At 57.3% G+C, this 453156-nt stretch carries 447 protein-coding genes, 8 tRNA genes, 1 other RNA gene and 1 pseudogene (2 of these 457 running past the window's edge); 238 read left to right on the forward strand and 219 right to left on the reverse strand.

Going from position 1 to position 453156, the window contains the following annotated elements; all coding sequences use genetic code 11:
* The 6 genes from Z946_RS0117825 to Z946_RS0117850 form a co-directional block, all read right to left on the reverse strand.
* Window positions 1-776 carry the 5' portion of a hypothetical protein gene (locus Z946_RS0117825; RefSeq protein ID WP_025057080.1) on the reverse strand. The gene continues 190 nt to the left of window position 1, outside the view, so only the first 776 of its 966 coding nucleotides appear in the window; its start codon is at window positions 774-776; its stop codon lies beyond the left edge, outside the window.
* A 100-nt stretch (window positions 777-876) separates the two neighbouring features.
* A complete protein-coding gene (locus Z946_RS0117830) occupies window positions 877-1926 on the reverse strand; it encodes a glycosyltransferase family 2 protein (protein ID WP_025057081.1) in 1050 nt (349 codons plus the stop codon).
* Window positions 1927-2622, reverse strand: coding sequence for an FkbM family methyltransferase (locus Z946_RS0117835; protein WP_025057082.1), 696 nt, complete (start codon window positions 2620-2622; stop codon window positions 1927-1929).
* Window positions 2623-2625: 3 nt separating this feature from the next.
* Window positions 2626-4983, reverse strand: a complete 2358-nt coding sequence (locus tag Z946_RS0117840) for a glycosyltransferase family 2 protein (RefSeq protein ID WP_025057083.1) — start codon at window positions 4981-4983, stop codon at window positions 2626-2628.
* Window positions 4983-5603, reverse strand: coding sequence for a sulfotransferase (locus Z946_RS0117845; protein ID WP_037969282.1), 621 nt, complete (start codon window positions 5601-5603; stop codon window positions 4983-4985). Before Z946_RS0117845 ends, Z946_RS0117840 begins: the two co-directional genes overlap by 1 nt.
* 5 nt (window positions 5604-5608) lie before the next feature.
* Complete coding sequence (locus tag Z946_RS0117850; protein ID WP_025057085.1) at window positions 5609-6643, reverse strand: glycosyltransferase family 2 protein; 1035 nt, start codon at window positions 6641-6643, stop codon at window positions 5609-5611.
* A gap of 232 nt (window positions 6644-6875) precedes the next feature.
* Between Z946_RS0117850 and Z946_RS0117855 the strand changes: the two genes are divergently transcribed.
* Together Z946_RS0117855 and Z946_RS0117860 are read left to right on the forward strand one after the other, a co-directional pair.
* On the forward strand, window positions 6876-7784 hold the full coding sequence (locus Z946_RS0117855) for an AAA family ATPase (RefSeq protein WP_025057086.1): 909 nt from the start codon (window positions 6876-6878) through the stop codon (window positions 7782-7784).
* A gap of 18 nt (window positions 7785-7802) precedes the next feature.
* A complete protein-coding gene (locus tag Z946_RS0117860; RefSeq protein ID WP_025057087.1) occupies window positions 7803-9068 on the forward strand; it encodes a vWA domain-containing protein in 1266 nt (421 codons plus the stop codon).
* A gap of 65 nt (window positions 9069-9133) precedes the next feature.
* On the opposite strand, the gene purL is transcribed toward Z946_RS0117860, so the two are convergent.
* Window positions 9134-11293, reverse strand: coding sequence for a phosphoribosylformylglycinamidine synthase subunit PurL (gene purL, locus Z946_RS0117865; protein WP_025057088.1), 2160 nt, complete (start codon window positions 11291-11293; stop codon window positions 9134-9136).
* Window positions 11294-11767: 474 nt separating this feature from the next.
* Entirely contained in the window at window positions 11768-12664 is an 897-nt protein-coding gene (locus tag Z946_RS0117870; protein WP_025057089.1) for a LysR family transcriptional regulator, read from the reverse strand.
* Window positions 12665-12879: 215 nt separating this feature from the next.
* Between Z946_RS0117870 and Z946_RS0117875 the strand changes: the two genes are divergently transcribed.
* The 10 genes from Z946_RS0117875 (at window position 12880) to Z946_RS0117920 (ending at window position 24215) form a co-directional block, all read left to right on the forward strand.
* The gene (locus Z946_RS0117875) at window positions 12880-16278 is read left to right on the forward strand and encodes an indolepyruvate ferredoxin oxidoreductase family protein (protein WP_025057090.1); all 3399 of its coding nucleotides are present in this window, start codon (window positions 12880-12882) and stop codon (window positions 16276-16278) included.
* Window positions 16279-16348: 70 nt separating this feature from the next.
* A complete protein-coding gene (locus Z946_RS0117880) occupies window positions 16349-17227 on the forward strand; it encodes a lysophospholipid acyltransferase family protein (RefSeq protein ID WP_025057091.1) in 879 nt (292 codons plus the stop codon).
* Between the two features lie 15 nt (window positions 17228-17242).
* Window positions 17243-18052: a glutamate racemase gene (murI, locus tag Z946_RS0117885; RefSeq protein WP_025057092.1), complete on the forward strand. Its 810-nt coding sequence runs from the start codon at window positions 17243-17245 to the stop codon at window positions 18050-18052.
* Window positions 18053-18091: 39 nt separating this feature from the next.
* Entirely contained in the window at window positions 18092-19117 is a 1026-nt protein-coding gene (gene argC, locus Z946_RS0117890; RefSeq protein WP_025057093.1) for an N-acetyl-gamma-glutamyl-phosphate reductase, read from the forward strand.
* 15 nt (window positions 19118-19132) lie between these two features.
* A complete protein-coding gene (ccmE, locus tag Z946_RS0117895) occupies window positions 19133-19576 on the forward strand; it encodes a cytochrome c maturation protein CcmE (RefSeq protein WP_025057094.1) in 444 nt (147 codons plus the stop codon).
* Window positions 19577-19653: 77 nt separating this feature from the next.
* Window positions 19654-20265: a holin-associated N-acetylmuramidase gene (locus tag Z946_RS0117900; RefSeq protein WP_025057095.1), complete on the forward strand. Its 612-nt coding sequence runs from the start codon at window positions 19654-19656 to the stop codon at window positions 20263-20265.
* Window positions 20256-20831 (forward strand): holin family protein, encoded by a 576-nt coding sequence (locus Z946_RS0117905; RefSeq protein WP_025057096.1) that lies wholly within the window; start codon window positions 20256-20258, stop codon window positions 20829-20831. Before Z946_RS0117900 ends, Z946_RS0117905 begins: the two co-directional genes overlap by 10 nt.
* Window positions 20832-20904: 73 nt before the next feature.
* Window positions 20905-22872, forward strand: coding sequence for a heme lyase CcmF/NrfE family subunit (locus Z946_RS0117910; RefSeq protein ID WP_025057097.1), 1968 nt, complete (start codon window positions 20905-20907; stop codon window positions 22870-22872).
* Window positions 22869-23318, forward strand: a complete 450-nt coding sequence (locus tag Z946_RS0117915; RefSeq protein WP_025057098.1) for a cytochrome c-type biogenesis protein — start codon at window positions 22869-22871, stop codon at window positions 23316-23318. The genes Z946_RS0117910 and Z946_RS0117915 overlap by 4 nt, the downstream gene beginning before the upstream one ends.
* Window positions 23319-23438: 120 nt before the next feature.
* Entirely contained in the window at window positions 23439-24215 is a 777-nt protein-coding gene (locus tag Z946_RS0117920; protein ID WP_025057099.1) for an enoyl-CoA hydratase-related protein, read from the forward strand.
* Window positions 24216-24282: 67 nt separating this feature from the next.
* Here the strand turns inward: Z946_RS0117920 and Z946_RS20855 are convergent, their stop codons facing one another.
* The 3 genes from Z946_RS20855 to gltX all read right to left on the reverse strand — a co-directional run bounded on the left by Z946_RS20855 (window position 24283) and on the right by gltX (window position 27848).
* Window positions 24283-24582 (reverse strand): hypothetical protein, encoded by a 300-nt coding sequence (locus tag Z946_RS20855; RefSeq protein ID WP_037969953.1) that lies wholly within the window; start codon window positions 24580-24582, stop codon window positions 24283-24285.
* A 452-nt stretch (window positions 24583-25034) separates the two neighbouring features.
* Window positions 25035-26330, reverse strand: a complete 1296-nt coding sequence (gene gltA, locus Z946_RS0117930; RefSeq protein WP_025057101.1) for a citrate synthase — start codon at window positions 26328-26330, stop codon at window positions 25035-25037.
* Between the two features lie 111 nt (window positions 26331-26441).
* Complete coding sequence (gene gltX / locus Z946_RS0117935; RefSeq protein ID WP_025057102.1) at window positions 26442-27848, reverse strand: glutamate--tRNA ligase; 1407 nt, start codon at window positions 27846-27848, stop codon at window positions 26442-26444.
* Window positions 27849-27962: 114 nt separating this feature from the next.
* On the opposite strand from gltX, the gene Z946_RS0117940 reads away from it, so the two are divergent.
* Window positions 27963-30047, forward strand: a complete 2085-nt coding sequence (locus Z946_RS0117940) for a ComEC/Rec2 family competence protein (protein ID WP_052836113.1) — start codon at window positions 27963-27965, stop codon at window positions 30045-30047.
* On the opposite strand, the gene lexA is transcribed toward Z946_RS0117940, so the two are convergent.
* The 7 genes from lexA to Z946_RS0117975 form a co-directional block, all read right to left on the reverse strand.
* On the reverse strand, window positions 30011-30712 hold the full coding sequence (gene lexA / locus Z946_RS0117945; RefSeq protein WP_025057104.1) for a transcriptional repressor LexA: 702 nt from the start codon (window positions 30710-30712) through the stop codon (window positions 30011-30013). The two genes, Z946_RS0117940 and lexA, sit on opposite strands and share 37 nt — an antisense overlap.
* A 78-nt stretch (window positions 30713-30790) precedes the next feature.
* Window positions 30791-31963, reverse strand: a complete 1173-nt coding sequence (locus tag Z946_RS0117950) for a molybdopterin molybdotransferase MoeA (RefSeq protein WP_025057105.1) — start codon at window positions 31961-31963, stop codon at window positions 30791-30793.
* Window positions 31960-32433: a cyclic pyranopterin monophosphate synthase MoaC gene (moaC, locus tag Z946_RS0117955; RefSeq protein WP_025057106.1), complete on the reverse strand. Its 474-nt coding sequence runs from the start codon at window positions 32431-32433 to the stop codon at window positions 31960-31962. The genes Z946_RS0117950 and moaC overlap by 4 nt, the downstream gene beginning before the upstream one ends.
* Window positions 32434-33246 (reverse strand): indole-3-glycerol phosphate synthase TrpC, encoded by an 813-nt coding sequence (gene trpC / locus Z946_RS0117960; RefSeq protein WP_025057107.1) that lies wholly within the window; start codon window positions 33244-33246, stop codon window positions 32434-32436. It abuts the gene before it with no gap.
* Window positions 33243-33911: a uracil-DNA glycosylase gene (locus tag Z946_RS0117965; protein WP_037969285.1), complete on the reverse strand. Its 669-nt coding sequence runs from the start codon at window positions 33909-33911 to the stop codon at window positions 33243-33245. The genes trpC and Z946_RS0117965 overlap by 4 nt, the downstream gene beginning before the upstream one ends.
* Window positions 33908-34924 (reverse strand): anthranilate phosphoribosyltransferase, encoded by a 1017-nt coding sequence (gene trpD, locus Z946_RS0117970; RefSeq protein WP_025057109.1) that lies wholly within the window; start codon window positions 34922-34924, stop codon window positions 33908-33910. Before trpD ends, Z946_RS0117965 begins: the two co-directional genes overlap by 4 nt.
* Window positions 34921-35502: an anthranilate synthase component II gene (locus tag Z946_RS0117975; protein ID WP_025057110.1), complete on the reverse strand. Its 582-nt coding sequence runs from the start codon at window positions 35500-35502 to the stop codon at window positions 34921-34923. Before Z946_RS0117975 ends, trpD begins: the two co-directional genes overlap by 4 nt.
* A gap of 149 nt (window positions 35503-35651) precedes the next feature.
* On the opposite strand from Z946_RS0117975, the gene Z946_RS0117980 reads away from it, so the two are divergent.
* Complete coding sequence (locus Z946_RS0117980; protein ID WP_081780852.1) at window positions 35652-37400, forward strand: divergent polysaccharide deacetylase family protein; 1749 nt, start codon at window positions 35652-35654, stop codon at window positions 37398-37400.
* 52 nt (window positions 37401-37452) lie between these two features.
* Here the strand turns inward: Z946_RS0117980 and Z946_RS0117985 are convergent, their stop codons facing one another.
* From Z946_RS0117985 to fabI, 7 genes are all read right to left on the reverse strand, one after another.
* The gene (locus Z946_RS0117985) at window positions 37453-37953 is read right to left on the reverse strand and encodes a hypothetical protein (RefSeq protein ID WP_025057112.1); all 501 of its coding nucleotides are present in this window, start codon (window positions 37951-37953) and stop codon (window positions 37453-37455) included.
* Between the two features lie 74 nt (window positions 37954-38027).
* Window positions 38028-39065 carry a succinylglutamate desuccinylase/aspartoacylase family protein gene (locus tag Z946_RS0117990; RefSeq protein WP_025057113.1) on the reverse strand — a complete coding sequence of 346 codons (1038 nt, stop codon included), beginning with the start codon at window positions 39063-39065 and terminating at the stop codon, window positions 38028-38030.
* A 5-nt stretch (window positions 39066-39070) separates the two neighbouring features.
* Window positions 39071-40582: an anthranilate synthase component I gene (gene trpE, locus Z946_RS0117995; RefSeq protein ID WP_025057114.1), complete on the reverse strand. Its 1512-nt coding sequence runs from the start codon at window positions 40580-40582 to the stop codon at window positions 39071-39073.
* A 12-nt stretch (window positions 40583-40594) separates the two neighbouring features.
* Window positions 40595-42436: a peptidylprolyl isomerase gene (locus Z946_RS0118000; RefSeq protein WP_025057115.1), complete on the reverse strand. Its 1842-nt coding sequence runs from the start codon at window positions 42434-42436 to the stop codon at window positions 40595-40597.
* Between the two features lie 43 nt (window positions 42437-42479).
* Window positions 42480-43658 carry an aminotransferase gene (locus Z946_RS0118005; RefSeq protein ID WP_025057116.1) on the reverse strand — a complete coding sequence of 393 codons (1179 nt, stop codon included), beginning with the start codon at window positions 43656-43658 and terminating at the stop codon, window positions 42480-42482.
* Window positions 43659-43712: 54 nt separating this feature from the next.
* Entirely contained in the window at window positions 43713-44234 is a 522-nt protein-coding gene (gene gpt / locus Z946_RS0118010) for a xanthine phosphoribosyltransferase (RefSeq protein ID WP_025057117.1), read from the reverse strand.
* Between the two features lie 41 nt (window positions 44235-44275).
* Window positions 44276-45082, reverse strand: a complete 807-nt coding sequence (gene fabI / locus Z946_RS0118015) for an enoyl-ACP reductase FabI (protein WP_025057118.1) — start codon at window positions 45080-45082, stop codon at window positions 44276-44278.
* 243 nt (window positions 45083-45325) lie between these two features.
* Here fabI and pdxH point away from each other — a divergent pair, with 243 nt between their 5' ends.
* From pdxH to Z946_RS0118045, 5 genes are all read left to right on the forward strand, one after another.
* Window positions 45326-45931 (forward strand): pyridoxamine 5'-phosphate oxidase, encoded by a 606-nt coding sequence (gene pdxH, locus Z946_RS0118020; protein ID WP_025057119.1) that lies wholly within the window; start codon window positions 45326-45328, stop codon window positions 45929-45931.
* 189 nt (window positions 45932-46120) lie between these two features.
* Complete coding sequence (locus Z946_RS0118030) at window positions 46121-46636, forward strand: cold-shock protein (protein ID WP_037969959.1); 516 nt, start codon at window positions 46121-46123, stop codon at window positions 46634-46636.
* Window positions 46594-47091 (forward strand): DUF192 domain-containing protein, encoded by a 498-nt coding sequence (locus tag Z946_RS0118035; protein WP_025057121.1) that lies wholly within the window; start codon window positions 46594-46596, stop codon window positions 47089-47091. The genes Z946_RS0118030 and Z946_RS0118035 overlap by 43 nt, the downstream gene beginning before the upstream one ends.
* A 75-nt stretch (window positions 47092-47166) precedes the next feature.
* A tRNA-Pro gene (locus Z946_RS0118040) sits at window positions 47167-47243 on the forward strand.
* 733 nt (window positions 47244-47976) lie between these two features.
* Window positions 47977-51615, forward strand: coding sequence for a vitamin B12-dependent ribonucleotide reductase (locus tag Z946_RS0118045; protein ID WP_025057122.1), 3639 nt, complete (start codon window positions 47977-47979; stop codon window positions 51613-51615).
* Between the two features lie 377 nt (window positions 51616-51992).
* Here Z946_RS0118045 and Z946_RS0118050 read toward each other — a convergent pair whose 3' ends face one another.
* Window positions 51993-52709 carry an RNA polymerase sigma factor gene (locus tag Z946_RS0118050; RefSeq protein WP_025057123.1) on the reverse strand — a complete coding sequence of 239 codons (717 nt, stop codon included), beginning with the start codon at window positions 52707-52709 and terminating at the stop codon, window positions 51993-51995.
* 26 nt (window positions 52710-52735) lie between these two features.
* On the opposite strand from Z946_RS0118050, the gene Z946_RS0118055 reads away from it, so the two are divergent.
* Entirely contained in the window at window positions 52736-52993 is a 258-nt protein-coding gene (locus Z946_RS0118055) for an EF-hand domain-containing protein (protein ID WP_025057124.1), read from the forward strand.
* 104 nt (window positions 52994-53097) lie between these two features.
* Here the strand turns inward: Z946_RS0118055 and Z946_RS0118060 are convergent, their stop codons facing one another.
* Window positions 53098-54636 carry a trimethylamine methyltransferase family protein gene (locus Z946_RS0118060; protein ID WP_025057125.1) on the reverse strand — a complete coding sequence of 513 codons (1539 nt, stop codon included), beginning with the start codon at window positions 54634-54636 and terminating at the stop codon, window positions 53098-53100.
* Window positions 54637-55080: 444 nt separating this feature from the next.
* On the opposite strand from Z946_RS0118060, the gene Z946_RS0118070 reads away from it, so the two are divergent.
* Entirely contained in the window at window positions 55081-55677 is a 597-nt protein-coding gene (locus Z946_RS0118070; RefSeq protein ID WP_025057127.1) for an outer membrane protein, read from the forward strand.
* Window positions 55678-55723: 46 nt separating this feature from the next.
* On the opposite strand, the gene Z946_RS0118075 is transcribed toward Z946_RS0118070, so the two are convergent.
* Window positions 55724-56902: a pyridoxal phosphate-dependent aminotransferase gene (locus Z946_RS0118075; RefSeq protein ID WP_025057128.1), complete on the reverse strand. Its 1179-nt coding sequence runs from the start codon at window positions 56900-56902 to the stop codon at window positions 55724-55726.
* 230 nt (window positions 56903-57132) lie between these two features.
* On the opposite strand from Z946_RS0118075, the gene cysS reads away from it, so the two are divergent.
* The 5 genes from cysS to Z946_RS0118100 all read left to right on the forward strand — a co-directional run bounded on the left by cysS (window position 57133) and on the right by Z946_RS0118100 (window position 62688).
* Window positions 57133-58518, forward strand: coding sequence for a cysteine--tRNA ligase (cysS, locus tag Z946_RS0118080; protein ID WP_025057129.1), 1386 nt, complete (start codon window positions 57133-57135; stop codon window positions 58516-58518).
* 82 nt (window positions 58519-58600) lie between these two features.
* Entirely contained in the window at window positions 58601-60223 is a 1623-nt protein-coding gene (gene cimA, locus Z946_RS0118085; protein WP_025057130.1) for a citramalate synthase, read from the forward strand.
* Window positions 60220-61200: an alpha/beta hydrolase gene (locus Z946_RS0118090; RefSeq protein WP_025057131.1), complete on the forward strand. Its 981-nt coding sequence runs from the start codon at window positions 60220-60222 to the stop codon at window positions 61198-61200. Before cimA ends, Z946_RS0118090 begins: the two co-directional genes overlap by 4 nt.
* Window positions 61190-61915: a class I SAM-dependent methyltransferase gene (locus Z946_RS0118095; RefSeq protein WP_025057132.1), complete on the forward strand. Its 726-nt coding sequence runs from the start codon at window positions 61190-61192 to the stop codon at window positions 61913-61915. The genes Z946_RS0118090 and Z946_RS0118095 overlap by 11 nt, the downstream gene beginning before the upstream one ends.
* The gene (locus tag Z946_RS0118100; protein ID WP_025057133.1) at window positions 61912-62688 is read left to right on the forward strand and encodes a squalene/phytoene synthase family protein; all 777 of its coding nucleotides are present in this window, start codon (window positions 61912-61914) and stop codon (window positions 62686-62688) included. The genes Z946_RS0118095 and Z946_RS0118100 overlap by 4 nt, the downstream gene beginning before the upstream one ends.
* 6 nt (window positions 62689-62694) lie before the next feature.
* Here the strand turns inward: Z946_RS0118100 and Z946_RS0118105 are convergent, their stop codons facing one another.
* A complete protein-coding gene (locus tag Z946_RS0118105) occupies window positions 62695-63909 on the reverse strand; it encodes an MFS transporter (RefSeq protein ID WP_025057134.1) in 1215 nt (404 codons plus the stop codon).
* A 129-nt stretch (window positions 63910-64038) separates the two neighbouring features.
* Between Z946_RS0118105 and Z946_RS0118110 the strand changes: the two genes are divergently transcribed.
* The 4 genes from Z946_RS0118110 to Z946_RS0118125 all read left to right on the forward strand — a co-directional run bounded on the left by Z946_RS0118110 (window position 64039) and on the right by Z946_RS0118125 (window position 66776).
* Window positions 64039-64776 carry a precorrin-6A/cobalt-precorrin-6A reductase gene (locus Z946_RS0118110; protein WP_025057135.1) on the forward strand — a complete coding sequence of 246 codons (738 nt, stop codon included), beginning with the start codon at window positions 64039-64041 and terminating at the stop codon, window positions 64774-64776.
* Between the two features lie 14 nt (window positions 64777-64790).
* Entirely contained in the window at window positions 64791-65408 is a 618-nt protein-coding gene (locus tag Z946_RS0118115; RefSeq protein WP_241461349.1) for a DNA-3-methyladenine glycosylase family protein, read from the forward strand.
* Window positions 65405-66070 carry an alpha/beta hydrolase gene (locus Z946_RS0118120; protein WP_025057137.1) on the forward strand — a complete coding sequence of 222 codons (666 nt, stop codon included), beginning with the start codon at window positions 65405-65407 and terminating at the stop codon, window positions 66068-66070. Before Z946_RS0118115 ends, Z946_RS0118120 begins: the two co-directional genes overlap by 4 nt.
* 121 nt (window positions 66071-66191) lie before the next feature.
* Complete coding sequence (locus Z946_RS0118125) at window positions 66192-66776, forward strand: HNH endonuclease (protein WP_025057138.1); 585 nt, start codon at window positions 66192-66194, stop codon at window positions 66774-66776.
* A gap of 110 nt (window positions 66777-66886) precedes the next feature.
* Here Z946_RS0118125 and Z946_RS20860 read toward each other — a convergent pair whose 3' ends face one another.
* Both Z946_RS20860 and Z946_RS21910 read right to left on the reverse strand, forming a co-directional pair.
* A complete protein-coding gene (locus Z946_RS20860) occupies window positions 66887-68566 on the reverse strand; it encodes an amidase (RefSeq protein WP_037969288.1) in 1680 nt (559 codons plus the stop codon).
* A complete protein-coding gene (locus tag Z946_RS21910; protein WP_260168301.1) occupies window positions 68563-68688 on the reverse strand; it encodes a hypothetical protein in 126 nt (41 codons plus the stop codon). The genes Z946_RS20860 and Z946_RS21910 overlap by 4 nt, the downstream gene beginning before the upstream one ends.
* 968 nt (window positions 68689-69656) lie before the next feature.
* On the opposite strand from Z946_RS21910, the gene Z946_RS0118145 reads away from it, so the two are divergent.
* The 11 genes from Z946_RS0118145 to Z946_RS0118195 all read left to right on the forward strand — a co-directional run bounded on the left by Z946_RS0118145 (window position 69657) and on the right by Z946_RS0118195 (window position 81725).
* Window positions 69657-70934 carry a flavin-containing monooxygenase gene (locus Z946_RS0118145; protein WP_025057139.1) on the forward strand — a complete coding sequence of 426 codons (1278 nt, stop codon included), beginning with the start codon at window positions 69657-69659 and terminating at the stop codon, window positions 70932-70934.
* Between the two features lie 9 nt (window positions 70935-70943).
* Window positions 70944-71360, forward strand: a complete 417-nt coding sequence (locus Z946_RS0118150; RefSeq protein WP_025057140.1) for a RidA family protein — start codon at window positions 70944-70946, stop codon at window positions 71358-71360.
* Window positions 71357-72031 carry a DUF1028 domain-containing protein gene (locus Z946_RS0118155; RefSeq protein WP_025057141.1) on the forward strand — a complete coding sequence of 225 codons (675 nt, stop codon included), beginning with the start codon at window positions 71357-71359 and terminating at the stop codon, window positions 72029-72031. The genes Z946_RS0118150 and Z946_RS0118155 overlap by 4 nt, the downstream gene beginning before the upstream one ends.
* 17 nt (window positions 72032-72048) lie before the next feature.
* Window positions 72049-72414: an aldehyde dehydrogenase family protein gene (locus tag Z946_RS21850; protein WP_025057142.1), complete on the forward strand. Its 366-nt coding sequence runs from the start codon at window positions 72049-72051 to the stop codon at window positions 72412-72414.
* Window positions 72392-72814 (forward strand): aldehyde dehydrogenase family protein, encoded by a 423-nt coding sequence (locus Z946_RS21855; protein ID WP_241461350.1) that lies wholly within the window; start codon window positions 72392-72394, stop codon window positions 72812-72814. The genes Z946_RS21850 and Z946_RS21855 overlap by 23 nt, the downstream gene beginning before the upstream one ends.
* A gap of 76 nt (window positions 72815-72890) precedes the next feature.
* The gene (locus Z946_RS0118170) at window positions 72891-73829 is read left to right on the forward strand and encodes a LysR family transcriptional regulator (RefSeq protein WP_025057144.1); all 939 of its coding nucleotides are present in this window, start codon (window positions 72891-72893) and stop codon (window positions 73827-73829) included.
* Window positions 73830-73927: 98 nt separating this feature from the next.
* Window positions 73928-75997, forward strand: coding sequence for an oxidoreductase (locus Z946_RS0118175; protein WP_025057145.1), 2070 nt, complete (start codon window positions 73928-73930; stop codon window positions 75995-75997).
* The gene (locus tag Z946_RS0118180) at window positions 75994-77325 is read left to right on the forward strand and encodes a pyridoxal phosphate-dependent decarboxylase family protein (RefSeq protein ID WP_025057146.1); all 1332 of its coding nucleotides are present in this window, start codon (window positions 75994-75996) and stop codon (window positions 77323-77325) included. The genes Z946_RS0118175 and Z946_RS0118180 overlap by 4 nt, the downstream gene beginning before the upstream one ends.
* 12 nt (window positions 77326-77337) lie before the next feature.
* The gene (argE, locus tag Z946_RS0118185) at window positions 77338-78477 is read left to right on the forward strand and encodes an acetylornithine deacetylase (RefSeq protein ID WP_025057147.1); all 1140 of its coding nucleotides are present in this window, start codon (window positions 77338-77340) and stop codon (window positions 78475-78477) included.
* A 259-nt stretch (window positions 78478-78736) separates the two neighbouring features.
* On the forward strand, window positions 78737-80461 hold the full coding sequence (locus tag Z946_RS0118190; protein WP_152540596.1) for a bifunctional helix-turn-helix transcriptional regulator/alpha/beta hydrolase: 1725 nt from the start codon (window positions 78737-78739) through the stop codon (window positions 80459-80461).
* Window positions 80462-80759: 298 nt separating this feature from the next.
* Window positions 80760-81725, forward strand: a complete 966-nt coding sequence (locus tag Z946_RS0118195) for a hypothetical protein (RefSeq protein WP_152540597.1) — start codon at window positions 80760-80762, stop codon at window positions 81723-81725.
* A 70-nt stretch (window positions 81726-81795) separates the two neighbouring features.
* On the opposite strand, the gene Z946_RS0118200 is transcribed toward Z946_RS0118195, so the two are convergent.
* From Z946_RS0118200 to Z946_RS0118210, 3 genes are read right to left on the reverse strand one after another with little or no spacing between them, the layout of a single operon-like run.
* Window positions 81796-82422 carry a TetR/AcrR family transcriptional regulator gene (locus tag Z946_RS0118200; protein ID WP_025057150.1) on the reverse strand — a complete coding sequence of 209 codons (627 nt, stop codon included), beginning with the start codon at window positions 82420-82422 and terminating at the stop codon, window positions 81796-81798.
* Window positions 82423-83928, reverse strand: coding sequence for a trimethylamine methyltransferase family protein (locus Z946_RS0118205; RefSeq protein ID WP_025057151.1), 1506 nt, complete (start codon window positions 83926-83928; stop codon window positions 82423-82425). It lies immediately after the preceding gene.
* Window positions 83928-86330, reverse strand: a complete 2403-nt coding sequence (locus Z946_RS0118210) for a GcvT family protein (protein WP_025057152.1) — start codon at window positions 86328-86330, stop codon at window positions 83928-83930. Before Z946_RS0118210 ends, Z946_RS0118205 begins: the two co-directional genes overlap by 1 nt.
* Window positions 86331-86568: 238 nt before the next feature.
* On the opposite strand from Z946_RS0118210, the gene Z946_RS0118215 reads away from it, so the two are divergent.
* Complete coding sequence (locus Z946_RS0118215; protein WP_025057153.1) at window positions 86569-88191, forward strand: thiamine pyrophosphate-binding protein; 1623 nt, start codon at window positions 86569-86571, stop codon at window positions 88189-88191.
* A 5-nt stretch (window positions 88192-88196) separates the two neighbouring features.
* Here the strand turns inward: Z946_RS0118215 and xth are convergent, their stop codons facing one another.
* Window positions 88197-88979, reverse strand: coding sequence for an exodeoxyribonuclease III (gene xth / locus Z946_RS0118220; RefSeq protein ID WP_025057154.1), 783 nt, complete (start codon window positions 88977-88979; stop codon window positions 88197-88199).
* Window positions 88980-89347: 368 nt separating this feature from the next.
* On the opposite strand from xth, the gene Z946_RS0118225 reads away from it, so the two are divergent.
* Both Z946_RS0118225 and Z946_RS0118230 read left to right on the forward strand, forming a co-directional pair.
* Window positions 89348-89539, forward strand: coding sequence for a hypothetical protein (locus tag Z946_RS0118225; RefSeq protein ID WP_025057155.1), 192 nt, complete (start codon window positions 89348-89350; stop codon window positions 89537-89539).
* A gap of 69 nt (window positions 89540-89608) precedes the next feature.
* A complete protein-coding gene (locus Z946_RS0118230; protein ID WP_025057156.1) occupies window positions 89609-90691 on the forward strand; it encodes a DUF6902 family protein in 1083 nt (360 codons plus the stop codon).
* Window positions 90692-90706: 15 nt separating this feature from the next.
* Here Z946_RS0118230 and Z946_RS0118235 read toward each other — a convergent pair whose 3' ends face one another.
* Window positions 90707-91030, reverse strand: a complete 324-nt coding sequence (locus Z946_RS0118235; RefSeq protein WP_025057157.1) for a HesB/IscA family protein — start codon at window positions 91028-91030, stop codon at window positions 90707-90709.
* 74 nt (window positions 91031-91104) lie between these two features.
* Here Z946_RS0118235 and Z946_RS0118240 point away from each other — a divergent pair, with 74 nt between their 5' ends.
* The 7 genes from Z946_RS0118240 (at window position 91105) to Z946_RS0118275 (ending at window position 97995) form a co-directional block, all read left to right on the forward strand.
* A complete protein-coding gene (locus Z946_RS0118240) occupies window positions 91105-92253 on the forward strand; it encodes a deoxyguanosinetriphosphate triphosphohydrolase (RefSeq protein WP_025057158.1) in 1149 nt (382 codons plus the stop codon).
* Window positions 92254-92373: 120 nt separating this feature from the next.
* Entirely contained in the window at window positions 92374-94116 is a 1743-nt protein-coding gene (gene argS, locus Z946_RS0118245) for an arginine--tRNA ligase (protein ID WP_025057159.1), read from the forward strand.
* A 77-nt stretch (window positions 94117-94193) separates the two neighbouring features.
* Window positions 94194-95213, forward strand: coding sequence for an SPOR domain-containing protein (locus tag Z946_RS0118250; protein WP_081780895.1), 1020 nt, complete (start codon window positions 94194-94196; stop codon window positions 95211-95213).
* Entirely contained in the window at window positions 95213-96217 is a 1005-nt protein-coding gene (gene nagZ, locus Z946_RS0118255) for a beta-N-acetylhexosaminidase (protein WP_025057161.1), read from the forward strand. The genes Z946_RS0118250 and nagZ overlap by 1 nt, the downstream gene beginning before the upstream one ends.
* Window positions 96210-97007 carry a segregation and condensation protein A gene (locus Z946_RS0118260; RefSeq protein WP_025057162.1) on the forward strand — a complete coding sequence of 266 codons (798 nt, stop codon included), beginning with the start codon at window positions 96210-96212 and terminating at the stop codon, window positions 97005-97007. Before nagZ ends, Z946_RS0118260 begins: the two co-directional genes overlap by 8 nt.
* Before the next feature lie 40 nt (window positions 97008-97047).
* On the forward strand, window positions 97048-97653 hold the full coding sequence (gene scpB, locus Z946_RS0118265) for an SMC-Scp complex subunit ScpB (protein WP_260168434.1): 606 nt from the start codon (window positions 97048-97050) through the stop codon (window positions 97651-97653).
* Between the two features lie 84 nt (window positions 97654-97737).
* Window positions 97738-97995 carry a hypothetical protein gene (locus Z946_RS0118275; RefSeq protein ID WP_025057164.1) on the forward strand — a complete coding sequence of 86 codons (258 nt, stop codon included), beginning with the start codon at window positions 97738-97740 and terminating at the stop codon, window positions 97993-97995.
* Between the two features lie 13 nt (window positions 97996-98008).
* Here the strand turns inward: Z946_RS0118275 and Z946_RS0118280 are convergent, their stop codons facing one another.
* The 8 genes from Z946_RS0118280 to Z946_RS0118315 all read right to left on the reverse strand — a co-directional run bounded on the left by Z946_RS0118280 (window position 98009) and on the right by Z946_RS0118315 (window position 104027).
* Window positions 98009-99097: a 2'-deoxycytidine 5'-triphosphate deaminase gene (locus Z946_RS0118280; RefSeq protein ID WP_025057165.1), complete on the reverse strand. Its 1089-nt coding sequence runs from the start codon at window positions 99095-99097 to the stop codon at window positions 98009-98011.
* Between the two features lie 67 nt (window positions 99098-99164).
* Window positions 99165-99241, reverse strand: a tRNA-Pro gene (locus tag Z946_RS0118285).
* 60 nt (window positions 99242-99301) lie between these two features.
* The gene (locus tag Z946_RS21860; RefSeq protein ID WP_025057166.1) at window positions 99302-100540 is read right to left on the reverse strand and encodes a MerR family transcriptional regulator; all 1239 of its coding nucleotides are present in this window, start codon (window positions 100538-100540) and stop codon (window positions 99302-99304) included.
* A 4-nt stretch (window positions 100541-100544) separates the two neighbouring features.
* Entirely contained in the window at window positions 100545-100847 is a 303-nt protein-coding gene (gene ihfA / locus Z946_RS0118295; protein ID WP_025057167.1) for an integration host factor subunit alpha, read from the reverse strand.
* A 99-nt stretch (window positions 100848-100946) separates the two neighbouring features.
* Window positions 100947-101930 (reverse strand): beta-ketoacyl-ACP synthase III, encoded by a 984-nt coding sequence (locus Z946_RS0118300; protein WP_037969292.1) that lies wholly within the window; start codon window positions 101928-101930, stop codon window positions 100947-100949.
* Complete coding sequence (gene plsX / locus Z946_RS0118305) at window positions 101927-103018, reverse strand: phosphate acyltransferase PlsX (RefSeq protein WP_025057169.1); 1092 nt, start codon at window positions 103016-103018, stop codon at window positions 101927-101929. The genes Z946_RS0118300 and plsX overlap by 4 nt, the downstream gene beginning before the upstream one ends.
* A gap of 45 nt (window positions 103019-103063) precedes the next feature.
* Window positions 103064-103270 (reverse strand): 50S ribosomal protein L32, encoded by a 207-nt coding sequence (rpmF, locus tag Z946_RS0118310; protein ID WP_025057170.1) that lies wholly within the window; start codon window positions 103268-103270, stop codon window positions 103064-103066.
* 205 nt (window positions 103271-103475) lie between these two features.
* On the reverse strand, window positions 103476-104027 hold the full coding sequence (locus tag Z946_RS0118315) for a YceD family protein (protein WP_025057171.1): 552 nt from the start codon (window positions 104025-104027) through the stop codon (window positions 103476-103478).
* Between the two features lie 124 nt (window positions 104028-104151).
* Between Z946_RS0118315 and Z946_RS0118320 the strand changes: the two genes are divergently transcribed.
* The 3 genes from Z946_RS0118320 (at window position 104152) to Z946_RS0118330 (ending at window position 107251) form a co-directional block, all read left to right on the forward strand.
* Window positions 104152-104583 carry an outer membrane protein assembly factor BamE gene (locus Z946_RS0118320; RefSeq protein ID WP_241461351.1) on the forward strand — a complete coding sequence of 144 codons (432 nt, stop codon included), beginning with the start codon at window positions 104152-104154 and terminating at the stop codon, window positions 104581-104583.
* Window positions 104584-104618: 35 nt separating this feature from the next.
* On the forward strand, window positions 104619-105374 hold the full coding sequence (locus Z946_RS0118325; protein ID WP_037969293.1) for a GNAT family N-acetyltransferase: 756 nt from the start codon (window positions 104619-104621) through the stop codon (window positions 105372-105374).
* 65 nt (window positions 105375-105439) lie between these two features.
* Window positions 105440-107251: an ABC-F family ATP-binding cassette domain-containing protein gene (locus tag Z946_RS0118330; protein WP_025057174.1), complete on the forward strand. Its 1812-nt coding sequence runs from the start codon at window positions 105440-105442 to the stop codon at window positions 107249-107251.
* Here the strand turns inward: Z946_RS0118330 and Z946_RS0118335 are convergent.
* Both Z946_RS0118335 and tyrS read right to left on the reverse strand, forming a co-directional pair.
* A complete protein-coding gene (locus Z946_RS0118335; protein WP_037969985.1) occupies window positions 107248-108087 on the reverse strand; it encodes a GNAT family N-acetyltransferase in 840 nt (279 codons plus the stop codon). The genes Z946_RS0118330 and Z946_RS0118335 overlap by 4 nt on opposite strands.
* A 45-nt stretch (window positions 108088-108132) precedes the next feature.
* Window positions 108133-109383 carry a tyrosine--tRNA ligase gene (tyrS, locus tag Z946_RS0118340; protein ID WP_025057176.1) on the reverse strand — a complete coding sequence of 417 codons (1251 nt, stop codon included), beginning with the start codon at window positions 109381-109383 and terminating at the stop codon, window positions 108133-108135.
* A gap of 88 nt (window positions 109384-109471) precedes the next feature.
* Here tyrS and Z946_RS0118345 point away from each other — a divergent pair, with 88 nt between their 5' ends.
* Window positions 109472-110578 carry an anhydro-N-acetylmuramic acid kinase gene (locus tag Z946_RS0118345; RefSeq protein ID WP_025057177.1) on the forward strand — a complete coding sequence of 369 codons (1107 nt, stop codon included), beginning with the start codon at window positions 109472-109474 and terminating at the stop codon, window positions 110576-110578.
* Here Z946_RS0118345 and Z946_RS0118350 read toward each other — a convergent pair whose 3' ends face one another.
* From Z946_RS0118350 to Z946_RS0118375, 6 genes are all read right to left on the reverse strand, one after another.
* On the reverse strand, window positions 110579-111490 hold the full coding sequence (locus tag Z946_RS0118350; protein ID WP_025057178.1) for a fatty acid desaturase: 912 nt from the start codon (window positions 111488-111490) through the stop codon (window positions 110579-110581).
* A 2-nt stretch (window positions 111491-111492) separates the two neighbouring features.
* Window positions 111493-111924, reverse strand: a complete 432-nt coding sequence (locus Z946_RS0118355) for a cupin domain-containing protein (RefSeq protein WP_025057179.1) — start codon at window positions 111922-111924, stop codon at window positions 111493-111495.
* A complete protein-coding gene (locus Z946_RS0118360) occupies window positions 111921-112436 on the reverse strand; it encodes a GNAT family N-acetyltransferase (protein ID WP_025057180.1) in 516 nt (171 codons plus the stop codon). Before Z946_RS0118360 ends, Z946_RS0118355 begins: the two co-directional genes overlap by 4 nt.
* Window positions 112437-112476: 40 nt before the next feature.
* A complete protein-coding gene (gene eno / locus Z946_RS0118365) occupies window positions 112477-113751 on the reverse strand; it encodes a phosphopyruvate hydratase (protein WP_025057181.1) in 1275 nt (424 codons plus the stop codon).
* A 62-nt stretch (window positions 113752-113813) separates the two neighbouring features.
* On the reverse strand, window positions 113814-114683 hold the full coding sequence (locus Z946_RS0118370) for a DMT family transporter (protein ID WP_025057182.1): 870 nt from the start codon (window positions 114681-114683) through the stop codon (window positions 113814-113816).
* Window positions 114684-114758: 75 nt separating this feature from the next.
* A complete protein-coding gene (locus Z946_RS0118375) occupies window positions 114759-115178 on the reverse strand; it encodes a Fur family transcriptional regulator (protein ID WP_025057183.1) in 420 nt (139 codons plus the stop codon).
* A gap of 337 nt (window positions 115179-115515) precedes the next feature.
* Between Z946_RS0118375 and Z946_RS0118380 the strand changes: the two genes are divergently transcribed.
* Entirely contained in the window at window positions 115516-116835 is a 1320-nt protein-coding gene (locus tag Z946_RS0118380; protein WP_025057184.1) for a DEAD/DEAH box helicase, read from the forward strand.
* Window positions 116836-116907: 72 nt separating this feature from the next.
* Here the strand turns inward: Z946_RS0118380 and Z946_RS0118385 are convergent, their stop codons facing one another.
* Window positions 116908-117738 carry a tellurite resistance TerB family protein gene (locus tag Z946_RS0118385; RefSeq protein WP_025057185.1) on the reverse strand — a complete coding sequence of 277 codons (831 nt, stop codon included), beginning with the start codon at window positions 117736-117738 and terminating at the stop codon, window positions 116908-116910.
* Between the two features lie 139 nt (window positions 117739-117877).
* On the opposite strand from Z946_RS0118385, the gene Z946_RS0118390 reads away from it, so the two are divergent.
* Window positions 117878-118768 (forward strand): DMT family transporter, encoded by an 891-nt coding sequence (locus Z946_RS0118390; protein WP_025057186.1) that lies wholly within the window; start codon window positions 117878-117880, stop codon window positions 118766-118768.
* Window positions 118769-118795: 27 nt separating this feature from the next.
* Here the strand turns inward: Z946_RS0118390 and Z946_RS0118395 are convergent, their stop codons facing one another.
* From Z946_RS0118395 to mazG, 4 genes are read right to left on the reverse strand one after another with little or no spacing between them, the layout of a single operon-like run.
* A complete protein-coding gene (locus Z946_RS0118395) occupies window positions 118796-120205 on the reverse strand; it encodes a protein adenylyltransferase SelO (protein WP_025057187.1) in 1410 nt (469 codons plus the stop codon).
* A gap of 4 nt (window positions 120206-120209) precedes the next feature.
* Window positions 120210-120659, reverse strand: a complete 450-nt coding sequence (locus Z946_RS0118400) for a GNAT family N-acetyltransferase (RefSeq protein ID WP_025057188.1) — start codon at window positions 120657-120659, stop codon at window positions 120210-120212.
* A complete protein-coding gene (locus tag Z946_RS0118405; protein WP_025057189.1) occupies window positions 120656-121597 on the reverse strand; it encodes a nucleoside hydrolase in 942 nt (313 codons plus the stop codon). Before Z946_RS0118405 ends, Z946_RS0118400 begins: the two co-directional genes overlap by 4 nt.
* Window positions 121598-121653: 56 nt before the next feature.
* Window positions 121654-122481 (reverse strand): nucleoside triphosphate pyrophosphohydrolase, encoded by an 828-nt coding sequence (gene mazG, locus Z946_RS0118410; RefSeq protein ID WP_025057190.1) that lies wholly within the window; start codon window positions 122479-122481, stop codon window positions 121654-121656.
* A 56-nt stretch (window positions 122482-122537) separates the two neighbouring features.
* On the opposite strand from mazG, the gene Z946_RS0118415 reads away from it, so the two are divergent.
* From Z946_RS0118415 to Z946_RS0118430, 4 genes are read left to right on the forward strand one after another with little or no spacing between them, the layout of a single operon-like run.
* Complete coding sequence (locus tag Z946_RS0118415; RefSeq protein ID WP_025057191.1) at window positions 122538-123704, forward strand: M20 aminoacylase family protein; 1167 nt, start codon at window positions 122538-122540, stop codon at window positions 123702-123704.
* Window positions 123705-124670, forward strand: coding sequence for an agmatinase (gene speB / locus Z946_RS0118420; RefSeq protein WP_025057192.1), 966 nt, complete (start codon window positions 123705-123707; stop codon window positions 124668-124670).
* Complete coding sequence (gene speB, locus Z946_RS0118425) at window positions 124667-125614, forward strand: agmatinase (RefSeq protein ID WP_025057193.1); 948 nt, start codon at window positions 124667-124669, stop codon at window positions 125612-125614. Before speB (Z946_RS0118420) ends, speB (Z946_RS0118425) begins: the two co-directional genes overlap by 4 nt.
* Before the next feature lie 48 nt (window positions 125615-125662).
* Window positions 125663-126100 carry a DUF1499 domain-containing protein gene (locus Z946_RS0118430; RefSeq protein ID WP_025057194.1) on the forward strand — a complete coding sequence of 146 codons (438 nt, stop codon included), beginning with the start codon at window positions 125663-125665 and terminating at the stop codon, window positions 126098-126100.
* Here Z946_RS0118430 and Z946_RS21465 read toward each other — a convergent pair.
* Window positions 126041-126328 (reverse strand): hypothetical protein, encoded by a 288-nt coding sequence (locus Z946_RS21465; protein WP_152540598.1) that lies wholly within the window; start codon window positions 126326-126328, stop codon window positions 126041-126043. The two genes, Z946_RS0118430 and Z946_RS21465, sit on opposite strands and share 60 nt — an antisense overlap.
* A gap of 62 nt (window positions 126329-126390) precedes the next feature.
* On the opposite strand from Z946_RS21465, the gene prfA reads away from it, so the two are divergent.
* From prfA to Z946_RS0118450, 3 genes are all read left to right on the forward strand, one after another.
* A complete protein-coding gene (gene prfA / locus Z946_RS0118435; RefSeq protein WP_025057195.1) occupies window positions 126391-127446 on the forward strand; it encodes a peptide chain release factor 1 in 1056 nt (351 codons plus the stop codon).
* A 17-nt stretch (window positions 127447-127463) separates the two neighbouring features.
* A complete protein-coding gene (gene prmC, locus Z946_RS0118440) occupies window positions 127464-128279 on the forward strand; it encodes a peptide chain release factor N(5)-glutamine methyltransferase (RefSeq protein WP_025057196.1) in 816 nt (271 codons plus the stop codon).
* 210 nt (window positions 128280-128489) lie between these two features.
* Window positions 128490-129086: a DUF4167 domain-containing protein gene (locus tag Z946_RS0118450; protein WP_025057197.1), complete on the forward strand. Its 597-nt coding sequence runs from the start codon at window positions 128490-128492 to the stop codon at window positions 129084-129086.
* A gap of 46 nt (window positions 129087-129132) precedes the next feature.
* On the opposite strand, the gene Z946_RS0118455 is transcribed toward Z946_RS0118450, so the two are convergent.
* Genes Z946_RS0118455 through lptF form a run of 7 tightly spaced genes read right to left on the reverse strand, consistent with a single transcriptional unit; the run spans window position 129133 to window position 137124 of the window.
* Window positions 129133-129717 (reverse strand): hypothetical protein, encoded by a 585-nt coding sequence (locus tag Z946_RS0118455; RefSeq protein ID WP_025057198.1) that lies wholly within the window; start codon window positions 129715-129717, stop codon window positions 129133-129135.
* Window positions 129714-130556: a 16S rRNA (adenine(1518)-N(6)/adenine(1519)-N(6))-dimethyltransferase RsmA gene (gene rsmA, locus Z946_RS0118460; RefSeq protein WP_025057199.1), complete on the reverse strand. Its 843-nt coding sequence runs from the start codon at window positions 130554-130556 to the stop codon at window positions 129714-129716. The genes Z946_RS0118455 and rsmA overlap by 4 nt, the downstream gene beginning before the upstream one ends.
* Window positions 130553-131524: a 4-hydroxythreonine-4-phosphate dehydrogenase PdxA gene (pdxA, locus tag Z946_RS0118465; protein ID WP_025057200.1), complete on the reverse strand. Its 972-nt coding sequence runs from the start codon at window positions 131522-131524 to the stop codon at window positions 130553-130555. Before pdxA ends, rsmA begins: the two co-directional genes overlap by 4 nt.
* Entirely contained in the window at window positions 131521-132744 is a 1224-nt protein-coding gene (locus Z946_RS0118470; protein WP_025057201.1) for a peptidylprolyl isomerase, read from the reverse strand. Before Z946_RS0118470 ends, pdxA begins: the two co-directional genes overlap by 4 nt.
* Window positions 132745-132749: 5 nt before the next feature.
* Entirely contained in the window at window positions 132750-134900 is a 2151-nt protein-coding gene (locus Z946_RS0118475; protein WP_025057202.1) for an LPS-assembly protein LptD, read from the reverse strand.
* Window positions 134900-135997, reverse strand: coding sequence for an LPS export ABC transporter permease LptG (gene lptG / locus Z946_RS0118480; RefSeq protein ID WP_025057203.1), 1098 nt, complete (start codon window positions 135995-135997; stop codon window positions 134900-134902). The genes Z946_RS0118475 and lptG overlap by 1 nt, the downstream gene beginning before the upstream one ends.
* Window positions 135994-137124, reverse strand: a complete 1131-nt coding sequence (gene lptF / locus Z946_RS0118485) for an LPS export ABC transporter permease LptF (RefSeq protein WP_025057204.1) — start codon at window positions 137122-137124, stop codon at window positions 135994-135996. The genes lptG and lptF overlap by 4 nt, the downstream gene beginning before the upstream one ends.
* 139 nt (window positions 137125-137263) lie before the next feature.
* Here lptF and Z946_RS0118490 point away from each other — a divergent pair, with 139 nt between their 5' ends.
* Window positions 137264-138736: a leucyl aminopeptidase gene (locus Z946_RS0118490; protein ID WP_025057205.1), complete on the forward strand. Its 1473-nt coding sequence runs from the start codon at window positions 137264-137266 to the stop codon at window positions 138734-138736.
* Between the two features lies 1 nt (window position 138737).
* Window positions 138738-139193 carry a DNA polymerase III subunit chi gene (locus Z946_RS0118495; protein ID WP_025057206.1) on the forward strand — a complete coding sequence of 152 codons (456 nt, stop codon included), beginning with the start codon at window positions 138738-138740 and terminating at the stop codon, window positions 139191-139193.
* 23 nt (window positions 139194-139216) lie between these two features.
* Here Z946_RS0118495 and Z946_RS0118500 read toward each other — a convergent pair whose 3' ends face one another.
* From Z946_RS0118500 to Z946_RS0118510, 3 genes are all read right to left on the reverse strand, one after another.
* Entirely contained in the window at window positions 139217-139798 is a 582-nt protein-coding gene (locus Z946_RS0118500) for a retropepsin-like aspartic protease family protein (RefSeq protein WP_025057207.1), read from the reverse strand.
* Window positions 139799-139848: 50 nt separating this feature from the next.
* The gene (locus Z946_RS0118505) at window positions 139849-140484 is read right to left on the reverse strand and encodes a MarC family protein (RefSeq protein ID WP_025057208.1); all 636 of its coding nucleotides are present in this window, start codon (window positions 140482-140484) and stop codon (window positions 139849-139851) included.
* Window positions 140485-140593: 109 nt separating this feature from the next.
* Window positions 140594-142453 (reverse strand): ABC-F family ATP-binding cassette domain-containing protein, encoded by a 1860-nt coding sequence (locus Z946_RS0118510; RefSeq protein WP_025057209.1) that lies wholly within the window; start codon window positions 142451-142453, stop codon window positions 140594-140596.
* Window positions 142454-142498: 45 nt separating this feature from the next.
* Here Z946_RS0118510 and Z946_RS0118515 point away from each other — a divergent pair, with 45 nt between their 5' ends.
* Both Z946_RS0118515 and ndk read left to right on the forward strand, forming a co-directional pair.
* The gene (locus Z946_RS0118515; protein WP_025057210.1) at window positions 142499-143668 is read left to right on the forward strand and encodes a Bcr/CflA family efflux MFS transporter; all 1170 of its coding nucleotides are present in this window, start codon (window positions 142499-142501) and stop codon (window positions 143666-143668) included.
* An 80-nt stretch (window positions 143669-143748) separates the two neighbouring features.
* Entirely contained in the window at window positions 143749-144171 is a 423-nt protein-coding gene (ndk, locus tag Z946_RS0118520; protein WP_025057211.1) for a nucleoside-diphosphate kinase, read from the forward strand.
* Between the two features lie 12 nt (window positions 144172-144183).
* Here the strand turns inward: ndk and Z946_RS0118525 are convergent, their stop codons facing one another.
* Both Z946_RS0118525 and Z946_RS0118535 read right to left on the reverse strand, forming a co-directional pair.
* Window positions 144184-144612, reverse strand: a complete 429-nt coding sequence (locus Z946_RS0118525; RefSeq protein ID WP_241461352.1) for a DUF4112 domain-containing protein — start codon at window positions 144610-144612, stop codon at window positions 144184-144186.
* 277 nt (window positions 144613-144889) lie between these two features.
* Window positions 144890-145855, reverse strand: coding sequence for an aldose epimerase family protein (locus Z946_RS0118535; protein ID WP_037969993.1), 966 nt, complete (start codon window positions 145853-145855; stop codon window positions 144890-144892).
* Window positions 145856-146652: 797 nt separating this feature from the next.
* Between Z946_RS0118535 and Z946_RS0118545 the strand changes: the two genes are divergently transcribed.
* Both Z946_RS0118545 and Z946_RS0118550 read left to right on the forward strand, forming a co-directional pair.
* Window positions 146653-146925: a hypothetical protein gene (locus tag Z946_RS0118545; RefSeq protein ID WP_025057216.1), complete on the forward strand. Its 273-nt coding sequence runs from the start codon at window positions 146653-146655 to the stop codon at window positions 146923-146925.
* On the forward strand, window positions 146915-148114 hold the full coding sequence (locus tag Z946_RS0118550; RefSeq protein ID WP_152540599.1) for a DGQHR domain-containing protein: 1200 nt from the start codon (window positions 146915-146917) through the stop codon (window positions 148112-148114). Before Z946_RS0118545 ends, Z946_RS0118550 begins: the two co-directional genes overlap by 11 nt.
* Window positions 148115-148127: 13 nt before the next feature.
* On the opposite strand, the gene Z946_RS21200 is transcribed toward Z946_RS0118550, so the two are convergent.
* The 3 genes from Z946_RS21200 to Z946_RS0118565 form a co-directional block, all read right to left on the reverse strand.
* Window positions 148128-149420 carry an HNH endonuclease gene (locus Z946_RS21200; protein WP_152540600.1) on the reverse strand — a complete coding sequence of 431 codons (1293 nt, stop codon included), beginning with the start codon at window positions 149418-149420 and terminating at the stop codon, window positions 148128-148130.
* Between the two features lie 23 nt (window positions 149421-149443).
* A complete protein-coding gene (locus tag Z946_RS0118560; RefSeq protein WP_025057219.1) occupies window positions 149444-150100 on the reverse strand; it encodes an MT-A70 family methyltransferase in 657 nt (218 codons plus the stop codon).
* A gap of 167 nt (window positions 150101-150267) precedes the next feature.
* Window positions 150268-151434 (reverse strand): DNA adenine methylase, encoded by a 1167-nt coding sequence (locus Z946_RS0118565; protein WP_206537788.1) that lies wholly within the window; start codon window positions 151432-151434, stop codon window positions 150268-150270.
* 118 nt (window positions 151435-151552) lie between these two features.
* Between Z946_RS0118565 and Z946_RS21970 the strand changes: the two genes are divergently transcribed.
* Window positions 151553-151807, forward strand: a complete 255-nt coding sequence (locus Z946_RS21970) for a helix-turn-helix domain-containing protein (RefSeq protein WP_025057221.1) — start codon at window positions 151553-151555, stop codon at window positions 151805-151807.
* Between the two features lie 93 nt (window positions 151808-151900).
* On the opposite strand, the gene Z946_RS20875 is transcribed toward Z946_RS21970, so the two are convergent.
* Both Z946_RS20875 and Z946_RS0118580 read right to left on the reverse strand, forming a co-directional pair.
* The gene (locus Z946_RS20875) at window positions 151901-152791 is read right to left on the reverse strand and encodes an AAA family ATPase (protein ID WP_052836114.1); all 891 of its coding nucleotides are present in this window, start codon (window positions 152789-152791) and stop codon (window positions 151901-151903) included.
* Between the two features lie 57 nt (window positions 152792-152848).
* A complete protein-coding gene (locus Z946_RS0118580) occupies window positions 152849-153061 on the reverse strand; it encodes a hypothetical protein (protein ID WP_025057223.1) in 213 nt (70 codons plus the stop codon).
* Between the two features lie 506 nt (window positions 153062-153567).
* Between Z946_RS0118580 and Z946_RS0118585 the strand changes: the two genes are divergently transcribed.
* Complete coding sequence (locus Z946_RS0118585; RefSeq protein ID WP_025057224.1) at window positions 153568-155400, forward strand: plasmid recombination protein; 1833 nt, start codon at window positions 153568-153570, stop codon at window positions 155398-155400.
* Here the strand turns inward: Z946_RS0118585 and Z946_RS0118590 are convergent, their stop codons facing one another.
* The gene (locus tag Z946_RS0118590; RefSeq protein WP_338152261.1) at window positions 155401-157200 is read right to left on the reverse strand and encodes a DUF6538 domain-containing protein; all 1800 of its coding nucleotides are present in this window, start codon (window positions 157198-157200) and stop codon (window positions 155401-155403) included.
* 303 nt (window positions 157201-157503) lie between these two features.
* Here Z946_RS0118590 and Z946_RS0118595 point away from each other — a divergent pair, with 303 nt between their 5' ends.
* The 12 genes from Z946_RS0118595 to Z946_RS0118665 all read left to right on the forward strand — a co-directional run bounded on the left by Z946_RS0118595 (window position 157504) and on the right by Z946_RS0118665 (window position 165807).
* Window positions 157504-158652, forward strand: coding sequence for a tyrosine-type recombinase/integrase (locus Z946_RS0118595; protein WP_025057226.1), 1149 nt, complete (start codon window positions 157504-157506; stop codon window positions 158650-158652).
* 194 nt (window positions 158653-158846) lie between these two features.
* Window positions 158847-159089 (forward strand): helix-turn-helix transcriptional regulator, encoded by a 243-nt coding sequence (locus Z946_RS0118600; RefSeq protein ID WP_025057227.1) that lies wholly within the window; start codon window positions 158847-158849, stop codon window positions 159087-159089.
* On the forward strand, window positions 159089-160348 hold the full coding sequence (locus Z946_RS0118605; RefSeq protein ID WP_025057228.1) for a hypothetical protein: 1260 nt from the start codon (window positions 159089-159091) through the stop codon (window positions 160346-160348). Before Z946_RS0118600 ends, Z946_RS0118605 begins: the two co-directional genes overlap by 1 nt.
* Before the next feature lie 1144 nt (window positions 160349-161492).
* Entirely contained in the window at window positions 161493-161762 is a 270-nt protein-coding gene (locus Z946_RS0118625) for a hypothetical protein (RefSeq protein ID WP_025057230.1), read from the forward strand.
* The gene (locus tag Z946_RS0118630) at window positions 161759-161989 is read left to right on the forward strand and encodes a hypothetical protein (protein ID WP_025057231.1); all 231 of its coding nucleotides are present in this window, start codon (window positions 161759-161761) and stop codon (window positions 161987-161989) included. The genes Z946_RS0118625 and Z946_RS0118630 overlap by 4 nt, the downstream gene beginning before the upstream one ends.
* Window positions 161986-162396: a hypothetical protein gene (locus tag Z946_RS0118635; protein ID WP_025057232.1), complete on the forward strand. Its 411-nt coding sequence runs from the start codon at window positions 161986-161988 to the stop codon at window positions 162394-162396. The genes Z946_RS0118630 and Z946_RS0118635 overlap by 4 nt, the downstream gene beginning before the upstream one ends.
* Window positions 162397-162500: 104 nt before the next feature.
* Window positions 162501-163139 carry a hypothetical protein gene (locus tag Z946_RS0118640; protein ID WP_025057233.1) on the forward strand — a complete coding sequence of 213 codons (639 nt, stop codon included), beginning with the start codon at window positions 162501-162503 and terminating at the stop codon, window positions 163137-163139.
* Window positions 163139-163714 (forward strand): hypothetical protein, encoded by a 576-nt coding sequence (locus tag Z946_RS0118645; protein WP_025057234.1) that lies wholly within the window; start codon window positions 163139-163141, stop codon window positions 163712-163714. Before Z946_RS0118640 ends, Z946_RS0118645 begins: the two co-directional genes overlap by 1 nt.
* Window positions 163711-163953, forward strand: coding sequence for a hypothetical protein (locus tag Z946_RS0118650; protein WP_025057235.1), 243 nt, complete (start codon window positions 163711-163713; stop codon window positions 163951-163953). Before Z946_RS0118645 ends, Z946_RS0118650 begins: the two co-directional genes overlap by 4 nt.
* A complete protein-coding gene (locus tag Z946_RS0118655) occupies window positions 163943-164728 on the forward strand; it encodes a terminase large subunit domain-containing protein (RefSeq protein ID WP_025057236.1) in 786 nt (261 codons plus the stop codon). Before Z946_RS0118650 ends, Z946_RS0118655 begins: the two co-directional genes overlap by 11 nt.
* On the forward strand, window positions 164713-165429 hold the full coding sequence (locus Z946_RS0118660; RefSeq protein ID WP_025057237.1) for a hypothetical protein: 717 nt from the start codon (window positions 164713-164715) through the stop codon (window positions 165427-165429). The genes Z946_RS0118655 and Z946_RS0118660 overlap by 16 nt, the downstream gene beginning before the upstream one ends.
* Before the next feature lie 27 nt (window positions 165430-165456).
* Entirely contained in the window at window positions 165457-165807 is a 351-nt protein-coding gene (locus Z946_RS0118665) for a hypothetical protein (protein ID WP_025057238.1), read from the forward strand.
* A 159-nt stretch (window positions 165808-165966) separates the two neighbouring features.
* Here the strand turns inward: Z946_RS0118665 and Z946_RS0118670 are convergent, their stop codons facing one another.
* The 5 genes from Z946_RS0118670 to Z946_RS0118690 all read right to left on the reverse strand — a co-directional run bounded on the left by Z946_RS0118670 (window position 165967) and on the right by Z946_RS0118690 (window position 168911).
* On the reverse strand, window positions 165967-166455 hold the full coding sequence (locus Z946_RS0118670) for a hypothetical protein (RefSeq protein ID WP_025057239.1): 489 nt from the start codon (window positions 166453-166455) through the stop codon (window positions 165967-165969).
* Window positions 166456-166464: 9 nt separating this feature from the next.
* Window positions 166465-167757, reverse strand: coding sequence for a glycosyltransferase (locus Z946_RS0118675; protein WP_025057240.1), 1293 nt, complete (start codon window positions 167755-167757; stop codon window positions 166465-166467).
* Window positions 167754-167924 (reverse strand): hypothetical protein, encoded by a 171-nt coding sequence (locus Z946_RS21620; RefSeq protein WP_160170290.1) that lies wholly within the window; start codon window positions 167922-167924, stop codon window positions 167754-167756. The genes Z946_RS0118675 and Z946_RS21620 overlap by 4 nt, the downstream gene beginning before the upstream one ends.
* 67 nt (window positions 167925-167991) lie before the next feature.
* Complete coding sequence (locus Z946_RS20880; protein ID WP_025057241.1) at window positions 167992-168384, reverse strand: GIY-YIG nuclease family protein; 393 nt, start codon at window positions 168382-168384, stop codon at window positions 167992-167994.
* Window positions 168381-168911, reverse strand: a complete 531-nt coding sequence (locus tag Z946_RS0118690; protein WP_025057242.1) for a hypothetical protein — start codon at window positions 168909-168911, stop codon at window positions 168381-168383. The genes Z946_RS20880 and Z946_RS0118690 overlap by 4 nt, the downstream gene beginning before the upstream one ends.
* A gap of 122 nt (window positions 168912-169033) precedes the next feature.
* Here Z946_RS0118690 and Z946_RS0118695 point away from each other — a divergent pair, with 122 nt between their 5' ends.
* Entirely contained in the window at window positions 169034-169936 is a 903-nt protein-coding gene (locus tag Z946_RS0118695; protein ID WP_152540601.1) for a type II site-specific deoxyribonuclease, read from the forward strand.
* On the opposite strand, the gene Z946_RS0118700 is transcribed toward Z946_RS0118695, so the two are convergent.
* Window positions 169925-171028, reverse strand: a complete 1104-nt coding sequence (locus Z946_RS0118700) for a DNA cytosine methyltransferase (RefSeq protein ID WP_025057244.1) — start codon at window positions 171026-171028, stop codon at window positions 169925-169927. The two genes, Z946_RS0118695 and Z946_RS0118700, sit on opposite strands and share 12 nt — an antisense overlap.
* 606 nt (window positions 171029-171634) lie before the next feature.
* Between Z946_RS0118700 and Z946_RS21865 the strand changes: the two genes are divergently transcribed.
* Window positions 171635-171865 (forward strand): helix-turn-helix transcriptional regulator, encoded by a 231-nt coding sequence (locus Z946_RS21865; protein ID WP_260168430.1) that lies wholly within the window; start codon window positions 171635-171637, stop codon window positions 171863-171865.
* A 106-nt stretch (window positions 171866-171971) separates the two neighbouring features.
* Here Z946_RS21865 and Z946_RS0118710 read toward each other — a convergent pair.
* Both Z946_RS0118710 and Z946_RS0118715 read right to left on the reverse strand, forming a co-directional pair.
* Window positions 171972-172046 (reverse strand) — tRNA-Asn (locus Z946_RS0118710).
* A 71-nt stretch (window positions 172047-172117) separates the two neighbouring features.
* The gene (locus tag Z946_RS0118715) at window positions 172118-173038 is read right to left on the reverse strand and encodes an MBL fold metallo-hydrolase (protein ID WP_025057246.1); all 921 of its coding nucleotides are present in this window, start codon (window positions 173036-173038) and stop codon (window positions 172118-172120) included.
* Between the two features lie 45 nt (window positions 173039-173083).
* Between Z946_RS0118715 and Z946_RS0118720 the strand changes: the two genes are divergently transcribed.
* Both Z946_RS0118720 and Z946_RS0118725 read left to right on the forward strand, forming a co-directional pair.
* Window positions 173084-174409, forward strand: a complete 1326-nt coding sequence (locus tag Z946_RS0118720) for an ATP-binding protein (RefSeq protein WP_025057247.1) — start codon at window positions 173084-173086, stop codon at window positions 174407-174409.
* Between the two features lie 78 nt (window positions 174410-174487).
* A complete protein-coding gene (locus tag Z946_RS0118725) occupies window positions 174488-174937 on the forward strand; it encodes a DUF4442 domain-containing protein (protein ID WP_025057248.1) in 450 nt (149 codons plus the stop codon).
* Between the two features lie 8 nt (window positions 174938-174945).
* Here the strand turns inward: Z946_RS0118725 and Z946_RS0118730 are convergent.
* A tRNA-Ile gene (locus Z946_RS0118730) sits at window positions 174946-175022 on the reverse strand.
* Between the two features lie 338 nt (window positions 175023-175360).
* Here Z946_RS0118730 and Z946_RS0118740 point away from each other — a divergent pair.
* The 5 genes from Z946_RS0118740 (at window position 175361) to Z946_RS0118760 (ending at window position 179974) form a co-directional block, all read left to right on the forward strand.
* On the forward strand, window positions 175361-176557 hold the full coding sequence (locus tag Z946_RS0118740; RefSeq protein WP_025057249.1) for an OmpA family protein: 1197 nt from the start codon (window positions 175361-175363) through the stop codon (window positions 176555-176557).
* 163 nt (window positions 176558-176720) lie between these two features.
* A complete protein-coding gene (gene purM / locus Z946_RS0118745) occupies window positions 176721-177761 on the forward strand; it encodes a phosphoribosylformylglycinamidine cyclo-ligase (RefSeq protein ID WP_025057250.1) in 1041 nt (346 codons plus the stop codon).
* The gene (purN, locus tag Z946_RS0118750; RefSeq protein WP_025057251.1) at window positions 177758-178348 is read left to right on the forward strand and encodes a phosphoribosylglycinamide formyltransferase; all 591 of its coding nucleotides are present in this window, start codon (window positions 177758-177760) and stop codon (window positions 178346-178348) included. The genes purM and purN overlap by 4 nt, the downstream gene beginning before the upstream one ends.
* A 93-nt stretch (window positions 178349-178441) precedes the next feature.
* Window positions 178442-179599, forward strand: a complete 1158-nt coding sequence (rnd, locus tag Z946_RS0118755) for a ribonuclease D (RefSeq protein WP_025057252.1) — start codon at window positions 178442-178444, stop codon at window positions 179597-179599.
* Between the two features lie 27 nt (window positions 179600-179626).
* A complete protein-coding gene (locus Z946_RS0118760; protein WP_025057253.1) occupies window positions 179627-179974 on the forward strand; it encodes a RidA family protein in 348 nt (115 codons plus the stop codon).
* A 14-nt stretch (window positions 179975-179988) separates the two neighbouring features.
* Here Z946_RS0118760 and Z946_RS0118765 read toward each other — a convergent pair whose 3' ends face one another.
* Window positions 179989-180507 carry a hypothetical protein gene (locus Z946_RS0118765; protein WP_025057254.1) on the reverse strand — a complete coding sequence of 173 codons (519 nt, stop codon included), beginning with the start codon at window positions 180505-180507 and terminating at the stop codon, window positions 179989-179991.
* 123 nt (window positions 180508-180630) lie between these two features.
* Here Z946_RS0118765 and Z946_RS0118770 point away from each other — a divergent pair, with 123 nt between their 5' ends.
* Window positions 180631-181041: a SufE family protein gene (locus Z946_RS0118770; RefSeq protein ID WP_025057255.1), complete on the forward strand. Its 411-nt coding sequence runs from the start codon at window positions 180631-180633 to the stop codon at window positions 181039-181041.
* An 87-nt stretch (window positions 181042-181128) separates the two neighbouring features.
* Here the strand turns inward: Z946_RS0118770 and Z946_RS0118775 are convergent, their stop codons facing one another.
* The 4 genes from Z946_RS0118775 to Z946_RS0118790 form a co-directional block, all read right to left on the reverse strand.
* Window positions 181129-181395 (reverse strand): hypothetical protein, encoded by a 267-nt coding sequence (locus tag Z946_RS0118775; RefSeq protein WP_025057256.1) that lies wholly within the window; start codon window positions 181393-181395, stop codon window positions 181129-181131.
* A 117-nt stretch (window positions 181396-181512) separates the two neighbouring features.
* Window positions 181513-182148: a DUF1638 domain-containing protein gene (locus Z946_RS0118780; RefSeq protein WP_025057257.1), complete on the reverse strand. Its 636-nt coding sequence runs from the start codon at window positions 182146-182148 to the stop codon at window positions 181513-181515.
* A complete protein-coding gene (locus Z946_RS21625) occupies window positions 182145-182300 on the reverse strand; it encodes a hypothetical protein (protein WP_160170292.1) in 156 nt (51 codons plus the stop codon). Before Z946_RS21625 ends, Z946_RS0118780 begins: the two co-directional genes overlap by 4 nt.
* Window positions 182301-182398: 98 nt before the next feature.
* On the reverse strand, window positions 182399-183100 hold the full coding sequence (locus tag Z946_RS0118790; RefSeq protein ID WP_025057258.1) for a corrinoid protein: 702 nt from the start codon (window positions 183098-183100) through the stop codon (window positions 182399-182401).
* Between the two features lie 201 nt (window positions 183101-183301).
* On the opposite strand from Z946_RS0118790, the gene Z946_RS0118800 reads away from it, so the two are divergent.
* A complete protein-coding gene (locus Z946_RS0118800; protein ID WP_025057259.1) occupies window positions 183302-184378 on the forward strand; it encodes a PA0069 family radical SAM protein in 1077 nt (358 codons plus the stop codon).
* Window positions 184379-184433: 55 nt separating this feature from the next.
* Here Z946_RS0118800 and Z946_RS0118805 read toward each other — a convergent pair whose 3' ends face one another.
* The 4 genes from Z946_RS0118805 to Z946_RS0118825 form a co-directional block, all read right to left on the reverse strand.
* Window positions 184434-185636 carry an aminopeptidase P family protein gene (locus Z946_RS0118805; protein ID WP_025057260.1) on the reverse strand — a complete coding sequence of 401 codons (1203 nt, stop codon included), beginning with the start codon at window positions 185634-185636 and terminating at the stop codon, window positions 184434-184436.
* 257 nt (window positions 185637-185893) lie between these two features.
* Window positions 185894-186907, reverse strand: a complete 1014-nt coding sequence (bmt, locus tag Z946_RS0118815) for a betaine--homocysteine S-methyltransferase (protein WP_025057261.1) — start codon at window positions 186905-186907, stop codon at window positions 185894-185896.
* A 34-nt stretch (window positions 186908-186941) separates the two neighbouring features.
* Window positions 186942-188804 carry a phosphatidylglycerol lysyltransferase domain-containing protein gene (locus Z946_RS0118820; protein ID WP_025057262.1) on the reverse strand — a complete coding sequence of 621 codons (1863 nt, stop codon included), beginning with the start codon at window positions 188802-188804 and terminating at the stop codon, window positions 186942-186944.
* A gap of 139 nt (window positions 188805-188943) precedes the next feature.
* Window positions 188944-189261 (reverse strand): DUF1476 domain-containing protein, encoded by a 318-nt coding sequence (locus Z946_RS0118825; RefSeq protein WP_025057263.1) that lies wholly within the window; start codon window positions 189259-189261, stop codon window positions 188944-188946.
* 160 nt (window positions 189262-189421) lie between these two features.
* Here Z946_RS0118825 and purC point away from each other — a divergent pair, with 160 nt between their 5' ends.
* The 5 genes from purC to Z946_RS0118850 are packed head-to-tail and all read left to right on the forward strand — an operon-like array spanning window position 189422 to window position 194266.
* The gene (gene purC / locus Z946_RS0118830; RefSeq protein ID WP_025057264.1) at window positions 189422-190183 is read left to right on the forward strand and encodes a phosphoribosylaminoimidazolesuccinocarboxamide synthase; all 762 of its coding nucleotides are present in this window, start codon (window positions 189422-189424) and stop codon (window positions 190181-190183) included.
* 50 nt (window positions 190184-190233) lie between these two features.
* Window positions 190234-190464 (forward strand): phosphoribosylformylglycinamidine synthase subunit PurS, encoded by a 231-nt coding sequence (gene purS, locus Z946_RS0118835; protein WP_025057265.1) that lies wholly within the window; start codon window positions 190234-190236, stop codon window positions 190462-190464.
* Window positions 190464-191132 (forward strand): phosphoribosylformylglycinamidine synthase subunit PurQ, encoded by a 669-nt coding sequence (purQ, locus tag Z946_RS0118840; RefSeq protein WP_025057266.1) that lies wholly within the window; start codon window positions 190464-190466, stop codon window positions 191130-191132. The genes purS and purQ overlap by 1 nt, the downstream gene beginning before the upstream one ends.
* Before the next feature lie 36 nt (window positions 191133-191168).
* Window positions 191169-192926: a sensor histidine kinase gene (locus Z946_RS0118845; protein ID WP_025057267.1), complete on the forward strand. Its 1758-nt coding sequence runs from the start codon at window positions 191169-191171 to the stop codon at window positions 192924-192926.
* 5 nt (window positions 192927-192931) lie between these two features.
* On the forward strand, window positions 192932-194266 hold the full coding sequence (locus Z946_RS0118850; protein WP_025057268.1) for a sigma-54-dependent transcriptional regulator: 1335 nt from the start codon (window positions 192932-192934) through the stop codon (window positions 194264-194266).
* Between the two features lie 76 nt (window positions 194267-194342).
* Here Z946_RS0118850 and Z946_RS0118855 read toward each other — a convergent pair whose 3' ends face one another.
* Window positions 194343-194633 (reverse strand): hypothetical protein, encoded by a 291-nt coding sequence (locus tag Z946_RS0118855; protein ID WP_025057269.1) that lies wholly within the window; start codon window positions 194631-194633, stop codon window positions 194343-194345.
* Between the two features lie 548 nt (window positions 194634-195181).
* Between Z946_RS0118855 and Z946_RS0118865 the strand changes: the two genes are divergently transcribed.
* A complete protein-coding gene (locus Z946_RS0118865; protein WP_025057270.1) occupies window positions 195182-198034 on the forward strand; it encodes an Rne/Rng family ribonuclease in 2853 nt (950 codons plus the stop codon).
* 65 nt (window positions 198035-198099) lie between these two features.
* Here the strand turns inward: Z946_RS0118865 and Z946_RS0118870 are convergent, their stop codons facing one another.
* On the reverse strand, window positions 198100-198327 hold the full coding sequence (locus Z946_RS0118870) for a sulfurtransferase TusA family protein (RefSeq protein ID WP_025057271.1): 228 nt from the start codon (window positions 198325-198327) through the stop codon (window positions 198100-198102).
* Window positions 198328-198419: 92 nt separating this feature from the next.
* Here Z946_RS0118870 and Z946_RS0118875 point away from each other — a divergent pair, with 92 nt between their 5' ends.
* The 4 genes from Z946_RS0118875 to Z946_RS0118890 all read left to right on the forward strand — a co-directional run bounded on the left by Z946_RS0118875 (window position 198420) and on the right by Z946_RS0118890 (window position 202802).
* Window positions 198420-199184: a cytochrome c biogenesis CcdA family protein gene (locus tag Z946_RS0118875; protein WP_037969305.1), complete on the forward strand. Its 765-nt coding sequence runs from the start codon at window positions 198420-198422 to the stop codon at window positions 199182-199184.
* A 52-nt stretch (window positions 199185-199236) separates the two neighbouring features.
* On the forward strand, window positions 199237-200487 hold the full coding sequence (locus Z946_RS0118880) for a hypothetical protein (RefSeq protein ID WP_025057273.1): 1251 nt from the start codon (window positions 199237-199239) through the stop codon (window positions 200485-200487).
* Window positions 200484-201845, forward strand: coding sequence for a cytochrome P450 (locus Z946_RS0118885; protein WP_037969306.1), 1362 nt, complete (start codon window positions 200484-200486; stop codon window positions 201843-201845). The genes Z946_RS0118880 and Z946_RS0118885 overlap by 4 nt, the downstream gene beginning before the upstream one ends.
* A 69-nt stretch (window positions 201846-201914) precedes the next feature.
* Window positions 201915-202802, forward strand: coding sequence for a fructose bisphosphate aldolase (locus Z946_RS0118890; protein ID WP_025057275.1), 888 nt, complete (start codon window positions 201915-201917; stop codon window positions 202800-202802).
* 51 nt (window positions 202803-202853) lie between these two features.
* Here the strand turns inward: Z946_RS0118890 and Z946_RS0118895 are convergent, their stop codons facing one another.
* The 11 genes from Z946_RS0118895 to Z946_RS0118940 all read right to left on the reverse strand — a co-directional run bounded on the left by Z946_RS0118895 (window position 202854) and on the right by Z946_RS0118940 (window position 209798).
* Complete coding sequence (locus Z946_RS0118895; RefSeq protein WP_025057276.1) at window positions 202854-203081, reverse strand: hypothetical protein; 228 nt, start codon at window positions 203079-203081, stop codon at window positions 202854-202856.
* A 9-nt stretch (window positions 203082-203090) separates the two neighbouring features.
* The gene (locus Z946_RS0118900) at window positions 203091-203324 is read right to left on the reverse strand and encodes a ribbon-helix-helix domain-containing protein (RefSeq protein WP_025057277.1); all 234 of its coding nucleotides are present in this window, start codon (window positions 203322-203324) and stop codon (window positions 203091-203093) included.
* Window positions 203321-203497 (reverse strand): DUF4169 family protein, encoded by a 177-nt coding sequence (locus tag Z946_RS0118905; RefSeq protein ID WP_025057278.1) that lies wholly within the window; start codon window positions 203495-203497, stop codon window positions 203321-203323. The genes Z946_RS0118900 and Z946_RS0118905 overlap by 4 nt, the downstream gene beginning before the upstream one ends.
* Window positions 203498-203506: 9 nt before the next feature.
* Window positions 203507-204898: a class II fumarate hydratase gene (gene fumC / locus Z946_RS0118910; RefSeq protein WP_025057279.1), complete on the reverse strand. Its 1392-nt coding sequence runs from the start codon at window positions 204896-204898 to the stop codon at window positions 203507-203509.
* A gap of 91 nt (window positions 204899-204989) precedes the next feature.
* Complete coding sequence (locus tag Z946_RS0118915) at window positions 204990-205463, reverse strand: SspB family protein (protein ID WP_025057280.1); 474 nt, start codon at window positions 205461-205463, stop codon at window positions 204990-204992.
* A 70-nt stretch (window positions 205464-205533) separates the two neighbouring features.
* The gene (chrA, locus tag Z946_RS0118920; protein ID WP_025057281.1) at window positions 205534-206781 is read right to left on the reverse strand and encodes a chromate efflux transporter; all 1248 of its coding nucleotides are present in this window, start codon (window positions 206779-206781) and stop codon (window positions 205534-205536) included.
* A complete protein-coding gene (locus Z946_RS0118925; RefSeq protein ID WP_025057282.1) occupies window positions 206778-207578 on the reverse strand; it encodes a chromate resistance protein ChrB domain-containing protein in 801 nt (266 codons plus the stop codon). The genes chrA and Z946_RS0118925 overlap by 4 nt, the downstream gene beginning before the upstream one ends.
* Window positions 207579-207694: 116 nt before the next feature.
* The gene (locus Z946_RS0118930; protein ID WP_311733166.1) at window positions 207695-208234 is read right to left on the reverse strand and encodes a CIA30 family protein; all 540 of its coding nucleotides are present in this window, start codon (window positions 208232-208234) and stop codon (window positions 207695-207697) included.
* A 56-nt stretch (window positions 208235-208290) separates the two neighbouring features.
* Window positions 208291-208638: a transfer-messenger RNA gene (gene ssrA / locus Z946_RS21470) on the reverse strand.
* Between the two features lie 2 nt (window positions 208639-208640).
* A complete protein-coding gene (locus Z946_RS0118935) occupies window positions 208641-208994 on the reverse strand; it encodes a DUF4345 family protein (RefSeq protein WP_052836115.1) in 354 nt (117 codons plus the stop codon).
* 63 nt (window positions 208995-209057) lie between these two features.
* On the reverse strand, window positions 209058-209798 hold the full coding sequence (locus Z946_RS0118940; RefSeq protein ID WP_025057285.1) for a FadR/GntR family transcriptional regulator: 741 nt from the start codon (window positions 209796-209798) through the stop codon (window positions 209058-209060).
* A gap of 82 nt (window positions 209799-209880) precedes the next feature.
* Here Z946_RS0118940 and Z946_RS0118945 point away from each other — a divergent pair, with 82 nt between their 5' ends.
* From Z946_RS0118945 to Z946_RS0119050, 22 genes are all read left to right on the forward strand, one after another.
* A complete protein-coding gene (locus Z946_RS0118945) occupies window positions 209881-210669 on the forward strand; it encodes a DUF2182 domain-containing protein (RefSeq protein ID WP_025057286.1) in 789 nt (262 codons plus the stop codon).
* Window position 210670: 1 nt separating this feature from the next.
* The gene (locus Z946_RS0118950; RefSeq protein WP_025057287.1) at window positions 210671-211378 is read left to right on the forward strand and encodes a DUF1326 domain-containing protein; all 708 of its coding nucleotides are present in this window, start codon (window positions 210671-210673) and stop codon (window positions 211376-211378) included.
* Window positions 211375-211884: a DinB family protein gene (locus tag Z946_RS0118955; RefSeq protein WP_025057288.1), complete on the forward strand. Its 510-nt coding sequence runs from the start codon at window positions 211375-211377 to the stop codon at window positions 211882-211884. The genes Z946_RS0118950 and Z946_RS0118955 overlap by 4 nt, the downstream gene beginning before the upstream one ends.
* Window positions 211884-212987: a dimethylsulfoniopropionate demethylase gene (locus Z946_RS0118960; RefSeq protein WP_025057289.1), complete on the forward strand. Its 1104-nt coding sequence runs from the start codon at window positions 211884-211886 to the stop codon at window positions 212985-212987. Before Z946_RS0118955 ends, Z946_RS0118960 begins: the two co-directional genes overlap by 1 nt.
* A 97-nt stretch (window positions 212988-213084) precedes the next feature.
* Window positions 213085-214068, forward strand: a complete 984-nt coding sequence (gene acuI, locus Z946_RS0118965) for an acryloyl-CoA reductase (RefSeq protein WP_025057290.1) — start codon at window positions 213085-213087, stop codon at window positions 214066-214068.
* Window positions 214065-214553: a hypothetical protein gene (locus tag Z946_RS0118970; RefSeq protein ID WP_025057291.1), complete on the forward strand. Its 489-nt coding sequence runs from the start codon at window positions 214065-214067 to the stop codon at window positions 214551-214553. Before acuI ends, Z946_RS0118970 begins: the two co-directional genes overlap by 4 nt.
* A gap of 54 nt (window positions 214554-214607) precedes the next feature.
* Window positions 214608-215030 (forward strand): HIT family protein, encoded by a 423-nt coding sequence (locus Z946_RS0118975; RefSeq protein WP_025057292.1) that lies wholly within the window; start codon window positions 214608-214610, stop codon window positions 215028-215030.
* Between the two features lie 247 nt (window positions 215031-215277).
* Window positions 215278-216960, forward strand: a complete 1683-nt coding sequence (locus Z946_RS0118980) for a BCCT family transporter (protein WP_025057293.1) — start codon at window positions 215278-215280, stop codon at window positions 216958-216960.
* A 93-nt stretch (window positions 216961-217053) separates the two neighbouring features.
* Entirely contained in the window at window positions 217054-218280 is a 1227-nt protein-coding gene (locus Z946_RS0118985; RefSeq protein WP_025057294.1) for an aminotransferase class V-fold PLP-dependent enzyme, read from the forward strand.
* A gap of 71 nt (window positions 218281-218351) precedes the next feature.
* Complete coding sequence (locus Z946_RS0118990) at window positions 218352-219776, forward strand: cryptochrome/photolyase family protein (protein ID WP_025057295.1); 1425 nt, start codon at window positions 218352-218354, stop codon at window positions 219774-219776.
* Window positions 219777-219836: 60 nt separating this feature from the next.
* Window positions 219837-221048: an SAM-dependent methyltransferase gene (locus Z946_RS0118995; protein WP_025057296.1), complete on the forward strand. Its 1212-nt coding sequence runs from the start codon at window positions 219837-219839 to the stop codon at window positions 221046-221048.
* Window positions 221049-221072: 24 nt separating this feature from the next.
* Window positions 221073-221513, forward strand: a complete 441-nt coding sequence (locus tag Z946_RS0119000; protein ID WP_025057297.1) for a TrgA family protein — start codon at window positions 221073-221075, stop codon at window positions 221511-221513.
* 4 nt (window positions 221514-221517) lie between these two features.
* On the forward strand, window positions 221518-222621 hold the full coding sequence (locus Z946_RS0119005) for an NUDIX domain-containing protein (protein ID WP_025057298.1): 1104 nt from the start codon (window positions 221518-221520) through the stop codon (window positions 222619-222621).
* Between the two features lie 57 nt (window positions 222622-222678).
* Complete coding sequence (locus tag Z946_RS0119010) at window positions 222679-223713, forward strand: cysteine synthase A (protein ID WP_025057299.1); 1035 nt, start codon at window positions 222679-222681, stop codon at window positions 223711-223713.
* Window positions 223713-226076, forward strand: coding sequence for a DUF3772 domain-containing protein (locus tag Z946_RS0119015; protein ID WP_025057300.1), 2364 nt, complete (start codon window positions 223713-223715; stop codon window positions 226074-226076). Before Z946_RS0119010 ends, Z946_RS0119015 begins: the two co-directional genes overlap by 1 nt.
* Window positions 226073-226792, forward strand: a complete 720-nt coding sequence (locus Z946_RS0119020) for an alanyl-tRNA editing protein (RefSeq protein WP_025057301.1) — start codon at window positions 226073-226075, stop codon at window positions 226790-226792. Before Z946_RS0119015 ends, Z946_RS0119020 begins: the two co-directional genes overlap by 4 nt.
* 83 nt (window positions 226793-226875) lie before the next feature.
* Window positions 226876-226965 (forward strand) — tRNA-Ser (locus tag Z946_RS0119025).
* Between the two features lie 172 nt (window positions 226966-227137).
* Window positions 227138-228586 (forward strand): amidase, encoded by a 1449-nt coding sequence (locus Z946_RS0119030; protein ID WP_025057302.1) that lies wholly within the window; start codon window positions 227138-227140, stop codon window positions 228584-228586.
* Window positions 228587-228628: 42 nt separating this feature from the next.
* Window positions 228629-229684, forward strand: a complete 1056-nt coding sequence (locus Z946_RS0119035; RefSeq protein WP_025057303.1) for an ABC transporter ATP-binding protein — start codon at window positions 228629-228631, stop codon at window positions 229682-229684.
* Window positions 229681-230583, forward strand: coding sequence for an ABC transporter permease (locus Z946_RS0119040; protein WP_025057304.1), 903 nt, complete (start codon window positions 229681-229683; stop codon window positions 230581-230583). Before Z946_RS0119035 ends, Z946_RS0119040 begins: the two co-directional genes overlap by 4 nt.
* Window positions 230576-231382, forward strand: coding sequence for an ABC transporter permease (locus Z946_RS0119045; protein ID WP_025057305.1), 807 nt, complete (start codon window positions 230576-230578; stop codon window positions 231380-231382). Before Z946_RS0119040 ends, Z946_RS0119045 begins: the two co-directional genes overlap by 8 nt.
* A gap of 30 nt (window positions 231383-231412) precedes the next feature.
* A complete protein-coding gene (locus Z946_RS0119050) occupies window positions 231413-232438 on the forward strand; it encodes an extracellular solute-binding protein (RefSeq protein WP_025057306.1) in 1026 nt (341 codons plus the stop codon).
* Window positions 232439-232487: 49 nt separating this feature from the next.
* Here the strand turns inward: Z946_RS0119050 and Z946_RS0119055 are convergent, their stop codons facing one another.
* Window positions 232488-233519: a histone deacetylase family protein gene (locus tag Z946_RS0119055; RefSeq protein WP_025057307.1), complete on the reverse strand. Its 1032-nt coding sequence runs from the start codon at window positions 233517-233519 to the stop codon at window positions 232488-232490.
* Window positions 233520-233694: 175 nt separating this feature from the next.
* Between Z946_RS0119055 and Z946_RS0119060 the strand changes: the two genes are divergently transcribed.
* Window positions 233695-234324, forward strand: a complete 630-nt coding sequence (locus tag Z946_RS0119060; RefSeq protein WP_160170293.1) for a sugar transferase — start codon at window positions 233695-233697, stop codon at window positions 234322-234324.
* Window positions 234325-234420: 96 nt separating this feature from the next.
* The gene (gene galE, locus Z946_RS0119065; protein ID WP_025057309.1) at window positions 234421-235530 is read left to right on the forward strand and encodes a UDP-glucose 4-epimerase GalE; all 1110 of its coding nucleotides are present in this window, start codon (window positions 234421-234423) and stop codon (window positions 235528-235530) included.
* Between the two features lie 104 nt (window positions 235531-235634).
* Here galE and mepK read toward each other — a convergent pair whose 3' ends face one another.
* Window positions 235635-236204 carry a peptidoglycan L,D-endopeptidase MepK gene (mepK, locus tag Z946_RS0119070; protein ID WP_025057310.1) on the reverse strand — a complete coding sequence of 190 codons (570 nt, stop codon included), beginning with the start codon at window positions 236202-236204 and terminating at the stop codon, window positions 235635-235637.
* A 321-nt stretch (window positions 236205-236525) separates the two neighbouring features.
* Here mepK and Z946_RS0119075 point away from each other — a divergent pair, with 321 nt between their 5' ends.
* Genes Z946_RS0119075 through Z946_RS0119090 form a run of 4 tightly spaced genes read left to right on the forward strand, consistent with a single transcriptional unit; the run spans window position 236526 to window position 240766 of the window.
* Complete coding sequence (locus Z946_RS0119075; protein ID WP_025057311.1) at window positions 236526-238139, forward strand: L,D-transpeptidase family protein; 1614 nt, start codon at window positions 236526-236528, stop codon at window positions 238137-238139.
* Between the two features lie 32 nt (window positions 238140-238171).
* Window positions 238172-239263: a UDP-3-O-(3-hydroxymyristoyl)glucosamine N-acyltransferase gene (lpxD, locus tag Z946_RS0119080; protein WP_025057312.1), complete on the forward strand. Its 1092-nt coding sequence runs from the start codon at window positions 238172-238174 to the stop codon at window positions 239261-239263.
* Window positions 239264-239295: 32 nt separating this feature from the next.
* Complete coding sequence (locus Z946_RS0119085; protein ID WP_025057313.1) at window positions 239296-239553, forward strand: acyl carrier protein; 258 nt, start codon at window positions 239296-239298, stop codon at window positions 239551-239553.
* Window positions 239554-239557: 4 nt separating this feature from the next.
* The gene (locus Z946_RS0119090; protein ID WP_025057314.1) at window positions 239558-240766 is read left to right on the forward strand and encodes a beta-ketoacyl-[acyl-carrier-protein] synthase family protein; all 1209 of its coding nucleotides are present in this window, start codon (window positions 239558-239560) and stop codon (window positions 240764-240766) included.
* Between the two features lie 63 nt (window positions 240767-240829).
* Here Z946_RS0119090 and Z946_RS0119095 read toward each other — a convergent pair whose 3' ends face one another.
* Window positions 240830-241471 (reverse strand): invasion associated locus B family protein, encoded by a 642-nt coding sequence (locus Z946_RS0119095; RefSeq protein ID WP_025057315.1) that lies wholly within the window; start codon window positions 241469-241471, stop codon window positions 240830-240832.
* A gap of 430 nt (window positions 241472-241901) precedes the next feature.
* Here Z946_RS0119095 and Z946_RS0119100 point away from each other — a divergent pair, with 430 nt between their 5' ends.
* On the forward strand, window positions 241902-243473 hold the full coding sequence (locus tag Z946_RS0119100) for a helicase HerA-like domain-containing protein (protein WP_221228684.1): 1572 nt from the start codon (window positions 241902-241904) through the stop codon (window positions 243471-243473).
* 68 nt (window positions 243474-243541) lie between these two features.
* Here the strand turns inward: Z946_RS0119100 and Z946_RS0119105 are convergent, their stop codons facing one another.
* The 7 genes from Z946_RS0119105 to Z946_RS0119135 form a co-directional block, all read right to left on the reverse strand.
* Complete coding sequence (locus Z946_RS0119105; RefSeq protein ID WP_025057317.1) at window positions 243542-244846, reverse strand: branched-chain amino acid ABC transporter permease; 1305 nt, start codon at window positions 244844-244846, stop codon at window positions 243542-243544.
* Window positions 244843-245853 carry a branched-chain amino acid ABC transporter permease gene (locus tag Z946_RS0119110; RefSeq protein ID WP_025057318.1) on the reverse strand — a complete coding sequence of 337 codons (1011 nt, stop codon included), beginning with the start codon at window positions 245851-245853 and terminating at the stop codon, window positions 244843-244845. Before Z946_RS0119110 ends, Z946_RS0119105 begins: the two co-directional genes overlap by 4 nt.
* Entirely contained in the window at window positions 245853-246206 is a 354-nt protein-coding gene (locus Z946_RS0119115) for a hypothetical protein (protein WP_025057319.1), read from the reverse strand. The genes Z946_RS0119110 and Z946_RS0119115 overlap by 1 nt, the downstream gene beginning before the upstream one ends.
* A 4-nt stretch (window positions 246207-246210) precedes the next feature.
* A complete protein-coding gene (locus Z946_RS0119120) occupies window positions 246211-247029 on the reverse strand; it encodes an ABC transporter ATP-binding protein (protein ID WP_025057320.1) in 819 nt (272 codons plus the stop codon).
* Between the two features lie 16 nt (window positions 247030-247045).
* Window positions 247046-247609 (reverse strand): hypothetical protein, encoded by a 564-nt coding sequence (locus Z946_RS0119125; RefSeq protein WP_025057321.1) that lies wholly within the window; start codon window positions 247607-247609, stop codon window positions 247046-247048.
* On the reverse strand, window positions 247606-248388 hold the full coding sequence (locus Z946_RS0119130; RefSeq protein ID WP_025057322.1) for an ABC transporter ATP-binding protein: 783 nt from the start codon (window positions 248386-248388) through the stop codon (window positions 247606-247608). The genes Z946_RS0119125 and Z946_RS0119130 overlap by 4 nt, the downstream gene beginning before the upstream one ends.
* A 129-nt stretch (window positions 248389-248517) precedes the next feature.
* Window positions 248518-249708, reverse strand: coding sequence for an ABC transporter substrate-binding protein (locus Z946_RS0119135; RefSeq protein WP_025057323.1), 1191 nt, complete (start codon window positions 249706-249708; stop codon window positions 248518-248520).
* Window positions 249709-249890: 182 nt separating this feature from the next.
* Here Z946_RS0119135 and Z946_RS0119140 point away from each other — a divergent pair, with 182 nt between their 5' ends.
* Window positions 249891-250988 (forward strand): PQQ-dependent sugar dehydrogenase, encoded by a 1098-nt coding sequence (locus Z946_RS0119140; RefSeq protein WP_025057324.1) that lies wholly within the window; start codon window positions 249891-249893, stop codon window positions 250986-250988.
* A gap of 16 nt (window positions 250989-251004) precedes the next feature.
* Here Z946_RS0119140 and Z946_RS0119145 read toward each other — a convergent pair whose 3' ends face one another.
* Window positions 251005-251613 (reverse strand): DJ-1/PfpI family protein, encoded by a 609-nt coding sequence (locus tag Z946_RS0119145; protein WP_025057325.1) that lies wholly within the window; start codon window positions 251611-251613, stop codon window positions 251005-251007.
* Window positions 251614-251635: 22 nt separating this feature from the next.
* Window positions 251636-252640: a GlxA family transcriptional regulator gene (locus tag Z946_RS0119150; protein ID WP_025057326.1), complete on the reverse strand. Its 1005-nt coding sequence runs from the start codon at window positions 252638-252640 to the stop codon at window positions 251636-251638.
* A gap of 197 nt (window positions 252641-252837) precedes the next feature.
* Here Z946_RS0119150 and Z946_RS0119155 point away from each other — a divergent pair, with 197 nt between their 5' ends.
* Window positions 252838-254208, forward strand: coding sequence for a class II 3-deoxy-7-phosphoheptulonate synthase (locus tag Z946_RS0119155; RefSeq protein ID WP_025057327.1), 1371 nt, complete (start codon window positions 252838-252840; stop codon window positions 254206-254208).
* An 88-nt stretch (window positions 254209-254296) separates the two neighbouring features.
* Here the strand turns inward: Z946_RS0119155 and Z946_RS0119160 are convergent, their stop codons facing one another.
* Window positions 254297-255022 carry a PAS domain-containing protein gene (locus Z946_RS0119160; RefSeq protein ID WP_025057328.1) on the reverse strand — a complete coding sequence of 242 codons (726 nt, stop codon included), beginning with the start codon at window positions 255020-255022 and terminating at the stop codon, window positions 254297-254299.
* A gap of 296 nt (window positions 255023-255318) precedes the next feature.
* On the opposite strand from Z946_RS0119160, the gene Z946_RS0119165 reads away from it, so the two are divergent.
* From Z946_RS0119165 to Z946_RS0119230, 14 genes are all read left to right on the forward strand, one after another.
* The gene (locus tag Z946_RS0119165; protein ID WP_174416571.1) at window positions 255319-256197 is read left to right on the forward strand and encodes a YicC/YloC family endoribonuclease; all 879 of its coding nucleotides are present in this window, start codon (window positions 255319-255321) and stop codon (window positions 256195-256197) included.
* A 3-nt stretch (window positions 256198-256200) separates the two neighbouring features.
* A complete protein-coding gene (gene gmk / locus Z946_RS0119170) occupies window positions 256201-256854 on the forward strand; it encodes a guanylate kinase (RefSeq protein ID WP_025057330.1) in 654 nt (217 codons plus the stop codon).
* A complete protein-coding gene (locus tag Z946_RS0119175; protein WP_025057331.1) occupies window positions 256851-257372 on the forward strand; it encodes a gamma carbonic anhydrase family protein in 522 nt (173 codons plus the stop codon). The genes gmk and Z946_RS0119175 overlap by 4 nt, the downstream gene beginning before the upstream one ends.
* 2 nt (window positions 257373-257374) lie before the next feature.
* On the forward strand, window positions 257375-258451 hold the full coding sequence (locus Z946_RS0119180; protein ID WP_025057332.1) for a sensor histidine kinase: 1077 nt from the start codon (window positions 257375-257377) through the stop codon (window positions 258449-258451).
* A gap of 126 nt (window positions 258452-258577) precedes the next feature.
* A complete protein-coding gene (locus Z946_RS0119185) occupies window positions 258578-259618 on the forward strand; it encodes a substrate-binding domain-containing protein (protein ID WP_025057333.1) in 1041 nt (346 codons plus the stop codon).
* 92 nt (window positions 259619-259710) lie between these two features.
* Window positions 259711-261183, forward strand: a complete 1473-nt coding sequence (pstC, locus tag Z946_RS0119190; protein WP_025057334.1) for a phosphate ABC transporter permease subunit PstC — start codon at window positions 259711-259713, stop codon at window positions 261181-261183.
* Window positions 261183-262517 (forward strand): phosphate ABC transporter permease PstA, encoded by a 1335-nt coding sequence (gene pstA, locus Z946_RS0119195; RefSeq protein WP_025057335.1) that lies wholly within the window; start codon window positions 261183-261185, stop codon window positions 262515-262517. Before pstC ends, pstA begins: the two co-directional genes overlap by 1 nt.
* Before the next feature lie 14 nt (window positions 262518-262531).
* Window positions 262532-263329, forward strand: a complete 798-nt coding sequence (pstB, locus tag Z946_RS0119200; RefSeq protein WP_025057336.1) for a phosphate ABC transporter ATP-binding protein PstB — start codon at window positions 262532-262534, stop codon at window positions 263327-263329.
* Window positions 263330-263333: 4 nt separating this feature from the next.
* Window positions 263334-264041, forward strand: a complete 708-nt coding sequence (gene phoU / locus Z946_RS0119205; RefSeq protein WP_025057337.1) for a phosphate signaling complex protein PhoU — start codon at window positions 263334-263336, stop codon at window positions 264039-264041.
* A gap of 5 nt (window positions 264042-264046) precedes the next feature.
* The gene (gene phoB / locus Z946_RS0119210; RefSeq protein WP_025057338.1) at window positions 264047-264736 is read left to right on the forward strand and encodes a phosphate regulon transcriptional regulator PhoB; all 690 of its coding nucleotides are present in this window, start codon (window positions 264047-264049) and stop codon (window positions 264734-264736) included.
* A 60-nt stretch (window positions 264737-264796) separates the two neighbouring features.
* Window positions 264797-266425, forward strand: coding sequence for an amidohydrolase (locus tag Z946_RS0119215; RefSeq protein WP_025057339.1), 1629 nt, complete (start codon window positions 264797-264799; stop codon window positions 266423-266425).
* Window positions 266426-266442: 17 nt separating this feature from the next.
* Window positions 266443-267324, forward strand: a complete 882-nt coding sequence (locus Z946_RS0119220) for a CobW family GTP-binding protein (RefSeq protein ID WP_241461373.1) — start codon at window positions 266443-266445, stop codon at window positions 267322-267324.
* 144 nt (window positions 267325-267468) lie between these two features.
* Window positions 267469-268560 (forward strand): chemotaxis-specific protein-glutamate methyltransferase CheB, encoded by a 1092-nt coding sequence (gene cheB / locus Z946_RS0119225; protein ID WP_052836171.1) that lies wholly within the window; start codon window positions 267469-267471, stop codon window positions 268558-268560.
* Window positions 268557-269066: a chemotaxis protein CheD gene (locus Z946_RS0119230; RefSeq protein WP_037969311.1), complete on the forward strand. Its 510-nt coding sequence runs from the start codon at window positions 268557-268559 to the stop codon at window positions 269064-269066. The genes cheB and Z946_RS0119230 overlap by 4 nt, the downstream gene beginning before the upstream one ends.
* 124 nt (window positions 269067-269190) lie before the next feature.
* On the opposite strand, the gene Z946_RS0119235 is transcribed toward Z946_RS0119230, so the two are convergent.
* The 10 genes from Z946_RS0119235 to Z946_RS0119280 form a co-directional block, all read right to left on the reverse strand.
* On the reverse strand, window positions 269191-269559 hold the full coding sequence (locus Z946_RS0119235) for a hypothetical protein (protein WP_160170294.1): 369 nt from the start codon (window positions 269557-269559) through the stop codon (window positions 269191-269193).
* On the reverse strand, window positions 269556-269942 hold the full coding sequence (locus Z946_RS0119240; protein ID WP_025057344.1) for a response regulator: 387 nt from the start codon (window positions 269940-269942) through the stop codon (window positions 269556-269558). The genes Z946_RS0119235 and Z946_RS0119240 overlap by 4 nt, the downstream gene beginning before the upstream one ends.
* Before the next feature lie 61 nt (window positions 269943-270003).
* Entirely contained in the window at window positions 270004-270852 is an 849-nt protein-coding gene (locus Z946_RS0119245) for a CheR family methyltransferase (protein ID WP_025057345.1), read from the reverse strand.
* Entirely contained in the window at window positions 270849-271307 is a 459-nt protein-coding gene (locus Z946_RS0119250; RefSeq protein WP_025057346.1) for a chemotaxis protein CheW, read from the reverse strand. Before Z946_RS0119250 ends, Z946_RS0119245 begins: the two co-directional genes overlap by 4 nt.
* Entirely contained in the window at window positions 271304-273550 is a 2247-nt protein-coding gene (locus Z946_RS0119255; protein WP_025057347.1) for a chemotaxis protein CheA, read from the reverse strand. Before Z946_RS0119255 ends, Z946_RS0119250 begins: the two co-directional genes overlap by 4 nt.
* 10 nt (window positions 273551-273560) lie before the next feature.
* Complete coding sequence (locus tag Z946_RS0119260) at window positions 273561-273926, reverse strand: response regulator (RefSeq protein WP_025057348.1); 366 nt, start codon at window positions 273924-273926, stop codon at window positions 273561-273563.
* Window positions 273923-274186, reverse strand: coding sequence for an STAS domain-containing protein (locus Z946_RS0119265; protein WP_025057349.1), 264 nt, complete (start codon window positions 274184-274186; stop codon window positions 273923-273925). Before Z946_RS0119265 ends, Z946_RS0119260 begins: the two co-directional genes overlap by 4 nt.
* A 241-nt stretch (window positions 274187-274427) precedes the next feature.
* Complete coding sequence (locus Z946_RS0119270) at window positions 274428-275507, reverse strand: methyltetrahydrofolate cobalamin methyltransferase (protein WP_025057350.1); 1080 nt, start codon at window positions 275505-275507, stop codon at window positions 274428-274430.
* Between the two features lie 28 nt (window positions 275508-275535).
* Window positions 275536-276471 (reverse strand): methylenetetrahydrofolate reductase, encoded by a 936-nt coding sequence (locus Z946_RS0119275; protein ID WP_241461354.1) that lies wholly within the window; start codon window positions 276469-276471, stop codon window positions 275536-275538.
* 26 nt (window positions 276472-276497) lie between these two features.
* Window positions 276498-276794: a virulence factor gene (locus Z946_RS0119280; protein ID WP_025057352.1), complete on the reverse strand. Its 297-nt coding sequence runs from the start codon at window positions 276792-276794 to the stop codon at window positions 276498-276500.
* Window positions 276795-277059: 265 nt separating this feature from the next.
* Here Z946_RS0119280 and Z946_RS0119285 point away from each other — a divergent pair, with 265 nt between their 5' ends.
* The 3 genes from Z946_RS0119285 (at window position 277060) to Z946_RS0119295 (ending at window position 279594) form a co-directional block, all read left to right on the forward strand.
* The gene (locus Z946_RS0119285) at window positions 277060-278181 is read left to right on the forward strand and encodes a Ppx/GppA phosphatase family protein (protein WP_025057353.1); all 1122 of its coding nucleotides are present in this window, start codon (window positions 277060-277062) and stop codon (window positions 278179-278181) included.
* Window position 278182: 1 nt separating this feature from the next.
* Window positions 278183-278932 carry an RlmE family RNA methyltransferase gene (locus tag Z946_RS0119290; RefSeq protein ID WP_025057354.1) on the forward strand — a complete coding sequence of 250 codons (750 nt, stop codon included), beginning with the start codon at window positions 278183-278185 and terminating at the stop codon, window positions 278930-278932.
* Between the two features lie 92 nt (window positions 278933-279024).
* A complete protein-coding gene (locus Z946_RS0119295; protein ID WP_025057355.1) occupies window positions 279025-279594 on the forward strand; it encodes a hypothetical protein in 570 nt (189 codons plus the stop codon).
* A 38-nt stretch (window positions 279595-279632) separates the two neighbouring features.
* On the opposite strand, the gene Z946_RS0119300 is transcribed toward Z946_RS0119295, so the two are convergent.
* Window positions 279633-279839: a hypothetical protein gene (locus tag Z946_RS0119300; RefSeq protein ID WP_025057356.1), complete on the reverse strand. Its 207-nt coding sequence runs from the start codon at window positions 279837-279839 to the stop codon at window positions 279633-279635.
* 162 nt (window positions 279840-280001) lie between these two features.
* Window positions 280002-280091 (reverse strand) — tRNA-Ser (locus Z946_RS0119305).
* A 191-nt stretch (window positions 280092-280282) separates the two neighbouring features.
* On the opposite strand from Z946_RS0119305, the gene Z946_RS0119310 reads away from it, so the two are divergent.
* From Z946_RS0119310 to Z946_RS0119360, 11 genes are all read left to right on the forward strand, one after another.
* A complete protein-coding gene (locus Z946_RS0119310) occupies window positions 280283-281128 on the forward strand; it encodes a DUF2059 domain-containing protein (protein ID WP_025057357.1) in 846 nt (281 codons plus the stop codon).
* Window positions 281128-281958, forward strand: coding sequence for a DUF2059 domain-containing protein (locus Z946_RS0119315; protein WP_025057358.1), 831 nt, complete (start codon window positions 281128-281130; stop codon window positions 281956-281958). The genes Z946_RS0119310 and Z946_RS0119315 overlap by 1 nt, the downstream gene beginning before the upstream one ends.
* A 458-nt stretch (window positions 281959-282416) precedes the next feature.
* Window positions 282417-283163: a 50S ribosomal protein L21 gene (locus Z946_RS0119320; RefSeq protein ID WP_025057359.1), complete on the forward strand. Its 747-nt coding sequence runs from the start codon at window positions 282417-282419 to the stop codon at window positions 283161-283163.
* An 11-nt stretch (window positions 283164-283174) separates the two neighbouring features.
* Window positions 283175-283444: a 50S ribosomal protein L27 gene (gene rpmA, locus Z946_RS0119325; RefSeq protein ID WP_025053068.1), complete on the forward strand. Its 270-nt coding sequence runs from the start codon at window positions 283175-283177 to the stop codon at window positions 283442-283444.
* A 115-nt stretch (window positions 283445-283559) separates the two neighbouring features.
* Window positions 283560-284120, forward strand: coding sequence for a GNAT family N-acetyltransferase (locus Z946_RS0119330; protein WP_025057360.1), 561 nt, complete (start codon window positions 283560-283562; stop codon window positions 284118-284120).
* On the forward strand, window positions 284117-284620 hold the full coding sequence (locus Z946_RS20885) for a GNAT family N-acetyltransferase (RefSeq protein ID WP_025057361.1): 504 nt from the start codon (window positions 284117-284119) through the stop codon (window positions 284618-284620). Before Z946_RS0119330 ends, Z946_RS20885 begins: the two co-directional genes overlap by 4 nt.
* Window positions 284617-285219, forward strand: a complete 603-nt coding sequence (locus Z946_RS0119340) for a LysE family translocator (protein ID WP_025057362.1) — start codon at window positions 284617-284619, stop codon at window positions 285217-285219. The genes Z946_RS20885 and Z946_RS0119340 overlap by 4 nt, the downstream gene beginning before the upstream one ends.
* 2 nt (window positions 285220-285221) lie before the next feature.
* A complete protein-coding gene (locus tag Z946_RS0119345; protein ID WP_025057363.1) occupies window positions 285222-285758 on the forward strand; it encodes a GNAT family N-acetyltransferase in 537 nt (178 codons plus the stop codon).
* 22 nt (window positions 285759-285780) lie between these two features.
* Window positions 285781-286815 carry a GTPase ObgE gene (gene obgE / locus Z946_RS0119350; RefSeq protein ID WP_025057364.1) on the forward strand — a complete coding sequence of 345 codons (1035 nt, stop codon included), beginning with the start codon at window positions 285781-285783 and terminating at the stop codon, window positions 286813-286815.
* Entirely contained in the window at window positions 286803-287909 is a 1107-nt protein-coding gene (gene proB, locus Z946_RS0119355; RefSeq protein WP_025057365.1) for a glutamate 5-kinase, read from the forward strand. Before obgE ends, proB begins: the two co-directional genes overlap by 13 nt.
* A 26-nt stretch (window positions 287910-287935) precedes the next feature.
* Window positions 287936-289201: a glutamate-5-semialdehyde dehydrogenase gene (locus Z946_RS0119360; RefSeq protein ID WP_025057366.1), complete on the forward strand. Its 1266-nt coding sequence runs from the start codon at window positions 287936-287938 to the stop codon at window positions 289199-289201.
* A gap of 27 nt (window positions 289202-289228) precedes the next feature.
* Here Z946_RS0119360 and Z946_RS0119365 read toward each other — a convergent pair whose 3' ends face one another.
* Complete coding sequence (locus tag Z946_RS0119365) at window positions 289229-289825, reverse strand: histidine phosphotransferase family protein (protein ID WP_025057367.1); 597 nt, start codon at window positions 289823-289825, stop codon at window positions 289229-289231.
* A 30-nt stretch (window positions 289826-289855) separates the two neighbouring features.
* On the opposite strand from Z946_RS0119365, the gene Z946_RS0119370 reads away from it, so the two are divergent.
* The 3 genes from Z946_RS0119370 (at window position 289856) to olsA (ending at window position 291793) form a co-directional block, all read left to right on the forward strand.
* Entirely contained in the window at window positions 289856-290038 is a 183-nt protein-coding gene (locus tag Z946_RS0119370; protein ID WP_025057368.1) for a DUF3553 domain-containing protein, read from the forward strand.
* Window positions 290039-290195: 157 nt separating this feature from the next.
* A complete protein-coding gene (gene olsB / locus Z946_RS0119375; RefSeq protein WP_241461355.1) occupies window positions 290196-290960 on the forward strand; it encodes an L-ornithine N(alpha)-acyltransferase in 765 nt (254 codons plus the stop codon).
* Entirely contained in the window at window positions 290957-291793 is an 837-nt protein-coding gene (gene olsA / locus Z946_RS0119380; RefSeq protein WP_025057370.1) for a lyso-ornithine lipid O-acyltransferase, read from the forward strand. Before olsB ends, olsA begins: the two co-directional genes overlap by 4 nt.
* A 10-nt stretch (window positions 291794-291803) precedes the next feature.
* Here olsA and Z946_RS0119385 read toward each other — a convergent pair whose 3' ends face one another.
* Window positions 291804-292373 carry a PA14 domain-containing protein gene (locus Z946_RS0119385; RefSeq protein WP_037969314.1) on the reverse strand — a complete coding sequence of 190 codons (570 nt, stop codon included), beginning with the start codon at window positions 292371-292373 and terminating at the stop codon, window positions 291804-291806.
* Window positions 292374-292635: 262 nt separating this feature from the next.
* Between Z946_RS0119385 and rpsB the strand changes: the two genes are divergently transcribed.
* Both rpsB and tsf read left to right on the forward strand, forming a co-directional pair.
* Complete coding sequence (gene rpsB / locus Z946_RS0119390; RefSeq protein ID WP_025057372.1) at window positions 292636-293511, forward strand: 30S ribosomal protein S2; 876 nt, start codon at window positions 292636-292638, stop codon at window positions 293509-293511.
* Between the two features lie 74 nt (window positions 293512-293585).
* A complete protein-coding gene (tsf, locus tag Z946_RS0119395; protein ID WP_025057373.1) occupies window positions 293586-294461 on the forward strand; it encodes a translation elongation factor Ts in 876 nt (291 codons plus the stop codon).
* Window positions 294462-294810: 349 nt separating this feature from the next.
* Here the strand turns inward: tsf and Z946_RS0119400 are convergent, their stop codons facing one another.
* The 15 genes from Z946_RS0119400 to iscR all read right to left on the reverse strand — a co-directional run bounded on the left by Z946_RS0119400 (window position 294811) and on the right by iscR (window position 313143).
* Window positions 294811-295566, reverse strand: a complete 756-nt coding sequence (locus Z946_RS0119400; protein WP_025057374.1) for a LuxR family transcriptional regulator — start codon at window positions 295564-295566, stop codon at window positions 294811-294813.
* Window positions 295563-296003, reverse strand: coding sequence for a type II 3-dehydroquinate dehydratase (aroQ, locus tag Z946_RS0119405; protein WP_025057375.1), 441 nt, complete (start codon window positions 296001-296003; stop codon window positions 295563-295565). The genes Z946_RS0119400 and aroQ overlap by 4 nt, the downstream gene beginning before the upstream one ends.
* Before the next feature lie 283 nt (window positions 296004-296286).
* Window positions 296287-299364, reverse strand: a complete 3078-nt coding sequence (locus Z946_RS0119410) for a hypothetical protein (RefSeq protein ID WP_025057376.1) — start codon at window positions 299362-299364, stop codon at window positions 296287-296289.
* A gap of 13 nt (window positions 299365-299377) precedes the next feature.
* A complete protein-coding gene (locus Z946_RS0119415) occupies window positions 299378-302965 on the reverse strand; it encodes a coiled-coil domain-containing protein (RefSeq protein ID WP_025057377.1) in 3588 nt (1195 codons plus the stop codon).
* A 147-nt stretch (window positions 302966-303112) separates the two neighbouring features.
* Window positions 303113-304840, reverse strand: a complete 1728-nt coding sequence (locus Z946_RS0119420) for a hypothetical protein (protein ID WP_025057378.1) — start codon at window positions 304838-304840, stop codon at window positions 303113-303115.
* Window positions 304841-305177: 337 nt separating this feature from the next.
* Window positions 305178-305254: transfer RNA gene (locus Z946_RS0119425), tRNA-Arg, on the reverse strand.
* A gap of 110 nt (window positions 305255-305364) precedes the next feature.
* Window positions 305365-306585 (reverse strand): cysteine desulfurase, encoded by a 1221-nt coding sequence (locus tag Z946_RS0119430; RefSeq protein WP_025057379.1) that lies wholly within the window; start codon window positions 306583-306585, stop codon window positions 305365-305367.
* Window positions 306585-307169 (reverse strand): YIP1 family protein, encoded by a 585-nt coding sequence (locus tag Z946_RS0119435; RefSeq protein ID WP_025057380.1) that lies wholly within the window; start codon window positions 307167-307169, stop codon window positions 306585-306587. The genes Z946_RS0119430 and Z946_RS0119435 overlap by 1 nt, the downstream gene beginning before the upstream one ends.
* Window positions 307166-307684 carry a hypothetical protein gene (locus Z946_RS0119440; protein ID WP_025057381.1) on the reverse strand — a complete coding sequence of 173 codons (519 nt, stop codon included), beginning with the start codon at window positions 307682-307684 and terminating at the stop codon, window positions 307166-307168. Before Z946_RS0119440 ends, Z946_RS0119435 begins: the two co-directional genes overlap by 4 nt.
* Window positions 307684-308964: a SufB/SufD family protein gene (locus Z946_RS0119445; protein ID WP_025057382.1), complete on the reverse strand. Its 1281-nt coding sequence runs from the start codon at window positions 308962-308964 to the stop codon at window positions 307684-307686. The genes Z946_RS0119440 and Z946_RS0119445 overlap by 1 nt, the downstream gene beginning before the upstream one ends.
* Complete coding sequence (sufC, locus tag Z946_RS0119450; protein WP_025057383.1) at window positions 308964-309719, reverse strand: Fe-S cluster assembly ATPase SufC; 756 nt, start codon at window positions 309717-309719, stop codon at window positions 308964-308966. Before sufC ends, Z946_RS0119445 begins: the two co-directional genes overlap by 1 nt.
* A gap of 60 nt (window positions 309720-309779) precedes the next feature.
* Window positions 309780-309953, reverse strand: a complete 174-nt coding sequence (locus tag Z946_RS21630) for a hypothetical protein (protein WP_160170295.1) — start codon at window positions 309951-309953, stop codon at window positions 309780-309782.
* Window positions 309950-311482, reverse strand: a complete 1533-nt coding sequence (sufB, locus tag Z946_RS0119460) for a Fe-S cluster assembly protein SufB (RefSeq protein ID WP_025057384.1) — start codon at window positions 311480-311482, stop codon at window positions 309950-309952. The genes Z946_RS21630 and sufB overlap by 4 nt, the downstream gene beginning before the upstream one ends.
* 27 nt (window positions 311483-311509) lie before the next feature.
* Complete coding sequence (locus Z946_RS0119465) at window positions 311510-312676, reverse strand: cysteine desulfurase family protein (RefSeq protein ID WP_025057385.1); 1167 nt, start codon at window positions 312674-312676, stop codon at window positions 311510-311512.
* The gene (iscR, locus tag Z946_RS0119470; RefSeq protein WP_025057386.1) at window positions 312673-313143 is read right to left on the reverse strand and encodes a Fe-S cluster assembly transcriptional regulator IscR; all 471 of its coding nucleotides are present in this window, start codon (window positions 313141-313143) and stop codon (window positions 312673-312675) included. The genes Z946_RS0119465 and iscR overlap by 4 nt, the downstream gene beginning before the upstream one ends.
* Before the next feature lie 170 nt (window positions 313144-313313).
* On the opposite strand from iscR, the gene Z946_RS0119475 reads away from it, so the two are divergent.
* The 5 genes from Z946_RS0119475 to Z946_RS0119495 all read left to right on the forward strand — a co-directional run bounded on the left by Z946_RS0119475 (window position 313314) and on the right by Z946_RS0119495 (window position 316580).
* Window positions 313314-313967: an alpha/beta hydrolase gene (locus tag Z946_RS0119475; protein ID WP_025057387.1), complete on the forward strand. Its 654-nt coding sequence runs from the start codon at window positions 313314-313316 to the stop codon at window positions 313965-313967.
* Window positions 313967-314209, forward strand: a complete 243-nt coding sequence (locus Z946_RS0119480) for a hypothetical protein (RefSeq protein ID WP_025057388.1) — start codon at window positions 313967-313969, stop codon at window positions 314207-314209. Before Z946_RS0119475 ends, Z946_RS0119480 begins: the two co-directional genes overlap by 1 nt.
* On the forward strand, window positions 314202-314801 hold the full coding sequence (locus tag Z946_RS0119485) for an HD domain-containing protein (RefSeq protein WP_025057389.1): 600 nt from the start codon (window positions 314202-314204) through the stop codon (window positions 314799-314801). Before Z946_RS0119480 ends, Z946_RS0119485 begins: the two co-directional genes overlap by 8 nt.
* Window positions 314798-315274, forward strand: coding sequence for a hypothetical protein (locus Z946_RS0119490; protein ID WP_025057390.1), 477 nt, complete (start codon window positions 314798-314800; stop codon window positions 315272-315274). The genes Z946_RS0119485 and Z946_RS0119490 overlap by 4 nt, the downstream gene beginning before the upstream one ends.
* A 91-nt stretch (window positions 315275-315365) precedes the next feature.
* The gene (locus tag Z946_RS0119495; RefSeq protein ID WP_025057391.1) at window positions 315366-316580 is read left to right on the forward strand and encodes an NADP-dependent isocitrate dehydrogenase; all 1215 of its coding nucleotides are present in this window, start codon (window positions 315366-315368) and stop codon (window positions 316578-316580) included.
* A gap of 83 nt (window positions 316581-316663) precedes the next feature.
* Here Z946_RS0119495 and Z946_RS0119500 read toward each other — a convergent pair whose 3' ends face one another.
* Complete coding sequence (locus tag Z946_RS0119500) at window positions 316664-316870, reverse strand: DUF6356 family protein (protein ID WP_025057392.1); 207 nt, start codon at window positions 316868-316870, stop codon at window positions 316664-316666.
* Window positions 316871-316996: 126 nt separating this feature from the next.
* Here Z946_RS0119500 and Z946_RS0119505 point away from each other — a divergent pair, with 126 nt between their 5' ends.
* The 4 genes from Z946_RS0119505 to typA all read left to right on the forward strand — a co-directional run bounded on the left by Z946_RS0119505 (window position 316997) and on the right by typA (window position 320671).
* Window positions 316997-317455, forward strand: coding sequence for an Lrp/AsnC family transcriptional regulator (locus Z946_RS0119505; RefSeq protein WP_025057393.1), 459 nt, complete (start codon window positions 316997-316999; stop codon window positions 317453-317455).
* A gap of 29 nt (window positions 317456-317484) precedes the next feature.
* Window positions 317485-317820 carry a DMT family transporter gene (locus tag Z946_RS0119510; RefSeq protein ID WP_025057394.1) on the forward strand — a complete coding sequence of 112 codons (336 nt, stop codon included), beginning with the start codon at window positions 317485-317487 and terminating at the stop codon, window positions 317818-317820.
* 36 nt (window positions 317821-317856) lie between these two features.
* On the forward strand, window positions 317857-318774 hold the full coding sequence (locus Z946_RS0119515) for a mechanosensitive ion channel family protein (RefSeq protein ID WP_025057395.1): 918 nt from the start codon (window positions 317857-317859) through the stop codon (window positions 318772-318774).
* 79 nt (window positions 318775-318853) lie between these two features.
* Window positions 318854-320671, forward strand: coding sequence for a translational GTPase TypA (gene typA / locus Z946_RS0119520; protein WP_025057396.1), 1818 nt, complete (start codon window positions 318854-318856; stop codon window positions 320669-320671).
* Window positions 320672-320724: 53 nt separating this feature from the next.
* Here typA and Z946_RS0119525 read toward each other — a convergent pair whose 3' ends face one another.
* The 3 genes from Z946_RS0119525 to recA all read right to left on the reverse strand — a co-directional run bounded on the left by Z946_RS0119525 (window position 320725) and on the right by recA (window position 324904).
* Window positions 320725-321012 (reverse strand): DUF1330 domain-containing protein, encoded by a 288-nt coding sequence (locus Z946_RS0119525; protein ID WP_025057397.1) that lies wholly within the window; start codon window positions 321010-321012, stop codon window positions 320725-320727.
* A gap of 5 nt (window positions 321013-321017) precedes the next feature.
* On the reverse strand, window positions 321018-323678 hold the full coding sequence (alaS, locus tag Z946_RS0119530) for an alanine--tRNA ligase (RefSeq protein ID WP_025057398.1): 2661 nt from the start codon (window positions 323676-323678) through the stop codon (window positions 321018-321020).
* A gap of 155 nt (window positions 323679-323833) precedes the next feature.
* Window positions 323834-324904 (reverse strand): recombinase RecA, encoded by a 1071-nt coding sequence (recA, locus tag Z946_RS0119540; protein WP_025057399.1) that lies wholly within the window; start codon window positions 324902-324904, stop codon window positions 323834-323836.
* A 201-nt stretch (window positions 324905-325105) separates the two neighbouring features.
* Between recA and Z946_RS0119545 the strand changes: the two genes are divergently transcribed.
* Window positions 325106-325699 (forward strand): hypothetical protein, encoded by a 594-nt coding sequence (locus Z946_RS0119545; RefSeq protein ID WP_025057400.1) that lies wholly within the window; start codon window positions 325106-325108, stop codon window positions 325697-325699.
* A 56-nt stretch (window positions 325700-325755) separates the two neighbouring features.
* On the opposite strand, the gene Z946_RS0119550 is transcribed toward Z946_RS0119545, so the two are convergent.
* From Z946_RS0119550 to guaB, 3 genes are all read right to left on the reverse strand, one after another.
* A complete protein-coding gene (locus tag Z946_RS0119550) occupies window positions 325756-327954 on the reverse strand; it encodes a hybrid sensor histidine kinase/response regulator (protein ID WP_052836173.1) in 2199 nt (732 codons plus the stop codon).
* Window positions 327955-328167: 213 nt separating this feature from the next.
* On the reverse strand, window positions 328168-329325 hold the full coding sequence (locus Z946_RS0119555) for an RsmB/NOP family class I SAM-dependent RNA methyltransferase (RefSeq protein WP_025057402.1): 1158 nt from the start codon (window positions 329323-329325) through the stop codon (window positions 328168-328170).
* 51 nt (window positions 329326-329376) lie between these two features.
* Window positions 329377-330825: an IMP dehydrogenase gene (gene guaB, locus Z946_RS0119560; protein WP_025057403.1), complete on the reverse strand. Its 1449-nt coding sequence runs from the start codon at window positions 330823-330825 to the stop codon at window positions 329377-329379.
* A gap of 135 nt (window positions 330826-330960) precedes the next feature.
* Between guaB and speB (Z946_RS0119565) the strand changes: the two genes are divergently transcribed.
* The 5 genes from speB (Z946_RS0119565) to Z946_RS0119585 all read left to right on the forward strand — a co-directional run bounded on the left by speB (Z946_RS0119565) (window position 330961) and on the right by Z946_RS0119585 (window position 336339).
* Window positions 330961-331920 (forward strand): agmatinase, encoded by a 960-nt coding sequence (gene speB, locus Z946_RS0119565; protein ID WP_025057404.1) that lies wholly within the window; start codon window positions 330961-330963, stop codon window positions 331918-331920.
* A 117-nt stretch (window positions 331921-332037) separates the two neighbouring features.
* On the forward strand, window positions 332038-333096 hold the full coding sequence (locus Z946_RS21205; protein ID WP_025057405.1) for a COG3904 family protein: 1059 nt from the start codon (window positions 332038-332040) through the stop codon (window positions 333094-333096).
* 236 nt (window positions 333097-333332) lie between these two features.
* A complete protein-coding gene (locus Z946_RS0119575) occupies window positions 333333-335381 on the forward strand; it encodes an ASKHA domain-containing protein (protein WP_025057406.1) in 2049 nt (682 codons plus the stop codon).
* On the forward strand, window positions 335378-336226 hold the full coding sequence (locus Z946_RS0119580; protein WP_025057407.1) for a class I SAM-dependent methyltransferase: 849 nt from the start codon (window positions 335378-335380) through the stop codon (window positions 336224-336226). Before Z946_RS0119575 ends, Z946_RS0119580 begins: the two co-directional genes overlap by 4 nt.
* A gap of 39 nt (window positions 336227-336265) precedes the next feature.
* Window positions 336266-336339 (forward strand) — tRNA-Gly (locus Z946_RS0119585).
* A 52-nt stretch (window positions 336340-336391) separates the two neighbouring features.
* Here the strand turns inward: Z946_RS0119585 and Z946_RS0119590 are convergent.
* The 3 genes from Z946_RS0119590 to Z946_RS0119605 all read right to left on the reverse strand — a co-directional run bounded on the left by Z946_RS0119590 (window position 336392) and on the right by Z946_RS0119605 (window position 340684).
* Entirely contained in the window at window positions 336392-337210 is an 819-nt protein-coding gene (locus Z946_RS0119590) for a hypothetical protein (RefSeq protein ID WP_025057408.1), read from the reverse strand.
* Between the two features lie 3 nt (window positions 337211-337213).
* Window positions 337214-338776: a hypothetical protein gene (locus Z946_RS0119595; RefSeq protein ID WP_025057409.1), complete on the reverse strand. Its 1563-nt coding sequence runs from the start codon at window positions 338774-338776 to the stop codon at window positions 337214-337216.
* Window positions 338777-339064: 288 nt separating this feature from the next.
* Window positions 339065-340684: a long-chain-fatty-acid--CoA ligase gene (locus Z946_RS0119605; protein ID WP_025057411.1), complete on the reverse strand. Its 1620-nt coding sequence runs from the start codon at window positions 340682-340684 to the stop codon at window positions 339065-339067.
* 132 nt (window positions 340685-340816) lie between these two features.
* Between Z946_RS0119605 and Z946_RS0119610 the strand changes: the two genes are divergently transcribed.
* Together Z946_RS0119610 and Z946_RS0119615 are read left to right on the forward strand one after the other, a co-directional pair.
* Window positions 340817-341299, forward strand: a complete 483-nt coding sequence (locus Z946_RS0119610; RefSeq protein WP_025057412.1) for an acyl-CoA thioesterase — start codon at window positions 340817-340819, stop codon at window positions 341297-341299.
* Window positions 341300-341303: 4 nt separating this feature from the next.
* The gene (locus Z946_RS0119615; protein WP_025057413.1) at window positions 341304-341750 is read left to right on the forward strand and encodes a GNAT family N-acetyltransferase; all 447 of its coding nucleotides are present in this window, start codon (window positions 341304-341306) and stop codon (window positions 341748-341750) included.
* Between the two features lie 201 nt (window positions 341751-341951).
* Here Z946_RS0119615 and pgi read toward each other — a convergent pair whose 3' ends face one another.
* Genes pgi through zwf form a run of 3 tightly spaced genes read right to left on the reverse strand, consistent with a single transcriptional unit; the run spans window position 341952 to window position 345678 of the window.
* Window positions 341952-343544 carry a glucose-6-phosphate isomerase gene (gene pgi, locus Z946_RS0119620; protein ID WP_025057414.1) on the reverse strand — a complete coding sequence of 531 codons (1593 nt, stop codon included), beginning with the start codon at window positions 343542-343544 and terminating at the stop codon, window positions 341952-341954.
* A complete protein-coding gene (gene pgl / locus Z946_RS0119625) occupies window positions 343544-344215 on the reverse strand; it encodes a 6-phosphogluconolactonase (protein WP_025057415.1) in 672 nt (223 codons plus the stop codon). The genes pgi and pgl overlap by 1 nt, the downstream gene beginning before the upstream one ends.
* On the reverse strand, window positions 344212-345678 hold the full coding sequence (gene zwf, locus Z946_RS0119630) for a glucose-6-phosphate dehydrogenase (RefSeq protein ID WP_025057416.1): 1467 nt from the start codon (window positions 345676-345678) through the stop codon (window positions 344212-344214). Before zwf ends, pgl begins: the two co-directional genes overlap by 4 nt.
* 228 nt (window positions 345679-345906) lie before the next feature.
* On the opposite strand from zwf, the gene Z946_RS0119635 reads away from it, so the two are divergent.
* Window positions 345907-346866, forward strand: coding sequence for a radical SAM protein (locus tag Z946_RS0119635; RefSeq protein WP_025057417.1), 960 nt, complete (start codon window positions 345907-345909; stop codon window positions 346864-346866).
* Here Z946_RS0119635 and Z946_RS0119640 read toward each other — a convergent pair.
* Both Z946_RS0119640 and Z946_RS0119645 read right to left on the reverse strand, forming a co-directional pair.
* Window positions 346863-347927, reverse strand: coding sequence for a DUF2855 family protein (locus Z946_RS0119640; protein WP_025057418.1), 1065 nt, complete (start codon window positions 347925-347927; stop codon window positions 346863-346865). The two genes, Z946_RS0119635 and Z946_RS0119640, sit on opposite strands and share 4 nt — an antisense overlap.
* An 89-nt stretch (window positions 347928-348016) precedes the next feature.
* The gene (locus Z946_RS0119645) at window positions 348017-348286 is read right to left on the reverse strand and encodes an usg protein (RefSeq protein ID WP_025057419.1); all 270 of its coding nucleotides are present in this window, start codon (window positions 348284-348286) and stop codon (window positions 348017-348019) included.
* A gap of 188 nt (window positions 348287-348474) precedes the next feature.
* Between Z946_RS0119645 and gyrA the strand changes: the two genes are divergently transcribed.
* Entirely contained in the window at window positions 348475-351222 is a 2748-nt protein-coding gene (gene gyrA / locus Z946_RS0119650; RefSeq protein ID WP_025057420.1) for a DNA gyrase subunit A, read from the forward strand.
* Window positions 351223-351312: 90 nt separating this feature from the next.
* Here gyrA and Z946_RS0119655 read toward each other — a convergent pair whose 3' ends face one another.
* The 6 genes from Z946_RS0119655 to Z946_RS0119680 form a co-directional block, all read right to left on the reverse strand.
* Window positions 351313-351618, reverse strand: a complete 306-nt coding sequence (locus Z946_RS0119655) for a hypothetical protein (protein ID WP_025057421.1) — start codon at window positions 351616-351618, stop codon at window positions 351313-351315.
* A 266-nt stretch (window positions 351619-351884) separates the two neighbouring features.
* The gene (locus Z946_RS0119660; protein ID WP_025057422.1) at window positions 351885-352205 is read right to left on the reverse strand and encodes a hypothetical protein; all 321 of its coding nucleotides are present in this window, start codon (window positions 352203-352205) and stop codon (window positions 351885-351887) included.
* A 134-nt stretch (window positions 352206-352339) separates the two neighbouring features.
* The gene (locus Z946_RS0119665; protein ID WP_025057423.1) at window positions 352340-352654 is read right to left on the reverse strand and encodes a hypothetical protein; all 315 of its coding nucleotides are present in this window, start codon (window positions 352652-352654) and stop codon (window positions 352340-352342) included.
* Between the two features lie 103 nt (window positions 352655-352757).
* Window positions 352758-354233: a carboxypeptidase M32 gene (locus tag Z946_RS0119670; protein WP_025057424.1), complete on the reverse strand. Its 1476-nt coding sequence runs from the start codon at window positions 354231-354233 to the stop codon at window positions 352758-352760.
* 1 nt (window position 354234) lies between these two features.
* Window positions 354235-355383 (reverse strand): heme A synthase, encoded by a 1149-nt coding sequence (ctaA, locus tag Z946_RS0119675; protein WP_025057425.1) that lies wholly within the window; start codon window positions 355381-355383, stop codon window positions 354235-354237.
* Window positions 355384-355476: 93 nt separating this feature from the next.
* Entirely contained in the window at window positions 355477-356229 is a 753-nt protein-coding gene (locus Z946_RS0119680; RefSeq protein WP_025057426.1) for an RNA methyltransferase, read from the reverse strand.
* A 135-nt stretch (window positions 356230-356364) separates the two neighbouring features.
* On the opposite strand from Z946_RS0119680, the gene Z946_RS0119685 reads away from it, so the two are divergent.
* Window positions 356365-356985: a thiamine phosphate synthase gene (locus Z946_RS0119685; RefSeq protein ID WP_025057427.1), complete on the forward strand. Its 621-nt coding sequence runs from the start codon at window positions 356365-356367 to the stop codon at window positions 356983-356985.
* 43 nt (window positions 356986-357028) lie between these two features.
* On the opposite strand, the gene Z946_RS0119690 is transcribed toward Z946_RS0119685, so the two are convergent.
* Entirely contained in the window at window positions 357029-358219 is a 1191-nt protein-coding gene (locus Z946_RS0119690) for a HupE/UreJ family protein (protein WP_025057428.1), read from the reverse strand.
* Between Z946_RS0119690 and Z946_RS0119695 the strand changes: the two genes are divergently transcribed.
* The 4 genes from Z946_RS0119695 to Z946_RS0119710 all read left to right on the forward strand — a co-directional run bounded on the left by Z946_RS0119695 (window position 358218) and on the right by Z946_RS0119710 (window position 361714).
* Window positions 358218-359036 (forward strand): DUF4198 domain-containing protein, encoded by an 819-nt coding sequence (locus tag Z946_RS0119695; protein WP_025057429.1) that lies wholly within the window; start codon window positions 358218-358220, stop codon window positions 359034-359036. The genes Z946_RS0119690 and Z946_RS0119695 overlap by 2 nt on opposite strands.
* Before the next feature lie 21 nt (window positions 359037-359057).
* A complete protein-coding gene (locus Z946_RS0119700; RefSeq protein WP_025057430.1) occupies window positions 359058-359942 on the forward strand; it encodes a PfkB family carbohydrate kinase in 885 nt (294 codons plus the stop codon).
* Complete coding sequence (locus tag Z946_RS0119705; RefSeq protein WP_025057431.1) at window positions 359939-360862, forward strand: pseudouridine-5'-phosphate glycosidase; 924 nt, start codon at window positions 359939-359941, stop codon at window positions 360860-360862. Before Z946_RS0119700 ends, Z946_RS0119705 begins: the two co-directional genes overlap by 4 nt.
* Before the next feature lie 105 nt (window positions 360863-360967).
* Entirely contained in the window at window positions 360968-361714 is a 747-nt protein-coding gene (locus tag Z946_RS0119710; RefSeq protein WP_025057432.1) for a DUF502 domain-containing protein, read from the forward strand.
* 34 nt (window positions 361715-361748) lie between these two features.
* Here the strand turns inward: Z946_RS0119710 and Z946_RS0119715 are convergent, their stop codons facing one another.
* Both Z946_RS0119715 and Z946_RS0119720 read right to left on the reverse strand, forming a co-directional pair.
* Window positions 361749-362789: a patatin-like phospholipase family protein gene (locus Z946_RS0119715; RefSeq protein ID WP_025057433.1), complete on the reverse strand. Its 1041-nt coding sequence runs from the start codon at window positions 362787-362789 to the stop codon at window positions 361749-361751.
* A gap of 6 nt (window positions 362790-362795) precedes the next feature.
* Complete coding sequence (locus Z946_RS0119720; protein ID WP_193789252.1) at window positions 362796-363569, reverse strand: 3-hydroxybutyrate dehydrogenase; 774 nt, start codon at window positions 363567-363569, stop codon at window positions 362796-362798.
* 309 nt (window positions 363570-363878) lie between these two features.
* On the opposite strand from Z946_RS0119720, the gene Z946_RS0119725 reads away from it, so the two are divergent.
* On the forward strand, window positions 363879-365714 hold the full coding sequence (locus Z946_RS0119725; RefSeq protein WP_174416560.1) for an extracellular solute-binding protein: 1836 nt from the start codon (window positions 363879-363881) through the stop codon (window positions 365712-365714).
* Between the two features lie 77 nt (window positions 365715-365791).
* Here the strand turns inward: Z946_RS0119725 and Z946_RS0119730 are convergent, their stop codons facing one another.
* Entirely contained in the window at window positions 365792-366415 is a 624-nt protein-coding gene (locus Z946_RS0119730) for a helix-turn-helix domain-containing protein (protein WP_025057436.1), read from the reverse strand.
* Between the two features lie 65 nt (window positions 366416-366480).
* Here Z946_RS0119730 and Z946_RS0119735 point away from each other — a divergent pair, with 65 nt between their 5' ends.
* From Z946_RS0119735 to Z946_RS0119755, 4 genes are all read left to right on the forward strand, one after another.
* The gene (locus tag Z946_RS0119735) at window positions 366481-367980 is read left to right on the forward strand and encodes a class I adenylate-forming enzyme family protein (protein WP_025057437.1); all 1500 of its coding nucleotides are present in this window, start codon (window positions 366481-366483) and stop codon (window positions 367978-367980) included.
* Window positions 367977-368618, forward strand: coding sequence for a DsbA family oxidoreductase (locus Z946_RS0119740; protein WP_025057438.1), 642 nt, complete (start codon window positions 367977-367979; stop codon window positions 368616-368618). Before Z946_RS0119735 ends, Z946_RS0119740 begins: the two co-directional genes overlap by 4 nt.
* A gap of 337 nt (window positions 368619-368955) precedes the next feature.
* Window positions 368956-369378, forward strand: a complete 423-nt coding sequence (locus tag Z946_RS20895; RefSeq protein WP_025057440.1) for an adenylyltransferase/cytidyltransferase family protein — start codon at window positions 368956-368958, stop codon at window positions 369376-369378.
* A gap of 156 nt (window positions 369379-369534) precedes the next feature.
* Window positions 369535-370752, forward strand: coding sequence for an MFS transporter (locus Z946_RS0119755; RefSeq protein WP_037969324.1), 1218 nt, complete (start codon window positions 369535-369537; stop codon window positions 370750-370752).
* Window positions 370753-370759: 7 nt separating this feature from the next.
* On the opposite strand, the gene mfd is transcribed toward Z946_RS0119755, so the two are convergent.
* Both mfd and Z946_RS0119765 read right to left on the reverse strand, forming a co-directional pair.
* On the reverse strand, window positions 370760-374215 hold the full coding sequence (gene mfd / locus Z946_RS0119760) for a transcription-repair coupling factor (RefSeq protein WP_025057442.1): 3456 nt from the start codon (window positions 374213-374215) through the stop codon (window positions 370760-370762).
* Between the two features lie 31 nt (window positions 374216-374246).
* The gene (locus Z946_RS0119765; protein WP_025057443.1) at window positions 374247-374774 is read right to left on the reverse strand and encodes a hypothetical protein; all 528 of its coding nucleotides are present in this window, start codon (window positions 374772-374774) and stop codon (window positions 374247-374249) included.
* Between the two features lie 117 nt (window positions 374775-374891).
* Here Z946_RS0119765 and hemB point away from each other — a divergent pair, with 117 nt between their 5' ends.
* Window positions 374892-375890 carry a porphobilinogen synthase gene (gene hemB / locus Z946_RS0119770; RefSeq protein WP_025057444.1) on the forward strand — a complete coding sequence of 333 codons (999 nt, stop codon included), beginning with the start codon at window positions 374892-374894 and terminating at the stop codon, window positions 375888-375890.
* Between the two features lie 15 nt (window positions 375891-375905).
* On the opposite strand, the gene Z946_RS0119775 is transcribed toward hemB, so the two are convergent.
* Together Z946_RS0119775 and Z946_RS0119780 are read right to left on the reverse strand one after the other, a co-directional pair.
* Window positions 375906-377603 (reverse strand): methyl-accepting chemotaxis protein, encoded by a 1698-nt coding sequence (locus Z946_RS0119775; protein ID WP_025057445.1) that lies wholly within the window; start codon window positions 377601-377603, stop codon window positions 375906-375908.
* A 23-nt stretch (window positions 377604-377626) separates the two neighbouring features.
* Window positions 377627-377920: a hypothetical protein gene (locus tag Z946_RS0119780; protein ID WP_025057446.1), complete on the reverse strand. Its 294-nt coding sequence runs from the start codon at window positions 377918-377920 to the stop codon at window positions 377627-377629.
* 182 nt (window positions 377921-378102) lie between these two features.
* On the opposite strand from Z946_RS0119780, the gene Z946_RS0119790 reads away from it, so the two are divergent.
* From Z946_RS0119790 to Z946_RS0119800, 3 genes are all read left to right on the forward strand, one after another.
* On the forward strand, window positions 378103-378669 hold the full coding sequence (locus tag Z946_RS0119790; protein ID WP_025057447.1) for a lipid-binding SYLF domain-containing protein: 567 nt from the start codon (window positions 378103-378105) through the stop codon (window positions 378667-378669).
* 227 nt (window positions 378670-378896) lie between these two features.
* The gene (locus Z946_RS0119795; protein ID WP_025057448.1) at window positions 378897-381365 is read left to right on the forward strand and encodes a penicillin acylase family protein; all 2469 of its coding nucleotides are present in this window, start codon (window positions 378897-378899) and stop codon (window positions 381363-381365) included.
* Window positions 381362-381925 carry a pseudouridine synthase gene (locus Z946_RS0119800; protein ID WP_025057449.1) on the forward strand — a complete coding sequence of 188 codons (564 nt, stop codon included), beginning with the start codon at window positions 381362-381364 and terminating at the stop codon, window positions 381923-381925. The genes Z946_RS0119795 and Z946_RS0119800 overlap by 4 nt, the downstream gene beginning before the upstream one ends.
* Before the next feature lie 8 nt (window positions 381926-381933).
* Here the strand turns inward: Z946_RS0119800 and Z946_RS0119805 are convergent, their stop codons facing one another.
* The 5 genes from Z946_RS0119805 to trkA all read right to left on the reverse strand — a co-directional run bounded on the left by Z946_RS0119805 (window position 381934) and on the right by trkA (window position 387038).
* Window positions 381934-382335 (reverse strand): DUF2177 family protein, encoded by a 402-nt coding sequence (locus Z946_RS0119805; protein ID WP_025057450.1) that lies wholly within the window; start codon window positions 382333-382335, stop codon window positions 381934-381936.
* An 83-nt stretch (window positions 382336-382418) separates the two neighbouring features.
* Complete coding sequence (gene hflX / locus Z946_RS0119810) at window positions 382419-383717, reverse strand: GTPase HflX (protein WP_025057451.1); 1299 nt, start codon at window positions 383715-383717, stop codon at window positions 382419-382421.
* On the reverse strand, window positions 383714-383953 hold the full coding sequence (gene hfq / locus Z946_RS0119815; protein ID WP_007119530.1) for an RNA chaperone Hfq: 240 nt from the start codon (window positions 383951-383953) through the stop codon (window positions 383714-383716). Before hfq ends, hflX begins: the two co-directional genes overlap by 4 nt.
* Before the next feature lie 153 nt (window positions 383954-384106).
* The gene (locus tag Z946_RS0119820; RefSeq protein WP_025057452.1) at window positions 384107-385645 is read right to left on the reverse strand and encodes a TrkH family potassium uptake protein; all 1539 of its coding nucleotides are present in this window, start codon (window positions 385643-385645) and stop codon (window positions 384107-384109) included.
* A gap of 16 nt (window positions 385646-385661) precedes the next feature.
* Window positions 385662-387038 (reverse strand): Trk system potassium transporter TrkA, encoded by a 1377-nt coding sequence (gene trkA / locus Z946_RS0119825; protein WP_025057453.1) that lies wholly within the window; start codon window positions 387036-387038, stop codon window positions 385662-385664.
* 76 nt (window positions 387039-387114) lie between these two features.
* Here trkA and Z946_RS0119830 point away from each other — a divergent pair, with 76 nt between their 5' ends.
* Window positions 387115-387654 carry a hypothetical protein gene (locus tag Z946_RS0119830; protein WP_241461356.1) on the forward strand — a complete coding sequence of 180 codons (540 nt, stop codon included), beginning with the start codon at window positions 387115-387117 and terminating at the stop codon, window positions 387652-387654.
* 26 nt (window positions 387655-387680) lie between these two features.
* Here the strand turns inward: Z946_RS0119830 and ntrX are convergent, their stop codons facing one another.
* The 5 genes from ntrX to dusB all read right to left on the reverse strand — a co-directional run bounded on the left by ntrX (window position 387681) and on the right by dusB (window position 394848).
* Window positions 387681-389090, reverse strand: coding sequence for a nitrogen assimilation response regulator NtrX (ntrX, locus tag Z946_RS0119835; RefSeq protein ID WP_025057455.1), 1410 nt, complete (start codon window positions 389088-389090; stop codon window positions 387681-387683).
* Complete coding sequence (locus tag Z946_RS0119840) at window positions 389083-391218, reverse strand: sensor histidine kinase NtrY-like (RefSeq protein ID WP_241461357.1); 2136 nt, start codon at window positions 391216-391218, stop codon at window positions 389083-389085. Before Z946_RS0119840 ends, ntrX begins: the two co-directional genes overlap by 8 nt.
* Window positions 391219-391444: 226 nt before the next feature.
* The gene (locus Z946_RS0119845; protein WP_025057457.1) at window positions 391445-392818 is read right to left on the reverse strand and encodes a sigma-54-dependent Fis family transcriptional regulator; all 1374 of its coding nucleotides are present in this window, start codon (window positions 392816-392818) and stop codon (window positions 391445-391447) included.
* Window positions 392819-392821: 3 nt separating this feature from the next.
* Window positions 392822-393919, reverse strand: coding sequence for a two-component system sensor histidine kinase NtrB (locus Z946_RS0119850; RefSeq protein ID WP_025057458.1), 1098 nt, complete (start codon window positions 393917-393919; stop codon window positions 392822-392824).
* Window positions 393916-394848 (reverse strand): tRNA dihydrouridine synthase DusB, encoded by a 933-nt coding sequence (gene dusB, locus Z946_RS0119855; protein WP_052836174.1) that lies wholly within the window; start codon window positions 394846-394848, stop codon window positions 393916-393918. The genes Z946_RS0119850 and dusB overlap by 4 nt, the downstream gene beginning before the upstream one ends.
* 233 nt (window positions 394849-395081) lie before the next feature.
* Between dusB and ispF the strand changes: the two are divergent.
* The 4 genes and pseudogenes from ispF to Z946_RS0119875 all read left to right on the forward strand — a co-directional run.
* A pseudogene (ispF, locus tag Z946_RS0119860) lies at window positions 395082-395564 on the forward strand (2-C-methyl-D-erythritol 2,4-cyclodiphosphate synthase); the annotation flags it as partial.
* Window positions 395561-396052 (forward strand): phosphatidylglycerophosphatase A family protein, encoded by a 492-nt coding sequence (locus Z946_RS0119865; RefSeq protein WP_025057461.1) that lies wholly within the window; start codon window positions 395561-395563, stop codon window positions 396050-396052. The pseudogene ispF and the gene Z946_RS0119865, both read left to right, overlap by 4 nt.
* A complete protein-coding gene (locus tag Z946_RS0119870; RefSeq protein WP_025057462.1) occupies window positions 396052-396528 on the forward strand; it encodes a CinA family protein in 477 nt (158 codons plus the stop codon). Before Z946_RS0119865 ends, Z946_RS0119870 begins: the two co-directional genes overlap by 1 nt.
* 141 nt (window positions 396529-396669) lie before the next feature.
* The gene (locus Z946_RS0119875; RefSeq protein ID WP_025057463.1) at window positions 396670-397851 is read left to right on the forward strand and encodes an ammonium transporter; all 1182 of its coding nucleotides are present in this window, start codon (window positions 396670-396672) and stop codon (window positions 397849-397851) included.
* Between the two features lie 65 nt (window positions 397852-397916).
* Here Z946_RS0119875 and Z946_RS0119880 read toward each other — a convergent pair whose 3' ends face one another.
* Window positions 397917-398369: a type II toxin-antitoxin system RatA family toxin gene (locus Z946_RS0119880; protein WP_025057464.1), complete on the reverse strand. Its 453-nt coding sequence runs from the start codon at window positions 398367-398369 to the stop codon at window positions 397917-397919.
* A gap of 74 nt (window positions 398370-398443) precedes the next feature.
* Here Z946_RS0119880 and hpt point away from each other — a divergent pair, with 74 nt between their 5' ends.
* The 4 genes from hpt (at window position 398444) to Z946_RS0119900 (ending at window position 400605) form a co-directional block, all read left to right on the forward strand.
* The gene (gene hpt, locus Z946_RS0119885) at window positions 398444-398980 is read left to right on the forward strand and encodes a hypoxanthine phosphoribosyltransferase (protein ID WP_025057465.1); all 537 of its coding nucleotides are present in this window, start codon (window positions 398444-398446) and stop codon (window positions 398978-398980) included.
* Window positions 398977-399150 (forward strand): hypothetical protein, encoded by a 174-nt coding sequence (locus Z946_RS21705; RefSeq protein ID WP_037969330.1) that lies wholly within the window; start codon window positions 398977-398979, stop codon window positions 399148-399150. The genes hpt and Z946_RS21705 overlap by 4 nt, the downstream gene beginning before the upstream one ends.
* Window positions 399151-399252: 102 nt before the next feature.
* Entirely contained in the window at window positions 399253-399723 is a 471-nt protein-coding gene (locus Z946_RS0119895) for a c-type cytochrome (RefSeq protein WP_025057466.1), read from the forward strand.
* A 3-nt stretch (window positions 399724-399726) separates the two neighbouring features.
* Entirely contained in the window at window positions 399727-400605 is an 879-nt protein-coding gene (locus tag Z946_RS0119900; RefSeq protein ID WP_025057467.1) for a cytochrome c, read from the forward strand.
* On the opposite strand, the gene lipA is transcribed toward Z946_RS0119900, so the two are convergent.
* Window positions 400597-401550, reverse strand: coding sequence for a lipoyl synthase (gene lipA / locus Z946_RS0119905; RefSeq protein ID WP_025057468.1), 954 nt, complete (start codon window positions 401548-401550; stop codon window positions 400597-400599). The two genes, Z946_RS0119900 and lipA, sit on opposite strands and share 9 nt — an antisense overlap.
* A 90-nt stretch (window positions 401551-401640) precedes the next feature.
* The gene (locus tag Z946_RS0119910; protein WP_025057469.1) at window positions 401641-402774 is read right to left on the reverse strand and encodes a DUF6456 domain-containing protein; all 1134 of its coding nucleotides are present in this window, start codon (window positions 402772-402774) and stop codon (window positions 401641-401643) included.
* 242 nt (window positions 402775-403016) lie between these two features.
* Between Z946_RS0119910 and Z946_RS0119915 the strand changes: the two genes are divergently transcribed.
* A complete protein-coding gene (locus Z946_RS0119915; RefSeq protein ID WP_025057470.1) occupies window positions 403017-403310 on the forward strand; it encodes a DUF6477 family protein in 294 nt (97 codons plus the stop codon).
* Between the two features lie 18 nt (window positions 403311-403328).
* Here the strand turns inward: Z946_RS0119915 and Z946_RS0119920 are convergent, their stop codons facing one another.
* Complete coding sequence (locus tag Z946_RS0119920) at window positions 403329-404867, reverse strand: trimethylamine methyltransferase family protein (RefSeq protein ID WP_025057471.1); 1539 nt, start codon at window positions 404865-404867, stop codon at window positions 403329-403331.
* A 236-nt stretch (window positions 404868-405103) separates the two neighbouring features.
* On the opposite strand from Z946_RS0119920, the gene guaA reads away from it, so the two are divergent.
* From guaA to Z946_RS0119965, 9 genes are all read left to right on the forward strand, one after another.
* Complete coding sequence (guaA, locus tag Z946_RS0119925; RefSeq protein ID WP_025057472.1) at window positions 405104-406669, forward strand: glutamine-hydrolyzing GMP synthase; 1566 nt, start codon at window positions 405104-405106, stop codon at window positions 406667-406669.
* The gene (locus tag Z946_RS0119930; protein ID WP_037969333.1) at window positions 406660-406938 is read left to right on the forward strand and encodes a putative quinol monooxygenase; all 279 of its coding nucleotides are present in this window, start codon (window positions 406660-406662) and stop codon (window positions 406936-406938) included. Before guaA ends, Z946_RS0119930 begins: the two co-directional genes overlap by 10 nt.
* The gene (locus Z946_RS0119935; protein ID WP_025057474.1) at window positions 406935-407801 is read left to right on the forward strand and encodes a DMT family transporter; all 867 of its coding nucleotides are present in this window, start codon (window positions 406935-406937) and stop codon (window positions 407799-407801) included. The genes Z946_RS0119930 and Z946_RS0119935 overlap by 4 nt, the downstream gene beginning before the upstream one ends.
* A gap of 41 nt (window positions 407802-407842) precedes the next feature.
* On the forward strand, window positions 407843-408757 hold the full coding sequence (locus Z946_RS0119940; protein WP_025057475.1) for a DMT family transporter: 915 nt from the start codon (window positions 407843-407845) through the stop codon (window positions 408755-408757).
* 31 nt (window positions 408758-408788) lie between these two features.
* Window positions 408789-409643, forward strand: coding sequence for a hypothetical protein (locus Z946_RS0119945; RefSeq protein WP_025057476.1), 855 nt, complete (start codon window positions 408789-408791; stop codon window positions 409641-409643).
* Window positions 409644-409745: 102 nt separating this feature from the next.
* Complete coding sequence (gene metA / locus Z946_RS0119950; protein WP_025057477.1) at window positions 409746-410666, forward strand: homoserine O-acetyltransferase MetA; 921 nt, start codon at window positions 409746-409748, stop codon at window positions 410664-410666.
* 10 nt (window positions 410667-410676) lie between these two features.
* Entirely contained in the window at window positions 410677-411648 is a 972-nt protein-coding gene (locus tag Z946_RS0119955) for an alpha/beta fold hydrolase (RefSeq protein ID WP_037969335.1), read from the forward strand.
* A gap of 48 nt (window positions 411649-411696) precedes the next feature.
* On the forward strand, window positions 411697-412566 hold the full coding sequence (ppk2, locus tag Z946_RS0119960) for a polyphosphate kinase 2 (RefSeq protein ID WP_025057479.1): 870 nt from the start codon (window positions 411697-411699) through the stop codon (window positions 412564-412566).
* Complete coding sequence (locus Z946_RS0119965; protein ID WP_025057480.1) at window positions 412559-413176, forward strand: TetR/AcrR family transcriptional regulator; 618 nt, start codon at window positions 412559-412561, stop codon at window positions 413174-413176. The genes ppk2 and Z946_RS0119965 overlap by 8 nt, the downstream gene beginning before the upstream one ends.
* Here Z946_RS0119965 and Z946_RS0119970 read toward each other — a convergent pair.
* Window positions 413173-414168, reverse strand: a complete 996-nt coding sequence (locus Z946_RS0119970; RefSeq protein ID WP_025057481.1) for an LLM class flavin-dependent oxidoreductase — start codon at window positions 414166-414168, stop codon at window positions 413173-413175. The genes Z946_RS0119965 and Z946_RS0119970 overlap by 4 nt on opposite strands.
* 417 nt (window positions 414169-414585) lie before the next feature.
* Here Z946_RS0119970 and Z946_RS0119975 point away from each other — a divergent pair, with 417 nt between their 5' ends.
* Together Z946_RS0119975 and Z946_RS0119980 are read left to right on the forward strand one after the other, a co-directional pair.
* Window positions 414586-415404: a LysR family transcriptional regulator gene (locus Z946_RS0119975; RefSeq protein WP_025057482.1), complete on the forward strand. Its 819-nt coding sequence runs from the start codon at window positions 414586-414588 to the stop codon at window positions 415402-415404.
* A gap of 131 nt (window positions 415405-415535) precedes the next feature.
* Window positions 415536-415943 (forward strand): hypothetical protein, encoded by a 408-nt coding sequence (locus Z946_RS0119980; RefSeq protein ID WP_025057483.1) that lies wholly within the window; start codon window positions 415536-415538, stop codon window positions 415941-415943.
* Window positions 415944-416014: 71 nt separating this feature from the next.
* On the opposite strand, the gene rpsI is transcribed toward Z946_RS0119980, so the two are convergent.
* The 3 genes from rpsI to Z946_RS0119995 all read right to left on the reverse strand — a co-directional run bounded on the left by rpsI (window position 416015) and on the right by Z946_RS0119995 (window position 418567).
* The gene (rpsI, locus tag Z946_RS20905) at window positions 416015-416518 is read right to left on the reverse strand and encodes a 30S ribosomal protein S9 (protein ID WP_037969337.1); all 504 of its coding nucleotides are present in this window, start codon (window positions 416516-416518) and stop codon (window positions 416015-416017) included.
* Window positions 416519-416520: 2 nt separating this feature from the next.
* Window positions 416521-416982, reverse strand: a complete 462-nt coding sequence (gene rplM, locus Z946_RS0119990; protein ID WP_025057485.1) for a 50S ribosomal protein L13 — start codon at window positions 416980-416982, stop codon at window positions 416521-416523.
* 154 nt (window positions 416983-417136) lie between these two features.
* The gene (locus tag Z946_RS0119995; protein WP_025057486.1) at window positions 417137-418567 is read right to left on the reverse strand and encodes an aminotransferase-like domain-containing protein; all 1431 of its coding nucleotides are present in this window, start codon (window positions 418565-418567) and stop codon (window positions 417137-417139) included.
* Window positions 418568-418665: 98 nt separating this feature from the next.
* Between Z946_RS0119995 and Z946_RS0120000 the strand changes: the two genes are divergently transcribed.
* A complete protein-coding gene (locus Z946_RS0120000) occupies window positions 418666-418896 on the forward strand; it encodes a DUF1127 domain-containing protein (protein WP_025057487.1) in 231 nt (76 codons plus the stop codon).
* A 75-nt stretch (window positions 418897-418971) separates the two neighbouring features.
* Here Z946_RS0120000 and Z946_RS0120005 read toward each other — a convergent pair whose 3' ends face one another.
* Complete coding sequence (locus Z946_RS0120005; protein WP_025057488.1) at window positions 418972-419400, reverse strand: PaaI family thioesterase; 429 nt, start codon at window positions 419398-419400, stop codon at window positions 418972-418974.
* A gap of 59 nt (window positions 419401-419459) precedes the next feature.
* Here Z946_RS0120005 and Z946_RS0120010 point away from each other — a divergent pair, with 59 nt between their 5' ends.
* From Z946_RS0120010 to gluQRS, 4 genes are all read left to right on the forward strand, one after another.
* Entirely contained in the window at window positions 419460-420245 is a 786-nt protein-coding gene (locus tag Z946_RS0120010) for an enoyl-CoA hydratase (RefSeq protein WP_025057489.1), read from the forward strand.
* Between the two features lie 246 nt (window positions 420246-420491).
* Complete coding sequence (trmFO, locus tag Z946_RS0120015) at window positions 420492-421844, forward strand: methylenetetrahydrofolate--tRNA-(uracil(54)-C(5))-methyltransferase (FADH(2)-oxidizing) TrmFO (RefSeq protein WP_025057490.1); 1353 nt, start codon at window positions 420492-420494, stop codon at window positions 421842-421844.
* Between the two features lie 9 nt (window positions 421845-421853).
* Window positions 421854-422462, forward strand: coding sequence for a class I SAM-dependent DNA methyltransferase (locus Z946_RS0120020; protein ID WP_025057491.1), 609 nt, complete (start codon window positions 421854-421856; stop codon window positions 422460-422462).
* A complete protein-coding gene (gene gluQRS, locus Z946_RS0120025) occupies window positions 422462-423307 on the forward strand; it encodes a tRNA glutamyl-Q(34) synthetase GluQRS (protein ID WP_025057492.1) in 846 nt (281 codons plus the stop codon). The genes Z946_RS0120020 and gluQRS overlap by 1 nt, the downstream gene beginning before the upstream one ends.
* Window positions 423308-423334: 27 nt before the next feature.
* Here gluQRS and hisI read toward each other — a convergent pair whose 3' ends face one another.
* On the reverse strand, window positions 423335-423691 hold the full coding sequence (gene hisI / locus Z946_RS0120030; RefSeq protein ID WP_025057493.1) for a phosphoribosyl-AMP cyclohydrolase: 357 nt from the start codon (window positions 423689-423691) through the stop codon (window positions 423335-423337).
* A 78-nt stretch (window positions 423692-423769) separates the two neighbouring features.
* Here hisI and Z946_RS0120035 point away from each other — a divergent pair, with 78 nt between their 5' ends.
* The gene (locus Z946_RS0120035; protein WP_025057494.1) at window positions 423770-424243 is read left to right on the forward strand and encodes an iron-sulfur cluster assembly scaffold protein; all 474 of its coding nucleotides are present in this window, start codon (window positions 423770-423772) and stop codon (window positions 424241-424243) included.
* A gap of 198 nt (window positions 424244-424441) precedes the next feature.
* On the opposite strand, the gene Z946_RS21915 is transcribed toward Z946_RS0120035, so the two are convergent.
* The 5 genes from Z946_RS21915 to sciP form a co-directional block, all read right to left on the reverse strand.
* Window positions 424442-424570 (reverse strand): hypothetical protein, encoded by a 129-nt coding sequence (locus Z946_RS21915; protein ID WP_260168295.1) that lies wholly within the window; start codon window positions 424568-424570, stop codon window positions 424442-424444.
* A gap of 97 nt (window positions 424571-424667) precedes the next feature.
* Complete coding sequence (recG, locus tag Z946_RS0120045; RefSeq protein ID WP_025057495.1) at window positions 424668-426758, reverse strand: ATP-dependent DNA helicase RecG; 2091 nt, start codon at window positions 426756-426758, stop codon at window positions 424668-424670.
* Complete coding sequence (ligA, locus tag Z946_RS0120050; protein ID WP_025057496.1) at window positions 426755-428875, reverse strand: NAD-dependent DNA ligase LigA; 2121 nt, start codon at window positions 428873-428875, stop codon at window positions 426755-426757. The genes recG and ligA overlap by 4 nt, the downstream gene beginning before the upstream one ends.
* Before the next feature lie 177 nt (window positions 428876-429052).
* Window positions 429053-429760, reverse strand: a complete 708-nt coding sequence (gene ctrA / locus Z946_RS0120055; RefSeq protein WP_025057497.1) for a response regulator transcription factor CtrA — start codon at window positions 429758-429760, stop codon at window positions 429053-429055.
* A gap of 97 nt (window positions 429761-429857) precedes the next feature.
* Complete coding sequence (gene sciP / locus Z946_RS0120060) at window positions 429858-430136, reverse strand: CtrA inhibitor SciP (protein ID WP_025057498.1); 279 nt, start codon at window positions 430134-430136, stop codon at window positions 429858-429860.
* Between the two features lie 125 nt (window positions 430137-430261).
* Here sciP and mnmA point away from each other — a divergent pair, with 125 nt between their 5' ends.
* Window positions 430262-431404, forward strand: coding sequence for a tRNA 2-thiouridine(34) synthase MnmA (mnmA, locus tag Z946_RS0120065; protein WP_025057499.1), 1143 nt, complete (start codon window positions 430262-430264; stop codon window positions 431402-431404).
* Between the two features lie 10 nt (window positions 431405-431414).
* Here the strand turns inward: mnmA and lpxB are convergent, their stop codons facing one another.
* From lpxB to pyrH, 13 genes are all read right to left on the reverse strand, one after another.
* Window positions 431415-432572 (reverse strand): lipid-A-disaccharide synthase, encoded by a 1158-nt coding sequence (gene lpxB, locus Z946_RS0120070; RefSeq protein WP_025057500.1) that lies wholly within the window; start codon window positions 432570-432572, stop codon window positions 431415-431417.
* A complete protein-coding gene (locus tag Z946_RS0120075; protein ID WP_025057501.1) occupies window positions 432569-433369 on the reverse strand; it encodes an LpxI family protein in 801 nt (266 codons plus the stop codon). The genes lpxB and Z946_RS0120075 overlap by 4 nt, the downstream gene beginning before the upstream one ends.
* On the reverse strand, window positions 433366-434148 hold the full coding sequence (gene lpxA / locus Z946_RS0120080; RefSeq protein WP_025057502.1) for an acyl-ACP--UDP-N-acetylglucosamine O-acyltransferase: 783 nt from the start codon (window positions 434146-434148) through the stop codon (window positions 433366-433368). The genes Z946_RS0120075 and lpxA overlap by 4 nt, the downstream gene beginning before the upstream one ends.
* Window positions 434145-434618 (reverse strand): 3-hydroxyacyl-ACP dehydratase FabZ, encoded by a 474-nt coding sequence (gene fabZ / locus Z946_RS0120085; protein ID WP_025057503.1) that lies wholly within the window; start codon window positions 434616-434618, stop codon window positions 434145-434147. Before fabZ ends, lpxA begins: the two co-directional genes overlap by 4 nt.
* Window positions 434619-434711: 93 nt before the next feature.
* A complete protein-coding gene (locus Z946_RS0120090; protein WP_037970053.1) occupies window positions 434712-435236 on the reverse strand; it encodes an OmpH/Skp family outer membrane protein in 525 nt (174 codons plus the stop codon).
* Window positions 435237-435279: 43 nt separating this feature from the next.
* Window positions 435280-437664 (reverse strand): outer membrane protein assembly factor BamA, encoded by a 2385-nt coding sequence (gene bamA / locus Z946_RS0120095; protein WP_241461358.1) that lies wholly within the window; start codon window positions 437662-437664, stop codon window positions 435280-435282.
* A gap of 111 nt (window positions 437665-437775) precedes the next feature.
* Window positions 437776-437901, reverse strand: a complete 126-nt coding sequence (locus Z946_RS21920) for a hypothetical protein (RefSeq protein ID WP_260168294.1) — start codon at window positions 437899-437901, stop codon at window positions 437776-437778.
* Window positions 437902-438045: 144 nt separating this feature from the next.
* On the reverse strand, window positions 438046-439392 hold the full coding sequence (rseP, locus tag Z946_RS0120105) for an RIP metalloprotease RseP (protein ID WP_025057506.1): 1347 nt from the start codon (window positions 439390-439392) through the stop codon (window positions 438046-438048).
* Window positions 439393-439396: 4 nt separating this feature from the next.
* The gene (gene dxr, locus Z946_RS0120110) at window positions 439397-440569 is read right to left on the reverse strand and encodes a 1-deoxy-D-xylulose-5-phosphate reductoisomerase (protein ID WP_025057507.1); all 1173 of its coding nucleotides are present in this window, start codon (window positions 440567-440569) and stop codon (window positions 439397-439399) included.
* Between the two features lie 5 nt (window positions 440570-440574).
* Complete coding sequence (locus tag Z946_RS0120115) at window positions 440575-441363, reverse strand: phosphatidate cytidylyltransferase (protein ID WP_025057508.1); 789 nt, start codon at window positions 441361-441363, stop codon at window positions 440575-440577.
* Between the two features lie 9 nt (window positions 441364-441372).
* On the reverse strand, window positions 441373-442131 hold the full coding sequence (gene uppS / locus Z946_RS0120120; RefSeq protein WP_025057509.1) for a polyprenyl diphosphate synthase: 759 nt from the start codon (window positions 442129-442131) through the stop codon (window positions 441373-441375).
* An 85-nt stretch (window positions 442132-442216) separates the two neighbouring features.
* Window positions 442217-442780, reverse strand: coding sequence for a ribosome recycling factor (frr, locus tag Z946_RS0120125; RefSeq protein WP_025057510.1), 564 nt, complete (start codon window positions 442778-442780; stop codon window positions 442217-442219).
* Window positions 442781-442901: 121 nt separating this feature from the next.
* The gene (gene pyrH, locus Z946_RS0120130; RefSeq protein ID WP_025057511.1) at window positions 442902-443630 is read right to left on the reverse strand and encodes a UMP kinase; all 729 of its coding nucleotides are present in this window, start codon (window positions 443628-443630) and stop codon (window positions 442902-442904) included.
* Between the two features lie 92 nt (window positions 443631-443722).
* Here pyrH and miaA point away from each other — a divergent pair, with 92 nt between their 5' ends.
* The 5 genes from miaA to Z946_RS0120160 all read left to right on the forward strand — a co-directional run bounded on the left by miaA (window position 443723) and on the right by Z946_RS0120160 (window position 450543).
* A complete protein-coding gene (gene miaA, locus Z946_RS0120135) occupies window positions 443723-444607 on the forward strand; it encodes a tRNA (adenosine(37)-N6)-dimethylallyltransferase MiaA (protein WP_152540603.1) in 885 nt (294 codons plus the stop codon).
* A gap of 78 nt (window positions 444608-444685) precedes the next feature.
* Entirely contained in the window at window positions 444686-445477 is a 792-nt protein-coding gene (locus Z946_RS0120140) for a helix-turn-helix transcriptional regulator (RefSeq protein WP_037970057.1), read from the forward strand.
* A gap of 316 nt (window positions 445478-445793) precedes the next feature.
* On the forward strand, window positions 445794-446879 hold the full coding sequence (locus tag Z946_RS0120150) for an ABC transporter permease (RefSeq protein WP_025057515.1): 1086 nt from the start codon (window positions 445794-445796) through the stop codon (window positions 446877-446879).
* A 14-nt stretch (window positions 446880-446893) separates the two neighbouring features.
* A complete protein-coding gene (locus tag Z946_RS0120155) occupies window positions 446894-448360 on the forward strand; it encodes an ABC transporter permease (RefSeq protein WP_025057516.1) in 1467 nt (488 codons plus the stop codon).
* Window positions 448361-448452: 92 nt separating this feature from the next.
* A complete protein-coding gene (locus Z946_RS0120160) occupies window positions 448453-450543 on the forward strand; it encodes a dipeptide ABC transporter ATP-binding protein (protein WP_025057517.1) in 2091 nt (696 codons plus the stop codon).
* A gap of 57 nt (window positions 450544-450600) precedes the next feature.
* Here Z946_RS0120160 and Z946_RS0120165 read toward each other — a convergent pair whose 3' ends face one another.
* Together Z946_RS0120165 and Z946_RS0120170 are read right to left on the reverse strand one after the other, a co-directional pair.
* Window positions 450601-451125, reverse strand: a complete 525-nt coding sequence (locus Z946_RS0120165) for a hypothetical protein (RefSeq protein ID WP_025057518.1) — start codon at window positions 451123-451125, stop codon at window positions 450601-450603.
* Window positions 451126-451263: 138 nt separating this feature from the next.
* A complete protein-coding gene (locus Z946_RS0120170) occupies window positions 451264-451878 on the reverse strand; it encodes a lytic transglycosylase domain-containing protein (protein WP_025057519.1) in 615 nt (204 codons plus the stop codon).
* A 218-nt stretch (window positions 451879-452096) separates the two neighbouring features.
* Here Z946_RS0120170 and Z946_RS0120175 point away from each other — a divergent pair, with 218 nt between their 5' ends.
* From Z946_RS0120175 to Z946_RS20910, 3 genes are read left to right on the forward strand one after another with little or no spacing between them, the layout of a single operon-like run.
* Window positions 452097-452609 carry a single-stranded DNA-binding protein gene (locus Z946_RS0120175; protein WP_025057520.1) on the forward strand — a complete coding sequence of 171 codons (513 nt, stop codon included), beginning with the start codon at window positions 452097-452099 and terminating at the stop codon, window positions 452607-452609.
* Complete coding sequence (locus Z946_RS21635; RefSeq protein ID WP_160170296.1) at window positions 452593-452760, forward strand: hypothetical protein; 168 nt, start codon at window positions 452593-452595, stop codon at window positions 452758-452760. The genes Z946_RS0120175 and Z946_RS21635 overlap by 17 nt, the downstream gene beginning before the upstream one ends.
* Window positions 452761-452775: 15 nt before the next feature.
* Window positions 452776-453036, forward strand: coding sequence for a GNAT family N-acetyltransferase (locus Z946_RS20910; protein WP_052836117.1), 261 nt, complete (start codon window positions 452776-452778; stop codon window positions 453034-453036).
* An 18-nt stretch (window positions 453037-453054) separates the two neighbouring features.
* On the opposite strand, the gene aroB is transcribed toward Z946_RS20910, so the two are convergent.
* Window positions 453055-453156 carry the 3' portion of a 3-dehydroquinate synthase gene (gene aroB, locus Z946_RS0120185; RefSeq protein WP_025057521.1) on the reverse strand. 1011 nt of this gene lie beyond the right edge of the window, so the window shows 102 of its 1113 coding nt (coding positions 1012-1113); its start codon lies beyond the right edge, outside the window; it ends in the stop codon at window positions 453055-453057.

Genomic DNA, 453156 nt, shown 5'->3' on the forward strand with positions numbered 1-453156 from the left:
GCGCGCCGCGCGCGGTACATCTGGGCGAAATACATGTCCGTTAATGTTCCGTCATTCGCCGCGAGCAGCAGGTCAGCCCACGCACCAAGTTCAAGCAAATCGGTTTGCAGGGCGTTCCCCATGAACCGCATACGGAATTTGGTCACATTCGACCGCGTAAACAGCGCTGCATGCATCGCATCCAGTTGTTCGCGTGGATCATAAAGCACATAGGCGTGCTCTGCGGCATCCAGCATCTCAGGCGCAAAGCCGTAGCGGTTGGTGAAATCAACGATCCGCATGTCGGTGAAACGATCGTCCCATTCGGTGATACGCGGATCAAGTGTGGCCTGCGGCTGGATCGCCACAACCCGTGCACCGGGAGCCGCCACAGAGAAAGCCGCCGCAGCATAGGCGCAAGGACCGGCCCCGTAGAACAGGACCTGATCAAATTCGTCAAAGAAGCCGTCGTCGATCAGACGATCAAAATAGCCGTAGACGGTGCTGTCGCGGAACCATGTGTCGCCGTTCGAAGCAAGGCACAAATGTGACCAGCCGTGATCACGCAGCATTTCCCAACCCAAAGGCTGGCCCAGATCGGATAGGGCCTGAATGCCCTGCAGCGTCTCGAAAGTGACCAGAAGGGTCGAGCCTTCTTCGATGAAGATCGCGTGATGGCGGCGACCAAGATTTTCGACATAGCCGTCTTCGTCCGCAATCTGCTCAGCGGCTTCGATCCATTCGCGCCGGGGCAGGTCAGCAAGAGAGCTGTCAAGCGTGAGCGTTTCATCCGTCATTGCCGCATCCTCAATAGGTATCGCCCTTATCTGAGCGATTTGAGAATGGAATTACTAGCGGTTTGCGGCGAAAATTAGGAGAATACGTGCTGAAATGTGTTCACTTTTTCGGATCCTGACGGCCCATATTCGCATGTCGTATCAGGAACCGCGCCGCATCCGGACTGACTGTCCGGGAGGGCTGCGCCATAAGCAGTCTGCCGAAAAGCGCGCGATAGGGTTCGGACTGCATCAGTTCGGTAAACCGGCTTTTGCGCCACGCGACGGCTGTATCGTGCAGCTTGCGCAACGTTTCGTCAGCTTTAAGTCTGGCCAGCTCGGTCCGGCGGGCCGGTTCCAGGGTCTTGATCGTGGTATCTTCTTCCTGATTGAAATTTCGCTCAACGAAGTAGTCCATCCCGAGCAGGTCGTCGCTGTGCACCGCACGCCCTCTGTCAGCTTTCAGCACATAGCTTTCCAGCGCACCCAGCGGATAATGGTTCAGCTGGACCAAACCGTAATTGTCCTGACCGTAGTTTGAAAAAATCCGGCTCGTCTTGAACAAGTCTGGCAGGGGACGGCCTGCGCCGTCAAACCAGCGGGCGTGCTCAAGCCGGTCTTTCACCGGGTCGCGCGGACGGTGCACGCCCGGTTTTTTGTAGGTGCCGTCGTTGCGGTAAAGTGTTTTGAACATCGCCGCACGCCACGGCCAATAAAGAGTGGCGGGCGCACAACGCGTGAAGGTATCGGTCACGGCGGTGTCAGCGTAACGGATTTGGTCTGAGGTGCCGAACAGCCGCCATGTTAGCGTAATCGCTGTTGCGTCGGGCAGGGCGGCGTGAAGAGCGGATAGCGTGTGATCGCCCGCGTGAATGTTCACAAATTCGTCTACATCAAGCGGAAGTATCCAGTCAGCCTGCTTGACCTGCTGCATCTTTGCGGCGGCCTTCAGCGCCGTGAACTGGATGCCGCCTTTTTCATAAGGTCCTTCGTTGCGCACATGTGTCAGCAGACCCATTTCGGCCAACCGGTCCAGCATTGTATCAGTGCCGTCATCGCAGTCGTTTGAAAAGACTAGGAAATCATCGAACCCCACGGCGTGGTGGTGCGCCAGCCATTCCAGCAGAAAGGCCGCTTCGTTCCGGACACAGAGGATGGCGAGATGGGTCATCTACCAGCTTGTGCGGAATGCCAGCACCTTACCGTGCGAGCCACGGTGGTAGTAGGCAAGGCCCGCATCCATAAAGGCGCGGAACACCTTGTTGATGCCTTCGGGGCCGATCCATTGAGGATGCGTTTCGATGATTGCGGCCCGCAGGCCAGTCAGATCAAGCTGCGGGATCAGATCGACTTCTGCGCCTTCGATGTCGCAGATCAGGATGTTGGCACCGATGTCCTGAAGGGTGCTCTTGGCGTCGAGCACATCCACCTTGACGCTGGGTGGGTCAGTTTCTCCGTCAAGCACTTCGAGGGAGGATCCGAGCATTGGTTCGCGGATATAGAAATCTGCGGTGCCCTTCCTGGGCCCCAGTATCGCATTGGTCACATGCGCATTCGTGACACCATTCACCGCATGAACCGATTCAATGTAGGGGATCAGGTTCGGATTTGCCTCAAACACATGCACAGATTTGACGGCGCGTTTCGTGGCGACCAGCGTGGACATATAGCCGATTCCACCGCCAAGCTCGACAACAACATCGCCTTCACGGACCACCCGCAAGGCCGCTTCGCTTTCTTTAGCCTCATAGCCATTGGTCCGCAGCAACCGGCGGACCTTGCCTTGGATGATCGCATCGTGTCGGGGGAAACGCATCCCGCGTGTACGGACAAAGCCGGGGGCGTCTGTTGATGTCTGGCCGTCCATGTCTCAGCTCTCCATATCAAGCGAAAGCGCATAGGCCACGCGCTCGATCTCGTTCAGGTCCACATCCAGCGCCTGTTGGTACAGGTCACGGAATTCGGGCATTTCATGAAGCTCGGCAGCCTTGGCCTTGTGCCACGCCAAACCGTCCTGATGCGCCTTCATCAGCGCGGCATCCTCCATCAGGCTATCATATTCTGCCTGAAGACGGGGGATGTTCCGTTTGATCGTGATGTCGCGAAAGTCCGACCAGTCCATGCGGATCCAGTAATTGATCCCGATCGACCGATCGACGTGGAGTGCACGACCCCGCTGACGCTTGATCAAAAAGGATTCAGCAGAGCGCAGGGCGTAGTGGTTCAGTTGCAGCAGATCGTACCCGACGTTCTTTTTCGACGACCGCCAGCCGTTGTGGGCGGCATCACTGGTCATGTCATGCCCAGACCCGTTCACCCATTTCACCTTCTTCTCGAACTTTTCATCAAGCTTGTTTGGCCGGTGACAAGAGATTTTGGAATATGCGCCGATGTTGCGGAACATCGTCTTGAAGCCCCAGACGGTGTGGGGTTTGGGGCAGTATTTTGGCGCACAGGTGTCGAACTGGTCGATCACAAACTCATCCTGCAAACGGGTCACCCCGTTATGGCCGAAAAGCCGCCATGTCATCGCAATATTCGTGGCATCAGGGACAGCGGCAAAGAGATCGTCAAGCGTGCCATTGCCAGTGCGCACGTTCATGAATTCGTCCACATCGATATGTGCGATCCACTCTGCGTTCTTGATCAGGGGTTCGTTGAGTGAGTTATTCAGTGCATGTTGTTGGGGGGAGTTGCCCTTCCAGTTGTCGTTGTTGCGGTGCTCGACAATGCCCATCTTCATCAGGCGGCCCAGAATCTCGTCTGTCCCGTCTGTGCAATCGTTGGTGTAGATCAGAAAGTTGTCGACGCCCATGGCGCGGTGATAGGCGACCCATTCGATGATGTAGGGCGCTTCATTTTTCATGCACCCTACGATGACATTCCCGGCGCTGCCCTTTTTCAGCTTGTGGGGCTGCATCGGTGTATAGGCTGCGGCGAGCTCTTCTTCGTTTACAGCACCAAGGTTGTTGTGCGGTTTGAAGTTGGTGGACAGAACCATCTGGTGGTTGACCTTTACACGGTTCAGCAACCGCTCATTCGCTTTTGCCTCTCCTGCGTCGGCGCTTTTCTCGATCAGCAAATCCTCAAACTTCTCTGAGGCTTCTTTCGCAGCGGCCGCTTCGGCGCGTTTCTTTGATACCGAAGTTGAGCGTTTTTGCAGCAAGTGTGAGAACGCCGCGAGGTACTGTGTTGCACGGAACCCGTTCTTCGGTTCCGCCTCTTGCCAGGGCTCCAAAGGCGGGTCGGGGACCAGTGCGGATGCCAAACCGGGAAAGCGTTTTATGAGGGCTGCGTTGTCAGCTTTGAAGTGGTCAGAAACCGCAAAAAGACTGCCGGGTGCGATTGGATCGCCGGATACACGCACATTGCGGTGGACCTGGTTCCAGATGTCGTGAGGAATGATGATTTCGCGCGCTTGTGAAAGGCGGATCAGCATCTCGTTCATATGGCGCATACGCGTGAGCGACGGGGCGGGTTCAGGCGAGAAAAGTCTGCTAGGCTCGGCTTTGCCAAAGCTGTTCTTGATCCGCAGGCTTTTGCAAAGCTCGGCGATGCCGTTCTCGCCGCTTAGTGCCTCCAGATCGAGTGGCCTGAGGGTGACGTTCTTTTTGCCAAACGCCTTTTCCCAGGTGGACAAGAGTGATTTGTAATCAAGCCAGTAAGGTGGGCATTGCACATCGTTAAAGATGCCAAAAAAGGGCTCGTTCTTACCGCGCTGGGCAAGAGCACCTTTCCACCAGCTCTTTTGTCCGGCCAGATCAATTTCCTGTTGCAGGGTATGGCGTCGGCCTTCAAGGATCGCAGTGGTGTAATGCTGAGACAGGATGCGGGCTTGCTCGTCCAGATGGGCAACAATGCGGATATCGTCAAAGTAGGGGGACAGCAGCGCCGACAACCGGTCCAACTCCTCGGGAGCATGAAGAAGATTGCCCAGCTGTGCGCTGGCAAGGACCACATGATCCGCTTTAAGGGCAGGCAATTCTTTTTCGAAAAGCGTTTGAAACTCTGAGGTGAGCGTCTTTTGAACAAGCGGGTTGTCCAACCCGCGCCTGAAGCGCAAAATGCCCACTTCGTCCGGATTGGCACAGGCGGCATAGAGACGCACATGGTTCCAGTCAGGCACCGCGATGCCCGCCTTTTCCAAGGCACCCGCCTTTTGTTTGAATAGGCCGCGAAAGCGCATGGCCGCTCGCTCGGTCGGTCCGATAAGAAGCGTAAGTTTCATTAGCTTTCAGCCTCGGCTTTCCCGACATTGCTTTGGCCCCACCACGGCAGATCTATGCCGAGGTAGGTTGCGATTTTGTTCTGCGCCTGTGGGTCTTCGATGTTGTAGGACATGAAATTGTTTCGACCAGCAAAAACATGGTGGCAAAATGCGTAGTGCCCGGACATCCATCGCTCGATCTGTTCTGTCTTGCCGCCAAATCCGCGGGGAAGACCGGGTATGTCGGCCTTGGGAAGACGGTGTTTGCCTAAATTGTTCCACCGCATCATGGAATCGGCCGTCTTGGCCGGATCGCGCATCGTCAGGATGAATTTCACAGACGGATGATGCTTTTCAATGGCGCTAAGCACTCCCCAATCCGTTTGGGGCCAAAGCGAGCGGTCTTCACGCACCGCAGACATTTCATTGATGACATCGAATTCGTCCAGACGCGCCAATGGATCGCCAGTGTTGAAATAGTCGTCATAGATGATTTTGCCCAGATGCATGCGGGGGATGTCGTCACGGTTGGATTGCCCGGGTCGAATGCGCCAGTCAGCGACAGTCAGACCAGCATGCCGCAATGCGTCTGTCAGCGTGGTTGTGCCTGTCTTGGGTAGGCCAAGGTTAACGACGCGCATCCGGGTCACGGAACCTGCCCGACAGCAAAGCCGATCTCTTCACGGATCGCTGTTTCCGCGGCGGAATAGGGAGAAGTATCGCGCAATTGCTGTTGCATCGCGCGGTAGCTGTCCTGCTTCAAAAGCGCGTCCCGTTTTTTCTTGTGCAATGTCACGGCTTTCGCATGCAAATCGCAGATACCCTCAAGTGCCTTCAGGCAGTCCATCTCCGTTTTCAGATCGTCAATGTACCGAAGTATCGATGCGTCACGGTGGCCTGCATCATTGCGCTCGCGCCAGTAGGTATCGTCGAACGCGCGGTGTTCGCGGTTCACATCCCCGCGGTCATTCTTCACCAAATAACTATCCAATGACCGCAGCGCATAATGATTTAGCGTAGCAAAGCGCCGTGCATCGCGCGCGGGAAAGGCGCGAATCCTGCGTTTGATTGCAGCGCTGCGAAAGGGCACTGGTACTGGTCGACCAGATCCGTCCGTCCACTTCGGTTTCATCTTGCTGTCATCGTGGAATGGCCGGTGCGCCCCAAAATAACCCACCGGAAAGCTGCGGTGGACAAGGGTTTTCACTTCGATCGCGGTGTCTGCCCCCCAGATGTCAGGGTTATGGCTGTTCAGGAATTGGCTAATGACCGGTTCATCGACAAATTCCTCGACACCGCCGTTGGCCATGAACTGGAACGATACCGAAATTGCCTGCGGGTCTCCGCAGGCTTTGATAAGTGCGGGAAAAGTGTGATCCCCGACGTGTATGTTGATAAATTCGTCTACATCCGCGATCCAGACCCAGTCGCATTTTTGCACGAGCTTGTGTTGTTTCGCAGCCTTGAGCGCTTGCATCTGGTAGTTACGGTTGGTCGCCGGGTTGGGAAGGTGGGTGACAATGCCGTGTTCTTCCAACTTGTCGAGCAACAGATCAGTCGCGTCAGAGCAATCATTGGAATAAAAAAGAAAGTCGGTCACCCCGATGACGCGGTGGAACGCGATCCATTCCAGCAGGAACGGGCCTTCGTTTTTAACGCAGGTCACAGCGGTAATGCGCATGTCAGCCCGCCTTGCTGCCGCAAGCTATGATGGATTGTTGGTTCATGTCCGCCTCTGGGGGCCGGGTGCGTCTGGCCCCGATCCTCTGGTTGTTATGGTGACACAATGCCATTCCCGCCGAATCGCGTCAATCTGGGATAGGGGCTGCACGTCCCGCGTGACAAATCCGCATGTCTGTGCCCTTGACCCCATCGGCCTCACATGCAGGTTTAGCACAGCGGGGGAGAACAACATGAATGACATATCGAGCATCGATGCGGTGCAGAAGATGCTGGACGAACAGGGGTATGTCTGCGGACGTGCATTGGCCACTGTTGTTTTTCTGAGCCTTCGTCTGGGCCGGCCCTTGTTTCTTGAAGGGGAGGCTGGCGTCGGCAAGACGGAAATCGCCAAGGCACTGGCTGCGGGGCTGGACCGCAAGTTGATCCGCTTGCAATGCTATGAAGGTCTTGATGCCTCTTCTGCGGTTTATGAATGGAACTTTCCGGCCCAGATGGTGGCGATCCGCGCAGCAGAGGCGTCGGGCGCTGCAGACAAGGACGCACTTACGACAGAGCTGTTCAGCGACGACTTTCTGATCGAGCGGCCATTGCTGGAAGCAATGCGGCCTGACGGACGCGGTGCCCCCATTTTGCTGATTGACGAGCTGGACCGGACCGACGCGCCTTTCGAGGCATTTTTGCTAGAAGCATTGAGTGATTTCCAGGTGACGATCCCTGAAATGGGAACGATCGTTGCACCAGAGCCGCCCATCGTGATCCTGACGTCGAACCGGACGCGCGAAGTGCATGACGCGTTGAAGCGGCGGTGCCTGTATCACTGGGTGGATTATCCCGATTTCGACCGCGAAATGGACATTCTCGCCGCGCGCGCCCCTGAAGCAGCTGAGGCTCTGAGCCGCGAGGTCGTTGCCTTTGTTCAGCAGTTGCGGACAGAAGATCTCTTTAAAAAGCCCGGTGTGGCAGAGACCATTGACTGGGCAAAATGCCTGTTGGCACTGGATGTGATAACGCTCAGTCCCGAGGTTATTGCGGATACCTTGGGGGCTATACTCAAGTATCAGGATGACATTGCCAAACTGCACGGTTCAGAGGCGAAGCGCATTCTGGATCAAGCAAAAGCGTCACTGGAGCCTGCATGATCTGCAGGGCTGCGACCCATGGTTGAGCACATCCCTCTGGAGCTGCCGGACGACCCCAAGCTGGCTGGCAATATAACCCATTTTGCGCGGGCCTTGCGCCGTGCTGGTCTGCCTATTGGTCCCGGACGGGTCATCGACGCCATTCGCGCAGTAGAGGCGGCGGGGTTTTCCGACAAGCGCGACTTCTATTGGACGCTGCACGCCTGTTTCGTGAACCGCCCGGAGCACCGCACCGTTTTTGCGCAGCTCTTCCGCCTTTACTGGCGTGATCCGCGTTACCTTGAGCATATGATGGCTGCGATGTTGCCGGCGATCCGTGGGGTTCAGGAAGACCGGCCCGCGCAAGCGGCGGAAAAACGGGCGGCGGAGGCTTTGCTGGACGGGGCGGAAGCGCCGCAGCAGGAAGAAGCAGAGACAGCGGATGAAGACGCGCTGATCGAGGTGGACGCAAGCCTGACTATGTCTGCATCCGAGCGGCTACGAACGCTTGATTTTGAACAAATGTCCCTTGCTGAAATGGCCGAAGCGAAGCGGATGCTGGCCAGACTGGCACTACCGGTGAAGCCGTTGCCGTCTCGTCGTGCAATGATCGCAACCACAGGCAAGGTGGATGCGGCCCGCAGTTTGCGGCAGGCGCTGAAACGGGGCGGTGAAATGGGTGCACTGGCCTATAAGAAGCCGCGCCCGCGATATCCGAACCTTGTTGTGCTCAGCGATATTTCAGGTTCCATGAGCCAGTACAGCCGCGTAATCCTGCATTTCCTGCATGCGGTCAGTAACGCGAAGGGGGCTGGCTGGGCGCAGGTTCATGCTTTTACGTTTGGCACGCGCCTTACGAATATCACGCGACATCTTGCGACACGCGATGTGGATGCTGCTCTTGCTGCGGCCGGTGCTGAAGCACAGGACTGGGAGGGCGGGACGCGGATCGGGGCATGTCTGGAAGCGTTCAACCGGGACTGGTCGCGGCGTGTCATGGGGCAGGGGGCGGTTGTCCTTTTGATCACCGACGGATTGGACCGCGACGCGCCCGAAGACCTTGCCCGCCAGATGCAGCGATTACATCTGACCGCGCGTCGGGTGATCTGGTTAAACCCCTTGTTGCGGTGGGATGGCTTTGCGCCAAAAGCTGCCGGAATCCGTGCGATGTTACCGCATGTTGACAGCTTTCGCGCTGGTCATTCCATTGCGTCGCTGGAGGAGCTGGCAGGCGTAATTTCGCGGCCCGATGACGTGGGGGAGAAGGCCCGTTTGATGACGGAAATGGGCACTCTTCAGTCCTGACGGGCCTCCTTCTACTTAGGAGTATGATGAAAGGTCCGCTGCAGGCCCCTTCGAAAACAAGGATGTCAGGCGAAGGTCGCGCCGAAAGATGACCGGTAGGTGTGGGACAGATCGGCGAGCGGCGCGGAAGTAGTGCCGAACTTAACGGTGTCCCCACCAAACTTGCCCACTGCAGCCAGCGTCAGTCCGGCGGCTGTTGCAGCCACCATAAGAGCTTCGGCCTGATCGAAGTTGCAGGCGATAAGGTAGCGCGCCTGATCTTCGCCAAAGAGCGTTGGTGTATCGGCAGCATCAAGAGCAATGCCCACGCCCGCGGCTTCTGCCAATTCGAATGCAGCAAGCGCGAGGCCACCATCGCTGAGATCGGTACAGGCTTTGATCATGTCACGATTGGCGCGGATGAAATCGCCATGTGCTTTTTCTGCTGCCAGATCGACGCTGGGTGCGTCGCCTTCGATGCGGCCAAAAACGGTAGACAGAAGTGCGGACTGGCCAAGGTGACCTGTTGTGTCACCCAGAACAAGCGCAACGTGGCCGTCACGCACATCGCAGCCGATGATATGGTCGGGGTGGTCGATCAGCCCCACGGCCCCGATTGTAGGGGTCGGCAGGATGCCTTTGCCATCAGTCTCGTTATAAAGCGACACGTTGCCGGATACGATTGGCATGTCGAGCGCTGACACAGCCTCACCGATCCCTTTGATGGCACCGACGAACTGACCCATGATAGCGGGCTTTTCCGGGTTGCCGAAATTCATGTTGTCAGTTGTGGCCAAGGGGCGCGCGCCAACGGCTGTCAGGTTGCGATAGGCTTCGGCGACAGCCTGTTTGCCGCCCTCGACTGGGTTCGCCTGTACATAGCGCGGCGTCACATCGGAGGTGAAAGCGATACTTTTGTCAGTACCGTGCACGCGGATGATGCCTGCACCTATACCGGGCGTGCGGGTGCTGTCAGCCATAACCATGGTGTCGTACTGTTCAAACACCCAGTTTTTCGCGGCGTAGTTCGGATCGGAGATGAGCGCTTTAAGGCCATCAATCGGGTCAATGCCAGGCACATCTGACAGCGGCTCTGCGGAAGGTGTTTCAACCCAAGGGCGGTCGTATTCGGGGGCGGTAGAGGCAAGTTTGCTGAGGGGCAAGTCGGCCTTGAGCTCGCCATTGTGCATGATGAGGAAGCGGTCTTCGGCCAGCGTTTCGCCGACGATGGCGAAATCGAGGTCCCATTTGTCAAAGACGGCTTTGGCTTCCGCTTCAAGCTCGGGCTTGAGGACCATCAACATCCGCTCTTGGGATTCAGACAGCATCATTTCGTAGGCTGACATGTTGGTTTCGCGTGTAGGCACCTTTTCGAGGTCCAGTCGGACGCCAAGTCCGCCTTTGTCGCCCATCTCTACGGCGGAACACGTGAGGCCAGCAGCACCCATATCCTGAATAGAAATGACAGCACCTGTTGCCATCAGTTCGAGTGTGGCTTCCATCAGGCGCTTTTCGGTGAAGGGGTCGCCAACCTGCACGGTCGGGCGTTTCTCTTCTATGGTGTCGTCAAATTCTGCGGAGGCCATCGTGGCACCGCCCACGCCGTCGCGGCCGGTTTTCGCACCGAGGTAAACAACCGGCATGCCGACACCCGAAGCGGCGGAATAGAAGATCTTGTCCGCATCCGCGAGGCCTGCTGCAAACGCATTTACGAGGCAGTTGCCGTCATAGGCTTTGTCAAAGCGAACTTCCCCGCCTACGGTCGGTACCCCAAAGCAGTTGCCGTAACCGCCGACGCCTGCCACGACACCGTGGACTAGCTGACGCGTTTTTGGGTGATCGGGGCGGCCGAAGCTGAGGGAGTTCATCGCAGCAATCGGGCGCGCGCCCATGGTGAAAACATCGCGCAGGATGCCGCCGACGCCGGTTGCGGCACCTTGGTAAGGTTCGATGTAGCTGGGGTGGTTATGGCTTTCCATTTTGAAAACCAGCGCCTGACCGTCGCCGATGTCCACAACACCTGCGTTCTCTCCGGGGCCGCAGATAACTTGGGGGCCGGTCGTGGGCAGGGTGCGCAGCCATTTTTTGGAAGACTTATAGGAACAGTGCTCATTCCACATGGCCGAGAAGATGCCCATCTCGGTGTAGTTGGGTGCACGCCCAAGAATATTATTTACTTCTGCATATTCATCAGGGGTAAAACCATGGGCGGCAATCAGATCATCGGTGATGGCAGGTTCTTGCATGTGGTCTTTCCCCTTGGGCAGCGTGATGCTGCGGTTCTTAGATCAAGGCGGTGCGGGGGAAAAGAGTAAAGGCGTTCGGTATCGTAACTGGTGCAGACCTTTTTACGCCGATTGCTAGCGGTCTTTGACTGGATCGCGCAGTGAGGCTGCCTCTTGGGGTGGTGCCTGCCGTGGTCGATGACGAGAGCCGGGTCAGTCGAGGGGGATCATGCGCGAGTTCATACCGACAGGAAAGACGTAGTATCGGGCGGGCTTGGGTACGTTCTGCGACATAGATAGAATTGGCTTACAAATGGCGGTCTGCAAAAAAAAGGCCGAGCACTGAGCTCGGCCAAGTCCAACAGGGAGGTATAGAGCGAAGGCCGAAGCCGTAAAACTCTATATTGCCCAATTAGGCGGCACATTGCCTCGGATCAAGCCACTGTAGTGCTTTTTCGCATCATATCAGATATGCGTCACGTGCATGCCTTTGCATCAACTGTCTTTGAGCCGGCGGCGATAGCTGATGATCTCGTCTTGTACGAAGTCCTTAAAGGCGGACACTCGCTGTGACTGACGTAGCTCTTCGGGGTAGGCCAGAAATACCGGCACATCCGCTGATTGGGTTTGCGGCAGTACCTGCACCAGATCGGGAAAATCATCCGTCAGATAGTTGGGTAAAACGCCAATACCAAGATCGTGTAAAACGCCCTGCAGAACACCAAAATAGTTGTTCACCGTCAAAAGGGAACGGACATCATGCATCATCAGTTGCTGGATAAGCGTCACGCCGGCCCCCACCTGATCACTGTCGGTATTCTGACAGATCAGACGGTGGTCTGACATGTCTTCGATCCGCTGGGGTGTGCCATTGGCTTCAAGATATGCAGGAGAAGCATAGAGGCACATGCGGATCATCATCAGCTTTTTACGGATGAGGTCGGCCTGGGATGGCTCTTTCATACGGATCGCTACATCGGCTTCGCGCATGGGCAGGTCCAACACCCGCTCTTCCAGCATTAGGTCAACCTTGAGATCGGGGTACTTTTCGTACAGCTTTGGAAGGCGCGGTGCGAGCCATAGCGTGCCGAAGCCGGTCGTTGTGGTAACGCGTAATTCGCCGAATACTTCTTCTTCGCTGTCGCGGATACGCGCAGCGGCGGTATCGAGCCTACGGCTCATGGCGGCGGTGGCATCGAAAAGCAACTCGCCCTGTTCGGTCAGGATCAGCCCGCGCGCATGTCGGTGAAAGAGGTTCGTGTTCAGTTGTTCCTCAAGCCCGCGGATTTGCCTTGAGACGGCAGATTGCGACAAATTTAACTTGTCACCCGCATGTGTCAGCGATCCGGCGTCCGCGACCGCATGAAAAATTCTGAGCTTGTCCCAATCCATTGGTTTCGCTTTCCGCAATGCACGCGCATGTAATCGGCCCCGAAGGCCGTAAATAATAACTGGGGTATGTCCTATCTTATAAAAGATTAAATAACAGGGGTCAGTTTGCCAGAATTCTCCCCGTAATGGACAAATCCCTGTATACAGGTCAGTATTTGTGACCTATAATCGCACCAGAATTGTGCAAGAGTGTTGCAAGCTAGGGGAGGCCTGCCATGACAACGCCCAAGATTTCTCTCAATGACCGTTTCGATCTCGAAAAGAGCCCGGTGCTGCTGAACGGCACGCAGGCGCTGGTTCGGATGATGTTGATGCAGGCGGAGCGTGACCGTGTGGCGGGGCTGAATACGGCCGGTTTGGTCACGGGGTACCGCGGATCGCCGCTAGGGGCCGTTGACCTGCAAATGGCCAAGGCCGAGAAGTTTCTGACCGAAAAGAATGTGACGTTTCAAGCTGGGTTGAACGAAGACCTTGCGGCGACCGCGCTTTGGGGGGCGCAGCAGGCCGAAGTACGCGGCGAGGGCAAATATGATGGTGTTTTCGGTTTGTGGTACGGCAAAGGCCCGGGTGTCGACCGTTCGGGTGACGTAATGCGCCACGCCAACATGGCGGGGACGTCGAAACATGGCGGCGTTTTGATGGCGATGGGGGATGACCACACTGGCGAATCTTCTACCGTGTTGCACCAGTCCGAATTTGCGATGATCGACAGCTATATGCCTGTGGTCAGCCCTGCGGGTGTGCAAGAGGTTCTGGACTACGGCATCTATGGCTGGGCGCTGTCACGGTTCTCGGGGCTTTGGGTTGGCCTCAAGACGATGAAAGATACGGTCGAGGTCACATCCGTTGTGGACGGTGATCCGCACCGCATGTCGTTCGTGACGCCGGAATTCAACATGCCGGAAGGCGGGCTGAATATCCGTCTTGTGGATGAGCGGATCGCACAGGAAGCGCGGCTGATCGACTACAAGCGCTATGCAGCCGAAGCGTTCAGCCACGCCAATGGCATGGATAAACGTGTATGGGGCAAACCGGGCGCAAAGATCGGCTTTGTAGCGGCGGGCAAGAACTGGCTGGATCTGCTTCACGCGCTCAGCTTGCTGAATATCGACGAGAACGAAGCCGAACGGCTGGGCATCACCACATACAAGGTGGGGCAGACCTGGCCGTTGAACATGCGCGGCTTCCATGACTGGGCAGAAGACCTCGACCTGATCGTTGTGGTGGAGGAAAAGCGCAAGCTGATCGAAGTTCAGATCAAGGAAGCGCTTTTTGACGATGACATGCGCCACCGCGTCTACGGCGGTCGCAAGAACGGGCAGGAATTCTTTACGGCGCGCTGGGCGCTTGATCCGGTCGACATTGCCGAAAAGCTGGGTCACGTCCTCATCGAGGAAGGCCGCGAGACAGATGGCATCAAAGCGGGCCTTGCCGCGCTGGATGAAGCGCGGCGGGGTGACAACGCCGAAGAAATCGCCGCGCGACTGCCGTACTTCTGCTCGGGCTGTCCGCATAACTCTTCCACCAAGGTGCCCGAAGGCAGCCGTGCTTACGCAGGCATCGGGTGTCACTTCATGGCGCAGTGGATGGACCGTGAAACCCTTGGATTTACCCATATGGGCGGCGAGGGAGCCAACTGGATCGGTGAGGCACCTTTTTCGACCCGTGCCCATGTGTTTCAGAACCTTGGCGATGGCACCTACAACCACTCCGGTGTGCAGGCGATCCGCGCCGCTATCGCGGCGAAGACCAACATCACGTATAAAATCCTCTATAACGACGCGGTTGCGATGACCGGCGGTCAGCACAATGAGGGTGATCTGGACGCGCCGCGCATCGTGGCAGAACTCAAGGCGATGGGGGTCAAACACCTTGCCGTCGTCTATGACGAGAAAGAAGATGTAGAGGCCGCTGCCTTTAAAGGTGTGCCAATGCACGAACGCGCCATGCTCGATACGGTGCAAAAGGATTTCGCCACCAAGGAGGGCGTGAGCGCCATCGTCTACGTGCAGACCTGTGCGGCTGAAAAGCGCCGCCGGCGCAAGCGCGGGCTGTTTCCCGACCCTGACAAGCGGCTCTTTATCAACACGGATGTCTGCGAAGGGTGCGGCGATTGCGGTGTGCAATCCAACTGCGTGTCGATTGTCCCCGAAGAAACCGAACTGGGCCGCAAGCGGGCCATTGATCAATCGTCCTGCAACAAGGATTTTTCCTGTATCAAAGGGTTCTGCCCGTCCTTCGTAACCTTGGAGGGTGCGCAGATCCGCAAGGAGGCAACCGCCGAAATCGACATCCCGGACTTGCCGATGCCACAGCTGCCCACGATCAATGGCACGCATAACGTGGTGATCACCGGAGTCGGCGGGACCGGCGTTGTCACCATCGGTGCGCTTATGGCGCAGGCAGCACAGCTTGATGGCAAAGGTGCCGGCATGATGGAGATGGCAGGTCTCGCTCAAAAGGGTGGTGCGGTGCACATCCACTGCCGTCTGGCGAACGATCCTGCGGATATCTCTGCAATTCGGGTCGCGACAGGCGAAGCGCATGCGCTTATTGGCGGCGACCTGGTGGTCTCTGCGGGGTCCAAAACTCTTGGCCTGACCCGTGCGGGACAAACTGGTGCTGTAGTCAATGCGCACCAGATCATCACGGGCGACTTTACCCGCGATACCGAGTTCCAGATGCCCTATGACCGGCTTGAGCTGGCTTTGCAGGCGCGTCTGAAAGACGACGTTACGCTGTTTGATGCCTCTGATCTGGCGAAGGCGGCGCTGGGCGACAGTATCTTCTCGAACATGATGGTTCTGGGTGGGGCATGGCAAAAGGGTCTTCTGCCGCTGACACTGGATTCGATGCAGGAAGCGATCCGTCTGAATGGTGCTGCGGTTGATCGTAACCTGCGGGCCTTTGAGATCGGGCGCTGGGCTGCGCTCTATCCGCAAGACGCGGCAAGGGTTGCGGAGCCCACGGTGATTGCATTGCCCAAAACGCTGGATGAAAAGATCGCCTTTCGCAAAGACCACCTGACGGCATATCAGGGTAAGCGGCTGGCCAAACGATATGAAAAGCTCGTGTCCTCAGCCGAGGATCGCAGCGTGAAAGAAGCGCTGGCCGAAGGGTATCACAAGCTGTTGGCTTATAAGGACGAATACGAAGTGGCGCGGCTGTTGTTAAGCAGCCGTGAAAAGGCGAAAGCCGAGTTCGAGGGCGATTTCAAAATGTCCTTCAACCTTGCCCCGCCGATGTTGTCCAAGACCGGGCCTGACGGGCGGCCGATGAAACGCGAATTCGGCCCATGGCTTGAAAGCCCCTTGCGGGTGCTGGCCAAGCTTAAAGGCTTGCGCGGCACACCTTTTGACGTGTTCGGCTACACCGCCGAACGCAAGATGGAACGGGCGCTGATCAAGCAGTACGAAGCCGACATGGCCGAGGTCTTACCCAAGCTGAGCGATAACACTCGCGAGGCGATTGTCGCGCTGGCTGCATTGCCCAAGGATATCCGCGGGTTCGGACCGGTAAAACAGGCGAACGAGCAAAAGGCGGCCAAACGGCGGGAGGAACTGCTCAGCGTGATCCGTGCAGGCGGGCCACAACTGTCGAAAGCGGCTGAGTGATTTGTCACGGTTTTGTTGCATCTGAAAGATACTGTCGCCAGAACACCGGCAACGGAGATCAATAAGAATGATGCAGGCAGAAATCACGCGCAGAAATGACATCAGCTATGCTTATGCTGTGCAAAGCAAATCCGGACGTGCGCTGGTCCGGTTGCTGGAAAACTCTACGGGCCGTCGGCGTCTTATCCGTCGCGCCCGTGGCTATGAAAAAGACATTTCGGCAGGCCACAGTTTCTTCGACGTGATGATCCAACGCTACGGTCTGACACTTGAGATCGCAGGCGGGTCTCTGGATATGATCCCGCGCGACGGTCCGGTCATTTTTATCGCCAACCACCCCTATGGTATTCTGGACGGGTTGATGCTGGGCCATATCATGTCCGTCACACGCGGTGATTTCAGGATAATGGCGAATTCGGTGTTCAACCGTGCCGAAGACCTTAACCGCCATCTGCTGCCGATCAGTTTTGACGCAGATAAAGAAGCCCTTGCGCTGAACCTCGCCACCCGCCGGGAGGCATTGGGTTATCTGGGGCAGGGCGGTGCCATCGGAATCTTCCCGGGAGGAACTGTCAGTACCAGTGCGCGGCCCTTCTCCCGACCAATGGATCCGGGCTGGCGCGGTTTCACAGCGCGTATGGTCGCAAAATCCAACGCGATCGTGGTGCCCATCTATTTTGACGGTCACACCAGCCGGATGTTCCAACTGGCAAGCCATATGCACCCAACGCTGCGCCTTGGCCTGTTGATCAAGGAGTTCCGCAAACGGATCGACCGACCGGTGCGTGTGGTCATCGGGGAGCCATTGCAACGTGACGTTTTGGACCCATTGGCGCGTGACGCAAAAGGCATGATGGATTTCCTGCGCAAAGCCACCTATGAGTTGTCTCCAGAGCCGCTGGTGACAACCGAGCTTGGCTTTGAGTTTGAGGAACATTATCGCGCCTGAAAGGGCAGTTGCGCCATGGCAGTAGGAATTTTTGACAGTGGTTTGGGCGGTCTCACCGTCCTGTCGGCCGTGCAGGAACGTCTGCCGGAGGTAGATTTTATCTATCTCGCGGACAGCGCCCATGCGCCTTATGGCGTGCGCACCCCTGACGACATCTACAACCTCACAGTTGCCGCCACGCAGCGTCTGTTCGATGCAGGCTGCGATCTGGTTATTCTGGCCTGTAACACCGCATCGGCTGCCGCTTTGCGCCGGATGCAGGAATCGTGGGTGCCGGATGACAAACGTGTTCTGGGTGTCTTTGTGCCATTGATCGAGGCGATGACAGAACGCCAGTGGGGCGATAATTCGCCGCCGCGTGAAGTTGCGGTCAAACATGTGGCGTTGTTTGCGACGCCGGCCACGGTTGCCAGCCGCGCCTTTCAACGCGAACTGGCTTTTCGAGCGATTGGTGTGGACGTTGAAGCACAGGCCTGTGGCGGTGTTGTAGATGCGATCGAAGAGGGGGACTTCATCCTCGCTGAAGCCTTGGTGCGGTCGCATGTCGATGCACTGCGTCGCAAGATGCCGCAACCGCAAGCCGCTATTCTGGGGTGCACCCACTACCCGCTGATGCAGGACACCTTTCAGGACGCTTTGGGCGCGGATGTGACAGTCTATTCGCAAGCCGATCTGGTCGCTGAAAGCCTTGCCGATTACCTGACGCGTCACCCTGACAAATTAGGCGCGGGCGAGACGGCTTTCCTGACGACCGGTGATCCCAAGCAGGTCAGCAGCCGCGCGACACAGTTCTTGCGACGATCAATCCAGTTCACTGCCGCTTGATTTTCGTCTAAAGACACACCCGAACAAGGGATTACGACCATGTACAATATCGCCATTCTTGGCGCGTCAGGTTATACCGGCGCTGAGCTGATCCGGTTGATTGCCGGGCATTCTTCTATGCAGATCAAAGCTTTGGGGGGGAACTCCAAAGCCGGTCAAAAGATGGGAGACGTCTTTCCCCACCTGCGTCATCTGGACCTGCCCGATCTTGTCACCGCAGACGAGATCAATTTCGCGGAAATCGACCTTTGTTTTTGCGCATTGCCGCATAAGACTTCACAAGAGGTGATCTCGAAACTTCCAGCCGATCTAAAAATCGTGGATTTGTCCGCCGATTTCCGGCTGCGCGACCCCGAAGAATACGAAAAATGGTACGGTAACCCGCACGCCGCACTGGAGCAGCAGAAAGAAGCTGTCTACGGGCTGACAGAATTTTACCGCGAAGAGATCAAAGCGGCGCGGCTGGTCGCCGGGACAGGGTGCAATGCGGCAACTGGCCAATTTGCGCTGCGGCCCTTGATCGAAGCTGATTTGATTGATCTGGATGACATCATTCTGGACTTGAAATGCGCGGTATCGGGCGCGGGACGTGCGCTTAAGGAAAACCTTCTGCACGCGGAGCTGTCAGAAGGGTATCACGCCTATGCTGTTGGTGGCACGCACCGGCACTTGGGCGAATTCGATCAGGAATTTTCGGTGCTGGCAGGACGTCCTGTAAAGGTTCAGTTCACGCCGCATCTTATTCCTGCGAACAGGGGCATCTTGGCGACTGTTTACGTGAAGGGTGACCCGCAAGCCATTCATGCTGCTTTTGAAAAAGCATATTCATCTGAACCGTTCATCGAGGTGGTTCCCTTTGGCCAAACACCTAGTACACGCCACATCAGAGGGTCGAACTTTTGCCATATCGGTGTGTCTGGCGATCGTATTGAAGGGCGCGCAATCGTGACGGCGGCACTCGACAATCTGACAAAGGGCAGCAGCGGGCAGGCGTTGCAGAATGCCAATCTGATGTTAGGTATAGAAGAGACCGAAGGGCTGATGATGGCCCCGCTCTTTCCCTGACCTGCGCGAGGTGCCATGAAAAGCCTTAAGAAACATAGACGTATCCAAGTCATCGCAGTAGCGGTTGTCGCGTTGATCGCCTCGACTGCGTTGATTGGCTACGCCATGCGCGACGGGATCAACTTCTTTCGGGCTCCTAGTCAGGTGATGGCCGAACCGCCCAGCCCGACAGAGGTGTTCCGAATTGGTGGTTTGGTCGAAGAGGGATCATTGGTGCGCGGTCAAAGCGAAACCGTGAGTTTCAGCGTTACAGACGGCGGTGCGTCCGTGCCAGTTACATTTACTGGGGTTTTGCCTGATCTGTTCGAAGAAAATCAAGGCATGGTCGGGACAGGCCGTTACGTGAACGGTGTCTTTGAAGCGACTGAAATTCTTGCAAAACACGATGAGACTTATATGCCAGCAGAGGTCGTTGATGCGCTGAAAGAACAGGGCGTCTACGTCGAGCCTGAAAGCTGAGACCGAACGGTCCTCCTAACATCTGTTAACCAGTTTATGCGCTTTTGATCGGGGTTCAGCCGGTCAGGAGCAGCAGTATGAAAACCGTTCGGGAAATTGCAGAAGATATCGTGATCCGCGAGGGCGGGTTTGTAAATGATCCCGATGACCCGGGCGGTGCGACCAACTTTGGTGTGACCATCCACACCATGCGCCGACTTGGCGTTGATATCACCAACGACGGCGTGGTCGATGTGCGTGATGTCCGCGCGCTTAGTCGGGGGCAGGCGGTTGATATCTTTATCAAACACTATTTTGCGCAGCCCCGTATCGGGGAACTGCCACAGCCTTTGCAGGCCAGTGTGTTTGATATGTATGTGAATGCCGGCAACAACGCGATCCGCATCTTGCAACAACTGCTGCGTGATATCGGGATCAACGTGACAGTTGATGGTTTGTTGGGACCCCAGAGCATTGCGGCAGCTACGCAAGCCATGCGCGCAGCACCCAACCATCTGGTTGATGCCTACGGTATTGCGCGACGCAACTATTACTTCCGGCTGGCAGACAAACGCGCGGCCAGTCGAAAATTTGCCCGGTCAAGGGCAGGCGGCAAAGGTGGCTGGATCAAGCGGGCAGAGGAATTCATCGCGCCGGTCTACCACCTGAGCGAAGCAGAATTTCAAAAGAGGGTGGCATCATGGGGTTGATGGAACGGGTGTTGACGATGGTCTTCGGCGGGCAGTCCAATGTCGTGCGGGATACGGTTGAGGTATTCCGAGAGAATGCCGAAGCGGGTGCCGTACGCAATGCACATGTGCAGGGGCAGGCTATGACCCAATTCGGGACTGAATTTATGGTCGAGCGGCGCGGCGGTTTTGACCGCTTTATGGACGGGTTGAACCGTCTGCCCCGTCCGGCGCTTGCCTTGGGCACCTTGGGGTTGTTCGTGTCCGCCATGGTTGCACCTTTGTGGTTTTCCGAGCGGATGCAGGGGATCGCCTTGGTGCCGGAGCCGCTATGGTGGCTCTTGGGTGTGATTGTGTCATTCTATTTCGGGGCGCGTCATCAGGTCAAAGCGCAGGAATTCCAGCGGGAAATCACAGATACGATCATTCGCGTACCGCAAGTGCTGAACAACATCCAGGAAATCCGTAAAATGGCGGCAGACAGCGTGGCGGCCGCCGACACGGGACCAGACGCTACACTGGCCGCAACTGCGGTGAAATCCGAAGGGAATGCTGCACTTGAGGCATGGCAACGCAGCCGCGCCTGACTGCGACGGAATGCGCGGCCTCTGAGCGCGGATTGCCATGGCGCAAAGCAGGTTTTCGGCCTATATTTCCGCCATGATTACAGAAGTCGGACATTTCGCCCTGATCCTCGCCTTTCTTGTGGCGATTGTTCAGATGATCGTACCTCTGATTGGTGCGCATAAACGCTGGACCGGATGGATGGCCGTTGCCGAGCCTGCAGCGGGCGCGCAATTTGCGCTGACGGCGCTGGCCTTCGGGGCGTTGATGTGGGCCTTTGTGGTCTCCGACTTCTCGTTAAGGCTGGTCTGGCTGAACAGCCATTCCGCGAAACCGATGCTGTATAAGATTAGTGGTACATGGGGCAATCACGAGGGCTCCATGCTGCTGTGGGTGCTGATTGTGACCCTGTTCGGTGCAACTGCCGCGTGGTTCGGCGGTGGCCTTCCGCCCACCTTACGTGCACGCGTGCTAAGCGTTCAGTCTGCAATTGCGGTCGCGTTCTTTGCCTTTATCCTCTTCACTTCCAACCCCTTCCTGCGTCTAGACACGCCGCCTTTTGACGGACAGGACCTGAACCCGTTGTTGCAAGACCCCGGTTTGGCGTTTCACCCGCCGTTCCTGTATCTGGGCTACGTTGGTCTAAGCATGGCGTTCAGCTTTGCAGTCGCCGCCCTGATCGAGGGCCGCGTAGATGCGGCGTGGGGGCGTTGGGTGCGTCCATGGACGCTGGCCGCATGGGTTTTTCTGACCATCGGCATCGCGCTTGGTTCCTGGTGGGCATATTACGAGCTGGGCTGGGGCGGCTTTTGGTTCTGGGATCCGGTCGAGAACGCGAGCTTCATGCCGTGGCTGCTGGCCGCAGCGCTTTTGCACTCAGCCATCGTGGTGGAGAAGCGGGAAAGCCTGAAAAGCTGGACGATACTGCTGGCTATTCTCGCCTTCGGGTTTTCGCTGATCGGCACGTTCATTGTTCGATCCGGTCTGCTGACATCTGTGCATGCATTTGCCAATGATCCCGAGCGCGGGGTCTTTATCCTGATGATTATGGGTTTCTTCATGGGCGGGGCGCTGGTGCTCTTTACCCTTCGTGCAGGCGCGATGGAGGCGAAAGGTGTCTTTGGTTTGCAGAGCCGTGAATCTGCGCTTGTGGTGAATAACCTTCTGCTCGCAGTGTCATGTTTCGTGGTGTTTGTGGGCACGATGTGGCCTCTGGTGGCCGAGATGTTCTTTGACCGTAAGCTCAGCGTGGGACCGCCCTTCTTTAACGCGGCATTTACGCCGTTCATGGTCGCGCTGGGTCTGATCCTGCCGGTCGGTTCTGTGCTACCGTGGAAACGTGCGAGTATACTGCGAGCAATGTGGCCACTGCGTTATGTATTTCTGCTGGCGCTTGCGGTGGGCGGCCTTGCCTATGCGATGCAGACGGGGCGTGGGTTGATCGGACCTGTTGGCCTGTTTCTGGGCGCATGGATGGTGATGGGTGTCATTGTTGAATTGCTTCAGCGCACCGGTCGCGGCGGGGACCGTTGGGGGCGTTTGCGCCGATTGCCGCGTGCGGATTGGGGCAAGGCCGCGGCACACGCGGGCTTGGGGGTGACCATGGCCGGTGTTGCCGGACTGACCGCCTGGACCATTGATGATATCCGCGTGGCGCAGATTGATACGCCATGGCAAGTTGGCGATTATGAGTTCACCTTGAATGATGTACGCGAGGTTCGAGGGCCGAACTACCTCTCGACAATGGCCTCTGTGACGCTTGCCAAGGATGGCAAGAAGATCGCCGACCTTCAGCCCGAAAAGCGGTTCTATCCGGTGGCGCAGATGCCAACGACCGAAGCGGCGATTGATTACGATCTTAAACGCGATGTCTATGTCGTGATCGGCGATGCGCAGGAAGGGGGCGGGCACACTGTGCGCGTCTATATCAAGCCGTTGACCAACTGGATCTGGATTGGCTCTGCCATGATGGCCCTGGGTGGATTGCTTAGTCTGACGGACAGACGGTTCCGCGTAGGTGCCGGAGCGGCCAAGCGACGTCGCGAAACGGTGCCAGCAGAATGAAGCGCTTGTTTTTAGTCCTGATGCTGCTCGCCACACCACTTATGGCGGTTCAGCCGGATGAAATTCTGGACGATCCTGTGTTGGAAGAACGCGCCCGCGAGCTTTCTAAAGGGTTGCGCTGTCTGGTGTGCCGAAACGAAAGCATCGACGAAAGTGATGCAACGCTGGCCCGCGATCTGCGCCTCTTGGTGCGCGAGCGGCTGGTTGCAGGCGACAGTGACGCTGAAACAATTGACTACATCGTGGACCGCTACGGCGAATTTGTGTTGTTGAAGCCGGATACCTCGGGGGCAAATTGGTTGCTTTGGGCTGCGGGGCCTTTGATGCTGCTGCTTGCAGGGGGTATGGGACTTGTCTATCTGCGCGGACGTGCGACAAGCAACGCCGCAGCGCATGTTCCGCTCAGCGATGAAGAACAGGCGCGGCTTGACGACATACTGCGATGACACGCCTTTCTCCGCAGAGTGTTCCTGAAAATAACACCCAAATGACGTCTGGTTTTGCTGGCTCCTCATCTCCACTTTGGTAGGCTCCGCGCAACGCTGGTCAGAAAAGGAAGCCCGATCATGGATTATCAAACGATCACCTACACGCTGGAGGACGGGATCGCGGTTCTGACACTTTCGCGTGCAGACAAGATGAATGCGCTCACCACCCAGATGCGGGCAGAGATCGCTCATGCCGCGACCCAAGCCGGCAAGGATGCGCGGGTTCTCGTTATCACAGGCGAGGGCAGGGCCTTCTGCTCGGGTCAGGATCTTGGCGACCGCGCGGGCGGGGCCTCTGTCGATCTAGAGCGTACCCTGCGTGATGAATACGCGCCGATGTTGCGGGCTATCGTGAATTGTCCTATCCCGACGATTGCTGCGGTGAACGGTGCCGCGGCTGGTGCTGGCGCTAACCTTGCGCTGGCGGCCGACGTGGTGATCGCGACAGAATCCGCTTATTTTCTACAGGCCTTCACACGTATCGGGCTAATCCCGGATGCGGGCGGCACGTACGTTCTGCCGCGCTCCATGGGAACGGCCAAGGCAATGGGTGCGGCACTCTTTGCTGACAAGATTAGCGCACGGCAGGCCGACGACTGGGGTATGATCTGGGAAGCGGTGCCGGATGCTGATTTTGACACGCAGTGGCGCAACCGGGCGGCCCATCTGGCCAGTGGTCCGACCGTTGCCTTCGCAGAAGCCAAGCAGGTCATCCGTGGCGCGTGGGACAACACCTTTGAAGAGCAGTTGACGCTTGAGGCACAAGCACAAGGCAAATGCGGCAAGTCTCGCGACTTCAAAGAGGGCGTACTGGCCTTTACCGAAAAACGTCCCGCGACGTTTGAAGGCCGCTAATAAACTAAGCCTGCCGGTGAAGGACACTGGCAGGCATTTGCGTCGTCAGTGGTAGGAAGCGCGCGCCCTAAACAGCGCGTTCAACCAATAGAATATCTTCTACAGAGAGGCCGGGACCGGCAGCGCGGGCTACCACTGCGACAGCAACACCGTCCGCCAGAACCGAATGTACATTGCCTGCGATCGTACGGATCGTAATTTCGGGTGGTGGTGCGCCTTTGTCATAGACCACAGCGACCTTGTCATGGTCCGTGCTGCTATCGGGCACCAGCATGCCCTGCGGCGCAGCTTCTGACTTATCATGGGCTTGCGGCATCCCCGCCGCACGGTCCCAGCACAAATTGCTCAGGCGGCCATCATCACTCATGGTGAGGTCACCTTGAGCGGCTTTCCAACGGTGTGACGGATCGAAAAGGTTACTAGGGTCAACATACTCATCAAACATGCAGCGGCGACATAGGGGTACATAACTAACCTTTCTCGGTGCGTTAACAGGACGTTAAAGGGTCGCGACTGCGGGGGTCAAGCAATCCGGATCATTGTAAACGCCCGCGAAACAATGCCTTAATTCTGCCTTGTTTCGGGCTTTCCTGTTTCGAAACGGGCAATCCGGCCAGAAACAATTTGCGTGTTTTTCAGGCATTTAGAAGAGCGGCCCGTCTAACCCATCTCTTATGATTCGAAGTTTAACACCGAAATGCTGCGGTCACGGTGTTTGATGCGTGCGAAGTGTGTTGCCAACAGCGAAACAATAGCCCACACGCACTGCGCCCCGGAAAGACCGGGGCGCAGGTAGCTTCATGATGTCAGGCCCTACGATCAGCGGCTTTCAATATCCACGTAATCGCGCGAAGTCTCGCCCAGGTACAACTGGCGTGGGCGTCCGATCTTGTTCTGTGGATCGGTAATCATTTCTTTCCACTGTGAAATCCAGCCAACGGTGCGCGACAGCGCAAAGATCGGCGTAAACATCGACGTGGGGAAACCCATCGCTTCGAGGATGATACCGGAATAGAAATCCACGTTCGGGAACAGTTTCTTCTCGGCAAAGTACGGATCACTCAGCGCGGCTTTTTCAAGCTCTTTGGCAACCTGCAGGATCGGGTTGTTTTCAACACCCAGCAGTTCCAGCACTTCATCCGCGCTTTCTTTCATTACAGTCGCGCGAGGGTCATGGTTTTTGTAAACACGGTGACCAAAGCCCATCAGACGGAACGGATCGTTCTTGTCCTTGGCGCGGGCGATGAATTCGGGAATGCGATCCGGTGTGCCGATTTCCTTGAGCATTTCAAGGCAGGCCTGGTTTGCACCACCATGCGCCGGACCCCAAAGGCAGGCGATACCGGCAGCGATACACGCGAAGGGGTTCGCACCCGAAGATGACGCGAGACGCACAGTCGAGGTCGAGGCGTTCTGCTCGTGATCGGCATGGAGCGTGAAGATACGGTCCATCGCACGGCTCAGGATCGGATCTACAACGTAGTCTTCGGCAGGGACGGCAAAACACATGCGCAGGAAGTTTGACGCATAGTCCAGATCGTTGCGTGGATATACAAACGGCTGACCGATTGTATATTTATACGCCATTGCCGCAATCGTCGGCATTTTCGCGATCAGACGGATGGAAGCAACCTCGCGCTGCCATTCGTCGGAAATATCCGTGCTGTCGTGATAGAACGCAGACATCGCGCCAACCACACCAACCATAACGGCCATCGGGTGTGCGTCACGGCGGAAACCACGGAAGAAATTCATCATCTGTTCGTGGATCATCGTGTGGTTTGTCACACGGCTTTCGAAATCTTCCAGCTCCGCAGGGGAGGGCAGCTCACCATAAAGCAGCAGATAGCAAACTTCGAGATAGTGTGATTTGCCGGCCAGCTGGTCGATCGGATAGCCGCGGTGCAGCAGCACGCCTTCTTCACCGTCGATAAAAGTGATGGTGCTGTCGCAGGCCGCTGTCGACGTGAAGCCGGGGTCGTATGTGAACACATCGGCTTGTGCATAAAGCTTGCGGATGTCGATCACATCGGGGCCCGCAGTGGGTGAAAAGATGGGCAGCTCGTAGCTTTCGCCATCAATGGTCAACGTTGCGGATTTTTTACTCTCTGTCATGCGGTCCCTTTCGTCTGATTGGCAGTCGTGCTTTCTGCACGCCGTCGGGGGCACGGCCCGTGGCAGGGCCGTTCCGTGGTGTTATCTACCGGATGTTGCAAAGGTGTTACCCTAAGCTGATGCACCGGCATCCGTCAGTCGGGCGAGGGATTCATCACGTCCTAACACGAGCATCATGTCAAAAACCGACGGGGTCACCGCGCGCCCTGCAAGCGCCGCCCGAAGGGGGCCTGCAAGTTTGCCGAATTTGGTGTCTTTGGCGGCAGCAAAGCCGTTCATGACCTCTTCCAGCGTTTCTCTGTTCCAGCTACCAGCCTGCAACTGCGGCGTCAATTCGTTCAGCATACCACGGGATACCGTATCAAGCGCCTTGGCCGCTTTTTCGTCCGGCTGAACGGGTCGTGACGCCAGAACAAAGTGTGCTTTATCAAGAAGTTCGGGCAGGGTTTTCGCCCGTTCTTTCAGGCAATACATGGCCCGCTCCAATCCGTCACTTTGTTGTTCCGTAAGGTCAGGCAGGTTCGCCGCGCTCAAATAATCCTCACATTCGCGCCGCAACGCAGCATCATCGCTTTGCGCAATATGCTGACCGCAGATGTTCTCCAGCTTTTTGAGGTCGAACTGCGCGGGACTTTTGCGGATACCATCAAGGTCAAACCATTCGAGCGCTTGTGCATCGGTGAAAAACTCGTCGTCGCCGTGGCTCCAGCCCAGACGCGCCAGATAGTTGCGCATGCCAGCGGCGGGATAACCCATCACCTGATATTCCTGCGCACCCAATGCGCCGTGGCGTTTGCTCAGCTTCTTGCCGTCATCACCGTGGATCAGCGGTATATGCGCCCACACCGGCACATCCCATCCCATCGCCTCATAGATCATCATTTGCCGTGCGGCATTGTTGAGGTGGTCATCCCCGCGCACAACGTGGGTCACACCCATATCGTGATCGTCGACAACAACCGCGAGCATATAAACCGGCGTCCCGTCAGAGCGCAGCAGCACCATATCATCGAGCGTTTCGTTCTGGATCGTCACATCACCCTGTACGCGGTCGCGGATGATCGTGGTGCCTTGCTGCGGGGCTTTGATGCGCACGACATAGGGTGCATCGGGATGGCTGGCAGGGTCCGCATCGCGCCAAGGGGAATGATACAATGTGCTTTTGCCCTCGGCCTTTGCAGCCTCGCGGAAAGCGGTGATCTCTTCCTGCGTTGCAAAGCACTTATAGGCTTTCCCCTGCGCCAGAAGGTCCAGCGCCACTTCGGCGTGCCGCTGTGCATTATCGAACTGGCTCACGATTTCGCCGTCATGGTCCAGCCCGAGCCACGCCATGCCTTGCAAAATGGCGGCGGTCGCCTCCGGGGTCGAGCGTGCGCGGTCTGTGTCCTCAATCCGCAGCAGGAACTTGCCGCCGCGCCCGCGTGCATAAAGCCAGTTGAACAACGCCGTGCGCGCGCCCCCGATGTGCAGAAATCCGGTAGGGGACGGGGCGAAACGGGTAACGACGTCTGTGGACATGAGCGCACTTTCTTAACTGAATGATACCGGAGCCGGTTTGCATTTACCTTTTGCTAACCATGCGCCCGTTAGGGTTTGAAGCCTATCTATCCAGTGCGATGAACGGGGGCAAGCATGGGGCGTATCCCCCGCATGATCACGCAAAGCCGGGCGCGGATGAACACGGTCTTGCTGGCACAGCGCGGCGGCATGCTGGGCTGGGTGCCGGTGTGTCTTGCGCTTGGCATCGGTCGCTACTTCTCGCTCCGGATAGAACCGCATCCTACCATCTTCTTGTGGCTCGCGATTGCGGCACTCGCGCTAATTATCTTTTCGTGGCGGGTGCCGGACGCGCTTGGCCCCTTGGTCACCGGCCTATCGCTTTGTTTTATCGGTTTCATCCTTGCAGGCGCGCGGGCGCATTCGGTCGCGGAACCGGTGTTGGGCTGGCGTTACTACGGCGCTGTAGAGGGGCGCGTGGTTGCGATGGACCGCAGCCAGTCGGATGCGCTCCGCCTCACGCTCGATCAGGTGCGACTGGACCGCGTGCCGCCAGACCGCACGCCCAAAAGGGTCCGCATTTCCCTACATGGGGCCGGCACCCAAGGCATTACACCCGAGCCTGGTCTGCGGGTTATGACAACCGCACATCTGTCGCCGCCCTCCGGTCCGGTAGAGCCGGGCGGTTTTGATTTCCAGCGTCATGCGTGGTTCGCGAGACTAGGCGCGGTCGGGTATACCCGCGTGCCATTAATGGGGGCAGGGGCCGCAGAGGACGGACATGCAGGCCTTATGGTGTTCCGCATTCGCATGGCGGCGTCTGCCCGCATTCAATCCGTGTTGACAGGGGATACCGGCGGATTTGCAGCGGCGATTACCACTGGCGATCGCAGCGCCATGAGCCGCGACGCGCTTGATGCTTTACGTGCCAGCAACCTGGCCCATCTTCTGGCGATCTCGGGATTGCACATGGGGTTGCTGACTGCCTTGGTCTTTGCCGCTTTGCGTATGGCGCTCGCGGCCATTCCGCATGTCGCGCTCCGCTGGCCGACCAAAGGCATCGCCGCCATTGGCGCGCTGATCGCGGCGGCGGGCTATCTGGCGCTCTCAGGGGGGAATGTAGCAACCCAGCGGGCGTTCATCATGGTCGCTGTGGCGCTCGCCGCGCTGCTGATTGGACGGCGGGCACTGTCGCTGCGGGCCGTAGCAGTTGCCGCGATCATCGTGCTGGCGTTGCGTCCCGAGGCGTTGATGGGTCCGGGCTTTCAGATGTCCTTTGCCGCCACGACCGCGCTTGTGGCTGTTTTCGGCTGGTTGCGAGAAATTGAACAGGACATTGTGCCCAAATGGGCCAAACCGGTTTTTGCGACCGTGGTGTCATCTGCGGTTGCAGGTCTGGCCACAGCCCCGATCGCCGCCGCCCATTTCAACACCATCGCGCATTACGGATTGATCGCGAACCTTCTGTCGGTGCCGCTGATGGGCGTGCTGGTGATGCCCGCCGCGATCCTTGCGTTTCTGCTGGCACCGTTAGGGTTGGACTGGATCGGGTTGTGGGTCATGGGGCTTGGCCTAGACTGGATTTTGGGTGTCGCCCATTGGATCGCCGAACTAGAGGACGCGCGGGGCTACGTGATGGGGCCGGGCCCTTGGGTGCTGCCGCTTCTGGCGCACGGATTTCTGACATTAATTTTGTGGCAGGGGCACCTTCGGTGGGCGGGCGGCGTCATGATGGTGCTCAGCTTTGTTCTTTGGCACGGGGCGCGCAGGCCGGACGTTCTGATCGCGGACACCGGCAGTCTGGTCGGTGTTATGACGCCTGAGGGACGGGCCTTGAGCAAAGCCAAAGGGGCTGGATTTGTCGCAAGGAACTGGCTTGAAAACGATGGCGCTGGCCTAAGTCAGATGGAAGCGGCAACACTTTGGGTCACCCGAGAAGTGATACATCTTTCAGGCAAACGCGCTACAGCAGCGATGACAGAGTGCTCAGAGAGCCAGATCATTGTGGCCTCTGCCAAAGCAGACCATCTGCGTGGCCGGAATTGTCTTCTTTTCGACCCGACAACGCTCAAACAGACCGGAGCGGTTGCGATGCGCAAAACACCCCAAGGATGGAAAATTACCACCGCACGCCAGATGGCCGGAGAGCGGCTCTGGACCCAGTGGCCCAAAGACCGCAAGGATCAGTATGTGCGGATCAAACCAACCAAAAGCCCCTGAACCTTCACTTGGTCAGAAGGCAGAACACGTGTCTCATACACCGGATTGGCCGCTTCCAGCGCAATAGAGGCACCTTTGCGCCGGAAGGTCTTCAAAGTCGCTTCGCTGTCATCCACCAGTGCTACGACTATATCGCCGTCTGACGCCACTGACGTTTCGCGGATCACGACCACATCACCATCGTTGATGCCCGCATTGATCATCGAATCCCCTTTGACCTCAAGCGCGTAGTGATCGCCCGATCCGGCAATCATGCCGCCTGGAACGGTGACGGAATGGGTCATGTGATTGATCGCTTCAATCGGCACACCCGCAGCGATCTGGCCCATGACGGGCACCTTGGCACTGTCGGTATTCGCTACTGGCATCGCGGCGGGGGGCGGTGGCGCATCAGGACGGTCGCCTTCGATCACACGCGGCACGAAGCCGGAATTTGGTGCACCGCCAAGGCTTTCGGGGAGCTTCACAATCTCGATCGCGCGGGCGCGGTGGGCCAGGCGGCGGATAAACCCGCGTTCTTCCAGTGCTGTAATCAAACGATGGATGCCGGATTTGGAGCGCAGGTCGAGCGCCATTTTCATCTCGTCAAAGCTCGGCGGTACGCCATCGCGTTGCACACGCTTGTGAATGAACGCCAACAGATCGAGTTGTTTTTTGGTCAGCACCGGGACACCTCCGACAAATGGTTTTCTTTTGTTCTAGGGATGTTCTTGTTTTGTGTCAACGCCAACCTCGGGATGGTGCTAAAGCGGCAGGTATTCCACGATATCGCCCGCTTTGCGCGCGGGATCGGACACAGGACGCACCAGCAGGGCGTCCGCAGTTGCCAGAACGGTTAACAAAGAACTGTCCTGCCTTTCATCGGGGCAGAGCGCATCATCGACAAAACGTGCCCGCATATAATGCGCACGTGGACCATTGGCGGGCAGGGCGCATGCCAATGGGGCGTGCTGTGCTGTCGGTTGGTTTTCGTTCAATCCCAGCATCTTGCGCAATACCGGTGCGACAAATACCTGCCCGCATACCATCGCGGATACAGGATTGCCGGGAAGGCCGATCATTGCAGCTTTGCCCAGACGACCAGCCATCAATGGCTTTCCGGGCCGCATGGCAACTTTGTAAAAGCTCTGCTCCAGTCCCATCTCTGCCGCGACCGGTGCCACCAGATCGTGATCCCCGACAGATGCACCACCGATCGTCACAATCAGATCAGCACCCTGAGCGAGCGTAAACGCCTGTTTCAACGAACTTTCCGTATCGCGTGCGATGGGCAGCAGGCGCACCTCAGCGCCAATACCCTCAATCATTGCGGCAAGCCCGTAGCTGTTGGATGCGATAATCTGATCGGGCCCGGGCTGTTCGCCAGGTTGGGCAAGCTCGTCTCCGGTGGCCAGGATGGCGACCCTTGGTTTGCGAGTGACGGGAACCTGCGCAATGTTCATCGCTGCCAGCAGGGCAATATCACTCGGACGCAGACGCAAGGGCGCATCAACGCGTTGACCCTTCTCAAAATCACCTCCGGCGGGGCGGATGTTGTCCTTGTCCCCGATCTTGTGTCCGAGTGTGATCAGATCCCCGCGCCGCGTCGTGTCTTCCTGAATAACAACAAAATCCGCGCCTTCCGGAACAGGGGCTCCGGTAAAGATGCGCACGGCCTGACCCGCTCCGACGCTGCCGTCAAATCTGTGACCGGCCGCAGCTTCGCCAATCACTTTGAACATCGCGTCCGGCTCCACCTCGGCGCGGCGCACTGCGTATCCGTCCATAGAAGACGCGGCGAAAGGGGGCTGTGTGCGGCTGGCTGCGACGTCTCGGGCCAACACTCTTTGCGCGGCATCGCGCAGATGGACGTTCTCGCTCTCCAGCGGCTCCACCAGAGCCAGCAAAGCCTCCAGCGCCTGTTCGACAGAGATCATTCCGCCTCGAACCGGCCGGACTTTCCACCGTCCTTAAGAACGACACGCAAGCCACCGATTTCCATCGTTTTATCTACCGCTTTCGTCATGTCATAGACTGTCAACGCACAGATCGAGGCTGCTGTGAGCGCCTCCATCTCAACGCCTGTCTGACCGGTCGTTTTGACCGTGGCCGTGATACGTACGCCGGGCAAGCCTGTGTCCAAGTCCAAATCTACACTGACCTTGGTAATCGGTAGGGGGTGACACAGCGGGATCAGATCAGGCGTACGTTTGGCGGCCATGATGCCTGCCAGCCTTGCTACCCCTAGAACATCACCTTTCTTGGCGCGACCTTCTGAAATGATATCAAAGGTTTCGCGCTGCATCTTTATGTGGTTTTCTGCGACTGCAATCCGGGCCGTCACGGCCTTTTCAGAGACGTCGACCATATGCGCATCGCCCTGCGCGTCGAAATGCGTGAGAGGCATTTACATCCCTCCGGCAGTGAGCGGATTTGCCAACAGATCGCGTGTGGCCGTCGCCACATCAGCCTGACGCATCAGGCTTTCACCGATCAGGTACACACGCGCGCCGTAAAGCGCCATATCCGCCAGATCCTGCGGCGTGTTCAGACCCGATTCAGAGACGATGATCCGGTCCGCCGGTACCGACTTCGACAAGCTTCGTGTCACATCAAGAGAGGTCTCGAACGTCTTGAGGTTGCGGTTGTTTATACCAATCATCGTGCTGGTCAGACGTCCGGCGCGTTCCAGTTCCTCTGCATCATGCACTTCGATCAAGGCGTCCATGCCCCACTCGGTTGCGCAGGCCTCAAGCTCAAGCGCCTGGGTATCTGATACGGACGCCATGATGATCAGGATACAATCCGCACCCAAGGCGCGGGCTTCGGCCACCTGATATGTATCGTACATGAAATCCTTGCGCAGCACAGGCAGATCACAAGCGTCTCGCGCTTGAACGAGGAATTCTTTGGCACCTTGGAAACTGGGCGTGTCGGTCAGCACGGAAAGACAGGTTGCTCCACCTTCTGCATAGGCCTGCGCCAGCGCGGCGGGGTCAAAATCTTCGCGGATCAAGCCCTTGGATGGGCTCGCTTTCTTGATCTCCGCGATCAACCCGTATCCTTCGCGGGATGCCGCGTGCAGGGCATCCGAAAACGGCCGCACTGTCGGCGCGGCTTTAGCATCTGCCTCGACCTCAGCCAGAGGTTTTGCCAGCTTATCCGCGGCGACTTCTTCAAGCTTATAGGCTTTGATTTTATCGAGTATCGTATCAGTCATAGTCCCTCCGGGTCGCCCCAGTTTATGGGCGCTAAGCCGCGGGCCTGCAACCATTCGTTGGTGCGAGAGAAGGGGCGCGATCCGAAAAATCCGCGATGCACAGAAAGCGGCGAGGGATGGGCGCTTTCGATCTTCAGATTTGCCCCTGCATCGACGTTCTTTGCAGCTTTCTGTGCGGGTCCCCCCCAGAGTAGATAGGCGCGGGGGGCACCGGCCAGTTCCGCCAATACTTGATCGACCAGAACGCTCCACCCCAGTTTTGCATGTGCCTTGGCCGCACCCTGCGGCACGGTAAGCGCGGTATTCAGGAGCAACACCCCTTGATCGGCCCAGTCAGAAAGATCAGTGCGCGATCGTGGCTGGCCCAGATCGGTCTCTATTTCCTTGAAAATATTCCCCAGACTGTCGAGCCGCCCGCCAAATCCGGTGGGGATGGAAAACGCCAAGCCGTCTGCTTTTCCCGGCGTGTGATAGGGGTCCTGCCCAAGTATTACGACGCGGGTGTCGCGCGGTTGTGTCCGTTCAAACGCGTGAAACACGGCTGGTGCCGGTGGAAAGACGGGGCGATGCTCCGCTTCCAGTGCTGTCTCAATCAGGGGCAGTGTCTCGTTAAAGAATGGTAGGTCCGACCAGGCACCCAGACGCGACAGATCGAACAAGGTCATTTTTCGTGAGATAGGGCGGCGACGCGGGCGATCTTTTCTTTTGCCGCACCTGAATCGATGCTTGCGCGGGCCATCTCAACGCCGGTTTTCAAGTCAGGTGCCGCGTCTGCCACAGTCAATGCAGCAGCGGAGTTCAGCAACACAGCATCGCGGTAGGCTGAGGCTTCGCCGTCCAGTAGCGCTTTGAAATCAAGCGCATTTTCCTCCGGCGTGCCACCGACGATTGCTTCAAAAGGATGCACCGGAAGGCCTGCGTCTTCGGGATGGATTTCAAATTCTGATACAGCACCGTCCGCAAGGCCGGACACCCAGCTTACGCCGGTAATGGTCAATTCATCCGTGCCGTCGGAGCCGTGGACCAACCATGCTTTGTCTGATCCCAGCGCCTGCAATGTCTCGGCCATGGGGCGGATCAGGTCGCGGCGGTAAGCCCCCGTGAGCTGGCGTTTAACGCCGGCGGGGTTGGTCAGGGGGCCAAGGATGTTAAAAATCGTGCGCGTTCCAAGTTCGGACCGCGTTGGCATCACATGGGCAATCGCCGGATGGTGCATCGGGGCCATCATAAAACCGATTCCGGCACCGGCCAGCTCGCGCTCGACGACCTTCGGGCCGACCATCACATTCAGCCCCATCTGCGTCAGCGCATCTGCGGCACCAGATTTGGAGGACAGATTGCGGTTGCCGTGTTTGGCGACTACAACGCCTGCACCGGCCACCACGAAGGCGGTTGCGGTTGAGATATTCAGCGTGCCTTTGCCGTCGCCACCTGTGCCGACAATGTCCATCGCTCCTTCGGGCGCTTTTACCGGATGGCACTTTGCGCGCATCGCCGAGGCCGCAGCAGCGTATTCGTCCACCGTTTCGCCCCGTGTGCGCAGCGCCATCAGGAAGCCGCCGATCTGGCTCGGCGTGGCTTCTCCTTCAAACAGGATCTCGAAAGCTTCCGCCGCTTGGTCGCGGGTCAAAGGGCCGTTTGCAGCCGCATCAATCAGGGGTTTGAGGGCTTCACTCATGCGGGCACCTTCATTTCATCTAGGAAGTTTTGCAGCAGGGCATGTCCATGCTCCGACCGGATCGATTCGGGATGGAACTGGACGCCGTGCAGCGGCAGTTCCTTGTGTTGAAGTCCCATGATGGTGCCGTCCTCAAGCTCTGCAGTGACGCGCAAGGCGTCCGGCAGGCTTTCGCGTTCCACCACCAATGAATGATAACGGGTTGCCGCAAAGGGAGAGGGCAGTCCGGCGAAAACGCCACTGCCATCGTGGTGCATCTGACCCATTTTGCCGTGCACGATCTCGCCCGCACGCACAATTTTCCCGCCAAACGCCTGTCCCAGCGTCTGATGGCCCAGACACACACCCAACAGCGGCACATGCGCTTTGGCGGCAGCAAGGGTCAGATCAAGGCAAATGCCAGCCTGATCGGGATCGCAGGGACCGGGTGAAAGCAAAATACCCGCAGGCCGCATCGCCAGCGCATCGGCGACGCTCAGCTTATCGTTGCGGTGCACCTGCACATCTGCCCCGAGAGAGCCCAGATAGTGTACAAGGTTGTAGGTAAAGCTGTCGTAGTTATCGATGAGCAGCAACAATGGTCAATTCTTTGCATCCAGAGGGTGCCTTAAGGCTGGCGACATGCCAACCGGGCAGGGTATAGTGAACCCCATAGATGTTCAGGCTTGCCGTGCGCCGTCAAGAGCGCGTACAGGCCGATTGAGAGAAGAGCCGTCCGAAACGTCGGATGGCCGAGCGAGCAGGAGATGTCGGGATGGCAGGCGGTTTTCTAAGCGGCGCGCTATGGGGCGGAGTGGTCAGCCTCGGAGTTGGTGCTGTTGCATCGGTCATGGTACCGGTTGCGCAAGCTCCGCGCGTGGACGCAACCGCAATGGACGGGGCGGAAGCACCCACGGCACCCGAAGTGTCGGTTGTGACACCCGACGCCAGTCTGAGCGCGCCCGATCAGGTGGTACGGAACGACCCCGCCTCGGACCAGCCAGAGCCGCCAGCCGTCGACACGCTTTCGACCATAGAAACCGAAGCGCCCTCGGCCCCTCGGGAGCCACAATCGGCAATCATCTCAGGTCTGGATGCGCCATCTGAGGGCGATGCGTCAGGCCCCCTTGCGCTAAACGCCGAAGATCCGGTGTTCCCCAACCCTCAGGCACTGGCCCCTATGTTGCCGCAGGAGCCTGATACGGTAAGCGTTGACACAGCCCCCGCTGATCTGCCCGACCCGGCACCTCAGCAGGGTACAGACCCGAATGGTGAGGCATCCACTACCGATCCCGAAGCACCAGCCGCCGTGACTGTCCAAGAGGATGACGCTCAGGAAGACCCCGCACCAGTAGAAAGCGAAACCGCAGCGACGCCCGAACAGGAGACACCACCGGTGGAAGGCACGGCCTCCGTGCCGCAGACCGCCCGCGTGGATCAGGGGGCTGAGACGGACACGCTGACACCTGATACACCGGCAGAACAGCAAGCAGACGGTACGCCGAACGCACCTGAGGCCGATCAGCAAGCCACGCTGCAACCCGTGGAGCCGCCATCCATTCTGGCCCCAGCGACGGAAGAACCCGAAACAGCTGGCGATGAGACGCCCACAGAAACAGAAGACGCACCCGAGGTGGCGATGCTGGCACCCACAGTGCGCCCGCAACTCGGCACGCCCGCCGTATCGCTGACAGAGCGCGACAGCGCCGTGCGTATCCGCAGACCCGAAGCGGAAACGGCAGAGGGTGGCGGCGAAGAGGTTACAGTAATCAACGAAGACCGCAGCGCGCGGGGCAGCGACCTGCGCCCCATCGTGCAATTCGGCCAACGTTTTACCAATCCCGATGGCAAGCCGCTGATGGGGATTGTTCTGATCGACGATGGCACCAGCCCGACAACCGGTGCCTCCGGCATCGCAGCATTGCGCAGCTTTCCCTACAGCCTCAACATCGCAGTCGACAGCAGCCTGGCTGACGCGACCGAGCGTATGAAGCTCTACCGCGAAGCGGGATTTGAGGTGATGGCCATGGTCGATCTGCCCGGCGGTGCGCGTGCCTCTGACGTTGAGACGACCTTGGGCGTCACGCTGGCCCAGCTTGGCGAAGTCGTCGGCGTGCTGGAGGGACCGCAGGGCGGTTTACAAAGCTCTCGCGAAGTGTCGGATCAGGTTGCCGCCATTCTTGCGCAATCCGGTCACGGACTGGTGACACAGGACAAGGGTCTGAACACCATGCCCAAGCTCGCCCGCAAGGAAGGTGTTCCAGCCGACCCTGTCTTTCGTGACTTTGACAGCAAAGGCCAGACCGCCACTGTGATCCGCCGTTTTCTCGATCAGGCGGCCTTCAAAGCGGGTCAGGAAGGGGCTGTGATCATGTTGGGCCGTTTGCGCCCCGATACGATCTCGGCTTTGTTGTTGTGGGGTTTGCAGGACCGCGCAGGGCAGGTTGCCATCGCGCCGATTTCGGCAGTGCTGACGCGGGAAAACGCAGGTGGATAACGCCTGCGGATACCGGATGTTCCTGCGCTAGAATTATACCCAACTTGCAGGATCAAGAGATACAGGCAGCCAGCGGTATACGCGCAGCTGCGCGATCATCGAAAGTGCCGGTCAGTGTCTCTCCATCCAGCGTTGCGCGGAATGTGGCACCTGAAATCTCTGATCCGTTGACCGTGATCTCGCGCCCGCCGCCTGTGTCGTCCACATCAATGGTAAAGGCCACCGATCGCGACGGTGCCAGCCCGCGCAAATCCAGCATCACTGCGCTGTCGCCATCTACCACCTTCGGCGTGGCGCTGAGAGTGTCGGCACCGGCGACAAGTTCAAACGGCTGGAAGACCTGAACGCCCGCGCCCGATCCCGTCACGTCGAAGATCAGCCCGGCAGGTGCGGTTCCAATGTCCAGTACAACCTGCATTGCGGGCAGAGCACAATCGCCCGCGTTGGTCAGCGTGAAACGGTCCTTGGGCGCACCCTCGTCAAACTGCATCGTCAGATCGGCAAACGCGCTTGTGGCAGTCAGGGCGAGAATGGTTGTGGCAAGTCTGAGCATGGGAAAGCCTCCTGTTAGACGCAACAGGTAGGGCATGCCTTCCATCGGGCAATGCCGGAGGGAGCTTTGGCGCGTCAGATAATCTCGTCTTCGTCGAACAAGGGATCGGTTTCAAGCTGCGTTGACAGATCGTCCACCGTGGCTTCGTCCGCTGTCGGGCTTAGCTTGGCCAGATGGAAAACGGCATCCCCTTCATTGACCACAGGCAGGATGGCCCGCCCGATCAGGATACCCGCCGCCGGTGCCAGAAGGTCGGTTTCCACATCCCCGAAGGGGTCGGAGACCGTGGCCAGAACATCGCCCTGTGCGACGGTCTCCCCCTCAGCGCGGAACGTGCGCAGCAGACCGCCTGCCGGGGCACGCAGCCATTTGGAGCTGCTACAAAAATGTGGGGCGACCTTGGCCCGCGCAATGCCTTTCGCGGGCAGCATATCCTTGCCCCGCATCACGCGCAGAATACCGGCGACGCCCGCCCGCACAGCCATTTCATCAAAGCGCAGACCTTCGCCCGCTTCGTACAGCAGCATCGGCGTACCAGCCTGCGCGGCAACGCCCCGTAATGATCCGTCCCGCAACGGCGAGGTCAGCACCACAGGTGCACCGAAATCCAGCGCCATCTGGCGCGTAAAGGGATCTTCCGGCGAGATACGTACCTGCGGCAGGTTTGTGCGATGAATGGCCGCTGAATGCAGGTCGATGCCGAAATCACAGCGCAGCACCACGTCCTGCAGGAAAATATGCGCCAGCCGTGACCCCATTGAGCCTGATGGGTGGCCGGGAAAGCAGCGGTTCAGGTCGCGCCGGTCCGGCAGATAGCGCGAGCGTGACAGAAATCCAAAGGAGTTGACCACAGGAACAACAAGCAACGTGCCACGCAGTGATTTGAGCTGCGGCGCACGGAGCAGGCGGCGCACAATCTCGACCCCGATCACCTCGTCGCCGTGGACGGCAGCACTCACACACATTGTAGGCCCGTCGCGTTTGCCGTGATGGACCTGTACGTTCAATGCAACTGGCGTGTGATCTGGGAGGATTGAAACGGGCAGGGCGATGTTTGCCGATGTGCCCGCTGCAATGCTCTCACCGGCAATTTCAAAGGCGGGACGCGGCATCAGGCTCAGTTCCGGCCAGAGCCGTCAAAGCGGGCCGCATCCGCAGCCGCGCGCCGGATCGCGCCGGATTTATGCACGGTTTCCATGTATTCAGCTTCTGCATCGCTGTCATAGACGACACCGCCACCGGCCTGAATATAAAGCGTTTCGTCCTTGATGACGGCTGTCCTGAGCGCGATGCACATGTCCATATCGCCGCCCGCGCTGAAATATCCGACACCGCCGCCATAGACGCCGCGCTTCTCCGGCTCAAGTTCGTCGATGATTTCCATCGCGCGGACCTTGGGGGCACCCGATACGGTGCCTGCGGGCATACCGGCAAAGAAGGCATCAAGCGCGTCGCAGCCTTCTTTTAACTCGCCCACAACGTTCGACACGATATGCATGACGTGGCTATACCGCTCGACGATGAATTCCTCGGTCGGGCGTACCGTGCCGATCTTGGCCACGCGCCCCACGTCGTTGCGGCCCAGATCCAGCAGCATCAAATGCTCTGCCAGTTCTTTCTCGTCGCCCAGCAGATCAACCTCCAACGCGCGGTCCTCTTCCGGCGTCGCTCCACGCGGGCGAGTGCCCGCAATCGGGCGGATGGTCACTTCGTTGCCAAAGACCCGCACAAGGATTTCGGGCGATGCACCCACCACATGAAAGCCGCCGAAGTTGAAATAGAACATAAACGGCGATGGGTTCGTACGGCGCAGCGAGCGGTAAAGCGAGAAGGGCGGGCGCGGGAACTGTTGCGCCCACCGCTGGCTCGGAACAACCTGAAATATGTCGCCCGCCACGATATACTCACGCGCCTTTTCAACAGCGGATTTGTAGCCTTCGCGAGTGAAATTGCTCACCGGCTCGGAGGCTTCCGACGCGTCGCCCAGATCACGGCTGGCACCCGGCATCGCACGTTCCAGATCGCGCACCGCATCCATCACACGCTCAGCCGCTTGCGCATAGGCAGCCCGCGCGGTTTGCCCGTCCGACACCCATGCAGGGGAAACGATGGTAACTTCGCCTTTCACACCGTCGAGCACGGCAATCACCGAAGGACGCAGCATAACTGCATCCGGCAGGCCCAGCGGGTCGGGGTTCACATCCGGTAGATGCTCGACCAGCCGGATCATGTCATAGCCCAGATAGCCGAACAGACCGGCAGCGGCTTGTGGCAAGTCTTCGGGCAGGTCAATCTGCGATTCAGCAATCAGATCGCGGAGCACATCCAGTGGATTGCCCGCCACATCCACAAAGGCATCAGCATCATAGCGGGCTTCGCGGTTCACGGCCGACGTCTCGTTCCGGCAGCGCCAGATCAGATCGGGCTTCATACCGATGATGGAATAGCGCCCGCGCACCTCGCCGCCTGTAACGGATTCCAGAACAAAGGCGTTTTCCGCAGCACCAGTCAGCTTGATCATCAAGGAAACAGGCGTGTCCAGATCAGCCGCGAGGCGGGTATAAACGATCTGGTTGCGACCCGCAGCATGGCCTGCGGCGAAGTCGTCAAACGAGGGGGTCAAAGCCATAACTGGTGTGCTTTACGGAAAGTTGACGTGAACAGCCTGCAAGGCCTGCTGGTCAATCTGCGGCTCTGCGCGGCGAACTACATCATCTGAATAGATCGTGAACAAATCCTGCGCGAGCGCCTGATCGATCTGACCGCTCAACTGGCTAAGCAGGGCGGCGTTGTCTTCGTCTACACCTGCAGGTGTGATTGCATCAAGGCGCAGGATCACGACACTGTCCTCGTTAGGCAGCACGGTGACGTCACCGACTTCCATATCGAAAACTTCGTTCATGAACCCTTCGGGCGTGTCGCTGACAAAGGCGTTCCTTGTAAGGTCCGTCTCGATGATCGCATCCAGGCCTGCGGCCTCAAAAGACGCATCACCGCTCAGGCTGTCAGCAAGCGTCGTTGCTTGCGCTGTCAGCGCGTCAACCAGTTGCGTGCTACGCCATGCGGCGCTGACCTGCTCTTGGGCATCCTCGAACGGGATCGGGCGTTCTGCCAGTTCCTCGTCCAGACGCATGGCAAAGATGCTACCGTCCTCAAGCTGTTCGATCTTGGGGAAGTCGCCGCTGTTCAACTCTTGGGCCGCCTCGCGGAAATCGACATAGGCGGCAATGCCTTCTGTTGTCTCGGGTGTCCATGCGATGCTGCCAAGGGTCATCTCTGTCTCGTTCGCCAACTGTTCAAGTGTGGCACCACCGGCAAGCTGGTCGTCCAGATCAGCCGCTCGGGCCTCAACGGCACGTACGGCACGGTTGAGCGACAGCTCCTCGCGCAATTCCTCGCGGGCGTCTTCAAAGCTGGTGGACTGCGCAGGCAAAACGCCGTTCACGCGGAACAGGGCAGGGCCAAGCGGACTGGCCTGCGGCCCGACAACTGTGCCGACTTCCGCGTTGAATACCGCTTCTCCCGCGGCATCCAGCTCAAGACGGCTGACATCGCCCAGATCAATATCTGCCAGATCAAGCCCGCGCTCTTCGACCAGCGCACGGAATGTTGTGCCATCGACCTCAAGCGCAGCAGCAGCCTGTTCAGCGGTTTCCTGGTCGGGGAACACCAAACGCTCGACCAGACGGCGCTCCGGCTGGTTGTATGTGTTTGCACGTGCATCATATTCGGCGCGCAGCTCTTCTTCCGGCACTACAACATCGTCGCTCAGCGTTTCCGGCGTCAGGAGGGTGTAGGTAATCATCTTCGTCGCAGGCAGCATGAAATCGTCTGTGTTTTCATCATAGTACCGCTGCAAAGCATCCTCGGACGGGCCTGCCAAAGGCGTGGTCAGAGCGTCTTCGCCCAGCACGCTCCAGGTAAAGCTGCGCTCTTCGGTGACATAGTTCACAAGGGTCTCTGCATAAGCGTCAGGCATGCGGACACCGCCAAGAATGGCACCTTGCAACAGGGTGCGGGCGGCTTCTTCGCGCAAGGATGTCTCGAACTCGGCCTCGGTCACGCCGCCTTGCTCCAATGCAAAGCGGTAGCCTTCGCGGTCGAACTCACCGTTTACGCCCTGAAAAGAGCTGATTTGCAGGATCTCCTCGCGCAGCGCTTCGTCCCCGATGGACAGACCCAGAACGCCATTCTCGTGATCCAGCGCCCGATTGCGGACCAGGCGCTGCAATACGGCACGGTCCAGACCGATCTGCTGCGCTTGGGCGAAGGGCAGTTGTTGCCCCGTCTGCTGCTCGATCGCGCGAATTTCGTTTTGCAACTGACGGGCGTAGGCATCAACGGGAATGGATTTGGTCCCGACAGAACCGATGGTGCGGATGTTGCCCGATAGGTTCACCGCGCCAAAGCCGCCAAGTCCGAGGATCAGCAGACCCATAAGAACCCACATTGCGCTCTTTCCGAGCCCCGAGCGTTTTGCCATGTTGACCGTCCCTTATACGTTGAAAACCGTGTCTAAGCCCGTCCTAGCCCCGTGGCAAGGCGGCGAGACGGTCAAATAGCTGTGCAATGCCCGCTGCATCCAGATTGGCAAAGGCAATCCGCAGTTGCGCGGCGCCTCTTGCGTCACCATCGGGGTAAAACATTGTGCCGGGCAGGCAAAGGATGCCTGCATCCCTGACCATCTGAGGTGCCAGTTCCGCAGAGCTGATCTCGAACGGGTGTTTCATATATGCAAAATAGCCGCCCAGACCCAGAAGCTGCCAACCGTGCTCCTGCAGGCGCGGCAGATTTTCAGTGATCGCGGCGCGGCGGTTCAGGATTTCATCACGTTCGCCTGCAAGCCACTGCGACAGGTTCTGCAAGCCCCAAAGCGCGGCATGCTGGCCAAGCTGGCCCGGACAAATTGCAACCGTATCGAGAAACTTTTCGACCTCTGCCAGCCGTGCCGCGCTTGTGACCAGAGCTCCCACGCGGTGTCCCGTCAGGCGGTAGGCCTTGGAGAAGGAATAGAGATGGATGAGGGTGTCATGCCAGTCGGGGTCTTGAAACAGCGCATGGGGAGGACCGCTGCGGCTGTCGAAGTCGCGGTAGGTCTCGTCCAAGATCAGCGCTATGCCACGACTGCGCGCCAGATCGAAAAGTGCCTGCACCAGACTGTCGGGATATTCGGCACCTGTCGGATTGTTCGGCGTGACCAGCGCAATTGCACGCGTGCGGTCCGTGATCAATGCAGCAGCGCGATCCGGATCGGGCAGCATATCCGCCTCGACAGGCAGTGCCACACTCTGCACGCCCGACATATCCAACCACATCTTATGGTTGAAATACCAAGGCGTTGGCAGAATGACTTCATCCCCTTCACCGCACAACATTGCGATGGCCGCAGCGAATGCCTGGTTACAGCCGGACGTGATCCCAACCTGATCGGCAGTGACCGTGCCGCCGTAGTGCGCTGCTGTGCGACTGGCAAGTTCCTCGCGCAATGTCTGCATGCCCAGAACCGGCCCATACAAATGCGCGTCATCGTGGGTCAGCGCGGCATCTGCCATCGCCTGCCGCAAGGCTTGCGGCGGTGGATCGACCGGGGCGGCCTGCGACACATTCATAAGCGGTCGGTCCGCAGGATGCGTCACGCCGTCAAGCCAGCGACGGGCCTCCATCACGGGGGGTGGAAAGGTGGCGGCGGTGCGGGAGAGGATCATCTGTTGCGTCCAATCAAGAGCGTAAAAAAGGCAGGGTCCGTACTGTCGTCCGGCTCAATCCTTGCCGCGATACGGCTCTACATATTGCAGGGCCATGTCCCATGGGAAGAAAATCCACGTGTCCTGACTGACGCCGGTGATAAAGGTGTCCACCTGCGGTTCGCCTTCTGGCTTCGCGTAAACAGTGGCAAAATGCGCCTTGGGATAGAGGGTGCGAACCAGTTCCAGTGTTTTGCCGCTGTCGACCAGATCGTCGACGATCAGGATACCGGTGCCATCGCCCATCATCTCTTGGTCAGGGGACTTCAGCACTTTCGCCTCGCGCCGTTCATCGGCTTTGCCGCCGCCCGAATGATAGGACACAACCGAGATCGTATCGACCGTGCGAATGTCTAGTTCGCGCGCAACAATCATCGCAGGTGCCATGCCCCCGCGTGTGATTGCCACAACTGCACGCCACGCACCATCATCGGGGCCCTTGCCATCCAGCCGCCACGCAAGCGCCCGACTGTCACGGTGAATCTGATCCCATGAGATGTGGAAACCTTTTTCGTGGGGCAGGCGGGTGTCGGTCATAAGGTCACTTTCAATGTGTGGTCTGGCATTCAAGGGCCGGCTTAGTCTTTGGACATGTCAGGCGCATCAACCGCCTTCATGCCTACCACGTGATAGCCTGCATCGACGTGAAGGTTCTCGCCCGTGGTCCCTGATCCCAGGTCGGAAACCAGAAACAAAGCCGCTTTGCCCACGTCTTCAATCGTCACGTTCCGGCGCAGGGGCGAGTTATACTCGTTCCACTTCATAATGTAGCGGAAGTCACCGATACCGGAGGCGGCCAGCGTCTTGATCGGCCCGGCGCTGATCGCATTCACACGGATGCCATCCTTACCGAGGTCTTCGGCTAGGTACTTTACCGATGCCTCAAGCGCTGCCTTGGCGACACCCATCACATTATAATGCGGCATCACTTTTTCCGCGCCGTAATAGGTGAGTGTCAGCGCGCTGGCACCCGGTGTCATCATTTTTTCCGCGCGCTGCATGACCGCGGTAAAGGAGTAGACAGAGATATCCATCGACATCGCAAAATTGCCACGGCTGGTATCGACATAGCGGCCGCGAAGCTCGTTTTTGTCAGAAAATCCAATGGCGTGAACGACAAAGTCAATGCTCTCCCAGCGTTCTTTAAGATCATCGAAAAGAGCGTCAATCGACGCCTCGTCACCGACATCACAGGGCAGGACGATATCGCTGCCCAACTGCTGGGCCAATGGGCCAACCCGCTTTTTCAGGGCGTCGCCCTGATAGGAAAACGCAAGCTCCGCACCCGCGTCCGCCAAAGCACGGGCGACACCCCATGCGATGGATTTGTCATTGGCCAGACCCATGATCAGCCCGCGTTTGCCCTGCATCAGATCGTTCGCCATGCTCTATCCATCTTTGGTTGTCTTTGCTCTATCCCGTTTAGGCCATTGCGTGCAGACCATCAAGACTGCTGAGACCGGCCCAACTTCTTCTATTGTGGGTTGCAATGACCTACGGTCAAGCCGGAAAAAACCAAGCGCTCCGGCAGCTTTAGGTTGTTTGGTCATGTCTTATCATGTAGCTCTGAGGTACGTAGCGCCGGAATTTGTACGGCGACTGCGGTATTTGGAACCTAGGGTGTTTTGATGGCAGGTCGGTCTGGAAAATTTGCGGGCGAGGATCCGTTTGCGATTGTCCGCGAATGGATGACCGAGGCGGAAGCGTCTGAAATCAACGATCCCAATGCCATTGCGCTGTCCACTGTCGATTCGGACGGGCTTCCCAATGCCAGAATGGTATTGCTCAAGGATGTCGAAGACGACGCCTTTGTATTCTATACCAACTACGAAAGCCAAAAAGCGAAAGAGCTTGATCAGGGCGGCAAGGCTGCCTTTGTCATGCACTGGAAATCGCTACGCAGACAGGTGCGTGCGCGCGGTTTGATCACAAAAGAAGACGGGCCACAGGCGGATGAATATTACTCATCCCGGTCCCTCAAAAGCCGCCTTGGGGCTTGGGCCTCAAAGCAGTCGCAGCCGCTAAGCAGTCGCACGGCCCTTATGGCCGAGGTGGCAAAAGTTACGGCAACAAAGGGTACAAACCCGACCAGACCCCCGTTTTGGGGAGGCTATCGGTTGACGCCGCTAGAGATAGAGTTCTGGGCGGATGGGGATCACCGTTTGCACGACCGCTTTCAATGGCGGCGTGCATCTGTGGACGCCGGATGGGACGTGCAGCGGTTAAACCCGTAGCACGAATATTTGATTGAGTAATATGACCACCATTTTTACCCGCACGGGCTTCGATCCAATGGGACGCTACGGTGGAACGGTAATTGATGATCGGATGATCGAAGGTGATATGTGGTAGAAGACAGTAAGGATCAAGGATCGCAACCGCAAAGCGGTCAGCATGCGCCGGAGGGCGAGGATCATCGGCATATCGCCGGTGCGGTAAAGTGGTTCGATCCGGTAAAAGGCTTCGGTTTTGTCGTTGCAGACGAAGGCGGGCCGGATATCTTGTTGCATATCAATGTCCTGCGCAACTTCGGGCAAAGCTCGATTGCTGACGGCACCTCGATTGAACTTATGGTTCACGAGACGGGCCGCGGCGTTCAGGCCGTTCAGATTGTCGCGATCCATCCAGGCGAAAGCACGCAACCCGCGCCTTTGCCCGATATTGCAGGGCTGGATCAGGAAACGCTGCGTGCGGCCCCGTTGGAGCCTGCCCGGGTCAAGTGGTTCGACAAAGCCAAAGGCTTCGGTTTTGCAAATGTCTTTGGCAAGCCAGAGGATGTCTTTGTTCATGTAGAAGTGTTGCGCCAGTCCGGCCTGTCTGATCTACAACCCGGAGAGGCGCTTGCGTTGCGGGTAATTCAGGGTAAGCGCGGGCAAATGGCCGGTGAGGTTCAGGCATGGGAAACGGTGCTACAGTCCGACATTTCACAAAACGACTAAGCGCGGGTCTTCTGGCCTTTTGCGCTTTGGTACCCGCTGTCGCGGCGCAAACCTGTGATCCGCAGACGGTAGAGCTGCGCGGAGACTGGGGTTTGGCGCGCTTCACTGTCGAAATCGCGGACGATCCGGCAGAGCAGGCGCAGGGGTTGATGCACCGCACTGAAATGCCTTTGGGTGCGGGCATGTACTTTGTAAACGCAGCCCCGCGCACCACCAGCTTTTGGATGCGCAACACGCTGATCCCGCTCGACATGCTCTTTATCGACGCAAGCGGGATCGTCCAACATATCCACCACAATGCGATTCCCCTGGACGAGTCAGCGATTCCCGGCGGTGATGACATATTGACGGTTCTCGAAATCAACGGTGGACTGGCTGCAAGACTGGGGATTGAGAAGGGAAGCGAGGTCCGCCATCCCGCTCATGCCGCGTGGTCACCGGTCTGGCCGTGCTGATTTTCTAAGACAGGGCACATTTAGAGCCATTCAGGGCTTTTCATTCGTTTGAACTGTGGCTAAAGAAGCGGCAGTCGGAGCGTGGCGCAGCCTGGTAGCGCACCTGTTTTGGGTACAGGGGGTCGGAGGTTCGAATCCTCTCGCTCCGACCACTTCACCATATAATGATGAACCTGTTTGGCGTGATGGCGATTAAATCGCCTCGTGGGCTGTCGTAGTCATTTTTCTGCGCTGACCACACCGCCCGAAACGCGCTTCCGTCAAACACTATATCTAGATTAGCTCGGTCCGCTCTCTACCTGTTGTGGGGTAGAGCGCAGGGCTGTCCCTCCGATTCTGGTCACTCTCGGTGACGATCTGTTGCCTTTTTGTGCAGTGTGACATCGAACGCTAAAAAAAGTTGAAGGCGGGTCCCGCACACGGTTTATGCACTGGTGCCCTGTGGATAACTTCAAGTCCTGCCTCAACCTATGTGGCTAAATGTGCCGGGACATTTGACTATTTCGACTAGCACGCTGTTTGCGTTTTTGTACCCTGCTTGGGGATATTAACTTTATGAATCACTCTTGGGGACGCACCGCAAATTCTGCCAGTCCGTCAACCACAAGAATGCCAAAAATTTTCAAATAAATCCGTTGACCGAATGGGGCCGGATACGTCAGGTTGTGCAGGCCGACGATGACGCCACAACATATAGTGGTTAACGCTGAGGAGGCGCATCGAGGCACGAGAGCAGTTAGACGACGACCAATTCGATCAGATTCTGCATGTATCCGTAGGCAACACGCCTTTCGGGAACATGATTTTCGTGCCGGCAGTGAACGGGAACGGGGCAGACCCTTGGGTAGCTCATAAGTGACAACAGTTAGGACAGAGGCAGCGATAATGAAGATCGAACGCAAATTCACCAAGGCAAACCAGGACGCATACGCAGAACTGGATTTCATCACGACTGTCTCTGAAATCCGCAATCCGGACGGGTCGATCGTGTTCAAGCTGGACGACGTCGAAGTGCCGTCAAGCTGGAGCCAGGTGGCAAGCGACGTTATCGCACAGAAATATTTCCGCAAAGCCGGCGTGCCTTCCGCAGTCAAGAAGGTGAAAGAAAAGGGCGTTCCTGAATTCCTGTGGCGCTCGGTCCCAGCCGAAGGCGCGACCATGGGCGGCGAGACATCCTCCAAGCAGGTTTTCGACCGTCTTGCAGGTGCATGGTGCTACTGGGGCTGGAAGGGTGGCTATTTCACCAACGAAGAGGACGCGCGCGCCTACTACGACGAAATGCGCCATATCCTTGCTTCACAGCGCGGCGCGCCGAACTCCCCCCAGTGGTTCAACACCGGCCTGCACTGGGCCTACGGCATCGACGGACCTGCACAGGGTCACTACTATGTGGATTACCAGTCCGGCGAGCTGACACGCTCCACCTCGTCTTACGAACACCCACAGCCACACGCCTGCTTTATCCAGTCGGTAGGTGACGATCTGGTCGGTGACGGCGGCATCATGGATCTTTGGGTGCGCGAAGCACGCCTGTTCAAATATGGCTCCGGTACAGGTACCAACTTCTCCAGCCTGCGCGGTGCAGGTGAAAAGCTGTCAGGTGGCGGTAAGTCCTCCGGCCTCATGGGTTTTCTGAAAATCGGTGACCGTGCAGCGGGCGCGATCAAATCCGGCGGTACCACCCGCCGCGCGGCCAAGATGGTCATCGTCGATGCGGACCACCCCGATATCGAAGATTTCATTAACTGGAAGGTTCTCGAAGAGCAGAAAGTAGCGTCCATCGTTGCCGGCTCCAAGATGCACGAGCAAAAACTCAACCTGCTATTCGAAGCCATCAAAGGCTGGGACGGGGCAGAGGCAGACGCGTATGATCCTGCCAAGAACGATCAGTTGAAAGCGGCGGTGCGCGAGGCAAAAAAGGTCGCGATCCCCGAAACTTACGTAAAGCGCGTGCTGGATTATGCCAAGCAGGGCCACACCAGCATCGAATTCCCGACATATGACACGGATTGGGACTCTGAGGCGTATAACTCCGTCTCCGGTCAGAACTCCAACAACTCCATCCGCGTGACAAACGGCTTCCTCACGGCTGTTGAAAAAGACGCCGATTGGGAACTGATCGACCGTGTGACAGGTCGCGTCAGCAAAACCATCCGCGCCCGCGATCTGTGGGAGCAGGTCGGCCACGCCGCATGGGCCTGTGCCGATCCGGGCATCCAGTACCACGATACTGTGAACGACTGGCACACATGCCCCGAAGACGGCGCAATCCGTGGCTCAAACCCTTGTTCCGAATACATGTTCCTTGACGACACGGCTTGTAACCTTGCGTCCATGAACCTGCTGACCTTCCTTGAGGACGGCACGTTCAACGTCGAAGACTACATGCACGCCAGCCGCCTTTGGACCGTAACGCTGGAAATCTCCGTGATGATGGCGCAGTTCCCCTCCAAGGAAATTGCACAGCGTTCGTACGACTTCCGCACCTTGGGTCTGGGTTATGCAAACATCGGCGGTTTGCTGATGAACATGGGCTACTCTTATGACAGCGAAGAGGGCCGCGCACTTTGCGGGGCGCTGACAGCGATCATGACAGGCGTTGCCTATGCCACATCCGCTGAAATCGCCGGCGAGCTGGGCGCTTTCCCGGGCTACAAAAAGAACGCCGATCACATGCTGCGCGTTATGCGCAACCACCGCAACGCGGCTTACGGCAACGAAAACGGCTATGAAGAGCTGGCGATCAAGCCTGTGGCGCTGGATCACGACAACTGCCCGCAGCCGGGTCTGGTAGATGTGGCCATGTCCTGCTGGGACGAGGCGCTGAAGCTGGGTGAGGTACATGGTTACCGCAACGCCCAGACGTCTGTTATCGCGCCGACGGGAACAATCGGTCTGGTTATGGACTGTGACACCACAGGCATCGAACCCGACTTCGCACTGGTGAAGTTCAAGAAACTTGCGGGCGGTGGTTACTTTAAGATCATCAACCAATCCGTTCCGGCAGCACTGGAAAAGCTCGGTTACGGCTCAGCCCAGATCGAAGAGATCGTCGGCTACGCTGTGGGCCACGGCACCATCGGCAATGCCCCCGGCATCAACCACACCACGCTGATGGGCCACGGTTTCGGTCCCAACGAGCTTGCCAAGGTAGACGCGGCACTGGCGCAGGCGTTCGACATCCGCTTTGTGTTCAACCAGTGGACGCTGGGTGAGGAATTCTGCACCGGAGTTCTGGGCATCCCGGCCGAAAAGCTGAACGATCCTACATTCGATTTGCTGAAGTCTCTGGGCTTCTCCAAAGCAGACATTGACGCGGCCAACGACCACGTTTGCGGCACCATGACCCTCGAAGGGGCACCGCACCTGAAAGAAGAGCACTACAGCATCTTCGATTGTGCGAACCCCTGCGGCAAAAAGGGCAAGCGTTACCTGTCCGTCAACAGCCACATCTACATGATGGCTGCGGCGCAAAGCTTCATCTCCGGCGCGATCTCCAAGACGATCAACATGCCGAACGACGCAACCATCGAAGACTGCCAGAAGGCCTATGAACTCAGCTGGTCTTTGGGCATCAAGGCCAACGCGCTTTACCGTGACGGCTCCAAACTCAGCCAGCCTTTGGCGGCTTCGCTGGTCGAAGATGATGATGAAGCAGCAGAAGTGCTCGAATCCGGCTCCATGCAGGAAAAAGCAACTGTGTTGGCCGAAAAGATCGTCGAGAAGATCGTCATCAAAGAGGTCATCAACCGCAGCCGCGAAAAGATGCCTCAGCGCCGCAAGGGCTATACGCAAAAGGCAAACGTGGGCGGTCACAAGGTGTACCTGCGCACCGGTGAATACGAAGACGGCAAGCTCGGTGAAATCTTCATCGACATGCACAAGGAAGGGGCGGGCTTCCGCGCCATGATGAACAACTTCGCCATCGCGGTGTCTGTTGGTCTTCAGTACGGCGTGCCGCTTGAGGAATTCGTTGATGCCTTCACCTTCACCAAGTTCGAGCCGGCAGGCATGGTCCAAGGTAACGACAGCATCAAGAACGCGACCTCGATCCTCGACTATATCTTCCGCGAGCTGGCGGTTTCCTACCTCGACCGCACCGATCTGGCACATGTGAAACCCGAAGGGGCCACATTCGACGATCTGGGCAAGGGCGAAGAGGAAGAGAACGTCGGCAACGTGGCAGAACTGTCCGAAAATGCGGCCAGCCGGTCACTGGAAGTGCTCAAGCAGATCAGCTCAAGCGGCTACCTGCGCAACCGTCCCCCACAGGAGCTGGTTCTGCTTCAAGGCGGCATGGAGAGCATGACGATGGCACCGCAGATGGACACCGGCAGCGTTGCCGTGGCCATGACTTCGACCACCTCCGTCGCCTCCGGTGCCGTGTCGCTTGACGCCCGTACCAAAGCCAAGATGCAAGGCTATGAAGGCGAAGCCTGTGGCGAATGCGGCAACTACACGCTAGTGCGCAACGGCACCTGCATGAAGTGCAACACCTGCGGCGGCACAAGCGGCTGTAGCTGATAAAGGAACAGGGTGGGGTGCGGATGTACCCCACCAGAGACCGGGTGGGTTCTCGCGCATCGCTTTGCGATACGCTGCCACCCATTCCGCGCCCCAGCTGTGCTGGGACGCTTAACACGGAGCGGATGCGTTCGCTCTGGACGACGTTCAGGCCGCAGGCAAAACAAACACCGAGCGGTTAACAAATGGAGCTTGAACGGCGAAACTAGGGAGAGCTTCGGCTCTCCCTTTCTTCTTTTCGAGTACGAAGCGCGCTGGCTCCACATTTGCTTAAACAAATGTTCTGTCAGAGGAGTGTGCCTTTGCTACGCAAAGACCCACGTGAACGGCGAAACTAGGGAGAGCTCCGGCTCTCCCTTTCTTCTTTTCAAACCCCGTCAAAGCAACTCCACCACCGACCCTTCGAGCCCGATCTCCTTGCGCAACCGTGCACGCGCACGTCCCAGTCGGGACATCACCGTGCCCCTGGGAAGCCCCGTTCGATCTGCCAATACCTGCGGGCTGGTTTCTCCAGCCATGACCAGTCGCATCAGGCGCGCCTGATCGTCGGGCAGGCGGTCGATGGCGGTTTGAAGTTCCGCGCAGGCGATGCGGGCAGGGGCCAGCGGCACGGCGATGGCCATATCTTCGGTCAACTCTTCCGTCATCCGTCTGCTGCGCCATCTTTGACGCACCAGATTGTGCAGCAACACCATCGCATACTTCTCCGGCGCATCCACATCGTGGCCCGTTTGCAAATGCTGAAGCATCTTCAGGCAGGCTTCCTGCGCCAGATCCTGCGCTGTGTCGTCGCTTTGGGTCAGGCGGCGGGCACGGCGGTGCAGCTTGGGTAACAGATCAGCCAGCAACTGTGGCTCCGGCAATAGCGTGTGCATCTTAACCTCCATGGTGCATGTCGCCCACAGCATGACAGGTCCACGCCATTCAACCAGTGGGGGAATTTCCGCCGATCGCAGCGGCAGGGGCTTTTTGGGCAAGGCACCGCGCATCGAGCAGGCTGCAATCGGCAGGCCCCCGCGTGTGAAAGGGCATGGCGGGATGCAAAGGCGTCCTGATGCATCTGTCTTGGGGAAGGCGGCAAAGCCTTCGATCAAATCATATCCTTAAAGGGAGTATCCACATGACCAATACATTCCGACTGACCGCCATCGCCATTACCGCACTTTGCGTGCCAGCCTTCGCCATGGGTGCAGGTGCGGCAGAAGTCGATGCAAACGGTGACGGTATCCTTAGCGTGGCAGAAGTGCAGGCGGTTTATCCTGACGTCACAGCCGAGCAATTCTCGGCAATGGACCTCAATGCAGACGGTGCTTTGGATGATGGTGAGGTCATCGCCGCGCAGGAAGCCGGCATGATGCCCGCACCCAGCGAAGGCTGATCCAACCGTCTGAGCGTGCGCGGGACTGGCAGCGGCCCCGTGGATGACGCGCAAGATAAAGGACCGGCAGCGAAAATTGCCGGTCCTGATTGTATATCGACCCCTTACGCGGGCAAGTGAATGTTAAACCTCTCACGGATTGCTTTGTCCGTGACCGGATCAAACCGTGCCTGTGAGCGCTGGCTCAAGATTTCTTCCTTGCGGCGGGTGGCGTTTGGCACCAGTTCGGGCTTGCCTAATTCTTCCCACTCCTTGGGCGAAGACCGGTTACCGAGCGCGGGGTAGACGTGATCGGTTTCCATACGGCTCAGTGTCTGTTCGGTGCCCAGATAATGACCCGGACCGCCGATGCAAACCTCGCGCATCTGGTCAAGCGCCAGCGTTTCCTCATTCACCTCGATGCCGCGTACACAACGCAGGGCCTGCCCGATCAGATCATCGCCAAGGATCAGCGATTCATGGCAAAAGCCCAACAGGGAGGCGTGCATACCTGCCGCCTCATAGACCATGTTCAAACCAGACAGCCCCGCCATCACGTTGGAGCACATCTGCTCCCATCCGGCCTGCATGTCAGGCATCTTTGCATCCGCAATACCTGCCGCCGCACCACCCGGCACACCATAGAAATGGTGCATCTGTGCGCAGCCCGCTGTCAGCAGCGCCTGTTCGCCCGATCCGCCGGTCATCGCACCGGATCGCAGGTCCAGCCCGAAGGGCCACGTGCCAAAGACCGCCGGATGCCCCGGTTTCACTGCGTTGACGTAGACCAGACCGGCCAGACATTCGGCGACGGCCTGTACAATCGCGCCTGCCACGGTAGAGGGGGCTGTGGCACCGGCCATGCCCGCGCTCAACAGCAGCACCGGCATACCGCCCTCGATACAAGCCTCCATCACCTGACAGCTTTCGGTGGCGAATTTCATCGGCGGGACAACAAAGCAGTTCGAATTCAGCACGAAGGGACGTTCGCGCCATTTGTCTTCGCCGCCTGCGATCATGTGCAACATCTCAAGGGCGTCTTTGACATAAGCCGGATCGGTAAAGGACGTGCCCACATGTTTGGTCGTGCCAGAGCAGCAGGCGTAGATGGTGTTGATGTCCATTTCGGCATTGTCGGTGATGTCACGGCACACCATAGGGCGTTGCAGAAAGTGAATGTTGTCCAGAACATCGGTGATCCGTGCTGCATCATGCAGGTCCTGCACGCCACATTCGCGGTAATTGTTGCCGGCGACATCCACCAGATGCACAGCGGCACCGGCGGTGCCATAGTGCACGCGGTTGCCTGATAGCTGCAGATCACGCGCGGGGTCACGGGCAAACAACGTGACACTACGGTTGGCCTTGGCCAGCGTATCCTCAACCAACGCGCGGGGAAAACGGATGCGTCCGTCATCGCCAAGGAGTGCACCGCCACCTGTCAGATATGCCACGCCCGAGGGGGGCGCGTCACACAGCCCTATGGTTTCCAGCGCGTCCAGTGCGGCAGTGTGGATCGCTTGCATGTCCGCATCAGAGAGCGGGCGGTACTGTCCGCCCTCCATGCCGGGGCGGATGGGCCGCATGTGCGCGGCCAATGGTGCAGCGCGCGCGGCACGGCGGGCCGCACGGCCGCCGCTACGAAGAGGTGTTTGATCTGTCATGGTAACTGTCCATTAAAGGGGAAAAGGAAAGGTGGCTTCAATCCCGTTCCGGTGCCCCTCTGGCGGCACGGCCCCGCTCGGCTCCGATGGTGCGACAGACGCGGATGATGATGCATAGGTCAGATGTCATAGCGCGCTCCTCACAGATAAATCTGCAAAGTCGCGCGCGGCCATTCTGTCCCGTTTACGCCACGCAGGCCTGTTTGCGACCCATGCAACTGCAGCATTCCGTCGATCGGTTCCCGCTTAATCCGGTAACATCTCTGCGATGCGCTGGTTTTGGCTGACCGGATTGGTCCGAATTTGCAACTAACCGCCCACTTCAAAATGATATCCGGGCACCTCTGGAACTTTTTGCACTGCAGCAACATTTCCTTCCTGATCCCACCGCAAAGCGTGGGGTGTCGCGCAAAAGCGCGGCAAATGTTTAAAGGAGCAGACCAGATGAAACGCTTTACCAAATACGCACTTCCCGCAGCCATCGGCGCATTCGCAATCGGCAGCTACGCCCAGGCGGGTAGCCTTGAGCAGACCACAGCTGACCCACAAGTGATTTCACCACCCGTATTGCCGGTAGCCCCTGCCAGCGACTGGACCGGCTTCTACACCGGTCTTCAGCTGGGGTATGCTGATATGGACGGTATCGACCCGCTGGATGGCCACAACGAAACATACGGTTTCCACGCCGGTTACGACTATGATTTCGGTGACTTCGTACTTGGCGGCGAATTGGATTACGACAAGACGGATGTTGATCTCGGTGGCGCTGCAAACGTCGATTCTGTGGCCCGCGTTAAAGTTAAAGGCGGCTATGACCTCGGCAACACACTGATCTACGCAACTGCAGGTGCCGCGCGCGCAGACACTTCCGTGGGTGACGAAACCGGCCCCTTCGCAGGTATCGGCGTCAGCTACAAAGTGACCGAACAGTACACAATCGGTGCCGAACTGCTGGAACACCGCTTTGACGACGTCGGCGGTGCGGCAGGTAACGATCTGGACGCGACTACGCTGACCGTACGCGGCTCGCTGCGCTTCTGAGAACCAGACGACAAAAGATGCGCGTGATGGTTCACGCGCATCTTGTTTATTGCTTGGCGATCAGGCTTTCCGCAAAGCCGCACAGTGTCTGCAAGGATTGCTCGAACCGGCTGTCTTCAATCGTCATGGCGACGCGCAGGTGACCGCCAGCCGCCTGTCCAAAGCTCTCTCCGGGCATCACCGCGATATGATGTGCTTCCAACAGCGCATAGGCGAAATCCTCGCCGCTCATCCCGGTCGACCGCACATCCAGCATCAAATACATTGCACCATCCGCTGGCACCATGCTTACCGCATTCTGCCGCGACAGCACCTTGTGCGCAATCTCGCGCCTGCGCCGGAAGGGCTCCGCGATTTCGGCCTCGAACGTCGGCCCCAGCTCAAGCGCAAACAAGGCAGCATCCTGGATATAGCCGGGCACGCCGTAGGTAGTATGTGTGGCCAGATTGATCATGCCCTCGATCATTTCGGGCGGCCCCACGATCCAGCCAATCCGTGATCCTGTCATCGCGTGGGATTTCGACATCGAACCGACAACCAGCGTTCGCTCTGCCATGCCGGGCAGGGCGCGGGGGCTCAGATGCTCTCCTTCCCAGATTTGCGTGTCATAAACTTCGTCAGACACCAGCCAGAGGTCGTGATCGCGGCAGACCTGCGCGATCCCTTCCATGGTGGCACGGGTATAAACGACACCAGTAGGGTTGTTAGGCGAATTGACCAGAAGCGACTTTGCGCCTTGCGCCTTGGCCGCGATATCTTCTGCGCGGGGCTGAAACGCGTCCTGGGCATGGGCCTGCACGGCAACAGGATGGGCACTGACACCACGCAGCGTGCCGGGGTAGGTCGCATAGAAAGGATCGATATAAAGGGCCGTATCACCGGGATCACAGACCGCAAAATGCGCCGCATAAAGCGCCGACTGTCCGCCGGGGGTGATCAGCACATTGTCGCGGGTGGTCGCAACGCCGCTTTGCTCTTGGACGCGGGTCGCAACAGCGTCGCGCAATGCGGGCACGCCGGGAATGGAGGCATAGCCCGTATGTCCGGCCATCGCCGCCCGGTGCATGTCTTGCAAAATGGGGGCGGCGGTGCGGATGTCATGTTCGCCGATGCTCAGCTCGGTCACAGGCGTGCCCGCAGCGATCATCTCGCGTGCCTTGTTGAACACATCCCATCCGTCTGATCCACCGCCCAAAATGTTCGTGATCCGTGTCGATGCCTGCATGATTACCCCTTTCGCTGTTGTCGCGCAGGGGCGCAGAGGCGGTCCAGATTGTCAATCAGGTGTTGACCAAAGCACGCTTGCCGCGCTACCCCGTTCCTATGACAATGATGATGTGCATTATTACCTGCCCCATTACCGTTTGAGATTTTTCTCGCGGGCCGTCATCCATGTCGTTTCAAATCAGACTGATATGTGGCAAGCCCGCGTGACCCGTGCGCGAGGAAGACCCCATGACCGAGATCACGCTTTATAATACCAAGACACGCCGCAAAGAGCTGTTTACGCCGCTGCGCGAAGACGATGTGCGCATGTATGTCTGCGGACCAACGGTCTATGACCGCGCCCATATTGGCAACGCGCGGCCTGTAATTGTCTTTGACTTGCTCTACCGTCTGCTGCGCCACGTCTACGGGCCGGATCATGTCACATACGTGCGCAATTTCACGGATGTGGATGACAAGATCAATGCACGTGCTGCGCAAAGTGGCCGTCCGATCAGTGACATCACGGCCGAGACGGCGCAGTGGTTTCTGGACGATATGGCCGCTGTCGGTGCCTTGCAGCCTTCGATCAAGGGCGAGGCACACCAAAAAGCCATGCCCCGCGCCACGGCATATATTGATGAAATGATCGCGATGATCGAAGATCTGATCGCCAAGGACCACGCCTATGCCGCCGAAGGTCATGTGCTGTTTCGTGTGCGCTCTTATGCGCAGTATGGCGCGTTATCTGGCCGCTCGGTCGATGATATGATCGCAGGTGCGCGGGTCGAAGTGGCCCCCTACAAAGAAGACCCGATGGACTTTGTCCTGTGGAAGCCCTCAGACGCGGAAACTCCCGGTTGGGACAGCCCATGGGGCAGGGGGCGTCCGGGTTGGCACATCGAATGCTCCGCCATGGCTGAGGCGCTGCTGGGGTCCGAGTTCGACATCCACGGTGGTGGTAACGACCTGACGTTCCCGCACCACGAAAACGAAATTGCACAAAGCAAATGCGCGGGCCACGGCTTTGCCAATGTGTGGATGCACAACGAGATGTTGCAGGTCGAGGGCAAGAAGATGTCCAAGTCGCTTGGCAATTTTTTTACGGTCCGCGATCTGCTGGATCAGGGTGTGCCGGGCGAAGTGATCCGGTTTGTGTTCCTCAGCACGCATTACCGCAAGCCCATGGATTGGACCGAAAAGAAACGGGCCGAGGCGGAGAAGACCTTGCGCAAGTGGTACACGCAGGTTGCCGGTGGCGAAACGGGCCAACCGCCCGCCGAAGTGATGGCGCTGCTGGGCGATGACCTGAACACGCATGGTGTGTTGACAGAATGCCACCGCCTGAGCGCCGAAAACGATATTGCTGGCCTGCGCGCAGCGTTGAGCGTGATGGGTCTTCTGGCGGACAAGATACCGGACTGGGCTATTGAGCAGGCGTTTGATCTGACCGACATCGAAGCATTCCTGAGCGATGCACGGGTGACGGCGATGGAGACCAAGGACTTTGCCGAAGTCGACCGGATCAAGTCTGCACTCACGGCAGTCGGGATCGAGGTACAGATGAGCAAGGACGGCGTGAAGCTGACAGCCCCTGCGGGTTTCGACCGCTCCGATCTGGAGGGCATCCTGTGAAAAACGGTTCTGGCACCGGAAAATCCGTTAACCATTTGTTAACGCTAATGTTTCGCGCGCGAAACAACCTTGGGGTGTGCGTATGACCGAGCGTCTCACCATATACGACACGACCTTGCGCGACGGACAGCAAACGCAAGGCGTTCAGTTTTCTACCGAGGAGAAGCAGCAGATCGCGCACGCGCTTGATGCGCTTGGCGTGGATTACATCGAAGGCGGCTGGCCGGGGGCGAACCCCACGGATAACGCTTTCTTTGAAGCTGCTCCCCAAACAACCGCGCGGCTCACTGCTTTCGGAATGACCAAACGTCCCGGCATCTCGGCGCAGAACGATGATGTGCTCGCGGCGGTCCTGAACGCTGGCACTAAATCCGTTTGTATCGTGGGCAAGACCCACGAGTTTCACGTCACCAAGGCGCTTGGCATCACGCTCGACGAAAACCTGACCCTGCTGCGCGAAAGCATCGCCCATCTTGTCGCCTCCGGCCGCGAGGCGCTGTTTGACGCTGAACATTTTTTTGACGGCTACAAGGCCAATCCCGACTACGCGCTTTCTTGTCTGAAGACTGTGCTTGAGGCGGGCGCGCGCTGGATCGTTATTTGCGACACCAATGGCGGCACCCTGCCTGCCGAAGTGGGGCGGATCACGGCCGAAGTGATTGCCGCAGGCATCCCCGGCGATCATCTGGGCATCCATACCCATGACGACACCGAAAATGCGGTTGCCTGCACACTGGCCGCTGTCGATGCAGGCGCGCGGCAAATTCAGGGCACACTCAACGGTCTGGGCGAGCGTTGCGGAAACGCCAATCTGACAACGCTTATCCCGATCCTGCTGCTGAAAGAACCCTATGCCAGCCGCTTTGAGACTGGCATCACGACCAAAGCGCTCAGCGGCCTGACGCGTACCAGTCGGATGCTGGATGAAATCCTGAACCGCGTGCCGCACAAGCAGGCCGGATTTGTGGGGGCATCGGCCTTTGCGCACAAGGCGGGCCTGCATGCGAGCGCCATCGCCAAAGACCCGACAACCTATGAGCATATCGACCCCGCACTTGTCGGAAATGCCCGCATCATTCCGATGTCAAATCAGGCGGGACAGTCCAATCTGCGCAAACGCCTGACCGAAGCGGGACTACACGTGGACAAAGGCGATCCGGCGCTGGGGCGCATCCTTGAGGCCGTGAAAGCGCGCGAGGCCGAAGGCTATGCCTATGACACGGCACAGGCCAGTTTCGAATTGCTCGCGCGTGAGGCGCTGGGTCAGATGCCCGAGCTTTTTGAGGTCAAACGCTACCGCGTGACCGTCGAGCGGCGCAAAAACAAGTATGACAAGATGGTCAGCTTGTCAGAGGCTGTGGTTGTCGTGAAGGTGGATGGCGAAAAACGCCAGTCCGTCAGCGAAAGCATGGATGAGGTGGGCAGTGACCGTGGACCGGTGAACGCGCTCGCCAAAGCTTTGGCCAAGGACCTCGGGCAATATTCTTCGATGATCGAAGACATGCGTCTGGTTGATTTCAAAGTGCGGATCACACAAGGCGGCACCGAAGCCGTGACCCGTGTCATCATCGACAGCGAAGACGGGCAGGGCAACCGCTGGTCAACCGTTGGCGTCAGCGCCAACATCGTCGATGCAAGCTTTGAGGCGCTACTGGATGCGATCCGCTGGAAGCTGGTGCGCGACCTGAAAGGGCCAAAGGGGTGATCCGTAAGGTGCTGACTTTCCTGCTTATCTCTGTGGCAATCACCTTTGGGGTCGCGATTGTTCTGATCTTGTCCCAACGTCCCGCCGATTTGCCGCCGGGGGAAGGGCTTGATTTCACGCAAGCACTGGCAGGCGGTCAGGCGACACCGCAAGAGTTGGCCAGCATTCAGATGCGCGACGGGTTTGCCGCCCAAGTGCGCCGCTATCCTTCCGCCGCCGAAGACGCGCCATTGCTGATATTGGTGCACGGGTCAGGCTGGCACGGGCTTCAGTTCGACGGCCTTGCGCGGGCGCTGAGCGATCAGGCCGACGTGATCGTTCCTGATCTGCGCGGTCACGGACCCAAGCCCGGAAGGCGCGGCGATATCGATTATATCACACAGTTCGAGGATGATCTGGCAGACCTCATCGCAGCAACCGCCAAACCCGGTCAGAAGGTCGTTCTGGGCGGACATTCCTCTGGCGGCGGTTTGGTCGTGCGCTTCGCGGGCGGAGCTTACGGCGAACGCCTTGATGCTGCGGTGCTGATGGCCCCGTTTCTCAAATACAACGCGCCGACAACCCGTTCAAACTCGGGCGGTTGGGCACATACTCTCGTGAGGCGCATCATCGGCCTGAGTATTCTCAACACATTCCGCATCACCGCATTGAACCATCTCGAAATTATTCAGTTCCGCATGCCGCAGGCTGTGCTTGACGGACCTTTGGGTGACACGGCGACGACCGCTTATTCCTACCGGCTCAACACGGGCTTTGCGCCGCGGGCGGACTACCTCAAGGACGTGGCAGCACTGCCTCCTTTTACCTTGATTGTCGGCAGCGCGGATGAAGCGTTTGTTGCCGATCAGTACCAGCCGACGATGTCCGCCGTGACCGATAAAGGCACCTACATCATCGTGGACGGGGTGGGCCACCTTGCCATCGTCGACGCGACCGAAACCGAACAAGCGATACGGGAGCTGCTGAATGGCCTCTGATCCTATGACTGCTTTCTTTCAACTGCACCGTGATCTGCCGCGCGAAGGACCGGGAGAGCCTGCCGATGTGGCATGGGCAACGGAACTTGCGGCACTCGCGCCCAACGCACAGATGGCCGATGTGGCGTGTGGTCCGGGCGGAGACATCGCGGCACTCCTTGCGGCGGCTCCTGAGGGGCATGTAACTGCGCTGGATAAAACAGCGCACTTTGTGGATGCCGTGCGTGCGGATTGGGGAACCGACGGGCGGGTGACCGCGCTCAAGGCGGACATGGCACGTATTCACAACAGCTATGACCTGATCTGGTGCGCCGGTGCCGTCTATTTCATGGGGGTGACCGCCGCATTGAATGCGTGGCGTAAGTCGTTGACGAAAAACGGCGTTATTGCATTCTCGGAAGCGTGTTGGTTCACCGATGCGCCATCCGAACGCGCGCAAAGCCTATTCGCGACCGAGTATCCCACCATGACGGACGAGGCGGGTGTGCAGGCACAGATTGCGGAGGCCGGATACGAAGTTTTGGGAACGCGGCGTCTGTCTGATGCGGCTTGGGAAGCGTACTTTGGACCGCTGGACGAGCGGATCGCCAAGCTGACACCCGATGCCGATCCGGCGCTCAAGGCTGTTCTGGACGAGGCGTGGGAAGAGGCCGATTGCTGGCGTACGCACCGGAACGAGTATGGTTATCTGCTGAGCGTTGTGCGACCGAAATGAGCTTTGATGCAGATCTGAACGCTTGCGCTGCTTTGGTCGAGCGGGCCGATCCGTGGCGGTTTCGCGCGGTGATGGCCGCGCCAGTTGCGGCCCGCAAGGTGCTGTTCCCGCTCTATGCTTTCAACGTCGAAGTGGCACGCGCGCCTTGGGTCACGCAAGAGCCGATGATCGCCGAGATGCGGTTGCAGTGGTGGCGCGACGTTTGCGAGGAAATAGCGCAGGGGAAACAGGTGCGCCGACATGAGGTGGCAACACCGCTGGCCCAGAGCTTTGACGTGAAAACAGCTGGGATGCTGGATGAGCTTGTGGCGGCAAGGCGTTGGGATATATACAAAGATGCCTTTGAAGACGAGGCGCACTTTGCCCGCTATATTGACCAGACATCAGGGCATTTGACCTGGGCCGCGGCGCAGGCTTTGGGTAGTGCGGATGAAGCGACAGTTCGCGATGCGGCCTATGCTGCGGGTATCGCTGCGTGGCTTCGGGCCATTCCCGAACTTGAGGCGCGCGGGCGAATTCCGCTGCTGGATGGCACGCCTCAGGGGGTGCGTGATCTGGCTGCGGGTGCGCTGGAACGGTTGCAAAAGGCGCGGGCCAACCGGCGTCTGGTGAGCCGTGCCGCGCGTCCGGGGCTGTTGCATATTGGACCGGCTGAGCCGATCCTGAAAGCCGCGATAGAGAATGCCGACGCTGTTATCGAAGGGCGTTTGCCCGATCCGGTGGAGGACGACCGCCTGCGCCTTGGACTACGGGCACTGACGGGTCGTTGGTAGGACCTCTCAGGCTGTCTCAGGATCGCGCCGGAACACCAACCAGATCAGCGAGGCTCCGGCGAGCGCCAAAAACGGGATCATTGCGATGTTTACAGCGGCCCAGCCGGTTGTCGCATCGCCGCCTGCGCAGTTCATCAACCCGCCAGAGGCCAGTGAGGCAAGGGTCACACCGCCAAAGACCAGCAGATCGTTCAGACCCTGCATCTGTCCGCGTTCATGTGGTTCATGGGAGCTGGCCAGCAAGGTAGTGGCCCCGATGAAGCCGAAGTTCCAGCCCAGTCCCAACAGAATAAGTGCGACATAGAAATTCATCAGGTCGACGCCTTGGAGCGCCACGATGCCCGCGCCGCCCAAGATGGCGATGCCCAGCCCCATGATCTTTTCCACACCGAAGCGGGCAATCAAATGGCCGGTGAAAAACGATGGCGCGAACATCGCCAACACGTGGCCTGTCACAATATTGGATGCGTCAGCCACTGCATACCCACACCCCACAACGGCGAGCGGCGTAGAGGTCATGACGAGGTTCATCAACGAGTAGGAAACCATACCGCAGATGACCGCGACAGCGATGCGCGGAGAGGTAAGGAGTTCCCACCGCGACCGCGCAGGCGCATCACCCACCATCGGTGGGGCGGGTTTGGGAATATCCAGCAAAAAGAACAGTGCCATACCGACAAGATTGATGATTACTGCAGCGATAAACACAGGGAAGTAGCGCATGACGGTCGCGTCCGGTCCGTCGGACAGATAGCTGACCAGTTGCGGGCCGATGATTGCGGCACCAAGGCCACCTGCCATGACATAGGAAATCGCCTTGGGACGAAAGGCATCGGACGCGGTGTCGGCCGCAGCAAAGCGGAAAAAACCGCCCGATGACATATAGATACCTGTCAGATAGCTGCCGACCAGAAGCCACAGGAACGAGCCGGACACCACAGCGTATGCACAAAGGGCCGCACCTGCCGCTCCGCCTGCTGCGCCGATCATGAAGCCAGCGCGACGTCCGTGTTTTTGCATCAGGGGCGAGAGCCACGGTGCCGTTGTCATGGACCCGAAGACGATCATCGAGATCGGCAAGGTCACCAGACAGGCGTAGGGCGATAGCTGCTGTCCCACCAACCCGCCGATTACGAACATCATCGGCAGCTGGCTGCCCAGAAACGCCTGTGCGGCGACCAGAACCGCTACGTTCCGCTTGGCACGTGTATCATCAATCATCGGAAGTCCTCTCTTGGGTGCAAGGCGTAGCGGTGGCGCGGGGCAGGAGCAACCCCTGTCGCGCGGTGTCGCGTCCTCAAAGCCATCGCGGGGCTTGTGCGTGCCGGTGGCCCGACTAATGTCGGTCGCATGACGTCCGACACCCGAATTCTTTTGCTGGCAGGCAGTGCCGAAGCGCGCCAGATCGCGGTGGCCTTGCTTGAGCGGGGCTTGCACGTGCGCGCGCTGATGTCGGAGGCCCCGCGCGGGGCAAATCCGATGCCGGTAGATTTCGAGGTGTGTGGGGAGCCGAGCCAGGAGGTGCTTGCCTCTGCGATGGCGACCAAAGACGCGGTGATTGATGCCAGCCACGGCTTTGACGGTGCGATGACAGATGCAGGATGGAAGGCGGCACGTGCCGCGGATCTGCCGTTTGTGACGCTGCGGCGTCCGGGATGGGATGTGGCGGCCCATGATTTATGGACCGCCGTTACCGATGTGGCGGCCGCGATGGAGTTGATCCCGCCCGGTGCGCGGGTCTTTTCGGCCGCTGGCTGGGCGAGCTTGCCTGACTGTGCCGCATTTCAGGGGTCACGACTGCTGTTGCGCCAGACCACACCGCATAACCGTCCTGTACCGTTCGATTTTGTGCAGCCGGTTTTCGGGACGCCGCCCTTTACCGTAGAGAGCGAGACGGACCTTTTTCGCCGCCTCCAGATCGACATGCTGATGTGCCGCAATCTGGGAGGTGCGCCGAGCCGGCCCAAGGTGGACGCGGCAGTGGCATTGGGTTTGCCCGTCCTTTTGATCGAGCGGCCCGCACCGCCACCCGAAGCGCATTGCGTAGACCATGTAAACGCGGTCCTGGCCTGGGTGGCCGCCCTTTGAGCTTGCAGCGACCAGTGATCCGCGATGCACAGGACGTGGAAAGGGGGGCCGCGTGGCTGGCGGCGACAGAACCGCGTTTTGCACAGGCCCTGGCCCAGACAGGGCCACTGCCTCTGCGTTTGCGTCAGGGTGGCTTTGCCGGGCTGCTGGAGATCATCATCAGCCAGCAGGTCAGCGTCGCATCTGCGAATGCGATCCGTGCGCGGATGGCGCAGGCGGGCTTTGTGACAAAGCAGGCCGTGCTCGGGGCTGGGGATGCAGAGTTGCGGAATGCGGGTCTGAGCAAGCCCAAGGCGCGCTATGCCCTGATCCTCGCGCAGAGCGATCTCGATTATGATGGCCTGGAAGAAATGGATGACGCCGACGCTATGGCGCGGCTGTGTGCGATCACTGGCATCGGGCCGTGGACGGCGGAAATCTATTTGATGTTTTGCATGGGGCGCACAGATATCCTGCCAGCGGGTGATCTGGCCTTGCAGGTTGCAGCGCAGCATTTGTTTGATCTGCCCGCACGCCCCAAGCCCGATGCGCTGGCGCAGATGGCTGAAAATTGGGCACCTTGGCGGTCGGTTGCAGCCCGTGCGCTCTTTGCCTACTACCGGGTTATAAAGAACAGGGAAGGTCTGGGATGACACGAGTATTGAACGCAGAACGCCGCGCGCCTGTATCGGGTGAAACACGATCCATCGTGGTGTTTTTGCACGGTTACGGGGCCAATGGTGCCGATCTTTTGGGATTGGCCGATCCGTTGGGAGAGCATTTGCCGGACACCATGTTCGTGGCACCTGATGCGCCAGAGAATGTGGCAGGGATGCCCAACGGCTATCAGTGGTTTCCGATCCCGTGGATTGACGGCTCCTCGGAAGAGGAATCAATGCGCGGCATGGATCAGGCGGTGGACGATCTGAACGCTTTCCTTGATGCATTGATGGTGGACGAGGATGTGCTGCCAGAGCAGGTCGTGCTGTTCGGCTTTTCCCAAGGCACGATGATGGCGCTGCATGTGGCCCCGCGCCGCGAAGACGAAATCGCCGGTATCGTCGCATTTTCGGGGCGCTTGCTGTCACGCGAAAGCCTCAAGGATGAAGCGGTTGTGAAACCGCCGATCCTGTTGGTGCACGGCGATGCGGATGATGTGGTGCCACCGCAGTCGCTTCCGCAGGCCGCCGAAGCCCTGCAGGAGGCAGGCTGGCAGGACGTGTTTGCCCATGTGATGAAAGGGACCGGTCACGGGATTGCACCTGACGGGTTGAGCGTCGCACTGGCCTTTATGCGCGACAAACTCAGCCTCTGAGGTGTCGTTGAACTGTCACAAATAACCTCTACCTCTGGCCGCGACATCTTGTACGAAGCTTTGGCTTGCCAGCGCAAAACCACGAGATATAGTCGTTTCAAACGGGTAGGGGTGCTTGTCGATGGACGGCGATTTCAGAACCGAGTTTACGAGACAGCCAGCGGGGTTGAAACACCGCCCCGCGCTGGTGCTGAATGCGGACTATCGACCGCTGAGTTACTATCCTTTGTCGCTGTGGCCCTGGCAGGACGCGATCAAGGCCAAATGGCTCGACCGGGTGGATATTGTCGCTGAATATGACGACTATGTGCACAGTCCGACCATGGCGCTTAAGATACCGTCTGTTGTCGTTCTCAAAGACTTTGTAAAACCTCAAAAGCGCGTGGCTTTCACGCGCTTTAATTTATTTCTGAGGGACGAATTCAGGTGCCAGTACTGCGGAACGCGGGGGGATTTGACGTTTGACCATGTGGTGCCGCGTGCGTCTGGCGGCGTGACGTCATGGCAGAACGTGGTCGCGGCCTGTTCGCCCTGCAACCTGCGCAAGGGGTCCAAGGCTTTGCACCAGACGGGTCTGCACCTGCGAAAACCGCCGCGTCAGCCAGGCGCAGAAGAGTTGCGCAACATGGGACGAAAGTTTCCGCCCAATCATTTGCACGATAGCTGGATGGATTTTCTCTATTGGGATGCTGAATTGCAGCCTTGAGCAGGGTGTCGGTGCGATAGAGCGTTTTTTATCCCCATGCATGCGGCGTGGGATTGCATTGGGGTATGCGGATACTGACCGCAGATACGAGTTGAGTTCCTGACCTCAGGTCAGGTCAGGTCCGGCGGAGATCTGTAATTGCCGGTCCGTTCATAGGCCGCTGCGAGCGCCAATAGATCGTTGTCTGCATAGGCTCGACCGGCAAAGGTCAAGCCAGCGGGCATTCGGGTATCTTGCATCATTCCCATCGGGACCGTGACCGTTGGAATTCCTAGGTGTCGAATAGCGAGGTTCCCGTTCGCAACCCACACCCCGTTTCGCCATGCTTTGTCTGCCGATGTGGGATTAGTATCTGCGTCCGCTGGGCCGACATCAGCGACCGCCGGAAATACCACCGCGTCGAGACCAAGGTCATCCATCCAGTCTTCGAGGTCTACACGACGGGTCTTTTCCAGACCCGACAAACCATCGGCTAGCGTTGGAATATTGAGATAGTTCTCAATAGGATGCGCGCGGGCATGTGCAGGATAATCGGCGATATCGTCATCAAATCCGAAGTATCTGTCTGGCAGACTGCCTTGCGGTGCGGGAAATATCTGTGTGCCATCCACAACACTGAGTGATGGAATGTGGGGATCACCGTTTGCTCTTAGGAAATCATCCCAGGCCCATACAGACAGATCGGTGATTTCGTGATGAAGAAAACGGGCAGGGAGGAACCCCCGCGTGCCTATCTTGGGCGCGCCACTGCGGTCACCTTCATAGTTCGTCACGGTCGGAAAATCGACAACGATAACTTCGGCACCGGCTTGTTCCAATGCGGCACGGGCGCTTTCCCAAAGGGCGATGATCGATCCACGGGTGACGATCCGCTGACCTGTCCGCCCGCCAATACCGCCGTCATTGGCGGTGCCTGCGTCGGCATCCTGGTTGATGTACATCGCCGGAACCCCGAAACGTTTCCCGTTAAGCGACTGTCCGGCAAGACCGGCGTAGGTCGCGGGGCGAACATCAGACGCGAGCGGCAGGGTGATCCATGGTTGATCGCGCCAGAAATCGCCACGTGTTTCGCGGTCGTCTGCGACAAGGATGTCGAGCACCTCGAACATATCCGTCATTGTACGCGTGTGCGGCACCACCACGTCCATCGTTGGCACCAAAGGCCAGTTTCCCCGCGTGGAAATCACACCGCGACTGGGTGTGTAGGCACACAGGCCGTTGTTGGCCGCTGGTGCCCGTCCGCTCGACCATGTTTCTTCGCCAAGCCCGAAGGCCGCATAACAAGCGGCTGTTGCCGTGCCGGACCCGTTTGATGACCCAGACGCAAACGCTGCGGTCAGGTAGTCGCGGTTGTAGGGCGATTCCGCACGCCCATAAAGACCCCGTTGCATGCCGCCATTGGCCATGGGGGGCATATTTGTAAGCCCGATCAGAATTGCACCCGCAGCCCGCAGTTTTTCGATTGCAAAGGCGTCTTCGGTCGCAGTTAAGTTGGCAAAAGCTGGCGATCCGGCCGCGACTGTCATGCCTTTGACTTTGTAGCTGTTCTTGGCCGTGTAGGGGATGCCGTCCAACGGACCGAGGGGCGTGCCAGCCTTGCGGCGTGCGTCAGATGCCGCAGCCTCGGACAGCGCGTGCGGGTTGAGGACAGGTACTGCGTTTAAACAGGGTCCGGCACGGTCATACGCCGCAATGCGGTCCAGATAGATTGTGACAAGGTCAGTACAGGTGACCATGTGCGATTGCAGGGCGTCTCGCAGGTCGGCAATTGATGCTTCTATGAGGTTCACGCGGCATTGACCTCTTGCAGAACATTCAGCGCCTTCACGGCGATAACGTCAGCATAGATTTTGAGGACTGCGGACGCGAGTGCGCAAAGATTGATCGGATCAGTTTCAGACGTGTCTTGCATTCTGATATTGTGCGCCGCAACGACCGATTTTGGAATTTCGCAGTTTGTGCTTTGCGATAAGTACCGTTTCCATATGCGCCGCGCTAAACCATCATCGGCGGCCCGATGGAACGGGCCGGCGTGATCTTCACAGGGTTTCCTAGTTCTTCAGATTTGTCCAGATTTGGTCGTCGAATGCCTGAGTCAGCTGGTCACAAACCTCGATCAACATGCTTGCACCTGCTGGCGGGTTTGCTTCAGGCAGGTTGCCAGCGCAGGGTCGAATAGTCTGCCGCGCCTGTCACACCTAACCCGTAGCCAGCATAATTAGATACGGCGGCGATGTTTTCTGGCTCCAGCAGGAAGGCCAGAAAGATCAGCGCGTTGACACCGCCGATTCTTCACAAGGCGCGACCGCCCGCGATATTGCCAACAGACACCTCAAGCCGGTTCGTGTCGCCAATAAAACCGGCGACGAACATGTTGCGGGCGTCGGTGCGCGAGCTTCCCTTCATCTCGAGCCTGAAGCCGACACTATGAAGAACCGAAATATGCGGAAACAGAGCGTAGTTTTGACGCAGCCGAATGGCCCCAAAAGGGTAAAGAATTCGTTATTGCGAACACCGAGTGAGATTTGTTTCAGTGCCGTAAATGTTCCGTAGCGCTTAACAGCGCTGGGACATCGACCGCGATATTGGCACTCTCGTCCATTATCGATTCCCCAGTCTAGCGAGGAAACAAACGCTTGCAGCCGTCGCAAGTCTCGTCCTTTAGGTAGTGACGCCAACGCTAAGCTGCATGAGGCAGTAAAAAACACATATTTCGCAAAGTCTGGATTAGGGTGAACCTATCGTTGCGTTCAAAATCTTAGCCGTTCCCTAATCAAGGCTAATGCAGACTATGCTTTTCCACCGACGCCGGAACGGCAAAGCTGTGCCGGAGACGACGGCAGTATCCAAGCCGTTCTTACCGTCTTGGGGGACCTCAGAATGTCAGTCGAAACGATAGATACGTTGGTTGTTGGCGCAGGACAGGCCGGCATCGCCCTGTGCGAACATCTTGGACAGCAGGGCGTCCCGTTCCTTGTGCTGGAAAAGAACCGCATCGCAGAAAGCTGGCGCACATCGCGCTGGGATGCCCTTGTGACAAACGGGCCGGTTTGGCACGACAGGTTTCCCAATCTGGAATTCGAAGGTAACGCACCGGACGAATTTGTCGGCAAGGACCGTGTTGCGGACTACATCGAAGAATACGCGTCAATGGTGAAGGCACCAGTGCGGACAGGAATCGAGGTCTTCAGGGCCGAGAGGTTGCCGGACCGCGCAGGCTTTCGTGTTGAGACGTCGGATGGCGTGATCGAAGCAACGCGGATTGTTGCCGCAACAGGGGCTTTCCAGCATCCGGTCATTCCGGCGATCATTCCAGAGGCTGCTGACGTCACCCAAATGCACTCGGCCAGCTATCGCAACCCCGATCAACTGAATGACGGGGCTGTTTTGGTCGTTGGGGCAGGGTCTTCTGGCGCTCAGATCGCGGATGAACTCAACCGGGCGGGGCGTAACGTTTACTTGTCTGTTGGCCCTCACGATCGCCCGCCGCGTCGCTACCGTGGCCGTGATTTCGTTTGGTGGCTTGGGGTTCTTGGTTTGTGGGATTTGGCCGCGCAGGCACCGGGCACTGAACACGTCACGATATCTGTCAGCGGGGCCTACGGCGGGCGGACCATGGATTTTCGCCGCCTTGGTGGTGAGGGCGTGATGCTTGTTGGCCGAACAAGCAAGTACGAAGACGGCAAAATAATCTTTGCGGATGACCTCCTGAGCAATGTTGCGGCAGGAGATGCAAACTATTTCGAGATGCTGGATGCGGCGGATGCCTATGCTGAAGCGATGGGTCTTGATTTGCCGCTGGAACCTGAAGCCCGCGCAATGTTTCCTGATCCTGACAGTCTGACACATCCGATCCGGTCGCTAGATTTGGCGGCCGAAGGAATTAGGACCGTCATTTGGGCCACCGGATTCAAACAGGATTTCGGCTGGCTCAAGGTTGATGCGTTTGATGATCGCGGCGCACCTATCCACCAGCGCGGTGTGTCAAAGGAGCCGGGCGTCTATTTCCTCGGACTGCCATGGCAATCGCGCCGCGGATCAACTTTTTTGTGGGGTGTCTGGCACGACGCGAAGTTTGTCGCAGACCAGATTGCCATTCAACGCGCTTATGCAAACTATCAAGGCGAGGCGGCCATTGTGCCCTCAGCCGCCGAATAAGGAAAATCCATGGCTCACACGCGCATTCGTAAGTTCAACACCTCCGACACGTACCCCGAACAGAACCTTGATAATGATCTGTGTCAGGCGGTTGTGACGGAGGTCGGCAAGACCGTCTGGCTGCGCGGTCAGTGTCCGCAAAACCTTGATGATGCTGTCAATCTGCACAGTCATGATCCGGTCGAACAAACCCATAAGGTCATGCAGAACATCAAGCAGCTGATTGAAGAAGCAGGGGGCGAGATGGAACATCTTGTAAAGGTCGTGGTCTATATCACCGATGTACGCCACCGCGAGGCTGTGTACCGCACGATGGGTGAATACATCAAAGGCGTGCATCCTGTGTCTACCGGATTGGTTGTGCAGGCTTTGGCTCGCCCTGAGTGGCTTGTTGAAATTGACGGCACGGCGGTCATTCCGGCATGACATTTTCACTGGTCGCCCGTTGTGCGGAAACAGGCATGTTTGGCTTGGCAATTTCGTCGTCGTCACCCGCAGTTGCTGCGCGTTGTGCTTATGCGCGGGCTGGGGTGGGGGCTGTCGCATCGCAGAACGTGACGGACCCTACGTTGGGACCACTTGCCCTTGATCTAATGGCTGGCGGAATGAATGCGGCCGAGGCCGTTGCAGGCGTTCGCGATCTAGGGAAATTCATTGAGTATCGTCAGGTACTTGCCGTGGACAAAACAGGTGCGACAGCCATCCACTCAGGGCCGAATTCGCTGGGCATCTGGACACAGGCGCAAGGGCCGGACGTCGCTTCCGGCGGGAACATGCTGGCCAACGATGGTGTCCCGCAGGCGGTGGTTGACGGTTTTCTGGGCACCAAGGGACATCTGGGTGACCGGTTGATCGCGGCGATGCGCGCGGGCTTAGCGCAGGGAGGAGAGGCTGGACCGCTTCATTCAGCTGGAATGCTGATGGTAGACAAGGTCACGTGGCCAGTAGCCGACCTGCGCTGTGACTGGACGGAAGACTGCCCGATCGAGAACATCGCGACCGCTTGGGACATCTACAAGCCGCAGTTGGACGCCTATGTGCAACGTGCAATCGACCCGCGCGACGCGCCCTCATACGGCGTTCCGGGTGATGAATAGGTAAGGAAATTCAAATTGTGGACTCCACCAAAGCAGGTTGGACAAAACGCGCGTCCGGCCTGACATTCCGTAATCAGGCGTCTATTCATGGCAAATTCGTGGACGCCGCGTCTGATGAAACCTTTCAATCTATCAACCCCGCAAACGCTGCGGTGCTTGCCGATGTCGGATCTTGCGACGTCGAAGATGTGAACCTCTCCGTGTCCGCAGCGCGTTCTGCCTTTGACAGCGGAAGCTGGTCGCGGCCGGCTCCTATACGTGAGGACCTTGGAAGAGTTCGCACTTTAAACAGCCTGAACATGGGCAAACTGGTCACCGACGCGGTAATAATCGATCCGCTTGATCCAACATCAAAAAGGGGTGCGATCGTGGAAAACAAATAACCGATGGCGTCATGCAGTTCGTGGACAACGGCAAGACGTCTGCGAAACTTGTGGCGGGGGAGAGCGGGGGCAGGTCGAGGACAAGGGATGTTTCGTTCAGCCGACTATCTTTGATGACGTGCGCCGCGACGGTCCGCTGGCGCGGGATGAAATCTTCGGCCCCGTGCTATCTGTCATTGCATTTGACAGCGAAGGCGAGGCGGTGCGATTGGTCAATGACAGCATCTATGGCCTTGCTACATCTGTTTGGACTGACAGTTTGAGTCGTGCTTTGCGGGTGTCAGATAAGTTCATGGCGGGAAAAGTGTCTGTGAACACGGTGGACGCGCTAAGCGCGATGCCCCCTCTTGTGCATGAAACAAACTGGTTTCGGACGCGATCTGTGCTTGCACAGCTTTGATAAATATACGGCTTTGAAAATCACGTGGATCAAGTATTCAGCTTGATCCTGTATTCGTATCAAGCAAAGTAGCCCGATGGCATCACGGTTCACACTACGGCAGCTGGAATACTTTGTCGCCGTCGGCGAACAGGGCTCCATTGCGCAGGCAAGTGCCATGGTAAACGTGTCTTCGCCGTCAATTTCGGCGGCAATCACCCAGCTTGAAGCCGAATTTGGCTTGCCGTTGTTCGTGCGCAAGCACGCGCATGGCCTTAGTTTGACGCAGGCAGGGCGGCAGTTTCTTGATCAGGCTCGCAAAGTTCTGACGGAAGCCGAGGGTCTGACCAGACTGGCCGGAACCATTTCAGGAAACGTGCAGGGGCCGCTTACGGTGGGGTGCCTTCTGACATTTGTGCAGGTTTTGCTGCCTGCAATCCGGCGCCGGTTTCAAAACGAATATCCTGATGTCCAAGTTACCCAGCTTGAGTGTGACCAGTTGACACTAATCGAAAAACTCAGGCGCGCCGAGATTGATGTTGCTCTCACGTATGATCTTGAAATTCCAGCCGATCTTGAATTTATTCCGGTGCGATCACTGCCCCTCTATGCAGTCGTGTCGGCCTATCATCCTTTAGCTGATCAGAAATCCGTATCGGCGAGAACACTGGCGGATCACCCGATGGTCCTGCTCGACCTGCCGATCAGCAGCGCCTATTTCCTTAGCACCTTTGATAAGGCGGGCGTGACGCCAAATATTGTCGAACGTACGCGCGATATGGCGGTCATGCGCTCTTTGGTAGCGAACGGGTTCGGGTTTTCCGTGGCAAACATTCGTCCCCATTCGGACTTGTCACCTGATGGTCGCGAATTGAGGTTTATTCCTTTAGAAGGGACGCATCGACCGATGAACCTGGGGTTCGTCGTTCCCGAAGGAGCGCGTAGCGTGTTGTCTGTCGATGCTTTCATTGAGCATGCGTCACAATCGATCTCCAAGTGGGGTTATCCGGGGCTTCCGATCGCTCGCAAGACTTAAGCGCTCCCTAAGCTATGCTTTCGTAACCGCGACTTTAGCCTAAGTCCGTTGTCTGTCACCAATATCGTGCGGCCCCCTCAATTCAGGAGAACTCCCCCGTGCGCGACCCCCGTTTCGATATCCTTTTTGAGCCGATGGAAATCGGGCCCGTCACAGCCAAGAACCGCTTCTATCAGGTGCCCCATTGTAACGGTGGCGGTTATCGTGATCCGTCTGCTGCGGCTGCGATGCGCGGATCCAAGGCTGAAGGGGGCTGGGGCGTGATCTTTACCGAGCAGTGCGAAATGCACCATACTTCGGAGATTACCCCGTTCATCGAGCTCCGCCTTTGGGAAGACAAAGACATCCCCATGTTGCGTAAAATGTCTGACCGGATGAAAGAACACGGCGCATTGGCTGGGATACAGCTGGCCTATTCAGGTGTGAATGGGCCCAACCTCTATTCCAAAGAGGTGCCATTGGCCGTCTCTGCGCAGCCGATCCGCACCTTCACAAACGATCCTGTACAGGCGCGGGCGTTGGACAAGACGGATATCCGCGATCTTCGCCGCTGGTTCGTTAACGCCGCAAAACGGTCCAAGGAGGCGGGCTTTGACCTGATCTGCCTTTATGGTGCCCACGGGTTTGGCATTTTCCAACACTTTCTGAGCCGCGCAACGAACCACCGGACGGATGAATATGGCGGTAGCCTTGAAAACCGCGCGCGGTTCGTCAACGAAGTGATCGCCGACATGCGGGACGCGGTCGGCGACACGATGGGTATTACACTTCGCGTGTCACTGGACGAGACTATCGGCGAGCTTGGATTTTCGAATGCCGAAGTGCGCGAGTTTGTCGATATGAACCGCAACTTGCCGGACCTTTGGGATTTGGCGCAAGGGACATGGGAAGAATGCTCTGGCCCGTCACGTTTCAAAGAAGAAGCTGCACAACATGACCTGGTTAAAGGCATTCACGAGCTGACCGACAAGCCGATTGTCGGCGTCGGTCGTTTTACAAGCCCCGATGTAATGGCGAAGATGATCAAGTCCGGAACATTGGATTTCATCGGTTGTGCGCGTCCGTCTATTGCCGACCCCTTCCTACCCAAGAAGGTTGAAGAGGGGCGTGTCGAAGACATTCGGGAATGTATCGGGTGTAACATCTGCGTCACCGGTGACATGACAATGTCGATCAGTCGCTGCACGCAGAACCCGACCTTCATGGAGGAGTGGCGCAAAGGTTGGCACCCTGAACGCATGAACATCAAAGGCGACAGTTCGAATGTGCTGGTCATCGGAGCCGGACCTGCAGGGCTTGAAGCAACACGTGCCTGCGCAGAGCGCGGGTATGATGTTGCGCTGGCCGAAGCGGGAACCGTTCTGGGTGGGCGCGTTGCGCGTGAGCGTTACCTGCCGGGGTTGAGCGCATGGGGCCGCGTCGCGGACTACCGCGAGTACCAGATTAACCAGAAACCCAATGTGGAAAGCTATCTCGACAGTGAACTGGACGCAGAGAGCATCCTTGAATTCGGATTTGAAAACGTCTGCATCGCGACAGGGTCAAAGTGGCGCCGCGATGGGGTCTCGCGGCAGCACGTGGTGCCGTTCCCGACAGATGATGCGTTGCCCTTGTTCACGCCTGACGACTTGATGGACGGTGCGACGCCAGCGGGCCACGTGGTGGTTTACGATGATGACCACTATTATATGGGCGGCGTGCTGGCCGAACTTCTGATCCAGCAGGGATGTAGGGTCACTCTTGTTACGCCAGCAGCTTATGTCAGCGAGTGGACCTTGAACACGTTGGAGCAATACGAAATCCACCGCCGCCTTGCGGGTATGGGGGTGCAAATCGAATTGAACCGCGGTGTTACAGCAATAGCCAACGACCACGTGGAAACCAACTGCATGTTCACCGACCAGAGGCGGGCAGTTGAATGTGATGCAGTTGTAATGGTGTCGTCACGGTTGGAAAACAACAGCGTCTATCAGGATCTGAAAGCACGAGAGGCCGAATGGGCGGACGCGGGGATTAAGTCGGTTCGACTGATCGGCGATGCCAATGCTCCGGGTCCCATTGCGTGGGCGACATACGCGGGCCACCGATACGCGCGTGAGTTGGATGGCGAAGACATCGGCGATGCTCTGCCTTTCCGCCGTGAAATCACGGAGCTTGCAGTCGATTGAAATCAGCATTCCCTTTTTCCCAAAAGCTGATCGCGGGCATTTTGGATTGGACACGGCAGCGTATTCAGGGCGGGCAGGATCCCACGCATGGTGCGCAGAGCTTTGACGCGCTTGAACCACAGCTTGGCGGCTCGATCACCGAAGACGGGATCGGGGGCAAGGCGGCGTTTGGGCTATTCACGGATGTAATTGTGCCTTCGACGCGGCCATTTGGTCATCCGACGTCGCTAAGCTATGTTGCGTCGGCACCCAGCCAAGCCGCGCTTAGTTTTGATGCAGCCCTCGGTGCAGCTGGTATTTTTGCAGGCAATTGGGATGGCGGCGCGGGTGCCATCCACGCGGAAAACCAGGCGTTGCATTGGTTGGCTGATCTGGCGGGCTGGGGTGATACGGCAGGCGGCGTGTTTGTCGCGGGCGGCACGCTGGGCAATCTGTGCGCACTCCATGCCGCGCGGGATTGGAAATCGCGGCGCATTAGGCGACCAGATCGTTGGGCGGTCTTATGTTCCGGCGAGGCGCACAGCTCTATTCGTGCTGCTGCCAGCGTGATGGACATCGACGTTATCGAAGCCACGCCGGACGACAAGGGCCGGATGTCGGCGCAATCTGCCCACGCGGTCATGAAACCAAACGTCTTCGCGATTGTGGCCAATGCCGGGGCCACAAATTGTGGCGCAGTGGATGATATATCGGGGCTGGCGGACTTAGCCGAAGAGCATGATCTGTGGCTGCATATCGATGGGGCTTACGGCTTGGCTGCCATTGCTGATCCACAAACACGGCCGGTCTTTGCCGGGATCGACCGCGCGCACAGTCTTATTGTTGATCCGCACAAATGGCTGTTTGCACCTTATGACAGCTGTGCCTTGGTGTACCGCAATGCAGCAGATGCGGCCAATGCCCATGGGCAGAGCGCGGTGTATCTGGACGCGGTGGACAAGACGCATTGGAATCCTTCCGATTACGCGCTGCACCTGACGCGTCGCGCCCGCGGCCTGCCGTTTTGGTACTCACTGGCAACGCATGGTACCAAAGCCTACGGCGATGCGATTGCGACGACCATCGCGACGGCACAGGCAATTGCAGATGGGATTGCCCAGATGGACGGGCTGGATCTGCTTCTTGGTCCGCAGCTGTCCGTCATATTGTTCCGCCCGACAGCGATGTCATCTGAAGACATGGATGCTTGGGCCGAACGACACCGCCGTTCCGGGGCGTTACTGTGCTTGCCAACCACGTGGCATGGCGAAAAGGTTTTCCGGCTTTGCATCGTTAATCCGGAAACGGACCCTGACGATGTATTGGCGATTTTGAAATCGCTTACTTGAGGGGGGGGGTGAATGACACGGACGCTTGAGATTTTAGATCGGCTTGTCGCGTTCCCCACAGTTAGTCGAGACAGCAATCTAGAATTGATTGATTGGGTGCAAGCGCTGCTGGCGGATGCAGGTTTTGAGGTGACGCGTATCTGGTCGCCTGATCGTACCAAAGCTGGGCTTTTTGCGCGGATCGGGCCGAATGTGGATGGGGGTATTTGCCTCTCCGCCCATACAGATGTGGTTCCGGTGGACGGACAGCTCTGGACCCGTCCGCCCTTTGAATTAACCGACGACGGGGATCGTGTTATTGGGCGCGGTACAACCGATATGAAGGGTTTTCTGGCGTCAGCTTTGGCGACGGCGGAACGTGCGGGGCAGGGGAAATTGTCATTCCCACTTAGTCTTTCTATTTCTTACGATGAGGAAATCGGCTGCGTTGGTATTCAACAGATGATGCCGGAGCTGCGCAATCTGATCGGCACTCCGCGCCTTGTCATTGTGGGGGAGCCAACGTCGATGCAAGTGGCAACAGGGCATAAGGGAAAAAGCGCCCTGAATGTAACCTGCCACGGGCAGGCAGGGCACAGCGCGCTGGCACCCGACTTTGTGAATGCGATCCACGTTGCAGCCGGTTTTGTGACCAAAATTCAGGGTCTGCAAGACAGGTTAAAATCCGGTGCCGTCGATAAAGACTACCGCATTCCGTATTCCACTGTTCATATCGGGAAAATTAGTGGGGGGACTGCGCTGAACATTGTTCCTTCAGAAACGCAAGTCGCACTGGAGTTTCGCCACCTTGCTGAAACCCCAGCGCGGGAGATCGAGAGCGAAATTCGCAAGATTGCGGATGATGTCAGTCAAGCCTATCCGTGCGCCCCTAAGGTGGACGTTGACGTTGTTAATTCCTATCCGGGGCTGGATATTGAGGCGACGAAACCCATCGTTACTTGGGCGAGCGATATTGCCGGAACGCCGAAAACAACCAAAGTTTCCTTTGGAACAGAAGCAGGTTTCTTTTCGCAGCTGGGGCTGGATACCGTCGTGCTTGGGCCTGGCGATATGGCGACAGACGGTCACAAACCGGACGAGGGGTTGGCCAAGTCAGAGTTGATTTCTTGCGACAGAATGATGGACCAGATTTGTTCTAGCCTTCGAGGTTGATTGGAGACTTTCCACGCCGTATGAATGGGTAAGCAGCGGACCTTCGCTGCAAAGGGATGCAAGGCAAGATGTGGGTTGGTCGCGACATCGGCTTGGCATCCAAGCCCCAGCATTTGACCGCATCTTATCGTTAGACGTGATACTTCCGTTCAGACGTGCGGCGCATTTTTCCAAGGATGTGCCAGAAAAATCCGGTTTTTCTTGCCCAAAGACACCTGTTGCGCTTTCATTCGGGGATGTCGCTGACCCGTGCTTTCATATGACACCGTCAGACCCCGCTGATGATGGTCTGCCCGCGCTGGTGGACCTGACCTATTCCGCGACGACAGATCCCGGGCGGTATGATGAGCTGGTGCATGTCTGGGAACGGTATCTTGAGCGGCTTTCACCAGGCGAGATCGAGGACGACAACGGGCACCATCTGCGTCACTTCAATCAGGCATTAGAGATATTCGAGAAGATCGGAAGGCAACAGCAGAGCCAGAACCGGGCGGAGGCGGTGGTCGGTTCGTTCAAAACGCCTGCGTTTCTGATCGATGCCGCCGGTCGGGTGTCGCATTCGAATGCGTCGGACGGTGTGTTGCACTTGCAGGACGCGAGGGGCGATGGTGGGGGGCAGGCGGGGGTTCAGTTTGATGCGCATGCGCTCAAGACCGCCATTGCAGAGCTACATCAGGGCGCGGCGGTCTCGTTGTTGCCTATGTATGACGCCGATCACCGTCTGGTCGATTGCGCGGTGTTGTCCGGTTTGGAGTCACACGGAAGCGAGCCGGAACGGTATTTGTTGGTTGCGAGCGGGCCAAAGATCAACGCGGACCATCTTGCGATCTTGCAAGACAGGTTCGGATTGAGCGCGTCAGAGACAGATGTTCTGGCCGCTTTGCATGATGGGTTGTCTGTGGCGCAGATTTCGCAAAACCGCGGGGTAGAGGTGGCAACCACGCGCACACAGGTGCGCAAGCTGCTCGAAAAGACTGGCAGTGCGACATTGGCTGATCTGATCCGGCAGGCAACTCAGATTTCGGCACAGATGACCAGCGTAGGGATTGCCCGCAAACTTTCTGAACCCGGAACGTTTGGGCAGGCAGAGTATGACCGTATTCTGACGGCAGACGGGCGTCTGCTGGCCTATAGGGAGTTCGGTGATCGAAAGGGCAGACCGGTTCTGTTTATTCACAACATGATGGGCGGCGCGATCTGGCCCGCCGGCATGGAGCAGTTGGCGCAGGCGAAGGGCTGGCGCGTCATTGCGCCTTCGCGGCCCGGATTTGGTTTGTCCGACAGCTATCCCGCGCGCGATCTGGAACTTGTGCGCAAGAGTTGTTCGGACATGCGTGCGCTGTTGGATCATTTAATGGTAGATCAGGTGCTGGTGGTCGGAATGATGTCGTCAGCGGGGCTTGGGATCAGGTTCGCCAAGGACCATGCGGACCGCGTGCGTGCGCTGTTGAATGTGGGGCATGCCGGATTGATGGACGACCGTCTGATTGATGCGATGGCAAACCCGTCTCGCGCCATGGCCAAGACCTATCGCAAATCCCCCACGGCACTGCGTTTCCTGATCCGCGTTGCAGTTGCCTCCGTTGATCTGCTGGGGCCACGCCAGATGTTGCGGTCCAATTTCCAACGCTCCGACCCAGATATTGAACTGCTGAAAGACACCGCACTGGTCGATGCGATCGGGGAGGGGTTGCAGCATGCGATTGCACAGGGCGGCGAAGCCTTTTCCCGCGACGGGTTTGTGGCGCTGCATGACTGGCGGGAGGATGTCGCCGCGTTGAATTGCCCTGCGACCTGCCTTTTGGGGGAACAGGATGCGATGTACCCACAGGCGGAAGCGCGCCGTCTGATGGCCGATTTGCCAAACTATGCTTTGGAAGTTTTTCCCGATGCAGGGCAGTTTGTGTTTTACGGGCATAGCGCCAAGGCTTTTCAACTTATGGATCGGTTGTGGCACACCAACGGCAATATTTTCGCGGCTTAGGGTAAGGAATTTCGTACCGATCCACACATTTGTGGATGCCCGGTATTTGCTTGGGCCGTTACCTGCTGTCAGACAATTGAACGCAGGCGATTATACATGAGTGATTTTCAGTACAGACCGGACGGATATGTGGCGCGTTTTGCGCCCCTCCGTCGCCATTGCACAACAAGTGATTTCGAGCCGGGGCGGGACAGGCCCGCATTGAACTGACGACAGTGACCGACTGGCTCCGTGGCCGCGTGAAGATGCCGTCGAGCGGTCAGATTTATACCAATATCTTTAGAAGTGAGTACCTATTATGCCCAGCCGTACCCCCAAGGAAGTCATGGAAGACCGCAAGATCGGCGTTATTCTGGATGACTTGTTGCAAAGCTGTATCGACAGTCTTTCCGCAGCAGACAAAATCAGCAAAGGCAAGACCTACAAGGCGCTGGATGCAGCGAGCAAATCGGCGTTCATCAAATGCCAGAACGAGTTGCTGAAGACATCAGAGAACAGCGAAAAAGAACGCGACAATTGCCTGAATGAAAAGTCGAAAGACCTCAACAAAATGAAAGCTGCGTTGACCAAGCAGCTGACGGCACTGGATAATCTTGAAGAAATCAACGGTCGGATGCATGTGCTGGAAGATGCGGATGTAGAAAAGAACCTTGCCGAATTCCTGACCGCGACAAAGACGCTCAAGAACCTCGAAGCTGATTTGAAAAAGCTTGAGACCAGTTTTGACAGTGTTTTGAAGAAACTGAAGAAGGCCGAAGTTGCCGCAAAGGATTCATCGCTAAAGGCGATATTCGGAGGTGGCATCGGTGCCATAGCCCTTTGTCTCACGCCTTTCGGACCGGGTATTGCGCTGTCTGCTGCAACGGTTGTTTTTGTCAGCAATACGGCAGTAGGGCAGGTGTTGAACGGCAACGAGCCTTCGACCGTGAAACAGGGCACGTCGCTTGCGTCTGCTGCTGGTCCACTGGCAAAGCTGTTCAAGAGCACGCCAAAATCATTCGGTCCTGTGCTTTACGTGGCTACCACAACAGTCAATATCGGTGAGGCCTTTTCAAATGTGAACGAGGCGGTGCAGCTCAAGAAAGAGATCAAGTCGCTTCTGGCGAGTATCAAAAGCCTCACGCCGAAGTTCGAGAAAGCCTTCGCCACTTTTGCTACGTGGGGTGACGCAACGCAAAAGACGATTTCGACCGCTTTAGCCGGGGTCAGGTCGTTCAAGCCAAAGAAGGGCGCGTTTCACAAGTTGCCGTCGATGTTGAAATAGCCGCAGGGACGTTTGTCGGAGGGCGCGGGTTACATCGCCGGTATGCCTGTGTTGAAAGCGCGCTTAGACGTCAGGCTTCCTGCCCTGCGTGATGTCTGGCAAAGGTGAGGAAATCTTTCATTACTGCTTCCGTCGGGGCGCGGCCTGTGAAGCCCTCAAGGTAGCCGGGCAGGCGGGCCATGCGGACCTCCATCGTCTCCTGAACTTCTAACGCATGATAGCCCAGTTGCATGAAATATATCATGCGGGCGCGCCAATCGGCCTCTGTCGCGTCGCTGCCATGATCCATGAACATCTGTTCCAACGCGTCCAGTCGGGTGGCATCCGCCGCGTCTATGCGCCTGCGGACTTGGTCGTCCTGACGCGCCCATGCACGCACCGAAAAGTCGAGCCCGCGATCAAACAGCGCGGGGTCAATGAAGCAGCGAAAAAAGTTGCAGGCAGCCTCGTTGATGCATGCGGCGGGGCGTGCGCATTGGCGTAGAATTGAATGGGTGTTCCGCTCTTCCCATTGATCCAGAAGGGCACCCAGCAGGTCATCGCGGTTCTTAAAATACCAATAGAAGCTGGAGCGTGACACATTGAGTTCAGACGCAAGCGCCATGACCTTTACCGTATCCACGCCGTCACGGATCAGCGCTTGTCTGGCCGCCTCCAACCAATCGTCACGCGTTACCTTTATATGTCCGTCTGCCATTCAACTCTCCGGCGGTGCGCCGCCCGCAGACGTGCGCGTGGCGACATAGGCTTGCAACTCCGAAAGTCGGGCCGCATCTACCGAAGGTCCTGTACCGCGAGTAAGAATATCCTGCCAGACCGATGTAGCGCGGGTATTGGCATCCTGCGCGCCTCGGTCGGTCCATGTGCCGAAGTTTGCGTAATCATGCACGATAGGCTCGTAGAATTCGGTTCTGTAGCGTCCCATGGTCTGGTCCGCTGCAAAGAAGTGGCCGCTTGGTTCGACCTGTTGCAGCGCGTCCAATCCGATCTCTTCCGTACCGGCTTTGGCACCGGCGCATAGTTCCGCGATCATATTGAGGACCTCTGCATCGGTGACCAGTTTCTCGTAAGAGACGCTCAGCCCGCCTTCAAGCCAGCCTGCGGAGTGGATGATCACGCTGGCACCGGCCATCAGGCAGCCCCAAAGCCCCATCTGGTTTTCATTCGCCGCCTGCACATCGTTCAAATTGGATGCAGACCCTGCAGCGGAGCGCCATGGCAGACCGGTGAGCCGTGCCATCTGGCCCGCGGCGAGTGACGCTTGGAAATGCGCAGGTGTGCCGAAGGCCGGAGAGCCTGATTTCATGTCCACGTTGCTGGTGAACGTCCCGTAGCAGACCGGCGCGCCGGGGCGGACTAGCTGGGTCAGGGTGATTGCCGCTAAAGCTTCCAGATGGCTAAGCGTAATTGCACCTGCCACTGTGATCGGTGCCATTGCCCCCATCAGGGTAAACGGCGTCACGATAGACAGCTGTCCCTGTTTGGCAAAGTCGATCAGCCCTTGCGCCATAGGAATGTCGAGCGTGCGCGGGCTGTTGGTGTTGATAATCGTGTAGGCGTGCGGCGTGGCCTCAAATGCATCGGCGTCCAGCCCGCGAAAGTTTGCCAGCATCTCAAAGCTCTCCATCACCTGCGGTGTACCTCGCGAGAAGATGAAGGGGAATTTGTCTGAATGGGTTAGCTGCGTTTCCAGCGTGAAGTAGTGGCGCAGGTGTGTTGGCACATCCTGAGGTTCAATCAGCGGTGCTACCATCTGAAAGACATCAAAGTGTTGCGTCAGGCGGACCAGCTCGTTGAAGTCACGTGCCGACCCGGGGCGTCTGCCGCGCTTCAGATCGGTGGCATGGGGTGCGCCGGCACCGGGTTGAAAGGTGAGGGCACCCAGTTCAAGTTTGATGTCGCGGTGTGGCGCGCCGGCACGGCACTCTATCGACTTGGGCGCGGATGCCAGCGCGGCCTCAACCATGTCCCGCCCGATATAGACCATCTCGTCTTTGACACCTGCGCCGCCTTTGGCAAAAATATCGCGGGCCTGTGGCAACAGCACCCGTATGCCAAGATCCTCCAGAGTTTGGAGCGCCGTTTCATGCATCGATGTGATCTCGTCCTTCGAGAACAGCTCCATCGGTGGAAACGGATTGCGCAATTGTCGGTAGTTCACATCGCGTTTGGCGGTTGCTTTCTCGCGGCCACGGCGCGCCATCAGGCCCGCATCGCTTTGCCGGAGGGATCGTAAGGCGAGGGGGCGATGACTTTGGCTGTCCGCTCCACGCCGACGATATGAACCGAAAGGTCGGTGCCTTCTGCTGCCTGTTCGGTATTCACAAGCGCCAACGCATAGGATTTGCCCATTGTGTGACCATATCCGCCCGATGTGACAAAGCCCACGCGGGTATCCCCGTTCCAGACCGGCTCATAGCCGCTGGCATCGGCACCGTCTGCGGCAACCTCAAGCGTGACCAATCGTTTGACCGGACCATTGCCATCGCGTTCTGCCACTGCGGCCTTGCGCCCGATAAAGTCCTCTTTGGTCCAGTCTATCCAGCGGTCCATGCCGGTTTCGGCTGCGGTGTAGCCTTGGGTAAACTCCGCATTCCAGATGCCAAAGCTCTTCTCAAGCCGCAAAGACAAGAGCGCATTAAAGCCGATTTCCCTGATCCCCAGATCCGCGCCTGCTGCCAACAGCAGTTTGCGCAGGCCGATATGTTCGGCAGCGCTGCAATGGATTTCGTAGCCAAGCTCGCCTGTGACGGAAAGGCGGCCGACTCTGGCGCGGATCAGCCCGACGTCCATTGTACCGCACCCCATGAACGGGAGGTTTACCGGCCCGTCAGTGACCCGTTCCAGCACCTTTGTGCTGTTCGGCCCCGAGAGGGAGAAACCCACCGTCGCATCGGAAATATCGCGCAGCTTGACGTCGCCGGTCATGTGATCCGCAAACCAGCGTTTGTGCCAGTCCCGCAGGTAGTAGGAGCCCATGATCCACCACGTCCCATCCCCCCAATTGAAAACAGTAAGGTCGCCTTTCAATTTGCCTTCCTCAGACAGCATGGGAGCCAGACGTGCGCGGCCCGGTCCGGGGAGTTTGCAGGCCATAACGCGGTCGAGCCACTTGGCGGCGTCTGGCCCTGTGACTTCGAAGCGGGAGAAGCCGGAGATGTCGAGCAGGCCAACATCCCGCCGGACGGCGCGGGATTCCTCGGCAACGATATCGAACGCATTCGAGCGGCGCAGGGATGGGGTTTCTTCAAATCCTTGCGGTGCGAAGTAAAGCGGCAACTCCAACCCGTAACTTGCACCCCAGCGGCATCCCGCTGCGGTCATGTCACTATAGGCGGGTGCCATTTTCAGCGGGCGGCCTGCAGGCAACTGTTCATTGGGATAGGTCATGATGAACCGGCGCGAATAGAACTGGCCGGTGGTTTCCTTGATGAACCGTTTGTTCTGGGCAAAATCACCGTAGCGGGACACGTCCATGCCAAAGACATCTGCCTCGGGCTCTCCGTGTATCATCCATTCGGCCAGCGATTTGCCGACGCCACCGCCCTGAAGGAAGCCTGCCATCACCGCACAAGCGCACCAATAGCCGGGTTTGCCCTGAACGGGGCCCACAAGCGGGTTCCCATCCGGCGAGAAGGTGAAGGCCCCGTTGACCCATGTCTTAACGCCGACCTCTTGCAAGGCGGGATAGCGTTCAAACCCCATAATCAGTTCTTTTTCGATGCGGTCAGTGTCTTCTTTTTGCAGCTCGAAGCCATATTCCCAAGGCGCGCCGTCAACCATCCAGTGTTCGTGATCCACTTCGTATATTCCCAGCAAGATGCCCTTCTGGTCCTGCCGCATATAGGTGAACCCTTCGAGGTCCACTGTCATGGGCACTTCGAAATCCAGTTGTTCCAGTTCGGGGATGGTGTCGGAAATCAGATAGTGGTGGTTGAGCGGGGAGACCGGCAATTCGATCCCCGCCATGCGCCCGACCTGTTTGGCCCAAAGCCCCGCAGCGTTAATCACATGTTCGGTCTGGATGGTGCCCTTTTCGGTCACCACCTCCCAGCCGCTGTCTGTCTGGTTCAGCTCAAGCACGCGGTTGTTCTCAACGATCTCGGCCCCGTGTTTCTTTGCCGCTCCGGCATAGGCGTGCACGGTGCCCGTCGTATCGACGTAGCCTTCGCGGTCCGCCCACATGCCGCCCAAAATGCCGTCCGTTGACATGATCGGACAAAGCTCTCCGGCTTCTTCGGGGGTGATGAGCCGGCAGTCGTCGATGCCGATGGACTGGAATGTCCGGTAGGCCGATTGCAACCATTCCCAGCGGTCCGGTGTTCCGGCAAGGGTCATGCCGCCCGTCATGTGGAGACCGATGGACTGACCGGATTCTTTCTCGATCTCGGGCAGCAGGTCGATTGTATAAGCCTGAAGGGCTGCGATGTTCGGGTCCGCGTTCAGGGCGTGGATGCCGCCTGCCGCATGCCAGCTGGAGCCTGCTGTCAGGACTGAACGCTCGATCAGTAGCACGTCCTTCCAGCCAAGTTTCGCCAAGTGGTACAACACCGACGTCCCGACAACGCCGCCACCGATCACGACTGCACGGTAATGAGATTTCATGGGGTCACCCTTCTGGACAGTTATGTCCAGAGCTTGCATTTTTCTGGACAGACCTGTCCAGAACTTTCAGTTTCGTCCGGCTTAAAATGGCGACCGGGCGGGATGGTGCGGAATTCACGCGCCATCGGAGGCAATCATCGAAATATCGCGCAATTTTTGCCTGGCCTTGGCCGACAATGCGCCCGCTTTGCAAATGGCGGATGCTATCCGGTGGCAACGTCAGCCAAGGAGACACGCCATGAGCGCCACAACCCACGTCTATCAGTCTATCGCCCGCGCCACCCACGAACAGGGGGTAGAGACGATGTTCGGACTGATGGGGGATGCGAACCTGTTTATGGTCGACAGCTTTGTGCGCGACTGCGGTGGACGGTTTGTGCCTGCGGCGCATGAGGGGAGTTCGGTCTTGATGGCGCTCGCGTATGCGCATGTGTCTGGCAAGGTGGGGGTCGCCACCGTGACCCACGGTCCGGCGCTCACAAATTGTATGACAGCGCTGACGGAGGCGGCCCGCGGCCACGTACCGATGGTTTTGCTGGCGGGTGACACGCCTACAGACAATCCGCGCCACCTGCAAAGCATTGATCAGCGCGAACTGGTCAAGACGACCGGTGCCGGGTTCGAGCAGCTGCGCACGCCCGAGACGGTAGGCAAAGACGTGGCCCGCGCCTTTTACCGTGCACAGGTGGAGCGCCGCCCGATTGTGCTGAATATGCCTGCCGACTTTATGTGGCAGGAGACCGAGCATGATACACAGGTGCTGAATGTCTTTACCGCCCCCGGCGGCGTGGCAGAAGGCGATACGCTGGACAATGCCATTGGTATGATTGCATCAGCGCGGCGTCCTTTGGTTCTTGCCGGTGCGGGTGCAGTGGCTGCGCGCGCGGAGTTGATCGCGTTGGCGGACCGGTTGCAGGCCCCGCTGGCGACAACCCTCAAGGCCAAGGGGCTATTCAACGGACATCCCCACAACATTGATATCTTCGGCACACTTTCCACGCCTGCAGCCTACGAGCTGATTGCACAGGCTGATTGCATCGTTTGCTTCGGAACCGCGTTGCATGATTTCACGACCGACCGTGGTAAGCTGATGAAGGACAAACGGATCGTGCAGGTGGATATTGAGCCTGCCGCGATTGGCGGGGGGCTGCATCCTGATGCGGCATTGATTGCGGATGCAGGGCTGACAGCGCAGACAATTGTCTATTGGCTTGACACCGCCGAAGTCGTCGGCAGCGGTTGGACGCAAGAATTGGAGGCTGGTACATTAAATGTGCACCCCGCAGGCAAGGAAGCCGCAGCCGAAGGGTTTGTGAATTTTACCTATGCGCTGGACCGTCTGGAGGAAGCCCTGCCACGTGATCGTGTTCTGGTAACTGATGGGGGCCGGTTCATGACCGAAGTCTGGTGCCGCGTGTCCGCACCCGACCCGCAAAGCTTTGTCTGCACCGTCAACTTTGGCTCGATCGGGCTGGGGCTTCAGGAAGCGATTGGTGCGGGGCTTGCCGCACCGGACAGGCCGGTTGTCATGTTCACCGGTGATGGTGGGTTCATGATGGGTGGGATCAACGAATTTAACACTGCCGTGCGCTTGGGGCTCGACCTGATCGTGATTGTGGCCAACGATTCAGCATATGGTGCCGAGCATATCCAGTTCATCGACCGCAAGATGGACCCGAGCCTGACAGAGTTTCATTGGCCGTCATTTGCAGAGGTTGCGACATCGCTTGGCGGAAAAGGCTATGAGGTCCGTTCCAGTGCCGAGTTGGACACGGCCTTGGCGGCGCTCGAAGGGCGCAGCGGTCCGGTGTTGATCGACTTGCGACTTGATCCGCATGATGTCCCGCGCATGCGGGCCTGACGGCATCAGAAATCCAGTTCGACCCAGACGGGGACGTGATCTGACGGTTTCTCGCCAGCGCGCACATCGCGGTCGATCTGGCAATCACGCAGCCAGTCGGCACAGACTGGGCTGAGCAGGAAGTGGTCAATCCGGATGCCGTTGTTGCGGTTCCATGCGCCGGCTTGATAGTCCCAGAAACTATAGTGCCCCGGCCCTTGGGTCCGCGCACGGAATGCCTCTGTCAGGCCGAGATTAACAAGCTTGCGCCATGCCGCGCGGGCTTCGGGGCGAAACAATGCGTCATCGCGCCAGCTGTCGGGCTTTGCCGCATCTTCGGCTTGGGGAATGATGTTGTAGTCGCCAGTCATCAGGAAAGGTGTTTCTTCGGCCAGCAATTCCTTGGCCCGGGCGATCAGGCGCTCCATCCATGCCAGCTTGTAGTCAAACTTGGGACCGGGGGCCGGGTTGCCGTTCGGCAGGTACAGTCCGCACACACGCAGCGCATCCCGCTCGCCCATCACGGTCGCCTCGATATAGCGGGCCTGTTCATCGCTATCATCACCCGGCAGGCCGCGTGTGACGTCCTCAAGCGGATGCTTGGAAAGGATGGCCACACCGTTAAAGGATTTCTGGCCGTGGGTCTCTACGTTATAGCCCATGTCCTCAAAGAGGGTGACGGGAAATGCATCGTCGACAGACTTGATTTCCTGCAGCAGCACGACATCTGGCTGGGCAGTCCCGAGCCAATTCGGCAATGCATCAATGCGTGCCTTGATACCGTTGATGTTGAAGGTCGCGATTTTCATACTGGCCTCCGGGCAATGGGTCTGGCGTGATCCATAGTCGTGGCTGCCGTGAATTGCCAGTAGTGAACCCGATCACCTTAAGGGTGATTCTGTGATTCCGATTCAACCAATGGTTGAATATGTCCAATTAATTGCAGAAATGCGCAGTTATCCACTGGTGTGCGTAAAGATTTTTTCGAAGAGCCAAGGAGCGCGCTTAAATATAATCCTAGTGAGACCGCATTCACGAGCACTGATGTGCATCAATCTGTGGGCAATCCCAGAGCCGAAAAATATCACTTAACCATTCTCGTTAAGAGAGCAACGGTTAATATATCGCAACCACAGGGTGCGATTGACCAACATTAACCAACGTAAGGATACGGAAAATGAACGCAGTTTTGAAAACAGAAGCCTTTGACCTCTCACACACAACATCAGAAGCGTCCAGCATCGAAGCTGGTGCTGGTACAGACCTTTTTGTCAGCGGACTGGCAGCAGAAGAGGCGGATAACACAAACGGCCAATCTGCCAGCATGCTGGACGGAGAAAAGACCGAGATGTTCTGCTGTAGCATCTGATCACGACCTGACTGGTCCGGTTCGAAAGGGCCGGACCAGTAAACTCCCTGAAATTTACCGGATTTTGGCATGACAAACATTGTGACATTTCGACCGGCCCCACGGGTCGACCGTACACAGAACGCAGCCCAGCTTTTGGCAGGTCTGGCACAGGGCCGACGCACCGCTGATGATGTCTTTTGGCTCAAGGAGAATGCGGAAGCCCTGAATGCAATCAATGCATCCGGAGTGGCGCTGCCGCCGGAGGCGCTGGGCGTCTATGCAGAATTCTATGACGGGATCGAAGAGAAGGTACGCTTTTATCCCCAATACTACCGGTTCTTTCTGTCGCTCTGTCTTGATCTGGAAGACCTTGGCATGTCGGGGAACAAGGGCAGGGGTCTGTGCCGCTGGGCAGCTGCGGCGGGTCTTGCGGATGCCGAACTGTCTGATTTGCAGCGGGCAGAGGCGCGACTGTTGCTGGCACGCAGGAATGCGGCAGATGCACCTGGTGAAGGGGCCTTAGGCGACAGGTTGCGGCAATTCATGCGCCGCGGTGACACGTTCGCATTGCCCAATAGAAAAGCGGCCTATGAGCTGACCCATATTGTCTTTTATCTTACCGACTTTGGCCGAAACCAGATCGCGTTGGGCGAAGAGGAAGTGACCAGCCTTGAATACACAGGCGTGATCGCGTTTCTTGACCAGAACTATGATCTGCTGGCCGAGGTTTGTCTGGCACTTTCCTACATCGGGCAGACCCCAAGCCCCATCTGGACCCAAGCCGTTGCGACAGCGCACGGCCATATTGTACCTTGCATTGGCGAGGGAGCGGTGACAGCCAAGGACGCCTATCACACTTATCTGGTGACTGGCTGGATGCAGGCCACGCTGTCAAATTCCGGGTTCGAAGCCGATGTGCCCGCCGGAAAGCTGCACTTCGCCGCTCATGGTCAAGCCCCCAGTGCGCTGCGCCCGTTGTCGGAATGCCTTGCGGATCTAGGGGTGTTGAGGAGCGGAGACTGGGACGGGATGCGGGGACGGGTCATCCCCTATCTGGGCGCGCAAAGCCGTAACATCCTGCAACAGGCAGAAGCCTCAACAGACAAGTTCGACAGGTTCTTTCGCGGATTTGCCCGAGCATCCGGCACGTTCGAAACCCGCACCGGATAAAACAGTCCCTGGCGCCTACATCGAGAAGGACGTACCACAGCCACAGGCAGAGGTGGCGTTGGGGTTTTCGATCACAAAGCGGGCACCGATCAGCTCTTCGGAGAAATCGATTACCGCGTTTGCAAGAAAAGGTAGCGAGATGCTGTCGACGACAACTTTCTGTCCATCGCCCTCAAGCACCAGATCGTCCTCTTTCGGCTCGTCCAGATCAATTTCATACTGGAAGCCGGAGCATCCGCCGCCTTCAACGGCAACGCGCAGGGCCTTACCCTGATCGGCGGCACCGATTTCGGCCAAACGCTCAAAGGCGCGGGGGGTCACGGATGGGGGCAGGTTCATGTCAGACCTCGGTTTTCTTCGGCTGCTGATTACAATATAGAAGCGCGAGGGACAGGCCACAAGGACCAGCCGCGATGCGCGCTCTATATGCCTCTGATCCGGCAACGGCCATGGGACGGCTGGTACCGGAAGAGGAAAGCACTTTTCGCTCCTGCTATCAGCGGGACCGGGACAGGATCATTCATGCCAGCGCCTTTCGGCGGCTGAAGCATAAAACGCAGGTGTTTGTAGAGCACGAGGGCGATTACTATCGCACGCGGCTGACCCATTCGATCGAGGTGGCACAGGTCGCCCGCACGATCGCAGGTGCGCTGGGGCTAAACGGAGAGCTTACGGAAGCTGTGGCACTGGCTCATGATCTGGGACACACGCCGTTCGGTCACACCGGTGAGGACGCGCTGCATTTGTTGATGGCCCCTTACGGCGGATTTGACCACAACGCGCAGGCGATCAAGATCGTAACATCGCTTGAGCGGCACTATGCCGATTTCGACGGGCTGAACCTGACGTGGGACACGTTGGAAGGGATCGCCAAACACAACGGACCTGTGACGGGTGATCTGCCTTATGCATTGGCCGAATATGACGCGTTGCACGATCTGGAGCTGCACACACACGCCAGCGCCGAGGCGCAGGTCGCAGCGCTGTCGGATGACATTGCCTACAACAATCACGATCTGCATGACGGGCTGCGTGCACAATTGTTTACCGAGGACGAGATTGCGGTCTTGCCTTTGATTGGCCCTGCTTATGCGGAAGTCGACAGGCTCTATCCACACACGGACAGCTACCGCCGCCGCCATGAGGCGTTGCGGCGGGTGTTCGGGATGATGGTCAGCGACGTAATCGAGACATCGCGGGCTGTGCTGGACGCATCAAGTGCTACGTCGGCTGCGGACATCCGGCATCTGGGACGGCCGGTGATCCGGTTCTCCGAACAGATGTGGCAGGACCTGCGCGAAATACGATCGTTCCTGTTCAACCGCATGTACCGCGCCCCTTCAGTGATGGACAAGCGCGCCGAAGTGACTGTGGTGGTGGAAGAGCTGTTCCCGCTCTATCTGTCACAGCCGGATTTGCTGCCACGCCACTGGGCACGCCAGATTGAGGAAGCAGGCAGCGACAAGATGCGTCTGGCGCGTATGGTATGTGATTATATCGCGGGTATGACAGACCGATACGCCTATGCGCAGCACGCGCGGTTGCTTGGGGCGGCGGAGTAAACCCGACCATACGGACGCCGCCGCATCTCCATGCAAATGATCGGGGCGCATGGCAGCGCCCGCACACAATTGACTGCCCGCACGCAGATGATACATGCACGGCAACAAAGGAACGTCGCTATGAACATTTTTGCCGAAATCCGTGAACTGATCCTGACAACGCTGGAGCAGATGGTCACCGCAGGTGATTTGCCAGACGGGCTGAACCTTGAGCCGATCACAACGGAGCCACCGCGCGATCCGGCACATGGCGATATGGCGACAAACGCAGCGATGGTGCTGGCCAAACCGGCCAAGATGAAGCCGCGCGACATTGCAGACGCGCTTGCGGGCAAGTTGGCTGAAGATCCGCGGATCACCAGCGCCGAGGTTGCCGGTCCAGGCTTCCTGAACCTGAGGCTTGCGCCGACCGTCTGGCAGGGGATTGCCAAGACGGTCCTGAGCGAAGGTACGGGCTTCGGGCGCGGCAGCCTCGGGCAGGGGCAGAAGGTTAACGTTGAATATGTCTCGGCGAACCCGACAGGTCCGCTTCATGTGGGACACACCCGGGGCGCGGTCTTTGGTGATGCGCTGGCGTCTTTGCTGGATTTTGCAGGCTATGACGTCACGCGGGAGTACTACATCAATGATGGCGGTGCACAGGTCGATGTGCTCGCCCGGTCCGTTTACCTGCGGTATCTTGAGGCGCATGGGCAAGAGGTCGCCTTTCCAGAAGGCACATACCCCGGCGATTACCTGATCGCGGTCGGGGAGGCGCTGAAAGACAAGGTTGGCGACGACTATCTTGATAAGGGTGAGCAGTACTGGCTGGAAGATGTACGCAGCTTTGCCACTGAAAAGATGATGGATCTTATCCGCAGCGATCTCAAAGCCTTGGGTGTCGAGATGGATGTGTTTTATTCTGAAAAATCGCTTTACGGCACTGGCCGGATCGAAGCCGCGCTGGAAGACCTCAAGAACAAGGGCCTGATCTATGAAGGCGTGCTTGAGCCGCCAAAGGGCAAGAAACCCGAAGATTGGGAACCGCGCGAGCAAACACTGTTTAAATCGACCGAGCATGGCGATGATGTGGATCGGCCGGTGATGAAGTCCGATGGCGGCTGGACCTATTTTGCACCCGATATCGCGTATCACTACGACAAGGTGCAGCGCGGCTTCGATCAGCTGATCGATGTCTTCGGTGCGGATCATGGCGGCTATGTGAAGCGGATGAAAGCGGCGGTATCGGCCCTATCCGACGGTAAAGTGCCGCTCGACATCAAGCTGACGCAGCTGGTCAAGCTGTTCAAGAACGGAGAGCCTTTCAAGATGTCCAAACGGGCAGGGACGTTCGTGACGCTGCGCGATGTGGTCGATCAGGTTGGCCCCGATGTGACACGCTTTGTGATGCTGACGCGCAAGAACGACGCGATGCTGGACTTCGATTTCGACAAGGTGCTTGAGCAAAGCCGCGAGAACCCTGTGTTCTACGTGCAATACGCCCATGCGCGCGTGGCATCCGTGCTGCGCAAAGCGGCAGAGGCGGGGATCGCAACCGATGATGCAACACTTGCAGCGGCCGACCTGAGCCTGCTGAATCACGAGAGCGAGTTGGGTGTGCTGCGCAAGCTGGCCGAGTGGCCACGACTGGTTGAAACAGCCGCACGTACAAACGAGCCCCACCGCGTTGCCTTTTACCTGTATGAGCTGGCAGGTGATCTGCACGGATTGTGGAACAAGGGCAATGAAGTGACCTCCCTGCGCTTCATTCAGGATGATGCGGCCACATCGCAGGCAAAAATTGCCCTCGCGCGGTCCACGGCGATTGTAATTGCGGCTGGTCTTGGTATTCTTGGGGTCAATCCGGCGGAAGAGATGCGATAACGCACCGTCCCGTCACGCACAGGCAACCCCAAGACCAGACCCGCCGGGCAATGTACCCGCTGGGCAATGAGGCAGAGATGGCAGATTTCACGTCTTCCCCCATGGCGGGGGATTACTATGATGATTCAACTTCAACCTTTGGATCAGGTCCCCAGCCCAGTAAGTTGACAACGCTTACAAATATTGCAGGCGCTGCTTTGTCCTGCGTGTTGGTGGTGGGTATCGGTGTCTGGGGGTACAAGCTGCTTGTACGTGATGTGAGCGGCATTCCGGTCGTGCGTGCCGCGGTAGGCGAAATGCGGGTGCGTCCCGAAGATCCGGGAGGTGAAACTGCCAGCCATCAGGGTCTTTCGGTGAATGCTGTGGCCGCTGTCGGCACCGCTGAAAAACCAGCCGACCGGTTGATCCTTGCACCCAAACCTATCGATCTGACCGAAGAAGATCAGGTCATGCCAGCCGCAATGGTTGCTGCGGAGCCACAGGTCGAAAGCCAGCCTGCGCTCCCCGCGGCACCGGTCCTTGAGCCGTCCGAAGTGAATGCTGCGCTGCAAAGCGGCAATGTAGATGATCTGGTGGCGCAGTTGACCAACGGTGTCGCACCGCTGGCCGATCTGGCAGAGGATCAGGCTGAAGTCGTGGCGGCCGTTACGCAAACGGTTGCTGTTGAAGTCACAGCCGTCGAGCAGCAGATCGCTGCGTTGCAGACCGCCCCCGGCGTGCGCCAGTCCGTCCGTCCCAAGAAGCGCCCGGCAGTGCGGGCCACGGTAACACCTGCCGCGCTGACCACTGAAGCAAGCCAGCCTTCCGGCGGCAATACAGCCGAACTTGATGCAAAATCCCTGCCTGCCGGCACACGTCTGGCACAGCTGGGTGCCTTTGACAGCGCCGAAGTCGCGCGTGAGCAGTGGGAACAGCTGAGCGTCCGCTTTGATGCCTATCTCGGGGACAAGCAGCGCATTGTGCAAAAGGCGACCAGCGGGGGACGCGTGTTTTACCGTCTGCGTGCGCATGGCTTTGAAGATATCGCTGATGCACGCCGTTTCTGTGCGGCACTTGTTGCGGACAACGCGGATTGTATTCCGGTGGTCACACGCTGATGCCATTCGGCGCAGCGATTATTGATGCAGACGGAACGCGCCTGACAGCCGAGGAAAAAGCGTTTTTTCGGGATGCCGATCCTTTCGGTTTTATCCTGTTTGCCCGCAATATCGAAACGCCGGAGCAGACCTATGCCCTGTGTAGTGAAATGCGCGATGCCGTTGGCCGGGAAGCCGTAATCACTGTCGATCAGGAAGGCGGTCGTGTGCAGCGTATGCGCGCCCCGCATTGGCGTGAATGGATGCCGCCTTTGGATTTTGTCGCGCGCGCAGGCGAGAACGCCCAGCGTGCCATGTATTTGATGTACCGGCTGATTGCGGATGAATTGCGTGCTGCGGGCATTGATAGCAACTGCGCGCCAATGGTTGATCTGGCGGGAGCCGAAACCCATGAGTTCCTGCGCAACCGCTGTTATAGCGATAATCCGGACCGTGTTGCTATTCTCGGGCAGGCTGCCGCAGACGGGATGCTTGCGGGAGGCGTTCTGCCCATCCTGAAACATATGCCGGGACATGGTCGTGCCACCATGGACAGCCATTTTGATCTGCCGCGTATTACAGCGGCTGCAGAAGATCTGGCACACACTGATTTTGCACCCTTCAGGGCGTTGCGTGATGTGCCCATGGGAATGACCGCCCACCTTGTCTATGAGGCACTGGACAACCGGCCAGCGACGTTGTCGCCCGTGATGATGGACCTGATCAGGCAGGAAATTGGATTTGATAATCTTGTCATGACAGACGACATCTCGATGAAGGCGCTTTCGGGAACACTCGCACAGAACGCTGCAGGTTCTATTGCGGCAGGTTGTGACGTTGTCCTTTTCTGCAATGCGCCACTGGCAGACCGGCGCGCCGTGTGCGACGCGGCAGGGACAATGACGCCAGCGGCCCAAACCCGCGCAGAGCGGGCGCTTGCAATGCGCAAAAAGCCCGATGACGTTGACATTCCGGCCCTTGAGCGCGAACTTGAAGCGCTTTTGGGCGGGGCGGGGCATGGCTGAGACCACATTCGAAGAAGATCAGGTTTCTGTCGCCGAGCGTATGGCTGCTGAGGCGTTGATCATCGACGTGGACGGCTTTGAAGGACCGCTTGACCTGCTGTTGACGTTGAGCCGGACGCAAAAGGTAGACCTGCGCAAAGTATCCGTCTTGCAACTTGCCCGGCAGTATCTTGCGTTTGTCGAAAAGGCCAAAGCCTTGCGGCTAGAGCTGGCGGCAGACTATCTGGTTATGGCGGCGTGGCTCGCGTTTCTGAAATCCCGTCTGCTGTTGCCTCCTGATCCGACCGAGGAAGGGCCATCTGGTGAGGAACTGGCCGCGCATCTGGCGTTCCAGCTGGAGCGCTTGCAGGCCATGCGCGATGCTGCTGCACGTCTGATGGCGCGGGACCAGCTGGGCCGCGATTTCTTTGCTCGCGGACAGACAAACGAGGTCGAGCGGGTCCGCAAGGTCACCTATACCGCCACACTGCTTGATCTGATGCAGGGCTATGCGCGGATCAGGACCAAGGATGAGTTCCGCCCCTTCGTGATGGACCGTGATGCTGTGTTCACGATGGAGCAGGCGTTGGAGCGCATGCGCGGACTGATAGGCTATGCCGGCGAATGGGGCGATCTGATGAGCTTCCTGCCCGAGGGGTGGGAAAGCGATCCGGTCAAACGCCGCTCCGCGACGGCTGCGACCTTTGCGGCTTCGCTGGAACTGGTAAAAGAGGGTCATCTGGAAATCCGGCAGTCAGAGACCTTCGCGCCGATCCAACTGCGTAAAAAGGATGAACCGCGTGGCGGATGAGATTGAAGAAAAAGAAGAAAGCCTGTTTGAAGCGCCACCCATGGCAGAGCAGGAACGGATGATCGAAGCGGTTCTATTCGCGACGTCCGAGCCTGTCACGATCAAGGAGCTGGAAGCGCGTATGCCCCACGGTTGTGATGCGGCAGAGGCGATGGTGTACCTACGCAAACGCTATGAGGGACGCGGGGTCGACATTAGTAAGGTGGGGGATGGATACGCCATGCGTACGGCTGCCGATCTGGGTTTCCTGATGCAGAAGGAAACCGTCGAAGTCCGCAAGTTGAGCCGGGCCGCGATCGAGACACTTGCGATCATCGCCTATCACCAGCCCGTCACCCGCGCCGAGATTGAAGAAATCCGCGGTGTCTCTGTTTCACGCGGTACGGTCGATCAACTGCTTGAAATGGAGTGGATCCGCTTTGGCCGCCGCAAGATGACTCCGGGGCGACCGGTCACCTTTGTCGTGACCCAAACATTTCTGGATCACTTCGGGCTTGAGAATGCCCGCGATCTGCCGGGATTGAAAGAATTGCGCTCTGCCGGACTTTTGGAAAACCGTCCGCCGCCGGGACTGGGCCCGCAACTGGGCGATGGCGACATCGAGGAAGAGACAACCGAAGGACAGTCAGAGCTGTTCGAAGACTAGTGAAATGCAGAAAAACAGTTTAAAACGCCTGAAAATCGCCGCATTCGATCCTATATATGAGGATGAGGCAGAAAAGGATCAGACATGAACCAGATTATAAACATGGTCATTCGGCAAGTTATGAACCAACTGGTGCGGCGCGGTGTGAACGCCGGTTTTGACCGGATGGGCCGCAAGGCGCAGCCACCGCAGCGTGCGGGTGGTGCGCAAGTCGTTGACGAAAACGGGAATGCCGTAGAACAACTGACACCCGAAGAGCGCCGCCAGCAGCGTCACGCACGCCAGCAGGCGCGTCAGGCAAAGCAGTCCATGAAAGCAATGCGGCGCATCACACGGCTATAAGCGCCGCAAAGACCTAGCTCTTGAAGTGTTTCGATAGCTTGAGGCCCTGACCTTGGTAATTTGACGCCAGATCCGCCCCGTAAAGTTGCGTGGGCGGTGCCATCATCCGTTCATAGACCAACCGGCCCACAACCTGCCCATGCTCCAGCACAAACGGAGCTTCATGACAGCGAACTTCGAGAACACCGCGTGATCCCGCACCGCCTGCAGAGGCGTGACCAAAGCCGGGGTCGAAAAAGCCGGCATAATGCACACGGAATTCACCGACCATCGCCAGATAAGGCGCCATTTCGGCGGCGTAGTCGGGCGGAATTGTCACCGCCTCGCGACTGACAAGAATATAGAAGGCACCGGGGTCGAGGATGATCTGGCCGTTGGAGGAATGAACTTCCTCCCAATAGTCAGCCGGATCGTAGAACCCGATATTGTCAAGGTCGATCACACCTGTATGCGGCTTGGCACGGTAGCCCACAAGCGTGGTCCCGGGCAGCTTGAGGTCGACCGAGAAACCCAACCCTTCGTCAATGACCGCCTCACCGTTTACGAGCGGTGTCTGGGCGTGCAAGGCACGCAGCGCGGTATCATCGAGGACAGCATCACCTGTGCCAAACCGGATCTGGTTCAGGCGCATGCCTGGACGCACCAGCACCGAGAACGAGCGCGGACAGATCTCAGCATAGAGCGGCCCCGAGTAGCCGGGAGCGATGCGGTCAAACTCGGTGCCGCCATCGGTAATGGTGCGGGTTAGGAGGTCGAGCCGTCCGGTTGAGCTTTTGGCGTTGGCCACGGCTGATACACCGGAGGGTAGGTCCAGACGCTCCATCAGCGGGACCACGTAGACGCAGCCTTTTTCCAGCACAGCACCGCCGTTAAGATCGACGCGATGCATCTCGAATTCCTGCAGACGGTCGACCACGGCTGCACCATGGCCCGCCAGAAAGGATGCCCGCACGCGGTAGGCCACATCACCCAAGCGCAGATCTAGACTGGCAGGTTGAATTTGCTCTGGCGTAACGGCAGGACGCGCGGTGATTTCGCCCGTCTCGATCATGCGGGCGATCAGTTGGTTGGGGATCACCCCCTGAGCAGCATCCTGTGCCATATCGTGGCCTTTCAAAATGCAAACGCCTGCGCACCCGTAAGGGCCGCAGGCGTTTGTGAAATGTCGGTGGTCGGGCTAGCAGGACTCGAACCTGCGACCTTCCGTCCCCCAGACGGACGCGCTACCAGGCTGCGCCATAGCCCGACATGTGGGCGTACATACCTGATCTTGTCAGGCGTGCAAGAGATAAACGTGCCCATGGGATTAGTCTGCTGTGTCCTGCGGCGCAGGGTTTCTTCGGCGGGCTGCCATCGAATCGCGCAGGATCGTGAGCTTGGACAAAAGCGGTGCGATCTGGCGGGCCTGATCCTTGCTCAGGTGCCGCGTACGGATCGCCTGAGAGAGCAGCGCAGGCTTGGCGTCGAACTCGTTTTCGGGTGTGAAAGGCGGCAGATCAATGATGCGCGGCTTGAGGGCGGCAGGCTCGGCTTCGACTGGTTCGTCGGCGGTTGCCTCCTGTGGCTCTGGTACCGGTGTGTCGGTCGCAGGCTCTGCTGCCGCATGCTCTGGCTCAGCCGGTTCCGGTTCGCTTTCGGCGGTGGGTTCGGCGCTTTCTGCTGGCGCATTATCGGTCGGCTCCGCTTGGTCGTTCATCGGGCGACGCAAGAAAGCGGGCAGGGTGGCGGTTGTGTCGTTGTCGTCTGTTTCATCGTCGTCGGCTTTGCGCGCGCTGACGGTATCGTCTTCGTTTTGTATTGCTTCTTCCGAATGGGCGATTGGCTCGGACACTTCTTCAGCGTTTTGCGCCATTACATCTTCAGATCCGTCCAGCGCGTCTTCTTCAGCGGCTTCGCCGGTTTCCGGCTTTACAGGAGGCTCTGGCGTCTCCGCTACGGCCTCGACCTCTGTTGAAGCGTCATCTTGTGATACTTCTTCAGCAGGTTGAGAGAAAAGATCATCGGTTTTGGCCTCTGTCGCGCTTTGAGGTTCGGGTTCCGGTTCCTCTTTTTCTGCAGGCGCGTCGGGGGCCGCTTCTGTCAGCGGCTCCGGAGTAGGCCCTGGCTCTGATACAGCTTCCGGTTCCGCCGCTTTGGTGACGCTGACATCCGGCTCTGCCGCTTTGGGCGCGTCGAAATTCAGGACAACGCCTTTTTCTTCCGGCTCCGGCACGGCCTCTTCCAGCATGGGGGCCTCGGGCGTGTCGTCAATCTCGGATTGCGTCAGCTCGTCCAGTTGCGGCGAAAGGGCGGCCACATGGCTCATGCCTTCTTCGCGCAGGATTTTCTGCACGCCTTTGATGGTCAGCCCGTCTTCATGTAGTAACTGTTTGATTCCACCCAGCAATTGCATGTCGGAAGGACGATAGTAGCGTCTGCCGCCTGCACGTTTGATGGGGCGGACCTGGGTGAACTTGCTTTCCCAGAAGCGCAGCACATGCGCTTGGATGCCCAGCCAGTCAGCGACTTCGGAGATCGTGCGAAAGGCGTCTGGCGATTTGGACATCAGATCAGGACTTGTTGCCGTCGGCGACCCGGTCTTTCATCAGGTGCGAGGGACGGAAGGTCAGAACGCGACGGGGATTGATCGGCACCTCTTCGCCGGTCTTGGGATTGCGGCCGACACGAGCGGTTTTGTCACGCACCGAGAATGTACCGAATGAGGAGATTTTCACCTGCTGGCCGGTCACCAATGCGTCTGACATGTGATCCAGAACCGCTTCAACCAGTTGTGCACTTTCGTTGCGGGAAAGACCGACTTCGCGGAAGACCGCTTCGCTCAGGTCCATGCGCGTCAAGGTTTTATTCGTCATCCCAATCCCCCGGAAGTTTCATATACCTTAAACGCGGGCAAATTTCAGAGTCAATATCAATGGCTTGCGCAGGCGTCTTTATGCACGCGGATCAGCGGTTTACCATCTTAGAACAACAGCGCCCCACGCCAGTCCGCCGCCAATCGCTTCGGTCACAATCAGGTCGCCCTGTTTGATCTGGCCTCGCTGGCGACCCACAGAAAGGGCCAGCGGGATAGAGGCCGCAGAGGTGTTGCCGTGGTCCTGAACCGTCACAACAACGTTGTCCATCGGCAGGTCGAGCTTTTTGGCAGTGCCCTGAATGATGCGGATGTTGGCCTGATGCGGAACGACCCAGTCGATGTCGGCGGTGGTGACACCGGCACGCTCCATCGCTGTGGTGGCCGTGGCGGCAAGCTTGCCTACCGCATGGCGGAACACCTGATTGCCCTGCATGCGCAGATAGCCGCTGGTGCCTGTGCTAACACCACCGTCCACATAAAGCAGATCTCGGTAGCGTCCGTCGGAATTCAGGTCCGTCGAGAGGATACCGCGATCGGTCGGTGCGCCCGTTCCGTTCTGCGCTTCCAGCAAGACAGCCCCCGCGCCGTCGCCGAAAAGCACGCAAGTGGACCGGTCCGTCCAGTCCATGATCTTGCTGAAGGTTTCCGCCCCGATCACCAGCACACGGCGGGCCTGACCGGAAACGATCAGCGCGTTCGCGTTGGTCAACGCAAAGACGAACCCTGCACAAACGGCCTGAACATCAAAGGCATAGCCCTGTTTCATGCCCAACTGGGCCTGAACCATGGTCGCGGCAGAGGGGAAGGTGAAATCAGCGGTAGAGGTTGCCAGTACGATGGCATCCACATCATCCGCCGTCAGGCCTGCGTCATCCAGCGCGGCCTGCGCTGCCGCTGTGGCCATCATCGATGTCGTCTCACCCTCGGCGGCGAAGTGGCGGCGCTCAATGCCTGAACGGGTACGGATCCATTCGTCGTTCGTATCCAGCGCCGCCTCGAATTCTGCATTTTCGACCACGCGTTCAGGCAGATAGTGCCCGCAGCCGATCACCACAGCACGCAGGTTGTTTCCAGCGGTCATTCGGCGGCTCCTTCGGCGGGCAGGGCGGCCGCAACACGGGCGGCCAGCTTGTCATTGAACTGGTTGGCAGAGAGTTGTGCCGCAAGCTTGATCGCGGCGGAGATGCCGGTGGCATCCGCGGAGCCATGGGATTTGACCACGGTGCCGTTTAAGCCCAGAAACACCCCGCCATTCACGCGGCGCGGATCGATCTTTTGTTGCAGACGCATCAGCGAGCGGTACGCCAGTACCGAAGAGATGCGCGACAAAATGGAATAGGAAAACGCTTCACGCAGGCGGGCACCGATCAGGCTGGCGGTGCCTTCGCCGGTCTTGATAGCCACGTTTCCGGTGAACCCATCAGTCACAATCACATCTGCGGTGTCGCCGGAAATGTCGCCGCCTTCCACAAAGCCGACAAAAGCGTAGCCCGCGTCGGACGCGTGATCGCGAATCAGATCGTAGGCTTCTTTCAGTTCGGCGCGGCCTTTGTGCTCTTCCGTTCCGACATTCAGCAGACCGACGCGGGGTTTGGCAATGTCCATGCCGTTGCGGGCATAAGAAACCCCCATCAGGGCAAAGCGCATCAGATCGTCTGCATCGGCTTTGATGTCTGCGCCGACATCCAGCATGACGTTAAAGCCCTGCGCGGTGGCGGCAGGATAAAGAACCGCAATGGCAGGCCGGTTGACGCCGGGCAGCTTGCGCAGGCGGATCATCGACAGGGCCATCAATGCGCCGGTGTTACCACAGGACACGGCCACAGCCGCATCACCGGTGCGCACCGATTCGATGGCCGACCACATGGAGGTGTCCTTGCCCGTGCGCACGACCTGACTGGGCTTGTCATCCATCGTGACCACATCCGCCGCATGGCGGACATCACAGCGGCCCTGCAGTTCAGCATACTTGGCGATCAGCGGGGTCAGCTGTTCGGAATCACCGTGCAAAACGAAAGCGATGTCGGGATTGATGCGTGCAGACAAAGAACACCCGGCAACAACGGCTGCCGGGCCTTTATCCCCGCCCATGGCATCCACCGAAATCAGTGTGCGCGCTTTGGTACGGGCAGGGGCAAGTGCGTCAGTATGATCGGTCGGTGCCGTCATGGATGCGCATGCCTCTTTATGTTGTGCGACGAAACTGAGCCCAGCTTAGGCCGCGTCGTCTTCCAGGTCGATCTCTTCTGACAGAGCGACGATTTCTTTTTCGTCGTAGTGACCGCAGGATGCACAGATGTGGTGCGGGCGCTTCAGCTCACCACAGTTGGAGCATTCGTTCGGGTTCGCAGCGGTGAGCGAATCGTGCGCACGGCGATTGTTGCGGCGCGACTTGGAAACTTTATTCTGCTGGACAGCCATGTCTGGTGCCTTTGTCATTCGGGGGGTTCGGGCAAATGGCCACAAACCCCGTGTTTCAGGTTCCCCGGATTGGGTGTTCCGCCGCTTTAGGCAAAGCGGCAGGCGATGTCCAACCTTAATTCGGGTGAGGGCGGCAAAATACTGCGAAATGCGCAGGGTGCAAGCTTAAATCTGCCAGCCTGACGCTTCCTTGCCGGTCAGGTTTCTATGTGTCGTCTTTTGACAGCTTGTCCCTGATTGCGGCCAGACCTGCGAAGGGGCGTGCATCTTCGTCTGTCATGGGGGCTTCGCCGGGTTTGGTATAGACGAGCTGGCCCAGTTCGGCTTCGTCCTTGCGCGGATAATCCGGCACGGCGAGCACCAGCGCTTCCATCATGACAACCGCAGGATCAATCCATGTGCCAAGAGGTTCAACATTTTCCTCTACCGTCATTTCGGCCTCGGGCTCGTCGGGGTCTTCGTATTCACGGATGAACTGGCGGACTACATCGGTGTCTATGCGCGTGGTCACAGGGTCCAGGGTGACGACACAGGGCTGTACCACGGTCGCACCAAGACGTCCTTCGAGAACCCAGTCGCTGCTGCCAAGCGGCTTGATCCTGCCCTGAAAGCTGAGTTTTCGAAGCGCGGAAAGATCAAGTTCCTGTGCAATCGCATTTATCTGAGCGTCGTCTGGGCGCAGTGAAAAAGCGTTTTCTGCCGTTTGGGAAAGGGTCGAGACGCGGATTGCCGTCCGGCTGGGGCTTGGCTGTGCCATATCTGGCCTACTTTCGTTTCTTGAACACAAGGTACTGCTTGGTGTATGCGGAATAAAAGCCAGACGTTGCAAGGGCAAGAGGGCAGACCACATGCGCACCATTCGCCGAAGACCTCTTCGAACCATGCAGGCTGCTGCACTTGTGACGGCGCTTGGCCTGAGCGGTTGTGCGCCTCAATTTTCGAACCACGGGTATATTCCGCCCGAAGATGATCTTGAACTGATCAGCATCGGTGCCGATACGCGCGAAAGTGTTGCGGAGAAAGTCGGCGTTCCGACGTCGTCAGGTGTTCTGACAGATAGTGCCTACTACTATGTGCGCATGCGGACCCGTACGATCGGGCCGCTTGCCCCTCAAGAGATCGAACGGCAGGTCTTGTCCATCAGCTTTGCCGATAATGGTGTTGTCGAGAACATCGAACGCTTCGGTCTGGAGCGTGGACAGGTTGTGCCGCTCTCGCGGCGTGTGACGACCTCGCCGGTCAGCGACAATTCCTTCCTGCGTCAACTCTTGGGCAATATCGGACGCTTCAGCCCGTCGGCCCTTGGGGGCTGACGCCGGATGACGCTTGAACTGCGGGGCTAGCGTACATGACCTATCATAATCCGGCACCGCAGAGCCTGATCCTTCTTGAAAAAGGCCGCTATACCGTCCGTGTTGCTGCCACAGCACCGGACATTGCGCGCACGCAGCAACTTCGCGCCTTGTGCTTTGGTATTGGCAGCGATGCCGATCAGGATGTCTATGACAGCCGCTGTACCCATATTCTGATCGAAGACCACCAGCAGGGCGATATCGTCTGCTGCTTCCGTTTGATGATGCTAGAAGGCAAAGATCTGGGGGACAGCTATGCCGCGCAATACTACGACGTGTCAGGGTTGGCAGCCTATCCCGGGTTGATGATGGAATTGGGACGGTTTTGCGTGGCACCCAACCGGCAGGACAGCGACATCATTCGCCTTGCCTGGGCCGCGATGACAGATTTTGTGGATCGGCAGGGCATCTCGATGCTGTTCGGTTGTTCCTCTTTTGCCGGGGTGGAGGCCGACAAGTACCTTGATGCTTTCGCACTATTGCGTGCCCGCCATCTCGCGCCGGAACGTTGGGCTCCGCGCACAGGATCGGCAGAGGTATTCCGCTACGGGGCCCAGTTGCGCCGCACGCCAGATGTGAAGCGCGCCAACGCTTGCATGCCACCGCTTTTGCGGACCTATCTGCTGATGGGGGGGTGGGTCAGCGACCATGCGGTGATCGACCGCGCCATGAACACGCTGCATGTCTTCACAGGTCTGGAAATTGCGGCCATTCCCGAGAACCGCAAGCGCCTGTTGCGCGCTTTGGTTTGAGTTTATTGACCTAGTGAAGCACGGGGCGCGTTGACCTTTCTAGGGGCGGCGGTTAGCTGAGCCGCATGGCACGTGCACCTCTTTTACAACTCAATGAAATTTCCCTGACATTCGGGGGCGATCCGGTTTTCGATGGGCTGTCGCTTGTCGTTCAGCCCGGCGACCGTGTTGCACTGGTCGGGCGCAACGGATCGGGCAAATCTACCTTGATGAAGGTGATGGCCGGACTGGTCGAAGCAGACCGCGGTGATGTGATCGCAGGCCCAGGCGTTTCTGTTGGCTATATGGAGCAAGACCCTGATCTGAGCGGGTACGAAACGCTCGGTGCTTTTGCATCTGCTACGCTTGAGCCGTCAGAAATGTACAAAGTCGAGCGGGCAGGCGAAGGCCTCAAATTCGATCCTGACCGCCCTGTGGCCACAGCCAGCGGCGGGGAGCGGCGGCGTGCCGCACTCGCGCGGTTGATGGCGGAAGAGCCGGAGTTGATGTTGCTCGATGAGCCGACGAACCATCTTGATATCGAGGCGATCCGCTGGCTTGAGGATGAGCTGAAAGGCACACGCACGGCCTTTGTCATTATCAGCCACGACCGCGCATTTCTGCGTGAGCTAACACGTGCAACCCTCTGGATTGACAGAGGAATGGTGCGGCGGCAGGAAAAGGGGTTCGGTGAGTTCGAGGCTTGGCGCGATGCTGTCTGGGATGAAGAGGACATGCAGCGCCACAAGCTGAACCGCAAGATCAAGGCGGAGGCCCGTTGGGCGGTCGAGGGCATCTCGGCGCGGCGCAAGCGCAATCAGGGCCGCGTACGCGCCTTGCAGGATTTGCGGGCAGAACGCGCGTCACAGATTACCCGTCAGGGCACCGCAGCAATGGCGTTGGATGCCGGGCCAAAGTCCGGTCGCAAGGTGATCGAGGCTATCGGGATCACCAAACGTTTTGGCGACAAGACCATCGTAAAGGACTTTTCGCTCAAGGTGCAGCGCGGCGACCGCATTGCCCTTGTCGGGCCGAATGGCGTGGGCAAGACCACATTGCTGAACATGCTCATCGGTCGCGAGGCACCGGACGAGGGCGAGGTGACGCTGGGCACCAATCTGGCGCTGGCCCTGTTTGATCAGGCACGTGCACAGCTGGATGGAGACATGACCTTGTGGGAATCGCTGACCGGCGATCCTGACATGCGGGTGTCCGGCAAGGCCGATCAGGTGCTTGTGCGGGGCATGCCGAAACACGTTGTCGGCTACCTCAAGGAATTCCTGTTCGATGAAGGACAGGCGCGTGCGCCCGTGCGGTCACTGTCAGGTGGCGAAAAGGCGCGGTTGCTGCTGGCCAAGATCATGGCACGCGAAAGCAATCTGCTGGTGCTGGACGAACCGACAAACGATCTGGATGTCGAAACGCTTGATCTGCTTCAGGAGCTTCTGGGGCAATATGATGGCACGGTTATTCTGGTCAGCCACGACCGCGACTTCCTTGATCGTGTGGCGGCCACGACCATTGCGATGGAAGGCGACGGGCGGGCCACGGTCTATGCCGGTGGCTGGACGGATTATCTGTCGCAACGCGGGCAGGATGATTTCTCTTCAAGCGTTATCGAGACAAAGAAAGCGGCAGTTGCCAAGGCCGCGCCCAAGAAGGCAGAAAAGAAGGGACTGAGCTTTACCGAGAAGCACCGGCTGGAGGCACTGCCCGCCGAGCTGGACCGGTTGGGAGCAGAGATTGGCAAGCTGGAAGAGCTTTTGGCCGATCCGGATTTGTTCACGTCCGCACCGGTTAAGTTTAACAAAGCCACTCAAGCCCTTGTAGAGCGTCAGGAAAAGCTGGCAGCGGCTGAAGAAGAGTGGTTGCTGTTGGAAGAAAAATCCACCGGTTAGGCCTGTGCCAAGGCGGGTTGGGTAAAGCCCGGCCATACCAGATGCGTCCCACCCGTGCGGCGCGGTTGCCCGCCCGCACGACGTTTGAACCGGTCCAACCCCGGTGTGCGCCCATCCAGTACGCCTAGATCAATATCTCTCACATTGCTGCGGGCGAAATGGCTCGCTGCGCGCCAGAGCAACAGGTTATGGGCGCAAAGGTGGCGTCCCTCATTGGTTATGTGGCCGATGTGATATGTCGCACTTTGGCCGTGTGTCAGGAAAACCATGTGCGCGACCGATTCACCACGATGGGAGGCTGCGAAAACATGCGTCTGGTCCGGTGCAGTTAGGGCGAAAGCGGATGTGAGCGCCACCGGCCAGTTCAGGTAGCCGCGCGCGGCCGATTGGGCCGTCTCAAGCTTCAGGACCATACCTTTTGGGTCAGGATCCAGCCGGTTGCGTGTCACCGTAAGGTGATGCCCCTCAGCACGGACCAGTTGATTGCGCCACTTGGGGTGCAACGCATCACGCCGCGACTTTGCACAGCCGCTTAGGGGGAGCACCGACAGGGTGCGTGGCTTCATCACGCGCAGGCTTCGGCCCAAGCGGCAGGGCAATTCGGGCGACAACACGATCAGGCTTCGGTGCAGGCCGACATGGCGCAATTGTGCTGTCAAATCAGCGGGAGGACTGGCGCGAGGCAGCATCACGACACGCAAGCCGGCAAAACGGCGTTGAAGAATAGTCAATCCGCCCGGCAGAGTGACGGGCTTCTGGCCGCACATCCGCAACGCCTGCACGAAGGCGGGGTCTTGCATCAAGGGGGTGTGCGGCGTCGAAGCGTGATCGAGCATGGCCAATAGGGCCATGCTCTTGGTTAAATCACCGTTAAGATCGCTTTAGCCGATTTGCACAAGCGCGTGGCGCTTTTTGCCCGCGCTTAGTTTGACGGGGGATGCGAGCGTTTCAGCGTTCAGCATCAGACCTGCATCGGTGAGCGGTGCATCGTCGATCTTGGCTCCGTTTTCAGCAATCAGGCGCTTTGCCTCTTTACCTGAACCCGCAAGACCGGATTTAACGAGCAACTGTACGATAGAGATGCCGTCACCGATATCAGCCGCACTCAGCGTGAGGGTTGGCAAATCGTCGCCGACACCGCCTTTTTCAAACACCTCGCGTGCCGTAGCTTCGGCCGCAGCGGCGGCATCTGCGCCGTGCAGCAGCGTGGTGACTTCGTTGGCGAGGATAATCTTGGCAGCATTGATCTCGGAACCTTCAAGCGCGCCAAGCCGGTTGCATTCATCTACTGGAAGTTCGGTAAACAATTTCAGGAACTTGCCGGTGTCTGCGTCAGTTGTGTTGCGCCAGAATTGCCAGAATTCGTAAGACGACAGCATATCCCCGTTAAGCCATATTGCCCCGCCTTGGGACTTGCCCATCTTGCGTCCATCGGAGGTCGTCAGCAGCGGAGTGGTCAGGCCGTAAATCTCGTTATCAAGCACACGGCGCGTCAGGTCGATGCCGTTGACGATATTCCCCCACTGATCCGACCCGCCCATTTGCAACAGGCACCCGTAGCGGCGGTTCAGCTCAAGGAAATCGTAAGCCTGCAAGATCATGTAGTTAAATTCGAGGAAAGAAAGCGACTGTTCGCGGTCAAGTCGTGATTTGACACTTTCAAACGATAACATCCTGTTCACACTGAAATGCCGTCCGATGTCGCGCAGGAAATCGAGGTAGTTCAGCGTGTCCAGCCATTCTGCGTTGTTCAACATCAAGGCATCGGTCTTTGCATCGCCATATTGCAAATACTTTGCAAAAACCTGCTGCATTCCCTGAATGTTGGCCTCGATCTGCTCTGGCCCCAACAGCGGCCGTTCATCGCTGCGGAACGATGGGTCGCCCACTTTGGTTGTGCCGCCGCCCATCAGTGTAATCGGCTTATGACCGCATTTTTGAAGCCAGCGCAGCACCATGATGTTCATCAGGTGACCGACATGCAAGGATTTCGCCGTCGCGTCATAGCCGATATACGCAGGCACGACACCGGCGGAAAAAGCCTCATCCAGGCCCTGATAATCGGTGCAATCGGCCAGAAAACCGCGCTCCATCATCACCGCGATGAATTCCGATTTGGGATGGTAGGTCATATGTCTTGCCTCAGCTTGCGTTTGCGGGGCATCTATAGGCCCAAAGAGGGGCCGAGGGAAAGGCCCGCTAGCACGAGGCAGAGGGCAAATGAGCAAGGCGATTGGCAAGGAAGGTCCCGTGCGTGCTTTGGGCGCGATGTCTGGTACGTCTCTGGACGGAGTAGATGCGGCGGTTCTGGTGACAGACGGGCACGATATTATCCGGTTCGGAGAGGCGGCTTACCGGACATACACAGCCCAAGAGCGGTCTGTCATCGCTGCAGGATTTGGCAAATGGCGCGGGCCCGAGGTCCATGCCGCCGCTGAAGTCGTGGAGACCGCCCATGTCGCACTGCTGGATCCGATGGAGCGGCCGGATCTGATCGGCTTTCATGGTCAGACGCTGGCACATGCACCACGGACACAAGGGACCTTGCAAGTCGGTGACGGTGCCTTGCTGGCCGAGCGTTTGGGATGTCCGGTGGTCTGGGATTTCCGCAGCGCAGATGTGGAGTTGGGCGGCGAAGGCGCGCCGCTTGCCCCGTTCTTTCATCATGCGTGTGCGCGTTATGCCGGTATTACCGAACCTGTGGCGTTTCTAAATCTTGGCGGTGTAGGAAACCTGACGTGGGTGGACCCTGCGATCAAGCGGCCGGAGGAAGACGGCGCATTACTGGCCTTTGATACGGGGCCTGCCAACGCACCGATCAATGATCTGATGCAGGCGCGGCTGGGATTGCCTTTTGACGAAGAGGGCGCGCTTGCTGCTAGGGGTGTGGTGGAGCAGGGCGCATTGGAACTGTTTCTGGCCGAGCCCTATTTCGCCCGCATCCCGCCCAAATCTTTGGACCGCAACGATTTTGCCGAGATGGTCGCCCTTGTGAACGAGCTTTCGGATGCGGATGCTGCTGCGACCCTGACGGCGATGTGTGCCGCTGGCGTGGCCGAGGCGATGCAGCACTGCCCGCGCATGCCATCGCGCGTACTGGTGACAGGCGGGGGGCGTCACAATCCGGTTTTGATGCAGATGTTATCCGTCAGCCTTGAGTGCGCGGTGGCACCTGTCGAAGACATCGGGTTGGACGGTGACATGCTCGAAGCGCAGGCGTTTGCTTATCTTGCTGTGCGTGTGGCGCGTAGGTTGCCGACATCCTGCCCTGGCACCACAGGTGTGCGGGCCGCCGTAGGCGGTGGCACGGTGAGCATGCCGTCCTGATCAACCGTGCTTCGCTTCAGTTTGTTCTTCCAGTGACCGGACGTAGTCGCGGCTGAAGGCCGTGTAGCTTTCGGAGGTGGATTTGAGGTGACTGCGCACTTTCGTATGCAAGGCGGGCAAGGCGTGGAACGGCACCATGGGCATGGCGTGGTGTTCGGCGTGGTAGGGCATGTTCCACGCCACAGCGCGGATCACGCGGTTTGTGAAGGTGGTGCGCGTGTTCTCAAGCATATCCGCTACGGGTGGGCACAGCCCATGTTCGGCCAGAAGGTACACCCGCAGAAACGGCTGACCGATCAGCGCAGGCACCAGCCAGAGCCACAGGGCTAGTGGGCTAAACAAAAGCGACAGTGCGATCAGTGTGTAGAGCGCCAACAGAACACGCGCCTCGCGCCGGATCGCCCCATGTTTTCGCGGTGGCAGATAAGGCGCGTCGATCTTGTACCACGCATTGCGCCAGATCGTGAGGGCATTGCCCGACCAATAGCCCCAGCCGCTGAGGTACAGCGCAAGATCACGGCGTGTCGTGGGGCGGCCCCCTCCGGCAAGTTCGGGGTCGCGGTCCGGATCGTTGGTGTGTTTGTGATGCGCCAGATGAAAATAGCGAAACCACGTGAACGGCAACAGCAGCGGCAGCGCGACCAGATGTCCAACGATGTCACTGATTTTAGGGTGCGCAAAAGGGGTGGCGTGAGTGCATTCATGACTGAGCGTAAAAAGAAACACTATTGCAATGCCGTAGGGCACCATCAGCAGTGGCCAAAGGGGACCTTGCCCCGCGATATAAATTGCCATCAGGGCAAGCACGCCGAAATGACCGGCCAGATGGATCAGCCCTTTGCGGTTCGAGCGGGCGTGCAGCGCTTGTTTATCAACCGGATCAAGCGATTTTATGAACTGGATGTGGTCCATTGCTATCGGGCTCCGGTTCGCCGCGGAATGTCAAAGCCTTTCGGGGCGAGCGTGAACCCGTCGAAACTGAACCCGGGGCTGACGGTGCAGCTGACCAGCGTGAAATCGCCTGTCGTGCGCGCTGACTGCCAGTGGTTTTCCGGTACGATAATCTGCGGCTGGCCGTTCTTGAGGTCGGAGGTCAGTATATGCTCCTCCGCCGGACCCTCATCCGTTTCGCTCAGCGACAGGATCAATGGTGCTCCTGTATGATACAGCCAGATCTCGGTTGCATCGACGCGGTGCCAATGGCTTGCCTCACCTTCTTTGAGCAGAAAATAGATGCAGGTGCCGGTCGGGCGGCCCTTGTTCTGGGCAATCCACGTCTGACGGTAATAGCCGCCTTCGGGGTGCGGCGCGAGGTTAAGATGCGCGATGATCTGGTCGGCGGTCACAGCGGTCGCTCGTAGAATAGAAGCTCGGGCAGCACCTCTGGCGGGATGGGCTGATAGGGGCCGCAGGCGGCGAACCCCAATCGAGTGTAAAGGCGTTGCGCAGCATGCAGGCTTTTTGAGGTGTCCAGCACGATGCGGGTGAAACCATCCGATTTGGCTTGGGCGATCAAAGCCTCACAAAGCTGGGCGGCAACGCCTCTGCCCCGCGCTGCGTCGGCAACGAAGACACGTTTGATTTCAGAAATTTGCGCATCAAGCGCATGGGTCATGCCGCAACCCAGCGGGGTGCCATCCGCATCGCGGGCCAGCAAGATGGTGCCTTGCGGCCTCGCATGCAGGCGCGGCAGGTCGTCCATTAAGGCGCTATATTTCGGGACCGGATAGAAGGTCTCGGTGATCTCGCGGTCGATCTCTGTATTCGTAAGCAGAAAGTCGCGGTAAGCCCAGCAAAGCTGCCGCACTGCGTCCAAATCGGCCGGTTTTCTTACTTCGGTGAGGGTGATCTGTGACATCTGCGGGAGAGGGGCAGCGCAAGGCCGCCCCGTTCCTTGCTTATTTCAGGATGCTGCGTCCGGCATATTCCGCCGTCTCGCCCAGCATTTCCTCGATGCGGATCAGCTGGTTGTACTTTGCCAGCCTGTCAGAGCGCGCAAGCGAGCCGGTTTTGATCTGGCCGCAGTTTGTTGCCACGGCAAGGTCCGCAATCGTCGCATCTTCTGTTTCGCCCGAACGGTGTGACATCACGTTGGTGAAACCGGCGCGGTGCGCCATGTCCACGGCCTTGAGGGTTTCTGTCAATGTGCCAATCTGGTTGACCTTCACCAGCATCGAGTTGGCAGAGCCGCGCTTGATGCCTTCGGCCAGACGCGCGGGGTTGGTTACAAACAGATCGTCGCCCACCAGTTGTACTTTATCGCCCAACTTGTCGGTCAGTGCTTTCCAGCCGTCCCAGTCATCTTCGGACATGCCGTCTTCGATAGAGATAATGGGGTAATCCGCTACCAGTGCCGCAAGGTAATCCACATTCTCTGTGCTGGTCAGACTCTTGTTTTCGCCGGAAAATTCGTATTTTCCGTCTTTGTAGTATTCAGTCGCCGCACAATCGAGCGCGAGATACATATCATCGCCCGGCTTGTATCCGGCTTTTTCGATGGATTTCAGAATGAAATCAAGTGCATCTCGGGTAGAGCTGATGTTTGGTGCGAACCCGCCTTCATCGCCGATACCTGTCGACAGGCCTGCCGCTGACAGCTCGCCTTTCAGGGTGTGAAATACTTCGGCACCCATACGCACGGCGTCGCGGATGTTGTCCGCTGCCACTGGCATAATCATGAATTCCTGAATGTCGATCGGATTGTCCGCGTGTTCGCCGCCATTGATGATGTTCATCATCGGGACGGGCAGGACGCGGGCAGAGGTGCCTCCAACATAGCGAAACAGCGGTTGTGTGCAGTAGTCGGCCGCCGCCTTAGCAGACGCGAGGGAGACACCAAGGATCGCATTTGCGCCCAAACGTGCCTTGTTATCGGTGCCGTCCAGCTCGATCATGATCGCGTCGATCTCGACCTGTTCGGTTGCGTCGATGCCGACAAGCGCTTCGGCAATTTCGCCGTTGACTGCGGCACAGGCCTCGAGCACGCCTTTACCTTTGTAGCGGGCCTTGTCGCCATCGCGCCGCTCTACCGCTTCATAGGCACCTGTAGACGCACCGGATGGCACCGCAGCGCGTCCCATTGTGCCGTCTTCGAGGATCACGTCGACTTCGACAGTCGGATTGCCGCGGCTGTCGAGGATTTCGCGGGCGTGGATGTCGATGATGGTGCTCATGGCGCTGTCCTTATGGTTCTGGTCGCCCTGTCTTAACCTGTGCACGGGCGGTGGGAAAGGCTTTAGGCGGGAACTGCAAGCCTGCGTTCGCGCCAGACGGTATAGATGCCGGAGGCTACGATGATGAATGCACCAATCAGTGTCAGCGCGTCGGGAGATTCGTCAAAGATCGTGACACCGATCACCAGTGCAAAAACCAGACGCGAGTACCGGAAAGGGGTCACAAAGCTCACCTCGCCCACGCGCATGGCTGCGACGATCCCGTAGTAGGCGAAAAGCCCGATAAACAGCGCGCCCAGAAAGAACAGCCATTGCACGCCACCGGGCAGCACGACCAGGCTGCCAGAGGCTGCCATCAATGCGGACCCGGCGGGGATCAGCACGACAAACCCCAGAAAGCTGAGCTGCATTGTGGAAAAGGTCGCGGGCGTGCGCCGCGTTGCCAGATCACGCAGAGCCAGCATGAAGACGCCGATCACAGCCAGAAGGGAGAGCGGCTGGAAACTGTCCATGCCCGGACGGATAATAAGCAGGACACCAAAAAGACCCACGCAGATGGCGCTCCATCGCCGCCAGCCAACGGGTTCGGCAAGAAACAGGGCAGCGCCCAATGTCACGACCAGCGGTGTGGCCTGCAAAATCGCAGAGGCGCTCGAAATCGGAGTGAGCGAGATGGCGGAAACAAAGGCCACTGTGCCGACCATTTCGCCCAGTGCCCGCAAGCCAATCGGTAACGAAAGCATATCGCGCGAGAAGAGGGCTCTGCCTTGCATCAGCACAACCGCGCCAAAGGCAAGTGATCCGCCGATACCCAACATAACAAGGATCTGGCCAACGCTCACCGTGTCGGACAGCAACTTGATAAACGAATCCTCTATGGCAAAGCCAAGCATGGCCAGCACCATCAGCACAGCGCCGCGAATATTGTCCATGGGGGAGTGTCCTTGCCTGTTTGCCCCTCAGATGACGGGTTTGCGGGGCAGGTGCAAGGGCAGGGAGGCGCGGTGCTATTCGCCCGGTTTCTTGGACGGCACACCGTAGAGTTCTAGCCGGTGTCCGCGCAGTTCATAACCCAGTTTTGCCGCGATCTTTTCCTGTAGTGCTTCGATCTCGGGATCTACAAATTCGATCACGGCACCGGAATTGAGATCAATCAGATGGTCATGGTGATCGCGCTCTGCATCTTCATATCGTGCACGTCCGTCGCCGAATTCCAGCTTGTCGAGAATACCGGCTTCTTCAAACAGTTTCACGGTGCGGTAGACCGTCGCGATCGAAATCGCAGCATCACGGCCCGAAGCGCGAGTATATAACTCTTCGACATCGGGGTGGTCTTCGCTGTCCTCAATGACTTGCGCAATGATGCGGCGCTGACCTGTCATGCGCAGTCCCATGTCTTCGCAGCGGGTGATGATGGTTTTCGGCATAACGGTACTCAAGCGTGGCGTGGCGTCTGATGTAGCGTCCTTTTGAGCGCGGTGCTACCTGCCTTTTTGCACAGCGGTTGACTTATGCGGTGTGATACCCCATTTGCACTATCAGCGATGCCTTCTGCCGCGTGAGCAGTGCCCGACCCGAAATGCGGTCCGGCTTCGACAGGCCCGCTGATGTTCCCAAAATCACGCGTGGGGCGCAACGCCTGCGGACAGATCGGTGGCATTTGGCCTCTTTCTGCGATCCGTTTTGGCGTGACCCTATGGGATGTCGCCTGGCACCCCCGATATGCGATGGCGTGTGGAATATCCGCGCGCGGAAAGAAGATATATGAGCGATTTCGATATGATGGGCCTGCCCGCCAAACTGGTGGCACGGCTGCATGAAATGGGTCTGAAAGACCCGACACCGATCCAGAAACAAGCCATTCCCCACGCCCTGAACGGCCGTGATGTGATGGGTCTGGCCCAAACAGGTACCGGTAAAACGGCGGCCTTTGGCGTGCCGCTGGTGGCACAGATGCTGGAAGACCCGCAGCGGCCCGCACCAAAACACGTACGTGCACTGGTCTTGGCGCCGACCCGTGAGTTGGCACAACAGATTATGCAAAACCTCAAAGGTTTCTGCGAAGGCACGCCGTTGAAGGCGCAGATGGTTGTGGGTGGCCAGTCTATTAATCCGCAGATCAACCGGCTGTCCAAGGGCGTCGATATGCTGGTGGCGACACCTGGCCGTTTGCTTGATCTGTTGGACCGTAAGGCTGTGCGGCTTGATGCGACCACTTTCCTTGTGCTCGACGAAGCGGACCAGATGCTCGACATGGGCTTTATCCATGACCTGCGGAAAATTTCGGCGATGATCCCCAAGAAGCGACAGACGATGCTATTCTCCGCCACAATGCCCAAGCTGATGAACGAGATCGCCAACAGCTATCTCAACAGCCCGATCCGCATCGAAGTCTCGCCTCCGGGCAAGGCTGCGGACAAGGTGACGCAAGAAGTGCACTTTATCGCCAAGGCAGAGAAAACATCCCTGTTGATCGAGCTGATGACCAAGCACAAAGGCGAGCGGGCGCTGGTCTTTGGCCGCACCAAGCATGGCTCCGAAAAGCTGATGAAGACGCTGGTAAAGGCGGGATTTGATGCCGCCTCCATCCATGGCAACAAAAGCCAGGGCCAGCGGGATCGCGCTATCGCAGGCTTCAAATCGGGCGAGATCACCGTGCTGGTGGCCACTGATGTGGCGGCGCGGGGGTTGGATATCCCTGATGTAAAACACGTCTATAACTATGATCTGCCAAATGTGCCGGACAACTATGTCCACCGGATCGGTCGGACTGCACGTGCCGGTAAAGACGGTGCTGCCGTGGCATTCTGCGCGCCGGACGAGATGGGCGAATTTATCGCGATCCAGAAGGTAATGAAAATCCGTATTCCCGTGGCCTCCGGCCGTGCATGGGAAGGGGACGAGATCGAAGAGAAGCCAAAGCAGCAGCGTGGCCGTGGTCGCGGTGGCAGACCCGGTGGCGGTGGTGGCGGACGTCCGTCCGGTGGCGGCGGTGGCGGTCAGGCCGCAGGCAAGCCCGGCGGCGGGCGCAGACGCCGGCGCGGTGGCGGCGGTGGCAAATCAGGCGGACAGCAAGCCGCTTGAGCCCCCTAAACAGGTAAAACGCAAAACGCCCCGGAGCATATCCGGGACGTTTTCTTTTGTCTGGTCAGAGGCTTAGGTGTAGAGCGACGGCACGCCCATCTGTGCGTGAATTTCATTCACTTCCGCTGCTTTCATGCCATAGCCTTGCGCAAGCTGGTGCAGGTACTGCGCCTCTTTCTGGGTATCAAGGTCGATACCCAAGACGGACATGGCGTAAATCTGCGGACCCATGCCTGCTGGCGTTTCGCGCACCAAGGCGTCGACATCTACAGGGGCCTGCAGCTGCGCCTGTACAAAAGCCGCTTCTTCCTGATTCACGTCACCAAGTTGATCAAGCAGCTTTTTCTTTTCTGCATCATCAAAGGTTCCGTCAGACTTTGCCGCCTGGATCATCGCAGCCAGCATAAGTCCTGCGGCAGCTTCCTGTTCCTGAGAAGGCTCGATCTCAGGCTCCGGTGTTGCGTCGAACTGTGAATTCAGCACGGCACCAAAGCTCTGGTCGTTGGTCTGGGGGCGATTGTTCATCGCACCGGTCAGGCCACCCAAAAGACCACCGCCGCCTGCTGCACCGGCCAATCCGCCGAGAAGTCCACCCAGACCGCCGCCCGTGCTGCCACCTGAACCACCGCCCAGTTGCTCCAACATACCGCCCAGACCGCCCGGCGCACCGCCAGCGCTGCCACCGGCACCGCCCAAAAGGCCGCCAAGCATATCCTGCAAACCGCCACCTTGTGCGCCACCCGCCGTGCGTGCGCCACCTGAGGCACCAGCCAGACCACCCAGTAATCCACCCAGACCGCCGCCGCTGCTTGCGCCGCCGCCGGAATTCTTCATCATGGCGCTTGCCCCTTTAGCAACGGCCACGCCTACAGCCACTTTGGCCAGTGTTTTCATCAAACTCATGCGGAATTCCCCCTGTTTCGAGTCGTTGAGGACACTGTGACATGTTTTCTGCCGGCCACGAGGGGAAAATAACGGACCTTACCGCAGCTTGCGTCTTTGGTCATTGACACGTCCATGAGGTTTCGCGTTCCTGATCGACGTGGAACGCAAAGATCATATGGACGCTTTTGGCGCTGCTGCGTTGATCGCCTTTGCCTTGCATCTCGCCTTTAATCAGGTGGTGATCAAGGTGACGTCGGGCGGCTTTGCACCGGTCTTTCAGGCGGGGTTACGCTCTGTCGGGGCGGTCGTTGTCCTGCTGATCTGGATGCGCTTGCGCGGTATCAGCTTTGGCATTCCGCGCAATGCTTTGGTCGGCGGCATCGTTTCGGGCCTCCTGTTTACCTTCGAATTCTTGTTCCTCTACTCGGCGCTGGATATTTCTACGGTGAGCCGGTCATCGGTCATCTTTTATACAATGCCGGTATGGTTGTCGCTGATGGCGCACTTCCTGTTTCCGGGTGAACGTTTGACGATTGCCAAGTCTGTCGGATTGCTGTTGGCGATGGGAGGGGTGGTGATCGCGTTGGCTGATCGCGGTGGCGGACAGGTCAGTTGGGCTGGTGATCTGATGGCGCTGGCATCGGCATTCTGCTGGGCGGGTATTGTGCTTTGCGTGCGTCTGACGCCCTTGTCAGCGGTGCCGCCTGCGCAGCAACTTCTGTTTCAGGTTGTCATTTCAGCGCCGATATTGTTGGGGCTGTCCGTTTTTCTGGGACCAATGATGCGTGATGTTGCTGCGATCCATGTCGCAGGTTTGCTGTTTCAGATCGTGGCAGTGGCCAGTCTCGGATTTCTGGTTTGGTTCTGGCTTATGTCGATCTATCCGGCATCATCGGTCGCGTCGTTCAGCTTTCTATCGCCTGTGGCCTCAGTCATCATGGGATGGCTGCTGCTGTCCGAGGACGTGGCCCCATCGGTCTGGGGGGCGCTCGTGCTGGTGGCGACGGGGATTTACCTGATCAACCGCAAGCCGCGCAATGCAGGTTAGCGTTCAGTCTGCAGCAGATTTGACAGGTCAGGTTCCGCAGAATGTAGCAGGCACGATTTCTTGCTGGGATGGGGGGCGTGCCAAGTTGGGGTCCGTCAGGTCATAGGGGGTGGCAAGCGCTTTCATCAGGCGTTCGAAGGGGGCCATGTCACCTGCGACAGCGGCGTCGATCATCTGCTCGATGCGGTGGTTGCGGGGGATGATTGCAGGGTTTGCGCTTTGCATAACAGCTTGCGCGTTTGGTGCGCTGTTCAACCTCACTTTCCATTTTTCTTCCCAAACTTCATATGCTTCACGATTTGCAAACTGATCTTTCGCGTCTCCTTTGCAAAGCGCGTAGAACGTATTTGCAAAATCTGCGCCGTCTGTCTGCATCAAACCCAGTACCTCTTCGATCAGGCCGGTGTCGCCGTCCTTGGGTGCGTCGATACCAATCTTCGCGGCAAAGCGTTTGAGCCAGCCTTGCTCCAGCAAATGGGGCATGGCGTGCACAATTTCCGTGGCCTCCTCGACGGCGGCTTCTTTGTCGTCCATCTGCTGGATAAGGCTGGTGGCAAGTTGCGCCATGTTCCAGACGGCAATACCGGGCTGTTCACCAAAAGCATAACGGCCCTGCGCATCGATGGAACTGAAGACACGGTTCTGGGCGAAGGCATCCATGAAAGCGCAGGGACCATAGTCGATGGTCTCTCCGGAGATGGCGCAATTATCGGTGTTCATAACGCCATGGATAAAGCCGACAGACATCCAGCGCGTCACCAGATCGGCCTGCGCTGCACAAACCGCGCGCAGCAAGTCCATCGGGCCGCTAGCATCTGGATAGTGCCGTTGAATGGCATAATCAGTGAGGGTCTTGAGATGGTCAACTTCGCCGCGGTGGGCAAAAACCTGAAAGGTGCCGACACGTAGATGGCTTTTGGCGACGCGGGTCAGAATTGCCCCGGGCAAGGCTCCTTGTTCGCGCCAGATGTCTTCTCCCGTGCTGACCGCCGCCAGCGCTCGGGTGGTTGGAATGCCAAGCGTATGCATCGCCTCGGACACGACGTATTCCCGCAGCACCGGACCAAGCCACGCACGTCCGTCGCCCATCCGTGAATAGGGGGTGGGACCGGAGCCTTTCAGTTGAATATCGCGGCGGATGCCGTCGGTGCCGATCACTTCACCCAACAGAATAGCACGGCCGTCGCCAAGCTGTGGGTTAAAGTTGCCAAACTGGTGCCCCGCATAAAGTTGTGCGAGCGGTGCTGCGCCTTGGGGTACTTTGTTACCGCCAAAAACAGCAGCAGCTTCGGTCAAATCACCAGTTTCGATACCTAGTAGTTTGGAGAGATCATCGTTGAAAGCCAACAGCTTGGGCTGTGACACTGAAGTGGGTTCAATTCGTGTATAGAACGCATCGGGCAAAGCGGCATAGCTATTGTCGAAAGGAATATGCATCTGCTCAAAGCACCCGTGACATGAACATATATTTTTCGCGTGGCGCGAAACCGGCGCGGCGGTAAAGCTTTAGCGCGGCAGCGTTATCGCGATCTACTTCCAGATGGATGGCACGTAGACCGCCCTCAGAAAGTGCGCGAGGCAAAGCGATCAATGCCTCGGTTGCAATCCCGCGCCCACGCACACCGGGCCTGATGTAAAGCTCGTCCACGATGGCATCCAATCCGCCGAATTCGACGGACCAGCCAAAGCAGATCACAATGTACCCGATAGGCGCACGCGCAGGGCCGATCAGATAGACAACACCGTAAGGCGAGCCACCCAGCAAAGGTTCGAGTGCCGCGCGTCGCGTTTCGTCGGTCTGGGTGATCCCTTCTTCGGCATGAAAAGCCGCGCACAGGGCTGCGATGGAATTCAGATGCTCGGGCTTCGCTAGCGTAAGGGCGGCGCTCATAGTCGGGCCAACCGTTCGGTCAGCAGTGCGAAAAAGCCGTCGGCGTCGAGGTCGCCGATAAAGAGCGCATTTGGCGCACGGTCTGTTACCCGCCACCAGTCAGCGACGGTCATGCCCATGGTCAGCTCTGACGTGGTCTCGATTTCTACGTTGATGTGGCGACCGGTGAAAAGATCGGGATTTATCAGATAGGCGGTGACACAAGGGTCATGCAAAGGGGCACCGGCGGATCCGTATTTTTCCTTGTCGAAACGTTCGAAAAAATCGGTCATTTGCGCCACGGCGATGCCAACTGGCGTGTCGAGCGCGCGGAACGCATCGTTGCGCGGCTTTGTCACAAGTGCCTTGTGCGTTACGTCCAACGGCATGACGACGATGGGTACACCTGATTTGAATACGATATCAGCGGCTTGCGGATCGACGTAAATGTTGAATTCTGCCGTGGGTGTAATGTTTCCACCCTCGAAATATCCACCACCCATAAGCACAATCTCGGCCACACGGGCGGCGATATCGGGGGCTTTTTCAAACGCTGTGGCGATGTTTGTCAAAGGACCAAGCGGGCAGAGAGTGATCGTGCCTGCGTCATGTGCGCGTAGTGTTTCGATAATAAAATCAACCGCATGTCCATCAGTCAGTGGCATGGTCGGGTCCGGCAGGTCGGGTCCATCCAGACCGGTTTTGCCATGAACATGCTCGGCCGTGACCAGATCGCGGCCCAGTGGCCGGTCGCAACCGGCATATACAGGCACATCCGTTCTGCCCGCTAACTCACAGACAATACGGGCATTTTTACTGGTAAGGTCCAATGGCACATTGCCCGCGACACAGGTGATGCCAAGAACGTCGATATCTTCGGGGCTGGCCAATGCCAGAAGGATTGCGACCGCATCATCCTGACCGGGATCTGTGTCGATAATGGTTTTGCGCGGTGCCATGAGATGTCCTTTTCGCAATTAGATAGGGGAATTCAGAGCCGAACAAAAGAGCCGCGTCATCCGTTGGCGGGTTTCGCCTTTTCCGCTTCTTTGACTGCGTCCCACAGGGCATCCATTTCTGCCAGATCGCTGTCAGCGGCCGTTTTACCCAGTGCGGCAAGGCGTTCTTCGACCCCTTCAAACCGCCGTATGAATTTGGTGTTGGTGCGGCGCAGGGCGGCTTCGGGTTCAACCCCGAGATGACGGCCCAGATTGGCCATGACAAACAAAAGATCGCCGAATTCTTCTTCGACCTCTGTCTGGGACAGGGTATCGCGCGCTTCGACAAGCTCGGCGGCTTCTTCGGTGATCTTGGCGATCACATCGCTGGTGTCGGGCCAGTCAAAGCCGACGCGGGCGGCGCGTTTTTGCAGCTTGTGGGCGCGTAACAGGGCCGGCAGTCCAACGGCGACGCCATCCAAGGCGCCGCCTTGCGCTTTGCCCGCGCGCTCTGCCGCTTTGATCGCCTCCCAGTCGGCGGTCTGCTGTTCTGCGGATTTCTCACGGCTTTCATCGCCAAAGACATGCGGGTGGCGAGCGACCATCTTGTTTGAGATATTGCGCACCACGGACTGAAAGGTGAAATGTCCGGCCTCTGCACCCATCTGGGCGTGATAGACCGATTGCAGCAATAGATCGCCCAGCTCGCCCTCCAGCTCGGTCCAATCGCTGCGGGCAATGGCATCAGCGACCTCATAGGCCTCTTCAATCGTATAGGGAGCAATGGAGGCGAAATCCTGCTCTATATCCCACGGACAGCCCGTCTGCGGATCGCGCAGGCGGCGCATGATTTCAAGCAGTCGTTCGATGCCTGCGTTTTCGTCATTTATCAGGTCGTCGGCCATTGTACGTTCTCCCGCTGTGGTGTCAGATAAGGTCAACCATTCAAAGGAGTCCACCCATGGCCGTGATCAACCGGATCGCCGATTTCGCAGAAGACATGACCGCGTGGCGGCGGCATCTTCACACGATCCCCGAACTCAGCTTTGACTGTCCCAAAACGGCGGCATTCATCAAGGAACGCCTAGAGGAAATCGGCGTGGACGAGATTCATGAGGGCATCGCGCAGACGGGTATTGTCGCGATTATCAACGGGACAGGAGACGGGCAGACGGTCGGGCTGCGCGCGGATTTTGATGCGCTGCCGATCGAAGAAGAGACTGGTGTTGATTATGTCTCTACGCATCCCGGCAAAATGCATGCCTGTGGCCATGACGGGCATACCGCAATGCTGCTGGGGGCTGCAAAATACATGGTGGAGACGCGCAATTTCTCTGGTCGCGTTGCATTGATCTTTCAACCCGCTGAGGAAGACGGCGGCGGCGCGCAGGTGATGTGTAACGAAGGCATGATGGATCGCTTCGACATTGCCGAAGTCTACGGGATCCATAACTATCCCGGTGCCGAATTCGGAGCGTTCTACACCACACCGGGGCCAATCATGGCAGCGGTGGATATGTTCACCATCACTATCAACGGGCGCGGCGGACATGGGGCGATGCCACATGAAACCGCCGATCCTGTGGTTGCCGCTTGTGGTATGGTGCAAGCCATCCAGACCATTGTGAGCCGCAACACGCCATCTGCCAGTGAAAAAGTTATCTCAGTCACACAAATTCACACAGGCTCAGCTAGTAACATCGTGCCTGACACTGCAATGATCAACGGCACCATCCGCACGTTTGACAAGGACGTGCAGGCCTTGATCCGTCGCCGGATGGAAGAGATCGTTGCGGGACAGGCGGCCAGCTACGGCGTGGAGGCATCGCTTGATTACGAAGTCGGCTACCCTGCGACAGTAAACGCGCCAGCAGAGACTGCCAAAGCCGCTGACGTTGCCCGCAAGGTTGTGGGCGATGCTAAGGTTGATGATGCTTTTCCCAAAGTCGCGGGATCAGAGGATTTCGCATATATGCTGGAAGAGCGGCCGGGGGCGTATCTTTTCCTTGGTGCGGGCGAGGGTGCGGGACTGCATCACCCCAAATACAACTTCAATGACGAGGTCGCACCGGTCGGCGCGTCCTTCTTTGCTCAGCTTGTTGAGCAGCTTCAGCCGGCGGCCAAATAAATGGGGTTGCAAGATGCAGCAAGCCAGGTCGATCAAGCTTTTACGCGGGATGACCTGAAGGGACCAAGTTTCGAGAATGCCTTTGGCGGGGCCACATCATTCCTGCGGCGCAAGTACACGAAGGACCTGACTGGCGTGGATATCGCCGTGACGGGTGTGCCGTTTGATCAGGCCGTGACGAACCGCACAGGCACACGTCTGGGGCCACGCGCCATCCGTGAGGCCAGCACATTGCAGCCCTACGATCCACCATACGGCTGGGATTTTGATGTGCTGAGCGAATTTGCCATCGCGGACTATGGGGATCTGGCGTTCGACTACGGGCATACATCGAAATTCCCTGCTGCGTTGACGGCGCATATCAAAGGAATTCTGGATGCGGGTGCGGCTTCGGTCACGCTGGGCGGAGATCACTATATCAGTTTTCCGATCCTAAAGGCCTACGCGGAAAAGTATGGTCCTATCAGCCTGTTACAGTTCGATGCTCATTCAGATACATGGCCGGATGACGACATGGACCGCATTGACCACGGCACGATGTTCTACAAAGCCGTGAAGTCCGGCATCGTAGATCCACTGACATCTGTGCAAGTGGGCATCAGGACAACCAATCCGGACACTTTGGGTGTGACGACAATTGACGCAGCAGAGGTCCACCGCAGAGGGCCGGAGGCCGCGGTGTCGCGGATCAAGGAAGTGTTGGGGGACAGGCCGTGCTACCTCACGTGGGACATTGATGCGCTTGATCCGGCCTATGCACCGGGGACCGGAACGCCGGTTTGGGGTGGGCTGACGTCTGCCCAAGGGGCCGCGATGTTGCGGGCCTTGGCAGGGATCAACATCGTCGGGGGGGATGTGGTTGAAGTGTCGCCGCCTTTCGATCCGACAGGTGCCACGGCGATTGCGGGGGCGCATGTGGCAACCGAAATCCTATGTTTGCTGGGTCACCGGATGAGGACGACATGAGCACCAAGAACCAGCCGATCAGCGGCAATGATCTGGCCCGGTTTTCCGGTCCGAATACCTTTATGCGGTTGCCGTCGGTTAACGACCTTAAGGGGCTGGATGTGGCGGTGCTGGGCATTCCGCTGGATATCGGCACATCTTGGCGGTCCGGCACGCGGTTCGGGCCAAAGCAGGTGCGCGCCGAAAGTGCGATGCTGCGGCCTTACAACCTGGCGACAGGTGCTGCGCCGTTTGATAGTTTGCAGGTTGCAGACATCGGCGATCTAGCCATCAATACGTTTTCGCTGAGCGAGAGTTTACGTATCATTGCAGAAAGTTACGATGCGATCTTGATGTCGGATGCCATGCCGCTTGCCATTGGCGGTGACCATTCGATGACGCTGCCGATCCTGCGTGCCATTGCCAAACGGCACGGGCCGGTCGCCCTTATCCATGTGGACGCCCATGCTGACGTGAACGACGAGATGTTCGGCGAGAAAGAGGCCCATGGCACCGTTTTCCGACGTGCGTATGAGGAAGGGCTGATCCAGCCCGCCAAGACCTATCAGATCGGCTTGCGCGGCACGGGCTATTCCGCAGAGGACTTCAAGGAAGCCGCCGGATGGGGTTTCCAGCAATTTCCGGCTGAAGAACTGTGGGGGCGGAGCCTGTCCACACTTGGCACGGAAATCCGCCGCGATATCGGCGATGTTCCAACATACGTGACCTATGATATCGACAGCCTTGATCCGGCCTATGCGCCTGGCACCGGCACACCGGAGATTGGCGGGCTGACCACACCGCAGGCGCTGCAACTGATCCGCGCGCTTAAAGGTTTGAACATTGTGGGCGCAGATCTGGTCGAGGTTTCGCCGCCCTATGACACGACAGGCAACACCGCGCTGACGGGCGCGAACATCCTCTATGAGATGTTGTGTGTCTTCCCCGGGGTCGTATACCGCTAGGGCTGCAGATTCGAATTTTGAGGCAGGATGAAGGCTAGGGGTGCGATGATGATTTTCTGGATTTTGGTGCTCGTTGTTATCGGCGTGTTTGCTTTCGTGCGGCTCGCACCCTCCGATCCACAGCGCTGGCACAGACAGTCGAACGTTGCGGGCATGGGGGAGAGTCGTCCTGCCTCCGGCTACGTTTGGCGGGAACCGGTAACCGATGATGGTCTTGCACGGCTGAAAGCGCTTGACGATGTAATACGCGACACGCCCCGCACAAAGGTGCTGATCGGATCGGTTGCGGAAGGCAAAATTACCTATGTAACGCGCTCGAAAGTCTGCGGTTTCCCTGACTATACGACCATCGGTATTTACGAGGGGCCCGTGCAGGGAGTGCAGACACGATACCTTGAGATCAACGCCAGACTGCGTTTTGGCAAGTCAGATCTTGGGGTAAACCGGAACCGAGTTCAGGGCTGGATTGCGTCCGTCGAGGGATGAGGACAGGCAGCCTTCCTGCACTTCGCGCCACATCGGCACGTTAAGCGACATCTGGCATTGCGCCATGAACATGCGCCCGTCTACTTGCAAACAAATCGTTTCGCCAAGCTCTACACGGTTGCGGCTTTTGTCGGTGCAATAGCAATCCACCGTCTTTCCACCGGGGTATGTCACGTCAGCCGCGGCGGGCAGGGACATTAGACTAAGAACGATTGCGAACTTTTTCATGATCGAATCATACCACAAAGCGGGTCTTGACCAAAGCCAATCCATAAGCGACAGGTGATCGCATGATACCCATGGACCGCCTTGCACAGATCACCCAGCGTTTTCAGTTTTTGGAAGCGTCCATGTCGGCTGGATCAGACGGGGCAGATTTCGCGGCTTTGGCGAAGGAGTACGCGGACTTACGGCCCGTTGTTGAACAAATCGAAGCCTATCGGGAATTGCTGGACGGACGCGCCGAATGCGAGGCGATGCTGGCCGATCCCGAGATGGCCGAGCTGGCACGGGACGAGATGGCCTCGATCAAAGAGGCGCTTCCCAAGGCGGAAGAGGCCTTGCAGATTGCGCTGCTTCCCAAGGATGCGGCAGACGCCAAGCCCGCGATGCTTGAGATACGCCCCGGTACTGGCGGCGACGAAGCAGCGTTGTTCGCAGCTGACCTTCTGCGCATGTACCAACGTTATGCGGAGGCCCGTGGTTGGGGTTTTGACATGGTCGAAGAACAGATGACCGAACTTGGTGGCGTCAAGGAAGTCGTGGCGCATATCACTGGCCAGAACGTCTTTGCCCGTTTGAAATATGAAAGTGGTGTGCACCGTGTGCAGCGTGTGCCGACCACGGAAAGTGGCGGACGGATCCACACGTCTGCCGCAACGGTTGCTGTCTTGCCGGAAGCCGAAGACGTTGACATTGAAATCAACCCGAACGATTTGCGCATTGATACGATGCGGTCATCGGGCGCGGGCGGGCAGCATGTGAATACCACCGATTCCGCCGTGCGCATCACGCACCTTCCTACGGGGCTTGTAGTCACCAGTTCCGAGAAATCCCAGCACCGGAACCGTGACAAGGCCATGCAGGTCCTCAAGGCGCGGCTTTATGATATGGAACGCAGCCGCGTGGATAGCGAACGTTCTGCGGATCGTGCTTCGCAGGTTGGATCGGGCGACCGGTCCGAGCGGATCAGGACCTATAATTTCCCTCAGGGCCGGATGACCGATCACCGGATCAACCTGACGCTCTACCGGCTTGATGCCGTTATGCAGGGCGATCTGGACGAGATTGTCGATGCATTGACTGCCGATGCGCAAGCGCGCCAGATGGCCGAGATGAACCAGTGAGCACCGCCGGCGAAGCGATGGCGGCAGCGGCTGCGCGGTTGCGGGCAGCAGGTGTGCCGGACCCTGCGCGGGACGCGCGGATGCTGTTGGCCCACGCGGCATCTGTTGATGCGGCCCGCGTGACCCTTATCGCACCCGAAGAAATTGCCCCCGAGATTGCCGAGCGGTTCGAGAACCTCATTTCTTTGAGAGCTGTGCGCGTGCCGGTGTCGCAGCTTGTGGGTTCCCGCGCATTTTATGGCCGTGACTTCCGTATCAGCCGCGATGTGCTTGATCCGAGACCCGAAACGGAAACCCTGATTGATCTGGCGCTAAGCGCACCCTTTGAGACGGTCCTTGATCTTGGAACCGGCTCGGGCTGTATTCTGGTCAGCCTGCTGGCCGAGAATACGGAGGCGCGTGGTGTGGGAGTTGATCTGTCCGAGGCGGCCTGTTTGCAAGCCAGCGCCAATGCGGTGATGCACGGTGTGGCTGCACGGGCGGACATCTACCAGTCTGACTGGTTCGCTGAGGTGCAGGGGCGTTTTGATCTGATTGTTGCGAATCCACCTTATCTGGCGATGGCTGAAATGGATGGTGTCGCACCTGAATTGCGCGATCACGAGCCGCACATGGCGCTGACGGACGGGCTGGACGGCTTGTCGGCCTACAGGATCATTGCACAACAGGCGCAAGGGTTTTTGACAACATCAGGCCGTGTGATGGTCGAAATCGGCTGGCAGCAAGGTGCCGCTGTGCAAGCAATTTTTCGCGATTCCGGTTGGGCTGGCGTTGATCTGGCGCTGGATCTCGATGGCCGAGCAAGGGTGGTTTGCGCGGGTCAACCAGCGTAAATCGGCTAATCTGCGCCACATTGGTCGAATTTATGCGGTTTTACTCTTGCCCCACGGGCCTGAGCGTGTTTATTCAAGTATGTTGCAGCGGTGGATGCCTTCGGCGGTCCCGCGCGGCTTATGCCCAACAATTCAGTGACCGGTTTTTTCGGCGCGTATATCGCACCATTCGGTATCAAAACAACCAGCACACAAGGCTGATATCTTTTCATGAAATCTACCAGATCACGGTCCCGGTCGAAGAATAGCCGCAACCGCAATAACAACAATCAGGGCGGCAATGTCGTCAACCGCGTTTTTGACAGCTCCGGTCCGGAGGGCAAGGTGCGTGGCACGCCAAGTCAGGTGATTGAAAAGTACAACCAGCTGGCCCGCGACGCGACCCTGTCGAACGACCGCGTGGCGGCAGAGAATTTCCAGCAGCACGCAGAACACTATCTGCGGATGTTGTCCGAAGCGCAGCGCGAACAGGACCAGCGCCGCGAAGAGCAGGAACGCCAGAACCGCGAGCGTCAGGCAGAGCGGGACCGCGAACGCGCGGAGCGTCAGGAGCGTGACAGCAATCAAGGTGGCGGCCAGCATGGCGGCAACCAGCCCCGCACGCCCGACGCAGGTGAAGCACCACAGCCAGAAGTGGAAGCGCCGGTTGAGAATACTTCGGCAGAAGACGATAGCGGTCTGGTCGAGACGCCAGAGAGCAAACCCAAGCCAAAGCGCGCGCCCCGGCGCAAGCCAAAGCCCAAGCCGGCTGCTGAAACCCCGCCGGAAGGCGGCGGCAACGACGATCAGCCCGAAGCGGCAGAATAATAGATATACAGATCAGGCTCCGTTCCATCGGGGCCTTTTTTGTGGCTCAGTCGGCGGGCAGGGGTGCCAATGAGCCTTCGGTGCGTTGCGCATACCGGATCAGACCGCGCTTCTCCAAAACAGCCTTGCGGCGCAGCCATTCGTAGCGCGTGTCGTCTCGCACCGGCGCCCAGAACAGCTTTCCGGCGTATCTCCACGGATCAATCACCACACCGTTTTCCATGACGTCGCCTTTGGCAACGATCACGAGCGTGCTGTGGTCGATCAGCAGCCGTGTTTCCGAATTGGCGATGGCGCGGGTCAGGCCCAGAGTACGGAAGTTCTCGGCACTCAGTCTGGCCTGCATGTCTTCGGCCCAGTGATAGCAAAGCCCGCGTGGCCGCAGCCCAGCGTTGACCTTCGCATTATGGATCAGCGCCGGATCAGTGATGCCGTAGGCTTGTGCCAGACGGAATGTTGTCTCGTATGACAGCGCCGCAGCACGCCGGGCCTCGGCAGGGTCAACATCGGGGGAAAGTGCCTGTAGCGATGCCGCCAATGCCGCAACATCACGGGCCGCACCCGGCTGGGGACCACGCGCCGAACAGGCCGAGAGCAGCGCTGTGCAAAGCAGGACGATCAGCAGCTTCACGCGCGCGCGACTTCCCGCGCCAAGGCGCAAAACCCTTCGAGCGGAATTTGCTCGGCTCGGTCAGTGGGCTTGATCCCTGCGGCAATAAGCCTGTCTTCGATGTCGGGGGCGATCCCCTTGAGGGAGGCCCGCAACATCTTGCGCCGTTGGTTGAAACCGGCAGCCACAACACGGCTCAGCACGGCCGCATCTGCGGGAAACCGTGGTTCGGGCAGGGCGGTCAGGTGAACAACACTGGAAGACACTTTAGGCGGGGGCGTGAAAGCACCGGGTGGCAGTTGCAAGACAATCCGTGCATCCGCCCGCCACTGCGACAGGATGGCAAGACGGCCATAGGCCTTCGAACCGGGCTGCGCCACGATGCGCTCTGCGACCTCGCGCTGGAACATCAGCGTCAGGCTTTGCCAGAAAGGCGGCCATTCTTTCGGTGTCAGCCAACGCACCAGAAGTTCGGTTCCGATGTTATATGGCAGGTTTGCGGCCACGCGGATCGGTAGCGTCAAATGTGCCAGCGGGTCAATTTCCAGCGCATCGCCTTCGACCACCGTCAGACGGCCGGGATAGGCAGCAGCGACATCGGCTAAGGCGGGCAGGCAGCGGGTGTCCTTTTCGATGCTCAGCACGTGGCGCGCGCCTTCGGACAACAGTCCGCGGGTCAAGCCACCGGGGCCGGGGCCGATCTCAAGCACATCGCATTCCGTCAAATCCCCTGCCTGACGCGCAATCTTGGCCGTCAGGTTCAGATCAAGCAGGAAGTTCTGGCCCAGCGATTTGCGTGCAGACAACCCATGGGTAGCAATCACTTCACGCAGCGGCGGAAGGGTGTCGATCACACTCATGCGGAACCCGCCATTTTTTGCGCCATCTTCAGCGCCTCAATCATGCTTGCCGGATTGGCAATGCCGCGTCCTGCGATATCGAAGGCAGTGCCATGGTCCGGCGATGTGCGGATAAACGGAAGACCCAGCGTGACATTCACACCCTTGTCGAAATCGAGCGTCTTGATCGGAATAAGCGCTTGATCGTGATACATCGCAATGGCTGCGTCATAGCGGCTGCGGGCGGCGGCATGAAACATCGTGTCGGCGGGCAGAGGTCCGCTAAGCTCGAACCCTTCGCTGATCATCTCAGCGACCAGCGGTGCGATCCACGCGTCCTCCTGCTTGCCCATCGTGCCACCTTCGCCTGCATGGGGGTTCAGGCCGGCGATGGCAAGGCGGGGTGCCTTGATACCGAATTGCGTTTGCAGGCCAGCATGGGTGATCTCGATCACGCGGCGCAGGCGTGCTGGGGTGAGCTGAAGCGGGACCTGATCCAGTGCGATGTGGATCGTGGCGGGCACGACGCGCAGCTGTTCGGACGCCAGCATCATCACAACCTCGTCTACGCTACCAAGAGCGGCGAGGTATTCCGTATGACCGGGATAGGCAAAACCGGCACCATCCTTGAGCGCTTTCTTGTGGATTGGCGCAGTGCAGAGGGCAGATGCCGCGCCATCGCGCACCAACGACACGCCAAGAGCGATCATATCAATGACATGGGCAGCGTGAGCCGGATCGGGTTGGCCTGCTACGGCGGGTGATCCGAAATCCCGTGCGATCACCGGCAATACATCAGGGCTAAGACCCGCGGCTTCTTGCGGCTGTGTGATAACCTGATGCGCAACGCCTTCCGGCAGATGGGCGGGGTCGCCCAACCAAACCAAAGGCACCTCTCCGGCGAGGGCCGCCCATGCACGGGCAGCGACTTCGGGCCCGATCCCTGCGGGTTCGCCGCAGGAGATCACGACCGGCAGCGGCTGGGTCATTGCACCACGATACGCGCATCGGCGCGCAGCTGCTCCATCAGGACGTTGGCAAAGCCCTGCAACTGGTCCTGGCGCAAACGGCTCTGAACATCTTCGCGGCTGGCCTCGGAATTGCTTTCAGCGACGCGGTCACAGAGCATCAGAAACACCAGCGTTTGGCCGTTGTTGCGTGTGAGTGCTGTCGAGACTTCGTTTAGGTCCAACTTGGCCAGTTCGATGCCAAAATCCTGTGCGATCTCGGCGGGTGCTTTGGTCTCGCGGTCCAGTGTGCTTTCGGGCTGGCCTTGCGCGATGCCGTAAAGGTCATCGCAAACGTCGACCTGGCCGCGCAGGGTTTGTGCCGCAGCAAGTGTTTCGGGGCTGCGACCACCGGCCATGTAATAGGCGGCATATTCGATTTCTGAATAGCGCCGTGCGGGGGCTCCGGTTTCTTCGATGCCACGCAGTTGGAACAAAGCCACGGCGTTCGGGATCGGAAGCGGTGCGGATACGTCGCCCGGTCCCAATGCAAGCAGGATGGGATGCAGGGCAGGCGGCAGGTTTTCAAGAGGTGTCCATGGCATACGGCCTCCGCGACCGCGCGAGGCGGTAGCGGAATACTGGCGCGCATAATTCGAGAATTCACCCTCGGACGTGGATTGCGAAATTCGTTCGGCCAGCGCTGTAACCCGTGCAGCGTCACGCGGCGGGGCGGGGATGATGATCTCTGACAACAGAACACGAATGCCGTCGGCGCTGCCGCGTGTGTTGCCCAACGCGCGGTCGATGTCCTGCTCGGTGACATTGACGCGGCGCAGGTATCGCGCGCGGATCAGTTCCCGCCAGCCCAACGTGTTGGATACGAAGTCCCGCAGGGTGGTGCGGTCAACGCCCGATTGCTCAAGCGCCTTGATGAATTCATCTTTGGTAAGGTTGGCGCGACCTGCAAACTCTTCGAGCCCTTCTTCAAGCCCTTCTGGCGTCAGCTCAAGCCCCGCGTCGGCCACGGCACGCGCGCGCAGGCGGTCGTCAATCAGGGATTGCAGTGCGCTGTCATAATCCGATCCGGGTGCATTGAGCAGCTTCAGAAAGCTCTGGCGCTGCTGGACCTCAAAGCCTGTGACAACGGTATCGTTGATCCGTGCCACCGGCTTGAACAGGTTTTGCGCATGCAGGCTGTGCGGTCCAAAGGCCAGAAGCCCCGCGACAGCAAGTCCTTGGATCAGTCGGGAAAAAGTCATCGTGGTCACCTTTTACAGGAGCGTATGTAGCGTTGATCGCCGGAGGAGGCGGCAAAGCCCCTTAGCCCTACGTTAAATCCGAATTCGGTGGTAGGCTCAACCGCGGTTGAGGAAGAATAGCTGCGCGCGACGGTCATATTGATGGCGACACATTCGTTGTCATAGCTCAGACCCAGCCCGGCGGTTGCGGCACGGTCGTCTGCGACGTTGAACCGCCAGTCGGCGTTGACGGCCCAGTGGTTGTTAATTTCGTAGCGCCCGTTCAGCAGAATTTCCGACACATCCTCGGTGCGGTCTTCGGCCTCATCCGCCTTGAGCCAGACATAGGAGCCGCCGATGGCTCCTCTGGCAAAACCGTAATTGCCACGCACTTCGGCCTTGGAGAGATTGAGATCGCCATCGATCAGGCTGCGACCTGTGATCCAGATCCCGCCGGGACTGCGCAGGCGGCCCGCCAGCAGGATGTCGGAGGAAACGCCATCCAATCCGGATGAGGCGGTAAAGGAAGGATCGGCATCGGCGCGGAAGACCTGACCAACCGAGATATGGCTGTCCCAACCCTGAGGGTTGATGCGTGACCAGTTCAGACCAACAGCGCCCACCGTGCCGCGTTCGCGTCTGTCGGGACGTGGAAAGCGGGACAGCGACAAAAGGTTGCCTTCGTCAAACTCTATGCGGGTGCTTTCGTCATTGGGAATCTCCAGTCGGCTGCCACGGGTCCAGCCAAGTTGCACAACAGGCTCAAGCATCTGGGTGATCCCGTCACGCCCGCGCCGCAGCATGGGATAGCGCAGGGCAACGGCGGCTTGCGGTACCAGATCGAAATGGTTCTGGTCGAATGACGCGTCCTGCGTAATATCGAAAATATTGGCGCTGATACCGGCCTGCACATCTGCGACAACACCCGAAGACCACGTGAACCGGCGCAGGTAATCGGCGCGCGCATGAAGCCGCGCCACATCGCGGCCATCCGTGACCAGATCATCATCCGGCCCGTCTGTATCAAGGTCCGAATTGCGGCGGTGCGCATGGGCCTCAAGCCGCAGGCGGACCTCTCCGCCAACAGATTTTGGGAAAAACCGCCGCTCGTATTCACCATCGACGACGACGGTTGGCAGATTATCGTTAATATCATCGGCCCGCAGGCTTTCGAAGTTGTATAGCGATGCCCGCACCAGCGCATCGCGGCGGGCGCGGCTGACAGTGATCTGGCTTTCCAGCCGGTCCTGATCGAAGTAGCCGTATTCATTGAGGTAGGCACGGTCGGTCGTGGCCTCGATGTCAAAGGTCAATTGATAGTCGCGCGGCAGGGAAAAGGTCCCGTTGCCGAAAAGGTAGCCACGGTTGGTATCGGGGCGTTGGTCATCGCGGGTAACGGCGGCGTTCAGTTCAATACGGCCGGTACGAAACGCTTGCCTGTAGCGCAGCTCAAGCGTGCGCGTCACGCTTGAGACGTAAGGCGTGACAGTCAGATCGCGGTGATCGCCCAATTTGATGAAATACGGCAGTTTCAGGCCGGTGCCCAACTGCGAAGTGGTTCGGATTGAGGGCACGAGGAAACCTGATGCACGCTCCAGACGTGGGCCCGGCAAACGCAGGCGCGGCAGGTAAAAGACAGGCACGTTCAGGATGCGGAACTGCGCACTGTCGAGGTAAAGCTGCTGTTCCAGCTGATCGTGTATCACCCGCTTGGCCCTGATTTGCCACAACGGCGCTCGCCCGTCATCGCAGACTTTGCAGGACGTGATGGAGGCTTTGGTCAGTTGGTTGTAGCGCCCGTCAACGCGGTCGACCTTGAGCGTGGCAATTTGCAACTGGCGGTTCAGGATGACCCGTGCGCCGGTCAGAATGCCGTTGCGCAAATCGGCATCAAGCTCACCAGCGTCGGCAAAGATCAGGGTCTGGCCGTCTTCTGTCAGGGTAATCGGGCCTTCGATCACCAATCGGCCAGTGTCCTGACTGTAGCGCACAGCGCTGGCTTGCAAGCGTGCGCCGTTCTGAAAGGCTTCGACATTGCCTTGGGCCACGAGCGTACGGTCGGCGGTGATGAATACCTCATCCGCGATCAGCATGGCAGCACCGGATTGCGCGTCCTGTGCCGCAGCGGGCAGGGCGCACATCAAGAGCGACAGGGAAAGGATCAACGCACGCAACATCACCCGTCCTCTACATGCAGCAAAAGGCCGAGGGCCAGCAGGATCGCTGCAATCGGCGGTGCCCATGCGGCCAACAACACCGGAATCTGCCCGTTTTCGCCAAGAATGGTCGCAAAGCTGCGCACGAAATAAAGGCCAAACCCTAACAGCACGGCGGATAGAACGGCCACGCCTGTTCCACCAAAGCGGGTGTGGCGCATGGTAAAGGCGCTTGCCACCAGCACCATCGCCATCAAAAACAGCGGACGCGCAAATTCAGTCTGGAGCCAGACTTTGTGGCGGCGTGCGGAAAAGCCGGCCTGTTCAAGCTGGCGGATAAAGGTCGGAAGGTCGTAGATCGACACCGCTGCCGGTTTGCCGATGCTTTCGCGGATACGTTCCAGTGTCAGCGACGACGGGATTTCCAGCGTTGAATGGAACTCGGAGAGGGCTTCACTGTTGATGCCTGCTTTTAGCGGCCATGATTTAGCGTCGCGCAGATGCCATGCGCCGTCGCGCAGGGCCGCGCTACCGGCCTCGATCCTGCGCACAGGTCCGGTTTCGGCATTATACGTGATAAAGCTGACGTCATAGAGCACAGAGGCATCTGCATTTGACCGCCATGCGCGGATTACGGTCTGGCCCTCGGCGGTGCCCTGACGCAGCCACAGACCTTCGTCACTAATCGACAATGCCGATGCACCGCCCGCGCGATAGCTTTCCGACAATTGAAGGTAGCGGTTGCCGGTTGCCGCGACGATCGGGTTCAGCATGCTGACCGCCAGCACCCCGATCACGAGCGCCACAAACACAGGTGCGATCAGCGCGCGCAGCGCGGACCGGCCCGAGGCACGTGTGACCACCAGCTCGGACGAGCGGGCAAGGGATATAAAGAGTGCAATCGTCGCAAGGATCACAATCAGGGGCAGGATCACGTTGATCGTTTGCGGCGCATTCAACAGCGTCAGACCGAGCAATTTTTGCCACCCGATGTCCGCACTGCCAAACTTGCGTGCCTGCTCCACCGCGTCGATCAGTATCACCAGCGCCAACAGCACGCCGGTGATCAGCAGAAAGGTCATTGCGAAACGTCGGGCGAAATAGATGTGCAGGATCATGGTGACACCCTGCGTCTGCGCAACCGCGCCAGCCATCCCGGATTGGCCGTATGCCAAAGCATCGCCGCTGCAATTGCGGCCCCGATCAAGGACGGCACGTATAGCAACGGCCAGTTTGCCGCGTCGCTTCGCACTGTATCGACCATGGCACCGCGAATGCCGTCGATTGCGATCAGCAGAGCGAAGGCCACCGCAATCTCGCGCCAGACGCCAAAGCGGGAAAAGCCGCCGACCAACAGGGTCGCAAACCCGATCAAGGCCGCGACAATGCAAAAAAGCGGTTGGGCAAATCGGGCATGCACTTCTTCGGCAATGACGCCTTCGCTGTCGCCGGTTCGTTCGGCAATCTCTTGCCAGCCCATCATCAGGGTGGGCGTGGTCAAGTTTGGCGCGGACTGGATGCCGGACGCATTTTCCGACACCAACGACGAAATATCGAACGAAAAGTCACGAAAGTTCGCTGTGGCGAGCCTTTTATCCGTCCGGTTAAGGCGCTGTGCCAGCCCGTCCACCATAATCAATGTTGTGCCCGCTCCGTTGCGCACCAGATACGCCTCGGCAGCGGTATAGATCACACCTTCCGCGGGATCGCGGCGGTCGGAGAGAAAGACATCGCGCAGCACGCCGTCCTGATCAATGACGCGGGTGTAAAAGGTCACGTTATGGGTCGGATGCAAGAACCGCCCTTCGCGCAGAAGGCTAGCAGTGACGTTCTGGGATATCTCTGCTTCACGCTGTGTCAGCTGGTTCTGGGCCATAGGAACCAGAAAGTGGGACAGCACGCTCATCATCAGCGCCACGCATAGGCCATAAACAAACACGGGTCGCGCCAGCCGCCAAGGGCTGGAGCCAGTGGATTGCAGGACAGTCATCTCTGATTCCTGCGACATGCGGTTGGTGACATAGACAGCGCCTGCAAAGGTCGCGATGGGCAGGACTGTGGTAATGAGCTTGGGCAGGCCGAGTGCCGTAAACTCAAGAAAAACAAGGGCGGATTGGCCGTCACCTATCAACCGGTCAAACAGGATGACAGCGCGGTTGATCCAGAAAAGGGCCACCAGTACGAGGGCAAAAAAGCCAAAGAGCAGCAATAGCTGTGACAGCATATAGCGGTCTAGTCGCGCCACTCTGATCCCCCACGGATGCCTGTACTTACTCTTTTGATGAATTGTCTAAAGCAAAATATGGGCGGGGAAAACTGCTAACTGGTCATGGCTGGGTCTTCGCGCTAGGTCTTGTGGCGAAACGCTGGAAAAGGCCCATGACATGACTGCACTCACCCCCTTCGAATTTGCTGAAACGGACATTGACGCCATCGCAGGCCACAAGGGCCGGATCGCTGTATTTGTTGACCCGGAGGGACGTCTGGACGCCGGTGCGCGGCGTGTCAACAAGCTGACGCGCGGCGCGTTGGCGCGTCTGGTCGAGGCGGAGGGTTTCGCCAAATCAAAGCCCGGCGATGCGCAGGTTCTGGCTTATCCGGCGGGATTGGCCGCCGATGCGGTGGATGTGGTGCACCTGCCGCGCAAGACTGATAAGGCCGCAGCCCGCAAGGCAGGCGCTTCATTGGCCAAATCCCGCAAGAAGGCAGATGTTCTGTTGCTGGCAGGCGGTGTTCGGCACCCCGCCGAGGTGGCTTACGGATTGATGATGCGTGACTATGCATATGAAGATCAGAAGTCCGAACCCAAAGAACGCGCGGGTGCGGTGACAGTGATGTGCAGCAAGCCGGACGATGCGCGATCCGCTGCGGCCCCGTTGATGGCGGTTGCCGAGGGGGCCTTCATGACCCGCGATTTGATCAATGCGCCTGCAAATGTGCTGACGACGACTGAATTCGCAAACCAGCTTGCAGAGATGAAAGCACTGGGCCTGAAGGTTGAGGTGCTGGATGAAGACGAGCTTGCAAAGCTTGGAATGCGAACGCTTTTGTGTGTTGGTCAGGGGTCTGACAGCCCGTCGAAAGTCGTCGTGATGCGGTGGGACGGTGGCACCAAAGGCACCGCACCGCTAGCGCTTGTCGGTAAAGGGGTGGTGTTTGACACCGGTGGTATCAGCCTCAAGCCCGGCGCGGGCATGGAAGACATGACCATGGACATGGGAGGTGCCGGTGTGGTTGCAGGTGTCATGCGTGCGCTGGCCCAGCGGAAAGCCAAGGCAAATGTGGTCGGTCTGGTCGGATTGGTCGAGAACATGCCATCGGGCAACGCGGTGCGGCCCGGCGATGTCATCAGATCAATGAAGGGTGACACGGTTGAGGTGATTAACACAGACGCAGAGGGTCGTTTGGTCCTGTGTGACGTCATGTGGTATGCGCAAGACCGCTTTGAACCCGCAGCGATGATCGATCTGGCCACACTGACCGGTGCAATTATTGTTGGGTTGGGTCATGAGAACGCGGGCGTGTTCTCGAACGATGACGCACTGTGTAACGCTTTCCTCAAAGCGGCAAAAACCGAAGGCGAGGGCGCTTGGCGGATGCCATTGGGGCAAGCCTATGACGATCTGCTGAAGAGCCGCATCGCTGATATGAAGAATATCGGTGGGCGCGCGGCGGGGTCTGTCACTGCGGCTCAGTTCCTTCAGCGGTTTGTGAAGGATGGTGTGCCGTGGATCCACCTTGATATTGCCGGTGTTGCTTCGGTCAAATCAGAGACGGCGCTTGCACCGGCGGGTGCGACAGGTTGGGGCGTTGCCGCATTGAACCGGCTGGTCGCAGATAAGTTCGAGACGGACTGACATGGGAGCGGCCTACTTTTACCATCTGACACGCAGGCCGTTGGTGGAAACACTGCGCATGCTGCTTGGCAAATCGTTGGAGAACGATTGGCGCGTTGCGGTGCGTGGTACCAACGCTGGCGGGTTACAGCAGCTTGATCAGGCCCTCTGGCTGGGACCCGAGGCGGAGTTTCTGCCGCACGGAATTGCCGATGGTGAGCATGATGCAGACCAGCCGGTTCTGCTGACCACAGCAGAGGCGGCAAACCGCCCGAATTGTCTGATGTCGGTGCACGGCGCAGCCGTCACCGCCGAAGAAGTCGGCGCGATGGAGCGGGTATGTGTGCTTTTCGATGGCGAGGATGAAGAGGCGCTGCAGACCGCACGTGGTCAATGGAAGACATTGAAGGATGCGGGGGCATCAGCCCAATATTGGTCCGAGGAATCGGGGCGTTGGGAGAAGAAGGCAGAGACATAGTGGCAGGGTGCGGCGCGCTGCACCTACCGCGTCAGGATCAGTTCGCCACCTGTGATTTCAATGCGGCCCCAGCGTTGCAGATATCCCATTCCTAAAAGTGACTGCTCCATCTCGCCTTCGTTTACGACTGCGGGCACATCGCGGTCCATGACATTGCCAAGCGCCACCTGGTCAAGGCGGACAAAGGCCGTGCGCACTTCGCCATTTGCCGTATTGGCGCGGCCCAAATAGGCCAGATCATCAGGGTCGATCCCAGCACGCTGGGCATCTTTTTGCGTGAGCACCATATCGGTGGCACCTGTGTCGACCACAAAGCGGATACTTGCATCGTTGATCTGCGCTGTAAGGTAGTAGTGTCCATCCCGCGCGCGGGGCACCGAAATCTGGTTGCTCCCTGAAACGCTCATCTGCGGACTGCGGGCATCGCGACTGATATCTTGCCACAGACCAACGGCGGCTGCACCGCCGATAAAGATCATTGCCCAGACGGCTGCATATTGCAGCGTTTTGTTCATCCCTTCGCGCCCCTGCATCAGGAACCAACCGCCTACCATGGCAAGTAGAACAATCAGATAGATCAGGTTTGCGATGTCGAAGTCGGCCATGCGTGCTCCTTGCGCTCTTTAGATCGATATAGGAGCGTTTTGGAGAAATGTCAGCCGGGGCCGGGACCGAAACCGAAGGCTGCTAGACCGTCAAGAACAAACTGGACGGAGAGGGCGGCAAGAAGCATGCCGAGGACGCGGGTAATCACATCAATCCCCGTTTTGCCAATCAGGCGGTCCACATAACTGCTTGCCAACAGGATCAGTGCCATACCCACGAGCACAAGTGCAGTGATAGACAGGACCATGACAAGCCCTTCGCCCCCCGGTTTTTCACCGATCAGAAGAATGATTGAGGCGATGGCACCCGGTCCGGCGATCAATGGTATGGCGAGGGGGAAAACCGAAGGGTCGTCGCTGTGGTCCTCTTCCTCGGTCCGGTCCTCGCGGCGCTTGGTGCGTCGTTCAAAAAGCATATCGAGGGCGGTCAGGAACAAAAGGATACCGCCTGCAATGCGGAACGCAGGCATGGAGATACCGACAAACCCCAACAGCGCCTCACCGAAGAACGCAAAAAGCGCCAACACAAAGCCCGCCACACAGACGGCCCGTATCGCGATACGCCGCCGCTGCGTGGGCGTCATACCGGTGGTCAGCGCCAGAAACAAAGGTGCGATACCAATCGGGTCGATCACCACGAACATCGTGACAAGGGCGGTGATCATATACGCTGTGTCGAGTGTCATAGACCGTTACTCAATTGCGGGCCGCGCCCAATTCATCTGTTGCAGAGCCGTTGGCCCCTCGATCAAAAAATGCCTAGCCTGATGCTATCAGGAGGATGAAGATTTTTCTTTAAGAAGATGCTTTTTCAAGTTTTTCTTCGGCTTGCATCCAGAGGCTTTCTGCGCGTTCCAGTGCGTCCATCACTTCGGCGTACTTCTTGTTCCACACCTCAAGCTCACCGACTTTGCCGTCCTCGTAAAGGGCAGGATCAGCGAGCTTTTTGGCGAGTTTGTCGCGCATTTCGTTGATCTTGGTGACGCGGGCCTCGGATTTGCGCACTTCGGAGCGCAGGCTGAGGATTTCATCGCGACTGGCACGTTTTTCCTTGGGCTTTTCTTTGGGCTTGGCATTCTTGCTGACAGGTTTGGTCGGGGTCAGCAGCATTTTGCGATAAGACTCCAGATCGTCCTCATAAGGCGTGACCGTACCGTCAGAGACAAGCCAGAGCCTGTCAGCCACCATGCTGAGCAGGTGCATGTCGTGGCTTACAAGGATAACGGCACCTGAATAATGCGTCAGCGCCTCGACGAGAGCTTCGCGAGATTCGATATCGAGGTGGTTGGTCGGCTCATCAAGGATCAGCAGGTGTGGAGCGTCGAGCGTGGCCAGAAGCAGCGACAAACGCGCCTTTTGACCACCCGAAAGACGGCCCACTTCGGTTTCGGCCTGATCGGGGCCAAGACCGAAGCCTGCCAGCTGGGCGCGGAGTTTCGAGTGCAGAATGCCGGGGCGGGCAGAGATCATATGCTGCAAAGGCGTTTCGTTCACATGCAGCTCGTCCACCTGATGCTGGGCGAAGAAACCGATACGCAGCTTGTTGGCGCGGATCGCTTTACCGCCCATCAAAACCAGACGGTCAGACAGAAGTTTCGACAAGGTGGATTTACCCTGTCCGTTTTTACCCAGAAGCGCGATGCGATCGTCCTGATCGATGCGCAGATTCAAGCGCGACAGAACGGGCGTGTCTTCAGTATAGCCGACAGCGCCGCCTTCGATGTGGATGATTGGCGGTGACAGCTCTTCCGGTTCGGGGAAGGTGAACACACGCTTTGCCGCTTGTTCGGGGCTGGCAATCATATCCATCTTCTCGATCATCTTGAGACGGGATTGCGCTTGTTTTGCTTTTGATGCCTTCGCTTTGAAGCGGTCAACAAAAGCCTGCATGTGGTCGCGGCGCGCCTGTTGTTTCTTGGCCATTGCGGCCTGCACAGCGCGTTGTTCGGCACGCTGGCGGGCGAACTGGTCATAGGGGCCTTGGTAAAACGTCAGCTTGCGCTCTTCGAGGTGGAGAATCCCGTTTACGGCACGGTTCAGCAAACCGCGGTCGTGGCTGATGATAATGACCGTATGCGGATACTTGGCGAGGTATTGCTCCAGCCAGATTGATCCTTCGAGATCGAGGTAGTTCGTCGGCTCGTCCAAGAGCAGAAGATCAGGCTGCGCAAAGAGCACGCCAGCAAGTGCCACACGCATGCGCCAGCCGCCTGAAAAGGCAGAACAGGGCATCTGCTGTTCTTCGGCGTCAAATCCCAAACCCTTGAGGATAGAGGATGCGCGCCCTTCGGCAGACCAGGCGTCAATATCGGCCAGACGGGACTGGATGTCAGAGATGCGGCCAGGATCGGTCGCGGTCTCGGCTTCGGCCATCAGCGCGGCGCGTTCGGTATCCGCCTCGAGCACGGTATCGAGCAGAGATGTTTCGGACGAGGGGACCTCTTGGGCGACACCACCGATCTTGGCGCGGCTGGGCAAAGAGATATCGCCTGCGTCCAAACCTAATTCGCCCCGGATAATACGGAATAGGGTGGTCTTGCCCGCACCGTTGCGCCCGACAAGGCCCACTTTGTGACCTTCGGGAATGACGGCGGAAGCTTCCTCGAACAACGGGCGGCCTTCGACGGAGTAATTGATTTCTGAGATGCGTAACATGGCCGCGCTCTAGCAGACCCAAGCAGGTCATGCTAGCGGCATCGCATGAAAAGAACACCGCCTCACCTGGGCACGCTGGTTGCGTTGACTGCCCTTACTGTATTGACGCTGAATATGTTCCTGCCGGCGCTGCCCGAAATGCAGAAAGCCTTTGGCGTGTCCGAGGCGGTGATGGGCCTTGCGATTTCGGGGTACATGGGAGCGGCTGCGGTCCTGCAACTGATTATCGGGCCGGTGTCCGACAGGCTGGGACGGCGTCCTGTCGCGCTGAGCATGCTGGCGCTTTATGTCGTGGCTTCAGTGATCTGCCTGCTGGCGCAGGACGTTCACGTGTTCCTGGGGGCAAGAATCGTTCAGGCGGTCGCCGTAGGCGGCGGAGTTCTGGCCTCCGCGGTCGTGCGTGACATGTTTGACGGGCGCGTTGCAGCGGCCAAGCTTGCGACTATCGCCTCGGCCATGGCGATCGCACCGATGCTGGCCCCGATGCTTGGCGGTGTGCTGACAAGCGTCATGGGCTGGCGCGCGGTATTTGTTGTCTATGCCGTCATCGGGACCGGTTTACTGGCGCTGATGTGGCACGATCTGGGAGAGACGCAGGTCAAGACACCCGGCCAGCCGCCCGAGCGGATATCCGGCCTTTTAACAACACCCCTATTCTGGGCTTACGCCTTCTGTCAGGCATTGGGAGTAGGGGCATTTTACGTCTTCCTGACAGGATCACCTTTCGTGGCTGTTGCGCTGTTTGGCCTCACGGCGGCGCAGGTCGGTCTAGGGCTCGGGTCAATCACAGGCGGTTTCATGTTGGGATCAGCAGTTTCCGCCCGATTGGTGTCACGCACTGGCCCCATGGCCCTTATTTTGACGGGTCGGCTTTTGCCGCTTGCCATCCTTTCTATCGGTTGGCTCTACTTTTCGTTGGGTGGGGATCAGGTGCTGGTTCTATTCGCTGCGACATTGTCGGTTGGATTCGGGAACGGGCTGACACTTGCTAACGCCAATGCCGGTGCCTTGTCCGTGCGCCCCCGGCTTGCTGGGACTGCTGCAGGCGTGGCAGGTGCGCTTGCGCTGGCGATCGGGGCGGCACTGACTGCAGTGGCCACGGCGCTATTGAGCCTTGCTGCAACGCCGGAACGTTTGCTTTCGATGATGATCTGCGTGGTGTTTCTTTCGCTCATCGCGGCTCTGGCGGCGCGGCGGCTGGACAAGGACGTGTGAAACGCGCGCGGGGACCTTTCCAATCGGTTTTTGCTATGGTAGGCGCGCGGCAATTGACACACCTTTAAACGGAGCATTCCATGGCCCTCGAACGCACATTTTCCATCATCAAACCAGATGCAACAAAGCGCAACCTGACTGGCGCAATCGTCAAGAAATTCGAAGACGCAGGTCTTCGCGTTGTAGCCTCCAAGCGCATCCACTTGAGCAAAGCGCAAGCGGGCGAGTTCTACAAAGTTCACGCCGAGCGTCCGTTCTATGACGAGCTTTGTGAATTTATGGCTTCTGCGCCAATCGTTGCTCAGGTTCTCGAAGGCGAAAACGCCATCGCGAAGAACCGCGAAGTTATGGGTGCCACAAACCCGGCAGACGCAGCAGCCGGCACGATCCGTGCGGAATTTGCTGAAAGTGTTGGCGAAAACTCTGTTCACGGTTCAGACGCGCCAGAGACAGCTAAAGAAGAGATCGCATACTTCTTCTCAGGTCTTGAATTGGTCGGCTAAGCCGCTCTGAGCTTATTGCGAAACAGAAGGCCGCAGAGATGCGGCCTTTTTCTTTGAAGCCACGCGGTTCAAATGCGTTTCCAACAGATCGACGTTTCGGGTTTTGGACCGCCAACCAATGTCGAAAATGTCACCTACGAGGGGGATCGAGCCGATCAACAGGTCTATCCCGCTGTTCATGCCCATCCGCGCAAGTGTTGGGGCAGGAACGCCCATGCGGTGCGATTCCTTGATAATGTAGGCCGAGGGGGCAAGAGCAAGCGCATCTCCGATGCCAGGCACGAGGCCAAGCACCGCGTCCCAACCAACCCGTACACCGACAATAGGCAGCCGAACTGCATTATCCATCCGGTTGGCCAAGCGGCGCAGTCGGTCAAGATCTTTTGCGTGGGGGTGGGGTGTGTTTTGCGTTTCCATAGAAAAGAAACGCGCGTCTTTCACATCAGTTCCCGCCGGAAAAGCAGAAGGGGGGCAAACCCTTACAAGCTTGCGTAATCCGTGAAGACCGGTGTCGGTGCTGGTTTGGGGGCTGATGCCTGCGACGCGGGAGCAGACGGAGCGGGTTTTGGTGCTTCTGAACGTGCCATCGGAGAATTCCTTATGCAGTGCCAGAGCCTTCTGTCCGGCTTGATCCTACAAGCATCGTACAAGGACGCGGCCAAAGCTGGGCGGAATTGCGGCGATAATGTGGCAGGGACAGATCCGATGCGCAGCGTCGTTAGTCAGGCGTCTTGATCTTGTAAGTTGTTACCTGTTTCCACGTCTCTCCAGGGGACACAGTAATTTGGGGGAACGCGGGTTGATGCGGCGCATTCGGCCACCCTTGCGGCTCAAGCGCGACGCCTGCGTAGGGGCGCAGATCACGACCTTCCGAAAGGATGCCCGCTCGCTCCGGTAGGAAAGCGCCGCTATAGACCTGAAGGCCCGGCGCGGTTGTCGCGATCTCTAGCGTTGTGCCATCCGATCCGGTCAGTGTGGCAGCGTGTTGAGGGTCAGCGCGATCTTTCGCAGCAAGGCAGAAGTTCACATCCAGAGCAGGGTCGAGTTGCAGGGGCACGGAGTGCCGGTAATCGAAATCCGTCTGTGCGACCTGAGAGATCTCACCTGTGGGCAGTGAATCCGGCCCCGTCGGCAAATACCTGTCGCCTGTCACCATCAAACGGTGCCCGCTGACATCTGCTAACCCGTCGAGGTTCCAGTAAGGGTGTGCCGCAATGTTTATCGGGGTAAGTTGGTCCGTTCGAGCAGTGATGGAAAGCGTCAGGGTGTCGTCGTTCAAGGCGTATTCTGCGGTCAAATGACGCTCACCCGGCAAGCCTTGATCTCCATCCCCGAGCGTAAGACCCAGCGCGACGGCAGTGGGTGACTGCGACAAGATCATCCAATCGCGCGCATGGATGCCATCGGGGCCGGAATGCAGACAGGTTTCGCCGTTCTCGTTACGGGGCATCTGATAGGTTTTGCCACGGATTGTGACGCGCCCGCCTTCAATTCGATTTGCGACGGGTCCGACAATCGCACCTGCGTAGACCGCGACTTGCTGATGATCGAGCGGGTCCGCGAACCCAAGCACCAGATTGCGTTGTGACCGCCCGGCCCGAACTGCTGTAAGCGTGGCACCGCTCAGAAGGATCTCTGCGGTGAGACGTTCGGATGTGAGGGTGATGGAAGCTGGCGCAGACATGCGATGACCGTCGCGTGAAACGGCTTGGGGTTCAAGCATTCGGATGGTGAAAGACGGGATGTTGATAATGGAGAGGAGACGGGTTCCCAGTTTTGAAACATTCCAGAACCTGTGCGCCATACACCCTGTAATTACTGCAATCTGGTGCAGCCAATAACCTTTGCCGGCTGCAAAGAAAAGGGAAAATGGCTCCGACGGTAGGGATCGGAGCCATTTTCAAAGACCTTATAAGCCATTGAAAAATATAGATATGACCGCAACGTAACCGAGGGTGATGTCGCAGTATGATGCCGCAATTTATCCATAGCCTATACCAGATGCTCACGCAACTGAGGCAGTAAGTTTTTAAGAGTTTTTGAGCTCTCTTGGAAGGTGTATGGTTGTGTCCGCATCGGACAGGATTTGACAACCGGGGGGCGCAATGTACACGCAATTGGCCGTCCTGCGAATGCACTTAGCTTGACACTCAGCGCTCGATAGCTCAACTTTAAGTCGAAGAAATATCAAGGCCTAGAATGCTGGATTCGTTGTTGAAAAATTGGCAGGACGCTCTCACCGAGGTCCTTGCGTCGCTACTTGGGACACTCGGAATTGTTCTTCTAATTGCTCTTGTTCTATCTGGTCAAAGCATTGAGATTGAAGCATCCTCAGCATCCTCAGCATCCTCAGCATCCTCAGCATCCTCAGCACCCTCAGCATTCTCAGCATTCTCTCGATACTTCAGCGGGGGCCAGATTGGACTATCGGTTCTTGCTGTTTCTGGGCTCATGTTTCTGGCGTTGCGGAAACACGGGTCTATGAACTCAATCATCTCAATCGCAATTTACATTCTTTTTCTTGGACCAGTGTTCGCTACTGCGTTTATTGTTGGTTTGAACCCAGGCTTTGAAAAATCTGTGCTGAGTGAGGTTAACCTTTCGCGCCTGTGGATGTTCTATTTTTGGCTTCATTTCCTTTGGTTTTGCATTCTTTTGCTGGCACCCACTATTTTATCAGGGGAAGAGGCGGGAGCGGCAGAAAAAAAGAGGGTTGGAAGTATAGCATTAAAGGCGGCGAAACTTGGAAAGTAAGATGGAAAATGTCCGAATAGCGGTCTCGCGTGTCTCTCAGCCGATCGGAGAATTTTATGTTGGCCGAATAGAGTCGCGTGCACTACGAGCCATTTCATATGTTGAAATTCGAGAGTTTCTCGAAGGCAAGCAACGAAAGATTGCTGGCATTCAGCGTGAGAGGAATGAAGGCCGCATCAATGAGATTAAGCGCTACGTAAATCTAGAATACGCTACCTTTCCAACTTCCGTTATTATCTCGGTTCCTCCTGAATGCGTCGAATTTGAACCTCTAATAAATGACTCAAGTGGCGAACCATCTTTATTTAATATGACACTTCAAACCTTTGGCGAAGAAGGTGAAGAAGACTACACGCCGCTCGACCGTGTTGCTTTCATCATAGATGGCCAGCACCGAGTAGCAGGGTTAGAGGGCCTACAGGACGGAAAGCTATTTGATGTCAATGTTTCAGTTTTCATAGGCGCGTCAGAGGCGGATAAAGCCGAAATCTTTGCTCGGGTTAATCAGGCGCAAACAAAGGTGAACCCCAGCCTGGTTGTGGACCTTGCTTCGTTTTATGAAGAACGCGGGCCCATGAAGTTTGCTCACGAAACCATCTTGGCTATGAACCATGATGAAGATGGGCCATTTCATGACAAGATTAAGCGACTTGGAAAGGCTGAAGCAGGGAAGGGGCATATTCAAACGCTTGCGCAGGCAACTGTCGTAAAGCCCGTACTCGACTACATCACGCCGGATCCGGAAGGCGACCGCAATAAGCGTTACAAAGGCATCTTTTCATCGAAGAGGCCCGTAAACGCCTGGACTAGGCATATCTTCCAGCCCTTCTACGACGACGACAACGATGCGGCAGTTTTTCTCTGCCTTACGAACTACTTCAATGCGGTTAAAGCGAGATGGCCAAAACTCTGGGACGATGCGCCAGCAGGCACTGTCCTGAACCGAACCACTGGATATGGTGCTCTGATGAAGTTTTTGCGCCCCGTCTATTTGTCTAAATGTGACAAAGGTGAAATACTGACCCGTGAAGCTTGTGACGAAGTGTTTCGAGGTATCAGCATTCCTGACCGCGAACTAACGAGAGAGCACTTTTTGCCAGGGAGTTCAGGAGTATCCACGCTCTATAATCGGTTGCTTTCCGAGTCTGGATTGTCGGACAAGCAACCGAAACAACCAACACTCTTGTAGCTGCAAAGCGCCTTCAGAAGTGCCCGAAATACTTAGCGTGCCATTCTGCAAAGCTGATGTCGAAGTTATGCTCTTTCAGGACTTCTAGTTTTCGACCGTCAAATTGCTTGTCGATCGTAACACTACGAATGATAGGTGTGCTACCATTGGGATCGATCCATACCCCTCCACGGTCGAAGGCTTTGTGGTGGTTGGGGCAGAACGGAAGAATGTTAGTCAGGTGGTCAGGGCCTTTGAAAGGGTCCCCAATTGGCTGAACATGGCCTGCTTCCGAATAGGTTGTTCCTCGAGCATCGACTACAAGCGCTATGCCGCAGATCGCGCATTTGTTTTCATATGCACTTTTGACCCATGATGCATGTTTCCTGTTGCGGACTTGCCTTTGAGCTTGTGCGTAAACTCGCTGAACTTGAGTAAGTGTCAGATCTGCAGGTTTCCTGGGTTTTGATGCTTTCTTCGATGCATCAACGCGTCCTGTCGGAAACGCTGATGGTTTAGGAGTAGGGGTTTCAACGTGAACACTTACCAGGCGCTCTGGTCCACCAAGGTCAAGATATTCTTCAATAATCGGCAAAGCTGCAAAAGGAGCAAGTGTCGGGTTCGCCGCCGTTAGAGCCCAAAAGTCCTCATCTTGAACAAACTGCAGTATATCGGATGCCGAAATACCCATGCCGATTTCGCCATCCATCATACATCGGTCGAGGAACAGAAACAGGGCGCTGGCCCACCAGTCTTCTCGCTCTGAACTGGTGAGGCCGATAAGGCTTGAGCGATCATATAGGAAATGGAGATTTGTTGCGAATTTGTGCGGGGTATTCCCACCATAGATCATGTTTCCTTCCATGAAGGTTTCGATCCGCTCGGTAGTGATCCTACGTGTGTTCCAACTGTTGCCATCCCATACTTCTTCAACAGCAAATCTTCTGGCCCAAGGTGCAGGATATGCTTGCCAAGGGCGCGCGCCTCTCCAAGTGCCAACGCGGCTGAAGTTAAGCGCGGACATAGCTAACCGATCGAAAGATTGATCGTGAGGGTTCGCTAGAGCCTCGAGAACCAGCTGATCAGGGATAATATAGTTTTCTCCGTCAATCTCTTGGTTGTAAAGAAAAAAATTCAGAGGGATAAGTGGGTCGCCGGTGGCGACCCTTGAGATAGTTGCTCGCGCGTTATCTCGAGGAACAGGCGTCATTTGTCCGTTGAAGATGGCATTGATCACTCGATGAAGCAAAGTAAGGCCGGGGGCTGCACCCCAACCAAAATTTTTAGAGAAAGATCCGGGGCGGCTTTCGAGTGTAGTCCAGTCCAAGGGTCTGAATATCCATATTAATACTATTCAGAAGAGACACTAGAGTTATATGAGTAGGTTTTCCAGCTCGGTTTGTAATCTGCACCTGCCTCGTTGCCCCAGACAGTCCATCCCTGTCGAACCCCTCGACCGAAGAGTTCCAAAAATGGTCCCCACGAGCATTCTTCGATGATACTGTACTGTTCATCGGGCTTCCGGCTGTGCTCGCGCTTGCGCGTTTTGAAAATATCCCCGTCTGGCTCTGGTGCTTCCATGTAGTTCACTTGAGAGCGGCCAGGGCTAAGCGTACGTACGTTCTTACCGCGGGTACCAAAGAGTAATATCTCGGTAACATTGCGGAAATAGAAGCCTACTCCTCGTCCGTCTGGGCCACCGTCTTTACGAACTTTCTCCCAGATGATGTTCGACTTGTATTCGAAACCCCAAGCTTTGAGGACTTGCAAGCCTTCAGGTAGCAGCGCATTTGGCACCCAAAGGTAGCAATGAGCTCTATCTGTGAGGTGATTTGCTACGGATAGATCGCAGATCTCTTCTAGCGCCATTGTCGAATAGCGCGCCAAGCGCTTATGTTCTGGTGAAACTTTTCCCGTACGGTTTTGAAAACGCCAAGGCGGATCCGCCATGACGGTGGAGAATTTGTCGGTGCCAAGAAACTGGCTGAGATCATTAGAGGCGGTCATTGTGTTGTCCTTATGCGCTCAGCTCGGAACGTTTTTCCGAAAATTCCAGCTTCAGACGATCCAGTTTTTCTGGGGGCAGAGCAATGTTGGGCGGTTTCAAATCGACGGTGAGAAAAAATCCGCGGCAGGTCGGTGATGAGATGAGGATGGAGTTTGCAAGTTTGTTTCTAAGCGCGCACGAGAAGTAGCCCTTCCTTCACACTACGTTGTCTATCTTCCTTCCGGCCCATTGTCATGTGCTCGTGATCTGTTGTCAGGATTTCAATTTTCTTATTGGGCAAGGCCTTTTCACCAATCGCTAGAAGCTCATCCAATGAGATCATCCCTGTGTTTGAATAACTGAGCACGAGGGACGAGTCGCTCGCCTTGACACCTTCAAAAAGGTCTATAAATGCGCCACGAACTTGGGATTTGATGCAGAAAGGGGACTGATGGCGTTCCTCGCGGTAACGCCCTTTCACAACTTTTCCTCTTTGGGTTTGAAGCTTCGGAAAGTCATATAGGACCAGCGTTTCCAGTGCGTGGTAAAAGCGGCTGTAATGGACAAAACAATACGGGGGGTCCGCGTAGACCGTACCGCCCCCGAAGTTCTTGAGGCAGTCCTTGAAGTCGAGGGCAGTGGATTGATGGGGTGCGATTACTGGTCGATCAGGGATGTACTCTAATACGTCGTTGTACTTTCGTTCGAAATACTGGCCAATGGAGCGCTTGCGATAGATCAGGATGTCCTTGTGTGATGAATGTGTCTTGGCATCCCTATACTGAGCGTAATGCCCTGTCCCTTGACTTGCATAAGCCATAGCGAACATCAGCGACGACATTATGACGGGATAGATTGGGGTGGATCGGAAGCCCTCAGCAACCTCCCTTAGGGCATCAATCCAGAGGCATTGTTCGTAGCTCCACCAAGTCCCAGAATAGTTCTTTGCGAACAAGTGCCATCTGTAATCAAAATCCTGCGTCATGAGCGCCCTCTGGTGTTCCTCATGTTCGTTGAAGACCGCGAACGGCATATCGCTACCGTAGTCCACCACCAGCTTGCGCTTGCGGCGCTCTAGGATATCATCAGCAAGCGCCAAAAGGTGGTCAGCGCTTGGCGTCGTCTGATCGCGATAGGCTCGGTTGTAGGTATCAGCGAGTAAGCCAGAATAGGATTGAATGTCGTTTGAGACGACTGTGGCTTGCTGTCCAATCGCACCTGATAAAGAACCGCTTCCTGAGAACAAGTCACATATTGGGCGGTCGTCGCGTACGTGGTTGATGCCATTAAGAACGAATCCAATGATTTTGGACTTTGACCCCATGTACTTAACAAGGCTTGGGTATTCCTGCACTTTCAGGCAATGTGAGTCTTGGACAGTTGTAGGCAAGGCTTTGCACTCCGGCGTAAACTCTATCCCAAAACGGGATAGTGTTTACTAGAGGGGCAGAGTCTCTGGGTCAAGTGAGAAAATGGATAACGATCAGCAAAACGTGCAAAACACAATTCAACGAGAGATATTGATCGGTATTCGGATAACTGCACAGCTCACGCAAACGCAGCTTTCCCAAAAGCTGAGGCATCCTCAAAGTTACGTCTCGAAATACGAGTCCGGACAACGGAAACTGACTTTGATTGAGGTCAGGGAAATTGCTCTCTGTTGTGGGATTAGCTTACCTGATTTCGTATCTTTATTTGAGCAGGAAATGAAAATAAGCGAAGGCTAAAACAGATTGCGTTTAGTAATCATGCGCATGGTGATGCTGTGCCCAAGGTTGGAACATATGTTTTCCAACCTTGAGACGCCGTCCGTCCCCATGTTAAATCAGCCTCGGGTTGCTCAGCCCTTCGACCAGAGTTTCAACCATCCTTTCAACTTGCCGCAGTGATACGCGAGCATGCTTTTTCTCAAGCATGCGCAGCCCCTCGTTCAGCAGTTCGCCGCCAAGATCATGCTGATCATCGAGCAAGCGGTCGCGCAGCAGGCGGGTTCCGGCGGCAGCCAGATGGTCAAAGCTCGGGGTATCCAGACGGATGATCTTGCAGCGGTCCAGAAAGGCAGCGGGCATATGGTCGACCGAATTCGTGGTCATGATCCAGCTCACTTGCGTCAGGTCGAAAGGGAGTTGGTAGAACGGGCAGGACCATGCGCGGGCCGTGGTCGGCTCGATCATGCTTTTCAAGACTTCAAATGCGCCGGGCAGCTTGCCGCCGCCGCTGGTGGCTACCTGTTCCGGGATTTTGTCGACCTCGTCCAGGATCACTAGCGGGTTCGCAATACGCTCGCGCAGCATTGTCCGCACCACGCGACCGGGCGTGGCGGAGCCCCAACCGCGCTCAACGCCTGACACCGAAAAGGTCGCGCCATTACTTGCGCCCACGTCGATATCGACCGATGGCACGTTGAACACCCGACACAGATCACGCGCCCAGCTTGATTTCGCGATACCGGGTGGACCAAGGAGGATCAGCGGCGGTGTAAGTAAAGGGGCGGGGCCGGTGAGGGTGCGCAGCCGCATTTGCTTCATGACCGCCGTTGAAGCCGAGGCCAGCCATGGATAGATCGCGTGCAAATTTGCGATCAGCTCTTCCATCTGGTCACGGTCAACCACGCCAACTGCACGGGCGTCGTTGGCGGCTGCGAGCAGTGGATCGCGGTCGTCGCGTTTGAGGTGGTTCAACCGCTCAAGGCTCTCCGTGCGGCGGCGCATGTAGCGGCGGCTCCAAGTGATCGCTCGGCTGGGTGTCCCCACGGAAGGCGGACAGGCCTAAGAGGTATTGCTTGAGGACGTATCGTGCAGATCATCGAGAAGAGCGTCCAAACAATCCGGCGTAGTTGTGATCGCGGGCGCAGTAGTCCGCCGCGCTGCGCGGGCTTGCTGGCTGCGCATCAGGCGATCACGGACTTTCTCGACGGAATCTTCTGGCGATGTGGGCAAGTCAAACCCGACGAAACGGGCGGGCACGGTAGAGGTGGTCATGGGGGAGGGCCTTTCATTCGCCCCAGAAGGGGCAGCATTCGATTACAGAGCAGCAGCCGTCATGGACCCGGAAAGGGTCTTATGAGCCTATGCGACTAATTCGAATGGAAAGGTGCTTCATCATGCAGATATGTATAGTGGGCCGACCGCGATGGATGCAAGGAGGAAATATTTGCTTGATGTTGTGGCATTCAAAGCCGCTCTCAACGCGTTGTAAGAAAAACAATTTTGCATAACGTTAGGGTCCAGCAGTCTGCTGGTCGCAGGAGGATCAGGAAGGGCTTGGCCCGGACGGATCTGACGAGAAGGGGGCTCGGGGGTATCCCCTGAGCGAACGTCATGTTGTGGGAGGGGCCTTGCCCCGACCGCAACATGTCTAGTGAGTAGCGCAGCGGCAATTCTCACGGGTTCGTGATGCTTAATCCACAGAAAACCGCCGCGACTTGTGCCGGGATTTTCAGGGCTATCGGGTATTCTTGGGGAAAGCAGATAACCCGAGGTTCACCATGTCCGTTCATGCCAAGTTTGACAATCCCCGACCCGTCGACGTCACAAAGCCGCCAATTGTGCTGCGGTTCCAAGGACTGCATCCGGACAACCTCGGCCGCTTCGATATGCATGATCATCGCAACGGTGGTGACCTCTCTCATGTTGATCTGGATGCGTCAGAGCTGAATGAGGTTCTGCATTGCGAACCCAAATGGCAGGACACGATTAAGACTGAAGTCGCTGCTGCAAAGCGCAACAATTTCCGTGAGCGGATGGAGGCCTTACGGAAGAAGGGCCGCAAAGCCGAACGCGAGGCGCTCATCGCCGAAGGGGAAAGCGATCCCTGGCGGCGGTGTTCCGGCGGTCCCTTGCGTGAGGGTATCCTTACGGTCAACAAAGAATGGTTCGGCGGGACCGGGCAAGCCGAATGGGACGCGGAGAAGGTTGCCGCGTTCAAGAAAGCTGCGATGGACTTTCTGCTCAAGCACTTTCCGGCGGGGCAGTTGCGCTATGCCAATGCGCATCATGACGAGGAGGCCTTTCATATCCATTTCGTTGCGGTGGTCTGGACAGAGAAAGTCACCGCAAATCGCGGGCTGCAGGTTTTGTTGCAGGCCTCATTGAACCCGCTTTTGAAGAATTACGAACGTGCGCAGGATCTGGCAGGAGAGGCTTTCGCCCCCCTTGGCATCGCTCGAGGGGAACGGCGGGCCGAGGCGCGGCGGGTGGCGAAAGAGACTGGCAAAGACGTGCCCGAAAAGCGCCGCCATATCCCGCCTTCGGAATGGCGTGCCGATCAGCAGGCCGCGGGCCATGAGAAATCCAGCGAGATTTTGGATGCTGCACAGAGCAAAGCCAAAGAGATGGTCGATGAAGGACGGACCGTCGGCAAGGCCACGATCCGGAAATCGCGCAAACGTGCGGTCAAGGAGGCGCGTCGCAGGAAAGAGGCCGCGACGCGCGAGGTGGCGGCGGCAGAGCGCCGCCGCAAAGAAGAGGAGCGGGCAGCGGATAGCGCCCGCAAAGAGCGGGCTGATGCCGAAGCTACGCTCGGTATCATCGAAGAAAAGGCAGCAAATATTGTTCAGACAGCGCAAGCGGCGGCGGGAGAGATTCAGCAGGTGAAGGAGGAGATGGGTGTTGAGGTCGAGAAATTGCAGGGGGTGAGGGCGGAAACAGAAAAGGCAAAGACAGGGCTGGCTGATGTGTTGGTGGAGGTTGAGTGCGCTGCGTTGGAACGGGATCAGGTTAAGGATGAGGTGGCGGAGCAGGGCCACAAGCTTGATCTCCTTCGGTCGGCGGCGAAGAAGGAAAGTGAGGAATTGGCCCTGGCTTCAAGAAAAATTCGGTCACTGAGGTCGGCAAGGCAGGCCGAAGCGCTGGCTTTAGACACGGAGAAAAGAAAGCGGGCGGTGGCAGAGGCTGAGTTGGCGGATGTAGAGGCCAAGGTGGTGACTGCAGAGGCAAAACTCTCAAAGGCGGTGTCTTTGATCAAAACGCTGGTGGAAGGCATCGATATGCTTGGCGGTGCCGTCTTGCGCTGGATATCGGGGCCAAAGCCAAGCGAGGAAAAGCTGGGCTGGGGGCCGAATGCGCCGAAAACCAAAGAGGACCGCAGGCGGATTGCGGCACGCATTCAGCCTGTGATGCCGAAACTGATCCCCCTCGCGCAATCAATCAGCCGCACGATTGAAGAAACCTTGAGCCTCGAGCGCGCAAAGATTGCCGCAGATGCAGCATATGTTCTCGAACAGCGCGAGAAAATGGAGGCGGAGCAACGGGCCGAGTTGACCCGCATTCTGAATGCAAACTCAGAAACCGACCCGACGTCTGACGGGCCGGGGACATGATCAGATCAGGGCTGGCAACCTCTCGATGGCCGCTTGCAGGACAGCGGGCGGCGTAGGTTTGCTATAAGTGCGCTCATGGGTGTCTTTACCCTCATGACCGACGATATCGCGCAGCACCTTGTCGGTCACTTCGGGAACGTGTTCCAGCATGCCCTGAACGTAGTGGCGCAGGCTGTGGAACGACAGGCCAGCACCTTCGGTGCCAAAGGTTTTGTCGACGATCTGGCGCATCCGGCGGCCAAGTTTGCGGCCATGCTTCCCGGTTGCAGGTTCGCGCAGGTCGGGGAACAGCTCGGCTTGCCCCTTTGCGCGGGCGGCTTCCACAAAATCCAGAAAACCCAGCGTGATCAAACTGCTGTGGATCGGCACGAGCCGTTTTGAAGAGATGTTCTTGATCCGCCGCATTTCGGAATCCTCGATGCTGAGGCAAGGGATGCCATCGCGCTCAACAATGTCAGCAGGGGCCAGACCGGCGATTTCTTCACGCCGCGCCCCTGTAAAAGCGCCAACCAAAGGCGACCAATAAACGCCGTTGCGGTAGATATTGGTGCCCGGATCAGTTTGGTGATGTTCGGACTTCGATCCGGTCCAAGCTGGAGATTTGAACAGGCGGTGCAATTCTGCCTCGGTGAACGCCTGTTTCTTGTCACAGTCGCGAACAGTGTCCTTGCGGGGCAGTTTACCTGGTTTGAGCTTGGAATTAACCGCAATGCCCTCATCCGAGGCCCACTCAATAATCTGGCCCAGATGCTCAAGATGGCGGTTGATCGTGCCGATGGACAGCCCGACCTTTTCCGGTGGCAGTTTGGCGGCACGGGCCATGATTTCTTCACGGGTGGCATTGCGGTCTGCAGGGCTTTTGCCCCAACTTTTCGGCAGCTTGTAAAGCGCCGCGCGAAATCCCGTGGCATCCGTTTGCCGAATCTGGCGCACGTCGCGAATGCCCGTCAGCGTGGTAAACAGGCCAGCAAAGCTCTCATATTGGCGCAGGGTCTTTTCCTCGATGCCTTCGCTGCGCTTCATGTCGTTCATGCGGGACACAACGGCGTGCATGTCGGGATCGAGAGTGTCTGCTTCTACCTCGGGGGCAGGGACAAGCTGCAGGGGGGCGGCGGGCGCCTCTGGCTCTGGTGTGAGCAATTGAGAGGCCCTGTCCCAAAGGTCATCCGCCGCCGTTTCGATATCTGCCAAGGCCTCTTCGTGCCGGTTCCATGCAGCGGACTTCCCAGCGATCAGCAAGGATACCAGCTTTGCACGTTCAAAGGCCGAAAGCTGTGGATGGCCCGTTAATGCCTTGAAATCGCGTTGAATGATGTTTTGGCGAGCTTCGCTGCTGAGGTCATCGCGGATGATGTCCAGATTCAAAGATACCAAGGGCTCATCAGACGTCGCACCGTGCAGGCCGTCGGCATTCACTTTTGCCCAAGCGTCAGCAGTAGCTTGATCGTGCCGATTGTCGTCAGCGGGATCGCGGGAGTCAAATCGATGCAGCAGTTTTAAATTCTCGATCTTCTCTCGCTCTTTGGTGATGACACTGGCAAGCCAGCGCCGCGCCATGTCTGACGTGATGTGTTGGTGTCTGAGTTGCTCCATAACGATATCGCTTTCCGCACTGATCCTGCGGGACAATATATGTGCGCAGCGTAGGTCTGTCGTCCCTAGCGAGAGCTTGATATCGACGATTCCTGTGGATTGTCGGCGTAATCGACGCCGCCATTGATAGGTATTTCCGCGTTTTGAGAGATGGGGTTGGTTCAACATTCGTTTCAGATCCGATTGGGACGGATACGAAACGGTCATGCCATCTGGCTACAGGAGGATGTAACACCCTGATGCCACACCTACGAAGCCACGCTGTGACTTCGGTAGGTATTTCAACAACTTACGTTGTAAATGGCTCCGACGGTAGGGATCGAACCTACGACCAATTGATTAACAGTCAAGCGACGACATTTATTCACTTAGTGCATGTTAATGCGGTTCGTCAGTAAAAACAGTGGTTTGCACCTATTTTGCAACGATAATCAATCGGTTGACAGTGCGCCGGAATGCGCCTTAGTGACGTGGTGCGTTGCAAAACGTTGCAAAAACGGAGCATGACAGATGACCACCGCTATCGACTTCACCAAACCCGCACGCCTGCTGAAAACCCCACCGGGCATGTATCGACACGACGGCGACCGCTTTCCGGGCCTCTATCTCAACGTCGGCAAAACCAAGAGCACTTGGTATATCAAGCGCCGCGTTGACGGGAAAACGAAGTCGATCAAGGTCGGGGCGTTTCCTGCCTTGGACGCCTCCACGGCGTTTAAACAAGGCGACACCAAGACAGGCGTTGCCAAGAGTGACATTCAGACGGTGCGCGATGGGTGGACGTTCTGGTGCGACACGTCGCAGGCGCAAGGCGGTATGTCTGACGATCATAGACACCGCATGTCCCGCCAGCTTGAGATGCACGCGAAGGAGATCATGGACAGTAACGTTGCGGACGTGACCTCGGCCAATGTGCAGGCAGTCCTCAACCGCTTGATGGCAGACGGCAAGCAGGCGACGGCGCGCGCTGTGCGCATCGGTATTGGTAACTCGTTCAACTTCGCGCCTGTGGTCAATCCCGTCGCCCAGAAGAAGACGCGCGTTGCCAAGAGCGACGAGACAGAGGCGCAGTGGACGGCTGCTGCCAATGCTCACGACCTCGACGCCGACGACTGGTCAGTGATCTGGGAGGCGATCATGGCGCGGCGGGAGAAGAACGTCATTATCGGAACAGCAGTTGCCGTCATGTTCCTGACAGGCATCCGTTCCGGGAATGTTTGTTCACTGTCATGGGATCAGGTCGATTTGCAGAACAAGACGATCCATCTGACCAAAATGAAGAACAAACTCGCCCGCACGCTGCCCGTCATGGACACCGTGATCGACATGCTGAAAGAAATTAGGGGGACAGGCAGCGAGTGGGTGTTTCCGGCGTCGTCTGCCACGGGATACATCACTGACCCCAAAGGCACGTTCGCACAGATCAACGACGAGGACGTGCGCGTGTTTCTGCCCCACGACGGGCGGCGTCACTTCATGCAGGCGTCAGCCGAAGCGTTCTTGCCCGACTACGTCGCCCACTTCCTGCGCGGTGACAAGAAGGCGGGAGAGGGCAGCGACATGTTGATGAAATACCTCAAGCGCATGGGCAATCGCCGCGCCGTCGAGGACATTGAGAAAGTGTATTTCGAGCGAATAAAGGTAGAACCTTCTTTCTAAATTGTTTGTTAACCAATGCTGCACTAAGGTGATGGTGCACTTGATGCCGCGTCGTGAGACGCCGCGCGCCGTGACGGTGGGTGCGAAACTAGCTTAGGGAGCGCCGCGCTGGAAGCGGACCTGAGTGACAGCCCGCACCAGCGAGTATCAACAGAGGGCCCTGTTTGTTCAAAGATGGACAGAAGGACCTGTTGATGGCTCAAGAACTACGCGCACTCGAGTCGCGCATTGAAGAACTCGAAATACGTTTGAACAATCCTCGCATGATGACTCCTCTCCAAGTTTGCGACTTCCTGCAAATCTCGGAACGGGCGCTCTACGACATGAAAGAGCGCGGTGACGCTCCGCCCGCGATTTATTTCAGTCAGCGGACGGTGCGCTATGACCTGCATGAGGTGATGGCGTGGGCGAAACAAAAAGAAGTGGGGCATGTGTGATGGCAACGAAAGCAGACACAGTCGTCGTCGCTCAGGCGGAAGCGATACGTCAATTCACACTCGGTCAGAACATGCGCGTCGAGGCGTGGATCGCGGAGAACTGGGAACGCGTCGGTCTGACTGGACCGATACACAAAAGCACAGTGTCAAAGGCGCTCACGTCGATGCCTGTGGTCAAACCTGTAGCTGACGCTCTGGACGTTCTTTTCAGTGAAATGCGTGACGATCCTTGGGCGTGGTGCAAACCACCAAGCCAGATCGAAGACATGCCTCTCTACGCTCCGATAAACTGGTGGTTCAAAACGCTGCGCCTCAAAGACGCTATCTCGTGGACGCGATTTGAGCGAATGTCGTCCCAGCCGCTGAGCGAGAAGGATCGGTCGTGGGTGCAAGAGCGCCTCGATGAATGGTCGGAGAAACTCAAGGCGGCGTGCGATCAGTTTCAAACTGACCGCGCGCTTGTTCGTGCGCTCGAAGCCGACGAAGACCCAGAATTTCAGACGTGGTTTGTCGTTGATGGAGAGTGGCGGCTCGACGAATTAGGCGAGCGCGTGACCCCTGAGAAGGAATTGCGCCGTCGTGCGGGCAATGCAGGCCTGCATGGGCGGTCAGAGGAAGAGATCGGTTTGGCGTGGGCGCTCGCAGATTCTGTGCTGACGCTTCCTGATATTCCGACGGCGAAGTTGACCTATTCGCGTCCTCGCGCTGTGTCCGGTGTCACGCATTTCTCGGAACCAGTTGAACCTTGGAATGATCAGGAGTTTGAAGGTGTCGAGGTTGCTGAGTTTGCCTACGACAAGCCCTACACGACCACTGAGACCTATACGATCAAGCACAGGGTTTGCTTCTACTGGGCCGGTGATCGTTACAAGGTCGAAGACATCGAACCTTTCGCGATGGTCAAGGACGGACCTGATTGGCGGGAGGCGACGATGCAGGAAAAAGACCTGTTCATGACTGGGATCAAGCGCGAACATCTATCGCGGGACGAGATGATGGCTATCCGCGATGAGTGGATCGACGAAACCTTGGCTGGGATGGTACTGCGCCAAGACGAGCGCGAGCCGCCAAGCGGCGGGAACGGTTGGAAGTCACCACCTACACGTCGCGAAGAATACCCAGATGGTATTCCTCGCTCACTAGCTGAGGGTAGTTTCGAGGCGATGATTGGCAGGATCGACGATGAAGCGGCGGCCGACGAGCAGCGTGAGGTTGCTCGCCGACGGATGGCATTCATGCGGCAATTGCGTCGCAGGTAGGGAACAGTTCGTCCAGAAGCTGACGCCGTTTGGCGTCGTCAACGCGGTCCCGCAGCCAAGTATCACAGGTTGCGGGATCGTTTAGTGCGTTTGCGCGAGCGAGGCGGTTGATCAGTCGCGGATGAGCACATGGTGGGAAGTCAAAAGGCATTGTCGGGGTTCCTTTCCGTTGCTGTGCAACGATTGTAAGCGCAGGCGTGGTGCTTCTTCGACCGCGTTTGCAGGTAGAACCTATAACTTGGTTATGTGCGGCATGTTGCGTCTGACGTTTCCTGCGGTGGGGTTATCGTGCGCACTGGTGCGCGCGCGCGTAAAACAACGACGGTGGTGTAGATGTTACACCGCTGTTTACGCACGAGGGTCAGCGAAAAAATTACGTTGCAGGGTGCAGGGTGTGCAGGGTGGTCTTGAAAACAAGTGGTTTGACCAGAATTTGTGTGCAGGGTTCGTGCAGGGTGCCTGTATGATCAAGGCAAATCGTTTTGAACGGTTCGCGCGCGTGCGCGTATGTAAACCACGCGCACGGGCATGATCACCCTTACTGGGATTGTTCGCCTCGCGTGCGAGCGCGCACGTAAGACATTGGTATCCTCGGTGATCTTGGGTCAGCTGATCTCCCCTCGACATCTTCGCCTCTTTGTTGCGAGCCAGTCGCAACTGAACCGTGCAAATCAGACCGATTGATCCTTAATCAAGTGTCAGCGCGCGATTGATACTTTGAAACCAAGCGGTTGATGTGCTGCTCCGCAGCTTTTGCAACGCGTATTGCAACGTAGGCGAATAACTGACCGAAAAGGTCACTGGAATATAGGCATATTGTGCGCATCGCCGCGCTTGCCATCGACGCATACTCCCGACACCGCGCCAGAGACGCGATCTGCTGCGGCGCACGCGGTCGTCTTGGTCAATTTCGACACAGTATGCCCGATGATGGGGCAACGCCCGTCTCTGACGCGCTGCTTCGGCACACCCAACGCGTCGAAGCAAAATCAGGTGCAATCCACGCTCCACCTCGTTCTGTCCACATCCGCCCCACGGCTGGGTGATACGCATCATTTGTCGAACCGCTGTGACGAAACGCGCGCCCAAGGCAGGTTCGACTGGCTTGGCACTTGGGCGCGCATCAAAACGAAAAGGGCACCCCATGACGTTCTCAGCATCAACTGACGGGTCAACGGCGACCATCACGGTCACGGTTTTGAACAGCACGGCAAACCTCAAGGTCGAGGATGCCTCTGGTCTTGGCGATCAACTCGAAGCATTGGTCAATGATCAAACGGCACATCCCATCGACAACTCACCCGCCTATATGACCTACCCAACCGACACAGGCGTGCGCATCGCGAACCGCCTAGGTCAGATCGACATTCCGTGGCGTTGGATCATGCCCGTGGCAAACCAGTTGCGCCAATGACGGAGTGGCGACCCCTCCCACTGACCCAGCGTTCGCTTGCGGACGCCGACCTGCCCACGCGCGGCGTGTTCAAACTGGGCAACGACCTGACCCCGCGCGTCGTCTATGTCGTCTGGTTTCGTGAACCTGAAAAGTGGCAAAAGTTGGCAGCGGAGCAGATCGTCTACGCTGCCCATGTGCGCCATGTCTCGCCCGGCACGACCTATCCCGGTTGTCCTTGGGCATGATCACGACAGACGCGCCAAAGACGCCCGAAGCGACCCTTGTGACCGCGATCATCATGCAGGCCTACCGCGACCTCTTTGTCACCGTTCGCCAAGAGAGCAACGCCTCCTTCACGACGCAATCGGATCAAGATCAGGCAATCACCTTCTTGACCGACCGCTCTGGCACACTGGCGAGGCATCGAAACGACCTCTGCTCCCTGATCGGATGGGACGGGAATGTGCTTGCCGCGCGCTTGCGTGCGATGATGGAAGGAGATGACTTCCCGCACCCGTCCACTGACCCCAAACCTGCCGCCCGCGCACAGCACGAAGCAGCCGTCGAACGTCTGCGTCGTCGTTGGCAAGATCTTAAATCGCCACCCAAAAGACCCGCTATTTTGGTCGGCAATTTGATCGCTGCCGAATAAATTCATCTCACGAGCGCAACGGTGCGTCGCTCCTGATCTGTCCATCACAGGTTGAGCGTGGCGTCCCGATGCTGCGCTCAACTCTGGACACAAAGGAGCATCCCATGCCCGACGATACCACTGCCGCCCTGCAAGCCCTCATGCAGCAGGTTCAAACCCTCACAACCACTGTCACTGATCAGGCGAAACGCCTCGACGACCTGCGCGAGTTCAACTCGCGTGTTCTGGACGAGAAGAAGGATATGCAGCGCCAGCTCGAAACCTCGAAAAAGAAAACCCTCGTGGACATCATCAACGACGAAACCCACGAGCGCAAAATGCACGCGGCAGGCCTCGAACAGGACGCCGATGGTAACTGGTATCCCAAAGGCGTGCGACCACCCCACAGCTTGACCCGCGAGGATGCTCGCGACCCGGCCAAGTATCGCGCAGCGAAGGAAGCGGCGGAGAAGGCAGGCGCGACCTTGACTGTGATCGACAGTGGCAACGGTGACGTGACGACACGCAACACCAGTCGCCCCACTGTCACCCCAACCAAAACGTTCACCTTTGACGACACGCACGAACGCGTCCGGTATTTGCGCGCTGACATGCAAACAGGCAACGGCATCGTGAACCGCCGGATGCAGGCGGAGAAAGAGGGGTACACGATCAAAACCTTCCACTCGCCTGACGAATTACCTGCGCACGCCCGCACGAAGTTTGACCTGATGGAGCGTGCGGCAAACGCTGAGTCCTCCTAATGGCAAGGGGCGGCAACAAACACTCTGGCCGTCGTGCGATTATCGACATGCGTGCGGACAAGAACGAGATCATCAAGGACATTGTTCTCGAACGCCGTTCGCTTGCTGAGATCGCTCGCCGCCTTGGCGTCGATTACACGACGGTGCAACGGTATCGGGACGACAAGATCACCGAAGAAATGCGCCGCGAGATCATGGCCGAGAACCGTATCGCTGCCATCGAAGCGGACACTGAGGTGATCAACCAAGACCGTATGGACATTGCCATGACCTACGAGTCCTTGGCGAAGCGGGTCGAACGCTTGATCACCAAGGCAGAGCAAACCGAAGACGACTCCTTTGCGCTGGCGGCAATGGAAGGCTTGCGCAAGGTGTTGCGGGACATTGCAACGATGCAAGGCAAACTCGCGACGAACCTGACCGTCAACGTGTCTCTGGCCGAAAGCAAAGAGTGGGTCACGCTTCGAACCATCTTGCAGGAAGTGTGCGACGAAATTCCTGCCGCCCGCGAACCGCTCCTGCGCCGGATGCGCCACCACGTCCTGTCCGTCACGAAGGAGGACACAATCCTATGACCCATCGTGAATTTGAAGGTTGGGACGCCCACGCACAGCGCGTCACGGCGGCGTCAACGGCAGGCAACCCCGACTGGGCGCGACTGCCCCACGCGAAACGCATCATGGTCGCGGAAGGCGGCAAACTGTTCTTCACTGGCAACGCGTGTAAACGCGGACACATCTCGCCGCGCAACCAGCATGGCGATTGCACCCAATGTCACTTGATGCGCCTTGCGGAGCGTCGCGATGCCGTTTGATGCGCTCCGCGACTTTTGCAGCCTGATCGAACGCGACCTCGATCCCGGTGCGGAGATGCTTCACTTCCTGCGACAGGAGGTGCCGACCGCCACGCATGTTGACCCTTGGCAAGTTGAGGCGATCACGTCTGACGCGCAAACGGTTGCACTGCTCGTGTGCCGTCAGGCGGGTAAATCCTGCGTCCTCGCGACACGCGGCGTTCGCGAATTGAAGCGCGGCGGCACGATCATTTGCGTCGCCCCCGCCGAACGTCAGACGCGCGAGATCACACGTAAAGTGCAAGCATACCTGCGCGCAACTGACCTCGTGGTTGAGCGGGCGACGCAAACGGAAATCGAATGCTCGAACGGCGGACGTTTCATCGCTGTGCCTGCGTCGGGTGCAACCATTCGGGGTTACACTGCCGACTTGCTTCTCGTGGACGAAATGGCATATTTGCCCGGTACGAACGGCGGCGAAGATGTGGTTGTGTCGATCCTGCCAATGCTGCGCGACAACGGGCAAACGTTCTACGCCTCAACGCCTGCCGGAAAGAACAACCTGTTCGCCAGCCTGTTCCTCGAACCGAAAGACAGCGTGCATAGGATCAAGGTGCCGGGAACGTCGATCCCGCGTCTTGCCTCACGCGTTGAACGCCTTCGGGAGCAGTTGTCAGCAACCCGTTTTAGACAAGAGGTTTTGTGCGAATTTCTATCGGACGGGCTGTCTTATTTCGACCTGTCCGCGATTGAGAACGCGACCAGCATGGAGAACGCTATATGTCCTCGCTTTTGAACCTCAACTACATGCCTGACGGTCGCGTGATCAACGAGACCGGACATGACCCCGCAATCGAGAGAGTGACCGGATTTGTCAGATACTTCGTCGGTGCCGATTTGGGGCAGGCGAATGACTTCTCGTCTGCTGTGGTGATCAAGGATCAGCAATTGCCCATCCATGATGGAACCCGCGTCAAACTCGGCCCGCGCGAGCGCACGGTCGTCTTTGCCGACAAGTTTCGCGGGGTGTCCTACGTCGATGTGGTCGACTACCTGATCCGCTTGCGCAACGCGCCGCCGTTCGGTGGCAAGTCGCAACTCGTTATCGACGGCACGTCCATCGGGCGCGTTGTGTCGGACATGATGCACGAGCAGTCGGTAGATCATACGGCGGTGCAAATGACTGGCGGTCAGGAGTGGCGTCGGTCAGGGCGATACGTCAACGCAAGCAAAACCTTGATGATCGAAAACCTCGCCGTCCTGTTCGCGTCAGGCGACCTCAAGTTTGCCCACGACCTGCCTTTGCGCTCCGAGATCGAAGAAGACCTTGCCTCGTTCACCACGCAGACGACAGCGGCGGGCAACCAGATCATCACGCAATCGCGCAATGCCTCTGGTCACGGTGATACGGGCATTGCCTTGATCGTCGCCGCCTTCGCATCGCAATACCTCATGCCGCAAAGCATCCGCGTCAGCAAACTGGTCGGGATGTACTAGGCAACCTGCACGCGCTATGGTTGCGTCATGGCAAAGGATTCAAATCGGGGGCGTGACCTCCCACGCGCACCGCAGTACGTTAAGCAGAAGCACGAACCCGATGAAAACGCGGAAGCGCGTCAGCGGCAGATCGCCCGCGCCAAGAAGATCGACAAGATCAAGAAAGACCTTGCCAAGGTCGTTTCAAAGCGCGGGTATGACAGCCTATTTGGCGCGGCCAAAATACAAACCGAGAAGGCAATCGAGAAAGACAGGAAGGTTGTCGAAACTGCGCTTGCGCACAACGTCCCTGTGCATTCAAAACTTCTCGCGGAGTTCGGCTTAGAGGTTGAGGTGAGCCCGCAGGTTCCCGACGACGACGGAAAATCGCCGTTCTAACCCACGCTCTCGCCTCGCTCGTGCCTATCGCCCCTGCCGTTGCCCGACGAGTTCGACGAGACACGGGCAAACACCCCCGAAAAATCGCGCGCTGACGGGCGTCTCGGTGTTTTGGGCATCATTGCGCCTGCTCGCCGATCCCGCACATTAGACGCGCGCTTAGACGTCACTGTTCGATGCGACCTGTTGAAGGTTCGCCGTTACGTCCACGACCCCTTCGGCATTCCAAATATCGTCGCGCAGGAGGAAGCGGTGACTGTTGGTGTGCTCGGTGAATTTGGAACGATCCCGCACGAGCTCAGATGGGATTAACGCCGCACGCGAGACGACAAAGGCAGCGTCAAACAGGACACCCGCCAACACATCGAACCCGCTCATGTCTCGTATGGCGGACAGTTGCCGCGATGTGTTGAGCTGGTGCAGCCGTCGTCCTTTGATCTGATACCGGATGCCTTCGGCGTCTGTAGCGTCGAACCCTTTTACGGAGTTTGCCGCTTGATCCCATCCGAATGCTTGGCAGAACAGCCACTCGGCATAGTCGCCGGTCGGGTTGTTCGCGCTTCGCAGAATTTCGCGATCCCGCAATTCGTTCAGCACAGCAGTGTGGGTTTCAAGTAATTCTGCGACAGTGTATTTCTTCAAATTCATAACCCGACCTTAATTGTCACTAATCGCTTTGTCATTCCGTCGAGCAATTCCGTGCGACGTTTTCCGCCACATCGACGGCGCGACGATCAACTCGACCACTGCAATCGCCAGCGCAACGACATGCAAACAGCAGTAAGCGGGAAGTGCGAGCGCGTCGCGCTTTGGGCGACCGGTGCGGCGTGCGGCGACCATAAAGGTCACAATGGTCAGAGCGTAACCTGCGAACAGCATCGCGGTCAGTGGGGTGTCCGGCTGCGTGATGATCATGGTGAGGCCTATGGGATGCGACGCGATGCACAGTAGTTGGACGGGCAATTGGAATGCAAAGGCGAGCCGCGTCCGCAGGGGCAGGTCGTCCTGCCAGTGAACCATTGTCGTCTGACAGAACCCTTTGAGCCATCGCGACCGCTGCTTGACCCAGCATGTGACTGTCAGGGGCGCTTCTTCGCCCGTCGCGGACATAACGGTGTGGAAGGTGTAGTTGCGAGCAAGTCGCAGAGACAGGTCGGCGTCTTCTGTGACGTTGTGCGCATCGAACGCACCGACCGCTATCAGCGCGTCGCGCCTTAGGTATTGGCTTGTACCACCCAGAAGAAACGGGAGGCTCAAACTGTCCAAAAGCGGCAGCACGCCGCGAAACAGGACGGCATACTCAAGCGCCCAAAGTCGTGCGATCAGCGGCCCGTCATGATCACAGGCAAGCACGGCCTGCACGACGGCACAGTCGGGGTCTAACAACATTCGTGAAACCGCACGTCGCGGCTGGTCAGGCGTGGGCCTGTCTTCCGCATCGAAGATCACGACGATCTCGCCGCGAGTGTGAAGCAATCCGTAGTTCACGGCGCGCGGCTTCGTCCGAGGTTTCCCGTCAGGTACGACGAGAACGCGAAACGGCCAGCAATCAAGCACGGCGCGCGTCTCGTGGTCATCTTCCTCGACGAGCAACACAATTTCGGGTGACGGGTAGTCGAGTGCGCGCATCGCACGAGCAAGTTCTGGGATCACTGACGGCTCTCGATAGACAGGCAGCAGGATTGTCAAAGTCGGCCAGCGGTCGGGTTCAGGAGCGTGACAATCCTGCCAACCGACCAACGCGCCGAGACGCAGAGCAAGCATTGCTGCGAACAAGGGCGCGAACGCCCACGCCACAGGTTCCCATAACAATGGCAACGCCGCGATAGCGAAGATCGACGACGCGAGCCACGGTTCCTTGATCGAACGGGCAGAGTGATGCTCTGGAACGGAAGAAGCCGCCCACTGGGCGGCTTCATGGTCGGTGTCGCGGAAGGTTTCATGCCTCATTCCGCACCTATGTGCGCATCGACGACACGTATCAGGCGGCGCAGTTCATCGGGCGCAAGTAGGGCAGCGAGTTCGAGGGCGCGAGGACCGTCGCAGATGACTTCTTCGACGACGGAACGCATGTTTCCATTGCGGAACATGTCCAAGAGATTTGCGGCTTTGGTCATAGGTTTCTCCTAGAATCAGAAGACCCGCCGAGTGGCGGGCCTTGGGTCTGGTGGGAATGGGTAGGGTTCAGCCAGCGGCCAGAAGCAGGAGCGTCAACCAGCCGACGCCTTCGACGAGGCCGCGGAACACGCGCCAGAGGCGGCGCACGATGGACGGGCGCGCAGGTTTGTCTCGGCCCAGCGCCTTGACGGCTTTCGGCACAGACATGCGAAACCACTCGCGCTCGTCACTGACACGGTAGCGGGCAAGGACCGCATGAGCGTCGCGTTCTGCCGCGCGCACGTCGTCAACGGGCCATGCCTTGGCGACTGTGTAGGGCACGGGCGATCCCGTATCGTGCAACTCGGCGGCTCGTGCCTCTGGTGTCCGAGTGGTCATTCCAACTTTGCACAAGTCAGGCATCGTCGGGTTGGTCAGGATGTATAACCAACCCGGCTCGATCACGGTCAGCCCACTCATTTGCAAGCAGCCACGAGAGCGGCGGCGCGGTTCGTGTCTGCATCGTGCGACGGCACCCGCTTCACGCCTTTGGGCAAGAGGAGGTGATACTTGCCCGCCTTGCGTTCGACGCCGAGGCCTAACGCACCCATGTCGGTGCGCAAGGCCGACGACACGGTGTCCTTGTTCCAGCCAAGCAGTTCGATCAGTTCTTCGATGGTCGCGCCCGTCGCCAGAGCCTCGGCCATCAGGTGCCGCTTCGATCCTGCCTTTGTCGCTTTGACGTCTTCGGGTTTGCCCGGTTCGATCATCACGCGGTCGTCGAGAACGCGCGGTTTTCGGGCCTTGGGTTCTGCTTTCGATTTGGGCGGCGTTGGCTCGTCGGCGCGGGCATCGCGAATTTCAGCGTTAAGCGCATCGGTGGCAGGCATCGCATCGAACAAGGCGACGAGTTCGTCCTTCGAAGTTTTCTTGAGTTTCGACGCAGACAGGGGCGTTGCGAGCAGCGCGTTGATGGCAGGTTTGGTCATGTTGGTTAGTTCGGTCATTGTGTCACTCCGTTGATGTGTTCCCGAAATGTTCCGGGCATAACTGAGTTATCGGACCTGTCCCCGGCGCTGCTCAACCGGAAATATTGCTGAGGTTGTTTGGACGTGGTATCGCCCAACCTATGCAAACAATTGACCGCCTTTTTCAAGCTGCAAAGCAGCGATACGATGCTTCCCAGCCTTCACTGGCTGAGTGCTATGAAATTACTCGCGCGTGCCTGACAAAACTCAACACGGAAGCGACGCTCCGGCGATTTGGTGAATTTCGAGGTGCGCCCAATCTTGAATATTGGGTAGCAGAGGGAAACGGGAATTTGAGTCGCCCCTATCGTCCCGAAATGTTCATTTCTGACCTAGCGGAATTTGAGCGTGCGGTAGTCAGTTTCCAAGATCAGATGGACGACGACGACATAACAGACCCGGTAACGTTTGAGAAAGTCGTCTACACGGTCGTGTCCTCGTTTTGCCTTTGCTACGATGTTTGGAAGCCAAAGAGCAGGAAAACACCGGGCACGTTCTTCGAGGTGTTTATTGGTTCAGTTTGTCAAATTCGCTACCCGCAACCGCGCTTCCAAATGACCAAACACATTCCCATCGTTGTCGAGGTGCCTGATGCCGACGCGGTAGACGACGGGGCGCTTCAAGGCAATTCGGTGTCGACTGACTTGGTAATTACAAATACTGTGACTCAGCAAGGAGCGGTAATTCCGCTAAAGATCACCACGCGGGAACGCATCGTGCAGCCGTTCGCGCATCAACGTATTTTAGACAGCGCCTATCCCGGTCGGTATCGCAGCTATTTGACCTGCATTAGTGAGGTGCAGCGGGACGACAAGACAACTACAGTCAAACAAATTTGCGTGCCCGGAACGGTCGCACTTTTCCAAAAACACCTATCTGAACTCAGCGGCTTGTACTACTGTGATATTCCTCAACGATATGCACGACAGGACTTCACTGCGCTGATCCGTGTTACGGGCATCGCCAACCTATTCGATGATATTGACGACTGGCTAAACCGCTAAAGCCATCTGCCGACCATTGAATTCTTGGTCAGGATGCTTGCCGATGACTTTCTCGTTCTCATTGTTCAGAATGGCGCGAATTGCACGACCTGCCGCCTCAGCAAGGGGTGGGGGAACAGCATTGCCAACCTGGGTGCGCACGTCCATTCGATTGCCGTAAAACCTGAACCAATCAGGGAAGCCTTGAAGCCTCGCAGCTTCGCGGGGTGTAATCGCCCGGTTCTGTTCTGGGTGGCCGTATCGCCCTCGCGTGAAACTGTCGAAACCGACTGTCACGGTCGGGCAAACGCCTTCCCATGTCAGGCGCCCGTAAACATCAGGCCAGCCACCTTTCTTAGGGTCAGTGACTTGGTGGCAGGGCAGTCGCAATTCCCAAGGTATATCCTGCCAGCCACCTCCTTGTGGGACGTGGGAAATACGCTCCTCATTCGCCTTGCTGATTCTGCATTTCAGATGATTGTGGAACTCGAGGTGCTCAGAGCAATCATCTGGAGGCGGTGGCATATTTGCGATCACATCACGCACCGATTTCTTTTCACTCGCGATGGGTAGGACGGGAATACGAGAGGACACATCCTTGCGGATGCCGATCATCAGGAACCTGCTGCGCGATTGTGCCAAGCCGAAGCTGGTTCCGCAGACAAAGTAACCATAGACCGCATAGTCGGTCAGGTCGTCCATCATTTCTTGAATTAGGTGCTGCCCGCGTTTCTGTCCGAATATTTGGACGTTCTCGAAAAGAAATGCGCGAGGGTTCAACTCACGCACCAGTCGGGCGTAATGTATAACCAGAGAATTGCGCGGATCTTGAAAACGATCTGCACCTCGTTTCTGTTTGGAGAAACCTTGGCAAGGCGGGCCTCCAGAAAACAGATCGAGTTGGCCGGGTGATAGGCCCGCCAATTCTAATAGGTCACTACCGGACACCATCGACGCGTCTAAAACCTGCCCTGTTTCACCTAAGTTGTTGTTGTGAGTTTCGATGTGTGCCGCAACGTTGTCGAACGCTACTCGGACGTCGTAGCCCGCAAGATCAAGGCCATGAGACATGCCGCCCGCACCGCAAAAACTCTCAATTGATGTAAGTGACAAAGGCGCTCCGTTCCTTAATGCTGTTGCTCATTTAGCGTTTCGTTCACCGTAGTGCACAACATAGCGCGCATCAACTTAAATGTAGGAACAAAGCCGGAACTTTTGCACGGAAAGCTGGGTCGCAACTCAGCTTTTGCTGGTTCTAGAAATTCGACGAAACTTCAGTGTGTTGCTGCGCTAGCGATTGCCCAGAGTGCAGCTCTCTGCACGGCCCGTTCGAGCAGTAGAGAGGTCAGTCGCGTGGATCGACGCACTTTGAGAACGAGAAGCCTTCGCTCCAGCTTATCTCGACGCAATACCCGAAATATGCAGCGAGAAAGCAGATCACTATCACAGCGATCCACAACGCATTGAACCTCATTGCACGAAGTTTTTCAAGTGCTCCGTTAAGTTTCGTGACTCGATCTTCAAAGGACATGGCAGGTCTCCAGCAGAGATGCAGTACTCTTCCCACACATTTAAACGGAAAGCAACCCGTATGTGTGGAGATCGGCTGTTTTATGTCGGTATATGTCGAAGTATGTGGAAATTAGATGAATTGTGTTGAAGGCCGTCGGGTGTTCGGGTAGGATGACTGGCAAATCAGAACTGGGAAAAATCAATCAGATGCCGATCTCCGGTGAAAAAATTAAGGGCTTGCGATTGCAGGCAATGATGTCGCAGAACAAATTGGCTCGCATGGCTGATCTTGACCGGACCACTGTTTCGAATGCTGAGCGGGGCATGGAGATTTCCGAGATCACGGTGCACAAATTGGCGCACGCGCTGAGCGATGCACTTGGAAAGCAGATCAGCGTAGAGGACATCGTGGAAAGTTCGGAGCGGCGTCGGCGCTAGTGCGCCATTTACCGATCATACCTTGCAGCGTTGCAAAATCGTTGCAAAAACGAAAAAAGGCGAACCCGAAGGTTCGCCCATTTTGCTTAACTATCAAGTAGTTAATTGGCTCCGACGGTAGGGATCGAACCTACGACCAATTGATTAACAGTCAACTGCTCTACCGCTGAGCTACGTCGGAACGGTCCGCACCCTATAGCAACGCCTTTTTGGCGCGTCCAGAGGGTTTTGTCGTGAATTTACGAATTTTTCTCAATCAGGCTGGATCAGCCGGAATTCGACGTCTTCATGCAGGGTTTCAGTTGGTGTCACGATGGATTTTCCAGTCAGATCAATCAGATGCGCCAGTACGTTTCGCGTGGCCGCGCCAAGTAGTGCGGTAGGTGTTTGAGTGTAAATGGCCTGTGCAAGCGTCTGAGCCGTAGTGGGACCGCTTTTGAGCGCGGAAATAATCTCGGCCTCGCGGCGCAAGCGGTGTGTGACCAACCACTCCAGCCGGTCGGACGGTTTATCGATCTGCGCACCGTGGCCGGGATAGAACACCCGCCAATCCCGCGCAGACAATCGTGCGCAAGAGCTCATGAAGTCGGTCAGGTCGCCGTCAGGGGGAGAGACGAGCGACGAGGCCCAGCCCATCACGTGATCGGCAGTAAAACAGGCATCACCCCAAGCAAGGCACAGATGATTGCCGATATGGCCGGGTGTGTGCAGTGCTTCGAGTTGCCAGCTGTCTCCCTCGATCAGCTCTCCATCAGCGACAGTAAGATCGGGCGTGAAATGGATGTCGATGCCTTCGCCGCCGCCCATCATACCGCTTTGCGCCAGTTCCTGCATTACCTCGGACCGGCCTGCGGTGGCGTCACCAAACGACAGCAGAGGCGCACCGCATGCACGGGCAAGGGAGCCTGCGAGGGGAGAGTGATCCACATGGGTATGGGTTACAATCACATGGCTGATGTGCTGATCCGGCCCGACAGCCGCAAGAATAGCTGAAAGATGCGCATCGTTCTGCGGTCCGGGATCGATAACGGCCAGGGCACGGGTGCCCAGAAGGTAGGTATTGGTGCCGCGATAGGTCATGGGCGAGGGATTCGGTGCCACAATGCGGCGCAGGCCGGGCTCAAGTGTTTCGGGGGTGCCTACGGGCGGATCAAAGTCGTCGGGCGGTGTCATCGTTTGACCTTTCGCTGGGGGTCGGTGCTGGCTAAGGTCTAGCTTATGTCCTTTGTCTGGCTCAAACACTATATGCCGCGCGGCATCTATGGCCGTGCGGCGTTGATTCTGCTGTTGCCTGTGGTGATCATCCAGCTGGTTGTGACGGTGCTTTTTGCGCAGCGGCATTTTGAAGGCGTAACCCATCAGATGACTGAAACAGTGCTGCGCGAACTGGCGCTTGTGCGGCAAGTGATCGTTGTGGTGCCGGACCGAGAGGACGTGCCGGGACGGGTCGCCGCATCCCTTGGCGCATTGCAGATACAGGCCTTGCCTGTGACCGAAGACGACATACCCAAGCGCAATGCAATGCGCTGGTACGATTATTCCGGGCGGGTGATTCTGAGACGGTTCGAGATGCGGCTGCCCGGATTTCGCGTGATCGATCTGACCAATAACCGGGCGGTGCGTGTCTTTGTCGACACGGTAAAAGGGCCGGTGGAATACCGGTTCGAGCGTAGCCGAATATCGGCGAACAACCCGCACCAGCTGTTTGTTTACACGATATTTTTCGGCGTTTTAATGACGTTCATCGCCTCGATCTATCTGCGCAACCAGCTGCGTCCTATTAAACGGCTGGCGCAGGCCTCAGAGGCGTTCGGCCGTGGCCGTCACATCGCGTTCTCGCCGGCCGGAGCGGTAGAGGTGCGCAGTGCCGGTAATGCTTTTCTGGATATGCGGGCGCGGATCGAGCGGCAGATTGAGCAGCGGACGCTAATGCTTTCGGGTGTCAGTCACGATCTGAGGACGCCGCTGACGCGCATGAGGCTTGCGCTGTCAATGCTGGACGACGAAGAGGCAGAGCCGTTGCGCCGCGATGTCGATGATATGCAGCGGATGCTGGACGAGTTTCTCAATTTCGCAAAAGGTGCCTCTGAAAGTGCGCCCGAACCTGTCGACCCCCATGCATTGGTCGCAGAGCTGGTGGACGAAGCGAAACGGGCAGGGCGGAATGTGGCGTTGCTGGACCCCGAAGGTGAAGGGTCGGGCACTGTGACGCTGCGCGCGGTGGCGATGCGTCGCGCTGTAGACAACCTGATCTCTAACGCGGTCCGGTACGGCGCGCGGGCGGAAGTGTCGGTGATGCTAAGCGATAAAACCCTTCGTATCAGAGTAGAAGACGACGGACCCGGTATTCCCGAGGACCGCCGTACAGAAGCCGTGCGTGCGTTCAGCCGCCTTGATCCCGCCCGCAATCAGGACCAGCACAGCGGTGTCGGGCTGGGGCTCGCCATCGCGACGGACATTGCCCGCGCGCATGGTGGCGTGCTGCGGTTGGGCGAATCTTCGCGATTGGGCGGTTTGCGTGCCGACATTGTTATTGCCCGCTAGGGGGTGACCCAGCGGCATGATTGCCCCGCGCCTGAGGCTGCGCCAGTTTGATGGCGAGAATTTACAAGGATGATCCGAATGACCCCCTATGACATGATCAAAGCAAACCTCGATACCGCCGTTCCATTTGCCAACCACGTGGGGGTACGATTGCTGGAACTGGGCGACGGTACAGCAAGCGCCACGCTGGACCAGCGCGACGAAGTGTCGAACCACATCAACTCAGTGCACGCAGGTGCAATGTTCACATTGGGCGAAGCGGCTTCAGGTGCTGCAATGGCGGGTGCATTGGCGCCTGTCATACTCGACATGCGGCCCGTCGCGGCAGTGGCCAACATCGCATTCAAGAAAATCGCCATCGGCACGCTGACCGCTTACGCAAAGACATCTCAGGACGGGGCATCCCTGATGCAGACGATCGCTGATGACGGCAAAGTGGCCTTTGACGTAACTGTCGATGTGCAGGACGCCAGCGGTGATACAGTGGTTGAGATGGCAGTGAACTGGCACGTCAGCGCGCGCAGGTAAGGCGGTGATGGTAGGCCCGGCAGGACTTGAACCCGCAACCAAAGCGTTATGAGCGCTCTGCTCTAACCAGTTGAGCTACAGGCCCGCCACGGGTGCTTGGGTATGCGGTGGCGGGTGCTTCGTCAAGACGCCCTTTGGGCTGTCCAAAAATGTTGATTCCCTGCGCAGATGCTTGTCACTTTGCGTGATATGGTGGCGATCCGCGCAGTTAATCCATAGGGCGAAGCGGCTGATGATGCTGAAACGCATTTCTCAAACCCCTGTATTTTATCGCTCTTCATGTGATTTAGCACAAAAATCATAAATTATACGCCACCGCATGTTGACGTGGATGCAATAGTTATCACAACCTGTAGTTATTCCGGCAATATCTTGCCGATGAAGAACGACCGCAGGAAAACTGCGATTTGGGGGAAAGAGCACATGAAATTCCTAAGGGAAAATATATCGTGGATTGCGCCGACTGCGGCCATCCTGCTGGTGGCACCGGCTTATCTGGCAACCGATACTTTATTTGGTAGCAAAGCCGAGCGGGATCGGGTGGCGGCCTTTGATCCACAGGTAGAACAGGCGCGGATGGCGCAGCTGAACAATTCTGTGTTGTCAGCGCTGGAAACGAAAGTTGCGCCGACGCCGATCCCAGATGCACAGGGCACGCCTCCAAGTCCGGAACCTGCACAAACTGCAGCATTGGAAAACGATTCGACGGACGTGACCCGAAACAGGCCTGTCGACCTTCTACAAGTGACGGCACCCGCAAAGACAACGGTGCCTGCACCCGAGACGACCGCGCTGGACACCAATGCCGCTGCAGAGTTCTTTGCCAAAGCGCAAAACAATCTGGTGGGGCAAAGCTCCTGTCGGGAAGACCTGGAAGAGCTGGCATCCGTGTCGCGCATCTATTTTCCCGCGGGCGGTCTTTCGGGTGAAGATGCGGGGCTGTCTTCGGCGCGGCTGATTGGTATGGTCTTGCGCGACTGCCCCGGATTTGCGGTGCAGGTCGAGGGCCACTCTGATCCGTCCGGTGACCCGCGAGCCAACAAAATCCTCAGCCTTAAACGCGCAGAAGCCGTGGTCGCACGGCTTGCGGCCTCGGGCATTGATACCGCAGACTTCATTCCTGTCGGATACGGCGACGAACGGCCCTCCACGGTGCGCGGGACCAAAGACGCTGCCTATTACGACAGACGGGTAGAGTTTACCGTGATCGAGAGCGCACAGAAAGCCAGCTACTCAGTTTCGCCGCAACCTTGGCAGAAGTCCGAGCCGGGCTGCGTGTCAGACCTTCAGCCCAAAGCGGACCTTGCGCGTCATTTCTATGCCGCACGCTCCATCACGGCACCGGCGAGCGAGATGGCGGCGATCTTCGAGTTGGCACAGGATGTTGCCGCCTGCGATGGTGCCCGTCTGCGCGTCGTCGGTCATCATTCGGACCAACCCGGCAGCCGCGAAGATGTGGGGACGGGGCGTTTGCGGGCACTTGCGATGATGAGCGCACTTGTCTCGGCCGGCTTTGCAAAAGACAGCATTCTGATTGGTGCGCCTTCCTATTCCGTTGGCATTGCAGGTCAGCCAGCGCTGCCGAACAGCCGCGTCGATTTTCAGGTGGTCGCGGACTGACAAAATGGATGATTGTCCTGCGGCGGGGCTCCGTCTTGCACTGCCTGAGGCAGAGCCCGCCTGACGCCTATAAATCGAGCGGCCGACCGTGATTGTGGTGGTTGCCTGCCTTGCGCCATTGGGGTATCGCAGCGGCAGCAGCTGACCACCGGGGGATCTGGGCATGACGAAAAACGGGATGACTTACGCCGACGCGGGCGTGGACATTGACGCAGGCAACGCGCTGGTGGACCGGATCAAGCCAGCGGCCAAGCGCACGGCGCGGCCCGGCACCATGTCCGGTCTTGGTGGTTTCGGCGCTCTTTTTGATCTGAAAGCTGCAGGATACACAGATCCTGTTCTGGTAGCGGCCACAGATGGTGTTGGCACCAAGTTGCGCATCGCGATCGACACAGGCAACGTGGATGGCATCGGTATCGATCTGGTGGCGATGTGCGTTAACGATCTGGTCTGTCAGGGCGCGGAACCTTTGTTTTTCCTCGACTATTTCGCCACTGGAAAGCTTGAGCTGGATCAGGCGACACGCATCATCGAAGGCATCGCAGAGGGCTGTGCCCAATCCGGTTGCGCGCTTATCGGTGGTGAGACGGCAGAGATGCCGGGAATGTACCACGAAGGTGATTTCGACTTGGCAGGGTTCTCTGTTGGCGCGATGGAGCGGGGTACCGAATTGCCGCGTGAGGTCTCGGAAGGGGATGTGCTGCTGGCGCTGCCCAGTGACGGTGTGCATTCCAATGGCTACTCGCTTGTCCGGCGCATTGTCGAAGTCAGTGGTATGGCATGGGAAGATGCCTGCCCATGGGCGGACGGTACATTGGGCGAGGCATTGCTGACGCCCACGCGGCTTTATGTCAAAGGAGCCGTGGCCGCATTGAAGGCGGACTGTGTTGCCGCACTTGCACATATCACCGGCGGTGGCCTGACCGAGAACCTGCCGCGGGTCCTTCCCGACGGGACGGGTGCCGAGATTGACCTGGCTGCCTGGGATCTTCCGCCCGTTTTCAAATGGCTGCGGGAAAACGGCGGAATGGCCGAAGACGAGATGCTGAAGACCTTCAATTCCGGCGTTGGCATGATTGCGGTTGTACCCTCCGGTAAGGTTGCAGCCGCGAAAGAAGCATTCGCTACCGATGGCCACGCGGCCTTTGAGATCGGGCGCATCGTGGCTGGCAACGGAGTGAGCTACACAGGCGCGCTTTCGTGACAAAAAAGGTTGCGATTTTTGTCTCCGGTGGCGGGTCGAACATGCGCGCACTGGTGTCCGATATGTCAGGGGATCACCCTGCACGCCCAGCCGTAATCGTGTCGAACAATGCCAATGCAGGCGGCATTGCTTGGGCGAAAGAGCAGGGGTTGCAGACGGTTGTTGTTGACCATCGCCCCCATGGTGCGGACCGCGCTGCATTCGAAGCCGAGCTGACGGCGGCACTTGCCCCTCACGCGCCTGATATCATTTGTCTGGCGGGGTTCATGCGCAAGTTGACAGCTGGGTTCACGGATATGTGGCGCGGCAAAATGATCAATATCCATCCGTCATTGTTACCCAAATACAAAGGGTTGCATACGCATGCGCGGGCTTTGGAGGCTGGCGACACGGCACACGGATGCACCGTGCACGAGGTCACCGCAGCGCTTGATGACGGTCCAATCCTCGGGCAAGCCAGCTTGCGCATCCATGAAGGCGATACTGCAGAGGTGCTGGCAGAGCGTGTTCTGGTTCTGGAGCACAAATTATACCCGGCCGTCCTGCGCCGTTTCGCCGAAAATGACCGGACCCCGGTGATCTTGTAAGCGCTGGCTGGTCAAGGTCGGGCAGGTGATGTAGCAGTTGTCTACATCGTATTTTAGCCCCACATTCAGCCGCATGCTGCACGAAGTGAGCCCATGAGAACAATCACAACGACCGCCGACCTTGCCGAATTTTGCCTTGAGGCAGCCAAGCACCCCTTTGTCACCATCGATACGGAATTCCTGCGCGAGCGGACTTATTATTCCAAGCTGTGCCTTGTGCAATTGGCGATGCCGGGGACCGATGACAGCAACGCGGTTTTGGTCGATCCTCTGGCTGAGGGTATTTCCCTTGAGCCGCTTTACGATCTTTACCGTGACACTTCGGTGGTCAAAGTCTTTCACGCCGCACGGCAGGATCTTGAGATCTTCTTTGTCGATGCGGGTGTGTTCCCGGAGCCACTGTTCGATACGCAAGTCGCGGCCATGGTCTGCGGATTTGGCGAGCAGGTGGGGTATGAGACACTGGTGCGCAAGATCTGCAATGAAGGTGTCGACAAGTCGTCACGGTTCACGGATTGGTCGCGGCGACCGCTGTCGGATGCTCAAAAGAAATATGCTTTGGCTGATGTCACGCACCTGCGCCAGATTTACGAGTTTTTGTCTGCCAAGCTTGAGCAAAGCGGTCGCGGGCGGTGGGTTGCGGAAGAGCTGACGACCCTTACGTCGCCCGAGACCTATGTAACGGCACCGCAGGACGCGTGGAAGCGGGTAAAGACACGGACGAATTCGCCGAAGTTTCTTAGCATCGTGCGCGAACTTGCGGCGTTTCGCGAGGAATATGCGCAAGGGCGCAATGTGCCGCGCAACCGCGTTTATAAAGATGATGCGTTGGTTGAGCTTGCCAGCCTAAAGCCATCAAATCATGAGGAACTTGGTCGTTCACGGCTGCTGCTTCGTGAGGCGCGCAAAGGAGAGATTGCGGACGGTATCCTGAAAGGGATCGCCGCCGGTATCGCGACCAAACCCGACAAGATGCCCAAGCCTGATCGCAGCCGCGAAAAGCTGCAGGTCAATCCGGCTTTGGCCGATCTTTTGCGTGTGTTGTTAAAGGCCAAAACGGAAAAATCAGGGGTTGCGGCAAAGCTGATTGCTCCTGCTTCCGACCTTGACGGGATCGCGGCTGGTATGCGCGATATACCTGCGTTGAAAGGATGGCGTCTTGAGGTTTTCGGCACCGATGCTCTACGCCTGTGCGAAGGTAAGATCGCGCTGACTGCAAACGGCAATGATGTAGAAGTGGTCGAGGTCTGAAGCCTGACCCCAACGGAGAAGAAACCCATGACCGAGATTACACGTCACCATACAAACCAGCGCATGAGCCAGATCGTGACCCATAACGGCACGATCTATCTGGCGGGGCAGGTTGGCACAGCAGGTGCCAGTGTCGCGCAGCAAACGCAGGATTGTCTGGACCAGATCGACACGCTGCTGGCCGAAGTCGGCTCAGACAAGACACGCATTCTGCAGGCGGTGATCTGGTTGGCCGATATGGCTGATTTCGCCGAGATGAACGGCGTCTGGGATGGCTGGGTCGCCGAAGGACATGCACCGGCACGTGCCTGCGGTGAAGCGAAACTGGCCAAGCCGGAGTTCACGGTAGAGATTATCATAACCGCTGCAGCCTAAGCCGCAGCGTTACGTCAGCGGCGCGCTACCTGCGCGTTCAGCTGGCCCTCGACCCGAATGCGGCGCACACCGGCAAGCTGGCTGTCTGTGACGCGCCGCGCCGCAACAACTTCGCGGGTAGGTGGCGTGCCAACGGCCGTGTTTTGTGCCGGTCGCACGCCTTCAAGGCGGTAGGCCAGCACACCATCAACCGGTTCTTCGTCCTCGTTCTCGGGTGTAAGCTGCACTTCGTAAATGCCCTGACGTGCGGCAAGACCCGTGGCGCGGATGATGGCACCGCCGGGAACACGCTCGACCGTCAAGTTGGTGACTTGCTCAAACGGGCGGCCCGCATAAATCACTGGTTCATTTCGCTTATTTGAGAACAACCCGCCGCCCTGCGGTATCAGGGGGTTGGTATTTACTTCCCGCTCCACAGGGACCGATCGCGACTGGCCGAACCAGTTGAACGGGTTCACGCGGCTCTCGCGGACGGAGGCACAGGCCGTCAAAGTCATGGCCGCGGCAAGGATCAGGGGAAGGGTCTTGGGCATGGGGGTCGCCTTGGGAAATACTGTCGTGATTTGACTATCCTATTGCGCCAAGTTTGGGAAGGGGCTGGACCTTTGGTGGCCACGCTCCTACCTCATGGGCAACCAAGCAGAGGAACCCAAGCAATGGCCAACGCCGCCTTCGAAGAACTTGTCGAGGATTTCGAGTTTCTGGACGACTGGGAAGACCGGTATCGCCATGTGATCGATCAGGGTAAATCGATGGACGCACTGGAGGAGGCATTGAGAGTCCCCGCTACCAAGGTCGATGGCTGTGCCTCTCAGGTTTGGCTGCACGCGCAGGTGGAGGATGGAAAGCTGCATTTCGACGGCGCGTCGGACGCGATGATCGTATCCGGTCTGATTGCGGTACTGCGCACACTGTATAACGGTCTCACGCCAGCCGAGGTGCTCGCTGTAGATGCGCGGGCGGAGATGGGGCGCTTGGGCTTGAACGATCATTTATCGGCACAACGCTCCAACGGTTTGACAGCGATGATAGAGCGGGTGCGCGAAACAGCCGCGGCAGTGAAATGAATTGTCTTGTGGCAGGTCAAAGGCCAATTTGAGCCCAGAGCGACGCAAATTTGAGGGGGCGTGTCCCGCCACCGGGTGGTACGCGCATCAACTTGTGTTGAGCACCACGACAAGAATGATGATGGTCCCGACAACGACCGAGAGCACACCGGCAATCCGTATGAATACCCTACCAAAGGACATCGAACGCGCATCAAACTTTGGAAATTTCTCTTTGTAAAACCGACGGATTGGATCGATTTCAAGAGTTTTTCTGTCAGTTTCCTGCCAAACTGACCTTTTTGAAGCAAAGATAAAGACAGCTCCGACGATGACCATCACCCAACCAAATGCAAATGGGAAAAACTGGTTCAAATGCTGTTCTCGCGCCAGTCAGAACCACTGGCGTTGCTCTGAATAAGCTCCATGCATTGCGCAACAGATGGTGCCCGGCAGATCCCGTAGACGTATTGCGACGAGCCGGTAGAACGATCAAAGTGTCTCAAGAACAGTCCCTAAATCTCCGTATCCGGTAAACCGGCGCTCGAATTTTAACCCTAATCGCACAGCGCAGGATTCGGCCTTAGCCGTCAGTGCCGGATCATCCGTCTGGGCCTGATAGATCAGCTTTTCATAGTTGCCGAAATACATATCACGCAGATCAGGATGGCGATCCAACCCCATGGGTTTCCACACAAATGCGTCGAACTGGCGGACGAGAAAATCGGTGAGATAGAAGCTGGTGAATTCCTGATCCGCCTTTGCAGCAAAGGCATCGTTACCCTCAAAAATGCTGTAGCAGTGGGGGCCGGCAATCATCTGCACGCCCATCTCTGCGCAGGCCGTCGCTAACAGCCCACCGGTGCCACAGTCCGCGTAGACGACAAAGATGTCGTCGTAATTTTCGCGATGTTTTGCGACCGCCGCGCGGACCTCTTCGGTGATCTTTTCGGGGTAGAGGTGAAGCTTGGCGGGCAGACAGGTGAGGTCGAGGTGGGTCCAGCCATTCATCGCCTTGAGGTCAAGGATTTCACGCGCCAGCGCACCGCAGGCGATCAGCAGGATGCGACCCGCACGGCCTTCCAGCGGCAGACCTTCGTCGGTCAGCTCTGTATCGGTCGGGATCACCGGCGCAGATAGGCGACAAGAACTGCCGCGATCATAAACAAGGGTAGTGTGACAAGCATGAGCGCCGGTCCGCCAAAGCTTAGCGTCCAGATGGTGAGCGCGGCTGCGGTGAGTGCGCCAATGAAGATGACTGCGAATTGGGGTAGGGGCATGATATGTCCTCTCTGGTCCTAAGATAGGGATGACACCACGTAAGAAAAAGGCCCCACCGGTGGTGAGGCCTTGCCAGTGTTTTGTCAGCCAGCAAGACTTAAGCCGATTTGGCCTGATTGTGCTTGCGCGCCATCCATTCCTTGGCTGTCTCGACCGCAACAGCCGCGTCACGACAATAGGCGTCGGCCCCGATGGCCTTGCCGAATTCTTCGTTCAGGGGCGCACCGCCGACCAGAACGATATAATCATCGCGGATGCCCTGTTCGACCATCGTGTCGATCACGACCTTCATATAAGGCATTGTGGTGGTCAGCAGGGCGGACATACCAATGATATCAGCGCCTTCGCGGTCCAGTGCTTCAAGGTAATTCTCAACCGGATTGTTGATGCCCAGATCAACTACTTCAAACCCGGCACCTTCCATCATCATCCCGACAAGGTTCTTGCCGATGTCGTGGATGTCGCCTTTGACGGTGCCGATAACCATCTTGCCAACGCGGGGCGCACCTGTTTCGGCCAGAAGGGGCTTGAGGATGGCCATGCCACCCTTCATCGCGTTGGCGGCGAGTAGCACTTCGGGCACAAACAAGATGCCATCGCGGAAGTCGGCTCCGACAATTGTCATGCCTCCCACAAGCGCTTTCGTCAAAATGTCGTAAGGTTCCCACTTGCGTTCCAGCAGGATATTCACGCCTTCTTCGATCTCTTCCTTGAGGCCGTCGTAGAGGTCGTCAAACATCTGTTGGACAAGCTCTTCGTCATCCAGCTCCGAAAGGATGATCTCGTCTTCATCTGACATGGCGTGTTTCCTTTTGCTTCAAACACTGCGGGCCGTTTTGTCTTTTTGTCACGGAAAGCGGCTGATTGGTACGCAAATTGCGACATAGGTTGCGGATTTTGCGGCGCATTTTTCTCACGAAGAACATGAATTTTCTGCATATCGGTAAGGGGATACGGAATAGCGCTTTGCTGTGTTCTTATTTTGTTCTATTTGTAGGAAATGGATAACGAAGCGCTCACGTCAAAGATCAAGGGCCGCGCGGCGGGCAGCAATCACGCCGGACGGTACGAACGCTATGCGCGTGTGGCCGAAGATGACGGCTGGGCGCGGGAAGAAGAGTTACCTGTTTTACGCACTACAACGCAGGTGGAACTGCCGCGCAGTATGATCACCTATAACAAGTCACCGGATTTGCCGTTCGACAGGTCGATCAACCCTTATCGCGGGTGTGAGCATGGCTGCGTCTATTGTTTCGCACGTCCTTCCCATGCGTATCTGGGGCTATCGCCCGGGCTGGATTTCGAGACGCAGCTTATCGCACGAACAGAGGCACCCGAGGTGTTGCGCCGTGATCTGGCTGCCCGCAAATACAAAGTGGCACCCATCGCCATCGGGACAAACACCGATCCATACCAACCGATTGAGAAAAAACATGAAATCATGCGCGAATGTCTGAAGGTGCTGGCGGATACCGGACATCCCGTAGCGATTGTCACCAAGGGCAGTCTCATTGAGCGAGATATTGATATACTGGCTCCCATGGCACAGCGCGGGCTGGTGCGGGTCGGGATATCTGTCACAACGCTGGATGCAACGCTCAGCCGCTTGATGGAACCACGGGCACCAGCACCAGCACGGCGTCTGGGGGTGATCCGGCGGCTGTCACAGGCAGGCATTCCCGTGCGCGTCATGGCGTCACCGATGATCCCTGCGCTCACGGATCCCGAGCTTGAGGCGATCCTGGGTGCAGGGCGCGACGCCGGTGCGCGCACTGCGAGCTGGATCATGTTGCGACTGCCGCAAGAGGTCTCACCGCTGGTGCAAGAGTGGTTGGCGCAGCACTATCCGGACCGCGCAGAGCGGATCATGAACCGATTGAGGGATATGCACGGGGGCAAGGCGTACGACGCGACATGGCATCGCCGCATGCGTGGCGAGGGGCCATACGCCGAAATGGTCGCACAGCGGTTCAATGTGGCCATCAAACGGTTGGGGCTGAAGACGAACGCGCCCCCGATGCGCTGCGACCTGTTTCGCGCGCCCGTGCTGCCGGGCGCACAGATGTCGTTGTTTTGACAGATGGACCGCGACACGGGCCTACATGCCGCGATCCTTTGATACGCGTGACGGCTCAACCTACGACGTTGAAGTCCGGACCGTAGGGGAACCCCGTGATATTATCATTGCCATCTTCAGTGATGACCAGAATGTCATGTTCGCGATAACCACCGGCACCCGGCGTTCCTTCAGGCACAGTCAACATCGGCTCCATTGAGATGACCATCCCGGGCTCCAACACTGTGTCGATATCTTCGCGCAGCTCCAGTCCAGCCTCTCGTCCGTAGTAGTGCGATAGGATGCCGAACGAATGACCATAGCCGAAGGTGCGGTATTTCAGCAGGTCTCGCTCCGCAAAGAAGGTGTTGATCTCATCGGTTATCGCGGCACAGCTTGCACCCGGTTTCAACAGATTGATGCCCAACTCATGCGCTGCGACATTTGCCTCCCAGATTTTCAGGCTTTCTGCGTCGACCGTCTCGACGAACATCGTCCGTTCCAATGCGGTATAGTAGCCGCTGATCATCGGAAAGGTGTTCAGGCTGAGGATATCGCCGGCACGCAGCACGCGAGAGGTAACGGGGTTGTGCGCTCCGTCGGTATTGATGCCGGACTGGAACCAGACCCAAGTGTCACGGTATTCTGCATCCGGAAAGCGTCTGGCGATCTCAAGCTCCATCGCATCGCGTCCGGCCATTGCGACATCAATCTCGCGGGTGCCCGCTTTGATCGCGTCCTTGATGGCAAAGCCACCCACATCCGCCACCTGAGCACAGGCGCGGATCAGGCCAATTTCTGCGGCAGATTTATGCATGCGTTGGCCCATGGTCATGGGTGCCACATCGACAGTGGACGCGGGTGACAGAAAGCCGTCCAGAAGCAACTTTTGTGCGAGCGTCAGATGGTCTGCCTCATATCCGAGGGTACCACCCGTGCCGGTCACAGACAGAATGGCCCGCCAGTAGTTATTCCGCTGCCAGTCGGTATAGGTGATGTTGTCCCCATAGCTGCGCCGCCATGGCTGTGCAGCATCGATCCCGGCGCTGATGGTTACGGCATCCGTCGGGGTCACGACCAACGCGTAGGGACGACCAAATGCGCAATACAGAAACCCCGAATAATAGGCGACGTTGTGCATCGAGGTCAGAACGCAAGCCTCAATACCATCATCGGCCATATTGGCCCGCAGTTTTGTCAGACGTTTTTCGTACTCTTGGGGTGCAAAGGGAAGCGTCTTCTCCCCTTGATGGAAGCGGTAGTATTCCGGACGATCCATGACATGGCTCCTTCATCGGCTTGCCGATATGCGCGCGAAGGAGCCGAACTCCCCCGGCCGCGCAAGCGGCAAAGAAAAGTCCCGGCGTTCAGGAAGGTGAATAAGGGTTTGCATTTGCATGCTGGCGACGCCATCGCCGACCCTGCATGCTTCATGGACGAGGAGGCAGGCCGTTGGCAAGCAAAACCTGCTCGCTACCTTGACCTGCCGGATCAGCCGCCCTGATAACTGAAGGCAGTCATAGCGGTTGTCTTGGTTCAGCCTCTACGGCGACCACGGCGCGGTGCCCGCACGGGGCCTTCGCCATCGGTGCCATCGCTGGCAGACGAAAAATCACCCAACGCCGCTTTGATCTCGTCGAGCTCTGGCGCAGCGCCTTTGACGGTTGTGTCCAGTGCTTCACGCATGGCCTGCAAGTGAACAGGCATCGTGCCGCAACAGCCGCCGATGACAGATGCACCACAGTTGCGGGCAAGTACCGCGTATTGAGCCATCAATTCAGGCGTGCCGTCATAGTGGATGTGGCCTTCGACATACTTGGGAATACCCGCGTTGCCTTTCGAAATAATGGGGCGGGTGCTGCCTTTGCCGGCAAACCCCAAAACCGTGCGCAGCAGATCGGCTGCACCTGTGCCGCAGTTGGCGCCGTATGCGATGGGCGCATTGTCGAGCCCTTCGACCAGATCGACCATGCCTTCAGATGTCACTCCCATCATCGTACGGCCAGCGGTGTCAAAGCTCATCGTGCCACACCATGGCAGGCCCGCCAGCGCAAAGCCTTCGGCGGCGGCCTTGTATTCCTCAGCGGCGCTGATCGTCTCCAGCCAGCCGATATCCGCACCGCCTGCTTTCAGACCATCTGCGGTCTCGTGGAACATTTCGACAGCGGATGAATGGCTCAGCGTGCCGACGGGTTCCATAATCTCTCCGGTCGGGCCGACAGAGCCTGCAACGATAACTTTGCGGCCTGCGGTGTCGGCCACTTCGCGGCCCAGTTCAGCTGCAACGCGGCTCAACTCATGCGCCCGCTTTTCAGCGTTGTGCAGCTTGAGGCGGGATGCGTTGGCTCCAAAACTGTTGGTCAGGAACAGATCACTTCCCGCATCCACCGCACCTTTATAGAGCGCGATGATGTTCTTTGGCTTATCTGTGTTCCACAATTCAGGCGGATCACCAGCCATAAGGCCCATGTTGAACAGATTGGTACCTGTGGCACCGTCTGCCAGAAGAAAGCCTTTTTCGGCCAAGAGGTCGCTGAATGCATTGGTCATGGGAACGCCCGATCCTGTTTCTGCGCGAGGCCTGTCACGGATGCGTGTTGAAGGCAAACTCATATTGCTCATCTTGTTCATGAGGCGGACCGTAGGGTTTCAGGGCAGCGGGCGCATGAACCTCGAAGGCGATATCGGCAAGGCCGAGCGCCAGCGACAAGGGGCCTGGCGCGGCGGCATAGAGCGGTCGGAGATCTGTGGCGAAGCTGTTCTTGAACTGGCGCAATCCATGGTCCTCCGCGCGGGCGCGCACAAACGGCAGGCGTGACATCCAATGGGGCAGGTCAGGCACAGCCGCCAGGCTGACGTGCATCTTGTTGCGCTTATCCGCATATGCCAGCGCTTTCGCGATCAGCGCGTGCATGGTGCCATCGGGCAAACTGCTTTGGTGGCGCATCAGATCAAGTGTCATTGATCGCGCGTCATAGTGAAAACTCGCAAAAGCAATCAGCTCCTCCGCACGGTACGCGACAAAGACCTCTTGGCGGGAAAGATAAGCAGGACAAAAGCGACCCATGGTGCCGCCGCGCGCTGTGCCATGTCCTGATTGCCACAATGCATCAATGCGGGCCATCTCGGCGATGGGGAGCTGGCTTGCCCGCCCGACGATGACGCCAGCCGTTTGCGCCTTGCGCAATTTTCGCCGCAGACTTCGGCGGGCAGGGGAATTCAGGTCGAACGAGGCGACATCCACGACCGCTTCCTGCGCAGTCCGCATCACCGACCAGCCCTTTTGCCGTGCCGCAAGTGCCGTGCGCGCGGATCCTTTGTAGAGGAAAGGGATCAGGCCGTGGGACTTCGCATCGGCACAGAGCCTTCCCAATGCTGCTTTGGCAGACCCTTCAACCGGGTCGAACATCAGAGTTGCGGTTTGCCGCGTATGCCATAGGGCAAAGGAACCTTCGGGATGCTCTGCCAGTCGCCCGCCGTTTTGCAAGAGCACTGCACATTCGCCTGTATAGGGTCTTCTTGCAGGTGACACGAATGCGTACCGCTGGTCTGGCGGGCTGCTCGGTGAGCGGAGCACCATCGCGACTGCGATGATGGCCGGACCTGCGTAGTAGAACAGGCGGAAAGCCATGATGCCGGTGATCATCTCTGCGGGAGGGAGTTGGGGAAGGAGCGCCAATAGTGTCAGCTCAAATGCGCCTATCCCCCCTGGTGCGCCAGATACCAGGCCCGTGCCGAGCGCCAGCATGAAAGCGGGTAGGAACGCTGCAAAGGCTACGTCGCTTGTGGGGCAGAGAAGATAAAGCGCAAGTGCCGCGGCCAGTATGTCCAGCGTGGCCCAACCCAGTATGGCAGCGCTTGCAGTGAGACTGGGCAGAAACCTTAGGCTGCTGAAGGGACGCAAATAGGGATCGAAGCTGAGCCATAGCCAGAGCGGCGGCAGAAGAAAGGTAACGCCGATTGCAGGCCAGAAAAGCCAGTCCGGTGCCGGTAACACGACCGCAGCCAGCGATGTAAGATACACGAGCGCCAGAAGGAATGTCAGGGTCACAAATCCGGCAAGACGGAGGGCTTGCGCAAATGATAGCTTTTGCAGCATGCGCCATCGTACCACCGCGCCGGTAAACACACCAAAGCCCGCAGTCTGCGCCACAGCGATCGCCGCGAAACCGGACTGTCTGGCGCATTTACACGTGACGCCGGTTGCAAAGTGTCTGTGTGCGACGCTGTCGTAACGGGCAACGGCCCAAAGGCTCGCCGCACAGAGAAGAGATACGCCTAAGATTATAGATGGTGTCAGCCCGCGCAGCAGGGCGGGAAGGTTGGTGAGCGCGGATAGATCGACACGCTGCATCAGTAACCAGATGCAAAAGCCCATAACAAAAAAGGGCAAAGCGGCACGCAGTGCATTCACGCGCTTTCGGGCGATCTTTATTTCCGGCCTCATACGTCTTTTCCCCGATTGCAGCCGGTTTAGGGGCTATCAGAAGGGGCTTTGTGGAAAAGTTAACGCCGCCGGGGTCCGGATAGAAAAAGCGCCCTTCATTTGAGTGAAAGGCGCTTTGGTCGTGTTATTGATGAGCGGATCAATCCAGCTCTGAAATCAATTGTGCTTTTGCTTCGGCCATCAGGCTGACCATTTTCGCGCGGATCGTCGCTTCGTCAGCCTTGGCACCCAGATCACCGGACACCTTGCGATAGACATCCTCGTCGCCTGCTTCTTCGAAATCGGACTTGATGACCTCTTTGGCGTAATCCGCCGCGGCATCACCGGTTTTGCCCATCAGCTCGGCAGCCCAGAGGCCCAACAGCTTGTTGCGGCGGGCTTCGGCTTTGAACTGCATTTCTGCATCGTGGGCGAATTTGTTCTCGAATGCGTTTTCGCGGTCTTTCATACTGCTCATGGCGGCTCCTTGTGGTTGCTGGTGCATCTCTTACACAAATGTATGCAAGCAGGCCGGAAAACAAGATGTTTGCGATGCTTGCAGCACGGGGGGGCATAGATTAAGAGGGCGGCAACAGGTTCAGGGACAGACCTTGCACCCGATATTTGAAAGGACGCCCATGGCCCGGCGCAAAAAGATTTACGAAGGCAAAGCGAAAGTCCTTTATGAAGGTCCCGAGCCGGGAACGATTGTCCAGTATTTCAAGGACGATGCCACTGCCTTCAACGCCCAGAAAAAGGACGTCATCGAAGGCAAGGGTGTTCTGAACAACATGCTGTCTGAGTACTTTATGTCCGGCCTGAACCAGATCGGCGTGCCGACGCATTTCATAAAACGGCTGAACATGCGCGAACAACTGGTGCGCCAGTGCGAGATCATTCCTTTGGAAGTGATCGTGCGCAACTACGCTGCGGGCACTATGTCCAAGCGGCTCGGCATTGATGAAGGTACGCAGTTGCCGCGCCCGATTGTCGAATATTGCTACAAGGACGATTCTCTGGGGGATCCGCTTGTGACCGAAGAGCATATCGCGGCATTCGGTTGGGCAAGCCAGCAGGACATGGAAGACATTCTCAGCCTTGCGCTGCGTGTCAATGACTTCATGTCCGGTATCATGATGGCCGTCGGCATCCGTTTGGTCGATTTCAAGATCGAGATCGGCCGCGTGTTTGACGGCGATTTCCAGCGCCTGATCGTGGCGGACGAGATCAGCCCCGACAGCTGTCGTCTGTGGGATATCGAGACTGGCCAGAAGCTGGACAAGGATGTGTTCCGCCGCGATCTGGGATCGCTGACGGATGCCTATACAGAAGTGGCGCGGCGGTTGGGCGTGATGCCCAAGAACTCCACGCCGGTGACCAAACCGACGCTGATCAACTGAAGCAGGCGTCGGACTTAAGATTATTGGCCAAGTGAAGCAGGGGACGCATCATGAAAGCACGCGTGCACGTAATGTTGAAAAACGGTGTTCTGGATCCGCAGGGTGAAGCAGTTCGTCATGCCTTGGGGGCCTTGGGCTTTGATGGTGTGAACGGCGTTCGTCAGGGCAAGGTGATCGAGCTGGATCTGGCGGATGGCACATCCGAGGCTGATATCACCTCCATGTGTGAGAAGCTGCTGGCGAACACAGTGATCGAATCCTATTCGGTGGAGATGGTCTGATGCGTGCAGCAGTTGTTGTCTTTCCCGGCTCGAACTGTGACCGCGATCTTGCCGTCGCTTTTGAAGCCGCAGGCGCGCAGGTCGAGATGGTCTGGCACAAGGACAGCGAACTGTCTCAGAATGTCGACATCGTAGGTATTCCAGGCGGATTTTCCTACGGCGACTACCTGCGCTGTGGGGCTATTGCGGCGCAATCGCCGATTGTGGCGTCGGTCAAGGCTCATGCCGATCGTGGCGGTTATGTCATGGGCATCTGCAATGGCTTTCAAGTCCTGACCGAGACAGGGTTGCTGCCCGGTGCTTTGCTGCGCAACGCCGGTTTGAAGTACATCTGCAAGACCGTTGGCTTGCGGGTCGAAACATCCAACAGCGCTTTTACCGAAGGCTACAACGCTGGCGATGTGATCGACATTCCAATTGCCCACCATGATGGCAACTATTTTGCTGATGCCGAAACTGTCGCACGTCTTCAGGGCGAGGACCGCGTTGCTTTCCGCTATACCGACAACCCTAACGGGGCGATCGCCGATATTGCCGGTATCCTTTCGGAAAACCGCAGGGTGTTGGGTATGATGCCACATCCCGAACGGGCAGCTGATGCAGGGCACGGCGGGACCGACGGACAAGCGCTCTTTCGCGCATTGGCAGGGGTGCTGGCGACAGCGTGACTTGAGCGGCACCTCAGGCCCGCGTAGACTGGCGGGATGAGTACCTCAGCGGATAGTAAACCGAGCCTCAACGTGTCCTGGCGGGCGCGCGTGGCAATCGGATTGATTATGGCACTTGCTGTGCTGGTAATCTCCGTGACCAACAAGCTGCTGACCGACCGTTTTACTGAAAGTACACGCAACCGTGCTGAGTTGCGGATTGCCTTGTATAGCGGAAACCTGCTGGCTGAATTGCGCCAGAATGCGATTGTGCCACAGCTTCTGGCGCGTGATCCGTCGTTAATCACAGCCTTGCAGAACGCCGACTATTCTCTGTCTACCCAGCGGCTGATCTCCTTCGTGGAAGAAATCGGTGCGGCGTCTTTGATGCTTTATGACATTGACGGGCGCACGGTCGCGGCCACCGACCGTAACAGGTTGCAATCGCAACACCGGTCCGAACCCTATTTCGTCGACGCCATCCGGTCCAATGCCACCATCTTCAACACCATCAAACTGGAAGGTGGCGGTTACCGGTTTATGTATTCACGCCGGATACAGGCGGGCGGCAACACGCTCGGCGTCATCGCGGTTGAGGTTGATCTGCAAAAGTTCGAGCGTGCATGGGCTGGCATATCCGACGCTGTCATCGTGCTTGATAGCGCTGGTGAGATTATCCTTGGCACGTCGCCACGCTGGCGCGGTCTGACCGAAGAACAGGCACTGACCACCACATCGCCGCAGACGGCGGTCGAGCGGGCCATCAAAGCAACGGCTGACTGGACCGCGCTGCCGCCGGACGCATACCTGCAGGGTGAGGCGGTGATGCGGTTGGAAAATCGCGTGTCGTTCCGCGGCTGGCGCATGGTCAGCTATACCACCTACGCCTCTGTGCGAGAGCGCGTGAATGCGGTGCTGGCGCTGGAAGTTATGGGGTTTGCGATTCTTCTGGCTCTGACGTTCTACTTCCTGAGCCGTCGAACGGCGGGCAGGCTTGCGATCTTCCAACGGGAGTCGGCCAAACTTCGCGCATTGAACGTTGCCTTGCAGCGGGAAATCGCTGAGCGCAAACGCGTGCAGGAAACGCTCGCTGTGGCCGAACAAACGCTTGAGCAATCCTCCAAGCTGGCCGCCTTGGGCGAGATGTCAGCGGCTGTGAGCCACGAGCTGAACCAGCCGCTGGCGGCGATGAAAACCTATCTGGCGGGTGCACGTCTGTTGTTGCGCCGTAACAGGCCCGAAGAAGCGCTGTCGTCCTTTGGCCGCATCGACGATCTGATAGAGCGGATGGGGGCGATCACACGTCAGCTGAAATCCTATGCCCGCAAGGGACAAGAGGCGTTTTCCCCTGTGGATATGGGGGCGGCCCTTGCGTCAAGCCTGTCGATGATGGAGCCACAATTGCGCCAGCGACAGGTGCAGATTTCGCGGATCCTGCCGGATGAGCCGGTCACGGTGTTCGGTGACCGGATGCGTATCGAACAGGTGATGGTGAATCTTCTGCGCAATGCGCTGGACGCGACCAAGACCACGCGGAACCCACAGGTAGAGATCATGCTGTCTGCTGGTGAGACTGCGACATTGACGGTGCGGGACAATGGCCCAGGAATTGAAGATCTCGACGCGCTGTTTGAGCCGTTCTACACGACCAAGCAGCCCGGTGATGGCGTGGGGCTGGGGCTTGCCATCTCCTCGGGGATCGTGAACGAGCTGGGCGGCAGGCTCACAGCGCGGAACGGTCAGGCCGGCGGCGCGGTATTTGAGATGCAACTGCCCATCATGGGCGAGAAGACAAAAGTGGAAGCGGCGGAGTAGACCTTATGGCTCAGGCGATGAAGATAGCGATTGTGGATGACGAACAGGACATGCGCCAGTCGATCAGCCAGTGGCTGGCCCTGTCCGGTTATGACACGGAGACTTTCGGCTCTGCCGAGGATGCGCTGAAAACCCTTGGGCCTGATTACCCGGGCATCGTCATTTCCGACATCAAGATGCCGGGCATGGACGGGATGCAGTTTCTCAAGAAGCTAATGGGTAACGACAGTGCGCTGCCTGTTATCATGATTACCGGTCACGGCGATGTTCCGATGGCGGTGGAAGCGATGCGCGTGGGTGCGTTTGATTTTCTGGAAAAACCGTTCAACCCGGACCGGATGAGCGAGCTTGCCAAGAAGGCCACCAACGCGCGGCGGCTGGTTATGGACAACCGTGCGTTGCGCCGCGAGTTGAGCGACGGCGGTCAGTTGATGAAAAAGCTGATCGGGCAATCGCCGGTGATGGAGCGCCTGCGCGAAGATATTCTCGATCTGGGGCAGGCGGATGGCCATGTTCTGATTGATGGTGAGACCGGGACAGGCAAGACCTTGGTAGCCCACGCGCTGCATGCTGTCGGCTCTCGTGCGGGTAAGAAATTTGTGCTGGTGTCTTGTGGGGCGTTGGAAGAAGAGGCGCTGAGCAAGCGGCTTTTCGGCCCGATGCAACCCGAAGACGCGCAACTGCCTGCCATTGAAGAAGCACGTGGTGGCACGCTGGTGCTCGAAGACGTTGAAGCATTGTCAGAAACGCTACAGGCGCGATTGCTCAGTGTGATTAACGAGCAGGGAACACCTGCGGAGACGCGGATTGTCGCAATTTCTAACCTGCAAGAAGCGGGACGCACATCGGAGGATGCACTGCGGTCAGATCTGTTCTACCGCCTGGCCGCTTTGCGGATCACGGTCCCGCCGCTCCGTCAGCGTGGCGAGGATATCCTGACGCTGTTCACGCGATTGAGCGACCAGTTCGCCGATGAATATGGCTGTGACGCGCCCAAGGTTTCCGCACAGGAGGCAGCGCAATTGCTACAGGCCCCGTGGCCTGGCAACGTACGCCAGTTGATCAATGTCGCTGAACGCGCCGTGCTGCAATCGCGCCGTGGATCAGGCACCATCGCATCGTTGTTGATGTCCGATCACGAGGAAATGCAGCCGGTGATGACCACCGAAGGCAAGCCCTTGAAGGAATACGTTGAAGCGTTCGAGCGGATGCTGATCGACAACACAATGCGCCGTCACAAAGGGTCGATTGCCAGTGTCATGGACGAGCTGTGCCTGCCGCGCCGGACGTTGAACGAGAAAATGGCGAAATACGGATTGCAGCGCTCCGACTACTTGTGAGGTTCACAGCTATTCGGAGCAATTCAGCGAAAGCAAGCGCAGCAGGCACGGTTAAATCATGTGCCTGCGAAGCTCATTAGCCGTTGCGGCGTTCGACGATCTCGATCGCAACACCTTTGTCATCCGTAACGCAGGTCCATGGCTTGGCACCGGGGACATCTACGATAAAGCGGTTTGTCTCGATCACAGGGATGGTGGTGTTGATGACAACCTTTTCCGCACCGGTCTGGGACGTCACAGCAGAAATACAGCTTTTCTGACCGCGCAGTTCAGCAAGCGCTACAGGATCATTGGCCACGGCCAGTTCATCACAGGCGGCGACGCCCAAAACACTGAATACGAGGGCGGCGCGCAGGGGTGAAGGCATGTAAAGTCCTTTAGGTACTGATCAGACGCGGCGGACGCATCGTTAAGGTTGTTATAATGTTTGTAAGGCTCAGATGAACCGGATGCAGTCAATTTTGTCAAGTAAAGCGGGGGCAAACGCCCCATTCACGCGCTGCCAGCAAGATTGCCCATTGTGTTTGCTGGGCCAAACCCCTTAACTAGGGAATGCAAGAGGTGCCGCGCTTTGGCGTCAGGTCCCTTTGTTTAACAGATTCGCTGTGTATGACTGCCCCGATGCGGGCACATGCGCAGACCGATTAGGCCAGAAATGGCCAGAGAACCGCTGACACCCGACCGGCCAAGGCCTGAAAAGGGATCAGTATATAATGGATGCGGCGGGCCAGCGGCCCACACACCGTGTCGGAGAAGAACCGCGATGACGCGCGCAGACGCATTGAGCAGAAACGGACAGGCCTTATCAGGCCCCGTTTTCCGTGCGCCGTCCTCTATCGCCCTGACAAGTCATACCGCAACGTCTCAAGCTCCCCCGGGGGCCAGTTTGGCGCATGCGCTGTGCACAAGAGTAACATGCCTAAGAAGATGCTTATCGACGCTACCCACGCGGAAGAAACCCGCGTTGTGGTGGTGGATGGAAACAAGGTTGAGGAATTCGACTTTGAATCTGAAAACAAACGCCAGCTAGCTGGTAACATTTATCTCGCCAAGGTGACGCGCGTTGAGCCGTCCTTGCAGGCGGCTTTCGTGGACTATGGTGGCAACCGCCATGGTTTCCTCGCGTTTTCCGAGATTCACCCCGATTATTACCAGATCCCCGTGGCTGACCGTCAGGCGCTGCTGGAAGAAGAGCGTGCCTATGCCGAAGCGCAAGCCGCTAAAGATGATGACGAGCCGAAGCCCAAGAAGCGGTCACGCTCGCGCAGCCGTTCCAAGCCTAAAGCCGAAGAGGCCGCGTCTGAGGATGCCAAGACCACTGGCGAAATCGAAGGGATGGAAACTGTTGACCTGACCGACGAGGACGAGGTCGAGGTGAGCGAAGACGAGGCGTCTTCTCCTATGGAGCGGGTGCCGGAATCCCCTGTGGAGACACCACAGTCCGGTGAAGAAGACGACAGTGATGGCGATGACGAAGCATCAGATAGTGACGCATCATCCAGCGATGGCGACAACGATGATGACAATGCCGAAGGTGACAAGGGTGCTGATGCCACGTCCAAGGATGACAGCATTGAATCTGTAGCCGATGAAGACGACAGCGACGACATCCGCCCGGCGCGCAAGCCCCGTCCAAAGCGCTATAAAATCCAGGAAGTGATCAAGGTCCGCCAGATCTTGCTGGTGCAGGTCGTCAAGGAAGAGCGCGGCAACAAAGGCGCTGCGCTGACCACATATCTGTCTCTTGCCGGTCGCTATTGCGTCCTGATGCCGAACACCGCCCGTGGCGGCGGTATCAGCCGCAAGATTACCAATGCCGCTGATCGCAAGAAGCTCAAGGAAATTGCCAACGAGATCACCGTGCCCCGTGGCGCGGGTCTCATCGTGCGCACCGCCGGTGCAAAACGCACGCGGGCGGAGATCAAGCGCGACTATGAATACCTCCAGCGTCTGTGGGAACAGATCCGCGAACTGACGCTGAAATCCATCGCGCCACACAAGATTTACGAAGAAGGCGACCTGATTAAACGGTCGATCCGTGATCTTTATAACCGCGATATCGACGAGGTGTTTGTCGAAGGCGAGCGCGGCTACCGCATCGCCAAGGACTTCATGAAGATGATCATGCCGTCCCACGCCAAAAACGTGAAACGCTACGAGGAATCGCTGCCGCTGTTCGCCCGCTATCAGGTCGAAGGCTATCTGGCGGGCATGTTCAACCCCACGGTACAGCTGCCCTCGGGGGGCTATATCGTGATCGGCGTGACCGAAGCGCTGGTGGCCATCGACGTGAACTCGGGCCGTGCCACCAAGGAAGGCAGCATCGAACAGACCGCGACCAAGACCAACCTCGAGGCCGCCGCCGAAGTGGCGCGCCAGTTGCGTCTGCGCGACCTTGCGGGTCTGATTGTCATCGACTTCATCGATATGGACGAGCGTCGTAACAACGCTGCCGTCGAAAAGATGATGAAAGACAAGCTCAAGACCGACCGTGCGCGTATTCAGGTGGGCCGTATCTCGGGCTTTGGTTTGATGGAAATGTCGCGCCAGCGCCTGCGCCCCGGCATGATCGAGGCGACAACACAGCCTTGTCACGCGTGTCACGGCACGGGCCTTATCCGGTCAGACGACAACCTCGCGCTGTCGATCATCCGCCAGATGGAAGAAGAAGGCACTCGCCGCCGTTCGCGCGAAGTGCTGGTCAAGGCACCGGTGGGCATCGCCAACTTCCTGATGAACCAGAAGCGTGAGCATGTCGCACAGATCGAGACACGCTATGGCATGTCCGTGCGTATCGAAGGGGATCCGCATCTGGTCAGCCCTGATTTCACAATGGAAAAGTTCAAGACAGCCACGCGCCGCGTGCCGGTTGCGGGCGATCACATCGTGTCGGTTGATACGTCCTTGATGGATCAGATCGACGAGGCGGATGCAGAAGCGGCAGATGCCGCTGAAGCCGCCGAAGCGGACGAGGAAAAATCTCAGGACAACCGTCCCAAGAACGATCACAACGGCGAACACGATGGGGAGGGTAAGCCCAAGCGCCGCCGTCGCCGTCGTCGCAGTCGTGGCGGCCGTGGCAAAAACTCCAACGGTGAGAACGGATCGGACGAGACGGAAAATCAGGAAGGTTCTGACGCGCAGTCTGACACCGACCAGAAATCCGAGGACGCACCGGCCGAGGATGTGAAAGCCGAGGAGGGCAGCACCGGGAAGGCGAAGAAGCCGACGACGCGCAGCCGTTCACGCACACCCAAGGCGAAGGCCGAGGCCGAAGCAGCGACCGATGCTGACACTACCACAGCGTCAGAGGTTGAAGCGCCAGCAGAGCAAGCCGAGGAAAAACCAAAGGCCGAGAGCACCCGCTCGCGCTCTAGCAAGGCCAAGAAGACGGAAGAGGCGAAGGACACCGGCGAAGCCGTGACGGAAGGGGAAACCCCGAAGGAAGAGAAAGCCGCCAAGCCCAAAACCACGCGCAGCCGCGCGAAGCCCAAGCCGAAGGCGGACGATGTCGAAGGGGAGGCCCCAAAGCCTGCCAAGAAGGCACCGGCCAAGAAAACCACGAAGGCGAAAGCTGCTCCGAAGTCCGAGGAGGCTCCCAAAGAGGCTGAACCGGTACCCGTTGCAAGTGCACCTGTCCCCGAAGCAGAGCCTGCGCCCGCTGCGGCGGAGCCGGTCGCTGTTAAGGCAGAACCCGCGCCAGAGGCACCTGCCGCACCGGCAGAAAAGAAGCCGAAGAAAAAAGGCTGGTGGTCACTGGGGCGCTAATCCGTACCGCCACCATTTGAGACCAAGCATCAGGCAGACCCTTCGCGGTCTGCCTTTTGCGTTTCTCAGCCGCCTTTACGAACGTGATAGACCTGTGCAGCACCTTCGTCCGACGTCTCGATCAGGGCGTGACCCGCTTCGGCGCAAAAATGAGGCACATCAACGATGGCTGCGGGGTCATCCGCCCTCAGACGCATGACATCGCCATTTTCCAAAGCGGTCAGCCGCTTGCGCAATTTCAGGACGGGAAGGGGACACAGCAGTCCCGTGGCATCAAGATCATGAATGGTCATAAGCCGCAAATAGGACAGATGTTACAGCGCGTCCACAGGGTTGTGACCATGTACCCCGTGACGCCGGTGAAAATCACGTCTAGGTGTGTGTCATGATTGAACTTATCGCAGACAACAGCGTCATTGATCTTGCTCTTTTGCCTGCCATGTTGGTGGCACTGGTTGCAGGGATCATCAGCTTTTTAAGTCCTTGCGTGCTGCCCATTGTACCGCCCTATCTGGCGTACATGAGCGGCGTGTCCTTGAACGAGATGGCGGACGAAGCTTTGGCGCGGCGCAAGGCGACAGTCGCCGCATTGTTCTTTGTGATGGGGCTGAGCACGGTCTTCCTGATCCTGGGCTTCACCGCGTCAGCATTCGGCGCGTTTTTCCTGCAAAATCAGGTGCTTTTCGCGCGCATTTCAGGCGTTGTCATCGTCATCTTCGGTCTGCATTTTTTGGGTGTTTTTCGCATCCCGTTTCTGGATCAGGAAGCGCGGCTTGATGCCGGCGACAAGGGCGGTTCCAGTTTCGGCGCTTATGTTCTGGGGCTGGCCTTTGCGTTTGGCTGGACGCCCTGCATCGGTCCGCAGTTGGGTGCAATTCTGTCACTTGCCGCGTCAGAAGCGTCAGTGACAAAAGGCACGCTGCTGCTGGGCATCTATGCCGCCGGGTTGGGGATTCCGTTTCTTTTGGCCGCGATGTTCATTACACGGGCAATGGGCGTGATGAACCGCATCAAGCCCCACATGAAAACGATTGAACGTGTGATGGGTGGTCTGCTGGTCCTCGTTGGGCTGATGATGGTGACAGGTGCTTTCACGTCACTGGCGTTCTGGTTGCTTGAGACGTTTCCGGCGCTCGGCCGGTTAGGCTAACGCCTTACTCTCGCCGAAAATTATCCCTATGGTGTCATCCAAAGAGGGCGCTATGGGCAATCAATCATCAGATCGGGTGAAAAACCGCAGGGTGTTCTACATCCCCGGCTATGACCCCATTCATCCGCGCCGATACCGCGAGTTGTATCGCAAGGAAAGCACCGCTCAGGCTGCGATTTCAGGTTATGAGATCGGATTGAAGCCAAAACCGGCGGGCGAGAACTATGGCTGGTCTGTGGATGCAGTAATCGACGACGCACCGGTTCATTCCGATGTCGAGGTCCTTGTTTGGTCCGATATCGTTCGCGACAGCATGAGCACTTCCATTCCAGCCACGTACATGCAGTTGATCCGCACCGCGTGGGTATACATCGCCTCCGGTGCGCTGTGGCGTTTGATGAAATTGCGCAAGGGGCCGGTGATTGCTGCGCTGTATCCTGTTGGAATGTTGCTATTGCAGTTGGGCGCTGCAATCGGGCTGGGTTTTGCGATGTTCCCGATCATTACGACGCTCTTGCTTGGTGTGTTTGGCCTGTCGCTTCTTTATGTTCCGTTAATAGTGTTCTGTTTCTTCATCGGGGTCGGAGCGGCCGTCACATTGCTGCGGTGGTTCAAATCCAAAGACGGCAAGTTCTATGCCTATTACCTGATGCACGACTATGCCTATTCGGCGTCTTCTCGCGGCGCGAACCCGCCCGAGCTGGAGGCGCGGATTGCGCTCTTTACCGAAACAATCGCCGCCGCGCTGCACAGTGACGCTGACGAGGTTCTAGTGGTTGGTCATTCCTCAGGTGCGCATCTGGGCGTGTCGATCATGGCGGATCTGATCCGTCAGGGCAGGGTCCCTGCGGATGGTCCAGCCCTTTCCTTTCTCACGTTAGGCCAGGTCGTTCCCATGGTGTCCTTTCTTTCTGAAGCGCATCGGTTGCGTGCCGACTTGCGGTATCTCAGCATGCGAGATGAAATAACGTGGGTAGACGTGACAGCCCCCGGTGATGGCTGCTCCTTCGCGCTTTGTGATCCGGTGTCCGTGTCGGGCGTGGCCCCCGCCGAGAAGAAATGGCCGCTGGTGTTCTCGGCGGCCTTCACGCAGACCCTCAGCCCGAAACGCTGGAAAGAATTGCGGTGGCGGTTCTTCCGGCTGCATTTCCAATATCTCTGTGCCTTTGATCGTCCCAAAGATTATGATTACTTCCAAATCACAGCTGGACCTGTGACACTTGCCGCACGCTATGCGGACCGCCCACCCAGCAAGTCGCGCATCGACCGTGCCGTCAGCAAATACACCTCAGTAGCCGCATGACAACGCCCGATTTGCCGCCCAAACCGCCCAGCAGGCCCGATCGCGTGTCGCTTTGGCGCTATGCCAAGCTGTTTCGTGCGGACATCCTGTCGGCGCAACCTGCGCGGCTTTATCGCGCATGGATGGCCGAATTTCGCACGCCGTTCTTTCGCAGCTATCTCATCAACCAGCCAGAGCTTGTCAAAACTGTACTCAAGGACCGGCCGGACGACTTTCCAAAGTCCGAGCGTGTGAGCGAAGGTTTGCGCCCCCTGTTGGGGAATTCGGTGTTCACGACGAATGGCGAAGCATGGAAGCGCCAGCGCCGTATCATTGATCCAGCATTCGAGGGGGGCCGTCTGCGTGAGACATTTCCCGCCATGTGGGATGCCGCCGAAGCCGCGGCAAGCCGGTTGGCTGAGCACGACGGTCAGGTGATCGAGATCGAGGCGCAGACCAGCCACGCGGCCGCTGACGTGATCTTTCGCACGTTGTTTTCTATCCCTATCGAACACCACCTTGCGCGCGCCGTGTTCGAAGAATTCCGCGTCTATCAACGGTCTCAACCGCTGATGAATATTGGTGCCTTTGTTCCGCTTCCCAAATGGATGCCGCGCTTTTTCAGCAAGGGTACCAAGGTTAGTGCAAAAAAGATCCGATCACTGATTACCCGACTGACGCGTGACCGGATGGGACAGATTGAGGCAGGCACTGCGCCGGATGATCTGGCAACGAAGATCATGACCACAACCGATCCGGTGACCGGTGATGTTTTCGACGAAGAAGAGATGGCCGATCACGTCGCGATTTTCTTCTTGGCGGGCCATGAGACAAGTGCTTCGGCCCTTGCTTGGACTCTCTACCTGATGGCAACGCACCCTGACTGGCAGGACAAACTGGCGCAAGAGGCCCAGGCGCTCGATTCCTGCGACTTCAGTGTCATGTCCAAGCTACGGCTTAGCCGTGATGTTTTTCGCGAGGTGTTGCGACTCTATCCGCCTGTACCGATGATGGTGCGTGAGGCCGCCTGTCCGGAGCATTTTCGCGAACGGGACGTGAAAAAGGGATCCCAGATCGTCATCAGCCCATGGCATCTGCACCGCCAAGAGCGGTTGTGGAACAACCCTGACGGTTTCGACCCGACACGCTGGCAGACAGAAAATGGCCAGAAATGCAGCAGGGAGGCTTATGTACCGTTTTCCGCGGGGGCACGGGTTTGCACAGGTGCCGGTTTCGCGATGGTGGAGGGGCCGCTTATTCTCTCACGCATCCTGCGAGATTTTCGTGTGACTGCCGATCCTGCGCGAGTGCCCGTACCTGTGGCGCATCTCACTGTCAGGTCGGACAAAGGCATCTGGCTGCGTCTGGAAAGGCGGTAGGTTCTACCATCTTGCGCGGGTTTATCTTAGAACACTCCAAACGGAATCATACATCACGGGGAACGACCAATGAACGCAGCACAAAAGGCGCAGATGCAAAGTGGCAAAGGCTTTATCGCGGCATTGGATCAATCCGGCGGATCAACGCCCAAGGCGCTGAGCCTCTATGGTGTGATGCCAGAGGACTATAGCGGTGACGAGGCGATGTTCCAGGCAATGCATGACATGCGCGCACGGATCATTATGGCCGATGCGTTTACCTCTGAAAGAGTCATCGGGGCTATCCTGTTCGAGCGTACGATGGACGGGGAAATTGGCGGCAAACCTGTAGCGGATGTGCTTTGGCAGGACCGTGGCGTCGTTCCATTCCTGAAAATCGATAAGGGTTTGGAAGACACCGCACAGGGCGTTCAATTGCTCAAGCCGATGCCGGAATTGGATGCGCTGCTGGCGCGGGCGGCCAAAGCAGGTATTTTCGGAACCAAAGAACGTTCTGTCATCCACGAGGCGAATTCAGACGGCATCGAAGCCGTTGTGGCACAGCAGTTCGAGGTCGCAAAGACCGTTTGCGCGGCGGGTCTGGTGCCGATCATCGAGCCGGAAGTGAATATTCATTCAGAGAGTAAAGCCGAAGCCGAGACCATGTTGGCAGAGGCAGTGCAAAAGCATCTGGATAAACTGTCAGCGGACGAGCTGGTGATGCTCAAAGTGACATTGCCGGAGCAGGTTGGCCTTTATGATGGCGTGTCGGATCATCCAAACATGTTGCGCGTTGTGGCTCTGTCTGGTGGATATTCTGTGGATGAAGCATCCGCGCGACTGGCCCGCAACCACAAGATGATCGCCAGCTTCTCTCGCGCTTTGACCGAAGGGCTGAATGTGAAGATGTCCGACGCGGAGTTCAACACGGCGCTCGGCGGGAACATCGACAAGATTTATGACGCCTCGGTTGCCTGACGCAGCCGGAAACTTTCAAAGTTTCCGCCCGTTTTCTTTGAAAGAAAATGGCTATATGCGCTGGATCGGTTCTTGATTGCAAAAAATCACAACCTGTCCGGCGTTTTCCACCGCCTGATATCCTCGCCGGTATAGTTCCTGTTTGAATTCTTCCATGCCGACATAACGCTCAATGTCTCGCCTCTTGCGACGAACAACGCCGCCTTGGGCAGCTGCGCGGGAACGGAAAAGATCGATGATCCATTCTTCGGTCGAAAGCGGAGAAACGGCGTGGTTCATCGAAACGTATTAACCGTTCTTAGGTAAACCGTCCCTTAACGCGCGCAGCACATAAAGCCGGATTGCTGAAGCCAACCCCATATCCAGCCCCCGATCCTCATCAATTTCTGCAACAAGAGCGTTGATCGGCTTGGATTGCGCAGCCGCGAGTTTGCGAAACTCGATCCAGAATTCGTCTTCGAGGGACACCGACGTGCGGTGCCCGCGCAAAGTGACTGAATGTTTGACCGGACGCGCGCTCATGTCTCGCGTTTGTGCGCGTCCAGATTGCGTGAAATCTTCTCGGCACGGGCTTTCAGCACGTCTTTCTGTGCCTTCGTCTGACCGAAACTAACAGCATTCTCATCCGCCCGCGCCTTGCGTGAGGCGCGGTTTCGTTCTTTTTTGACTTTGTTCAGGTTAATGGGGGCGCTCATTGAGGCATCCTATTTGGGGCCGATCATGTCCTCAGGCCGCACCACGCGGTCGAAGGTTTCGGCGTCTACAAAGCCCAGTGCAATCGCTTCTTCTTTCAGCGTTGTACCGTTCTTATGCGCGGTCTTCGCGACCTTTGTCGCGTTGTCGTATCCGATTGTAGGTGCCAATGCTGTGACCAGCATCAGGCTTTCTTTCATCAGCTTTTCGATGCGCGGCTCATTGGCCAGCGTGCCGACGACCATGTTGTCGGTGAAACTGCCCGCAGCATCGCCAAGCAGTTGCATGGATTGCAACACGTTGTAGCTCATCATCGGGTTGTAGACGTTCAGCTCAAAGTGACCTTGCGATCCGGCAAAACCGACGGCGGCGTCATTGCCCATGACGTGGGCACATACCATTGTCAGCGCTTCGGCCTGCGTCGGGTTCACCTTGCCTGGCATGATCGAGCTGCCCGGCTCGTTCTCGGGCAGGATCAATTCGCCCAGACCAGAGCGGGGGCCGGACCCCAGAAGGCGCATGTCGTTGGCAATCTTGAACATGGATGCCGCAACAGTTTTCAGCGCGCCTGAGAACATGACCATCGCGTCATGGGCGGCCAGTGCTTCGAACTTGTTGGGGGCGGTGACAAAGGGCAGGTCGGTGATTGCTGCAATCTCGGCTGCGACTTTCTCGGCAAAGCCCTTGCGGGTGTTCAGACCGGTGCCCACGGCTGTGCCGCCCTGGGCCAGCTCGTAGATATCTGGCAGGCAAGCTTCGACACGCGCAATGCCTTTGGCCATCTGGTGGGCATAGCCGCCAAATTCCTGACCCAGTGTCAGAGGTGTCGCATCCTGCGTATGGGTGCGGCCAATCTTGATGATGTCTTTGAATTCTTCCGATTTGTCCACCAACGCATCGTGCAGCTTGCGCAGACCGGGCAGCAGTGTGTCACGGGCCATCATGCCGATGGCTACATGCATTGCGGTGGGAAACGTGTCGTTCGAAGACTGTCCCATATTGCAGTGGTCGTTGGGGTGCACCGGGCTTTTGGATGCCATCTCGCCACCCATGATCTCGATCGCGCGGTTTGAGATCACTTCGTTTGCGTTCATATTCGACTGTGTGCCGGATCCAGTCTGCCAGACGACCAGCGGGAAGTTGTCGTCGAATTTTCCGTCAATCACTTCTTGTGCGGCCTGCTGGATCGCTGGTGCCAATTCCGCATCCAGATCACCGAAACCAAGGTTCACTTCGGCACAGGCTTTCTTGATCACACCCAACGCACGGATGATGGCGACCGGCTGGCGCTCCCATCCGATGGGAAAATTCATGATCGAGCGTTGCGTCTGCGCACCCCAATACTTGTCCGCGGGGACTTCCAAAGGGCCAAAGCTGTCGGTTTCGGTGCGTGTATCGGCCATTGGGGGCTCCTGCTGAACGTGGCTTGTATTGCACAGCGGTGTACCCTTGCGCAGGGAGCAGTGCAATCAGCAGGTGGCGCTAACAGCCGTGTTATTTGCGAAAGGAATCCAGCGACACGATTTGTGCATCCTTGGCCGGGGCGTCTTTTTCTTCCGGTGCGACGTCGTCATCGGCTTTGACGGGCAGGGTCACGCTGCTGCTTTCATCGCTTTCCTGCTGCTCGAACCGAAGACCGAATTCGACCGACGGATCAACAAATGTGCGGATCGCGTCATAGGGGATGTACAGCGGCTCGGGCGCGTCACCGAAGTTGAGCGTGATGGAAAAGCCGTCATCTGTCACTTCCAGCCCATCATACCAGTGCTGCATAACAACGGTCATTTCACCGGGATACCGGTCAGACAGCCAGTCGGCCAGCTCGGCGTCGGGGTGCGATGTGTCGAAAGTGATAAAGAAGTGGTGATTGCCCGGCAAACCATTGTCCGCAACATCCAATAGTACCCTACGGATCAGCCCGCGCATCGCGTCATGCATCAGGTTTCCATAGTCTATCTCGCGGCTCATGGGACACCCCGTTCGTGTTTGCTTTTGTCCACAATACCCCTTTTGTGGCCAAGGGAAAGGGGGTGCGATGTCAAACAGCTGCAAGCGTAAGGGCAACTGCTGCAAGGATAAGCATTGAGGTGACAAAACCAAGCTTGAACCACAGCATCAATGCGGCGGCCAGAAGGCTGAGTGCACCCGCCAACGGGTCGAAACTGTTGAAGTCTGGCCATGGCATTGCGGCAAAAAACTGCGGTGTCACGGTCCTAAACAGGACATGCATCGCAAACCAGACAGACAGGTTCGCAATAACACCCACCGCTGCCGCCGTGATTGCACGTAGCGCGCCTGCAAGCTGCGGTTGGGCCGAAATCCGCTCCAGATATGGGCCGGCGAGGAAAATCCACAAAAAACAGGGCGTGAACGTCACCCACAGGGCCAGCAGACCGGCAGCCAGCGCACCGGTCAGACCTGACTGGGCAAACCCCGCCAGCAGTGCCACAAATTCCGTCACAAGGATCAGCGGCCCAGGCGTGGTTTCAGCCAGTCCAAGCGCGTCGATCATCTGGTCGGTCGTGATCCAGCCGTACTGCTGCACAACTGTCTGCGTCATATACGTGAGAACAGCATAGGCCCCGCCAAAGGTCACAACTGCGAGCTTTGAGAAGAAAAGACCAAGAGCAAGGAGGAACTGCGCGTCCAACACCCAAAGCGCCAGCAAGGGTGCTGCCCAAAGCAAACCCCAGAGCACCAGTGTACCTACGGGATGTGCAGGACGGGCTGGCGCAGGGTCCGGCAGTTGCGCGAGATTTGGACGGGACAGCGCGCCGATGAGCCCTGCCACAAGGATCACCAGTGGGAAGGGAACACCAAAGACGAACAGGGCAACAAAAGAGGCGCCCGCCAAAAAGGGCCCCAGCCATCCCACCAGCGCCTTCGATGCCACTTTTCGCAAGGCCTGCAGGACGACGATGACTACTGCGGCTTTGATCCCCAAAAAGGCGGCCTGCACCAAGGGCAGTTGGCCGTAGGTCGCATATCCAAGTGCCAAAAGCGCGATGATCAGCGCGCCGGGCACTACAAACAAAAGCCCTGCTAGCAGTCCGCCCGCCGTGCCGCGCATCCGCCATCCGGCATAGGTTGCCAGTTGCATGGCTTCGGGACCGGGCAGCAGCATGCAAAGCGACAGTGCGCGCAGGTACGCGGCTTCTGATAGCCATGGTCGTGTCTCGACCAACTCTTTGTGCATAAGAGCGATTTGTGCTGCCGGTCCTCCGAAAGACAACAACCCGATCCGGCCGAAAACACGGCTCATTTCTGACCACGTCGGCGCGTTCATGCGCGTCCTCCAGGCCAGTCATGCCCTTCGCCGACGCCATCGCGCGCCCATCTGTACAGCGCATCATAGAGCGCCATGCCGGCCTCAATCTGCGCCAGATCGTCCTTGTATTGTCGTGACAGCCCTACAGAAAGGGCGAGCAGACCTGCGGCCTCGGGGGCAAGCGCATGCGCGTTGGTATCGGCGGCACGTACCACTGTGGCCAAGCGATCCAGCGGGCCTGTGTGCAAACCAAATTCGTCCAGCATCGTATCAAAAGTGCAATTTTCCCCACGGTGGGACCAGAACGTATCTTCTATATCAAAGGGGGTTGCCTCAAAGCGGTCTGCAACGCCAAGGACTTCTGCAGGGGACACAAAGAGAAACGTTGCCGATGGATCGACAAAGCGACGGATGAGCCAAGGACAAGCGATACGGTCGATTTTGGGACGGTGGCGTGTAACCCACAGGGGTTTTTCCGGCAGCTTGGCGCAAGGGATGCGGGGGGCGTCAGGCTTTTCGCGCCAGCCGTAGTTGCCTCCTGACAAATATTCGGCCTGCACACCTTGCGCGCGCAGGAGTGCGGCAAATCCTTGCGACAGTTTGATGCCCTTCTGACAGATTATCACGCACCGTTGCCCGTTCAGGCGTTTTATCAGCCCCTCGGGGTCAGTGTGCGGATGCCGGAAGGCTCCGGGGATCAAAAACGGGTCTTCGGCAAAATCGGGATCGATAGAGATATCGACGATAGCAGGCGCATCGGGCAAGCCGATCAGGCGCAAAAGTTGTGGAACTGTGATTTCGTTGGGGGCAGCCATGGCATGCATCCTTATGGTGGAGACATGCGAACCTCTGGCCAAAGCCTCACGGGGCGTTCGCGGTAAGACCCCATAGGCACAGAGTGCAGGCGCGGGGCAGGTGGGTCAAGGGGGCGTCAGTAAAATCTGATCCCAGTCACCGCGACATCCGCCTCAAATTCCCGCCCGATTGCAAGAATACCGATGCGGCGCAGGCGGGCGGCATCGAAAGGAATATCGGTGCGGTGCGGTTCGATTTGCGAAAACGGAATGCGGACGGTTTGAAGCTCGGATTTGGAAAAGAAATCAGTGCGGTAGGAATGCCACGGCTTTTCCAGCTGGTCCGTGCGCAGGCGCAGGTCATAGGCTTCGTCGTTGCCGATAACATCCATTTCGATTCCGATGAAACGCGAGGCATCAAAGGTTGAACCGTCTTCATTCAGATCAAACGCCATTTGAACAAACCCGCCGTTATTATCGAGCGAAACAGACCCCGTGAGACGTGTCGCTGAGTGACCTTCAGTCTCGACCTGCTCAATTTGCCCCGTTGAAACACCTCCCATCACGGTATCGGCGACATATTCCCATCGCGGTGACAGCTCCATGTGCGGCTCCTCGGCTTTGGCCGTGACAACGCCCAGTGCGCAGGCAGCCATTATGATTAACAGACGGTTCATTAATCTGCATGTAGCACGTAAGCTGCATCTGCCAAGAGCTTGAGAATGTAAGGGAAAGTGCAGGTTTCTGTTGCCAGGTACCTGCGAACCCCGCCTAGGGCTGCAAAGCTCTAGGACTTAGATTTCAATAGTTCCGGTCGCTTACGCGGCCATCGCCATTGGAGCACGATTGTCATTTGCAATTGTACAAGTTTCGCCGATAACGGTGGCAGACAGCCGAAACAAAGCTAACCCCTTTAGGCGTTCGTCGATCCTGTTTCGACCCCATGATCCCCAAATGAAGGATATTGGTGGAGTCGCCGGGTACCGCCCCCGGGTCCGATCCGATTATTACGAGCGCGTTTATGTTCATAGTCCCGAAGGACAGATCATAGATAGCGGGCAGGTGCCCGCGTTTCAAGGGGTGTCAAAGATTGATCATTAGTGCCACGGCAAAGACCGCGAATTCGCTGGCAAAGAAAATCCATTTCAAACGTGTGGACCCGTCTACAATCAATGATGTTAGTCTTCCCAAGGCACCACCGCCCCAGATGAACCCGATCATCGCAAAGGCCGCAGGTGTCCACAGGACCAATGCGCCGATACCTGCAAGCACGAACAAGGCACCCGATGCGGCGCGGACTTCGGATAGGCCCATGGTCGATCCGGTATCGGTCATATCAAGCATGCGCATCGTGTAGGCAGGAGCAAGCCACCCGATTGCACCGAAACCAATGCTTAGAAGGGCCAGAAGAACGTTGATGATGTCGGTCAGTACCATGATGCAGCCTTTGTAAGATTTTATCTGCCTTAACGCACGAGGCCCCGAATGGTTGCAGCGCGGCTAGATTGCTGCCTTGGCAGCGGCGCGGGCGGCAAGCGCGTTAAGTGCCAGTTGTTGCGTTTCCAGCTCAAGCGCCGTCAGTCCACGCTCTACCGCGTCTGCATTCTGCGCATCCATAGCGTCCGCAATATCGGTATGCATCCCGACAATCCGCGCACGGTCCCGCGCCGTGAAGGTTATCATATTCATCAAGGGCTGCATGGCCTCGACTGCGCCTGCCAACTGGTAAGAGATCACAGGATTGCCCGCACCATCAACAAGCGCGCGGTGAAAGGCGACGTCAGAAGCGCAGAACGCCTCATCGGTCAGGCCGGGCTGGCTTTGCCGATGGATTTCCGCCCGCATGGTGGCCAGATGATCAGGGCTTCGTCGCTTTGCAGACAATGGTGCGCAGGCCCGCTCCAACGCATAGCGTGCTTCGCAAGCTGTCTCAAAACTGACTGCGTTCATCGACAAGAGCAGGGTCGAAGTGGTGATCTGCTGGCTGTACGCTTCTTCAAAGCTGATCCGGTTCACGAAAGCACCGCCGGTCGCGCCCCGTTGCGTGCGGATAAGGGATTGAGCCGCCAGTCTTTTCAATGCTTCGCGCACCGTTGGACGGGACACTTCGAATTGCTCCGACAGTTCTGCCTCGGAAGGCAGGCGCTGATCCACGATCAGCGCACCCGATATGATTGCGTCGCGGATGGCCGATGCAATCTGGGCTGAAAGGTCGGCGGGGCTGGCAGGGTCAATCTTCATATGTCTTACATTTATTGTTTGCGGGAATTTTAAATGTCTGACATTAAAAATACAAGGCAGTGAGTCGCGGGGGAGGCTGCTCATGAATGGAATAATGCGCACATCCTTGTGGCTCGGCTTTTTCGGGCTGGTACTGGCTGCTTGGGCCATGATGTACATGATGGCCGTTGAAATGGACCTCGACCTGCTTGGGCGCCCCGGCGAGATGGGCAACCGGATGCGGATCATGGACCCGCGCATGCCGATGTATATGCCAATGGCGAACTTCGGACCGTTGTTTGTGATGTGGGGTGCCATGATGGCGGCAATGATGCTGCCGACCATGGTGCCGACATTGCGCAGCTATGAGGATCTGATGGTCAGTGCCAATGGAACGCGGGCCGGATGGTTGGGCGTCATCCTTGGGTATTTCATTGTCTGGGTTATGTTTGCGGCACTGATCGCGGCAGTACAGCTTGCGCTGTTGTTTGGGGGCGTTGTGGATATGCTGGGCATCGCCAAGTCGCGCTGGTTTGCAGTGGCGTTGCTGTTGGCGGTCGGCCTGTTCCAGTTCAGCCGCACAAAAGAGATCTGTCACGGCGTTTGCCATTCCCCCACGATGTACTTTTTGGGGCATTGGCGTACCGGTTTCGGTGGCGGAATGCGCATGGGGCTGGGGCTTGGTGCGTTCTGTGTCGGCTGTTGCTGGGGTTTCATGGCGCTCGGATTTGCAGGTGGGGTGATGAACCTTGCTTGGATGGGCCTTGCCACACTTTTCATGGTGGTAGAAAAACTGCCTCAAGTCGGACATTATGTCACAAAACCAATGGGCTTTGCCTTGATCCTCGGCGCTGGTGTCGTGGCGGTATGGCCCATATTGATCGGAGGATAACATGCCACCCAAAAAGAGACCGGACGCGGACCGTTTGCCCATTTCGCAGCGGATCGACCAACGGATGCCAAATCCGGGTCGTCGCCAAACCAGCCCAACCGATTGGGCGATCAAGGGTGAGCTGTTTCTGAATTGTTCGTGCACCGTGTTTTGCCCCTGTGTGGTCAGCCTTGGCGCACATCCTCCGACCGAAGGCCATTGCCACGCGTGGATGGCGATTGCGATTGACGAAGGTCATTATGAGGGGGAAGACCTGAGCGGGCTGAACGTCGGTTTGTTGGTCGATATTCCGGGACGTATGGGCGAGGGGAACTGGAAAGTCGCCGCCTATGTTGACGAACGTGCCAGCGGCAAAGCCTACAACGGCATCTTGCAGATTTTCAGTGGTGCGGCGGGAGGCACAACGGGCCTCTTTACGATGCTGGTGTCCGAAATTATCGGGGCAGAACGTGCACCGGTCGAGATCATCCGCGACGGGACCAAACGCTCTATCCAGATTGGTCGCAAAATTCAGGGTGAGATTGAAATGATTACCGGCAAAAGCCCAGAGCATCCTGTGATGGTCTCTAACTCCAAATACTGGATGGGACCCGACATCATCGCGGCCAGGGGCCTAAAAAGCCGGGTGCGTGATTACGGCAGGGTCTGGGACTTCGGCGGCATGTCGGCCGAGATTTGCCCGATCGACTGGAAAGGGCCGCAGCCGTGATCAACAAAGGCTATGTTCTGCTGATGGCCCGCTATAATGCGTGGCAAAACAATCAGATCATGGATATTGTTAAAGAAATGAATGAAGAAGATCTGCGCCGCGATCATGGCGCGTTCTTCGGCTCCATCATGAACACGCTCAACCACATTCTATGGGCTGATACCTTGTGGATGAGCCGCTTTTGTAGCGATGTGGCCTTGCCCAGCGTTCCGGGCAGCGAAAGCGTGAACTACATGGCGACTATCGGTGAATGGCAGGCAGCCCGTTTCCGGATGGACGGCCGCATGCGCATCTGGGGCGAAACGCTGTCAAACCTTGATCTTACCGGGGAAATGACATGGCACTCGGGTGGCATGAACAAGGAATTCACGCAACCGATCGCGATGTGCATTACCCATATGTTCAACCACCAGACCCACCATCGCGGGCAGGTGCATGCTATGCTGACCTCTACAAATAAGCGAACCCCCACAACCGATATTGTCTTTATGCCGGAGGACGCCTGATGGCGCTGATTTCCCCGTCCCGTCGCCTGCGCCGAACCCCGTTCTCCGACGGGGTCGAGGCAGCAGGCGTTAAAGCGTATACAGTCTATAACCATATGCTGTTGCCGACGGTGTTCCGCAGTGTGGAAGAGGATTATCACCATCTAAAACAGGCGGTGCAGGTCTGGGATGTGGCGGTCGAGCGTCAGGTTGAATTGCGCGGTCCCGATGCCGCGCGTCTGATGCAGATGCTCACCCCTCGCGATCTGCGCGGGATGCTGCCGGGGCGTTGTTTCTATGTGCCGATTGTCGATGAAACAGGCGGGATGTTGAACGATCCGGTTGCGGTCAAACTGGCCGAGGACCGCTGGTGGATTTCTATCGCCGACAGCGATTTGTTGTATTGGGTCAAAGGCATTGCCAACGGTTACCGTCTGGATGTCCTGGTAGACGAGCCCGATATCAGCCCGCTGGCGGTGCAGGGGCCGCTCGCCGAAGAGCTGATGGCCCGCGTTTTCGGGGATGCCGTCCGCGAGGTCCGGTTTTTCCGTTTCGGTTGGTTCGAATTCCAGGGCCGGTCGCTTGTTGTCGCGCGATCCGGGTATTCCAAGCAGGGCGGGTTCGAGATTTACGTCGAAGGGTCAGACATCGGGATGCCCCTGTGGAACGCGCTGATGGAAGCCGGCAAAGACCTTGATGTCCATGCTGGATGCCCCAACGGGATAGAACGGGTCGAGGGCGGATTATTGAGCTACGGCAACGACATGAATGATGATAATACGCCGCACGAATGTGGTCTGGGACGTTTTTGCGATACGCAGACGGCCATTGGATGCATGGGCCGTGACGCGCTGCTGCGTGTGGCAAAGGAAGGTCCCATCCAGCAAATCCGCGCCATTTCGATATCAGGCGACAAGGTGCCGGGGTGCGACAGGGTCTGGCCGTTGATGACGAATGGCAAACGCGTCGGGCAGGTCACATCCGCTGCGTGGTCGCCTGATTTCAAAACGAATGTCGCGATTGGCATGGTCCGCATGACCCATTGGGATGACGGCACGTCTTTGCTGGTCGAAACCACTGACGGTCCCCGCGATGCGGTTGTCCATGAGGCGTTTTGGGCGTAGCCCTGCATGCAAACTACAACGGCTTCGGGGTGTGCCCCGGCCTTGGTCAAAAACTTGAGTAAATGAGGGGTATATGACCCCGGAACGGAGAATTGAGATGTTTAACGCACTGATTGTAAACAAGGACGACGAAGGCAAGACCTCTGCCGAGGTTACGCAGATCGGTCTTGATGATTTGCCACACGGCGAAGTGACGGTTGCGGTCGAATACTCCACCGTCAATTACAAGGACGGCCTGTGCATCGGTCCGGGCGGCGGTTTGGTGCGGAACTATCCGCATGTGCCGGGCATCGATTTTGCCGGTACGGTGGAAGCATCCTCTGACGATCGCTATAAGGCAGGTGACAAGGTTGTCCTTACAGGCTGGCGCGTCGGTGAGGCGCATTGGGGGGGCTATTCACAAAAGGCGCGGGTCAAGGCGGACTGGCTGGTGCCACTGCCAAACGGTCTGGACACCCGCCAGGCGATGGCCGTCGGCACAGCGGGCTTTACCGCGATGCTCTCTGTGATGGCGCTGGAAGATCACGGCATCAAAAGCGGTCCGGTTCTGGTCACTGGTGCTGCGGGTGGCGTGGGATCGGTAGCGACAGCTATTCTGGCGAACCTCGGTCACGAGGTTGCCGGTGTGACCGGGCGGCCCGAGACTGCAGATTATCTTAAGTCCCTCGGGGCCACCCAGATCGTTGCACGCGAAGAAATCAACGAGACGGTCAAGCGTCCGTTGGAGGGCGAGACTTGGGGCGGCTGCATCGACGCGGTCGGGGGCGAGATGCTGGCCCGTGTGCTTGGTCAGATGCAGTACGGTGCTAGCGTCGCTGCGGTCGGCCTTGCGGGCGGCGCGGCTTTGCCGGCAACTGTCATTCCCTTCCTCTTGCGCGGTGTAAACCTTTTGGGCATCGATAGCGTGATGCAGCCTTATGACAACCGTTTGCGCGCATGGGAGCGGATTGCAAAAGACCTGCCGATGGACAAGCTTGACAGCATGGTTGTGCCTGCAACCCTGAACGACTTGCCCGGCTTGGGGCGTGATATCCTGAAAGGGCAAGTGAAGGGTCGTGTTGTCGTCGACGTGAACGCATGATCGCGCGCGCCGTTCCTGTCCCGCGTGACGCATTGCTGCGCGCATATGTGGACAGGGACGGTGCCTATACCGATTGCTTTGAAGTGATGCATCCGATGAAGGTGGAGCTACCTGCCTTCATCACGGCCTTTTACAGCACATGGTTGTTTCGGCTCGAGCGTTTGGTCCTGAGCATCGCTATGCGCCGCCGGATAAGCGACAGCGAGCTTGCCGCACTTGCCGAAGGCCGCAGCGACCGATTTGCAGCTTGGCAGGTGACAGGCCGCGACGACACCCAAATCATGCTACAAGACACAAGCGGGCACACCATGTCCTATCTTGCTGTAGCAGCCAAGGAAGGTGGGGTGACACGTCTGCTTTTTGGGTCAGTTGTGCATGGATCGGCAGAACATCGTCCGGCGTGGGTCCGGCTGCTGATGCCCGTTCATTTGCTGTATGCCAAGTCGTTGCTGCGGTGTGCAGAACGCAAGCTGCGCCGTGGTTGAGGTTACCGTAAAGCGACCCTAGACTTGCACTAGCAGAACAGAAGCGAGACCCAGATGAGCGACAGCTACGACGATCAGAACATCTTTGCCAAAATCCTTCGCGGAGAAATCCCGAGCTTTAAAGTCTACGAGGATGACGAAACCTATTGCTTTATGGACATCATGCCTCGCACCGAAGGGCATTGTCTGGTTATCCCGAAGACACCTTGCCGCAATATGCTGGATGCCACGCCCGAACAACTGGCGGCCTGCATGCGGACGGTCAACATCGTCGCAAACGCTGCCAAGACGGCTTTTGATGCAGATGGTGTAACACTTTTCCAGTTTAACGAAGCGGCAGGCGGGCAGGAGGTTTTTCACCTGCATTTCCACATCCATCCTCGTCACGAAGGCATCACCATCCGGCCTCCCGGAACGATGGGTGACATGGATGTTATCAAGGCAAATGCAGACCGGATCATCGCGGCTTTGCCTTAGGGAATCGCGACCCGCGCGCAGATTCGATCTTACGCGCGCGGGCATTCGCCCCACAAAGAACAGTTATGGCTCTGATCCGGCGCGTTTCTTTGCGCGTGAGTTTCTTGCGAAACAGCAGTGTTAATAAGCGGTTAACAGAAATTCTGAGCCGAACCTCCCGTTATGCGGGATATCATCGCTTTGCCGTGACCATATGTCGCCCTAAGTTCAACGACACAAAAATGAAAAAAGGATAGGGACGGAACACATGGCTTTAAAACCACCACTCACGGATTTGCCGATTAATACGGCAGATACCGGTTTCTACGGAGGCTTCAGCGTAAGTGTGACGGTGATCAGTAAGATCATCATCTCCTTGCTGGTTGTCTGGGCGATTGTCTGGCCCGAATGGGCGGGCGAAGTGCTGGGTGCCTGGAACACAGTGATCCTTGCCAACTTTGCGGCCTGGTACATCTGGACCGTCGCGTTCTTCATCATCGTTTGTCTGGGCTTGGCGATCTGGCCAACTGCGGGCAGGCTCAATCTGGGCCAGGATGGCGAAAAGCCGGAGTTCACCAATTTCTCGTGGTTCTCGATGATGTTCGGTGCCGGTATCGGCGTAGGCATGCTGACATGGGCCGTGGCCGAACCTGTGGCGCATTTCAAAAACAACCCTGCAGTAATCCAAGGTACGAACACGGCGCTTGGTGCGGACAACGTGCGCGAAGCCTATGTCTGGTCGTTCCTGCACTGGGGTTTGGGGGCATGGGCATGCTATGCTGTTGCAGGTTTGGCGCTTGCATTCTTCAGCTACCGCCGTGGCCTGCCGCTGACGATCCGTTCCGCGTTGACGCCGCTTTTCGGTAAGGCACTGTCAGGTATTCTTGGTCACATCATCGACATCGTGGCGGTTGTTGCGACCATTCTGGGTGTCGCGCAAACGCTTGGATTTGGCGTGGATCAGTTTGTTGCGGGTCTGACCCGGATTGGCATCGGCGGGCTTGTGAATGCCGAGGGCGGGGCGACCTCAATCGGTATTGTGGTTGCTTTGGTGGTCATCATGGGGGCCTCGACGCTGTCGGCGCTTTCTGGTGTGGGCAAGGGCATCAAGTGGTTGTCGAACATCAATATGGTGCTCTCAATTATCCTTCTGGGCTTCTTTATGATCTTCGGCGCGACTTTCTTTGGTGCGACGGCGTTCTTTGTCGGCATCTGGGACTATCTGCTTGCGCTTCCGGGCTTGAGCTTCAACGTCTATGTTTCCGATGGAGTAGAGGGCTCCGAAGCGTTCAAGCTGGCGCAGTGGCAAGGCTGGTGGCCTGTGTTTTACTGGGCATGGTGGATTGCGTTCGCGCCGTTCGTGGGCTTGTTCCTAGCGCGTATTTCACGCGGGCGCACCATTCGTGAATTTGTGCTTGGCGCGATGATCGTACCGTCGCTGATGTGCTTTGTCTGGTTTGCATGGGCCGGTGGCACCGCAATCGATCTAGAGCTGAACGGTGAAGCGAACGGTGTGATCCTTGGGACAGGCAACGGTGACATGATTTTTGCGATGACCCAGTTCATGCTTGAGCCGGTAAGTCAGGTCCTGTCATGGTTGATGGCGCTGATGATTGTTGTGCTGCTGATGACGTTCCTTGTTACTTCTGCGGACTCTGCTGTTCTGATTGTTAACACGATTAATGCGGCCGGTGACGAAGGCCCCAAAGGGCGTCCGCACATCCTGTTCTGGGGCGCTGCCCTTGCGCTTGTGGTCGGCGGACTGTTGGTGTCAGGCGGCACAGGGGCCATCCAGACCGCGATGGTTATCGGAGCCTTGCCGTTCTCGATTGTGATGGTGTTGATGTGCATCGCTTTGATCAAGGCAATCTACAACGATGGCCGTCGGGAAGCGGCTGGCATTGCCACATTGTCAGACGATATCGATACGGATGTTGTTCCGGCCGAGTGATGCCGGAAAATTGACCTAACGAAAGCCCCGCTGCGTCACTGTGGCGGGGCTTTTGCATTTGACGGCGAAGACATTTCATCAGACCTTGCTGGCATGACACAGCTAGATACAGAATGGGTCCGCGCCCAGTTCCCCGCCTTCTCCGAGCCCTCTTTGCAAGGGCAGGCTTTCTTTGAAAACGCCGGTGGGTCCTACACCTGCCAGCCGGTCATCGACCGGTTGTTCCGGTTCTATACGCAACGCAAGGTGCAGCCTTATGCGCCCTACGAGGCCAGCAGGCTGGGCGGCGAAGAGATGGACGAAGCGCGCACACGCATGGCCGCGATCCTTGGCGTTGCACCGGATGAGCTGAGCTTTGGTCCATCGACCACTCAAAATACCTATGTGCTGGCGCAGGCCTTTGCCCAGTTGATGGAGCCGGGCGAAGCTATTGTCGTGACCAATCAGGATCATGAAGCCAACAGCGGCCCATGGCGCAGGTTGTCCGACCGCGGGATCGAGGTGCGCGAATGGCGCGTGAACGCCGAGACAGGTGCGCTTGATCCCGAAGACCTTGAGAGCCTGCTGGATGAAAAGGTCCGTCTGGTCTGTTTTCCACACTGCTCGAACGTTGTGGGCCAGATCAATCCGGTGGTCGAGATCACCGCGCTTGCCCATGCTGCAGGGGCCTTTGTCTGTGTTGACGGGGTGTCTTACGCGCCACACGGGTTTGCGGATGTAGGTGCGCTAGGGCCGGATATTTATCTGTTCTCGGCCTACAAGACCTATGGCCCACATCAGGGGGTGATGGTCATCCGCCGACCGCTTGCGGAACTGCTGCCCAATCAGGGGCATGTGTTCAACGCAGATAGTCTTTACAAGCGTTTCACACCTGCAGGACCGGATCACGCGCAGGTGGCGGCATGTGCTGGCATGGCGGACTACATTGATGCCTTTCATGCGCACCATATAGGTGGCGATGCCCCGGCGGCGGAGCGTGGCACTGCCGTACACGATCTGATGCGGGCGCATGAAACGGCGCTTTTGCAGCCCTTGCTTGATGAAGTCCGTGCGCGCAACTCCGTGCGCCTGATCGGGCCATCTAAGGCTGAGGGCCGTGCCCCCACAGTGGCGCTGGCACTTAATCGCAACGCCGAAGAGGCTGCCGCGGCACTGGCAGAGCATGGTATCATGGCGGGGGGCGGTGATTTCTATGCTGGTCGTGCGTTGACCGCGATGGGGGTCGATTTGGACAAGGGCGTTCTGAGGCTGAGCTTCACGCATTACACCACCAAGGCAGAGATTGATCAGCTATTAACAGCGCTAGATGTTGTTTTGTGAAACCAATGCCTTGATTGCGCCGTGTCTGTCCTAACTAGATCAGGAACTGACATAGGTAAGATTTACGCAAGATGAGTGTTAATACCCCGATCCTTCTCTGGTTCCGCCGTGATTTGCGTCTGAGCGACCACGCAGCACTTTGTGCCGCTGCTGAAACTGGACGTCCGGTGATCCCCGTCTTTGTACATGATGCGCTGGTGGACGGGTTGAAGGCCGCGCCGAAATGGCGGCTTGGGCTGGGCATTGGTGCTTTGGCAAACAGTCTTGCGGAAAAAGGCAGCAAACTGATCCTGCGCCGGGAAAAAGACGCGCTGGATGCGATCCGCGCCCTAATCACTGAAACGGGCGCGGGGGCTGTCTATTGGTCACGCCTGTATGATCCCGACAGCGTGGCGCGTGACAGCCGTATCAAGGAAGCGCTGAAAGAGCAGGGGGTAGAGGCCCGCTCGTTTGGCGGCCATCTGATGTTTGAACCTTGGACGGTCGAGACCAAGACCGGCGGCTACTACAAGGTCTACACACCGTTCTGGAACTCGGTCAAAACCCGCGACGTCGACGCCCCCCGTAGCACGCCGTCGAAAATACCCGTGCCGCAGACTTGGCCCGCGTCCGACGCGGTCGAAGACTGGGACATGGGCGCAGCTATGAACCGTGGCGCGGATGTTGTGAGGCCTTTTGTGCAACTAGGCGAACAGGCGGCGCAGTCGCGTCTGGGGGCCTTTATTGCGCATACGGTTGCGGATTATGACACGACGCGCAATCTGCCGGGGCAGGTGGGTACGTCCAATCTGTCCGAAAACCTCGCTCTAGGTGAAATCAGCCCCCACCAGTGCTGGCACGCCGGCATGCGTGCACGTCAGGAAGGCAAACCGGGCGCGGAGACTTTTCTGAAGGAGCTGGTCTGGCGTGAATTTGCATATCATTTGATGCACCATACGCCACATATCCTGACCAAAAGCTGGCGTGAGGAATGGCAGCAGTTCGACTGGAAGGATGACGCGCGCGCCTCGGAGGTTTGGGCGTGGAAGAAAGGACGTACCGGTCTGCCCTTTGTCGATGCGGCCATGCGAGAGATGTATGTGACGGGCAGGATGCACAATAGGGGCCGGATGATTGTGGCAAGCTACCTTACCAAGCATTTGCGCACGGACTGGCGCATCGGGCTGGACTGGTTCGAGGAATGCCTGATTGATTGGGATCCCGCCAGCAATGCGATGGGTTGGCAATGGTCAGCGGGGTCGGGTCCGGATGCGACGCCCTACTTCCGTGTCTTCAACCCCGAAACCCAGCTTGATAAATTCGACAAAGACCGCGCCTACACCTCGCGCTGGATCGCCGAAGGCAGATCGAATCCGCATAAAGACGCGCTCAGCTACTTTGATGCCATTCCGCGCCATTGGGCCATGGGTGCCACAGACAGCTATCCCGATCCGATTGTCACACCCGCGGAGGGGCGCAAGCGCGCCCTGGAAGCCTATGAAAAACGCGGGTTTTAGGAATTGTGTAAGCTCAGGCTTACAGGGTAAACTCAAAGAAATAATCCACGGGGAGTGGACATGATTTTGACCAGTACAGACGGGCAAACGAACCTGCCACGTTATTTTTCCCGTGTGTTCGGGATGGCGCAGGAATTGCGCAATGGCCGCGTGGACTTTGTGCTGCCCGATGGCCGCATTTTCCGCGCCGAAGGGGCCAATCCCGGCCATGTTGCCGAAGTCCATGTGCACAGTAATGACCTGTTCGCACGGTTGATCCGCGAGGGCGATCTGGGCTTTTGCGATGCCTATCTGGATGGCGACTGGTCCACACCCGATTTGCAGGCATTTATGGATTTGGTGCATCAGGGCAATGAAAACATGTACGACGGCTTTCCCGGCATGGGTCTTGTCCGCCGGTTCGAACAGCTGCGGTTCTGGCTGCAACGCAACTCAAAGACGCAGGCCCGCAAGAACATCAGCTACCACTACGATCTGGGGAACGATTTCTACGGGCTTTGGCTGGATGATACGATGACCTATTCCTCGGCGCTCTTTGATCAGGGTGCACAGCAATCGACCGAAGCCGCACAAATCGCCAAGTACAAAAGCATGGTTGACCAAATGGATGTGAAGGCCGGCGACCATGTGCTTGAGATTGGATGCGGCTGGGGCGGCTTTGCCGAATACGCTGCGGGTGAACGTGGTTTACGTGTGACCTGCCTGACCATCAGTGAAGAGCAGATCAAATATGCTCGCGAGCGTATTGAAAAAGCAGGACTTTCTGAACTGGTGGACTTCAAGCTGCAAGATTACCGTGACGAGCAGGGCCATTACGACGGCATCGCCAGCATCGAGATGTTCGAGGCGGTGGGAGAACAATATTGGCCGGTCTACTTTGACACAGTGCGCGAGCGGTTGAAGCCCGGAAAAGCAGCGACATTGCAAATCATCACCGTAGATCACGCGCGGTGGGATGTTTACAAACGTGGGGTGGATTTCATCCAAAAGTATATATTTCCCGGTGGGATGCTGCCGTCTCCTAAAGTATTGCGGGAGCAGGTCGAGCGTGCTGGACTGGTGGTCGATAAATCCATCGAGTTCGGCAAAAGCTATGACATCACGCTGCGCCGCTGGCACGAGACGTTCAACGACAAATGGGATCAAATCAGGGATCTGGGCTTTGACGAGCGTTTCCGTCGCATGTGGAATTTTTACCTCACTTCCTGCGCTGCGACATTTGACAGTGGAAATTGTGACGTCACGCAGATTACCATACGCAAGCCCGGCTAACGGGCTGTCCTGAGGAGCTTCCACATGCCCACCGCCGCACGATTGATGGCCGCCATATGTCTGGCAGTGGTCGGCTATGTCGTTTCGATCATGGTTATGCCTTTGATGCCCGAAAGCACTGATTTCGGGTACTTCGTGCCTGTCAATGTTGTGTTGGGTCTTTGCGTGGGCTGGATCGTGATGGGCCGTCGCGCAGGGCGCGGTATCACCCAGGCGATTAACAATGGATTGACCGGTGTTTTTGTGTTGATGCTTTGGGGCGTCGCCATCCAGGCCATCAACGAAATGGTGCGTCTGGCGATGCGCAACCGGTATGATGGACCTTTCGAAGCGATTGTCGCAACGTTCAATATCGGCGCGGAATTTGCGGTTCTCATCGCGACTGTGCCCATCGGTATTGTCTTGCTGATCTCTGCGCTGGTAAGTGGCCTGTTGACTGAATACGCTGGCAAAAAGTGGCGCTAACTATATGAGCACATTGTTCTTTTATGGAACGCTGCGGCATGTGCCGTTGCTTGAAATCGTGCTTGGCAGACCGGCCGACAGTCTTGATGCCACTCGTGCAAAATTGCCCGGCTACTGCGTTTCGTCTGTTGCTCAAGGACCGTTCCCGATGATCGCACCCGATGGCGAGCATGAAGCTGACGGGCTGGTTTTGCGGGGGCTGACCCGCTCGGATATCCGGCGGCTTGATTTTTACGAAGGCAGTTTTGACTATGACCTGCATCAGACTGCTTTGACGGATGGGACAAAAGTACAGGTCTACGTACCGCAGGCCGGGCGCTGGACGCCTGATGGACCATGGTCGCTGGCAGACTGGGTGTCTGATCTGGGTGACATGAGCATGATCGCCGCAGGTGAAGTGATGTCCTACTACGGGACGCGCAGCCGCGATGAAGTGGCAGAGATGTTTCCGGTCATTCGCGCGCGGGCGTCCGCGGCTGTCCGTGCGCAACAATCGGTTCATGGCACATCCACCTTTCAAGGGCAGGTGGATGTGCTGTCGCGGGACCGGCGCTATTCCGATTTTTTTGCATTGGATGAATTCACACTGCGGCACGACAAGTTCGATGGCAGCACGTCCGATCAGATGCACCGCGCTTTGTTTGTCGCCGCGGACGCCGCCTTGGTGCTGCCCTATGATCCGGTCCGCGACCGCGTGATGCTGGTTGAACAGGTACGCTTTGGTCCTTTGGCGCGTGGGGATCACACACTTTGGCAGTTGGAGCCGATCGCGGGACGCGTTGATCCCGGTGAAACCCCGCAGGAGGCCGCGCGGCGCGAAGCGCTTGAGGAAGCGGGGCTTGAGCTTGATGCGCTAGAGACCATTGCCGAGAGCTATCCGTCACCGGGGACATCCTCGGAGTTCTATTACATTTACCTTGCGCTCACTGATTTGCCCGACCGTAGTGCAGGCTTGGGCGGACTGGCGGAAGAGCATGAAGACATCCGCTCCCATCTGATCCCTTTTGATGAACTGATGGAGCGCGCGAAGGCACTTGATTTTGGCAATGCGGCGCTTGTAGCGGCTGTATATTACCTCGCCTATCACAGGGATCGCTTGAGGTCTTGAAAGGCGGGCGCTACACCCGATCTAGACTACTGAAACCTTTTCCTGCCGGAGGCTCTCATGCACGTTGCATCCGATCTCGCCAATGCGATTGGCAAAACCCCGTTGATCAAGCTTCGCGGACCGTCCGAGGCGACGGGATGTGACATCTATGGCAAAGCGGAGTTTATGAACCCTGGCCAGTCGGTCAAGGATCGTGCGGCGCTTTATATTATCAAGGATGCGATTGCCAAAGGGACATTGAAACCCGGTGGAACCATCGTCGAAGGTACAGCCGGCAACACGGGTATCGGGCTTGCGCTGGTGGGTGCCTCCATGGGCTTCAAAACCGTGATCGTCATTCCCGAGACGCAGTCGGAAGAAAAGAAAGATATGTTGCGCCTCGCGGGGGCAGAACTGGTGCAGGTACCTGCCGCCCCGTACCGCAACCCCAACAACTTCGTACGCTACTCCGAACGGCTCGCGAACGAGCTTGCACGCTCCACCAACGAAGGCGTCATCTGGGCGAACCAGTTCGACAACGTGGCGAACCGGCAGGCGCACGTCGAAACAACCGGTCCCGAGATCTGGGAGCAGACAGGCGGCAAGGTCGACGGCTTTTGCTGCGCTGTCGGTTCAGGTGGTACGCTTGCAGGCATCGCAATGGCGCTCCAGCCCAAGGGCGTCAAAATCGCGCTGGCGGACCCTGACGGGGCGGCGCTACATAGCTATTACACCACCGGAGAGCTGGCCTCGGAAGGTGGATCGATTGCCGAGGGCATCGGACAGGTGCGCATCACCAAGAACCTCGAAGGTCTGACACCTGATTTCAGCTACAATATTCCGGACAGCGAGGCGCTGCCGGTTGTCTTTGATCTTTTGCAGGACGAGGGTCTTTGCCTCGGTGCGTCCTCTGGCGTGAACGTGGCAGGTGCTATGCGGTTGGCGCGTGATCTTGGGCCGGGCCACACGATTGTAACGATCCTGTGCGATTTCGGAACGCGGTATCAGTCAAAACTGTTCAACCCCGCGTTCCTGCACGAAAAAGGTCTGCCCGTTCCTGCGTGGCTTGAACGGGAAAGTGCTGTTTTGCCGAATGTGTTTGAAGACAGCTGATGCGCCGCGTCTTTTGGTGTTTATGCCTGCTGGTCGGTCTTTCGATAGGATTTGCTTCTGTCGGCAAGGCACAGAATGCCCTGATAAAGGATTTCTCGCGGTGGTCTGATCTCGCCACGAAAACAGAAGATGCGCTTGATGCCGATGACACCGAAAGCACGGTGCTTGAAGACCTGCGCAATCAGGTGGTCGAGTTCCGTGCGGAGTTTGACGCTGCAAGCGATCTGAACGCGGCCCGTATCGCGACGCTGCGCGAGCAGATCGCGGCCTTGGGCGAGCCACCTGCGGACGAAACTTCGGGGTCCGAGCCGCCTGATGTAGCCGCACAGCGTGCCGATTTGAACGAGCAGCTTTCGTCACTGCTGACGCCCGTCCAGCAGGCAGAAGCGCAATTTGTGCGCGCAGATGCGTTGGTCTCGCAGATCGATCAGTCTTTACGGGAACGCCAAACGCAGCAACTGCTGAGCACGGCGCCCATTCCCCTGAACCCGATACATTGGGAACAGGCGATCAAGGACCTGACGGCGTCCGTCAAGACGTTGATGCAGCAGACGCCGGATATGCAGCCCGAGCTGCAGGGCGTTGATCTGCGTACAGACTTGCCCGTCACCATTGTTCTTGGACTGCTGGGCCTTGCGCTCATTTTCCGTGGTCGGTTCTGGTCGCGCATGATTGCCACCAGCTTGCAACGCATTGGCGGGCGCGGTTTTGGCATTTGGCGATTTCTGGCTTCGCTCTTGCGCATTGTGCTGCCCTTTGGCGGCTTGAACCTGCTCGCGTTGTCGGCAATCTCTACGGGTCTGTTCGGTCCGGCCCTGAACGAGATGTTTTTGCTGTTTGCGTTTCTCGGCGGCATCATGCTGGCCGTGCGGTGGGTGGCAGAACGGGTTTTCTCGCGCGATGATGACGAAGCCCTGATCCCGTTGGCCGCAGGCAAGCGGCGTGAAGTGCGCTTTCACGTTACTGTCATTACCGTACTCATCATCCTGTCGGAACTGATCTACCAGATCCTCGCTGTCGATGAGGTTGCCGCGGCATCACGGTCCGTACTGGGCTTCCCGATGACGGTATTGGTCGCCGTATCCCTCTACCGGATCGGGCTGATCCTGCGCGGCTACAAAAACGCACAGCTTGCCGAGACAGAGGAAGACGAGACCCGCGTTGCAACCATGGCGCGGTTTGTCGGAGGTTTGGGTACGGGCGCGGTGGTGGTGGCGATTGTCGCGCCTCTGCTTGCGGCTGCGGGATACTTCCGCGCGGCGGATGCGCTGATGCCCCCCTATATCATGACCCTCGTTGTCCTGGGCGCAGTCATGGCATTCCAGCGGTTTGCGGCTGATGTCTACGGTGCCATCACAGGGCAGGGAGAGCAGGCGCGCGATGCACTGATGCCCGTCCTCTTCGGGCTTATCTTGTTGGCCGTTGCGACACCACTTCTGGCGCTGATCTGGGGCGCACGCGTCACCGACCTGACAGAGCTTTGGAGCGGTTTCCTGCGCGGCTTTGCAGTGGGCGATACCCGAATTTCCCCGACCGATTTTCTGACTTTTGCCATCATCTTTGCCCTTGGCTACGTGTTGACCCATTTGCTCAAGACCGCGCTGCGCAGCAACGTCTTGCCCAAAACACAAATCGAAATCGGTGCCCAGAACGCCATTGTGTCGGGTGTGGGCTATGTCGGTATTTTTCTGGCGGCTCTTGCGGCGATTACGGGGGCAGGGATTGATCTCAGCTCGCTTGCTATTGTGGCTGGTGCGCTTTCCGTTGGTATCGGTTTCGGTTTGCAGAACATCGTCAGCAACTTTGTCAGCGGCATCATTCTGCTGATCGAGCGTCCGATCTCAGAAGGGGACTGGATCGAAGTTGGCGGCCAGATGGGCCATGTCCGCGATATCTCTGTCCGCTCCACACGGATCGAGACATTCGACAAGACCGATATGATTGTGCCAAACGCCGATCTGGTCAGCGGCACTGTCACCAACTACACGCGCGGCAACACCACAGGGCGCGTTATCGTCACGGTGGGTGTGGCTTACGGCACGGACACGAAAAAGGTTGAGGAAATGCTGCGCGAAATCGCAGAGGAACAGCCGATGGTGATGACCACACCGCCGCCGACAATCCTGTTTGTGAATTTCGGCGCGGATGCACTGGAATTCGAAGTGCGCTGTTTCCTGCGTGATGTCCATTTTATGCTGGTGGTAAAGAGCGACATCAACCATGCAATCGCTGCACGTTTCGCAGAGGAGGGGATCGAGATACCCTTCGCACAACGCGATGTCTGGCTGCGAAACCCCGAGGCGTTGCGGGCGGCATCAGACGCCAAGAACGGCAACGATAAAGCAGATGAGGTTCCGACATGACGACAACGCTCTTTCGGACGGACGCCTATCAGCGCGAAGCCCCCGCGATGGTCGCCTCCATAACGGCAGAGGGCGGGATCGTGCTGGACCAGAGCCTGTTTTATCCGACGGGAGGGGGGCAGCCGGGGGATTCCGGCTGGATCAGTTGGGACGGCAAACACCTTCCAATCGCCACCACGGTCAAAGGCGACGGGGATGAAATCGTCGCCGTTCCGGCAGAGCCGCAGGCGCTGCCGCCACTGGGGGCACATGTGACGCAAACCCTTGATTGGGACCGGCGCCACAAACACATGCGGGTGCATACGGCATTGCATCTGTTGTCGGTTGTCGTGCCGTTTGGTGTGACTGGTGGTCAGATATCGGCAACCCACGGCCGGCTGGATTTTGACATGCCCGACGCACCAGAAGACCGCGATGCGATAGAACACGCGCTCAACGAATACACCGCGCAGGATTTGCTGGTCAGCGAAGCATGGATGACTGCAGCCGAGCTTGACGCAAATCCCCATCTGGTCAAGACCATGGCCGTAAAGCCCCCCAAATCGGCAGGCGATATACGTCTTATCCAGATCGGCGAAGAGGGCGCGTGGATTGATCTTCAGCCCTGCGGTGGCACCCATGTGGCTCGTACCGGCGAAATTGGTGCGCTGAGGCTGGGCAAGATCGAGAAGAAGGGCCGCATGAACCGACGGATTTACCTCCATCTTGATAGCTGAGCCACAGGTCTGAAAGTTTGCCACACAAGGGCTGCATTTCGGGCTTGCAACTTGGGGCAGGGTCATACTAAACCCCGCGCAATGGATCGGTGGCCGAGTGGTCGAAGGCGCACGCCTGGAAAGTGTGTAGGCGGGAGACCGTCTCCAGGGTTCGAATCCCTGTCGATCCGCCATTACCCTCCTCGTGTGATTTTAATGTCATCGGCCCTTGTGGTGCCGGTTTGCGTTAAGGTGATCGCGAACGATTGCAGTGCCCCTGTCAAAGGTCTAACATTTTAAGTGTGAACAATATTTGCGCTGCGCCGCACTGACATATCGCTGCGATTACAAGGGTTTGTGGGATCTATGGGACAGAATTTTCAAGAAGACGCGACAGCAGTTGCCGAGCTGGTATCATCAGGAGCCGCGTCGCCGGACGAGATGCTGGATGAAGCGCTTGCCCGTGTCGCGGCCCTGAACCCTGCTCTGAATGCTGTTGTCTTAATCAACGAAGAGGCCGCGCGTGCGGCGATCAGGCAAGGGCTGCCAGATGGTCCGTTTCGAGGGGTCCCGTTTCTGATCAAGGATCTGGGTGCCGAGGCGCAGGATTTTCCTTCAAACAATGGCTCCAATCTCCTGCGGGACACGCGCTATAGCTACGACAGCGAGATTTTTCTACGGATGCGGGCGACCGGTGTTGTGACCTTTGGGCGGACCACGTCACCAGAAGGCGGCATCGGACCAGTGACCGAAGCAGCTGTCTATGGCGGGCCGACACGTAACCCGTGGGATGTGACACGCACGTCTGGCGGCTCTTCCGGTGGATCGGGTGCGGCGGTGGCTGCGGGCATTGTGCCGATGGCGCACGGCTCTGATGGCGGCGGATCGGTGCGTATTCCGGCCTCCAGCTGCGGGTTGTTCGGGTTCAAGCCGACACGGGCGCGTCTTCCGGATGGGCCAGCATCCGGTGAGGGCTGGGCGGGGATGGCAACCGACGGCTTTCTGACCCGTTCTGTTCGCGACAATGCCGCGATGATGGATGCCTGCGCAGGGCCTGATCTGGGCGCGCCCTACGCAGCACCCGAGATGGAAATGGCATATGGGCAAGCGATCCAGCGCCCGCCAAAACGGCTACGCATCGCGCTGTGTTACACGACGTTCACCGGCAAGCCGATAGGCCCCGACTGCAAAGCCGCCGTCGAAAAAACGGCGAAGCTGCTTTCCAATATGGGGCATGATGTCATCCCACATGTCCCGCAGGCCGATCACGAAGGCATGATGCACGCATGGACCAAGATCGTGGCGTGCGGCACGGCGTCCTGGATCGACAGCACGCTCAATGCGAAGGGGCGCGCGCTCCAACAGGGCGATATTCAGGGCGTTGCCGAAAGTGCGCATCGCATGGCGCAGGGCATATCCGGGGCAGAGTATCTGAACGCGGTGAACAAGATCCACAGCTACGGGCGCGAAATGGCAGCGGTCTTTGGCGACTATGACATTATTCTGTCATCCACTTTGGCAGAACCTCCCGCCGCTGTGGGCCGTTTCACCCATGACCGAGACGATTATGAGAATTACCGCGTTGGGGCCGGGGGTGTGTTCGAATATTCGCCATTTTGCGCCACATTCAACGCAAGTGGACAACCCGCAGCATCGGTGCCTATGCATTGGACCGATGAAGGGTTGCCGGTTGGCATCCACCTTGCCGCAGCATTCGGTCAGGACGCCACGTTGATCGCACTTTGCGCAGAACTTGAGCAAGCTGCACCATGGGCAAACCGCAAGCCTGCGATGCTCACAGAATACCTTGCATAAGGCTGCAGCCGGGCGCATGGTCATTTGTGGGGGTACTGGTAATTGAATAAAAATATCGCGATTGATGCGCGCAATGTCGGCAAGATTTACGGTACAGGATCAGGTGCTGTTACGGCGCTGGGTGATGTATCAATAGCCATCGAACAGGGTGAATTCTTTACGCTTTTGGGCCCGTCAGGCTGTGGCAAGACGACGCTTCTGCGCTGCATTGCAGGCTTTGAAACGCCGACATCCGGCACAATTCATCTGTCCGGACGTGACATCACGTATACGCCGCCTAACCAGCGTCCGGTGAACACGGTCTTTCAATCCTATGCGCTGTTCCCGCATTTAAGTGTCGCGGACAACGTGGGATTTGGCCTGAAGATGCAGGGTAAGCCCGCGGCAGAGGTGAAAGCTGCGGTCGAACGGGTGCTGGCGCTGGTTAAACTGGAGGACTTTGCCAAAAGGTTGCCGCAACAATTGTCAGGGGGTCAGCAACAACGCGTTGCACTGGCGCGGGCGCTTGCTCCTGAGCCGGAGGTTCTGTTGCTGGACGAGCCGCTCTCTGCACTGGACCTCAAGCTGCGCAAGGAAATGCAGAGTGAGCTGAAGCGTTTGCAGACCGAAACAGGCATCACCTTTATCTTTGTGACCCACGATCAAGAAGAGGCGCTGACAATGTCCAACCGGATCGGCGTGATGTCGGCGGGCGCGCTTTTGCAGGTCGGCACACCGCATGATATCTATGACCGACCTGTAAACCGCTTTGTCGCTGATTTCATCGGAGAGACGAATTTCCTAGAAGGGCGGGTAGAGGACGGGCAAGTGCGGCTTGGTACCGGCGATCTTCTGGCAGTCCCATTGGAAGATCAGGCGGGCGGTGTGACGCTGGCCATTCGGCCCGAGCAGGTTAGCATTGGCCCCGTCGGCGCGGCTATACCCGCAAAAATAGTAGACGCGACCTATTTGGGGACGGACACACACTATACTCTAGCGCTCAGCGACGGGAGCCAGCTTGTAGCGCGGGTGCAATCCAACTCTGCCTCACGTTTCGGCGTTGGTGACGAAGTGGGTGTTACCATTGATGATTACGCGGTGCAGGTCCTGAAATCATGAGCAAGGCACCGGTTAAACGCAGCAAGGGCGTGGATGGCTGGCTGTTGTCCGCACCTGCGCTCATCCTTCTCGTCATCGCGGCCTGTGGCCCTTTGCTGATCGTTGCGGTTTATTCAGTGCTGGAGAAAGGCGACTATTCAGGTGTGCGCTGGATTCTGTCTGGTGATGGATGGTTTCAGGTGCTTTTCCAGCGCGATATCTTCGATCAGACAGTCAGCCTTGCGGATGCGAACCTGTCGATCTTCTGGCGCTCTATCAAACTCTCGATCGCAACAACGCTTATTACTTTTGCCTTCGGGTTGCCAACGGCATGGTTCATCGCAACGCGACCGCCAACTTCACGGGCGATCTGGTTGTTTCTAATCACTATTCCGTTCTGGACCAACCTGCTGATCCGCACCTTCGCCATCATGGAGGTGATCCGCAATCAGGGCATCTTGAACACCGCACTGATGAACATGGGCTTGATCTCCGAGCCGATCCAGATCCTTTACACCGACACAGCCGTTCTGATTGGCATGGCCTACGTCTACCTGCCGCTGATGGTTCTGCCGCTCTATGCCGCGATTGACCGCTTTGATTTTCGTTTGATTGAGGCGGGTTACGACCTTTATGCATCGCGCTGGCAGGTGCTTCGCAGTGTGATCCTGCCGATTGTGAAACCTGGCATTATCGCGGGATCGATCCTTGTTTTCATTCCCAGCCTCGGCGCTTACGTCACGCCGCGTGTTTTGGGGGGTGGCAAGAATATGATGATCGGAAATTTCATTGAATTGCAGTTCGGGCAGGGCCAGAACTGGCCCCTTGGTGCAGCGCTGTCGACACTGCTACTCCTGATCGTGCTGGTGTCGTTGGTCGTCTATACGCGGGTGTCTTCACGGGATGAGCCACATGGCTAAACCACGCGTTTACGATGTAACAACCTTGCCGGGATTTACCTTCATCGCGATTACGGCCTTTGTACTGCTTTATGCTCCGATTATTACGCTGGTGATCTATTCATTCAACGGTGGCAATTCGGTCAACCAATGGGGCGGGTTCTCGCTTCAATGGTATCAGGTGGCGTGGGAAAACGAAGCGGTTCAGGACGCAACGGCGCGCTCGCTGATTATCGCGCTCTGGGCCTCCGTTATATCGACCGGCGTGGCGACGATGGCCGCGCTTGGCACCACGCGGCGGGGCAAGTTCAAGGGGCAGACCACGATCTACATCATCATCAACCAGCCTTTGATGGTGCCCGAAATCGTGACTGCGGTCGCGCTGCTCATTTTCTTTTCGTCCGTGAAGGTGGCCACAGGCTATAGCGGTCTGGGCTATCTGATCCTTGCGCATTCCGCCTTTTGTATTCCGTTTGCCTACCTGCCGATCAAAGCGCGACTGGAAGGCATGGACATGACGATGGAGACCGCAGCCGCCGATCTTTATGCGTCGTCGTGGCAGACGTTCCGCTTTGTGACGCTCCCACTGTTGCTGCCGGGTGTGATTGCAGGGGCAATGCTGGCCTTTATCATATCGCTCGACAATGTGATCATCACGGAATTTGTGAAATCTGCCGGGCAGGATACACTGCCCACCTATATGCTGGGCCAGTTGCGACGGGCTCTCACGCCAGAGGTGAACGCCATCTCGACGGCACTGCTGGTGCTGACCGTGCTGATCCTGACGGTCTTTTTCATAGTTACAAGAAAGCGGGACTAACCCGCATTTCATCATCAAGGGAGACATCCGATGAAAACCTACCTGATTGCGACGACAGCCCTGCTGGGCAGCACGTTCGGTGCCTATGCCGAAGGGCAGCTGAACCTGTTTAACTGGGGCAACTACACCAGCCCCGAGATGATCACGAAGTTCACCGAAGAGACCGGCATCGAGGTGACGATCACGGATTATGACAGCAACACCACCGCCCTGACCAAAGTCGAAGCGGGCGGGTCAGGTTTTGATCTGGTGGTGCCTTCAGCCAACTATATTCCGGTTTATGTACGCAAAGGACTAATTGCGGAACTGGATCACTCAAAAATCCCGAACATCGGTAATATCGCTGCTGAGTGGAAAGATGTGCCATGGGATCCGGGCCGCGCGCATTCTGTCCCTTGGCAGTGGGGCTCCGTCGGCATTGCGGTCAACACCAGTGTTTACGATGGCGATGTGAATACATCCGAGCTGTTCCTGAACCCGCCGGAAGAGCTGGTAGGCAAGATCAATGTCGTGCCGGAAATGACCGATGTATTGAATATGGCGATCTTCAACGTAGGCGGTGAGGCTTGTACCGAAGACCTCGAAGTGCTGAAGAAAGTGCGCGACAAGATGATGGCGGCCAAGCCCAAGTGGTTGTCCATGGATTATGGCACAACCGACAAGCTGTCGTCGGGTGACTACGCCGCATCGGTAAACTGGAACGGTTCGACCATGCGCGCGCGGATCAACAACCCCGATGTTGTCTATGGCTATCCGGTTGAAGGCTATCCGTTGTTCATGGATTCGGTCGCATTGCTTTCAGACGCGCAGAACGTGGACGAAGCGTATCAGTTCATCAATTTCATCCTCGAACCCGAGAATGCTGCGATGATCTCAGGCTTTGCGCGCTATGCAAATGGTGTGGCCGGTTCAGAAGAGTTCATGCCAGAAGATATGAAGACGGCACCTGAGATCGTAACGCCTGCCGAGTTTGCAGCGGCGGGTAAGTTCCTGCCGACCTGCCCACAGTCTGCGACCGACCTCTATACAGCGATCTGGACTGAATTGCTGAAATAAAATTCTGCGCGGGAAGGCCGTCTGCGGCCTTCCCGACTTCTTTTCTCGGCTACGCGTCTTTGAAGCCTTCCAGCACGTTCACCGTGTTGATACCCACCGCTTCAACGGCATAGCCCCCCTCCATGCAGAATACTGTCGGCAGCTTCATCCGGCCGATGCGCCGGCCTGCGTCAGTGAAATCATCACTCTCGAGTTTGAAAAAGCTGATCGGATCTTCCTTGTAGGCATCAACCCCAAGCGAGACGACCAACGCCTCCGCGCCCCAAGCCGAGATTTTGGCGATTGAATCGTCCAGGGCTTCACGCCAGACATCATAGGGGGTGCCAGGGGGCATTGGATAGTTAAGGTTAAACCCTTCACCCGCACCCACACCGGTCTCGTCGGCATAGCCAAGGTAGTAGGGGTAGGCATCCTGCGGCGCGCCATGAAGCGAGGCGAACATCACATCACTTCGGTCATAAAACAGTGCCTGCGTGCCGTTGCCGTGGTGAAAGTCGATGTCCAGAATGGCGACTTTTTCGGCACCGGAGGCACGGAACATATCAGCGACAACTGCCGCGTTATTGATAAAACAGTAGCCGCCGTACTGGTCTGCGGTTGCGTGGTGACCGGGGGGGCGGCAGAGGGCAAAGGCGCTGTCGGCACCATCTGCGACCAGCCGCTGTGCTGTCTGGGCGGATGCGACCGATGACAGGGCAGCGGCCCATGTTCCCTGTGTCATCGCAGTTTCGGAGGCATGGCAATAATAGCCGACCTTGCCGTCGATGTTGTCAGGGATGCGGTCCATGTGCATACCGCGTGCGGGCACGTTGGCGGCGATAATCTCGCCTTCCATTCCAGCAGCTTTCCATTCGTCCCAAGCGGTCTCAAGAAATATGAGGTAACCCGGGTCAAGCAAGGCCTGCACCGGCTTCATATCAACCGGATCGGGGGCGCTGATCTGTGTCAGCTTCCGTTCTTTCAGGCGGTTGAGAACATATTCGACGCGCGAGGGTCGCTCGAACGGGGTCACAAACTGACCGCCGGACAGTTCGGCTTGCGGAAAATGCAAACGGTGATCTTCGCAATAAATTATCTTCATCATCGTTCCCTTGATCGTGCTGGCGTTATGCCTGCCTTGCGTCAGCTTGACTCTGATCTGCCAGCGCCGTCTAGCGCTATTTTGTCCGCACACCAAAAGGAGAATTGCATCGGGATTTCACGCTCGAAAAACAAGCGGCAAGGTTTTGTTAACCTTTCTTGATCAAGCTTGTCGGGTGAGTATCGCAAACGTGGGGAGCAGGTTGTTGGATATCGGGGGGACACGTTTGTTCTGGTGGGGCAAACGGGTGCTGGACGTGGTGTTGTCGCTGTTGCTTTTGCCGGCGCTTCTCGTGCTGGCGTGCACGCTGTTACTTTTGAACCCTTGGCTCAATCCCGGTCCCTTGCTTTATATTCAGGCGCGTGTCGGGCGTCATGATCGCTTGTTCCGGATGTATAAATTTCGCACGATGCGCAAGGGCGGGCCGCAGGTGCGATTTGCCGATCAGGAGAGTCACCGGATCACCGGACTGGGCCATCTGTTGCGACGCTACCGGTTTGATGAGTTGCCGCAGATTGTGAACGTATTGGCTGGTCAGATGAGCCTGATCGGCCCGCGCCCCGAACAACCGGAGTTCGCGAGACAATTCATGCAAAGTTTGCCGGGATACGCGCGCCGTCACACGATCCGTCCGGGACTGAGCGGGCTGTCGCAGGTCGTGCAGGGATATACCACCGACACTGACGGAACGCGGCGCAAACTTGTGCTTGATCTGCGGTATATTTCGGAATGTGGGGTGCGCATGGAGGCCTATGTGCTTTGGCGTACATTGATAACAGTGGTTACCGGCCGCGGCGCGATCTGAAATCTGGGCAATTGGCTTCATGATTAACCAAATTTATGGGTTCGCCCCCTAGTTTCCGCCTGTCGGCGCATAAAGCGCCTTGGGGGTGGAGACGGAATGCCAGCATGTATTATGTTGACGGGTGGTGCGGGTTTTATCGGGTCACATACCTATCTGGCGCTTGTGCGTGCTGGATATCAGGTTGTAATTGTTGATGATTTTTCAAACGCGGCGCGCAGTGTGCCAGACAGGCTTGCCCGCATCACACAGCGACCGGTCACATGCTATGATGTGAACGTGTCTGATCCAAAGGCGCTTGGTGCGGTGTTTGAGACCCATGCAATTGACGCTGTTGTCCACTTCGCAGCGCGAAAATCCGTCCCGCAGTCGCTGGCGCAGCCGCAAGGGTTTTTTGACGCAAACATCACAGCGCTATTGGGTCTGATGAAGGTGATGGAGCAGCACGAGGTTTCGAGGATCGTCTATTCATCCAGCGCGACCGTCTACGGCGCGCCCGAAGCCCTGCCGATCCCTGAACATGCACCGCTCACCTACACCAACCCCTACGGTCTGTCTAAGCTTTTGGGGGAGCAGTTTTTGAATCAGAAGTCTCGCACATCCAGAGCACGCGGCCTGCCGAAATGGGCCGTAGGGGTGTTGCGCTATTTCAATCCCGCAGGTGCAGATGCTTCTGGCCTGATCGGAGAGGCACCGCTCAGCAATGGTGGTAATCTGATGCCTCTTGTCGCGAAAGTTGCCAAGGGACAATTGCCTTTCGTCCAGATTTTCGGCCGTGACTACGGTACTCATGACGGAACCGGAATCCGCGACTTTATCCATGTCAGTGATCTGGCAGAGGGGCATGTGCAATCACTCGCACTGCTGCTTGGGCAGGGTCGGTCCCATACCGTCAATCTGGGTAAGGGGCAGGGGTATTCAGTACTCGATGTTATAAAGACTTATGAAGCAGTGAGTGGTCAGGCCATCCCTTACCGGTTCAAGCCACGGCGTGAGGGTGATGTCGCCGCCAGCTTTGCCGACCCCACCATGGCCGCCAGTGTGCTGGGCTTTTCTGCCAACCGGAATCTTTTGGAAATGTGCCAATCAAGCTGGCGCTGGGAATCCACAGCAGAGGCCCTTTGGCAGCCGCCGAAGATTTCCACGAGGGTGGGTAATCAAGGGCATGTTGACCGGTATGCAGGACCCGATCTTCTTGGCATTGTATGATGTTGTGGGGCGGTCCGGTGTACCTTTGACAGACGGCAACTAGAATTTGCGCAAAAAAAAGCGCCACAGCGGGCGCTTTTCGAAATCAGGACTGTCGGGGAAAATTAGCCGCCCCAGCTGCGCACCACGCCGCAATCCATGTGTACGAAGTTCGAACCGGAATAGCGGCCCACGCCGCCACCCTGACAGGCGATTGCCGCACGCGACATCTGACTGACAGAACGCGAAGACAAACGCAGATCAGCAGCCTGACCGCGCATGTGCAAAGAATTCTTGGCCACACCGCGCGATTTTGAACGGAGCATGGCGTTGGTCTTGGGGCTGCGGTAGCCCGAGAGCAACATATACGGCTCGGACACGTCCAAAAGGTTATGCGCCGCGGCCATGATATCAACCGTGCGCAAATCCATGCTTTTCACGCCATCGGTGCGCCAGTCGCGCATGAAGTAGTTCACTTCCTTCACGGCGTCTTTGATGTACTGACCTTCGATCCAGTAGATCATATCGATCCGCTCACCGGTCCGGCCCGAGTACATCTTGATCCGGCGAATATCGCCGCCGCCGCGCAAAAAACCCGCTGCGTTCGAATAGGTAGGGGCTGCTGTCAGTGCTGTTGCTGCAAAAGCGCCAAGAACTGCGCGCCGGGTCATACCGGTTGAGCTTGATCCTGTCATAGTGTGTCCCGTCTTTGCCTGTAGGCGTATGCCTGTGACCATGATGTTACATGGGCAGTAAAAGTTAGTCCCCAGATGCAACATTTTTATGGCATAGCCCGAATCCCGAACCAACCCCTTAATTCATTAGGTTCCACATTGATTGAAGTTTAGGCAGATTATTGCTCAAACTATGACGCCGCCAAAATCTGAGGCAAAACTGGGTGATGTTTTCGCACCATCTTGCGCTTTTCAGCGTCGACCACAGCAATGTTATTGGACGCTCCCTTAAAGGCACGGGACAAAGGGAAAAACACGCATATTCATTGTCCGGGGGATAGTATGAACCGCATTTCGTCACGTTTGAAGGGATTGTTTCTGGCGACGGCGTTCGCTGTCGGTACAGGGATGGTCGCGTTGCCCGTTCCGGCATTTGCTCAGGTCACGGCCTTCAAGCAGGCGATTGCCGAAGCGGCCTCCGATGATGCGGATATCGCCGCTTTCTACCGGACCAACGGGTATCAGCCGATCTGGACAGGCAGCGGAGAGGAGGACCTTAACCGCCGCGCGCAGTTGATGCATGCGATCAGGTCTGCGGCGGGTCATGGGCTACCGGTCGCACGGTATGATCCCGAGGGGCTGATGGAGCGTTTGGCCAGCGTGCGAACCTCTCGCGATCGCGGGATGGCCGAGGTCGAAATGAGCCGCGTGTTTCTGAGATATGCCCGCGATATTCAGACCGGCATGCTGACGCCCAAGCGGATCGATCCCGCAATCGTGCGGGAGATTCCCTATCGCGACCGGACCGGATACCTGACCGACCTGAGCACTGCCAAGCCTGCCGCTTTTTTCCGCGCGCTGCCGCCCAAAAGCATGGAATACAACGCGCTGATTAAGGAAAAGGTCGCGATGGAGCGGCTGTTGCTTGCGGGGGGCTGGGGCCCGACCGTACCGGCGAAATCGTTGAAACCGGGCGCGACAGGTCAGGACGTGATTGCGCTGCGTAACCGGCTGATCGCGATGGATTATCTCGACCGTACGAATGCGCGTGGCTATGATGCCGACATGCAGGCCGCGGTCCAGCAATTCCAGATTGCCCATGGTTTGAACGACGACGGTGTCGCCGGTGCTGAGACCATGCGCCAGATCAACGTCGGCGTTGAGAAGCGGCTGCAATCGGTGATGGTCGCGTTGGAACGCGAGCGGTGGTTTAACACCGAGCGCGGAAAGCGGCATGTTCTGGTCAATATTCCCGATTTTTCCGCCAAGATCATTGATGATGACAAGGTGACCTTCCGCACACGCTCCGTCGTCGGTGCAAACAAGGACGACCGACCCACGCCCGAGTTCTCCGATGTGATGGAACATATGGTTGTAAATCCAAGCTGGTATGTTCCGCGCTCGATTGTGACCAAGGAATATTTGCCTGCCCTAAAGCGGAACCGCAATGCAGCCAGCCACATCGAGATCACGGACCGCCGTGGCCGCAAAATTAACCGTGGCGCCGTGAATTTCGCGAAATATACCGAGCGCAATTTCCCTTTTGCGATGCGGCAGCCGCCCAGCCGGTCAAACGCGCTTGGTTTGGTGAAATTCATGTTCCCGAACAAGTACAACATCTATTTGCATGACACGCCTGCCAAAAGCCTGTTCGCCCGCGACGTGCGAGCGTTCAGCCATGGCTGTGTACGTTTGGCCGACCCTTTCGATTTCGCCTACGAGATGCTGTCAAAGCAGGAAGCCGATCCGGAGGGGTACTTCCAGTCTGTTCTGCGGTCCGGCCGTGAGACAAAAGTTGTGCTGAAAGAGCCGGTGCCGGTCCACCTGATCTACCGCACAGCAGTTACCAATGCGCGTGGCCATACCGAGTACCGCGCTGATGTCTATGGCCGCGACGCCAAGATCTGGAATGCGCTGTCTCGTGCAGGGGTGGTCTTGGGCGGTGTTCAGGGATAAACCTCGCGGCACGCCAACAAGGGGTGCCGCCAATGTCCTACACGATTGCCGAGATTGCCAAGTCACTGGGGGCAGAAGCCGCAGGTGATACGTCCCTTGTGATCGCACGCGCGGCTGAGCCGCAAAGTGCAGGACAGGATGATCTCGCCCTTGCGATCGACCCCAAGTATGCCGAGGGTCTGGCCGACGGGTCGGCGCGTGCGGCGATGCTGTGGCCCGGCGCAGATTGGCAGGCACTGGGGCTGAAAGCCGCTATTTTTCCTGCGCGTCCACGTTATGCGATGTCGGGGATGACCCGCATGTTGGATCAGGGGCAGGGGTTTGCAAAAGGTGTTCACCCGTCAGCGATCATTGATCCGACAGCGGTCCTTGGGGACGATGTCAGTGTTGGTCCGCTAGCTATCGTTTCAGCCGGAGCGCGGATCGGGAACGGATCGGTCATCGGCCCGCACGCCTTTGTCGGGGTGGACGTGGTTTTGGGCGAACAGGCCTATTTGCGCGAACACGTCAGCATCGGGGCACGTGTCACCATTGGCGCCCGCTGCATTCTCCAACCGGGGGCGCGGATCGGCGGGGACGGGTTCTCTTTTGTTACGGCAGAGCCTTCGACAGTTGAATCCGCCCGCAAAACGCTGGGCGATCAGGGCGAGGCGTCAGCCCAGCCGTGGATACGTATTCACTCTCTTGGGTCTGTAACCATCGGCAACGATGTCGAAATCGGCATGGGGTGCACCATCGACTGTGGCACAATCCGCAACACGACCATCGGCGATGATACGAAGCTCGATAATCAGGTGCATCTTGGACACAACGTGTCAATCGGTAGCAACTGTCTAATCTGCGGGCAGGTCGGCATCGCGGGATCTGCGCGCATCGGTAATAATGTGGTCATGGCGGGTCAGGTCGGCGTGAACGACAATATCTTTGTGGGCGACGGCGTGATCGCGGGCGGCGGCACCAAACTGATGTCGAATGTTCCGGCGGGACGGACTATGCTGGGATACCCCGCAACTCAGATGGACAAACAGGTCGAGCAGTACAAAGCCTTGCGCCGCCTGCCGCGCATGCTGCGCGAAGTGGCCGAGTTGAGAAAGGCTGTTTTCAAATCCGGTCAGGATGGCTAAATCACCGATAGGGTCAGCACAGGAATAGTCAGATGAGCCTTCAGGACGACGTCATTGCGATCATCGCGGAGCAGGCGCTGCTTGAGCCCGAAGATGTGAAACTGGATAGCACGCTCGAAAGTCTGGGCATTGATAGTCTGGGACTGGTCGAAAGCATTTTTGCAATCGAGGAAGCCTTTGACATCACGGTGCCCTTTAACGCGAATAACCCTACTGAATCGGATTTCGACATATCTTCTGTCGCAAGCATTATCGCGGGCATCGAACGGTTAAAGGCCGAACAGGCCTGATGTCATGAAACGTGTCGTAATTACCGGGGCTGGCACGATCAACGCATTGGGTCATTCCGTGGCCGACACGATGCGCGCGATGCGCGAAGGTGTGTGCGGCATCGGGCAGCTTGCGTTCCGCGATGTGGAGCGGTTGCAAATCCAGATTGGCGGCCAGGTGCGCGGCTTTGAGGCGGAGGGTCGATATAACCGTCAGCAAATGTCGCTTTATGACAGATTCACGCAGTTTACTCTGGCCGCCGCGCGCGAGGCGATCGAACAGTCGGGGCTGACATTTTCCGGCCTGCTTGCGGCAAAATCCGGCGTAGTCCTTGGGACTGCCGGTGGGGGTGTATCCACCTGGGATGACAATTACCGTGCTGTTTATGAAGAAGGTAAAAACCGGGTCCACCCCTTTGTGGTACCGAAGTTGATGAACAATGCGGCGGCCTCCCATGTCAGCATGGAGTGGAACCTCAAAGGGCCATCCTTTACCGTCTCGACCGCCTGCGCATCGTCCAACCATGCCATGGCGCAGGCCTTTGCGATGGTCAAATCCGGCATGGCGCCGGTGATGGTCACGGGTGGATCTGAATCGATGCTGTGTTTTGGCGGTGTGAAGGCGTGGGAAGGTCTACGCGTTATGAGCCGCGATGCTTGTCGCCCATTTTCGGCCAACCGCAACGGCATGGTGCAAGGCGAGGGTGCGGGCATCTTTGTCTTTGAAGAAATGCAGCACGCCAAGAAGCGTGGTGCAGAGATTTTGTGCGAAGTCATTGGCTTTGCCATGTCGTCAGACGCGAGCGATATCGTCATGCCGTCAAAAGCTGGTGCCGCACGTGCCATGGAGGGGGCGCTGGACGATGCGGGTATTAACCGCGAAGACGTCGGCTATATAAATGCGCACGGCACTGGCACGGCGGCAAACGACAAGACAGAATGCGCCGCCGTTGCGGATGTTTTCGGCCCGCATGCCGATAACCTGATGATCAGTTCCACAAAATCGATGCACGGCCACCTGATCGGCGGCACGGGCGCTGTTGAACTGCTGGCCTGCATCATGGCCGTGCGTGACGGGGTGATCGTCCCGACCATAGGCTATCAGGAACCGGACCCGGAGTGTGCGCTGGATGTCGTTCCGAACGAAGCGCGCGATGCAAAGGTTGATGTCGCGCTGAGCAATGCGTTTGCCTTTGGCGGCATGAACGCTGTTATCGCGCTGCGCAAAATCTGAAACGGTTCAAAATGAAAAAGCCGCCCCGAAAGGCGGCTTTTCATAATCTCAAAAGTGAAACGCTTACTGTTCGATCAGCGACACCTTGTCGTAGCTGGCGGTGAAGCCTTCAAGTGACAGTGTCAGCTTGACCTGCTGGTCCGGTGCCAGCGCGGGGATAATCGTGATAACCGCCTGATTACCACGTTTGAACGCCGATACATCCGCAGGCGTCAGACCCAAACGGGCATAGCATCCGACCGGATTGCAGAATGCGTAAGGATAGCGGCGTGCTTTGCCACCGTCGACAGAGATGGTCAGCTGTTGTGGCAGCGCGGTTTCAAGCGGCACAACGACAGTCGCACCGGCTTCGGCCTTGCCACCTTCGGGTAGGCGAAACAGGGAAATCTCGGCAACGGGGGCACCCTGGCCGTCATCCAGCAGCTGGTACATCTGGCAAGGATCTTCGCCGGTTTCGGTTTTGATGCAGCGCATCTCCCAGGCACCGACAACCTCTTTGGTATAAGGCTGACCCAGCTCGGGGTCCTTGTCCGCGTCCTCTCCGAGGCTCAACTGATCTTCGATCTGCGCGGCGCTGCCCGACTGTGTTGCGGGCTGTTCTGTCTGTGCCGGTTCTTCCGTCGTGGCGGTCTGGGCAAAACCCATCTGCGGGAGGCTCAGAGCCAGCGCGGCACAGAGCGGCAGGGCGGTGAAAAACTTGCTCATGTTCAATCCAAATAGTTGCGTTTTACGTGGCTTATCATGCTGTAAAAATAATGTCAGCGCCGATCATGGGAAAAGTGACCATCATCGCACGGGAACGGCTGCATCCTGCTTAAGGCATCCCAAAACGCGAAAAAGAGGACGCGAACATCCTCTTTTTACACAATTTTTCTCCCCGTCGAACTGGGCCGACTTATGACGCTACGTTACGAAAGCAATTGCGAACGGTCAACAGTGTTTAATGGTCTTTTTCCAATAGTTTGGTTTGTTTGTTATTTGAAGGAGGCCCTATGTCGAAAAAAGGCCGCACCAAGGGGCGCGGCCAGTCTGACAGGGAGGAAGTGTTCTAAGCGCAAAAGGACTTAAGCGCCGTGAACACAATGACTATGGCATGCAATGGTTAACTTTGTATGCTCGACCGGAAACAAAGCGAATGTGCCTGAGAGGAACCAGCGTGACGAATGACATTTTTATTGGAGGGGGTGGCCCGGACTATGGCACCCAGCAGTTTCTCAATATCGGCTATGCCAACCGCCACGGGTTGATCGCCGGGGCCACCGGCACCGGTAAGACTGTCACCTTGCAGATCCTCGCCGAAGGGTTCTCGGCTGCGGGCGTCCCGGTCTTCCTGTCTGACGTCAAAGGTGATCTTTCCGGCCTCGCCAAATCAGGCAGTGATACGCACAAGCTGCATGATGCATTCATGAGCCGTGCCGAGAAGATCGGTTTCGAAAATTACAACTATGCCGCATTCCCTGTCGCTTTCTGGGACCTTTATGGAAAGCAGGGCCATCCGGTGCGTACCACGGCGTCAGAGATGGGACCGCTGCTGCTTGCACAACTTCTAGGGCTGACCGAGGCGCAGGAAGGTATTCTGAACATCGCTTTCCGTGTGGCTGATGAAGACGGCTTGCCGCTTCTGGATCTAAAAGATCTACAGGCGTTATTGGTCTGGATCGGAGAGAACGCCAAGACACTGGCCCTGCGCTATGGCAACGTGTCTGCGGCTTCTGTTGGCGCAATCCAGCGCCGGTTGCTGGTGCTTGAAAACCAAGGTGCGTCCGACCTCTTTGGCGAACCGGCATTGGCGCTTAGCGACCTGATGCGTTGCGACACAGACGGGCGCGGAATGATCAACATTCTGGCCGCAGATCAGCTGATGGGGGCACCCAAACTCTACGCCACATTCCTGTTGTGGCTATTGTCCGAGTTGTTTGAGGAGCTGCCGGAAGTTGGCGATCCAGACAAGCCCAAGCTGGTTTTCTTCTTTGACGAGGCGCATCTGCTTTTCGATGACGCGCCCAAGGCACTGGTCGACAAGGTTGAACAAGTCGCGCGTCTGATCCGCTCGAAAGGTGTTGGTGTCTACTTCATCACGCAAAACCCTGCAGACGTGCCGGATGACATTTTGGGCCAGCTTGGGAACCGCGTCCAGCATGCGCTGCGTGCGTTCACCGCCAAAGACCGCAAAGAACTGCGGATGGCCGCAGAGACTTACCGCGAAAACCCGCGCTTTGACACCGAAGAGGCGATCCGCGAGGTTGGTGTGGGTGAGGCGGTAACGTCGTTCCTGCAAAAGAAAGGCGTGCCCGGAATTGTGGAGCGGACATTGATCCGGCCCCCTTCCTCGCATCTTGGTCCGATTAAGGATACGGAGCGTAATGCGTTGATGGCGGCGTCCCCGATGGCAGGCAAATATGACAAGCGTCTGGATCGCGACAGCGCATTCGAGATGCTCAAAGCACGCGCCGATCAGGCCGCCGCAGAAGCCGCTGCCGCAGAGGAAAAAGCAGAAGAGGTCGAGACACCGGCACTGCGCGAGTTTAACAATGCGCGGCGCTATGCAGGTAAGGGCGTGACCCGATCAACCTCGCGTCCACCGGCGCGGCGGGCAACCGAAGGGTTCGGCACGGCGATGGCCAATGTAGTCATCAAAGAGCTGAAAGGCACAACCGGACGCCGCATCGTACGTGGTATTCTGGGCGGGCTCTTTAAGGGGCGCTAAAGACGAAAACACCCGCGCCGGCATGTGTCCGGCGCGGGTGTATAAGCATTCTTGAACGTCAGCCCGGCTTACTTTTCCGGGATCAGCCCGCGAGGGCTGAACCGCAGCACCAGCAGCAACACCAATCCCATCGTCAGCAGGCGCATATGCGCCGCACTCTCGATCAGGTGCACCTTCAGGGGGGAGCCATCAGCCATGCCTGCCGTTATTGTATTCATCAGCCACAGGCCCATCGGCTCAACCTGAACCCACAAGAACCAGATCAGGAAACCACCCAGCACTGCACCAAGGTTGTTGCCGGACCCGCCCACGATGACCATCACCCAGATAAGGAAGGTAAAGCGCAAGGGCTGGTACGTGCCGGGTGTTAGCTGGCTGTCCATCGTGGTCATCATTGCGCCCGCAATACCGCAGATGGCAGAGCCAAGGATAAACACTTGCAAGTGGCGGGCTGTCACGTCTTTACCCATCGCTTCTGCCGCAACTTCATTATCGCGGATAGCGCGCAGCATCCGGCCCCATGGAGAGTGAAGCGCGCGCTGCGCCATCCACATCAGGATGAACAGCACAGCGGCAAACAGCACGATGTAGAGGAACTTGACCCAGAGCGTTGACCCTTCGACGGGGTCGAAACCGAAACCGGCAGCGCGTTCCACAAAGGTCGCGGAGTTCTGCAGATCAATTTCGTAGGGTACCGGACGCGGCACGCCGATTACGTTCTTCACGCCGCGTGTCAGCCAGTCTTCGTTTTTCAAGATTGCGATGATGATTTCGGCGATGCCCAGCGTCGCAATAGCCAGATAATCGGAGCGCAGACCAAGCGCGGTTTTTCCGATAAGCCAAGCTGCTGCCGCAGCGAACAGTCCGCCAACGGGCCACGCCAGAATGACCGGCAGTCCCAGACCACCCAGATAACCGGTTTGCGCCGGATTGATTTCTTCGATCCGCGCCACCGACGGGTCAAGCAGTGCGCGGAACAGGAAAAAGCCGATCACAAGCACGGCGATGACCGCCACGGTGCGCTTCCAGCCGCCCTGCATCCGCCGCATCACAAAGATCGCGGCAAGGATCGTGCCGGCACCCAGCAAAAGGGCACCTACGACGCCAAAACCACCAGCGGCAAATGCCCCCTCGGTGGGCGGCATGCCGATCAGCACAGCGGCAAGACCGCCGAGGGCGACGAAACCCATGATGCCTACGTTAAACAGACCTGCAAAACCCCATTGCAGGTTCACGCCCAACGCCATGATCGAAGAGATCAGCCCCATAGCGATGATCAAAAGCGCCGAGTTCCAGCTTTGCTGCACACCCACAATAATGATGAGCACTGCAAGAATGGCGAATAGGCCGGTGTTTTTCAAAGTGGAATTCATACCGATTGCCCCTTGAATAGACCTGTAGGTTTGAACAGCAACACGATCAGCAGGATCACAAAGCTGACGGCGAATTTGTAGTCTGTACTCAAAAGCTGGACGAGGCCCGAAGGCTCAAGGTTTTCGGGCATGAGATACACAAGGATTTTCTTCCATGCATAGGTGATCGTAACCTCGGAAAACGCGATCACAAAACCGCCCGCGATAGCGCCGATGGGATTGCCCAGACCGCCGACAATGGCGCTTGCAAAGATGGGCAGCAAAAGCTGGAAGTAGGTGAAGGGTTTGAAGGATTTATCAAGGCCGTAAAGCACGCCCGCAATCGTCGCCAGCGTGGCCACGATCATCCATGTAATCATCACCACACGCTCTGGGTTGATGCCCGACAACAGCGCCAGATCCTCGTTATCGGAATAAGCACGCATCGATTTGCCTGCACGGGTTTTATTCAGGAACCAGAAAAGCGCGATTACCACGATGATGGCAGTCACAATGGTGATCCCTTGCGTGGTTTTGAACGACAGCCCTTCGGCCAACCCCGTGGCCTTTTTGAAATCACGCGCCGAGATAATGAAGCGTTCACCATCAAAGAAGTTCTGGTCGTCCGCCCCGATGATAAAGCGTGTCACACCGTTGTAGATAAAGGTCACACCAAGGCTGACGATCACCAGAATGACCGGTTTGGCCTTTTTGACACGGTAGAATTTATAGACAGCGCGATCCGTGAACAACAGCAACCCGATGGCGAACAAGATGCCGAAGGGCAGGGCGAGCAGCGCCGTTGGCAGTGGCCCAAGCGACAGGCCCCAGCTTTGGAACAGCCACGTCAGCAGGACCGTGGCCATGGCCCCCATGGCCATGGTGTCGCCATGGGCGAAATTTGAGAACCGCAAGATGCCGTAGACCAGCGTCACACCAAGTGCGCCAAGCGCAAGCTGAGAGCCGTAGGCGACACCGGGGACAAAGACGTAGTTCAGGAAAGCGATTAGTGCGTTGAGAAGATCCATCAGCCGTCACCCATTTCACAAGAACCAAGATAGGTAATCGCCATTGGTCCGCCCATGTGAACCGTATAACGTGTCTCATTCCCTTCGGAGATGCTCAGCATATGCAGGGCCCCTTTGCCGACAAATACGATGTGTTGTTGGCCATCCGTCTCAACCAGATTGCCGCGCATGGTTTCACTGTCAGTCACGCCCGTGACCGCACGGCCCTTGTCGTTCATGCCCTCAACGGCGAAGGCATAGTTTGTCTCGGCACAGCTTTCGCCTTCCATGCATTCCTGCGTGAAGGTGCAGGAGAGGTCAGAGGCCAGCGCTGGTCCGGCGGACAGCATCATTGCTAAAATCAAACTGCGCATCGGCTCAGCCCCCCAAGAACGATTTGCGAACTTCGGGATCGGCCAAAAGCTCTTTACCCGTGCCGGTATAGGCGTTTGCACCTTGTACCAGAACATAACCTTTATCGGCGATTTCAAGCGCTTGGCGCGCATTCTGTTCCACCATGAGGATGGGGATTCCTGTGCGCGCGACTTCGATGATCCGGTCAAACAACTCGTCCATCACAATTGGGGACACACCCGCTGTCGGCTCATCCAGCATCAAGACCTTGGGCTGCGTCATCAAGGCACGCCCCACGGCAACCTGTTGGCGCTGGCCGCCCGACAGTTCGCCAGCCGCTTGCAGGCGCTTTTCCTTGAGGATCGGGAACAGGTCGTAGACCTGCGCCATCGTATCGCTGAAATCATCGGTGCGGATGAATGCCCCCATTTCAAGATTTTCCTCCACCGTCATGGAGGTAAAGATGTTCGAGGTCTGCGGCACAAAGCCCATGCCCTTGGCCACGCGGTCTTGCGGGCTAAGATCGGTGATGTCTTCGCCGTCCAACCGTACATGGCCCTTGCGCATGTCGAGCATGCCAAAGACCGCTTTCATCCCTGTTGATTTACCGGCACCGTTCGGACCCACGATCACGGCAATCTCGCCCTTATCAACGGCGATGGTGCAATCATGCAGGATATCGGGGCCGTTGCCGTAGCCTGCTGTCATGCCATCGCCAATCAGGAACGGCCCGCCGGGCGCGGCAAAGCTGGTGCCACCGCGCTGGGGTATCTCTGATCCCATCCCCTTGGGGTTGGTGATCGACGCGTCCTTGTTGCCGCGGTCGCCGTAAGGATCGCTCATGTCAGGTCTCTTTTCTTCATTCGTTACGTTCTTTTGCGCGATCCGCGCTGATACAGGTTTTCTGATCCGCACAACTGCCGCGCAGCATGTCCAAGACGGCACGCGAGTCTGCATCGATCACATCCCAGTCGAGCGTTTGCGGCCCGTCGAGGTAAAGCATGATGCGTGCGGCGTCGACGTCGGCCATCATCACGGCGCTCACGGTTTCTACGTCCTCGTAGCGGTCCAGCTGAAGCGAGCGGAAGGCACGTCCCGCGGCGATTTCCAAAGTCTCCTGCCGCACAACTTCGAGCGGCGGGTTTCCATCGGCTTCGGCCAGCGTCGCATATGTGACGTATTGCTCTTCAAGCGTGGTCACGCCGTCGCGAATGTCAGCCCCCGGGAAATCTTCAGTAAAGCTGAGCGCATAGTCCTCAAACAACAAAGTGGCACCGTCACCAAACACATCCCACGTTGCGTCCTGCCAAGATGTTCCGCCGCCACACATCCAGACACTTTGCGAAAGCTGGAAGCAGGCCGCAGCAGTCTGGGGCAGGGCGAGTGCCGCTGCGGTTACGAAGGCAAGCGCGCGCAGGCTCATGCGCCCACCTGTTCCTTGTTTTTCAGACCCGTGCCCAGATAGGCCTCGATGACCTGCTCGTTCGCCTTGATCTCGGCAAGGGTCCCTTGGGCCAGCACGCGACCTTCGGCCATACAGATGACTGGATCACACAACCGTCCGATAAAATCCATGTCATGTTCAATCACGACAAATGTGTAGCCGCGCTCTTTGTTAAGGCGCAGAATGGCATCCCCGATCGTGTTGAGCAGGGTGCGGTTCACACCGGCACCAACTTCGTCCAAAAAGACGATCTTGGCGTCCACCATCATGGTGCGGCCCAGCTCCAGCAGTTTTTTCTGACCACCCGAGATTTGACCGGCTTTCTGTTCGGCCAGATGTTCGATGGTAAGGAACTCGAGAACTTCGTCAGCCTTTGCTTTTAGCGCGCGCTCTTCATCGGCGATGCGCTTGCGGCCAAACCATGTGTTCCAGAGCGTTTCGCCCGATTGGCCACCGGGGACCATCATCAGGTTTTCGCGGCAGGACATGGAATGAAACTCGTGCGCGATCTGGAAGGTGCGTAACAGACCCTTGTGGAACAGTGTGTGTGGCGGCAGACCAGAGATGTCTTCGCCGTCCATGTAAACCTTACCGGAAGTAGGTTTAAGAACGCCCGCGATCACATTGAAAAGGGTTGTTTTTCCAGCGCCATTTGGGCCAATCAATCCAGTGATGGACCCCTTGTCAATCGACAGGCTCGATCCGTCCACCGCGTGAAAGCCGCCGAAATGCTTGTGCAGATCGTCAACGACGATCATGTGCTCATCTGAGTGCACCATCTGTCCATCCCCGTTCGCGCCACATTGGGTCGCATGATCATTCTGATCTTATCAAATATGGATACAGCCCGCGTTAAACACGGGCTGTATCTGTCTGTTTAGATTGGCTTATTTGAAGCCGATTGTCGCGTTCTTGCCGTCCTGGACTTCGATCATACGGTATGTACCCGCAGATTCGCCGGGACCGATCAGCTCAACCGCAGAAGCACCGACATAGTCGACCTCTGTGCCTGCCTTGATCATCTCAAGCGCTTTGCCCAGCTCACCAGGATAGATCTTTTCACCCGGCGCATTTGCCACATTCAGGATCTCGTCCTTGTAAGCAGCCGGATCTGTTGATCCTGCGGCCTGCATCGCTAGGATGAGCAGCGCTGCCGCGTCATAGGCTTCGGGCGTGTAAGGGGATGTCGCGTCAAACGCATCGCCTGCCATGGAAACCAGTGTGTCGATGCCGTTGCCTTCGGAGCCGGCGATCTGGCCATAAGAGCCATCCAGATCAGGACCGATTGTCTTTGGCAGGTTTTCACCGATCATGCCGCCAGGTAGGCCGAACTGCTCCCATGCGCCTGCGTCCAGCGCGGATTTGATGATGCCCGCACCACCTTGGTCAAGGTAGCCCGCAACAACCAGCAGATCACCACCGGCAGATGCCAGCGCGCCGACTTCAGCGGAGTAGTCTGCTTTGCCGTCTTCGTGTGCCGCTACGATTGTGACTTCGCCGCCGACTGCTTTGAACGATGTTTCAATCGCGTCCGCCAGACCCTTGCCGTAGTCGTTGTTGGTATAGGTCAGGGCGATGGATTTCACGCCACGCTCGACCAGAATTTCCGCCATGACTTCGCCTTCGCGGGCGTCAGAGGGGGAGGTGCGGAAAAACAGGCCGTTGTCTTCCATTGTGGTCAGGCCGGGGGATGTCGCGGAGGGCGATATCATGACCATGCCATTTGGAATGGCAACGTTCTGCAGCACAGCGCCCGTAACACCGGAACAGTCAGCACCGATGATGCCTGCAACACCTTCAGCGATCAGACGTTCGCCGGAGGCTACAGCCATACCGTTGTCGATACAGCCAGAATCGGCACGGATCGACGTGACCTTCGCGCCGTCCATGAACATACCGCTTTCGGTAACTTCGTTCATCGCCATTTCTGCACCAGCTGACATCGGGCCAGTCAGTGATTCAATCGGGCCGGTAAAGCCGAACAGAACGCCGAGTTTAACTTCTTTTGCGTGGCCGTCTGCGAACGCGCTCGTCGCAACCAGAGCTGCAGCCGTTGTGGCCATAAGCATCTTTTTCATGTGGTTCTCCCTTGTTGGAACATGATGTTCGCGGCAAAGGTTATGCGGGCGTAAATCAAAAGAAAAGCGCTTTTTCAGGACGGTAGACCGTTGTTCGCGCAGAGTTGAGGACGCTGTCAGTGGCAATCTGCCTTGAGAAGGTTAGATTTCCTGTAAAGAGGGCAACCCCAAGGAGAAATGGTATGCGATTGATCCCCAACTTCCGGAATTTCCTGTGTATAGCCGCAATTGCAACCTGTGCGGGCGTCCCCGTTATTGCGCAGGCACAAATGACATTAGAGCCTGTTGTAACGGGGTTGGACACACCTTGGGCTGTGGCACCGCTGCCAGAAGGCGGGGCCCTGGTGACGCTACGTGAAGGAACCTTGATCCATAGTCTTGATGGGACCAATCGCGAAATCACCGGCGTTCCAAGGGTGGCGGACAGCGGGCAGGGCGGGTTGCTCGACATCACCCTTGCGCGTGATTTTGAGCGCACCCGCACGCTGTTTCTGACATACGCGACGCCGCAGGCGGGACGCGGCAGCGGAACGGCACTGGCCAGCGCCATCTATCGCAAGGGCGGCACCCGACTTGAGGACGTGAAAGAGCTGTTCGAGATGAAAGCTGGCAGCAGCGGGGGGCGGCATTTCGGCTCCCGCGTGGTTGAAGGGACGGACGGCACGCTGTTTATGACCATTGGCGACCGCGGCGACCGTCCTGCCGCACAGGATCTTCGCCGACATAACGGGTCCGTCATTCGCGTGAACCGCGACGGGTCGGTTCCCAAGGACAATCCGTTTGTGGGCCGTGATGCTGTCTTGCCAGAAATCTGGTCCTACGGGCATCGCAATCCGCAAGGGGCGGGGTTGGACCTGCAAGGCAATCTGTGGGTCTCGGAGCATGGCGCGCGCGGCGGCGACGAAGTGAACCGCGTGAAGCGCGGTGCGAATTATGGCTGGCCGGTGATTTCTTACGGGGTTCACTATTCGGGTGGCAAGATCGGAGAGGGCACAGCGAAAGAAGGCATGGAGCAACCGGCACTCTACTGGGATCCCTCCATCGCGCCCTCGGGGCTGTTGGTCTATTCGGGCAAGATGTTTCCAGACTGGCGCGGTCAGATATTTGTGGGGTCGCTCAAGTTCGACTATATCAGCCGTCTTGCGGGCAATCCGCTGCGCGAAGTGGAACAGATAAAAACGCCCCAGACCAGCCGTGTGCGCGATATTGTAGAGGCACCTGACGGGTCGATCTGGTTTCTATCGGTGGGGGACGGCGCGGTTTATCGTATCGCGCAATAGGCCGGCTATCGAAAGGTCAGACCAGTCCGGCGAGCTTGGCAAAGGGATCGCGGGTTGCGTCCTTGTGCCATTCGTATTCACTACCCAGCGCAATGCGGTCCGCCATCTCCATCCCGAACAGATCGGCCATGACTGCCAGTGCCATGTCCATACCAGCAGATACGCCAGAACTGCTGTAGAACTTGCCGTCTCGCACCCATCGTGCCTCTTTCACCCAATCAACCTTTGGCGCGATCGGCACGGTGCGGGTGAAAGCCATCTTGTTGGTTGTTGCACGGTGACCGTCAAGAACACCGGACATGCCCAGCAAGATCGAGCCGGTGCAGACCGTCATCACACGCTCTGCCGTCGCCGATACGTCGCGAAACCACTGCAAAAGCTCCTCATCGGCACCCGCCTCATGTGCAGCAACGCCGCCGGGGATCAGCAAGAGATCGTAATCGGTTTTCTCGGCTATGGTTTTATCAATGACGATCTTCTGGCCATGAACGCTTGGCACCGGTTCGCGGTTTTTCGCGACGGTGATGATCTCCGTCTCGCTGCCGTAGCCGCCCAGCATCTCGATAGGGCCGAAATAATCCAGCGTTTCAAATCCGGGGAAGACAAATGCAGCGAGTGTTTTCATCAGGAGCTTCCAGTCTATGAGATCAAATCGACAACCGCGCCGCATGGCTGCCGCGCTCGCGGTAGGGTGTTGTCTCGTAATGGGCGCGGTAGCATTTCGAGAAATGCGAGGGCGAGGCGAAACCACAGGCCAGGGCTACGTTGATGACGCTCATGTCCGTCTGCATCAGCAGGTTGCGCGCTTTTTGTAAGCGCAGTTCCATGTAGTAGCGTTTCGGAGAGCGGTTGAGGTAGCGCCGGAAAAGCCGTTCCAATTGTCGCGTCGACATGCCCACATCCTTGGCCAACAGCGAAGGGCTGATCGGTTCCTCGATGTTGTTCTCCATCATCTGGATGACCTGAGAGAGCTTGGGATGGCGCACACCGATACGGGTCGGGACGGACAGTCGTTGTGTATCCTGATCGGTGCGGATGGAGGAATAGATCAGCTGATCGGCAACCGAATTTGCCAGCTCTTCGCCCTGATCGTCGGCAATCAGTTTGAGCATCAGGTCAATCGAGGAGGTGCCGCCCGCAGTGGTAAGCCGGTTGCCGTCCACCACGAAGACGGATTTGGTCAGCGTGACCTCCAGAAATTCTTCGGAGAAACTGTCCTGGTTTTCCCAGTGGATCGTCGCTTTCTTGCCATCCAGCAGACCGGCTTTGGCCAATGCATATGACGCAGTGCACAGCCCGCCCATGACCAACCCCTTACGCGCTTCACGGCGCAGCCATCCCAGTACCTTCTTGGTGGTGGCGTCCTGCACATTCATGCCACCGCAAACCATGATGGTGTCATCGCGGGTCAGTTCTTCCAGATCATGATCCAGTTTGAAAACTGTTCCCGCGGAACAGGCAACACTTTCACCGCCTTCACCCATCGTGACCCAGTTATATAGCTGCTTTTCCGCCATCCGGTTTGCGATGCGCAGGCTGTCAATCGCTGTGGCAAAGCAAAGCAAGCTGAATTGATCGAGCAGGACAAAGACAAAGCGGCGTGGCTTGTCTGCGTCTACGGGGATGCGGGTGGCCGAGCGCAGTGAAGACATCACAGCGTCCTTTGTTCCTGTTGCTTTTGTAGATGTCCTATCACAAGAGCGACACATCTTGGCGAAAACCTTGCTCACGCAGTGGCCGAGACGTCAATGGGGTAAAATGCGTTCTGGCCTCTGCGCACGGGCTTTTGTATAGAAAGGGTTCTGATAGCGCTGACAATCGGCGCACACGACCGCGGAGTGAATACGACATGACGAACTGGAGCAAATCAAGCTGGCGCGCGAAGCCGCGCATCCAGATGCCCGACTATCCCGATACAGCCGCCCTGAATGCGGTTGAGGCGCAGCTTGGACGATATCCGGTTCTGGTATTTGGCGGCGAAGCCCAGCGCTTGAAAAAGCATCTGGCGGCTGCGAGCCGTGGCGAGGCCTTCCTGCTGCAAGGCGGCGACTGCGCCGAAAGCTTTGAGCAATTCAGCTCTGACGCGATTCGTGATACCTTCAAGGTGTTGTTGCAGATGGCGATCGTGTTGACCTACGGGGCCAAGGTTCCGGTGATCAAACTGGGCCGCATGGCCGGTCAGTTTGCAAAGCCGCGTTCGGCCAACACCGAAACGGTGGATGGCGTGGAACTGCCGAGCTACCGTGGCGACATCATCAACGATTTGGACTTCACCGCTGATGCGCGAATTCCGAACCCGGACAAAATGCTGCGCGCCTATACTCAGGCCGCTGCAACGCTGAACCTTCTGCGCGCTTTTTCGACAGGTGGCTACGCGGATGTGCATCAGGTCCATGGTTGGACACTGGGCTTTACCGATGGAGAGCGCGCGGCCAAGTACCGCGATATTGCAAACCGCATCTCCGACACGCTTGATTTCATGTCAGCGGCCGGTGTCAACGCGGATACGGCCCATACGCTGCAATCGGTTGAGTTCTATACCAGCCATGAATCGCTGTTGCTGGAATACGAAGAGGCGCTGTGCCGTCAGGACAGTATGACAGGCAAGTGGCTTGCGGGTTCCGGTCATATGATCTGGATCGGTGACCGCACACGTCAGCCTGACGGGGCGCATGTGGAATTCGCCTCAGGCGTCATGAACCCGATTGGCCTTAAGTGTGGTCCAAGCATGACGGCTGATGACCTCAAAAAACTGATGGCGAAACTCAACCCCGAAAACGAAGCCGGCCGCCTGACATTGATCGCGCGTTTTGGTGCGGGTTCTGTTGGCGAACACCTGCCGCGTTTGATCAAGGCAGTGCAGGAAGAGGGTGCCAATGTGGTCTGGACCTGTGATGCGATGCACGGGAACACCATCAAGTCGTCAACCGGTTACAAGACACGGCCTTTCGATTCCGTGCTGCGCGAAGTACGTGAATTTTTCGGGGTTCATGCAGCCGAAGGCACGATCCCGGGTGGCGTGCACTTTGAAATGACGGGTCAGGATGTGACCGAATGTACCGGTGGTGTACGTGCGGTGTCTGACGAGGACCTGTCAGATCGCTATCACACAGCTTGTGACCCGCGTCTGAACGCAAGCCAGTCCTTGGAACTCGCGTTCCTTGTCGCTGAGGAGCTGACAGCACGCCGGGCTGAGCAAGCGGCCAAAGCCGCCGGTTAAGGAGCGCCGGAATACCAACGAAGACGCCGCGCGGAGGGTTGCTCTGGGCGGCGTTTTTCATTTCCATATAATGGTTTGGAAATCGGTCTTATTCGTCGGTCTTTATCAGACGCAGGTAGGGAGGGCGGCGTTTGCCTTCGCTATTTCGCCCGCCGGAGAATGTCGGTGCATCTTCCGACAGACCAGTCGAATAGCGGGGCTCCGTGCGCGGCAAGGACGGGCTTTTAGGGACCTTGGCTTCGGTCGGGGCAGGTGCCGGCGGCTGTCCCGCAGCGATGTGCAGCACCTCTTTCTTCATTACGTCAAACCTGCGAGGAGCGATACCTACATCGCCTTGGGCCACGAAACACCCCAATACACGGCTGACATCGCCCAGATCGCTTTTTAGCGGCAACAGGATCAACCGCGCCTCAAGTGGTGGTCGGCCCACAGCGCCTTCCGAGCAAAGATGCAACGTGCTGATGGCGGGTGTCTGAAAGACGATCTCAAGCAGGTCGGAAATCTCGGTGCGGGCGGCCGGTGTGAACATCGCAGTGAGCGGCATACCGCGCACCTCCATACCCATCAGGTCGTTCAGATGGCTGCCCGCGATACGCAACCGCGCCACACCGGGGGCAATCCGCTCAAGAATAAAGGCGTTCTCCAACGCACGTTCGATGCCGCGGGGATCAATGTCAGAGCGTTTGGGCAGCAGACGGGTACCGCGCACCGCCTCCCAATAGGCTTCGACCTGCGCAATGGCAGCATATCCGGTTGTTGACTGAAAATCTGACATAGCCAGTACATTCTGCTCGTTATGAGGTGACTTGTCCATCTGCGTTGATCCTCTGCGACCGATTGTGACGCACTGGTGCGCAACAGCTCGGCGCCACGCGACCACTACATCTATGCCGCCCCCACGCCATAGCTTTTGTTAAGAATTAGATAACATGTCACATCGCAATTTCCCCTTCATTCTTAAACATTGGTTAACCGCATTCTCACCGTGGCAGGGCTTGCTCACTTGGGGTGTTTCCCCGTATTGCAGGCGAAACGCAAATTGGGGGGCACATGACATCAACGCACAACACGTCCGGATCTGCACACAAGCAGGGCGCTATTATCCGGTCGATGACCGGCTTTGCCTCAGGCGTTGGAACGCATGCGCCCTTCAGATGGAGCTGGGAAGTGCGAAGTGTCAATGGACGTGGGTTAGACCTGCGTTTGCGTGTCCCTGACTGGGTCGAGGGGTTGGAAGCGGGTCTGCGCAAGAAATTGGGTGCTGTTGCGGCACGTGGGAATATCACCTGCAATTTGCGTCTGACACGTGAAGATCAGGACGGTGCACTGGCTGTAAACACTGCACACCTCGATACAGTACTGGCGGCGCTGCACAAGATCGAAGAACGCGCGATGGATGCGGGAGTTTCGCTGGCACCGTCCAAGGCGACGGATATTGTGACGATGCGTGGCGTGCTGGAACAACCGGTCTATCAGGACGATGCCGCTGCACTTTGCGCAGTGCTGCTGGCGGATGCGGATACTGTGCTGGCAGACTTTGACGCTATGCGTGCAGAAGAGGGGGGCGCGCTGCGCGATGTCCTTGGTGCCCAGCTTGAGCAGGTATCCGACCTCACACGGCAGGCAGCGGATATGGTGCCAGCAAGAGCAGACGCGATGGCCCAGACATTGCGCGACAATCTGGCCCGCATATTGGAAAACACCGAAGGTGCCGATCAGGACCGTGTCGCACAAGAGTTGGCACTTATTGCTGTCAAAGCCGACATCACAGAAGAAATCGACCGTCTGCACGCCCATGTTACAGCCGCACAAGCATTGTTAAAAGGTGGCGGTGCCGTGGGGCGTAAACTGGATTTCCTGATCCAGGAGTTCAACCGCGAAGCAAACACATTATGCTCCAAAGCGCAGATGAAAGAGCTCACCCAAGTGGGTCTCGCGCTCAAAGCTGTGATCGACCAAATGCGCGAACAAGTTCAGAATGTGGAGTAAGTTATGAATGGCGCACAAGCGGACAGACGTGGCCTTCTGATCATTCTCAGCTCGCCTTCGGGGGCGGGCAAATCAACGCTGGCGCGCAAGCTGCGCGATTGGGATACGTCATTGCAGTTCTCGGTCTCTTCCACCACGCGGCCACCACGCGAGGGAGAGGTCGAAGGGCTGGATTATTATTTCACCACGCAGGAAGATTTCCGAAATTCGGTAAATCAGGGCGATATGCTTGAACATGCGCGGGTCTTTGGCAACTACTACGGATCACCCCGCGCCCCTGTACAAGAAGCGATCGAAGCAGGGCGGGATGTACTGTTTGACGTGGACTGGCAGGGGGCACAGCAGATCAGCAATTCCGCGCTCAAGGATTACGTGCTGTCGATTTTCATCCTGCCGCCCTCCATTGCTGAATTAAAGCGCCGTCTGGTGTCACGCGGGCAGGACAGCCCCGACACGATCGCGCTGCGCATGGCGGCAAGCTGGGATGAAATCAGTCACTGGGACGGGTATGACTATGTTCTCGTCAACGACGATCTGGCAGAGACCGAAGCACGGCTGAAGGCGATCATTACGGCCGAGCGGTTCCGCCGCTCACAGCAACCGCGACTGGTGGATCACGTAAGAAAACTGCAAACCGAATTCGAGGATGACACATGACCCTTTATGCTTTGGCAGAGATTAGCCCCACCGTTGACGACAGCGCTTGGGTGGCACCGGATGCGAATGTGATCGGCAATGTTGTGCTGGATGCCGCATCATCGGTCTGGTTCGGATCGACCCTGCGCGGCGACAACGAGGTAATTCACATCGGCAAGGGCAGCAACGTGCAGGAAAACTGTGTGTTTCACACTGATCCCGGCTTTCCGCTGACCATCGGTGAGAATTGTACAATCGGTCACAAAGTGATGCTGCACGGGTGCAGCATTGGCGACAACAGCCTGATCGGGATGGGTGCCACTGTGCTGAACGGCGCAAAGATCGGCAAAAATTGTCTGATAGGTGCCGGTGCGCTGATTACTGAAAACAAGGTCATTCCGGACGGCTCGCTCGTCATGGGGGCACCGGGCAAGGTTGTACGCGAACTCGACGCGGGTGCCATCGCGAAGCTCACCGCGAGTGCGCAGCACTACTCGGAAAATGCGGCCCGCTTCCGCCGTGATCTGAAACCGCTCTAAAGATGGCCGACCGCGGCATATTGAATGATGTGCTGGCGGCTTTGCCGTTGCCTGCGCTTGCGATCAACCGACATGAGCGGATCGTCGCAATCAACGCACAGGCCGAGGGGTTGCTTGGCAAGGGCGCGGTTGACCGTCATTTCGTAACAGTGCTGCGTCAGCCCACGCTGGTCGAGGCGGTAGAAGGTCTTTTGGAAGACGGCAAACCGCGCAGTGTGCCCTACCTTGGCGGTGATCCGGTGCGTCCGCTCACTTATCAGGTCACACTGCGGGCAATCGGCACAGGCAGCAGTCTGATCGCAAGTTTCGAAGACATGACCCATGCGGCACAGGCGGGTCAGATGCGCCGTGATTTTGTCGCCAATGTCAGTCACGAATTGCGCACGCCGCTGACGTCGCTGATGGGGTTTATCGAAACGCTGAGCGGTCCGGCCAGAGATGATGCCAAAGCCCGCGACCGGTTTTTGCAGATCATGGCAGGCGAGACGGAGCGAATGAACCGGCTTGTGGGTGACCTGTTATCGCTCAGCCGCGTCGAAGCCGACGAGCGGGTGCGCCCGACAACGCCTGTGAACCTGCGCGACATCTTGCAAAGTACATTGCGCAATCTTAACCCGCTTGCCGTGGACCGAGATGTTCTTTTGCGGCCGTCTTTCGGCGAGGACCGGATCACGCTGACGGCGGATGCGGATCAGTTGTTGCAGGTTTTTACCAACCTCATCGAAAACGCGATCAAATACGGCGCGCCCGGGAAATTCGTGGATATCGGTGCGGAGACTTCGCTTCACGATCCGGCCATGCGTGGCCCAGCGGTGCGGGTAACTGTGCGGGATTACGGTAATGGTATCGCGCCGGAGCATTTGCCGAGACTGACAGAGCGATTCTACCGCGCGGACAGCCACCGCAGCCGCGCTTTGGGCGGTACAGGGTTGGGGTTGGCGATTGTGAAACACATCCTCAACCGGCACCGCGGCCGGCTCAAGATCGCGTCGACTGTGGGCGAAGGGGCTGAATTTACGGTTATTCTACCGATGGATAGCGAAGCGGCACCGGCTGATCGTGCAGAAAAACTGGCCTAAACGGCGTCCAGCGGTCTTTGTCATAAATCTGTAACACAACTGTCACAAAAGCTAAGCATGGCGCCCGTAGTTGAGGCCCAATCACCAAGGGGGTGATTTTCGATTTCAACGCTGACAGGAGACATCATGTCACTGACAAAACTGACGACATCCGCGCTGGCAATTGCCGCACTTTCCGCAACTGCTGCTGCCGCACGCGACAACGTTCAGGTAGCCGGTTCGTCCACCGTGCTGCCCTATGCATCCATCGTCGCCGAAGCTTTTGGCGAAAATACAGACTTCCCGACACCTGTTGTTGAATCAGGCGGCTCTTCCGCCGGTCTGAAGCGGTTCTGCGAAGGCGTTGGCGAAAACACCATCGACGTGGCCAACGCATCCCGCGCCATCCGTGAAAAAGAGATCAAGGCATGTGCCGAAAACGGCGTGACCGACATCATCGAAGTCCGTATCGGCTATGACGGGATCGTCTTTGCGTCCCAGATCAACGGACCAGCCTACACAGCGTTCCAGCCTTCCGATATCTTCAACGCCATCGGCGCGAAGGTCCTGAAAGATGGCGCGATTGTCGAGAACTCCTATGACACGTGGTCCGACTTCAACAGCGATCTCCCAGACGCTGAAATCGCCATGTTCATCCCCGGCACCAAGCACGGCACACGTGAAGTTTTCGAAGACAAGGTTCTGCTGAAGGGCTGTGAAGACACAGGGGCCATGCAGGCCATGATGGACGGCGGCATGTCCGAGGACGACGCTGAGGATGCCTGCCTTGACGTGCGTCAGGACGGCAAGTCAGTGGACATCGACGGTGACTACACCGAGACACTTGCACGGATCGATGCCAATACAGACGGCATCGGCGTATTCGGTCTGGCGTTCTACGAGAACAACCAGGACAAGCTCAAAGTTGCTACAATGGGCGACGTTGCACCATCCACCGAGACCATCGCATCAGGTGAATATCCTGTATCGCGTCCGCTGTTCTTCTACGTGAAGAAAGCACACATCGGCGTGATCCCCGGTTTGAAAGAATACGCGCAGTTCTTTGTAGCCGACGAACTGGCTGGTCCTTCCGGCCCGCTTGCGAACTACGGTCTGGTTTCCGATCCGGAACTGGCGGACACGCAAGCAACTGTTGCTGATGAAAAGACTTTGGGCGCAGGCTCTTAAGCCGCGTCAGATGATGAAGACTTCGGGGGCGGCATTCTGCTGCCCCCGACTTTACGAATAGGACGAAAGTCCGTTGGCTGTGTGGGGGCTACATGCCATTACTCTGGGTTTTTCTAATCGTCCTGACGATTGCGATTGGCGGGTATTTCGCCGGTCGGATGCGGGTGCTTCAGCACGCTGGCGGTGACCGTCGCAAGATGCATTCCTTGCCAAATTACTACGGCGGTAACGTAGCGATCAAAGCGGCGGTGCCTGCCTTTTTCCTTCTCGTGGCATGGCTTTTGATCCAGCCATGGATTGTCAATAGTTCGGTTTCCAATCTGATCCCCGACAGTGCGATCGCCGAAAGCTCCTCGCGGGGGTTGGTCCTTTCCGAAGTCCGTCGCGCCGCCAACGGGCTTGATATGGCTGTTGCACAGGGCGCATTGAGTGAAGACGACGCGCGTCAACCCGATGCTGATGTCACGGATATATCGGCCAAGCTTCAGGCCTCCGGTGCGATTGTCACCTCGCAAATCACGCCTCCTGTTTTGCAAGCTGCCCAACGCTACCGCGACTTGAACACACAGGGCAGCACATGGATGGCGATTGCTGTGATCTCCCTTGCTGTTGCAGGCGCGCTTTGGGGGCTGCGCGGAGCCGTGCCAGACTACCGCGCACGCAATGTGGTTGAAACCGCAGTGCGCTATCTGCTTATCGGAGCGGCCTCAATCGCGATCCTGACGACACTCGGCATCGTGCTGTCGCTGGTTTTCAACACAATCGAGTTCTTCCGCCTTTATCCCGCCGCCGACTTCTTCTTTGGCACCAACTGGGCCCCGAGTTTCTCTGGGCGCGGGGGCAGCTCTGATCTGGGCGTGTTGCCGCTCCTTTGGGGGACATTCTATATCTCCATCGTGGCGCTGGCGGTGGCGATCCCAATCGGCCTCTTTGCCGCAATTTATCTGTCCGAATACGCAACACCGCGCATCCGCTCGATCGCGAAGCCCTTGCTTGAAGTGCTCGCGGGTATCCCGACTATCGTGTACGGTCTGTTTGCGCTGCTGACGGTCGGGCCGCTTCTGGTGTCCGTTTTTGGTCGCGACGGTCTAGGCATCATGCAGGCTGGTACCGCCGTTGTCACAGCGGGCCTTGTCATGGGCATCATGCTGATCCCGTTTGTAAGCTCGCTTTCAGATGACATCATCAATGCCGTACCACAGGCGATGCGCGACGGCTCTTACGGGTTGGGCGCGACCAAATCCGAAACCATCAGGCAAGTCGTTTTGCCTGCTGCCTTGCCGGGCATTGTAGGGGCGATCCTGCTTGCCGCCAGCCGTGCCATTGGCGAGACGATGATCGTTGTGCTGGGGGCGGGGGCTGCGGCACGCCTGTCGCTCAATCCATTCGACGCCATGACCACCGTGACCGCCAAGATCGTCAGCCAGCTGACCGGCGACGCGGATTTTGCCAGCCCCGAAGCGCTGGTTGCCTTTGCCCTTGGGATGACCCTGTTTGTCATCACTTTGGGTCTGAATATTTTCGCGCTCTACATCGTGCGCAAGTACCGGGAGCAATATGACTGATGTCTGACGCAAGCCTCAGCCCAACAGGCGCGCCCGAGCGCCGTCACAAATCACTGTTGACCGTCGACAGCCGGACGGCCCGACGCAATGCAGCAGAAAAACGGTTCCGGTTCTACGGGATCGGCGCGATCCTGATCGGTGTGTTCTTTATCGTGGTGCTGGCCTTTTCGATCATCCGGTCGGGCCTTCCCGCCTTTACCCATACGGTTGTGGCCGTAGACTTTACCCTGAGCGAAGAGGGTTTCGCGGAAGCAGAAGGACAGCTTTTCAAAACGAAGGCATACGAGGGTTTGCTGATTGAGGAAATTCGCGGAGCACTCGAGGCCGAAGGGATCAGCGTTTCGTTTGATGCTGCCGCAATCGGGCGGTTGCTGGGCAAGCCCGGCGGCACGCTGCGCGACCATTACCGCGCCAACGCGCAAGACCTTGGCACACCCGTCAGGTTCGAGCTGGCAGCGGCGTCACGGGTTGACGGATATTTGACAGGCCGTGTCACACGCGACACCCTGCAAGACAGCCGTTTTCTGGAAGCGGGCGATCTGGACCTGATCGATGCATTGGTCGAGGCGGGGATCATCACCCGTGCGTTCAACTGGAACTTCATCACAGGTGCGGACAGCGGCGTAGACAACCCTGGCGGCGCGGGCATTGGCGCATCCGTTGTCGGATCGCTTTTCATGATGCTGGTGGTGCTGGTGCTGTCCTTGCCGATCGGTGTCGCAGCCTCCATTTATCTTGAGGAATTCGCACCGCAGAACCGTTTCACCGATCTCATCGAAGTGAATATTTCAAATCTCGCCGCGGTCCCGTCCATCGTGTTCGGCATTCTGGGTCTGGCCGTCTTTATCCAGTTCATGCACCTGCCACAGTCTGCACCTTTGGTGGGCGGGTTGGTGCTTACCCTGATGACGCTGCCGACCATCATCATCTCGACACGCGCCTCGCTCAAGGCGGTGCCACCGTCGATCCGCGAAGCGGCACTTGGGGTCGGTGCGTCCAAGATGCAAACGGTTTTCCACCACGTGCTGCCGCTGGCCATGCCGGGTATCCTGACCGGTACGATCATCGGTCTGGCTCAAGCGCTTGGTGAAACGGCACCCTTGCTGCTGATCGGTATGGTGGGCTTTGTTGCGCGGGGGTATCCCGATGGTGTCGTCGCGGGCTTTACCGACCCCAACTCGGCGATGCCTGCACAGATTTACACTTGGGCGGCACGGGCTGACCCAAGCTTTTACGAGAAAGCATGGGGCGGGATCATCGTTTTGCTGGTATTCCTGCTGTCGATGAACATCCTCGCCATTATCTTGCGTCGCCGGTTCGAGCGGCGTTGGTAGAAGGGGTTAGGGCCATGAAAGATACAATAATTGCGGAGAACGACGTGACCACAAATACCGTCAAGATCGCGGCGCGCGACATACAGGTCTACTATGGCGATAACCATGCCATCAAGGACGTGAATGTCGATATCGAAGACAAGACCGTGACCGCCTTCATCGGTCCGTCAGGTTGCGGGAAATCGACCTTTCTGCGGTGCATCAACCGGATGAACGACACGATTGATATCTGCCGTGTCGAAGGCGACATCCTGCTGGATGGCGAAGACATCTATGACCGCAATGTCGATCCCGTTCAGTTGCGTGCCAAGGTTGGGATGGTTTTCCAAAAGCCGAACCCGTTCCCGAAGTCGATTTATGATAACGTGGCCTACGGACCGCGCATCCACGGATTGTCGCGCAACAAGACCGATCTTGACGAAATTGTTGAGCGTTCTTTGCGGCGCGCCGCGATCTGGGATGAGGTGAAGGACCGGTTGCATGCGCCCGGTACAGGCCTGTCAGGGGGGCAGCAGCAGCGCCTCTGTATCGCCCGTGCAGTGGCGACAGAGCCTGAAGTTCTGCTTATGGACGAGCCTTGTTCGGCGCTCGACCCGATTGCGACAGCGCAGGTTGAAGAACTTATTGACGAGCTTCGCCGCGACTATTCGGTTGTGATCGTCACCCACTCCATGCAGCAGGCCGCCCGTGTGAGCCAGAAAACCGCGTTCTTCCACCTCGGTAATCTGGTGGAGTTTGGTGAAACAGACAAGATATTCACCCAGCCCGAAGACCCCCGCACTGAGAGCTATATCACAGGACGTATTGGATAATATCATGCAGGATCAACACATCGCATCCGCTTTTGACCGCGACCTTGAAGCGGTTCAGGCACAGATCATGAAAATGGGCGGAATGGTCGAGAACGCCATCCGTCAGGCCGCCAAGTCCCTCGAAACCCGTGATGAGGATCTGGCTGAAGAAGTACGTGGCGCTGACAAGGCCATCGACTTCCTGGAAAACCAGATCAACGAGAGTGCGGCGCGCATTATTGCTCTGCGGGCGCCCACGGCCATTGATCTGCGCGTCATCCTCAGCGTGATTAAGATCAGCGCAAATCTTGAACGGATTGGCGACTATGCCAAGAACATGGCCAAGCGGACAAGCGTTCTGGCCTCGCTTGCTGCTGTAGACGACAGCGGCGGTGCGATCCGCAGAATGGCGCTGACGGTTGAGGGCATGCTGAAAGACGCGCTTGATGCCTATATTCAACGCGACGCTGAATTGGCACAGGACGTGATCGACCGCGACGAAGACGTCGATCAGATGTACAACGCTTTGTTCCGCGAATTCCTGACCTTCATGATGGAAGATCCGCGCAACATCACGGCCTGTATGCATTTGCACTTCATTGCGAAAAACACCGAGCGCATGGGCGACCACGTCACATCGATTGCCGAACAGGTCGTCTATCTTGTGACTGGTGAGCATCCAGACGAAGCACGTCCCAAGGCGGACAAAACGTCTTTGATCACCAAGGCGTAAAGCATATGTCTGCCACCCAACCCCATGTGCTTCTGGTCGAGGACGAACCGGCGCAGCGTGAAGTGCTGGCTTATAACCTCGAAGCCGAAGGATACGCCGTCAGCCGGGCCGAAAACGGCGAAGAGGCGATGTTGCAGGTCGACGAGATCACACCTGATCTGGTGATCCTCGACTGGATGATGCCACTGATGAGCGGGATTGAGGTCTGCCGTCAGCTGAAGACACGAGAAGACACGCGCAACATCCCTGTGATCATGCTGTCCGCGCGATCAGAGGAAGTAGACACCGTGCGCGGCCTTGAGACGGGTGCTGACGACTATGTGGTCAAACCGTACTCTTTGCGGGAACTGATGGCGCGTGTCCGCACACAACTTCGCCGCTCACGTCCCTCGGCGGCAGGGGCTGCTTTGGTCTATCAGGACATCAGCCTTGACCCTGAAAGCCACCGCGTGAGCCGTGGTGGTCATGAGCTCAAGCTTGGTCCGACCGAGTACCGTCTCCTTGTGACATTCCTTGAAAAGCAGGGCCGTGTCCTGAGCCGGGACCAGCTTCTCGATCTGGTCTGGGGGCGCGATATCTACGTCGATACGCGGACAGTGGATGTTCATATTGCACGGCTTCGCAAAGTGCTGACCCAAGTGGTGCCGGATGACCCGATCCGTACCGTGCGCGGCACCGGATACGCCTTGGGTTGATTTTGGTTCCCTGACGCATGGTGCTGCGCTAGCGTGATGCCAAATGCTTCAGGGGGCCGTATGACCGATATCACCGTTTTCAGCGCCAAAAAGATAATCACGATGGATCCCAGCCGTCCCGAGGCGACCCATGTTGCTGTGCAGGATGGGAAAATTCTGGCTGTCGGTGGTGCCGATTGCGCGGATGACTGGGGGCAGGTCACACATGATGACCGTTTGGCAGACACCATTCTCATGCCCGGTTTCGTCGAGGGCCACGCGCATATGATGGCGGGCAAGATGTGGGATTTTGCATATGCCGGCTTTCACGACCGCCTCGACCCGCAGGGGAAGCTGCACGAGGGGATGACCTCGCTCGATGCGGTCATCGCGCGCCTGAAAGAACGAGATGCCGAAATGCCTGAAGGCGAGCCGATGTTCGCATGGGGGCTGGACCCGATATTTCTGCCCTCTGAGCGGATGAACAAACACCATCTGGATGCTGTGTCTACCACCCGTCCCATCTCTGTGATGTTCTCCAATTTCCATCTGATGTGCGTGAATTCCTCGGCGTTGGAGATGGCGCAATATTCGGCCCAGACCAATGTCGAGGGTGTGATCAAGGGCGAGGATGGCGCTCCCAATGGCGAACTTCAGGAAATGGCAGCCATGTTTCCGATCATGCGGCGCCTCGGCATCGACTTTCGCAGTCTCTCGCAAGGCGAGGATGCCTTGCGGCTTTACGCCGACGTCTGTCGTCTTGCGGGGGTGACGACCGTCACGGACCTCTATTCGACCATGGAAGATTCCGACGTGGCCGAAATGGTGCGGATCACTGGTGAAGATGATTTTGGCATCCGCATCGTGCCCGCGCTCGGGGCGACCGGTGCCGATCCTGAAACCCTCGCCACACGCGCGCTCGCGCTCAAGAAACGATCAACCGATAAACTGCGCCTGGGGGCGGTGAAGCTGATGACTGACGGTTCTATCCAAGGATGGACGGGCCGCGTGAAGTGGCCGCACTACATCGGGGGACAGCCGAACGGCTTGTGGAACAGCACACCGGAAGAGATTTTTGCCCTCTGCGAAGCGATGTATAAACACGGCGTTCAGATGCATATCCACGTCAATGCGGACGAAGCCTCTGAAGTGTCACTGGATGCCTGTGAGGCAGCTGCTCGGAAGCATCCATGGCCCGGTGCCCGCCATGTTTTCCAGCACTGTCAGATGATGGGACCGGATCAATTCGCCCGTGCACGGGAGTTGGGCCTCTGCACCAATATATTCTCCAACCATCTGTATTACTTCGGAGATCAGCATGTGGCCCTCACCATCGGCGAAGACCGTGCAAGCCGGATGAACGCTGCACGCTCCGCCCTCGATGCGGGCGTCTCGGTTGCGCTTCATTCGGACGCGCCGGTCACGCCCATGGGGCCGCTCTTTACTGCGTGGTGTGCCGTCAACCGCAAGACAATGTCAGGCCGCACGCTGGGGCCGGAACAACGCATTACGGTACCAGAGGCCTTGACCCTGATTACACTCGGTGCGGCCTATACGCTGAAGCTCGACAGCGAGATCGGCAGCATTGAAACAGGCAAGATCGCTGACTTTGCGGTTTTGGGGGAAGACCCGCTTTCTGTTGAACCCGAAGATCTCAGGGATGTGCCGGTTTTGGGCACAGTCAGTGGCGGGCAGGTGCTGCTGTCGTGAACCGACTTCCGCTCACCGTGATCAGCGGTTATCTCGGGGCTGGAAAGACCACTCTGATCAATCGTTTGCTCGCGCAACCTCATGGATTGCGCTTGATGGTGATGGTCAATGATTTTGGTGCCATCAACATCGATAAGGCGCTTATCGAAGCGCAGGACGACGATGTGATTGCGCTGACCAACGGCTGCATTTGCTGCACCATGGGGACGGATTTGTTTCTGGCGCTAGGGGATGCGCTTGATCGCCGTCCGCGACCGGACCACCTTATCATCGAAGCAAGCGGGATCGCAGACCCCGCCGCCATTGCCAACACAGCGATAGCCGAGCCGGATTTGATCTATTCCGGGATCGTCACGCTGGTAGATGCGTTAAATATCAATGCGCTACTATCCGACCCTCTGGTGTCACCTCAAGTGGCACAGCAAATGGCTGCGGCCGATCTGTTGGTGCAGACCAAGTGTGCGCAGCGTGTCGCAGATGTAGATAATGCCTGCCAGAACAACGGCTTGCCGTTGCCTGTTATTGTAGAGCCGAGCGCGGTATCGATTTTGACGCTTGGTGCCAAGTTAAGCAATGAAGCGTCGGTTGCCAGCGTACATCCAGACTATGTAACTTGGTATGTGTCTGACAGTCCGGTCCTTGATCACGCGAGGCTCACCACAGCGTTGAAAGATAGGCCCGAATGGCTATTCCGCCTAAAAGGGTTTGTTCGGACTGAGCAAGGCTTGCAAGAAATACATGTTGTTGGAAAAAGTATAGATATCAAAGTGGTGCAGGATAATACTGAGGCGTCTTTAGTCGCTTTAGGCGTGCGCGGCAGGTTCACCAAGGAGGCGATGGATGTTTGGTGGCAAGGCGTGACTGGCGCCAGTTCCTCGATTGCGCATCAGCAGACCTAGAACTCCTTAGGTTCCGGAAACAGCCGTAGTTTTCAGATATTCTGCGCCGATTGTGTTGTCTAAATTCATGAGTTCTTCATCCTTTTGACTGACGAAGGCAGTGCCAGTATGCCGCTGGCGTCAGGATGTTTGATGCAACACCAAATGCCAGATACCGCGGAGCCATCCTTGCGCGCATCACGCACCAAGAAGGTGGTCATCGTGGACGATTCCAAGACGATCCGAAGCTGGCTGCGCGTTGTGTTTGCGCAGGATGCACGGCTAGAGGTGGTCGGTGAGGCCGACAGTGCGGAGAAGGCGCGACAGGTGATTAAGCATACCCGCCCGGACGTGATCACGCTGGACATCGAAATGCCGGGGATGAGTGGTCTTGATTTCCTTGACCGGCTGATGCAACTGCGCCCGATGCCGGTGGTGATGATTTCCGGCAGCACCCAAAGCAATTCCGATGCGACAATCACCGCTCTTACGCTGGGAGCTGTCGATTGTATCCTCAAGCCATCGACACCTACGAACAGAGATGTATGGAAAGACATTTCACGGCGGGTGTTTTCTGCGGCGTGCAGTACGGTTCAAGTTACCCGCAGATCGATGAAAGAGGTTGCGCGCAGCCGGGGGCAGGTGGGTAACGACGAATTGCCACTTATCCTCATTGGCGCATCCACCGGTGGCGTGGCGGCACTTGAGGAAGTGCTATCCAATTTACACACGGACGGTCCGCCGGTTGTGGTTGTTCAGCACATGCCGGGTGCCTTCCTGGTGAGCTTTTCGCACCTCCTTAACCGTAACCTTTCGCAAGACGTCGCAATCGTGCGCGCAGGGGAGCCGCTCGGCGCGGGACAAATCCGTCTTGCGCCATCTCAAGGCATGCACACCGAAATTGTAAGAGAGCGCGGTCAGTGGTCCTGCGCGCTGGTTTCTGAGCCTCAAAATACACTTCATTGCCCATCTGTGGATGTACTGTTCAGATCGGCGCTTCCGTTCAGCAAAGATGTGATCGGCGTCATACTGACAGGATTGGGACGTGATGGTGCGGATGCCCTACTTGGCCTGCGAAAAGCCGGTGCGCGGACCATGGGGCAAGATGAACACACAAGCGTCATCTACGGGATGCCACGTGTAGCATGGGAAATCGGCGCAGTTCAAAAGCAACTGCCGCTGTCGTTGATCGGAGAGGGCATCAATCGCGCTGCGGCTTTGCACGCCAGCGGGAAATCAAAAGGGCGCAGTTCATGAACCAGCGGTTTGTCATCACACAAGGTGAATTCCAGGTATCAGATAGTGAAGGAGATACTGTGTCGACTTTGCTAGGTTCCTGTGTCGCATGCTGCCTGTGGGATCCTGAAGCTGGCGTCGGGGGCATGAACCATATTCTGCTGGCGACGACCTCTCGCAATGATCTGGCCTGCGACTTTGCCGGGGTCAATGCGATGGAGTTGCTGATTAACGGCATCCTCAAGCGCGGCGGCGTTCGAAACAACTTGCTGGCAAAGGCCTTTGGCGGAGCAAGCATGATCGACGGCCTGTCAGGCATAGGTCAGGCAAATTGCGCGTTCGCGGTGGGATTCCTGGAGCAAGAGAACATTCCATGCGTATCGAAGTCTTTGGGCGGAACCACCGCGCGTCATGTTGTCTTTACGCCTACGACCGGACAAGTCCGCGTGAAAGCTCAGACGGATAATATCATCACTCCGGTCGAAAGAAGAGCACCGCCAGCGAGTAACGGGTTGGAGCTGTTTTAAGTTTCGCCGATCGCTGCTGTGATAGTATTGCGGGAGTAGTATTTTTACCGAGGCGAGTCATCTGGCTGCTTGATGCGGTACAACCTGAGGGGCCATTGAAAGGCCGTAGGCGGCAAAACAGCGCTTAAAACAGGTCGAGTTCCCCGGAGCTGCCCGATGTATCCCAACGCAACCCTGATGCTTCCAAGCTGCTTTTAAACAGGGCCTTTGAAGTGTCCAGCCGTAGTTCCGCACTCACTGATTTTGCTACAAAGCCGTTACGGTTCATTGTTATGCCTGCGCTAAGCGTAGACATATCTTCCAACGACTGACGCAGGAAATCCAGGCGTTGTAGCCTGACAATTCTCTCGTATCCCTCTTTTGTGTAACCACCAATTTCATCGCCGACGGCAGCTTCGATCAGCTGTACCTCGTGCGCCAATTCGCCGAAGTAGTCAGACATTCGCGCAAGGAGATCATGAAGGGAGATATGGGTTTCTTCCAATCTTGTCACAGGCGTCCGACCACCGCTTCGATACAGTTGCGCAAATCATCGGGTTGGAACGGCTTTTTAAGATAGTTGTTCATGCCCAGCTTCTTACCGTGATCAATGATTTGCTGCTCGGCGCGGCCGGTAATCAGAACAAAACCCATGCCCTTTGTTTTGGGACTAGCACGCAAGTAATGCAGCAGTTGGAGGCCATCCATTTCAGGCATGTTATAATCGGAAATCACCAGATGCGCGGGTTTGACTGCCAAAGCCTGCAGCGCTTGTTTGCCGTTCTCGGCAGTGGCCACATTGCGTACTCCAAAAGCATCCAGTGCCTGTGTAATCAGCCCACGACTGGTGGACATGTCGTCCACAACCATTATTCGTATTTGATCGCGCAATGCCATGTCAGTTTTCCTCAAAGATTTTTATGCAGAGTTTATTGTTCAGATCGTCCCATCTGTAGCTTCAGGCCGCAATAGGGCGATAGGTAGTTGGCCCCGTTCCGTGAAAACCGAACCTATCTGGATCGACGATGCGTTCGGAATGACCCAGAAAAAGAACGCCTTGGGGTTTCAGGACTGACTGAAACTTCGGCCAAAGTGTTTCCTGCGTCGCAACGTCGAAGTAAATCACCACGTTGCGACAAAATACGACGTCGAACTTTTTCGTCATTGGCCAGGGGGCAAGAAGGTTCAGCTCGTTGACACGGATCATGTCTTTCAAAACTGGCAAGGCTTCATAGCTGTGTTCGGACCCGGTTTGCAGTTTACGAAAATAACGGGAAAGAAGGGCCTCCGGCACGCCGGCGATCAGGCGTTCGTGATAAATGCCCTCCCGTGCAAATGCGACAACTTCCGGATCTATGTCTGTGGCTAGGATACGGACATCGTAATTTCTTACTTCTGGCACATGCTCAAGCAATGTCATTGCAACCGAGAGAGCTTCCTGTCCGTTGGAACATCCTGCGGACCAAATGCGCAAAGCGCCTCCTGATTTCAATTCTGGTAAGAGCCTAGAAAGCTCTTCCTTGAGGCGGTCGAAATGGTGGTTTTCACGGAAAAAGTGGGTAACATTCGTGGTGAGGGCAGATATCAACTTGCGGCGCTCCGCAATGCCCTGTTCTGTGTTGAGAAACGTGCAATAGGATTTAAAGTCAGGCAGCTTCAATGCGCGCAGGCGATGCCGCAATCGGGACTGAACCATAGACCGTTTTTCATCAACCAGGATCAGGCCGCTATCGCGGTAAGCCAGTTCGGCAATTTCGCGAAAACTGGCAGAATCTAGATCGGTAGACGTATGCGCCACGGCGTTCATGCAGCCGCACTTTCTTGGGTGTTGACTGTCATCGGCAAGTTGAGAACGCGGATCATCCGTTCATCGATGAGAGTCAGCGCGCTCACCACGCTTTCGGCCATATTGGAGGCCAACTCGGGGGGCGGCTGCAAATCCTCGGAGGTGACGGCGACAATGTCGGAAACTGCATCTACCAACAGACCTGTCATGATGTCTTCGTGCTTAACCACGATGATGACATTGCGGTCATTCTGAGCGCGTTCAGGCAAGCCAAGGCGCAAGGCAAGATCCATGACAGGAAGAACGGTGCCGCGCAGATTTATCACCCCCTTCATGAATTGGGGGGCATGGGGAAGGGGCGTGGCATGGGTCCAACCCCGAATTTCACGCACCGACATGATGTCGAGCGCATACTCCTGTTCAGCAAGCCGGAATGTCAGCAGTTCGATTGTGCCGGTGCCAGTTGAATCGGTCATGCGGAGAGTCCTTGTGCTGGTACAGTGTTTGGCATGTTCACGGCAGTGCCGGCTTTGGCGATGATATCGCTGGGGTCGAGGATCAGTGCGATCTGACCGTCGCCAAGAATTGTGGCGGCGGCGATGCCCGGCGCGCGGTAGAAGCTCTCGTCAAGGCCTTTAATGACGACCTGCCTCTGGTCAATAATGTTGTCGATGACCAACGCAGCACAACTTTCATCCTCATGGGCAATCAGCAGGATGACGGCCCCATCGAATTTTTCCAACGGCGGGCGATATCCCAAAGCTTCACCCAGATCGAAGAGAGGTACAAAACCGCTTCGGACTTCGATGACATTACGGCCCGGGCGCACCATTTGAACATCACCCTTCTTGAGGGTCAGGGTCTCCACGACGAGGTTGAGTGGCAGGACAAGGGTTTCTCCGGCGACCTCGATAACCATACCATCGAGCACCGCGAGAGTGAGCGGCAGCGAGATTGAAAAAGTTGTGCCTTCTCCGGGATTTGAGGTGATCGTAATGCGGCCACCTAACGCCTGGATGGCGGTGCGCACGACGTCCATACCCACACCGCGCCCGGACAGATCAGATACGACTGCTGCGGTCGAGAAGCCGGGCAAAAACAGAAGGTTGTCAATTTCCGTATCGCTGAGGGACGCGTCAGCTGGAATAAGGCCTTTGTCGATGGCGATCTGGAGAACCCGTGCCCGGTTGATGCCTGCTCCGTCGTCGGCGATTTCGATGACCACCCGACCGGATCGGTGGGCTGCCGAAAGTCTGACTTTGCCTTGAGGTTCCTTGCCTGCTGCAATGCGGTCATCGGGCCGTTCCAGCCCATGGTCAACTGCATTGCGGATCATATGGGTCAGTGGATCTGCGAGACGCTCGATTACCGTTTTGTCGACCTCTGTGGCCTCCCCAACCGTTTGCAGCCGCACATCCTTGCCAACTGCGGCTGAAGATTCGCGGACGATCCGCGACATGCGTTGAAACAGCGACTTGACCGGCTGGGCGCGGATCATCATCACCGAATCCTGAATGTCGCGGGTGAGCCGTTGGAAGTCCTCAAGACCGCTGATGGCGTCGGAATGCGGTGACAGGCCAGATTTCTCAAGGCTTTGGCTGAGCATCGCCTGATTGATGACCAATTCACCGACGAGGTTGACCAGACGTTCAATCCTGTCGAGGTCGACGCGTACAACTGATTTGGCTGGTGCGGATGCGGCCTGTTTCGCGGGCTTGTCATTGGTAGTGGCCGCTATCGGGGTCGGTTCCGGTGCGGTGGGTGGGGCTGCCTGCGGCGGATCGATGGTTTCAGGCATGTCGGTGGATGGCTTTTTGAGTGCCGCAACAGGTATCTGATCCGCGATAGAGGATGGAGGATCATCCGCTCTGGCATCAACGCTGGAGATCTTCAGTGTGCAGAGGCCTTCAACAAATTCAAAGATCGAGGCGATCTCATTCTCTTCGACAGTGGTGGTGAGTGTGATTGTCCAACCAATATGAGGAATCTCGGGCACAAGTTTCGTCAGTGGGGGCAGGTCGAATAGATTACACCGGACAGTCATATCCCCCAGCGTTTGCAAGTTCCGCAACAGAAGGGCCGGTTCGTTGCCTGTGTCAAAGAGCTCAGGTCCGGGAATGAATGTGATTTCATACGCGCCGCCGGTCATTTCGGCTGCTGTCGCCTCATCATACGCGTCGAACGCCGGCGGAGGAGGCAAATCATCAAGGTTCAGTTCTGTATCGGCGGCATCATCACCAGAATCGTCCAGGTCGAGATCAAAGGACAATCCCATCGGTTGAAAATCGATATCTTCGTCCGGCTCCCCTTCCGCACCTGCATTATCACCTAAAAACGCGTCGAGAGCGCCTAGCAGCTCGGTAGTCGTTTCTGTTGGCAGCGGCGCATCTTCACGGCTGATCCGCACCAGATCAGACAGGTGATCTGCTGCCTGAAAGAACACCTTGAGCGCGTCTGGCCCGACATCCAGACGTCCTGCGCGGACTTCGTCCAATACAGTCTCATAGCGGTGCGCAAACCTGACAAGCCCCTCAAGGCCGAATGCGCCGGCACCACCCTTGATAGAATGAACCGCACGGAAGACGATATTGATCGTCTCGGCATCATCAGCGCCGTCTTCAATGATCTGCAATCCGTCCTGCAGCGCTTCGAGAAGTTCCTCGCACTCGATGAAAAAGGAGGCGCGGATTTCGGCCATCGGATCATTGTCGGTACTCATAGAACTATCCTTATCCGGCAACCATTTGCAGGGCTTTGACAAGCTTTGCGGGATCAAATGGTTTGACGATCCAACCGGTTGCCCCGGCGGCACGGGCGCGTTGCTTGAGCTCGGGCGCAGCTTCTGTTGTCAGAACCAGGATGGGGGTAGATCGGTATTTGTCCTGATCGCGCACTGCATCGATAAACCCGAACCCGTCCATACGCGGCATGTTGATGTCCGTGATGATTGCATCGGGTTCCAACCCGTCGAGCACTTCGATGCCGTGGACACCATCATCGGCGGTGTGCACCGTGAACCCGGCGGGCAGCAGGGCCAGTTTGATCATGTCCCGCATTGTGCGGCTGTCATCAACGGCAAGTATCTCAAGGCTCATGTGCATCCCTCCGCCAATGTTTCGGGGGTGAACCCCATCGCGCCGATCTGGGCCAATACGGGGTCAGTCGCGTTTACGATTTCAAACGTGGTTTCGCTGCGCTTTGCGGCCTGCGCTGCCGCAAGGCAGGTTTGCAGGCACAGTGCGCCAAACTGGGTGACGGCCCCCAGATCCAGAACAATATCTTTGCCCGAATGTGCGACGAAATCGGCGTGCAACGAGGAGACTGCAGTCACATCAAGCTTTCCGCTTGGGCTCATTCGCTCAGCCACGGATAACCTGCGGTGCTTGAAAACTGATTTGCATCATCTGGACACTCCGAGTTGCGTGAATAGGGAGGTTCTAGAGGGCGGTGCGTTAATTCTGCGTTACCAGTTGCATTATCAGTCGGTTTTTCCACCTGACCGGCAGGATAGACGGTTGAATGCTGTGGAGGCGTGAAACGTAAAGGGCCCGCGCTTCATGCGCAGGCCCCAGAAAATGTCGCTTATGTTGATCGTTTTATCCCCGCCGGCGACCGCCTGTGCGTCCGGCGCGTCCGCGCCCCTCCTGACCCGCTTTTGGGGCGACTTTGTTGAATTTGATCCATTCACTGCCATGCGGGTCTCGGTCGAACAGGAAATTGGCGGCGCGGATCGCTTCCATTTCCTTGCCGGGGCGCGGTTTGGTCGATCCCATGCCAAAAAGCTGTACGAAGGCTTCGTCATCCATGCCCTCTGGTAGTACAACGCCCAGCGCTTCCAGCTCGGCCTTCTTCTCGGCAATCTTTGTCGCGTTTATTGGCAGCGCCACAGGGTTCATAATGGCGGAGGTCATGCCGGCACCCATCGCCATAGGCAAGAATGCATTGTTAATGCCGTGACGGTTGGGCAGACCGAAGCTGATGTTGGATGCGCCACAGGTCGTGTTGACGCCCAGTTCCTCGCGCAGGCGGCGCACAAGGGTAAAGACCTGATGGCCTGCGGTCGCCATGGCCCCGATGGGCATCACCAATGGATCTACGACGATGTCATGGGCAGCAATGCCGAAATCAGCGGCCCGTTCCACAATCAGCTTGGCCACGGCAAAGCGTACATCGGGGTCTTCTGAAATGCCGGTGTCATCGTTTGAAATCGCCACGACGGGTACATTGTATTTCTTCACCAGCGGCAGAACCAGTTCCAGCCGTTCTTCTTCACCAGTGACAGAGTTCAGCAGCGGGCGGCCTTCGCAGGCTTCAAGTCCTGCTTCCAGCGCACCGGGAACGGAGCTGTCGATGCACAAAGGCGTGTCGGTCACGGCCTGAACGCGTTTGATCATTTCAGGCATCAACATCGGCTCGACAAAGTTATTGTCGGCGTAACGGGGATCTTCGGCCATTTTGTTGGAAAAAACAGCACCCGAGTTCACATCCAGCACCGTAGCACCGGCATTGGTCTGTGCCACGGCATCAAATTCGACCCTGCTGAAGTCGTCGCGCTCCAGCTCTTCTGCCAGAATTTTGCGGCCCGTCGGGTTGATCCGCTCTCCGATGACGCAGAACGGCTCATCAAAGCCGATAACGGCGGTTTTCGTTTTGGATTCGATGATGGTCCGGGTCATTCAGTAGCGTCCTTAGACAAGAGGAAGTTCAGGTGGCGGGCTTGGCAGGCTGGGCAGAGGCCCCGCCGTTTTCAATCGCCCAGTTCGCATTGGTCTTGATCCCGCCCAGCGGGAAAAAGTGAACGTGAGAGACATTGAAGTCAGGGTTGGCAGCCTTGTGCAGTGCCAGTTCGCGCACGACATCCGTGGGCTCATAAGGCAACAACAATTTGGTCACGTCCATCGCGCGTTTCTGCAGGACTTTAAGTGACGGACCAACACCACAGGCGATGGCAAACTTGATCAAGGTCTGTAGCTTAGCCGGACCCGCGATCCCGATATGGACGGGCAGGGTAATGCCTGCATGTTTAAGGCTGTCGGCCCATTCGATGATCGGTTGTGCCTCGAACGCGAACTGCGTGGCGATGGCCATCTCGGCATCTGTGCGGGTTTGGAAGTCGTTTTTCCATTTCAGCGCTTCGTCCACTTTTAAACGGGTGCCGTCCGTGTCGATGTCACGGTTGCCTTCGGGGTGGCCCGCCACGTGCAGACGTTTGAATCCGGCCTTATCAAAAAGACCGGTTTCCATAAGCTGCATGGAGTCGCTGAAATCACCGTGTGGGGTGACGACACCACCGGCCAGCAGCAGCGCCTGTTCGACATCAGCCTCACCTTGATAGCGTGCAATCCAGTCGGTCAGCGTGGCGCGGTCCTTGATGATGCGGGCAGGGAAGTGCGGCATAACGTTGAAGCCGTCGTCATTCAGCCGTTTGGCGGTTGCGACCATGTCTTCGATGGGGGTGCCTTCGATGTGGGCAATGTAGACGCGGGTGCCTGCGGGCAGCAACGCAGTAAAATCTTCGACCTTCTCGGCGGTGCGGGGCATCACTTCGATAGAGTAGTCCTTCAGAAACGCCTCAACCTCGGGACTATCCGCCCCCTCGTTGGCAGGCGTTTCTTTGCGTCGAAAATTCAGCAATGCCATGAGTTTGTCCTTCATCATGCGGGAGATCAGGCCCGGCCTTCGTTGTCGATAAGCGCCTTGAGGCGCGCTTGGTCGTATTCGGTGTCTATCTTCAACGCTTGCGCATCCGCGACGGCATCTGCGTCGCCGTCAACGCTGAACGGCTCTGCCTTGCGCCAATCCGCCATATAGGCATCGCTATCCTGCGCGCCGATGCGCATGGCCACGCGGTCAATCGCCTGTTCGAACCGCTCGGGCAGCGGGCGCTTTGAGCCTCGGCGCCCCTTGCCCACGATTACCTGAGCGGGGATGTCGCGCCAGTATACGATTGTTACGTCGACCATCTGCTGATTCCTCGGCTGGTTTCATCGGTTTCTATCGGTCGGTACGCAATTTACTGTGCCGTTTTTCGACTTCACATGCGCTATCCGCGACCCCTCGCCAGTCTAGAGCCATGCCGCACGGATCGGTAGGGCGCGGCGTGCTCAAATTTCTCAGGATGTTTGTGAGCTTGGGCTCAGGAAGATTTGTGGCAGCCCTGCGTTCGCGCTTGCGTCAGACGCTGTGCGCGACTACCTTTGAACCAACTCGAAATGAAAGGCGCGAACCATGGCGCCACAGCGTCCCAAAGGTGCGGGCGCGCTCGATAAGGACAAACAGTCGGCTCTGAGCCCCGCGCCAGTTCCGCCCAGATCGTCCGAGCTATATGCGGCCCTCGATCTGGGCACAAATAGCTGCCGCATGTTGATCGCACAGCCCAAGGGCAACGGTTTTCACGTGGTAGACAGTTTCTCAAAGTCCGTCCAATTGGGGGCAGGGCTTGAGAAGACCGGGCGATTATCGCGCGGATCAATGTCGCGCACCGTGCAGGCATTGCGTATCTGTCAGCAAAAGTTGCGTCGCAACAAGGTCAAACGCATGCGTCTGGTCGCCACCGAGGCATGCCGCAGGGCGTTGAACGGTGCAGACTTCATGCGGCGTATCCAGCGGGAAACTGGTCTGACACTCGACATCATCAAGCCCGAGGAAGAAGCGCAGCTTGCGGTGATTTCATGTGCGCCGCTGGTCAGCCACAAGACGGAAAACCTGCTGGTTGTGGATATCGGTGGTGGCTCGACCGAGCTTGTGTGGATCGACATTTCCGGCGTGCCCAAACATGACCGCGCCCAAGCCATCATGCGACTGCATGCAGGATTTGATCAGGCCAAGACAGACATACCAGCAGCAAAGGTAGTAGACTGGATTTCCGTGCCGCTTGGTGTCGCCACATTGCGCGATCAGTTTGTCGATGTCTCGGACGATGCGGCGCGCTTTGCGCTGATGAGTTGGTTCTTTGAGGAAAACCTTCAGGACTTTACGCCGTATCAATCGGCGCAGCCGCAAGAGCGGTTCCAGATCATCGGCACCTCCGGTACAGTGACCACGGTGGCGGCAAGCCATCTGGGATTGCGCCGTTATGACCGGACCAAGATTGATGGCCTGCGCATGTCGTCGGCACAAATTGACAAGGTCATTCACTCCTATCTGGCGATGGGGCCGGGCGGACGGCGCGCGGATCCGCGGATCGGATCGGATCGGGCAGCGTTGATTATGTCAGGGGCTGCGATCTTGCAGGCGCTGATGCGGTGTTGGCCGACCGACCGGCTGAGTGTCGCAGACAGAGGTCTGCGGGAAGGATTGCTTTACGCGCAAATGAGCGCGGATGGCGTATTGGAAGAGGGGTCTTACTAAGATGGCCAAAACACCGACCGGAAAAACGCCAACCGGCAAGAACACATCAGGGCGCGGACAGCGCGACCTGAAAGTAAAGGTAAAATCCGCGCGCGGGCGGACAACCAGTTCGACCCGCTGGCTGCAGCGGCAGCTGAATGATCCTTACGTGAAGCGGGCGCAATCCGAAGGATATCGCGGGCGTGCGGCCTACAAGATCATGGAACTTGATGATAAATTCCGTTTTCTGGTACCAGGTGCGCGTATCGTTGATCTGGGAGCCGCACCCGGTGGCTGGTGTCAGGTTGCGGTGAAACGCGCCAACATCCTCGGGGAACGTGGCGGCAAGGCAGTGGGCACCATTCTGGGCGTTGACCTGCAAGAAATGGAACCGATTGCAGGCTGTGAACTGCATGTGCTCGACTTTATGGACGAGGGGGCGGACGATCAGGTCAAAGAATGGCTTGGTGGCAAGGCCGATGTGGTCATGTCGGATATGGCTGCGTCTTCATCGGGGCACAAGAAAACCGATCACCTCAAGATTATGGCTCTGTGCGAGGCTGCGGCCTACTTTGCCTTCGACGTGCTGGAAGAGGGCGGTACATTTGTCGCCAAGGTTCTGGCAGGCGGAGCCGAAGGGGAGCTACAAAAGCTTCTCAAGCAGCGCTTCACGAAGGTGCATAATATCAAACCACCGGCAAGCCGGTCCGACAGTTCGGAGAAGTTCGTCGTGGCCACCGGTTTCCGCGGAGATCCGCAGCAAGTTAGCTAAGATTTGACGCGTTCTTCCGGGCGCGATTTACAGAGCTTTAAGCGTGGCAACTTAACCCGTCGGATACCTCATACAGATCCGAAGGAATGGTCATGTTTCGAAAAGCACTTCTTGGTTTTACCCTTTTGTTAGCTCCTGTTGCGCAGGCCGCAGAAGTCCCGCCGGCGATGTCGCAATACATTTACGATGATCTGATGGCCTGGGTGAACGATGCAGAAATCGTGCAGGCCATTCAGGCACAGAACAGCGCGATGGGCGCACTGTCACAAGACGATATCATTCTGCGCGACGAGATGTGGCGCGCGCAGGTCAGCACGCCGGTCGCACCGCTGGTGAATGAAGTGATGAATGCGCCGCTCTCGACTTTCCTGCGGGTCCATCAGGAAAAGTCCGCCGGTCTGATCACAGAGGTCTTCGTGATGGACCGCAACGGCCTGAATGTCGCCGCCAGTACCATTACCTCTGACTATTGGCAGGGGGATGAGGCGAAGTTCCAGGAGACCTTTGGCAAGGGATCGGGATCGGTCTTTGTCGACGAGATCGAACTGGATGAAAGCACGCAAACCTATCAGGGTCAGGTGTCGTTTGCCGTGACGGACCCGGCCTCTGGTGAGGTGGTGGGCGCAATTACAGTCGGTCTGAACGCCAGCGCCTTTTACTAAGGTCTCGTCTTTCCCATCTCTGGTTCGTTTGGCAGATATCAGAGCTTGAACCGCTCCAATGAAAAACCAAAGCGCGCGATTTTCCGATCGCGCGTTTTCTTTATTGCAGAAGCACCAGACGAGGGCGCGTCCTGAAAGGACGCAAGTCCACGATTAAGGAGTTGTTCGCTGGTATTATCGTCAAGGTACCTTTCCCGCACAACCTTCGCCTGTCCTGCCGTATCGCCACGCAGCATCGCGAACATCTTCGCATGTCCTTGTGATCTTTTTTCAGGTGAATCAGTCATGAGGTCCGCAGAGTTTTTGTTGGCCGCCTTGATAGTTCGAAATTGAGGCAGAGCCAAGACAGGCTAACGGTGAAACGGGGATAGATAATGTCCTGTATACAGGCGCTTACACGTCAGGGTTGGCGGAGAGACAGGGATTCGAACCCTGGGTAGGCTTGCACCCACAACGGTTTTCGAGACCGCCCCGTTCGACCACTCCGGCACCTCTCCGCGATCGGGTGGTGGGCGGCGCATACGGAATGTTAGGCAACAGAGCAAGACAGATAATTGCGCCAGTGGGGTTAAAGCGCGGCAGAGCCCGCGCCGTTCACGGTTAAATTGATTGCCTCGTGGCTTGGAACGCTTACTCTTGATGTATAGATCACCCTCAAGCCATCCGCCCAACCAAAGGATCAGACTATATGACAGCTATTTTCCGCGCACCCATGTTGGTGTTAAGTTTCCTGTCCCTTCTTGCGGTGGCGGTGCCTGTACCTCAGGCGCGCGCGGCGGATACTGAAAAGCTTGAAACATTCCTTGAGGTGACCGGCTTTGACGTGGCGCTTGAGAGCATCCGTCTGTCTGCTGATGCGGCTCCGCAAATGCTCGGGATCGAGGCGGATGCCTTTGGTTCTGAATGGTCGCGCCTTGTGGGTGAGGTATTCAAGACCGACCTGATGCATGAAATGGCGCTCGATATCCTTGGCAAAACGCTCGACGATGACGCGCTGGATCACGCAGCGGACTTTTATGCATCTGAGTTCGGTCAGCGGTTGGTCAAGGCCGAGAACAGCTCCCATATGATCGAGGATGATGAACTGAAATCGGAAAGCGGCACGGCCATTATCGATGGTCTGGTGCGCATCGGGTCACCAAGGGTGGAGCTGTTGCGGTCCTTGAATGAGGCAAGCGACGTTGAAGACAGCTCGATCCGTGCCATTCAGGAAGTGCAGATCCGTTTTCTGATGGCAGCGGCGGGTGCGGGGGTGATCGAATTGCAAATGGATGAGCCCGACCTGCGCGAGGCTTTGAGAGCGCAGGAAGGCGATATGCGTGCGTCCATTCAGAGCAATGCATTGGCAAATGCTGCCTACACTTATCAGGCGTTCTCGGATGTTGAGATTGATGCCTATGCCAAGGCTCTGGCGCATCCCACCATGCAGAAAGTCTATGAACTGATGAATGCTGTTCAATACGAGATACAGGCAAACCGCTTTGAAGAAGTTGCTGCCAGATTGTCCGGTATGCAGCCCAGTCAGGACCTGTGATGCGAAGCGTTTCTTATCTGCTATCGGGTTTGCTGGGCGTCTGGCTGACTTTAGCTGCGGCGACTGCGGCGCAGGCAGACGCGCGGACCACAGTTCTGGTAGATGTCCTTAAATTACAGGAAGCGGCGGGCATTCTGGCTTTGGAAGGCATCGCAAGCTCTGAAGATTTGAACCGTGATATGCTGGAGGGGCAGGGCGGTGCTGGTTGGGCGCTTCAGGTTCAGCAGATTTACGCGCCGGACCGCATGGTGGAACTGGTGCGCGCAGAGCTTGAGGCGGCATTAAAGGGTGATGCGCTTGAAGAAGTGATAACGTTTTTCGCAGGCAGTCGTGGGCGGCAGATCATTGATCTTGAGAATTCGGCCCGCCGCGCAATACAAGACCCCGAAGTAGAAGAAGCTGCACGTGCGCGCTACCGTGCACTGAAGGGGACGGATGATCCAAGGCTTGCCCTGATTACGTCCTACATCGAGAGCGGCGACATGATCGAGCGCAACGTGACCTCCGCGCTCAACTCCAACTACCAGTTCCTGCGCGGTCTGGTGGAGGGTGGCGCGTTCGAGATGTCCGAAGAAGAGATGCTGTCTGACGCCGCGGGCGATCTTGAGGAAAGCACGAAAGATACCGCTGAGTGGCTCTATGGTTACCTTTTGCTTGCGTATCACCCACTACAGGATGCTGATCTTGAGGCCTATATCGCCTTTGCAAACACAAAAGCGGGGCAGGCTTTGAATCGGGCGCTGTTTGACGGATTCGGGAAAGCCTATGAGGATATCTCCTATGCTTTGGGACGGGCCGTCTCTTTGAATATGACTGCAGAGGAGCTTTAGCGCCGCTCACGATGGGCGGCGGTTGCGTTTCATTCTGCATCGAAGGTCGCAGAATGAAACGCGTGCTGCCGTTTGCCCGCCAAGCGCTTTGTGAGCGCTGATGCGGAAACTCGTTACGCGTAATAAATGTGAACAAATGGTTAACAGCCTCTTTCTGCGCTTTGAATGTGGCTTTGATCTGACCGGTAGCGGGCGAATTTGGGGGAAACCGGGGCGGCGGTCTTTGCTACTTGTATATGCCGGTGGCGATGCGGTGCCGAAATCCGCGCATTTCGGGGCAATCGCGCTTGACTTGGCCCGCAATCCCGCCAATAAGCGCCCATCCCGACAGGTCCGCCTGATTTCGGGACTATTTTTAATGACGCCCACGAGGGCGCGCTGTTCGAGGTGGATGCGGCTACGGTCGGTCCGAAACTCCGCAAGGGACCACAGAACGCGGCAACATGAAGGAAGACGCGATGTTCGCAGTCATCAAGACTGGCGGTAAGCAATACAAGGTAGCCTCAGGCGATGTGCTTCGGGTTGAACGTATTGCGGCAAATGCCGGTGATAAAGTTCTGTTTAACGAAGTTCTGATGCTTGGTGGCGACAGCCCCAAAGTCGGCGCGCCCCTGATCGAAGACGCCGGTGTTGAAGCCGAAGTTGTGGACCAGATCAAAGCCGAGAAGGTCATTCACTTCGTTAAGCGCCGTCGTAAGCACAGCTCCAAGCGTACCAAAGGTCACCGCCAGAAGCTGACGCTGATCAAGGTTGGCGAGATTCTGGCCTCCGGTGCCGGCAAGTCAAAGTCAATGACAGCCGTTGGTACAGGTTCTGTACCTGCTGCGACCGTTGCTGCGATCAACGAGCGCTATACCATGAACAAGACCGACCAGGCCGAAATGGCCAAGCGGGTTGTTGAAGGCGAAGCCAAAGAGAAAAAGGCAAAGCCAGCGCCGACCAAAGAAGCGGCTCCAAAGGCCGAGAAGAAAGCAGCGCCAAAGAAAGCCGCTGCCAAGAAATCTGATGGCGACGATCTGTCCGAAATTTCAGGCGTAGGTCCGGTTATTGTTGGCAAACTGCACGCCGAAGGCATTACAACCTTCGCGCAGATCGCTGCATGGACAGATGCGGACGTAGAAGCTATTGAAGAGAAACTGTCGTTCAAAGGTCGTGTCGGTCGTGAAGACTGGATCGCACAGGCCAAAGATCTGGCAAAAGGTTAAGGAGAGACCAAATGGCACATAAAAAAGCAGGCGGCTCATCCCGTAACGGACGCGACTCAGCTGGTCGTCGTCTTGGCGTTAAAAAATATGGCGGCGAAGCTGTCATTCCCGGCAACATCATCGTGCGCCAGCGTGGCACGAAGTTTTGGCCAGCAGATGGCGTAGGCATGGGCAAAGACCACACAATCTTTGCAACTGTTGATGGTTCTGTGACCTTCCACAAAGGTCTGAAAAACCGCACGTTCATTTCTGTCCTGCCGGCGGCCGAGGCCGCAGAATAAGCCGTACCCGAATAGGTTTGAAAAAATTGAAGGGATCGGCGGAAACGCCGGTCCCTTTCTCGTTTCCGCCCGATCCCTGCAGACCAAAATGCCCTCCGACCAAAGGAGCCCGCCCATGCAGACGACACATGCCCGCCCAACCCTTACGGATGGTCCGGTACGTTTGCGCGCGCCAAAGGCCGAGGATATCGCTGCACGGTTCAAGTTGGGCAATACGGCCGAAATCCACCATATGTTCGGTGCAGACCCTGCCAAGGTACAGCCCATCACCAAAGCCCAAGCGACCAGCTGGTTTCATGCCCAAGAAGCGGAACCCCTTGCCTGGGTGATCGATTACCGCAAACGCCTTGCAGGCGCGCTGCGGCTTCATTCTCTGGATCATCACGACAGACGTGCAAGCCTTGCGGTCGGCATTCTCAATCCCAAATTACTTGGCAAGGGCATCGGCACGCGGGCCATCCATCTGATCGTGGCCCATGCCTTTGATGCGCTCAAGTTGCACCGCTTGACGCTACGGGTAGTGGATTACAATGACCGTGCGATTGCGGCTTACAAGAAGGTCGGCTTTGTCATCGAGGGCCGCGAGCGTGAAGCGGCACGTGTCGGTGACGCGTGGCATGATGATGTGATTATGGGGCTTTTGGCTTCGGACTATGCAAAGGGGCAGGCGGCATGACCTTCACTTTGCAAACCGACCGTCTGGTTCTCCGCCCTTTTTGCAGTGCTGACAGCCCTTGGGTTGCCGAAGCGCTTCAAGATGTGGATGTCGCCCAGTGGATACCATTGCTGCCTTATCCTTACGGCATTGATGACGGACGTGCCTTTGTCGAATTGCAGGCCGGCCCGCAGGCAGATGCATTGGCGGTGATCCATGGTGAGACTCCCGTCGGCTGCATTACAAAGGCCACTGAGCTTGGCTATTGGTTCCACAAAAGCGCTTGGGGGCAGGGTTTCGCGACGGAGGCGGCGCGGGCCGTTGTGGCGCACCATTTTAACTCGGCTGACGCCCGTATGACGTCGGGCTATATGATCGACAACTCCCGCTCACAGCGCGTTTTGTCAAAGCTTGGCTTCACTCCGACCGAAACGGTGGAACGGCTGTCTACGGCGGTGGGCGAAATGAGGACCATCCAGCGGATGGAATTGTCGCGGGCAAATTGGGTGACCCACGCATGAGTATTGCCCTGATTCCATTGACGATATTTGCGGCGAGCCAGATCGGGACGCCCGGGCCGGCCAACATGGCGCTGCTCGCCACCGGTGCGCGGTTCGGTTTTCGCGCCGCACTGCCCTTCGTGGCGGGTGTGGCGCTCGGCAAACAGCTGATCATCTGGCCCATCGGCTTTGGTCTGATGGAGCTGGCCGAGGCTGCACCGGGGCTGTTCATTGCGCTTAAGTATATTTCAGCGGCCTACATCATCTGGCTCGCGTGGAAAGTTGCCAACCTGCGCCTGACACCGGGGCAGGGCGACGCGACCGCCCCCGGCTTTGCCGCCGGTCTGATCGTTCACCCGCTTAATCCCAAGGCTTGGGCAATGATCGTCGGCGGCTTTACGGCCTTTGTCGGGTCTGATGTTTCCAGCTTCACGGCGACTGCCACAATCGCTGCGGTGCTCTTGGGGTGTCAGATCATTTTACATCCGATCTGGACACTTGCCGGTGACCGGATCGCCAAAACCGTTGCAGGAACTGCGGCGGAACCTTACTTGATGTGGACATTGGCAGGCCTGACGGTCGCCTCTGTCCTGTTCGTACTGTTCGGAGGAGGAGCATGACGATGGAAATGCAAACGATAGTGAACCAGCCTGTGATCGAAACGGAACGCTTTGATCTGCGCCCGCTGAGGCGGTCGGATTTGGGTCTGATCGAAATGTATGCAGGTGATGCGCGTGTGGCGAAAAACACCACCTCTATTCCGCATCCCTTGCCGCCCGGCACAATCGAGGCGTTTATCGCCCGCGCGATGGGAGAGACGCGCGATTTCGATTGTTGGGCCATGGACGGCAGCAAGACGGGCGGGGATGAGGTCATGGGCCTGATCACATTGTCCCGTCTGGACCGAAACCAATCCGAGGTCGGATTTTGGGTCGCTCCGGCGTTCTGGAACACGCATCTGGCGTCTGATTCAGTGCAGGCACTTGTCGATGCCAATCCGTTGAAAAATGATGCGATGTTCGCAACCGTTTTTCAGGACAATCCGGCCTCTGCCAAAGTCATGACCAACGCCGGTTTCATCTATCTGGGTGATGCCGAAACCTATTGTCTGGCACGCGACGGTGCCGTACCCACTTGGACCTATAGCCGCAAGCTTTAGGCGACCCCGAAAGGCGACCGAGATGAAATTCCTCGACCTGTGCAAAGTCTACATCCGTTCCGGCGCGGGCGGGGGCGGCTGTATTTCGTTCCGTCGCGAGAAGTATATCGAATACGGCGGGCCGGACGGCGGCGATGGCGGCGGTGGCGGCTCTGTCTGGGCTGAAGCCGTGGACGGATTGAACACGCTTATCGACTTCCGCTACCAGCAGCACTTCTTTGCCAAGAATGGCCAGCCCGGCATGGGCAAACAGCGCACCGGTAAGGATGGCGAAGATATCGTCTTGCGTGTGCCTGTTGGCACAGAAATCCTGGATGAAGATCAGGAAACCGTCATCGTGGACATCACTGAAGTAGGCCAGCGCGTCGAGTTGGCCCGCGGTGGTAATGGCGGCTGGGGCAACCTGCACTTCAAATCTGCCACCAATCAGGCCCCAAGGCGGTCCAACCCGGGTCAGGATGGTGTGGAGCGTACCTTGTGGCTGCGCCTGAAACTCATCGCTGATGTGGGTTTGTTGGGTCTGCCCAATGCTGGGAAATCGACCTTCTTGGCAGCGACCTCGAACGCACGTCCCAAAATTGCGGACTATCCGTTCACCACGCTGCATCCAAATCTGGGCGTAGTGGGCGTCGACAATACCGAATTTGTGGTCGCGGACATTCCGGGCCTGATTGAAGGTGCCTCTGAAGGGCGCGGTTTGGGCGATCTGTTTCTAGGTCACGTGGAGCGTTGTGCGGTGCTTTTGCATCTGATCGACGGCACTTCTGACACGGTTGCCGAGGATTATCAGACTATCATCACAGAACTTGAAGCCTATGGTGGCGATCTGGCCGAGAAACCACGTGTAACGGTGTTGAACAAGGTCGATGCGCTGGATGAAGAAGAGCGTGTAACCAAAAGAAAAGAATTGGAAAAAGCCTGCGGTGGTCCGGTCATGATGATGTCCGGTGTCGCGCGTGAAGGGGTGACAGAGGTCCTGCGTACCCTGCGCGGTGAAATTGACGATGACCGTCTGCGCCAGAAACCTGCCGAGGAAGCGGTGCAATGGCATCCCTGACCGCTGCCAGACGTGTTGTCGTCAAGATCGGCTCTGCCTTGCTGGTGGATCGCGAAACGGGCGATTTGCGCAGTGACTGGTTGCACGGGCTTGCGCAGGATGTGCACTGGTTGAAAAGCCTTGGCTGCGACGTCGTTCTGGTCTCGTCGGGCTCGATTGCCTTGGGGCGGGGTGTGTTGGATTTGCCCAAGACACCCCTTGCGCTGGAACAGTCTCAGGCAGCGGCGGCTGTCGGCCAGATCAGGCTGGCGCGCGCTTATGAGGAAGTGCTTGCACCGCACGGCATCATCACCGCGCAAGTGCTTGTTACACTTGAAGATTCCGCCAACCGGAAAAGATACTTGAATAGCCGTGCCACGCTTGAGCAACTGCTGGGACTGGGTGTGGTCCCAATCGTGAACGAGAATGACACGGTTGCCACAGACGAGATCCGTTTTGGAGACAATGACCGCCTTGCGGCCCAAATCGCGGTCACTGTCGGGGCGGATCAGTTGATCCTGCTTTCTGATGTCGACGGGTTCTATTCTGCGAACCCCCATGAGGATAATTCCGCTCAGCGCTATGACATTATCGAGGCGATCACGCCCGAGATTGAAGCGATGGCGGGGGATGCAGGGTCGGGCCTCAGCAAAGGCGGTATGAAGACCAAATTAATGGCCGCAAAAACTGCGACAGCGGCAGGCTGCGCGATGGCGATTACAGAAGGCTCTGCCATGCGTCCATTGCAGGGGCTTCATACCGGGGCGAATGCCACGTGGTTCACGGCCCAAACCGATCCGCAAGCGGCACGCAAACGCTGGATTGCGGCGATGAAGCCGCGCGGGTCTGTCACGCTGGACGCAGGCGCTGTCACGGCGCTTGGCAAGGGCAAGTCACTGTTGCCCGCAGGCGTGCGGCAAGTGCAAGGGGCGTTCGAGCGAGGCGACAGCATATCCCTGCTAAATCCCGCCGGTCACAGCATTGGCGTCGGCCTTACGCGGTATTCGGCCAGCGAGGCGGACCAGATCAAAGGGCACCACAGTGCGGAAATTGAAGAACTGCTCGGCTATCCAGGCCGTGCTGCCCTGATCCACCGCGACGACATGGCGCTTTAAGATATTCTAAGAACGGACCTCAAACGATGACACAAAACACTTCGATCGCGGAATTGATGGCCGGTATCGGCCAGCGGGCCAAAGCGGCAGCAACAGCTTTGGCCAGCGCATCGGCAGAGCGCAAGCACGCGGCGCTGATCGGTGCGGCAGAAGCCGTTTGGAAAAACCGGGAAGCCATCATCGAAGCAAACGTTAAGGATCTCGCCTACGGGCGCGAAAAGGGCCTGTCCGACGCGATGATGGACCGTCTGATGCTGGATGAGGCGCGCATCCAAGGGATGGTTGACGGCCTGCGCTCTGTTGCTGAACAGCCAGATCCCGTCGGTGAAACCATTGCCGAATGGGACCAGCCCAGCGGCCTACACATCCGCCGCGTGCGCACGCCCTTGGGCGTGATCGGCGTGATCTATGAAAGCCGGCCAAACGTGACGGCGGATGCAGGTGCGCTGTGCATCAAGGCGGGGAATGCGGTTATCCTGCGCGGCGGCTCCGAAGGGTTCAATTCTTCACAAGCGATCCATGCCTGCCTGCAACAGGGCCTGCGGGATGCGAACCTGCCAGAGGATGCAGTGCAGTTGGTGCCGACACGCGACAGGGCAGCCGTCAGCGCGATGCTGACGATGACAGATACCATTGACGTCATTGTACCGCGCGGCGGCAAGGGCCTTGTCGGTCTGGTGCAGCGCGAAGCCCGCGTGCCGGTATTCGCGCACCTGGAAGGTATCGTGCATATCTTCATCGACGAACATGCAGACCCGGAAAAGGCGCTCAAAGTTGTCTTGAACGCAAAGACCCGCCGCACCGGTATCTGCGGGGCTTTGGAATGTCTGCTGGTTCATGAAAAGGTCGCGAAATCAATCGGTCAGGGACTGTTGCGTGCGCTGATCGATGCGGGTGTCGAAGTGCGTGCAGATGCGGCTTTTGGCGCTGTCGAGGGTGCCGTTCCCGCCACAGAGGACGATTGGGGGCACGAATACCTCGACATGATCGTCGCGGCAAAGGTCGTGCGCGATATCGATGATGCGATTGCCCATATCCGCAAGTACGGCTCCAACCACACGGATTGCATTATTACAGAAGATGCTGCCAACGTGGAAACCTTCATGACGCAACTGGATTCCGCCATCCTGATGCACAATGCCTCGACCCAGTTCGCCGATGGTGGTGAGTTCGGCATGGGGGCCGAGATCGGGATTGCGACAGGCAAAATGCATGCGCGCGGGCCGGTTGGGGCCTCGCAGTTGACCAGCTTCAAGTATCTTGTGACGGGTGACGGCACGGTGCGTTCGTAAAATCCCCGATCCGCCGCTGCGACATGGTCAGTAGGATATTTTCAGGGTCGCCTCGTCTGACTTGAAGGTGATCTTGCGGCCTGTGTCGCCTGCGATCAGCGGCAGCAAGGCAAACTGAACGTTTGACGGCTGAAGCCCCTGCGGTGCGCTTTGATCCGACAGTCGGCACCACAAGGCGGGATCGACATTCAACCTGTCCGCACTGCCGTCAAGGGTCCATGACGCGCCATCTGTGCTGACGTTGAGGCGTCCACCATAGGGCATGGCATTTTCGGCACAAAGCAGTGCGAGGAACGCGAGGCGCACCTCGATGCGTTGCACGGGATGTTCCGGTGCCCATTTGATTGCAAGTCTGCTGTCACCGTAAAGATCGCGCAAGATGGAGTTCACCTCTGCTGGTCCGATCATCTGTTCGCCGGCGGCACCAAAGGCCACCCGGAAAAAGCGAATTTTGGCAGACGCATTCCCGACGCTTTTGTTAATAAGTCCCATTTCGGGTCCGGTTTGCTCACCCGACATCGTCAAAAGCTCGAGCCCATTGTTGATGGCGCCGATGGGCGATATCAGATCATGACAGATACGGCTGCCGATCAGGGAAGCGAGTGTAGTGTCCATGTCGTTCATGTGCGCACTCCGCTATCAGAGGGAAATGAAATGGATGACCTAAACGCGATGCTAACGCCGGGGATGCATGTGCGCCATCCTGATAAACCAGACTGGGGTGTGGGGCAGGTGCAAAGTAACATTTCTGGGCGGGTTACGGTAAACTTCCGGGATGAAGGTAAAGTAGTCATCGACAGCTTTCATATTGGACTCGTACCGGTCTTTGATGACTGAACATGGTTTTCAAAAGGTTAACGGACCAGATCAAACCTTAACTTCGGGGGGCGGCTTGCCGTGCTTCCTTCTGCCCGGGTGTTGCGGTGCCCGGGTCATATGCCTATGACCCGCAAGCGATATTATGGAAGGTTTGCCATCCGAATGGTCGATACCAATGATGATTGACACGCCGCTCAAGTTTGAAGTGCGTCTGGCGCAGACCGGTCAGGATATGCACGCGGTTCAACGTCTGCGCTATGATGTCTTTGTCAACGAGCTGGGCGGGGATGGTGCAGAGGTGGACCATGAGGCGCGTCTTGAGCGTGATGCGCTTGATGCCTATTGCGATCATCTGATGTTGATCGACCAATCCCGCGATATGGTGGCAGGCGTGTACCGGTTACTGCCGCCAGAGAAAGCCGTTGATGCCGGGCGTTATTATTCGGACGCGGAATACGATCTGAGCGTCCTGCGAAACTCCGGCAAACGCTTGCTTGAGCTGGGCCGGTCCTGTCTGCATGCTGACTATCGCGGTGGCACGGCGATGCATCATTTGTGGTCTGGTCTGGCGCAATACGTGGCCGACCGTGATGTCGATATCCTGTTTGGCGTGGCAAGTTTTCATGGCACAGACATCCCGAAAATCGCTGGTGCCCTCAGCCTGTTACACCAGCGTCATCTCGCACCGACAGATCTGCGGGTAAAGGCGCTGCCAGAGGCGTTCCAGTCGATGGATCTGGTGCCGGAGGCCGATCTTGATCGCACGGCCGCGATGCGTTCAATTCCCAGCCTGATGAAAGCCTATTTGCGTTTGGGCGGTTTTGTCGGGGAGGGGGCTTTTGTCGATCATGCATTTAATACAACCGATGTTTGCCTCATCATGGACACAGCCCGCCTGTCAAAGCGTCAGGCCCGTATTTATGGCGGCCGGACGTCATGAGCACGGTTTGGGACAGCCCTGATCCGGCGGTCTATCCCCCGATCACGTTTGCCGGTTGGCTACGGGTCATCTTGCGGGCTTTGGCACTGATCGGTCTTGTTTTTGGCGGGTTGGCCGTGCTGTTGCTGGTGCGCCTGATCGAACAGCCGTTGTGCGGGGTAAATCGGCCGGTTACGCCCCACATCACCACCTTCGTTTGCCGCAATGCGCTGCGGATCATGGGGCTGCGGCACATCGTGCGTGGCACGCCGATGACGGGCAGGGGCGCAGTTGTTGCGAACCACAGCTCCTGGCTTGATATCTTCTCCCTCAACGCTGCGAAACGGATCTATTTCGTATCTAAGTCAGAGGTCGCCCGCTGGCCGGGGATTGGCTGGCTCGCCCGTGCGACCGGCACAGTGTTCATAGAGCGCAACCCCGCACGCGCGCGTGAGCAGACCGCCGTGTTTGAGCAACGCTTGCTTGCCGGCCACAAGTTGCTGTTCTTTCCCGAAGGCACCAGCACGGATGGGCAACAGGTGCTGCCATTCAAGACAACGCTATTCCAGTCCTTTTTTGCACAGGATCTGAAAGACAAGATCGCGGTACAGCCGGTCAGCGTGATCTACACGGCACCGGAAGGGACCGACCCGCGCTTTTACGGCTGGTGGGGTGACATGTCATTTGGTGCGCATCTGCTGGTGACACTTGCACCGGCGCGGCACGGTCAGGTCGAGGTCGTCTATCACAATCCCTTGGGGGTGGCAGACTTTGCCGACCGCAAAGCGCTAGCCAAAGCCTGCGAGGCTGCCGTACGCGAAGGGCATAACGCTGCCCTTGCGCATTCAATTTAAGGTTCAGGCGTCAGTCGACATGCGCGAAGGCGCTGTCGGGGGCAGGGCCCATGCGCCCGTCTGCATCCCAATCCATAATCAGACACGCCGTGCCCTTGCGCTGAAAGTATGTGGCCTCCAACGCATACCAACCGGCCTGCGGGACGATGACCTCTTGCGGGCCTGCGGGATCACATGAATGGACGCCATCAGACAAAGCGACCTGCTGGCCGCCGATGCTGGCGATGATACCGTCGTTGCTAATGAACTCGATCTCGAACGTGCCTGCCTTATCAAACTTGACGAATCCGCTGATGGCCGCCGCAACCTTGCTGGCCGAGGTTGACGTCAGGGCCTTTTCGCCTTCGGTGTTGTCATCATAGGAAAGCCCCCGCAACGGCGGACCCGACTTTGCACGTTTCAGCTTTTGCTCCGCATGGTCGAGGCTGCGCATTTCCCCGCCATAACCATAGGACACGGCCAGACCGGGCTTCAGGTCGTCTGCGGACGGCTGCGGGTCAGCGGGGGTAAGTGTGACAGATTGTGCAAACGCCGGTGCAGCAAGAACTGTGGCGCAGAACACAGCAGTACGGATAAACATGGTGATCCTCCTGAGGATGGGTTTGTCTTGAAGTCTGGGGCAGCTTTGCCGGACTGTCCATCTGTTTTGCCGAAAGCCCGTGAGCGGCTACATTGCTCGCCTGATTTCGCCCTTGCGTCCAGGGGGGTACTGTCCTATACGCGCGGCACTTAAACCCGCAGTCGGGGTTGGGCCTCATGGGGAGAAATCCTGTGAAAGTCCGCCGGTTGGTCTCATCCGAGATCATACCCCCGATGAGGCTAAACCGGAAAGGTATAAAGACATGGCTCTTCCTGAGTTCTCCATGCGTCAGCTGCTTGAAGCAGGCGTACACTTCGGCCACCAGACGCAGCGCTGGAACCCACGTATGGGTCCCTACATCTACGGCGCGCGCAACGGCATTCACATCATGGATCTGACACAGACTGTTCCAATGCTGGACGAAGCATTGAAACTGATCCGTGACACAGTCGCCAAAGGCGGCAGCATTCTTTTTGTTGGCACCAAGCGTCAGGCAGCACAGCCGATCGCAGATGCCGCTGAGAAATGCGCACAATATTACATGAACCACCGCTGGCTCGGTGGCACGCTGACCAACTGGCAGACCGTGTCCAAGTCCATCCAGCGTCTCAAGCACATCGACGAGCAGTCAGAGCAGGGTTTCTCCGGTCTGACGAAGAAAGAGCGTCTGGGCATGGAACGTGACCAGGGCAAGCTTGAAGCGTCTTTGGGCGGCATCCGCGAAATGGGCGGCCGTCCCGACCTGATCTTCGTGATCGACGTGAAAAAAGAAGCACTGGCCGTGGCCGAAGCTAACAAACTGGGTATCCCTGTTGTGGCTGTGGTTGACACCAACTGCTCACCCGATGGCATCGACTACATCATTCCGGGCAACGATGACGCGGCGCGCGCCATTGGCCTGTACTGCGATCTGGCTGCACGTGCGGCACTTGACGGCATGTCCGCCCAACTGGGCGCAGCTGGCGTTGATCTGGGCGCGATGGAGCAGGCTCCTGCAGAAGAAGCGCTTGCAGAAGAAAGCACCGGCGTCGAAGTAGGCAATGCTTCCGAGGAAACAGTGTCCAACGATGCGATGGCAAAAGACGCTGTATATGACATCGAATCCAAGAAAGAGACGATCGCCAAAGCCGAAGGCTGAGCCGCGTCACAGACTTGAAACGGGGGCAGGGTGACCTGCCTCCAACCAATCTGATTTAACAGGAGAACCAAGAGATGGCGATTACAGCATCTATGGTGAAAGAACTGCGCGATAGCACCGGCGCAGGCATGATGGACGCCAAGAAGGCGTTGACCGAGAATGATGGTGACATGGAAGCAGCGGTTGATTGGCTGCGCACCAAAGGTCTGGCAAAAGCAGCAAAGAAATCTGGCCGTACGGCAGCAGAGGGTCTGGTTGCGGTTAAGGTCGATGGTGGTCACGGTGTTGCGGTTGAAGTAAACTCCGAAACCGACTTTGTCGGCAAAAACGCTGACTTCCAGAAAATGGTTGCCGGCATTGCTGACGTTGCTTTGGGCGCAAACGACATCGACGCGCTGAAAGCGGCTGACATGGGCGGCAAGTCCGTTGAGCAGACCGTAACAGACGCGGTTGCAGTGATTGGTGAAAACATGTCGGTCCGCCGCATGGCTGCGATTGATGGCGACACCGTAGTGTCTTACGTCCACAACGCGGCAGCGCCAGGCATGGGCAACATCGGCGTTCTGGTCGCAATGACCGGCGGCGACGAAGCATTCGGCAAACAGGTTGCAATGCACATCGCGGCAACCAACCCTGCGTCCCTGTCCGAGGAGGACCTTGATGCGGCTGTTGTTGAAAAAGAAAAGCAGGTCCAGATGGATATCGCCCGCGAAAGCGGTAAGCCCGAAGCGGTTATCGAAAAGATGATCGTGGGCCGCATGAAGAAATTCATGGCGGAAATCACGCTGATCAACCAGCAGTTCGTTGTGAACCCGGATGTGACAGTGGGCGACGCGGCAAAAGAAGCTGGCGCGACGATCACAGGCTTTGTACGTCTGGAAGTTGGCGAAGGCATCGAAGTGGTGAAAGAAGATTTCGCTGCTGAAGTTGCGAAGGTCGGCCAGTCCTGATCTGACCATAGTTTAACGATCAAAGGGCGGCGCATGTAGATGCGCCGCCCTTTTTCTATGTGCGGTCGCAAAAAGCGGACCACGCTGCCACGTGATCCGCTTCCGGCCCCTCTTAAAGAGGCTGCATTGCTCCGGCAGGGGCATGTGGATCAATACACATGCACCCAACCAGTAGCCCTTAAGAGCCTTGCAATCACAAGGAGTTACGAGCCGTTGTTCCTGTGGTTTAACCAGTGTTGCGGAACAAGGTCACCTTGCGTCACTTTGCATTTTTGCGCGAGTATGGGATTCCTTACCTTTGGTCAAAAACAAGGGGAATGGCTGTCGGAATTTGTCAAATATGACGAAATCAGACGTCCATGATGAACATCTGGTTGGCAAATGCGGCCTTCATGACGGCTTGTGCCGTGGTCTCAACCGCGAGCGCTTCGCGGGCGAGACGCAGATGCTTTTCAACTGTCGCGGAAGTCAGGCCCATAATCACCGCAATATCCTGCATGGTTTTGCCATCACCGACCCATTCTAGCGCTTCGCGCTGCCTACGGGTCAGCGCACGATTGGGCGCGCTATAGGGCAGGGTAAGGATCTTCAGGTGCGCGATATCGTTCATTAGCTTGATGTCATCGCCATGCTCAGCCCAGATCGCATCGACTTCCGGCTGCGACAGTCCCGGCCGCGCGGTCAATGCGATGGCACCTTTGGAGCGTGCAGAGATCGATTTGAAGCTGACTGTATATCCTGCCGTCACACCCATACGCTGGTTGAAGGCAATGACACGTTCTTCGGCGGGGGTCATGGCGTGGCTTTTGGCCATGTCATGTAGCACTGTCCAGCTACAAGCACCGTCATTTGCCAGTGCCCAGTGTACCATGGGAGCGTGATAATATAGGCCTTCACCCAGAAATTCGTCTGTATATTCAATGCTGTGGTTCGTCAGGATCACAAAATCCTCAGGATCGCCAAGCGAAGTCGATGTGCGATAGCGGGTAAAGCCGTAGATCAGTCTGTCAAAGCCGTAGGTTGCCATCTTGTTGGTATGCGTAGTCCAGAGCGCCTCAATTGACGGGCAGCGGGCAATCTCGTGCAGGTAGTCACGCAGGCTCATTTTGCCGCCAACCTTTGCGCCAGCGCATCCAATGCCATGATGTATCCTTGCGCACCGAAACCGCAAATCTGACCGACGGCCACAGGCGCGATGTAGGAATGCTGCCGGAAGGCTTCACGGGCGTGAATGTTGCTCAGATGGACTTCGACCACTGGCAGCTCTACCGATGCAATTGCATCCATCAGGGCGACCGAGGTGTGCGTATAGGCACCGGCGTTTAGCACAATGCCATCGTGAACGCCCTTGGCGGCGTGGATATGGTCGATCATCACACCTTCATGGTTGCTCTGATGGCAGGTGACACTCAGATCAAGACGCTCGCCAGCATCGATGCACATCTGCTCGATATCGCTCATGGTCGTCGCACCGTAAACGTCCGGCTGACGGGTGCCCAGCAGGTTCAGGTTCGGACCATTCAGAATCAACACAGATGTCATGACACGCTCACATTAACCGCAGCAAACTTAGAGCGCGCTAATGCGGTCTGTCCAGCCGCAGGGACGCCGGGACAGGTTTTTACAATCACTTTCCGATGCAAATGCGCCTTTGTGTGTGATATCAGGGACATATAAGGCGAAGATTAGTGACTGCATGAGATAGGGTCGTCGCGCATTTCGATTGGTGAGTAATTCTTATAATCAGTATTATGTAAATAAATAGTATGCAGAAGTTGCGCTGATGCCGGCAATCTTGCACTGCTAAGCAAGACGGCGCTGCCAATCACTCTTCTTCATCTGTATCCTCATCCGCATCATCATCTTGCGCCGCAGCGTTTAACGGTGGCATTGCGAAGTCGGTTTCCGCCTGTGGCAGGTTCAAGATCGCGAGTGCACGAAAAGTCTGCGCGATGTCGGACATCTCGGTATGCGGCTTTGACGTGCCAGCCTGAACCGGCGCATAAGCGTCCATCTGAGATATGACGTTCTTGAGGATGCCGATGGTTGTTTCAGCACAGGTGCGCCGAGTTTCCAGATCATCCGGCAATGGTGCCTTGGCTGCACGCCACTCCAGATAACTTGTCTCTCCTTCCCATATGCCATCAAGCTGGGCCATCAGGCGGTCCATGCCGGGCGTCCTGGCCGAATTCGGATCAAGGCGCGGTTCTGCAGACATCACTGCTGCTGTCTTTGTCTCGAACCACGATGCTGCGTTCAGCTTGGGTTTGCCGGGTTGCCATTTCTTCGGCTGACGCTCCACGTGCATCACGACTGGATCTTCGCTCATCTCGTTTTCTAGGTAGTTCACCAACTTCTTGCAGACGTCTTTGTCATCAGCCAGCACCGATGGTGACAGACCCGAGATGCGAATTGCCTCCATCGCCGACGGGTCTTTTTCCATACAGGCCCCATAGGCGATGCAACATTTCGCAAGGGTCGAGTTCAGCCGCAGCGCGGCACGTGCCGCCTTGCGGTTGCCAGTGTTTTCGCGCGCTTTCTTGTAGGCTTTCCAGCCGTTGGTGATTTCGACTTCCTTATTCATTTTGTAGCCGTAGTCGACCAAGGCGCTTGTCATCGTCAGGGACGCCCCGATGATCGTTGTGGTACCGGTGATGTCGAAACATTTAGCGACTTCGTTGCCCAGCTTTACGCTGTCGAGCACCATCTTCACACTCTTGTGGCTGAGCGTAATGCGCGCATTTTGTAAGGTTTTCTCAATGGCGGGACTGTAGGCTGACCCAGCGCGAAAAGCGATTTCCATGCTGTCGACCCATTTGTTGTGCATGGTGACGGCTTTGCTCAGACAATAGATGTCATAGGCCACGGCCTGCGCCGCAACGACGGCCCCTGCCCCCGGCACAAAGGATGCGGTGATCGCCGCACCGGCTGATGAAATCCCGTTAATCATCTCGGCCCGCGCACGCAACGCGGATGTATTCGCGATGGCGCGATCAATTGCCTTTAGGTTTTCAGCAATCTGGTCTGGTTCACCTTCAAGCGCTGCTTCAGGTGCCGCAGTCTCGTACATTTCGCCATATTCGCCCATGTCGTGGTCAAATTCGGCAAACATCGCCGCAACAGCCTCAGGATCGCCAAACTGTTTAGCCAGCTCTGCCTCGGCTTTTTCCTGCTGCGCCTGATTGATCTGGGCCTGCATTTCCTTGGCAAAAGCTTCCTGTGCGGGATCTATGACGGGTGGTTCACTTGCTGCCATTCGCGTCAGAAGGTCTTCGCTGACGTTTGCAACATTCTGGTTCACGGAAGCCTGCAGTGCGGCCATCGCATCGGCGCGTTTTTTTTCTGCAAGTGCCAGAGATTCGGCCTGTTCATCTGGAGTGTCGTTTGGATCGCCGGTGCTTTCCATATAAAGCCGTTCTTCGGGGGATGCGTCCTTGTATTCCTGCGCTGTGACGTCCTTGCGCACCCCGTCCGCGATGAGGCCCGAGACCCCCGCGGCACCGTCCATGAACAATGCGCCCCCCAATAACAATGCGGCTTCTTTGGGTTTGCCTGCAACCATCAGTTCGATTGCGCGTTCCGATTTGCCAGTCAGAAGGATCAGTGTCCGGACACTGGCACCGACCATGATCATATCGGCTTTGCGGGAATTGTCCGTCTCAAGTGCTGCTGCGGACTGGATACCGAGTTGTACCGCGTCTGCAAATTGTTCGATCATCTGGTCGACAATCTTGCGACGGTCACCGGGTTTTGCTTTGGCCACCGTGACCAGCGTCGGCACCATCCGGCACGCCGTCAGACCGCCCAGCACGCCCGCCTTAACCGCATCAGCGGTACGCATCCGCGCCTTGCCTTCATCTTCTGTTGTCGCACTGTCGACACCCACGATTTCCTTGGCGATAGGACCGATACCGGCAGCAACGACAGATGTCAGAACCTTCACCGATTGATCTGCAAATTTCGCCCAGTTCGCGTCTTCGCCTTTGGCGCTTTCCTCTACCCCTGATTTGACCAGCCCGAAACCGCCGGTCAGGACGGTGCCGCCAAATTTTACGAATGCTTCCTGCTGTTGCAGCTGGGCGCGCTCGATCTTCAGCGCGTCTTTGTCGACAACGTTTCCGTCCTTGTCGGTTCCTTTCAAAATGGATTCATTCAGGTCCGCCATCTTGTTGGCGTTGCCGATTGTGACACTGCTGCCGACAATCGTATTCACCACGCCAAGGGTATCCCCCGCGATACCAAGGCCCCGCAGCAGGTCTTCCTTTCCGTGCGAGTTCTTGGAGTAGTCGTCTATGCGGTCCTGATAGATGTCCGCAGCTCCTTTAAACGCGATGGCCTGCTCGGAAAATCTCTGTGGGACGAGGTTTTCAGGGATTGTGCCTTCGCGTACCAGCGGTGCCCAAAGCTCGCGGCGGATATCCTCGTCGCTGAACATGCGGCCGCCTTCATCGTCCAGCTCGTTCGCCATCTGGTAGGACAGTCCCATGATCCGGTCAAAGGCCGCCGTTAGCGCATTGAGCGTGGTTTCGGGAACTTCGACGTTTCCCTGCCCCACATCGGCCACGGTATCCACCTCGTGATCGGCACGCATGTCGTGCCCGAAGTATGGTAAATCACTGTCATCTGCCTTCCACTTCATCGAAACCAGCTTGCCTTCGGGGCGGCGCATGACCTTATCCCAAAGGGTTGCCTTTTCGCGCGTATCCAGTGTGAAATCCTGCGCCGCTTCGATATCTGCCTTGCCGGTGGCCAGTTCGGAATCCGCCCCCAGAAAAAATTCGAGCCGCGCCTCGCGTTTGGCGAAAGGTGTGATTTCGTTGCCATTGTCGTCAAGCTCCGGCTCGGCGACAGGCATGTTCGATGTCTTGGTGATCCAGTCTGCTTCGTATTCGGTCAGTGCCATGGTTCACACGCTCCTATTCTTTTTCTTTGGGATCAACGCAGGCCAGTGTCGCCACTTCGACCTGATGAAGCGCGGTGCGCACAAGGCTCATGTCGGTTCCCATATCAAAGGGGTTTCTGGCGTAAATTTTCACCGCCGGATCCATATCGAGTGCCGTACGCAGCTTGCGAATTTCCGTTAAAGCACTCTCGCGCCACGCCACGCGGCTTGTCTTGCTGGGCGTGTCAGATGCGTTGTCTGCGTCGATATCGGTTGCCAGCTTTTTCAGAGCGACCAGATCAGGCAAGGCTGAAATCCGGCCTAAACTGGTATCGACAATCGCGATCCTCGGCTCAAAGTCAGCGGTTTGTTCGTCTGACATGCGGGGCCGCATCTCTTTGTCAGCAAGGGTTTCGGCAGTGTCTTTCAGCCGCGACAAGAATTGTTCAAGGACTGGTATCTTGTCGTTAATCTTCATTTTGCTGGCCTTGACCCGACCGCCCTTTTGCGTGGTTTCGATCTTTTCGCTGATCGCCGACAGTTCACGCTCTATCTCTTCGAATTCAGTCATGGCAGAGCCATAGTCCTCGTCCGCTTCGGTCTTGGATTTCGTGGCTTTGCGCCGGCTTTTTAGTGCGTCCAGATCGGCGGCGAGTTGTTGGGCGATTGCGTTCTTGCCCTTCTTGCCGACCAGCTTTTTCTGGGCCGAGATTTCAGCTTTCAACTCAGCGGATTTGACAAGGTAAAGCCTGCGGGCTTCGTGGTCGTCAGAGGCGGTCTTTGCGCTCAGGTGAAGCATATTACACAGCTCAATCAGCTTAGTTGCCTGATCGGGGCCACTGGCGCTTTCAAGGTCGCTCATCTGATCGAAGAACGCGCGCATTTCATCCTTGATGGTCTGGAACTCTTCGGCTGCTTCCGTGATGTTGGTCCCGACCTTGGAGGACAGTTTCTTGTATGCCGTCTCGGTCCGGGTAAGCCACGGGCCGCTCATCTCACGGCTCGACAGGATCTTGGCGTTCGAGGTGTAGAACTTTTTAACAGCAACGAACCTTTCACGGGCTTGCACCAGCTTTTTGCTTGTTTCGTCGTCAGCACCATCAGATGAACCGGCAAACAACTCTCCGACTTCGCTCTTGAGTACTTTCTCCATCATCTTGCCGACCGCGATGGCGTCGGCTGACTTATCCTTGGCGCCTTTAAGGTCCTTTATGATCTTTCCATAGACAGTGCGCTGCGCGTGGTAGGCAGGCTTCACAGTCTTGTCTGCCAGTTCCTCCAGCGCATCAATCTCGGCCTTTAGCGCAATGGCGTCAATTTCCGCATCGGTTGGCTTTTTGTCCAGATAGCTGTCCTTGAAGGCTTGATAGCGGTTCTTCACGTCGCCTACATTTTCCGGCAGGAACTCGGCCATTGATCCCTTGGTCAGCACCTTGTCGCAGGCTTTGAGGATCTCTTTGATCGCGGGATATATGCGCAGGCCGTTTTTCTGGACGTCCTCGATCAGGTCCTTTGTGGCATTGCTGTAGTCCTTGATCGCTTCTTCGCTGCCCGGCGTGCCGGAAGCGATCATCATTCGGAGCGTCTCGCTTCGGGTGTGCAGCCCCTGAAGAACTTCCATCGGGGTGACTTTGCCAGCGGATGACGAATGCTTTGCGCTGTCTTCACCGCCCTTGCCCTTGCGGGTCATGACCATGCGGTGTTTCTCGATTTCGCCCGCCCCATTTCTGACGGTAAGAATTTCGTCAGGATGAACAAGACGCTTTCGTTCGGATTTCGAATAGGTTTGGCCGGGGACTTCGATGATGTCTTTGTCGGATATTTTCTCGGTCTTGATAAGCTTGTCCAACCAGCCATCGATGATCTCTGCGTTGCTTGTTGCAATCTCTTTGGCGCGGGTCAGTTCCGCACTCTCCGCAGGCGGTGGATCAAGCGCCTCCATCCGGTCGCGCAGAGATTTGACCTGGTCCTCGTGTAACCCCGGATCATCAGTAAATGCGTGTGCCTCATCAGATGTCTTGACCGCGGCGATCAACGCGTTGCCTTCCGCAATCAAGTCCTGTGCTGCTTCACATCCCTGCCCCCACAGGTCGCCCAAATCGCCAATAATGATCTTGATCTGATCCAGCAGCTTTTGTGCCGGTGACGGCGGAGGTGGTGCGGCGGGTGGAAGCTTGAGCATGTTGCGTGCGGCGGTGAACTCCCGTCGCAAGGCCAATACTTCTTCGTGTAGCGCAAAAGCGAGATCAGTGCGTCCTGCGTCTGAAAACTCCTGCGCGGCATTAAGCATCTTTTCCAATGTCGCAAGCTCTTCGCCTGACAACTCCTTCATGCGCGGCTCGTCTTCGGTGAGACGCGGAATAATGACATCCCGGGCTGCGGCCGCGCTCAGAACAACGCGGGTTGCCGCGATCTTTTGTGTCATCTCGTCTGCCGAAAACAACTCCGACGGTGCATCGTAATCTTCGCGGTCGGCAAAGGTGGCCCCTTCCAGCAGGTGCGCCAGCTTCACGTCTAGCCATGCCTGATCACTACCATTTTCGAGCGCATCTGCTCGCCGTGCCGCTTCCTCTGCTTCACTGCCAGCAATCAGCAGGAACCGCTCCCGCTCAGGCTGCTCTGCCGTGAAAGCTGCCAGCTGTGCCGCCCGCATACCGATCTGGTTGATATGCGCTGTAAGTGCTGCTTTTTCACCGCGCAGTTTTTTTTGTTCGGCCGGCGAAGCGGCTCGCATCTTTTCAGTGAGTACATCAAGTTTGTCAGTCTGTGCCGCCAGCGCAGCGGTGACCTTGTCATGTTCTGCTGCGATGGCGGCCATCCGGGCGGCTTCGGTCTGAACTGTATCAAGACCACTGTAGTTGTCCGCCAGCAGCGATTGGATTTCTTCCAAAGAAGGGGCCGGTTTGTTGATAATGCCTTCGACCACAGCGATTTGCGCTGCGGCGTCGCGATCGAAGGTCTCTTTCCGCGCGGAACAGGCGGATTGGAACGCGGCAAGTTCGATGCTGGTGTCCTCAACCTGCGCCGCAATCAATGCGCCGATGTCGGTTTTAGCGGATGCCAGTGTTGTCTCATACACCGACATCGCCGTTTCGCGTATGCGCACATCTTCGGGCAGTGATTTGATGGCGCGTGCGTCTTTAAACATCCGTGCTGTCAGGACGCCGTTTTCCTGCAATGCCAGAAGGACCTCTTCCGCGTGCGCTTCTTTCTCGGATTGGAGCAAAGCAGCAGCGTCTTGCCTGTCCGTCCCCTGCTGCCGGCGCTGTTCAAGAACATCCTCGAACGTCTGAAGTGCATCACCGATATCAGCGAAGTCCGGTATCTCGCGTTTTTTCAGCATCTTGGCGCTGTCATTTAGACGGGTTTTCAGCGCTTCGCGGTGGGTGTCCAAACGGTTCAGGTTAACCTCTTCCGAAAAACGTTCGTCGGTCTCGGCAATCTCGCCGATGGTCTTTTCGATCCGGTTGATCTGCTTGTACAGCGGCGTCACGGCTGCATCGAAATCTGCATTAAACGTTTTATTTTTTTCTCGGTCACTGCCCTTGATACTGAAGCCGCGCAGATACTTTTTCAGGAACTTTTGTTGCGTTTCGTTCAGGTCGGCAAAATTCTTGGGCACAGCATCGCTCCGCAAAATAAAATCGTGGTGGCCTTGAGGCCGGTCAGAAAAATCTCAAACTTGTGACGTCATGGCCCTGCCCCGAAATTTGGTTTGGGCGACGATCAAACAGCGGTTGGTGGCTGCGTTCAGAATACGGTCCAGACATCACGCGGCCTTGGGCGGTTGGTTGATCTCGTCAGCGACGGCACCCAATGCTGTCATCGCCTTTTTCTGGACGCTGACGTTGGTGAACCCGTTGTTGTCATCGATGTCGGCAAAGATGCCCTGCTCCAGCTCCTGCTGTAACTCTCCGATCAGCTTGATTGAGGCCTGCTTGAGTGTCTCAATGGCCTCTGGCTCGGTCGCTTCCATCAGCTTGTTCAGCGCGGTCTCAAGCCGGTCGGTGATAGGATCAAGGTAGCTGTAAAGCTCCTCTACCGCACCGTCGATCCCGTCTACATCACCGCCCTTGAGGTCACCTATGATGGCGTCCGCAAGCGTTTTCATTTCGGTACGCAGCTCGGTGCGTGCATCGCGCCAAGTAATACGGGCCTTGGCAAAATCGACGGCGCTGACGCGATCCTTCTTTGCTTCGCCGGCCTCCATCCGCGCGGCGTAAGCTTCTTTCAACGTGTCTTCCAATCGCTCTGCGATGGTGACGGCTTTGTCGTAGTCTCCTGCGGTCGCGGCGTCCTCTGCCGCCATCTTTCTGGCTTTCACAGTCTGTGCCATCGGTCCGTCTTTGGCATTGATCTCCACATCGGCACGCGGTCCCAGATCAGGCCAGTGCGCCTCCCAACGGGCCTGCGCGCCTGTGTCGGTGGATGCGGCAGCCTGCTCTATCGCTTTCTCAATGCCGTCAAATGTTTCAGTGGCTGACTGTCCCTCACCCGCTTTGATCTGCTGGGCACCCTGCCCCAGATCTACCATCAGTCGTTTGGCCAAAGCCTCATCCGTCAATCCTGCAATCGCATCACGCAGCGCTCTGGCGCGGTTCGCGAGCTTTGCAGTGTCGTCTACCTTCGGCGCAGCCGCACTTTGGCTGAGCGTATCGCAGGCGGCGGATATTTTTATGGTCGCCGCCTGCGTTTTGGCCAGCTCACCTGCCTTGAACAGGTCAACCGCCTGCTTCATCGGTGCGGCCAGCCGCGCAGAATGCTCCGGCGGCAAAGTCTTGATACGGGCCCCTAGCGCCACAAGGTCACCCTGTATCTGCTTTGCGTCTAATTGGGCAGGTTCACCGGCTCCTCCCTCTGACGCATCCACCTTGGCCAATGCGGCTTCCAATTTGTCCAGCCGCGCCTGCGCGCCGGCGATGTCTCCAGCCTTGATAAGTCCAGCCGTCTCCGTGAACATTTTCGTCAAGAGCGCAACAACCGTTTGCGGTGCTGCCTGAACCTTCGGTTTACACTGGTTCAGCCGCGCGATGAGGTCCGACAGATCAGCCGCGGGAGTTGCTTCCGCGCCGGTCTCGTCATCGGTGCTTCCGGCAGCTTGCGGATTGGGTGCTTCCGCCTCTTCATCCGGATCATCGGGAATATCCGAAACGTCTGCCTCAAGCACCGCGCCGTTCGCGTCCAAAACCTCGATGTTCATCGACAGCTTTTGCGTCTTCAGGAATTTCTTGAGTTTCTTGGCGATGCCCGGAACCTGCTGTTCGCACGTCAGACGGAGCAGCTTGCTTTCAACCGTCGCCGTCCCGAAGGCCACCTTCCCGCTTTCCCCGTTTTTCTTGGCATCGCGCCCCAGCACATCTGCTGGTTTCTTCCGATCCATGCTGAAAAAATGGTCCTCATCCTTTTTTGCAGGATTGAAGGCAAAAGCGATCGGCTGGCGCTTCGCCACGGTCAGTAGTTTCTTGAGATCCGGGCCAAGGACTTGAAATTCGGACATAATAAACATTCCATAAAGGATGGGTCAGGCGGCGAGCGCAAAAAATGTACTGGTAAAATACGAGGCCCGGCAATTGGGCCTGCACACAGGTTACGTTGAAAATTTCCACCGCGCCAAACGTTTTTTCCGTAGGGTCAACTTCATGAGGCGCCGCGGGGATCGTTTAATGACGCACAGATAGCCCGCTGGGGCCTGTCTGTCTGTGAAGCAGATCACAGTAGCGACGGTCTATTAGGGATAAGGCGGGTTTTCTGGGCGGCATCGTGACCGAAACTATCCGGACGGACGTGACATGTGCCATGGGGACAGGCTTACCTATCATCAAAATTGGGAGAATTGGCGGACCATAGAGGATTCGAACCTCTGGCCTCTGCCTTCGGAGGGCAGCGCTCTATCCAGCTGAGCTAATGGTCCACGCCGCAACCTATACATAAGCGATCCGGCACCCGCAATGGTCGCTTTCATAGAATTCAAAGGCAGATGAAGAGGTGGATAAACGCACCTCGCAGCGCCTCGCTCAGCCTTCAGGCAAAGAGATCATGCGCCAGTTCAAGCGCATCGATTAGGACGTCCACTTCTGCTTCGGTATTATAAAGGCCCATGGACGCGCGGCAGGTTGCGGGCAAGCCCATATACTCCATCAATGGACCGGTGCAGTGCTGACCGGCGCGTACCGCGACGCCCTTTTTATCTAGAATGGTCGAGATGTCGTGCGCATGCGCAGCGCCATCCATTGTGAAGCTGAAAATCGCACCCTTGTCGGGTGTGGTGCCCTGCACCTGTATCCAATTCAGCCCGGAAAGCTTGCTCACTGCATAATCGCGCAGCTTGTTCTCATATGCGGCGATGTTGTCCATGCCGAGGCCCATCATGAAATCAAGCGCTACGCCCAAACCGATGGTCTGCACGATCCCAGGCGTTCCCGCCTCAAGTATCATGGGCGGATCGTTATAGATGACACTATCCTTGGTTACTTCTTTGATCATGTCACCGCCACCTATAAAGGGGCGCATCTCGCGAAGGCGGTCGGCTTTGATATAGATCGCACCTGATCCGGAGGGGCCATACAGCTTGTGCCCCGTCACAGCGTAGAAATCACATCCGATGTCCTGCACATCAACCGGCATATGCACAGCGGCCTGCGAGCCGTCGACCAAAACAGCCACACCCTTGGCATGCGCCGCCGTGGTAATGGTTTTTACGTCAACCTTGGTGCCCAGCACATTACTAAGATGCGTGATCGCGATAAGCTTGGTCTTGGGGGTGATAGCGTCGATGACCGCCTGCGGGTCCAGCGCGCCGGTGCTGTCCACGTCGACCCATTTGATGACGACGCCCTGACGCTCGCGCAGGAAATGCCACGGGACGATGTTGGCGTGGTGCTCCATCACCGACAGGATGATCTCGTCACCCGCTTCCATGCGGGGCATGGCCCAGCCATATGCAACAGCATTGATGCCCTCGGTTGTGCCGGAATTGAACACGATCTCGTCTTCGGACGCGGCATTTAGAAAGGTAGCGACCTTGCCGCGCACAGCCTCGTATTTGTCCGTTGCCAGATTGGACAAGTAGTGCAGACCACGGTGCACATTGGCATATTCATGCGAATAGCTTTGCGTAATTGCGTCAATCACAACCTGCGGCTTTTGCGCAGATGCACCGTTGTCGAGATAGACCAGTGGTTTGCCGTTCACCTCGCGGCTCAAGATTGGAAACTGGGCGCGGACGGTTTCGATATCATACATCAGCTTGCGCCTCCTTGCGCGATGCCGCCGATCAGGCCCGCCAGAATACCCATTCCGAAGACCAGACCGACAAAGGCCACGGCCATGACGGCGATGCTGTGCCACGGACTTTTCAAATTCAGCGCGGTGGCAAGAAAATTCATAAATATCCAAAGGCCCCAAACAGCGACCACCAGTGACAAAAGAAGACCTGCGGCCGGCAGGGCCAATGACAACACTACGATAGCAAGCTGTGCCGCAGCGCGCAGGATCTGGAACCAGACCACCAAAGCAAGGACGTCCATCAACCGGCCCTTGCCGCCAATTGTCAGACCCGCCCAATACATCGCGTGAACGTAGACAACCATCAGCCCCGCGATGAGGACAAACAACGCCAATGGTCGTTCCATATAGGTAGGCATGGGCATCGTCGGGGCAGAAACTGTCATCAGCAGTGTTACCAGAAAGGTGTTCACGATCGCCACAAGAGCCAACGCCGTCCACAAGGCATCGCGGCTCAAGTCCATCGCCATCACCTGGCGGGCGGCGCTGCGCGGATCCTCCAGGGTCAGCCGCGCAAGTGGTATCATCGTTTCTTGTATCACGCGGAACCTGTCTGGTTGAGGGCAGTTTGGTCTACGCTATCTTGTGCTGCGGCGCGGAATCCGGCGATCCAGAACCACATGAAAACAGCGAACCAGATTAGGCCGACGCCATTCATTTCAATGCCTGGGCCGACAAAGCCAGCGGTGAGCCCCCAGAGCAGGATCAGCGGGCTGGATGCAAGCAATGCCCAGAACAATGCGACACGGGCGGCGTAGCTGGTGATCCGACTGCCAAACAGTTTGGCGATCAGATAGGTCCCAGCCCCAAGCGCATAAAGGACCAACGGCATAATGAACATCCAGGCCATAAGCGTGGCACCTAACAACATGCTAAGCTCCTGCCCCGTCTCGAAGGCTTCACGGGCAAGACGCGGTGTCTGTGCCACAAACACCATCAGGCAACCCACCATCAGGTAGATCAGCGCACGGTCTTCGCGTGCACCATCTACCAGGAGCCGGCGCATAACGCGGCCCGGCCCCCGGTAAGTGGCTACGATATCGCGGGTAGCGGCCATCAGCTGCGACGTCGGGCGAGCCAGCCGGTCAAACGCTCAAGGATTTCCTCGCGGAGGTCGTCTGAACCAATCTCTTCAACGGCTTCGGCAAGGAAGGACAGCGTCAGCATATCCACCGCATCAGATTTCGGCACACCACGTGCACGCAGATAGAACAACGCGTCCTCATCAATCGCACCGGATGTTGACCCGTGCGAGCAGATCACGTCATCCGCATAAATCTCAAGCTCCGGTTTGGCGAGGAACTGGCTGTCTTCATCCAGCAAGAGCGACTGGCTGATCTGGTAACCGTCAGTTTTCTGTGCGCCTTCCTTGACCAGAATTTTGCCCTGAAACACACCCACTGCCCCGTTGCGCAGCACCTTTTTGAACACCTGACGGCTTTCGCAGTTCACCGCGTCGTGTGTGATGAAAACCGTATCATCGTGGTGGAACGTGCCGTCTCCGACGCAAGCACCAGCCACGTGGGCTTTGGCATCATCTCCGGTCAGCTCTATCACCACTTCGTTGCGCGTCAGCACACCGTTCACTGTCAGGGTGAACGATTTGAACTCCGACTCTGTGCCAAGTCGGGCAAACAGATGTGTCGCCGCACGACGTTCATGGTCACGTCCTTGCGCACGCACGTGGTTAAAGCTCGCATTGTCGGCGATATCGACTTCCATAACCTTGTTGAACCGCGCAGCAGCCGGTCCCGTCTCCAGCACCGTAAGTTCTGTGCCGGCATCCATCTTGATGCAATGGTGCAGGATCGCATCGGAAGTCTCTGATTTATGGTTGTAAATCAGGCTTACGGGCTTGCTTGTCTTTCCTGTCACGTGGATCAGAACGCCATCGGTGGCAAGGCCGGTATTCAGCGCAGCCAAAGGACGTGCAACAGGCGTCTGGCCTGCAGTTTCCAGAACACCGAAGATGTCGCGTGCCCAATGCAGATCGCTTTCTGAAGTCGCCAGCCGTTCAATGGTTATCCCTTCAAGTGCCAGGTCGTCTGACGCATCGGCATCAAAGACGCCGTCGACAAACACGACCTTCAGCCGGTCCATTGCGTCAAAGAGCGGCGGCTCATCTGCTAGAAAAACTGCCGCTTTGGGTGCTTCTGTCTGGGTGAGCGTATCAGGACGGGTGAACTTCCAATATTCGTCACGCCGCTCCGGCAGGCCCATAGCACGCAGACGCGCCAGCGCATCTTCACGCGCGGACTTGGACCAGCCTTTGGCCGTCGTTTCGTGCTGCGCAATCATTGCGTCGGTCGGGTTGTGTGTTTCAGCAGGTGCCGCCATTACGCCACCTCGGCCAGAATATCGGCATATCCGTTGTTCTCGACTTCAAGCGCCAGCTCAGGCCCGCCTGTTTTAACGATACGACCGTTCGCCATAATGTGCACCACGTCAGGTTTGATGTGGTCCAGCAGACGCTGGTAGTGCGTGATCACCAAGAACCCGCGCCCTTCCGATCGCAGTGCATTAACGCCTTCGGCGACCAGCTTCATCGCATCCACATCGAGGCCGGAATCCGTCTCGTCCAGAATACACATCTTTGGCTCAAGCATGGCCATCTGCAAGATTTCATTGCGCTTTTTCTCGCCGCCGGAGAAGCCCATGTTGACAGGGCGCTTAAGCATATCCGCGTCGATCTTGAGGTCTTTCGCCTTGGCGCGAACCACCTTGAGGAATTCTGCGGCGGACATTTCCTCTTCTCCACGCGCCTTGCGCTGTGCGTTCACCGCTGTGCGCAGAAAGGTCATGTTGCCCACGCCAGGAATTTCGACCGGATACTGGAACGCCAGAAAAAGGCCCGCCGATGCGCGCTCTTCCGGCTCCATGTCCAGCAGGTCATTACCCTCCAGCGTCGCAGCGCCGTCGGTGACCTCATAACCGTCCTTACCGGACAGAACATAAGACAACGTCGATTTCCCCGACCCGTTGGGCCCCATGATCGCATGGACCTTGCCCGCCGGCACCTCAAGGTCGACGCCTTTGAGGATCTGTTTGTCTTCTTCTTCCAGTTTCACATGCAGATTTTTGATGTTTAGCATTTTCGTGTTCCTTCCAAGTGCCGATACGCACTGAATTCATGTTTGAGCGCAGTGGCTCCGTTACTTTTTGGCTTTTAACGACCGCATGGCCCAAGAGACCAAACCAAAGATGAGTGCGAACATCACCGAGCGCCCCACAAGCGCTCCGTAAGGGGCGTCCGAAAGAAACAGGGCGTTGATGCCGAAATAGACGATGCCTGCAATTGCAGATGCGATTGCCAGTTCGCGGCTCACCCCACCGACCCTTCCAGTGAAATCGCGACAAGTGCCTGCGCCTCCATCGCAAATTCCATCGGCAGTGCCTGTAACACGTCCTTGCAGAACCCGTTCACAACCAGCGCTACGGCCTCTTCTTCGTCCATCCCGCGCGAACGGCAGTAGAACATCTGGTCGTCATCCACCTTGGATGTTGTTGCCTCGTGCTCCACACGGCTGGAGTTGTTCTTGACCTCGATATAGGGCACCGTATGCGCCCCGCATTTGTCTCCGATAAGTAAGCTGTCACACTGCGTATAATTCCGCGATTCCTTGGCTTTAGGATGCATGGAAACCAGCCCACGATAGGTGTTCTGGGCCTTGCCGGCTGATATCCCTTTCGAGACGATACGTGACTTCGTGCGCTTGCCGAGGTGGATCATCTTGGTGCCGGTGTCGGCCTGCTGCATGTTATTGGCGATGGCGATGGAGTAAAACTCGCCTTGTGAATCGTCGCCGCGCAGAATGCAGCTTGGGTATTTCCATGTGACGGCCGAACCGGTCTCTACCTGTGTCCACATCACTTTGGCACGGTCGCCCCGGCAATCGGCGCGTTTGGTCACAAAGTTGTAGATGCCGCCCTTGCCGTCTTCATCGCCGGGATACCAGTTCTGAACGGTGGAATATTTCACCTCCGCGTCTTCTTCGATGATGATTTCGACCACGGCCGCGTGTAGCTGGCTTTCGTCGCGCTGAGGCGCCGTACAGCCCTCAAGATAAGAGACGTAAGATCCCTTGTCCGCGATGATCAGCGTGCGTTCGAACTGGCCGGTGTTTTCGGCATTGATGCGGAAATAGGTCGACAGTTCCATCGGACACCGCACGCCTGGCGGGACGTACACGAACGACCCGTCAGAAAAGACCGCAGAATTCAGCGTGGCGTAATAGTTGTCGGATACCGGCACCACAGAACCGAGATATTTCTTCACGAGCTCTGGATGTTCTTTGATCGCTTCGGAAATGGAGCAGAAGATCACACCGGCTTTCTTCAATTCCGCCTGGAAGGTCGTACCGACCGAAACAGAATCGAACACCGCGTCTACAGCAACCTTGCGCGGCTCTTCACTCATGTTCTCGGCGCCTTCGACACCCGCCAGAATGGCCTGCTCTTTCAAAGGGATACCAAGTTTCTTGTACGTTTCCAAGAGCTTGGGGTCGACGTCATCCAGTGACTTCGGCTTCTCGATCATGCTCTTGGGGCGCGCATAGTAATATTGATCCTGAAAATCGATTTCAGGGTAGTCGACCATTGCCCAGTCGGGCTCTGTCTTGGTCAGCCAACGCTCATAGGCTTCAAGGCGCCAATCGGTCATCCACTGCGGTTCGTCGTTTTTCTCCGAAATGAGGCGCACGATATCGGGGTTCAAACCCTTGGGGGCGTACTCCATCTCGATATCAGTCGCCCAGCCGTGCTTGTAAGCACCACCAACTTCACGCACAGCATCAACGGTATCCTGATCAACGCCTTCTTTGACGCCGTCGTTCTCTTTGACAATTACATTATCCAAGGTCTCGTTCCTCATTTTGTGGACCACTCAGGCGGCCCGTTGTGCGTGCTTTTCACGTTTCGCAAGCCATGCCTCGGCAAAGCGCTCAACGTCTTCTTTTGTCGTCTCCAGCCCCAGCGAAACGCGGATCGCGCTGCTCGCCTCGGACTGCGAATATCCCATGGCCTGCAGAACGGTGCTGGCCTTGACTTTGCCGCTGGAGCAGGCGGATCCTGCTGAAATCGCGAAACCGGCGAGGTCCATCTGCATTACCTGCGTCTCCCCTTTCCAACCGTCTGCGATGATGCAAGAGGTGTTGGGCAGACGCGGCGCTTCATTCCCGACAAAAATAGTCTTCTTTGTGCTGGCCGCAAGAGCTAATTCTAGAATGTTTCTAAGTTCTTCGACTTCCGACCAGCGACCTGATGCCACATCGTGGGCAGCGGCGTCTGCTGCAGCACCAAATCCGGCGATACCAATGACATTTTCCGTGCCGGACCGGCGGTTTTGTTCCTGTCCACCTCCGCGCAAAACAGGATCCGGATCTTTACTCGTAAGGTTGATAAAGGCACCAACCCCTTTCGGCCCGCCCATCTTGTGCGCAGAGAGGATCATATAGGACGGCTTTTCTTTTGTCAGATCAATCGCAACCTTGCCCGCCATCTGCGTGATGTCGCAGACCACGGCATAGGGCACCTTGCCTGCCCGGGACGCTGACACAAAGCTATCACCGGTAACGCCTGCCATCACGCCGGTTTCACTGTTGGCACCGGAGATGGCAACCAGTGCAACATCCGTCCTGTCATCACGCCATTCTTGACCCGCCAATGACGAAATCTGGTTCAGGTATGCTTCCCCGCCTACGGGGCTGATCTTGCCGTCCCTTCCGACAAGGGACGCCATCGCGTGATCGGTCCAAACCCCCAGACAATCGTGCTCGGTCGGCAGGGCCAGAAAAATCCCGCCATGCTGCGCCTTCTGCCCAACTGCCAGCGCTGCCGCTTCTGTCGCACTCGACGTAAAAATCACCTGCGCGGGCAAACAGCCGACCAAATTCGCCACTTGCACGCGGGCTTTTTCGATCAACATCTTTGCTGCGCGGCCTTCTGCGTGAACGCTGGACGGGTTGCCAGCGACGTCCATTGCTGAGTGCATCGCTGCGCGTGCCTCCGCCCGCAAAGGCGTTGTGGCATTGTGGTCAAGGTAGGCTCTCATGCGTCATCCACGACTGCGACAACTTCAAACAGGTTTGGCACCGCCGGACAGGGAGCCAGCTCGTTTTCGATCACGTCGGACAGGCGGGTCTGGTGCAAAAACACGTACACATGCGCGCTCAGGCCTTCCCAAAGACGGTTGGTCAGCGATTGGGCACGGCTGCCAGAGGCACCGCCTGACGCCCCTGCCCCTTTGTGCATAGCATCCACGGTTTCATCGACGGCAGCCAGAATATCAACCACGCGGATTTGCGACGCGGGCTGGGACAGACGGTAGCCGCCGCCGGGGCCGCGCACTGACGTTACCAGATTGGCACGGCGCAGTTTGACAAAGAGCTGTTCGAGATACGGAAGCGAAATTGACTGCCGCTCGGCGATATCGCCCAAGGACACCAACCGGTCGCCCGGTTGAAGTGCAATGTCTGCCAATGCCACCATCGCATAGCGTCCTTTGGTCGACAGCTTCATCGCCTCATCCTTGATAGTTGGCCCGCATTCATTGACGCGGGCGGCTGTTGCGCATAAATGAAAATTCCGGGCGGAAGCACCGCGCGGCCATAGATTAGAACCGTTCTAAGGTAACATAGCGAAATCGTCAACAATTCGCTTGCGCTTTGGACCACGAGACAGGGACATCCATGCCAGAGGTCATCTTCCCCGGACCAGAGGGCCGCCTTGAGGGCCGCTACCACCCCCAAAAAGAGCGTGACGCGCCGATTGCGATCATCTTGCATCCGCATCCGCAGTTTGGCGGTACGATGAACCACAAGGTCGTCTATAATATGCACTACGCCTTCTACAATATGGGGTTCACCGTATTGCGGTTTAACTTCCGTGGCGTTGGCCGGTCGCAGGGCGAATACGATCAGGGCATCGGCGAGCTGTCGGATGCGGCATCCGCGCTCGATTATCTCCAGTCGATGAACAACAATTCCAAGCATTGCTGGGTTGCAGGCTTCTCATTCGGCGCGTGGATCGGGATGCAACTGCTGATGCGGCGGCCGGAGATCACGGGCTTCATTTCCGTATCACCACCCGCAAACATGTATGACTTCAGCTTCCTTGCGCCCTGCCCTGCATCGGGCCTTGTGATTAACGGGACCGCAGACCGCGTGGCACCGCCCGCAGATACCGTCAATCTGGTCAGCAAACTGCACGAGCAGAAAGGCATCACGATCACGCATCAGGAAGTTGAAGGGGCCGGTCATTTCTTTGAAGAGCCGCATATGGACACGCTGATCACTTCGACCACCGATTACGTGAAGCGCCGTCTGACAGAGACAACACGCTGATGGCGGATCCTGTCGTTGTCGAAATGGCCAACCGGCTGGCCGAGGAATGTCTTGCTGTACAATCCGAGACCGGCGAGGACCGTCTGTTTATGAAGGTGGGCGATGTGCTTGGTGCGTCATCCCAGACATTGGAAGAAGCGTTTCTGACTGCAGTGCGTACGCGTATGGCCAACGATCAGGGTCGCCGGTTTCTTGCCCAGACGCTGGCGGCGCACCGCGAAAAGGCGGGCAGCGGTGAGTGAGTCGGCACAGCGGCGGCTGGACAGCCAGATCGCCTTTCTGAACGAGGCCGATAAGCTCAAGAACACCCTGCGCGCCACGGAACTCTGTGACAACTCCCGTTACGAAAATTCGGCCGAGCACAGCTGGCATTTAACGCTTTATGCGATGGTGCTGTCTGATCAGGCCGGTCCGGGCGTGGACATTGCCCATGTCATCAAGATGTTGATCCTGCATGATCTGGTAGAGATCGACGCAGGCGACAACCCGATCTTCGGGGATCTGGATCACGCGGCGATTGCGGTGCAGGAGCAGGCTGCGGCCGACCGCATCTTCGGCCTGCTCCCTGACGATCTGCGCGATCGTTTCCGCGCCATCTGGGAAGAGTTCGAAGCAGCAGAGACGCCATCTGCCCAATTTGCCAAATCACTCGACCGGTTCCAGCCGCCGATGCAGAACCTGCAAGCGGGCGGCGGTAGCTGGACCGACTTCAACGTGACCGAAGAACAGATCGCGACACGGGTTGGTGCCAAAATCGCGATTGGCGCGCCGACACTCTGGGAATATGCCCGTCATAAAATCTCGCACTTCTTTGCTGCAAAGGCTGGCAGTTGAGTGCTAAGCCCGATCCTGCGGAACCTTCCGCGTTCACGCTGATCGTCTCTATGGCGGTGGCAATCGGCGCGATGCACGCCATCCTTTTCGCGACGGCCGACATGATCTGTCTGCCTGAATATGTTCCCGTCACCGGGGGCGGCAAAATGGAAGGTATCTTCCAAACGCTCAGGCTGGCTGTGGCCCATCCGCTATTATTCTTTCCCTTGTTAGTCGGATTTTCATTGATTGCGGCTGCCGTTGCAGTGTTCCCGACAGTCTTCGTTCTGCCAAGTGCTGGCCGCACGACGGCGGGCTTCGGGATCATCTTGTTGTTGATCGGCGGCGTCGCTTACGGTGTCTACGCGCTGCCGCGCGCGCAGTGTGATGGCACGTGGAACGGCATACGGATATTGCTACAAGTGCTGATTGCAGTCATCGTGTGGTGCATCGTTCTATTGCTGTGTTTTCGTAAGGACCGGCGCGGCGTCTAGAATTTTCTGCATACCATTGTATACCACCTTCCCCTTTGCGCAGAGATAGGCTACACGGCCCTCAAAGCCAACTTAGCCAAAGGAACGCCTCATGACCAAGATCAAGGTAGAGAACCCCGTCGTCGAGCTTGACGGTGATGAAATGACCCGCATCATCTGGGATTTCATCAAGAAAAAGCTGATCCTGCCCTATCTCGACATTGATCTGAAGTACTATGACCTTGGCATCGAGGCGCGGGACGAGACAGACGACCAGATCACAATCGATTCCGCCGAAGCGATCAAGAAATACGGTGTCGGCGTTAAATGTGCGACCATCACACCTGATGAGGCACGTGTCGAGGAATTCGGCCTGAAGAAAATGTGGCGTTCGCCCAACGGCACGATCCGTAACATCCTTGGTGGTGTTGTGTTCCGCCAGCCGATTATCTGTAACAACGTACCGCGTCTTGTGCCGGGCTGGACCCAGCCGATTGTCATCGGTCGTCACGCATTCGGCGACCAGTACCGCGCTACAGACATGAAATTCCCCGGACCCGGCAAGCTGAGCATGAAGTTTGTCGGCGAAGACGGTGAAGTGATCGAGCATGAAGTCTACGATGCGCCTTCCGCAGGCATCTACATGGGCATGTACAACCTCGACAGCTCAATCATCGACTTCGCCCGCGCGTCCATGAACTATGGTCTGAACCTTGGCTGGCCTGTCTACCTGTCCACCAAGAACACGATCCTCAAGCAATATGACGGTCGTTTCCTTGAGCTGTTCCAGAAGGTCTATGAGGAAGAGTTCGAAGAGAAATTCAAAGCCAAGGGCATCACCTATGAGCACCGCCTGATCGATGACATGGTCGCCTGTGCGATGAAATGGAACGGTGGTTTTGTCTGGGCCTGTAAGAACTATGACGGCGACGTACAGTCCGACACGGTTGCACAGGGCTTCGGCTCACTTGGCCTGATGACTTCGCAGTTGATGACACCCGATGGGAAGATCGTTGAGGCGGAAGCGGCACACGGCACCGTGACGCGTCACTACCGCCAGCACCAGAAGGGTGAAGAGACATCGACAAACTCTATCGCGTCGATCTTTGCCTGGACCGGTGGTCTGAAGCACCGTGGCAAGCTGGACAACAACACGGCGCTGACGAACTTTGCTGAAACGCTGGAGAAAGTCGTCGTAGACACCGTGGAAAGCGGCGACATGACCAAAGACCTCGCGCTGTTGGTCGGCCCCGATCAGAAGTGGCTCACCACAATGGGCTTCCTTGAGAAAGTGGACGAGAACCTTAACAAGGCGCTCGCGGGCTAAGGCTCCGGCATACCGATACAGTGAAAGGGCCGCAGTAATGCGGCCCTTTTTACGTTCACAGGGTAGCTGGTGTCAGATGTGAACTAGCGTCCACGCCTGTGGGTCCGTTCATAAAGCTGACCGATGATCCGGCTCGCGGTTCTTTCAAACAAGCAAGGTATGATGGCATGCACAAAGGCGGCACCCGCTGCGGCAAACAGCAAGCCAGAGAATTTAAGGGCAAAAAGCATGTGCTGGGCGAAGGTTTCATTCACCTTGGCCGGATGGTCGAGAAAGACACGGGCAAACATCGTCGGTTTTCCTTGTGAGTTATAAGTTGCGTTGATGCAAAATAGACGGTTCGACAGATGAAATTGTCCCAATGCGGTGTATTGAGGGGTTGATGTTGGGAAGTTCTCCCGACATATCTGGAAAACATGGGAAGTATTGATGAACTAGACCGCCGCATTCTGGCACAGTTGCAACGTGATGCGGCCCAGTCGCTGGATTCGCTTGGCGAAAAGGTCGGATTGTCGCGCAATGCCTGTTGGCGGCGTATTGGCGCATTGGAGAAGGCTGGAATCATAAAAGGGCGTGTGACCCTTCTTGATGCGGATAAGCTGAATCTGGGCCTGACTGTTTTCATTCAGGTGCGTACCAGTTCGCACGGGGCCGATTGGCTCAAAGAGTTTTCGACCGCTACCAAATCGATGCCGGAGATTATGGGCGTCTACCGGATGTCCGGTGATCTCGACTATCTCATTCGTGCTCAGGTCGCGGACATGGCGGGGTATGATAAACTCTACCGCCGTCTGATTGAGCGGGTTGCGTTGTCAGATGTATCTGCCAGTTTTGTAATGGAGGAAATTAAGGACACGACTGCCCTGCCCCTCTAGCATAGATATATCCCATTAAAGGAAACACCGTGCCCGCCCACTACATCTGGCTCTTTTTTGCCATCCTTACCGAAACGCTTGGCACAACAGCGCTTCAGGCCTCCCAGCAGTTTTCGCGGCTCTGGCCTTCGCTCGCAACTGTGGTTTTCTACGGAATGTCTTTCTATTTCATGTCTTATGCGCTTCGGGCAATGCCTGTGGGGATCGTCTATGCAATATGGTCGGGGCTGGGCATCGTGCTGATTGCCGGGATCGGTTTTGTGCTATTTGGCCAAAAGCTTGATCTGGCGGCGGTTCTTGGGCTCGCAATGATTATTGCAGGTATCGTGGTTATTCACCTCTTCTCCAATACCAATACCCACTAAATCGGAACCACAAGCGACCTGACGGCGTTTGCCAGCATGATTGATTTTCTAGCTTCTGTTTGGTCACAGCTCCCCGACCCGCTCCGAAACCAGCTTGAATCCTATGGTGTGGGGTTCTGGAAAGTCCTTCCTCAGGTTATCCTGTCTGTCGTTTTTCTGATCTTCGTTTGGCTGGTCATTCGTCTGTTGCGGTGGCTGCTGCCACAGGCATTGCGCCGGGCGCGGATGCGCCGCTCACTCGTTGAGGTGGTGATGATGCTTATTACCGTGGGTCTGTGGTTGTTCGGCGTCCTGATCGCTGTAACCATCGCCTTCCCTACAATCACGCCGGGCCGCGCCCTGACCGCATTGGGGGTTGGCGGTGTGGCCATCGGTTTTGCCTTCAAGGACGTGTTCGAAAACTTTTTGGCGGGGATTTTGCTGCTTGTTCGAGAGCCGTTTGCAATTGAAGACTACATTGAATGTGAAGACATCGAAGGTCAGGTCGAGGAGATTACGATCCGCGACACACACATCCGTCAGACCGACGGACAATTGGTGGTCGCCCCGAATGCCATGTTCTTCAAAAACCCTGTCACAATCCGGACTGCCCGCGACGTGCGCCGCACAACGGTCATTTGCGGGATTGCTTATGGTGAAAACGTGGACGAGGCCCGCGCCATCATCGAGGACGCGGTGCGCAACGTCGACATGGTGCGCGACGATGTGCGGGATGTCGAAGTCTTTGCGCAGGAATTTGCCGACAGCTCGATCAACTTTGAGGTGACGTGGTGGACGGGATCGCGCCCCATCGACATACGCACCAGCCGTGACAAGGTTGTCGCCGCAGTAAAAGGCGCATTGGATGATGCGGGCATTGAAATTCCCTTCCCCTACCGCACAATGACCTTCCCCGAGGCGCTGGTGGTCGAGCACAAGGGCGATGAAAGTGTTGCAGCAAAGGCGGCCTCTTGACCGCAGTTGTGCTTTTCTTCTGGCCTTTGCTGCGCCTGCACGGTATGGCCCGCCCAACTCCCTGAACAAGGCTGAACCCATGGACCTGCGCAACATCGCAATCATCGCACACGTTGACCACGGCAAAACGACGCTGGTGGACGAACTGCTCAAACAATCCGGCACCTATCGCGAAAATCAGGCGACGACTGAACGCGCGATGGATAGCAACGATCTGGAACGCGAACGCGGCATCACGATCTTTGCCAAGCCCACTTCCGTTGAATGGAAAGGCACACGTATCAACATCGTTGATACGCCTGGCCACGCCGACTTTGGCGGTGAGGTTGAGCGCATCCTGTCGATGGTAGACGGTGTTGTCCTGTTGGTTGACGCTGCAGAAGGTCCGATGCCGCAGACCAAATTTGTGACATCCAAAGCGCTGAAGCTGGGTCTGAAGCCTATCGTTGTTATTAACAAGGTGGACAAGCCTGACGGTGAGCCTGATCGCGCGCTCGACGAATGTTTCGATCTCTTCGCAAGCCTGGACGCAACCGACGAACAGCTTGATTTCCCGACAATGTATGCCTCTGGCCGTGCCGGTTGGGCCGATCATGAGCTGGACGGCAAGCGTGACGGTCTGGACGATCTTTTCCAGCTGATCCTTGACCACGTTCCCGCACCTGCGCAGATCGCAGAAGTAGACAAGCCATTCACCATGCTGGCGACAACATTGGGGGGCGATCCTTTCCTGGGCCGCCTTCTCACAGGGCGAGTCGAAACAGGTACGCTGAAAGCTGGTCAGACCATCAAAGCGATGTCGCGCGATGGCTCGCTGATTGAGAACTTCCGCTGCACCAAAATCCTCGCCTTTCGCGGGTTGGAGCAGACTGCCATTGATGTGGCAGAAGCCGGTGACATCGTGTCCATCGCGGGTATGACCAAAGCGACCGTGGCCGATACGCTTGCCGATCAATCCGTGTCCGAAGCGATCCCTGCCCAGCCGATTGATCCGCCTACCATCACCGTGACCTTCGGTATCAACGATTCGCCCTTGGCGGGTCGCGACGGTAAGAAAGTTCAGTCCCGCGTCATTCGTGAGCGTCTGCACAAAGAAGCGGAAAGCAACGTTGCGATTAAAATCAGCGACACCCCCGGCGGCGACGCCTTTGAGGTTGCCGGTCGCGGCGAACTCCAGATGGGTGTTCTGATTGAAAACATGCGCCGCGAAGGGTTCGAGCTTTCGATCTCTCGCCCGCAGGTTTTGTTTCAGGACATTGACGGCGTACGTCACGAGCCGATTGAAGAAGCCACGATTGACGTTGATGACGAATACTCCGGTGCCGTGATCGAAAAAATCACCGGTACACGCAAAGGCGAACTGGTTGAGATGAAGCCTGCCGGCGCTGGCAAGACCCGTATCATCGCGCATGTGCCGTCACGTGGTTTGATTGGCTATCATGGCGAATTCCTGACCGATACGCGCGGTACAGGCGTCATCAACCGCGTGTTCCACTCCTGGGCACCGCATAAGGGCCCGATCCCGGGTCGTCGCGCGGGTGTTCTGATTTCCATGGAGAATGGCACATCTGTTGCCTTTGCCCTGTGGAACCTCGAAGAGCGCGGCAAGATGATGATCGGTGCGCAAGCTGACGTCTACACCGGTATGATTATCGGTGAGCACAGCCGCGAAAACGATCTGGAAGTGAACCCGTTGAAGGGTAAGAAGCTGACCAACGTACGGGCCTCCGGTACCGACGAAGCAGTCCGTCTGACCACACCAAAGATTTTGTCGCTGGAAGAGGCGATTGCCTACATCGACGACGACGAACTGGTCGAAGTGACGCCGAATGCGATCCGTCTGCGCAAGCGCTATCTCGATCCGCACGAGCGTAAGCGGATGGCCAAAGCAGGCTAAACTGAACTTGGCGTAGAATTGAAAAAGCCCCGAATTTTATTCGGGGCTTTTTGTTATTCAGTGGTCTCGATAATCATCAGTTCGCGTTCTGACGCGCCGCGAGCATGTTCCAGTGCCGCCTGATAAGCATCTGAATGATAACACTTCTCGGCGGTTTCAACATCCGGGAAGCGCGCCACAACATTGCGCGGACGCTCTTTTCCCTCTAGCTGAACAAAACGTCCACCGCGTGCCAGAAACTCTCCGCCGTGCTCCGCGATGGCGACTGTCGCGCCAGCGGCGTATTTCTTGTACGCCTCTTCGTCCGTTACGGTGACATGTGCAATCCAAAGTGCGCCCATGGTTCTCATCCTTTCAAAATGGCGGTGGCTGCCGCAATGGCACCTTCCGCGTTTTCAGCGCTGGCACCACCGCCCTGCGCCATATCCGGCCGGCCGCCGCCGCCCTTGCCGCCCAACTCGACCACCGCTGCCTTGACGATGTCGACAGCGGAAACCTTGTCGGTCAGATCTGCCGTCACACCGCCGGCCACGGCAGCTTTTCCGCTTGTGTCCGCAATCAACAGAACTGCGCCAGAGCCAAGGCTCGCCTTGAATTCGTCCACTAACGCGGGAAGGTCCTTCCCGGTCACACCTTGCAGAACCTGTGCCATAAATTTGATGCCGCCAACGTCGACAGCTTCGGGTGCTGTCGCACCGCCACCACCCACCATTGCAAGCTCCCGACGCAGTTGGGCAACCTCGTTATTGAGGCTTTTGCGCTCTTCCATCAGCGCTTTTACACGTTCCGGCACATCCGCGCTGGATGTCTTCATTGCTTCCGCAATACCGGCCAGCGCCATCTGCTGCTCACGCAGCCATGCCAGCGCTTCCGATCCGGTCAACGCTTCGATCCGGCGCACGCCTGCGCTGCTGGCACTGTCACCAAGCAATACGAAGGCACCGATGTCACCGGTCTGACGCACGTGCGTACCGCCGCAAAGCTCAAGCGAATAAGTGCTTTTGTCGGTGCCCTTGCCAGAGCCATCTTCGCGTCCCATTGACACAACACGCACTTCATCGCCGTATTTCTCGCCGAAAAGAGCCTGTGCGCCGAGCGCGCGCGCATCGTCAGGCGTCATGATCCGCGTCTCAACTGCAGTATTCTGGCGGATGTAGTCATTCACCTCTTGCTCAACCTGCGACAGCTCTTGCGCACTCAAGGCCTTGGCATGGCTGAAATCAAACCGCAGACGATCTGCCGCGTTCAAGGATCCGCGCTGCGCTACATGATCGCCCAACGCACCGCGTAGCGCTTCGTGCAGCAGGTGTGTGGCGGAGTGGTTGGCGCGGATCGATGTCCGGCGTGCGTGATCGACGGTGAGCACGGCCGCTTTGCTGGGGGTAACTTCGCCTTCTTCCACTGTCCCGAAGTGGATAAATACATCCGCTGCCTTGCGGGTATCTGTGACCCTGATCAGCGCGCCGTCGGTGCGAATTGTGCCTGTGTCACCGACCTGCCCGCCTGATTCCGCATAAAACGGGGTCTGGTTCAAAGCGATCTGGACGGTGTCGCCAGCTTTGGCCATGTCAGCCACTGCGCCATCCTTGATGATGGCGACGATCTGTCCCTCTGCACTTTCGGTGTCGTAGCCAAGGAAATCGGTTGTGCCATGCTTGTCTGCCACGTCGAACCAGACGGTCGCATCCGCCGCCTCGCCCGAGCCCGCCCAAGCGGCACGGGCTTTGGCCTTCTGCTCGGCCATCGCCGCGTCAAAACCGTCCGTATCGACGCCCATACCCTTTTCGCGCAGTGCGTCCTGCGTCAGATCAAGCGGAAAACCGAAGGTATCGTAAAGCTTGAAGGCCGCCTGCCCCGACAGATGTGCGCCCTTGTCGAGCCCGCTCACTTCGTCTTCCAAGAGCTTCAATCCGCGCTCAAGCGTCTGCTTGAAACGTGTTTCCTCAAGCTGCAGCGTTTCGGTGATCAGCGATTGCGCCTGACCCAACTCCGGATACGCAGCGCCCATCTGGCCGACCAAAGCAGGCACCAGCTTGTGCATTAACGGATCCTGAACACCCAGAAGGTGCGCATGGCGCATTGCGCGGCGCATGATCCGGCGCAGAACATATCCGCGACCGTCATTGGATGGCATCACACCATCCGCGATCAAAAAGGATGTCGAACGCAAGTGGTCTGCAATCACACGGTGATGGGTCTTTCCGGGCCCGTCAGGGTCCGTGTTGGAGGCATCCGCCGACGCTTCGATCAGGCTGCGCATCAGGTCCGTGGCATAGTTGTCATTGGTCCCTTGCAACAGGGCCGCAACCCGTTCGATGCCCATGCCGGTATCGATTGACTGGTTCGGCAGATCGCGCCGCGTGCCGTCCTCCAGCTGTTCATACTGCATGAAAACAAGGTTCCAGATTTCGACGAACCGGTCGCCGTCTTCCTCGGGCGATCCGGGAGGGCCACCCCAGATGTGATCGCCGTGATCATAGAAAATCTCGGTACAGGGGCCGCATGGACCAGTCGGACCCGCAGACCAGAAGTTATCGTCTGTCGCGATGCGAATGATCCGGTCGTCGCTCAGCCCTGCATGTTTCTTCCAGATTTGAACCGCTTCTTCATCGGTGTGGTAGACTGTTACCAGCAGGCGGCTTTCATCAATGCCGAACCCTTTGGTCAACAGATCCCATGCCAGCGGAATTGCGTCTTCTTTGAAGTAGTCGCCAAAGCTAAAATTGCCGAGCATTTCAAAAAATGTGTGGTGGCGCGCGGTATAGCCCACGTTGTCCAGATCGTTATGCTTACCACCGGCGCGGACGCATTTCTGCGCTGTCGTTGCGCGGCTGTAATCGCGGGTCTCAACACCGGTAAACAGGTTCTTGAACTGGACCATCCCCGCTGCAGTAAACATGAGCGTTGGATCGTTGCGCGGCACCAGCGGGCTGGAGGGCACCACTTCATGCCCGTTCCTTTCGAAATAGGACAGGAACGTAGAGCGGATATCATTCAGCGTTTTCATGTAGCGGACCTTCTTGGGGGCAGATGTTTTGCCATGAAATACCTGCGCGGATTAAGGGTGTCCACAAAGGAAAAGAGGCGGCACAATCTGCGCCCCCTCTTTCACTTCGATCGTATGATGCTGAGAGGCTTCAAAGCCCCCGAGTTCACAGAAGCTTAAGCCTCCAGAATATCGCTGTCATCCCCATCGGAGCCATGGAAGTCCAGACCATGCGCGGCCCTGATCTTGTCTTCAATATCCATAGCCATCGCCTCGTTGTCTTTGAGGAACTGTTTGGCATTTTCACGGCCCTGGCCGATCCGTTCGTCTCCATAAGAGAACCACGAGCCGGATTTGTCCACGACGCCCGCCTTCACACCCAGATCCAGCAGCTCACCCATCTTGGAGATGCCTTCGCCGTACATGATGTCGAATTCGACCTGCTTGAACGGTGCGGCGACCTTGTTCTTGACCACTTTTACGCGGGTTGCGTTGCCGACAACTTCATCACGGTCTTTCAGCGATCCGATGCGGCGAATATCAAGGCGCACAGAGGAGTAGAACTTCAACGCGTTACCGCCGGTTGTTGTCTCGGGAGAGCCGAACATGACACCGATCTTCATACGGATCTGGTTGATGAAGATTACCATGCAATTGGAACGCGAAATGGAACCTGTTAGTTTGCGCATGGCCTTGCTCATCAGGCGGGCCTGTACGCCCACGCTGCTGTCGCCCATCTCGCCTTCCAGCTCGGATTTGGGTGTCAAAGCCGCGACCGAATCCACGATGACCATGTTGACCGCGCCGGAACGCACCAGCGTGTCGGTGATTTCCAACGCCTGCTCACCTGTATCGGGCTGCGAGATCAGCAATTCATCAATATCAACGCCGAGTTTGCGGGCATATTGCGGGTCGAGCGCGTGCTCGGCATCGACAAACGCACATACACCGCCGGCCTTCTGTTGCTCGGCAACGCAGTGCAGGGTCAGCGTGGTTTTGCCCGAAGATTCAGGCCCGTAAATTTCAATGATCCGGCCCATCGGCAAGCCACCGATTCCAAGTGCGATATCCAGACCGAGAGAGCCTGTTGAGCTGCTTTGAATGTCCTGAATGGCCCCTTCGGAGCCCAGTTTCATGATCGAGCCCTTGCCGAACTGACGCTCGATTTGCGCCAGCGCGCTATCAAGTGCCTTTTGCTTTTCTGCTGTTTTCTTGTTGTCCATTGTCAAAAGATCTGCCGTTGCCATTTGCCTGTTCCCTTAGTGTCATAGTGTTGTGGCATCGGCAATCGCTCACCTTGTGCCATTCATGTTCTGCTAATGTTCCAGATAGGACCAAACAGAGAACATTTCAATCGAATTCGTCATAACCCATGTTTTTCCCTCTTTGGTTAAGATGTGGTTTACGCTAGACGTGGATGATCCGGAAATATCTGGCGGAGCCTTCAAATGCTTGTTTTCTATAAGGAACGTCTTGCGTTTCTATCTGTTCCAAAAACCGGGACAACGGCCTATGAGACCGCACTCGCCCCGCGTGCGGACATGGTGATCTCTGAGCCGCCAATGCTAAAGCATGCGCCTGTCTATCGCTACAACCGCTTCATCCGACCGATGTTTGAACGGGTCTGTGATGTAGAGCTCGAAGTGATGGCCGTCATTCGCGAGCCTGTCTCGTGGTTGGGCAGTTGGTACCGGTACCGTCAACGTCCATTTATGACGGGAAAGCCCAACAGCACGCACGGTATCAGTTTCGACGATTTCGTGCTGGCCTATATGAAGGGTGACAAGCCCGCTTTCGCCGATGTTGGCAGTCAATTCCAGTTTGTGAAGTCCCAGCCCAATGGTACAGGAGTTACGCATTTCTTCCGCTATGAGGATCAGCAAAAGCTGCAGACGTTTCTTCAGAACAGGCTCTCTTTCGATTTTGAACTTAAGAATGAGAATGTGTCGCCAACGATGGACGTGAACTTGTCAGAGGATGTGGCGCGCCGTTTCCGCAAAAAATGCGCCGAAGAGTTCGACCTTTACGCGTCGATCAATTGAGCGTTTTGATCTGAGTTGAGAGTGTTGTCTGGATTGAGCCTCAAAAAGGTTAAAAATCAGTGCAATTGGCTTTGTACAGTGTCGGTCAATTCGCTCAGCGAGAACGGCTTGGGCAGAAATACTGAATTGGGTATGCGCGTCTGTTCTTCGCCAAAGCTGTCTTCGGCATAGCCCGAGACAAAAACCACCCGCACATCCGGTCGCATTTTGAGCGCTTCTTTTACCCAGCTTGGACCATCCATGCCGGGCATGACGACGTCTGTCACGAACACATCAATACTCAGGCTCTGATCTTCCAGCGTTTCAAGCGCTACTTCGGCAGATTCAGCTTCCAGTACGGTGTAGCCCCGTAAACGCAGTGCGCGACTTGCAAAGGCCCGTACCGGTGCTTCGTCTTCAACCAGGAGTATTACGCCATCTTCATGCTTTTGCGGGGCCTTAGTCACCGGTACTGTCACGGCTGACGTCTTTGCGGGTCGTGTCGCGTAAACCGGCAAGTACAGGATGAAAGTTGTTCCGTGATCAATTGTCGAATCCACGAAGATGAATCCACTGCTTTGCTTGATGATCCCGTAAGCCGTGGAAAGCCCTAGTCCTGTGCCTTCTCCCGTGCGCTTGGTGGTGTAGAAAGGTTCAAACACTTTCTGAAGTTTGTCGGGCGATATGCCACCGCCTGTGTCACTGACTTGGACGGTGACGTATTCGCCGGCCGGGACAGTCACGCGGTCGCGTTCTAGCGGTGCTTCCAGGTTCTGGTATTCGGTCGTGATGCGGATTTCGCCACCAGCCGGCATGGCGTCGCGGGCGTTGACCACCAGATTCATAAGAACCTGTTCCAGCTGCCGTTTGTCGGCCCTGACCGGCTTCAGTACAGGATCGTGGCTCAGCGTCAGGGTGACCTTTTCGCCAACAAGGCGGTTTAGAAGATGTGTGAGATCCGCAAGCGTGTCGCGCATATCTATCGTTTCAAGGCGCAAAGTCTGTTTACGGGAAAACGCCAGCAATTGCCCGACCAGCGACGCCGCGCGATTGGCGTTCTGGTTGATCTGGATAAGATCGCCATAATCTGGATCGCTCTGGTTGTGCCGCAGCAACAGCAGGTCACAGTGCCCCGAAATCGCTGTCAGAAGATTATTGAAATCATGCGCAACGCCACCGGCCAGTTGCCCGATGGCTTGCATCTTCTGGCTTTGCACGAACTGGGCTTCAAGTGATTTCAACTCTGTCGCGTCGTGAAGCACCGCAATCAATGCAGGTGCCCCTTCCTCGCTTATGGGATTGAGGACCACCTGAACGAATACTTCCTTGTCACTGCGTTTCAGACGCAGAAACTCGGACTTCTGCACATTCCGGCCCGCGAGTGCATCGCTGATCCAGTCACCGATTGACCGTCCCAACCCTTCCATCAATCGCGAAAGATGCTCTTTTTCGGCAAGGGATATACCGATCAGATTTGAGGCCATTCGATTAAACGATTGCACCGTTCCATCTGGGGCGACTTTGATCAGCGGGACAGGCAGATCCTGAAATGCTTGCCACCCTTGGGCCTGTGTCTGCATCTGTGGGGCTGGCAATAGGTACAACGCGCGCCGCCCTGCTCCCGCGGCGACTTCTGCGACCAGAACATCTGCTGGACCGTCATTGGTCGTAATGGGTACTGTAGAGCCCGATATGACAGGGAGAGAGGTAAACAATCTATCCAAACCCTTGACCCGACTGCCGACAAGCGCACGGGCTGCGTCGTTCATAAATAGGATCGCATCATTCCGCCCGACCATTAGCATTGGTAAATGCTGGCTGTCCTGTGCGGATCTGGGCGCTGCACGCTCTGCCATTTGCTCTATCCGCCAGACGAGCGTTTGCTCGGCGATTGCGTGCACCGAAATGCGAAGATGGCCATCACGGGTGAATAGATCTTCTTGTGCCGCGCCCGACGCCAGCGCGCGCGATTGAAGTCGGAATAGAACCCCGGCGGGATTGGCGATGGTCTTGGTCAAGATCGCGGCAAGCGTCCTGTGGTTTTCCAGATCAAATCGCCGCATCGCTGCTGGATTTGCTGTCGAAATTTGCCCGTCCTCATCCGTGACCAAACTGGGCGTTGCGTCGCGCGCGATAAATCCTTGCACAAAAGCCAGATCAGAGGCTTCTTTGCGCTCTTGACGTAGGCTTTGGAGCCAGACACCCAAACCAAGGAAGATAAGCGTCGCGGCAGAGGCCATCAGCCCGAGGGTCAAGGACCGCAACGGTGTAAGCATGGCCAGGACGGCCAGAAACACACCAATCGCAAACGTCCACCTGATCCGGCGCGCCGTTTCGGCGGATCTTAACGGCTTCCACTGTGGGGCGGCACTGATCTCCGACAAAGATATTCCCTTCTGCTTGCGCGAATCGTCCGCCAGTAACGCGCAGAAAAGGTTAATCAGCGTATAATGGGTATGCTCTTTTCCCGCTTTGATTGAGAATACATCTTACAACCCACGTATCAAGTGTGCTGTGAAAAAGCCGTCTCCGTCAGCACCGACCGCAAAACGCTGCTCAAAAGAACAGCTCCAGTCTGGGTGCCGCTTAAGAAACGCGGCGACACGCGCTTCGTTCTCGCAGTGAAGGACGGAACAGGTCGCAAAGACCAACGCACCAGCCGGTGCCAGCAGCCTTGCCGCCTGATCGAGAATATCATCCTGAACCGTCGTCAACTCGGTCAAACGGTCCTGCGTGAGTGTCCATTTCGCTTCGGCTGACCGGCGCCATGCACCTGACCCCGAACAGGGCGCATCACATAACACCACGTCATAACCGCCCTCTAGATCCTCGCTGGCCACGGTCTTGATCTGGACTTCGGCACGTTCCGCGCGTGAGGCGATGTCCTGCATACGCCGCGGATCAATGTCGTGGGCTGTCACAGCCCTGTCTGGCTGGGCCGCAATCGCGAGCGCTTTGCCACCGCCTCCGGCACAAAAATCAAGCACGCGTCTGCCTGTCGGCAAAGCGCTGACCACTGCTTGGCTCGCACCGTCCTGAAGCTCCACCAGACCTTCGAGATAAGGCTGTGAATTGCGTATTTTCCGCGCGCCCTCAATTACCGTCAGGGCAGTGTCGCAGATCGGATTGACGGATGCCTCGATCCCTTCCGATGCCAAAGCCGCGATGGCATCGTCTCTGGAAATACGGGCCGCATTCGTCCGCAAAAACACGGGCGCGCGTTCTTGCAGCGCCAGCGCTGTGGACATCGCAGCGGGACCAAGGCTTTCGTCGAAATGGGGGATAAGCCAGTCCGGCAGGTTCATCAGAACGGCCGTATCGCTTGGCATCTCGGGGACCATTCTTTCCTGCTCGCTTAACGGGACGGGAGAATGGCCTTCACCGGAAAAGAGCGCATCGAGGTCAGCCTGCTGAAGCCGCAGCGCCCCGATCATCAGGGCGCGCGGTGTCTCGCCCTGCCCCATGTGCGCGGTGGTGCGCCTGCACCTCAGGACGTCAAAAACATGATCGCGGATGGCAGCACGGTCTTTGGAGCCTGCAAAACGGCTGCGCCTCGCCCACCGGGTCAACGCCTGTTCTGCTGCAAGCCCGTCCGTCATGTCGGCCAGAATTTCAATCGCAGCAGCGACGCGTGCACCGGGTGTCATCGTTTACATACCTGTTTAAGAGTGAGGCTTAAGTCTTTGGAAAAACTGAATTTACCCTACACGGTAGTTCGGGCTCTCGCGCGTGATTTGTACGTCATGCACATGGCTTTCCTTCAGACCCGCACCAGTGATTTTCACAAAATTGCAGTTCTTGCGCATCTCGGCGACGGTCGCACAGCCGGTGTATCCCATCGCGGCGCGCAAGCCGCCAACCAACTGGTGAACAACGGCACCTGCACTGCCTTTGTAAGGGACCTGCCCTTCGATGCCTTCGGGGACCAGTTTGTCACTTGCGGCGTCTTTCTGGAAATATCGATCGGCCGATCCGCGTGCCATGGCACCGAGTGAGCCCATGCCCCGATAGCTTTTAAAGCTGCGGCCCTGATAGAGGATTACCTCACCGGGGGACTCGTCCGTACCTGCGATCATCGAGCCGACCATCGCACAGGACGCTCCCGCTGCAATTGCCTTGGCAAAATCGCCCGAGAATTTTATGCCTCCGTCGGCAATCACCGGCACGTCCCCGGCGGCTGACGCGCAATCCATGATCGCGGTAAGTTGTGGCACGCCCACACCTGCGACCATGCGCGTTGTACAGATGGAACCGGGTCCGATGCCGACCTTGATCGCATCGGCACCTGCATCAATCAGTGCGCGCGTCGCCTCGCCTGTCGCTACGTTGCCTGCCACAACCTGTACTTCATTGCTCAGGCTTTTGGCGCGGGTCACCGCATGTGCCACCCCTTCGGAGTGACCATGCGCGGTGTCGATCACAATCATATCTACCCCCGCCTCGACCAGCGCCTGACTGCGCTCAAAGCCTGCATCACCAACGGTTGTCGCAGCGGCCACGCGCAATCGGCCCAGAGTGTCCTTGCAGGCGGTCGGGTTCAGCACCGACTGTTCGCTATCCTTCAGTGTCAGCAACCCGGTAAGTTTGCCGTTGCCGTCCGTTACCAGCAGTTTCTCGATCCGACGCGCTTTCATCAAACTCAGCGCTTCGGCGCGGTCTGCAGGCTCGTGCAGAATGGCAAGGTTGTCGTTTGTCATCATGACCTTGACCGGTGTCGCGTCATCGGAGGCAAAGCGCATATCGCGGTTGGTCACGATGCCGACAACGCGGTCGTTCTCGTCTACCACCGGAAAGCCCGAAACGTTGTAGCGTTCTTGCAGGGCTTTGGCGTCGGCCAGCGTCTGGTCAGGTGTCAGCGTAATCGGGTTATACACGATCCCGCTTTCAAAGCGTTTGACCCTGCGCACCTCGCGGGCCTGTTCGTCTACTGTCAGATTGCGGTGAATAACGCCCATGCCACCGGCCTGCGCCATGGCGATGGCCATACGGCCTTCGGTCACAGTATCCATGGCCGAGCTCAAAAGCGGGATGTTCAGCGCGATGGCTTGGGTCACATATGTGCGTGTATCTGCGGTTGATGGCAGTACCGAGGACGCTCCCGGAACAAGCAACACATCATCAAAGGTCAGGGCCTCACGAATCTCCATTTTGCACCTCTGGCTTATGGCTTCATTTGGCAAGTTGCTATCTCATGGACGCTTAAGGATGGAAAGGGGCATTCGCCGCTTGCGCTTGTATTGGCCCGCCCTTTGAACAAGGTTGATCACAAAAGGGAGAAAGATATGGCAGATCACGGCTATGACGCAGGGCGGTTGAACCTGCCGTTCGTGGGCATCTCGACCTTTGGCAAACGCCCCTATGAGCCGGATTGGGCGGCGCTGGACGCGGATGTGGCGATCCTTGGCGCGCCTTTTGATGCCGGTACGCAATATAGATCGGGTGCACGGTTCGGCCCGCGCGGTGTGCGCGAGGCTTCGACCCTTTTCAGCTTCGGACACGCGGGCGCCTACGATCACGAAGATGATGTGACCTATCTGCCGGGGGACGTGAATATTGTCGACATTGGTGATGCCGACATCGTTCACACCGATACCGAGACCAGCCATGCCAATATCGAGACAGGCGTGCGTGCAATTCTGGACGCAGGTGCGCTTCCTGTGGTCATTGGCGGCGATCATTCCATCAATATCCCCTGCATCCGCGCATTCGACGGACAGGGCGACATCCACATCCTGCAAATCGATGCGCATCTGGACTTTGTCGATGTACGTCATGGTGTGCGCCACGGCCACGGCAACCCGATGCGGCGCGCAGCAGAGCAGGAATACGTCACGGGGCTGACGCAGGTAGGTATCCGCAACGTGAGCTCTACCGCCAAAGAGGGTTATGACGATGCGCGGGCGATGGGGTCGGACATCATATCCGTGCGCCAATCCCGCGAGATGGGCGTCCGGGGTGTGCTGGGCCATATCCCCGCAGGTGCGCGGCTTTATGTAACCATCGACATTGATGCCTTCTGCCCGTCAATCGCTCCCGGCACTGGCACACCGTCGCATGGCGGCTTTCTGTACTACGAGGTGGTAGAGCTGCTCCAGGCCGCCGCTGAACGTCACGAGATTGTTGGTATTGACCTGGTAGAAGTCGCACCTGATTATGATCCGTCCGGCTCTACTACGATCCTCGCGGCACAGGTGCTTTTGAACTTTCTCGGTTTCATTTTTCACGCCCGCAGTCAATTGTGACGCTTCGCGTGCTGGGATCAATTCAGGTTTTTGGTCGAAAGTGCTCAATGGCGGCAGAGCGCCCAAAGTAAGTTAATGGTTGTATTTTGTTCGTCTACTGGTTCAAGGTTCAGAACCTTGCCGTGGTCGAAGATTGAAGTATTGCTGTTTATAAAAACAATTGCTGTAATTTTCCTGATAGGGATAACTACGTGGGTTTGCCCAAGCATTGCAGAGGCAGAAGTTGCTCTCGTAAGCCCTGTAACCCTGCGAATAAGCGGTGAAATAGACGCGCAGACAGCTAAGGAGTTCGCGGACCTCGTGAGCAATCATCCAGACGTTCGCACTGTCGAACTAGATAGTCCGGGGGGCTTGGTTTATGACGCACTCGAGATTGCAAACCATATTGCAGCATCCAACATAAATACTTGGGTTAGGTCTTCGAGCCGCTGCGCCTCAGCCTGTTCAATTATCTTTTTGGCTGGCCAGCTACGAGTGGCGGATGGAAAGCTCGGAGTACATCAGGTTTCGGGGGTTTACGACCCATCAGCGACGCAATCTGTGATTGCAGATATATATAGTTCGCTGACGAAGTTTCGCACCCCGGAAAAGCTAATATACATCATGCTACGCACTCCGCCGGACGACATGTACTTCTTTGCGCCGAGAGAGCTTGATGAATATGGAATAAATATTCGTGTAGGAGATGCTGCGGCGTACGAGCCACCCCACCTTCAAGTTTTGACCAGCCAACTATACAAAGATTGGTTAGTTGGCACATTTTTGAACACGCATACGCAACAACCATTTTTTGCAATGGAAAGTCGCGCTATGAACCCGGTCTTTCGTTTGGTTCATTACCCGAACAGAAATGTTACGTTCTTCGAAGTTATTTGGGATAAGCCTTTTCAAAATCAAGCCCAAACACAGTTGAGATTTCGCTTCCATAGGGGAGACGAGCAACCCTATGATGCATGGGTCAGGGTAAGCCAAGACAACAATGGTTTCTATGCGGATATACCGTCCAGACGAAATGCTGGAGAGGCCGTCGATCTGTTTCTGGCTGCATTCCTTTATGGAACATCTCTCAGTGTCTCAGATTTCTCAGGAGCACCCTTGGCAGCATTCAGCCTCATGGGCACAAAGAGACTTTCGAATGTCTTCACAGACCTCATAGATCAAGCTCATCGAAATTAAGGCCCGAAGTATCCGGCGAGTGAGATATCCGAGCCGTGCGCTGCGAAACATGCTGTAGTCGCATTGGGCGGCTTTGTCCGCAAACCTGCCCTTGTAGCTCCCTCATCATCATCATGAATATTTCGACCCATACATACCGCCATAAATGACGGTAAACCCTCGTTTTTTGCCGCAGTCCGGCTGTCACGCCCGCGCACCTGCGCTATGTTGGGCAAAAGACCATTGGGAATCCGTCAATGAGCAGTGATCCACTCGTTATCTTCACCCCTTCCGGCAAGCGCGGACATTTTCCGACAGGAACGCCGATCCTGACCGCTGCACGTCAGCTCGGGGTTGATCTTGATTCCGTTTGCGGCGGTCGCGGGATCTGTTCCAAATGCCAGATCACGCCCAGTTATGGCGAATTCTCCAAGCATGGGGTCACGGTCCATGATGATGCGCTGTCGGAATGGAACAGTGTGGAGCAGCGCTATCAGGACAAGCGCGGGCTGAAAGCCGGCAGACGGTTGGGCTGTCAGGCCACTGTGAAGGGCGATATCGTGATCGACGTGCCGCCAGAAAGTCAGGTGCACAAACAGGTCGTGCGCAAACGCGCCGAAGCCCGCGACATTGTGCTGAACCCCTCGACCAAGCTCTACTATGTCGAGGTTGCCGAGCCGGATATGCACGACCCCTCGGGGGATCTCGAGCGTTTGCGCATGGCTCTGGCGAAAGAGTGGCAGCTGGACAATGTAACGGTCGATTTGCCCATCCTGCAAAAGATGCAGCCGGTCCTGCGCAAAGGGGGCTGGAAAGTCACCGTGGCGATCCATCTGGGCGACGATGAGAGCCCCAACCGGATCATGCATATCTGGCCGGGGTATTACGAAGGTACTGTTTACGGTCTGGCGGTCGATCTTGGCTCTACCACCATCGCCGCGCACCTTTGCGATCTGGCAACGGGCGAAGTTGTCGCCTCCTCCGGTGTCATGAACCCGCAGATCCGGTTCGGCGAAGATCTGATGAGCCGCGTCAGCTATTCAATGATGAACGACAGCGGTGCTGACGAGATGACCACCGCCGTCCGTGAAGGCATGAATGGTCTGTTCAGCCAGATCGCGTCAGAGGCAGGCATTGACAAGCAGCTTATCGTGGATGTGGTTTTCGTGTGTAACCCCGTGATGCACCACCTCTTTCTGGGTATCGACCCGTTCGAGCTGGGTCAGGCACCTTTCGCGCTGGCCACGTCGGACGAAATGCGACTGAGGGCTGCTGATCTGGAACTGAACATACATCCCTCGGCTCATGTCTATCTGTTGCCTTGCATCGCGGGCCACGTCGGTGCTGATGCTGCTGCTGTGGCGTTGTCAGAAGCACCGGACAAATCCGAAGACCTCGTGCTGGTTGTGGATGTGGGCACCAACGCGGAAATCCTGTTGGGCAACAAGGATAAGGTTCTGGCCTGCTCTTCGCCTACCGGCCCTGCATTTGAGGGCGCGCAGATTTCATCAGGTCAACGCGCGGCGCCCGGTGCCATCGAACGGGTCGAGATTGATCCGGTCAGCAAGGTGCCGCGATTCAAGGTCATCGGCAGCGATCTTTGGTCCGATGAAGACGGCTTCGAGGCGGCGATTGCGACCACCGGCGTCACAGGCATCTGCGGTTCAGGCATCATCGAAATGGTCGCTGAAATGCGTATGAATGGGATTGTGGATGCGCCCGGCCTGATTGGCACGTCCGAGCAGACAGGGTCGGTCAATGTTTTCGCCGACGGACGCACGAATTCCTATCTCGTCTATGATGGCACGTACAAAGGCGGACCCCGCATTACCGTGACCAACCGCGACATACGCGAAATCCAGATGGCAAAGGCGGCGCTCTATTCCGGTGCGCGCCTGCTCATGGATAAGTTCGGTGTGGAAAAGGTGGACCGCGTGGTTCTTGCCGGTGCTTTTGGGGCGCATATTTCGACCAAACACGCCATGGTTCTGGGCATGATCCCCGATTGTCCGTTGGACAAAGTCACCTCTGCCGGCAATGCGGCCGGAACAGGCGCGCGGATCGCCTTGCTCAACACCGACGCGCGCACGGAGATTGAACAGACCGTGCGTGCCATACATAAGATCGAGACCGCGATCGAGCCGCGTTTTCAGGAGCATTTTGTGAATGCCTCTGCGATCCCGAACGCGGTCGAACCTTTCCCTATCCTGAATTCGATCGTCACCCTGCCCACCGCGACCTTCAACACCGGCGGCAGCGGCGATGGGGGCGAAACAGGCGGGCGGCGCAGAAGGCGGCGTGCATGAGCGGACCAAACAAGGATCAGGAAGATTTCTGGCGCGACCAAGCTGGGCATATCTGGGTAGATCAACGTGCTGCGATGGATGCGGCTCTCGCACCGGTGCTTGACCTTGTGTTGGACCACGCGCGTCTAGGATCGGGAGAGCGTGTACTCGATATCGGCTGTGGTGCCGGGACAAGCACGTTGGCCGCGGCTGAGCTGACCGGGAGCGATGGTGGCGTCTGCGGCCTTGATATCTCCCAAACTCTGCTGGATGCCGCAATGGTGCGGGCCGACGCACATCCTCAGGTTTCCTTCGCACTTGCCGATGCACAAACCCACGGCTTTGAGCAGGCTGCAACAGACTGCGTACTGTCCCGCTTTGGCGTGATGTTCTTTGACGATCCCACAGCTGCTTTTGCAAATTTGGCCTCTGCCCTGCGCCCTGATGGACGGATGGTCATGGCAGCGTGGGGGGCGATTGGGCAGAACCCCTACTTCACCATGCCCGCCGGTGTCGCGAAAAACCTGTTGGGCCCGATCCCCAAAAGCGATCCCGATGCCCCCGGCCCTTTCGCGTTCCGTGAGGCCGAGAGTGTGATCCACATTCTGGCCAACGCCGGTCTGGCAGATGTCTCTGTAATACCAGTGGATTTGGCGCTTACGCCGCAGGGAAATGCGCAAGAGGTCGCTGCACTCATGTGCCAGATTGGCCCTGCGCAAAGCGCGTTGAAGCACCACGATGCCGACACGCCGACCCAACGTGCGATGCAGGACGCTTTGGCACTGGCTTTGCAGGACTTTGTGACACCTCAAGGGATCCGCATCCCTGGCCAGATCAATCTGATCACCGCCCGCAAACCCGCTTGACGGCATCCCCGCTGGGCCCTATCCCAAAACCTCAGGCGCGCGGGTATGGTGAAAAGGTATCACGGCAGCTTCCCAAGCTTTAGTTACGAGTTCGATTCTCGTTACCCGCTCCAAAACTCCGATATCCTTCACATCAATGACCAGAATGCCCGTCTTCCTGACCGCTCAAGCCTCACTCTGCTGCACCATCTTGAGCCTCGCGGCCACGCTGATTGTCACCCGTCCGGTCAAGGCGGTAAGGGAGCTACGCTCGATCGACATCGGGCCGCGCAGGCTTGCGGGCGGGAAAATGATCCATGTTTCATCATCCGTATTTGTCATCACGCTATAGGGTTGCGCGTCGCGGGCGGTGTTTTCAACGCAATAGAGGATGCTGAGCACGCCGGACGCCACCGGTGATGTCATGGCCGAGGCGATTGAGGTCGCGTCGAGTGTGCTTGCGCCAAGCGCCTCCAGGCCGGCTATCACCTTTTCCGGTTGTCCATTGGAGGCAAGCGCGTTGATCCCGTTGAGATGCTCAAGCGTCGTGTCGATCCGCGTGCCCGCCTGCACTGGCAATCTTGCCGTGCCCAGAAAGGCGGCGCTTGCAGCGGCGGCGGCTGTGATGTCAACGTAGGCAGTCAGCTCAAACATGCCGTCCGCGTGCCTGACCATACCGACAAGCGTGTCATCCTTGACGTGTACGGTCATCCTGCGCACGCCATCCTCCGCTTTTCGCTCTGACATAAAGACCAGCGCAGGGTCTACAAGCGCAAGCACCATCTCGGTGAGCGCTTGATCCAGAGTGGCCCCTTCGCCCGGAACCTCGACCAGCCAGTTTGCTGCAGCAAGCCGTTCTGCGCCGCTCGCGTACCATTTATTCGGATCAGCTTGCGCGGTGGCGGCGGGCAAAAACGGATCACGGCCCCATCCGACGATATCGGCGGTGTTCGCGTAGGAAAACAGATAAGCCAGTTCAGAGGCATGCAATCGGATCGCGGTCATGGTTTACCCCCAGATAAAATTGGCAACAGCATCAAGTTTCTCCCTTGCGGCTTCCTCGATCAGACGCGCTTCGTTCATCGCCTCATCGTAGGTCTCGACAGCGGCAGCCTCCGCGCTCTCGATCCCCTCTTGCACCGCGTCGCGCACGCCAAGTGCATCGGCTTCGGCCTGCCGGACAAGGTCGGTAAGGTCGCGCTCCGCCTGGTCGACCATCGCTTCCGCTTCGCGGCGGTATTCTTCTGCGGTATCGCTCAGATCCTGCCTTGCATCATCTGCGGCGTTGATCAATTCATCCGCGATGTCGGCAGCCTGATCATAGACAGCATCAAGTTCCTTATCGATCTCGACGAGCGCCGCGTCCATACGCACTTCGATGTACTCATCCCCTGCTTCAAGGGTCCAATAGACGACTCCGCTGGCCTGCCCCGTAAGTGGAAGAAGGCCTTTCCCAAGATCGAAGGGGACCATCTCGAGCACAGCGGTCGCGCATGCTTCAACCGGGTTATCGCGGTAATTATATCCCGGTCCCTCGTTGTGGAACGATTTCAGGTAACCGGCGGCGTCATGCACTGTCCCATGCAGGGCCACAGGGTGGTCAGGGTCCAGATGGGGAGAGTCGTAGCCATCATATTCTACTGGTCCGACTGCAAACCCCGGAATGAGCTGGTTCCCCGGCCCCACAAGACCGCCAGTGGGACTTAGCAAAGCGCCGAACACTTCATGGATGCCAAAGGCTTCGCCCAACACCTTGCCGAACATCAACTGGCTGCGTGAGGCACCGAACTCCGGGTGCTTTTCAGGATCCAGCTGTTCCATATCGCCGGCACAGTTTTCCTTTCCGATCAGTTCCTGTTGCTGTCTCAGTACCAGAAAACGGGTGTAGCTGGTATCAAGTTCAACATTGGACGGCGGATCGCCCACGATGCTCGACAGCTGAACCATCACTTCGGCCCGGCGCGGCCCGGTTACACCTTTGTCGATCTCTGCCATCAGTTTTCTGAGGTCGGGACTGCCCTCTCCGGGAATTGGCGCGACGGCTAGTTCGTTCATGTATTCTTCGCTGAAAAGGTCCGCAGTATCGCCTTCGATAAGGCTGACATCCGCAAGCTCTTCGGGCGACAATTCGGCGAGCATATCGTTCTCGCGCATCTGCTTATGTAGCTTGATGAATGTGGTGACCATCTGCGCAAGCGGGCGGATATGATCCAGCGCTGCTGCAAAATCCTCGACCTCTACCGTTTGGTCAACCGTTGCAATGCCATCGAGAATATTCTTCTTGTCGGCTGATAATTCGTCTTTCTCACATTCCGATATCTCTGGCAGATGCGGTTCGATCCCCGTACGCAGCCGTTCATACTCGGCCTTGTTGGTCTCCCACGCAGTGCGTGCCTGTGCGATGATATCCTGAACGGATGTGATCTTGCCCTCGACGCGGTCGATTTCGACCTGTTCTTCTGCATCAATTGTGCCGTCTTCCATCGCTTCGGTACGCAAAGAAAGCAGTTCTTTTTGCAAGGTCGGGACCAGTGCTTCGGCCGCGCGGATAGTTTCAATGTTTGAGGCCATATGGACAGGTCCCCCGGTTATTGATGTTTAAAAATGTCGTATCGTCTAAATGAAATCACGGTAGGCCGGGTTTGAAATAATTGCAACGGTCCCGCGTTCGGGACTTGCGCGGCTTACCAACGAGCCTGCCGTCAAAAGCGCAAATGCGACTAAATGCTGTTGGGACAAATTTGTTTTGCTTTTCGAACCGATGGCATCAACACAATCGGATTGCCGCGATTGCCGCGACGAGAAATACCGCCGCAACAATCGCCAGAGCTTGCGGCCCACAGAGGGCCACCATGTATGTTAGCCTATCAGAACCTCTCCGAATTCTTCTCGCAGGTTCCGCTTGAGCACTTTGCCCGTCGCATTGCGCGGCAGAACATCCGTAAAGACCACGCGATCCGGCACCTGCCATTTGGCGATCTTGCCGTCAAAGACGCTCAGGATTTCATCTTCCGTCGGGTCTTCGCCTTCGCGTTTAACGGCAACCAGAACGGGCCGTTCGTCCCACTTTTCGTGACGTGCTCCGATTACAGCAGCATCCGCCAGCTTTGGGTGCGCAATGGCGATGTTCTCAAGCTCAACCGAGCTGATCCATTCCCCGCCTGATTTGATGATATCCTTGGAGCGGTCCTTGATCGTGACATATCCATCCGGATCCATCGTCGCCACATCGCCGGTATCGAACCAGCCGTTTGTCAGCGTTTCGTCGGTTGTCTTCTTGAAATAGGCGTCCAGAATCCAGTGCCCGCGGGTTACCAGATCGCCCTGAGCCTCCCCGTCATGTGGCAGCGGATTTCCGTCGTCATCGAGGATTTCAAGCTCGACGCCAAAGACGGGCCGACCCTGATTTTCGCGCAGGCGGTGCTGTTCTTCCTGAGGAAGATCGCGGTGCTTGGCGAGTGGTTTGTTCACAGAACCCAACGGCGACATTTCCGTCATGCCCCACGCATGCACTGTATCGACGCCGTATTCCTCGCGGAAGGCGGTAATCATCGACGGCGGACAGGCAGATCCGCCGACAACGGTCCGCTGAAGACTTTCGAGCTTGCTGCCGATCTTTTTGGCCTCGCCCAACAGGCCCAGCCAGATCGTGGGTACGCCCAAAGCGATAGTGATTTTGTAGGTGTCGATGAGGTTCACCAAAGACGGACCATCGAGCCCCGGCCCCGGCATTACCATGCGCGCACCGGACATCGCACAAGCATAGGGTGCGCCCCATGCGTTGACGTGGAACATCGGCACAACAGGAAGCACTACGTCAGAAGCGGAGATACCAACGCTGTCGGTAAAGTTGACGCCAAAGGAATGAAGGACAGTCGAGCGATGGGAATAAAGCACGCCTTTTGGATTTCCGGTGGTGCCAGAGGTGTAACAAAGGCTTGAGGCTGTGTACTCGTCCATGTCGGGCCATGCGTAATCTGCATCCCCGTCCGCAAGCAGGTCTTCGTATGCGATGATACCCGGTAGCGTATCGGCGGCGTCACCCAACTCGGCTTCCATCAGTACGATGTGATCCAGATGCTCCAGCTTGTCGCGGATCGCGGCAACCAGCGGTACAAACGTCTTGTCGATGAACAAAACCTTATCTTCGGCGTGGTTCAGGATATAAACCAGCTGCTCTGGGAACAGACGCGGGTTGATCGTGTGGCAGACAAATCCGCCGCCAGAGACACCAAAGTAAATCTCAAGGTGGCGGCGGTTGTTCCATGCGATTGTGCCGCAACGCGCCTGCGGCTCCAGCCCCAGTTTGGTCAGCGCAGAGGCAAGCTTGCGGGAATTCTGCCCCACCTGCCCCCATGACGTCTGCTCAACACCGCCGCCGGTATTGACGGAGTAAATCTCGCCGCTGGAATGATAGCGTTCGGCGTGCGTAATCAGGCTCGAAATCAAGAGCGGTTGCGACATCATTTGGCCAAGCATTTGGGTCCTCCTCGGGGTCTTTAACGACTTTTGGTTTTGCGCAGAGTGAACAATGCCGCGCGGTCTTGCAAGCGGCAGGTGATGAACCTAACGTCACCCGGACAGAAATCTTAACGATTGCAGGAAGCTTGCATGTCGCTTGTCTATCTCACACCGCTCAGCCCCTCTCAACAGGCGGTTGAGGGTATTGATCCGGTGCAGCCTTTGGCAATTGCAGACCGGGTTCGCTACTCCGAACTTGATGTGCTGAACCACGTGAACAACAAGGTCTATATGGAATGGTTCGAGCGTTTGCGCGTACTCTACGGTCAGGCATGGGGCATCACCAATCTGGGCAATGACGGCCGGACGCCTCGGACGGTAATCCGGTCAGGATCCATCCACTTTCGCGAAGAGATCAAGATGGATTCGGATTACATCGCCACCTGCCGCTGCACCGCATTCCGCACGACCTCCTACACGCTGGCGCAACAGATCTGGTCCGGTGGGACACTGCGCGCGACGTTTGACTGCGTGATGGTGCTGCTTGATGCGCAAAGCCCGACAAAAGTACCGATCCCGCAGGCAATGCGTGACCGGTTTGAAATCATTGATGGCGCAAGCTTTGAAGGATGACAAAATGAGTGTGAAAATACGCAGCGTGGCCGCAGAGGACCGGGCCGAATGGGACGCGCTTTATCAGGGCTATGCCACCTTTTACAAAGTAGACCAGACGGCAGAGATGCGCGACCGCGTATTTGGCTGGTTGATGGATGAACAACATACCAGCAATGGCTTGGTTGCTGTAGACGGTGCTGGCAAGCTTATTGGCCTCACGCATTACCGCCCTTTCGTGAGCTGTTTGGGTGCAAATACCAATTGCTTTCTGGATGACCTTTTTGTCGATCCGGCAGCACGCGGTTCAGGTGCTGCGGATGCCCTCATTAAAGGCGTGGCCGAAATTGCGCAGAGCAACGGCTGGGGTAAGGTCCGCTGGATCACCGCAGACGACAATTACCGTGGACGGGGTGTTTACGACAAACTCGCAACGCGCACGATGTGGGTCACATACGACATGCCGCTCTGACAGCAGGCGCACCAAAGCTGCGATTTACGGGTCAAACAGACATGCTAAACCAGCGTTTTCAGCATACGTTGGGGTCAGAGTAAGAAGGGCCAGCGAAGCGATATCGCAGCGCTTTGCTTGGCCCTTAAATTCATTACAACTTGTGTCCCGCAAGTCCTCGCCCTTCGGCACCCAGCCAACGGTAGCTTAGAACCGCAAAGCTCAGCGGTCGCGATGCTTTATCAGATATTCGACCAGCGCTGCGGTGGAGCCGTCTTTGCCATCTGTCCCTGCAGTTCCTTCGACTACAGGTTGGAGGGATGTGGCAAGCTCTTTGCCCAACTCCACGCCCCATTGATCATAGGAATTGATACCGAGGATGACGCCCTCGACGAAAACGCGGTGCTCGTATAGCGCGATGATCTGGCCAAGTGTGAATGGATCGAGGCGTTCATAAACGAGCGTCGTTGACGGACGGTTGCCCGGGAACACACGGTGTCTTGCCTGACGTTCCAATGCTTCTCCGCTTAGACCCTTATCAGCCATGATCTTGCGGGCCTGCGTAAGCGATCTGCCTTGCATAAGCGCCTCAGACTGCGCCAAGCAGTTGGCGACCAGCAGGTGGTGATGATGTGCCAGCTCAGGCTCGTGGCCGTTGGCCGCTACCATAAACTCGCACGGGATGACGCGCGTGCCCTGATGGATCAGCTGGTAGAACGCGTGCTGTCCATTTGTGCCCGCCGCGCCCCAGACCACTGGTCCGGTGTTATTGTCCACGTCAGAGCCGTCCATCTGAACCGCTTTGCCATTCGATTCCATTTCAAGCTGCTGGAAATAATCGGGCAGCATATTCAGACGCTGGTCATAGGGCAGCACAGCGCGCGTGGCATAACCGCAAATCTGGTTGTGCCAGATCCCGACCAAAGCCAGCATCATCGGCATATTCTCCAACGGCTCCGCAGCTTTGAAGTGCGTATCCATCGCCTGTGCACCGCGCAGGAAGGTGTCAAACCCTTCTGCACCGATGGCAATCATCAGCGACAGACCAATCGGCCCCCACAGGGAGTACCGGCCGCCGACCCAATCCTCAAAGCCGAAGACCTGCGCGGGATCAATGCCGAACTGACCTGTTTTATCTTCTGCCGTACTCAGGGCAGTAAACTGTGTTTCCGGGTCGCCGCCATGGTCGACCATCCAGGCGCGGGCGGTCCGCGCGTTGGTCATTGTCTCAATCGTGGTGAATGTCTTTGAGGCGACAATCACCAAAGTTGTCTTGGCATCAAGTCCGCGCAACGTATCGGCAATATGCGCCCCATCCACATTCGACACAAAGTGGCAACGCGGGCCGTCATGATAGGGAGCCAGTGCGGCCACAGCCATCGCGGGGCCGAGATCAGATCCACCGATGCCAATGTTCACCACGTCCGTGATGTTGCTGCTTCGAACCTGCTTGGAAAAGGTCCGCATGCGTTCAAGCGTGGCGTGAACCTCTGGCATGACGTCTTGTCCGTCCACCATCACCGAGCCACCGTCAAGGTTGCGCAAGGCGGTATGGAGCACGGCACGGTCTTCGGTTGCATTTATCTTTTCACCGGCAAACATCGCATCACGCTTTTGGGCGACGCCCGCAGCCTCTGCCAATGCAATAAGATCGGCACGGGTATCCGCGTCGATGTTGGTTTTCGAATAATCAAACGCCATGTACTGTGTACTGAGGCTAAATTCTGCCGCGCGGTCGGTGCCTTCAAAAAGCGCAAGGATCGGACGCTCTGCGATGGCGTCCTGTCGGGTGCGCAGGGTGTCCCAGATGTCCATTATGCTGCCCAATGTACTGTGCCGCCCGCCATGACCGCGCCGATGGGCGCTTCATGGGCTGGCAGGGTTTGTGCGCGCTCAAGTGCCGCGCGTTTTTCATCACCGAAGATCACAAGGTGTTTCGACATCGCGCCCGCCAGCGCATGGGCCGGAAGTGTGACCCGCTCTGTTGTCATCCCCACCGGGCTGACCGGACACAGAAGCGGCGCGTTCGGTGCCATTGCGGCCTCCAGGCCGTCACCGCCGGGGAAAAGCGACGCGGTATGCATGTCTGCCCCCATGCCCAGCATCAAAAGCGAAATCGGAAGCTCGGACTTCAAAGTCGGTGCAACTTCTGCCGCTCCTTCTCTGGATGTCTTGCCGTCACGGTAAAAGGGAACCAGCTGTGCCGATGCCGCGCGGCCTGTCAGCAGGTGACGCTTAATCAGACCAGTATTCGATTGTTCATCGTCTTCGGGGACCCAACGTTCGTCAGTGAGCATCACATGCACGCGGTCCCATGCCAGATCAGTTGAGGACATCATGTCGAATATCGGCGCGGGTGTCGTCCCACCGGGTACCGCGAAAGAGGCGTAATCATGCATCGTCAGACATTTGCGCAACTCGCCTGCCAGAACGTTGGCCACCGACATCGCCAGCAGTTCGCGATCTGCATACTCAATGATATTCATGGGGCTACCTTTCGCCATTCGCGACCATCGCGCCGCATCATCTCGAACGCCTCTGTTGTGCCGTCCGAACCACTGTCGTAGAATTTTGGTACATCTCCACGAGCTTCCCAACCCTGAATAATGGGATCGGTCCATGCCCAAGCGGCCTCAACCTCGTCTCCGCGCATAAACAGGGTCTGGTTGCCACGGATCACGTCCATAATCAGCCGCTCGTAGGCGTCGACCTGCTCGGCATCCTCCCCCAAAGCTTCCGAGAATGTCATGTCTAAGGGCACGTCGATCAGGCGCATCCCCCCCGGTCCAGGTTCCTTGATTGTCACGCCAAGCGTGATGCCTTCGTTCGGTTGCAAGCGGATCGACAGCACGTTGCGGTGTTGGCCTGCGTCCTCAGCGAAAATGCTGTGCGGCGTCTCTTTGAAAACGACCGTAATCTCTGAACTTCGGGCTGACATGCGTTTGCCAGTACGCAGGTAAAAGGGCGTGCCAGACCAGCGCCAGTTGCTGATCTGCGTCTTGAGCGCGATGAAGCTTTCTGTCTTTGAGCGTGGATCACCCACTGCATCGCGGTAATTTGGGTGACCTTCGGCGTCATCGTGATCGGCGTCGTACTGGCCGCGTATGATGTGGTGCGGCAGAACCGGATCTAGCGCGCGGATCACCTTGAGCTTTTCATCACGCACCGCATTGGGATCAAACCGCGCTGGCGGTTCCATCGCAATCAGGCACAACAACTGCATCAGGTGGTTCTGCACCATATCGCGCATCGCACCGGATTTATCGTAGTATTCGCCCCTGCCCCCGACACCCACGGTTTCGGCCACCGTGATCTGGATGTGGTCAACGTATTGCGCATTCCAAAGTGGCTCAAACAGCATGTTACCAAAGCGCACAGCCATCAGGTTTTGAACCGTTTCCTTACCAAGATAATGGTCGATGCGGTAAATCTGGCGTTCGTCGAAATAGGTAGCCAGCGTCGCGTTCAAAGCTTGCGCTGTCTCAAGATCGCGGCCGAAGGGTTTTTCCACCACGATCCGTGCCTGTTTGTCTGCCATTCCCCATTGCTGCAAACGCTCGGCAAGATCACCAAAAAGTGCCGGTGCAACGGAAAAATAGTAGGCTTCGATTTTGTCGGTGCCCTTCATGAGTTCCTGCAGTTCGGCCCAACCGGCCTCTCCACGGGCATCAATCGCAACGTAGTGTATTTGCTTGAGGAAGGCATCAAGCTTGGCTTGCGGCGGGCTTTCCATACCTCCGAATTCGGCGATTGCCTCAGCCACCATCGCGCGAAAGCCAGCGCTGTCCATGTCGCTGCGGGCTGCCCCGATGATCCTTGCATTCGCGGGCATCTGACCGGCGATAAAACGTCGAAAGAGACCGGGAAGAATTTTACGCCGTGCCAGATCGCCGGTGCCGCCAAAAATGACCAGGTCGAAAGGATCCACAGGGATGACCCTTGAAGCAATGTTCGGCATACCTTCATGAAGACTGCTCATTTTAATTTCCCCACCGCAGAAAAGTAACGCATGTTAGCGGTAACATAGATGAAATCCTCAGGTTCACAAGCCCGTGCGCCCCAGTGCTCCGGCCTTTTCAACAGAAGCGGGATACCGTAGCAAAGCAGGCAATCGGTTCGGGCCAAAGACTAGGGTCATTTCGCGCCAAGACCAAGAAACAAGTGACGGAGAGCGGGTATGAAAGACATCGAAACACCCGGTACGCAGGCAAATGCGGGCAAATTCGTGGATCCGGCGGTTACCGCCAAAGGCGAAGCACGCGCAACTGTGCCGCTTAGCAATCCGCAGACGTTGTGGTTCAACACAGGTACGTTGTGCAACATCGAATGTGTAAACTGCTATATCGCCTCCAGCCCTACGAACGATGCGCTGGTCTACATCACGGCGGACGAAGTGCGTGATTACCTCGACCAATTGGAAGATCGTAAATGGAATGTGAGCGAGATTGCCTTCACCGGTGGCGAGCCGTTCATGAACCCCGAAATGATCGAGATGACCGAAGCCTCACTGAAGCGTGGCTATGACGTATTGATCCTGACCAACGCCATGCGACCGATGATGCGCAAAAAGGTAAAAGCCGGTTTGCTGCGTCTGAATGAAACATATCCGAGTAAACTGACCCTCCGAATTTCGGTCGACCATTACAGAACCGATTTGCACGATGCGGAGCGTGGTGCGGGATCGTTCAATCTGACCCTAGAGGGAATGGCGTGGCTGCGTGACAACGGGTTCACAATGGCGGTGGCGGGCCGTTCTGTCTTTGGCGACAGCGATGCTGACAGCCGGGACGGTTACGCCGAATTTTATGCGCAGAACAACTTTAATATCGACGCATATGATCCTGCGATGACAGTTCTTTTTCCAGAAATGGACGAGCGGATCGAGGTGCCGGAAATTACCACAGCATGCTGGGGTATCCTTGATAAGTCGCCCGATGCGGTGATGTGTTCGTCCTCGCGAATGGTGGTAAAGCGCAAGGGCGCAGAACAACCCGCGGTGCTGGCCTGTACGCTGCTGCCCTACTCACCGGAATTCGAGCTTGGAACGTCATTGGCGGAGGCAGAGCGCGACGTTGCGCTCAACCATCCGCATTGCGCGAAGTTCTGTGTTCTAGGCGGGGCGAGCTGTTCCGCCTAAAGGCGGATCACGTGCCCCTCTGCGGGATTTGACGTGCCTTCAGCCAGCGTGGCGTAAATGGCCGGTGCCTTGTCCAGTCCGTCGTGCACTTTGACCTCCATCCAGGTGGCCGCCTCTTCTGCAAGTCGCATAAACGCCTCGCCGATTCGGCGGTCGATCTCACCCGGTCCCCACTCATCGCGGCGCTTGGCAATTTGGGCAGGCGCGAAAAAGAACTCCGGCTTCACGCCCTCAAGCTCGACAGCAGGGTTGAACGCGTCCCAATGACTGATCCCGACTGCGGCGGAGTGTTTGAGGTCCGCACCTAAATGGGCATGGAGCGCCGCTTTCACTTGCGCGTTGCCGGACATATCGACGTAGACACTGCTCAGCGCCGGAATATCGGCGATCTGGTCATAGGTCAGTACAGTGTCGCAAGCCCCCAAGCCTTCAACAAAGCTGCGGTTACGCTCGGAGGTGAGGCCGACAATCTTGTAAGACCGGTCAGTGTCTTCAGCCAGATATTTGCACAGCCCCAGACCGGTTTTGGACGATGCGGAGCCGACGATGATCTGTTCTGCCCCGAAACGGTCGTTGTCCGCCAGCCAGTCGGAGATAAGGTAAGATGTGGCCAACAGCGGCTGGAGAATAGCGCGGATATGGTCCTGCTCAGGCGTTGTATCCCCTACTGGAACATAGCTGTTGTAGACCGCTGGCAATTCTCTGCGGTGTTCAACGATGTCTGTGACATTGCCGCGTGATGACACTTGCGGCGTGATGACAATGCTCTCGGACATCGGATAAAACCCGTAAAGGCGCGTGCCTTCAGGCAATTCATCGGCGCGGCTTTCGGTGACTTTCGCGACGCCCCAAACGGGCACAAGACCCTGACCCGCCACACCGGTAGGAAAGAACTTCCAATAACCTATGGCGAAGCCTGAGGCCGCGTAAGTGACGTTGTTCGCCGTTAGCGCAAAGCTCTCCAGCGTCAGCCGCGCCTCGCCGGGCTGAAGTTCCGCTGATGGCACCTCGTCCATCTGCGTTTGCGTTATCTTTTGCTGGTCAACCAAGATCCGGTGCATGTCGTGTTCTCCCCTGAAGTCGGGGTCATGCTACCGTCCGTCACGCAAAAGCGCCTCAGGAAAAATTACGAACGTTGCGGCATTCGCGATTAGTGCAAGGTAAACTCACCCACCTGATTTTGCCATTCACCCGACTTGAGAAGTTTGCGGTGCGAGAACCTGACTGAATGCAGCGGCCCATCCAGCGAGGTCTGCCAAAACTCGACGAACTCAAAAAGTTTAGGGTGGTCCGGTGCAAGATCGTAATCCTGCCAAATGTAGCTGTTGAGAACATGGGTATAGTCAGGCATGCGGTAGAAAATCTCCGCCGTGGTCAGCCCGTACCCTTTAAGCATAAGCTCGGTTTCGGATGGGGACATTTGATCCTCCTTTTTGCTGCTGTAACGTTAGCCTGCCACAGGGGTTTTACTTTTCAATGAAAACAAGCCCTTGACCCGTAGTGCCTGATTAAAAAGATGCACGAAGGCCACAGGCATTGCACCCTATCTGCGCTCTCTGCTATATCTGAACGCTACATCTAGTTCTGAGAAGAAGTCGAGCAAACAACGTGAACGATACGCCAGAAACACCTGATAATAATGACGAAAACATGCCCGCGCCCTACGTCTACGACGGGCCCTCGGTCACCATCGAGCATGAGATGCGCACGTCCTATCTGGACTATGCCATGTCGGTCATCGTTTCGCGTGCCATTCCCGATCTGCGGGATGGTCTAAAACCCGTGCACCGGCGCATTTTGTTCGCCATGCACGAAACCGGAAACACCCACGACAAAAGCTATCGCAAGTCGGCCCGCCCCGTCGGGGATGTGATGGGTCAGTACCACCCGCACGGTGACAGCGCGATCTATGATGCACTTGTGCGCATGGCGCAGGATTTCTCGATGTCTCTGCCGTTGCTCGACGGGCAAGGCAACTTTGGCTCCATGGACGGCGATAACGCGGCCGCCATGCGCTATACCGAAGTGCGTATGGACAAGCCTGCGTCATACTTGCTGGCCGATATCGACAAAGATACAGTCGATTTTCAGGACAACTACGACGGCAAGCAGCAGGAACCGACGGTCCTTCCTGCCCGTTTCCCGAACATGCTGGTCAACGGTGCTGGCGGTATCGCGGTTGGTATGGCGACGAACATCCCGCCACATAACCTTGGCGAAGTCATTGACGCCTGCCTTGCGCTGATCGAAGAGCCTGATCTGACTTCCGAGCAGTTGATCGACTATATTCCGGGACCCGATTTCCCCACCGGCGGCATCATGCTGGGCCGTTCCGGCGCGCGCAAAGCCTACCTTGAAGGGCGCGGTTCTGTTGTCATCCGCTCCAAAACGCGGGTCGAGGAAATTCGCAAGGACCGCTGGGCGATTGTCATCGACGAGATCCCCTATCAGGTGAACAAAGCCACGATGATTGAACGCATTGCCGAAGCGGCACGCGATAAGAAGATCGAGGGCATCGCGCATGTTCAGGACGAATCCGACCGTAACGGCGTGCGGGTTGTCGTTGAGCTGAAGCGCGATGCGACTGCCGAAGTCGTGATGAACCAGCTATTCCGTTTCACACCGATGCAAACCTATTTCGGCTGTAACATGCTGGCGTTGAATGGCGGCCGTCCCGAGACGCTGACACTGCGCCGTTTCCTGACCTGTTTCCTCGACTTCCGCGAAGAAGTTGTCGCGCGCCGCACTGCATATCTACTGCGCAAAGCACGCGATCGCAGCCACATCCTGTGTGGTCTTGCGGTAGCCGTCACCAACATCGACGAAGTTGTCGCGACCATCCGCTCCTCCGCAGATGCGGCTGAGGCGCGTGAAAAGCTGATGACGCGCCGCTGGCCCGCACAGGACATCCTGCCCTATATCGCGCTGATCGACGATCCGACCCATACCGCGAATGAAGACGGCACCTATAACCTGTCCGAAATTCAGGCCCGCGCCATTCTGGAACTGCGCTTGCAGCGCCTGACACAGATCGGCGTCAAGGAAGTCACCGACGAGCTGGAAGAACTGGCCGGTAAGATCAAGGAATACCTTGAGATTTTGGGCAGCCGCGAGCGGATCATGGGGATCATCTCGGACGAGTTGCAGGAATGCAAAGACCTTTTCGCCGTGCCGCGCCGTACCGAGATTGTCGACTGGTCCGGCGACATGGACGACGAAGACCTGATTGCCCGCGAGGACATGGTCGTGACCGTGACTTCAGGTGGGTACATCAAACGCACTCCGCTCATCGACTTCCGCAGCCAGCGTCGTGGTGGCAAAGGTGTCTCCGGCATGGCGACCAAGGAAGAGGATGTCGTCACGACCCTCTTCGTCGCCAATACCCATACTCAGCTGCTGTTCTTCACCACCGATGGCATGGTCTACAAGCTCAAGACGTGGCGCCTGCCACAAGGCGGACGCACGTCCAAAGGCAAAGCAATTGTGAATATCCTGCCGATCCCTACAGGTGTGTCGATTGCCGCCATCATGCCGGTTGATCGGGATGAGGATGAATGGGATGATCTGCAGGTGGTCTTTGCCACCTCGGCTGGCACGGTACGCCGCAACAAACTGTCCGATTTCACCAACGTTATGCGCAACGGCAAGATCGCGATGAAGTTCGAGGACGAGCATGCCGAGACAACGCTGATTAACGCCCGCATCGCTTCGAATGAGGATGATGTGATGCTGGTCACGGATTCAGGTCGTGCGATCCGTTTCCCTGCAACCGATGTGCGCGTTTTCAACAGCCGCGCCTCTGTCGGGGTGCGCGGGATCAAGTTGAACGGGGACGACAAGGTTGTGTCCATGTCAATCATCCGCCACTTCGACGCCACAAGCGACGAACGTGCAGCATATCTCAAAATGCGCCGCGCAATGGCGGGCATTGCCGACGATGCGGAGACGTCTGACGAAGAAGCTGATCCAAATGCCACGATTGATCAGGCGCGCTATGCGGAAATGTCAGCGGCGGAAAACCTGTTGCTCACGATCACGGCGCAAGGGTCGGGCAAACTCAGCTCCAGCCATGACTATCCGGTGCGTGGCCGTGGTGGTCTCGGCGTGACGGCGATGGACAAGGCGATGCGCGGTGGTGCCATTGTCGCGTCCTTCCCTGTTGAAATGGACGACCAGATCATGTTGGCCACATCCAAAGGTCAATCAATCCGTGTACCAGTTGAAGGTATTTCCTTCCGGTCCCGTAGTGCCGGCGGCGTCAAAGTCTTCGATACGGGCAAGAATGAGATCGTGGTCAGTGTTGCCTGGATAGCGGATCAGGGCGATGAAGACGACAATACCATTGACGCGGAATAATCGCAGGGCTGCCGAAGTCGACTTATACTCTAGAAAAAGAAAGGCCCCCGGAACGGGGGCCTTAATTACGTTGTGTGCGGTATGTAACTCTCAGTCGGTGCTGATCGTCGTGTCATTATCGTCATTTGTCGCTACGATCCCAACAAGCATCAAAGCAGCGATACCGCCAACCAATCCGATACCACCAAGACCGGTCGCAAAAAGGCCACCGCCGGCTTCGTTCACGCCGCCAACTTCAATACAGTTTCGGGTTTTCACACCATCGGTCACCGTGAGAACAGCACCGCAGTTATAAATAGTGCCATCTTTGATCACCTCTATGGGATAATTCTGGTTCGCCAATGTCGCGGTCGCTGTCAGTGAGAGCGTGGCTGCTACAGCAAGAATTTTCTTCATCAGTAAGCTCCTGTTCAATTCAAGACCAAATTTCCGCCTTGTCGTAAGGTGAATCCTACCAAAAAGTTAACGCCGCCGGGGAAACTTGCCAGAAATTCTTGCAATTCGGCGGGATGCCGCTGCCAATTATCCGGCAAATAGGCATGACAGCGCACAAAAAATGGGCAGACCGTTGGCCTGCCCATTCTAAAATCATCTTACATTCGGGCCCGCATCATATGCAGGCGTACATGTCTAATCCAATCAAGCGTCCAAGGACGCGTGGATTAGTTTGTGCCTGTTGTGGAGTCGTCGTCGTCGTTGTTGTTGTCAACAACGATACCACCAACAACAACAACTGCTGCGATGATGCCAGCAATTGCTGCGCCGCTCAGGCCTGCGCCCAATGCGAATAAACCGCCGCCCGCGTCGTTGGCACCGCCAACTGTCACACAGCTGCGTGCTGTCTGGCCGTCTACAACAATTGTGTCAGCTGCACAGTTGTACAGAACGCCGTCTTTGGACAGCTCAACTGGGAAGTTAGGGTTTGCAAATGCTGTTGTCGCTGTAACGGAAAGCACTGCTGCGGCTGTGAAAAGTTTCTTCATTTTTAGCTCCTAGGGTTGGTCTAATGCTGTGGTCTGCGGCCTGCTTGCCGTTCGTCTAAATCTCTTGTCCCGCCCTGAACAGACGACACATGGTTTATGGTTACTCTGTTTTTGAGGTACTGTGAAGCAGATATTTAATTGGTGCCATTGGCCTCTGGGGTATCGTCACTATCTGCGACAACACCAACAATGGCGATGGAAACCAACCCCAAGCCGACCAGTGCTCCCGCGGACAGGCCACCTGACGAAAACATCCCGCCACCGCTGCTAGTACATTGCAAACGCGGGTGCGTTCCGCGGCAACTGTACAAGACGCCGTCAGCGCCTTGAACCGCAATAGGATATGCCGCGTTTTCGGTCGCGCCAACGATGCTGCCGGTTGTGTCGGCGCAAACTGTATTGATAAATGCGCATGTCGCAAATGCGGCGACGAAGATGGCTGACTTCATGTCAAACTCCCAAAACTCACTACTATACAAAACACCACTTGGTGTTGCTGTAGACAGTAGCCCGTTCATCGGGAAGATGAACCAATAGTTAACGTATGTTGGCTTACAGGCGGTAAATCGCCGAGAATTTGCTATTTAAATAAGACATCAGCGGTGCCTCACTCGGTTCAAACCCGCATGCGTTCTTAACCACTTCGCGCGGCTCGAAAAGACCGCCGTGTGTCTGCACATTTGAACGCAACCATCCCGTCGCGGCTGTTGTGTCGCCCTTGGCAAGGTCCTCATCAACGGCGGGTACCGCTTTGCGCAGCGCTTCGTTCAGACAACCTGCATAGACATTGCCCAACGAATAGGTAGGGAAGTATCCGATCAGACCGACCGACCAATGCACGTCCTGTAGCACACCATTTGATGACTTATCGACGGCAAAACCGAAGTCGGCTTCGAAGCGGTCGTTCCATGCGGCTTCCAGATCCTGCACCTGCAAGTCGTGGCTAACCAAAGCACGTTCGAGGTCGAAACGCATCAATACGTGCAGATTATATTGCAGTTCATCGGCCTCGGTCCGGATGAAACCGTCAGATACGCGATTCGCGATTCGGTAAAATGTTTCGGCGTCCGCGACGCCGAAATCACCAAAGGCGTCTGTCATTTGGGTATAGAGCCAGCCGGTGAACGCAGCAGAACGGCCAAGCTGGTTCTCGTATATCCGGCTTTGGCTTTCATGCACGCCCATCGACACCCCAGACCCCAGCGGGGTCAGCAGGTACTCGCGATCAATCCCCTGCTCATAGGCGGCATGACCCACTTCGTGGATTGTCGAATAGAAGCAGTTGAACGGATCATGCTCGTTCGTTCTGGTCGTGATGCGCACATCAAGACCAGAGCCAGACGAGAACGGATGCACCGCTTTGTCGACACGGCCATGGCTCATGTCATATCCAAAGGTGCGCGCGAGCTGGCGGGTCAGCTTCATCTGCGCGCCTTCGTCAAACGCGCCTTCCAGTTTCGGTGGGGCGTCCGCTTCGCGCACAGCTGCACGCAATTCGGTCAGGCCGGGTCGCATGGCACCGAACATCGCTTCAAGCTCCGCGCCGGTCGTGCCGGGTTCATAGTCTTGCAACATCGCGTCGTAGACATCGCCGCCGGTCGCCAGCGCCTGCCCCTCTTCACGCTTCAGCGACAAAACCTCGCTGAGTGTCGGAGCAAAGGCCGCGAAATCATCCTCGGCACGCGCTTCGGCCCATGTGCCCTGCGCTTCGGAGGTGACACGTGCGATGCGGGCAGCGAGGGCGGCGGGCACCTTGCTGCTGCGATCATAGCTCCGGCGGATATGGCGCAGATTTGCGCGGCCCACATCGTCAAGCGTATCGGATGCGATCGTATCCAACCATTCGCCGATCTTCGGGTCGGTGCGGCGAGCATGCAGCACCCCTTCCAACGCGGCCATCTCTTCGCCGCGCTGCGGGGCAGCCCCGCGGGGCATCATCGTCTCCTGATCCCATCCGAGGCGGCCCATAACCTGCGCCAGCGCCTGCGTTTCGCGCGTGTGCGCCATCAAATCGTCATAGGCTGTCATGTCAGGTTCCTCGGATACCGGTGGCAATAGGATAGGCGCTCAGAAAGCGGGCGCGCAGGATCAGTACCCAAAGGATCACGGCAAGTGCCTGATGCACAAGAGCAATGTGGACGGGTGCCGCGTAAAGGACTGTCATGATGCCCCAGATTACCTGAAGCGTCAGGACGGCCATCACAGCATTGAAGGCGAAACGCGTTTTGCCATGGGCGGACCCGCGGCCGCGTAGCCAGACCACGATACCAAATACGAACAGCAGATAGCCCGATACACGGTGCATAAACTGCACAAGGCCCGGGTTCTCAAAGAAGTTGCGCCAAGTGGGTTCGATGTTGAATGCATCCCGCGGGAAAACCTGCCCCTGCATCAGTGGCCAGTCAACGAAGTAACGCCCTGCATCAATACCGGCGACCAAAGCCCCGAGCAGGATTTGCAAAAAGGCAAAGTGCATGAGGCCGGTAGACAGTTTGAAAGGCTTGGTTTCCTTGGCACGACGGGCCTGTATCAAATCACGCTCCGGCCGCCCGAGCATCAGAGCGTACCACGTGATAAAACCAAGGATCACAAAAGCCAGCCCCAGATGGGTCGCCAGCCGGTAGCTTTTTACATCAAGCATACCCTCGCCGCTGGTCACGCCGGAGGCGACCATCCACCAGCCGATAGCACCCTGCGCACCACCCAATGCCCCCAGCAGGAGTAACCTTGGGGTCCAACCGACCGGTATTTGGCGTCGCAACAGGAACCACAAAAAGCCAACAGCCCAAACCAGCCCGATCACGCGGCCCAATTGCCGGTGGCCCCATTCCCACCAGTAGATCACTTTAAAATCAGAGAGCTGCATCCAGGAATTTTGCAGCTGGAATTCATCAATCTGTTTGTACTTGTCGAATTCCGATTGCCAGTCCGCCTCTGACAAGGGGGGCACACTGCCGGTGATGGGGCGCCATTCGGTAATCGACAATCCGCTGTCAGTCAGCCGCGTCATCCCCCCGACTGCGATCATCAAAAATACCAGTGCAAACAGGACAAACAGCCAGATGCGGATTGCTGTGCGGGCACCGCCCCTGCCCCGATCAATCACGCCGGTCTGCGCCACAGGTTTCTGCGGCTCCGGGATTGTCACTTCTTCAAAAAGTTTGCGTTTCTCAGCCATGTTCCGCCTCTAAATCGCTTGCCCCGCTGTGGTTATTGCAACTGGGCTGGAAGGTCTAGGGATGCTGCCGCGACATCTTGTGGCGGTGCGGTGTCAGTCGCGCTCTTTCCAGCGGACCATCTGACGCATCATGCCATGCAGCATCTGCACGTCTGCCCGCGTGAGCGGCATCCGTGACCACATGTTGCGCAGGTTCACCTTCATCGAGGTTTCCTTGTGCGCGGGATAAAAGAAACCGGCGTCTTCCATGCGTTCCTCGTAATGCGCAGCCAGATGTTCGACCTCTTGCCCGCTCGCCCAATCTGTGCCCGCAAGGCCATCCGACTGCGCAGTCACTTCGCCGCCCTGCCGCATCCATTCGTAGCCCATCAACAGCACGCACTGCGCCAGATTGAGCGAGGCAAATGCAGGATTGACGGGCACAGACACAATGGCATTGGCCCGCGCGATATCATCATTCTCAAGGCCTGCCCGCTCCGGTCCGAATAAAATTGCGACACGCTGGCCCTGAGAGATGCGCTTGCGCGTCTCGGCCATGGCGGCTTCGGGGCTGTAAACCGGTTTGGTCAGATCACGGTCGCGGGCGGTTGTGGCGAAAACAAAATCGGCATCGGCCAAAGCATCAGGTAGATCAGGGCACAGCCGCGCTTCGTCCAAAAGACGTCCGGCCCCTGATGCCATGGCAACTGCGGCGGGGTTCGGCCACCCGTCTCTCGGGGCCACCACACGCATATGATCAAGGCCGAAGTTCCACATGGCACGGGCCGCCGCACCGATATTTTCGCCCATTTGCGGACGGACAAGCACGATGGCGGGAATGGCGGGTTTTTCTACGGCGTCTGACATGATCCGCGTCTTAGCTGCGTGCCCCGTTTCTTACAAGGACCGGTCGGGAGGATCGCCCCCATAGCGCCTCCAAAGGAGTTTTCTTTTGCGCCGCCCTGCGCTAGTGCTGCGCGAAAGATGCCAAAGGATGCCATCATGGACACGCCAGAGACACCGCAGATCTACCTTATCACGCCGACCGATATCGAGCTGGGCAGCTACCCTGCACTTTTGGCCGATATTCTGGATACGACGGAGATTGCCTGCGTCCGCCTGAATTTGTCGAGCAAGGACGAAGACCGCGTGTCCCGCGCTGCTGACGCCTTGCGCGAAGTGACACATGCGCGTGATGTCGCTCTGGTCATCTCGGATCACATGTTGCTGGTTGAAAAGCTGGGGCTCGATGGCGTGCACCTTTCAGATGCTGCGCGTTCCGTACGCTATACCCGAAAGGAACTTGGCGACGATGCGATTGTCGGCAGCTTCTGCGGTCCGTCAAAACATGACGGCATGGCCGCTGGCGAAGGAGGCGCGGATTACGTGAGCTTTGGTCCGGTTCGCGCCGGCACATTGGGCGATGGCAGTTTTGCCGAAACTGATCTGTTCAAGTGGTGGTCAGAGGTGATCGAAGTGCCGGTGGTTGCCGAAGGTCTTTTGGATGCCGACATAATCCGTACCCTGACCCCCTACACCGACTTTTTTGGCGTTGGCGAAGAAATCTGGGCGCTGGATGATCCCAAAGCCGCACTTCAAGAACTTATAGCGGCAATGGGCTGACTTTAGGGTCGGGGATGCAGGGCGATACGCCCTGCCCCGTTTTTTACAGGAAGACGCGTTCAACCACCCACCATGCGCCGATGATGGCGATAATCAATGATCCGGTGATAGACACCGCGCGGAACATCACCGGGTATTCCCGAACTTCCTCTTCAATGCCGTCCAGTTTCGCCACACGCGCCGCGTGCAGCGCGATCCACAGCAGGATGGCGGCCATTGCGATCACTGTCAGCTGACCTACTTCAACGCCCACGTTAAAGCCGATCAATGCGGGAACGAATTGTCCTTCGGGCAATCCGAATTCGCCCAAAACCGAGGCAAAGCCCAACCCGTGCAGCAAGCCAAAGCCAAAGATCACGATCGGGCGCCAACGGCTCAGCCCCGGCGAAAAGATATTCTCGACCGCGACGTACACGATTGAGGCCGCAATTAATGGCTCCACGATCGAGCCCGGCACGTTGACCAACCCCAACGCTCCAAGCGCGAGTGTGACCGTGTGCGCAAGCGTAAATGCGGATACCTGCCACAAAAGCGGGCCAAGGTGGGTGGACAGGAAAAACAGGCCCAGGACGAACAGAATATGGTCCAGCCCCTGCGGCAGGATGTGGTCAAAGCCCACCGGAATATAGCTCACGAATGCCTGCCAGAATGTTTGCTCCGCGCCACCTGAAAGACTGATCTGCGGGCTGCTTTCGCCCCCTGCAAGGTAGCCTGTGAACGGCCCTTCAACGCCCTGCTGGCGCAAGACCATCGCCCCCGCCCCGTCGGGCCATGCGACCGTTACCGTTTGAGCATCTTCTGTGGTTGCTCCACTCAGGACCCATTCAGACACGCGTGGAAGTTCTATATCGACATCCTGCGGCACTGTGATTTTAACGCTATCCATCGAAACCGCTTCACCATCGACCGATACCAACGGCAGTGCATTCCAGCTTTCCAGCAGCTGCGGCGCGCGTGCGGCGATTTCGTCACCGGACAGCGCGCGCAAGGCATCGTAGTCGCTCGCGTTTTCGGCATCATTGGTATCATCCACAGCATCCAGATCGATACCGGCGAGAAAGGCCTCGAGGTTGATTTGAAGCACAAGTTCGGCCGTCCCGTCCGCTACAGTCAAATCACCGATTGTCGGCTGCACCTCATGCGCGCGCAGCCCGCTTGCAAAGCACAATGCCAGCGTTGACAATGCAGCAAGCAACGCCAGCTTGTAGGCGGTCATATTGAAGGTCTGTCTCATGTATCTCTCTCGATTATTTGCCGTCGCTGTGTCCCTGATCGCCCCTGTGGCGGCCCTGTCCCATGAATTCTGGATCGAACCGCTGAAGTATCAAGTCGATTCCGGGGAAACGCTACAGGCTAATTTCAAGAACGGACAGTTGTTCGAAGGAAATTCGCTGTCCTTTTTTGACCGCAGCTCTGCACGCTTTGAGATGATCGTAGACGGTAATGTGCAGGCACTGACGCCGCGTGCTGGCGATTCTCCGGCATTCGATGTGATTGCGCCTGAGCGCGACGCGCTGGTCACTGTGGTGCACGAAACAACCGCATCCAAATTGACCTACTCCGAATGGGAAAAATTTCTGAAGTTCGCTGAGCACAAGGATTTCACCAACGCTGCCGCAGATCACGCCGCAGCGGGCTGGCCGCAGGACAAGTTTCGCGAAAGTTATACCAGACACGCCAAGGCGCTCATCGCTGTGGGCAATGGTGAAGGAGCGGACGAAGCGGTCGGTATGGAGACTGAATTTGTCGCTATTACAAACCCTTACGCCTCGACCTTTGATAACAACATGAAGGTTTTGGTTCTCTACAAAGGCAAGCCGCGCGCGGATGCGCAGGTGGAAGTCTTTGATCGCTCACCAGATGACAGCGTGACAGTGACCCTGCACCGGACAGATGCCGATGGCATGGCAGTTGTGCCGGTTACCCCGGGTCACAGCTACTTGTTTGATGCGGTCGTGTTGCGCCCGGTGGCTGATCCCGTAGAAGGTCCCAACCCGCTTGTGTGGGAAACACTCTGGGCTGCGCTTACTTTTGCTGTGCCCGCTAAATGAACGACCAAGGCACATTGCATGATGACCCAGACGCCTGACATTCTTTGTATCGGTTCCGTTTTGTGGGACGTGATTGGCCGATCCGATGCGCAGATGCGACAAGGATCCGATATGCCCGGGCGCATTACACAGCTTCCGGGGGGTGTCGCACTTAATATCGGGATGGCCTTGTCACGCTTTGGTTTAACCCCCGCTTTACTGAGCGCGGTGGGCCGTGACACCCAAGGCGATGCCTTGATTACCGCTTGCAAAGCCCGTGGGCTAATTACCGACTATATCTACCGTTCCGATGATTTGCCGACAGATAAGTATATGGCAGTCGAGGGCGCGAACGGTCTGATCGCCGCAATCGCGGACGCGCATTCGCTTGAGGCTGCGGGAGACAAGATACTCCAGCCGCTGTCCGACGGTCTGCTCACTAGCCCCTACACCGGGGCTGTGGCCCTTGATGGCAACCTAACGCTGGATCTTTTAGGACAGATTGCACAAAGCCCGTTGCTGGCGCAGGCTGATCTGCGGGTGGCACCTGCTTCTCCCGGCAAGGCGATGCGTCTGATGCCGTTCATGCGGGCAAGCCGTGGCACGCTCTACGTGAACCTCGAAGAAGCGGGACTGCTTTGCCAGACGTCCTTTGACTCGTCAAAGGCAGCAGCAGAGGCAATGATGGGGCGCGGCGCGAAACGTGTTGTCGTGACCAGCGGTGCCGACCCCACAACAGTCGCGGACAAAGACGGCACCATCACCCAGTCGCCGCCACCCGTTACTGTTGCGCGGATTACCGGTGCCGGTGACACTTTCATGGCCGCACATATCGCATCCGAAATCAATGGCTTGGCAGCGGAAGAGGCGCTTCGCAGTGCACTTGATGCCGCCGCCCTCTATGTCTCAGGAGAGACCACAATATGACGTCCTTCCCACTTACGTTCAGCGCCGAAGTCGCACAGGCCCGCAAAGCGGGCACGCCAGTTGTGGCGCTGGAAAGCACCATCATCACCCACGGTATGCCCTATCCGCAGAACCTTGAGGTTGCACGCTTGGTCGAGGCGGATGTCCGCGACGCAGGTGCCACACCGGCCACCATCGCGGTCATAGACGGGGCGTTGCACATCGGTCTCGATCCGGAACAGTTGAGCACGCTTGCGCAGGCCAAAGGGGTTGCCAAGCTGAGCCGTGCAGACATGGCGGTGTGTATCGCTGCAGGCCGCACCGGCGCGACAACAGTCGCGGCGACAATGATCGCCGCCCATATGGCGGGTATCGCGGTCTTTGCGACCGGCGGCATCGGCGGTGTCCACAAAGGCGCCGAAGACAGCTTCGATATCTCTGCCGATCTGATGGAGTTGGCCCAGACCCCTGTCACCGTGGTCGCCGCTGGTGCCAAGGCAATCCTTGACGTTGCAAAAACGCTTGAGGTTCTTGAAACCCAAGGCGTGCCGGTCATTGCCTACGGGCAAGACAGCTTTCCCGCGTTCTGGTCCGCGGCGTCCTCCTTGCGCGCCCCTTTGCGCCTTGATGATCCGGCTCTTATTGCGCGTGCGCATCAAATTCGGGCCGAGATGGGATTGCCGGGCGGCCAATTGGTTGCCAATCCCATCCCGACCGAGGCGGAAATTCCAGCTGAGGAACTGGCACCGGTGATAGCCAAAGCGCAAGCGGATGCGACGTCCCACGGGATCACCGGAAAACAGGTTACTCCTTACCTGCTACAAAGGATATTCGAGCTGACCGAAGGGCGGTCTTTGACGGCAAACATTGCGCTGGTACGCAACAATGCACGTCTTGCGGCCAAGATTGCGTCGTCGTTGCACATAAATGATGCGTCATAGTTAACGTCAGAGACGTTTCCTCGCTAAAATCGCGGGGGTCGCCATTGCCGGGCCATAGCAAAGCCCCTACTTGTTTATGATGCTCTTAACGGACCAAAGCCCTCTATGAACACGCCTTTTGACGTTGATCCCGCACCTGCCCCACGCCGCAGCCTGATGGGGTCTTTGCGGGCCTCTTTCCTGACGGGTCTTGTCGTAATCGCGCCAGTCGGGCTGACGATCTGGCTGATATGGTCTGTTGTCGGCTGGATCGATGGGTTCGTGCTGCCCTTGGTGCCGAACGCCTATCACCCCGACCGCATGTTGCAGGACTTTCTCGGTCTTGATCCGTCCTCACAGATCAATGTGCGCGGTCTCGGGGTTGTTATTTTCCTTATGTTCACGATCATTGTGGGCTGGATGGCGAAAGGTTTTATCGGACGCTCGCTGATCCGCTCTGCCGAAAGCCTTGTGGAGCGTACACCGGTTGTGCGGACAATCTATTCCGGCATCAAACAGATATCCGAGACAATCTTTGCCCAATCAGAGCGCAGTTTTGAGAAAGCCTGCCTGATCGAATATCCGCGACGGGGTATCTGGGCGCTTGGGTTTATTTCGACCGATGCGAAAGGCGAAGTCGCCACCAAGACAGGTGCGCCGGATGAGGCGATGGTTTCTGTCTTTCTGCCAACAACGCCTAACCCGACATCAGGCTTTTTGTTGTTCTTTCCTAAATCAGACGTGATCGAACTGGAGATGAGCGTTGAAGACGCGGCCAAGCTGGTGATTTCAGCGGGCCTTGTCTATCCGGGTGGCAAAGGCGAGGCAGAAGCAAAACTGGCGGCGCTGGAACCGAATGACAGCGCAGCCTGAGGTACTAGCGGCTCGCGCCTTCCTTCTCAGCGCATCAAGAGAACATTGCCCGCAGATCGATACTGCTTTCCTTACCGATTTTCGACGAATGACTGTTCAGAAACTTTTCAGCCGCGTTTTGACCTGCGTACTTCAACGTAGAGATGATGGCAGGGTTCGGTACAGTTTTGGTGGTGACCGACAATTGTTCCATCAAATGATCATCCGCGATCATGTGGACGCGCACGCGCGCCATGCTATCAGATTGAATTTTTCCCTCGTCCAATAAGCGCTGTACGAAATCAATCGCCCGCAACTCTCGCAACAGGCTGGAGTTGAAGCTGATTTCGTTGATCCGGTTCTGAATTTGCTTCGGCGTGACCGGGAGGTCTTCACGCTCCAGCGGATTGATGTTGATCACGACGATGTCGCCGGGCAGATCGTCTGCAAACAGCGGGAAGAGTGCCGGATTGCCGGTGTACCCGCCGTCCCAGAATGCCTCGACCCGACCGGTTTCGCTGTCGTCAATCTCCACCGCCTTAAAAAGCGTGGGCAGGCAGGCCGATGCCATAATTGGATCCGGACCGATTTCATCGCCTGAAAACACCCTGATCTTGCCGTTGCGCACACGTGTGGCACAGATGAACAACTGCGGATCAATGCCGTTGCAAACCCGCTCATAATCGAACTGGGAAACGATATCGCTCAGCGGATTACGGTAGAATGGCCCGTAGCTGTAGGGTGACATCAGGTGCGCAATGGAATCCGCCATCGTTACCGGCCAGCTGTACTCCATCGCTTGGCTTAGCGTGCCCGCGCCGATGGGATGCAACCACTGGGTAAGCCCAAGGTCGGTTACACCGGCCACCTGATTCCACAGCCATTCAAGGTTCTCACGCGCACCTTCAGCACCCCCCGTGACCCAACCGGCCTTGAGCGCAGCTCCGTTTAACGCACCAGCGGAAGTGCCTGATATACCTGCGATTTCGATTTCCGGCTCTTGCAGAAGGCGGTCAAGAACGCCCCAAGTGAAAGCACCGTGCGCGCCCCCGCCCTGAAGGGCGAGGTTGATCCGTAGTTTTGATGTGCCTGCCATGTGCTGTTACAGCGCCGTCCAGCCGCCATCGACGCTGATGGTCGTGCCGGTAATCTGTGATGCCGCGTCCGAACACAAGAACGTCGCGGTGCCGCCGAGCTGCTCTGTCGTGGCGAACTCTTTTGAAGGTTGGCGTTGCAGGATTACCTGATCCAGCACTTCTTCGCGGCTCATGTCGTATTCCTTCATCGTATCGGGAATTTGTTTTTCCACGATTGGCGTCAGCACGTAGCCCGGACAGATCGCATTGCATGTGATCGGCTCTTTCGCGGTTTCAAGCGCCGTCACCTTTGTCAGGCCCACCACACCGTGCTTGGCCGCCACATAGGCCGCCTTGTACGGTGACGCTGTCAGACCATGCGCAGAGGCGATATTGATGACCCTGCCCCAACCGAACTGGCGCATCTTGGGCAGTGCGGCAGCTGTTGTATGAAAGGCAGAGCTCATGTTGATGGCAATAATCGCGTCCCATTTCTCCTGAGGAAACTCGGGGATGGGTGCCACATGCTGGATACCAGCGTTATTGACCAGGATATCACAGCGCCCCGCTTGGGTGATCAGGTTGCGGCACTGATCGCCTTTGGACATATCGGCTTGAATGTAGCGCGCCGTCACGCCCGTTTCATCCGTGATCTTTTGGGCCAGCGCATGGTCATCTTCATCGTCGGTGAATGAATTGAGAACTACGTTTGCACCGGCGCGGGCAAATTCCCATGCGATCCCCAACCCGATCCCGGAATTGGAACCCGTGATAACGGCAGTTTTGCCGGCCAGATCAATCGTGAAAGCCATTGGAAATCTCCTGTTGTTGTTTGCCACGCCTATCACGTAGGGCGTCTGTGTCGATAGAAACGCCACACGCTGCACGGTGCTCGCCATCAAAACATACAAAAAGAGCAAAAAAAAACGCCAGCACGAAGCTGGCGTTAAGTTATTGAGGCAGGTTTCATACAGGCAAGAAACCTATCGAGCAGTGACCCCTTTATAAGAGATCATCCGCCTTTCGCCAAGTATAAAGTTTGAACTGGACGCCTGCCGACATTAACCATAGGCCCAAGAAAACAAGGGCAGCGCGAGATTGTTTCGAATATGGCACTGAATTTTTTCCAAAAGCTGCGGGGCGTTGTGGCGCTTTCTTCACTGATTCTGGCGACGGGATTCGTGCAGGCCGAACCGATGCACGGGATATCTATGTACGGAGAGCCCGCCCTTCCACCGGATTTTGTGTCCCTGCCCTATACCAACCCGAATGCACCCAAGGGCGGTGCCATCACGCTGGGCAATACGGGCGGCTTTGACAGTCTCAATCCGTTCGTGCGCAAAGGGACGGTGCCGTGGCAGCTCCAGTTTTTCACCCACGAGAGCCTGATGGGCCGATCCTGGGATGAACCTTTCACGCTTTATGGCCTGCTCGCCGAATCGGTAGAGGTATCAGACGCACGCGATTGGGTTGAATTCACGCTCCGTCCCGAGGCTGCGTTCTCGGACGGCACCCCTGTCACCGTCGAGGATGTTCTGTTCTCTTACGAGTTGCTGGGGACTGAAGGACATCCGCGTTACAGTGGTCTTTATACCCAGATCGACAAGATGGAGGCGACTGGCCCGCGCAGCGTCCGCTTTTCATTCAAGGGTGACAACCGCGAACTGGCGTTGCTGGCAGGGATGCGTCCGATCTTGTCAAAGGCGCAATGGGAAGGCCGCGATTTTGCCAATGCGCCATTGGCGGAGATACCGCTTGGCACAGGCCCCTACACTGTTAGCAGCTTCGATGCAGGCCGTCGTGTGACGCTGACCCGCAATCCCGATTACTGGGGGGCAGATGTGCCCTTCCGGCGCGGCACCCACAACTTTGACCAGATCACGCTGGATTTCTACGGTGACGCGAACGTGCTGTTCGAGGCCTTTAAGGCAGGCGAGATATCGGCTGGCCGCGAATTCAACGCCGAACTGTGGGCGACGCAGTACAACTTTCCGGCCGTCCAGCGGGGCGAGGTAATCAAATCCACGTTCCCACACCGCAAACCATCCGGCATGACCGGATTTGTGATGAACACCCGTCGTGCACCGTTTGACGACTGGCGGGTGCGGGATGCGCTGATCCATGCGTTCAACTTCGAATTCATCAATGAGACGCTAACGGGCGGTGCCTTGCCGCGCATCACGTCCTACTTCTCCAACTCGGACCTTGCGATGCGCACCGGTCCAGCCGAGCCGGATGTTGCGGCATTGCTGACACCCTCTGCTGAAGATCTGCCCAACGGCGCACTTGAGGGCTATGCGCTGCCTGTCTCTGACGGGTCTGCCCGCAACCGCGCAGGTATCCGCAAGGCGATGGCCCAGCTTGAAGCGTCGGGGTATTCTGCGGCGGATGGTAAAATGCGGGGGCCGGACGGGACTGCGCTGGCTTTCAGCATTCTTGTCTCAAAAGGCAGCGCGCAGGATTTCTCGAATTCGGAAAAAGCGGCAGAGCTTTATGTGCGTGCCCTTGAACGCCTCGGGATTGATGCAAAGGTCGAGCTGGTGGACAGCGCACAGGTGGTTGAGCGGCTGAGTACCTTCGATTTCGACATCACGACCTTTCGTCGCGCCCTGTCCCTTAGTCCCGGCACGGAGCAGCGTTTCTATTGGGGGTCTGATGCCGCCATGCAGGATGGCTCCCGTAACATGATGGGTGTCCAAAGCGCTGCTATCGACGCGATGATCGATACGATGCTTAGTGCGCGTGCCGCCGAAGACTTCACCAGTGCCACGCGGGCTTTGGACAGGTTACTGACCGCCGGGCGCTATGTGATCCCGATCTGGCAGTTCAATGAAGGGCTGATCGCACACCGGGCAACGATGAAATATCCCGATAAGATACCTCTCTACGGGGATGGGCCAAATTACATGCCGGAAGTCTGGTGGCACGAAGACGCAACACAATAGGTGAGCGGGTGTCCGAGACTGGCGCGGGGATCGGCAAAGGGGGATTCATGCGGGTTGGCAACCGCGATCGACCCTGTTTACACGAGTGAAGTGACCCACAGGATCGTCGCATCTTCGGCGCTGGTCGAAACCACGTTATGTCCCATGGTCGCGTCGTAGTAGGCGCTGTCGCCACGCCGCAGCTCGACGGGTTCGTAGAACTCGGTAAACAAGCGCACCACACCGGTCAGCACATAGAGGAACTCTTCCCCGTCGTGCCGCACCCAGCCTTCAAATTCGTCCATCGAGCGCGCACGCACGCGGGCGCGGTAAGGCAGCATCTGCTTTTTGCGCAGCGTGTCGCCCAAAAGCTCGTGCTCGTACGTCGTGGTGGCTTTGGCTGATCCCTCACCAGATTTTGTCACGGCCATACGGCCATTGATCTTTTCCGCCGCCGGAGGTGTGAAAAGCTGCGGCACGGAAATCTCAAGTCCGACGGCCAGCTTTTTCAGCGCGTCATAGGTCGGCGACATCTGCCCGTTCTCGATTTTGCTTAGCGTTGATCGGGCCAGACCTGCCTGCCGTGCGGCTTGCTCAAGGGTCCAGCCGCGTGCCTTGCGCAACTCGCGGACGCGTGCACCTAGATCAACGGGCGGAGCGGAATCCGTTTCACCGCTTTCGCGGGCAATCCGGATCATGTTTGAGGGTGCGCTTTCAGTCATAGATGCTCCTATAGCTGTCCACCGCAAACCTTGCAACGCAGGCTAGGTTGGGCTAGCGCGTGATTATGACTTCGAACGCTGTCTCTGACCCGTCTTTCAATCTTGCGGCCTATGTTCTTGAAGCAGGCAGCCGGACCCCTGAAAAGGTGGCCTTGTCCCTGCTTGACGGGGAAGCGCATGAAGACTGGACCTACGAACAACTAATCGCGGCAGTGCGCGGCACAGCGACGGGGTTGCTTGAGACAGGGCTGATGCCGGGTGACCGCGTACTGATGCGTCTTGGCAATACGCCGGACTTTCCGGTGGCTTATTTGGCGGCCCTTGCGGCAGGTTTGGTCCCGGTCCCCACTGCCGCCGCTTTGACAGCGCAGGAAATCTCTAAAATCCTGCCACAGCTCAAGCCGCGTGCCATTTTGCATGATCCGGCAGTCCCCTGTCCGGACAGTGATACTATAATCACCCTCGACGCACTGCGCGCCATGCGCGACCTGCCGCCTTCAGCTTATCACATGGCCGATGCGAACCGTCTGGGCTATATCATCTACACCTCTGGCACCTCTGGCAAAGCGACGGCTGTCATGCATGCGCACCGTGCGATTACAGCACGGCGTATGATGTTTGACGGTTGGTACGGCTTGCAGGAGGACGACCGCGTTCTGCACGCGGGTGCGTTTAACTGGACCTATACACTGGGTACCGGTTTGATGGACCCGTGGACCATGGGAGCCACCGCTCTTATCCCGGTTGCAGAAACCGAAGCAACAACCCTGCCCGCGCTGATCGCGTCCCACAAAGCGACCATATTCGCTGCAGCACCGGGTGTTTACCGCCAAATGCTGCGCGATCAGGCTCCGTTATACCTTCCACATTTGCGGCACGGTCTGAGTGCCGGAGAAAAGATGACCGCACTGGTGCGCGAAACATGGGGCGAGGTGACAAACACGCCGGTGTTCGAGGCGTTTGGCATGTCCGAATGCTCAACCTTTGTTTCAGGAAGTCCCCAGACCCCTGCGAAAGAAGGTGCCATTGGCACAGCGCAACCGGGGCGCAAGGTCGTGATCCATACCGCTAAAGGCGACGCGCGTCCAAATACACCGGGCACAATTGCCATTCACCGGTCTGATCCGGGCCTGATGCTTGGATATCTTGACGATCCCGCCCTCACGGCCTCCAAATTTGACGGCGACTGGTTTCTCACCGGCGATCAGGGGATGATGGATGCAGACGGGCAAATCACCTATGTGGGCCGCACCGATGACATGATGAACGCAGGCGGCTTCCGCGTGTCTCCGCTTGAGGTCGAAGAAACCTTGCTGAACGCGCCCGGCGTGACAGGCATCGGGGTGACCGAGGTAGAGGTGAAAAAAGGCACAAACGTTATCGCAGCGTTCTACACTGCCGCAGCACCGATCAAGGAATACACGCTGACAGATTTCGCCAGCGCCGAGCTGGCGCGGTATAAGCAACCAAGACTTTACATTCACGTCGATGCCTTGCCGACCGGCGGCAACGGCAAACTGCAACGCGCCGCTTTGCGTGCTCTCTACAAGGCCTCCCGCTCATGACCAAAACGATCAAGCTTGATATCATGTCCGATCCGATTTGCCCCTGGTGCTATATCGGAAAGGCGCATCTGGACGTTGCTTTGGCGGACCATCCCGACCATCCTTTTGTGATCGAATGGCATCCCTTCCAGCTAAACCCCGACATGCCGGCCGAAGGCATGGGGCGGCGCGAATATCTGGAAGGTAAATTCGGTGGCAAAGAGGGTGCTGTGCGTGCTTATGCACCCGTGGTGGAGCATGCAGCGCAGGCGGGGCTCAGCATCAATTTCGAGGCCATGAAGCGCACGCCAAACACACTGAATGCGCACCGACTGATCCACTGGGCAGGCATCGAAGGACGTCAGACCGCTGCCGTCGCGGCCCTGTTCAAAGCATATTTCGTGGATGCCCGCGACATCGGTGACACCGAAGTGCTGGCAGATATTGCGGATAGCATTGAGATGGACGCGGCGGTTGTCACGCGACTGCTGGCCTCAGACGTGGATGCGCAGGATATTCGCGACCGCGATGCGCATAGCCGCAAGGTTGGTGTGAATTCTGTGCCTACATTTATCGTCGGCAGTAAGCACGCAGTGCCGGGTGCGCAGCCCCCTGAACTTTGGGCGAAAGTCATCGCAGAACTGGCCTCCGCCGACTGAAACTTCCGCGCAGGCTGCTTTTCAAAACTATGGTATTCGCGCCACAGCGGATATCTGACGCACAGGATTGGGTTTACCACGGTGCAATTGCTGCCGTACGATTCCACCCATAGGGGGCATTAGACCCTCGGGCAGAATATAGTGGGCAGATGGCTTTTAAGCAGGCGGTACCGGACGCGGTAAACAGAATACGTGTATCCCGAATAAAGTGTGACTTTCAGTCCGGCACTACCCGCTTCGTCGCGCGTTTGGCACCGGACGGCCAAACAAGCGGTGTCAAAGCGATTTGGCGCAATGAGATTGGCAAGGCCGAATATACGCCCGCACGGTTGCGCACGTGATCGGCGCGGCCCTCCCTCCTCGCGTAATCTTGACATATGGTCGGTTCGACATGTTCTGTCAGGATCATATCCGGTTTCTGCGTGACGTGTCGCGTATGGGAACGGAACTTATCGTCGGATGCACCACAGATGCGCATGCGCAACAAAACGGTGCGGATTGTGAGATGTCATTCGATCAACGGCGCGCCCTGCTGGAAAGCTGCCGCTATGTTTCAAGGGTAATCCCAGAGACAGACATCGCGCAGAAACGCACCGACATCGTGAACTACAACGTTTGCGCATTGGTCATGGGGACCGAACATCGCGGGCGTCTGGATACGCTTCAGGATGTGGCTCAGGTGTTATATCTGCCGCGTCGCACGCCTGTCGCACAGACGCGGATCGACACCAGAGCACGAAAATGGAAGGCAATCGCCTGAAACGGCGACCACCCTTTCTTTAATCCATCTTGCCAATATCTTACGCACAGTCTTCGATTTAGCTGGTCCGGGGATTGTAGCCCGCTCAACCTTCGGTTAGCTCTGACGCCAAGGCGCGTCAGATTTGTGGCGCCCGGCTAAAATCGGAGCGCGCACATGCCACATTCCTCCTTCTTGATGAGCCGTCTGGAATTTATCCTCCTGATTGCGGTGATGTTTGCAATTGTCGCATTTTCTATCGACTCAATGCTGCCTGCCCTGCCCGAGATCGCCGCAGAATTGACACCGGAAGATGCGAACCGCGCGTCCCTGATCCTCACCTCCTTCGTGCTGGGCATGGGGATTGGCACATTCATCGCAGGGCCGCTCTCTGACGCTTACGGGCGACGCCGGATTATCGCGGTCGGGATCGGGATCTATATCGTTTCGGCAGCAGTGGCATGGGCCAGCTCAAGCATCGAGGTGATGCTGATTGCACGTCTGTGTCAGGGGATCGGCGCGGCAGGTCCGCGGATCGTCTCTGTCGCTGTGGTCCGCGATCTGTTTGCCGGCCGCGAGATGGCAAAGATTGTGTCTGTTGTCATGATGGTATTCACGCTCATTCCGGCCTTTGCCCCTATGATGGGCGCCTTCATCATTGACGGCTTTGGCTGGCGCGCGATCTTTCTGGCATTCGTTCTGTTCGCCAGCTTTGCCGCAATCTGGATGGGATTGCGCCTGCCAGAAACGCTTGCCCCGACTGCCCGCCGTCCTATGCGGTTTTCATTGATCATCGCCGCCTTGGGGGAAATCTTTGCAAACCCTTCTGTTCGGGTTTCCATCCTTGTGCAGACGCTGGCCATGGCCATGCTTTTCAGCATTCTGCTGATGGTGCAGCCTATATATTATGAGGTTTTTGACCGTGCAGAGAGCTTCCCCTACTGGTTCTGCATTGTGGGCCTGCTCGCGGGATCAGCAAGCCTGCTGAACGCGGTTCTTGTGGTGCGTCTGGGTATGCGCTTTCTGGTGACTGCAACATTGGCTGCGCAGATTGTCATCTCGTCGCTGATGCTTGGCCTCGACCTTGCCTCCCTGCCCGACCCTTATGGCTTTGCCGCTTTTGTTGTGTTCCAAACTGGTCTGTTCTTTCAGGCGGGATTAACACTGGGCAACCTCAATGCCATCGCGATGGAGCCTATGGGCCATATCGCAGGCATTGCTGCCTCTGTTGTCGCGGCTGTTTCCACCACACTGGCTGCCGCACTCGCATCGCCCGTCGGCTTGATGTTCGACGGCACAATTCAACCGCTTGTGGCAGCAATTCTCTTGTTTGCTGTGCTTGGATTTCTCCTGATGCTGTATCTGGGGCGCATCGAGAAACGGGCCGGCCTGTAGCCCCAATTCAAGCTTTCTTCTTGGCTTTCTCTTTCGCGATAACATGCTCTGCCAAATCGCGTGCGATGGCAAAGCCGCCTTTGATCTTGTCTGCGTCCGTCTTCCAGTCGCGGCGCACGACAATTTTGTTGTCCTTCACCTTTGCCAATCCGCGCTGGTCCTGAATAAACTGCACCAACCCCTCGGGTGAGGCGAATTTATCGTTGTGGAACTGAACCGTGGCACCTTTGGGTCCGCCATCGAGCTTGGAGATACCCGCGCGTTTACACATCGCCTTGATCCGAACAACCAACATCAGTGTATTCACCTCTTTGGGCAAAGGCCCGAAGCGGTCAATCAGTTCGGCCGCAAAGCCCTCAAGCTCCACTTTCGTGCTGAGGCCCGACAAGCGGCGGTAAAGTCCCAACCGCACATCCAAATCAGGCACATATGCCTCCGGGATCAGGACAGGCACACCAAGATTGATTTGTGGCGCCCATTGCTCATCCGCTTCTGAAAGACCTTCCATCTGGCCCGACTTGATCTTGGCAATCGCCTCCTCAAGCATGGACTGGTACATCTCGAAGCCCACATCGCGCATCTGGCCCGACTGTTCTTCGCCCAGCAGGTTACCGGCACCTCGGATGTCCATGTCCTGACTGGCAAGGGTAAAGCCTGCACCAAGGGTATCAAGGCTTCCCAAAACGCGCAGACGTTTCTCTGCCAAGGGAGTCAGCTTGGAACGCGGTTTGGTGGTCAAATAGGCATAGGCGCGGGTTTTGGAGCGGCCCACCCGCCCCCTGATCTGATAAAGCTGTGCCAGACCAAACATATCCGCACGGTGCACGATCATCGTATTCGCCGTCGGGATATCGAGGCCCGATTCAACAATCGTCGTTGCAAGCAGGATATCGAATTTGCCATCGTAGAAGGCATTCATGCGATCATCAAGCTCACCCGCCGCCATCTGGCCGTGCGCGACTACATAAGTCAGCTCCGGCAGTTGTTCCTTCAGGAAGTTCTCAATCTCGGGCAAATCGGAAATGCGCGGAACCACATAAAAGCTCTGCCCGCCGCGATAATGCTCGCGCAGGAGAGCCTCGCGGAGGGTCACCGTATCGAATTCGCTGACGTAGGTGCGGATTGCCAGTCGGTCCACGGGGGGCGTGCCGATGATGCTCAAATCCCGCACACCTGTAAGCGACAACTGCAATGTGCGCGGGATCGGCGTCGCGGTCAGTGTCAAAACGTGAATATCAGTCCGCAAAGATTTCAGCCGTTCCTTGTGCTGCACGCCAAAATGCTGCTCTTCGTCAATGACGAGCAACCCAAGGTTTTGGAACTTGATACCCTTGGCCAGCAGCGCATGTGTGCCGATTACGATATCAACGGTACCTTTGGCCATGCCGTCTTTGGTCGCCGCCGCCTCCTTGGCGCTGACAAACCGGCTCAGCGTGCGCACTTCGATCGGGAAGCCGCGGAACCGCTCGGCGAAGCTCTTGTAGTGCTGGCGCGCCAGCAACGTTGTTGGTGCGATCACCGCGACCTGTACGCCGGACATCGCGGCGATGAACGCGGCACGCATGGCAACTTCGGTTTTACCAAAACCCACGTCTCCGCAAACCAATCGGTCCATCGGGTTTCCGCTAGTCATGTCATCGACCACATCCGCAATCGCGCGGAGCTGATCGTCAGTCTCGTTGTAAGGGAAACGTGCGGCGAAGGCGTCCCACATGCCTGGTGGTGGCTCCAGTACCGGCGCACGGCGCAGGGCGCGTTCTGCCGCGATACGGATCAGCTTGTCCGCCATCTCGCGAATACGTTCTTTGAGTTTGGCTTTCTTGGATTGCCATGCGCCACCGCCCAGCTTGTCCAGCAACCCTTCCTCATGCCCGTATTTGGACAACAGCTCGATGTTCTCGACCGGCAGATAAAGCTTTGAGTTCTCCGCGTACTCCAGCAACAGGCATTCGTGCGCGGCGCCGGCGGCGGTGATAACCTCCATCCCCAGATAGCGACCGATACCGTGATCCACATGCACAACCAGGTCGCCGGGGCTAAGGCTCTGCGCTTCGGTCAGGAAATTGTCGGCGCGTTTCTTTCGCTTTGGCCCCCTGATAAGGCGATCACCAAGCACGTCTTGCTCGGATATCACGGTCATATTCTTGGCTTCAAAGCCATGTTCCAGCGGCCAGACAGCCAGATGCAGCCCGCGCTTTCCTATCCGCGTGGCGTTCGGTATCGGAATCGCCTCCGAGACACCTTCATCTTCGATCAGGCCGGTCAGGCGCTCGCGTGCGCCTTCGGAATAGCTTGCGATCACGACAGGCCCATCCTGAAGCTTCGCTTTAATATGTTCTGCCAAGGCACCGAAAAGGCTGATGGATTCCTGCTGTCGTTCCGGTGCAAAGCTTCGCCCGATGCGCGCGCCCGCGTCAAGAACATTCGGTCCTGTCGGTTGTGGCAGAGGATTGAACTGTATGACGCGGTGATCGGCCGTTGCCAACAACCACGCCTCATCCGTCAGGTACAGACCTTCCGGCGGTGCCGGCTTATAGACGCTGTCCATCTTGGACCGGTTGGCCATGGCGAGGCGGCGTGTCTCGTATTGGTCGGCGATGCTGTCCCAGCGCGCCAGCCGCGATGCGATTACCTGGTCATCCAACGTGATCGCGGCCTGCGGGGCGTAGTCAAAAAGCGTGTCCATTTCATCGTGAAAGAATGCCAGCCAATGCTCTGCGCCTTGGTGCTTACGCCCCGCACTGATCGCCTCGTACAGGGGATCATCCGTGCCTGCGGCCCCGAATTCGATGCGGTAATTCTGTCGGAATCGTGTAATTGCAGGCTCATCCAGAATGACCTCGGACACCGGCGCGAGCTCGACCACATCCAGTTTTTCTGTGGTGCGCTGGGTGGCTGGATCAAAGCGTCGCGCCCCGTCCAGCACATCCCCGAAAAGATCAAGGCGTACCGGTCCCAGATCACCCGGCGGATAAATGTCGATGATGCCACCCCGAATGGCATAGTCCCCCGGCTCCATGACCGTTGGGCTTTGTACAAAACCCATCCGCACAAGAAAGGCGCGCAATCCCGCTTCGTCCACGCGGCTTCCCACCTTGGCGGACCAGGCAGCATCGCGCAGGACGCTGCGGGCTGGCACGCGCTGGGTAGCTGCGTTCAAGGTGGTCAGAAGAATGAACTTCTCTGGCATGCCGTGGACCAAAGCAGCAAGCGTTGCCATACGCTGTGCCAAAATGTCGGCGTTTGGCGACACGCGGTCATATGGCAAACAATCCCACCCCGGAAAGGTCACGACAGGCATGTCGGGTGCGAAAAATGCAAGTGCGGCTTGCATCGCTGCCATCCGTTTGTCGTCGCGGGCCACGTGCACCACAGGATTGCCACGGGCAACCTCATCCAGCACAGCGCGTGCATCAAAGCCTTCAGGCACTCCGGAGAGCGTAATTTTCGAGATATCTACCATGGCAGGTGAATTGGACTAAAGACCGGCGCTGTCAACCGCCCAATGGTCCGAGCGAGACATTCTGGTACATCCCCCAGAGTGCAGTCACAAAAATTGAGATCATGCCGATGATCTGGGTATAGAGCCGGTGCCGGTTGAGCCGCTTGTAAAGTCGCTCGCCCCCTTCATCATCTGCAAGGATCAGCCGTGCAGTTGAAAGGCTCAGCATCCCGACCAGCGACAGGGGAAATGCCAGCAGAAAGACAGCTTGAGCAAACTCCAACTGATACACAAAGCCCAAAAGCGCCAACGTGGTCAGGAAGAAGCAGGCAAACCCCGCAAGCCAAAGGCCTGAGACATGACCGATATAAAGCAACCGGTTCACGTTAATGCGCACCATATCTTCCAGATCGACTTCTGCCTGATCCCCATGCCTGCGCGCCCTCAGCACCATGTCGTAGGGCACGCCCAGCACCCAATGGCTGGCGGTCGACCAGACCACAGCAAGAACAATCCAGAACCAAAGGTTCGAGAAAGAGCGCATGTCGATCAGCTCAAAAAGGGTTTGATACCAGTCCAAAACAGGCCTCATCAGATCATTTGAGGGGGCATACCCAAGGTTGTGGGTAATTCCTACCCTTGAGCGGCCAGATTTTTCATGCCAAGCCTTGAGGCCAGCCAACTGAGGTATTTTTGCATGAATCCCGTCCAAGCGCCCTATCCCGCCACCCGTTTGCGCCGCACCCGTGTCACCCCCGCGGTGAGAGCGCTAGTGCGCGAAAATGCGCTTGAAGTCGGTGATCTGATCTGGCCGGTATTTGTGCGCTCTGGTGAAGGGATCGAAGAGCCGGTGCCCTCCATGCCCGGCGTTATGCGACGATCGGTAGACAAGATTGTTGACGCCGCAGCAGAAGCCGACGCTCTCGGGATTGGCGCGATGTGTATCTTTCCCTACACCGGAATAGAAGAGCGGACCGAAGACTGTGCGGGGGCCTGGGCGCCGGACAACCATGCCAACCGGGCCATTTCCGCAATCAAGGACCGTTTTCCACACATCGCCGTGATGAGCGATGTGGCGCTCGACACCTATAATATCAACGGGCATGACGGCTTTGTCGAAGACGGCATTATCGTCAATGACCGCACCGTTGAAGCGCTGGTGAAGATGTCACTTTCTCAGGCAGTAGCAGGTGTCGATATCATCGGGCCGTCTGACATGATGGACGGCCGTATTGCTGCTATCCGAGGCGCGCTTGAAGCGCAGGGTCATTCCGATGTGATGATCCTCAGTTATGCGGCGAAATATGCTTCTGCTTTTTATGGCCCGTTCCGCGATGCGGTTGGCGCATCGGGTGCATTGACCGGCGACAAGAAGACCTACCAGATGGATCCGGCGAACTCAGACGAAGCGTTGCGCCTTGTGGCACGCGATCTTTCGGAAGGCGCAGATATGGTCATGGTCAAGCCGGGCCAGCCCTATCTGGATATCTGCCGACGCGTCAAAGATGCTTTTGGGGCGCCGACGTTCGCCTATCAGGTGTCCGGTGAATACGCGATGGTCAAGGCAGCTGCCCAGAATGGCTGGATTGACGAAGAGCGTGTCATGATGGAGAGCCTGATGGCCTTCAAACGCGCAGGTTGTGATGGGATTCTCACCTATTTTGCACCAGCTGCCGCACGTCTGCTGCAAGGCTGATTTGGCTCGCGGGGGCTAGGCACGTCTGCGAAAGTCAGCGGCTGGCTGTTCGTTCTCCCGGGTCACAAATTCCGCTGCCTGTGCCATTAGATCGTTGGCGCTCGCGGTAAGACGGTTGGTTGCCTTTGCCATTTCGTCCATTGTGCCCGCGCTTTCTTTGCTCTCCTTTTCAACGGTCAGGATCGTGTTGCTGATGCTGCTGATGGTATCGGCCTGGCTTAGTGACCTGCCTGCAATGCTCTCGATCCTTGCCGAGATATCTTCGACGCCGGCTCTCACTGATTGCAACGACTCAACAGTATCTGAAACGTGCTTTACCCCCAGCTTTACGTGGTTTTGGCTGTCTCCGATCAGCCCATTGATATCGCGTGCGGCATCCGAAGACCGCTGTGCAAGGGCTCTCACCTCAGAGGCGACCACCGCAAATCCGCGTCCCGCATCTCCTGCACGTGCGGCTTCAACGCCGGCATTGAGGGCCAGCAAGTTTGTTTGAAAAGCGATCTGCTCAATCACACCGATGATGGCAGAGATTTCGTTCGCGGATTTGTCGATCTCTGACATGGCGGCAGATGCGCGCCCGACAACCTCGGCGCTGGTTTCGGTGTTGGATTTCACCTGTTGGACGGCGTTTGATGTGGAGGAGGCATCGGTCGCGGTCTCTCTGGCGTCTTGCGCCACGGATTGCATGTGGTTTGATGCCTGCTCGGCGCGGGCCGCCTGACCGGCAGCTGTTTTTGATGCACCACTGATTTTGTTTACGATGTTATGGGCCTCGGTCTGCATCTGAGAGCTTTGGCAAGACATTTTGCCCAAAGCAAAGTTCAGCGCCTGGGCAGTGGTGTTGAAGTCGGCGCGTAGATCCTCGTATTCCGCCGGAAATACAGTATCGATTTGCAGGCTGACATTCTTGTGGGCGAGCGCTTCCAGCCCCTGACCCAAGGACCGCACAACCATGCGCAGCTCTTCGGATTGCTGACGCGCTTCTTCTTCACGCTCCTGATCCAGTTCACGTGCACGCTGCTCTGCCTGTGCGACCTTGGCACGCTGCCGCTCAGATGTACTCAGCGCTTCTTCTGCGGCTTTCTGCGCCTCTTGCGCGGCCTTGTCGTTTAGTTCTGCGGTGGCCAAAGCCGCGAGGGCGTCGGTGCGTGCCTTCTCCGAGCTGGTGGTGGCAGCTTGCACATCGGCGATCTGGGACAGGTTTTCAGCAAGAAGGCGGTTGATTCCGACAATTGTTGTTATCAATGCGGTCGCCTCGATCAAAACGATGACCGCATGCAGCACGGTGCGTTCCAAATTCATTAAGAGGTCGGTCGATGGATAGATGAGCGCAGGGAAAAAGAGCGCCAGCGATAGGTGATGGAGCGCAATCGCAGCAGTTGCGACCACCATAGTGCGTACATCCCGCACAGACACAAGACAGGCAAGGAAGGCAAAAAATGCCATGTGACTGTCTGACTGCCACGAATGCCCAGATAAGGATGCGGTAAATGCGGCGGCCTGCCCGATGAGCGCTAGGCCGAGAATTATGTTCGACGACCGTGCTTTGCTTAACGCCCAAAGCGACATGCCGGCAAACACAACAGCCATCAATGGTGCACCCCAAATGCTGTTTCCGGCAAAGGCGTTGGTCACAAAGATAAGTGGAGCCATCGCGCATGTCATCCCGACAAGCAGTCTGGGCGCGGGGATTTTGATCAATTTAGACAACATGGTAGGTTCCTATAATCAATGGCTTAACTGCACAGAAATGCGAAACGGCGGGCATCAAGAACGCGCCACGCGCCTGAAAGCGTCAGGTTGTGCAGCAATGTCCCATCTCCGGTGGCAAAAACCGCCAGAGGTGCAGTAACAGGGCCGACAACCTGTCCGCCTGCCTGTCTCACGATTGCGGAGGCATCGCGGCCGATAACCAACATCAAGCTCGAATCTTGCGTGGCGGGACTGCTCGTTAAAGCGGCAAGTGGTCCTGTCAGGACGATCAGCGAAAGAACTGCCGCAACCAATACTTTTTCAACATAAGAAGTCATAGCGTCAGATAGGCGCTTGCGGGTTAAAGCAGCCTTAAGGCAGTAACAGGATTCAACAAAAATTCGTCGCAAGGCACCTTTCCGCGCAAACGCGCAAACCCCATGACAAGACGCGAAAAACCGCCTATAAAGCTGGGCAAGTCGGACAAACCGGCATCAGGCAACACATACGGGCAGATAGAATGAAAAATCCAACCCTTTCACGGCGGTTCTTTACCTTGGGCGCGCTTGCGTCCACCTCGGCACTTGCTGCTTGCGGCAACGGTGTGGGCGGACGCGGATCGCAAACCATAGACGCGCGTGTCAGAGCGACGCTGGACGAAATGTACCGCAGCTATCCAAACACGGTTCAATTGGCGCAAAAAGCCAACGGAATGCTTGTTATGCCACTGGTGACAGAGGCCGGTCTTGGTCTGGGCGGTGCCTACGGGCGCGGGGCACTTCTGGTCGATGACATCACAGTAGACTACTACTCGGTCCTAAAGGGAACGGGCGGTCTGCAAATCGGGGCGCAGCAATATGCGCACGTGTTGTTCTTTATGACCGAAGAAGCGCTCTTGGGTTTCCGCCGGTCGCCGGGATGGGCTGCTGGTGCGGATCTGGAGTATGTGATTTCGGACCGTGGCGACAGTGTTGAGGCCGCGACGACCACCGCGTTGGCACCTGTGCTTGCAGCTGTCTTCGGGCGTGCTGGTTTGCGGGTTGGTGCGACACTTGAAGGCACCAAATACACGCGCATCATTCCCTGAATACTGACTGGCGGTTGGCGGAGCACTTTCTGCTAGCCCCCTTACCCCTCAGCTACAGATACCAGATGGGAGACGGATCCGACCTTGCGGCGGAGCACTATTTGCGCGTCGCGTGTTCAGCTGCGTCTCTTTTCCTCCGGCCAGAGTTGCGCTATGCGGGTTCACACCCTGCGACCCGCAGTGGGCGGGCTTTTATCCCCGTGGTACAGACCTGACCGGAGCACCTTATGGCCTTGATTTTCCGCTGGCTTATCCGCCTTGCAGCCGTGCTGATTGTGCTGTGCGTGCTGACGGTTGCGACAGTTTACTGGCTCGCCGCACGGTCCCTGCCCGACTACACGGATGATGTCAGCGTGGAAGGGCTAAGCGCACCGGTCGAGATCGTGCGCGACAATGCGAATGTGCCGCATATCTTCGGTCAAACGGATGCGGACGTTTTTTTTGGGCTCGGGTTCGCGCATGCGCAGGACCGAATGTGGCAGATGATTACGATGCGGCGCACGGCGCAAGGCAGGTTGAGCGAAGTTTTTGGCACCGCCACGCTTGAGGTCGACAAACTCATGCGGCGTTTCGATCTTTATGCGCTCTCTGTGCAATCGGTTCAGGCGCTGGATGCCCGCACCACCTCAGCGCTTGAAGCCTATGCTGCTGGTGTGAACGCAAGACTGGCGCAGATCAACTCGGAGGCTTTGGGTCGCGGTGCGCCTGAAATGCTGCTTTTCAACGCGCCGATGGCACCTTGGCGACCTGCAGACTCGATTGCGATCACCAAACTGTTGGGTGTGCAATTATCAGGGCATCTTGCGGCAGAAGTCATCCGCGCACGTACGTCCCTCGCATTGCCCGATGAAAAACGTCTGCTGGATATCCTGCCCGACAGTCCAGGATCCGGCATCGCGGCGCTGCCGGAATATGCGGAGCTTGTGCCGGGTGTTTCCAAATTTGCCAACAACATACCTCTTAATCCGCATCCGCTGTCCCCCTTCAAAAAGCAGGCATTTGCGGGGGCGTCGAACGCTTGGGCAGCCGCACCTTCACGGTCAGCATCAGGTGGCACGCTGCTTGCCAATGACCCGCATCTGGGCTTCACCGCGCCCGCAGTATGGTACCTTGCACGTCTTGAGCTCGCATCCGGTGGTGTGATCGGCGGCACCATTCCCGGTATGCCGGTGGTTCTGACGGGGCGCAGTGCGGCCTTGGGATGGGGACTGACGTCATCCTATCTCGATGATCAGGATGTTTATGTTGAAGAGCTGAACCCGGACAATGCGCAGGAATACCGGACGCCGGACGGCTTTAAACCCTTCGTCAACAAATCCTCTATCATCACGGTCAAGGATGCAGATCCCGTCACCCTGACCCTGCGGTGGACCGATAATGGCCCCGTCCTGCCGGGCAGTCACTACAATCTGGCCAGCATCACGCCTCCCGGTCATGTCACAAGCCTCAACTGGACGGTGCTGAGCGCACGTGACACCTCGCTCGGTGCTGCCATGGCGCTGATGGAGGCGAAATCTGTCGACGAGGGTATTGCCGCTGCCGAAGATTATATCGCGCCCTCCCAGAACCTGACGCTGGTGGACCGCGAACAGATCGCGCTCAAGACCATCGGTGCGATGCCACGGCGTGACGCCAATCACCAGAGCCAAGGGCGGATGCCATCCCCCGGTTGGATCACTGCAAACCGCTGGCAAGGTATGATGCCTTTCGCTTCCAATCCTGAATTTGTGGCACCGGTCGGGGGCATCCTTGGCAATACGAATAACAAGACCGTGGATCGCCCCTTTCCGAACCATGTCTCCTTTGTCTGGGGCGACACCCAGCGCGTGCAGCGCTGGCAACGCCTGATGCAGACACGGCAGGTGCATACCCGGGACAGCTTTATCGAGGCCCAGCTTGATACGATCAGCTTTACCGCGCGCTCGCTTTTGCCGCTTATTGGCGCTGAGCTTTGGTTTACCGGCGAAGCTGCACCTGACGGGACACCGGAACGCCAACGTCAAAGGGCGTTGATCCTTCTGGCGGGTTGGTCTGGCGAAATGAATGAACATCTGCCAGAGCCCCTTATCTATGCCGCTTGGTTGCGCAGTTTGCAGGCGCGGCTCATTCAGGATGAACTTGGGCCGCTTGCAGAAGAATTCGACCACGTGCAGCCGCTCTTCATCGAACGCGTTTTTCGCGATGTAGATGGTGCGGGCGTCTGGTGTGATGTGCTTCAATCTGCCCGCATTGAGGACTGCGCAGAAATGGCGCGTCTTGCGCTTGATGACGCGCTTCTGTGGGTCAACGAGACCTACGGCACGCAACTGGAATCCTTGCGTTGGGGCGATGCGCATCAGGCGACCCATGACCATCAGGTGCTTGGGGATGTCCCTGTGCTGCGTTATTTTGTGAATATTCGCCAATCTACTAGCGGCGGTGACAATACCCTGCAACGCGGGCGCACCAAAGGCACCCTGCCCGATCCGTTCCAGAACGTGCATGGTGCGGGATATCGCGGTGTTTACGATTTTGCGGATCCGGATTCGTCTGTTTTTGTCACCTCTACCGGCCAATCGGGTCACTTTCTGTCGCGCCACTATGATGACCTTGCACAGCTTTGGCGGCGCGGTGAATACATCCCCATGTCGCTTGATGCTGATCTTGCGCGCGCAGCAGCTGTTGGTGTGACCACTTTGACGCCGGCATCTCAATGAACAGCGTAATCCTGTTCAACAAGCCATTCGGCGTGCTGTCCCAGTTCACGGACAAAGGCACGGAAGGCAGCGCGCGGCCGACCCTTTCCGCCTACATCAATGAACCTGGCTACTATCCTGCGGGGCGTCTTGATAAAGACAGCGAAGGCTTGATGGTGCTCACAAACAACGGCGCACTTCAGGCCCGTATTGCCCACCCTAAATACAAGCGCCCCAAGACGTATCTGGTGCAGGTCGAAGGCACACCGGATGAGGCTGCGCTTGAAGCTTTGCGCAAGGGTGTCGATCTCAAAGACGGCAGAACCGCGCCAGCCAAGGCGTCGCAGGTAGAAGCGCCAGAAGAACTTTGGCCGCGCGATCCACCTGTCCGCTTCCGCAAGACCGTGCCTGACGCGTGGTTGCGTCTGACTATTCGTGAAGGGCGCAACCGACAAGTTCGTCGAATGACGGCACACGTAGGACTTCCGACACTTCGTCTGATCCGCTGGCAGATCGGGGACTGGTCTCTTAACGATATGAGACCCGGCGCGTGGCGTTGGGCATCAGAGACCGGTGCCTGAGCCAAGCGTTAGCCAACCAGACGTGCAGTCCAGACCCCGCCCGTAGCTGAAACTGCGGTCAGGCATGTTCCCCAGACAAAATCCGTGAGCGTCATGCGCCACGTCCAATCCTTCATTACGGCGAGTGACGTAAATTCATACGTCCCGTAACACATGGCACCGATCAGCGCGGCATTGCCAAGCACCCAGAGCAGGCTTTTGCCCTGTTGAATTGCAGGCCATGAAACAAACCACAAAAGCACAGCCATATAGAACGCATAGAACATAAGCGCGGGGCCGATGCGAAATTGATCTAACAGCAACGGTCCGATATCACGTTCGAACGTGGGCTTGATTAAATAGCTGAGGCCGACATAGTCCAGCGCCAGGAACAGCGCGAAAGTCACGATATAGAGAATGAAAAGGGTCATGCGATAGCTCCAAAGGGTCTGCTACATATGAACCGAAACAGGCGCAGGGCAAATTCTGGCCAAGCAAAGCGTCGACCTGCAGATTACAGATTTTGGAATTGGGATTCCTGTTTGGCGGACCAACGCACAGTCAGGGCAAACCCTTCGTCGGTTTGCGCTTCTTTAACGACCACATCCTGCGCAAAAAGCCACGCGCGTTTCTTGCCCTCGGCGAAACCCAACAGGATATCGGCTTCGCGGACCGCACCTTGCAGCGCGGTGGCAATCACCTCCTGAAGATGCGGCAACCCTTCGCCGGAGATCGCCGAGATGGCCAGTACATCTTCATCCCTCTCAGCGCGCGCCCGTACCGCATCGGCGGCTTCGGCATCCAACAGGTCGATCTTGTTCCAGACCTCGAAACTGCGGGTATCCTTGGACACGCCGAGCGAGGTTAGGATGTCGTTCACATCGCGGGCCTGCTCTTCTGTCTCGGCATGGCTGATGTCGCGTACATGAACGATGATGTCAGCCGCCAGAACTTCTTCGAGAGTGGCGCGGAAGGCGGCGACAAGTTCTGTTGGCAAGTCAGAGATAAATCCAACAGTATCAGACAGAATAATCTCGGGGCCGTCCGGCAACACAAGGCTGCGCATGGTCGGGTCAAGGGTGGCAAAAAGCATATCCTTGGCCATTACCTCTGCACCGGTCAGGCGGTTGAACAGTGTCGATTTACCTGCGTTCGTGTAACCGACGAGCGCCACAATCGGGTACGGCACCTTGGCGCGTGCCGCACGGTGGAGTGCGCGTGTCTTCACGACCTTTTCAAGCTGGCGCTTCAAGCGCACAAGCTGGTCGTCGATCGCACGCCTGTCAGCCTCAATCTGGGTTTCACCCGGACCGCCGACAAAACCCAAACCGCCGCGCTGGCGTTCAAGGTGAGTCCAGGCCCGTACCAGCCTGGTCCGCTGATAGTTGAGTGCTGCCATCTCGACCTGAAGCACACCTTCTCTGGTGGCGGCGCGGTCACTGAAGATTTCCAGAATAAGCCCGGTTCGATCCAAAAGCTTTACGCCCCAGGCTTTCTCAAGGTTGCGTTGCTGCACCGGGCTAACGGGGCCGTCAACAAGCACCAGCTCAACCTCGTTCTGCTCAAGCAGATCGTGCATTTCCTTGATCTTGCCCTTACCGAACAATTTGCCTGCATCCACGCTGCGCAATGGCACGATGTCAGAGCCGACAACATCCAGCGCCGGCAGTGCACGCGCCAAGGATACGGCTTCGGCCAGTGCCGGGACGGGATCACGGCGGTCGGGATTGTTGCGGATGTCAGGATGCAGGACCCATGCGCGGGTTACGCGTGGGCCTTCGGTGTCATCAATCTGGAATGGCGCTTTGCTCAAGAAGCGTCTTCGCCCTCATATAGGCTGATCGGCTGGCTTGGCATGATGGTCGAGATGGCGTGCTTGTACACCAACTGTGACTGGCCGTCGCGGCGCAGCAAAACGCAGAAATTATCGAACCACGTGATAACGCCCTGCAATTTGACGCCGTTTATCAAGAAGATCGTTACAGGAACTTTTGTTTTGCGAACGTGATTCAGGAACGCATCCTGAAGGTTCTGTCGGTCAGACGCCATTGAATTCTCGCTTTTTTTCTTGCTGGCACCCCAAATGGGTCCCCCCCGTTAAGGCAACTATGACTGTGGGCGCAGGGAGTTTCCACCCCAAAGTTAGGAGAACTGCTGCGTTTTGACGCCGATCAGTGTCAGCTGTGCAACAACGCGCCTAAATCAGTTGCGCCACAAGTCCGGTGTGAGCAGCGCAATGATCGCCAGCGTTTCCAAACGTCCCAATACCATCGCAGCGCAGAAAATCGCCTTGGCTGTTGTGCTCAGCTCGATCAGACGGATCGGCACGTCAGCTGCAAATTGCGTCAGCGGTCCGGTCGTGGACAGGCTGGCCACCGCAAGGACCAGAGCCTGTTCAAAGCTGCTGCCTGCAAGTGTCAGGGCCAGCATCACCGCCGCAAGCGAGATTGCAAACAGCATGAAGAAGATCCAAGCGATGAAAGCGCCATTACTTTGCAGGCGCCGACCGGCAGCACCGGCACCGCTGACCGAGTTGGGATGTACAAGCCGCTCCATCTCTCTCGTGCCGTTGAGATACAGGGCAAACACCCGCAAGAGCTTTACGCCTCCTGCCGTCGTGGCCACGCCACCACCAGTCAGTGCAAGCCCCATCAACACAAGCCCTGGAGTGTTGAGGCCGGACCAGTTTTGCGCGGCATCCCAATGCTCCGAGACAAACCCGGTTGTGGTCAGGAACGACAGAACCGTAAATACCGATCCCCAAAGCGCAAACCCGGCATCCGACACGTTTTCCATCGCAGCCACATCGTAAGCGCCCAGAAAATGACGAGCGAAGATCACGGCGGGAACCGCAAGCGTGATGAAGATGCCGATACGGAATTCAGGGTCTGTCATCAGCCCGCCCTGCGTCGCGGTCACGGTGTCCTTGGAAAAGGTCAGGCGTGACAAGGCAAATAGCATAAACAGCAGCATCACCGCTTCGCCAGTGACACCGATGGGTGCGTTCTGGACCCCGCCTATCGGCGAAATACCTGACGTCGCCATCACGGACATGGCATGACACAGAGCTGTCAGCGGCACTTCCCCGCCCCCCAGCAACAAAAGGCATAGGAGCAGTGTTAATCCGGCATAGATCGGGAACAGCGCTGTCAGCGTGCGCTGCAGGCGCTTGCGCGCGTTTATCGGGGCCATGCGGTTGTATTCGTCCGTATCGCGCCGTCCCGGTTCAGCCTGTGCCGTCACCTCAAAGCCGCCAAGGTGCAGCGGCGCGAGGATTGCGGCCGCCGCTACCCACATCAAAAGCCCGCCCATCCAGCCGACCTGCGCGCGCCAGAGATGCAGCGTGCCGCTCAGCCGTCCGGGGTCCTGAAACATGGTCGCACCCGTGGTCGTCATCGCACTGACCATCTCGACGTACGCATTGAGGAACCGCGTGGTTGGCAGTGCTTCAACAAATGGCACCGCAAAATAAACCGGCAAGAAAACAAACGCACAAAAGAGCGACAACAGCGGCCCAAGCGGCCTTTGCCTGTCGCGCATCCCGCCGCGCACGACTGCCATCATCAAAAACACTACGATCCCCAACAGACCGGCATAGAAAAACGCCCGCGCCGCGTTGTGGTTTTCGACAGAGATCGCATGCACTGCCGGCACCATCATCGCCAGCGCGCTGATGCCGAACAACTGCAAGAACATCGGCAGGTGCAGCAGTTCTGTGCGGATATAGCTTTCGCGGCTCACGCGTGGCCCTTTCGGCTTAGAAGAAGTCGATGGAAACTTGCAGAAGTTGCTCGACCCGCGGTACGTCTTCCGCCAGTGCAAAGACCGCGATTACGTCACCTTCTTCGACGCGGGTGTTGCCCAAGGGACGAATGACCTTGTCGCCCTTGCGCAGCATACCGACAAGCACGCCCTCGGGGAAATCGATTTCGGCCACGGTTTTGCCTGCAATGGGTGAGGTCGACAGCACCTCAGCTTCGATGACTTCCGCCTCCGCATCCCCGATGGAGTAGACCGCACGCACCCGCCCGTGACGGATGTGCCGCAGGATCGATGATACGGTTGTGGCACGCGGATTGATGTAGGCGTCAATGCCCAGCGGGGTCATCAGCGGGACCAACGTGGGATCGTTGATCAGTGCGATCACGTAATCACAACCTTCGGCTTTGGCGCGCACACAGGCCAGCATGTTGGTTTTGTCGTCGTCCGTGATGGCGAGCATTGCATCTGCCCGCGCAATTCCCGCCTCTGCCAAGAGCGCCGCATCCAGACCGTCGCCGTTCAGGACGATGGTTCGCTCCAGTGCTTCGGCGGCGCGCTCCGCGCACCCACGGCTCTTCTCGATGACCTTGGTTCGCAGACGCCGTGGATCACTTTCCAACGCCTTGGCCACGGCAAGGCCTACGTTACCGCCGCCGACCAAAACCACCCGTTCCTGTTTTGAGGTTTTCTTGCCGAAAATTTCCATCGTGCGCGGGATGTCGTCGCGGTGACAGAACACATAGCAGTCGTCGCCGACAAAAAGCTGGTCTTTGGATTCCGGTGCAAAAAGCGTACCGTCGCGTCGCACCCCCACAACCACGGCCCGTAAGGTAGAAAACAGATCGGTGAGCTGGCGCAGGGGCGTGTTCACCACCGGACACTCGTCTTCAATGGTGATGCCCAGAAGGTGCGCCATCCCGTCCATAAAGGTCTCGGTGTCAAAGGATGCAGGTGCCCGCAGGCGTTGCAATGCGGCGGCGGCCACTTCCTTTTCAGGGCTAATCACCACGTCAATCGGCATGTGATCGCGGCGGTAAAGGTCCGAATAAATCGCTGTGAGGTAAGACTGGCTGCGCAGACGCGCGATCTTGCGGTTGATCCCGAATACCGAATGCGCCACCTGACATGTGACCATGTTTACTTCGTCGGAATGGGTGGCGGCGATTATCATTTCTGCATCGCGGGCCCCTGCCCGGTCCAGAACGTCTGGATAGCTGGCAAAGCCCGCGACGCCCTGTACGTCAAGCGTATCGGTGGCACGGCGCACCAGATCGGGATTGCTGTCGACCACTGTGACATCATTGCGTTCGCCACTCAGATGGCGGGCAATCTGCCAGCCAACCTGTCCTGCACCACAGATGATAACCTTCATGCGGGGTCCTTTGCATGGGAGAATAAGGGGGAGCTGCCGCAAGGCCGCACCCAACGCGTTGCAATTGTTAGAGGCTATGACGGCGCGCAAGGCAAGGGTCAATCCTGTTGCCTTTGTGTCGATGAAGGTGCAGCATCACGCTATGAAACCAATGATCCTCATTGCCACTGTCGGACTTGGCGCGCTTGCGGCCTGCGCCTCGCTTGATACGTATTACAAACCCGGTACCAGCGTTGCCACGCTGAACCGCGAGACAACAGCCTGTCAGGTGAAAGCGCTGCGTGACGTGCCGGTGACCCAGCAGATCAGACGCAATCCACCCATTTTTGTGCCCGGCGAACGGGTTTGCAATGCCGAGGGCAAATGCAAGACACGGCCTGACCGCTATATCGACGGCGGGATAGAGACCTATGATCCGAATGAGGGCCTGCGCTTGCGTGTGGAGCGCCAATGCATGGCCGACAAGGGCTTTGCGCCCGTGTCGATCCCTGCCTGCCCGGATGCTGTGGCCCGATCTGCACCATCCCGCGCGACCACACGGCTTCCGGCGCTGACCGAAGGCTCTTGCGTGATCCGCAACCCGGACGGCAGTTTCCAGATCGTCACACGCGGTTAACTAAGCGAGAGAATAGCCAGCGCCGTCTATTCGGCGTCGGCTTCCTCATCCACATGGGCCACGCGCACACCGGATTTCGCAGATGTTACCACGCCAAGGGACTTTAGCTTGCGGTGTAAAGCAGATCGTTCCATCCCGACAAAATTCGCCGTTCGCGAGATGTTGCCGCCGAACCGGTTGATCTGGGTCAGCAGGTATTCACGCTCGAACGCTTCACGCGCTTCCCGCAGGGGCAAGGTCGCCAGTGCAGAGGATAGCACAACGCGCCCGTCTTCTTCGCCGCGCTCTTCCTCACCCGGCAGTTCGCGGGCTTCAATTGCACCCGTGCCGTCGCCAAGAATGAGCACCCGCTCCACCAGATTTTTCAACTGTCTTACGTTTCCGGGCCAGACCATTGTCTGCATCAATGCTGTCGCATCCTCGCTTAAGGTGCGCATGGGCAAACCTTGGGAGTTGTGACATTCGGTGATGAAATGCTCTGCAAGCAATGGAATATCCTCGCGACGTTCCTCCAGTGAGGGCACGAGGATCGGGACCACATTCAGGCGGTGATACAGCTCTTGACGGAAAGTCTCATCGGCGATGGCCGTCTCAAGGTTTTTATTGGTGGAGGAAATTACACGCAGATCAACGCGAACCTTGTCGTTGCCGCCTACGCGGGTGAACTGTTGATCCACCAGCACACGCAGGATCTTGGATTGTGTGCCAAGCGGCATGTCCGCGACTTCGTCAAAATAGATCACCCCGCCGTGCGCCTGCTCAAGCAGCCCCGGCTCGATACCGCGTTCTGGTGTCTCACGGCCGAACAGCACTTCTTCCATACGGTCCGGCTCGACACCTGCGCAGTTGACGGTAACGAAAGGAGCAGAGGCGCGTGCAGAATTGGCGTGGATGTAGCGTGCGGCAACTTCCTTGCCCGATCCCGCAGGTCCCGTCAGCATAACACGCCCGTTGGACTTGGTCACCTTATCAAGCTGACCAATCAGGGCGCGGAATGCAGCCGATTGCCCCAGCATCTCGGCTGCGGAAGTGTCGCGCCGCTTCAGCGTCTGGTTTTCACGACGCAAGCGAGAGGTTTCCATCGCGCGGCGGATTACCACCAAAAGCTGGTCGATGTTAAAGGGCTTTTCGATAAAGTCGTATGCGCCCTGCTTGATCGCCGCCACAGCAATCTCGATATTGCCGTGACCCGAAATGATGACAACAGGCACGTCAGGATTATCCCGTTTGACGGTCTTGAGGATATCAATCCCGTCCATGTCGCTGTCCTTGAGCCAGATATCGAGGATCATCAGCGCCGGAGGCTCTGCGTTGATGGCCGCCATTGCGTCATCGGAGTTGCCCGCCAGCCGCGTGGCAAAACCCTCATCCTCTAGAATATCCGAAATCAGCTCGCGGATGTCGCGTTCATCATCGACAATTAAAATATCACTCATGCCTGTCTCCACTCGTTTCTTTATTTTGGGGGGATGGGGTCAGCGGCAATGTTACCACCGCCATGGCCCCGAAATGGGTTTGGCCCTCGAATACGGGCGCATTGTCGAGGCTCAGCGTTCCGCCGTGTTCCTCTATGATCTTTTTCACGATCGGCAGGCCCAGACCGGTGCCTTCGCTTCGCGTTGTGACGTATGGCTCAAACAGCGCGGCGCGGTCTTCGGGCAGGCCGATGCCATTGTCTGCAATCGTAATAGAAGCCGCTGTATCCTGTGCCTTCATACGGATCTTGATCTGAGGTTCCAAATCGTCTGGAGCGCCCTTTTGTTGCAATGTTTCAATGGCTTCACCTGCGTTCTTAATCAGGTTTGTCAGCGCTTGAGAGATCATCGTACTGTCGATATCAGTCATCACCGGATCATCGGGTAAATCTGCACTTATCTTGACAGCGGGCTGGCCTGCCTGCTGCAGGAACACTGCGTCACGGACAAGTTGGGTAAGGTCCTGATGCGATGTTTCAGGCTCCGGCATGCGGGCGAACTTTGAAAACTCGTCAACGATACGCCGCAGGTCACCGGTTTGGCGAATGATGACGCCAGTCATCTGCTCAAGGCTCTCGCTGTCCTCGCCCAGTTTGGGCGCAAACTTCCGCTTGATCCGCTCAGCACTCAGCTGGATCGGAGTGAGCGGGTTCTTGATCTCGTGCGCAATGCGGCGCGCCACATCCCCCCACGCGGCCATCCGCTGGGCGCTCACCAGATCGGTGACATCGTCAAATGCCACAACGTACCCTTCAAGCCGGCCATCATCAGCGCGACGCGTGGCCATGCGCACCAGCAGGTTTTCCAGCGCGCCCTGCCGCGATACCTTCACCTCGCCCTGCGCTACTTCACTACCCCTGCTCGAAATTGTCTCGAACAAGGGACCGAACTCAGGCACCACAACTTCAAGCGCCAGCGACTGCTTTTCCTCGGTCCAGTCAAGCAGGCGCATGGCCGAGCGGTTGACGAAGGTCACACGCCCTTCAGGGTCCAACCCCACCACGCCCGATGTTACTGATGACAGAACGGAATCAAACAGGCGCCTGCGGCGTTCAATCTGGCGCGTGTTATCCAACAGGGTTTCGCGCTGGCCCTGCAATTGTTTGGTCATCTGGTTGAAGTACCGGCTGAGCATGGCGATTTCGTCATCGCCGTCTTCTTCGCGTACCTGCACGTTGAGGTTACCTGCACCAACCTGCTGCGCCGCACCGGTCAGACGACCGACAGGGCCAGACAGGCGTTCCGCAAACCACAAGCCGAGCCAGACTGCGGCAAGGATCAGGATCACCGCGAACCCCAGATACAAAAGCCCGAATTCGAACAGCAGGCGCCCACGCTCTGATTCCAGCTGTTGATAAAGCCGGACCGTTTCCGTCGTTTCATCAAGCAATGACAGGATGTCGCCATCCACAGCGCGACTGACATAAAGGAACCGGTCCACATAGGATTGCATCGGAACCATCGCGCGGAATTCGTTGTTAGGCCAATCCTCGATGACCAGTATGCCCTCTGCAAGGGCTGTTTCTACCTGAGCGGCGGAGGGTTGTTCGAAATCAAAAAGGTAGGACCGGTCGCCGCGCGCGCGGATTTGTGCAGTTCCGTCAATAAGGTAGGCTTCGCGCAGGCCACGCTGGATTTGGCGCTGCCCCTCGCCCAAAAGCGCGCTGTCGCTGCGGTTGATGCCTTGCAGGCGCGCATTGTCGATGCTGCGTGCCAATGTACGCGCATCGGTAATCAGGTCTTCACGTTGCTCGGCTTCATAGGCTTGTGCTGCGGCCAGTGACGATCCAACCACGCCACGTACCCGATCCGAAAACCAGCCCTCAAGACCGACGTTCACCGTAAGACCCGCAAAGACCGCAACTGTGACGGTCGGGATCAACGCCATAAGCGCGAACACACCTGTCAAACGAAGGTGCAAACGCGAGCCTGCCGATTTCGCCCGACGGGCGGCAATCAATCTGGCGACCTGGCTTAGCACCAATGCAGCGACAAGCAGAATATAAACAAGATCAGTGAGCAGGATGAGACGTAAAGAGAGCGTGTTGGACCCTTGTGCCAACGGACCCAGAACAAGGTAAGTCGCCATTGCTAGAACGGGGCCAAGGACCACAAGTCCAAGTGTCGCCAAATTGCGCACACGTCTAACGCGCCGCAGACGGCCTAATTTTTCGAGACTGAAACTGCGTGACAGGGTTGCCACCCGCTGCCCTCACCGATGATGTGGTGCATCGCTGCACCTACCGCCATATTATGTGGTCCTGAACATGCACAGCCTTTGGCTGATACACGTTGGCCACGGTTATGTGGCGCTTTTACATCATTTTGCGACCCCTTGTCACCTCTATATCAAGATCTGTGATTTTCTTTCGCAGCGTATTTCGGTTGATGCCAAGCAAATCAGCACATTTTGCCTGATTTCCGGCTGTGGCAGAAAGCGCAATTTCGATCAGCGGCGCCTCGATCTCGCGCAGGATGCGGGCATACAAGCCGGGGGGCGGCAGGATTGCGCCGTGCTGGTCGAAATATCTGCGCAGGTGCCGCTCTACGCTGGCTCCCAGCCGCTCGGTATTGGCTTGGGCGTGCACAGGCTCTGTTGCCGGTTGAGCGCCCAATACCTGTTCGGCTTCGGTCTGGCTGATTTCCGGCGCACGGCTGGTCAGACCCAGTTGCCGCATAGCGTGCTCCAACTGCCGAACGTTTCCGGGCCAGGAATAGTTCGCGAAAACCTTGCTCGCACCACTTGAAAGGCTTCTTGGCTGACCCGCCACACCCTCAATGCGCGACAGGAAGTGATCGGCGAGCAGGTCGATATCCTCCACCCGGTCACGCAAGGCCGGCACATGTATAGTGGCACCGGAAAGACGGTAATAAAGATCGCGCCGCAGCGTGCCTTTCTTCATCGCTTCGGCCAGATCGGACTGGCTAGTAGCGAGAAAACGTGGTGCATATTCGCCCGGTGCATCCATCATACGGGCAATGCGTGCCTGTACATCGAGCGAAATATCCGAAATTTCGTCAATCAAAAGCGTGCCGCCCCGCACACGGGCAAGCACCCTCGCGGGGCCTTCCAGATCCTGAAGATCGGCCCCTGTCACCGTGATAAACGGCAAGGTGCGCCGGTCGGAAAAATCATGGATTGCCCGCCCTATAAGGGATTTGCCGGTCCCGCTCTCGCCCCAGATCAACACAGGCAAATCGGTATTCATCACGCGGGCAACCAAACGGTACAGCGCCTGCATCACCGGCGTGCGCCCGACAAGCGGCAGATCATCGCGGTCCGCATCGCCGGCGGTCTGTGCTGGCTCCTGACGCGGCACAGTACTTTTGCGCTCAAGCGCGCGGGCCGTGCGTTTCATCAGATCCGGCAGGTCGAATGGTTTGGGCAGATAGTCGAACGCGTCCGCCTCTGCCGCCTTGATCGCCGTCATGATTGTATTTTGCGCAGAAATCACGATGACCGGCAGATCGGGCCGGTCCTGCGAAATTTTTGGCAGCATTTCCAACCCGTTGCCATCAGGCATCGCAACATCGGTAATCACCGCGTCACCGCGTCCTTCACCAACCCAACGCATCAACGTAGTAAGGCTTGAGGTGGCGTGTACCTTGCATCCCGCGCGTGTCAGGGCCTGCGTCAGGACAGTGCGGATTGTGCGGTCGTCATCGGCGACCAGAACAGTGCCATCCATTGATCAACTCTCCTTTGTGGGTTGAGGCTTGGCGGCCGGTTTGGCCGCAGTTGCACGCGGCAACGAGATACGAAAAACAGTATGTCCGGGCGCGGATTCCACTGAAATCCAGCCGTCATGTTCCGAAATAATCTTGGACACCAGCGCAAGGCCCAGGCCTGTTCCGTTTTCGCGCCCCGACACGAACGGATCAAAGATATCGCCTTTGATATGCTCCGGCAGACCCGGCCCGTCATCGATTACTTCGATCTGCAAGGGCAACAACTGGCCGGAACCATCGGCGCGGCGCATGCGGAAGGAATGTTCGAAATAGCTGTGCAGGCGGATTGTACCGCCACCCTCGCCCGCGGCCTCTGATGCGTTCTTGAGCAGGTTCAGCACAACCTGCAGCAGCTGGTCCTTGTCACCTAGCGCAGCAGGCAGTGAAGGATCATAATCTTCAATGATCTTCATCTGCGCGCCAAACCCCAGCAGAGCGGAGCGCCGTGCACGATCCAGCACGTCATGCAAGTTCACCGGTGCACGAACGGGTGCAGTTAGATTGCCGAATTGCTCTACCTGCTCCAGCAACTTCACGATGCGGCGCGATTCCGCGACGATCAGATCGGTCAGCTCAAGCTCTTCTGCATCCAGTCCCATCGACAGCAATTGCGCCGCCCCGGTGATGCCGGCGAGAGGGTTCTTAATCTCGTGCGCCAACATTTCCGCCATGCCGATGGCCGATTTCGCGGCCGATTTGACCGAATGGTTCTGCGTCATACGGCCAGACAATTCACGCGGTGAAATCATCATCAGCATGTGGTCGGGCGCACCCTGTAACGGGGCAATCTGAAGCGCGGATTTCAGTGGCGCACGCTGGCCGCTGCCCACATCGACATCATTCACGAATAATGCGGTGCTGTTTTCGCGGGCGCGGTTGAAGGCGTCTTCCAGAGGATAATCTATTGCCAGCATGTCCCAGACCGGTTGACCTATGACAGATTTGGCCGAGGCATTGAAAAAACCTTCGGCCGCTGGGTTGGCCCCTTTGATCGAATTGTCAGGCGCGATCAGCAAAGCGGGGATCGGCAGCGAGGCCCAGATGTTGTTGTCCGATGTCATGCCGCGGCCTCGGTTGATCCAAGATACATCGCCTGCGGAATCAGTCGTCTCGCAGCATCAGGGGTGTTTGCGGTCAACAGCGCACGGCGCAGGTCCACCGGCGTGCGGCAAGTATCCATGTACCAGCCCAGATGTTTGCGGGCGACGCGCCCGCCGAGCGTTTCACCGTAAAACCGGATCATTTCTTCAAAGTGCTCAAGCACCATTTCAGCGAATGCGGCACCTTGCGGCACGTCCGGCAACTGCGTTCCATACAGATCGTGTGCGACCTGCGCCAACAGCCATGGCTTGCCCTGACTGCCCCGCCCGATCATCACACCGTCTGCGCCTGATTGGTCCAATGCTGTGCGGGCCGTCGAGGCAGAGACGATGTCACCGTTCGCGATGACAGGAATGTTGACTGCGTCCTTGATGGCGCGGATGGCCCGCCAGTCGGCCTGCCCTTTATAGAATTGACAGCGCGTGCGTCCGTGGATGGTAATCATTTGCACGCCTGCGGCTTCAGCACGCTGCGCGATGTCGGCGGCGTTGAGCATAGCGTCATCCCATCCCAGCCGCGTTTTCAGTGTGACAGGGACATCGACTGCATCCACCACAGCCTCGATCAGGTGCAATGCGTGATCCGGTGTTTTCATCAGCGCTGAACCGGATGCCCCCTGCGTTACCTTCTTTGCGGGACAGCCCATGTTGATATCGATAATGCGTGCACCTTGATTCACGATCATGCGGGCCGCCTCCGCCATAGGTTCAGCTTCGCGCCCGGCAATCTGGACAGAAGTCCCTTCGATACCAAGACCCAGCTCGGCTTTCTCACGGGTTCCGGGGCGACGGCACAGGAGTTCCTGACTGGCGACCATCTCGGATACGACAAGGCCCGCGCCAAAGCGCGCAACCAATGTGCGGTACGGCAAATCCGTGATTCCAGCCATCGGGGCCAGCAAGACGGGCGGTGTCAGGTCGTAGGGTAAGGCGATTTGGCTCACCTGCTTAATCCTTGTGCGTTTTCACTGGGTGTACCCAGAAGGGCGCTAAGCCACAATATTATAACGCAAGTATAGGCCAGACCAAGCGGGCTTGTGCCTAATATTTAAGCAGTAGCAGCGAGCGATTGCGTGCCATCCCTGCTTTGCCTAAGAAAGAAAAGAACACGCGCAGGAGACGCACAATGGATATTCGCACCGGCAACGGGTTTGACGTTCATGCCTTCGGCCCAGGCGATCATGTAATTCTGTGCGGCGTGCGCATCGAGCATGATCACGGGCTGGTTGGCCATTCCGACGCAGACGTGGGGATGCATACGGTGACTGATGCCATCTACGGCGCTTTAGCGCAGGGAGATATCGGACAACACTTTCCGCCTTCCGACCCCCAATGGAAGGGTGCCGCCAGCGACGTCTTTCTAAAACACGCAGTCGAAATGGCGGCTGAGTTGGGGTTTGCGATCAACCATGTAGATTGCACGCTGATCTGTGAACATCCCAAGGTCGGCCCCCATGCCTCCAAGATGCGTGAAACCATGGCGGGCTTGATGGGCATGGATGTCGATCGCGTCTCGGTCAAGGCAACCACGTCCGAGCGTTTGGGCTTTACCGGTCGGGGCGAAGGCATCGCCTGTATGGCCACGGCCACATTGGTGAAATCATGATGTTGGCACGGTTGATTGGTACGTTGATGGGTGTCGGATACCTCCGCCCTGCCCCCGGCACATGGGGGTCGCTGTTCTCACTGCCTTATGCGTGGGTGTTGCATGTGATCGGTGGCTTTCCTCTGCTTGCTTTGGGCGTGGGTATTGCCTTCCTCAAAGGCTGGTGGGCGACATCGCGGATGACGGCGGGATCGTCGGATCATGACCCGTCCGAAATTGTAGTGGATGAACTGGTCGGTCAGTGGATCGCGCTTCTGCCCCTTAGCTATGCGGCCTGGTCCATGGACATCTCTATTCTTGCAATGTGGCCCGGCTGGATTGCGGCATTTGCCCTGTTTCGTCTGTTTGACATCACAAAGCCCGGACCTGTGGGTTGGGCAGACCGACGCGGAGATGCCTTGGGCGTGATGCTGGATGATGTAATTGCGGGCATCTTTGCGGCACTTGGCGTCTTGGCACTCGCAGCGCTTTATCACGGGGTTTTGTGATGCCGATTGCAGCGGATATTCTCACTACTGCCATTGCAAAGAAAGCAACGATTGCCACCGCCGAAAGCTGTACCGGCGGGATGGTCGCGGCGGCTTTGACGGACTTGCCGGGATCCTCCGTCATGATGGAGCGCGGGTTCGTGACCTATACCAATCTAGCAAAGGTCGAAATGCTCGGTGTGGGCCAAGCGACGCTGGACGCTGTAGGTGCCGTTTCAGAAGAGGTCGCCCGCGAGATGGTCGAAGGAGCGCTCAGGAATTCTGCCGCTTCTGTCGCTGTATCAATCACAGGAATCGCAGGTCCGGGCGGGTCAGAGCATAAGCCCGAGGGCCGCGTCTGCTTTGGCGTTTCCTCTGGAGGGCGCACAAAAGTAGAGACGCGCGAGTTCGGTGCCATCGGGCGCGATGCAGTCCGCAAGGCTGCGCGGGATCATGCGCTTGCTCTGATTCTTGCCGAGATTCAAAAACTGCCCTGATTTCAGGCTCCTCGCGATCTGAGCGCCCAAAATTTCAACAATTATGAAATTGCCTGCTCAATAGGCGCTTAAGGGCTTTGCAGCGCTCAACTGCTGGGCATTGTGCCTGACAATTGACCAATCACCGAACGGAGACCTGCAATGAACGCCGCTGATACCGCGTGGATAATGACTGCCACGGCCCTTGTTTTGCTGATGACCTTACCTGGTCTCGCACTGTTTTACGGCGGCCTTGTACGGGCACGAAACGTGCTCAGCGTGTTCATGCATTGTTATGCAATTGCCTGCCTGATGTCGGTTTTGTGGTTCCTTGTGGGATACTCTATCGCATTTGGTCCCGGCACCAGCGGCTATTGGGGCGGGCTCGACAAGATCGGGCTTACCGGCGTGGATGCCGACAGCCTGAGCGGGACATTGCCTGAAATCCTGTTCTTTGCCTTCCAGATGACCTTTGCAATCATCACACCTGCGCTGATCGTGGGTGCCTTTGTAGAACGGATCAACTTTGCCTTCATGCTGTTGTTTTCCGGCCTCTGGATGCTTTTGTGCTACGCGCCTGTTGTCCACTGGGTCTGGGGCGGTGGTATGCTGGCAGACGGCGGCATCTTTGGTGAAACAGGCGTACGCGATTTTGCGGGCGGTATCGTTGTGCATGAGACTGCCGGTCTGGCGGCCTTGATCCTCGCTGTGATGCTGGGCGCGCGTCGCGATCATTCGAAACCACCACATAACCCCGGTCTGGTGATGATCGGTGCGGCCCTTCTTTGGGTGGGTTGGTTCGGCTTTAACGGTGGGTCACAACTTGCCGCTGATGGTGGTGCTGCCATGGCCATCACCGTGACCCATATTTCTGCTGCCACCGCCTCGCTGACCTGGGCACTGTGGGAACGTATCAAATTCGGCAAGGCCTCTCTTGTTGGTATTGTCACCGGCACCATTGCGGGCCTTGCCTCTATCACCCCCGCATCCGGTTTTGTCGGACCATGGGCGGCACTGCTGATCGGCGCTGTCGCTGGCATTTTGTGTCAAGAAGCCGTTGTGCTGATCCGCAACAAGCTGAAGGTCGATGATACGCTTGACGTTTTTGCGGTCCACGGCGTCGGCGGTATCTTTGGTACGATCATGATCGCGGCCTTGGGTGCGGGATCATGGGCCGCACAGCTTGGGTCGCTTGCGATTGTCGGTGTGTTTACAGCTGTGGTCACGATTGTCCTTGTGATCATCTGCCGCGCCATCGTTCCGATGCGTGTGGACGCTGAGACCGAAACCAGCGGACTTGACCTGTCTGTACACGGTGAGCGGGCCTACGATCTTACCAGTTGATACCAAAGGACCGCGCAGGGTAGATCCTTGCGCGGTCCAAAACTTTGCGATGTGAATTGCTACTTCTAGGTCTGCGGCGCGTACAGAGCCGCCGCACGTTTCTCAAAAGCCCGAACAACCCGCTGCATCGCCTCGTTGAAGACGACACCGATGATGCCTTGCAGGATCGCGTTCTTGAATTCGAAATCGACGTGAAAATGGACTTTGCAGCCCCCCGGTGCATCCTCGAAATGCCAGCCTGACTTCATATACTTGAACGGTCCGTCCAGATATTCCGTGTCGATTTTGCGCGCCTCGGGCCAAAGTACCACCCGGCTCGTAAAGCGTTCGCGGAACACCTTGAAGCTGATTACAAGATCGGCGTCCATCACGCGGTGATCGCCCCTGTCCTCGTCCGAACGAATGCGCGCGGCGGCAGTCCACGGTAGAAACTCTGGATAGCTGGCAACGTCGGCCACAAGGTCATACATCTGGTCTGCGGTATAGGGCAGATTTCGGGTCTCGGAATGGCTTGGCATTGCGTTCGCTGCGTCCTCAGGGTAGCTCTGTTTCACCGATAAAGTACTTAGTTTCAAGGGCAAGGGTCATCGCCATGACAGATCGTCGCTATGTGATCGATGAAATGATCTCTGCCAAGGCAATTGCCGCCCGCATTGAAGATTTGTGTCGTGCAATTCACGACGAATTTGACGGTACGGACAAGCTGGTTGTGGTTGGTCTGCTGCGCGGGTCATTTGTGTTTATCGCCGATCTGGTGCGCGAGCTGGATTTGCCGATCGAGGTCGATTTCCTCGAGGCGTCAAGCTATGGCGATGGGATGGAAAGCAGTCGGGAAGTGCGTATTCTCAAGGACTTGCGCGGTGCCATTGAAGGGCGTGACGTGCTGGTGGTCGAGGACATCGTAGACACCGGACATACGCTGCATCACGTCACCAACCTGCTGAAGTCCCGTGATCCTGCACGCTTGAAAACGATTGCCTTGCTCGACAAGCCCACGCGGCGCGAAGTCGATATGAAGGCCGACTGGACAGGTTTCGAAATCCCCGATGAATTTGTCGTGGGCTATGGCATCGATTTTGCTCAACGGAACCGAAATCTGCCGTTCATCGGCAAGGTACGTTTCATATGAACCCCGTATGGCTGATGCGGATGTCCCGCTGGGCGCGCAAGCCCCCTTCTGCCAAGCGGGTGAAATTTGTTTTTGGAATCATCGCTCTTGCGGCGCTGATCTGGGGCATTGAATGGATGGGATGGTGGCCTGACTGGGCCACGGCAGAGCGTATACCACGCAAGTTCTAGGCATTTTCCGTCATCACGAAATTGTTTTTGCGCCAGCCGCACACTGATGTAGGCTGATCTCTAAGGGACATTCGCAAATTCAATTTCTTGAAGGGCAACGACATGGACACTTTCACTAAAATAACCGCAATTTTGGGTCTTGGGGCGGCATTGGTCGCAACTACCGTATTTGCAGACAGTCATGCGGCCGAGAATCCTGCGGTGGCGGCACGCCATCACCAAATGCAGATGGTAGGATATCACATCGGCGTACTGGGCGGCATCGCAAAGGGCGAAATGGAGTATGACGCAGAGATGGTTTCAGCCGCTGCATCCAATCTCGCCGCGCTTGCCCGCATGGAACGCGCGACCCTCTGGGTCGCGGGTACAGAGCAAGGTGCCGTTGAAGGCTCTCGTGCCAAAGCTGAAATCTGGAGCGATCCGGACGGGTTTGCCAAGAAGTTTGATGATCTGGCAACAGCGGCAACAGCATTGGTCGATGCGGGTGATGCAGCGGCGGTAGGTGCCGGTATGGGGGCATTGGGTGGCAGCTGTAAAGCCTGCCACGAAGCGTTCCGCGGTCCCAAGAACTGACCCTTGCGGCGTTTTCTGGCAGCAGCAGGTATTGGCGGTATGGTGGTCGCAGTGGCCCTTTGGGTCATTTCTGCGCCTGCGCCGCTCTCTACAGGTTATGCTGAAGCCCATACGACAGACGCCGATAACGGCGCGGCGGTCTTCACCGCAGCCGGATGCGCGTCTTGCCACGCAGCACCGGATGCGGCGGGTGAAGCAAAGCTTGTTCTGGAGGGCGGGCACGCATTCGAAAGCGATTTTGGTACATTTTATGCGCCGAACATCACTTACGGCCCCGCTGGCATAGGGGGGTGGACGTTACCTGAGTTTGCCCGCGCGGTCACGCAAGGTGTCTCTCCCAAAGGCGCACATTACTATCCCGCGTTTCCCTATACGTCCTATCAGCATATGACCGAGGGGGACGTGTCGGACCTCTTTGCCTATGTGAAGTCCCTCCCCGTTTCGGAAGTTGCCAGCATCCCGCATGATGTGGGGTTCCCCTTCAATATCCGAAGGGCGCTGGGGCTTTGGAAAGCGCTGTACGCCACGCCCGATTTTGTCATGGCCGACGCACCAAATCCGGAGCTTGAACGCGGGCGTTACATTGTCGAAGGGTTAGCACATTGCGGTGAATGCCATACCCCCCGCACAGCTCTGGGAGGTCTCGACCGCGATGCTTGGCTAACGGGAGCACCGAACCCTTCGGGAAAAGGCAGAATTCCAAACATCACGCCAGCGGCCCTAGACTGGTCAGAATCCGATCTGATCTATTACTTCGAGAGCGGTTTAACACCCGACTATGACAGCGTCGGTGGTTCAATGGCGGCGGTGGTCGACAATCTGGCTAAACTTCCAGAAAGTGACCGTGCTGCGATTGCTGCCTATCTCAAAGCTTTACCCTAAGCCGAGTTTAAGGTTCCGGGCCGCACGAAGGCGCGCGAAATCGTCGCCTGCGTGGTAGGATGAACGCGTAAGCGGCGTGGCGGAGACCATGTGGAATCCTTTGCCATAGGCCGCCTTTTCGTAGGATGCGAATTCATCAGGATGCACAAACCTGTCCACCGCATGGTGTTTCGGCGTTGGCTGCAGATACTGGCCTATGGTCAGAAAATCGATATCGGCGGCACGCATGTCTTCCATCACCTGAATAACCGACTGTCGGTCCTCACCCAAACCGACCATGATGCCGGACTTGGTAAACATCGACGGATCAAGCTCTTTTACACGCTGCAACAGGCGCAGGGAGTGAAAGTATCGCGCGCCGGGGCGCACTTCGGGATAAAGGCCCGGCACGGTTTCAAGGTTGTGGTTGAACACATCAGGCCGCGCCTCAACGACCTTTTCAAGCGCTTCCGGCCCGCAGCGGATGAAGTCCGGCGTCAGGATCTCGATTGTCGTCTCTGGGCTGCGGTGCCGCACAGCGCGGATTGTCTGGGCGAAATGCTCGGCTCCACCGTCCTCGATATCATCGCGATCTACGGATGTAATAACGACATGGTTCAGACCGAGCTTTGCCACTGCGTCAGCGACGCGACCCGGCTCAAAGACATCAAGATCTTCGGGTGGCTTGCCCGTAGCAATGTTACAGAACGTACAGGCGCGGGTACAGACTTCGCCCATAATCATCATAGTTGCGTGGCCCTGGCTCCAGCATTCGCCTACGTTGGGGCAGCCCGCCTCTTCGCAGACCGTGACCAGTTTGTTCTCGCGCATGATCTTGGCGGTATCGGCATAGCCTTGACCGCCCGGTGCTTTTACCCTGATCCAGCTGGGTTTTTTCGGCTGGGCATTGTCCGGCTTGCGCGCCTTTTCTGGGTGGCGCTGCTCGGGAATCTTCAGATCACGCATGGCGGGTCTCCGGTTGGCTTGATGTCTTATGTAGCACATTGATGCTGCAACAAAACCCCAAGTCCACGCAGAACGGCCATGCGTCCTGTCCTAGCCGATCATCGGACCACCCGGCCCCACAGTTTCATCATAGTGACGTTGAAGACGCATCAGGGCGATCCGTAACACCACCTTGCCAGAGCGGGCAGACCACCCCAGACGCTTCTCCGTAGTTTCGAGACCTTCAAGATAGCAACAACACCGTAGCGCCACGTCCGACAGCCCTTCGCCCAAATGCTCAAGGGCTGCGCCAACACGGCGGCGCGCTTCTGATGCCGCACCGACACCACCGCCGCCATTGGAAGACCCGTTTTGCGTGCCGGCCGTGAGAAAATGATCCCAGTTCTGCGCGACCGAGCGATCCATCTGCGCCAATTCGAAATCCTCGCGTAGTCGCTCGCCCGCACCGACCAGCGCGTCGTCAAGAAACGGTTTTCCGGACTTGTCCCGTCGGCGCGAAAGCGCGGACAGAGGGCTTTCGCCTACCGCATAGCGGTTGCGATTGCCGCCCTCACCTTCTGCATCGCGGCGTGCGCTACCTTCAAGCGCGTTAAGCTCCGCGTCGTGTTCGTCGGAAGGTGCCGGTTCATTCGGGATACCAAAAGTGTCGTAAAGCTTAATAAGCGCCGCACGACCTGTACCTGTAATCGCATATCGCACAATGCGGCCTGTGTTACACGGCGCGATCCAATCCTTAAGCGCCATCGCCTGGGCCACGGCCGTATCTACCACGGCGGTCCGCGTGCTGCTGCCCAACGCCGTGTCGCGCACGACAACAGCCTTATCCAGACCAGCTGCCACGGCAAGCACCGCACCGGTTTCACACAGCCGGCGAAGAACCCGCAACGCTTCGCGAGACAGGGTATCTTCATCTGGAATGCTAAGGGGCGCGTGTTTGGTCATGGATGAATTGTCCTTTCTGGCAGGTGTATTCGAATTTAGGCGTTGCACAGTGCCGACACTGCTTAGCTTGCGTAGGGCCGCATCAACCAACGGGTCATCGCGGCGCATTTCAACCTTGCGAATTTGACGCAGGATTGTTGAGGCGTGACAGCCCGCAGCGCGGGCAAGCATGCGAATTGGGGCACCTTTTTCTGTATGGGCGATGTAGTGCCGTGCCCCTTTGGGGACCCACCCCGGCAAAGCCCCGACCTGATCCATCGCCATCTCAGCAAGTTCGCCCATCAACATCACTCCCACGACAAAAAGCGGATTTTATCCACAAGTTATCCACACAACCTAAAAGTGCATTTGTTACCGGATCGTTAAAATCCAACGCTGTGTTCATCATTGTTTCTAAAACATAAACAGTGGTGAAAGCGGCGAACGGTTAAAATTGTTCCGACGCAACACCCTTATAGGTTGTGTATTGTTGGAAACAGAACGGGGTCATGCCGACCCTTTATCCACTGTTCGAGGACAATAGAATGCAAGACATCCTGACCATGCTAAACGCCCTGCACCGCCCGCGCTTGATGATGCGGGCTGCTCGAATCGGGTCACAGGAATACCGCCGCGCTGCGCATCTGCCACGTCTTTTGGGATATGGCGTTCTGCCCCGTCACGGACCGGCATTGATGAAGCTGATGGAGATGGAAGCCGCTATGGAAGAGCAACGCACGCAATCCGACGCAAGCTACAGCCTGATCCGGCATCTGGATGCGCTGATTGCACTGGTTGGAGAGGCCCGCGAGCTGAAAGCGACGCAGACCCCTGCCTGATATCAAACGCGGTTGCGCCTACATAAAGCTGTCAGGCTCCGCCGCTTTTCTTTGCGCAACAAAAGCATCAAGGGATTCGCGGATCGCGGGATCGAGCGGCGGTTGCTGGTAGTCACCCAGCATTTTCTGAACCCGCAGCGTGGCCAATGCCTGCGTGTCCCGCGCGCCCTCGTCTTCCCATGTTTCGAAGGGTTTGTAATCGAGCAGGTCAGATTTCCAGAAGGCCGTTTTGAAGTTATTCTGCGTGTGTTCACAGCCAAGATAGTGACCACCAGGTCCCACTTCGCGGATTGCATCCATGGCCTGTGCATTCTCGTCAATCTCGACGCCTCGGGCCAGATGATGCAGCGTTCCTAGCTGGTCTGCATCCATCACGAACTTTTCGTAAGAGCTGACCAGACCGCCTTCAAGCCAGCCACAGGCATGGAGCATAAAGTTTACGCCTGACAGCAGCCCCATATTCAGACTGTTCGATGTCTCATAGGCAGCTTGCGCATCGGGCAATTTGGACCCGCAAAACGAACCGGCCGAACGATACGGCAAGTTCATACGCCTCGCCAGTTGCCCTGCCCCATAGGTAATATGTGCAGCTTCAGGTGTGCCGAATGTTGGGGCTCCTGAATTCATATCGATAGATGTAACGAATGCGCCCATGATGACCGGCGCACCCGGTCGCACCAGCTGTGAATAGGCAATCCCTGCCAGCGCTTCAGCCAACACTTGGGTCAACGTCCCGGCAACAGACACCGGTGCCATCGCACCGCCCACAATGAAGGGCGAGATGATGCAGGCCTGATTGTTTTTTGCATACACCTCAAGCGATCCCATCATCACGTCGTCGAATGTCATCGGCGAGTTGATGTTGATCAAAGAGGTCATCACCGTGTTCTGCTGCACGAAGTCTTCGCCAAAGAGGATATTACACATATCCACCGAATCTTGTGCGCGGCTGGGTTCCGTAACGGACCCCATGAACGGCTTGTCGCTCAATGTCATATGCGCGTGCAGCATATCCAGATGTCTTTTGTTCACCGCAACGTCAGTCGGCTCGCAGACCGTGCCGCCAGAGTGGTGCAGCCACTTGGACATATAGCCAAGTTTCACGAAGTTGTTGAAATCAGCCATCGTTGCATACCTGCGCCCACCCGCAGCATCGCGCACAAAAGGCGGGCCGTAGACCGGTGCAAGTACAAGGTTCTTGCCACCGACCTCGACGTTACGCGCAGGGTTGCGGGCGTGTTGCGTGTATTCTGACGGCGCGGTCGCACAAAGCTTGCGGGCCAGCCCACGTGGGATGCGCACGCGCTCGCCGTCGATATCGGCACCCGCTGCGCGCCAAAGCTCCAACGCTGCCGGGTTGTTGAGGAAGTTCACGCCGACTTCTTCGAGGATCATATCGGCGTTATGCTCAATGATCTCCAGCGCTTCCTCGGTCAACACTTCGAAGTTGGGGATGTTACGCTCGATGAATTTTGCTGTCTCGAAAGACACGGCACTGCGTTCTGCGCGTCGTGCCGCACCACCACCACCGCGCCCGCGTCGTGCTGTTTCTGCCATGGTTCGTCCCTCGTTAAAGAATTTGACTTCTGCTACCCCATCCATCTTTCCGATCCCTACCGGATACCGTCCTGTCAGGGTGAAAAGCGACATTCGTGCGGACCACGACCTGTGCGGCATGTCTGCTAAAGGTTTTGGAAGCCGCCAGAAGGGATAATTCCTGTCCAGTACGCGCACGTCGCAATGTGCCACTTGCGCCTCGGCGCGTGCAGACCTAATCAGGTTTCATGACCAAAATGCTTTCCCCCTCCGACCACGACCGTCTGCTGATCATTGATTTCGGCTCACAGGTGACACAGCTCATTGCCCGTCGCCTGCGCGAATTACATGTGTTCTGCGAAATTCATCCCTTCAACTCGGTAGATGCGGCCTTTCTAGCCGACTTCGCGCCCAAGGCTGTAATCCTGTCTGGCGGACCAGCGTCCGTTTTTGCCGAAGGGGCCCCGCGCCCGCCTGCCGAGGTGTTCGAGCTTGATGTGCCGATCCTGGGCATCTGTTACGGCCAGCAGGTGATGATGGAAATGCTGGGCGGCAAGGTCGAGCGTGGCCATAACACTGCTGAATTCGGCCGCGCCTTCGTCACGCCAGAGGACGAGAAACTGGACCTCTTGCAAGGTTGGTTTGCAACCGACAAAGAACAGGTCTGGATGAGCCACGGCGACCACGTCAGCAAAATCGCCCCCGGTTTCAAGGTCTTCGGCACGTCACCCAACGCGCCTTTTGCGATCACCGCCGACACGACACGCAACTTCTATGCGGTTCAGTTCCATCCCGAAGTGCACCACACGCCCAATGGCGCGAAGCTTTACGAAAACTTTGTGCGTCTGGCGGGGTTCAAAGGCGACTGGACGATGAGCGCCTATCGCGAAGAGGCAATTGCCGCGATCCGTGCTCAGGTTGGCGATGAAAAGGTGATCTGTGGCTTGTCGGGTGGCGTTGATTCCTCTGTGGCGGCTGTCCTTATCCATGAGGCAATCGGCGATCAGCTGACTTGCGTATTTGTCGACCACGGTCTGTTGCGCAAAGGCGAGGCTGAAGAGGTCGTGACCATGTTCCGCGACCATTACAACATGCCGCTGATCCATGCGGACGAACAGGAATTGTTTCTAGGCGCGCTCGACGGTCAGGACGATCCTGAAACCAAGCGCAAGATTATCGGCAAACTCTTCATCGACGTGTTCCAGAAACACGCCAAAGAAGTTGGCGATGCAAAGTTCCTCGCCCAAGGCACGCTGTACCCTGACGTGATCGAATCGGTCAGCTTTTCCGGTGGCCCCTCGGTCACGATCAAAAGCCACCACAACGTGGGTGGCCTGCCTGAAAAGATGGGCCTGAAACTGGTCGAACCGTTGCGCGAACTGTTCAAGGATGAGGTCCGCGCGTTGGGCGTTGAACTTGGCCTGCCGAAATCCTTTATCGGACGCCACCCCTTCCCCGGCCCGGGTCTTGCGATCCGCTGCCCCGGTGAAATCACCCGCCCCAAGCTGGATATCCTGCGCGAAGCGGATGCCGTCTATATCGACCAGATCCGCAAACACGGTCTCTATGATGAAATCTGGCAGGCCTTTGTCGCGATCCTGCCTGTGCGTACGGTCGGCGTGATGGGCGACGGGCGCACCTATGACTTTGCCTGCGCGTTGCGTGCGGTCACATCCGTCGACGGGATGACGGCGGATTACTATCCGTTCACCCATGAATTCCTTGGTGAAACCGCAACCCGCATCATCAACGAGGTGCCGGGCATTAATCGCGTCACTTATGACATTACATCCAAACCTCCCGGTACAATCGAATGGGAGTGACATTGCATGGATATCTGCGGTGCGCGGATGAGGTCGAAGCCGCGCGTGTGCGTTCGGCGCTGGACGAACATATTCGCCTGACACGTCTGGAGGAAGGCTGCGTCTCGTTCCACGTTACGCCGACCGATGATCCGCTGGTATGGGAAGTGGCCGAAGAATTCACCGATCCCGCCGCGTTCACCGCGCACGGGACCCGCGCGGGAGCCTCGGACTGGGCGGTCGCCACCAAAGGTATCACGCGGGATTATAAAATTACCGGCATGCCATGAACCTGACCGTTCAGGCGGCATTATGGATGACCGGCGCTGTCTTTAGTTTTACCGCGATGGCCATCGCTGGCCGCGAGCTTGGCGGTACATTCGATACATTCGAGATCATGATGTACCGCTCTGCCTTCGGCTTTGCGATTGTACTGTTGTTGGTTTTCGCGACCGGGGCACACCGTCAGATTGGCATTGGTGCCGCACGGACCCACTTTTTCCGCAATGTGTTCCACTTCACCGGTCAAAACCTGTGGTTCTATGCTGTCACCATGGTTCCGTTGGCCAAGGTTTTTGCGTTGGAATTTACAACCCCGCTTTGGGTTATCGTTCTTTCCTTTCTATTACTTGGCGAGCGGCTGACCAAAGTACGCGCGCTTGCAGCGATCTTGGGTTTTGTCGGCATCCTCATCGTGGCGCGACCCGGTGCGATGACCGACATTAACACCGGAATGGCCGCGGCGGCATCCTGCGCTGTTTTTTTTGCGCTTACCTACGTCTTTACCAAGCGTCTGACGCGGACCGAGACGATAGCCGCGATTATGTTCTACCTCACATTCTTCCAGCTCATTTTCGGGATCATCATGGCGGGCTATGATGGCGTGGTGGCGGCACCGACAGCAGCGACAATGCCATGGCTTGTCCTCGTCGCCTGTTGCGGCTTGCTCGCGCATTTCTGCATCACCAAAGCGCTTACGATAGCACCGGCCACGGTAGTTGCACCGATCGACTTTGCGCGACTACCTCTTGTCGCCGTTGCCGCGATGCTTCTCTATAACGAAGTCATCGACCTCTGGGTATTTGTCGGTGCGGTGATCATCTTTGGCGGCAACTACCTGAACATCTGGTTCGAAACGCGCAAAGCCGCATGAAACGGATCGTAGATCGGTCTACAGCAGCTTAAGCTGATAGGATGCAGTCTCAAAAAACCATATCTACCCGTGCCTGGGCCGAGATGCTCTTGCTTGCCATCCTTTGGGGGGCGTCCTTTGTGTCGATCCGCGTGGCGCTGGATGAGATCGGGCCGTTAACCGCCGTGGCGCATCGGGTCGGTTGGGCTGCCTTGGTGCTTTGGGGTGTTGTTGCGATGATGCGGCTGCCGGTGCCCCGCGCTCCGAAAGTCTGGATCGGGTTTCTGGGCATGGGTCTATTAAATAACGTCATCCCTTTTGGACTGATGGCTTGGGGACAGCTTTATATAGAAAGCGGCCTTACCTCGATCCTGAATGCGGCGACGGCGATCTTTGGCGTCATCGCGGCATCTATCTTTTTCGCGGATGAACGCATTACGCCACGAAAAGCGTTCGGAGTCTGTTTGGGATTTGCAGGTGTTGCCACCGCCATCGGTCTTGAGAACTTGCGGAACTTTGACATCCGGTCACTGGCGCAACTGGCCGTGATTGGTGGCACCGTGTCTTATGCATTGGCATCCGTCTGGGCGCGCAAGTGGTTGGGCGGGCAGCCGCCACAGGTCGCCGCTGCGGGTATGGTCACAAGTGCGACACTAATTATGCTGCCGCTTGCAGTGCACGTTGAAGGGACACTCACGCTAAGGCTGCAAGCCGATACGCTGCTGGCCATAGGCTATTACGCAATTCTTGGCACGGCTCTGGCCTATCTGCTGTACTACCGGGTGCTGGCCATGGCGGGCAGCGGCAATCTGATGCTGGTAACGTTGCTGATCCCGCCCTTTGCCATCGTCTTGGGCGCTGTGATGCTGAGCGAAGCACTACGCCCTGCAGCCTATGGCGGATTTGCCCTGCTTGCGTTGGGATTGCTTGTGCTTGACGGGCGCATCTGGCGCCGGATCAGACGATCCGCTAGGTAAAGGCAACGCCAAGCAATCCGGACCCTGCACCATGCTCTACTCTACCGCTGCCGAATGGCGCGCTGCCGCAAATCGCAAAGTTCTGGTCTTCGGTATGTCCGGCCTTGGCAAAACACATCTGTCCGGGTTGCTGCGCGGTTCGGGTGACTGGTTTCACTATTCTATCGATTACCGTATTGGCACCCGCTACCTCGGTGAAGCGATCGTCGACAATGCCAAAGCTGAAGCGATGAAGGTGCCGTTCCTGCGCGATTTGTTGTTGTCCGACAGCATCTACATTGCCTCCAACATCACATTCGAGAACCTCAGCCCAGTGGCCACGTGGCTGGGAAAGCCCGGCGATCCGGATAAAGGCGGCCTTCCTATGGAAGAGTACGTGCGCAGGCAGGAAGCGTTCCGTCAGGGCGAGATTGCCGCCCTCAGGGACACCGCATTTTTCGCCGACCGCGCACAAGCGCTTTATGGATACGAGCACTTTATCTGCGACACAGGTGGTTCCATTTGCGAATGGGTCGATGCGGACAATCCTGATGATCCATTGCTGCGCGAACTGGCTGATGAATGTCTGCTCGTCTGGATCAAGGGTGACGACGCCCATACCGAAGAGTTGATCCGCCGCTTTGATCGTGCGCCCAAACCGATGGCCTATCAGCCCGAATTTTTGAGCCGCGTCTGGAGTGAATATTTGACTGAAAACAAGTGTGTAGAGAGTGATGTTAACCCGGACGAATTTGTCCGTTGGACCTATGCACAAGCGCTGGCGCACCGGCAGCCACGGTATCAGGCTATGGCAAAATGGGGGGTGACAATCACGCCCGACCAGATCAGCGCCCTGCGCAACGAAGCCGATTTCACAGACCTGATCGCCGGATGCCTGCCTGATTGACGAACTGTTTTGGGCTGACATCGCCTTTCTGTGACGGCGCTCCCCTTGGCAGACTTGGCACAGAGGGCTATCTAACCCCTTCACAACAGCGGACCCGAGCCAATGCCTATCAAATTGCCTTCCAATCTTCCTGCCTTCGACGTACTGACGCGCGAAGGTGTGATGGTGCTGGACGAAGATCAGGCCGCCACTCAGGACATCCGCCCTTTGCGCATCGCGCTTTTGAACCTGATGCCCAAAAAGATTCAAACCGAAAATCAGTTCGCACGGCTGATTGGTGCGACCCCATTGCAGATTGAGCTGAGCCTTCTGCGGATGACCGACCACCAGACCCGCAACACCGCAGCCGAACATATGGAGAGCTTTTATCGTCCTGTTTCAGAAGCTTGGGATGAGAAATTCGATGGGTTAATCATCACCGGCGCGCCGATTGAACATCTGGAATTCGAGGACGTGAATTACTGGTCCGAGTTGAAACAGGTTATGAATTGGACGCAGACAAACGTGCATTCCACGTTCGGCGTTTGTTGGGGCGGCATGGCGATGATCAATCACTTTCACGGTGTCGATAAGCACATTCTGGATCACAAGGCATTCGGATGTTTTCGTCATCGCAATCTTGATCCGTCTTCACCCTATCTGCGCGGGTTCTCAGACGAATGTGTGATGCCCGTTTCGCGCTGGACCGAAATGCGGCAGGCTGAAGTGGATGAAAAACCTGCGCTCAAGACCCTTCTAGGCAGTGATGAAGTGGGGCCGTGTCTGGTTGAGGACCCTGATCATCGTGCGCTTTATGTTTTCAACCACTTTGAATACGACAGTGACACGCTAAAGCAGGAATATGACCGCGACATCGCTGCGGGTACGCCTATAAATGTGCCGTGTAACTATTACCCCTCCGATGATCCGGCGCGCCCGCCCGTGAATCGCTGGCGTAGCCATGCGCATCTGCTTTATGGCAACTGGATTAACGAGATATACCAATCCACGCCTTTCGACATGACCCGTATCGGACAAGGTTGAGCTTGGTGTGATGCGGATGTTGCTGATCTTTTTTATCGCGGTGATCGTGGCCCTTGTGGGGCTAACCCAGTGGCGCGCTGCGCGGCAGGAAGCGCAAGCTGAAGCCGCGACACCTCCCAGCGGTGATTTCGTTGAGGTCGGCGGCGTGCCGGTGCATTACAAAGTTATGGGTTCAGGTCCCGATCTGGTGCTGATCCACGGGGCGAGCGGTAATCTCAACGACTTTACCATGGGGTTCACCGACCGGCTGACAGACCGCTTCCGCGTCATCCTCTTTGACCGTCCCGGTCTGGGGTATACCGGCCGGCCCGCCGGTCACGGTGGCGCATGGAACGCCGCAGAAGAAACCCCGACAGAACAGGCCCGTCTCTTGCAGTCTGCGGCTGACCAGATCGGGGTGACAAATCCTGTGGTACTGGGGCATTCGTTCGGCGGTGTGGTGGCACTCGCTTGGGGCTTGGAGCGCCCTGACGAGACTGCCGCTCTGGTTCTTGTTTCCGCCGTGTCAGAGCCTTGGCCGGGTAGCCTTGGCTGGACGTATCGGGTGTTCGGATCAAGCCCCGGTGGTGCTTTGGCTGTTCCTCTCGTGACCGGTTTTGTCCCGCAGCGTGTTGTTTCCGACAGTATCGAATCCATTTTTGCGCCTCAACAGGCCCCTGACGGCTATGCAAAGCATATCGGCGTTGGCCTGACGCTGCGCAGAGAAAGTACACGCGCGAATGCGCAGCAGGTGAACGCATTGCGCCCGCATGTGGTCGAGATGCAGAAAAAATACAGCACTTTGACAATGCCGATTGAGGCAGTGCACGGTGACGCGGATACCATCGTGCCACTGCAGGTCCATGCGGAAGTGCTGATGGGTGATGTGCCGGACGGCAATCTGACCGTTCTGTCCGGTGAGGGGCATATGCCACACCATACCTCGCCCGATGCCGTGGTCGACGCCATTGATCGCGCCGCAGCGCGTGCCGGTTTGCGTTAATCCGATTAACATCCCATATAGAAGTAAATGAACGGTAAGGAGGCTTCCATGGACCTGCCCTTTGACGGCGCGATCAGCGCGTACTTCAACGATGACGCACCGGAGACCATTCGGGCAGCGATCAAGCGTGCGGACAAAGATGAAATTCTCAACGCGAGCTATCCGCATTCCGAGCGGCTGGCCCGCAAGGTCTATGAAAAAGAAATGGACCGGTTGCAGATCGAGTTGGTCAAGCTTCAGGCTTGGGTGCGTCACACCGGCACGCGCATCGCTTGCGTGTTTGAAGGGCGCGATGCCGCTGGCAAGGGTGGCACGATCAGCCGTTTCCGCGCCAACCTGAACCCGCGCCATGCTCGCGTTGTGGCACTCTCCAAGCCGACCGAGACCGAAAGGTCTGAATGGTATTTCCAGCGCTATATCAAACACCTACCTGCTGCGGGTGATATGGTGTTTTTCGATCGTTCATGGTACAATCGGGGTGTTGTCGAGGAGGTCTTCGGGTTTTGTACGCCTGAAGAACGCGCACAGTTCTTCGATCAGGTCAGCCCCTTTGAAAAGCTGATTACAGACGACGGCGTGCATCTGTTCAAGTTTTGGCTGAATGTTGGCCGTGCAGAGCAGTTGCGCCGGATGCTGGCCCGCGAATGCGATCCGTTGAAGCAATGGAAGTTGAGCGGCATTGATGTGAAGGGCCTGCCGAAATGGGATGCTTATTCCAAAGCCATTCAGGAAACACTCGCCCGCAGTCACTCTGATCACGCGCCTTGGACAATCATTCGTTCTGACGACAAACGCCGCGCGCGGTTGAATGCGATCCGAACCGTGCTGCATGCATTCGACTATGATCGCAAAGACACCAAGGCGATTGGAAAGATAGATCACGGTGTTTGCGGCGGGCCGGAAATCTGGGATGCCTAAGAAGGGCTATCATCACGGCAATCTGCGTCAGGCCCTGACGGCCGCTGCGCTTGAGCTGATCGAGGCACGTGGCCCGATGGGGTTCACGCTATCAGAGGCCGCTAAACAGGCAGGCGTCACGCCCGCTGCCGTCTACCGCCATTTTGACGGACGCGAAGCACTGATCGCCGAGGCCGCACAGCAGGGCTACGAGATTTTTGCGGATCTGATGGAATACGCCTATCAATCCGGTCAACCTTCAGCGCTCAAGGCGTTTGAGGCGACGGGACGTGCCTATCTGGCATTCGCCCGCAAGTACCCCGGTCACTATATCGCGATGTTTGAAAGTGGCATTTCGATCAACCGCACGCCTGAACTGGCATTGGTCGCAAACCGTGCAAATGGTGTGTTGGAAAAAGCGGCGACCGATCTGAGCCAGCACATTCCTGAAGACAAACGCCCTCCGGCTTCCATGTTCTCCGCCCATATCTGGGCAATGAGCCACGGGGTCGTTGAGCTGTTTGCCCGCAACTCACCCGGGCGCGCATCGCCCTTCCCGCCAGAAGATTTGCTCGAGACGGGAATAGGCATTTATCTGCGCGGATTGGGTTTGGTACAGCCCGACGACTAGTCCGCCATTTCAGGCGTCAACGACTTCATTACATCCGCGGCGATCTTGACCGATGCAACTCTTGCATCATGATCATGTATCTGGCTGGTCAGAATGATTTCGTCAGGTGCGTATCGGTCGATCAATGCTCCCAATTGCGTGCGCACGCTTTCGGGGCTGCCTGTTGCAGACACCTTCATCATATGATCGACGGAGTGACGCAGCCCCGCGCCCAGTAGATCATCGATATTCTCAACCGGCCGTGGCAGCTTGCCCCGTGTTCCTGTTCTCATCCGTGCAAAGGCCTGCTGCATAGACGTGCGCAGGTACACCCCTTCAGCATCCGTCTGGCCCGCAAACACATTTGCCGCGAGCATGAAGTGCGGCTTTTCCAAACCGGCAGAAGGTTTGAAAGTGCGCCGGTAGACGTCGATTGCCTGCTCCAACGCATCGGGTGCGAAGTGGGAGGCAAAAGCATAAGGCAGCCCGAAGTGCGCGGCCAGTTGAGCACCGTACAGCGACGAGCCGAGTATCCAGATCGGCACATGACTGCCCTCGCCGGGCAATGCACGGACCGGAGCGTTTTCGCGCGGTGCGCCCACATAGGCCATAAGCTCTGCTACGTCACCGGGGAAGTCATCGCTGCCAGCACGCCGCAGCGCATGGTAAACTGCCTGATCGCCACCGGGTGCACGTCCCAGACCAAGATCGATCCGGTCACCATACAACGCAGCCAGCGTGCCAAACTGCTCTGCAATTGCCAGCGGTGCGTGGTTGGGTAACATGATGCCACCTGCCCCGACCCGCATTTTCTTTGTATGCGCGGCCACATGGCCGATCAGTACGGAAGTGGCCGCACTGGCGATACCGGGCATGTTGTGGTGCTCCGCCATCCAATAGCGGTGATAGCCTGCCTGCTCTGCCTGCTGCGCCAAATCCGTTGTGTTCTTTAGCGACTGCGCGATGTCGGACCCTTCGGGGACCGGTGCCAGGTCAAGAAGCGAATATTTCATGCCATCCTCATTTCTGTCTTGTGGGCCAGCTTCGGCCCCTGACTGCTTGTGAGATAGATAAGAGCAGCAGCGGCGTGACCCAACCCCAAACCCGAAATTCACATGAAGGAAACCGCATATCCGCGGAAACCAACTGTACGCCTACCCTGAAGGATAGGAAGTAATCCGGCCGGATAGGACGCGTATCCCCATTTGCAACCGATGATCCGATATCGCCTTCGCGCAAAAATGCAAAACATGGTTTTCAGAACTGCGTAAACAATGTGCCGGAACACGCACTATGTTGTTGTCAGCACGCAAGTCCCCTCACTGGGTGGCTAGATCGTGTGGTGTGTGTGTTGTCGTGTTCCGGTTCATTGGTTTGCGTTCTTTCTGAAAATGGCTTCTCGAGAGCCAAACCAAAAATGGGGCTTAGGCGTGATAAACTGGGATGATCTGAAATTTTGTCTGGCGTTGCATCGCCATGGCTCAATGTTGAATGCGGGTATTAGCCTGAAAGCAAATGTGGCCACGGTCTCCCGAAGGCTAGAACGCATCACGCAAGATGCCGGCAAAGCGATTTTCATTCGGAAGGGTCAGGAGTGGAAGCCAACCGCTTTCGGTGCCGAACTGATGAATATGGCGCAATACATTGATGAGCGGTTGAACGTCCTCACCGCCGACGAAGACGAATTACTGGCCGAGAATGCCTTGGTCCGACTTTCGATCAGTCTTACCATCATGCAGACTTTCATGGCGGATATCCTCGATTACCGGAATAAATCCGATATTCCTTATAACCTTGACCTGACCATCCGTGATCGCGGGCTTGCCTATTCCGAGACGGACCTTGCCGTGCGGTATTTCCGTCCCGATCATGGCAATTTCATCTGTGCCAAAGTGACAGAGCTGGAGGTGCGACCTTATGTGAACGTCAATCTGACCCACGCCCCTACCGAATGGAACGAGGTGGATTACGACGGTATCAGGTTTGATCCTGCCGAAGACGGTTTTGACATCTCGCCGGTTCCCCGAATGCGGCTTGAGGGTTTGAACCTGACAGCACAGTCGCTCAAGACCGGTAGCCGCCTCGCCTATTTTCCGGTGTCGTTCGGGGACGACATCCCCTGGCTCAAACGTGCAGCGCCCGACCGTATGCCGCGTACGCTTGAGGTCTGGATGGTCTATCACAAGACGCGCAAGCTTGACCCCGTGGTGCGTGCAGCAGTCGATATGATCCAGGCCACCATGTCCTGAACGGCAGCCCCCCAAGGAACACATTCTTGCAAAGGGTCATTTGCATTCCCGTCTATCGACCCAAAACAAAAGATGACGTTAAGTAAACTTACAGAGCGGAACAATCCGCCAAACGATATTGAGGCATAGTTATGAAAAGACCCACCGACTACGTGGCGTGGATGGCACGCATTTTTGCTGGTTTGTTGTTAGTGGTAATTGGTTTGCAACCTGTCACCGGTGCGCATGAGCACCACCGTGAGACTTTCTATCCGATATTTCTAATGTCCACTGAGGTTTATGCGCTGGATATCCTCTTGCGCCTGCTGTTCGTTGTTTTTGGGGTCGCGATCATGCTTGGCATCAGGTCGCGGTTGCTGGCAGCATTCATGCTCGCTGTGACGCTGCTTCAGGCTGCCCACTGTCTCGTCGAGAATGCGGAAGTGAATTTCGGCCACAGCATGCTTTTCCTTCTGATTGCAATCCTGTCGATCCTGATCGTCAGAGGGGGCGGCATCTATGCGATGCGACCTGAGGGATGGAACAATATTCCGCTATAGCAGCGACAGTAAAAACAACAAAAAGGCCGCCTTGATCAAGGCGGCCTTTTCTAATTTCAGATTTAGTAAGATTAACGCTTGGAGAACTGGAAGCTCTTACGCGCTTTGGCCTTACCGTATTTCTTACGCTCAACAACACGGCTGTCGCGTGTCAGGAAGCCCGCGGCTTTCAGCGCGCCACGCAGGGAGGGCTCATAAAGCTGCAGTGCTTTGGAGATACCGTGCTTGACCGCACCGGCCTGACCGGACAAGCCGCCGCCCTTGACGGTAGCGAATACGTCAAACTGGCCTTCGGTGTTGGTGATGCCGAAAGGCTGCGCAAGGATCATCTGCAGCACGGGGCGTGCAAAGTAATCGTTCTGCGGCTTGCCGTTTACAGTTACCTTACCGGAACCTGGCTTGATCCAGACACGGGCGACCGCGTCCTTACGCTTGCCTGTGGCATAGGAGCGACCCAGTTCGTCACGAACCGGCTCCCGGTTGATTTCCATCGTCTCGGGCGTGCCCTGCACTGCACCGATATCGTCGGTCACGACCTTCGCGAGGTCTTCGAGTGTGTTGATTTCGTCGGCCATCTTTATGCGCTCCGCGTGTTTTTCTTGTTCATGGCTTTGACGTCCAGAACTTCGGGGCTTTGTGCCTCATGTGGGTGATCTGTGCCTGCGTAGACGCGCAGGTTGGTCATGATCTGACGGCTCAGGCGGTTGCCGGGCAACATGCGCTTGACCGCTTGGGTCACAACACGCTCGGGGTGTGCACCTTCAAGGATCTGCGCTTTTGTACGCTCCTTGATGCCGCCGGGGTGGCCGGTGTGCCAGTAAAACTTCTCTTCGCGCTTCTTGCCGGTCATCTGGACCTTTTCAGCGTTGATGATGATGACATTGTCACCACAATCCATGTGCGGCGTGAAAGAAGGCTTGTGCTTGCCACGCAAGCGCATGGCAACGATCGACGCAAGACGGCCCAGCACGACGCCTTCGGCGTCAATGATGATCCATTTCTTGTCGATGTCTGCCGGTGTAGCAGTGAAGGTTTTCATCGGTTATTCCTAAAGTTTATGTCGCAAAGACGGTCTCTCTGCGCGGATATGATGGGCGGGTTATAAAGCCTGCCGTCACACGGTCAAGCGGGATTTTCCGATGATTTAATAGCAAAAACAATAGCTTGTGATTTAGGTATCATAATACCCCAGATCAAACGCCGATTTCATCCGGCGGATTATCCAGCAACACGCGCAGACGCTCCATTGCGGCCTCAAAACTGCGCAGGGACACGCCCCCGTTGACTGCCATGCGCACTGCATGCGGGCTTTGCGCGTCTCGCGCTGCGAATTCCTCGGCGGCCCGGATCTGCACGCCTGCTTGTTCAGCGGCCTGACAGAACGCGGAGGCACGCCAGCCCTGTGGCAACTTCAGCCACAAGAACGGCACATCGCTGCGCCACATCAGATCAAATCCGCCCAGCGTATTCACGGCGGATTTCACATATCTCTCGACACCCAGACGGGATGCTTTCATGATCTGAGGCAATTGCGGATGGCTCAGCAGTGCGGCGGCCAGATCAAGCATGGGCGTTGCCAACCCGAAAAATCCATGCTCGGCCGAGCGGTGCAGCGCACCCGACATCCCCTTTGGACCGATAGCACAACCAATCCGAAGCGCCGGCGTCACTGACTTCGACAAAGAGCTGACATACCAACCACGCTCGGGCGCCAATTGTCGGTATCCTTCTCCTTCGGCACGGCCCATGCGGTAACAATCATCCTCAAGGATCTGCAAATCAGCGCGGCGCGCCACTTCTACCAGCGCAAGTCGCCGTGCCATCGGCGTGAACCCGCAGGTCGGGCTATGCACCTCTGGCGAAGTACACAATACCTGCGCTTCGGGGTGCCGCTCGGCCTGCTCTGCCAAAGCTTCGGGAATGATCCCATCGTTGTCGCACGCAATTGGGACTACATCCGCTCGCAAAAGCTCTGCCGCACGCCGGAAACCGGGATATGCCAGCTCTTCTACAAAAACGACGGGCCGCCTGCCCCGCAGGATCGTTTGCAATACAAGCAGGATCGCATTCTGACCGCCATGCGACAAAACAATATCGCTCTGATCTACCTGACCAATAGGGGCACCTTGTAACCACTGTGCCATGCCCATCCGTGCAGGCATTGCGCTGCGCCGCGATGGGTAGTGCATGATCCCTGAGGGCGGGTCCTGTGCGATTTCGGCCAGCAGACCGCGGATCAGCGCCGCCTGCCCGCCATCCGGCAGATGCGGCGAAAACAGGTTCACGACATCCGTATCGCCACCAGTATTATGTCTGACTGCATCTATTTCGATCAGGTTGAGCGGACGTTCCCCCGCCTCTTTGTCAACGCCGGTCGACGGGTCAGAGACAAATGTGCCGCGTCCGACCTCCGCGTGCAAAACGCCACTATCAGTCAACACGGTATAGGCCCGCGCGACTGTTCCGGGCGTAATCTGCAACTTCCATGCCAGATCACGGACCGGAGGAAGCTTCTCCCCCACAGATAAAGTGCCGCTTGCGATCTGGTCGCGGATCAATGCCACAACAGCTTTGTACTTGGGTTTGGTCTCGCGTAACCCGTCCTGAACCCAAATTGTATCCATTACAATATTTCCCTAGCAGCTTTGTATCGATATTTGTATCGTAAAATTGTAGCAACTAGCTACATTGTGTCAATACATTTTTAGATAGGAGACTTCCCATGACACACGCAAGATTGATCCAGACCGATACATTCAGCATTCAGACACGGCCCGGCACGCCGGTTGCCGCTGTGATCGCGGTCAAATTCGCAATCTTGGTGACGAAATGGGCCGCACGCCGCCAAACACGCCTCGCTTTGGCACAGCTTGAGCCTTGGCAACTGGCGGATGTGGGACTGACACCGGACGAGGCAATTACTGAATCGCGCCGCGTGTTCTGGCAGATGTAACTTCCCCGTGGCATCTACCAGACCTCTTCAAACTGGGCCGGAGCTTCTCCGGCCCTTTTTTCTGCGCAGAACTGTTCAGTTCACGTGAGGTGGGGGTAGCGCGTATGTCAGGCTTGCCCGTGCGACAGGTTCCTCCATCCCTTCTGAGAACAGCAATACATCCGTCACCGAAAGCTGTTTGCCCAACTTTAGCAACCGCGCCTTGGCAATGAGTGGTACATTCGCGGCAGGCTTGCGCATGAAGTCGATGGAGCAATTGGTCGTCACGGCCAGTGCCCTTGGTCCGATCACTGATAGCGTGACGATATAGGCAGCAACATCCGCAAGACCGAACATCGACGGACCCGAGATCGTGCCGCCCGGGCGCAGATGCTTGTCAGAGGTCAAAAGCCGCATCGTCACTTCCCCCGCGCCAACATGATCGACATTGAACTCATCAGCGACCTGTTTGAACACTTCGCTCATAAAAGCGTTCAGCTCTTCTGCGGTCATTACCGGTGTCATGCTTGTTCTCCCCTTTAGTCTCGTCCTAGAGTTGGCGCAGAAAACCGGAGGGTGACAAGATGGCAATTCTCGAAGTGACGCAACGTGGTGCGGTGGCACAGCTGACTATGAATGCGCCCGAGCGTCTGAATGCCCTGTCGGACGAAATGCTGGACGCCTTGCAAACAACGCTCGACGGATTTGCAAACGACCCGCAAACCCGCGTCATCACGCTGCGCGGCACCGGCAAGGCATTCTGTGCGGGCCATGATCTGCGCCAGATGACCGCCATGCGACAGGCCGCGGATGGCGGTGCCGCCGCTTTCAAGGACCTCTTTGACAGATGTGCCAAGGTGATGTCGCGCATTCAATCTTTACCGCAGCCCGTTATCGCGCAAGTACACGGTATTGCCACTGCGGCGGGATGCCAGCTTGTGGCAACCTGCGACATGGCCGTTGCCGCAGAGGGCACGCGGTTTGGCGTCAATGGCGTGAACATCGGTCTGTTCTGTTCTACGCCCATGGTCGCCCTCAGCCGCAACATCCCGCGCAAACAAGCGTTCGAAATGCTGACAACCGGCGACTTCATCCAGGCAGATCGTGCGCAATCATTGGGACTGGTGAACCGCGTCGTGCCATCAGGCAATCTGGAAAAAGAAACAGCAGCCCTTGCAGAACAGGTGGCTTCAAAACTGGGGGCTGCGGTCAAGATCGGGAAAGAGGCATTTTACAATCAGATCGCAATGAATACTGCTGATGCTTACGCCTACACTGGTGATGTAATGGTACAAAACATGCTGCGTGAAGACACTGCCGAAGGCATTGACGCGTTCCTCGCAAAGCGCCCCCCAAACTGGGACCAGTGATTGTTTCTGCAACAGTATACAATTGTTGCAAAAAGAGGGCTATTAATTGGGGCGCAATTGGGGCATGAATGTGACAGAGCGCAAACGCGCCTGACCATTTTGGGTCGCCGCCGGCGGAAGGTCCCTCCAGATCAGCCTCTCACTGATCGACCATTCCCGCAGCGGCGACCCCAAAATCCCCCTCCTTCCAGATGATGCGACACGCTGCCCATTGCGCCTGTGCGACACCTGCCCTACATCGCTCGCATGACACAAAAACTGAACATCATCGGCGGCGGCATGGCCGGATCGGAAGCTGCCTGGCAGGCCGCGAACGCAGGCATTGAAGTCGTCATTCACGAAATGCGACCCAAGGTTGGTACATTCGCACACCAGACAGGCCTTCTGGGCGAAATGGTCTGCTCCAATTCTTTCCGGTCAGACGATTCCGAGCAGAACGCAGTTGGCCTACTGCATTGGGAAATGCGCGCAGCCAATGGCTTGATCATGGATACAGCGGACAAGCATCGTTTGCCCGCCGGTGGTGCATTGGCCGTTGATCGTGATCCCTTTGCCCAATCAGTGACAGATGCGCTGACTGCACATCCCAACGTCACCGTCGAATATGGTGAGATCACCGAACTGCCCGAAGAAGGTCAATGGATCATCGCCACAGGGCCCCTCACATCCGGCGCGCTGGCCGAAGCGATTGCGGCCGAGACAGGTGCCGAAGCGCTGGCCTTCTTTGATGCCATCGCCCCCATCGTATATTTTGACAGCATCAACATGGATGCCGCATGGATGCAGTCGCGCTATGACAAGGGCGAAACTGAAGAAGAGCGGACGGCATATCTCAATTGTCCGATGGACAAGGAGCAATACGAAGCCTTTATCGACGCGCTGCTGGCGGCAGATAAAACCGAATTCCGCGAGGGAGAGACCGCAGGCTATTTCGATGGTTGCCTGCCAATTGAAGTGATGGCAGAGCGTGGGCGCGAGACATTGCGCTTTGGTCCGATGAAACCAGTTGGCCTGACCAACCCTCACCAGCCGGATGTCAAAGCCTATGCTGTTGTACAACTGCGCCGCGACAATAAACTGGGCACCCTCTACAATATGGTCGGCTTTCAAACCAAGATGAAGCACGGCGCACAAGTTGATGTTTTCAAAATGATTCCCGGCCTTGAAAATGCATCCTTTGCGCGGTTGGGTGGCATTCACCGCAACTCCTTCATCAATTCCCCAACCCTTCTGGACGAACAGCTGCGCCTTAAGTCTCGGCCCAACATCCGCTTTGCGGGCCAGATCACTGGCGTTGAAGGATATGTGGAAAGCGCGGCGATGGGGCTATTGGCGGGCCGGATGGCTGCGGCCGAGATCATGGGCAAAGACGTACCTGTCACTCCTGACACAACCGCGATGGGCGCTCTGATTACCCACATCACCGGGGGCGCTGATGCAAAGACCTTCCAACCGATGAACGTGAATTTCGGCCTGTTCCCTGCTGTCGAAGGTCTGAAATCCGGGCGGCGCGGACGCAAGGACCGGTATAAGGCGTATACGGATCGCGCAAAAGCAGACTGGCAGGCGTGGCTGGACAGGACACCGGTCCCTGCTTAAGCTTGGGACATGAGTGAGCAATTCCTCGATAGAGTTTACGGCGCGCGGGACGAAGGCGAAACTCGCGCGCTTTATGACAAGTGGGCGGCCAGCTATGAAACGGAAGTCTCGCAGAATGGTTATGCCACGCCGGGCCGCTGCGCCAAGGCGCTTGCTGACATAACAGCCGATCAGTCCGCACCCCTGCTTGATTTTGGGTGCGGCACAGGTCTTTCGGGGCTGGCATTAAAACTCGCAGGCTTTGAAAACATCGACGGCGTTGATCTATCGCTTGAAATGCTGGCGCAGGCGCGGTCAAAAGGCGTCTACCGCGATCTTGAGCAAGTGACGGCTGGGTTCACCCCCGCGGCAGGTGTCTATTCCAATATCGCTGCAATCGGGGTGATCGGCTCTGGTGCTGCACCGGTCGATGCCCTGGACACTTTGATGAAGGCGCTGCCGTCAGGAGGCAGGCTGGTGTTTTCCTTCAACGACCACACTTTGGAAGATCCGGTCTTTGAAGCCCGTGTGTCGGAATGGACTGACTGCGGCGCCGCGCGCCTGCTCTTTCGGGAACGCGGCGATCACTTGCCCGGACGAGATATGAAATCCATCGTCTATATCCTTGAAAAAGCGTAATGTTTCGCACGCGGTTTGCGCCATCTCCGACAGGTCCACTACATCTTGGCCACGCCTATTCCGCGCTGTTGGCCTATGATATGGCCGTGGCTGCTCATGGTGAGTTTCTGCTGCGCATCGAAGATATTGACCAAAGCCGATCCCGCCCTGCGTGGGAAACCCAAATTTATGAGGACTTGAAATGGCTTGGCCTTAGCTGGCCTGAACCGGTCATGCGCCAGTCGGAACGGTTGGAAGCCTACGCTGACGCATTGGATGATCTGTGGTCGCGTGGATTACTTTATGAGTGTACGTGCCGCCGCGCCGATATTGCAGCAGCGGCCGCTGCCCCGCAGGAAGGCGCGCCGATGTTTGGCCCTGACGGGATCGTCTATCCGGGTACATGCCGGGACCAAGCAGCCAGAACCGGTCCACGCCCGAAGAATGCGGTATTGCGGCTCGATATGGCCCGCGCATTGGCCGACATGGCTGGACTTTCATTTGACGAAACAGGTGTGAATCCCGCCCATGTGAACCTTTCCGCGCAGGAAATCCTGCGCAGCGTTGGCGATGTGGTTCTGGCGCGGCGTGAGATGGGCACCTCGTATCACCTTTCCGTCGTGCTGGATGACGCTGCGCAAGGGATTACCCATGTGGTCAGGGGCGCCGACTTGTTTGAGGCAACGCAGATACACGTGGTGCTGCAATCACTGTTCCGTTTGCCGACACCAGTTTACCACCACCACCGACTTATCCGTGACGGGAATGGCAAACGGCTTGCGAAACGGGATGACGCCCGCGCTATCGCGCTATACCGAAACGAAGGCAAAAGCGTTTCAGAAATTCGTTCCCTTACAACCGGTTGAGAGCCATATCTCAAGTTCTAAAGAAGATTAGACAGGGCTGGAAATTTCGACTACATCGCCATCCCGCACAGCGCGGTAAAAGCAATTCGGCCTTCCTGTGTGGCAGGCTGGTCCTGTTTGATTGACCAGCACCAACAGGCAATCCTCATCGCAATCGAACCGCAGCTCTACCAGCTCTTGGACATTGCCGCTGGTCTCCCCCTTGATCCAGAAAGCGGCGCGCGACCTGCTCCAATAAGTTACCTTACCACTCGAAAGGGTTTGGGCGATGCTGTCCGCGTTCATCCACGCCAGCATAAGCACATCACCGCTTGTGGCGTCCTGGGCGATGGCGGGGATCAGCCCTGCCTCGTTAAAGCGAAGGGTGGTTGGGTCAAAAGCCATCGGCGCATCTTTCTCAATTAGTTTTTGCATCTGCGGATGTGGGGTTTATGTAAGGTAGATCGGTGAAAGGGAACAGCGATGTCAGGCGATACGGATCTCATCAAACTTTATTCTGCGCGCATTCTGGCGCTCGCAGCCGAGATCCCGCATCTGGGCAGGCTCGACCAACCGGATGCGACTGTGAAACGCCGCTCTCCTCTGTGCGGATCTGCCGTTACTGTCGATGTGTGCGTAAAAGACGGCAAGCTGGTTGATCTCGGTCAGGACGTCAAAGCCTGTGCATTGGGACAAGCGGCAGCGGCAGTGACCGGTGGCGCAGCTCTTGGGGCCACACTGGTGCAGATCGAGAATGCCCGCGACCAACTGCGTGCGATGCTTAAATCCGGTGGCCCGGTGCCTGATGCACCTTTCGACGGTTTCGAAGTCCTGACCCCTGCTGTGGAATACAAAAACCGCCATGCGTCCATCCTGCTGAGCATAGAAGCGATCGCAGAGGCGATGGCGCAGACCATGCAAGATGGCCTGCCTTCCGAAGCAAAAGAACAGCCCTAAACAACTCCAAGAACGTCGGATGCAAAAAAAACGCCGCACATCCAAAAGGATGGCGGCGCAAGGAAAGCGTTTCTCATGTGGGACCCGATCTACACCTCTGAGGTAGAACCCCGAGCCAATCCAAGACAGGCAGTATCGGACGGCAGCATCAAAGTGGGACAGATGCGAAATGTAGCGGCATGAGAGCGCAGGCAGAAATCAAACAAAAGCAGGCAGGTGCAAACCAACAACGAGCATCACTATCAGCGCTGCCGCACCGATGGCATCCTGCAACAATGTGTCCTGAGACCGTGTCGCGATGGATTTGAGTGTCTTGAACGTTGTCATGTTAACCTCCGTCTTTGTTGCTTCTTTGTTCTCATTTTCTTCACGTCATGTAAAGAACTTTTTGAGAACATTTGCGAACAAAGTGAAATTCGGAATCTTAACCGACTGAAATCAAACGAATTGCCTCGTCCTGTCGCATGAGCCACAACAGAACACGCGCGGCCTGTCCGCGCGGTGATGACAGATCGGCATCATCGTTTAGCAGCTTGCGGGCATCCGACTGTGCTGTGGCCATCAGTGCGGCCTGTCGTTCAAGGTCTGCGACACGAAAACGGGGCACGCCTGACTGCGCTGTCCCGATCAGATCACCAGTGCCACGCATCTTCAAATCTGTTTCGGCAATAATGAACCCGTCTTCGGTTTCGCGCAGAACCTCCAGGCGCTGCTTGCCGGTTTCACCAATCGGGTGTTGGTACATCAGCAAGCAGGTTGACGCCCCCTGCCCGCGCCCGACCCTTCCGCGCAGCTGGTGCAACTGCGCCAACCCAAAGGTTTCCGCCCGTTCGATCACCATGATGGTCGCATTCGGTACGTCCACGCCTACTTCGATCACAGTGGTCGCGACCAGAACTTGCGTTTCGCCGTTCTGAAAAGCGCGCATCGCTGCGTCCTTGTCAGTGGGCGGCATTTGTCCGTGCACCAGACCAACGACCCCTTCACCCAAAGCAGCACGCAGGCGCTTGAACCGCTCCTCAGCCGCAATCAGGTCTGACACTTCGCTTTCTTCAACCAGCGGGCAAACCCAATAACATTGCCGTCCCTCAGCGACCGCTGCACGCAGGCGCTCTACCACCTGATCCAGCTTGTCTGTGCTCACAAGCGCAGTTTTGATCGGTTGGCGTCCCGGTGGCTTTTCATCCAGCACAGAGACGTCCATGTCACCATATTGCGCTAATGCCAATGAACGCGGGATCGGTGTGGCAGTCATCACCAATACATCCGCACGATCCCCCTTGCGCCCAAGCTCCAACCGTTGCCGTACGCCAAAGCGGTGCTGTTCATCGACCACGGCAAGGCGAAGATCGTCAAAAGCCACGTCTGCCTGAAATACCGCGTGCGTTCCGACCAACACCTGAATTGCGCCCCGCGCCAGAGCGGCAAGTTTGGCCTGACGCTCCGCGCCCTTATCGCGCCCCGTCAGAATTTCCAGAACAACACCTGCTTCTTCTGCCAAGGGTCGCAAACCTTGTAGGTGTTGGCGTGCCAGAATTTCCGTCGGTGCCATCAAAACGCCCTGACCGCCGGCTTCGACAGCGGCAAGAAGCGCCATAAAGGCGACCAGGGTCTTGCCTGCACCGACGTCGCCTTGCAATAGCCGGTTCATCCGTTGAGTGCCTGCCATATCCTGTGTGATCTCTTCGATCGCACGGCTTTGCGCACCGGTTGGATCATACGGCAAAGATTCAAGAACACGCTCTCGCAGATGCCCGTCACCTTTGGTTGCTTTGCCTTTTTTGCGGCGTTCCTTCTGACGCGCGAGGGCCAATGTGATCTGATGGGCGAAAAGCTCGTCATAGGCTAGGCGTTCCCGCGCAGGCGCTGTTGCCGACACATCTTGCATCGAAGCCGGCTCATGCGCCTGTGCTATTGCTTGCGCAAAATCCGGCCACTCGCTGCGCTTCTTCTGCTCAGGATCAATCCATTCGCCCATCTCGGGCACAAGCGCAGCGGCCGCGCGGGTGGCTTTGAACATCAGTTTTTGCGTAATCCCGCTGGTAAGCGGATACACCGGCTCAAAAGCAGGAATATCATCAGCTGCGTCTTCAGCCACGGCAAAATCCGGGTGCACCATCTGGGCTATGCCATCAAAAAGCTCAACTCTGCCTGAGACAATCCGGCGAGACCCTTCCGGCATTTGCCGTTTCAGATAGTCTCCATGCGCATGAAAATAGACAAGCTGAAAACCGGTTTCCGCGTCCTCCACATGAATTCTGTAAGCACCGCCTTTGGTGCGCGAGGGCCGATGGGCACCGATGGTAACGGCGACCGTCAATGTATCGGGCAGCAGCGCATCCTTGACCGTCTGAAGCAGACTGCGGTCAATGCCCGAATAGGGCAGCGTAAACAGCAGGTCACGTGGTGCCAACACATTAAGCTGAGCGAAATGCTGCGCGGTTTTCGGGCCGATGCCGGTGAGCGTTTCGAGCCCCGCAAAAAGCGGAAAAAGCGGTTCGGGCCTGCCCTTCATAGGTCAGAAATCAGGCGCAGCCAGCCGTCCTCATCCATTGTCTCAACGCCCAATTCGGCAGCTTTCTTGGCTTTTGATCCGGCACCCGGTCCGGCGATCAGAATATCCGTTTTTGCGCTGACAGAACCCGATACTTTGGCACCCAAACGCTCTGCACGGGCCTTTGCTTCTGCACGGGTCATCTGGGTGAGCGTACCTGTAAACACCACCGTCTTGCCCGCAACGGGGCTGCCAGAGGTGTCGGGACGAGAGACGGGTTGCACATCCAACGCGGCCACCAGACGGTCAATTGATGCTCTTTCACGCTCCTGTGCAAAGGCGCTCACCAAGGAACCTGCCATGACGCTGCCCACGCCATCGATGCCGATAAGATCCTGCCATGCCGGACTGTCGGCTACGGCGGCCTCTGCCATTGCGGCCTCAAACGTAGGCCAATCACCGAAGTGCAGCGCGATAAGGTTCGAGGCGGCCTCGCCTACGTGGCGGATACCAAGCGCGAATATAAGCCGGTCGAGTGGTATTCTCTGTTTGTCTTCAATGGCGTCGAAAAGATTTGCTGCAGATTTTTCGCCCCAACCCTCGCGGTTCTTGAGCTGTTGCATCCCGCTGCCGTAACGCTCTTTCAAAGTGAAGATGTCGGCAGGCTCCGCAATCCAACCGTCCGCATAGAATTGCTCGACCTGTTTTGCTCCCATCCCATCAATGTCAAAAGCCGCGCGGGAAACGAAGTGCTTCAACTTCTCGACCGCTTGCGCAGGACAAATGAGACCGCCAGTGCAACGACGGACAGCGTCGCCCGGTTCGCGGATCGCGTCGCTGCCACACTCGGGGCATTTATCAGGAAAAGCGAAAGCTTCGGCGGCGGCGTCCCTTTTGGAAAGATCAACATCAGCAACCTTGGGGATCACATCACCGGCACGGTAGACCTGTACCCAATCGCCCACGCGGATGTCCTTGCCGTCGCGAATGACAGCACCCTTGCTGTCCAATCCCTTGATGTAGTCCTCGTTGTGAAGTGTCGCATTGGAAACAACAACACCACCAACTGTAACAGGTTGCAGTCTCGCCACCGGTGACAGGGCACCGGTTCGGCCCACCTGAATGTCGATGCCTGTGAGCCATGTCCATGCCAGTTCAGCCGGAAATTTATGCGCAATGGCCCAGCGGGGCGTGGTGGACCTAAAACCCAACCGGTCCTGTAGTCCCAGATCATCGACTTTGTAGACCACACCGTCGATATCATAGCCCAAGGTCGCACGTTTCTCTTCGATGTCGCGATAATGCGCGAGCATCTCCTCGGGACTATTGCACAGAGCGGTGAGAGGATTGGTGACGAAGCCCAGTTCGGCAAGTCGGGCTATAGCCTGCTTTTGCGTCGCCGCAAGCGGGGCCGACAGATCACCCCATGCATAGGCGAAAAACTTGAGCGGTCTGGATTTGGTGATGCTGCTATCAAGCTGTCGCAAGGAGCCGGCCGCCGCATTTCGTGGATTGGCGAAGGGTTTGCCGCCTGCTGCCTCTTGTCGCACATTCAGAGCGTCAAAATCAGCGTGGCTCATGTAGACTTCGCCGCGCACCTCAAGAACGTCGGGCGCATCCTCAATCTGTTCAGGAATATCATCAATTGTCCGCGCATTCGCGGTGACATTCTCGCCAGTGGCACCGTCACCACGGGTCACGGCATGGATAAGTGTGCCACCCTCATACCGCAGAGACAGCGACAACCCGTCAATCTTCGGCTCCGCCGTATAGGCGAGCGGCGCTTCTGCATCCAGTCCGAGGTACTTCCGGATACGCCCGTCGAATTCCGCCACATCTTCCGGATCGAATGCGTTACCCAGCGAGAGCATCGCAACCTTGTGCGTGATCTTGGAAAAACCCTCGGCAAGCGGTGCACCAACCTGATCGGAAGGGCTATCCCCCCGCTTGAGCGATGCGAACCGTTCCTCAATCGCTGCGTTACGGCGTTTAAGCGCATCATACTCGGCGTCCGACAACACCGGATTGTCTTTGGTATGATAGTCGGTATTCGCCTGACCCAAAAGCTCGGCAAGGCGCGAAAGCTCCTGCTTGGCTTCTTTTTCCGTCAGTTTGTCTACCGCAATCTCTAATGTCATCCGCGCTGCCCCTGCCGTGCTCGCTCTCGCAAGTGTATCAGGTGTACAGATAGGTCGCAGAGCAAAGCAGGTCTAGCCGGATTTCAGACTAGACCAGTTCATGCCATAAACGCATTTGGATCAATCCATCGCCAAACTTATAAATACAATTATAAATCAGCTGCTCAGCAACCCTGCTCAGGCAGATGCAGCCATGGACATCACCGCAGGATCGGGATCACGCAGGACATAGCCACGGCCCCAGACAGTCTCGATGTAGTTCTCACCGCCGGTTGCCGTGCTCAGCTTCTTGCGAAGTTTACAAATAAAGACGTCGATGATTTTGAGTTCAGGCTCATCCATACCGCCGTAGAGGTGATTAAGGAACATTTCCTTGGTCAAGGTTGTGCCCTTGCGCAAGCTGAGGAGTTCAAGCATCTGATATTCTTTGCCTGTTAGGTGAACTGCCTGATTTTCAACGCTCACGGTCTTGGCATCCAGATTGACCGCGATCTGCCCTGTTTCGATGACAGATTGTGAGTGCCCTTTCGAGCGGCGAATGATCGCGTGAATACGGGCGACCAGTTCCTCACGGTGGAAGGGTTTGGTCAGATAATCATCGGCACCGAAACCAAATCCCTTAATCTTATTCTCGGTGTCGTCAGAGCCGGAAAGGATCAGGATCGGTGTTTCAATCCGGCTGAGGCGCAGTTGGCGTAAAACTTCATGTCCGTTCATATCCGGCAGGTCGAGGTCCAGCAAAATCAGATCATAATCATAGAGTTTCGCCAGATCGATCCCCTCTTCGCCAAGGTCCGTTGCATAGACGTTCAGATTGGCATGTGTCAGCATCAATTCGATGCTGCGTGAGGTAGTGGGATCATCTTCGACAAGCAGTACACGCATTCAGTTTCTCCGATTGGACATCATCGCCGTTGGACTGGATCGTGAACAAAAAAGGTTAACCACCCGTTACCGTAAGTGGATTAAGTACACAAACAACTTAAGGTTGTCTATACCTTTGCAGGGTTGTGGCCTTCAACGCAGCCTCTCCGTGCTCCGTTACTGCACGGACCCATTCAAGAAATTCCTCTTCACTGATCGCATACCGTTCAAGCGCCTCTGCCTGACTAATCAGGCCATATACCACCCCACGCACCACAGAGGCCTTGCGCGACGCGACCCAGCGCCGGGTGCTGGCCGGTGGCAGATCGGCCTGGCTCATCACGGTGCCGTCTGCCAGCGTGACCGATCGGGGGCCGTCAACTTTTTTCAGATACATCAGACAACTTTCATCACTACGCAGGTGGCACATTTGCCTTTTCGCCCTTAACACCGCATGAAGCCGCCCCTTGTGAGTATCTAAGATTTTCCTATATTCGCAGCTATCACACCCCGGAGACCGTTATGCCACTTGATCAGACCCCACCGCTGAATTCGCTTGGTTTTGCCAAAGCCCCAGCCGACACGCGCGTGGTTGTTGCCATGTCCGGCGGGGTGGACAGCTCCGTGGTGGCCGCGATGTTGGCCGAGGAAGGCTATGATGTGGTGGGGGTCACCCTCCAGCTTTATGATCATGGTGCCGCGCTGGCCAAAAAGGGTGCCTGTTGTGCCGGTATCGACATCCATGATGCGCGGCGGGTGGCTGAGGATATGGGATTTCCACACTATGTGCTGGACTACGAGAATATCTTTCAGGACGCCGTGATCGACGAATTTGCCGATAGCTATCTGGGCGGTGCCACACCTGTGCCCTGCATCCGGTGTAACGAGCGAGTGAAGTTCAAAGACCTGCTGGAAACCGCCCGTGATCTTGAGGCCGATTGCATGGCGACCGGACATTACATCCAGCGCAAAATGGGCGAAAACGGACCAGAGTTGCACAGCGCTGCCGATGCAGGCCGGGACCAGAGCTATTTTCTGTTCTCGACGACGCACGAACAGCTAGATTACCTACGCTTCCCGCTAGGCCACCTGCCGTCAAAGGACGATACCCGTGCGCTGGCAGAAAAATACGGTCTGGGCGTCGCAATGAAGCCCGACAGTCAGGACATCTGCTTTGTGCCGAACGGGGATTACGCATCCGTCATCCGCAAGCTGCGGCCAGAGGCGGCCGATCCCGGCAATATCGTGGATACGGATGGCAACATCCTCGCGCAGCACGAGGGGATCATTCACTACACCATTGGGCAACGTCGTGGGTTGGGTATCGGCGGACTTGCTGATCCGCTTTATGTTGTGCGTTTGGATGCGGACCGGAAAGAGGTTGTTGTCGGGCCCAAAGAGATGCTCGCTACACGGACCATTCCTGTGCGCGAAATCAATTGGCTTGGGGACGCGCCGATGACATCACGTCCCGAATGGCCGATTGCGGTGCGCGTGCGGTCCACACGCCCGCCCCGTGATGCAATTCTGCGGCCGTTGTCAGACACCACTGCAGAGGTCGAGCTTTTGACACCGGAGGAAGGTGTGTCACCCGGGCAGGCTTGTGTGTTTTATGATCCCGAGAGCACGCGCATATTTGGCGGCGGATGGATTCACAAAGGCTGATCGTATCTTCCTATTGCGCCACGCCGTTCAGGACAGCCTCAGCAGCACGCAGGCCCGGCGGTGTGCCGCCCTGCCCCAGAAGCTCCATCGTGGTCGCCATCGCTGCAAGCTGTGCAGAGGGATCTTCCAGAACCTTTAACACCTCTGCAGCGATGGGTCCGGGCCTGCAGTTGGCACCGATAAATTCGGGCACCGCGCGTGTGTCAGAAACCAGATTAACCAGCGTGACTGTGTCGACCTTGACCATACGGCCGATGATCTGCCGGCTGATCCAGTTCATGTCATAGGCGATCACCATCGGAGTCCCGCTGGCGGCCAGTTCAAGCGACACGGTGCCCGAGGCCGCCACCGCCACGTCTGCTGCCCTAAACGCGGCGCGTTTGTCCGCAAGCGGGTCAGCCGTATCAACATCAAGCGGATTAAGCACGACTGGCGGCACCGACCAGTTCTGTACCAGCCTGCGGATCGTCCCGACGACAGGTGCCGCCGCCGGGATGACAACGCGCATGTCGGGGCGCGCTTGCGTCAAACGCTCGACCACCTGCTGGAACACTGGACCCAAGCGTGTGACCTCACTTTGCCGCGATCCCGGCAGGACCAGCAGCAACGGGGCGTCACCGATCTGGTGCGTTTCCCGAAACGCTTGTCCCTGTGCATGGGTGGCGACGGGTTCAGCCACCACCGGATGGCCCACAAAATCACACCGCATACCCGCCGCTTCCATATAGGGCGGCTCGAACGGCAAAAGGGCCAGTACCTGATCCACATAACGGGACATTTTCTCGGCCCGACCGGACCGCCACGCCCAGACGGTAGGTGCCACGTAATGCACACAACGCACAGAGCTGCGTTCTTTGACCTTTCGCGCCACACGCAACGAAAAATCGGGGCTATCGATGGTGATCAATACATCGGGTGTCATATCAACGACAGCCGCTGCTGTCTGGTTGATGCGGGCCATCAAGGCGCGATACTTGGGCAGGATTTCGGCCAGTCCCATCACAGACAATTCGGACATGTCGAAACGGCTTTGCAGCCCCTCCGCTGTCATCAAAGGGCCACCGATACCTTGAAAAACCACATCGGACCGGAGCTGGCGCAGACCTGCCATCAAGGCACCACCAAGTTTGTCGCCCGAAGGCTCCCCCGCGAGGATGAAGACCTTCACGTGGTCCCCCCGCTCCGCGCCCAAAGCACCAGTCCGAAGTCATCGGCAAGTTTCGCGCAGCGTTCGGGATCAAGAACAATCACGTCGCCAGCATCCACGATCACACCGGCAAGACCGGCAGCATGGGCAGCTTCGATAGTTGCGGGACCAATGGTCGGCATGTCAATTTCCCTGATCTGGCCGATCTTTGGTCCCTTGCATAGAATTGCACGCATTTCGCCAGCCTTGGCCGGTAGCGTTCTCAGCAAGTGGTCGGTACCGCCAAAGCTCTCAACGCCCAGAACCTGCTCCGCACCGATGACACAGGCCTGCCCGATGTCGAGCGGTGCCATGCCTGCCAGCACAGCCTCACCACGTGCGGCGTCGCGGCGCATCTGGGCATCAGGCCAAGCTGCGGAAAGCACGCCCTGCTCTGCAACCAGATCAGGCAGCAGTGTGTCTGCGCCCACGACCTCAAAGCCGGTTTGCTCGAATATCTCTTTGAGAACCTGTAGTGCGCCATTGTCGCCTGCTGCCAGAGCCTTCTGGAACAGTGGCACGAGCGGCATCGTTTCGGCATCCAGCTTGGCCGGGTCGAGTTTAGGGCGGTCAATCGCGCCACAGAAACAAACGTGCGTGACGCCCTTCTCACCTAAAGCCACCAACAGCGTGCCCAATGTCTCAAGCCGGAAGGTAAGGTCGGTCTCCAGATGCTCTGGCGGCACGCCTTCATAGGCGCAGATCAGTGGCGGCGTTTCCTGCGCATTTGCCACCTGCACCGGCAGGTTGCCGCGACCGGTGATCAGCGCCAGCGTCATTTCGGTGTCAAGAAGTGGCGGCCGGTGTCGGCCATGACAAAATCGACGATTTCGCGCACATAGGGGCTTTCTGTTTCGTCGCCCAACCGTTGTGCACGGTCATGGAAAGTCCCTTCGCCCTGCGCCAGCATTTGAAACGCCGCTCTGAGGGCAGTGATATCGCTGCGCGCGACACCGCGGCGTTTGAGCCCCACAAGGTTAAGTCCGTCCAGATCGCCACGTGGGCCCTGTACCAGACCGTAAGGAATGACATCGTTCGTCACCATGGTGACGGCACCGATGATCGCCCCTTTGCCAACACGAACAAACTGGTGAATGCCCGAAAGTCCGCCAATAATCACGTCGTCTTCGATGATGCAGTGACCTGCAACAGCGACGGAATTGACCACGATGACCCGATCACCGAGGATCGCGTCATGGGCAATGTGGCATCCGGCCATGAACAAGCCGTCATCACCCACCTTGGTCAGGCCGCCACCACCTTCGGTACCGCAGTTCATTGTCACATGCTCGCGAATGCGGTTGCGCTTGCCGATCTCAAGGCGGCTCGCCTCGCCTTTAAACTTCAGATCCTGCGGAATCTCTCCGATGACGGCGAAAGGAAAGATCGCGGTTTCTTCACCGACATCCGTGATGCCGGTCACAACGACATGGCTTTTCAGCTCGACATGCGCGCGCAGGACGACATCTTTGCCTACCAGACAAAACGGCCCGACCTTTGCGGTCGGGTCGATACGGGCACCCTCTTCAATGACCGCAGAGGGGTGAATATTGCTCATTTAGGAAGGTCCAGCATCGCCATAAATTCGGCTTCGGCCGCCATTTCGCCGTCAACAGTCGCAACACCGGAAAAGCGCCATACCTTGCCGCCCGCTTTGCCGCGTACCGTCTTGAGGTCCATCCGCAGAACGTCGCCCGGCACGACCTTACGGCGGAACTTGCAGTTATCGATGGACATGAAATAGATCAGCATTTCCTTGTCCATCTGGTCGAGCGCAACACCGATCATGACACCGGCTGTCTGCGCCATCGCTTCAACGATTGTGACGCCCGGCATGATCGGGGTGCCCGGAAAATGGCCCTGAAAATGAGGCTCGTTCATCGTGACGTTCTTGTAACCGACCGCCGATTCAGTGCCGGAGATTTCTTCTACCTTATCGACCAGCAAAAACGGGTAGCGATGCGGCAGGATGCGCTGGATCATCTGAATGTCGGCGCGTTTCAATTCGGAAGAGGCGTCTTGGCTCATGCGGTGTCCTTTAGATTGCAAGGCGTGCAACACGGCTATCAATTCCACGCAAACGGGGCAAGCGGTGTGCACGGTGCCTGTGCGCGTTTCAGTTTATTCGCCGCTGCCCAACGTTTCATCCAGCAGCGCGATGGCGTCATCGGTGATCTCGATCGCAGAAGCACTGACAAAGACCGAGCGCTGTTCAAGGATCACCGTAGCACCGGCATCGCTCATCAGTCGTTCCATAACGGGTGCCGCTGCGGCCAGAAATACTTCGCGTTCCTTCTCAAGCAGCTCATTCAATGCGCGACCCTTTGCAGCCTGCGCGGTGCGGGTCCGCTGGACTTTTTCGTCAAATTCGTTTGCGAGCGCGCGAAACTCCTCGGGTGCCATCGTCGCGCGCAAATCGGTAAGCCGCTTTTCCTCTGCCTCAAGTTCCGCTTCGATCCTGCGGTTCTCCGTCGCAATCTGCTCGCCTTGCTCTTCGACTTCGGCGGCAACCCGCTGGCCAAAGGCGCTTTCCAGAAACAGCCGCTCTGAATCGATGGTCAGTACCGCACTGACAATGCTGCCACGCTCCAATCCCGATTGGGCGGACGTCTGCTGGGCAATGGTTGCGGACGGCTGTCCCGTCACAAAAAGGGCGGCGTAACAAAGGGTTGCGCAGGCTTTCACCGGATTAGAACTGGGTACGAAGCGTAACCTCAAAGGACTGCTCTTTATCGAACTCTTCGCTCTTCAACGCTTTGGATACGTTGAACTGCAACGGACCAACGGGGGTTTCCCAGAAAAGTGATAAACCGATGACGTGCCGGAATGATCCACCCTCACCCTGAATATCGCCGCCGTTAAAGTTCACGTCGTCCAAATCCCAAAGGTTGCCAACATCGTAGAAGACGCCGCCGGAAATCCCGTATTCCTCTGGCAGACCAAGGGGGAATTCAGCCTCAAACCGGGCCGCCACATACAGGTTACCGCCCAGAGGGTCATCCGCAGTGCCGCTTACATCCCGTGGACCAATGCCGCCAGGCTCAAACCCGCGTATGATGGAAGGGCCGAGCACGAAGCGATCGACAACACGGCTGTTGCCTTCCATCCATGCCAGTGCCCCCCCCTCAAGCGTTGCACGCAGGGTCACTTCCTCATTGAAAATCCGTTTTTCGCCAGTCACACGGCCTACAGATTTGATGAACCGGCTATCGCCACCCAACCCGGCGAAATCCTGGCTGAACTGGAACAAAACGCCAGCAGTCGGGTCGAGACCTGTGCGGCGGGTGTCATAAGTATACTCATAGCCGATGGCGGAGGACCATTGCGGCCCTGCCGCAATATCATCCGCAATTGTCAGCCCATGCTCGATCGGATCGCGCTCAAGTACTTCGATTTCTTCTGCTGTGTACCGCAGCTGTAAACGTCCGTTTTCGCTGACCGGGAACGCCAAAGACGGCTGAAAAATCAACCGGTTGGTATCAAAGGACGCAAAGCTTGAGCTGGTTTCGGCATAATCGATGTTCAGACCAAGCGCCACATCGCGGCCAAGGAAGGACGGCTCAACAAAATTAAGACCATAACGCGTGGCCTCGGAGGCGGTCGAAACCGTCAGGGCAAGCCGCTGGCCGCGCCCGAGGAAGTTCTCTTCGGCAAAGCTGATTGCGACACCGAAACCGTCGCTGCTTGAGAATGAGCCACCAAAGTTGAGCGAGCCGGTAGGTTTTTCTTCAACGTCAACGTCGATGACAACCTGCTCGCCGCTGCTGCCTTCGCGGGCATTCACTTCGGCAGTTTCAAAGTAGTTGAGGGCGCGGATACGCTCTGCCGCCTGACGGATTTCGCGCGGATTGAAGGGGTCGCCTTCAACGCTGTCGAACTGACGGCGCACAACGCGGTCGAGCGTTGTTGTGTTGCCCTCAATGTCGATCCGCTCGACGAAGACACGCTCACCGCGGCTGATGACGTAAGTCACGTCCAGCGTCAGGTCACGTTCGTTGCGGGTCACGCGTGGTTCAACGCGCATAAAGTCGACACCATCACGGATAGCCTGACGTTCAAGACGGGCGATATCCGCTTCTACAATCGTCGGGGAATAGATGGCACCGGGGCGTACTTTGACGATTTTGCGGTATGCTGCTGCATCAACATTCGGCATCTCAGAAACAAGATCGATCGCGCCAAATTTGAACTGCTGACCCTCGGTGATGTTGTAGGATACGAAAAAGCCGTCACGCTCTTGTGTCAGTTCACCGTTCACAGCCGTTGTGCGCATATCGACATACCCGCGCGACAGATAGAAATCACGCAGCAACTGCTTGTCCACATCAACCTGTTCTTCACGAAATGTATCGCGGCGGACCAGACGGCGGAAAAGTCCGGCCTGTTTGGTGCCCAGAACGCGACGCAGACGACGGTCGGAATACTTGCGGTTGCCCACAAAGCTCAGCCGCTCGACTTCGACGTTGTCGCCTTCGAAGATTTCAAACACCAGATCAACACGGTTCTGATTGCGTTTGATGATGCGTGGCTGCACGCGGGCTGCGACACGGCCATCGGCACTATAGGCCTCTGCGATGGCAGCGGCATCAGCCTCGGCCTGTGCCGGATTAAACACGCGCCGCTCTGTTGTCTCGACCAGCGCACCCAAGGCATCATCCTTGATCCGTTGGTTGCCTTCAAACCGGACGCGATTAACCGTTGGCAGCTCAACCACGTTGATAACGAGGGTGCCACCGCGCGGCTCAATCTCTACGGTTTCGAACAAACCGGAGGACTGTAGCGATTGAAACGCGTCATTGAGTTGCCCGCCAGAGACCCGCTGACCACGACTGATTCCGGCCTGACGCAGGATGGCGGCATCGCCGATCCGTTCGTTGCCGTTGATCTGTACGCTGTTGAATTGATACTGCTGCGCATCTACCGGCGCACCAGGCACCAGCCAAGCCACTGATAACAGAACACTAAACGATGCGCTGCGAATTGCGTTACGATAATTTGTCGGCTTTGCCTGCTCAAAAGGCACACCGCCCCGCGTGCTCAGTCCCATGGTTACAACCCACTCTTTAGACTTCATTGAAATCCTGAGTACGGGAGGTAGCATGGATTGTCAAAACCAAGACGGCCAAAAATGCACTACATCAAGCAGTGCATTTCAAATTTTCGTCAATATCGAGGGATCGGGCGCTTAAAGCGTACCGATGAACGCACCGGCCGCAAGCGCCAACGCGATTGTCGCGATATAGAGCGCACGGTCCCAGTTGAGATCCAGAAGCAGGCTCAGGCCGCGATATGAAGTTTGGATGGTTTGCATCGTATTTTCCTCAGGTTTGAAGAAGACTTAACGACAGAATAAGGCACTCGTTTGACAGAATGCGGCGAGAATAAGGCATTTTGCCTTATCTCCAATTTTTCAGGACATCTTATTGGATGTTCCAGGGCGGTTGCCCTACCCCGATCAGGGACAGAACAGGTCGTTTCCTAGTGCGAAAACCATCAGCGACAGAACCAGCGCCAGACCGATGGTCATCAATACGCGCAACGCCTTGTCGCTTGGTGGCTTACCAGTCACCGCTTCATAAGCGTAGAAAGTCAGATGTCCGCCATCGAGCGCCGGTACAGGGAACAAGTTCAGCAGGCCAACGGCGGTACTCAGTACAGCAATAAAGTAGATGAAGGACGTGGCACCCTGGCTCGCCATCGCACCTGACGCCTGCGCAATGCCGACAGGACCGCTCAGATTACATGTGCTGATGTTGCCGACAATCATTTCGCGCAGACCGTTGATAGAGCCGGTGATGATCCGCCATGTGTTCTCTACACCGCCAACCAGCGCCTCACCCACACCCGGCGTGTCAGTCGCTGCCTCAAACGCCATGCCGCCGGAGATACCGATCCGCAAGGCTCGCTTGAACGACCCGTCCGCCTGTGGCTCGTCCACGGATTTGGGGGTCATCTGGAAGTTGAGCGTTTCGCCCTCGCGCCAGACTGTCAGCGCCAAAGGGGCACCTTCCGAACTTTCCACTGCGTCTTTCAGCTGGGAAAATGCGTATACATCTTCTCCCTCGATGCCTGTGATAACGTCACCGGGGCGCAATCCGGCAGAGATTGCCGCAGATTGTGGCACAACTTGCAGCACCAGAGGCGGCAGCAGATACGGTCCTTGAACGGAAATTTCACGCCCCTCGCGGCGCACATCATATGTCAATATCGGCTCCTTGGGGAGCGACTGAACAAAGGTGCTATAGGCTGGATCAGAGTCCGGAATTGCAGTGCCTTCAACAGCGACGATTTCATCACCCGCCATGAGTTCGCCCGCGCCTTGCGGCAATGCCCGTACTTCGCCAACGGTCAACGGGTCACGTGCCACGCCTGTAGAAAAAGCCACAGCAAAAAAGATCAGGATCGACATGGCAAAGTTGAACGCAGGTCCGGCAGCCACGGTCAGCGCGCGCGCCCAAAGCGGGGCACCATGCATGGTGTGACGTGCCGCTTTCGGATCATCAGCCACAGCAGCCATCGCAGCCTCGTCTTTGCCGGATGCAGCGTTGGCATCACCTGCAAATTTGACATAGCCGCCAAAGGGAAGTGCCGCTATTTGCCAGATCGTGCCGCGTTTGTCCGTGCCTGACCACAGCACCGGACCGAAACCCAGCGAAAACACATCAGCCTTGATGCCGCACCAGCGCCCGACGATGTAGTGGCCGTATTCATGGATCGCCACGATTACCGAAAGTGCCACGACAAACGCAACCAAAGTCCAGATCAAACCGCCAAATTGCGGCAACAGCCCAACAATATCCAAAACGCTACCCTGCTCTACTGTGAATGGCCGCTTGTGCAGCCTTACGTGCCAGATGGTCTACTTCCAACACGTTATCAAGGGTCATGGTGGCATCAATGTGTCCGTCTGATGCACTCATATGGGCCATCGCCTGCTCTACAACTTCTGCCATCTGCACAAAATTTATCGTGCCTGCAATGAAGCCATCCAGCGCTGTTTCCTTGGCTGCGTTGAAGACCGCGCCCATCATGCCACCAGCCTCCATCGTTTCACGGGCAAGACGCAACGCGGGCCAGCGTTGCTCATCGGGTGCACGGAAATCAAAGGTGCCGATTGACGCAAGATCAAGCCGTTCCACGGGCAAATGCCTGCGGTCGGGATAATGAAGCGCAAAGCCGATCGCGTGACGCATATCGGGCGGTCCCACATGGGCCATAAGCGCACCGTCGGCGAACCCCACCAAGGCATGGATCAAGGACTGCGGGTGGACGATGACTTCAATCTGTGAGGCAGAAATGTCAAAGAACTCATGTGTTTCAATGACTTCCATTGCTTTGTTGAACATGGAGGCGGAATCGATCGTAATCCGCTGCCCCATGTCCCAATTAGGATGGCTTGACGCCTGATCCAGTGTGGCACCGGCCAGTTCTTCAATTGGCCAATCACGGAACGCGCCGCCGCTGGCAGTAATAATTATCCGTTCGACCGCTGACATCTGCTCGCCGATCAGCGCCTGAAAAATGGCGGAATGCTCGCTGTCTACCGGCAGGATCCGGGTGCCATTTGCGCGGGCAGTCTCAAGCATCAATGACCCCGCGCAAACGAGCGATTCCTTGTTGGCGAGCGCCAGCGTCGATCCCTGCTCCAGCGCGGCCAAACCCGGTGCCAGACCCGCAGCGCCCACAATTGCCGACATAATCCAGTCTGCCGGACGCGTCGCACATTCGGTGATGGCCGTTGCCCCCGCTGCGGCCTCTACACCGCTGCCCTTAAGTGCATCACGCAAGTCAGGCAGCAACGCTTCGTCCGCTGTTACCGCAACATCCGCTTTCAGCTTGATGGCGTCCGATGCCAGCTGAGCGATATTATTTGCGCCGGTAAGGGCCACCACATCATAGTCCTGCGGTGCGCGGGCAATAAGATCAATGGTGTTCTGCCCGATGGAACCCGTTGCCCCAAGGATACTGACCTTGCGCACGCGCCCTAACCCAGACCGGGCGGGAAGCCGATAAAGCGACCAATCACGAGCAAAAACATCGCCGCACCCAGCATGCCGTCAAACCGATCCATCAGCCCACCATGTCCGGGGATCAGGTTCGAGCTGTCTTTGACGCCCATCTTCCGCTTCATCCCGGATTCCGCGATGTCGCCCATCTGCGATGCCATCGAAACCGCGATGGAGACGCCCATAAGCTGCACGCCGGCGCCTGTGTTGATTGAGAATAAGATCCCCACAAACGCTGCACCTATCCAGCCTGCGATGGTGCCCGCCCATGTTTTCTTGGGACTGACAGCAGGCCAGAATTTCGGACCACCGATAATACGTCCCGCAAAATAGCCAACAACATCAGTGGCAACGACAACCAGAACAAGCCACAACATCCAGCCAAAGCCCAGATCATCACGCACCTGCATCATGCCATAGCCTGCCAGCAGGATCATGACGGAAAAGCTCATGTAGACGGTGCGGTTCCGCTCCATCGTCCCGAAACCGATCATCGCCGGAGCCAGTAACAACGGCAAAGCAAGACCTACAGGTAAATATATGGCAAGGAACAGCGTCAGACCCGTCAGGATCCCCAACTGCAACTGAAGATATTTCACACCGGGGCGCAGCATACCGACTAGCTCCCAGACCATCGTGCCACAGATCAATGCAACCAGCAGATGGAAAATATGCCCGCCTAGGGCGATCCCTGCGAGGCCGATCACCACCATCGCGGCGCCTGCACCCATGCGGGCTTTCAGATCAGACCAGTTCTGCGTACTCATCCCAGCTCCTTACTTTTTCACACCGCCAAAGCGACGGTCACGGCCACCGTAGGCCGCACAAAGCGCACCGAATTCCGCACGCGAGAAATCAGGCCAGAGAGTGTCGATAAATTCGTATTCGGCATAAGCCGACTGCCACAGCAGAAAGTTTGAAATGCGTGCTTCACCGCTTGTACGGATTACCAGATCCGGATCGGGCAAAACATAAGTATCTAAGTACTTTGGAAGCGTCTCTTCATCCACCTTGTGGGGGTCAAGAAGCCCAGATGCCACGTCTTGCGCAAGGCGCTGTGTCGCCCGTGCCACTTCATCACGCCCACCGTAGTTCAATGCAATCGTCAGGTTAACGTTGTCATTGTGCTCAGTCGCTTCTTCAAGCTGGTTCATCAGCTTGATTAGCTTGTCGTCCAACTTGTCACGATCCCCGATGAATCGCACCCTTACACCACGATCGCGCAATGAGCGGAGCTCTTTGGCGATGTAGCGACGAAACAGGCTCATCAAACCAGCGATTTCGACCTGCGTGCGTTTCCAGTTCTCTGTCGAGAAGGCAAAGATGGTAAGATATTTGACACCGAAATCGGGACAAGCCTCAACAATCTCGCGCACGCGCTTTGCGCCTGCGTGATGGCCAAAAAGCCTGGGCCGCCCGCGCTGTGTGGCCCAGCGTCCGTTGCCATCCATGATGATGGCAACATGGCGCGGACAGCCTTCAACCCTGTCGGGTGAATGTGGGGCAGCGACGGTAATATTCGCAGGCTGGGTCATGGATGCCGTACTTCCTGATTGCGATCCGGAATTCCGCGCATGGTCAGCGCAACCCCCTCACTTAGATGCCTGTTGAGACGCGGGATCAAACCTGCATGATCTCCGCTTGTTTCACCTCAAGCTGTTCATCCACCATAGAGGTGAATTTGTTGGTCAGGTCCTGCATCTCGGATTCCCAGATCTTCTGATCGTCCTCGGACATGCCGTCGGCCTTGGCCTTTTTGATCTGATCCATGCCATCGCGCCGGATGTTACGGATCGAGACGCGGGCGTTTTCAGCGTAAGTACCCGCAACTTTAGTCAACTGGGTGCGGCGCTCCTCGTTAAGCTCGGGGATCGGCAACATGATGATCGTGCCGTTGAGCTGCGGGTTTATGCCCAGACCGCTTTCACGGATGGCTTTTTCAACCTTGCCAACCAGACCTTTGTCCCAAACGTTGATCGTTACCATACGCGGTTCTGGCACGTTCACGGTGCCGACCTGATTGATCGGCGTCATGGAACCATAGGCATCCACCATCACCGGCTCCAGCATGGAGGCGGACGCGCGACCCGTTCGGAGTGACGCAAATTCGGTTCTGAGTGACGCGATGGCACCATTCATCCGACGCTCAAGGTCGTCGGTATCCAGCATAAAGTCTTCTGACATGGGGAGTTGTCCTGTGGAATTTTGTTCTTAAGCCTGTTTCTTACCTGTTATAGCCTTCTGTGCCTCGCGGCAACTGTTTGACCAGTTTACCGCGCACACGGCGAGGCAATTACACGCTCAATCAGCCTTGGACGCGGGTATATGTCCCCTCGCCCGCAAGAATGCCGCGGAAGCCACCCGGCTCATCCAGCGAGAACACGATGATCGGCAGATTATTATCGCGGGCCAGAGCAATCGCCGAGGCGTCCATTACGCCAAGGCGCTTTTGCAGCACATCATCATAGCTGACCGTGTCATACCGCGTGGCATCGTCATGCTTGGCCGGGTCCTTGTCATAAACACCGTCTACCTTGGTTCCCTTAAAGATTGCTTCACAAGACATCTCGTTTGCACGCAAAGTCGCAGCGGTGTCGGTAGTGAAATACGGGTTTCCTGTTCCGGCCGCAAAGATGCACACACGCTTCTTCTCAAGGTGGCGCACGGCGCGGCGGCGGATATACGGCTCTGCCACCTCATTCATCGTGATCGCGGAAATGACCCGTGTGTGGATGCCAAGGCTTTCGAGCGAAGACTGCATCGCGAGCGCGTTCATCACCGTAGCAAGCATGCCCATATAGTCTGCCGTCGTACGCTCCATCCCCTGCGCAGAGCCTTGAAGACCGCGAAAGATGTTACCGCCGCCGATCACCATACAAATCTCTACGCCCATCTCGTGTACCGATTGAACTTCGCGGGCGATCCGTTCGACCGTTGGCGGATGCAGACCGAAACCCTGGTCTCCCATCAGCGCCTCTCCTGAAATCTTGAGCATGACGCGGTCAAAGGACTTCTGGGAATGATCTGAAGACATGGGGGCACCTTTCCGGAGGGGTGTTTCAATTTCGCGCAAAATGTCGCAAATGACTGGCATGTTCAATGCGCGATAAGGGGGGGCGCATATTAATGCCGATATCTGACGCGACTGCGCGGGCTGCTGACGCTGCCCCCTCTGATCTGCCGGTTCTGATTGCGGGCCCGACAGCATCCGGAAAGTCGGCCTTGGCGCTGGAAATTGCCGCCCGCCAGGGAGGCGTGATTGTGAATGCCGATGCCTCACAGGTCTATGCCTGCTGGCGCGTCATCACGGCGCGTCCCTCTGTCGAAGAAGAAGCACAGGCACCGCACGCGCTTTATGGCCATGTGGCCGCATCAGAGGCGTATTCAACTGGCCATTGGCTGCGCGAGGTTAAGGCGCTGTTGGAAACGGGCATAAGGCCGATCATCGTAGGCGGCACGGGGCTCTATTTCAGTGCGCTGACAAAAGGACTGGCGGATATTCCGACAACGCCAGCGGACATCCGTGATCTGGGTGACCGGCTGGAGAGTGACGAAATGCTCGGCAGCCTCGATGCTGCCACCGTGGCGCGCATCGATACGGCAAACCGTGCCCGCGTCCAGCGGGCATGGGAGGTGCAACAAACCACCGGTCGCGGCCTGGCAGAGTGGCAAGACAACACGCCTGCCCCGCTTATTCAGCCGAAGCACTGTCATAGAATAGTTTTCGATGTCGAGAAAAGTTGGCTCAACCAGCGGATCGCGCAGCGTTTCGGCATCATGATGGCGCAGGGCGCTTTGGCAGAAGTCGAGGCACAACGCAGTGTCTATGATCCCGCTTTGCCTGCGCACCGCGCCATCGGTGTGCCAGAGCTGATGGCCCATCTGGAGGGCCGTTCCACATTGGAAGAAGCAACCGAACGGGCCATCATTGCGACGCGCCAGTTTGCCAAACGGCAGCGGACGTGGATGCGCAGCAAGATGGCTGACTGGCATAAAATCAGCCTACCGTAGGTATCAATTTAGCGATCATATTTCTTTCTGAAGCCTGTTTCGCAAGCCACGAATATACATTATACGACAAATATGTTCATGTCGTCCGCTTCTGGCATTCAGGTCAGATCGCTTGCTCAGTTTTCTCAAGGCCACGATTGGCGCGTACAGCTCGCCCACGACCGAGATGCGCACCTGCTGGTCTGGGTAACGCGTGGTCAGGGGCGCGTCCTGCTTGACGGCATGCGTCGTGGCGTCGGTGCGCATAATGCTTTGTTCATTCCTGCAGGATCGCTTTTCGCGCTGGATCTGGGGCGCCAATGCATCGGTCACGTGGTGCAAATCCCCGATGGCAGCCCGTTTCGCCTGCCGGAAATTCCTCGGCATTTGCGGATACGCGAAGTCCAGACCCAAGGGGCGCTGACCGGCCTGATCGAAGCAACCCTGCGTGAAGAACAAGCGGGCCTTGCCCTGAAAGAGGACGCGCTTGAGGCCCATGCCGCGCTGATGTCGGTGTGGTTGCGCCGCCAGATCATGCAGGATGAGCACGTCCCCGAAAAGCGTAATGCCGCTGCGCGCCTCAGCCAGCGGTACTGCGCGTTACTGCCCGATAGATACCGCAGCGGAGCGCCAATGGCCGACTATGCCAAGACGTTGGATGTAACAGCCACACATCTGACAAGGGCAGTAAAGGCCGCAACCGGCAAGACGGCCGCAGATCTGCTAACCCAGCGGGTGTTGCACGAAGCGCGCAGACTTTTGCTTGAAACCACCGAGCCTGCGCAGGCTATCGCACGCCACCTGGGCTTCGGCTCGGCCGCCTACTTCACCCGCTTTATCCAGCACCATACAGGTGTGACGCCCAGCAAATTGCGTGGTGGCACCCGTTAAAGGGCAGTTCTACCCCACCAAGTTATCTTCAAGAAATGTCGTTTTCAAACCTGATGCGTGTCGCAAAAAGTCATGAATCCGGCGGTAGAAGACATTGACCTTGGCTTTGGGATTGTGCCTGATAGCCCAAGGGACGCAGACCATATCGTGAAGAGTGTCGAGACAGACACCACCGAATGCTGCGAAACAGGGGGACCGGATACGTATACCTTTGATCCCATCGGGCAGCCTTTGGCGCGCGCGGAAGCTAATGATGGCCTTTGGCCGATATAACCGGCGGGGATAAACCCTGCCCAGCCACCAACAGGGGCACTACATGGGAATATTCATCTTGCGCAGACTGGGCGTGATGTTGCTGACGGCATTGTGCCTGACGTTCATCGTGTTCTGGCTGACCAACCTTTATCCAAACCTTGAAAAGCTCGCCAAAACCCAAGGCAACTTCCGGATGTCGGATGAAGCTGTTTCATCCTATCTTGGCGATCGCGGCTATCTTCAACCCCTGCCCGTCAAATTCGGTCAGTGGTTGGGCGTTCTGCCCGGCTGGGAAACCGTGAAAGAAGACGGTACGTCCTTTGGCCGCTGCTATCCCGAAGGCACACCGGAAGGCGAACGCCCTACCCGTTGTGGTGTTCTTCAGGGCGATTGGGGCTTTTCAACGGTCTTTAAGGATGATGTCGGGCCCACAGTTGCGACGCGGTTGGCGCTGACGGGAAAGCTGATGCTGTGCGTGCTGTTGCTGATGGTGCCTTCTGCGCTGTTGGTCGGCGTGCTTGCGGGGATGCGCGAAGGATCGAAGCTGGACAGGTCGCTGTCGACGTTTTCAATCGCGACGACAGCAACACCTGAATATGTTTCCGGCGTCATTTTCATCGCCTTGCTGGCCTCTTCCAAATTCGGATTATCGCCGCTTTTGGCGGATTGGGGTTGGATAGACAGTAAAACGCTGTTTCGCGGATCTGCCACATCTGCGATGGCGGATGCAAACTTCTGGAATTTCTTCCTGCCGGTGTTGACGATTTCGCTTTATGGCATGGGATATATCGCGCGGATGACGCGGGCCTCTATGGCCGAGGTTATGACCGCGCAATATATTCGCACGGCGCGCCTTAAGGGTGTGAAGTTCTCTGATATCGTGCTCAAACACGCATTGCGCAACGCGCTGATTGCGCCTTTCACAGTCATCATGCTGCAAATTCCGTGGCTGTTGAACGGTGTTGTGATTGTCGAGACGCTTTTTAACTACAAGGGCTTCGGATGGCTTCTGGTACAGGCCGCAGGCAACAATGACATCGAGCTGCTGTTGGCAGTTTCGGTGGTTTCAGTCGCCGTGGTTCTGGTGACGCAGCTGATTTCCGATATTGGCTACGTTTATCTCAACCCGCGCATTCGCATCGCTTAAGGGAGGGCATCGACATGGAACCTTTGACATGGACGGGCTCGCTTTCCGGGCTGAATATTATCTTTCTCGTCGTACTGGGGTTGTTGGCGCTCAGCATCGTGCTGTCGTTGCTGGCGTCACTGGTGCCGGTATCAGGCAGTCGCGCTGTCAGCTCTGACGGCACGCTTGCTGCTGATCAGGGGGCTACCGGTTTTATCAGTATGATTACAGGCTATCTGTTCTATGCCCTGATCGCGCTGGTGCTGGTTTACCTGGTGGGTGGCATCCTGATGGGCACGGGCGCAGGTATCTTTGGCGGTATGGCCCGTCAGTTCCTGCCCGTCTGGATCAGCCTGATCGTCATTTTCGCCGCCTCCATTACCTACAAGCGCAAGCTGGGCCTTTACGGTAAGCTGTTCGACAGCACCGTTGGCATGATCGGCTTTGCCATCGTGTTGTTCTGGGTGCTCACCGGTGTCTTTGGCGGTGTCTTCGATATGCTGGTGACGCATGACAGCCTAAGTCAGGTGTCCGGCATGAAGAACAAGCTGCCCGGCACGCCGCTGCGCGGCGCGGATGAAGGCGATTACCAATGGTTCTTGCTGGGGGGTGACAACCTTGCACGCGATGTGTTCAGCCGGCTGATAAAAGGCTCTTGGGTGGTGGTGCAGATCGCACCACTGGCGACGCTCTTTGCCTTTATGGTCGGGATCACACTGGGTCTGCCTGCAGGCTACTACGGCGGGCGGCTGGATACGGTGCTGTCATTTCTGGCGAACCTCATCCTCGCCTTTCCGGTCATCCTGCTGTTTTACCTGCTGGTCACACCGGAGATCGTGCTGACAGGCATTCCGAATTACATGGCGTTGTTCCTTTTTGTCTTTCCGTTGATCTTTGTCGCGATCCTGCTGAATTCGAGGTTCTACACCCAACCATCGCTGCGAACGCCGCTATTGATCGTAGTGCTTGGTATTCTTGGATGGCTTTATCTCTCGCTGGTAAGCACCAATGGCGCAATCGTCGAAACGGACACTTACCGTTTGCCCGGCCTGCCCGCTTTCCTGGACGGGTTCGATATTGATGCCGGTGTTCTTGTGGTCTTTGTATCGGTGGTCTTTGTGAACTCGCCTACGGTCTTTCGTATCGTCCGGGGCTTGGCGCTCGACATCAAGACGCGCGACTACGTGGCCGCGGCCCAAACGCGTGGCGAAGGGCCTTGGTATATCATGTTGTGGGAAATTCTGCCCAATGCGCGTGGCCCGCTGATCGTCGATTTCTGTTTGCGGATTGGCTACACCACGATCCTTCTTGGAACCCTGGGCTTTTTTGGCCTCGGGCTGGAATCGGAAAGTCCTGATTGGGGGTCAACGATCAACGCGGGACGGCGCCTGTTGTCGCTTTATCCACATGCGGCGATCGCCCCTGCTCTGGCTTTGCTGAGTTTGGTCCTTGGGTTGAACTTGCTGGCAGATGGCCTTCGCGAGGAATCACTGCGGGATTGATGTTGTGTTGTTCGGGGCTTTGCCCCGGACCCCGGAATTTAAGGGCCGAGTGAAGAGACACTCTTTGCAGGTGGCCCGAGGAGAAGAAACCAATGGTTAAAGAAGCATATGACGGGCCGATTTTAGAGATCGACAAGCTGTCGATTTCATTTTTCACACGGTTACGCGAAATTCCTGCGGTGATGGATTTCTCGGCCTCCGTCATGCCCGGCGAAGCGCTGGGACTGGTTGGAGAAAGCGGATGCGGGAAATCCACTGTGGCGCTGGGCGTGATGCAGGATCTGGGCAAGAACGGGCGCATCGTTGGCGGATCGATCAAGTTCAAGGGGCGTGATCTGGGCGAGATGTCCGATGAAGAGCTGCGCGACATTCGTGGGTCCGAGATTGCGATGATCTATCAAGAGCCGATGGCATCGCTGAACCCTGCGATGAAGATCGGTAAGCAGTTGATGGAAGTCCCAATGATCCATGCGGGCATGTCTGAAAAAGACGCCTATGACCGCGCTTTGATGGTGGTCACGGATGTAAAGCTGCCCGACCCGAAACGGATTTTGAATTCCTTTCCGCATCAACTGTCCGGCGGCCAACAGCAGCGCATCGTGATCGCCATGGCGCTCATGTCGGAGCCGTCTTTGCTTATTCTCGATGAACCAACTACTGCGCTGGACGTGACGGTTGAAGCGGCGGTTGTGGAACTGGTCAAGGATTTGGGAAAGAAGTATGGCACTTCGATGCTCTTCATTAGCCACAACCTTGGTTTGGTGTTGGAGACCTGTGACCGGATTTGTGTGATGTATTCAGGCGAAGCGGTTGAGCGCGGTAGCATCGAAGATGTGTTTGACGAAATGCAGCACCCCTACACCCAGGCGCTTTTCCGTTCGATCCCGCTGCCCGGTGCTGACAAAAACGCGCGGCCGCTTGTTGCGATCCCCGGCAACTTTCCCTTGCCCCATGAACGGCCACCGGGATGTAACTTCGGGCCGCGCTGCGATTACTTTCAGGCGGGCCGCTGTGATCAGGGTGTGATTCCGATGGCTGTCATTGATGGAAACGACCGCCACCACACCCGCTGCCTGCGCTATGATGAGATCGACTGGAATGCCCCGATGGAGTTGGCGGATGTCAAAACAAAGGGCGAGGTCGGTGACGTTGTCCTCAAGATGGACAAGCTCAAGAAATATTATCAAGTGGCGGCAAATGCCATGTTTGGCGGGGGCAGCACCAAAGTGGTGAAAGCCAACGAAGAGCTGACGTTCGAGGCGCGCGAGAGCGAAACGCTGGCAATTGTGGGAGAATCCGGTTGCGGTAAATCCACCTTTGCCAAGGTCCTGATGGGGCTTGAGACCGCGACCGAAGGCCAAATTCTGCTGGATAATCAGGAAATCGGGAATGTCCCGATCGAGCAGCGTACAACCAAAAACGTGGCTGACGTTCAGATGGTTTTCCAAAACCCCTTTGACACGTTGAACCCGTCGATGACGGTGGGACGCCAGATCATTCGTGCGCTCGAAATCTTCAAGATTGGCAAAAACGAGGCCGAACGGAAAAAGCGGATGCTGGAGCTGTTGGACCTTGTAAAGCTCCCGCGAGAATTCGCCAATCGTATGCCAAGACAATTGTCCGGGGGTCAGAAACAGCGTGTTGGCATTGCGCGTGCCTTTGCCGGTGATGCGCGGATCGTAGTGGCGGATGAACCTGTATCGGCGCTTGATGTGTCGGTGCAAGCTGCTGTCACCGATCTGCTGATGGAGATCCAGCGCGAGCAAAAGACGACCCTGCTGTTTATCAGCCACGACCTGTCCATCGTCCGCTATCTCAGTGACCGTGTGATGGTTATGTATCTGGGCCACGTGGTTGAGCTGGGAAGTACGGATCAGGTGTTCAGCCCCCCCTATCATCCCTATACCGAAGCACTTTTGTCGGCGGTTCCGATCGCCGACACTTCGGTGAAGAAAAAGCACATCGTTCTGGAGGGCGACATTCCGTCTGCCATGAACCCGCCTCCTGGTTGCCCTTTCCAGACGCGGTGTCGCTGGAAGTCCGAAGTGCCGGGCGGACTGTGTGAAAAGGAAGTGCCACCAATTCGTATGGTAGCCGACGGGCATCAGCTGAAATGCCATCTTAGCGACGAAAAACTCAACGAGATGGAGCCAGTCATCGAAGTAGGTGTCGCGGCGGAGTGAACAAAAAAAAAGCGCGACACCGTCAGGTGCCGCGCTTTTTGCCGAATGGGATTAAGCTTAGTTAGAGCCTTTGAGGCCTTCGTCATTGATCGAACCGTAGTTTTTGGCCACGTCTGCAGCAAATGCGTCGATCATTGCATTGTAGAAGTCGTCCACAGAGGGCGCGATGCCCACGTACCCATCTGGTACGGATGTCAGATCAGTCACCGCGACGATGTTGATCGGGAAGGATTTACCGCCGATACCGGTCACTGTGTCGATGGCTACTACACCTTCCATCTGGTTAAACTCTGTTGAATCCGGCAGAATGGTGTCCCCATCCAGCGCCAGTTTGCGGATATCAACGCGGATCACCGGATCGTTGGGGCTGTCGCTCATCGGGATCAGTTTTGCGATTGCAACTTCGACGTCCTGCGTGATGCCGGGGAACATTTCCATCGCGTTGGTATCTTCTGCGGCGTTGTAGGATGCGTCGACGCTGATGTCAGACGCCGGGTCCATCTCTGCAGCGTATGCTGTACCTGTGAGAGCGATAAGGCTTACCGATGCGGCAAGTGTGAAGTTCTTGAACATATTAGACATTTTGTTCCGTCCTTGTCATTTCTGCCGAACAGATCTTCCGTTCGGCTTGGCTGACAGGGTAACGTGCCGGCGGTCCGTAATGTTCCACGGCTTTTCCAAATCTTTCTCGGGCAAAGCCAAATTTGCCGTCAGATCAGGCTAGTTTCCGCCGATGATCCGTACGTAGTTTCGCGTTTCTTTATAAGGTGGCACGCCGCCGTGCTTTTTAACGGCACCGGGACCCGCGTTATACGCGGCCAACGCAAGCTTCCATGTCCCGAAAGTGCGGTACTGCTGTTTAAGATAACGCGCACCCCCTTCGAGGTTCTGTTGGGGGTCTGTCGGGTCGACCCGCAAAAGCTTGGCCGTGGCAGGCATCAACTGCGCAAGGCCGATGGCCCCGGCATGGCTGATCGCTTTGTGGTTCCAGTTGCTTTCCTGCTGCACCAGCCGCAAGAACAAATCGACCGGCACACCATGACGGGTCGCCGCTTTCTTTGCCAATGTCAAAAACTGGCCTTTGTATTTGCCGCGATATTTCGGCGACTGCCAGTTTGCTTGCGTATCCCACTTTGTGGGCGTGACCACCTTGGGTGGTTGCAGGCGGATCGAGCCTGAGTACTGCTTGGATGCACGTGAATCCAGCAGCTTGGATTGCGACTTGAACAAAGATGTCCGGCTTTTTGACGAAAGGGTGTCTGCCTGGGCAGATGCGACCGGGCAAATTGCAATACTGACCGCGACTATGGCCGCTGCTGCACGTGTTCCAAACATACTAATCGATGCCTCTGCCGTTTAATTGCGCGTGGTATACCATATATTGTGGGCCGGACCAGCCTTTGATTATGGCCGGCGGAATAAGGGAAATACAGGGAAACGCTTCGTTAAGCATGGTCCGGCCATGGTTGGGGCGATATAACGACCCAACGCGACGGGCCGACCGGATTCGGAAGGCTGCCGTTGCAAGGTTTAAAGACACTGACGGGGGAAATATGGCTGGCTCAGTAAACAAGGTGATCCTAATCGGCAATCTCGGCCGCGACCCTGAGGTCCGGTCGTTCCAGAACGGTGGCAAGGTCTGCAATCTGCGGATTGCGACGTCCGAAAACTGGAAAGACAAGAACACCGGAGAGCGACGCGAAAAGACTGAATGGCATTCGGTCGCGATCTTCAACGAGGGGCTTGTGCGGATCGCCGAACAGTACCTCAAAAAAGGGTCCAAGGTTTATATCGAAGGCCAGTTGCAGACGCGCAAATGGCAAGACCAGTCCGGTCAGGACCGCTATTCCACCGAAGTCGTGCTGCAAGGTTTCAACGGCACACTGACCATGCTCGACGGGCGTGATGGTGGCGGTTCCGGTGGTGGCGGCGGCTATGGTGGTGGCGGCGGCGGTGACTACGGCGGCGGATATGACAGCGGCCAGGGTGGCGGCTATGACAGCGGGCCAAGCGGTCCTTCGGGCGGTGGTTCCTCACGCGATCTGGATGATGAAATCCCGTTCTGATGCAGATGTGCGTGTGCTGGTCCCTTCGGACGCAGTGCAGGCAATCGAGCTGTACAACGAACTCACTGTCGGCCCGCCAGCGCGCGGGCCGGATGCATTTGAGACAGTGATTTCCCATCAGGGCACGCAGGTGTTCGGCTCCTTCGAGTAAAACACCCTCGCCGCGATGGTGACGCTGCATCTGTTACCAAATGTGGTTTGGGACGCACGCCCTTATGGCTTGATCGAAAACGTAGTGACCCGCGCCAGCCTGCAGAGGCGGGGCCACGGCCGACGTGCGATGCAGGCCGCATTGGATGCAGCGTGGCGGGCAAATGCCTACAAGGTCATGCTGATGACCGGTCAGGCGCGCGACGCCACAGGGTTTTATGAAAGCCTCGGATTCTCAGCGAAAGACAAATTCGCGATGGTCATTCGCAAGGCGTGAAGCATTCAGACGATCGGTTTACCTGTCGTGCAGCGCATCGCGGAGGACGTCCAGAACCAAGGGCTGAGGCACCTCACCGGTCACAAACGCATCGCCGATGCCCCGTGCAAGGATAAAGCG

Origin of the sequence: Sulfitobacter noctilucicola, assembly GCF_000622385.1 — a bacterium.
GTDB classification, from domain to species: domain Bacteria; phylum Pseudomonadota; class Alphaproteobacteria; order Rhodobacterales; family Rhodobacteraceae; genus Sulfitobacter; species Sulfitobacter noctilucicola.

Excerpts from the sequence above, each read along its gene's own strand:
- phoU (WP_025057337.1), top strand. The coding sequence starts at position 263,334 with ATGCAGGATCAACACATCGCATCCGCTTTTGACCGCGACCTTGAAGCG.
- ppk2 (WP_025057479.1), top strand. The coding sequence starts at position 411,697 with ATGGACCTGCCCTTTGACGGCGCGATCAGCGCGTACTTCAACGATGAC.
- Z946_RS0118545 (WP_025057216.1), top strand. The coding sequence starts at position 146,653 with ATGAACTCAATCATCTCAATCGCAATTTACATTCTTTTTCTTGGACCA.
- Z946_RS0118765 (WP_025057254.1), bottom strand. The coding sequence starts at position 180,507 with ATGCCCAAGACCCTTCCCCTGATCCTTGCCGCGGCCATGACTTTGACG.
- rpmF (WP_025057170.1), bottom strand. The coding sequence starts at position 103,270 with ATGGCTGTCCAGCAGAATAAAGTTTCCAAGTCGCGCCGCAACAATCGC.
- Z946_RS0118095 (WP_025057132.1), top strand. The coding sequence starts at position 61,190 with ATGGCCTCTGATCCTATGACTGCTTTCTTTCAACTGCACCGTGATCTG.
- Z946_RS0118370 (WP_025057182.1), bottom strand. The coding sequence starts at position 114,683 with ATGGACAATATTCGCGGCGCTGTGCTGATGGTGCTGGCCATGCTTGGC.
- Z946_RS0119230 (WP_037969311.1), top strand. The coding sequence starts at position 268,557 with ATGAACCAGCGGTTTGTCATCACACAAGGTGAATTCCAGGTATCAGAT.
- Z946_RS0118805 (WP_025057260.1), bottom strand. The coding sequence starts at position 185,636 with ATGGATCGTCCGGAATACTACCGCTTCCATCAAGGGGAGAAGACGCTT.
- Z946_RS0118930 (WP_311733166.1), bottom strand. The coding sequence starts at position 208,234 with ATGAACCGTCTGTTAATCATAATGGCTGCCTGCGCACTGGGCGTTGTC.
- Z946_RS0119135 (WP_025057323.1), bottom strand. The coding sequence starts at position 249,708 with ATGAAAAAGATGCTTATGGCCACAACGGCTGCAGCTCTGGTTGCGACG.
- Z946_RS0119410 (WP_025057376.1), bottom strand. The coding sequence starts at position 299,364 with ATGGCACTGACCGAATACGAAGCAGACTGGATCACCAAGACATCGAAC.
- Z946_RS0118790 (WP_025057258.1), bottom strand. The coding sequence starts at position 183,100 with ATGTCAGATGAAGACGAGATCATCCTTTCGGAGCTGGATGACGAAGAG.
- Z946_RS0119795 (WP_025057448.1), top strand. The coding sequence starts at position 378,897 with ATGGCCTTGATTTTCCGCTGGCTTATCCGCCTTGCAGCCGTGCTGATT.
- Z946_RS0118055 (WP_025057124.1), top strand. The coding sequence starts at position 52,736 with ATGACCAATACATTCCGACTGACCGCCATCGCCATTACCGCACTTTGC.
- Z946_RS0119055 (WP_025057307.1), bottom strand. The coding sequence starts at position 233,519 with ATGAAGATAATTTATTGCGAAGATCACCGTTTGCATTTTCCGCAAGCC.
- Z946_RS0119580 (WP_025057407.1), top strand. The coding sequence starts at position 335,378 with ATGAGCGGACCAAACAAGGATCAGGAAGATTTCTGGCGCGACCAAGCT.
- purS (WP_025057265.1), top strand. The coding sequence starts at position 190,234 with ATGAAAGCACGCGTGCACGTAATGTTGAAAAACGGTGTTCTGGATCCG.
- Z946_RS0118500 (WP_025057207.1), bottom strand. The coding sequence starts at position 139,798 with ATGGCCGACTTCGACATCGCAAACCTGATCTATCTGATTGTTCTACTT.
- hisI (WP_025057493.1), bottom strand. The coding sequence starts at position 423,691 with ATGGCTTTTGACCCAACCACCCTTCGCTTTAACGAGGCAGGGCTGATC.
- Z946_RS0118585 (WP_025057224.1), top strand. The coding sequence starts at position 153,568 with ATGTCCGTTCATGCCAAGTTTGACAATCCCCGACCCGTCGACGTCACA.
- bamA (WP_241461358.1), bottom strand. The coding sequence starts at position 437,664 with ATGAAGTCTAAAGAGTGGGTTGTAACCATGGGACTGAGCACGCGGGGC.
- Z946_RS0118330 (WP_025057174.1), top strand. The coding sequence starts at position 105,440 with ATGGCACGTGCACCTCTTTTACAACTCAATGAAATTTCCCTGACATTC.
- Z946_RS0118045 (WP_025057122.1), top strand. The coding sequence starts at position 47,977 with ATGAAGATCGAACGCAAATTCACCAAGGCAAACCAGGACGCATACGCA.
- Z946_RS0118205 (WP_025057151.1), bottom strand. The coding sequence starts at position 83,928 with ATGGCGCGCCGTGGCCGCGAGAAAGCAACCGCCAAACGCGATGTGAAC.
- Z946_RS0120000 (WP_025057487.1), top strand. The coding sequence starts at position 418,666 with ATGACACACGCAAGATTGATCCAGACCGATACATTCAGCATTCAGACA.
- Z946_RS0119895 (WP_025057466.1), top strand. The coding sequence starts at position 399,253 with ATGGACACTTTCACTAAAATAACCGCAATTTTGGGTCTTGGGGCGGCA.
- Z946_RS0118605 (WP_025057228.1), top strand. The coding sequence starts at position 159,089 with ATGGCAACGAAAGCAGACACAGTCGTCGTCGCTCAGGCGGAAGCGATA.
- speB (WP_025057193.1), top strand. The coding sequence starts at position 124,667 with ATGAGCACCAAGAACCAGCCGATCAGCGGCAATGATCTGGCCCGGTTT.
- Z946_RS0118325 (WP_037969293.1), top strand. The coding sequence starts at position 104,619 with ATGACCTATCATAATCCGGCACCGCAGAGCCTGATCCTTCTTGAAAAA.
- argC (WP_025057093.1), top strand. The coding sequence starts at position 18,092 with ATGTACAATATCGCCATTCTTGGCGCGTCAGGTTATACCGGCGCTGAG.
- Z946_RS0119780 (WP_025057446.1), bottom strand. The coding sequence starts at position 377,920 with ATGACTTCTTATGTTGAAAAAGTATTGGTTGCGGCAGTTCTTTCGCTG.
- Z946_RS21970 (WP_025057221.1), top strand. The coding sequence starts at position 151,553 with ATGGATAACGATCAGCAAAACGTGCAAAACACAATTCAACGAGAGATA.
- Z946_RS0118105 (WP_025057134.1), bottom strand. The coding sequence starts at position 63,909 with ATGATTGATGATACACGTGCCAAGCGGAACGTAGCGGTTCTGGTCGCC.
- Z946_RS20880 (WP_025057241.1), bottom strand. The coding sequence starts at position 168,384 with ATGAGTGGGCTGACCGTGATCGAGCCGGGTTGGTTATACATCCTGACC.
- recA (WP_025057399.1), bottom strand. The coding sequence starts at position 324,904 with ATGGCAACGGCAGATCTTTTGACAATGGACAACAAGAAAACAGCAGAA.
- Z946_RS0117900 (WP_025057095.1), top strand. The coding sequence starts at position 19,654 with ATGAAAACCGTTCGGGAAATTGCAGAAGATATCGTGATCCGCGAGGGC.
- Z946_RS0119640 (WP_025057418.1), bottom strand. The coding sequence starts at position 347,927 with ATGCACCGGATCTTGGTTGACCAGCAAAAGATAACGCAAACGCAGATG.
- Z946_RS0119255 (WP_025057347.1), bottom strand. The coding sequence starts at position 273,550 with ATGAGTACCGACAATGATCCGATGGCCGAAATCCGCGCCTCCTTTTTC.
- Z946_RS0118675 (WP_025057240.1), bottom strand. The coding sequence starts at position 167,757 with ATGAGGCATGAAACCTTCCGCGACACCGACCATGAAGCCGCCCAGTGG.
- Z946_RS21915 (WP_260168295.1), bottom strand. The coding sequence starts at position 424,570 with ATGACAACGTTCAAGACACTCAAATCCATCGCGACACGGTCTCAGGAC.
- Z946_RS21860 (WP_025057166.1), bottom strand. The coding sequence starts at position 100,540 with ATGTCCAAATCGCCAGACGCCTTTCGCACGATCTCCGAAGTCGCTGAC.
- ligA (WP_025057496.1), bottom strand. The coding sequence starts at position 428,875 with ATGACATTAGAGATTGCGGTAGACAAACTGACGGAAAAAGAAGCCAAG.
- Z946_RS0117875 (WP_025057090.1), top strand. The coding sequence starts at position 12,880 with ATGACAACGCCCAAGATTTCTCTCAATGACCGTTTCGATCTCGAAAAG.
- Z946_RS0118950 (WP_025057287.1), top strand. The coding sequence starts at position 210,671 with ATGCCACCCAAAAAGAGACCGGACGCGGACCGTTTGCCCATTTCGCAG.
- Z946_RS21705 (WP_037969330.1), top strand. The coding sequence starts at position 398,977 with ATGAACCCCGTATGGCTGATGCGGATGTCCCGCTGGGCGCGCAAGCCC.
- Z946_RS0119775 (WP_025057445.1), bottom strand. The coding sequence starts at position 377,603 with ATGTTGTCTAAATTGATCAAAATCCCCGCGCCCAGACTGCTTGTCGGG.
- Z946_RS0119595 (WP_025057409.1), bottom strand. The coding sequence starts at position 338,776 with ATGGCCTCAAACATTGAAACTATCCGCGCGGCCGAAGCACTGGTCCCG.
- Z946_RS0119840 (WP_241461357.1), bottom strand. The coding sequence starts at position 391,218 with ATGGCGACTTACCTTGTTCTGGGTCCGTTGGCACAAGGGTCCAACACG.
- Z946_RS0119105 (WP_025057317.1), bottom strand. The coding sequence starts at position 244,846 with ATGAATTCCACTTTGAAAAACACCGGCCTATTCGCCATTCTTGCAGTG.
- Z946_RS0118925 (WP_025057282.1), bottom strand. The coding sequence starts at position 207,578 with ATGGCTGCCCCCAACGAAATCACAGTTCCACAACTTTTGCGCCTGATC.
- Z946_RS0119610 (WP_025057412.1), top strand. The coding sequence starts at position 340,817 with ATGTCGCTTGTCTATCTCACACCGCTCAGCCCCTCTCAACAGGCGGTT.
- Z946_RS20855 (WP_037969953.1), bottom strand. The coding sequence starts at position 24,582 with ATGAGTGATGATGGCCGCCTGAGCAATTTGTGCTGGGACCGTGCGGCG.
- gluQRS (WP_025057492.1), top strand. The coding sequence starts at position 422,462 with ATGTTTCGCACGCGGTTTGCGCCATCTCCGACAGGTCCACTACATCTT.
- plsX (WP_025057169.1), bottom strand. The coding sequence starts at position 103,018 with ATGACGGCACCGACCGATCATACTGACGCACTTGCCCCTGCCCGTACC.
- Z946_RS0118505 (WP_025057208.1), bottom strand. The coding sequence starts at position 140,484 with ATGACACTCGACACAGCGTATATGATCACCGCCCTTGTCACGATGTTC.
- Z946_RS0119710 (WP_025057432.1), top strand. The coding sequence starts at position 360,968 with ATGAACACGCCTTTTGACGTTGATCCCGCACCTGCCCCACGCCGCAGC.
- Z946_RS0118670 (WP_025057239.1), bottom strand. The coding sequence starts at position 166,455 with ATGAATTTGAAGAAATACACTGTCGCAGAATTACTTGAAACCCACACT.
- Z946_RS0119085 (WP_025057313.1), top strand. The coding sequence starts at position 239,296 with ATGAGCCTTCAGGACGACGTCATTGCGATCATCGCGGAGCAGGCGCTG.
- rpsI (WP_037969337.1), bottom strand. The coding sequence starts at position 416,518 with ATGGCCGACGAAATCAACACACTCGAAGACCTCGCGAAGGTCGTGACC.
- Z946_RS0118280 (WP_025057165.1), bottom strand. The coding sequence starts at position 99,097 with ATGGCACAGGATGCTGCTCAGGGGGTGATCCCCAACCAACTGATCGCC.
- Z946_RS0118225 (WP_025057155.1), top strand. The coding sequence starts at position 89,348 with ATGAACGCAGTTTTGAAAACAGAAGCCTTTGACCTCTCACACACAACA.
- Z946_RS0119265 (WP_025057349.1), bottom strand. The coding sequence starts at position 274,186 with ATGAGCCCAAGCGGAAAGCTTGATGTGACTGCAGTCTCCTCGTTGCAC.
- chrA (WP_025057281.1), bottom strand. The coding sequence starts at position 206,781 with ATGAACGCGCCGACGTGGTCAGAAATGAGCCGTGTTTTCGGCCGGATC.
- Z946_RS0119740 (WP_025057438.1), top strand. The coding sequence starts at position 367,977 with ATGACCAAAACGATCAAGCTTGATATCATGTCCGATCCGATTTGCCCC.
- Z946_RS0119345 (WP_025057363.1), top strand. The coding sequence starts at position 285,222 with ATGGAAATGCAAACGATAGTGAACCAGCCTGTGATCGAAACGGAACGC.
- Z946_RS0119555 (WP_025057402.1), bottom strand. The coding sequence starts at position 329,325 with ATGACACCCGGTGCACGCGTCGCTGCTGCGATTGAAATTCTGGCCGAC.
- sciP (WP_025057498.1), bottom strand. The coding sequence starts at position 430,136 with ATGTATCTGAAAAAAGTTGACGGCCCCCGATCGGTCACGCTGGCAGAC.
- ctrA (WP_025057497.1), bottom strand. The coding sequence starts at position 429,760 with ATGCGTGTACTGCTTGTCGAAGATGATCCCACTACCTCACGCAGCATC.
- Z946_RS0118935 (WP_052836115.1), bottom strand. The coding sequence starts at position 208,994 with ATGGTACTGACCGACATCATCAACGTTCTTCTGGCCCTTCTAAGCATT.
- Z946_RS0118235 (WP_025057157.1), bottom strand. The coding sequence starts at position 91,030 with ATGAACCTGCCCCCATCCGTGACCCCCCGCGCCTTTGAGCGTTTGGCC.
- Z946_RS0118635 (WP_025057232.1), top strand. The coding sequence starts at position 161,986 with ATGATCACGACAGACGCGCCAAAGACGCCCGAAGCGACCCTTGTGACC.
- Z946_RS0118850 (WP_025057268.1), top strand. The coding sequence starts at position 192,932 with ATGGCTCAGGCGATGAAGATAGCGATTGTGGATGACGAACAGGACATG.
- Z946_RS0118430 (WP_025057194.1), top strand. The coding sequence starts at position 125,663 with ATGATTTTCTGGATTTTGGTGCTCGTTGTTATCGGCGTGTTTGCTTTC.
- Z946_RS0118980 (WP_025057293.1), top strand. The coding sequence starts at position 215,278 with ATGGCTTTAAAACCACCACTCACGGATTTGCCGATTAATACGGCAGAT.
- Z946_RS0117870 (WP_025057089.1), bottom strand. The coding sequence starts at position 12,664 with ATGGATTGGGACAAGCTCAGAATTTTTCATGCGGTCGCGGACGCCGGA.
- tyrS (WP_025057176.1), bottom strand. The coding sequence starts at position 109,383 with ATGACCTACCATCCCAAATCGGAATTCATCGCGGTGATGATGGAGCGC.
- Z946_RS0119870 (WP_025057462.1), top strand. The coding sequence starts at position 396,052 with ATGCCGATTGCAGCGGATATTCTCACTACTGCCATTGCAAAGAAAGCA.
- trmFO (WP_025057490.1), top strand. The coding sequence starts at position 420,492 with ATGACACAAAAACTGAACATCATCGGCGGCGGCATGGCCGGATCGGAA.
- pstB (WP_025057336.1), top strand. The coding sequence starts at position 262,532 with ATGAAAGATACAATAATTGCGGAGAACGACGTGACCACAAATACCGTC.
- murI (WP_025057092.1), top strand. The coding sequence starts at position 17,243 with ATGGCAGTAGGAATTTTTGACAGTGGTTTGGGCGGTCTCACCGTCCTG.
- Z946_RS0119110 (WP_025057318.1), bottom strand. The coding sequence starts at position 245,853 with ATGGATCTTCTCAACGCACTAATCGCTTTCCTGAACTACGTCTTTGTC.
- Z946_RS0117915 (WP_025057098.1), top strand. The coding sequence starts at position 22,869 with ATGAAGCGCTTGTTTTTAGTCCTGATGCTGCTCGCCACACCACTTATG.
- Z946_RS0120140 (WP_037970057.1), top strand. The coding sequence starts at position 444,686 with ATGTCGTCCGCTTCTGGCATTCAGGTCAGATCGCTTGCTCAGTTTTCT.
- Z946_RS0117985 (WP_025057112.1), bottom strand. The coding sequence starts at position 37,953 with ATGCTCAGACTTGCCACAACCATTCTCGCCCTGACTGCCACAAGCGCG.
- Z946_RS0117905 (WP_025057096.1), top strand. The coding sequence starts at position 20,256 with ATGGGGTTGATGGAACGGGTGTTGACGATGGTCTTCGGCGGGCAGTCC.
- guaA (WP_025057472.1), top strand. The coding sequence starts at position 405,104 with ATGCTTTCCCCCTCCGACCACGACCGTCTGCTGATCATTGATTTCGGC.
- mepK (WP_025057310.1), bottom strand. The coding sequence starts at position 236,204 with ATGACAGGATCAAGCTCAACCGGTATGACCCGGCGCGCAGTTCTTGGC.
- Z946_RS0119980 (WP_025057483.1), top strand. The coding sequence starts at position 415,536 with ATGAAAAGACCCACCGACTACGTGGCGTGGATGGCACGCATTTTTGCT.
- Z946_RS0118600 (WP_025057227.1), top strand. The coding sequence starts at position 158,847 with ATGGCTCAAGAACTACGCGCACTCGAGTCGCGCATTGAAGAACTCGAA.
- Z946_RS0119545 (WP_025057400.1), top strand. The coding sequence starts at position 325,106 with ATGCTTGTTTTCTATAAGGAACGTCTTGCGTTTCTATCTGTTCCAAAA.
- Z946_RS0119850 (WP_025057458.1), bottom strand. The coding sequence starts at position 393,919 with ATGACATCGGACAACAACATCTGGGCCTCGCTGCCGATCCCCGCTTTG.
- hfq (WP_007119530.1), bottom strand. The coding sequence starts at position 383,953 with ATGGCGTCTGACCGACAGAACCTTCAGGATGCGTTCCTGAATCACGTT.
- Z946_RS0119095 (WP_025057315.1), bottom strand. The coding sequence starts at position 241,471 with ATGAGCAAGTTTTTCACCGCCCTGCCGCTCTGTGCCGCGCTGGCTCTG.
- Z946_RS0119965 (WP_025057480.1), top strand. The coding sequence starts at position 412,559 with ATGCCTAAGAAGGGCTATCATCACGGCAATCTGCGTCAGGCCCTGACG.
- Z946_RS0118110 (WP_025057135.1), top strand. The coding sequence starts at position 64,039 with ATGACGTCCGACACCCGAATTCTTTTGCTGGCAGGCAGTGCCGAAGCG.
- Z946_RS0119515 (WP_025057395.1), top strand. The coding sequence starts at position 317,857 with ATGATTGATTTTCTAGCTTCTGTTTGGTCACAGCTCCCCGACCCGCTC.
- Z946_RS20910 (WP_052836117.1), top strand. The coding sequence starts at position 452,776 with ATGGTGACGCTGCATCTGTTACCAAATGTGGTTTGGGACGCACGCCCT.
- Z946_RS0118000 (WP_025057115.1), bottom strand. The coding sequence starts at position 42,436 with ATGGCAAAACGCTCGGGGCTCGGAAAGAGCGCAATGTGGGTTCTTATG.
- Z946_RS0119250 (WP_025057346.1), bottom strand. The coding sequence starts at position 271,307 with ATGACCGATTCAACTGGCACCGGCACAATCGAACTGCTGACATTCCGG.
- Z946_RS0119330 (WP_025057360.1), top strand. The coding sequence starts at position 283,560 with ATGCAGACGACACATGCCCGCCCAACCCTTACGGATGGTCCGGTACGT.
- Z946_RS0119830 (WP_241461356.1), top strand. The coding sequence starts at position 387,115 with ATGACGGCGCGCAAGGCAAGGGTCAATCCTGTTGCCTTTGTGTCGATG.
- Z946_RS0119015 (WP_025057300.1), top strand. The coding sequence starts at position 223,713 with ATGCGCCGCGTCTTTTGGTGTTTATGCCTGCTGGTCGGTCTTTCGATA.
- Z946_RS0118475 (WP_025057202.1), bottom strand. The coding sequence starts at position 134,900 with ATGTTGCGTGCGTTGATCCTTTCCCTGTCGCTCTTGATGTGCGCCCTG.
- Z946_RS0120035 (WP_025057494.1), top strand. The coding sequence starts at position 423,770 with ATGTCAGGCGATACGGATCTCATCAAACTTTATTCTGCGCGCATTCTG.
- Z946_RS0118720 (WP_025057247.1), top strand. The coding sequence starts at position 173,084 with ATGTCCTTTGTCTGGCTCAAACACTATATGCCGCGCGGCATCTATGGC.
- Z946_RS0119700 (WP_025057430.1), top strand. The coding sequence starts at position 359,058 with ATGACCCAGACGCCTGACATTCTTTGTATCGGTTCCGTTTTGTGGGAC.
- ihfA (WP_025057167.1), bottom strand. The coding sequence starts at position 100,847 with ATGACGAATAAAACCTTGACGCGCATGGACCTGAGCGAAGCGGTCTTC.
- Z946_RS0119875 (WP_025057463.1), top strand. The coding sequence starts at position 396,670 with ATGAACGCCGCTGATACCGCGTGGATAATGACTGCCACGGCCCTTGTT.
- lptG (WP_025057203.1), bottom strand. The coding sequence starts at position 135,997 with ATGATCCTGCACATCTATTTCGCCCGACGTTTCGCAATGACCTTTCTG.
- Z946_RS0119940 (WP_025057475.1), top strand. The coding sequence starts at position 407,843 with ATGCAGTCTCAAAAAACCATATCTACCCGTGCCTGGGCCGAGATGCTC.
- gmk (WP_025057330.1), top strand. The coding sequence starts at position 256,201 with ATGAATGGCGCACAAGCGGACAGACGTGGCCTTCTGATCATTCTCAGC.
- Z946_RS0118770 (WP_025057255.1), top strand. The coding sequence starts at position 180,631 with ATGGCCAACGCCGCCTTCGAAGAACTTGTCGAGGATTTCGAGTTTCTG.
- Z946_RS0120005 (WP_025057488.1), bottom strand. The coding sequence starts at position 419,400 with ATGACACCGGTAATGACCGCAGAAGAGCTGAACGCTTTTATGAGCGAA.
- Z946_RS0119680 (WP_025057426.1), bottom strand. The coding sequence starts at position 356,229 with ATGTCAGACGCCGTAGAAAAACCCGCCATTCCCGCCATCGTGCTTGTC.
- trpC (WP_025057107.1), bottom strand. The coding sequence starts at position 33,246 with ATGACTGATACGATACTCGATAAAATCAAAGCCTATAAGCTTGAAGAA.
- Z946_RS0119805 (WP_025057450.1), bottom strand. The coding sequence starts at position 382,335 with ATGACCCTTTTCATTCTCTATATCGTGACTTTCGCGCTGTTCCTGGCG.
- Z946_RS0117980 (WP_081780852.1), top strand. The coding sequence starts at position 35,652 with ATGGCCGAGCGAGCAGGAGATGTCGGGATGGCAGGCGGTTTTCTAAGC.
- Z946_RS0119400 (WP_025057374.1), bottom strand. The coding sequence starts at position 295,566 with ATGAGCCTGCGTGACTACCTGCACGAGATTGCCCGCTGCCCGTCAATT.
- speB (WP_025057404.1), top strand. The coding sequence starts at position 330,961 with ATGGCAGATCACGGCTATGACGCAGGGCGGTTGAACCTGCCGTTCGTG.
- Z946_RS0118905 (WP_025057278.1), bottom strand. The coding sequence starts at position 203,497 with ATGAGCGCCCCCATTAACCTGAACAAAGTCAAAAAAGAACGAAACCGC.
- Z946_RS0118345 (WP_025057177.1), top strand. The coding sequence starts at position 109,472 with ATGAGCAAGGCGATTGGCAAGGAAGGTCCCGTGCGTGCTTTGGGCGCG.
- Z946_RS0118060 (WP_025057125.1), bottom strand. The coding sequence starts at position 54,636 with ATGACAGATCAAACACCTCTTCGTAGCGGCGGCCGTGCGGCCCGCCGT.
- Z946_RS0117855 (WP_025057086.1), top strand. The coding sequence starts at position 6,876 with ATGAATGACATATCGAGCATCGATGCGGTGCAGAAGATGCTGGACGAA.
- Z946_RS0117845 (WP_037969282.1), bottom strand. The coding sequence starts at position 5,603 with ATGCGCGTCGTTAACCTTGGCCTACCCAAGACAGGCACAACCACGCTG.
- ctaA (WP_025057425.1), bottom strand. The coding sequence starts at position 355,383 with ATGGCTGAGAAACGCAAACTTTTTGAAGAAGTGACAATCCCGGAGCCG.
- Z946_RS0119240 (WP_025057344.1), bottom strand. The coding sequence starts at position 269,942 with ATGGCATTGCGCGATCAAATACGAATAATGGTTGTGGACGACATGTCC.
- Z946_RS0119670 (WP_025057424.1), bottom strand. The coding sequence starts at position 354,233 with ATGACAGCCTATGACGATTTGATGGCGCACACGCGCGAAACGCAGGCG.
- Z946_RS0119790 (WP_025057447.1), top strand. The coding sequence starts at position 378,103 with ATGAAAAATCCAACCCTTTCACGGCGGTTCTTTACCTTGGGCGCGCTT.
- Z946_RS0119140 (WP_025057324.1), top strand. The coding sequence starts at position 249,891 with ATGCGATTGATCCCCAACTTCCGGAATTTCCTGTGTATAGCCGCAATT.
- Z946_RS21620 (WP_160170290.1), bottom strand. The coding sequence starts at position 167,924 with ATGACCAAAGCCGCAAATCTCTTGGACATGTTCCGCAATGGAAACATG.
- Z946_RS0119040 (WP_025057304.1), top strand. The coding sequence starts at position 229,681 with ATGAGCAAGGCACCGGTTAAACGCAGCAAGGGCGTGGATGGCTGGCTG.
- Z946_RS0120115 (WP_025057508.1), bottom strand. The coding sequence starts at position 441,363 with ATGAGTACGCAGAACTGGTCTGATCTGAAAGCCCGCATGGGTGCAGGC.
- Z946_RS0118580 (WP_025057223.1), bottom strand. The coding sequence starts at position 153,061 with ATGACCACCTCTACCGTGCCCGCCCGTTTCGTCGGGTTTGACTTGCCC.
- olsB (WP_241461355.1), top strand. The coding sequence starts at position 290,196 with ATGATGATTGACACGCCGCTCAAGTTTGAAGTGCGTCTGGCGCAGACC.
- Z946_RS0117990 (WP_025057113.1), bottom strand. The coding sequence starts at position 39,065 with ATGCCGCGTCCCGCCTTTGAAATTGCCGGTGAGAGCATTGCAGCGGGC.
- Z946_RS0118380 (WP_025057184.1), top strand. The coding sequence starts at position 115,516 with ATGAGCGATTTCGATATGATGGGCCTGCCCGCCAAACTGGTGGCACGG.
- Z946_RS0118560 (WP_025057219.1), bottom strand. The coding sequence starts at position 150,100 with ATGACCGCCTCTAATGATCTCAGCCAGTTTCTTGGCACCGACAAATTC.
- Z946_RS0119370 (WP_025057368.1), top strand. The coding sequence starts at position 289,856 with ATGGATGACCTAAACGCGATGCTAACGCCGGGGATGCATGTGCGCCAT.
- Z946_RS0119575 (WP_025057406.1), top strand. The coding sequence starts at position 333,333 with ATGAGCAGTGATCCACTCGTTATCTTCACCCCTTCCGGCAAGCGCGGA.
- Z946_RS0118945 (WP_025057286.1), top strand. The coding sequence starts at position 209,881 with ATGAATGGAATAATGCGCACATCCTTGTGGCTCGGCTTTTTCGGGCTG.
- Z946_RS0118875 (WP_037969305.1), top strand. The coding sequence starts at position 198,420 with ATGATTGAACTTATCGCAGACAACAGCGTCATTGATCTTGCTCTTTTG.
- Z946_RS0118715 (WP_025057246.1), bottom strand. The coding sequence starts at position 173,038 with ATGACACCGCCCGACGACTTTGATCCGCCCGTAGGCACCCCCGAAACA.
- iscR (WP_025057386.1), bottom strand. The coding sequence starts at position 313,143 with ATGAAGCTGTCGACCAAAGGACGCTATGCGATGGTGGCATTGGCAGAC.
- Z946_RS0119725 (WP_174416560.1), top strand. The coding sequence starts at position 363,879 with ATGGCACTGAATTTTTTCCAAAAGCTGCGGGGCGTTGTGGCGCTTTCT.
- frr (WP_025057510.1), bottom strand. The coding sequence starts at position 442,780 with ATGTCAGAAGACTTTATGCTGGATACCGACGACCTTGAGCGTCGGATG.
- Z946_RS0119270 (WP_025057350.1), bottom strand. The coding sequence starts at position 275,507 with ATGACCCGGACCATCATCGAATCCAAAACGAAAACCGCCGTTATCGGC.
- alaS (WP_025057398.1), bottom strand. The coding sequence starts at position 323,678 with ATGAAAACGCTGAATGATATCCGCTCTACGTTCCTGTCCTATTTCGAA.
- Z946_RS21920 (WP_260168294.1), bottom strand. The coding sequence starts at position 437,901 with ATGCAAACCATCCAAACTTCATATCGCGGCCTGAGCCTGCTTCTGGAT.
- Z946_RS0119465 (WP_025057385.1), bottom strand. The coding sequence starts at position 312,676 with ATGAGAGCCTACCTTGACCACAATGCCACAACGCCTTTGCGGGCGGAG.
- Z946_RS0119430 (WP_025057379.1), bottom strand. The coding sequence starts at position 306,585 with ATGTATGATATCGAAACCGTCCGCGCCCAGTTTCCAATCTTGAGCCGC.
- pdxH (WP_025057119.1), top strand. The coding sequence starts at position 45,326 with ATGGCAGGTCGGTCTGGAAAATTTGCGGGCGAGGATCCGTTTGCGATT.
- Z946_RS0119130 (WP_025057322.1), bottom strand. The coding sequence starts at position 248,388 with ATGATCGTCGTTGACGATCTGCACAAGCATTTCGGCGGCTTTCACGCG.
- Z946_RS0119315 (WP_025057358.1), top strand. The coding sequence starts at position 281,128 with ATGCGAAGCGTTTCTTATCTGCTATCGGGTTTGCTGGGCGTCTGGCTG.
- Z946_RS0119120 (WP_025057320.1), bottom strand. The coding sequence starts at position 247,029 with ATGAGCGATCCTTACGGCGACCGCGGCAACAAGGACGCGTCGATCACC.
- Z946_RS0119615 (WP_025057413.1), top strand. The coding sequence starts at position 341,304 with ATGAGTGTGAAAATACGCAGCGTGGCCGCAGAGGACCGGGCCGAATGG.
- Z946_RS0119685 (WP_025057427.1), top strand. The coding sequence starts at position 356,365 with ATGGACACGCCAGAGACACCGCAGATCTACCTTATCACGCCGACCGAT.
- Z946_RS0120160 (WP_025057517.1), top strand. The coding sequence starts at position 448,453 with ATGGTTAAAGAAGCATATGACGGGCCGATTTTAGAGATCGACAAGCTG.
- Z946_RS0119915 (WP_025057470.1), top strand. The coding sequence starts at position 403,017 with ATGCAAGACATCCTGACCATGCTAAACGCCCTGCACCGCCCGCGCTTG.
- Z946_RS0119215 (WP_025057339.1), top strand. The coding sequence starts at position 264,797 with ATGACCGATATCACCGTTTTCAGCGCCAAAAAGATAATCACGATGGAT.
- proB (WP_025057365.1), top strand. The coding sequence starts at position 286,803 with ATGGCATCCCTGACCGCTGCCAGACGTGTTGTCGTCAAGATCGGCTCT.
- Z946_RS0118450 (WP_025057197.1), top strand. The coding sequence starts at position 128,490 with ATGAAATCTACCAGATCACGGTCCCGGTCGAAGAATAGCCGCAACCGC.
- scpB (WP_260168434.1), top strand. The coding sequence starts at position 97,048 with ATGGCAGAGCAGGAACGGATGATCGAAGCGGTTCTATTCGCGACGTCC.
- Z946_RS0119180 (WP_025057332.1), top strand. The coding sequence starts at position 257,375 with ATGGCCGACCGCGGCATATTGAATGATGTGCTGGCGGCTTTGCCGTTG.
- Z946_RS21865 (WP_260168430.1), top strand. The coding sequence starts at position 171,635 with ATGCCGATCTCCGGTGAAAAAATTAAGGGCTTGCGATTGCAGGCAATG.
- prfA (WP_025057195.1), top strand. The coding sequence starts at position 126,391 with ATGATACCCATGGACCGCCTTGCACAGATCACCCAGCGTTTTCAGTTT.
- pstA (WP_025057335.1), top strand. The coding sequence starts at position 261,183 with ATGTCTGACGCAAGCCTCAGCCCAACAGGCGCGCCCGAGCGCCGTCAC.
- lpxA (WP_025057502.1), bottom strand. The coding sequence starts at position 434,148 with ATGAGCAATATTCACCCCTCTGCGGTCATTGAAGAGGGTGCCCGTATC.
- Z946_RS0119100 (WP_221228684.1), top strand. The coding sequence starts at position 241,902 with ATGTGCCTGAGAGGAACCAGCGTGACGAATGACATTTTTATTGGAGGG.
- trkA (WP_025057453.1), bottom strand. The coding sequence starts at position 387,038 with ATGAAGGTTATCATCTGTGGTGCAGGACAGGTTGGCTGGCAGATTGCC.
- Z946_RS0119320 (WP_025057359.1), top strand. The coding sequence starts at position 282,417 with ATGTTCGCAGTCATCAAGACTGGCGGTAAGCAATACAAGGTAGCCTCA.
- gltA (WP_025057101.1), bottom strand. The coding sequence starts at position 26,330 with ATGACAGAGAGTAAAAAATCCGCAACGTTGACCATTGATGGCGAAAGC.
- Z946_RS0117830 (WP_025057081.1), bottom strand. The coding sequence starts at position 1,926 with ATGACCCATCTCGCCATCCTCTGTGTCCGGAACGAAGCGGCCTTTCTG.
- Z946_RS0119000 (WP_025057297.1), top strand. The coding sequence starts at position 221,073 with ATGCCCACCGCCGCACGATTGATGGCCGCCATATGTCTGGCAGTGGTC.
- Z946_RS0118210 (WP_025057152.1), bottom strand. The coding sequence starts at position 86,330 with ATGAAATCTCATTACCGTGCAGTCGTGATCGGTGGCGGCGTTGTCGGG.
- Z946_RS0120165 (WP_025057518.1), bottom strand. The coding sequence starts at position 451,125 with ATGTCTAATATGTTCAAGAACTTCACACTTGCCGCATCGGTAAGCCTT.
- Z946_RS0118800 (WP_025057259.1), top strand. The coding sequence starts at position 183,302 with ATGGATAACGAAGCGCTCACGTCAAAGATCAAGGGCCGCGCGGCGGGC.
- acuI (WP_025057290.1), top strand. The coding sequence starts at position 213,085 with ATGTTTAACGCACTGATTGTAAACAAGGACGACGAAGGCAAGACCTCT.
- Z946_RS0118690 (WP_025057242.1), bottom strand. The coding sequence starts at position 168,911 with ATGACCGAACTAACCAACATGACCAAACCTGCCATCAACGCGCTGCTC.
- Z946_RS0117950 (WP_025057105.1), bottom strand. The coding sequence starts at position 31,963 with ATGATCTCTGTCGAACAGGCGCTGGAGGCTTTGCTGGCTCTGGTGGAG.
- galE (WP_025057309.1), top strand. The coding sequence starts at position 234,421 with ATGCCAGCATGTATTATGTTGACGGGTGGTGCGGGTTTTATCGGGTCA.
- Z946_RS0119440 (WP_025057381.1), bottom strand. The coding sequence starts at position 307,684 with ATGGCCGCTACCCGCGATATCGTAGCCACTTACCGGGGGCCGGGCCGC.
- Z946_RS0120170 (WP_025057519.1), bottom strand. The coding sequence starts at position 451,878 with ATGTTTGGAACACGTGCAGCAGCGGCCATAGTCGCGGTCAGTATTGCA.
- Z946_RS0117965 (WP_037969285.1), bottom strand. The coding sequence starts at position 33,911 with ATGACCTTGTTCGATCTGTCGCGTCTGGGTGCCTGGTCGGACCTACCA.
- Z946_RS0118630 (WP_025057231.1), top strand. The coding sequence starts at position 161,759 with ATGACGGAGTGGCGACCCCTCCCACTGACCCAGCGTTCGCTTGCGGAC.
- Z946_RS0119005 (WP_025057298.1), top strand. The coding sequence starts at position 221,518 with ATGAGCACATTGTTCTTTTATGGAACGCTGCGGCATGTGCCGTTGCTT.
- Z946_RS0120075 (WP_025057501.1), bottom strand. The coding sequence starts at position 433,369 with ATGACGCTGGCGCTGATCACCGGTCGCGGCAACCTGCCGGTGCAGGTG.
- Z946_RS0119665 (WP_025057423.1), bottom strand. The coding sequence starts at position 352,654 with ATGAAGTCAGCCATCTTCGTCGCCGCATTTGCGACATGCGCATTTATC.
- Z946_RS0118915 (WP_025057280.1), bottom strand. The coding sequence starts at position 205,463 with ATGAGCCGCGAGATAGACTATGGAAACCTGATGCATGACGCGATGCGC.
- ndk (WP_025057211.1), top strand. The coding sequence starts at position 143,749 with ATGGCCCTCGAACGCACATTTTCCATCATCAAACCAGATGCAACAAAG.
- Z946_RS0118415 (WP_025057191.1), top strand. The coding sequence starts at position 122,538 with ATGGCCGTGATCAACCGGATCGCCGATTTCGCAGAAGACATGACCGCG.
- Z946_RS0119690 (WP_025057428.1), bottom strand. The coding sequence starts at position 358,219 with ATGAGACAGACCTTCAATATGACCGCCTACAAGCTGGCGTTGCTTGCT.
- Z946_RS0120155 (WP_025057516.1), top strand. The coding sequence starts at position 446,894 with ATGGAACCTTTGACATGGACGGGCTCGCTTTCCGGGCTGAATATTATC.
- Z946_RS0118640 (WP_025057233.1), top strand. The coding sequence starts at position 162,501 with ATGCCCGACGATACCACTGCCGCCCTGCAAGCCCTCATGCAGCAGGTT.
- Z946_RS0118740 (WP_025057249.1), top strand. The coding sequence starts at position 175,361 with ATGAAATTCCTAAGGGAAAATATATCGTGGATTGCGCCGACTGCGGCC.
- fabZ (WP_025057503.1), bottom strand. The coding sequence starts at position 434,618 with ATGAGCCAAGACGCCTCTTCCGAATTGAAACGCGCCGACATTCAGATG.
- Z946_RS0118335 (WP_037969985.1), bottom strand. The coding sequence starts at position 108,087 with ATGCTCGATCACGCTTCGACGCCGCACACCCCCTTGATGCAAGACCCC.
- lipA (WP_025057468.1), bottom strand. The coding sequence starts at position 401,550 with ATGCGTGATCTGAAGATTCCCGAGCAGCGCCACCCAGAAAAGGCGCGC.
- Z946_RS0119605 (WP_025057411.1), bottom strand. The coding sequence starts at position 340,684 with ATGCTTGGCCAAATGATGTCGCAACCGCTCTTGATTTCGAGCCTGATT.
- Z946_RS0118890 (WP_025057275.1), top strand. The coding sequence starts at position 201,915 with ATGAACGCAGCACAAAAGGCGCAGATGCAAAGTGGCAAAGGCTTTATC.
- Z946_RS0118075 (WP_025057128.1), bottom strand. The coding sequence starts at position 56,902 with ATGCAGGCATCGACACGGATCACGAACATTTTGGGCGGTGGATCAGAC.
- Z946_RS0119090 (WP_025057314.1), top strand. The coding sequence starts at position 239,558 with ATGAAACGTGTCGTAATTACCGGGGCTGGCACGATCAACGCATTGGGT.
- ccmE (WP_025057094.1), top strand. The coding sequence starts at position 19,133 with ATGAAAAGCCTTAAGAAACATAGACGTATCCAAGTCATCGCAGTAGCG.
- Z946_RS0118350 (WP_025057178.1), bottom strand. The coding sequence starts at position 111,490 with ATGGACCACATCCAGTTCATAAAATCGCTTGATCCGGTTGATAAACAA.
- bmt (WP_025057261.1), bottom strand. The coding sequence starts at position 186,907 with ATGACCAATGCATTCAGCGACCTCTTGGCCGAAAAAGGCTTTCTTCTG.
- Z946_RS0119655 (WP_025057421.1), bottom strand. The coding sequence starts at position 351,618 with ATGAAGAAAATTCTTGCTGTAGCAGCCACGCTCTCACTGACAGCGACC.
- Z946_RS0119635 (WP_025057417.1), top strand. The coding sequence starts at position 345,907 with ATGAAAGACATCGAAACACCCGGTACGCAGGCAAATGCGGGCAAATTC.
- Z946_RS0117860 (WP_025057087.1), top strand. The coding sequence starts at position 7,803 with ATGGTTGAGCACATCCCTCTGGAGCTGCCGGACGACCCCAAGCTGGCT.
- nagZ (WP_025057161.1), top strand. The coding sequence starts at position 95,213 with ATGCCATTCGGCGCAGCGATTATTGATGCAGACGGAACGCGCCTGACA.
- guaB (WP_025057403.1), bottom strand. The coding sequence starts at position 330,825 with ATGGAGATTCGTGAGGCCCTGACCTTTGATGATGTGTTGCTTGTTCCG.
- Z946_RS0119525 (WP_025057397.1), bottom strand. The coding sequence starts at position 321,012 with ATGGGCGCACTTTGGATTGCACATGTCACCGTAACGGACGAAGAGGCG.
- Z946_RS0118655 (WP_025057236.1), top strand. The coding sequence starts at position 163,943 with ATGCCGTTTGATGCGCTCCGCGACTTTTGCAGCCTGATCGAACGCGAC.
- Z946_RS0119280 (WP_025057352.1), bottom strand. The coding sequence starts at position 276,794 with ATGGTCGACGTAACAATCGTATACTGGCGCGACATCCCCGCTCAGGTA.
- cimA (WP_025057130.1), top strand. The coding sequence starts at position 58,601 with ATGACCGAGCGTCTCACCATATACGACACGACCTTGCGCGACGGACAG.
- Z946_RS0119955 (WP_037969335.1), top strand. The coding sequence starts at position 410,677 with ATGCGGATGTTGCTGATCTTTTTTATCGCGGTGATCGTGGCCCTTGTG.
- Z946_RS0119045 (WP_025057305.1), top strand. The coding sequence starts at position 230,576 with ATGGCTAAACCACGCGTTTACGATGTAACAACCTTGCCGGGATTTACC.
- Z946_RS0118240 (WP_025057158.1), top strand. The coding sequence starts at position 91,105 with ATGCGCGCTCTATATGCCTCTGATCCGGCAACGGCCATGGGACGGCTG.
- Z946_RS0118760 (WP_025057253.1), top strand. The coding sequence starts at position 179,627 with ATGACCGAGATTACACGTCACCATACAAACCAGCGCATGAGCCAGATC.
- Z946_RS0119150 (WP_025057326.1), bottom strand. The coding sequence starts at position 252,640 with ATGTCTTCACTGCGCTCGGCCACCCGCATCCCCGTAGACGCAGACAAG.
- Z946_RS0118845 (WP_025057267.1), top strand. The coding sequence starts at position 191,169 with ATGAGTACCTCAGCGGATAGTAAACCGAGCCTCAACGTGTCCTGGCGG.
- Z946_RS0118100 (WP_025057133.1), top strand. The coding sequence starts at position 61,912 with ATGAGCTTTGATGCAGATCTGAACGCTTGCGCTGCTTTGGTCGAGCGG.
- Z946_RS0119550 (WP_052836173.1), bottom strand. The coding sequence starts at position 327,954 with ATGCTTACACCGTTGCGGTCCTTGACCCTCGGGCTGATGGCCTCTGCC.
- Z946_RS0119845 (WP_025057457.1), bottom strand. The coding sequence starts at position 392,818 with ATGGATGGCACTGTTCTGGTCGCCGATGACGACCGCACAATCCGCACT.
- Z946_RS0118940 (WP_025057285.1), bottom strand. The coding sequence starts at position 209,798 with ATGAAGATTGACCCTGCCAGCCCCGCCGACCTTTCAGCCCAGATTGCA.
- Z946_RS0118695 (WP_152540601.1), top strand. The coding sequence starts at position 169,034 with ATGCAAACAATTGACCGCCTTTTTCAAGCTGCAAAGCAGCGATACGAT.
- Z946_RS0118650 (WP_025057235.1), top strand. The coding sequence starts at position 163,711 with ATGACCCATCGTGAATTTGAAGGTTGGGACGCCCACGCACAGCGCGTC.
- Z946_RS0118215 (WP_025057153.1), top strand. The coding sequence starts at position 86,569 with ATGAGCGCCACAACCCACGTCTATCAGTCTATCGCCCGCGCCACCCAC.
- Z946_RS0118645 (WP_025057234.1), top strand. The coding sequence starts at position 163,139 with ATGGCAAGGGGCGGCAACAAACACTCTGGCCGTCGTGCGATTATCGAC.
- Z946_RS0118885 (WP_037969306.1), top strand. The coding sequence starts at position 200,484 with ATGACAACGCCCGATTTGCCGCCCAAACCGCCCAGCAGGCCCGATCGC.
- Z946_RS0118820 (WP_025057262.1), bottom strand. The coding sequence starts at position 188,804 with ATGAGGCCGGAAATAAAGATCGCCCGAAAGCGCGTGAATGCACTGCGT.
- Z946_RS0118035 (WP_025057121.1), top strand. The coding sequence starts at position 46,594 with ATGGGAAACGGTGCTACAGTCCGACATTTCACAAAACGACTAAGCGCG.
- Z946_RS0119930 (WP_037969333.1), top strand. The coding sequence starts at position 406,660 with ATGGGAGTGACATTGCATGGATATCTGCGGTGCGCGGATGAGGTCGAA.
- Z946_RS0118510 (WP_025057209.1), bottom strand. The coding sequence starts at position 142,453 with ATGTTACGCATCTCAGAAATCAATTACTCCGTCGAAGGCCGCCCGTTG.
- Z946_RS0118535 (WP_037969993.1), bottom strand. The coding sequence starts at position 145,855 with ATGTCTGCGCCAGCTTCCATCACCCTCACATCCGAACGTCTCACCGCA.
- gltX (WP_025057102.1), bottom strand. The coding sequence starts at position 27,848 with ATGTCCACAGACGTCGTTACCCGTTTCGCCCCGTCCCCTACCGGATTT.
- rplM (WP_025057485.1), bottom strand. The coding sequence starts at position 416,982 with ATGAAAACCTTCACTGCTACACCGGCAGACATCGACAAGAAATGGATC.
- Z946_RS0118495 (WP_025057206.1), top strand. The coding sequence starts at position 138,738 with ATGGGAGCGGCCTACTTTTACCATCTGACACGCAGGCCGTTGGTGGAA.
- Z946_RS0118960 (WP_025057289.1), top strand. The coding sequence starts at position 211,884 with ATGGCGCTGATTTCCCCGTCCCGTCGCCTGCGCCGAACCCCGTTCTCC.
- Z946_RS0119295 (WP_025057355.1), top strand. The coding sequence starts at position 279,025 with ATGTTTCGAAAAGCACTTCTTGGTTTTACCCTTTTGTTAGCTCCTGTT.
- metA (WP_025057477.1), top strand. The coding sequence starts at position 409,746 with ATGCCTATCAAATTGCCTTCCAATCTTCCTGCCTTCGACGTACTGACG.
- Z946_RS0118855 (WP_025057269.1), bottom strand. The coding sequence starts at position 194,633 with ATGCCTTCACCCCTGCGCGCCGCCCTCGTATTCAGTGTTTTGGGCGTC.
- Z946_RS0118625 (WP_025057230.1), top strand. The coding sequence starts at position 161,493 with ATGACGTTCTCAGCATCAACTGACGGGTCAACGGCGACCATCACGGTC.
- Z946_RS0119920 (WP_025057471.1), bottom strand. The coding sequence starts at position 404,867 with ATGGCAGAAACAGCACGACGCGGGCGCGGTGGTGGTGGTGCGGCACGA.
- Z946_RS0119385 (WP_037969314.1), bottom strand. The coding sequence starts at position 292,373 with ATGTTTATCCGTACTGCTGTGTTCTGCGCCACAGTTCTTGCTGCACCG.
- Z946_RS0117835 (WP_025057082.1), bottom strand. The coding sequence starts at position 2,622 with ATGGACGGCCAGACATCAACAGACGCCCCCGGCTTTGTCCGTACACGC.
- Z946_RS0119705 (WP_025057431.1), top strand. The coding sequence starts at position 359,939 with ATGACGTCCTTCCCACTTACGTTCAGCGCCGAAGTCGCACAGGCCCGC.
- Z946_RS0120150 (WP_025057515.1), top strand. The coding sequence starts at position 445,794 with ATGGGAATATTCATCTTGCGCAGACTGGGCGTGATGTTGCTGACGGCA.
- rnd (WP_025057252.1), top strand. The coding sequence starts at position 178,442 with ATGAGAACAATCACAACGACCGCCGACCTTGCCGAATTTTGCCTTGAG.
- prmC (WP_025057196.1), top strand. The coding sequence starts at position 127,464 with ATGGCGGCAGCGGCTGCGCGGTTGCGGGCAGCAGGTGTGCCGGACCCT.
- Z946_RS0119155 (WP_025057327.1), top strand. The coding sequence starts at position 252,838 with ATGACGAACTGGAGCAAATCAAGCTGGCGCGCGAAGCCGCGCATCCAG.
- typA (WP_025057396.1), top strand. The coding sequence starts at position 318,854 with ATGGACCTGCGCAACATCGCAATCATCGCACACGTTGACCACGGCAAA.
- Z946_RS0119175 (WP_025057331.1), top strand. The coding sequence starts at position 256,851 with ATGACCCTTTATGCTTTGGCAGAGATTAGCCCCACCGTTGACGACAGC.
- pgl (WP_025057415.1), bottom strand. The coding sequence starts at position 344,215 with ATGAATATCATTGAGTATGCAGATCGCGAACTGCTGGCGATGTCGGTG.
- miaA (WP_152540603.1), top strand. The coding sequence starts at position 443,723 with ATGCCGATATCTGACGCGACTGCGCGGGCTGCTGACGCTGCCCCCTCT.
- hpt (WP_025057465.1), top strand. The coding sequence starts at position 398,444 with ATGACAGATCGTCGCTATGTGATCGATGAAATGATCTCTGCCAAGGCA.
- dusB (WP_052836174.1), bottom strand. The coding sequence starts at position 394,848 with ATGGCTGGAATCACGGATTTGCCGTACCGCACATTGGTTGCGCGCTTT.
- Z946_RS0118275 (WP_025057164.1), top strand. The coding sequence starts at position 97,738 with ATGAACCAGATTATAAACATGGTCATTCGGCAAGTTATGAACCAACTG.
- trpD (WP_025057109.1), bottom strand. The coding sequence starts at position 34,924 with ATGAGTGAAGCCCTCAAACCCCTGATTGATGCGGCTGCAAACGGCCCT.
- sufC (WP_025057383.1), bottom strand. The coding sequence starts at position 309,719 with ATGCTAAACATCAAAAATCTGCATGTGAAACTGGAAGAAGAAGACAAA.
- pgi (WP_025057414.1), bottom strand. The coding sequence starts at position 343,544 with ATGGACATCTGGGACACCCTGCGCACCCGACAGGACGCCATCGCAGAG.
- Z946_RS0119125 (WP_025057321.1), bottom strand. The coding sequence starts at position 247,609 with ATGAGCCTGCGCGCGCTTGCCTTCGTAACCGCAGCGGCACTCGCCCTG.
- aroQ (WP_025057375.1), bottom strand. The coding sequence starts at position 296,003 with ATGACATCTGTGTTGATTCTGAATGGTCCGAACCTGAACCTGCTGGGC.
- Z946_RS0119735 (WP_025057437.1), top strand. The coding sequence starts at position 366,481 with ATGACTTCGAACGCTGTCTCTGACCCGTCTTTCAATCTTGCGGCCTAT.
- Z946_RS0119075 (WP_025057311.1), top strand. The coding sequence starts at position 236,526 with ATGAACCGCATTTCGTCACGTTTGAAGGGATTGTTTCTGGCGACGGCG.
- Z946_RS0119145 (WP_025057325.1), bottom strand. The coding sequence starts at position 251,613 with ATGAAAACACTCGCTGCATTTGTCTTCCCCGGATTTGAAACGCTGGAT.
- lpxD (WP_025057312.1), top strand. The coding sequence starts at position 238,172 with ATGTCCTACACGATTGCCGAGATTGCCAAGTCACTGGGGGCAGAAGCC.
- Z946_RS0119695 (WP_025057429.1), top strand. The coding sequence starts at position 358,218 with ATGTATCTCTCTCGATTATTTGCCGTCGCTGTGTCCCTGATCGCCCCT.
- Z946_RS21465 (WP_152540598.1), bottom strand. The coding sequence starts at position 126,328 with ATGAAAAAGTTCGCAATCGTTCTTAGTCTAATGTCCCTGCCCGCCGCG.
- Z946_RS0118985 (WP_025057294.1), top strand. The coding sequence starts at position 217,054 with ATGACACAGCTAGATACAGAATGGGTCCGCGCCCAGTTCCCCGCCTTC.
- Z946_RS0119505 (WP_025057393.1), top strand. The coding sequence starts at position 316,997 with ATGGGAAGTATTGATGAACTAGACCGCCGCATTCTGGCACAGTTGCAA.
- Z946_RS21910 (WP_260168301.1), bottom strand. The coding sequence starts at position 68,688 with ATGCAAGACACGTCTGAAACTGATCCGATCAATCTTTGCGCACTCGCG.
- mfd (WP_025057442.1), bottom strand. The coding sequence starts at position 374,215 with ATGGTAGATATCTCGAAAATTACGCTCTCCGGAGTGCCTGAAGGCTTT.
- Z946_RS0118470 (WP_025057201.1), bottom strand. The coding sequence starts at position 132,744 with ATGACTTTTTCCCGACTGATCCAAGGACTTGCTGTCGCGGGGCTTCTG.
- Z946_RS0117920 (WP_025057099.1), top strand. The coding sequence starts at position 23,439 with ATGGATTATCAAACGATCACCTACACGCTGGAGGACGGGATCGCGGTT.
- Z946_RS0118405 (WP_025057189.1), bottom strand. The coding sequence starts at position 121,597 with ATGGCACCGCGCAAAACCATTATCGACACAGATCCCGGTCAGGATGAT.
- Z946_RS0118665 (WP_025057238.1), top strand. The coding sequence starts at position 165,457 with ATGGCAAAGGATTCAAATCGGGGGCGTGACCTCCCACGCGCACCGCAG.
- rpmA (WP_025053068.1), top strand. The coding sequence starts at position 283,175 with ATGGCACATAAAAAAGCAGGCGGCTCATCCCGTAACGGACGCGACTCA.
- Z946_RS21635 (WP_160170296.1), top strand. The coding sequence starts at position 452,593 with ATGAAATCCCGTTCTGATGCAGATGTGCGTGTGCTGGTCCCTTCGGAC.
- Z946_RS0118250 (WP_081780895.1), top strand. The coding sequence starts at position 94,194 with ATGGCAGATTTCACGTCTTCCCCCATGGCGGGGGATTACTATGATGAT.
- Z946_RS0119730 (WP_025057436.1), bottom strand. The coding sequence starts at position 366,415 with ATGACTGAAAGCGCACCCTCAAACATGATCCGGATTGCCCGCGAAAGC.
- speB (WP_025057192.1), top strand. The coding sequence starts at position 123,705 with ATGGGGTTGCAAGATGCAGCAAGCCAGGTCGATCAAGCTTTTACGCGG.
- Z946_RS0120175 (WP_025057520.1), top strand. The coding sequence starts at position 452,097 with ATGGCTGGCTCAGTAAACAAGGTGATCCTAATCGGCAATCTCGGCCGC.
- Z946_RS0119050 (WP_025057306.1), top strand. The coding sequence starts at position 231,413 with ATGAAAACCTACCTGATTGCGACGACAGCCCTGCTGGGCAGCACGTTC.
- Z946_RS0119970 (WP_025057481.1), bottom strand. The coding sequence starts at position 414,168 with ATGAAATATTCGCTTCTTGACCTGGCACCGGTCCCCGAAGGGTCCGAC.
- Z946_RS0118170 (WP_025057144.1), top strand. The coding sequence starts at position 72,891 with ATGGCATCACGGTTCACACTACGGCAGCTGGAATACTTTGTCGCCGTC.
- Z946_RS0119030 (WP_025057302.1), top strand. The coding sequence starts at position 227,138 with ATGGGACAGAATTTTCAAGAAGACGCGACAGCAGTTGCCGAGCTGGTA.
- Z946_RS0118375 (WP_025057183.1), bottom strand. The coding sequence starts at position 115,178 with ATGCCGAAAACCATCATCACCCGCTGCGAAGACATGGGACTGCGCATG.
- Z946_RS0118895 (WP_025057276.1), bottom strand. The coding sequence starts at position 203,081 with ATGAACCACGCCGTTTCTCCGCTTTCGACCGAAGAATGGATCATCGAT.
- Z946_RS0118195 (WP_152540597.1), top strand. The coding sequence starts at position 80,760 with ATGCCCAGCCGTACCCCCAAGGAAGTCATGGAAGACCGCAAGATCGGC.
- Z946_RS0118005 (WP_025057116.1), bottom strand. The coding sequence starts at position 43,658 with ATGATCCTCTCCCGCACCGCCGCCACCTTTCCACCCCCCGTGATGGAG.
- Z946_RS0118320 (WP_241461351.1), top strand. The coding sequence starts at position 104,152 with ATGCAGGCTGCTGCACTTGTGACGGCGCTTGGCCTGAGCGGTTGTGCG.
- mazG (WP_025057190.1), bottom strand. The coding sequence starts at position 122,481 with ATGGCCGACGACCTGATAAATGACGAAAACGCAGGCATCGAACGACTG.
- Z946_RS0118400 (WP_025057188.1), bottom strand. The coding sequence starts at position 120,659 with ATGAGCGCCGCCCTTACGCTAGCGAAGCCCGAGCATCTGAATTCCATC.
- purL (WP_025057088.1), bottom strand. The coding sequence starts at position 11,293 with ATGCAAGAACCTGCCATCACCGATGATCTGATTGCCGCCCATGGTTTT.
- moaC (WP_025057106.1), bottom strand. The coding sequence starts at position 32,433 with ATGCCTCTCACGCATTTCGACGCGCAGGGCGATGCGCATATGGTCGAC.
- Z946_RS0118145 (WP_025057139.1), top strand. The coding sequence starts at position 69,657 with ATGTCAGTCGAAACGATAGATACGTTGGTTGTTGGCGCAGGACAGGCC.
- uppS (WP_025057509.1), bottom strand. The coding sequence starts at position 442,131 with ATGACCCAGCCTGCGAATATTACCGTCGCTGCCCCACATTCACCCGAC.
- Z946_RS0119645 (WP_025057419.1), bottom strand. The coding sequence starts at position 348,286 with ATGTCCCCATCCGAAACCGAGCTTATGCTTAAAGGGTACGGGCTGACC.
- purQ (WP_025057266.1), top strand. The coding sequence starts at position 190,464 with ATGCGTGCAGCAGTTGTTGTCTTTCCCGGCTCGAACTGTGACCGCGAT.
- Z946_RS0118125 (WP_025057138.1), top strand. The coding sequence starts at position 66,192 with ATGGACGGCGATTTCAGAACCGAGTTTACGAGACAGCCAGCGGGGTTG.
- cheB (WP_052836171.1), top strand. The coding sequence starts at position 267,469 with ATGCCAGATACCGCGGAGCCATCCTTGCGCGCATCACGCACCAAGAAG.
- olsA (WP_025057370.1), top strand. The coding sequence starts at position 290,957 with ATGAGCACGGTTTGGGACAGCCCTGATCCGGCGGTCTATCCCCCGATC.
- Z946_RS0118360 (WP_025057180.1), bottom strand. The coding sequence starts at position 112,436 with ATGTCACAGATCACCCTCACCGAAGTAAGAAAACCGGCCGATTTGGAC.
- hemB (WP_025057444.1), top strand. The coding sequence starts at position 374,892 with ATGAATCCCGTCCAAGCGCCCTATCCCGCCACCCGTTTGCGCCGCACC.
- Z946_RS0118880 (WP_025057273.1), top strand. The coding sequence starts at position 199,237 with ATGGGCAATCAATCATCAGATCGGGTGAAAAACCGCAGGGTGTTCTAC.
- Z946_RS20875 (WP_052836114.1), bottom strand. The coding sequence starts at position 152,791 with ATGCGCCGCCGCACGGAGAGCCTTGAGCGGTTGAACCACCTCAAACGC.
- Z946_RS0119480 (WP_025057388.1), top strand. The coding sequence starts at position 313,967 with ATGGCGGATCCTGTCGTTGTCGAAATGGCCAACCGGCTGGCCGAGGAA.
- Z946_RS0117910 (WP_025057097.1), top strand. The coding sequence starts at position 20,905 with ATGATTACAGAAGTCGGACATTTCGCCCTGATCCTCGCCTTTCTTGTG.
- Z946_RS0119755 (WP_037969324.1), top strand. The coding sequence starts at position 369,535 with ATGCCACATTCCTCCTTCTTGATGAGCCGTCTGGAATTTATCCTCCTG.
- pyrH (WP_025057511.1), bottom strand. The coding sequence starts at position 443,630 with ATGTCTTCAGATCATTCCCAGAAGTCCTTTGACCGCGTCATGCTCAAG.
- Z946_RS0120020 (WP_025057491.1), top strand. The coding sequence starts at position 421,854 with ATGAGTGAGCAATTCCTCGATAGAGTTTACGGCGCGCGGGACGAAGGC.
- Z946_RS0119285 (WP_025057353.1), top strand. The coding sequence starts at position 277,060 with ATGGCGCCACAGCGTCCCAAAGGTGCGGGCGCGCTCGATAAGGACAAA.
- Z946_RS0118975 (WP_025057292.1), top strand. The coding sequence starts at position 214,608 with ATGAGCGACAGCTACGACGATCAGAACATCTTTGCCAAAATCCTTCGC.
- Z946_RS0119010 (WP_025057299.1), top strand. The coding sequence starts at position 222,679 with ATGCACGTTGCATCCGATCTCGCCAATGCGATTGGCAAAACCCCGTTG.
- Z946_RS0119910 (WP_025057469.1), bottom strand. The coding sequence starts at position 402,774 with ATGGGCGAACTTGCTGAGATGGCGATGGATCAGGTCGGGGCTTTGCCG.
- tsf (WP_025057373.1), top strand. The coding sequence starts at position 293,586 with ATGGCGATTACAGCATCTATGGTGAAAGAACTGCGCGATAGCACCGGC.
- Z946_RS0119340 (WP_025057362.1), top strand. The coding sequence starts at position 284,617 with ATGAGTATTGCCCTGATTCCATTGACGATATTTGCGGCGAGCCAGATC.
- Z946_RS0118120 (WP_025057137.1), top strand. The coding sequence starts at position 65,405 with ATGACACGAGTATTGAACGCAGAACGCCGCGCGCCTGTATCGGGTGAA.
- Z946_RS0118515 (WP_025057210.1), top strand. The coding sequence starts at position 142,499 with ATGAAAAGAACACCGCCTCACCTGGGCACGCTGGTTGCGTTGACTGCC.
- Z946_RS0118970 (WP_025057291.1), top strand. The coding sequence starts at position 214,065 with ATGATCGCGCGCGCCGTTCCTGTCCCGCGTGACGCATTGCTGCGCGCA.
- Z946_RS0119800 (WP_025057449.1), top strand. The coding sequence starts at position 381,362 with ATGAACAGCGTAATCCTGTTCAACAAGCCATTCGGCGTGCTGTCCCAG.
- Z946_RS0119590 (WP_025057408.1), bottom strand. The coding sequence starts at position 337,210 with ATGACCGCGATCCGATTGCATGCCTCTGAACTGGCTTATCTGTTTTCC.
- eno (WP_025057181.1), bottom strand. The coding sequence starts at position 113,751 with ATGAGCACCATCATCGACATCCACGCCCGCGAAATCCTCGACAGCCGC.
- Z946_RS0119275 (WP_241461354.1), bottom strand. The coding sequence starts at position 276,471 with ATGGCATTGCTGAATTTTCGACGCAAAGAAACGCCTGCCAACGAGGGG.
- Z946_RS0118725 (WP_025057248.1), top strand. The coding sequence starts at position 174,488 with ATGACCCCCTATGACATGATCAAAGCAAACCTCGATACCGCCGTTCCA.
- argS (WP_025057159.1), top strand. The coding sequence starts at position 92,374 with ATGAACATTTTTGCCGAAATCCGTGAACTGATCCTGACAACGCTGGAG.
- Z946_RS0119715 (WP_025057433.1), bottom strand. The coding sequence starts at position 362,789 with ATGGCAGGCACATCAAAACTACGGATCAACCTCGCCCTTCAGGGCGGG.
- trpE (WP_025057114.1), bottom strand. The coding sequence starts at position 40,582 with ATGGCTTTGACCCCCTCGTTTGACGACTTCGCCGCAGGCCATGCTGCG.
- Z946_RS0119660 (WP_025057422.1), bottom strand. The coding sequence starts at position 352,205 with ATGAAGAAACTTTTCACAGCCGCAGCAGTGCTTTCCGTTACAGCGACA.
- fumC (WP_025057279.1), bottom strand. The coding sequence starts at position 204,898 with ATGGCCGATACACGCACCGAAACCGACAGCTTTGGCCCTTTGGAAGTC.
- Z946_RS0118595 (WP_025057226.1), top strand. The coding sequence starts at position 157,504 with ATGACCACCGCTATCGACTTCACCAAACCCGCACGCCTGCTGAAAACC.
- recG (WP_025057495.1), bottom strand. The coding sequence starts at position 426,758 with ATGAAGGGCAGGCCCGAACCGCTTTTTCCGCTTTTTGCGGGGCTCGAA.
- Z946_RS0119420 (WP_025057378.1), bottom strand. The coding sequence starts at position 304,840 with ATGTCCGAATTTCAAGTCCTTGGCCCGGATCTCAAGAAACTACTGACC.
- Z946_RS21625 (WP_160170292.1), bottom strand. The coding sequence starts at position 182,300 with ATGCCCCTACCCCAATTCGCAGTCATCTTCATTGGCGCACTCACCGCA.
- Z946_RS0120010 (WP_025057489.1), top strand. The coding sequence starts at position 419,460 with ATGGCAATTCTCGAAGTGACGCAACGTGGTGCGGTGGCACAGCTGACT.
- Z946_RS0119995 (WP_025057486.1), bottom strand. The coding sequence starts at position 418,567 with ATGGATACAATTTGGGTTCAGGACGGGTTACGCGAGACCAAACCCAAG.
- Z946_RS0117840 (WP_025057083.1), bottom strand. The coding sequence starts at position 4,983 with ATGAAACTTACGCTTCTTATCGGACCGACCGAGCGAGCGGCCATGCGC.
- Z946_RS0119495 (WP_025057391.1), top strand. The coding sequence starts at position 315,366 with ATGACCAAGATCAAGGTAGAGAACCCCGTCGTCGAGCTTGACGGTGAT.
- Z946_RS0119310 (WP_025057357.1), top strand. The coding sequence starts at position 280,283 with ATGACAGCTATTTTCCGCGCACCCATGTTGGTGTTAAGTTTCCTGTCC.
- Z946_RS0118900 (WP_025057277.1), bottom strand. The coding sequence starts at position 203,324 with ATGAGCGCGCGTCCGGTCAAACATTCAGTCACTTTGCGCGGGCACCGC.
- fabI (WP_025057118.1), bottom strand. The coding sequence starts at position 45,082 with ATGGCGAACGATCTGATGCAGGGCAAACGCGGGCTGATCATGGGTCTG.
- Z946_RS0118190 (WP_152540596.1), top strand. The coding sequence starts at position 78,737 with ATGACACCGTCAGACCCCGCTGATGATGGTCTGCCCGCGCTGGTGGAC.
- Z946_RS0118825 (WP_025057263.1), bottom strand. The coding sequence starts at position 189,261 with ATGAGCAGTATGAAAGACCGCGAAAACGCATTCGAGAACAAATTCGCC.
- Z946_RS0119475 (WP_025057387.1), top strand. The coding sequence starts at position 313,314 with ATGCCAGAGGTCATCTTCCCCGGACCAGAGGGCCGCCTTGAGGGCCGC.
- Z946_RS0118150 (WP_025057140.1), top strand. The coding sequence starts at position 70,944 with ATGGCTCACACGCGCATTCGTAAGTTCAACACCTCCGACACGTACCCC.
- Z946_RS0119115 (WP_025057319.1), bottom strand. The coding sequence starts at position 246,206 with ATGCGCAGTTTGATTTTAGCAATGATGCTGTCCGCCGGACCAGCGCTG.
- rsmA (WP_025057199.1), bottom strand. The coding sequence starts at position 130,556 with ATGAGTGTGATCGACACCCTTCCGCCGCTGCGTGAAGTGATTGCTACC.
- Z946_RS0119245 (WP_025057345.1), bottom strand. The coding sequence starts at position 270,852 with ATGAACGCCGTGGCGCATACGTCTACCGATCTAGATTCTGCCAGTTTT.
- Z946_RS0118385 (WP_025057185.1), bottom strand. The coding sequence starts at position 117,738 with ATGAGTTTGATGAAAACACTGGCCAAAGTGGCTGTAGGCGTGGCCGTT.
- Z946_RS0119935 (WP_025057474.1), top strand. The coding sequence starts at position 406,935 with ATGAACCTGACCGTTCAGGCGGCATTATGGATGACCGGCGCTGTCTTT.
- Z946_RS0118300 (WP_037969292.1), bottom strand. The coding sequence starts at position 101,930 with ATGACCGCTGGAAACAACCTGCGTGCTGTGGTGATCGGCTGCGGGCAC.
- cysS (WP_025057129.1), top strand. The coding sequence starts at position 57,133 with ATGACCGAGATCACGCTTTATAATACCAAGACACGCCGCAAAGAGCTG.
- argE (WP_025057147.1), top strand. The coding sequence starts at position 77,338 with ATGACACGGACGCTTGAGATTTTAGATCGGCTTGTCGCGTTCCCCACA.
- Z946_RS0119260 (WP_025057348.1), bottom strand. The coding sequence starts at position 273,926 with ATGAGCCTTGAGATACTTGCCGTTGATGACAGCCGCACAATGCGGGAC.
- Z946_RS0119160 (WP_025057328.1), bottom strand. The coding sequence starts at position 255,022 with ATGGACAAGTCACCTCATAACGAGCAGAATGTACTGGCTATGTCAGAT.
- Z946_RS0119365 (WP_025057367.1), bottom strand. The coding sequence starts at position 289,825 with ATGAACGACATGGACACTACACTCGCTTCCCTGATCGGCAGCCGTATC.
- Z946_RS0118870 (WP_025057271.1), bottom strand. The coding sequence starts at position 198,327 with ATGACCATTCATGATCTTGATGCCACGGGACTGCTGTGTCCCCTTCCC.
- Z946_RS0118315 (WP_025057171.1), bottom strand. The coding sequence starts at position 104,027 with ATGGCACAGCCAAGCCCCAGCCGGACGGCAATCCGCGTCTCGACCCTT.
- Z946_RS0119185 (WP_025057333.1), top strand. The coding sequence starts at position 258,578 with ATGTCACTGACAAAACTGACGACATCCGCGCTGGCAATTGCCGCACTT.
- Z946_RS0119165 (WP_174416571.1), top strand. The coding sequence starts at position 255,319 with ATGACCGGCTTTGCCTCAGGCGTTGGAACGCATGCGCCCTTCAGATGG.
- Z946_RS0118990 (WP_025057295.1), top strand. The coding sequence starts at position 218,352 with ATGAGTGTTAATACCCCGATCCTTCTCTGGTTCCGCCGTGATTTGCGT.
- Z946_RS0119445 (WP_025057382.1), bottom strand. The coding sequence starts at position 308,964 with ATGGCGGCACCTGCTGAAACACACAACCCGACCGACGCAATGATTGCG.
- Z946_RS0118995 (WP_025057296.1), top strand. The coding sequence starts at position 219,837 with ATGATTTTGACCAGTACAGACGGGCAAACGAACCTGCCACGTTATTTT.
- Z946_RS0118490 (WP_025057205.1), top strand. The coding sequence starts at position 137,264 with ATGACTGCACTCACCCCCTTCGAATTTGCTGAAACGGACATTGACGCC.
- Z946_RS0118155 (WP_025057141.1), top strand. The coding sequence starts at position 71,357 with ATGACATTTTCACTGGTCGCCCGTTGTGCGGAAACAGGCATGTTTGGC.
- obgE (WP_025057364.1), top strand. The coding sequence starts at position 285,781 with ATGAAATTCCTCGACCTGTGCAAAGTCTACATCCGTTCCGGCGCGGGC.
- Z946_RS20885 (WP_025057361.1), top strand. The coding sequence starts at position 284,117 with ATGACCTTCACTTTGCAAACCGACCGTCTGGTTCTCCGCCCTTTTTGC.
- Z946_RS0117880 (WP_025057091.1), top strand. The coding sequence starts at position 16,349 with ATGCAGGCAGAAATCACGCGCAGAAATGACATCAGCTATGCTTATGCT.
- Z946_RS0118260 (WP_025057162.1), top strand. The coding sequence starts at position 96,210 with ATGGCTGAGACCACATTCGAAGAAGATCAGGTTTCTGTCGCCGAGCGT.
- Z946_RS0118865 (WP_025057270.1), top strand. The coding sequence starts at position 195,182 with ATGCCTAAGAAGATGCTTATCGACGCTACCCACGCGGAAGAAACCCGC.
- purC (WP_025057264.1), top strand. The coding sequence starts at position 189,422 with ATGGCCCGGCGCAAAAAGATTTACGAAGGCAAAGCGAAAGTCCTTTAT.
- Z946_RS0117940 (WP_052836113.1), top strand. The coding sequence starts at position 27,963 with ATGGGGCGTATCCCCCGCATGATCACGCAAAGCCGGGCGCGGATGAAC.
- ntrX (WP_025057455.1), bottom strand. The coding sequence starts at position 389,090 with ATGAGTGATATTTTAATTGTCGATGATGAACGCGACATCCGCGAGCTG.
- Z946_RS0119945 (WP_025057476.1), top strand. The coding sequence starts at position 408,789 with ATGCTCTACTCTACCGCTGCCGAATGGCGCGCTGCCGCAAATCGCAAA.
- Z946_RS0119865 (WP_025057461.1), top strand. The coding sequence starts at position 395,561 with ATGATGTTGGCACGGTTGATTGGTACGTTGATGGGTGTCGGATACCTC.
- Z946_RS0118070 (WP_025057127.1), top strand. The coding sequence starts at position 55,081 with ATGAAACGCTTTACCAAATACGCACTTCCCGCAGCCATCGGCGCATTC.
- Z946_RS0117850 (WP_025057085.1), bottom strand. The coding sequence starts at position 6,643 with ATGCGCATTACCGCTGTGACCTGCGTTAAAAACGAAGGCCCGTTCCTG.
- Z946_RS0118230 (WP_025057156.1), top strand. The coding sequence starts at position 89,609 with ATGACAAACATTGTGACATTTCGACCGGCCCCACGGGTCGACCGTACA.
- Z946_RS0119500 (WP_025057392.1), bottom strand. The coding sequence starts at position 316,870 with ATGTTTGCCCGTGTCTTTCTCGACCATCCGGCCAAGGTGAATGAAACC.
- Z946_RS0119300 (WP_025057356.1), bottom strand. The coding sequence starts at position 279,839 with ATGTTCGCGATGCTGCGTGGCGATACGGCAGGACAGGCGAAGGTTGTG.
- mnmA (WP_025057499.1), top strand. The coding sequence starts at position 430,262 with ATGCCACTTGATCAGACCCCACCGCTGAATTCGCTTGGTTTTGCCAAA.
- gpt (WP_025057117.1), bottom strand. The coding sequence starts at position 44,234 with ATGACCGACACCCGCCTGCCCCACGAAAAAGGTTTCCACATCTCATGG.
- Z946_RS0118590 (WP_338152261.1), bottom strand. The coding sequence starts at position 157,200 with ATGACCGTTTCGTATCCGTCCCAATCGGATCTGAAACGAATGTTGAAC.
- Z946_RS0119020 (WP_025057301.1), top strand. The coding sequence starts at position 226,073 with ATGACGACAACGCTCTTTCGGACGGACGCCTATCAGCGCGAAGCCCCC.
- Z946_RS0118200 (WP_025057150.1), bottom strand. The coding sequence starts at position 82,422 with ATGGCAGACGGACATATAAAGGTAACGCGTGACGATTGGTTGGAGGCG.
- Z946_RS0118395 (WP_025057187.1), bottom strand. The coding sequence starts at position 120,205 with ATGCATATTCCTTTCGACAATAGCTATGCCGCTTTGCCCGATGCGTTC.
- pdxA (WP_025057200.1), bottom strand. The coding sequence starts at position 131,524 with ATGACCCAGCCGCTGCCGGTCGTGATCTCCTGCGGCGAACCCGCAGGG.
- Z946_RS0119880 (WP_025057464.1), bottom strand. The coding sequence starts at position 398,369 with ATGCCAAGCCATTCCGAGACCCGAAATCTGCCCTATACCGCAGACCAG.
- purM (WP_025057250.1), top strand. The coding sequence starts at position 176,721 with ATGACGAAAAACGGGATGACTTACGCCGACGCGGGCGTGGACATTGAC.
- rpsB (WP_025057372.1), top strand. The coding sequence starts at position 292,636 with ATGGCTCTTCCTGAGTTCTCCATGCGTCAGCTGCTTGAAGCAGGCGTA.
- xth (WP_025057154.1), bottom strand. The coding sequence starts at position 88,979 with ATGAAAATCGCGACCTTCAACATCAACGGTATCAAGGCACGCATTGAT.
- pstC (WP_025057334.1), top strand. The coding sequence starts at position 259,711 with ATGCCATTACTCTGGGTTTTTCTAATCGTCCTGACGATTGCGATTGGC.
- Z946_RS0119290 (WP_025057354.1), top strand. The coding sequence starts at position 278,183 with ATGGCCAAAACACCGACCGGAAAAACGCCAACCGGCAAGAACACATCA.
- Z946_RS0118660 (WP_025057237.1), top strand. The coding sequence starts at position 164,713 with ATGTCCTCGCTTTTGAACCTCAACTACATGCCTGACGGTCGCGTGATC.
- phoB (WP_025057338.1), top strand. The coding sequence starts at position 264,047 with ATGTCTGCCACCCAACCCCATGTGCTTCTGGTCGAGGACGAACCGGCG.
- Z946_RS0119360 (WP_025057366.1), top strand. The coding sequence starts at position 287,936 with ATGACACAAAACACTTCGATCGCGGAATTGATGGCCGGTATCGGCCAG.